The sequence below is a fragment of the Chryseobacterium cucumeris genome (assembly GCF_001593385.1).
Classification (GTDB): Bacteria; Bacteroidota; Bacteroidia; order Flavobacteriales; family Weeksellaceae; genus Chryseobacterium; species Chryseobacterium cucumeris.
Window position 1 is genome coordinate 57,672 of record NZ_LUVZ01000034.1, and the last position, 380,115, is coordinate 437,786.

Sequence of the window (380,115 nt, forward strand, 5' to 3'; positions counted from 1 at the left end):
ATTGGTTCAATACTGTCAACAGCCAGTCCTTTTCCTTTTAAATCCTGAACTCCGTTGTGAAGTACTTTTAAGCTGTTTTCAAGTTTAGCTTTAAAATCATTCACGAAAGTATCTACATTCTCTGAATTTTCATAGAATTTAGCCGTTGCTTCCTGCTCTGGTTTTGGAGCCCATGCTCCAACGTGAGTAAGAAGTGCCTTCATTTTATCAAGAATATGAGCAGGTCCGAATCCCCATCCTACACGTACTCCGGTTGCTGCAAGGCATTTTGAAATACCGTCGATATAGATGGTGTAATCTCTCATTTCCGGGAAAAGAGAAACAGGATCTACGTGCTCAGCACCGAATGTAAGGCAAGAGTAGATCTGGTCATACATTAAGTATAACGGTTTCTGATCTTCACCTCTTTTTTTGTTTTCAGCAATGACCAGTTCACAGATCTCAGAAAGTTGTTCTTTTGTAAACATGGTTCCTGTAGGGTTCAATGGAGAACACAAAGCTAATAAAACGGCTCCATCTAAGTGAGGTCTTAAATCATCAGCAGTCGGAAGGAAATTGGTTTCAGGTTTTGTTTTCACTTCTACAGCGTTGGCTGAAGTAAGATAAGCATAGTGATTGTTGTTCCATGATGGTGTAGGATAAACTACTTTATCTCCTTCGTCTACGATTGTTTTGTAAACGGCATAGATCAATGGTCTTGATCCTGCAGTAATCAGGATGTCTTCTGGAGAATAATCAAGATTCCATCTTTTTTTCAGGTCTTTGGAAACTTCTTTTCTTAAAGATAAAAGTCCGTTGGCAGGCGGATAGTTTGTCAGATTATTCTGATATGCTTTCTGAATCTCTTCCTTCAGCAATGCCGGAATAGGATAGATGTTAGAATTCAGATCACCAATAGTAAGATTGGCAATTTCCGCTCCTTTTGCTTTTAGATCATTTACTTCGTTACCAATTTTTACAATTTCAGAACCGATCAGGTTCGCTGCTAATTTTGAAACTTTCACTTTTTCTTATTTTAAATTTATATTATCGTTCTCCATGAATCTTCTCATCTATTTGATCTACCGGTGTTTGTGTATCAAAAAGAATCATAATCTCTTTTACTTTCTTGGCCGTATGGGAATTCGGATATTTTTTGATCATCCTGTTGAATTCCGCTCTGTTCTCATCGTTTAGTTTTCCGGTTCCTTTATCCTGGTCTCTTTCGTAGGTGGGCGTATTATCCATTCCTAAAAGATAATCGGACAAATAGTAATTATAGTCTTGTTTTACTGTCTTTATCAGCTTGCTTTCAGGATATTTATTCATGAAATTCTCCCAGAAAATCAATCTGTTGCCTAGTTGCTCCCAGCTGATTATTAATCCAGCATCTGCGGCATAATTGGTTTGACTTTCTTTATCTGTTTGTGAAACATAAGCTTCATAATCCGGAGTCAGTTTATTTTTAAAAAGAGAAGAATAATATCCCGGAATGGTCCATATTTCGGTCATTCCTTCTCCTACTTCTCTGAATTCAAGACCTGCTTTATTCAGTTCTGAAGCTATTTTTTTAACGTTATCCGGAAAATTGTACTGATCCTTCTCATAGTTATAATAATTCACATATTTATCCAGAACATCAGTATGAAGACTCATCAGACATTCGGTATACTTTCCTCTTATTTTTAAATAATCTTCGTATACTTGGTCATTCTGTTCCGGCCTGTTTCCAGCCATCTCTTTTTCAATTTTGGTGCGATACCACTGAAGAGATGTGATATAATCTTCCGTTTTGTTAGCCGATGAACAAGCTGTGTCTATGGGTTTATACTGATCTTCTTTGGATTCAGTTTTGGTAATCGAATCGTTTACCTGTTTTACTTCTGAAACTGCAGTTTCCTTTTTACAGGAAACTACGGCTGCAGAAAGTATGTATATTGCTATAATTCTTTTTATCATCTGCTGTTTTCAGCGCATTAATCCAGTTTAAGATCTGTTTTAACGGCTCCTATTTTAGCTTCCAATGATTTTAATTTGTCTCTGAAATCTGCTTCTGAAGTAATCGAATCCTTCACTGAAACATAGAACTTGATTTTTGGCTCTGTTCCTGAAGGTCTTACACATACTTTTGTTCCATCCTGTGTGTAATAGATCAAAACGTTAGACTTCGGAATATCATTCATCACTTTTTTCTCATTCGTAGAAATGGTAAGACTTGTCTGCTCTTTAAAGTCTTTCACTTCTTCCACTAATGAACCAGCCAGTTCCTTTGGAGGATTTTCACGGAAATCTTTCATCATATTCTGAATTTCTTCAGCTCCTTCTTTCCCTTTTCTAACGATATTGATTAATCCTTCATAATACATTCCAAGATCCTCATAGATCTCAATCATGTACTGATACATTGTTTTTCCGTTGGCTTTGCACCAAGCTGCAATTTCGCAGGCTAGAAGAATACTTCCGCAAGAGTCTTTATCACGAACGAAGTCTCCGGTCATAAATCCGAAACTTTCCTCACCACCACATACAAATTTCTGAGTTCCTTCTGCTTCACGGATCATTTTTCCAATCCATTTGAATCCAGTAAGACCTACTTTGCATTCTACACCGAATTTCTGTGCAATATCAAAGAAGATATCGGAAGTTACGATGGTAGAACCAATGAACTCTTTTCCGGTAATTTTCCCTTGTTTTCTCCACTCATTCAGAATGTAATACGTAAGGATGGTATTGGTTTGGTTTCCGTTCAATAATTGCATTTCACCATCAAGATTTCTTACGGCGATTCCTAATCTGTCCCCATCCGGGTCTGTTCCGATCACGATATCTGCATTGGTAATTCTTGCCAGATCCATTGCCATTTCCAATGCTGCAGGCTCTTCCGGGTTTGGAGACTCTACTGTTGGGAAATTTCCGCTTGGGATCATCTGTTCTCTTACAAGATCTACTTTTTTGAAACCTGCTTTTTCAAGGGCTTTGGGAACAGTTGTATAGGTTGTTCCATGGATAGAGGTAAAAACAATATTTAAATTTTCTTTTCCAACGTTCTGATACGTAGAGTTTTCAATACATGCATCGATATACACATCGTCCTGCTCCTCTCCGATCCATTCGATCAGATCATCATTTCCGTTGAATTTAATTTCTTCAAATTTCACAGAATACACTTCATTGATAATGGCTTCATCATTAGGCGGAACAATCTGTGCGCCGTCATTCCAGTATACTTTGTAACCGTTGTATTCTGGTGGGTTGTGAGAAGCCGTTAATACGATTCCTCCGTTACATTTTTTATCACGTACCGTGAAAGACAATTCAGGAGTCGGTCTGGGATCTTTGAAAAGTAAAACTTTAATTCCGTTGGCTGTTAAAACATCTGCTACCAGTTTTCCGAATTCTTTTGAGTTATTACGAACATCATAAGCGATAGCCACTTTAATCTCTTCTCCTTTGAACTGCTGAAGCATATAATTAGCCAATCCTTGAGTCGCTTGTCCTAATGTATATTTATTCAAGCGATTGGTTCCTACTCCCATTATCCCACGCATACCTCCTGTTCCGAATTCCAGTTCTCTGTAGAAAGAATCTTCCAGATCAGGGGAATTGCTGTCGATCAACGTCTGTACAGCATCTCTTGTTTCTTTATCGAAGGTATCACTTAACCAAAGTTTCGCTTTTTCTAGTGTATTCATATTTGTAATGTTGTTCTTTTATAATTTGTAAAGTTCCTAGTTTCTAGTTTAAATAATGCTGTTTTTTAATCCAGCTTTTTGTTTTCGACTTTCGTTGTTTTATCAATTTTAAACGCTCTGATGGGATCGTTATAATAGACAAATTTTGCTGTGTTCTGAATATGTCCTTTTAAAGAATCTTTTACATTTACTTCTGCATAATTACCGTTTTTAGAATCAATATTCAGATTGGTGATTTTCCAGTAAGGTGCAATTAAACTTGCTGTATCTGAAATCTTTATCACTGCATCTTTAGATAATCCCAAAAAGTTGGCGCGGCTCCTGTTATGCATTTCCACTTCTGCTCTTCTTGTGTTTACAGATCCCATGAAGCTTGCATTATTTTTCATGTTAAGTCTGAAATTATCTGTTTTGATTTCGCTTGAAATATTCACTTCCACAGAATCTGAAACAGCTACTTTTTCAAGATTATATTTTGAATAGATCGTTACATTATAAAAATCGACTCCTTTTGTTCCTCTTTTTTCTTTAATGAAAAGGGTTTTATCTTTTACATCCACATCCAGATTGCTTGCTACATTTGGATAGGTTTCTATTTCTACAAAATTTTTCGGACCTCTGGCATAAAATACACGGAATTTTCCTTCCAGATCAAGGTTAACGAATTCCGAAACATCCACATCTTTCTTTTCAATATTCCCTTTTGGAGAAACTTTTCCGCAGGAAACTACTGCCATCAGCATCAATGTGTATACAACTTTTTTCATATTTAATTTTAAATATTCTATATTATAATCGCAACGATCTTTACTGAAAATCTCTGAAAGCTTTTCTCAGGCCTCACGGGACTTTCAATATTATTTTGAACAAAAATAGGATTAAAATTTCTAAAAAACTTTGTCTTTTGACAATAAAATACCTGATAGTTTTCAATTTTTTGCTTTTCAGAAGAGCCTATTTCTTATTCTCAATTCTTTTTACTTTTTTATAAAACCATGTTTTAGGACTGCCAGCCATTGAAAATAAAAGAAGATAATTTTTACTTACACTGGAGATTTTCATTGTGGTTATATTTTCATCGTCATTATACTTCATTTTCAATAGATTATTTTCTATCTGATAAATTCCATTGTTTCCCATTGAACTGAAAGTTTTATCCTGATAAAAGGTCAGAACTCCTGTTCCATATCTGGAATTGTTTGTTTTATTTTTCAACGTATCCGTATTAGAAATTTCTCCATCATAAATATCAATAAACTCCCAAGAACCGGAAAGTTTATTTGATGAACATGAGACTGCGAAAAGTAAAGGAAAGTAAAAAAGAATAGATTTGATTTTAAACATCCGGATTAAAAGTTTTTATAAAATTACAAAAAGCACTCTGCTGACAGAGTGCTTTTCGTTATATTTATTCTTAAATCTGTAAGAATTGATGATTTATTACAGCTCTTCTATGTTTAACTATTTTCAACAGAAGCACCATAAATGATTAAAGTCAAAAGGATTGCAACAATCGCGGCTCCAATAATTAAGGGTTTCCATATTGCTTTTTTCGGATACTTTTCTTCATCTGGAAAATATTTCGGCATAAAATAATAGGAAAGCAAACTTCCCCCTCCAAGGCCGCAAATATAAGCAAGTGAACTTTTGGGCTCTTCCGGAATATTGACAATAACTCCTGTGATAATTGTTAAAAGAACCGAAATTGCCAGTACGGTGTATGCTTCTTTCTTTTTGTTGACCTCTATTAAATTCTGGTATAACAAAACACCTCCGAAAAGTGCGGAAAGAAAAATAGAAAATCCTAAAATGGCTTTCTTAGAATAAATTTTCGGCAGCTTTTCTTCCATTATATCACTTCATCAATATTATAATTCTTATGCTCACGGTTGGTTCTGATGATCATTTCTCCTAAGAATCCTGCCACAAACAGCAAGCTTCCCATAATCATCATGGTTAATGCGATAAAGAACCATGGATTATTGGTGATTAAGTGTCCGTAGATTCCTCTTGCTACATCAATCAGTTTAGAAATTCCTAACCAAAGTGCTGAAAGAAAACCAACAATAAACATTAAAGTACCCACAGCTCCGAAGAAATGCATTGGTCTTCCTCCGAAACGGCTTACAAACCAAAGCGTTATCAAATCCAGAAATCCTCTGATAAATCTCTCAGTTCCGAATTTTGAAGTTCCGTAAGGTCTTGCCTGATGCTGTACTTCTTTTTCCGTGATTCTTCTGAAACCTGCATTGGCAGCCAATACCGGAATATAACGATGCATATCTCCGTAAACATCCACAGATTTTACCACCTGTTTTTTGTAGGCTTTCAAACCACAGTTGAAGTCGTGAAGATAAACTCCTGAAACTTTTCTAGCCGCTGCATTGAATAATTTTGACGGAATATTTTTCGTCATCACATTATCAAAACGCTTCTTTTTCCAACCGGAAACGATATCATAATTGTCATGAATCACCATATTATACAATTCCGGAATTTCTTCTGGAAAATCCTGTAAATCAGCATCCATGGTAATCACTACATCACCGTTTGTTCTTTCAAAAGCGGCATGAAGTGCCTGTGATTTTCCATAATTTCTGGAAAATTTAATAGCGTGAATCTGAGGATACTGAACTTTCATATTCTCAATAATACTCCACGACAAATCCGTACTTCCATCGTCTACAAACCAGATCTCATAAGATAAATTGCTGGTTGTGCATACTTTGTCGATTCTTGAAAAAAGCTCTTCCAGAGAGTCTTCTTCGTTCAGTAACGGAATAACTATAGATAAATTCATTTAAATTTTAATAAGAATTAGGCTTGATTTGTTTCTTCGGGTTGATGTATCGTTCTTGTTCTGAAAAACGCTCCGAAAAATACCGACAAAACTACGTAAAATATAAGAATTGCCGCAAAATATCCTGAAAAATGACTTGCGGTAAGCATATCTTTTCCTTTAACCGCCTCTGGCGTGAAGCTTTGCAATCTTTCTTTGTATTTCTGATCCAGCTCATCAATATCTTTCTGATGCTTCAGAATTTTTCTTGCTGAAGTATATTCTGTATCCAGTTCTGATTTTTGTCTTTGAACATATTGATAGTTCAACAGGCTTTTAGCTGCAGGATCTACAAAAGTTAAAAAAGCATAAATACTAAAAATAGAAAGAATTCCTCCGATGAACATCGGAACGAATGCTCTTTTGAAAGCATCTTTAAATTTCACCACTCTATGGTTGTTCCAGTAAGATTTTACAGACCAGAAAGCAGCTCCGGCATATAAAAGAGGCAAAACAAAAGCATTGGCTTTCAAAGAGATATCAAAATAATTGATTCCTGAGAAAAAAGTATATACTACAAAAAAAACGATCATTGTAGCGATAAAAAGTATAATTCCTAGTGTTGATGGACTTTTCGTCATATTTAAATTTTTAAAAAAAGTTGAAAATTTTTCCCTCTAAATGTCAGGCGTTTAGCTTTACCACTGCATTTTTTCAACTAATTTTCTTTGATAAAGTTTTGAAGTTTATAAAATATTCCTACCTTTGCAACGGCAAGTCCTAAACAACCAGCTCCTGAGAATCCTCCAGGGTGGGAACGCAGCAAAGGTAATCGGTCGTAGCGGTGTGATTTAGGTAGCTTGCCATTTTTTTTTGATTTAAAGTAAGAAGAGAGGTAATTTGATAATTATCTTTTTTTGTTTTTAATACCTTACGCATCATTTTCATTTTTCCAATTTTCAGATTACCTCCGGTTCGGTTATTGATTAAAATTCGAAAGTCTCACCTAATTTTGGTAAAACCAATTCTACATTTTTATCTTCGAAATGCTTTAATGCACTTTCATGATTAATTTCGATGGCAGGAAAAGTATCAAAGTGACATCCGATTACTTTCGGTGTTTTTAATAGCTCTGCTGCTGCAAAAGAAGCTTTTCTAGGGCACATAGTGTAGTGGCTTCCGATCGGAAGGATAGAAAGGTCGATGTTTCCGTATAATCTCGGGAACAGCTCCATATCAGCCATTACTCCTGTATCACCTGCCAGATAGATGTTCTTACCTTCAGGAAGCCTGAAAATATACCCTACAGGAACGCCTCCATAGCTTCCATCCGGGAAAGAACTTGTATGATGAGCCGGAACCATGGAAATTTTAAGATCGTCGATTTTTGCCGATCCTCCTAAGTTCACATCGTCTTTATTTTTTGCTTGCTGAAAGTAACCGCATACTTCTGGAACCCCAATGATGGTAGCTTCCGGATAATGCTGTAACACTTCTGCCACATCAGCAATATGATCACCATGTGCATGGGTCAGCAGGATGTAGTCGATTTTTTGAGCAGCAATATCAAAACCTGATTCTGCTTTTTTGTAGTTGTAAAAAGGGTCACTCAGAATTGTTTTGTCCTTGTAGGTGAACAGGAAACAATTTTGTCCTAAGAATTGTATTTTCATTTTAAATTTAATTTCAATTATTATTAAACACAAATGACTCAAATCATTTCACAAAGAACACCATGAGATTAGTGACATTTGTGAAAGCATTCGTGCCATCTGTGTTTTCTTTAATTTGTTATTTTGATGGGAATTTATCCTCAATCAATCTTAAATTAATCCCATGTTCCAGATAAGCTTTACATCCATCTAAAACTGTCGTAAAACCTCCTGTATTGTCATTAATTACTTTTAGCAGATCTTCACCCGTTTGGCTGAATCCATAGCTTTTAATGATCACTAAGGTTCCTTTTTCCATGGTTTTGAATTCATAATCTACGTTCGTTGAAGGCTCTCCCCACTCTGTTCTGATGAGCTGGTTTGGAATGATCTGAAGAACCTTCACTTCGGATTTCACGCCATACATTTCCCATTCCCAGATAATGGTTTTACCTTCTTCCAATTTTCCGGTGGATTTGGTAAACCAGAAATGAGTGGTTAGTTCCGGATTGATGAATGCTTCAAAAACATCTTCAATCGGTTTTCTGATAAGCATTTGAGCTTCAACATAGACATTAGAACTCATGATATACTATTTTGGATTAGTTAAATAAATTAAGTCCAGCTGCTGTAAGAATAGCCATTACAAAAGTCATGATTCCTACCTGTTTTAAGTACTGGTCTAATTCTTTTGGTTCTTTCACCGACATGATGTTTCTTCTCAGCTTGGCTAATGGGAATAACAGGATCATTACAATAAACACATAGTAGTTTTGCTGCTGTATAAACCCGTTTACTCCTAAAAAGATAAGGATAAGCACCAATGGTAACTGTAACAGGATCATTTCATAGATCATTGCATTTTTGAATCCGATTCTCAATGCAAAGCTATTTTTTCCAGATAATCTGTCACTTTCTATATCTCTCATATTATTCAGGTTAAGAACAGCCATACTCATCATTCCAACCGCTGTTCCGGGTAATAATATATCCCAGCTGAAAGTTTTTGTAAATAAGAAATAGCTTCCACATACAGAAACCAATCCAAAAAAGATAAACACGAAGATATCTCCCAAGCCCATATAACCATATGGTTTTTTACCTACTGTATATCCAATTGCTGCAAGAATACATGCTACTCCCAATCCTATGAAGATATAGAATTCATTCATATAGTTTGGAATGAAGGCTACGTATAGCAAAGCAATAGTGGCAATGAAAGATAATGCTGCGAAAAGGATTACCGCATTCTTCATTTGTTTTGCAGTAATTTTCCCCGATGCGACAGCTCTTGCTTCTGCTTCATTGATTCTTTTAGCGTCGGTTCCTTTTACTCCATCCCCATAATCATTGGCATAATTTGATAAAATCTGGTATAAAAGTGTAACCAAAAGAGCAAGCGCAAGGATTTTCCAGTCCCAGATTCCTCCTTCTCCGTAAAGTCTCCATTTTGCAATGAAAGCCCCCATAATAATCCCGCTTAGAGAAAGCGGTAAAGTTCTTAGCCTTGCGGCTTTTATCCAATCAGTCATATAATTATAATTGATAAGCGATAATTGATAAATGATACATGAATCATCATCTATCAATTATCAGTTATATTTTTAGGATATCCATTGATCTTCTCCGAAGTTAGGTTTTCTTTTTTCAAGAAAGGCATTTCTTCCTTCCTGAGCTTCTTCTGTCATATACGCAAGACGGGTTGCTTCTCCTGCGAAAACCTGCTGCCCTACCATCCCATCGTCTGTAAGGTTCATGGCAAATTTCAGCATTCTGATAGAAGTTGGAGATTTAGCCAATATTTCCTGAGCCCATTCATAAGCAGTATCTTCTAATTCTGCATGAGGAACTACTTTATTGACCATTCCCATTTCGAAAGCTTCCTGAGCGGAATAATTTCTTCCTAAAAAGAAAATTTCACGGGCTTTTTTCTGTCCTACCATTTTAGCAAGATAAGCAGAACCGTAACCACCATCAAAACTGGTAACATCAGCATCTGTCTGCTTAAAAATAGCATGTTCTTCACTTGCTAAAGTAAGGTCACATACTACGTGAAGAGAGTGTCCTCCACCAACTGCCCATCCCGGAACCACCGCGATCACTACTTTCGGCATGAAACGGATCAGACGCTGAACCTCAAGAATATTCAGACGGTGTCTTCCATCTTCTCCTACATATCCCTGATGTCCTCTGGCTTTTTGATCACCTCCACTACAAAATGCCCAGCCACCATCTTTAGGGCTAGGTCCTTCTCCTGAAAGCAATACAACCCCTATGGAAGGATCTTCATAGGCATCATAAAAAGCATCGTATAATTCTGAAGTTGTTTTAGGTCTGAAGGCATTACGCACCTCAGGTCTGTTGAAAGCAATTCTTGCTACTCCGTTAGATTTTTTATAGGTAATATCTTCGTATTCCTTGGCGGTTTTCCACTCGATCATCTTATAAAAATTTTTCTCAAAGATACGGAATTACAGAGAAATTCTCAGGTTGAAATTTAAGGTTCATCAGTATAAAAACCAGAAATTTTGAATGCATGAATTCGGCATGAAGAATTTTCAACAGAAACTACACAGCGGGGTCGAATAAATTAAACCTGTTAGGCTTATAAGTCATAACAGATCTATAAACTCCTGAAAAAAAAAATTCAGGATAAGGAGCTCAGTCAACACTTTCTGCTTACAATAGAAAAAACCGGAACATTTCTGTTCCGGTTTTCATATCTGTTATTGTAAAAAATGATTACTTTGCAGCTGCGCTTAGCTCAGCTTCTTTAGCTTTCATTTCTTTAACTTTATCCAGGTTTTTAGTTACTACATAGATTTCTTTTAGTGCAGTAACAGCTTCAATATTTTTTGGTGCTACTTTATACCATCCTTCTGCAAATGGCAGTGCTTTAGCAAATCTTTCTCTTCTTGCATCAATTAATTTAGAAGCCTCGTCTGGCTTATCTTTTCTCAATGCATTAATATCTGCCACTACTTTAGAGTCATCACCAATTGTAGTATAAACCAAATTTTGGTAAGCATCAGCAAAATCAGGCTTTAATTCAATTGCTTTCTTGAATGCTTCTAAAGCATCTGCAACTGTTTCAGGTTTTTTGCTCTGCATTACCCCTAAATTAAACCAGCTTACTGCATCATTTGGATTTTTAGCCAATTGTTCTTTCAATCCTGCAACAAATTTTTCAGTGTTTCCTGACTGAAGATATGCTGTAGTTTGAGCTTCTTTAAGCTTAGCATTGTTCGGGAATTTAGCTAATCCCTTATCAATAACTACAAGTGCCTCGTTTGCTTTTTTAGCATTCAGAAGTAATGAAACTAGGGTTTCATACAAATCAGTCTCTATACTCTTAGATTGTTCAGTTTTGAAGTCAGTATAGTCTGAATTTTTCTTCATCACCTCCCAAGTTGCTTTATCAAAGTTCACAACCTGGCCACTTTTCTTTTCTTTTGCAGTATATGTAGTTTCCACACCTGTAAATCCTGAATTCACGAGGTCTGTATATATTTTGATAGACTGCTCACTGTTATTAGCTAACGCGTGGCTAAGTCCTGCATAATACATATATATTTTATTGTCCTGACCGCTGGATTTTAATAAGTCATAAACTTCAATAAACTTAGGTGCTGCTGCTGCATAATTTTTTGCATCATACGCAGCCATAGCTGCTTTATTGGCTTCCTGAAGCTTTGCATTCAGGGCATTTGCATCTTTCTGTGCGAAAACAAAAGCAGACGCCACGATAGCCATTCCTAAAATTAGTTTCTTCATAATAACTATTCTATATTTAATTGTACAATTTATTCTTCAGAATCAGAATTCTCATTCTCCTCTGCCGGGTTTTCATCTCCAGCCTGAGGTGTTACATTGTCATTTTCCTGGTTATCAAATAGCGATCCTACAACTCCTTCTTCTGTTTCTCCAAATTCTTCAGAATCTTCTTCTACATCTTTATCCATTTCTACTTTTGCAATGGCTGCAATTTCGTCATTTTTCTTAAGGTTGATCAGTTTTACTCCCTGAGTATTTCTACCCATTACTCTCATTTCATCCATTCCCATTCTAATCGCAACACCGGATTTGTTAATAATCATCAATCCGTCTTCGTCCGTTACATTTTGAATAGCGATAAGGTTTCCTGTTTTTTCAGTAATGTTAAGGGTAATAACTCCTTTTCCTCCTCTGTTGGTAATTCGGTAGTCTTCTACTGCAGTTCTCTTTCCGTATCCTTTCTCAGATACTACAAGTACTGTTTCATTCTCTACATCGTTCACAACAATCATACCAATAGCTTCGTCACCATCTTCAAGCAAGATACCTCTTACTCCGATAGACCCTCTACCTACTTCTCTTACTTTCTCCTCAGGGAAACGGATACATTTACCATTCTTAGTAGCAATCATAATCTGAGATGTTCCATTGGTAAGATAAGCTCCTAATAACTGGTCGTTATCTCTGATCTCGATAGCATTTACTCCATTTACTCTTGGTCTTGAATACGCTTCCAATGATGTTTTCTTGATTGTACCGTTTTTGGTTACCATCACAACACTCATTTGATTTACATATTCAGAATCCTTAAGGTTGTTCGTTCTGATATAGGCTTTAATCTTATCATCCGGTTCAATGTTGATAAGGTTTTGTACAGCTCTTCCTTTTGCTGTTTTGGAACCTTCAGGAATTTCAAATACTCTTAGCCAATAACATCTTCCTTTTTCTGTAAAGAATAACATGTACTGGTGGTTAGTTGCAGAAACAATATACTCAAGGAAGTCAGAATCTCTTGTCGTTGCTGCTTTATTACCTACACCACCTCTACTTTGAATTTTATATTCTGAAAGCGAAGTTCTCTTGATGTATCCTGCATGAGAGATCGTAAGAACTACAGATTCATTCGGGATAATATCTTCGATAGACATTTCTCCTCCCGAATAATCAATTTCAGTTCTTCTTTCGTCTCCGTATTTTTCTTTGATTTCGATCAGTTCATCTTTGATGATCTGGAATCTTCTTGGCTCATTAGCTAAGATGTCTTCCAAATTAGCAATTTCTTTCATGATCGCATCGTATTCATCACGGATCTTATCAAGCTCCATTCCTGTAAGACGAGCCAATCTAAGATCCAGAATTGCCTGAGCCTGAATGTCTGAAAGTTCAAACGCCTCAATCAAGCCTTCTTTCGCAGCCTGAGGGTTGGCACTGTGACGGATAATAGAAATTGCTCTGTCTAAAGCATCCTGGGTTCCGATCACTTTCATGAATCCTTCAAGGATATGAGCTCTTTCCTTTGCTTTTTTAAGCTCAAACTGAGTTCTTCTTACGATTACTTCATGTCTGTGCTCTACAAAGTGATGGATGATATCTTTAAGGTTCAGCTGCTCTGGTCTTCCGTGTACCAATGCAATATTGTTTACACTGAAAGATGTCTGAAGTGCTGTATATTTATATAATAGGTTAAGAACGACATTCGGTATTGCATCGTTTTTCAATTCATATACAATACGAAGTCCTTTTCTATCCGACTCATCTCTGATTTCGTGGATTCCCGGGATTTTTTCGTCTTTAACAAGCTCTGCTGTTCTGGCGATCATTTCCGCTTTGTTTACCTGATAAGGGATTTCGGTAACAATAATCGCGTTTCTGTTTCCGATTTCATCAAAGTTCACTTTAGCTCTTAAAACTACTCTACCTCTTCCTGTATGGAAAGCATCTCTTACTCCGTCATATCCATAGATGATACCACCTGTAGGGAAATCCGGTGCAATGATGTGCTGCATCAGTTCGTCAATCGTAATTTCTTTATTATCGATATAAGCACAGATTGCATCTACAGATTCTGAAAGGTTATGAGGCGCCATATTCGTTGCCATACCTACGGCGATACCTGAAGTACCATTTACCAAAAGATTCGGAATTTTAGTAGGCATTACGGTCGGTTCCTGTAAACTGTCGTCGAAGTTATTCTGAAAATCAACTGTTTCTTTGTCCAGGTCTGAAAGAACCTCATCAGAGATTTTTTTCAATCTTGCCTCGGTATAACGCATTGCTGCAGGCGGGTCACCATCCATAGAACCGAAGTTACCCTGTCCGTCTACCTGAGGATAACGTAAGCTCCAATCCTGTGCCATTCTTACCATAGCGTCGTATACAGAGGAATCTCCGTGTGGGTGATATTTACCTAATACATCCCCAACAATTCTCGCAGATTTTAAATATTTTCTGTTAGAAAACACCCCTAATCCATACATACCATAAAGTACTCTTCTATGAACGGGTTTCAAGCCGTCTCTTACATCCGGTAACGCTCTTGAAACGATAACGGACATCGAATAATCGATATAAGACGACTTCATTTCATCAACAATGTTGATAGGAATCAGTCTTTCTCCTTCTTTTTGCATAAACAAATTTTATTGTAATGATATTCAAACTCTTAGCTGTAAGTCTGAAAATTATTTATTTCCAATTTTTATTAACGGGCTAATTTACGAAAAAAATGCCGATTTTTGCCGTAGAATTTATCCAAAAAAATCTTAAAAATTCATAAAAATATGAGCGTATTAAGTATAACTTTCCACTGCACGAAAGATAACCTGGAAGAATGGGAAAATTATATTGATGAAACACTGGTTTTAATGACTGAAAACCTGATGGATGTCAACAAATATATTCTTTCTGAGGTACACAGTGACTTTATCGAGGAAGGCAAAAATTATAATCTCCTGTTAATTTTTGATAATGATGAACTGAGGGAAGATTTTATTAAAAGTGAACTTTTAAATATTTCTGAAAGAATTGAGAAAAAGTTCGGACAGGAAGTAATGGTTTTCAACACTTTCCTTAATCCGAAAAAATCCAGATTATAATAGATCATAAAAAAGCACTGAAAAAATTCAGTGCTTTTCTTTTTTTATCTGTGATGTCCATGACCGCGGCCTTTGTGATGATGACCACGATCGTCATAAATATACACTTTCTTTACCTGGCCGGGTGCATAGTACCTTGCACTTCCGCCATAATACCTTTTGGCATGCCCGGGTGGCATTCTTCTTCCATGATGCTCATGTACCACGCAAGAGGACAGCATTAAAACAACCACTGCTACCCCAGCAATTTTCAACATACTTTTCATTATTTTCACTTTTTCAATTTCGATAGCGAAATATATCAAGGTTAATGCCAAAAGAAATTGAAATTAAGCTAATATATGTTAAAACTGACTGCTAATTTTTATTTTCTGCACTTCCTAGTAGCCGCTTCTTTTTTTTACCTGCCCGGGAGCATAGTCTTTTGCACTTCCTCCAAACACTTTTTTAGCCTGTCCTGGCGGAACTGTTTTCACCCGGCGTCCATTGTCATGCACCACACATGATGATAACATTAACGCTACGATAAGAACTCCTGTGATTTTAATCAAATTTTTCATTATTTCTATTTTTCAACTTTATGTAATATAACAATGGTAGTGCCAAAGGTTAAAAAAGTTAAAGTTAGAGGATTAAGGTTGAATTTCAATGATTATTGTCAATGGTCAATTTTGCTTCGCAGGTCAATGGTGAATTTTGTTATGGAGAATCATATGCTTACCAAACAAAATCATCAATTATCAATTATCAATCATCAATTATCAATCATCAATTATAAATTATAAATTATAAATTATAGCTCTCTAGACGATTTCACTTCTTTTTTCCATCAGGATAATATCTTTCCACTCTCCGTTGAGTTTTCCGATTTTTTTACGGACGCCTACGATTCTGAAACCGTTTTTCTGATGAAATTTGATAGAAGTTTCATTTTCGGAGAAGATATTGGTCTGTAATGTCCAGAATCCGTGATCCTCGCTATCCAAAATCAATTTTTTAAGCAATACGGAACCCAATCCCTTTCCCTGATATTCGTTATCAAAATAAATGCTTACCTCTGCAACTCCTTTATAGCATTCTCTTTTGCTGACCGGTTTTAAGGCACACCATCCCACAACTTCATTATTTTCATTTTCCAGTACCCAGCGGCAGTCGTTAAAATAGCCCATGCTCCAGGCTTCAGCAGTTGGAACTTCTGTTTCAAAAGTGGAAATCCCACCGTCTATTCCCTGGCGGAAAATTTCAAGAACCCTGGCTTCGTCATTGGGAAGCATTTCTCTTAACTCGTAATTCATCGTATTTAGTGGTATTTTCTTTTGATTTTTCTTTTAATTCTTGAATAGTGTGTCTGCTTGCTTTTTTCATCCTGAGAAACAACACTGATATTTCCATCCACTTCCAGAACGGAAAGCTTTACATTGTTTATGTTTTCAATTCCGTGTTCTCTTATCGCTTCTTCCAATTCGCTTTCTGTAATCTTTACCCGATTCAGGGCTGCCTGATCGGCAATTCCATCCCTGATCAGAATAACCGGCTCATCTTCCATAAAAGTCTGAAAGGAACGGCTGGAAAACATGAGTCTCTTCAGAATGAAATTAGCAACAAACAAAACCAATGCCGCCACGATTCCTCCCTGAAGAGAGGTATCAGGACCTACCATGGCATTCTGAACAGCATTTGAAATTAACAACAATAATACAACATCTCCTGCATTGAGCTGGGAAAGCTGATTTTTGCCGAATAAACGGATAGCAATTACCATGAAAAGGTAAACGCAGAGGGAACGGACAGCAACATTAAGAATTGGATCCACAATTTTTTTTTATCTACTCAAATGTATTGATTTTTTGATTCTTAAGAAATATTTTATAGGCAAATTTTGGTATACATTTTGAGCCTGGAATTCTGATAAATACCACAAAATTATACCAATGAAAAAATTATTTCTCTGTTTAGGAATATTCCTGTTCTTTGTATCCTGCAAAAAGAATGAGTCTCAACCTACTCAGTCTTCAGAAACAGCCATTATTGAAAAAGTTAATGAACTGTATACTCGATACGGTAAATCCAACGAGGCTATTTACAACCAGCCGATTACGGATACTTTATTTTCTCAGGACTTAAAAAAAGTTTTAGACGAGGCCATCAATGCATCAAAGGCTGATATTAAAAAGGTAAAAAAGAGTGATCATCCTGATGAGAAACCTTTAATATTCGAAGGTGCTATTTTTTCCAGTCTGTATGAAGGATTTACAGATTATAAAATCAAGTCTGTTAAGATACAGGATAAAACTGCTGAAGCATTGGTGGCCTTCGAATATAATGCGGCTTCCCCCAAAGAAACCTGGATGGACACCGTGCATATGATCAATACAGAGAAAGGATGGAGAATAGATAATGTTACTTTTGATACAATAGGGAATTCTAAAGATCTTAAAGCAAGATTAACAGAGTTTGTTCAGAGTACATAACAATAGAAAAGCCGCTTTTTGTAAGCGGCTTTATTTTTTACGGACATTGAACGATTGGAATATCGCTGCAGATTACTTTATTTGCCCACTCGCAAAACGTACAGTATTTTACAGGCTCTCCTCCGTTCACTGACTTCAACTCTGATTTTGTCAGCTTTTTTAAATTTTTCATATAGTTTTAATTTTATGGTAGCCCAAAATTAAAATCTTATGCTATATTGTTTATTACAACTTAATCTGATAAGTTTTCATTATTCACATATTATTGAATAATATGCTATGAATACTATCTGCTGTGGATCTCTACTGTCACTGGCATTACGTAAGTATAGGCAACCATATTATCAGTTAGTTTTTTGCGGTCTACCCTATAGTCAAGATCGCTTAACACTGTTTCAATTTCCTTACTAACGGTTTTACAGTCACCACTGGAATGAACATTAACGATTTTTCCGTTTTTTGCAATATCAAATTTCACCACAGAGTTTACGGTTCCCTGTTTGTAATCAGGATTGGTAAGATCAAAATTAGCTTCTAATTTATTTCTGATATCATTAAATGTTTCACTCCTGTTCAACTGAATTTCCTGAATGGTATTATGATCTGTAGTTTGAGCTTTAGCAGTGTTCAAAACAGCAGCAAATCCGCAAACGAAAAGTGAAGCCATCAATATTTGAATTCTATTTTTCATAACTAACTGGTTTTAAATATTATACTAACCTATTTTTGTATCTCTTAACCAAAGTTATTAAAAATAATTCATATTAATTTTACATTCAGTTAACATTGAGTTAACATTAAAATTTAATTAACTGATTATCAGCTTAATAAATTTTAAAAATAATTGAAAATTTAATATTGGAAATTGATAATTAAATAATCCTTAGTTGTTTAGCAATGTCTTTTTTATATTTTTCAAACGGTTCATAAGTTAATTCTTTTTCAAAAATATTATCTCCAAATATATGTCTCATAAACATTCCTCTATTTATTGGAATATGATTTCTTTTGAAGAGTTTTAGTATTTCTTCAATTTGACTATTAGAATACTTTTTCCTTTTTTGTATCAAATCAGATGCTATATCTTTATGCCATTCATACCTTCCCTTCAATTGAAACATCTCGATGAAATTATCAATATCAGTATGTCTATTTATATTTTTAATTTTCACCTCAATATCTTCTAAGTGATTTATATTACTGATATCTTTTTTCAAATTCAATTTAAAATTGAGATATTCATCTAATTTAAAGTCTTCTGATGATGGAGATATACTATTTATAAACTTCAAATCAACAAAATCCTTTTCGCCTTTAAATTTAGAATTGCACGGGCTACAAGATGGAACTAAATTATAAATAGATAATGAGAGATAAACATGGTTCTTTTTGGAAAGTACATGATCTAGAGTAAAGTGATTTTTAGATGTTTCTAGCTTATTTATCTCTTTCAAATTAATTTTACTAATTGTATTGATTGTTACACCTTTTATTTTTATTAATTCATCAGTTTTACAATTAGGATTTTTATAAATAAAATCATAAATTTTTAATCCTGTTTTTTTGCCAAGTAATTTTTTCCATTCTTGTTCTGTTGCACTGTGAAAAAAATCTTCGAGAGTTTCATATATTATAAATTGATTAAATACATTGATATAATTAATATTACAATAATGACAAGTTTTTAAAAAAAAATTATTTTCAATTATGAAATCAGCAATTGTTCTTTGAAAGCTATTATATAAATAGTCATCACCTTTCTTGAAATAAGAGTTCAATAATGTTAAATCAAATCCAATTTCATCTATTTTAATTGCTAAATCAAGCAATTCAGAAAATTTTGCGGTAACTAATTTTTCTAAACTCCATTTATCATCAATTTTTTTAAGTTCTGTATTAATTCCACTTTCATTTATTATTTTTTTATTTATAATTGCCAAATAATAATCATTAATAAATTTTTTTTCAGAATCTAAATCTTTGTAGGGATAAATTACTTTTCTCATCTATTATTTTTTAATTCATTTATCTTTCTCATTAATTCATCTATTTCAAGCAATCTTGTATGTTCAGATTTAGGATTAAATTTTAAAGATAGATCCATTAAATTTTCTTTTAGTAATTCTTGAATATATTCCTCTCCTATAATATTTACTAACGATATATATTTTTCTTTCTTAGAATTATATACTAATTTCATGTTATCAAACTTAGAACTATCTATTGTTATTTCATCCCATTTTTTATAATCCTCTAAAAATTCATTTATTTTTGATAATGCAAAATCCCCTTTTGTATCAGTGAGAAAAAAGCCATCGGTAAGTAATTCGTGAATGTTTTCTGCAAACGTATTATTATTTTTAGGGATTATAGGAATTGATTTTTTAGTTTTTTCATCAATCTCTAAAAATAACACATTTTGTTTTGGTATATCTGACAATATAAATGGAGAATGGGTTATAAAAATAATATTTAAATTATGTTTATAAATAGTATTATAGACCGCATTTATACTATCTAATAAATCTTTTAAAAATTTTCTTTGATATTCTGGGTGAGCATATAGTTCAATTTCATCAAAAACAATATTTATATTTTCGTAGGAAATTAATTCATAACTCTCATCCACTCCATGGTGAGACTGGGTGTGAGTAGATTTTACAGACTTCAAGTTTCTTAAATGATAAATTACCGCATGAATGCTGAATATTTTTTGCTTTTCTCCAGAACTAAAATTATTAAAATTATTATTAGTTATCTTATTTTCAAAGTAATATTCAACATTAAAAAAAGATGGTAAAGATTCTCGAATAGAAAAATCATCAGGTAAAATTTCTCGTAAACTTTTATCTTCTATAACATCATCAAGGAATTTAGCATATGCATTTCGAATTTTCTTTACAAAATAATCAATCTTAATCAACTTTATTTTTCCATTACTTTTTAAAATATCATGTTTATTTAAGTACAAATAATTTATAAAAAACAATGCTTGCCTTAATTTATCAGTATTATGACTTATATCGCTTGATAAACTTTGAATATATTCTTTAAATAAAGAAATATCAACTATTTTAAAAGGATATATTTCTTTACCATCAATAATTACATATTTTTTTTCTTCAAAACATTTTTCATAATTATGGTAAATTGGGTAATGTGTTATTTTCCTTAATTTATTCAGGATATAATCAAGTGTAAAAAAATAAAACTCATTATTCTGATCAAGTTTTGGTTCTTTTACTCCAAAAAATTCATCAAGTAATATTTTTAAAAACTGCTCTTTTTCTTCAGTAGTATTGTCTATTCTTAAATCTCTTTTATTTTTTTCATCCCAAATGAGCTTTTTAGAGTTGAGTGCTACAGTTATATAAGATACAATCTTATTTTCAGAAATTTTTCTTAATTTTTCTTCTTGCAAAATATTAATAAAGAATCTTGCTCTAGCTAAATCTTTCTCAATATTTATATTGATATTCCCTTCATTACGATATGGGTTAATTACAATTGGTAATTGATAACCATCATTTTTATGAAAAACTCCTTTCAACCATTCTCCCATCTCCAGATTATTAAATCCATAATGAGAATAATTACTAATCATAGAATAAAAGAAATCTTTAAAAAAGCTAATTTCTTTTTGAGGAAGCTTTAAAACACCATACTTTTTACTTTTTACTATATCTCCCAGATTTGAAACATCAACATCTTTATTTACTTTACTGAATAATTTTCTAAAACTACCAACATAATCTGAAAAAAAAATATCCTTCCCTTTTAAAACAATTTTTCTTATATTCTCACTCTTAGTACCATCATCATTTTGTAAATAAGGATTAGTATGTCTAAAATATATTTCTACATTAATATTTTTAAGATCCTGTAATAAACTTTCTTTGTATTTCTTTATGCTATTATTAAATTTAATCTTGCTCTTTTCATCTTCTCCTTTTTCATACAGCATATGGGGATTAATAAAATTTTTATCTATTTTTAAGGATACTTTCACAATAGAAGCAACTAATAATTCAATTAAAGCACTTTTACCACTACCATTTCTCCCAACAATAGCAGATACGTTTATTTTTGTAATAACATCTTCGTTTTTTTGATAGAAGAAGTCTTCTATTAATGTTTCTTCTAATTTAATTTCAGTTATTTCTTTTAAATCATTTCCAATTAACTCAATTTCATTCGAACAAAATTTATAATCATTATAAAATTTATAAATTCTTCCCTCCTCTAAATTCTTAAGAAATTTCGGATTACAACCTTTCATAGGCCTAATCGCTAAAAGTTTAAAGCTCATGTATTATCGTTTTTCTCAAAAGTAAATAAAAAAACCACAATCTTCATTGTGGTTTTCCGTAATATATATTTATAATTCTATTCTAATTCCCTCTTCAAAAACTTCCCTGTCAAGCTCTTCTTAGACTTTACAATTTCTTCAGGAGTTCCCTGTGCAACGATCTGTCCGCCGTGTTTTCCTCCTTCAGGTCCTACGTCGATAATATGGTCTGCTAATTTGATGACATCCATATTATGTTCGATGATGATGAATGAGTTTCCAAGTTCTACCAGCTGATTGATGGCATCCATCAGGATTTTTACATCTTCAAAGTGTAGTCCTGTTGTTGGTTCATCAAGGATATAAAGGGTATTTCCGGTTTGTCTTTTTGCTAATTCAGTTGCTAGCTTGATACGTTGCGCTTCACCTCCCGAAAGGGTTGTCGACTGCTGTCCAAGCGTAATATAACCTAAACCTACATCCTGTAATGTTTTTACTTTTGCAAAAATCTTAGGAATTGGCTGGAAGAAATCTACCGCTTCATCAATCGTCATATCCAATACATCAGAGATTGATTTTCCTTTGTAACGGACTTCCAGCGTTTCTCTGTTGAAACGTTTTCCGTTGCAGGTTTCGCAGTGTACGTATACATCCGGAAGGAAATTCATTTCGATTACTTTCAATCCTCCACCCTGACAGGTTTCGCATCTTCCGCCTTTCACATTGAAAGAGAATCTTCCCGGTTTATATCCACGGATTTTACTTTCCGGCAGCTCTGCAAAAAGGTTTCTGATATCGGTAAACATTCCGGTGTAGGTTGCAGGATTCGAACGTGGCGTTCTTCCGATTGGAGTCTGATCTACATCTACAATTTTATCAATATTTTCTAACCCTTCAATCTTTTTGTATGGTAACGGTTCTTGAACCGCTCTGTAGAAATGCTTGTTAAGGATCGGATATAATGTTCCGTTAATCAGAGAAGATTTTCCGCTTCCTGAAATTCCGGTTACTACAACCAGTTTTCCAAGAGGAATATCCAGGGTTACATTTTTAAGATTATTCCCAGTAGCTCCTTTTAAAACAATATTTTTACCGCTTCCAGCTCTTCTTTCTGCCGGAATTTCTATTTTTCTTTTTCCATTAATATATTGAGCCGTGATGGTATCAGCTTTCAAAAGATCTTTTGGTTTTCCCTGCCAAAGAATCTCTCCACCGAATTTTCCTGCTCTCGGACCAATATCCAGCACCTCATCGGCTTCCAGGATCATGTCTTTATCATGTTCTACCACCAATACAGAGTTTCCAATGTCTCTCAGGTTTTTCAGAGAATGGATCAATCTCTCATTATCTCTCTGGTGAAGCCCGATACTTGGTTCATCAAGGATATATAAAACATTCACCAACTGAGATCCGATCTGTGTTGCCAGACGAATTCTCTGCGATTCTCCTCCGGAAAGTGTTTTTGAACTTCTGCTCAAGCTTAAATAATCCAATCCTACATCCAGCAAAAACTGAAGTCTGGTTTCAATTTCTTTTAAGATCTCGTGAGCAATGATTTTATTTTTTTCGGAGAATTTAACTTTAACATCAGCCAGCCAGTCTTTTAAATCCGCTAAGCTTAAAGCATTAACCTCAGCAATGTTCTTTCCATCAATTTTAAAACTTAAGCTTGAAGGCTGAAGACGGGTTCCGTGACATTCAGGGCATATTTCTTCTGTAGTAAAATGTCTTTCCAATAAAACAGCTTCATATGAGTCTCTATCATCAATAATCTCCTCCATGAAAGCAATCAGACCATCGAAACCAATTTTTATTTTTTTGGTAATTCCGGCGTATTTCAGGTCTTTATTAAACTCTTTATGACATCCGTTATAGATATAATCCAATGCTTCTTCAGGAATATCCTGCAATGGCGTTGTTAATCCTAATCCAAAGATCTCAAGAATGTTTTTGATCTGTGACAGAATCCATTTGTTGGACTTGATATCTTCCAACGGCAGTAATCCTCCCTGATTGATAGATAGTTTCGGATTGTCTATAAAGTAATCGGTATTGATTTTTTTAATAGTTCCCAAACCTTTACAATTCGGGCAGCTTCCTTTTGGAGAGTTGAATGAGAAGGTATTGGGTTCCGGCAGTGCCAGAGAGTGTCCTGTTTCCGCATCCATCAGATTTTTGGAAAAATATTCGATATCTGTACTTCCCAATTTCTGAATTCCGATAATTCCTTCTCCCATTTCCATTGCCGTACGCAATGATTTCTCCATTCTTCCTTCTGAAGCATTCTCACCGATGATCCAACGGTCGATAACGATATCGATGTCGTGGGTTTTATAACGGTCAAGTTTTAAATCATATTCAATATCCTGCAGTTCGCCATCAATTCTTGCCTGCCCGTAACCTTTTTTGGCCATCTGAACAAAGAGCTCATGATAATGTCCTTTTCTGGAACGTACCACTGGCGCCAAAAGCATGATTTTCTCTTTTTTATAATTTTCTTTGATGGTTTCAAGGATCTGATCTTCGGTATAGCTTACCAACTTCTGCCCTGTAGACAAAGAGTACGCATCTGAAACTCTTGCATACAAAAGACGTAGAAAGTCATACAGTTCAGTAACGGTTCCGACAGTAGAACGCGGATTTTTATTGGTTGTTTTCTGCTCGATAGCAATAACCGGAGAAAGTCCTTCAATTTTATCTACATCCGGACGCTCCAATCCACCTAAAAACTGACGGGCATAGGCAGAGAATGTTTCGATATAACGACGCTGGCCTTCCGCAAAAATAGTATCGAAAGCCAATGACGATTTTCCACTTCCGGAAAGGCCGGTAATCACGACCAATTCGTTGCGTGGAATTTTTACGTTAATATTTTTCAGGTTGTGTTCACGTGCTCCGTAAACTTCTATATATTCTGTTGATTTGCTCATAATTTGGAGTGACTTTGCCTGAAAATCACAACGTGCAAAAATACGAAATTTTATAGACTTTTTTTGAATATAAATGGGATAAAAGTTTCATAAAAAATTCTTAGGTTTTGTTAAGACACTGAATCCGATGTTATTGAATTTTTCCGGAATGATTTTATATTTTTCACATCATTATCTTTGGGCTGAAGCCAATGGAAGCTCATTTATTAAAAAACAGGCTAAAGCCCGTTTCTATTGATATGATAAAATATATTGAGATTAAAAAGGGTATAATCATAATTACAAATTTTCATTTGCACGTATAGTATTCCCAGACAGCGTGACTGATATCTGAGATGATTTTTTCCGTATCTGCCATTTCTTCTTTAATATTTTTAAGATAAATGGATAAAATCACATGTTTTCCATTTGGAAGTTTTATAATTCCTACATCATTCATTGCAGCGCGTAGATTATTTTCATTTCTTCCGGAAATTCCTGTTCGGTGGGCCAATTCTGTACCTACAGGCAATCCCGCTTTCATCCAGTTAAGCCCTCTTGAAGTTTCTACCATCACCTGATACAGGTATTTTGTAGTTTCTTTTTTCAACACTTTTCCTTTATAGAATTTTTCTAAAAGTTCTGTGGTTGCCAAAGGCGTTGTTGTATTCAGATAACATTTTTCAAACGAGGACATTTCCTTCTCATTTACTTTTATGGTAAAATCTTTAATCCCCTGCTGATTAATAAATTTCTGTACTGTCTCCGTTCCGCCAATGATGTTCAATAAAATGTCACAACCATTATTATCACTGTGGGAAACGGTATATCTTAATAACTGATCTAAGGTAAGATACATATTCCCCTGAGGATATTCTTCCCGGATCGGACTCCAGGTTTCTGATAGCAGATCTTCTTTTTTGATGAAAAACTTTTGATCCAGTTTTAATATACCTTCGTCAACCCGGTTTAAAACAGCTAAGGCAATGTGAAATTTGAAAACACTCAACATTGGAGTTTCTTTATTTCCGTTGATGCTCAGTGTATCTTTATCTTCTATTCCTTTTAAAGATATTCCAACAGTTGCATTTTTTGTAGAGATTATCTGATTAATTTTATTTTTCAGATCTTTAATAGTCTGGCTTTTTAAATGAGCACCAAAGAGGAGGAGAAGTATTAAAAGTGATATTTTTTTCATTGAATTCTGATCTTATTCTGAACATTACATTAAAAATGCCGTAGCGGGTACGGCATTTATTTTTTTAACTTATTTTTATAAGAACTACATATCCTGGAAATCAACATCTTCATTGGTAATCCTTACGATATATTCGATTCCATCAATGGCTTTGGCAATAATCTGATTTCTTATAATATTGGCCATATTTTCCCAATAGGCTCTTCCGTAGAAAGAATAGTTCTGCGGAATGATTTCTACCTCAACAGTTCTTACAAAACCTTCTTTTGGCTTGTTGCTGATCATCGTTCCTCTTCTTACCCTTACTTCTCTTACTTCATCTTTCAGAATCATACGGCAATAGTTTTTAACGTCTTCCAAAGAAATGATCTTATCTCTGGTTGTCAGGGCATATTTATACGCCTGAATACTATCCGTTCCTTTTTGTTCCTCAGCTCCACCTAAGGTTTCGGTAAGCAGTACCACAGTCTGAGATTTCAACTGGTTGGAAAGTTCAGTTCCCGGACGCATATGATTGGCCAGCGTACAGTGTGTTACCCAAAAAGAAGCGTAGGTATGATCAGTTTTTTCCACCGGTTCCATGATTACGTAATTCAGCTCCTGTCTGATATTCCTTTTGGCATTATTTACTTTCTGCACCATGGATTTCATTTTGTCAGACATTTCACTTAAGACTCCTTTTACATTATCTCTGTTCAAAAGGGAAAATGCAGCAATTTCATCTCTTGTCAGTTCCAGAACATTGGCAATCATATCTACTGCATTTCGGCTGGTAAAACGCTCCATTCCTCCTTTTCTTACGGTATACAACCCTTTTTTAAGATCATCGGCCGGGGTGAAAGGAATTTCGGTATATCTTCTGCCGTCACCATCCTGTACCTCATCCACATAAAGAAAATGCTCGCCTTCGTCTGTTACCAAAGGAATATTATTTCCCATGATATCAAGGCTGTATTCTGTTTTTTTCCAACCTCTGTTGTAGATAGGAAAAGCATTCAGTACAAATGAGAAATTATCCAGGATTTCTGCTGAAAACTGTGGTGGAAACTCAAACGTAAGCCACAGATAACTTTTATTATCCAGAAATTTAGTAATTTCTTCTTTTCCAGTCAGGAAATCAAGGTTCTGTGGAAGCTGTCCCGGTTCTGAGAACAGACTTTGAGAGATTCCTGTTACTTCAATAAATTTATGGCGATAGATACTTTTAATATCCTCAATCACCTTATTTCTGATGGATTGTTCTTTGAACATCTGCTCGTAACCATCATTCTGACTTTCTGTAAGATAGCTCAATCCTTCTCTTACAAACAGAGGATTCCCATTACTTGAAACCGTGATATACGGTAATAATTTGTATACGAAATCAAGGTGCTCGAAAGCAGGATTGGAGCAGAATATGCTCAGGTATTTGGGAAAGTTTTCACTTACATATTTGCTTACATCTACCCCTATTGTGATTTTTCTGTAATCTTCAGGTCTTCCCTGAAATCTTGCAATAGGAATTTTGTTGAATCTGTCATCGATGCTGTAGCAGGTATTTCCTACAAACATGATTGAAGTGTGAACTTTATTGATTCTCACATTTCCTACAGGAGTAAAAGGAATGTTCAGCTGCTTGTCTGATTCTGATTTTACCGTGGAAGTCATCTGTTTACGGAAGAAAAATTCCGTGTGTTCCAATAAAATCTCAGAAGACTCATAAGGCTGCGTAAAAGCTACAGAATGAGCCGGAATAGGATGGGTATAAATGGACGGTGTAAGCAGTTTTGCCAGTTTTTCCAATATACGGGCATTCACCGTCTGTATTTCATTATTCGCTTTGAAAACCTCTGTACTGAATGCGTCTATCAACAGTTTTACAAAAGGATCTAAAGACTGTGGACTTCTCAGTCCCCATACCTTTGTTGCATTCTGCAGCATTCTTGCTTTTACAGATTCTTTGGAATAAATATTCTGATCTAAATTCATAATTTTCTTTCGCTGTTAAAAATATTAATCAATAGACATCGGGCTTAGAAACAACTCTGTTGAAAAACTAAAACGTTCTCCTGTTTCTTCCATTTTTGCATTGATGGCAATTCTTACTTTCTTTTTAATTTCGGTGTGTTCTTTAGTATCGTAGCTGTGCTCTACGAATTGTATATGAGCATCAATCTGCGGGTTTACGATTCTTGGTTCATATTCCTGAATCTGTCTTCTTAAGCTTTTGATAAAAACGCTTTCCCAGATGGCACTTGTAACTCCATTATCGAATTCAAGGTTCCAGACATCGTTTCCATAGTTTTCATCATATCTGTTCTCCCCTTTTTTGGTGGTGATCAGCAGCATAATATTGTGGGCAATACTTTCCCCCATATCGCAGGTATCGATACTTCCGCCTTCGGTCATTAAAGTAGACGGTACGAAAGGCATTCTGTAATTTGGTGTATCCATAACTTATTGTTTTTACTTCATGGTCCTGTTTTAAAAACGAAATACCAAATTACACATTTTCGGCAAATAATAATGACAATACTTTAAATATTATTCAAAAACAAGGGCCTTCAAACTGAATTGAAAGCCCCATGAATCTGTTATATTATTTTTTATATTAATTATCCACCTTTTTTCGATTGATAAAATAGTACACAGGAAGTCCCAGCAATACCAAAACAAAACCAGGCCATGTATATTGCTGCTTATAAATAAGCAACAGGATACAGAAACAAGTTCCGATGACAAGGTAAATAACAGGGGTTACAGGATACAGCCATGTCTTATAAGGTCTTTCCAGTTCCGGCTGTTTCATTCTTAAATAAATAACCCCAAAAACTGTAATCATGTAAAACAGAACGATCACGAAAGAGATCATATCCAATAAATTTCCGTACTGCCCGCTCAGACATAGAATTGATGCCCAGATTCCCTGCATCCATAAGGCATTTTCAGGAACTTCATTTTTATTATTTTTTTCTGCTGATTTAAAGAACATTCCGTCTTTTGCCATCGTCTGGAAAACTCTTGCTCCGGCCAGAATCAATCCGTTATTACAACCGAACGTTGAAATCATAACTAATAAAGCAATGATGATCGTTCCTGCACTTCCGAAAATATTCTGGGATGCCGCTACCGCTACTCTATCATTGGCAGCAAATGCAATTCCATCTCTGTCCAGAGCATTTAAGTAGACATAGTTCACCGCGATGTAAAGGATCATTACAGCAGAAGTCCCGTAAATCATTGATTTTACTACATTTTTTTTAGGGTTTTCAATTTCTCCGGAAACAAATGTTACACTTTCCCACGCAACGGAACTGAAAACAGATCCTACCATGGCAGCAGCAATTCCTCCTAAAAGAGTCATTCCTCCAATCGGTTCCCAGCCTTCTTTAAGGAAATTTCCGCTCAAATCTTTTTTAAGGTTATTAAAAGAATCTGTTCCCCAGCTGAAGTTTTCTGCTAAATGAGAAATGTCTACCAATATAAAACCGGCGGCAATCAGTCCCAGTAATGCAATAATTTTGGAACCGGTAAAGATATTCTGAAGAATTTTCCCACTTTCTACACCTCTGGTATTGATGTACGTAAGCAACAGAATCACAGCAATTGCCAGAATCTGTATCCAGGTAATTTTAAATTCACCACTCTGGAAAATAGGGGCAGCATCGTTTAATGAAGGAATCAAATATGCTGTAAATTTACCAAAAGCCATTGCTACGGCAGCAATTGTTCCGGTTTGTATTACGGTAAACAATCCCCATCCGTAAAGGAATCCCATTCTTTTACCAAAGATTTCTTTCAGGTAAGTATATTGCCCTCCGGCTTTCGGAAACAGTGCGGACAGTTCTCCATAACTTATGGCTGCGGCTACTGTCATTATTCCTGTGATCACCCACACCACAATGAGCCAATATCCTGATCCCAGGTTTCGCATCATATCAGCACTTACAATAAAGATCCCGCTTCCGATCATAGATCCCATCACAAGCATGATGGCATCCCATAGTTTCAGTTTTTTTTGCATAGTCAAGTATAGGAGTCAAATATAATCAAATCTGTCTTTGATTTTCAATTTTGTTGAAAATTCATCAAAACACCTGTTTTTTGTCATTTTTTATTCCTTTATGATTCAATTTTAATTAGTATTTTTGAAAAAAATATTAAACATGAAATTTAAAGTTTTATTATTTGCTGCCGCTTTTACAGGCTCTTCATTAGCATTTGCTCAATCCGGACCACCAGAAGGGAAAGCTTTGGTAGGTGATACTTATGGAAGCCAAGTAACTTCATCTGCTGTATCCAAAGCGATCAGCGTAGATAAATTGAATAAGCAGCTTAAAAAAGACAACAAAAAAGTTGAGAATGTATCTATTAAAGGAAAAGTAACTGACGTATGTGACAAAAAAGGTTGCTGGCTTACAATCCAGACAGAAGATAATTCTAAGTTTTTTGTAAAAATGAAAGACTATGCTTTCTTCGTACCTACAGCTTTAAAAGGAAAAAATGTAGTATTGGATGGTAATGCAGAAAGAAAAGTAATTTCTGTAAATGAGCAGAAACATTATGCAGAAGATGCTAAACAGCCACAGTCTGAAATTGATGCCATTACTCAACCTAAAGAAGAGATCAGATTTGTGGCGAATGGAATTAAAGTGGTTAAGTAAGCTTAATTATTGAATAAAATCTATAAAATTAGATTTTGGCTAAAACCGGATGAATATTTTTTAACATTCTATAGGATAAAGCCCATTTCTATTGAATATAAATTTTATTTACTAGTCAAATTCTGAAATCAGATATAAAAATACAAATTCGGCAGGCCTTTAGGCCTGCCGAATTTTTTATAAGATGATATTAACTGATCTTATTATTTACTCAGTTTCTTTTCTTTTTCTGACATTACCGGATAAACAGGTAGAAAATCATACGATGGATAAAACTCTGTCTTGAATCCACCCCAAGCTCCGCTTTCAAAAACCTGATTCACTTCTCTTGTGTATTCAGGTTTAAATCTTAAAGTAATAATCTGTCCTATTCCCATCACAACATTCCAGGATACAATACGGGTGTGACTTTTATTGAGCTTCTGATAAAATTTTTGCTTCATCACTCTTGCCTGGATTGAGTCCACAGGATTTTCCTGCATGTGGCGGAGGATTACGGTCACCATTACACTATCATTTGCTTTATAGGGAATGGCAGACTGATTTTGTGCCATCAAAGGCAATCCCATACTTATCAATAAAATTAAGGTCAGAAAATTTTTCATCATAATAATCCTTATTAATTAATTTAGTAACGGAGATTATCTTTATACCATTGTTTTAATCTTCAATTTTAAATTCTACCACAGCATCCAGTTTAGGATATTTAGTTGCAGAAATAAATTTCTTTCCGGTACAGTCTATTTCCAGCCAGCCTTTCTTTTGTTTTACGTCCCCTGCTTCCATCACAAAAGGAATAAAAGAAATTTCATTCTTTCCTTCTTCTTTGATCTCCCTGTACTGAACGGCAATATCCAAAATACATTCATGCTCTGTATTCAGCTTTACATTTCTGTAAATAACATCATAATGCGTTTCCTGGTTCTCGGGAATTTCAAGGTAAGTTTCCCAGCCTGTAGTATCAGAGTTCAGTTCACTGATTGCTTTTAATGCATAATAAAGAGCAATTGTATAGTATTTTCTTGTTCCTTTCCGGGTATAATCTTCAACAAAGTGCCCGCCTTCAAATAAGATGGTTGGCATTCCTGCTTTGATAAAGTTATCTCCGGTAGAAGTCGGATAAAATTCATCAGAATATCTTCCGATCTGGTTGGGAATCATTTCTTTTAAATGATTGTACACGCTTCCAATGACGGCCATACATTTTTTTCTGTTTTCGGTAACCGTCCGTTCTACATTTTCAGAAGGAGCCAAAAATGAAAGCGTAGCAGGATGAATTCCATCAGTAGTAAAAATGGTTCTCTGCTCATGAAGGTTTAAAGCATAATCGTATTTTTTGGAAGCAGCTGCTTTCTTCAGGAATTTAATCTCTTTACTTGCTTCATTATGAAAATCTCTGTTCAGATCAATATCGGCTGCATTTAATCTGGTCCATCTTTCAGATCCGTCCGGATTCAGCATGAATATAAAATCAAGTTTTATTTTACTGAACAAATCTTCTTTCATTTCGGGAGCTTTATCAAGACTTATCAAAAGGTCAAGCATAGCATGGGTTGCATTGGATTCATTTCCGTGCATTTGTGACCAGGCCAATACCTGAATGTTTCCGGTTCCGATGCTTAACTGATAAATAGGTTTATCTAAATAGGATGTTCCGATCTCCTGAATATAATCACTGAGATTGTCCTGTAGATAAGAAAATAATTTTTCAGGAGAAATATAGCGATTTGAGAAATCGGGGTTTTGTGAATAGATCTGTTCAAAATTCATTGTAGGAATAGTTTACAAGAATCAAATTTAGCCATTTTTAGTCAAAAACTTAAATTAACATTTGTAAATGATAGTAAAATTTACAAATTTACATTTGCCATCTGGTTTTAAAATTGTTTACAAGGTTTAAATTAGAAATTTTTTGAGTTATGAATATAGGTTAACAATTGTAACCTTATTAAACAATAGCGAAAGACAAATTGTCTGTGGATAAAATTGTGGATTGCGAATAATTTAATTCAATATATTTAAAATACTAAAAACCAGTTATTTATAAAATCTATCTCAATTGTTTTTATAACATTACTTTAAGTGATTAAAAGGCTTTAATTCATCATTTAAGAGTTATTTTATTAAACATTTAAATTGTGGATAACCTTGTTGTTTATCGTTGTATACATATGTAAAATCAGTAAACAACCAAACAGATTTCTGAAAATGACTCAAATAACACTTTTTTTAAGAGCTTTAAAATTTGTTGTTTAACAGGACTATTGTTTTTCTTTCAACTTCGCCTAATATAAACTTAAATTAGTATGTTTACATCAGTAATTTACTAATGTAATTATACCAAAAGTACTTTTATATGCTTTACAAAGGGTATTTAGCTATAATTCTGTTTCCGGAAATGATTTAAGTAGTTTAATAATGTATATTCTATTTTTAAGGATATTTAATAGACAAAATAACTCCGTCAATGGATTAAAATTACATTTTTAAACCATTACTTTGGAAGAATATCAGTCTTTTAATAGATATAAATGACCTGTTGAGCGTTGTAACAATAGATTGGATAATAAGCAAATACATTTGTAATTTATGCATAATTATCTGATTTTAAAATAATTAAAAGTATGTTACAAATGTATACAAAAGAAATTTTACTTTATTTACATTTGTATTTTGCATTTGTAAATTTTATTTGTTACATTTGTAAAATAATTAATAGCTTATTTTTATGAGTTTAAATGAAAGAATTTCCAAAATTATAGAGTATTCTCGTCTTACTCCTTCTGAGTTTGCAGATGAGATTGATGTACAGCGTTCGTCTATTTCTCATATCACATCAGGAAGAAACAAACCGTCTCTTGAATTTATCATAAAAATAAAATCCCGTTTCCCGGAACTTCTTTGGGACTGGCTGGTTACCGGTGAAGGTGAGATGCTGAAATCTCAACTTCCCGAATCAGAAACTAGCGAAGGAAATACTGAAGAGGAAAAAATAAAAACAACTCCACTACCCGACCTTTTCACCATGATGAATGACGATGATGAATTTGGAAGTGATGAAACGGAAGCAGAAGCTCCAGCGTCAAGTCCTGGAGAATCGTTTATACCAGCCCAGGATAAAGTTCCGGAAAAAATATCGGATTCTCAGCGATTAGAAAATTCCGACAATCATATTTTAGGTCAACTATTTGGTAATCAGCAAAGTAAAATAAAACGTATCGTTCTCTTCTACGAAAACGGAAAATTCGAAAGTTTTGAGCCTTAAAAAACCTGATCAAAGAAGATGATCAGGTTAAAAAATATTTGAAGAAGAAAACTAAAGCTATTGCTTTATTTTATTTTAAAATTTTTACAGGATACAGTTGATAGAGTTTTTCTTTTTTATGATCATCTGTTCCTATAATTATAGTTTTTACAATTTGGGCTATTTAAAAGGGTAATAGTATTGGATTATTATATGGTTGAGATTCTATTCTAAAACAGAATTATAACAGTAATTGAAATTATTTTTTTTGCATTCGTTTTATGGCTCTATCAAATATAATTATTTAAAATCAAATCAGCAATAAAAATAAAATTATTTTACTATATAATCACAACAACAGACAATTTTTTCGATTATTATTAATTTCTATATTTTCCCAGTCGCTTAATTTCAATAAAAAAGACCCGCAAAACTGCAGGCCTAATATATATTGTGGACAATATTATTATTTCTTTCTTCTTTCCAATTCTTTTTTGATCAGTCCAAGCTCTCTTCCTGTTTGTCCGGCTACAGACGTATTTTCCTGGGCTCTTCTCGTCAAATATGGCACAACATCCTTTACAGGTCCGTATGGAAGATATTTAGCCACATTATAGCCTTTATCAGACAAATAGAAGGTAATATTATCACTCATTCCATAAAGCTGTCCGAAATAAACGTGTGGATTACCGTTTTCCAGAGATTTTGCTTTCATTTTATCCATAATCAGCTCAGAAGAGATTTCGTTATGGGTTCCAAAGAACGCTGAAACCTTATCCAGATGATCCATCACGAAGTCAATTCCTGCATTATAATTTTTATCTGAAGCCTCTTTAGTTGGCTGAATCGGATCTGCATACCCTTTTTCTGCTGCTCTGGCTCTTTCTTTTTCCATATAAGCGCCACGTACGATCTTGTAGCCAATGAAGTAATTTTTCTCTCTTGCTCTTTGAAGGTTGGCTTCCATATACTCCAGTCTTCCGGTTCTGTACATCTGGATGGTATTCCAAACGATAGGCTTCTGCTGGTTATATTTCTCCATCATCTCTTCGCAAAGATGGTCTGCTGCATCCTGCATCCAGGTTTCTTCAGCATCCACCATTACTTTTTTATCATGTTCATGGCAAAGACTGCATACTTCATCAAATCTTTTTACGACTCTTTCCCATTCTTCTTTCTGGCTGGTAGTAAGTTCTGCTCCTTTTCCAACAGCTTCATACAGATCAATTCTTCCGAAAGCAGTAGGTTTAAAAACAATAAAAGGAATTGCCGGATTTCCTACTGAGAATCTTACAATATCCTTAATTTCTTTGCAAACCGCATCAAAGGTTTCCTCATCTTCTTTCCCTTCAATGGAATAATCAAAAATACTTCCAACTCCTCTTTTGAACAGCTGCTTCACCACTTTCATACTCTCTTCACGGGTTTCACCACCACAGAACTGTGCAAATAAGGTATTTTTTACAATTCCGGTTACGAAAGGAAAGTTATTGTGTACTGTGAAATTCAGAACAGATGTTCCAAGGCTTGTAAGAGCTGGCTGTTCAATCATTTTAAACATCCAGTAAGCCTTTCTCAATTGTGCATCAGACTTGTCTGCAAATGCAATTTTAGTATCATTAAAAATGGGCATTCCTATTTATTAAATTTAGTTATGCAAAGGTAATAATAACCTCAGTTTATTTAAAGAATTTTTTTACAATTTATGCTCTATTCCATTTAAAAGCATTGCGATGATTCCAATAAAAACCCAGAAACGTAATATATTCAATGTAAATAAGTTACTTCTTCGGGAAGCATTTAACAGGAGATAAATGCATACGATCATAACAAAAAGCCCTCCGGCAAAATAATAGGCCATAAACCCGGTAATACTGGTTTTTGTAATAATCTTCATTGAAACTACCATGGTAATGATGAGTAAAGAAGTCAGAATAATTTTTGTATTTCTGCTTTTAAAATAATTGGGAATTGTGGTGTATCCGAATGTTTTATCCACACTTCTGGTAAGAGTATCTTTCACAATATCAATACAGAGCAGGATAAGAAACAGAAAGACAGCCATCAGGAAAACCTTTTTGGAAAAGGTTTCGTAATACACCATCATTCCAAAGAACGGATACAGGGTGAGGCTGACAAAAGTGAGATTGTTCAGTATCAGTATTCTGCTCAGTTTATGACTGTAAAACCACATAAAGAACTGATATACCACAAAAAAGGCAAATACATTATGAGAAATCATCCAGGCTACCCCTAAAGAAATAGCACTGAGAGCCAGGTATGCATAGAGAAAATATTTCTGTTTGATGAACCTCTGTAACCTTGTTCTGAAAGGTTTTACCAAATGATCTTTCTCCAGGTCATAGAATTGATTGATAATACCGCCTGCCAGAATCGTAAGGACGGTACAAAAAATAATACCGTGAACTTTAAAATCAAAGACAAATTTTCTGAAAGATTCATCCTGATTGAACAGGAAAAAAGTAGAAACATAAAGAGCAAACGTCAAAAGAGCGGCTACAAAAAAACGTGCTCCGAGGAGAAAGCCCACGAATTGTGAAAATCTGTAAAATAGAGATTTTGAGAGATAATTTTTAGATTGGAAAGGTTCTTTTTCAGAATTCATTCCAATCTATTTAAAATCTGTAAATCACTTCTTTTTGGAAGCCATCAAGCATTTTTTCTGCTTTTGCATAATCTTTGGTAAATCCTAAGATATAGCCGCCTCCACCGCTACCGCACAGTTTCAGATAATAAGCGTTAGAATCCAGACCTTTTTTCCAGATATTAAAAATACTTTCAGGGATCATAGGACGGAAATGTTCATAAGCCCAGTGAGAAAGCTTTTTAAGATTTCTGAAGAAAGGGTTCATGTCTTTTTTAAGGAAAGATTCGATACATGCGTTGTTATAACGGATAAACTCTTCTTTCAGGGTTTTACGGAAACCTTCTGTTTTCATTTTTTCGAAGAAAATCTGGATCATAGGTCCTGTCTCTCCTGTCATTCCGGAATCAATCAGGAAAATGGCTCCTTTTCCTTCTTCACCTTCCGGAATATCTACCCTGTCTAAATTTTCTTTATTTTCGATAAGGATTGGCAGATTCATATAACAGATCAGTGGATCCATTCCTGAACTTTTTCCATGGAAATAGCTTTCCATTTCACCGAAAACAGCTTTTAATTTTTTAAGATTATCTTTTGAAATGTTTTCAGGGTTCAGTTTGCTGACTGAATATTTTTCAAAAATAGCAGCTACCAAAGCCCCGGAACTTCCCACTCCATATCCCTGAGGAATATTGGAATCAAAGAAAAGTCCGTTTGAAATATCATTTTTGAAGCTCTCAATATCCAACTTAAAATCGTCAGAAAGATCGAGTGCTGTAAGAAATTCAGAATATTTCTGCAGATGTCTGTTGGAATTAAGTTCAAATTCAGAACTCAAATCTGAAAATTTCAAAGTTCCTTTATAGAAGCTGTAGGGTACTACAAGCCCCTGGGAATCTTCAATCATTCCATATTCTCCAAACAGGATTATTTTTGCATAAAATAAAGGGTTGGTCATATTGACAATAAATCTTTTTGCAAAGTTAAAAATTATTCCGCTGAATATAAGCAAAATTCAGGCCGAATTGTCTCCTATTTTACTTTCTTCAGTTCTTCTATTAAAAATACGAAAAAAATATGGTAAATAAATTTAATTTCATAAATAAAATTCAATGAATTACCTTGACAAAAAAAGACGTTAAAAATAACGTCTTTTAAAATTATAATGTTTCTCTGTCTTTTCTCATTTTAACGTTCAGGAATCGTATTAAAATTAATCCTGCTCCAAAAAATATGGTCATTGATAAGGCTGCAATACGCATATTATTGAAATGTTCAATCAATGTTGCAAAGATAAATGTTCCGATAATGATGGCAATTTTCTCCAAAACATCATAGAAACTGAAGTAAGTAGTGTTTTCCATTGAGTTTTCAGGAAGTAATTTTGAATATGTGGATCTGGACATTGCCTGAAGGCCACCCATTACCAAACCTACTACAGCTGCTACTCCATAAAACTGATATTCCACTGTAGGATTTTCTTTGTTCAGGAAATAAGCCCAGAGACAAGCTACAATCCAAAGGATGATCGCAATTGAAATAACATTTCTGTTACCAATTCTCTTTGATAACCGTGAGAAAATAACCGCTCCAATGATTGCTTCAATCTGAATCACCAAAAGAGTTCCGATAAGTTTATCCTGAGCAAGATTAATTTCACTTTTTCCAAATAATGTAGCCATCAGGAAAATAGTCTGCATTCCTACACTGTAAAAGAAGAAACTCGAAAGGAAGAATTTCAGATTTCTATCTTTGAAAAGCTCTCCGCCTACTTTAAACAGTTCGTGAAAACTTTCTTTTGCAATATCTTTATAGAAGCTCAGGTTATCTTTAAATACTTCAAAGAAACCACCCTGCTCTTCATGTTTTTTGAAGATATTTTTATAGTTCAGGAGTACTAAATCTTTAGGAAGTTTATCTTTCACATCCCCAAATTGAGGAAGATGTTTGAATGTATATTGAGAAAACCCGAACCACCATGCTCCTGTTAAAAGGAAACTGATTCTTGTAAACAGTAGCTGCTGGGCTGCTCCTTTGGCAAAAACCTGAATCAATACCAAACAGATGACTACTAAAACTACCGAGCCGATATATCCGTAAACATACCCTCTTGCAGAAAGCGCGTCCTGTCTGTCCGGTGTTGCAATATCCGGGAGGAAAGAGTTATAAAAAACTAAACTTCCCCAGAAACCGACACTGGCTGTAATGCTGAATAAAAGTCCCAGAAATACATTATGCATTCCCGTAAACATGGCCAATCCCATACAAGATGTTGCACCAAGATAGCAGAAAAACTGCAGGAAAGACTTTTTGTTTCCTATGGTATCCGCTAATGAAGATAAAAATGGAGACAGCAATACTACGATAAAGAATGATATGGTAAGGGAATACCCATACACCGCATCCGGCTGATATTCTTCGCCAAAAATTTTGATCATATGCCTCACCGGAACATCAATCCATGTTTTTGTTTCCGCTACATATTCTTTTTTCTCGTAAGCGGTGGTCAGGATAGAGTAATAAATGGGGAAAATGGTAGAGGTAATCACCAGGGAATAAACAGAATTTGCCCAGTCATATACAGCCCAGGCTTTCATAATTTTCGGATTATTCTTTATGTTTTTAGGCTGTCGATTCTCAGTTTCAGACATTTCAAATATATATTAGTAGCACAAAAATAGAAAAACTACTGAATATTCTACGGTTTTTAATGTTATTTTGAAAATAATAATTGTAGGGTATTGAAATAATTCAGCAAAGTTTTAATCTTATTTTATACTTTTTAAAGGTGATAAGGTATTAATCAATGCTTTCGTCTGTGTCCGTAAAGGCCAGACGGTTCATATGATCAATCTGAATGTATGATTGAAGACAATATCATTCTATTCTGCAACAAAAAATCGGGGTCTTTGTACCCCGATTTGTATATTTTAAATTGTATGTCTCAATTATAAGTTTTCAATCACAATTGCAGAAGCACCGCCACCACCATTACAGATAGCTGCAGCTCCGTATTTCGCATTATTTTGCTTCAATACGTTGATCAATGTAACAATGATTCTTGAACCTGAACTTCCCAGTGGGTGTCCTAATGCTACAGCACCTCCGTTTACGTTTACTTTAGCAGCATCTAATCCTAAGATTTTGTTGTTAGCTAATCCTACTACTGAGAAAGCTTCGTTGAATTCGAAGAAATCGATATCTGAAACTTCTAATCCTGCTTTTTTAAGAGCAATAGGTAGAGCTTTTGCCGGAGCTGTTGTAAAGTTTTCAGGCTCCTGTGCTGCATCAGCATAAGAAACGATTTTTGCTAGAGGCTTCAATCCAAGTTCTTCCATTTTTTCTTTGGAAACAAGGATCAACGCAGAAGCACCATCGTTCAGAGTAGATGCGTTTGCTGCTGTTACAGTTCCTTCTTCTTTTTTGAATACCGTAGGAAGTGTTGAAATTCTATCGAAGTTTACTGCTTTGTATTCTTCATCTTCCGCAAAGATTACTGGCTCTCCTTTTCTCTGAGGAATAGAAACCGGTACAATTTCTTCGTTGAATTTACCTTCGCTCCATGCTTTTGCTGACCTTTTGTAAGATTCTACAGCGAAGTTATCCTGATCTTCTCTTGTAATATTATAGTCTGTAGCACATTTTTCTGCACATACTCCCATATGTACTTTGTTGTATACGTCTGTAAGACCGTCAAGCACCATTCCGTCAAGCATTTTGATATCGCCTAACTTTGTAGCCACTCTTGCATTGTAATAATGAGGAACTAAAGACATGTTTTCCATACCTCCTGCAACAATTACTTCTGCATCACCAGCTTTAATAGCCTGAGCTGCCATTGTTACAGCCTTCATTCCTGAAGCACAAACTTTATTGACTGTAGTAGAAGGTGTATTGATTGAAAGACCTGCTCCTAAAGCAACCTGACGAGCCGGCGCCTGGCCTTCTCCTGCCTGAAGAACATTTCCCATATAGATTTCCTGAACCTGATTAGGATCTAAACCGATTTTATCTAATGCTCCTTTTACAGCAGTTGCTCCCAGTTTTGTAGCCGGAACTGTTGATAAGCTTCCCATAAAACTCCCCATAGGCGTTCTTACCGCGGAAACAATGAATACTTCTTTCATGTATATAATTTTTATTTAGCTGAAACGGAACAAAGATTCCGTTTTTATAGTTAGAATTTATTTTACTTTTACGTATACTATATCAAATTGAGTTCCTTCAATTTTGGTATTCACTTTCAGAATATTATCCTGAGTAGCTACTATTTTATTATTGAAGACATCTCCTATCTGTGCGGGGTCATTTTTATCGGATTTCTCCAATACGATTGCTTTATAATTGCAGTCATCCACAAAAACCAATGTCGATTTGATAAAGTCTTTTCCATTATTGAAATATTCGGTTTGAACATTATCTTTAATGGTCATATACCATATTGCTTCCGGGTAATTGGGCCTTACAAACGTTCCTTCTTTTATATTTGTACATTTAGGCGGATTATCCGGTTTTTTCTGTCCCGTTGCCTGAGCTTGAATCTGTGTAGCTGCTGTCAACAAAATTCCTGCTGAAAAAAGTGTTAAGAAGTTCATGTTTATATTTGTGTTCTGTTGTTAACTTTTTTATTTCCTCCTGCAAAAACCATCAGAAAAGCGCCTAAAAATTCTACAGCCCAACCCCATTTCAGTTTAACAATTCCGGCAAAAGTTTCCTGCCAGGATTTGAATGGTAAAAAACTAAAATATTGCAGCGACTGCATTTTTACAGCAACCAGGGTAAATCCGAATAAAAGAATAAGCAGAATACCAAAAAACCTTACGATTTTGGAACTGTTATTTACAATTCCAAAAACAGCACAAGCAGAAAAAATCCAGCATGCTATAGCCAGATAATGATCAAGCTTCCAATAGTTCCAGTTCCCTATTACAGGCACATGTACCAAGGGTAGAAAACTACCTATAATTACTAACAGTAATCCTAATAACTGAATATTTTTCATATTTACTAAAGTGCCAAAATACAAAAAAAAACACACTTTTAAAGAGTGTGTTTTAAAAATAGAAATTCCGTACCCGAACACTTGTTAGCTACAAAAAAGATTCAGTATTTTTAACTATTTTACAAATAAAAACAAAATTTATTATCAAATTAAAAATAACCACTTGCAGTTTATATCACGATAGAACTCCATATTTTTCTTCTGCAAAGCTTTATCGCATAAAAGGATATCTGAAAATAAAAAAATTGCATTTTTGAAAAAAAATGCAATTTAATATCTTAGTAAATATAAGTTTCAATTAGTGTTTCACTGATGAAACATCTTCCGGGTTATGTTTATGTTTAAACAGTACGGCAAAGAAAACCGCCAGTATTAACGCATAAATTGCAAAAGAAAGCCATATCTGCTGCCAGTCTTTTACCATCACCACAGAGGAAAGGGTTCCATCTGAATTGACAGCTGCATTGAAGCTTTTCTTTAAAATGTTCAGGAAAGTAGGATTATCAGGGGTTGTCTGCAGGTAAGCAGAAAGATCTGAAGCCGTAGAAAACTTGTGGGTAAAGAACTTATCAATAGCCCATCCTGCGGCATAACTTCCGAAAACCGCTCCAAAACCGTTGGTCATCATCATAAATAATCCCTGAGCCGAAGAACGTATCTTTTTATCAGTAGTTGTTTCCACGAAAAGGGATCCTGAGATATTAAAGAAATCGAAAGCCATTCCGTACACAATACATGAAAGAATGATTAATGAAAGTCCAAATCCGTCCGGAACACCATAAGCAAAGAATCCGAATCTTAACACCCAGGCCAGCATAGACATCAGCATTACTTTTTTAATTCCAAATTTCTTTAGGAAGAAAGGAATTGCCAAAATAAACAGTGTTTCTGAAACCTGAGAAATTGACATGATAATGGTAGATCTCTGTACTACGAATGAGTCTGCATATTTAGGGAAATTAGCAAATTCACTTAAAAATACGTCACCATATGCATTGGTAAGCTGAAGAGCAGCTCCCAAAAGCATTGAAAACATAAAGAATAATGCCATTTTATAGTTTCCAAAAAGCTTAAATGCATTTAAGCCTAATTGCTCGGATAACGGCGAATTTTTGTCAATCAGTTTTTGAGGTGGACATTTTGGAAGTGTAAGGGCATAAATGCCTAAGAAAATGGCTACAACACCTCCGATATAAAACTGACCTTCTGTTGCTTTATTTCCACTAAGGTTGGTGATCCACATGGCAACAATAAAACCAATAGTTCCCCACACACGAATCGGTGGAAAGTCTTTCACTACATCCAGATTGTTATTTTTCAGGATTGTATAAGAAATTGAATTGGCCAATGCGATGGTAGGCATGTAGAAACACATGGCCACAAGCATTACCGAAAAGAAGGAATTCGGATCTGCAGAATGAGGCAGTATAAAAAGAATAACCCCATAAAGAATGTGTAATACTGAAAATATACGCTCCGCATTTACCCAACGGTCAGCGATAATTCCAGTAATGGTTGGCATAAAGATAGAAGCAATTCCCATTGTTCCGAACACAGCTCCAAACTGAGTTCCATCCCAATGTTTTGTGCCAAACCAGAAGTTTGCCATCGTAATCAGCCACGCTCCCCAAACAAAAAATTGGAGAAAACTGAGGATGGTCAGTCGTAATTTTAAATTCATAGTTTATATAAAAAGTATCTCTTTAATCAATTTTCTTTTTCCTCCTCTTGATTTCTTCCTGGATTTCAAGAGCGGTATCATAGTCTTCTTCTTTAACGGCTTCATCTAATAATTTCTGAAGCTCTTCCATAGAAAGAGATTTTAAGTTATCTTCTGTCTGTACAGTTTCTGAGAATGATTGTTCTTCTTTTGAAACGTCTTCCAGTTCCAGTAAAATTCCTGCTTCGTTTAAAACCTGCTGCGTTGTAAATATTGGCGCATCAAATCTTACGGCCATGGCAACAGCATCTGAAGTTCTGGCATCTAGGATCAGTTCTTCTTCTGTTACTTTATTTTTAAAGTTAATATTTGAAAAGAAAACTCCGTCTACAATCTGATAGATGATGACAGAAATTAACTCATAATTGGCAGAAACTATAAATTTTGTAAATAAATCATGAGTAAGAGGACGCGGTGGATGAATATCTTTTTCCAATCCGAGAGAGATAGACTGGGCTTCGAAATTTCCTATAACAACAGGTAATTTTATGTGTGTTTCTTCATGTTCCAATAACAATGCATAAGCCCCCGACTGGGTCTGGCTGTACGATATTCCGCGAATAATTAGCTGCTTATAATCCATAGCTACAAATATAGATTAATTTTTTATTGTGTTTTCACTTTTTTACGCAAAAATAAAAGCCCGGAAAGCCGAGCTTTTATCTGTATAGTTGATGATTGTCAAACGTCAATAGTAAATTTTGTTTCGCAAGTGATTTATTTAATTAAAAATCGACGAGCAAAGCGAGAATTGACTATTCACAATTCACTTTCTTATCCTTTAATTGCTTTAATTTTCTCTGTTAGTGCAGGAATAATCTGGAAAGCATCTCCTACTACTCCGTAGTCAGCAGACTTGAAGAACGGTGCTTCAGGATCACTGTTAATTACTACGATAGTTTTTGAAGAGTTAACCCCTGCAAGGTGCTGAATCGCTCCTGAAATCCCTACAGCAATGTAAAGATTCGGAGAAATTGCTTTACCTGTTTGTCCTACGTGTTCTGTGTGAGGTCTCCATCCGATATCAGAAACTGGTTTAGAACATGCTGTAGCTGCTCCTAAAACGTTTGCCAAATCTTCGATCATTCCCCAGTTTTCAGGTCCTTTCATCCCTCTACCTGCAGAAACAACAATTTCAGCTTCTTTAAGGTCTAATTTACCTGAGCTCTGCTCGTGAGAGATCACCTTAGTATCTTCATTCGCTACCGATAAGTTTTTCACTTCTTCTGAACCTGATACTGCATTTTCTTTAACACCGAAAGCGTTTTGAGAAACAGTAACGATTACTCCGTTCCCTTCTGCTTTTGCATGCATGAAACCTTTTCCTGAGAATGCTCTTCTTTTTACCTGGAAAGGAGAAAGGCTTTCAGGAGCTTCCAATGCATTGGTAATTAAAGAATAGTTCTTCATCACAGCAAGCATAGGAGCAATGGAAGAAGCGTCAGTAGTGTGAGGGAAAACTATAATATTTCCGTCTGCAACTTCACTTACAGCCTGTGCAAAAGCTTTTGCTGAGAAATTTTTAAGACCTTCGTCTTTGATATTGATTACGTTTGATGCTCCATATTTGTATAATAAATCTGAAGAATCTGTTGGATTTACAGAGATTGCCGTAACGGTATCTCCTGCTTTATCAGCGATAGCTTTAGCATAAGAAACTGCTTCAAAAGCTGCTTTTTTGTAAACTCCGTTTATATTTTCTGCGTATACGAATACTGCCATTGTTTTACATTTAAAATTTAAAGATTGAAAAATTTAAAGATTAGATTACTTTAGCTTCTTCGTGAAGTAATCTTACCAATTCATCAAGGTTATCCGGAGAAACCATTTTCACAGCAGCTCTTGGCGGAACGCTGTCATAAGATACTCCCTGAACTTTTACTTCTGAAGAAGAAGGTTCTACTACCTGCAAAGGTTTTGTTCTTGCAGACATAATTCCTCTCATATTCGGGATGATAAGATCTTTCTCATCTACTAATCCTTTCTGACCTGCAATAATTGCCGGTAATTTTACAGAAATAGTTTCTTTTCCTCCTTCAATTTCTCTTACTGCAGTAGCTTCGCTTCCGTTAACGTCTAATCCTACTGAAGCGTTTACGAAAGGTTGGTTTAATAACTGAGCCACCATTCCAGGAACCGAACCTCCGTTATAATCGATAGATTCTTTTCCGCAAAGGATAAGATCATATCCTCCGTTTTGAGCTACAGCTGCAATTTCTTTTGCTGTAGAATAGCTGTCTTTCGGATCAAGATTTACTCTTACTGCATCATTAGCACCAATTGCCAAAGCTTTTCTGATTACAGGTTCTGTAGCAGCATCACCTACGTTGATTACTGTTACTGTTGCTCCCTGAGATTCCTGAAGTTTAACCGCTTTTGTCAACGCAAATTCGTCTAGAGGATTAATTACCCACTGAATTCCGTTTTTGTCGAAAGCAGATTTGTCTGCTGTAAAGTTAATTTTGGAAGTAGTATCCGGAACACTACTAATACAAACTAATATTTTCATGTGTACTATTTTATTTTTTCCCTTTTGGCGCATAAAATCATGACAGTTTATGCAGAGATTTTGTTTGAATTAATTTTTGCTAATATAAATAAAAAATATATTATGCATGCATAATACTTATTAAATTATTATTCAATACATTAGATGTAGTTACTTAGCTGGTTTCGTTGCTCTAAACTCTATTTTACTTGGCAAAACTCTTGGATTCATCTTTAAAATATCCAATATAAGATTCCCCATATCTTCGGGCTGGATCTTCCAACTGTCCTTTTCAGACGGAATATTTCCGTTAAAATGAGTGGCCACAGACCCTGGCATGATCACCGTAGATTTAATATTGTATTTTCTTAAATCGATCATTGCAGCCTGTGTGAAACCTACCACTCCAAATTTTGAAGCGTTGTATCCTGTACCATTTTCAAAGAAATTCGCTCCGGCAAGACTGGAAATGGTAATATAGTACCCTTCTGTCTTTTTAAGTTCTTCCACAGAGGCTTTTAAGGTATAAAAAACACCTGTAAGATTCGTTTCTATCATATCATTCCACTCCTCTGCCGTTAGTTCATCTACGGGCTTAAAAATACCCAATCCTGCATTGGCAATAATATAATCCAGTCTACCGAACTTTTCAACGGTATATTTTACGGCTTCCTGTTCGCTTTCCAGACTTCTTACATCAGAAACAATCCCCAAAACATTTTCTGAATATTGCTTAAGTTCTTCTTCTGCCCTCATTACATCTTCTCTTTTTCTTCCTGAAAATGCCACAGAAATGCCATTTTCCAGTAAAATTTTTGCAATCCCGAAACCTATTCCTTTGGTTCCTCCTGTTATATAAGCTGTTTTATGATCTGACATATGATTGAAATTTTAATTCTCTAAAATAACAAAAACGCTCCAATTGGAGCGTTTTGCTGATCCTAAGATTTATCAGTAATTATTTTTTGATGAACTTCTCTGTGAAGTTTCTTCCTTCTGTTTCTATATTCAGCAAATAAGCTCCGGCAGACAGATTTCTAACATTTACCTGATCTCCGTTCAATGTTACATCCACTCTCTTTCCAGACATATCATATGCTTCAACATGTTTGATTTTGTTAGGCGTTGTGATTTTTATAACATCCGTAGCCGGGTTTGGATAAATAGACAGTTTTACGTCATTTTTAACAGCGTCTTTTGTAGACAAGGCTGCTTCATTATTAATTTTGATATTATCGATATAGGCAGACCCTCCATAATTATCATGTACAAAATCCATTCTGTTAATATTGTTATTGCTGAATGGTTGTCCTGTATAAATTAGAGCATCATTCAGGTAATATTGGATTCCTGTAGCCGTAGAAACTATTTTTACCCTGTACCATGTATTGGCATTCCAGGTTTGATTGGTATCGACTAAATTATTTGAACCCGCTGTTGCAATCAGAATGCTTCCATCATAAGAAAAATCAATATAAGTAACAATTCCTCCTGTTCCTACGGTATTTACTGTTCTAAAAACGAAATCTGAACTTGATGTACTTTTTTGGGTAAGTCTCACATCAAATGATTGGGTAAAGCTATTGTATGTTAATGGTGTAGTGAAGGTATAGAAACCACCCATTACAGGACTCTGTTGTGGTCCGTAAGCTGCGTCTGTTGTTATTTTAAAACTGTTTGACCCCTGGCTTGCCATTTCAGCGGATACCAATTGACTTGTCAGATATACTGGCGGTGTAGCTCCATTATTAGTAGTAACCCAGCCCTGCTGCCCGTTAATGTTTCCTGCAGTATATCCCTCACTGGCTTCAAAAGAAATAGTTTGTTGAGCAAAAGATGATATCGAGATCAACGAAATTGCGAAAATGTAAAGTTTCTTCATGATATTTTTTTAGTTTCAAGCAAATATATACGTTTTAAATCTAAAAAGCAAAATATATGAATATTTTACGTATATTATAAAATTAACATAATATTTTTAACTAAAAATAATAAAGATATTAAATCCAAGAACAAACAATAATTCCGAAAAATCATCCACAAATACACTAAAACGCTAAAAAGAGCACATGTTTTCAGAGGTATGAAATAATTTATCTGATGATCACTTTTTCAGTAAAATTTCTTTCTTCAGTTTTTATATTAACCATATATATTCCTTTGGGTAAGCCTTTTACCTCTATTTTATTATGGTTTATTTCAGTCTTTATCAGCTTACCAGTTTCGTCGTAGAGTTCTATACTTTTTACTTTGGCAGCAGCATTAATATGGATGAAATCCGTTGCAGGATTAGGATAAAGAGATATTTTTTTAATATTTGCATTGGAATCCTGAACACCCATTGTTCCCAGCTCGCTATTAATTTTAATATGATCAATATAAGCTGACCCCAAAGAATTATTATGAACAAAGCGAAGCTGGTTTATATTCAATGAACTTGCTGCTACACCCGTATAGATCAGCAAATCATTAAGATAATACCGGACATCCGTAGCGCTTCCCACTACTTTTAACCGATACCAGGTATTTGACAGCCAGATGGAAGGTGCAACAATAAGGTTCTGTATACCAGATAACATATCCAGGATCTTTACTGACCCGGTTTTTCCAAAATCTACCCTTACGACAAACTGGTCATCAATACTGTTTACAGCCTGAAAACCAAAATCAGACCCGTTGAGTTGTGACATATTGATATCGAATGATACAGAAAAATTATTGTGAGCAAGGGGAACGGACAGATTATAAAAACCTCCGATGATTGGCTCAGCCTGCGTTCCATATGTATTTTCTTTAACAATTCTCAGAGAACGGCTTCCATCACTTGCTTTATCTAAACTGATAGTTTGATGGGTAACATTTTCCGGTACACCTCCTGTGGGAGTACTGATCCAGCCTGCCTGTCCATTGACATCTCCAACGTTGAACCCCTCAATAGGTTCAAAGGATATGGCTTGTTGGGCGAAAACACAGAATGATGATAGCAAAAATGCAATTGAGTAGTATTTTTTCATAGCAAATCAAGTTTTGTATTAAAAATATAAACTTTCAATGAATAGTGAAATAACTTATTGCAAATAAAAAATTAACCCATTTATTTTCAGTGAATTTAATTTTCAAAACCTTGAAAATATTTCGCTAACAATTGATAAAAGAGCAAAAAAATAAGGTATTTCTTTGCAGAAATACCTTATCATATCGTGTTTTCGATTAATTATTTTGAATAATTCTCAAAGAACAACGGAATACTTTCAATCCCTTTATAGAAATTGAACAGTCCGTAATGTTCGTTTGGAGAATGAATAGCATCAGAATCCAACCCAAAGCCCATCAATACAGACTTAGCTCCTAAAACCTGCTCAAACATTGCTGTAATCGGAATACTTCCTCCTCCTCTGTAAGGAAGAACTTCTTTTCCGAATGCTGATTCCATCGCCTGTTTTGCTGCCGCAAATTCTTTGGTATCTGTTGGTAAAACGTAAGGCATACCTCCGTGGTGAGGAGTAACTTTAACTTTTACTGTATCCGGAGCAATCTTTTCAAAATATTTTGTAAACTTCTCCGTAATTTCCTGTGGTGTCTGATAAGGTACCAAACGCATTGAAATTTTAGCAAAAGCTTTTGAAGGAATTACTGTTTTTGCTCCTTCTCCTGTATAGCCGCCCCAGATTCCGTTGCAGTCTAAAGTAGGACGAATAGATGTTCTTTCTAAAGTTGTATATCCTTTTTCCCCTTCGATATTACCCAATCCGATTGATTTTTTGAATTCTTCCGGATTGTCTTTCAATTTGTTCATTTCAGCTCTTTCCGCATCTGAAACAGTTTCAACATTGTCGTAGAATCCGTCAATGGTGATATGCCCGTTTTCATCAATCAGATTCGCGATCATTCTTGAAAGAACGTGGATAGGGTTCGGAACTGCTCCGCCGTAAAGGCCTGAGTGTAAGTCTCTGTTCGGGCCTTCCACTTCTACTTCTACGTAGCTTAAACCTCTTAAACCTGTTGTTACAGTCGGCTGTTCGTTACTATAAATGTGAGTATCGGAAATTAAGATACAGTCACAAGCTAATTTCTCTTTATTTTCATTGACCCAGTCGCCTAAGCTTACTGATCCTACTTCTTCTTCTCCTTCTAAGATAAATTTAACATTGCAAGGAAGAGCATTGGTCTTCATCATCGCTTCAAAGGCTTTCAAATGCATGAAGAACTGTCCTTTATCATCAGCAGAACCTCTTGCGAAGATAGCTCCTTCAGGGTGTAATTCAGTTTTTTCAATATAAGGCTCAAAAGGTGGCTTTGTCCATAATTCCAATGGATCTGCCGGCTGAACATCATAGTGTCCGTATACCAAAACTGTAGGTAAATTTTTATCTAAAATCTTTTCCCCGAAAACAATTGGATATCCCTTTGTGTTGCAAACTTCCACATTATCAGCGCCTGCATTTTTAAGGTGTGCTGCCACTACATCTGCACATTTCAAAACGTCTTTTTTATACGCCGGATCTGCAGAAATAGAAGGAATTCTCAATAACTCAAATAATTCATCCACGAAACGCTGTTTGTTTTCGTTAATGTAATTTAATGTCTCTTGCATTGTAAAAATTTATTTTGTTAAAATTAAAAAAAATGCCCGGCAGGAACAAACAAAAAGAAAGGATTTTCCCAACCTCGTGTTAATGAACCTTATAGTCCTCTTTTTTAATAAAAAAATGCCCTGCAGAAACAGGGCACTTATATATTTTGTACTTCTAATTAGTGTTCAGCTTTTGGTGCTTTATCAGCTTCAGCAGGTTTTGCAGCCGCAGTACTGTCAGCTTTTGGAGCAGCTGCTTCTGGTGTTGCATGAGCCTCTTCTTTATGTTCTGCAGCTCCGGCTTCATGTCCGTGAGCTTCTCCCTGAGGGTCGTCAGAATATCTTTCTACTCCTTCTTCAAGTTTCAAAGTACCTCTGTTTCCTCCTTGTGGAACTTTCTTACAGCTTACCGCTACCGTTGCAATCGCTAAACATATAACTAATTTTTTCATATGTAAAATTATTTTTTTTAAAAGGTAAAATGAAACCGCACTATTTTAACTTATTTGATCTCCAAACAGCAAACGATTTCATGCTTCAATTTTTGATTGCCCAAAAGTAAGAAATCCTGCTTTTTTCGGCAACATTTTTATACTGATTTTAATATTATTTTCCCTTTTTTGGATTGGGTAAAAATAAGATACCGGTCCCCTCCGTCTTTTAAACCATATTTCTTTTTGATTTCTTCAGGTTTTAGAGGGTAATTTTTTGTAATAATATTGAACTGTTCTTTCTTTTTAATGCTTTTAGAATCAACAGATTCCATTTCTAAAATTCTTCCGGGGAAGTTTTCAATTCTTTCGCTGGAAGTATAAAGATGGCTATTGGGATGAAGCTTTTTTAACCCGAATTTCTGAGAGATCAGATTAAAGACTCCAGCCTTCAGAATGGAATGATTGGGGATGTAAATGTATCTTTCTGGTTCAGAATATTCGGATTGCGCAGTTTCTTCTTCCCCAAATGTAAAACTAAAGACAGAGTCATTGCTTTCAAGGTTCACACAATTAAAGATGATCTTATCCCTATTTTCGTTGGAAAGAAATACGACAACCTCTTTCACGTCATTTTTCAGAGCAATAATATCCATTCTTGAAATATCCGGCAATACTGAAACAAGATATTTAAGATCAATCAACGGGGAAAGCTTTATCACCACAAGATCGGATATTGAACATAACTTTTCCTGAATTTCAAGAATATCAGGAGACAGATCTTCCAAAAGAAAAACTTTGTTTTTTTGCTCATCCCTTCTGGCTGGGTCAAGATAAATGACATCAAAGTGTTCCTGATTCTCATTCAGAAAATCTTCAAGCTTAAGATTGATAAATTTCGCCTTACGATGTAAAATGCCCCAGTTATTTTCAACAATCTCTAAAAGCTCTGTATTCTGCTCTATTAAAGTGACATTCTCAAAATTTTGAGACAGATAAAAGGCATCAATCCCAAAACCGCTTGTAAGGTCAATGAATTTATTTCCTTTTAGAAATCCTGATTTATAAAGCGCTGTTTTTTCTGATGAAGACTGTTCAAGATTAAGCTGTGGTGGGAAGAGAATACCCTCTTTTAAGAGAAACGGAAATTTTCTCTCTGCCACCTGTTTTCCTTTGATCTGTTGTACAATTTCATGCATGGAAACCTCAGGAAAAGGGGATTTTTTTAGTAATAATGAGTGCAGATCTGTTTTTAGATTTGCATTGATATAGTTTTGAACGTCTTTGTTTAACAGTTTATTTCCCACAGATTCTGCCACTTCTTATATTCATGTGTTTAAAATGCTTCGACTCCGCTCAGCATTACAATGCTAATGCTAAATGCCTAATTTACTATTGAGAGATTAAGACAGTATAATTAACCGTGTCATACTAAGCGGAGTCAAAGTATTACTATCTTAAAATTATCTTTTATAAAAAATATAGTCAGTCAATACCGGTGTTATACCTTTCTGTTTAAGCAAAGAATTGATTTGCCCTCTATGATAGGTAGAATGATTTACTGCATGAAAAAGCATTTCAAAAATGGTATTTTCAAACTTTGCTCCTCTTGAATTCTGATATTCTATCTTTGTGTCCACATCAAAATTGTTAATAATATCAATGCTTTTAAGAAAGTTCTTGTGATTGGTTTCTACCAAAGATTCAAAGGGATTGATCTGCCATACTTCAAAGGTTTTCTCCCCCAATATCCGGGCATTCCAGATCTGTTGTGCATTAAGAGTATGATTAATGAGATTGATTGTTTTATCATCTACAAGTTCTCTGTTTTCAGAGATTACTTTAATCATCTCAATATTGAAATGATAGGTGAATTCAAATAAATCTATCAGTTTTTCTTTCATTACTAAAAACTATAAGCTTTTTTCTTTATATAGCGTCAACACATTTGGAGATCTAATATCAATATCTGTAGGGTTTTTATTTTCAAAGTCGAAAAATATTAGAAATTCATTCTCATTAACAAATTTAATAAGTCCGTTTAAAAATTTACTTTCTTCAAGTTTATTATTAAAATCATTGTACGATGCAATTAAACTAAATTTTATAATTTTTTTTGAAAAATCCGCAGCATATTTTACCTGTGCAACTTTACCTTTATTGGGTCCGTCAGGAATTATATGATTTCTACCGTCAATATTCAATCCATCAAGTTCTACTTTTACAAAACCGTCTGAAAAAAATGTAAATGAGCCAGCGTTTCCGGCATCTGTTCCTACCCATTTTCCATACAAATCTTTCTCAGTTTGAGAAAAACATAATCCGAAAAACAATAAAAGGAAAATTAGGAAACTTTTTTTCATGGTGTTATGGATGTTCTATTCAAACATTTCAGCCCAACGAACGGCTTTTATTTCTTTTTCATTGTAAAGATCTCCAATAGACTTTTTAACGTCTAATTTAGGGTACAAATTCACTCCGATCAGCTTTATTTTCCCTTCTTCAATCCATTGCTGTTCTTGAATCGCGTGATCATAGATTTTTTTCTGAATAACTCCCTGTTTCAACAATTCAAGATATCCTCCAGCTTCTTCAATCTCAACAAATAAATCCCATGCTTTTTCAGCAAACTGCTGGGTAATATCTTCCACATAATAACTTCCGTTGGAAGCATCTTCAAATACGTTGATAATACTTTCGTAAGCCAGAACAATCTGTTGTTTGAATGAGATCTCTTCCGAATTATCTGTACTTCTGTCAACAAGATAATTGTTAGAGAAAACAGCATCTGCCCCGCCAATCATTGCAGAAGCAAGCTCTAGTGTAGAACGGATAAGGTTATTTTCGTTGTCAGCAACTGCTTTATTTCGCAGCGAAGTCTCGGCAAAGATGTAAGGAACTTCGTCCAGTCCGTATTCTTTGGAAAGCTGGTTAAAAACGATTTTAAAAGCTCTCAGTTTGGCCATTTCAAAGAAATAACCACCTCCTACGGCTATTCTGAAAATTAGTTTACTTAAAACTTCAGCACCATAAGCTTCCACCAATTCCTTAGCTTTTGCAAGGGCAATTCCAAGCTGTTGATAGATAGCAGCCCCTGCATTCTGATGGAAGGAAATATCTACACAAATATTTCTTTTAAATTCTTTGGCCAGCAATTCTTTTACCAGCTGATCATCAATAGTTCCTTCTTTTTCATTAAAGACATCAATCAGCGAAAAATACTGATCTTCTTCTTTAGGGCTGATATGCCCTGCAAGATCTTTATTATTTACAAAAAGAGTTTTCTGATCAAGGTTTTCTACATTCTGATCTAAAATAAATGCAAATACTTCTTCTTCCAGACTTTCATGATATCTCGCTACCAAATGGGTGCTTTCTTCAACTCTTGGCAGGTTGACCAGAGGTTTCTGAACCTCTGTGTAAAAAGGCTTCACCTCTATTCCTTCCAGATTTTGTTTCTCTAGAACAAGGTAAATATCCTCTGTTTTAAGCTGTTTTTTAACTAGATTTTCCCAGTTTGAAAGTATATCTGTATTTGACATTAGTTTTTTATTTGTGAATGGTCAATGGTGAATTCTGCTTCTCAAGTGAATTTTAATTTTAAAAATTCTTTTCATCATTAACGTCATTCTATTCAACTTTTATTACTTTTTAGCTACTTTTGTGCTGTCTACTACCAGAATAAAGATCTCTTCATTCGGTTTTTTCATAAAATAATTTTCTCTCGCATACTTTTCTTTTTCTGACTTGTTATTCATCAGTTTTTTATAAAAAGCATCGTTTTTCTCGTATTCTTTTTTGTAATAATCCAGCTGATCTTCATATTTATGAATCTCACCATTCAGTTCATTAATAACAAGAAATGAGGTTTTATCGAAAAAAATCATCCATACCAAAAACAGACAGATCGTAATGGTATACTTATTCAAAACATATTTCTGGATAAGTTTGAATGTTTCAGATTTCGGCTGAATGTCTTTGATAAGGTTGTTTTCTTCCATTTTTTAATGTTTTTTCAACGAATTTTTAATAACGGTAGTTAAAAAATCAATCGCTACGGAATTCTGTTTCATATTAGGGATAATAAGATCTGCATCATTTTTAGACGGCTCAATAAATTCCTGGTGCATTGGTTTCAATGTGGTCTGATAACGGTGCAATACTTCGCTCAGATCTCTTCCTCTTTCCTGAGTATCTCTTCTGATCCTCCTGATAAGCCTTTCGTCAGAATCTGCATGAACAAATACTTTCAGATCAAATTCTTTCAGCAATTCTTTGTTGGTTAAAACAAGAATTCCTTCTACTACCAATACGTTTTTAGGTTCTACAGTGACATGATCTCCTGTTCGGGAATGGGTAACAAAGCTATAAATCGGCTGTTCAATAGACTCATTATTTTTTAAAGCTTTTACATGTTTTATCAGTAAGTCAAAGTCTATAGATTTCGGATGGTCATAGTTTAGAGCTTCTCTTTCCGTTAATGTAAGACCCTGGTTGTCGTGATAATAATTATCCTGAGAGAGGATATTCATTCCCTCAATATCAAGCTGCTGAAGTATCTTATCAACAACTGTAGTTTTGCCGGATCCTGTACCACCGGCAATTCCTATTACAAGCATTGTTTTTTTGTTTCTTTATAGTTGGTACAAATATACTATTTTAGATAAAATGTGACAATGTAAGAGTATTGAGAATTTAAAAGATTAAAGCATTTAAATATTAAAATATTTTCGGGAAAGCTGTCAGTCTTTATGATTTATTGTTATTACTCAAATTTACGCTCTTGATTTAATAAAAAAATCCGACAATTACTTTGTCGGATTTTATTTTATACGATTTCGCTTGTTAATTCACGCGAAATTAATTTTTCGTGCATAGGCTTCAAAACGTCCATTGAGCCGGTTTTTACGGTACACTTGCCTTTATAATGAACAAGGATTGTACATTGTTCAGCCTGTTCCAGGGTATGTTTGCATATTTCGATCAGACAGTCTATTACATAATCAAAAGTATGAATATCATCGTTATGCAGTACCAGTTTATAAACTTCATCCGTATCATCTAAAACGAGAACTTCTTCTTCGTACTGACGTTTCGGGTTTTCGTAATCTTTTATGCTGTTATAAAAATTCATTCTCATTCTTTTAAACTTCTCCTATTTTGTCTGCCAGATTATCTATAGCATTAGGTTCCTGATAAATCAGTTCCACAAGTTCCACACTCTTGTTATTCATTTTAAGAATTTTGAAGTGATAATCTTCAAGATCAAACTCCTGGTTTTCTTCAGGAATTTCTTCAAGCTCATAAAGAATAAATCCTGCTAGTGAGTTATACTCGCTTTCTTCGGAAAGAGGAAGTTTTTTAGGAAGGAATTCGTTGATTTCGTCCAAAGGCTGAGTAGCCTGTACCCAATAGGTATTGTCCGCTATTTTATCAACAATTTTTTCTTCATCATCTTCTTCATCCTGAATTTCTCCCACAAGTTCTTCCAGAATATCTTCGAGTGTAATAATTCCTTCTGTTCCACCAAATTCGTCGATAACAATAGCAATATGTTGTTTTTTAAGCTGGAAAGTCTTCAGTAAGTCTGAAACTTTTTTACTTTCCACCACGAAGAAGGCATCACGCATTAAATCTTTAAGGTCTTCATGATCCAGATCCCCTTTTCTCTTCACAAATTCTCTTATAATTTCTTTTGTGTAGAAAATTCCGATCACATTGTCAATGGAATCAATATAAACGGGAATTCGTGAGTAACCGCTGTCCATTATTTTGTTGATAATATCATTGACATCTTCCTCAAAGTCTATGGAAGTAATATTCTGTCTTGGAACCATGATCTGCTTGGCAGAGTGATCTGTAAAATCAAATGCATTTTTAATGATCTCATAGTTCTCTTCTTCAATCTCACCACTGTCTGCACTTTGTTTTACCAGAAGCTGAAGTTCTTCCGTAGAGTGAATTTCCTGTTCGGAAGCGGGATGAATTTTTACGAGTCTTAAGAAACCATTTGACATGGAGTTCATTAACCAGATAAACGGTTTAAAAATCGTATAGAAAACTCTCAACGGAACTGCTGTTGCCATTGTCGTTGATTCAGATTTTCTGATGGCGATTGATTTTGGTATAAGCTCACCAAACACAATATGCATGATGGTAATCAATACAAAACTTGTCACTACCGAAATGGTAGTAATGGTTGTCTGAGTAAGATTAATGCTTAAAGACGTGAAAATATTTTCGACAATATGATGCAGGGCACTTTCTCCTACCCAACCAAGGGCAAGGGATGCCAATGTAATTCCTAATTGTGTAGCGGAAAGATATTCATCAAGATGTTTGATGATATGTTCTGCCTGCTTAGCCATAGAGTTTCCTTCTGCAGCTTTTAACTGAATTTGTGAATAACGAACTTTAACAATTGAAAATTCTGCGGCTACGAAGAAGCCATTTAGTAAAACAAGAAATAAGGCCAGCAAAAGCCTGACTATGTCCGAGTCCATTTAGAGGTTGTATAAATTTTATTAGCTACAAAGATATGTAAAATAAAAATAACCTGCCTGAATCTGGGATTGATTATTTCGATGAAGGAATTTTCTTAAGAAAATATGGCTTGATATAATATAGCTATTTTTAAATAAAAAAAATAATTGGAACAGCTACTCATTTTCTGATAAAAATGGGATTTTTGAATAGTCAATGGCTGTTTCAGCCCTTTATAAACACAAAAGCACCGAAATGATCGGTGCTTTTAATTGTATGATAAAATAATTCTTTATGAATTTTTCAAAGCTTCTGCTCCGGAAACAATTTCCAGGATTTCGTTGGTAATTGCAGCCTGTCTTGCTTTGTTGTAGAAGATCACTAGATCATTCTTTAAAGCCTGAGCGTTGTCTGTTGCTTTGTGCATTGCCGTCATTCTCGCTCCGTGCTCAGATGCTACTGAATCTAAGATGGCTTTGAAAACCTGAGTTTTGATAGACTTTGGAATCAAATTGTCCAGGATTTCAGCTCTGTTAGGTTCAAAGATATAATCTGTTTCAACCTGTGGCTCAGTGTTTTCCGGCATTGAGATTGGAAGAAGCTGTTCTGTAGTTACTTCCTGAGTAGCTGCATTCACGAATTTGTTATAGATAACATAAACTTCGTCAAATTTACCTTCTTTGAAGCTTGTCATTACTCCTTCAGTGATATGAGCAACAGCATCAAAGTTCAGATTATCATATACAGTACTTCCGTTAGTATATACCGTACGGCTTTTTCTTACAGCATCATATACTTTTTTACCTACAGGAAGAACTTCAACCTCGTACTGGGCGTTGTTCTGAAACTGAAGGTTAAGCTCTTTTACGATAGAAGAGTTAAAAGCTCCCGCAAGACCTCTGTTTGAAGTAACAGCGATGAATAATACTCTTTTAACCTCTCTTTTCTGAGCATATACAGAAATCTGATCAGGATCAGAGCTAGAATTTACATTCTGGATAAGCTCCTGTAATTTTTCAGAATAAGGTCTTAACATTACGATTGCGTCCTGTGCTTTTTTAAGTTTCGCTGCGGAAACCATCTTCATAGCACGTGTAATCTGCATCGTAGATGAAATTGACGTAATTCTGCCTCGTATTTCTTTTAAGTTTGCCATTAATTTGGGTTCAAAGTTTAAGGTCTAAAGTTTAAGGTTTAAAACACTATATTTCAAACCTTAAACATTGAATTTTTTAGTTGTATTTAGAAGCTAAATCGTTAGCCGCCTGCTTAAGAACACCTGTAATATCGTTATCGATTTTTCCAGCCTTAAGCGCAGCCATCGTATCTGGGTGCTTAGACTTAAGGAACTCGATATATTCGTGTTGGAATTCTTTAATCTTGTTCAATGGAACGTTTCTCATTAAGTTTTCTGTTCCGGCGTATACGATCGCTACCTGACTTTCTACAGGAAGTGGTGCGTTTACCGGTTGCTTAAGGATTTCTACGTTTCTTTCTCCTTTAGAGATTACTGCTAAAGTAGAAGCATCAAGGTCAGAACCGAATTTAGCAAACGCTTCTAGTTCTTTATATTGAGCCTGGTCAAGCTTCAATGTACCAGATACTTTCTTCATTGATTTAATCTGAGCATTACCTCCTACCCTTGATACAGAGATACCTACGTTGATTGCAGGACGAACTCCTGAGTTGAATAGATCAGACTCCAAGAAGATCTGTCCGTCAGTAATAGAGATTACGTTTGTAGGGATATATGCAGAAACGTCACCAGCCTGAGTTTCGATAATTGGAAGGGCTGTTAATGAACCACCACCTTTTACAATTGGCTTAAGAGATTCTGGCAAATCGTTCATTTGCTTAGCAATTTCGTCATCAGCGATTACTTTTGCAGCTCTTTCCAATAGTCTTGAGTGAAGGTAGAAAACGTCTCCAGGGTAAGCTTCACGGCCCGGTGGTCTTCTCAATAGTAGAGAAAGCTCACGGTAAGCAACAGCTTGTTTAGATAAATCATCATAAACGATAAGTGCCGGTCTACCAGTGTCTCTGAAGAACTCACCGATAGAAGCTCCTGCCATTGCAGAGTATACCTGCATTGGAACCGGATCTGATGCGTTAGCTGCAACGATTACCGTATAAGCTAAAGCTCCTTTATCAGAAAGTGTTTTAACGATTTGTGCTACAGTAGAAGCTTTCTGACCGATAGCAACATATATACAATATACTGGTTTACCAGCATCAAAGAATTCTTTTTGGTTGATGATCGTATCGATAGCAACAGTAGTTTTACCTGTTTGTCTGTCACCAATGATAAGCTCTCTCTGACCTCTTCCTACAGGGATCATCGCATCAATTGCCACGATACCAGACTGTAAAGGCTCAGTTACCGGCTGTCTGAAGATAACTCCAGGAGCCTTTCTTTCCAATGGCATTTCGTATAAATCCCCAGTAATAGGACCTTTACCATCGATTGGGTTACCAAGAGTATCTACTACTCTTCCTAACATACCTTCTCCTACTTTGATAGAAGAGATTCTGTTTGTTCTTCTTACTGTATCACCTTCTTTTACTAATTTACTTTCACCAAGTAGAGCAACCCCCACGTTGTCTTCTTCAAGGTTAAGTACAATACCTTCTACATCACTAGAAAATTTCACCAACTCTCCGTATTGTACGTTTTCTAACCCGTATACACGAGCAATACCATCACCGATGGTTAAAACTGTACCTACTTCCTCAACGTTGGATTGAGTATCGAAGTTGGCCAATTGCTGTTTTAAGATCGCAGATACTTCTGCCGGATTTATTTCTGCCATTGTATGGTTGTTTTTCTTAATTTAATTGGAAATCTTTTTTAACTTGGTTCAATTTTGTCTTCACAGATGCATCTATCTGCTGGTCACCTACTCTCAGAACATATCCTCCAAGAATTTCAGGCTTCACATTTACTTTCAGATCAAAGTTTGAATCAGCATTTACAAGATGGGTAGATCTTAAAATCTGGTCAAGGTTTTCTTTTGAAAGCGGAGTTGCTGTTGTAAGTGTCACTCTCTGTATACCACTAAGGTCTTCAACTTTGTTGATGAATTCCTGAGCGATATTTTTCAATTGGTTTTCACGTCCGTGCTTAATAACCAATCTGATCAGGTTCTGAGAAGAAACAGATAAACCTTTGAAAATTTCGTTTGCTACTTCTATTTTCTTTTTAGAATCGATATAAGGAGTCATGAAAAATTTATTTAAGTCCGCAGACTCTTTCATGATCTTTACTACATCTTTCATTTCAGAAAATACAGTAGCCGTTTGACCTGATTCGTTGGTGAAGTCAAGTAAACCTTGTGCGTATCTTTTAGCTACTTTAGATGTAAGCATTCTTAGTTAAGGTTTGATTTGTTTAAATAATTTTGAACTAATTCGTTTTGAGCTTCGCTATTGTCCAGCTTTTGCTTCAAGATAGACTCAGCAATGTTTACAGATAAAGTACCGATTTGAGTTTTGATGTCTGCCATTGCAGCATTTTTCTCAGCGTTGATAGTCTGTTTAGCAGCTTCGATCATTTTGTCTCCTTCAGCTTTAGCAACATCTTTAGCTTCCCCTACGATTCTGTCTTTAATCTCTCTGGCTTCTTTAAGGATCGCATCTCTTTCGATTTTAGCTTCACGAATGATTCTTTCGTTATCCTCTTTTAAAGTTTCCATTTCTTTTCTAGCTAATTTAGCTTGATTAAGAGCGTCAACAATAGATGTTTCTCTGTCATTGATAGACTTTAAAATAGGTTTCCAAGCGAATTTACCTAACAAAAATAATAATGCTAGAAAAATAACAGACTGGATAATAAATAATCCTGATGAAAACTGATGAATTAATTCCATTATATAAATGTATAAATAATTATTACTTTTTTTAAAGAACCATTACCTGTAACCAACCGTCACAGATAATGGTCTGATTTTAATTAGTTTACTGCAAATAGAGCAGCAAACGCAACACCTTCTACAAGTGCAGCTGCGATAAGCATAGCTGTTTGGATTTTTCCAGATTGCTCAGGTTGTCTAGCGATAGCTTCAAGAGCAGCAGCTCCGATTTTACCAAGACCGATACCTACACCTAGTACTACGATACCAGCACCTACAATTTTAGGGATTTCCATAATATATAATTTTAAAAAATTTGTTTTACTTTAATTTATAATTTCAATTAGTGAGCTGCATGATGTTCGTGCTCGTGCTCTTCTACTGCCATTCCAATGAACAGCGCAGATAACATAGTAAAGATATAAGCCTGTAGGAATGCTACCAATACTTCCAGTAAATAAATTACTAATGTTAAGAATGGGAATGCAACACCTGCGATAAAATTCTTGAATACGTAAATCAATCCGATCAAACTCATTACTACGATGTGTCCTGCTGTCATGTTAGCGAAAAGTCGGATCATCAATGCGAATGGCTTAGTGATTGTTCCTAATAATTCGATTGGAAGCATGATCAACTTCATCGGAACCGGTACTCCTGGCATCCAGAAGATATGTTTCCAGTAATCTTTGTTCGCTGAGAATGTCGTAATCAAATACGTAAGAATAGCCAGGAAGAATGTCATTGTAATATTACCTGTAACATTAATTCCGAAAGGCATTAATCCAAGAACGTTAAGGAAAAGAATAAAGAAAAACACTGTTAATAAATACCCCATGAATCTCTTATACTTATGTCCGATATTAGGAATAGCAACTTCGTCTCTTACAAAGATAATTAATGGTTCTAAGAATCTTGCTGCTCCTGTAGGAACTGCTGACTTCTTATAAGATTTAGCCATTCCAACAAATAACACAAACATAAAGATTGACACTAATAAAATAATCAATACACTTTTTGTAATAGAAAGATCTAAAGGTTTCACGTTAGTTGGATGACCGTCTTCACCAAGTGTTAAAGTTCCAGCTGCATCAGTCTTATAGATTTTCTCATGGTGCAACAAATAAAAAGAACCATCCACTTCAGTAGGCTCACCATGCATAAACCCTTCTTTGTTACTCATGAAAGAGTGAAAACCGTTATCATAGATAATAACAGGAAGAGGGAAACCGATGTGGTGACCATCTTTATCAACCATCAATGTGAAATCATGTGCATCTAATAAGTGATGATCGATGAACTCCTTGTTTTCTTTGCTTACTTTGTCTTTCTCTGAAAGCTCTTGAGCAGGAGCTGCCCCAGCAGTAGCTTCACCATGCTGTGCAGACACTAAGTTTAATACAAAAATACTGTAGAATAAAACTGCGAATTTCTTAAACATTGATAGGTTTTTTTCGTTGTGCAAAAATATGATATTTTTTCTAGTTTCAATAAATAATTTTACTGTTTTTTATCATGATTAATCAGCTTGATGGCATAGTACGTAAGCAGTGCTGTCAGGACAAAATAAGGCATGATAAAATGGAATTTGTAGCCGGGAATCACTTCAAAGTTCAGTTTTTTTCTGATTAAGTACATCAAACCGAATTTTAAAAGGATCAAACCAATAACAGACAATCCTAAAAATTCCGGTGCTACTCTATTGATTAAGATAATAAGGGTGATCATCATCATAAACATGACACTTAAAAAAAGGTAAAATTTAATGATCACTATCTCATCCAGGTGAAAAACAAATTTCCATAGGGAAAAATGCACCAGGAAGGTCAGAAAAAATAAAACGACAACAAGAATATTGGGATTAATTTTCATTCTATATTTTAATTGATCGCAAAAATAGACTTTTTCTATCGTATTATACTATGATTTGATATTTATCATTTTTTCTTCTTTGTAATAATATTACGTATATATATAATATTACGTGTTCAAACACTTTGGATATCCTAAAAATTCCTTATTTTTGCAAACCTATAATTTACAATAAATATGTTTAATAGTTTACAGGATAAATTAGACAAGGCATTACACAATATTTCCGGAAGAGGAAAAATTACTGAAATCAATGTGGCGGAAACCGTAAAGGAGATCCGTAGAGCATTGGTAGATGCCGACGTTAACTATAAAGTTGCGAAAGATCTTACAAAGAGAGTTCAGGATAAAGCATTAGGAGAAAACGTTCTTACTTCCCTTACTCCGGGACAGCTGATGACGAAAATTGTTCATGATGAACTGGTAGACCTAATGGGAGGTTCTCAGGAAGGAATCAATCTTTCAGGAAAACCTACTGTAATCCTTATTGCCGGTCTTCAGGGATCTGGTAAGACGACTTTCTCAGGAAAGCTTGCTAATTATTTACAGACAAAAAGAAATAAAAAACCATTATTGGTAGCATGTGACGTATATCGTCCTGCAGCAATTGACCAGCTGAAAGTATTGGGTGGACAGATCAAAGTTCCTGTTTATACCGAAGAAGGCGCTACCAATCCATCTACTATTGCTGAAAACGCTATCAATTTCGCAAAATCAAACGGTCATGATGTTGTGATCGTGGATACAGCAGGTCGTTTAGCTATTGATGAGCAGATGATGAACGAGATCAAATCCGTACATTATTTCATCAAACCTCAGGAAACACTTTTCGTAGTAGACTCCATGACAGGTCAGGATGCTGTGAATACAGCAAAGGCATTCAACGATGCTTTGAACTTTGACGGAGTTGTTTTAACGAAACTAGATGGTGATACCAGAGGTGGAGCTGCACTGACAATCCGTTCTGTTGTTGAAAAACCAATCAAGTTTATCTCTACAGGAGAAAAAATGGAAGCTTTGGATCTTTTCTATCCGGAAAGAATGGCAGACAGAATCCTGGGAATGGGAGACGTTGTTTCCTTAGTAGAAAGAGCTCAGGAGCAGTTTGACGAAGAAGAAGCTAAAAAACTTCATAAAAAAATTGCTAAAAACGAGTTCGGTTTTGACGATTTCCTTAAGCAGATCAATCAAATCAAGAAAATGGGTAACATGAAGGATTTGATGGGAATGATTCCTGGAGTTGGAAAAGCGATTAAAGACGTAGAAATCAGTGATGATGCATTCAAGCATATTGAAGCCATCATCTACTCTATGACTCCTGAAGAAAGAAGAAGACCTTCTATCATCAATACACAGAGAAAAGGAAGAATTGCTAAAGGTTCCGGAAGAAAAATCGAAGATGTGAACCAATTGATGAAACAGTTCGATCAGATGGGTAAAATGATGAAGATGATGCAGGGACCTCAAGGAAAGCAAATGATGCAGATGATGAGCAAAATGCCGAATATGCCTGGAATGGGTGGAATGTTTGGAAAATAAGAAAATCAAAAATCATTCATAAAAAAACTCTCAGAATTTCTGAGAGTTTTTTGTTTTTATATTGGGATCTGTTTATTTAAACTTGTATCCTACGCCTAACTGAAAGAAATTCATTTTTAAAGTTTCACCATCCACTGGATTTTTGATCATATTGGTAAGACCGAAACTATAACGTGCATCCACAAATAATCCTTTATAAATTGCGTAATCTGCTCCTAAGAACAAACCAAAGTCTGTAGACTTCAACGTATCATTCAAATATCTTTCTACATAACGCTCTCCTTCTCTGATTCCTGAAGGATCTACCATACCTGCATTTGGGCCGCTCATTTCAAATTTCACCTTGTTACTGGTCTTAAAACTCACGTATGGACCTGCATAAATTCCTAATTCAGGGGTTGCATAATATCTTGCAGACACAGGAATTACAATTCTGTTAAGGTTCATTTTTTCAGTTACGGTAATACCCGGCATTGAAACCTCTGCTTTTCCTCCAAGGTTAGCATATTCTACCTCTCCCTGAATGGCAAATTTGTTGTTGAATTTATGCTCAACCAAACCTCCGATATAAAAGCCTGATTTGGATTTCAAACCTCCTTCTATTCCTCCCATTTCAAAATCATTTTCATTGGAATTCAGTTTTGATAAGGCATAACCGGCCTTTACCCCGAATGTCGTCTGCGCATTTAAGCCTGTAAATAAAGCAATCGCTGATGCTAATAAGATTTTTTTCATGATTATTATTAATTAGTTTTATAGTAAAGAAGCCCTAAGACATCTATCTCAGGGCTAATATATCTATTTTATTTATTATTTTGCAAATACATATTTAACTCCAAAAGTCACGGAAGTCAAACTGATTCCAAATTTGTAATCATCAGTTCTTTTTGCCCCGTCAATATCTCTTTTGTGAGTATTGTACCCGAATTCTCCTATTGTAGCTTCAATTGACCAGTTCTTAGTCAGGAAATAGTCCAGACCTGGTTTAATATTCACTCCAATATTGGTATAGCTATTTTCGCTGTTCAAGGCAGCTGTAAGTAAAGGGTCTGCATCGTTAATATTACTTTTTGCATTCATTTTTTCCTTACCAAACTCCAATGGAACCTGTAACTGTCCGAAGATGTATAATTTATCAGACAAAGTCCAGTATTTTCTCACGAATGGAGCTACCACAAAAGCATTATCTATATATTTAACTTCAAATGCATTACTTATGGCAGGATTTCCCAATTTGTATTTTGTAACAGCACTTTTATAGCCTATACCAAGTCCCACGGCTAGATTATTAGTAACGAAATACCCTGCTGTAGGAAGGATTCTGATCACATCATCCTTTCTATTCGTTTCAAATTCGTTTTTCTCATTGTGATAATATCCTACCTGACCTGAAAGATAAGAAGTTCCTTTTGCAATCTGTGCATTAGATAAACCGAAAAGCGCCACAGCACCCATCAATACGATTTTTTTCATGATTATTATATTAGTTTTGTATAGCAAAAAAGCCCTAAGAGTTTCTCAGGGCTTTCTTGCTATATGCTTTGTTTATTATTTTGCAAATACATATTTAACTCCGAAAGTTACAGAAGATAAATTCAATCCGAAGTTGTAGTTGTTTGTAGCATCACCATCTTTTGGCTTGTAGTTGCTATAACCGAACTCACCGATAGTAGCTTCGATAGACCAGTTTTTGTTTAAGAAATAATCTAAACCTGGCTTAACAGTTACACCGATTTGAGTGTATTTAGCTTCAGTAGAAGTAGAGTTAGAAATTGTAGTGTTTCCAGCTGTAGTTACAGAGCTGTTTTCATTTTCAGTTTTTCCAAACTGCATTGGAACTGCTAATTGTCCGAAGATATACAACTTGTCAGACAAAGTCCAGTATTTTCTTACGAATGGAGCAACAACGAAAGCTGGTTGCTTAATTACATTTTCGCTTACAGTTGTAGCGTTTCCGATAGTTGTAGTCGTAGTAGTTGTAGTTTTTTCAGTTTGGTATCCTACACCTAATCCGATTGCTAAGTTAGTGTTAACGAAATATCCAACTGTAGGTAATACGTTGAAGTTTTCAGTTTTAAGGTTACCGTTGTTAGTTTCTACTTGAGAATAACCAACAGATCCTGATAAATATGTAGTTCCTTTAGCAATCTGAGCGTTTGACAAACCGAAAAGTGCAACAGCACCCGCTAATAATATTTTTTTCATTTTAAAAAATTTTAATACTTTCTGAGGGCAAATTTACAGTGGTCACCACTAATATTAAAATTTGTTAATGTGATTAATATCATTGTTAAAATTTAGGGTTTTGTAAAAATAAATCATAGTTAAGAGATGTTATTGAGTTTTTCACAATATTATGAATAAAAAAATTATTTTTTTTCAACAACACTCAAATATATTTACTTTTTTAAATTTTCCGATTTTTTCTAAAACCTCATGAATCCTGGAAAAATGATAAAATTAATTAACCTAAATCACTAATTTTAAAGTTATTAACTCTTAAAATTTAAACAATCGTTTATTATTTAAGACTATTTTCACATATTTCTAATCGTTATACATCCACTCTATTAAAAATTTCTGATCAGAAATCCGTATAGTCTATATATAAGTAATCAAAAAACTCCGGTCTTTGGCCGGAGTTTTCATATGCAATTGCTTTTTCTTATTTCAAGAAGAAGTTATAACCAATGTTAACAGCTCCTACATTCCAGCTATAGCTTCCCCATCCCGGTAGGTCACGCTTATTGCTGATAGATTGGTAACCGATGTACAACTCCCCTTTAGACATTTGATATCCAAATTTAGGTTGTGCATAGAAACCGCCATCTACTCCATCCTTTGTAGAAATACCATATCCAAGATCTAACCCTACAAAGATTGGAGCTCCTTTAAATCTATATTTCCCGGAAACAGCTACAGGAACAAATCCGAAATCATCAAAGTGATCTTTTCCGAAGAAATGAGAATATCCTGTGGTTACCCCAAGGTCAAGACCTTTAGCAATATTCCACATATAAGCTGCATCTACTCCTAATGTAAACGAAGATACATCACTTGCATCTGATACGGGAACACCAATATGTCCACCGATTTTAAAACCTTCCTGCGCCTGAGCAACACCTCCTAAAAGTGCAAAAGCACCTAGTAATAATAGTTTTTTCATTTTTTTAGTAGCTTTGAATTACTGTGCAAAAGTACTAATTATTTTTATCATCAGAATAAACTGCCCTATAACAGGAAAAGCAGAACAAAATTTGTCCTGCTTTATATTATTAATTGGTTCTAAAATTTCAGAATTAGTTTCCTCCGAATTTGAAACCTACACCCACCTGAGCAAAGCTGTTTTTTACAGATCCTCCGCTGTTGTCATTGGATAGGTTGGATACTCCTAAACTGTATCTTGCATCAAAGAAAAGTCCGTTTTCCAGCATATATTCAACACCTAAGAACGGAGCAAGGTTCAATGATTTGATATCTTTTTTAATATCTATATCACCGCCTTCACCTTCCATTTCTACATCAAGGAAATCTGAACCGATGACAGTCTTTTGTTTAGCGGTAAGAATGATTCCTACATTAACACCTGCAGCTACAGAGAAACCTTCTGTAATAAAGTATTTTGCAGAAACAGGAACTAAAAGAGTCCCGAAAGTTACTTTAGTAGACTCCCCAAAATACATTCCTCCAGCGTTTACTCCGTCAATCTTTTCTTTAGCTCCAAGCGGTGAATACAAAACCTCTCCCTGAACAGCAAAGTTATCATTGAATTTGTACTCAGCCATTCCACCGATATAGAAGGTATATTTAGGAGACATTTTTCTTCCGTCAAGATCATCCTGCTTATCGTCTAGTTTAATAGTAGACATTGCGAAACCGGCTTTTGGACCAAATCGAAATTCCTGTGCGTTGGCACAAATTCCCATAGCAGCGACCGCTGCAACAAGTAAAAGTTTTTTCATGTTTAGTTAGTTTTACATTTAAGGTGTGCAAAACTAACTATTTTTTTCAAATTAACAAATTTTAACCGACTTATTTAAGGTTAATAAAAGGTTAATGGAAACTTTTACTTATTTTTATTAGTCGTTTCTTAGTCTTTTCTCTTCGTCGTTATAAGCAAGGATAATCTTTCTTACTACCGGGTGTCTTACCACATCTTCTTCTGTAAGATGTACAAATCCGATTTCTTTTACCCCATTTAAAATTCTCATGGCCTCTTTCAATCCGGATTGTTGATTTTTCGGAAGGTCAATCTGGCTTGGATCTCCTGTGATAATGAACTTGGCATTCATTCCCATTCTGGTAAGGAACATTTTCATCTGAGCATGGGTGGTGTTCTGTGCTTCATCAAGAATCACAAAAGCATCATCCAGTGTACGCCCTCTCATGAACGCCAATGGTGCCACTTCAATTACTTTCTTCTCCATGAAACCTTCCAGTTTCTCATGCGGAATCATATCACGAAGCGCATCATACAAAGGTTGTAAATATGGATCCAGCTTTTCTTTAAGATCACCCGGAAGAAATCCCAGACTCTCCCCTGCTTCTACAGCCGGTCTTGTCAGGATAATTCTTTTTACTTCTTTATCTCTCAAAGCTCTTGCTGCCAACGCAACGCTGGTATATGTTTTTCCTGTACCTGCAGGTCCAATGGCGAAAACCATGTCCTTTTTCTCCGTTTCCTTTACAAGCTTTTTAAGGTTGGTCGTCTTAGCTTTAATAACTTTTCCGTTGACTCCTTTTACAATGATATCCTGATCGAATACCAGTTGCTTCTCATTTTCGTCTTTAATATTCAATATATTTTCAACATCTTTCAGCCCTATTGAATTGTTTTTGGAGATAAAACTGACAATATCATCCAGTTTTTGTTTCAGTATGTCTAAAGCTTCCTGATTTCCCATGGCAAAGATAAAATGATCTCTTCCTGTAATTTTAATGGTTGGAAAGCTTGATTTTATTAAGTTGAAATATTGGTTATTAACTCCATAGAAGATTTTCGCATCGATATCTTCCAAATCATATGTTAATTCAAACATGCAGTATTTTTATTTTTAGATTTTAAAATTAAAGCTTTTTTTCAAATTTATATCAAATTCTTTTCAACAATCTTTCGGGCTTTCTTTTTATTTTAAATAACTTTGCAATACTACACTATTCTATAAATTGCTCATGTCAATTATTACCCTTACTTCGGATTTCGGAAATTTAGATTACAGAGTTGCTGCTGTAAAAGGCAAAATTCTGTCTCTAAACCCTGAGGTTAATATTATTGATATAACCCACGAAATCCAGGCATTCAATCTTATACAGACTTCATATATTGTAAGAAATGCTTATAAATATTTTCCCAAAGGAAGCATTCACATTCTTTCCGTAGACAGTTTTTACAGCAAATCAAGAAAGAATATCCTCTATAAAGCAGACGGATCTTACTTCCTGGCGGCAGACAACGGCCTTTTGAGCCTTATATTTTTTGATATTAAACCGGAAGCCATCTACGAACTTACGCTGAACAATCGTTTTGATGACGTTATCAACTTTACTTCTACAGACATTTTTGTTCCTGCAGCAGTGCATCTTGCCAATGGCGGACTTCCTGAAGTCATAGGAAGGAAAATAAGCACCGCAAAACAACTTATGTTTCCACGAGCGGTTTATAATGAATCGGAAGGGATGATTATTGGTGAAGTGACTTATATTGATAATTTCGGAAATATAATATCAAATATCAATAAAGATTTTTTTGAGAACATCAGTAAAGGTTACAACAGTTTTACCATAAAATTCAGAAATTTAAGCCTTTCAAGAATATTTTCCAGCCATACAGAAGTTGTTTCAGACTGGAAAAGGGAGACCGAATTCCACGGACAGTCTGCGGCAATATTCAATGATAGTCAGTTATTGGAGCTTACCATCTACAAAGGAAGCAAGAAAAACGGCGCTAAAAGCCTGTTTGGACTGAATGTGGGAGAAAATATTTATATTGAATTCAGCTAAGATTATATATTTCTTAAAAAAACCGATTTTTTTTATATATTTGTCAAAATCTAAAAATCAAAAATGGCAGAATACAAATTATTGCTTCCTTCCATGGGAGAAGGGGTTATGGAAGCGACAATTATCACTTGGTTATTCAATGAAGGTGATAACGTAAAGGAGGATGACTCCGTAGTAGAAATTGCAACAGATAAAGTAGATTCAGACGTACCGACACCAGTTTCGGGGAAAATTGTAAAAATTTTAAAGCAAAAAGATGAAGTTGCAAAAGTAGGTGAAGCCATTGCTATTTTAGAAATTGAAGGAGAAGGCGCAGCTTCAGAAGAAGTAAAAACTGAAACTCCGGCGGCTACTCCGGATGCTGAAACTTTAAAAACGATTGAAGAGCCTCTACAAACAGTAGCTGCTTCAAACGTAGAATTCTCAGGAGATCTTTATCTGTCTCCACTTGTAAAATCTATCGCACAACAGGAAAATATTTCTGAAACTGAACTGAAATCTATCAAAGGAAGCGGTTTAGAAGGAAGAATTACCAAAGAAGATATATTAGCATATGTTGCTAACAGAGGAAGCAAGCCAGCTCAGCAGGCTGCTCCGGTACAGACAGCTTCAACTCCACAACCGGCAGTATCAGCTCCGGCAGCTACTATTCCGGTAAGTGCAGGTGATGAGATCATTCCAATGGACAGAATGAGAAAGATCATCGCTGAAAACATGGTGAAAGCAAAACAAATTGCTCCACACGTTACTTCTTTCATTGAAACAGACGTTACCAACGTTGTAAAATGGAGAAATAAAAACAAAGCTGTATTCGAAAAACGTGAAGGTGAAAAACTGACTTTCATGCCTATTTTCGTAAAAGCGGTAGTGAAGGCAATCCAGGATTTCCCAATGATCAATGTTTCTGTAAATGGTGAAAACATCATCAAAAAGAAAAACATCAACATCGGTATGGCTACTGCCCTTCCGGACGGAAACCTTATCGTTCCAGTTATCAAAAATGCAGATCAGTTATCTCTTTCAGGGCTTGCAAAAGCAATCAATGATTTAGCTTACAGAGCAAGAAACAAGAAATTGAGACCAGAGGATACTCAAGGGGCAACATATACAATTTCTAACGTAGGAAGCTTCGGTAACCTTATGGGAACACCGATCATTCCTCAGCCTCAGGTAGCTATTTTAGCAATCGGAGCAATCGTTAAGAAGCCTGCAGTTCTTGAAACAGCTGACGGAGATGTAATTGCGATCAGAAACTTAATGTTCATGTCTCACTCTTATGACCACAGAGTGGTAGACGGTTCCCTAGGAGGAATGATGCTTAAGCATGTTCACGACTACCTTGAAAACTGGGATCTAAACACAGAAATATAAGTAATAAAATAATCAGTAATAAGTAATTTTACTTATTGTTGATCACATAAAATGAAAACCTTCGGTTAAATCGAAGGTTTTTTGTTTTTTTACTACTTAAGCTTAACAACGTCCTAAACACTAAATATCCCATTGAATAAATACCAAATATTCAACAAAATCAACAATCACCTATCAAATCATCAATTATTTAAATATTTATACACTGTATTAATTTTTTGGAAATTAGATTGATTAGCATTATTTTTAAACAAAATATTATTGAGAAAAATGGATCCGGATTACAGGAAATATGATGTCACAAGGTTTTTTGATTTCACAGAACAGGATGAAAAACTCATTACTGAAATCTATGATCTGCTTTCTCTATCGTATGATATTACTGTCATTGATGTCAAAGAGTCCCCATATGAACAGTTCAGCTCTTTTGATATGTATCCGTTATTTATTCCACGCATCTGTTACCTGGTGAAGGATATGAATAACAGCAATAACTCTTTCTATCTTTTTATCGTCAGTAAAGTGGGAATAAATTCCAAAGGCGGACGTTTAGATCGTAAATATGACACTATCCAGCTTTGGGGATTAAAAAAACTTGAAGAAGATTTTGGGTATATTTCCATTAATAAAAAGAAGCTAATGGATAAGATTGCAGGAATCTTCAACAGTTTCTCTATTAATTTTAAAGATCCTGACTTTAAAGATTTTTATGTCGTGGGAAGTGATTCGTTTAAAACCATGAGCTTTTTAACCCAAAAAAGAAAAGAAACAATAAAAAGCTTCTCTGATGAAGGCTTTAAGCTTGAAGTCAGAAACAGCATTTTAAGTTTTGGTATACCTGATATTCTTACGGTTGAAAATGCTGAAATCACCTCAAAGTTTTTAAACGAAATATAATTTCCAAAATTTACCGTAATTTCATCCCTCAAAACCTGCAGATGCTGAAAATTTTTACCCTCATAAAAAGATCCCTCAAAAATTCTTTCGACAATATCCGGAATGAACAGCTTAAGCATAATCTGCTTCAGGCCATTCCCTTTTGGATAGGATCTGTCATAACAGGCTTTTTTGCTGTGATGTACGCACAGGTATTTGCATGGGGCGAACATCTGATGAATTTCATTTTCGACTGGCACGCATGGATGATCTTTATTATTGCACCTGTTGGATTTGTACTTTCCTGGTGGCTGGTGAAAGAATTTGCTCCCAATGCCAAAGGAAGTGGTATTCCGCAAGTGATGGCAGCTGTAGAACTGGCTAACCCGAAAGAACATAGGAAAATCCGGAATCTTTTAAGTATTAAGATTATTTTTTTCAAAATACTTTCTTCTGTTGTTCTGGTCATCGGAGGAGGCGCTGTAGGACGTGAAGGCCCTACCATTCAGATTGCCGGCTCTGTTTTCAGAAAAGTGAATGAATATCTTCCCGAATGGTGGCCAAAGATTTCCAAAAAAAATATGATTATGACGGGAGCGGCAGCAGGACTTGCTGCAGCGTTCAATACTCCGTTGGGAGGAATTGTTTTCGCTGTGGAAGAGCTGTCAAAAACCCATATCAATTACTTCAAAACAGCCTTGTTTACGGCGGTAATCATTGCAGGTCTTACAGCACAAACATTGGCAGGATCTTATTTATATCTGGGATATCCGAAGACCAATGATGTTTCCTTAATGGTTATGCTTCCGATCATACTAGTTGCTGCTACTGCTGGCATTATGGCCAGCCAGCTATCTGTTACCATGCTTAAAATCAATAGCTGGAAGAAGAAAAAACTGAAAACAGATAAAGCCAACGTGGTATTTCTGATCATTTGTGCCTTAATTATCGCTTCCATCGCCTATTTTATCAACAGAGAAGTACTGGGCTCCGGAAAAGAAATTATGGAGCGTGTCCTTTTTACCAAAGATAAGCACGAAGACTGGTATGTTCCTATCCTCAGAATGCTGGGGCCTGCCCTTTCCTTTACTTCCGGAGGTGCCGGCGGAATTTTTGCTCCGGCTCTTACTGCGGGAGCAAGTATAGGTTCTGTTATTTCAGGAATTATTCATTTAACACCCAACGAAACCAATGTGGTGATTCTGGCAGGAATGGTTGCCTTTCTTACCGGCATAACAAGGGCTCCGTTTACTTCAGCCATTATTGTACTGGAAATGACAGACAGACATTCCCTGATATTCCATCTGATGCTTGCCGGAATGATCTCTTCTATTGCTTCCATCCTGGTAAGCAGACATTCTTTGTATGATGTTTTGAAGGTGAATTTTCTGACGGAAATAAGAAACCAGGATGAACAGAATGCAGGAATTCATAGCAAAGGGGAATAATTAATCTCAGGAATCATCAACTATTTCACAGATCTCTTGCATATAAGAAATATATTTTCTACTTTTGCACCTCGAAATAATTAACAAATTTTTTAACATTATGAACAATTACGAAACTGTTTTCATTTTAACTCCCGTTCTATCTGAGGCACAGGTAGAGGAAGCAGTGAACAAGTATGTAGATCTAATCAAAGAAAAGAACTGCGAAATCGTTGCTAAAGAAAACTGGGGATTAAAAAAATTAGCTTACCCAATTCAATTGAAAAAGAATGGGTTCTATACTTTAATCGAATTTAAAGGAGAAGGTACTGTAGTTGCTGATTTAGAATTAGCATTTAAGCGTGACGAAAGAGTAATCCGTTACCTTACTACAAAACTTGACAAGCACGCTGTAGAGTACGCTGTAACAAGAAGAGCTAAAGTAAAAGCAGCTAAAGCTTAATTATTAACCCTATTTTTTAAAAAAGACAAGACATGGCAATAGATGAAATGGCTAAACAAGCCTCAGCAGGAGGAGAATCAGAAGTAAAATTCCTTACTCCACTTGATATCAATACAAAATCTGAAAAGAAATATTGTAGATTCAAAAAATACGGAATTAAGCACGTTGATTACAAAGATGCTGATTTCTTATTACAATTTGTAAACGAGCAAGGTAAAATTTTACCAAGAAGATACACCGGAACTTCTTTAAAATACCAAAGAAAAGTTTCTGCTGCTATCAAAAGAGCAAGACACCTTGCTTTACTACCATACGTAGCTGACTTATTGAAATAAGACAAAAATAAATAAGAGAAGAGGTTTTTCCTCTTCTTTTGTTGCTGAATACATCATTAATTCTAACTTGATTTTAGATACAACCTAAAATCTTAAAAAGGACAACAACAATGGAAATTATCCTAAAAAAAGACGTAGAAAACTTAGGACTTGAGTTTGATACAGTAAACGTAAAGCCAGGTTATGCTAGAAACTTCTTAATTCCTCAAGGAATTGCTCTTTTAGCTACGCCTAAAAACAAAGCTGCTTTAGAAGCTACATTAGAAGCTAGAAAAGAAGAAGAAGCTAAATTAATCGCTGCTGCTAACGCTGTAGTTGAGCAATTGAAGAAAACTTCTATCACGATCCCTGCAAAAGTAGGTGCTGGTGACAAATTATTCGGATCTATCAACAATGCTGATCTATCTGCTGCTTTAGAAAAAGCTGGTGTTTCTGTAGAGAAAAAATACATCAAAATTCCTGGTAACACGATCAAGAGAACTGGTAAATTCGCAGCTCTTATCAGACTTCACAGAAATGTTGAGTACAACTACGAGTTTGATATCGTATCTGATGCTCCAGTGGAAGCAGCTCCTAAAAAAGAAGAAGCTAAAACTGAAGAAGCTTAATAAGCAACTGAGAATTTCTCACAATACAAGACCACTTCAATTTATTGAGGTGGTTTTTCTTTTGTATAGGGTGACTTTGAAGTAAGATTGATATTAACTACCCCGTCTTTTTGCTTTGCAAAAATCCACCCCTTCAGGGAAGGGGAATATAGGAAATCTTAACAGCTATTACTCGTTAAATTATATTTTTAACAACCTGTACGAAGAACAGGTAGGAAAATCTATTCCACACTATAAACCGTTACCTCACACCCCGTAACCCGAATCTCAAACTCTCACCCCTCCAACTCACTACTTATCCCCTCTCAATTTATGCTGATATTCCGTAGGGGCCATTCCAATTACCTTTTTGAAGATATTACTGAAAGACGAGAGGCTGTTGTACCCTACCATCATGGCAATCTCATACATATTGTATTTTCCTTCCAGCATCAGCTCAAGGGAACGGGTAATTCTCAACGCTCTCAGAAAGCGAACGTAATTCATGCCCAGAATCTCTTTAAATTTCCTGGAAAGGGTTCTTGTACTCATCCCAAATTCTTTTGCCGTAGATTCAATCGTAAGAGGCTTCTCAAGGTTAGCATGAATATATCTTGCAATCTTCAGCAATGTTTCATCTTTTGGGAAAGGATGCTGTATCGGAAATGCCAGATGTTTATGTTTCTTTTCATGTAAAACTCCTTTAAGAGCTTTGAGAAAATAATATTTTGAGGTATCATTTTTTGTGATTTTCCCATCCCAGTCTTTAGTATAGAAAATCATTTCCCTAAGGAGATTATTGACGGAATAAATATTGATTTCATCAAAAAAGCCACTTTCATTCTCTTCTTTTTTAAAATAAAAGTTATACAAATAAACCTTTGGGCTGGTTGAAAAAATATAATGTGGTGTACCGGCAGGAATCCACATAAAGCATCTGGCAGGAAGATACCAGTGTTTCTGATCCGTAAAAACATGCACAATACCGCCTTCTGCATAGACTAATTGTGCTGAACTGTGATAATGAATCTCTGTGGTAACATTTCCGGTAAGAACATGATAGATGTAAAATTCGGCATCATCTTCTTCTACCGCTTTAAAATGGCTGTTGTTCATTCCATAAAGGTAAGAAGAATTTCCAAATTGGCGTAAATGAGCAAATCTTTTTCTGTTTTCACAAATAGGGTCTGTGGCTTCTCACCGTAACTTTGCTGCATCAAAATCATTTTAGCAAAAATCCTTTAATTAATTTATGAATATCATATTGAACGCATGCCGGTATATGTGCATTGCGTTGTGCTTATTATTGAGCAGTTTTTTACATTCACAGATGATCGATTACCAGCATCTCGGCTTAAAGCAAGCTATAGAGATTGGTTTGAAAAATAATAAAAACATACAGATCAGTCATCTGAAACAGGAAATGTCCGTTACCAAAGAGAAAGACCTCAAGATGGAGAAACTTCCGGATATTGAATTTCATACAAGCTATAATCAGGTCACCAACCTGTTCCAGCATCAAAATGGTGTATTTAATAAAGCGACCAAGTACGATGTGATTAATGGAATGTATGATTTTACATTATCCGCTTCAATTCCGGTGTACATGGGAGGAAAAATTAAAAATACGGAAAAGAAAGCGGCTATAGATACTGAAATTTCAGCTTTAAAAACCCATCTCGATGAGAGACAGCTTAAAATGACCATTATTACTGCTTTTCTACAGATCCATCATTTAAAAGAGCAACAGAGTCTGATTAATGATAAAATGAAGGAAGATTCTGTAAACATCAAGCAGGTAAAAGCTTTGAAAGCTAATGGTGTTGTAACGGTCAATGAAGTCTTAAGAACATCACTTCAGTTGTCCAATCACAAAATGAGCTGGACGGAACTGGATAATGATATTCAGATCGCAGAACACAAACTGAAAACAATTCTTTCGCTTCCTGAAAATCAGGAAATACATGTCAACACAGAAGATCTTATTTCAGACAATGCTGCCATTCCTTATGTTGATGAACTTACAGAAACTGCTTTAAACAAAAATGAATCTGTTGAAATTACCCATAAGAATCTTTCCCTGAAAGAATTGGATCAAAAGATTACCAAAGCTAATTATTTACCTAAAATTACAGCTGGCGGTGAATATTTTTTAAAATATCCGAATATGATGTTCTTTCCTCCCGAACCCTACGCATATCGTCTGGGAATGGTGGGGATAAATCTTACCTATCCTATCGAAAATCTGTACAAAAATAAATACAGAATGCAGGAAGCACGGGAAAATATTGATCTTGCCAAACTTCAGATTGAAGAAAACGAGGAAAATGTAAGACACAATGTTTATGAGGCTTATAAAAAGTTTGAAGAGACAGACCAGAAGGTAAAAATTGCTGAAGAAGCAATTAATCAGGCTAAAGAAAATTATCGTATTGTAAGAACAAAGTATGCCAATAAGCTTAGCCTTATTACTGAACTGATAGATGCAGACAATACGTATCTGGAAGCTGAATCTAATCTTATTTCCGTAAAAATTAACCGACAACTTAAATATTACCAACTCCAATATACAATTGGGAACTTATAAAAACTATGGCACAGAAACAATTGACACAAAAAGAAAAAAGAATCAACAAGTCCATTACTTTACTGGCCTGGATCCTGATCATCAGTGGAATCACAGGAATGGTAAGCTTTTATCTTTTTTCGAGAAAAAATGTGACGACGAATGATGCGCAGATCGAGCAATATATTACGCCTGTATCCAGTAAGGTTTCAGGGTTTATCAAAACGATAAAGTTTAACGAAAACCAGTTTGTACATAAAGGTGATACATTAATCGTCATTGACAACAGAGAGTTTGTGAATCAGGTACATATGGCTGAAGCGAATCTTCATGCCAATACAGCAACAATCAGCACCATTGAAAGCGGTGTCAGCACCAAAGAAAGTGATACAAAGATTATTGATGCTAAAATTGCTTCAGCAAAAATTGACATTTGGAGAACAGAACAGGATTACAAAAGATATAAAAATCTGTTAACAGAAGATGCGGCCACAGAACAGGAATTTGAAAATGTAAAGGCTTCTTATGAACAGTCAAAAGCCAATCTTTTGGCATTGGAACAGCAGAAAAATGCAGTAAAAGCCGGAGCGAACGAACAACAAACCAAAGTTGCCCCTGTAAAAAGCCAGATCAAGCAGAGTTCTGCCAGTCTTAACAATGCGAAGCTTTATCTTTCTTATACGGTAATTACGGCTCCTTATGACGGATGGGTAGGAAAGAAGACCATTCAGGAAGGACAGTTGATTAAAGAAGGACAGGCTTTGGTACAAATCGTGAGCAAAGAGAAATGGATCATTGCCAATTACAAAGAAACACAGCTTGGGCAGATTGATCAGAGCAAGGAAGTAATTATTACTGCGGATGCTTATCCCAATGTTGAGTTTAAAGGGAAAATTCTTTCCGTTTCTCCCGCATCAGGATCTCAATTTTCCTTAGTTAAACCAGATAATGCAACGGGAAACTTTGTGAAAATAGAACAGAGATTTCCCGTAAAAATTATTCTGGATAATAACAAAAACAATGAAAAGCTGCTTTCCGGAATGAATGTTCTGGTGAGCGCGAAGAAGATTTAAGTTTGAAAGTGGGAGTGTTTGAGAGTATTAGAGTATAAAATATTCGGTTTAATTTAACTTTCAAATTCTCCCAATTTCAAATTTTCAAATTAAATTATTTTTTTAGCGAAAAGGCAAACCGCAAAATAGCAAATCTGCCAATTTTTTCTTCAAGCATATTTGCCGTTTTACCTTTTACTTTTACCCCCTTTTGCCCTTTGTCTTTTCGCATTTTTCATTCAGATTAAACAGCAGAAAAACGATTTTTTGCTTTTTATCACCATAAAAATTATGCAACATAATACAGTTTATCATAAATGGGTACCACAATGGCTGAAACTGCCTCTTCTTATACTGGCATTGTTTCCCCACCTGATGTTGTTGTCGCTTTTACATTCTAACAGCGCCTTCACATCTTCTTTTATGGATGTAGATTCAGATGACATCCAGTATTTAATGATTTTGATGTATGGGACATTTGTGGTTACCCTTTTAGTATTACAGAGATTTATGGCCTATTTCAGCGTGAAATACTATGTTTTGCTGATGGCCTCTATTTCGGTGATTATTCTTTATATTTTATCAGTCACCAATGATTATCATATGATATTGGTGATCCGGTTTTTGGAAGGAATTTTCGGTTTGCTCGAAGGTGCCATTTTCCTGCCTTTAATTATCGCAGAATTAAAAACAAAGCACGCCAAAGTCTTAGCATATCTTTTTATGTATACGATTATGCTGACCGGAGGAACTATTACGACTTCCCTGTTAAAATCAAGTATTGAAGATTACGATTTCCAACATATGGTTCTGATGATGGTCTACTTCCATGTGTTTGTACTGATCATCGGTATTGCTCTGTTCAACAGAAACCGGTTTTTTCCTAAAAAACCTTTGTATCAATTGGATATTACAAGCTGGTTTCTTCTTTGGGTATGCCTGCAGGCTGGCGGCTATGCCATTATTTATGGTAAAAGACTGATGTGGTTCGAGTCTGATACTATTATCATGTGTCTGTTTATATTTCTTCTTTCCGGAGGCCTATTTATGCTTAAGCAAAGAAATTCCAAGAGACCGTTGTTCCATTTCGAAGTTTTCAGTTCTAAAAATGTCATTGCAGGAATGATCCTGTTTTTCATCTTTTATCTGATCCGTTCCGGACTGAATAATGTCTACAGCATCATGGCTACCGTATGGAAATGGCCCTGGGATTATATTGTGAACATCCAGTACTGGAATGTAGCAGGAACTCTTTTGGGTATTTTGTTGTCAGGAATCTGTCTGGTTCGCGGAGTATCATCAAGAATTGTTTTCTTCACCGGATTTCTTTTACTGGCCATAGATTGTGCATGGTTTACCTATACTTTTTATCCTGACACTACCCTTTCTACAATCTGTCCTCCTTTATTTCTGCAGGGTGTTGCTCAGGGATTCTTATTTACACCTCTTGTTTTCTTTCTGATTTCAGGAACTCCAGAAGAATATGTATCCAATGCTACTGCGTTGGGTACAACAACCCGATTCTGGACAACAGCTATCGGATATGCTCTGATGCAAAACCTGATGTTATTTTTAACACTAAAACATTCCGATGCACTCAGCGCTAACCTTACAGACACCAATCCTGTTTTTTACAATCAATGGAGCCAGATTTTCGGTGCTAATATTTCAAAACTGCCAGTGAATGATTCTTTATCCATGACAACAGGCGCTTTTAAAGCTAAAATAACAGCTCAGTCTATTCTGCTTTCCAATATGGAAATTTTCACGGGCCTGTTCTGGCTGGCTCTTATTACTGCAATTGGGCTACTATTGTATCATCCTGTAAAAATAGCAGTACGAAATATTATGTAGAATTACTCTCCCCAAAAAGACCATACTGTTCCGTTGAAAACAGCCAGTTGCTTTTTCTGAGTATCATAAACCATCATACCGGCAGCAGGTGAGATAATATTAAGGTGAGGAGAAGTTACTTTTGGTAAAATCATGGCTTTATTACTATCTTCAAGCACCAGAATTCCGGAAACGGATGACGGTGTTCCTACAGAAACCTTTGCTTCAGGCTGATCTGTCAAATTATCCTGAAGACTCGTGTCAGCATTACCAGTTGTGTCTACTGAAAGATCTTTCCAAAGATTATTCTGATAGACTTTCACTTTCATGTCTGAAATATCGAATATCAATGTGCCATTCACCACGTTTTGAATACCGGAAGTATCTGTTACCCAAGGAAGAACAATACCACGGTTTTCATTTCCAAACTCAATAGATGATGAAGCTGATTCTAATGTCGTTTTTCCTAAAGCAACCTGAGCATTAAAGATTCCGGATGCTGTTATTATAATGATTGAGACTATTTTTTTCATAACGAATTAGGTTTTTATTAATCCGGACAGGTTTGGGTATTGAAACATTTCCAGCCTGTGGCAGTTCCGTCAATATTAACCTGCAGACAATTTTGTGTCGTATTATAAATGATCATTCCTTCTTTAAGGTCTGCCTGTGGGATAGCTGCTACCTGAACATCGGTAAGTCTGTTAAGAACAAAACCTTTATTCTTTGATTCCAGTACAGCCCAAGCTCCTTTTCTTACACCAGGCCAGTTGTTTCCTCCTTTATCAGCCCTGCTTAATGAAGTAATTCCAAAATCCGGAGTAAGAACAGCTCCTGCTGTAGCAGCAGGTTTATAACAAGGTACAGTCCCCTGAATTGTAACGGTTACCGTTGCTGTATCACAATTTGACGGAGAAGCGGTCTGACAGATCTGATAGACTAAAGTATAATTGCCTGGAGGAGTTCCCGGAGCTGCCAGAATATGTCCATCCGTAGTATTCAATGAAATATTGGAATTTGAGGTGGATACCTGAGATAAAATAACATTGGAAAGGGTTGCCTGTGCTCCACCATACGTTTCAAAATCGTTATCCAGAACAATTCCTGCAGAAGATCCTCCTGCAACGATAGTATAGGTGTCATCTACCGCCATTGGCGGCAAATCTCCATTAATGGCAGGACAAAATCCGGGATTAATGATCAAAGGTGCACTACAGCTGTTGGTAGAAGCACAATCATAGGTAACATTCGTCAGAAAACCTGGATTACTGTTCATGAAAACCGTGCCTGGGTCAGATCCTCCTGTAGTTCTTCGGAAATCGAGATTAGGACCAATCACAACATTTCCCACCTGAATAGGATTTTGCAACACTATATATCCTTTTTTTGTGGATGAAGCAGGTCCCTGAATGGCAGCATTTCCACCTTGATACTGGTTCAGCGCCAGTTCTCCTTCATTATAAATAACAGCATCAGAAGGGGCATTATTCATATTTCCCGTAGAGGTAAAAAGTCCAAAATTGTAAATTTCGCTGCTGCTTCCGGACAAATTAATATCTCCCCCAACTGTAAAAATTCCAGTATTGATAATTTTACCGCCATTAATATTAAATCCGTTCTGAGAGATAATGGTTCCACAATTGACATACACACTCTGTTCGTTATTCCCGTAATTACCGCCAATAAATATCAATCCGCCCCCTTCGTTCCTGAATAAAGTGGTAGCAGAGCTGCTCATATTCAGGTTTCCGTTAATATTCAGATTTCCAAAATTATCAATCTTATTGTTGGAATTATTTCCTAATTGCAAAACTCCCAGTTCTATGAGCCCCTCATTGACAATTTCATTGATCTGTCCGTCAATGGTGAGATTTCCATTCCCTCCGCCTACTGTTATATTCCCGGTATCAAAAACATGAACATTGAGATTGGCAACGCTCGTTATGGTCTGATTAAAATTGAGTGTTCCATGTACTTCAAGTCTTGCAGGAGCATTGGCCGCTCCGCTTATACTATTCTGAAACTGCAAGGTAACACCAGATGCAATGCAAATCTTAGCATTTGTCCCGAACGTCGGATTATTGAATGTCATGTCGGAAGTAAAGCAGACTGTTGTATTATCAGGAAAATGATAATTGGGATCGGTAGGATTTTGAACATCGCAGCCTGTACATTGTGCGTAACTGAAATAATAAAAGAATAAAGGGAATAAATAGAGTAATTTTCTCATCCTTAAATTTTATATAAATAAAATTACAAAATTTTTATCACCAAATAATGAGTTTTATAATATTTATCATTATATTAATTAAAAAATAATATAAAATGATTTTATTTAAATCAATATTTAAGTATTATTAATAAATTTCTAACCCATACGATCCTGAAAATAAGAACGTTTAATATTATAAAAGTCACCGATGGAAATTGAGAGTATTCTATTGAAGCAAAGAGATTTTTTTGCAACACAGCAAACCAAAAGCTTAGCTTTCCGGAAAATGTATCTTGAAAAGCTTAAAAACCTTATTATTTTCAATGAAAATAGGCTGTATGAAGCGATTAATAAAGATTTTGGAAAATCAAAATTTGATACTTTCACTACAGAATTATCTTTTATTCTGAATGATATTAATTATTATATCAAAAATTTAAAATCCCTTTCAAAGCCTAAAAAAGTCAGAACCAATCTTGTCAACCAACTGGGAAGCAGTAAAATTTACGCTGACCCGCTTGGCTGTATACTCGTCATCGGAGCCTGGAATTATCCTTATCAATTATCCCTTTCTCCAATTATTGCGGCAATAGCTGCCGGAAATTGTTGTATTCTGAAGCCTAGTGAAATAGCAGAGAATACAATGAAAGCAATGGCAGCAATCATCAATGAAAACTTTCCGCCTGAATATCTGTATGTGTATGAAGGAGGTATTGAGGAGACAACCGCTCTTTTAAAACTAAGGTTTGATAAAATATTCTTTACAGGAAGTACAAAAGTCGGAAAAATTGTATACAAAGCAGCAGCAGAGCATCTTACCCCTGTAACACTGGAACTCGGTGGGAAATCTCCAGCTATTGTTACAAAAAATGCCAATCTCGAAATGGCAGCCAAAAGAATCGTATGGGGAAAATTTCTCAATGCAGGACAAACTTGTGTAGCTCCCGATTACCTACTGGTGGAAGAAACCATTCAGGAGCAGTTTCTGGAAATGCTCAGAAAATATATTAAAGAATTCAAATATGATCATGGCTCTGAACAATATACAAGAATTATTAACCTAAGGAATTTTCAACGCCTGGTACGTCTAATTGATAAAGAAAAAATCTATTCAGGAGGAAATTTTGATGAAGAAAAACTCTATATCGAGCCTACAATTCTGAATCATATAGACTGGAATGACGAAATCATGCAGGAAGAAATTTTTGGACCTCTCCTTCCTGTCATCAGTTTTCAAAGTTACAATGCAGCTCTTAATTCTGTTCTAGAACTTGAAAAACCACTGGCCGCTTATCTTTTCACCAATGATTCTGAAGAAAAAGAAAACTTCACCCGTAAATTGTCGTTTGGAGGAGGCTGTATCAATGATACTGTGATGCATTTAAGCAATGATCATCTTCCTTTTGGAGGAGTAGGCAATTCAGGAATTGGGAATTATCATGGAAAATATGGTTTCGAAACCTTTTCACACCCAAAAGCAGTTCTTGAAAAAGCAACCTGGGGAGAACCGAATATCAAATATCCGCCTTATTCAGAGAAAAAATTAAGCTGGATAAAGAAATTAATGTAATGCTGAAGGTTATATTTGTACAGATTTAACGAATTGTATTATAAAATATTCATAAATCAATGCATAAAAATAAAAACTGCCTCATTTCTGAAGCAGTTTTATATTTTTATCCTTTCTTTGGGGCCCAGGTAGTAAAGAATTCTTTTACTTTTTCTTTACTGTACCCTTTTCCTTCTTCCAGAACATCACTTTGCTGAACTTTAATCATTTTCCCATCCTTATCCAAAACGATAAAAACCGGATAACCAAATTTTTCACCCGGATTTCCATACTGGGCAAAAACCTTTTCATTCTTATTGTCCGGAGAAAAGTTCAGATGGTAGTATACATAATTCTTATCTACTAATTCCTTCAGTTCAGGAGTAGTCTGTACGTAATTATTAAAACGAAGACACCAGATACACCAGTTTCCACCAGCCTGGATCATCACATTCTTTCCTTCTTTCTTAGCTTGAGCAACCAGTTTATTAATATCTGCCTGAGCATCTGCTTTTGGATCGTAAGGTTTAGGAAGCTTAGCCTTTTCTTCAGCTGCCTTTTTCTGAGCTTCTAATTTAGCCTCCTCAGCAGGTACTATAAGAGCTGTTTTTTGTTTTCCTTTTTCGGGCGAATTTTTTGCATTTTGTGAAAAAGCGAAAGTACTTAATCCCAGGAAAGCGAATATTATCAATTTTTTCATAATATAAAAGTAAAAAAAATAATATATATCCTTCTGCAAAAATAGAACCATAATTTTATTATCACTAAATTTGCGTGTTTTATGAATTTTCTAATCAAAATATTATATCTGATCTCCAAGCTTCCGCTGAAAATATTATATGTTTTTTCGGATGTCATCTTCTTCCTTAATTATTATATTGTAGGATACAGAAAAGAGGTTATTACTCAAAACCTTAAAAACTCTTTTCCCAACAAATCTGAAGAAGAGATCAAAGAGATCCGAAAAAAATTCTACCTCAATTTTTCAGATTATCTGGTAGAAACCATCAAATCTTTCAGCATTTCGGAAACAGAATCCCGAGTGAGAATGCAGCATATCAATCAGCATTTATTTCACGAAGCTAAAGAGGAAGGAAAAAATATTATTCTTTTGGCAGGCCACGTTTTCAATTGGGAATGGATCAATGCACTGGCAAGAATTATTCCTCAGGCACACTGCCATCCCGTTTACAGAAAAGTAAACAGTGATTTCTGGGAAAATCAGATGAAGAAAGTCCGGAACAAATTTGGAAACGAAGCATTGGAAGCCAATGAGGTTATTCTGAATATTTTCAGATCTAAAAACAACGGAGATTCAGCGTATATGTTTGTAGCCGATCAAACGCCTCACCATGCTCATGTCACTTACGGATTAGAATTTCTAAATCAACGTACTCCTGCTTTCATAGGCTATGACAGGCTGGCCACAAGAATGGATCTTGTATTCATCTATTGTGAAATGAAAAAGGTAAAACGTGGTTATTATCAGGTTAATTATCACAGAATATATCCGGATGGTGAAAAGTTTACAGAAAATGAGGTCGTGAGAAAATTTCATAAATTACTGGAAAACACTTTACACAAATATCCTGACAATTACCTTTGGTCACACAGAAAATGGAAATATCAGGACTCTATCAAAAATTTTGATTCCGAAAAAAAATAGGTTGACATGCAGAAAAAACTGGCAGTTGCCATCTTAAACTGGAACGGCAGAAACTGGCTTGGGAAATTTCTTCCGGGGGTAGTACAATTTTCTCAGAATGCGGATATTTATGTGATAGACAATCTTTCTACAGATGATTCTGTTGAGTTTCTACAAAAGAATTTTCCTACAGTACATATTATTAAAAATGATAAGAACTATGGGTTTGCAGGCGGCTATAATGAAGGATTAAAATCCATCAGACATGAATATTACTGTCTTCTCAATTCTGACGTAGAAGTTACTGAGAACTGGACAGAACCTGTGTTGGAATTGTTAGAAAACAACCCAGCTATATCCGCAATACAGCCCAAAATTTTATCTTATCATAACAGAAGTTATTTCGAATTTGCCGGAGCTGCCGGCGGCTTGATAGATAATCTTGGATATCCTTATTGCAGGGGAAGGGTATTTGATGATCTGGAAGAAGATAAAGGCCAATATAATGATGAAACAGAGATCTTCTGGGCATCAGGATGCTGCTTTTTTATCCGTTCAAAAGATTTTTGGGAGCAGAATGGTTTTGATGCCAGATTTTTTGCTCATCAGGAAGAAATTGACCTTTGCTGGAGGCTTATCAATTCGGGGAAAAAGATTTATTATACAGGAAAATCCAAAGTTTATCATGTAGGTGGTGGAACACTCAACAAGCAGAGTGCACAGAAGACTTATTTAAACATGAGAAATAATCTTTCCATGATGCTTAAAAACCTTCCCTTTCCACAGGTAATTTTGATAATTTTGATCAGACTATGCTTAGATGGCATCGCCGGAGTGTATTTTGGAATTAAGTATGGCATTTCCCATCTGTGGGCTGTATTGAGAGCTCACTTTGCGTTTTATAGTCACATTCCGGGAACTTGGAAACTTCGTCAAAGCCATCAGAAGAAGGATTTTTATCAATCAAAATGGCTGATTTTTAAGCATTTTTTAGGTGGCAGATGAGAGGTTATAGGGATTAGGGATTGATTAAAAATTACGACTTTCTTACCTATTGTGAACTAAGGATTTATTAGAGTAAAAATTTATAACTTTAATCAATCTTAAGTTCAAAACCTTAAACCAGAGAACCAACAACAAAAAACAACCCGCAATCCCACAACTAATTATAATTTTAAGACAATGGATTTCTGTGCAATAGATTTTGAAACGGCAACACACGAGAAAAGTTCAGCGTGTGAGATGGGGATTTGTATCGTACAGGATTCTAAAATTGTAGAAACAAAGACCTGGCTGATCAAACCTCCGAGTTTTCCTTACTTTAGTAAATTCAACATTGCGGTGCATGGAATTCAGCCGGAAGATGTAAAAGATGCACCTACCTTTGATGAAATATGGTATGAAGCTCAGGATATGATGTACGGAAGTCTTATGATTGCTCATAATGCAGGGTTTGACGCCTCTGTTTTAAGGGGATGCCTGCAGCATTACGGAATGTTTACTCCCAACTTGAACTATCTTTGCAGTATTCAGCTTGCCAAGAAATCATGGAATTATCTTCCGAAATATGGGCTGAAGCCATTAGCAGAATATCATCAAATTGATTTTACCCATCACAGAGCAGGAGCTGATGCGGAAGTATGTGCCAAAATATCTTTACTGGCATTTGAAAAACTCTTCCTCACCAGTAATGATGAAGTAAATGAGTATATGAAAGCAAAAATTAAAAAGCTTTAGTTATCTTACAAACAATAGAACCCGGGTTCTTTGTAAAAACCTGTACTTTCTGACAGGACATCTGTTATTAATTACTCAACACTTCAGACAACAGGTTGAATTTTGGAATATCAATTTCAAAAGTTTCCTGTGTCTCCATGTTTTTAACCAGGTATTTTCCGCTCATATTACCTACTCCGGAACGAAGCATCACATTGGAAAAATAAGCAAAATTTTCATTGGTTCCTATCTCGGGAGTCAATCCGATCACTCCGTCGCCTATAATTTCTGTGTACCCGAATCCCACATCAAAAATCAACCATTTTCTTTTCAGTACTTTGATAGGAAAGCTTCCGTCATTTTCTATCGTAATATTATATTTAAAAACGTAACGGTTTTCGGATGGATAACTGTTTTTACTATCATATTCAGGTATTACTGAAACTTTGATATTGGAAGTCATTTTTGAAAACATCATTGTAGTATTTTCTTAATAAATACAAAAATCTCGCCTTTTTTAAGGCGAGATCATATATTATGTTATAATTTTATTAAAAACTATAATCCAAGGCCTTTTCTTTCGTCACCTCCCATTAAAATTTCAACAGGGTTGTCGATACCTTCTTTTACCGCTACAAGGAATCCTACAGATTCTTTACCGTCGATAATTCTGTGATCATAAGACATTGCAACGTACATCATTGGTCTGATTACTACCTGTCCGTCAACAGCAACCGGTCTCTGGATGATGTTGTGCATTCCTAAAATTGCAGATTGAGGAGGGTTGATGATTGGTGTAGACATCATAGATCCGAAAGTACCACCGTTTGTAATGGTGAAAGTACCACCCGTCATTTCGTCAACTGTAATTTTACCGTCTCTTACTTTAGTAGCAAGATCTTTGATGTTTGCTTCAACAGCGCTGAAAGACATGTTTTCTGCATTTCTTAATACAGGAACCATCAATCCTTTAGGACCTGAAACCGCAATTGAAATATCGCAGAAATCATAGTTTACTTTGAAATCACCATCGATAGATGCGTTTACATCAGGATACATTTGTAATGCTCTTGTAACAGCCTTTGTGAAGAAAGACATGAAACCAAGTCCAACTCCGTGTTTCTGAGCAAATTCTTCTTTATACAGTTTTCTCAATCTGAAGATTTCAGACATGTCAACTTCGTTGAAGGTAGTTAACATCGCTGTTTCATTCTTCACAGAAACTAATCTCTGAGCGATTTTTCTTCTTAAAACTGAAAGTTTAGTCGTTGTAGTAGATCTTGAACCTGTTGCAGTAAGAGGGCTTCCTCCTAATGCAGGTACTGCTGCTAATTCAGCATCAGTTTTAGTAATTCTTCCGTCTCTTCCTGTTCCTGAAACCTGTGCAGCATCCATTCCTTTTTCGTCAAGGATTTTCTTAGCAGCCGGAGATGGAGCTCCTGTTGCATAAGTTTGTGGCGCAGCTACCGGAGTAGCAGGTTTTGGAGCTTCCTGTTTAGCAGGTTCAGCAGCTTTCGGAGCCTCTTCCTGTTTTGGAGTCTCAGCAGCAGGTGCAGCACCTTCCGGCTTTTTAGCATCCATATCAATTAAACAAACTACCTGACCTACTTGTACCACATCACCTTCTTCTGCTTTTAAAGTGATAACACCACTTTGTTCTGCAGGCAATTCAAGAGTTGCTTTATCTGAATCCACTTCGGCGATAGGTTGATCTTTTTCTACATAATCACCATCTTTTACAAGCCAAGTTGCAATTTCAACTTCTGTAATTGATTCGCCCGGTGAAGGAACTTTCATTTCTAAAACTGACATATCGAGTATTTTTTATTTTTTAATTGATTATTATTTAAATTAAGCTGTTACTGGTCTTTTTGCAGGAGCATCATCTCTGTCGAAAACTCTGTTGATCACTGCATTCTGGTTTTTCTCAAACATTTTGTGGCTACCCGGAGCCGGAGCACCGCTTGGTACCGGAGCAACTACCTGAATTCCTGTATCTCTGAAGTTTCTCAGGATATAAGACCATGCCCCCATGTTTTCAGGTTCTTCCTGAGCCCACACCAATTGTTTTCTGTTTTCATATTTGTTGAAGATGGCTTCAATAGCATCTGTCTGAAGTGGATATAACTGCTCGAATCTTACCAAAGCAATGTTTTCACAGTTCAGTTCTTCTTTCTTCGCTAATAATTCGAAGTACAGTTTACCTGAACAAAGAACTAATTTCTCTACTTTTTTAGGATCTGCAGCAGGATCGTCTAATACCGGTTGGAATGCTCCGTTTGCAAAATCTTCAAGCGGAGAAACCACTTTAGGATGTCTCAACAGAGATTTAGGGCTCATTACGATCAATGGTTTTCTGAACGCCCATTTCAACTGTCTTCTCAATAAGTGGAAGTAGTTTGCAGGTGAAGTAATATTGGCTACTACCATGTTTTCATTAGCACAAAGGGTAAGGAATCTCTCCAATCTTGCTGAAGAGTGCTCTGCTCCTTGTCCTTCTGAACCATGAGGCAATAACATTACCAATCCATCCTGAATTTTCCATTTTTCTTCTGCAGCTGCCAAATACTGGTCAACAATAATCTGAGCACCGTTCACGAAATCTCCGAACTGAGCTTCCCAGATGGTTAATGTATTTGGAGAAGCCATTGCATATCCGTAGTCGAAACCAAGTACACCATATTCTGAAAGGTGAGAGTTGAATACATCAAATCTGTTTTCAGAAACGTGTCTTAACGGGATGTATTCTTCTTCTGTATCTTCTGTTTTTACTACAGCATGTCTGTGAGAGAATGTACCTCTTTCCACATCTTCTCCGGAGATTCTTACATTGTGACCTTCTACAAGAAGTGTTGCATAAGCTAACCACTCTCCTAACGCCCAGTCTAATGAGTTAGCCTCAATAGCTTTGATACGGTTTTCAAAAAGTCTTGTAATTTTATTGATGAACTTTTTATCTGCCGGAAGTGTAGACATTTTAAGCGCCAGTTCTTTCAGCTTCGCTAAATCATATTTTGTATCTACCGGTAACTGAACTGCTCCTCTCTTACCAATTGGATAGTTTACCCAATCTTCAGCCATGAACACATCCATTACGTTTTTCTCAATCTCTTTAGAAGCGTCAAAATCTTTATCCAGAAGAGCTTTGAATTCCGTTTCCATTTTAGCAATTACATCATTTGAAGTAACGCTGTCTTTTAATAATTTATCTTTATAAATTTCTCTTGGATTCGGGTGTTTTGAAATGGTTTTATAAAGGTTAGGCTGAGTAAATCTTGGCTCATCCCCTTCGTTGTGACCATATTTTCTATATCCTAAAAGGTCGATATAAACATCTTTTCCAAATTTTGCTCTGAAGTCAGCAGCAAAGTGGATGGCATGAACAACCGCTTCAGCATCGTCAGCATTTACGTGCATTACAGGAGATTCTGTAACTTTTGCGATGTCTGTACAATATGTTGAAGATCTTGCATCCATATAGTTCGTTGTAAATGAAACCTGGTTATTCACAACGATATGAACTGTTCCTCCAGTTCTGTATCCTTCCAAAGTCATCATCTGAGCCACTTCGTAAGCAATACCCTGTCCGGCAATAGCTCCATCACCGTGGATGATGATTGGCAATACTTTAGAATAGTCTTTGTATTTGTCATCTACTTTTGCACGGCAGATACCTTCTACCAAAGCAGCTACTGTTTCAAGGTGAGACGGGTTTGGCGTAAGGTTGATACAAACTTCTTCTCCTGAAGCAGTTTTGATTTTTTTAGAAGAACCTAAGTGATATTTAACGTCACCGGAGAATACATCTTCTTCAAATTCTTTTCCTTCAAATTCTGAGAAGATCTGCTTGTAAGATTTTCCGAAAATGTTGGTAAGAACATTTAGTCTACCTCTGTGAGCCATCCCTAATACTACTTCATCTACTCCTAACTGAGAAGATCTTGAGATCAGCTGATCTAAAGCAGGGATTAATGTTTCACCTCCTTCTAATGAGAATCTTTTTTGTCCTACAAATTTTGTGTGAAGGTAGTTTTCAAAAGCTACCGCCTGATTTAATTTTAATAAGATTTCTGTTTTTTCATTGGCAGAAAGACTTGGGTGGTTTTCATTTACCTGAAGCCATCTTTTGATGAAATCTTTTTCTTCAACGTTGTTGATGTGCATGTATTCTACCCCAATAGAATCACAATAGATGTTTTCAAGGTGCTTGATAAGGTCTGCCAGCGTAGCAGGCTCTTTCATTCCGGTTTCAACCGCACAGTTGAATTTTGTATTTAAATCTTCTTTAGAAAGTCCGAAGTTTTCGATGTCTAAAGTAGGGGTATAGTGTCTTCTTTCTCTAACCGGGTTAGTCTTTGTAAAAAGGTGTCCTCTCGTTCTGTAAGCCTCAATAAGGTTTACTACTTTAAATTCTTTCTTGATATGCTCAGGAACTTCTCCGTTGGATACTGCCTGAGAAATCTGTTGTTGAACTGCCGGGGCAGCATTGGCTGAAGCCTGAATAAATTGAGTGTTATCGTCATCTCCGTAGTTCTCCAAAGCAAAATCGAAGCCTTGAAAGAAAGCTTTCCATGATGGTTCTAGAGAGTCCGGGAATTTTAAGTACTGTTGGTATAAATCCTCAATTAACTGAGAATGAGCTGCGTTTAGGAATGAAAATCTGTCCATTATTACAGTTTATCTATTTATTAAAATTTATTTGTAGAATTAATCTTCAAATTTAATAAAAAAAACCGAGTTAGAACAGTCTGAAACCGTTAAAAAAACTTAAGAAAAAATAAAATAAAAAAAAATCACTTATACACTGATAATGAGAGCTTAACGTTTACCTCCTGACCTTCCATCGGACGTTCAATAAAGGTCTGACGGATATCTCCGAAGCGCATCTCGTCTTTTTTGGCTTTCTGAATGAGCTGCTGGATTGCCCGAATTCGTCCCTCATAATTCCCTTTGTAGTACATTACGTAATTTTGAGACGGATTTACGGACCTAAAATTGAAATTATTATCAGACACTCCTATTTTCTTAGAAAGTGGAATTCCGAGGAAATAAGAAACCTCCTTGTCTTTGTAATTATCCGCATCAGTAATGAGAACCGGATATCCGAATTCATCATCTCTTTTACCAAGATCCATCGTTACGAAATTATAGACTTTGTTATAATTCATCACGATATTTTTGTACAGCGCATCTTTTTTGTTTGAGGTACTTACATTGATCCCCAACAACAATTTGTCCTCTTCATTTTCTACCATGAGACTATCATATTTGATGGCTGCCATCTGGTTATCTTTTTCCACTTTATTACCTAAAGAGTTTTTAAGATTCACCATACTTTTATTGATATTTTCAGCAAAACGGTCTTCAGTCCAGAAGTTTTCCACTCTTTTCCAGACCGGCAGTTTCGGAGTGTGTACGTACCATATGATTTTTGTTTTTTCTGCGGAAACAGGTTTGAATTTAACATCAACCAATGTCGGATTTTCATTTTCATCCTCAAAAAGCTGATATTTCAACGTTTTATTAAGGTTCTCATACCTGATGAACATTTCTCCGTCGGTATCATTTTTAGGATCTACATAGCTGATGGCACTTCCCTGCCCTTCGTAAGGCGTATAATAATCAATGTCTATAGAGGGTGAACTGGTAAAAAAGTTATTCCATCTTGTAAAATTCTGAAGGTTGTTAAACTGAGCAAAAACCTTATCCACAGGATAGTCGATCTCTTTTTCAATCGTAAAGTTTTTACTTTCATCTACAAAATAATACATGGAAGCAGCATACGCTCCTCCCAAAAGAATAATGATTACCGCTAAGATTTTAAAAATACGCATCGCACAAAAATAATACAAATAAAAAGAGTGAACAATATGCTGATCACTCTAGTTGTATGTTTAACAATAATTAACCCTGTTAAAGGCTGGAAGCTGGGTGAGGGAAACTGCAGGACACTATTTGGCGGATGATCACTAGTAATTTTCTGATTTAAAACATTTCATCTTACCTTATAAACCTGAATTTACATGATAAGATTTGTAGCGTTACTCCGCCCTTCAATAACTTCCATCTTCTAGCATCCAACTTCCTTTCTCTTACCCGATGTGTGTTCCCGGAGCAATCACAGCTCCTTTCTTCACTACGACAATCCCATCCTGTACGGAATACGTCCCATAATCACCATCCGGAATATGTTTTCCACCGATGATTTTCACATTGTCTCCAATATAACAGTTTTTATCAAGGATTGCTTTTTCTATATAGCAGTATTTTCCAATTCCCATATTAGGACGGCCACCTCTGTCGTTCAGAACAATTTCCGTTGTGTTTTGGTAGAAATCCGCTCCCATAACGTAGGAGTTTACGATGGTACTTCCTTTGTCAATTCTGGTTCTGTTTCCGATCACGGAATTTTCAATTTTATCTGCCATGATGATACATCCGTCCCCAAAAACGGCTTTACTTACATAGGAACCATTGATTTTTGACGGTGGAAGCATTCTTGCTCTGGTATAGATCGGTGATGAAGAGAAAAGGTTAAACTGTGGCAGATCCAGGCAAAGGTCCAGATTCGCTTCGTAGAAAGACTCTATGGTTCCGATATCCGTCCAATAGCCTTCGTACTGATAGCTTAATGTTTTGTATTTTCCGATAGAACTCGGAATGATATCTTTTCCGAAATCATCACCAGCTCCTTCATCAAACATCTTTTTAAGGATATTCTTAGTGAAAATATAGATTCCCATGGAAGCCAGAAACTCTTTTCCGGTATGTTTATTTTCTTCTGAAACTTCAGATTTCAGGCCTGACAGCGTGTCAAAATCCGGTTTTTCATAAAAAGAAGTGATATTTCCTTCATCATCAGATTTTAAGATCCCGAAACCTGTAGCATCTTTTGCATTAACCGGAATGGTAGCAATGGTAAGATCACCTCCGTTTTCAATATGAAAGTCGAGCATTTCCCTGAAATCCATCTGATACAACTGATCTCCTGAAAGAATTAGGATATAGTCGTAATCATATTTTTCAAGATGCTTCATCGACTGGCGTACAGCATCTGCTGTTCCCTGATACCAGCTGTCATTTTCCACATTCTGCTCGGCTGCAAGAATATCAACGAAGCCTTTGCTGAAGATGTCAAAGTGATAAGAATTTTTAATATGTGAATTGAGAGAAGCAGAATTAAACTGCGTTAACACCAGAATTTTATTCAATCCTGAGTTCAGACAGTTTGAGATAGGAATATCTACCAGTCTGTATTTTCCTGCAATAGGAACAGCCGGTTTGGATCTCGTATACGTTAACGGGAATAATCTTGTTCCTCTGCCTCCTCCTAAAACAATAGAGATTACATTTCGATTCATAAATATCTTGCGTTTTATTTTATTAAGTTTACTGTTCTGTTCTTAGTGTTTACTGCTACTTTAAAGCATTCTTTGTTTTCATATTGGAGTTCGTTTTTATAAACAGTCACCCGAAACTCATCTTTATCATTCAATACTAAAACCTCTTTATCCAGGTTATAGATTTCAATATTATATTTTTTAAGTTCATTGCTGAAGAACGGATTTGTAATAAGTACATCCATCACATCAGCACTCTTCATTACAAAGCCGTCGACATCTTTACGATACTTTTCTCTCCAGCCTTTCCCATATTTTCTTTCTATGGCATTATTAGTCCTTTTATTAATAGCATCTATTCTCTTCATCTCGTCAGGCTCTACCAGACAACCAGCTACAGAGTAATGCTTTATTTTCCATTTTTCGGAAATAGCAGCCATCGCTTCATACCTTTCCGTTGCCGGAAGACCGTAGCCATAGATCCAATAATAACCTCCATGATATCTTCCTCCGTCTTCTTTACATGAAAACAGCATAAACATTATCACAGAAAGAAATCCGAAAATCTTCACTCTATCAGCTATTATATAAAGCTATGTATTTTTCTGCAGATTTCTCCCATGCAAAATCAAAATTCATATTGGCATGGATAAGATCTTCCATAACTCCTTTTTGATTATAAATCGCCAATGCCCTGTTCATAGCATGTACAACATCATCTACACCCGGATAAGTAAAGTTCAGTCCTGCTCCACCGGTTGAAATATCTTCCACCGTATCTCTGAGCCCTCCTGTATATCTTACCACAGGAACGGTGCCATATCTCATGGAATACATCTGGTTCAGTCCGCATGGCTCTACTCTTGAAGGCATCAGAAGAAAATCTGCCGAGGCATATATCTTATGGGAAAGATGCTCTTTATATCCGAGATCCAATGCAAAATTGGTGTACGTATAATCGTATTCTTTCAGTTTATTTTCTATATAGGTGTTCCCTGATCCGAGAATCATAATATTTAAAGCGCCATAACTCTGCTTAATGCTTCTCCATACAACATCCGGCAGCAGATCTGCTCCTTTCTCTGTTGCGAATCTTCCGATAAATGCGAATAAAGGAAGTTCAGGTTTTAATCCATATTCTTTACAGAGATTTTCTTTATTTTTTTTCTTTTGAGCGACTGCATTGGTACTGTTAAAATTAAAATCAAGCATCGGATCGGTTTCAGGATTCCAGACTTCTGTGTCAATACCATTGATGATTCCATATGCCTTTCCGAATTCCTGACGAACGAGGCTTTCCAGTCCGCGGAAGCTGATAAAGAGTTCTTCAAGATATCCTTCCGAAACAGTGGTAAAAGCATCAGCACATTTAATCATGCTGGCCAGAGGATTCATCAGTCCGTTCCAATCCATCAGTCCCCATTTGTACCCATCAAAAGAAGGCATATACTGTGCCATACTCCAGCTCATCATGCCCTGATATTCGCCATTATGAATAGTTCCTATTGTTTTTACTCCTTTCAAGAATTCAAATTCATAGCAGTTTTCTACCATAAAAGGAACGAGACCGGTATGATAATCATGGCAATGCAGTACATCAGGACGGATTTTCATCGCAGAAAGCCAATGCAGAACGCCATGCTGGAAAGCCAGAAACTGGAAGCTTTCATCCTGGTACCCATAAGGGTTGTCCCTGTCTAATAATCCCGGAATTCTTACCATATACAGCTCAAATCCCAGAACATTGGTTTTCTCTTTCAATACCTGAACCTGCAGCATATTGGCTGCCTGATGAATAAATCCGTCAAAAACCAGATCAAATTCATGATCATATACAAAGGATTTGTTGTACCACGGCATTACCACCCTGGCTTCTACTCCTGCTATTTTATTCTGATATTTTGGTAACGCTCCCACCACATCTGCCAGACCGCCTACTTTTGCTACGGGATAACATTCTGTACTTAAATGATAAATAACCATTCTTTATCTCTTATGTTTAATTCTGTGTAATTTATATTTTTTATCTCTTTTCTGACGTAAAACTATTCCAGCCAATGGCGGCAGCTTCACGGTCATTGTTTTGGTGTATCCTCTCCACTCTTCATACTTCTCTTCCAGGATTTCAGGCTCCACTCCGCTTCCACTGTACTTTTCATCATCTGAATTCAAAACAACTTCCCAGTGGGTGCCGGCAGGAATCCCGATTTTATAATCCAATACTTTGGGTGCCAGGTTTAAAGCCACCATCAGTACATCATCTTTCTTTTTTCCTTTTCTGAGGTAGACATACACCGAGTTTTCCAGATCATCTGCTTCCACCCATTCAAAACCATTTCTATCAAACTGATTTTCATAAAAGGCAGTTTCTGACCGGTACAAATGGTTCAGTTCCTTCACCATTTCCTGCATTCCTTTATGAACAGGATATTTCAGCAAATGCCAGTCGAGGCTTCTTGTAAAATTCCATTCACTGGTCTGCCCGAATTCATCGCCCATAAAAAGCAGCTTGGCTCCCGGATGGGTATACATATATACATACAGGGTACGGAGATTGGCAAATTTCTGCCATTCATCCCCTTTCATTTTATAAATAAGACTTGCTTTTCCGTGTACGACTTCATCGTGTGACAAAGGCATCATATAATTTTCATTATACATATACATGGAAGCGAAGGTCAGTTTATGATGATGAAATTTACGGTTAATAAAATCTTCTTTGAAATAATCCAGTGTATCATGCATCCAACCCATCATCCATTTCATTCCGAATCCTACACCGCCGTCATGAACAGGCTTTGTAAGCATGGGAAAATCTGAACTTTCTTCTGCGATGGTGATGATATTATCTCCAAATTCTTTGTAGACAGCTGTATTAAATTCCTGTAGAAAGGCTTTCGCTTCCAGGTTCACATTGGTTCCATATATATTAGGTTCCCACTCCCCTTCGTTTCTTGAATAATCCAGATGAAGCATTGAAGTCACGGCATCCACGCGCAATCCGTCAGCATGATAACGATCCAGCCAGAACATGGCATTTGAAATCAGGAAGGATTTCACTTCATTTCTTCCGTAATTAAAAATATGCGATTTCCAATCCGGATGAAAACCCTTTCTCGGATCTTCATGCTCATACAGATAAGAACCGTCGAATCGGTGAAGTCCATTAGCATCTCCCGGAAAATGGGACGGAACCCAATCCAGAATAACGCCTATGTCATTGTTATGAAGTTCATCAATAAGAAACATCAGATCCTGTGGTGAGCCAAAGCGCGAGGTTGCTGCATAAAAACCTGTGATCTGATATCCCCAGCTCGGCTCGTAAGGATATTCCATCACGGGCATGAATTCTACATGGGTAAATCCCATTTCTTTGATGTAAGGAACGAGCTTTTTCGCAATATCCCTATAGTTTAAAAAACGCTGGGGCTGATCCTCTTCTCTTACCCAGGAACCTAAATGTAATTCATATACCGATAGCGGAGCTTCCAGCCTGTTTTTTTTCCAGCGGTTATCCATCCACTCCTGATCATTCCATTCGTACCATGTGGTGGAGACCAGGGAAGCGGCCTGAATATTCTGTTCCCAGCTCAACGCATAGGGATCACTTTTTTCCAGAATTTCGCCTCCTTGCGTTTCAATAGCATATTTATATAATGTTCCCCAGGTTAACCCTTCAATAAATCCTTCCCAAATCCCGGATTCATCCCATCGTGGAAACAAAATATGATCTTTGGGATTCCAGTTGTTAAAATTTCCGATCACGGAAACTTTCTTTGCGTTAGGAGCCCATACGGAAAAATATACGCCTTTTACGCCCTCTTTTTCTGCAGAATGTGCTCCAAATTTACCATACAGCTTATAGTGCCTACCTTCTTTAAAAAGATACACATCATGATCGGTGAAAAGCGTGTAGGTCTTAACAGAATTCATCAAGATCAGTTTATATTTATATTTTCCCTGAAACTACGAAAAATACTGACAATAGCGATGAATTATTCATCAAATAATTATCAAGATCATTTCAAGTTTTGTCTATCTATCAAATATATCATTTTTTAACTCACTTTTTTTATGATTTCAAAACAATCTTTTTTATAAATTTAACATCAATATTTTATTAAACACAACGATGAGGTTTGAACTTTATACAGCAGAAAAAGACGACAGACCGGTATTTATCACCGGAAATTTCAATAGCTGGAATCCCAAAGATTATAATTTCCAGCTTAAACAAATTGATCCTTCCGGTTATTTTATAGAGATCGAAGATCAGCTTCTTCCTGATGATATTGAATACAAATTCACAAAAGGAGGCTGGGAAAACGTAGAACTGGATCAATATGGAAATATCACTCCCAACCGGAAAGCGAAAAAATCTGCTGGTAAAACGTCCGACTCTGTAGACAAATGGAGACTGAACTGGGGACCGTTCAAAGAAGAATATTATCCTATAGCAGAAGTTATTTCCGAAAATTTTTACATTCCGCAGCTTGACCGTTACCGCAAGGTTTGGGCACTGCTTCCTTATGATTATCATACAACGGATAAACAATATCCAGTTTTATACCTTCAGGACGCACAAAATCTTTTCAATGAAGGAAGCGGTTTCGGGAATTGGGAAATCGACAAAAAATTATCCATCCTTGCTGAATACGGGCGCGGCGATCTTATCATCATTGCGATAGAACATGGCAGTGAGGAAAGAATCAAAGAATATATTTTTGATAATGATCATGTAGCCAACGGTTCCGAAGGAAAAAAGTACATCCGTTTTATTGCAGATACTTTAAAGCCTTTTGTGGACGAAAATTACAGAACCAAAAAAGACCGCGACAACACCGGAATCGGAGGCAGTTCATTGGGCGCATTGATCAGTATATATAGTGGATTTCTTTATCCTGAAGTGTACTCCAAACTACTGATATTCTCGCCTTCTCTTTGGGTAGAACCCAATAACAACTTTCCGATGATGAATTTCCGGGTTCCGTTTAAAACGAAGATCTATCTCTACGGCGGCGGCCAGGAAGGTTCTAAAATGGTCAAAAGAATTCATATTTTTGAAGAATATCTGAAAAGATGGGAAGAGAAAAAACTTTTTGATTTTGAATTCAAAACCAATATCAATCCTGAAGGCACCCACAATGAGTTTTACTGGTCTCAGGAGTTCCCAAGGGCTATAGAATGGCTGTTCTATGACAACACAGAAAATCCTGTAGAAGTAAAACCACAACAAAAAAGCATCAGAAACTAAATGCATAAAAACTGCTGCAGAAAATGTAAGCCGGACGCACTATTTATGAATTTAGAAATTATAACATCTATTTATGAAACTAATCAATAAAAAAAACAAAAATTACACTCAGGTTTTCCAACTGTTTACGGAGGAAGAATGGACGAAAACCAGTAAAAATTTCAACAAAAACATTTCCAATTTTTTCACCGGAAAGAAATATGAAGTTTTTGTCAATGCTCATGAAGAAGGAATTACGTATTTCATTGGATTAGGAAAATCCGCCTTACAAAATTTCGAGATCCAGCAGGTGGCGGCTAAATTTTCACAGACACAGAAAGAAAAACTGCTGGCCGTACCTACATTAGCCCTTGCTGACTTCCTGAATGAAAAGCAGTTCGAGGAGTTTGTAAAAGGACTTTTAACAGGAACTTACAACTATCCTTTTGACAAAAAACATGCTTTCTGGAATACGAAATTTGAATTGCACTTTGAAAATTTAAGCCAGAAAAAATTAGATCATATCAGCCAGAAAGCAGAAGCATTGGTTAACGGGCAAACTGCCTGCCAGGACTGGCTTAACAAACCAGCCAATCTTAAAAAACCGGATATCTTAAGCGCATACCTTAAAAATCTGGCTAAAAAATATGACTTAAAATACACTGCTTTTAACAGAAAGAAATGTGAAGAACTTGGATTAGGCGCTTATCTTTCTGTGAATCAAGGAAGTGCTTACGATGCCGCTTTCACTATTTTAGAATATAAAACGACAGCGAAAAATGCCAAGACTTTCGGCCTGGTAGGAAAATGTATTTTGTTTGACACCGGAGGAATATCAATAAAAAGCTCTGCCAATCTGCATTATATGAAATCTGACATGGGCGGAGCAACGGCTGTTTTGGGAACGTTAATCTATGCCGCTGAAATGCAGCTTCCTGTAAACATCGTCGCTGTTCTCCCTATTACTGATAATGCGGTCTCTGAAAAGGCCCTGCTTCCAAGTGATGTGATTACAGCCTACAACGGAAAAACAATTGAAGTACTTGATACTGATGCAGAAGGCAGATTAATTCTTGCAGATGGTTTGTCTTATCTTTCTAAAAACTACAAAACTGATTTCCTTATTGACCTGGCTACCTTAACGGGAAGCTCAGTGAGAATGTTCGGAGATACCTGTGCTGCTATGTTCTCCAATAACGAGGAACTGAAAAACAACTTAATCAAAACCGGTGACCAGACCAATCAGAGGGTTTGGAATCTTCCTTTATGGGATGTTTGGAAAGATGATATCCAGTCTGATGTAGCGGATATAAAAAACATCTCTCTAAAGCCTGTGGGAGACTGTATTATTGCTGCAAAATTTTTAGAGCAATTCATTGAGAACCATCCTAAATGGGCGCACTTAGACATTGCAGGAGTAGCCTTTGGAAGTGTGGGCTATGCAAAAGAAAAAGCAGCAACAGGTTTTGGTGTTCAGCTCCTGGTGAATTTAATTGAAAATTATCACTAAAAATTAGTTTTTTACAAAAAAACTCTGTATAATTGATTAGTGGATTTTCAAAAACGCACAATATTTTATTTTTTGATATTAATAAAATAATATATAAATGCTTTTATTTTTGAAAATTCACTAAATCTTAAAAAACATTATATGGAGAAGAAAACTATTGTGTGTATTTCGTGCTATTACAAAGGCTACGATTTTATGGACGAAATGAAGAAGCTCGGCAATAAAATCATCCTTGTAACCTCCGAAAACCTCAAAGAAAAAAACTGGCCCTGGCACGCGATTGATGAAACATTCTATATGCCCGAGCTCAAGCCTTCCGTATGGAATCTGGAACATTTAATTCAGGGATTTTCCCACCTGATGAAGACCAGAAAAGTAGATGCTGTGGTGGCTTTGGATGATTATGATGTTGAAAAAGCCGCATTAATCAGAGAGACCTTCCGTATTCCCGGTATGGGACAGACAACCCACCGGTATTTCAGAGATAAACTTGCCATGAGGCAAAAAGCAAAGGATTCCGGGATCAGCGTTCCTGAATTCACCGCTGTTTTCAATGATCATGAAGTGGATGAATTTACAGACCGCGTTCCTGCTCCATGGGTACTGAAACCAAGGTCTGAAGCATCAGCATCGGGCATTAAAAAAATAACTTCCAAAGAACAGCTTCTTGAAGCCCTGGAAATACTGGGAGAAGAGCGTCATCTTTTTTTACTGGAAAGTTTTAAACCCGGAGATGTTTACCATGTGGACAGTCTTACTTTTAACAAAAAAACAATATTCACTTCTGCCTCAAAATATCTTGCTCCTCCTATGCAGGTTTCTCACGAAGGCGGGGTTTTCAGATCCAAAACATTAGGAAGATATTCCGAGGAGTTTAAGGCACTGGAAGATATAAATGCCAGAGTTCTTTCCAACTTCGGACTTGTCAACGGAGCCACCCATACAGAATTTATCCGTGGAAAAGAAGATGGAAAATGGTATTTCCTTGAAACTTCATCGAGGGTTGGCGGTGCTCATATTCCGGACCTGGTTGAAGCATCGAGTGGTATCAATATCTGGAGAGAATGGGCGAAAATTGAAGATGCTCTTCTGAGAGGAAATGATTACAGCGTTTCTCCCCCCACAGGCTATTATTCAGGTCTGATCGTTGCCCTGATTAAAGATAAAGAACCGAATTACAGCAGTTTTGAATGCGAAGAAGTTGTCAAATTTCTTCCGATAGACTATCATGTCGGAATTGTCTATAAATCCGGAGACGCCTCTGTTGTACAGGACAGGCTGGATTCTGCTGCTGAAATGATTCATGCGGATATGCTGAACATTCTGCCTCCGAAAGGTAATAAATTGAGTTCTTAACAATGAAACTTGACATTGACATTCAAAATGTTATTGAATTCATAATATACATCCTACCCGAAGATTCCATCCTAAAATGTAATTTAGAGAACATAAGTCCCGGAAAATGGCACAGCAAAGCATATTATCAGTTCGTTGACTCAACTCATGCCAATACACCAGGATCAAAATGGATCTTTAAAGAAAATATAATCCTCGAACATCCGAAATTAGGAACACACGTACTGGATATTTTAGAAAAAGATCAACTTGGAGGAATTGAATTTTATGAATTACTATAAAACCTAAATTAAAACTAAACAAGGAAAATGCCTCACATAGAACATACAGAGTATTATTCAAATATATTGGGAACAAGTCTCAAAGTAGAAGTGACCGGGCATTACGGCCATCCTATCATTATGTTCCCAACTTCCCAGGGACAATATACCCAGAATCATGATTTTCACCTTAATGGAAGCATCAACTGGTTTATAGAACAAGGGAAAGTAAAACTTTACAATGTACAGACCATCGACAGCTGGAGTTTTTATGATGAAAAAATCTTGCCTCAGCAAAGAATAAGGAATTATGAACGGTATGTACAGTTCCTGGTCCAGGAATTCGTTCCTTATATCCAAAAACTTCACAAAACCCACCGCGTTGCCGTTGCAGGAGCAAGTTTCGGGGGCTATCATGCCGCTAATTTTGCTTTCAGATTTCCGGATTTGGTTTCTCATCTGTTTTGTCTTTCCGGCGCCTTCAGTATAAGGAATTTTATGGATGGCTACTCTGATGATCTGGTATACTTTAACTGTCCGAGAGAGTTTGTAAGAAATGATGAAGCCTGGAAATATAAACACATGCATATTGTACTGAGCACTTCCGATCAGGATATCTGCAGGGATAAAAATGTTGAAATGGCTGAAATCCTCAGGATAAAAGGCATAGATTTCTGGTACGATGAAAGAAAATGGATAGGCCACGACTGGCCGCTATGGAGAATGGTCTTCCCTACCTTCATAGGAGCATTTTTCTCTTAAAAACAATAAAAAAGACAAATAGAAAAAATATACCCACCTTAAAAACAAAAATTATGACAAAAAAAGTAGGAATTCTTTTCGGTATGGAAGACACGTTTCCCTGGGCATTTATAGAAAAAGTAAATGAAATGGGAGGTGGCGATATCATCGCTGAACCCGTTACTATTGATAAACTGGAACAGGGTGCAGATTATGGTTATGCAGTGATCATCGACAGAATTTCACAGGACGTTCCCTTTTACAGAGCTTATTTAAAAAATGCTGCCCTTAACGGCACTTATGTCATCAACAATCCATTCTGGTGGAGTGCTGATGAGAAGTTTTTCAACAATGCCCTGATGTCAAAACTGGGAATTCCACTTCCTAAAACGGTTTTGCTTCCATCACACGAAAGACCGGACAATACTTCAGAAACTTCATTCAGAAACCTGAAATTTCCTCATGACTGGGAATATATATTCAATTATGTAGGGTTTCCTGCCTATATGAAGCCTCATGATGGCGGCGGCTGGAAAAATGTATACAGAGTGGAAAACCCGGATGATCTTTGGAACAAACTGGGAGAAACCGAGCAGCTGGTGATGATGGTACAGGAAGAAATTATCTTTGACGATTATTACAGAGTGTACTGTCTGGGCCAAAAATATGTCCACATTATGCCTTATGAGCCGAGAAATGCACCTCACTTGAGATACGCCACCACGCATCAGACCCAAGGTGAAGAACTTGAAAAATTACTGAAGACTATTCATGATTATACGATTAAAATGAATCAAGCTTTAGGATACGATTTCAACACCGTGGAATTTGCTGTAAGAGACGGTATTCCTTATGCCATCGATTTCTGCAACCCGGCTCCTGATGCAGACCGCAATTCTGTAGGAGAAGAAAACTTTGCATGGATCATAGAACATGCTGCCAAACTGGCTATTGAAAAAGCTAAAGAATATGTTCCGGGGAAACCTAACATTGCCTGGGGAACATTCGTGAAGGATTCCATTAAATAACATTGAAAAAGAATTAAAAAACACAAAATAAATGCATCATCAGTTTACTATTGGGATTGAAGAAGAATATCAGATCATCGATGTGGAAAGCAGAGATCTGGTTTCTCACGTTTCAAAAATCATTGAAGGCGGCAAAGCGGTTTTAAGTGAAAACTTAAAGCACGAAATGCACGAATCCATGATTGAAATGGAAACGGGAATCTGCCAGAATATTCAGGAAGCCAGAGCTGAATTAACGAATTTAAGGCGTCACCTCATCAATATCGCCCATGAACAGGGACTTCGTGTTTCCGGAGGTGGTACTCACCCATTCTCTCACTGGTCTGAAAACAATATCACTCAGGGAGAAAGATACATTAAAATCGTGGATGATATGGGAGATGTGGCCCGTGAAAATCTTATTTTCGGACTGCATGTTCATATTGGAATTCCTAATCGTGAAGAAGGCGTAAGAATTCAGAATGTGATGAGATATTTCCTTCCTCACGTCTATGCTCTTTCGACCAATTCACCCTTCTGGATTGGAAGATATACAGGTTTTAAATCGTACAGACAGGAAATTTTCGTCAAATTCCCAAGAACCGGTATTCCGAGTTACTTTAACTCGCTGGCAGAATTTGACAGCTATGTGGATCTTCTGGTAAAAACAGGAACCATCGACAATGCCAAGAAAATCTGGTGGGATTTACGCGTACATCCGTTCTATCCAACTATCGAATTCAGAATCTGTGACATGCCATTAAGAATTGACGAAACCGTTTGTCTTGCGGCCATAATGCAGAGTCTTGTTGCCAAAATCTATAAACTGCACCAGCAAAATCTCAGCTTCAGAAGCTATAGAAGATTACTGCTGAACGAAAATAAATGGCGTGCCTCCAAAAGTGGTATCGAAGCCCATCTCATCGATTTTGGGAAAGAAGAATCCGTTCCTTATCCTCATTTATTGAAAGAACTTTTAGAGTTTATTGATGATGTGGTAGACGATTTGGGATGCCGTAACGAAGTGGAATACGCCTGGAAAATCCTTGAAAACGGAACCGGTGCAGACCGGCAGCTTCAGATCTTTAAGGAAACAGGTGATCTGACGAAAGTAGTTGATTATATGATCTCTGAAACGGAGTATGGCATCACCCATGGTGAACCTGCTTCATAATATTTTGGTAACTTTGCAAAAAATATGATGTAATGAAAGATATTCGAATTGCTCTGCTGGACATGAACAACAATCATGTGAATCAAGGTTTTAGAAATATTAAAGAAATTTCCGAAACTTTTCAGCAGAACTCTGAAGAAAATGTGGTGATCAAAACGTTTGATGTAAGATATAAAGATGAAATACCTGAAATAGAAGACTTTGATATTTTCATTTCTTCCGGTGGCCCCGGAAACCCACATCGTGAAGGCCTTGCATGGGAAAACCGTTTTGCAAATTTTTTAGATGCTGTTTTCGAGCATAATCAATACCATGAAGATAAAAAGTACCTTTTCCTGATCTGCCATTCATTCCAGCTGGCAAGTATTCACTGGAATCTGGGAAATATCTGCAAAAGAAGGTCTTATTCCTTCGGGGTAATGCCTGTTCATAAAACAGAGGAAGGTAAAGAAGAATTCTTATTCAAAAATCTTCAGGATCCTTTTTATGCGGTAGATTCGAGGGCCTACCAGTTTATAGAACCGGATCACGACCGTTTCCAAAAATTGGGAATGACCATCATGGCGATTGAAAAATTCCGTCCTCATATCAACCTGGAAAGAGCGGTAATGGCCGTTCGTTTTTCGGAGGAAATATTCGGGACACAGTTTCACCCGGAAGCCAATCCTGAATCTCTGATCGAAAACCTGAAGGATGAAAAGAACAAGGAAGCCATGATCGAAAATTTCGGGATGGAAAAATATCTTGAAACGATAGACAGAATAGACGATGAAGATAAAATCATTCTTACCAGACATCAGATTCTTCCGAGATTCCTTCAGTTTGCAAAAAAAAACATTTTGAAAGAAGCTGAATCTTTGGTTTAATCAATACAAACCACAAAAGTCACAAAAGGGATTTGGGTATTACAATCATAAAAGCTGTTGAGAAGAACACATAAGCTTTCTTGAAAATCAAAGATTTCCCAATTAAATAGGTATTTTATAAAAGTGTATTATAAACTTTTATATTCTAAAACTTTTGTGCCTTTTGTGGTAAAATCAAATTGGACATAAACGTCCGTTTTTTTTACCATCACAAAAGAAAAAAAATATGATCCCAGAATACAGAAAACAGTTCAATCAGGAGTTTTCAGATGAAAAATACCATCAACTCAAAAATATACTGACTGAAAAAGGTGGAACAGCACCTGGTTTCAGAGTTTCAGAAAGCCCGATTTTTCTGACTAAAGAGTTTGAGAAAAAACTGATCGATGCCAGTGAAAGTATCATCAGCCAAATTAAAGCAATGCCGGCAGAACTCCTTCAAAAAGCCATTCCTGAAAACTGCAGGGTTCCCAATGATACCCATCAACCTCATTTTTTCACCATAGATTTTGGAGTATGCAAAAGTGAAAACGGAACAATAGAACCTCAGCTGATAGAGCTTCAGGCATTTCCTTCTTTGTATGCTTTTCAAAAAGTATATGAAGAGACCTATTGTGAGGTTTATCCTTTTCTTTCGGAGATCAGAAATCCTATGTCCCATGATACCTTTAAAAACTATTTGAAGGAACTGATTGTAGGTGATGAACATCCTGAAAATGTAATCCTGCTTGAAATCTTTCCGGAAAGACAAAAAACAGCTATTGATTTTGCTTTCACAGAAAAATTAATTGGCATCAAAACGGTATGTCTGACGAAAGTAAAGAAGGAAGGGCGAAAGCTATACTATGAAAATAATGGTAAGCTAACCGAAATCAAAAGGATCTACAACCGGGTTATATTTGATGAACTGGACAATATTCCGGATCTGCATACAGAATTTGATTTCCGCGAGGAAGTGGATGTAAAATGGATTACCCACCCAAACTGGTTCTTTAAAATTTCAAAGTTCCTTTTGCCTTTACTGAAGCATGAGTTTGTTCCAAAGAGTTATTTTCTGCATGAATTCCCGGAGCATGAAAATCTTGAAAATTTTGTACTAAAACCATTGTTTTCATTCGCAGGAAGCGGAGTTAATTTGAATCCTACGAAAGAAATTACCGACTCTATTCAGGATAAGGAAAACTATATTTTGCAGAGAAAAGTGTTCTATGAACCTATTTTTGAAGATATCAACGGAGATTTTGCAAAAGCAGAGATCCGTTTGTTGTATATTTGGCGAGAAAACGACGAACGCCCTATCCTATTGGAAAATCTGGGAAGAATGACTAAAGCCGCCATGGTGAATGTAGACTTCAATAAAAAAGATGCCATCTGGATTGGTAGTTCGAATGCTTTTTTCGGATAAAAAACTTATAAAACTAATACTACATGGAAGAAAGATCAACACCTTTCGCAGAATTTGACAACAACGTTTTAACACGAAGAAGAGACTTATTACCTACCTGGATTAAAATTTTCCTATGGATCTTTTTAATCGGAGGCGCAGTAGCTGCGGGTTTATTGATAGCAGGGTCTCTGATCACTCAAACCTCTTTATCATTATACGGGATGAATGCCAATCATCCGTACTCAATGACAGGGCTTTTGATCTGTTCTTTGTTCCTGTTCAAAGGTATTGTAGCCTACGGACTTTGGTTTGAACAAAAATGGGCACCACAGGCTGCCATAGCAGATGCCATTATCGGGATTGCTGTTTGCCTTATTATGATGGCCATTATTCCGTTTATGTACCCATCAATCAGCTTTACCCTCAGATTAGAACTTATTCCTTTGTATTTTTATCTTAAAAAAATGCAGAGCATAAAGACAACCTGGGAAAGCTTATAGAAACAAACCTCCGAAGTATCGGAGGTTTTATTTTTTACTCCTGAAGACCTCTCAAAACATAAAAAATCCCCCAAGAAGGAGGATAAAAAATTGACATGTACGCTATGTTTTTTTACAAACATTGTAAATATACGGATAGACTGCAAGCATACCCTACGGGAAACCGTAATGATTGATTTTGAATCGTTTGTATATTAGGCTTTCTTTAAAGCTATTTAAAAACAATCTTGCAGTACTTCAGCTTATGATAACTCAGCATATTCTTTCTTAGCATCAAAACTTGGACAAGCTTTCTGAACATTTGGAAAATCTCTATGTCCCTGAATTTTAGCTTTAGGAAATTTTGATTTTAATTCTCTTAACAGCTTTACCATAGATTTTTTTTGCTCTTCCGTTCTTGTATCTTTTGGATGGTTGCTTTTATCAATGCCGCCAATGTATGATATATTGATAATTTGAGAATTCCACCCTGCAACGCCATTGGATACCTGATCAATGGGCAAAGTGTTTACTATTTTTCCATCAGCTTTTATCATATAGTGATATCCTGGATTTTTCCATTTCAGGTTTTCCTTCCAATACCTTTTAATGCTCTCTATTGTAACATCTGGTTGTGTGGCTGTACAATGTATAACGATGTAATTGATTGTTCTCATGGATTTCATTTTATTATTTTGAGCAAAATTAAACTTGTAACTCCCAAAATAGTGAAGGAAAAACACCCTATTTAAAATTGACAGGCAAGACAGCTGAAAACCAGGGAAAGCTGATAAAAATTATTTAGAAAACAATATATCTCAGGAAGAAGTCCATTAAGTTTGGGCGCAAATGTTTAAATTTTGAAATATAAGAACAAAAAATCCCTCTTAGTGAGGGATCGTTTTTTATAAATCGGGACAAGCCATTTCATTATCATGCGGAATGCAAACTTTTTCATTCCATGGCACCGGGCAATCATGCCAGCCTGGAGGACATCCTCCTTTTCCGTTAATACCTCTTAATTTCTCCTTAGAGATTTTCTTTAAATTTTTCATGGTTTTGATTTTAGTTTAGAAATTAAATATATAAAATATTCTCCATTTGGAGATTTAATATAAAAAAAATAATCTTTACGGATTTCCGTAACAAAGAAGGTTTAAAAATAACTGTTGAATACACCAAATAAAAAATCCTCCCAAACAGGAGGACATTAAAAAAACTTGACTTGTACTTTTAGTTTATACAAACGCTGTAAATATACGGAGAGACTGTAGGTATACTCTACGGGAAACCGTAAGGATTAACTTTTAATTGTTTGTACAGTAGTCATCGCAGACATAGCCTCTATTTTTAATCAAACAAACTTCGATCTGCTACAGCAGAATAGATAAAAAAATTGCAATACGTTTTTTATTCCGTATTGCAATTGTAATAAGTTTTATAAGGATGTCTTACAGGTTTTTATCGTCTTCCAGCAATTCCCTGGCCTGGTATTCCTGAACCAGATCAATGGCATTAGAAATAACATCACTTAAAGCCGTGATAAATGTTCCTTCTTCTGCCATACCTATTGCATGCTTTAAAGCTTCAATCTCTTTAGGAATAATCTCATAACTAACGTCTCTGCCTGCAGCATTAATCCCATCAATAATCAATCCGTTGATTTCCTCTTCCGTTCTTCCACGAAGATGTTTCTCATTTCGGATGATAATATAATCAAACATTCTTCCGGCAATTTTTCCGCATTCTCTGATATCATTGTCTCTTCGGTCTCCGACACCGGATATAATACCGATCTTTTTGGTAGATTCTACATTTCTCAGATAATCTTCAATGGCTTCGTATCCTGAAGGATTGTGGGCAAAGTCGATCAGCACCTTAAAGTTTTTAAACTTAAAAACATTCAGTCTTCCCGGTGTCAGCTGGGCACTTGGAATAAAGGTTCTCAAAGAATTGGAAATATCCTCAATCCCAAATCCGTAAAGGTAACTCGCCAAACTGGCTGCCAATACGTTTTCAATCATAAATCGGGCTTTTCCTTCCATCGTTATCGGGAAGTCTTTGGCTTTTCCTATTCTGATCTTCCAGTCACCTTTTTTGATGGTTACAAAACCTTCCTCATATACACAGGTTATCTTTCCTTCTTTAGCAAATTTTACAATATGAGGATTGTTTTCATCCATACTGAAAATAGCCACATTAGAATCGAGATCACTCACAATCTTCATGGAATATTCATTATCGGCATTCAAAACACTCCAGCCGCTCTTTTTCACGCTATCCAGTACTACACGCTTTACTTTGGTAAGATCCTTCAGACTGTGAATATCATTCATTCCCAAATGATCTTCTTCAATATTGGTCAGAACCCCGATATCGCATTGAGAAAAACCAAGTCCGGAACGTAAAATTCCTCCTCTGGCTGTCTCCAGAACGGCAAATTCTACGGTAGGGTCTTTCAGAATAAATTCTGCAGAAAGCGGTCCTGTAGTATCTCCTTTTGACAGCATCGTATTTTGAATATAAATTCCGTCCGAAGTCGTAAATCCTACTCTGTACCCATTGCTTTTTACAATGTGAGAAATAAGCCTTGTGGTGGTGGTTTTTCCATTGGTTCCTGTTACCGCAATGATGGGAATGGTAAAAGGTTTTCCCTGAGGATAGAGCATATCAACCACCGGAGCAGCCACATTTCTTGGTAATCCTTCACTTGGGGCAAGATGCATTCTGAACCCTGGTGCAGCATTAACTTCAATAATTGCTCCGCCACTTTCCTTTAAAGGCTGAGTAAGGTTCTCTGCCATCACATCAATACCGCAAACATCCAATCCGATAATTTTAGAAATTCTTTCAGCCATTGTGATATTTTCCGGATGCACCATATCTGTTACATCAATGGAAGTTCCTCCGGTTGAAAGATTGGCCGTTGATTTAAGATAAACCACTTCTCCTCTTTGAGGAATTGTTTCCAAAGTATATTGAAGTTTATCCAGTAATTCTAAAGTGTCTTTATCAACTTCAATTTCGGTAAGAACATTTTCATGGCCATAGCCTCTTCTCGGGTCTTTGTTTTCTTTTTCAATAAGCTCCTGAAGATTCAGTTCTCCGTCTCCCACAACATGGGCTGGAACTCTTCTGGCTGCAGCTACCATTTTATTATTGATCACCAGTACACGAAAATCATATCCTGTGATATATTTCTCAACAATTACTTTTCTGGAATATTTCTGAGCATGTTCAAGACCTATCTTAGCGGCATCCCAGTCGTTGACATTGATAGAAGATCCTTTTCCATGGTTTCCATCCAGAGGTTTAATAACAATGGGATATCCGATTTTTCTGATCACCGCGTTTAAATCTTCTTCATCTACTACCAAATCTCCAATCGGTACAGGAATAGCTGCATCGTGAAGCATTCTTTTGGTTAATTCTTTATTACAGGCAATATCTACCGCAATAGAACTTGTTTTTCCGGTAATTGTAGCCTGAAATCTTTGTTGGTTCACTCCATAACCAAGCTGAACCAATGAGTTTGTTCCCAGTCTTATCCATGGAATTCTTCTGGATGCCGCTTCTTCTACAATACTTCCGGTAGAAGGTCCAAGACGTACACGCTCCCTGATTTCTTTTAATCTATGAATACATGCATTCAAATCATAATCTTTGCCTTCAATCAGTGCTTCTGCAATTTTTACAGATTCTTCTGCAGCATAAATTCCTGCATTTTCTTCGATATAATTAAATACTACATTATATACTCCGGGAGTTTTTGTTTCACGGGTTCTTCCAAACCCTACATCCATTCCTGCCAGGGTCTGTATTTCCAAAGCGATATGCTCAATGACATGTCCCATCCAGGTTCCTGTTTCCACTCTATGGAAAAAACCTCCTTCCACTCCTTCCGAGCATCGGTGCGTCATCAATGATGGGATTAATTTTTCAATCCTTTCCCGAAATCCTTCGATTTTATTGGTAGGATAATTCTCCATTTCTTCTAAGTCCAACCTCATCTGTATCAGCTTCTTTCTTCTGATGCTCCAGATGTTAGGACCTCTTAGTGCCTGAATCTTTTCGATTTTCATAGTCTATTGGCATTTTAACAGTTAACAATAACTCCTTTCAAAGCCAAAGATAATGCAAAACCCTAAACGAAACTATACCACATTTAAAGATTCGTTAAAAAAAAATTAATTTTAATTAACATTCTTAAAACATTAAAAATCAACTAAAGATGGCATGAATTTCGCCAAAGAATGTTAATTATTTTTTAATTTTGTACCATGACGAAACCTGTTGGAAAATTAATAGTTATCGGAGGCGCTGTAAACAAAGGAAGTTTTGCTGAAACCGATTATGATCAGAATATCGAAAAGAATCTTAATTTTTTTGAGCGTGGGATCTTAAGAAAGATCATCAACGAATCGAAGCTAAAGGAGAATTCTGTCATTGAAATTGTTACTACCGCTTCTCAAATCCCTCAGATCGTAGGTTCCGAGTACAAAAAAGCATTCGAATTTCTTGGAGCTAAAAATGTAAATGTTCTGGACATCCACAACCGTGAGGAAGCCAATTCTGATGCAATGGTCGCAAGGGCCAACGCTGCCGATGTCATGATGTTCACCGGAGGAGATCAATTGAGACTGACTTCTATTCTTGGTGGAACAAGATTTCATGATACCGTTTTATTAAAATACCAGGAGCAGGATTTTATTTATTCCGGAACTTCTGCGGGTGCAGCGGCAGCTTCTGAAAATATGATCTACCAGGGAAGCAGCTCTGAAGCCTTATTGAAAGGAGAAATCAAAACCACTCAGGGATTGGGTCTGATTGATAATGTTATTATTGATACTCACTTTGTACAGAGGGGAAGAATCGGGCGTCTTTTCCAGGCAGTAGTCAACAATCCGAGAACTCTGGGAATCGGATTGGGTGAAGATACAGGTCTTTTCATTCATAATGATGTAATGACTGCTGTTGGTTCAGGTCTTGTTATTCTGGTAGACGGAAGGTTTATCAAAGATACCAACCTTACCAATATCAACCTTGGAGAGCCTATTTCTATTGATAATTTAACGGTACATGTCATGTCTATGAATGATCATTATGATCTTACGACAAAAACACTGACAATTGAGAATTCGCAGTTTAATCCTATTCCACAGGATAAATAGAACAACAAATACAGCTATACAAACGGGACCTCGGTTCCGTTTTTTTATTTAGCATACATATTTCAAGTTGGGCTAAAGCCAATGGATTTAAAACGTTTATTGTAAGGCGGGCTAAAGCCACCCCTATTGATGTTGATATCCAGATGCATAATAGTTGCTTAACAACAACATCTTTTATCTTTTATCTTTTATCTTTTATCTTTTATCTTTTATCTTTTATCTTTTATCTTTTATCTTTTATCTTTTATTAATTAACTTCGTAAAAGAAATCATTTATCAACCATCATCTATAATTTTATGAAAGTAATTATCCACGGCGGTTTTTTCTCTGAAAGCGATCAAAGCCATGAAGTAAAAACAGCAAAACAGGAGTCATTAAAACAAATTGCTCAAAAGGCATTCGATTATCTTAAGACCCATTCGGCTTTTGATACGGTTGCTTATGCCGTTTCATTACTTGAAGATGATCCTTTATACAATGCAGGAATCGGTTCTCAGATCCAGAGTGATGGTGTTATCCGTATGAGTGCTGCCATTATGAACGGAAATACTCAGAAACTCAGTGGTGTGATTAATATTCAAAATGTACAGAACCCTATTTTTGTGGCTAAAGATCTTATCAATGAAGACGATAGGGTTTTAGGAGGAAATGGTGCTAAAATTTATGCTACGGAAAATGGTTTTGAAAGTTTTTCTACAGAAATTCCCCAGAGAAGAAAAGAATACGAAGCCAAACTGGCCAATGGAGGGAAAGGAACTGTAGGCTGTGTAGCGATTGACCGGGAAGGAAAACTAGCTGTTGCCACGTCTACTGGAGGAAAAGGTTTTGAAATCCCCGGGAGAATTTCGGATTCTGCCACTGTAGCTGGAAATTATGCCAATGCTTTTTGTGCAGTAAGCTGTACCGGTGTAGGTGAAGATATTGTCAGTAATGCTACTGCAGCAAAAATTGTAACGAGAGTTACCGATGGAATGAGCCTTCAACAGGCTTTCAGTAAGACATTTGATGAACTTGCAGTCATTGATGGGTTTGCAGGAGCCATCGCAATTGATAAAGAGGGAAATATATATCATCAGGATTCCTATCCTACTATGGTTTTCGCCAGTTTTGATGGTGAAAAACTTGAAGTCTTTTCCTAAATTTAACATTTATTTATAAGTCCATTTATTTTTTTGGCACGTATTTTACATTATTCATAACAACAAATTTTAATATTAATACTTAAAAAAATAGAAATCATGGGAAACAAGACAAAAGGCTTATTAGCTTTACTAGGATTAGGTGCATTAGCTTACTGGAAATATAAGAATTCAAGCCCTGAAGATCAACAAGCGGTAAAAGATAAGATCAATACAGCTAAAGATAATCTTAACAAATGGGGAAATGACCTTAAGAGCAAAGCCAATGATGTTGCTTCCCAGGTTCAGAATAAAGTAGACGAAGTAAAGACAAAAGCTGAGGATTCCCTAAGCTAATCAACACAGAGCAGTTTTTTTAACATTCATATATAGGAAAAAAGTCATCGTAGCAGTACTACGGTGACTTTTTATTGTAATGCAACCCTGAATGTTTTATTTTTTCTGTGCTATAAGCGCATATACAAGAGGTATTTTATTTCCGAACTGCGGTATTCTCCATTTTCCTGTTTCAAATTCTTCTACATGTCTGAAACAAGGATATGGAGACCAGTCAAATTCCCGAAAAACATTCAGTTGTAAATCTTTTTTTATTAAATTATCGAGAACTTCTGCTAAGGAGTGGTTCCACATGACATATTCTTGCACGATAGGTGCAGACTGATCTGCATAAGTACCTTCATAGGTTTCTACAATCGGTTTCTCATTGAAATAATTGTAAGCGACTTTTGTAAAGTCGTCATCAAACATCCAGACAACAGGGTGAAATTCTGCCATAATGAATTTACCTTCCGGTTTTAAAAAATGATTGATAATTCCAGCCCATTTTTCAAGATCGGGAAGCCATCCAATTGTACCGTAACTTGTATAAACGATGTCAAACTTATGATCCAGAACATTGGGCAGCTCATATACATCTGAACAGATAAATTCTGTGTCTGTACCGCATTGCTGTGCAAGTTCTCTGGCGGTATCAATCGCTTTATCAGAAAGGTCAATGCCGGTCACATTTGCTCCCATTCTTGACAGGGAAATAGAATCCTGTCCGAAATGGCACTGCAAGTGCAGAATACTTTTTCCTTTTATATCTCCAAGAAGCTCCAGCTCTATGGAGTTCAGCGAAGTCCTGCCTTTTAAGAACTCATCTACAAAGTAAAAATCCGATTTCAGATGAGGTTCTACTTTGGCATTCCATGATTTTTTATTAATTTCTAAATAATTTTCCATTGCTTTAGTTTAAAAATGGGAGTTCCACCCATCAAGTAATTTCATTATTCAACACAATGATTACAATTTCTCCATTAATTTTTTCTTTTGATCCAGAAATTCTTCCTCACTTAGAACTCCGGATTCCTTTAATCTTCCCAATTGTTCCAGCTGATCTAAAATACTAGGTTCGGATTTACTCTGAAAATGTTGTTCCGGACGGGACATGAAATCTCTTACTTTTTCACAAAACAGTTCAGCATGGTACTTTCCTACTCCATCAATTTCTACCACGTCATCAGTCACCTGAATATCTATGGAAGCTAATAAAAATTCTGTTTCATATTGTATGGAGCTTATTTTGCTGTAAGAAAAGTCTTCTACTTTCAATCCGTACATGAACTCCTTATCCACAAAAATCAGTCTTCTGTCTGTGGCTACCAGGATGATATGATGGTGGTTCAGTTTATTTCTGCCTTCTACGAGATAGACAATTCGTTCGTCCGGTGAAAGGATATCCGGTAATTCACGAATTTCTTTCCGGGCAAATATGGTAGGGCTGATATCCAGTTTTTTAAGTTCTTCTTTTATTTCGTCAAGTCTTGATTTTTCACTCATAGCGTTAGTTTTTGGGTCTAAATTACTCTTTATAAGTAATTATAATTTAATTCAATAAAAATATTAGTCTTCTAATGGTATTACAATGGAAGTATGCAAACAGTATAGCTTCCAGCCTAAGGTTTCATACAACAGCTTTCCTTCTTCCGTTGCCACTAAAATATTCTTGTAAAAACCTTTGGATAAAGCGATCTTCTCCAGTTCTTTCAATAAAAAACGGGCAAGCCCTTTCCTTTGATGACTTTTTTCGGTAATAATCCTGTCATACACAGCAACATCATCTATAAGAGAGATACGTCCTATAGAAGCCTGCTCACCATTCTCCGCCACAATCGTGATAACAAAGGTTGTATTGTAATCAGAAAATTCCAGATGGTATCCTTCTGCAAGACTTGTATCCGGAAATTCCATTGGATGAAAACAGGTCATCATATATCCCTGCGGCTGCAATTTCCACCTTTCAGGAATTTGATCTGTAATTTGATCAGGGGGAACAGATGCTTTCAGATAAATCCAGGGCTCGGTAATTGAATTGGCAAGCTGAAAAAAATCGTCATTAAGCTCAGGAAATACAAAACGTTCTTTTTGTTTTTCATCTCCTACAACCACATGAAATCCGGATTTATAAGATACAGGAAAAGATGTTTCTCTTGACAGGCACCATCCTTTCAACCAGCTTTCTACGATTTTTGAAGATACTTTATCCTTCATGTTTTGGTGTTAAAAATTTTATTTTAGTTGCTCCAATAATTTCTTTTTTTGCTCTGTAAATTCTGCATCGGTTAAGATTCCATTTTCTCTCAGTTTTCCTAACTTTTCAAGCTGATTAAAAATTTCTTCTGATGAAACTGAAACACTTCTCTTTGCAGAACCGATTTGTTTTGAAGATTGTTCCTGTGGATTATTATAAATGTTTTTTATTGTATCATAGAACTTCTCAGCATCTTCCTTATCCATATAGCATTCAAACTCAACTGTTCTTTCTTCCAGATGCAGCTTAATAATGGGAGATCGAGGATGGGTTACAAAACTCAACAACTTTATGGTTTCATTAGAGTAAATATTGATTTTTGCTGCACCAAACATGCCTTTTGATACAGAAATCATCCTATTGGGCGTTGCTACCAATACTCCGGCATCCAGTGTATTGACAAACTGAGCATCTGTAATCGCAATGATCTGTTCTTCTTCAGAGATAAAATAAGGAAGTTCCTTGATTTCTCCTTTGGTAAAGACGGAGAGATTAGCATGAAGCCTTTCCAGTTCATTCTTTATTTTTTGGTGTCTTCGCTTATAAACCTCTTTTGAGATTTGATGAGAACCGGAATCTATGGCTGCAGGAAGAGTCTTTCCTACCGTCATGACTGTCTGAGCTGCTTCTGTATTCAGCATATTATTGATATCGTCAATGCTGAATGCATTAAGATTATAAAGCAACTCATCATTGATATCGCTCACTTTATTCAAACATTTGTTGCATAAAACATTACCATCCGAAAGCGAATTCGCTCCCAGAAGCGTATCCATAGATGTTAATTCTGTATTACACAACGCACAATTATTAGTCATTCCTTTTTTATTCAAAAGTATTTAAATTCTCAATATCCATCAAAAAAAAAACAACCACAAAAGTAATTTTGCAGTTGTTCTGTTTTTAATATAATTAAGAAATTATTCTCCTAAAAACTCTTCTAAAGAAACCGTTTTCTGTATTCCGGCTTCAATATCTTTAAAAGTAACGGTATTATTTTTAATTTCTTCTTCACCCAGGAAAACCAGATTCTTTATGCCTTTCTTTTCTGCATAGGTAAACTGCTTGTTGATCTTTGCATTTTCAGGGTATAGTTCTGCAGAAATCCCTTTAGCTCTTAGCTTCATGATCAGCTTTAATGCATCCGTGATTCCTTCACCTCCAAAGTTAGCAAACAGATATTCTATTTTGGCTGATGCTTCTTCAGGGAAAAGGTTGAGTTCTTCCATGACAAGATAAATTCTGTCTAACCCGAATGAGATTCCTATTCCAGGAATATTTTTCACTCCAAAAACTTCAGTAAGGTTATCATATCTACCGCCACCTCCGATGGACCCCATAGCAACTTCATCTGCTTTCACTTCGAAGATCGCTCCGGTGTAATAGTCCAGGCCTCTTGCCAAGGTAATATTGAAGACCAGGTTTTGAATATCAACACCAAGGTTCAGAGATTGTGTAAGAACAAATTCAAGTTCTTCTACTCCTTTCAGGCCGATTTCGTTCCCTGCAAATTTTTCTTTCAACTGAAGAAGGTTTTCAAGAGCATCGTCTGACTGGCTGAATAAGAAATCCAGTTTATCAATAGATTCCTGAGAGATTTCTCTTTCTAATAACTCTTTTATAACTCCGTCTTTCCCAATTTTATCCAGTTTATCCAATGCTACAGTAAAATCAATCAGTTTATCTGTGATTCCTGCATATTCTGCCAATCCGGAAAGAATCTTTCTGTTGTTCATATGAATGGTTACAGGAACTTTCAGATCAGCAAAAGACTTCAGATACAACTGAACCAGCTCCACTTCCTGTAATAAACTCTCACTTCCTACAACATCAGCATCACACTGATAAAATTCTCTGAATCTTCCTTTCTGAGGTCTGTCTGCTCTCCAAACCGGCTGGATCTGATAACGTTTGAACGGAAACGTCAGTTTACCATGATTCATCGCTACGAATCTTGCAAAAGGTACGGTAAGGTCATAACGAAGAGCTTTATCTGTAAGGCTCTCTGCACTGAATGGTTTTTCCAATGCTTTTTGAAAGTCATGAAGCATCTGAGTTTTTTTCTCTTCTTTCGCTTCATTGATACTTGAATTTAAAATTTTAAAAATCAAGCGGTCACCTTCTTCTCCGTATTTTCCTGTCAATGTAGAAAGGTTTTCAAAACTTGGAGTTTCCAAAGGCTGAAACCCAAATAATTCAAAATTATTCTGTAAAATATTGATGATATATTTTCTTCTGGAAACTTCCTGTGCCGTAAAATCTCTCGTCCCTTTTGCTAAACTTGGCTTCATTTGTTGTATGTCATTTTGATAAATGCAAAAGTAAGGAATTGAAAGGAATTTTACATAGTATAAAAAGCTGAAGAAAGACTTCCCTCAGCTTTTCCTTTACTATTATCAATTATTCCAAAAAATCATACGCTTTCAAGAATTTCAAGAATTTCTTCGCCATAATTTTCAATCTTATGCTTTCCAAACCCTTTGATTTCAAGCAACTCCTCTTTCCTGGCAGGTTTATACTTGGCTACAGATATCAATTCTTTATTACTCGCAATGAAATAGGTGGGCAGATTCTGTTCTCTGGCTTTTTCTGATCTCCAGAGTTTCAGAGCATCCAGAATCTTTTCTTCATCTGTATTCAAAAGATCATTCTCTGCAGAATATTTAATTGCCTTAGGCTCTTTTACTGTATTTTTTTTCAATTTTAAGTCTTCAAAATACAATATTACAGACCAATATTTTTCTTCACTCACAAAAGCTGTTTCTACTTTCATGATCTCATTACCTTCCAGAAAATCATCCAGCATCTTCTGATCTTTGTAGAGAAATTCTTCAGGCAGCCTGATTTTAAAAATTTTCACTCTCATCATTTGTGTTTTTAAAGTTATTTTCCTCCTAGTAAAAGGATTTCATCTACACGAATTTCCGTGATATACCGCTTAACCCCATCCTTATCATCATAAGATCTGTAGGTAAGTTTTCCTTCAACAGCTATTTCTTTTCCTTTGGTAACATACTTTTCAAAGATTTCTGCTGTTTTCCCAAAGGCAATCAGATTGTGCCATTGTGTTTCTTCTACTTTTTCTCCTTTCGCATTCGTGTAGTGATCGCTGGTAGCTAAAGATACACTTGCTTTTACGTTTCCATTATCGAAGTTTACCATTTCAACTTCTTTACCTGTGTAACCAATTAATGTTACTTTGTTTCTTAGTGACATAACTTTTATATTTTAAAGATTAATAAATTCAGATAAGAGACGTTCACTGCTTTCTCAAATCTCTGTTGCAAAGATTGCTATGGTTTCTATTCACAGTCGGTTATAAACCATTTAAATCCATTTGTAGTCGTTTGTAAACGGATATGAAAATAAAAAGATTTCTTTATTGTATAGGATTTATAAGAATTAAAAGACATTAATTCCCACCAATGAATTAAAAATTTAATAAGATAAAACCTATGATAATTTTTTGTTCTTCTTTAAAAAAATATTCACATTTAAAAATTGCAATGTTATATAATATGTATAAAATACAATTTCTCATTGTAATTAAATAAGAATATAAATTTTAAATTATATGGAAAATTTTCTGTTCTGGCTTTCATCTAAAAAAATCCAACAAAAAAGACACTCAACAAAATTGTTGAGCGCCTCCTACTTAATCATGCAACTAAAAATAAAATTGAAACTTATATTTTTTCACATTCAATAATGCTTTTTGCCTCCTTAATAATGAGATTAATCTTTAGCTTGAGAAATCCTAGTTATACTATTGATAGTGGCATCCAATGAAGTATCAGATTTTATTTTAATAAGATATCCGCTACCAATAGATAAAGGATCGGCAACACTCACAAGATAAAAAACAAGATCTCCTGAGGTTACCCCATTAGGAGCTACCGCGGTCTGATCTATGGAGAATGTTGAAGGAGGAACAGGATTTGAAAGATTCACTGTTACAAAGGCCACAGAACCATTATTCTTATTGGCATAACTTACAATAACCCTCCACATATGAACTTGCCCGGCAATAGGGTTTTCCAGAAATCGTCCCGTTGCCGGATCATATATATCTCCAGGCACCGGATTGATAATATTTTCAGGCCATGTGGTGGTAGGTGGTGCTGCAAAGTCTGTCACAATGTTCATCGGTGTCTGATAAACAATATTCTGATACGTCATCAAAGGAACTCCTCCTGAAGATTTGAATGCAAAGAAAGGCTTTACACCTGCTCCACTATTTAATTTAACGACTCCTTCGTTGGCTGTTGTTAATGTTACTGAAGAAATTACGGTACTCCATTGGGTTCCATTATAATATCTTAAAGTTTTATTGGTGGAATCATAGATGATCATTCCCGCAGTGGGTGTAGTTACATTAGCTGGAGGATTGGCATTTCTGGAGAGTACAACTGCTGAATTAGCTGAGGTAACGTCTAGAACTCCTTGTGGAGACGTTGTATTAATCCCTACCTGTCCAAAAATAAAAGGACAAAACAGAAAACTGAGTAATAAATTAGATTTTTTCATGGTTTGTTTTTTTGAATGTTGATATCAAAATTACAAAAAAACACAATATTGTGAAATAAAAATTAATTTATTTATATGAAAATAAGACAGTTATATTCAACAATATAACTTTATGAGTAATAATTTATTTTAAAATACCGATGAATATTATATTTTCCAAAACACAGAAAATTAAACAAACATAGACGTCGTGTTCTAAAAATTCATTTAGTTAATGAACCATCCCTTTTCTGTAAAATATATTGTAATACTGATTGGCATTTTCCCAATTATCCATTTACAAACGGATAATTCCTTATCTTTGTGAAAATTCATCTATGAAAAGGAACATCAATATTTTTGAGTTTCCTCTCAATTTGGGACTTACCAAAAAGGAATATGAGACAGAACCCGGAGTTCGGAAGCTTCCGGAATGGCTCAGAAAATTTGGTTTTCATAGCAGAATTAATCCTGCCAACGTTTTCAGACTGAAAGCTCCTGAATATTCTATGGACTTTGATGAGGAATCAAAAGTCAGAAATGCAGTTCAGATTATCGAATATGCTAAACAACAGGCCGATTGTATTCTCCGGAATTACGAAAAGAATTCATTCAATATTATTCTTGGAGGCGATTGCAGCATTCTTATAGGAAACGCAATGGCTCTGAAAAAAGTGGGAGATTTCGGGCTTTTTTATCTTGACGGGCACACAGACTTCATCCCCCCCGAACTTTCTGAAACGGGAGGAGCGGCAGGAATGGATCTCGCCATCATTACCGGTACCGGACATGAAAAACTAACTGATATTGATGGTTTAAAACCTTATCTGTCAGAAGAAAATATCTTTTGCTGTGGGAATGCAGAAATTGATGATGAACAATATGTTGACCAGATTACCAACTCCGAGATTCATTATTTTGATTTATACCGTCTGAGACAAAATGGTTTCAGAAAAACGGCTGAAGACTTTTTGAAAATGGTGAATGATAAAGGGTTAGACGGGTTTTTCATTCATTTTGATGTAGATATTCTGAAAGATGAATTCATGCCCGCCGTAGACAGCAGGATGGAAGACGGAATCAGTTATGATGATCTCAGGGAAATGCTGGAACCTTTGTTCGCAAACCCTTTGTGCTTTGGAATAGAGATTACCATTTTAGATCCTGATTATGATAAAAACGGAATATACACCCGTCCATTTGTAGATAACTTAATTCAAATTATAAAAAATAAAGAAGAGTAAATGAAGAAGACAATCAAAAGAACATTCAGGGTTTCAAAATATGTGATCTACAAGGAGACGCTTGTTGATTACAAGGAACATTTCTGGTCATTTTTAGGCGCATTTTTTGGGATTGGGATTATTGCATTTATCCAGTCTCACTCACTTACAGAAACGGAAAACATATTTCTGATCGGTTCTTTTGGAGCATCAAGTGTTCTTATTTATGGAGCAATACAGAGTCCTCTGGCACAACCGAGAAATCTTATCGGCGGACATGTTCTGTCGGCATTGGTAGGTGTTACTGTTTATCAGTTTGTTCCGGATATCATCTGGCTTTCGGCACCTTTGGCAGTATCATTTTCTATAGTATTGATGCAGTATACGAAAACATTACATCCACCAGGTGGCGCTACAGCGCTGATCGCGGTAAGTTCTACAGGAAAAATTCCTGAATTGGGATACTGGTATGTTCTCTCCCCTGTTCTTTCCGGATGCATTATTCTTTTGATTGTTGCATTATTTTTTAATAATATTACACCCAACAGAAGCTATCCTACCCACAGCATGTTCAAAAGGCTGCTGAAAAAAAGACACAACCATCACTTAAAATAAAAATCATGAATTGTCTGGAATGTGGCGAGAAAATCATCGGAAGATCAGATAAAAAATTCTGCAACGATGCCTGTCGGAACGCCTATAACAATAAGCAGAATAAGGATTCCAGTAATCTGATGCGGAATGTTAATAACAAGCTTCGCAAAAATTACCGTATCCTGATGGAAATAAATACCGACGGTAAAACAAAAGTCCCAAAATCCAGACTGGATGGCTTAGGTTTTGATTTCGATTATTTTACCAACCTGAAAGTTTATAAAAACGGCTCTGAATATAAATTCATTTATGATTACGGGTATAAACTTCTGGATGATGATTTTGTACTGATAGTAAAAAATCAGGCATAACCTACCCATCACAAATATAATATTATGAAAGAAGTTGTTCTGATCACCGGTGCCAGCGGCATGATTGCCAAAGAACTGGCAAAAAAAATAAGTTACGCATATGAAATCAGGTTTCTGACGCGAAAAAAAGTGCATGATCATGACTATGAATGGGATGTCCAAAAAAAAACTATAGATGAAAAAGCCCTTGACAATGTTTCTCATATCATTCATCTTGCAGGTGCCAATATTTCAGAAAAGCGCTGGACTTCGGAAAGAAAAAGAGAATTGATTTCCAGCCGTGTAGATTCTGCAGAATTACTTCGAACAACTTTAAGAAAAAACAAGATTAAGCTAAAGTCTTTTATTTCAGCCTCCGGAATTAATTTTTATGGTACTGAAACCTCAGAAAAAATTTATACCGAAACAGATCCACCAGGCAACGATTTTCTAAGTGAAGTGGTTGTCTTATGGGAAAGAGCTGCTGACGATTTTAAGGAACAGGATCTCGCAGAAAGAGTTGTGAAAATACGTACTGCTGTAGTACTTTCTGAAAAAGACGGAGCATTAAAGAAAATGATCCCCCCTATTCAATATTATATTGGCTCTCCACTGGGAAGCGGGCAGCAATATATGCCATGGGTTCATATTGAAGACATCTGCTCTATTTATGAATTTGCTTTAAAAAACCCAGCAATAGATGGCGCTTATAATGCTGTATCTCCACAACATGCCACCAATAAAGAACTTACAAAAAAGATTGCCCAGGTACTTAAAAAACCACTATTTATGCCTAATGTTCCCGGATTTGTGCTGAAACTCTTATTCGGAGAGCTGGCTACTGCTATATTGGAAGGTTCCAGAGCTTCCTCAAAGAAACTTCAGGATGCAGGTTTCCATTTTAAATTTCCGGATCTGGAGAACGCTTTAAAAGACTTACTAAAGAAGTAAATTGAGAAAAAATTAATTAGAAAAATATTTTAACACCTATTTATTATAACACAGAAAATATTCTCATGAAAAACCCGAATATCACCTTATTAAACACAGAAATCCTTTCAGATAACTGGTATACTTTAAACAAAGTCACCTACTCTGTTTTGAAAAAAGACGGAACTACAGAAACTCAAAGCAGAGAAGCCTATGACCGCGGAAACGGTGCAGTAATCCTTCTTTACAATACAGATTCAAACACCGTTATTCTTACCAGACAATTCAGATTACCTACTTATATCAACGGAAATTCTACAGGCATGCTCATTGAAGCCTGTGCAGGATTGTTGGATAATGATAATCCGGAAGACTGTATCAAAAGGGAAACAGAAGAAGAAACCGGATATAAAATTTCCAAGGTTGAGAAAATATTTGAAGCCTATATGTCGCCCGGATCTGTAACGGAAATTCTTTATTTCTTCATTGCAGAGTATTCAAATGAAATGAAAATCAACGACGGAGGTGGATTGGAAGAAGAAGGTGAAAATATCGAAGTTCTGGAATTATCGTTTGAAAAAAGTCTGAAAATGATTGATACAGGAGAAATCAAAGATGCAAAAACCATCATGCTTCTGCAACATTTGAGGATCAAAGGAATACTGTAGAAATAAGATATCAATGATGATTGATAATTGAAAACTGCATATCTAATAAAAACATTAACTTATAACTCATATTTAAACTATTAACAGATGATTGAACATGTGAAACTTGCCATTAATCCCAAATTTCAGGATTGGGTTCTTTTTGAAAATGGCACTTATATTATTTTTGATGACATCAGTATTATCGGAGATGTAAAAGAGAAAGCATTACAATTAATGAAAGAATTCGGTCCGGTTTATTCCGGAGGTCCTGCCGGAGATTTCAATGTAATTCATTTAAACCTTACTGAAGGATGGCTGGTTTCCGGACATGGTTATGGTATGTATACGTATGTACATCCTTCCGAACTGGACAGTGAATCCCCAAACGATCTTGAAATAGGACTTTATGGCAGATCTAAAAGAGATTCAGATGGCCAAAATCCTGAAATTATTCATATCAACAGGAGTGAAATTTCATAAGGCTACCATTCATAATTTATTATTCATAATTAAATACAATGCTTCAAGATCATATTACGGTGGAGAACCGCCATAAAGACTTTATTAAAAAAATCACTGAAACAGAAACAGTATATGCTTTAAAAGATGGCAAAGGCTATGCTACTTCGTATTCCAACGAGTCAGAATATGAAGACGGTGAAGAGGTACAGATCATTTGTTTCTGGTCTGATGCTGCCAGAGCAAAATCATGCATAGAAAACGAATGGAATCATTATGAGACTTCTTCTATTCCTCTCAACGAGTTTGTAGAAAACTGGTGTCTGGGAATGAATATCGACGGATTATTGGTAGGAACTAATTTCGACAGCAATCTGTTTGGCTACGAAGCTGAACCTTTAGAATTAATCCTTGATATTATTGAAGAGCTCAGATCTTCAGGAAAGTCACTGGAATTGAGAAAGTTTGAAAACATGGAAGATCTGGAAAAACAGATCAGAGCCGTGCTGGAAGATTAATAATTTAGCTCATATGAAGTCTTTGGGAATAAAGATCTTTAAAGCAAGTGCTTTATTTTTGGTCATTCTTTTCAGTATTCTGATGCTGAAAACCATTTCCCAGTATACTTCTCTTGAAAAAAATATAGGATTTCTGGCTTTTAAGCAGCAGGTTGTGGATAATCCGTACTGGATGATTTTTTTCTACATTCATATTTTTTCCATAACGCTTTGTCTTCTGGCAGGTCTGACCCAATTTTCAAATCGGTTTTTGACTGAAAATAAAAGCCTTCATAAGATAATTGGGAAAATATATGTCTACAACATCCTTATTATCAATGTTCCGGCATGCTTTGTTCTGGGACTTTTTTCCAATGGTGGTATTATCGGAATTACAGGATTTCTGATACAGGATATCCTTTGGGCTTATTTCACTATTGCCGCCATACTTTTTATCAAAAAGGGAAATGTGAACAGACACAGGATGTATATGATCTTAAGCTATACGGTTACCACCACAGCCATTACGTTCAGAATTGTTAAAAATCTGTTTTATAATGAAACCCGTCATGACTACCAACTTTTTTATGGTTTGAATGTCTGGGCAGCCCTTTTTATCAATCTTTTTATAGCTTATCTGATTCTCAGAAAAGAATCATTACTACCTGGAAAAGTCAACGTTAGAAAAGAAGATTAAAAGACTGATAAATGACACCAGAAAAAATGATGCAATAAATATCAAAGTATTAAAAAATGCTTCATATTGAGTATTCCGGGTCCATTTGCCGAAAAAACGCATTATCAGATAAGAAATTCCTCCCAAAACGGCAATAATAAAAAGAAGAAAAAAATAATAAATCATGGTTTCGTGTTAATGTGTGTAAATCTATTATTTTAAATCTAAAAAAACAATCAAGTACAGGACTACGATCTTCTGAATAGCCTTAATTTTGATCAACGTTATTATCTAAAAATTAATGTATGAAAATTAAAAGCCTTGACCATCTTGTTTTAACGGTGGCAGATATTGAAAAGACTATTGCATTTTACACTCATGTTATGGGCTTTGAAGTCGTTACTTTTGGAGAGGACAGAAAAGCACTCATCTTTGGAAATCAAAAGATTAATCTGCATCAGAAAGGATATGAATTGGAGCCTAAAGCAGAGACTCCAACCTGTGGCTCTGCTGATCTTTGTTTCATTGCAGAGACAGGTCTTCATGAGATAATGGAAGAGCTCAGACAGAAAAATATAGAAATCATTGAAGGGGTTGTAGACAGAACCGGAGCGGTAGGAAAAATCAAATCAGTTTACTTCCGTGATCCGGATTATAATCTTATTGAAGTAAGTAATTATTATTAACAAAAACAGCTCTGTATCAGTTTATTACTATCCATTTTTTAGAATTTAATGTTCCTGGATTTCTAAAATACAAAATTGTCAGTATAAAATTCATATAAAATTTGCAAAAACCATTGAGAAAATCTATTTAATCTTTTATATTTCGAATTTAAAGCCTTAATTTTGCATAGAAATTCAGAAAATTCGGATTCTTTCAACAGGTTATGTACATGAAAAAAATGATGATCGGGCTTGCTTTGGCCTTATCCATCACTATTTGGGGGCAAAAAACTCCTGCAAAAGCAAACAATCTGACCCCTTACAGCTATCAGACTTTTAACTGTGACAATAAAGGGTATTTTGACTCGGCTAAATATAAAAAAGAAGAAATAGACGGGGTAAATAAACTGTTGTATCAGTTCAATGGCGTGGTATTTGACACCCAACCTGTTTTTAAAATTGCCCAGCTTGAAGAAATCCGTAAAAACAGAGAAACGTATTTACAGGAACTGGAAAAGCAGTATGAAGAAAAGAAAAAGGAACTGTACAGCCTTAAAGTAATTGATCTTCCTCAATGGAAAAAATTAATGGAAGAAACTATTGATTCTTTTGAGAATGAATATCAGCTTAATAAAGAAGAAATCCTTGCGTATTCTGATCCCACCACACTGAGAAACAGTAAATATTACGATACCTGCAGAGAACAGATTGATGCTATCTCCTCTCCCGACAGAGAAAAGATGTTTGCAGCATGGAGAGCGTATACTGAACTTAAAAGCAAAAATAATGCTGATCCAAAGGGTGTAATGGCAAGATTTGATGCCAAAATGAATGACCCTCAAAAAGAAGATTATGCATTAATTGATATGATTGGTCTGGGTTTTCACAACTGTGCCAACAGCAGTTTCAGACAAAAGCGTAATAATGAAGAGACCTCTTATAAAGATTTTGATAAGATTTTCACCAAGCTGAAGAGAACTTGTGATCAGCCGTAGGCTTATTAAATAGTTTGAAAGATTTAATCCTAAAAAATAGAATAGCAACACTCAGATTGAGTGTTGTTTTTTTATTGGTAAAGTTTCACAGAACGGTTAAGGAATGGTTAAAAGTGGGTTAATGGCTTATGATTTCTTTGAGAAAGGCTTCGTTACCTCTATTTTCGTACTTCTAAAACTATTCCATGAAATACATTGTTGCTTTCCTGACGTTGCTACTTTGCATAGCAGCATCAGCTCAAAAACCTATCTCTGTTCTTCCGTTTTTTCTGGAAAACAATTCTGTGTATGTATATTGTAAAGTCAATAAAACGGACAGTATTAAGTTCCTTTTTGATACCGGTGCAGATGGCTCTGTCATTAATAGTAATTCTAAGAAAAAGATTCCGCTGAAAATTGACGGAAAGTCTGAGAACAGAGGTTCCAACGGAGTAAATACTGTAGATTACAGCAGCCACAACACAATACAGTTTGGGAATATTGAGAAAAAAGAAATACGATTTACGCTTATTCCTTATGAATCTGTTCATTTTGACGGGGTTTTCGGAACGGATCTGATGAAGGGCAAACTCATTGAAATAGATTATCATAGAAATGAAATCCGGTTTTATGACGAAGATGATCTGCTTATGGATTTAACAGGATATGAAAAGGTAAAACTTCATATGATCGACAACTACCCTGCTGTAGAAAGCATTATCATGGTCAATGACAAAGAATACTCAGGATTCTTTGGGCTCGACAGCGGAGCGGATGATGTACTTACGATTGCTTCTCCTTTTGCAAATAAGAATGTTCTGGTAACAGCCATGAAAACAATAGGTAAAGCCACAGCACAAGGCTCCGATGGATCTGTATATGAAATGCCTGTTGTTCTTTGCCCAGCTGTTCAATTCGCTCAGAAGTATCTTTATAATCTCCCGGTTACCCTTTCCGGTTCTACTGAAGGAATTGATTCTACAGAAAAAATGGCGGGATTTTTTGGTAATCAATTTTTAAAAAGGTTCAATACAGTGATTGATTTCAAGAATGGATTTATTTATTTTAAACTGAATAAAAATTTGTACTCAGAGTTTAATTAGCTGTAAAAGTTAGTTTTACACATTCTACCTTCCTCTACATACTATAAATTCAATACAAAAAAACATTCAAATAAATTAATAATGAATAAGTTATGATTTTATGGATTTAATTTCTTAATTTTGCACCCCGAAAATAAGGATTAGAGATATGAAAAAAATTGGTGAACACAGAACACTTCTTGGAGTTGATAAAAACGTTACTTTAAGAGAATTAAAGACGATTTACAGAAATGTGATGAAAGATACCCATCCTGACAAATTCATTAATGATGAAGCAGGAAAACAGGAAGCAGAAGAAAAAAGCAAGTCTGTGATTGAAGCCTACCACTTTTTGGTAAGTATTAATCCTGAAACACAGGAAAAATATAAAGAAGAATATACTGAAACCATTACAAAATCTAATATTCAGGATTTCTATCTGGAGAAATCAATTTTAACCGTTCAGCACTTAAACGGAAATATGTATGAATATATGGGGGTTCCAAGAAATACCTATATCAAAATGATCAATGCTGATTCACCAAGCCGTTTTGCAAGAAGACATATCTACGGAAACTTCGTTTACAGAAAATCCGGAGAGGCTATGGCAGATTAATTTTTTCTACAACAATATAGAAGAGCTTCCAGTTTTACTGGAAGCTTTTTTGTTGCCCAAACCGGATGTTATGTTTTGGCTAAAGCCAATATTGGCTGTTATAAATTTAAGCGGGCTAAAGCCCACTCCTATTGAATATTTTCTTAATGTACAATAATCATCAATAGAAATGGGCTTTAGCCCATTTACAATAATAAAAATCATACAATGGCTTTAGCCAAAACCTATATAACTAAATTTTAAATCATCAAATATCAACAAAAAAGCGCCTCAGAAGATCTGAGGCGCTTTCGGTTAATTAAAGGTTTAATTTATTTATCCAAATGCTTCGGAGTAAATCCGTCTTCATTTAGCTCTCTGTGTACGTAATCTGCTTTCATTTCAGCTTCATAGTCTACTTTAGTATCTTTACCCATTCTTCTTAGAACGGAGTCAAATAAAGAGTATACTACCGGTACAATGATCAATGTAAGGAATAGTGATGATGTCAAACCACCGATTACTACCCATGCAAGACCTTTGTTCATCTCAGCTCCGGCCCCTGTTGCCAATGCGATCGGTAACATACCGAAGATCATCGCAATGGTAGTCATCAGGATCGGACGAAGACGGGCGTGGTTGGCTTGTACCAAGGCATCGTGCGTGTTTGCTCCGGCTGCTTTTCTTGCATTCGTAAAGTCAACGATAAGGATCGCGTTCTTCGCTACCAGACCAATCAACATGATCATCCCTAACATGGTAAAGATGTTCAGTGAGTTGGCAGTTAAGGCAAGGATTACCATTACCCCGATCATCGCTAGCGGGATTGAGAACAATACCACGAAAGGATATACAAAACTGTCATATAGTGAAACCATTACCAGGTATACCAATACAATAGCAGCCAATAATGCAATTCCTAACGTACCGAAACCTTCCTGCTGGTTTTCCATATCTCCACTCCAGATGTAATCTACACCTACAGGTTTTTTGGTGCTGTTCATGAACTGGTTTGCCCACTCATTAGCTACGTCACCTACCGGTCTACCAACAGCTTTCGCTCTTACTTTTACGGAAGGAGACTTATCTCTACGTTCAAGCAAACTTGGTCCTGAACCCATTTCCACGTTAGCAAACTGGCTTAAACGAACCTGCTGTCCCTGAGGGTTTGTAAACATAAGGTTTTTAACGTCATCAATAGACTGTCTGTTCACATCTCCGAAACGGATATTGATGTCATATTCATATTCTCCGGCTCTGAATTTTCCGTCAGTATTTCCGTTGAACGCGGTCTGCATCGTCTGTCCTACACTTGAAAGGTTTAAACCTAAAGCAGACATTTTATCTCTGTCAATACTTACCTGAACTTCCGGGCTACCTGTATCTGTTGACAATTCTGCATCTACTGCTCCAGGAACTTTTTTCAACAGCTCAAGGATTCTTGTTGCTTCTTTTACCGCGGTAGCGTTATCCGGAGCGGTTACAACCATTTCAATAGGAGCATTTTCAGCACCCATGATACCGATTGGAGCTGTTTTAAACTCAACTCCTGTGAATTTCTCTTCCAGCTGTCTTTTTATTTTTGCAGCTTTGATATTGGTACTTTCAGAACGTTCAGACTTATCTGTTAAGTTCACCTGAACCTCGGATTGGTAAGTAGTTGCCTGAGCTCCACCAAAACCTGTAGACTGCTGTCCTACTGTTGTGATAAGATCTACAACATCTTTATCATTTCTTAAGAATTTCTCAACATCTAATGTTAATTGGTTTGTCTTTTCAACGGTTGCATCTTTTGACAATTCCATTTGTACCAGGAACTGACCACGGTCAATTGGCGGGAAGAACTCACCTCCAATGAACCCGAATGCTACCAGCATGAATGAACTGATTAAAACAATAAATGTAATCACTACAGTTGAAATTCTTCTTAATGTCGTTTTCAGACACCATTCAAGAATTCCTGTGATCCAGTGTGTAAACTTGTCAATTAATCCTTCAAACCAAAGAATGAATTTCTCAAACCAGTTTTTACCTGTTAAATGTTCCAGTTTACCGAATCTTGATGATAACCAAGGAATGATGGTAAATGAAGCCAATAATGATAACAAGGTGGCAATAACTACCGTGACGCAGAACTGTGCCAGGATGTTGGCTACAAGACCTGAACTCATCGCAATCGGTAAGAATACCACCACAATTACCAAGGTAATCGCAGCAACGGTAAATCCGATCTCTGAAGCTCCGTCATACGCAGCTCTGATCTTACTTTTCCCCATCTCCATGTGACGGTAAATGTTTTCCAGAACTACAATCGCGTCATCCACCAGGATACCTACCACAAGGGATAGTCCCAGTAAACTCATTAAGTTCAAAGTATATCCCATAAGGTTCATTCCGATGAACGCTGCCACCAATGAAGCCGGGATAGAAACCATTACGATGAATGCGTTTCTGATACTGTGAAGGAATAGTAACATTACAATTGCCACGAGGATAATCGCTAAAAATAAGTCGAAAATAACGTGGTTGGCTGATTCAAGGGTAAATTCTGTCGTATCGTTTACGATTTTCACTTTTACTCCCTGAACTTTATAAGCTTCTTCTACTGTTTTAATTGTTTTCTGAACACTTTCAGATACTGCTACCGCATTGGCATCAGATTGTTTCTTAACCTGCATCAAAATCGTAGGAAACTGATTGAATCTCGCTACTTTTTCAACATCTTTCTGAGAGTCGAAAACTGTTGCGATATCAGATAAACGTACCTGAGCTCCATTTTTATTGGAAACAACAAGGTTGTTCATTTCCTCTGTAGATTTATACTTTCCTGAAAGTCTGATCGTAGATTTTGTAGTTCTCGTTTTCAAACTTCCTGTAGGGAAATCTAAGTTTGATGAAAGAATGGCCTGTTGCACGTCTCCGATTGAAAGTCCGTACCCCTGTAATTTTTTCTCATCAAGATTTACCTGAATCTCTCTCTCCTGTCCACCTACAAGGTCCACCTGAGCTACCCCATTTACACGGGAGAAAATAGGTTCAATCTTTTTATCCAATAAGTCATAAAGGTCCTTACTGTTCAGTTTATCCGATGAAATACTCATCGTGATAATCGGTAAATCATCTAAGGAGAATTTGTTCAGAGACGGTGCTTTTACATCTTCCGGAAGGTCTGCCAGAATCGCATTTACCTTTCTCTGCGCATCATTTAAAGCGTAGTCTACATCGGCTCCATCGTTCAGCTGAACCATGATTACGGATAAGCTTTCGTATGAAGAAGATTCTACTTTTTTAACGTTTTCCAAAGAACCTACGGCATCTTCAATCTTTCGGGTCACGGAGGTTTCCACCTCTGCAGGCGAAGCTCCAGGATAGACCGTAGAAATGGTTACCATGTTGGTTTCAAACTTTGGAATCAATTCGTATCCCATGAGCGTATAACTCAGGATACCTCCCAACGTCAGAATTGTAAATAATACAATTACCAGCGAGGGTCTTTTGATCGATATTTCTGCTAACTTCATAGATCTGCTACTTTATAATGTTCACTTTAGATCCGTTGTCCAGGTTGATCTGTCCGCTGGTAACCACCTGCTCTCCTCCATTCAATCCGCTTAAAATCTGAACTTTATCTCCGTAAACTTTTCCGATGGTTACTTTGATCAATTTAGCAACACCATTCTGGACAACGAATAATTGTCCTGAGCTTACTCCGTTAACAAAGGCTTCTGCAGGAACGGTCAGCATATTCTGAGTTTCTGCGCCATTGTTTGTACTGAATTTAGCCGTTGCATACATACCAGCCTTAAGGTTTCCTCTGTTTTGTACTTCAATTTCAACAGGGAAATTAAGAGAAGCATCACTTTTAGGAGCGATGAAAGTAATTCTACCTACGAAAGAATCTTCCGGAAGAACATTTACTTTAATCGGAACTTCCTGACCTAACTGGATTTTTCCGATCTGGCTTTCATCTACCAAAACAGATAGTTTCAGACTGTTGATATTAACGATTTCAAACATCGATGTTCCAGGAGAAACCACCGTTCCGGGCTCAACCATTTTCTTGTTGATGGTACCGCTGATTCCTGCACGGATGCTTGTATCATTTACTTTTACACCTTGTGCTCTTACTGCAGCCTGAGCATTTTTCAGCTGTAGTCTTGAGTTGTCAAGCTGTTGTTTTGTAACTCCGCCTGTTTTATATGCGTTCTCATAGCGTTGGTTATCAATAATAGCATTCTGTAGATTGTTCTGAGCCTGGGTAACATCCACTTCGATAGCATCTTTTTTGATCGTTGCCAAAACCTGTCCTGCTCCTACCCTTGAACCCTCTTTTACCAGAACGCTTACGATACGTCCTGATATTTCAGAAGACTGGTTCATTTCCTGCTTAGGAATAAAAGTTCCGTTGGCTGAGTAGTCTGTATCAATATTTTCTCTTGTAACGGTTACAATATTAACATTGATCTTATCTACCTGCTTGGCAACTTCTTTTACTTCCTGCGTCTGTTTTTCTTTGTTACCGGCAATCTTGTAAGCGGCTAAACCAACCAGTACAGCTGCTACGATGATATATATTAAAGTTTTTTTCATTTTAGTTTATTATAAGTTTTGTAGTGTGTTTAGTTCACCCTTAGCTTTTATCAGCTTGATCTCTGCCTGTTTATAATCCAGCAATGCATTGGAATAGTTCTGTTTTGCCTGCGTAAGAGCATTTTCAGAATCCAGCACTTCCGTAAGTGTTGCCAATCCATACTGGTAGTTTGACTGGGTATTTTTCTGAACTCTTTCTGCCAGTCCTACATTATCTTTCATGCTTTCGAGATTGATCAATGCATTTTCCATATTGGTAACGGCATTTTTATAATCTAAACTTAAGCTCAGCTGAGTGTTTTCAATATCAACATCAAGATCCTGAATATCTATTTCTGCCTGGTTGATTTTCGCTTTGGTAGCTCCACCCGTGAAAATAGGAATATTGACATTCAAACCAATTGCTGAAAAATCGCTCCAGAGAACGCCTTTACTAAGGCCATTGGTCAATGGGAATTTGGCTCCGTTAGCTCCCCATCCGTAGTTCGCCGTAAGATTTACTGATGGATAAAGATAAGCTTCAGTCGCTTTTTTATTGAAAACCAAAAGTTCCCTGTTTTTATTTAAAACTTTAAGCTCTGTACGATCATTAAGATTTACGTTGCTCGCAATCAGCTCAGGTTTTGGTTCGATTTGTTTTTCTTCAAGCTCGATGTCTGTAGAAATCGGGATTCCCATATAAAACTTAAGGGCATTTTTTGAAAGTTCAACAGAGTTGATTAAAGCCTGCTTGTTGGAACCGATATTGGTGAGCTGAACATTGGTTCTGTCCAAATCGATTGCTTTTGCCAAACCGTTATCAACCAAACTTTTAATAACATTTCTTACTTTTTCAGTATTGGCATAGCTGGCTGTTACCGTTTTAAGGTTTTCCTCCTGTACGAACACCTGATAATAAGCTGTTGCAACATTTTCAATAATCTGTTCATTGGTTAACTGAGCATTCAGTACATAGAACTCTCTAGTTGATTTTGCAGCTTTCAATCCTGTAAAGACTCTCTGATCAAAAATCGCCTGCTGAAGTTGTACAGAAGCTGTTGAACCCCAAGGCTGCCCAAACTGAGCTCTGATTTTCTCACCTCCAAATTCCAGCAAAGATTCCTGAATAATCGGATTATAGGTTAAACCTGCCGTAGCACTGACCTGAGGAAGGGCACCGGCTCTGGCTTCATCAATCTTGTATTCGGCTTTTTTCACCTGTAAAGCAGCTTTTTTAGCTTCTGCTTTATTTTGAAGTGCCTGTTTAATAGCTTCCTGCAGGGAAACCTGCTGCTGGGCAGACATCAGTGTTGAGCCGAAAATCATAAATGCTGAAGCTATCCCAATTTTTAGCTTTGTAGCAGTTATACGTTTTCTATTCATAATTTTATACTTCGTTTATTTTTTATTTAATTTTCATTCATTATTTATTTCTATTTGACGAATCATTTTCAGAAATACTTTAGTTTTTTTAGTTTTTGAACAACATATTGATAATAATCTCTTTTCTTTCAGAAATAATTTTATCATATTCTTCATCATTAATTAAAAGATTTTCCATAAATAATGGTCTTATTGCACTTGGAAATACCAGCAATGAAACCATATTCAGAATAAACTGAACCGGAGCCATTTTCTCAATATTTCCCAATTCCATTTCTTTTTCAATATCCTTGTACATATCGTTCAGGATATCCTCCTCAATTTCTCTGTGATGGCAGGTTCCTTTATTGATCTGTGACACGATATACGTTTCCAGATACGGATACTGAAGGCTTGTGGAAAGACTGCTTTCTATGAATTTGCTGATCTTTTCTTTAAAAGGAAGAGCTGAATTCTGAATGATCTTCGATTTTTCCTGTTCTACTCTTTGCGCTTCATCAAAGATGATCTGGATAAGCTTATCTCTTGAACGGAAATAATAATTAATAAGGGTTCTGTTCACTCCTGCTTCATCTGCAATCTCCTGCGTAGTAGCATCAAACTTTCCTTTCACAAAGAATAAATTCTTCGCTGTCTCCTTGATCAATTCCTGTGTTTGGTCTTTTTTTGCTTGATTTGACATTTTTGTTAAACAAATTTGTGCAAATTTATAGTAAAAATTATTTTTGACAAAATTGTTAAACAAAAAAATTAAACACATTTGTCATGACATGCATCATGTTTGTTCACATAAGTTTGTTATTACTTAATGTTTAATGAGAAAGCTATTTTTATATCTTTGCCGCAAAAATTAATAACTGATGAAGAAAATTCTTTCGCTGTTCATGGTTTTGAATGCGGTACTTCTATTTTCACAAAATTTGCTTTGGCATTTTCAAACCAAAAGTTCTATTATAGAATCTCAGCATTATATTGCTTTTAGTGATACAGATTCTCAAGGAAATATTTATGTTGGAGGAAGATATGGACGTTTTGCATTTCCCAGCATTAATAGCATTACATTTGATAATATTACAAAAACCAGCAGTGCAGATGAAGATTCAAGAGCTGTTATTGCAAAACTTGACAAGAACAAAAATGTAATCTGGGTAAAAGAAATCAGATCAAAATATTCATCATCCTTAAATTCCTTAGTTGTAGATAAACAGGACAATCTTGTATTTACAGGATATACAGATGGGCATGATTTAAAACTGAACCCTAACTCAGAGACTATTTTTGATACAGGGATTAACTCCGGTAGTTCATTCATGGTAAAGCTAGATACTAACGGAAACTTTGTCTTTGGGAATATTTATAATTATGTTTATAATATGGCCTGTACCATTGATTTAGATAACAATATCATCTCTACAGGAAATTATACAAACTACCCTCCACAATTTCTTACTGATTTGGATCCTAATCCTAATGCAGTATTTTATCTGCCTCCTCCAAGTGGTTTATTTGTTATGAAGAATACTTCCGCTGGAGCTTTTTCATGGGCCCGCCCTCTCCATGCTCACAATACCCCATCAATACATGCAGTAAAAACTGATCATAACAAAAATATTATTATTCTTGGAAACTTTGAAGCGTATTTGAAAATAGATAATAACTCTTTTCCTTCTACCAGTGTTAATTACAATCAGGGTTTTTTGGCAAAATTCAATACTAACGGAAATTTCACGTGGTATCAACCATTAACCTATTTAAGTGCCTATCTTGGGACTGCAAACTCAAAGATTGAAATTGATAACGCTAATAATATTTATACTGCCAGTAATTATTACAATGCACAAAATATTACTTTTCCAAATACCACAATAAATGCTCCTGCTGATGGACGTACAATGATCTATAAAATAACCCCCAATGGTCATTTAGTATGGAACTCCCTCATCAAAGGAGACGTAAGCTATGACTTTCGTTCTATTAAGCTCAATGCTGACAATACTATAAATTTCTTTGTGCGTTATGCTGATAATATGATTAAGGTTATCAATGGAAATAATAATACAGAAGAAATTGTAAAAAGAATAGACCTAGGGCTTAATTACAGTTATTTATCAAATGATGCTCAGACATATTATTTAAAATTCAGAAATGATGGTAAACTAATATTCAATAAAAGTGATTTCTCTTCTTATACTTTTGACCAAAGTATAGATTATGAAGGAAATATGATTCTTGCCGGAAATTATGATGGATATCAGGACTTTAATCCTGATCAGGATATTAAAGAAATAAAATATACAAATAATGATATAAGCTCTTTTATTCAAAAGTTTGGCAAATGTTATAACGGAACTCCAGATGGAGATAAAATACAAACATTTTGTTCATCAATCAATCCAACAGTACATGATCTATACCCTAATACATCCTATACAACCTGGTATGATTCTTTAATATCCACTACACCTCTAAGTAGCACTACTCCTTTACAGAACAACATTATTTATTATGCTTCTGTTCAGGATGAATCTTGTCCTTTTAATAACAAGAGATTAGCTGTAAAAGTGATCATTAAAAATGCACCTCTCAAACTTACAGTAATTGACTTCTATTTTTGCAGTAACGTTAATCAGATGAGTTTGTATCAACTGAACATTAATAATAACCAAAATATTAGATTCTATGATGCAGCTGGCAACTTAATTAGCAGCTCATCCTATATTATTGAAGGAGCTCAATATTATGTTACTGAACAAAATACGGAATGCGAAAGTGAAAAAGCTCCTTTTAAAGTATTTTCAATACAAGGTGCTACCCCTACAGGAAACACTCCACAAACTTTCTGCACAACCAATAATCCTAAAATCTCTGACATCCAGATCACAGGTCAGAATATAAAATGGTATGATGCGGCAGGAAATATTGTACCTGCAACAACTGTTCTTATTAATGGGCAAACCTATTATGCTTCTCAGACTATTAATGGATGTGAGAGTAATAAATCAGCTATCCAGGTAACAGTAAATAACACACCTAAACCAACAGGAAATGTAGATCAGGATTTCTGTGCTTCTGCAAATCCTACAGTAGAAAAGATCATTGTAACAGGAACATCCCTTAAATTCTATGATGCAGCAGGAAATATAATTCCGGTGACCGCTCCTCTTGTAAGCGGACAAACGTACTTTGTAACCCAGACAATTAACAACTGTGAATCTGAAAAACTGGCAATTACAGTAACTTTATCTACCAATAATGTGCCCGCAAAAGACATTACGCAGGTACAATGTAATACAAGTACTGCTAATTCAATGGTTGTTAATCTTCACTCATATGAAGCAAGTATTATTAATAATCCAGGGAATTATATTTTCACTTATACTGACACTTCAGGAAACCCTATTTCTAATCCTTCTGCTTATATTTTGAATGTCGGGACAACCCTTATCCACATAAGGGTTTCAACTCCTGACGGATGTTTTAAGGTGGTGAGATTAAACCTTACGCTTAATCCAAAACCTATTGTTCTGCTTCCTGATATGCTTGATTTCTGTGAAGGAAAATCGGTTGTTTTAGATCCAGGCCCTGGATTTAAGTCTTATGAATGGAGTACCGGAGCAACCACTCAAACGATTACAGTATCTACTCCAGGGACATATACTGTTAAAGTAACCAACGTTTTCGGATGTGAAAGTACAAGCTCTACCCAGGTAAGCTATTCTGTTTTAGCACATATTGTTTCTGTCAATATCACGAACAATACAGCGACCGTTATTCTTTCTCAGAGCGGAAACTTTGAATTTTCTTTAAATAATTTCACATGGCAGGATTCCAATATTTTCACCAATTTAAGTATGGGAGAATACACCGTTTATGTGAGAACAAAATCCGGTTGTATTATCGGGCAGAAGAACTTCTCGATTTTCAATATACCCAATGCAATCAGTCCCAACGGTGATGGAATCAATGATACATGGAGAATTGCAGGATTGGAAAATTATCCAGGAACGGAGGTAAGTTTATATGACAGAAGAGGTGCTGTAATCTACAAAGAGATTATCAGAAATAAACCTTTCCAGTGGGACGGAAGATATGAATCCCATCCTATTTCTACAGGAAATTACTGGTATACCATAAAAGTTTCTGATGGAAGAATCTACAACGGATGGCTTCTGATTAAGAACAGATAGTAAAATAAAAACGAGCAGAAATTCTGCTCGTTTTTTGTTTTTATAATAATTTGATCTTATCGTCTGAAATATCGATGATCTTATCTTTATAAAGTCCTCCGATTGCTTTTTTAAAATTTTTCTTACTCATCTGAAGTTCATCTTTAATCTCTTCGGGAGATGATTTATCAGAAACATACAGAAGTCCGTAGTTTTCTTCCAGTTTGTTCAGAATCTTTTGTTTAAACTCGTCAATATTTTCAAATCCTTCCGGCTGTAAAGAAACATCTATTTTACCGTCTTCACGGATCGCTTTGATAAATCCTGTTTCTTCTGACAACGGATATAATTTTTTGAAAACATCGGAAGCATAGATCAAACCAATGTATTGTTTGTTGATGATCACATTCCAGCCCAGTTCACTTTCATTCATCATAATCAGATCTACCTTATCCCCTTTTGTGAACGGAAGTTCATCATACTGAGGATTTCTCTTGAACTTCGTGGTACCGGTAATCAGTTCCATATCTTCGTCTACATAAATATAAACCAGATATCTTTTGCCTTCGATGATTTTGGTTTTCTGCTGCTTGTAAGGAATAAATAAATCTTTAATGATTCCCCAGTCCATAAAAGCTCCGCTCGGAAGACTTTGCACACAGCTCATTACTGCAAATTCACCTACTTCCGCCAATGGGATCTCAGTAGTTGCTTTTAGTTTATCGTCATCCTGATACACAAAAACTTCAACATCCTCACCTGTTTCTTTTTCATCCTGAATAAAGATTTTGGGTAGAAAAGCCTTTTCACCGGATTCATCTACGAGGATCCATCCTGAATTAATTTTTTCTGAAATTGTTAAAGTTTGAGTTTTTCCGAGTTGCATTGATGATAAAATTAGCTGACAAAGGTACGGAAATTTGAAGATGCTATCCTAGTCTATATAATTATAATTGTTTTAATTGCTTTACAAAAAGTTATGAAACTATGAAAAATGTAATGTTTTAAAGATATGTTTTGGCTGAAGCCAATGAATTGATTGTATAAAATAAATGGTCTAAAGCCCGTTTCTATTGAACATTATAAGTTCGAAATATAATCCATCAGCTCACGTTTGCTGCTTTCAAAATCAAAAGCATCATAAACCAAGAAATAACGGTCTTTATCTGTACAATTCTGGTACATCGATTTAGCGAGTGCCAATTTCTTATTATCAAAACTGAGCGCTTTCACCAGATCTCTTATTTGTACTGAAGTAAACATAGAGGTACGCATCTGCTGATTTATCATCTTAATTTTCCCTTCATCAAAACTCTCATTGTTCATCATCATATCAAAAAACTGACGGAAAGAATGATTATCCATCACATTTCCCTGAAGAGACCAGTCTCCGGAGTGATTTCCGTAAGGATTGTTCCAGATATCGTTCCAGTCATTAAATCCATATTGATTTTGCACAGGATAAGAATCCAGAAGATAGAGACCCTCGTTGGTAAAGAAATCCAGCACCATTCTGTTGTTATTACGAAGCATCAATGTTGTTCTATAGATCAGAAAGCCATTCTCATAGATTGAAATGGGCATTCTCCCTGATGATAAATCAAAGAACCTATACTTTCCTGAACCGTTTGCCATCATCTGATCACCAACTTCCACAGTAAAAAATCCCTGTTCAGGAATTCTCAGAAAAACTTCTGCATAACCGTAGTTTCTGTTCCATTGATAATTAGGATTTTTTATTCTATTTTCATTTCCTCTTTTCAGAGTTGTATTATTTCCAGATCTCGGTTGATCAAAAGTTTTATTTCTTTCATCCGAGCTTTTAGAGGTTCTCATTTCTGTAGTGGAAGCCTCATTTTTTAATAATTCTCCTGCCTTTCCTGCTTCCTGTGCCCATGAACTGATTCCCGCCAAAAGCATCCAACTGATAAAAATCTTTTTCATACATTAAATTTTCAAATACGATCTCCATTTTCATGCCAAAAGCACCACAAAAAAAGCTGTTTCCATAAGAAACAGCCTTTAATTTTAAATATTTAAATGATTAAATCTTTTAATCAGATATTACATATGAATAGGTCTTTTTGCCGTAGCATCCAATGCCGCTTCTTTGATCGCTTCTGCATAGGTTGGGTGAGCGTGTGAACTTCTTGCGATGTCTTCAGCACTTGCACGGAATTCCATAGCAATTACTCCTTCAGCAATAAGGTCAGCAGCTCTTGCTCCTACGATGTGCATTCCTAAAACCTCATCTGTTTTTTCGTCTGCAATAATCTTCACAAGACCGTCGATATCACCACTTGCACGGCTTCTACCTAAAGCTCTCATCGGGAAAGATCCTACTTTGTAAGCAACACCTTCTTCTTTTAGCTGCTCTTCAGTTTTACCAACTCCAGCAACTTCCGGCCATGTATAAACAACACCAGGAATCAGGTTATAGTTGATGTGAGGCTTTTGTCCTGCCAATGTTTCAGCAACGAAAACTCCTTCTTCTTCAGCTTTGTGAGCCAGCATCGCACCTTTGATAACGTCACCAATTGCATAGATATTAGCAACATTCGTCTGTAAGTGGTCGTTTACTTTTACTCTTCCTCTTTCGTCAAGTTCAACACCTGCTTTTTCAAGACCAAGACCGTCTGTGTAAGGTTTTCTACCTACAGAAACCAAACAGTAATCTCCTTCTACAACTACTTCTTCACCTTTTTTATCTTTAGCCGTGATCTTTACAGTATCTCCGTTTCTTTCAACTGCAGAAACCGCAGTAGAAAGCATAAATTTCATTCCTTGTTTCTTAAGAACTTTAGTCAATTCTTTGCTTAAAGCTCCATCCATTCCAGGGATGATTTTATCCATAAATTCAACAACAGTTACCTGAGCTCCTAATCTAAGGTATACAGAACCAAGTTCAAGACCGATAACTCCACCACCGATTACTACTAAGTGCTTAGGAATTTCTTTAAGGTTTAAAGCTTCCGTAGAAGTAATCACTCTTTCTTTGTCTAAAGAGATGAAAGGTAATGTAGATGGTTTAGAACCTGTTGCAATAATGGTATATTTAGATTCGATCGTTTCAGAAGAACCGTCGTTTTTTGTCACTTTAATCTGAGTAGCAGATTCGAAGCTTCCTACTCCTTCAAAAACAGTAATCTGATTTTTGTTCATCAGATAGCTGATTCCGTCTGTATTCTGCTTGATCACTTCGTTTTTACGCTCGATCATTCTCGCGATATCTGCTTGAGGCTCGTTAATGATGATTCCGTGACCTGCAAAATTGTGTTTTGCATTTTCGAAATGCTCAGAGCTGTCAAGAAGCGCTTTTGACGGAATACATCCAACGTTAAGACAAGTTCCGCCTAAAGTTGAATATTTTTCAATAATTGCTGTTTTGAAACCTAATTGTGCTGCACGGATAGCAGCAACATAACCACCGGGACCAGAACCTATTACGGTAACATCGAATTGACTCATGTTATTGTATGAATTTGTTTATTATTATCTATCTTAATTCTCACAAATTTACATATAAATTACCAAGCACCAAAGTGAGTTTTATCAATTTTAAAAATGATAATTATATGCTTTAGTTTGATGAAAAGTATTATTTTATGAACTTTATATTTTCTTCATTCCCTTTTTTGAGATAAATTGCGGTAAACACAAGAGGTTTGTCAGATGACGCATTGTCAAAATGAAGGATTTTCACATTTTTAGGTTCGTAAAAAGCATCTCCCTCATGAAGTACCACTTTTTCTTTTCCTTGGATCTGAAAAACAGCTTCACCGGAATTGATGATTCCCAAAACGGGACAGGGATGCAGATGTTCAGGAGCTCCTTGTCCGGCGGCCATTGTTATTTCCTGAATTTCGGTAGATTTCATTTTCTGATCAAGAGCTGTTTTTAACAATTCTTTTCTGGAAATGGCCTTCTGCTGAGCCGTCATTACAACAGTATTCAGCATCAAAATAACAATGATAAATGGTTTCATGGATTTGATATTATTAAATCAATACAAATATTACAGATTCAATTTTCCCTGTCCGAATTCGCCTGTACTTTCAAAAAATGAACCACCATACACATACCATTCAAGGCCTTCCAGAAATTCTACTGCATTTTCAGGAGTGATCTGAGGACGGTCTTTTTTCGAAACAATTCCTTTGTACCATCTCCCTGATTTAGGATAATGCTCATATTCCACAAAATAATGAATCCATATTCTTTGGCACAACTTGCACTGTTGAATCGTTACTTCTCCATATCTTCCGTTGGTATGATCAATTCCTAATGCTGAGCTTCTATATTCTGTATAGCTGGAGTTCGGTTTCTCGCAGGCGCATCCTAATTTTTGGATTTTATTCATGAATGAAAAAATTGGTTTTCAGATAAAATTTATAACTCCAAAAGTAAGAAATTAACAGCCTATAAAGCAAATAGGGCTATGAAGGTTTGATCAGATCCAACAAAACCTTTTCATATTTATCCAGAATAATATTCTTCGAGAACCTTGATTTAATAGAGTTTTTTATGGCATCTCTGTTATAATTGCTCTGCAGTACCTTTACAATCTGCTGGGCAAAGCCATCATAGTTTTCAATATTGGCAACTTCACCATTTACATTATGCTGGATGATTTCATTGATTCCGCCTGGACAGTTATTGGCTAAAGAATAAGTTCCGCACGCTCCTGCTTCCAGAAGAACGTTGGGAAAACCTTCGTATCGTGAAGAAAGCACAAATAAATCTGCATATTTCAGATATTGGTAGGGATTTTCCTGTCTGCCGTGGAAAATCACTTTTTTCAATCCTAAAAGCTCTTTTGTCTGAAGCAGAAGATCTTTGTCTTTTCCATCTCCTAAAATATGAAGCATAATGTTTTCATTCTTCAGCCTTGAAAAAACTTTCAGCAAGTTATCAAACCCTTTTCTGGAAGACAGATTTCCAATGGCCACTACATTTTTATAATTGTATTTGAAACATTCAGGTTTTAAAGAAACAGCCATTTTATCTTCAATAAAATCAAAGTCTACAGGATTATTGATTTTGATAATTTTTTTCTTTTTAATATTAAAATTATCCACAAGATCTTTCATCATATCATCACTTTGAGCAATGATTCTCTGATAGTTATTGTAAAAATTATAGAAAAACTTAATCTCTTTGCGGGTTACATGCTGAGTCACCACATTAGTTTCCCTTGCAATGAATTTTGTTCTTGGAAAAAGTTTTATGAACAGGGACAAATAAGCATTTACTTCACCAAAACCGGAGAATACAATATCTGGTTTCCTTCTATAGATTTCTCCTAAAATGGGTTTTAAAGAATGTCTTATTCTTTCAGTATTAATATCAATAATTTCAACATCTTTTTTCAGAAAATTCAAATATCCGCCTTGTTTACGTAACAGCAAAATCTTAGGCTCAAACCGATCTCTGGAAAGATGATTCGCTATTGTGGTAACAATCCTTTCTGCGCCCCCGGTTTCTAAGTCCGGCAGAATAAATATGACAGATATTTTTTTCATCTTATCAAAGTTACTAAAAAGTTTGGTTAAAAGTCAAATATCGGAAGGATGAAGATTACTGTTTTGATAGCAATTAACAGAAATTAACTTAGCTTTAAAATCTGATTTTATTTACTATCTATTATACAGCTAATACGCTATAAAAATAAAGTAAGCCTTTCTAATGAAAAGCTTACTTTATTTAATTAATATTTTCTTAATTTGCTACGTCACTGATGAATTTAATTCTCAACATTCTTACTTCTTCATCAGATAATTCATCCCCGAATTCATCCAGCAATACTTTCATACTGTCGCTTTCAGATTCGTTCATGAATTCCATGAATCCGTCTACAATGTCTTCATCAAAATTATCTTCAATATAATAATCGATATTTAGTTTTGTCCCCTGATAGACAATTCTTTCCATTTCTTTAAGAAGTTCATCCATAGAAAGGTTTTTAGCTCTTGCTATATCTTCAAGGTCAATCTTTTTATCAGTGCTCTGGATGATGAAAACTTTATGGCTGGATTTATTGGCCACCTGTTTTAATACCATATCCTGAGTACGTTCGATATTGTTATCTTCTACGTATGTTTTGATGTAATCTGCGAATTCTTTACCATATTTTTTGGCTTTTCCTTCACCTACACCATAGATTTTGGTGATCTCATCTACACTTATTGGATACTGAACCGTCATATCCTCCAAACTTGGATCCATAAATACTGTATATGGTGGAATTCCATGTTTTTTGGCTACTTTCTTTCTTAATTCTTTCAACAGGTTGAAAAGGTTCTGATCCAGCCCTCCTCCAGCCTGCTGCTGTACCTGGTCGCTCTCAGCTTTTGCCTGAGTAAGATCAAATTCACGGTCTTCAGCAATTAAAAAGATGTCTTTAGATTTACCATTCAGTACACTTTTTCCTTTCTCTGTAATTTTTAAAACCCCGTAGGTTTCAATATCTTTCTGTAAAAAATTCTGAACAGTGGCCTGTCTCAAAATTGTTTTCCAGTAATTATCTTTTTCGTCTTTCCCAAAACCAAAATGAGAACTTTGTTCCAGCTTATAAGATTTTGTTACCGCATTTTCTTTTCCTACGATAACGGAAATCAGGTCTTTAGATTTGAATTTTTCTCCTGTATCACTGATCAGCTTCAGCGCCTTTTTTAAATCTGCTGTAGCATCCTTTAATTTTGGTGGATTGGATGAATTGTCACACATCTTGGCTCCGTCTCCGTTTACCGGATCGAAACTTTCTCCAAAATAGTATAGGATATATTGTCTTCTGCTCATGGAAGTTTCCGCATAACCTACCACTTCATTCAAAAGCTGTAATCCGATCTCTCTTTCTGAAACGGGTTTTTGAGCCAGGAATTTCTCCAGTTTTTCAATGTCTTTCGGATCATAGAATGCCAGACAATGACCTTCGCCTCCATCTCTTCCCGCTCTTCCGGTTTCCTGATAATAGCTTTCCAATGATTTCGGGAAGTCGTAATGAATGACAAAACGGACATCCGGTTTATCAATTCCCATCCCGAAGGCAATGGTAGCCACAATTACATCTACTTCTTCCATCAGGAATTTATCCTGATTCGCTACTCTCACTTTTTGGTCAAGACCGGCATGATAAGGTAGAGCGTTGATGCCATTTACCTGCAGAAGCTGGGCAAATTCTTCCACTTTTCTACGGCTCAGACAATAAACAATTCCTGATTTCCCTTTATGCTGATTGATAAATTTAACGATTTCCTTATCTACATTGATTTTAGGACATACTTCATAATATAGATTAGGACGGTTAAAACTTTCTTTAAATACCAATGCATTGGTCATTCCTAAAGTTTTCTGGATATCATCCTGAACCTTAGGAGTAGCAGTAGCCGTTAAAGCAATCACCGGTACATTGGCGATTTTGTCAATAATCTGTTTCAGATTTCTGTATTCTGGTCTGAAATCATGTCCCCACTCTGAAATACAGTGAGCCTCGTCGATAGCAAAGAAAGAAATTTTCACTTCTTTCAAAAAATCCAGGTAATCATCTTTAATTAATGATTCAGGAGCTACATACAGAAGTTTGGTTTTGCCGCTTTTGATATCGTCAAAAACCTGTTTGGTCTGCGTTTTGTTTAATGATGAATTCAGTACGTGTGCTACCCCATCATCAGATGAAAGGCCGTTCACGGCATCTACCTGATTTTTCATCAACGCTATTAAGGGCGAAACTACTATTGCTGTTCCTTCCGAAATAAGAGCCGGAAGCTGGTAACATAATGATTTTCCGCCACCTGTAGGCATTAAAACAAATATATCCTTCCCATTCAATAGGTTATCTATAATCTGTTCCTGCTGGCCCTTAAATGTAGAAAACCCAAAATACTTTTTCAATTCGCCTGATAAATTGGCTTTTTTTGCGCTCATCTAATTTTCTATTGCTAAATTTGCATCTCACCCAAAGTTATAAAAATTCTGCTTAAAATAAAAGCGAACGAATTTATAAAAAATAAAATTTATATTAAATATTCTTTTTAAAATATAACGTTTTTTATAAACTTTTTTGTATACCTTATCATCGTAAAATGGATAGAACCAACATTATATCAATTGCAAAAAGCACTTTAGAAATAGAAATTTCTGAACTTGAAAAATTAAAAAACAGAATAGATGACCAATTTGCCCAGGCTGTAGAGATCATTCACTCGGCAAAAGGAAAGCTCATTGTAGTAGGAATAGGGAAATCTGCCCATGTGGGTAACAAAATTGTGGCTACCTTAAATTCTACAGGTACACCTTCTCAGTTTTTACATGCTTCGGAAGCTATTCATGGAGATCTTGGAGTTATTCAGAAACAGGATGTTGTTTTATGCATCTCCAATTCCGGAAATTCTCCTGAAATTGCCAATCTGGTTCCTTATTTAAAAGATTATTCTTCTGCCTTGATCGGAATGACGGGAAATAAATCCAGTAAACTGGCAGAGTTTTCAGAAGTTATTCTGGATACTCATGTGGATGTCGAAGCGTGCCCGAATAAACTGGCTCCTACAAGTTCTACAACTATACAAATGGCTTTGGGAGATGCTTTAGCTGTTGCTTTAATGGAACTGAACGATTTTAAAGCTAATGATTTCGCCAAATTTCACCCTGGAGGAAGCCTAGGAAAGAATCTTACGTCTAAAGTAGAACAGTTTCTTTCTTCCCAAAAACCTCAGGTAACAGAAGATTCTTCGATAAGAGATGTCATCATTTCCATCAGTGCTTCAAGCCACGGAATTACAGTCGTGACCAATGAAGATCAGATTATTGGTGTTATCACAGACGGAGATTTAAGAAGAATGCTGATGAAAGGAGAAGATATCAGTAAAGTATTGGCTAAAGATATCATGTCTGCCCGTCCAAGAACAATTGAAAAGGAAGCTCTGGCTAAAGAAGCCATGAAAGTTCTGAAAGAAAATAATATCGGCCAACTTGTAGTAACGGAAAACGGAAAATATTTCGGGATTATAGACCTGCATAAACTGCTGGACGAAGGGATTAACTAGAATTCAAATAATAGATTTCAGGCATTATACCTTCGGATCAGCATTTTAATTAAATATTTTTAAGGTATTATGATGATTATTGTCTACTTACTGATTCTATTCCCAATATTTTTGAAAAAATATCTTGACTATCAGGATTCACAAAGTAATAAGGTACATCATTTTCCGTTGGAACCTGATCATGGGCCTGAATATTCTACTCATGATAGAAATTCGTACTATGATCAAAAAAGTCAGGACTATTTTGATCGTGTCATACGATGCCTGATCTTCTGTACTTATGATGATAAAAAGTTTCATTCTGTTGCAGACTGCCTGTCTCTGACAGATATCGGAGATGATTTGCGTATATTCTCATACAGCGAAGAAATAGAATCGTTATTCAGGAATAAGTTCATCAACGAATCACTGAGACAGAAAATATCAGATTTTAAAAAGGTGTCGGATGAAGTCACAGAAGAAGAATGGGTTTTCGAATCAATAGATCTTAGCCATGATGAAAGGTGGAAAAAAATCAACTTAGCCGCAGAAGACCTTTTAACAGAAATGAATATTAAAGAAAGGGATTTTAATTTTGCTTTATATGTACCTCGATAATTTTAAAAACCAACATCGGTCATTTAATTAAATATTTTATAAATTTGCGCTTTAAAATTTTATTCTGTGAGTGATGGTAAAGACATGTCCTTCCTTGGACATATAGGAGAATTAAGAGGGCATCTGATCCGTTCGATTATTGCTATCATAATTGCGGCTTTTGTGGTTGGTTTTAATATCAACTGGATTATGGACCATATCTTTTTTGGGCCTACCAGAAATGATTTCCCGACTTTCAGAGTGGTTAATCATTTTTCAAGAATGATTTTGGGGGAAGACAGTATTCATCTTCCAAAGGACTTCCCTGTTCGTGTACAGAGGTTGTATCAGCAGTTCAATGTAATGATGGCTGTTTCAATTTTTGGAGGAATGGTGGCTGCATTTCCTTATATTGTTTGGGAACTGTGGCGTTTTATTGGCCCAGCTTTACATCCAAGAGAAAGAAAAAACTCTATTTATATTATTAATGCGGTATGGATTCTTTTCATGACCGGAGTATTATGCGGTTATTTCCTTATACTTCCGTTCGCCGTTAATTTCGGGGTTATTTTTAAAATCTCAGACATTATCGTTCCGCTTTATGATTTAAGTGATTATACCACTTTATTTTTACAGGTGGTTTTGGGTATGGGCGTTATTTTCCTTTTCCCGATTTTGATCTACTTCCTTACGAGCATCGGAATTCTGACGCCTACATTTATGAAAACCTACCGTCGTCATGCTATTGTTCTGATTATGGTAGTGGCTGCAATTATTACCCCGGCAGATGTTCTGAGTATGTTGATGGCCGCATTCCCGCTGCTTATTTTATATGAATTCAGTATTATGATGTGTACGTTCACTTATAAAAAAGTACAGAAGAGCAACGCAAATCTTCCTGCAGTACAGAAATAAAAGTATTTTTTACTAAGAAAGCTTAAGTGCTACTATTCAATTTGAATGGTAGCACTTTTTTTATTTAAAAAAATCAACCTTAATTATATTTATTCTTAATATAATTAAAAATAACGATAAAATTCAACTAAAATTATAAAGTTGGGAGTAATTAACAATCTATCACTAACTAAAGATTAAAAAAAATACACTATATTTAAAACTTCAATAACAACAATAAAAAAATATGAAAAAGAGAATTATTTTCGTCTGTGCATTGGCTTTAAGTCTAAGTGGTTTACAGGCACAACGCTGGGAACCAGTCTTGGAAAAAGTTACGCCCGTAAGAAAAGAAGTAAAAGTAGAATATGCCTACAAATTTGATCTTTCTGCATTAAGAAATCAACTAAAGAATGCTCCTGAAGCAGGAAAAGGAGGAAGCGCTGTAATCGTTTCTCTCCCTACAGCAGATGGAAGAATTGAAAGATTTTCAGTTTACAGTTCGCCGGTAGTAGAAAAATCTATGGCGGACAGATATGAATTGGGAGCATACTCAGGTATCGGGCTGGATAATCCGCATAAGCAAATCCGGTTCAGTACAGCACCAAACGATTTTCAGTCTATGACATTCGATACTGATACAGGAAAATACGAATTCATAGAACCGATCAATAAAGAAAAGGATGTATATGGAGTCTTTTTCAAATCCAACAAATCTCATGAAGATCCTTTTGAATGTAGAACTTCTGAGCCTGAAAAGGCAAAGAAAGAAATGAATAAACTGCTTAAAACAAAAAATGTTTTAAAGGGTTTAGGAAGCGCTAACAAAAGTAATGAACAAAAATACAGAACCTACAGAATTGCAATCTCTGTAAACGGTGAATATACGCAACTTGCCGGAAGTGTTCCTGCAGCAGCAGCCCGCATTAACGCTACAATGAACCGTGTAAATGGTGTTTTTGAAAAAGATTTTGGAATCCATATGATTGTACAGGATCTTCCACAACTTATATTTGCAGATCCGGCTACGGACCCTTATTCCAATGTAATCACCAATTCAAACGGAACTTATAGCGCTCCTGGAGCATGGAACCTGCAGCTTCAGCAAACGCTTACCAATACTGCCGGTGTAGGTAATGCCGCCTATGATATAGGACATTTCTTTGGCCACAGAGGTGGTGGTGGAAGCGCCGGAGATGTAGGAAATGTCTGCAGAAACCCTGCAAATAATAATGATGCAACTTCTAAAGGGGCAGGAATTACTTCTCCTTCTACTCCGGATCAGCCTTTTGGAGATAATTATGACATCGATTTTGTAGCGCATGAGATCGGCCACCAGTTCGGTGCAGCACACACTATGTCTATTGCTTTACATGGTGCCCATATGGAACCGGGATCCGGATCTTCCATTATGGGATATGCCGGTATTACAAACTACAATGTCCAGATGCATTCTGATGCTTATTTTCATACTAAAAATATTGAAGAAGTAGGTGCATATGTCAATGCTCAGGACTGTGGAATTATTACGAATGTAGCCAATACACCTCCTTCTATTCAGCCAATGGCTAATAAAATGATCCCTAAAGGAACAGCCTTTGTGTTAACAGCTTCTGCAACGGATACACAAAATGATCCAATGACTTATACCTGGGAACAATATGATCTGGCTACATCTGCTTTTGGACCCGTAAGTGCAACCAGAAATAATGGGGCGAATTTCAGATCTTTAATGCCTACAACCTCGCCTACCCGTTATTTTCCTAAATTCACCAATGTTCTTAATGGTACTCTTACCAGTGCTTCTGATTGGGAGACAGTATCCAACATACCAAGAACAATGAATTTCAAAGTAACCGTGAGAGATAATAATCCGGATGCTGCACAACAACAGACACAAAGCAGTCTGATGAAAGTAGATATAGGAAATGAAGGTCCTTTCAAAGTAACATCAACTACGGTTTACAATAATACACCTGGAGCGGTTACATGGGATGTGGTAAACACCAATAACGCTCCTTATAATGTACAAAACGTTAAAATAGATTATACTACAGACAATGGAACTACATGGACCGTTATCAGTCCATCTACAGCGAATGACGGATCTGAGCCGTTCTCGTTCTCCTCTTTGGCAACAGGTGCCAGTGTAAAAATAAGAGTAAGCGCCATTGATAATGTATTCTACGCTATTGGAAATGCTACTGTATCCGCATCTGCGAGTGCTTGTACAACATCTGCTCCAACAGGAATTACTGTAACCGGTATTACAAGAACTTCAGCATCTGTAAACTGGACAGCGTTAGTAGGAGCAACATACTCTGTAATGTATAGAAAAGTAGGAACAGCAACATGGACTACAGTACCTGTTTCAACAAACTCCTATAACATTTCAGGACTTACTGAAGCTACTCAATATGAAGTACAGGTAGCTAATGTTTGTAGTGCTTCTGTTGGTTCTTATTCAGCATCAACGAATTTTACAACCTCTCCATTTGCTAAGTGTTCAATCACAGGAACAAATGCTGCTGACGAGTATATTTCCAATGTTACAGTAACCGGTGCGGGTATGAGCCCTGTTTCAAACAGCAGCAGCAATACACCTTATACAGACTATACTACAGATCCTTCAAAACTGATTACGCTGATGTCCGGATCTACAGGAAATAATGTAAGTATCACCAAAGGATGGACAGGTTCTCAGTATAACGACGGAGTAACAGCATGGATAGATTTTAACAAAGACGGAGTATTCTCTTCTTCTGAAGTCATCTATACCAGCGCACCTAGTATCGTATCACCTGTTTCCGGAACATTCTCTGTACCGGCAGACGCTTATACCGGAGGAAACGTAATTATGAGAGTTGTATTAGGGTATGAAAGTCAACCAAGTAGCGGATGTAGCAACCAGCAGTATGGTGAAGTTGAGGATTATCCGGTATTGATTCAGCAACAGCTTTCTACCAGTGAGACAGTGAAAGATAAGAGTTCAATCCAGATCTACCCTAACCCGGCAAGTGATGTATTGAACGTAACTCAGATTTCATCTAAAGCTCAATTTATCATTACAAATATGGCTGGTCAAAAAGTAATGAATGGCCAGATTAATGATAATAAAATCTCTGTATCAAACCTAAGTACAGGAGCTTATATTATTTCAATTGAAGATAAAGGAACGACTTCAAATCTGAAATTCATCAAAAAATAAAACCTAATCAGTTTTACAGCCCGGCAATGACCGGGCTTTTTTTATACCTTCTTAAAATCTGTATTTAATTTGATTTCCGGCATGTGCTATTAATTTAATTTTATACTTTTGAAAAGATTTAATATAAGTTTAAATGAAAAAATTGTCATATACACTCTTATTTGCATCAGGACTGGTTTTCGGACAGTTCTTTGAAAAGGATAAGGTTTTCACTAAACAGGATACTTTAAAAGGTTCTAATACTGAATTCAGAAATTTTTGGGATGTCAAAAAATATGATCTTTCTGTAGAACCTGATTTTGAACAGAAAAGCATTAAAGGAAATAATAAAATCAGTTTTGAGATCATAAAAGATGTTACCAATCCTGTTTTCCAGATTGACCTTCAACAGCCGATGAAAGCGGATAAGGTGGAAGGGAATTTTCCTATTGCCAATTATAAACAAGATGGAGACTTTATCTTCATTACAGCGAATAAAAAATTCAAAAAAGGCGAAAAATATACCATTAACGTTACCTATTCCGGAAAGCCTACCATAGCAAAAAAAGCACCATGGGATGGCGGATGGGTTTTCACGAAAGATGAAAAAGGGAATCCATGGATGACTGCTGCTGACGAAGGAATAGGAGCTTCCATATGGCTTCCTACCAAAGATATCTGGAGTGATGAACCTGATAACGGGATCATTATGAAAATTGTAACGCCTAACGATCTGGTAGGTGTAGGTAATGGCAGACTAACTGATAAAAAAACAACCGGAAATAAAACTACTTATACCTGGGAGGTTAAAAATCCTATCAACGCCTACTCCATTATCCCAAGCATAGGAAAATATGTAAACTTCAAAGATACATTTGAGGGTGAAAAAGGAAAACTGGATCTGGATTATTGGGTAATTGACTATAATCTGGACAAGGCAAAGAAACAGTTTGAGCAAGTAAAACCTATGCTCTCCGCATTTGAATACTGGTTTGGTCCGTATCCATTCTATGAAGATTCATACAAGCTTGTAGAGTCTCCTCACCTTGGCATGGAACATCAGAGTAATGTAGCCTATGGAAACAAATATCAGAACGGCTATCTTGGAAGAGACCTTTCTGGGACAGGAGTTGGGTTAAACTGGGACTTCATTATTATTCATGAAAGCGGGCACGAATGGTTCGCCAATAATATTACCGCAAAAGACCAGGCTGATATGTGGATCCATGAAAGTTTCACCAACTATTCCGAGACTCTTTTCACCGAAAAATATATGGACAAAAAATCTGCTGACATCTATGTTCAGGGGATCAGGAAATTGATAGACAATGACATTCCTGTTATTGGCCAGTACGGGGTAAGAAATGAAGGCAGCGGAGATATGTACCCGAAAGGAGCCAATATGCTTCACACGATAAGACAGGTGATCAATAATGATGAAAAGTTCAGACAGATTTTAAGAGGTTTGAATAAAGATTTTTATCATCAGACGGTTACCACGCAACAGGTAGAAAATTATATTTCCTCAAAATCAGGAATCGATTTTTCAACAGTGTTTGATCAGTACCTGAGAACAATAAAAATTCCAACCCTTGAGTATGCCCAGGATGGTGATACTTTAAAGTTCCGGTATATCGATGTGGTAAAAAACCTGAAATTACCAATCATCATCAATGGTGATCAGACCATAACTCCAACGGAAGAATGGCAGACTGTAAAGCTTAAAAAGAGCACTCCGGTTGAGCTAAACCCGAACTATTATATCAATTATAAGGAAACCAAATAAAGAAAAAGGCAAATCCGCACATCAGCAGATTTGCCTTTTCGCTTTTTTAACCTTGAAATTTTAAGAAAAGTTTAATACTTTCTTCGTAACAAATTCAGAAAAAAAGCAACTATTTAACTATTAATTTAAACCTAATGAGAAAAACAGTACTTAGCCTTGGTATTTTTGCTGCTTTTTTAGCAAATGCTCAGTCTATAAAAACCACCATTGACCTTGTTAATGTAAAAGATGATAAAGTAGCCGTTACCATGGAATTTCCGAAAATGAAATCCGGAGATATTAAATTTCATTTCCCCAAAACGGTTCCAGGGACTTATTCTGTAGACGACTATGGAAGATTCATCGAAGGAATCAAATTTTACGATAATAAAGGAAAGGAACTTACTTATACTAAAGTAAATGACAATACTTACTCCTTGAAAAATGCTCAGGCACTTTCCAAAATCTCATATCTTGTGAATGACAGTTTTGATGATGAATTGGATACATCAAAGCATAAAGCCGTATTTTCTCCTTCAGGAACTGATATTGAAGAAGGAAAAGTATACATGATCAATACTCATGGATTCATTGGATATATTGAGAATATGCAGGATGTTCCTTATCAGCTGGTGGTTCAGAAACCAACTGATTTTTACGGAACCACAGCGTTGGTGGATCAGGATAAATCCGAGAGTACAGATACGTTTACTCTGGCTAACTATGCTAAGGTGACAGATTCTCCGTTAATGTACACCAAACCGGACTATATTACCTTCAATGCAGGAGGAATGGATCTTGTACTGGGTGTATATTCTCCAACAGGAAAATATAAAGCAGCAGATTTCAAAGACAATCTTGAAAAAATGGTTGTTGCCCAAAAGAAATTCCTTGGGGATATGAACACCAATAAAAAGTATGCCATCATGCTTTATCTTTCTGGTGGTGACGGGCCTAAAGTAAAAGGTTTCGGAGCATTGGAACACCACGAATCTACAAGTGTGGTTCTTCCGGAAGCAATGCCGAAAGATGCTATTGACAATACCATCACTGATGTGGTTTCCCATGAATTTTTCCATACTGTAAACCCTTTGAAGACCCATTCAGAAGAGATTCACTATTTCGACTATGCAGATCCGAAAATGTCTCAGCACTTATGGATGTACGAAGGCGGAACGGAATATTTTGCCAACTTATTCCAGATTCAGGAAGGATTGATCAACAAAGATCAGTTCCTTGAAAGAATTGGTGAAAAAATTGCCAACTCCAAGAGCTATGATGATACGATGCCATTTACAGTAATGAGTAAAAATGTATTGGTAGAGCCTTACAAAGATCAGTACAGAAACGTATATGAGAAAGGAGCTCTTTTAGCAATGTGCTTAGACATCGAGCTTAGAAAATTGTCCAACGGGGAAATGGGATACCGTGATATGATCAGAAAACTGTCTCAAAGATTTGGTGAAAACAAACCCTTCAAAGATGACAAACTGATTGACGAACTGGTAACGGTAACCGGATATCCTCAGGTAAAAGATTTCTATAACAAATATATTGCAGGAAACCAGCCAACACCTTATGCCCAGTATCTGAGCATGGTAGGTGTGGATATTAAAAAGCAGGAAAGCCAGCCTCTTTTCTGGTTTATCAAAGACCCGAACCAGACAGGTTTTGATGAAAAGACGAATGCTTTTGCTTTTGACGACCATTCTGCACTATCTCCATTTGCAAAAAGTATCGGATTTAAAATCACTGACCAGGTACTTGCTTTAGATGGAAGAACGGTAGACATCAAAAAAGTACAGGATTTTATTGGTTATACAAGAACCATTAAAGACGGACAGGAAGTTACGGTAACTATTTTAAGAGATAATGCCGGTAAGAAAGAGAAAATGACATTGAAAGGAAAAGCGATTCTGGATAAAATGACCATGGAAACCCCTTCATTCAAGGCGAATCCGACTCCGGAAGAACTGAAACTACAGACCCAGTGGCTTACTGGTAAAAAATAAAGAGAAAAGCGGGGAAATTTTCCCCGCTTTTTATTTTTCTTAGGCTGATCTTTATTATTTGATACAAACCTAACAGGTTTTGAAAACCTGTTAGGTTTATTGTTTGTAAAAGTAATTTGCAATTAAAGGTTTTCCTCTTTTCTGATTGTTATCCTGAAAGTACTCCCCTTTCCTACTTCAGTCTGAGAAATCCTGATATCTCCATTATGATATTCATGAATAACCCTTCTTGCCAGTGACAACCCTAATCCCCAGCCTCTTTTCTTGGTAGAATATCCCGGATTAAAAGCATTTCGGGCCTGCTGTTTGGTCATTCCGCTTCCATTATCTTTTACTTCAACTAAAATATTTTTATTTCTTTCAAAGACCGACATAGTAATGGAACCCTCACCTTTCATCGCATCCACTGCATTTTTCACCAGATTTTCAATCACCCAGCTCATCAGAATTTTGTTATGAGGAACCAGAACAGTATATGTTGGAAGATTAAGTGTAAAATTGATTTTCCTTGAAATTCTTGTTTTCAAATAGTCATAATTCTCCTGAATGGTTTCATTAAAATTTCTGTCGTTCAGCTCAGGAATAGAACCAATTTTTGAGAATCTCTCTGAAATTGTTCTCAGTCTTTCAATATCTTTTTCAATTTCATGTACGCCGTCTGAATCCGGATTATCCAGCTTCATTATTTCTATCCAGCCAATCATAGAAGACAAAGGTGTTCCAATCTGATGTGCTGTTTCTTTAGCCAAACCTGCCCAAAGATAGCCTTCATCTGTTTTCTTTATTGTTCTGAAAAACCAGAAAGAAAAACCAAAATACAGTAAAATAAACAGTCCTAAAATATAGGGCGAATACCGAAGATTATTAAGCAGACGTGAGTTGTCATAATAGACAAACTGATTATTTCCATCCGGCACTTTGATCTCAATAGGGTCATAATTTTTCTCCATATTCCGGATCAGATCCTGCAATTTCTCAGGATCCTTAATCGTACTTTCAGGAATATTTCTGTAGTATCCGAGGTCAAGAATCGGGTTTTTATATTTATCTGTTACGATGAATGGAATGGTATTGTTAATATTCAGAATATCCGGCAGCAGATCCAACACATCGGTATCCGGAGTCTTTACCTCCTGCTGTATTCTAATTGCTTTAGAAAGAAGACTGATCCTTTTGATCTCCTCTTTTCTGAGAAAATTAATAAGCGATGTTGATGCTACTACAATAGCAATCACCAAAGTAGTCATCACAACAAAAATGATCCAGTTATTGAGTCTGGTGAGTATGGATTTTCTCAAATTATTTTATTTTAAAACATTCAGGATTTTCTGCAGCTCTGTATTTCCACTTCCCTGATAATTGTTGATGATAATCGAAAATACATATTTTTTCCCATCTTTTGCGGTGTGATATCCTGCGAAAGATTTGGTATCTCTCATAGTCCCGCTTTTCATCTTCATTCCATTATCCTGAACCGGGAATCCGTCGTAATAAGCCTCAAACCATGATTGTTTTTTAGCATATAAAAGGGCCTGAACTTCTGCTTTTGCCGCTACATAATTCTGTGGAGAAAGCCCGCTTCCGTCAGCAAAATTGATCATATTAGGATTAATTCCTTTAGATTTCCAGAATTCTTTCAGATAAGAAACTCCGCTTTTGAAACTTGAATTACCTTTTTTCTCTTTGCCTAAAGTTTTAATTAACGTTTCTCCGTACAGATTGACACTTTTTCTTAAAAACCAATAGACAATTTTATCTAAAGTCGGAGACTGATAAGTGAGGAGAATATTATTTTTAGGAGCTGTTAAAGCCTGCTTTCCCTCTATTTCAAGTTGAGAATTCGTGATTGCTTTTCCTGAAATTTCAATTCCTGATTCTTTCAGCCATTGTTTTACTTCTGTTGCTAATTGGAGTGGTGGATTAGGAGTAGAACCGGAAACAGTAACGGTTTTTCCAGCAGGAAGCATACCGTTAATCAATGCCACATCAGAATGAGGAGCAGTAAAGATCAGGCTTTGATCTGAGTTCCCTCCTGCCTTAAGATCATTAAGCCACTTGACGCCTTCTAAAGGATAAGAAAAGTTTTTAAAATCAGTTCCGTTGATATTGATGTCAAACTGGTTTTCTTTCCAGTTGATTCCCCAAACTCCTGCTCCGTAGTAATTCCCAAGGTCGTCCCACGGCCAGCCTCCCGGAATCGTCTGATGGTCAAAATAAGAATCGTCAATAATAAGGTCTCCTGATATTTTTGTTATTCCTGAATTTTTAATGGCATCAATGAGTTTCCTTTTAAAATTTTCAGGTTTATACCCATCATACCTCCAGCTTCCTAATGTAGGATCACCGTTGGAGCTGATAAAAAGATTTCCGTTCAGCGTTCCTCCGGAGATATTTCCGGAATAGCTTGAAGTGGTGGTGAAGGTATAGTTTTTCCCTAATGTTTCAAGTGCTGCTCCTGCCGTAAAAATCTTTTGTGTAGAAGCAGTAGAAAGCCCCTTATTTCCTTGATATTCATATATAAAATTACCATTTTCATCGGAAACATAAAAAGATAAAGCGGAAGATACTGCTCCCGAAGAATCCATAAGATCCTTTGTTACTTTATCTAATTTTTGGGCTATATTCTGTGCAGCAACTATCTGTACAGAAAGCACAAGAACAGCAAGTGTTTTTTTCATTGCATTGTTGTTTGGATCTAAGCAAGCAGGTATCAGATACAGTTCGCAAAACTATTGATGCTGGCCGGCAGCTGAACCTTTTGCTCTATTTAATTCTAATCAAATATAGTTAAAATAAAAGCTTTTCATACTCAATAAGGTCATCGGAAGTGAAAAGAATCTGGTGGTCAGGAGATTTTTCAAATGAACAATCATGTTTGAAATATTTCTCATAATCATCTTCATCTATGAAAATATCCATCTGGCATTCTTTGATATAATTTGATTGTTCTCCGTAATCCTGAATAAAATATCCGGAGTCATTCCACGGTTCATGATGACAGCGTAGACAATTTCTTTGGTAAATAGCTTTATAACCGCATATTTCACAATCATTCAAGTGTTGAAACAATGTTGAAATTTCCTGCTGTCTGTCTTTCGGAAACAATGATAAAGGAATTGTTCTTAAAAGCAGATAATAATTAGGCTCCTGCCATGAAAAATACACCGACTCCGTTTTATTTATAAAAAGCCATAATCTCTGAAGATCATATTCTATCTCAGCTTTAACAATATTTTTAATATTCAGAACTGTCTCATTGTTTCTTTTGATATTCTGTTTGTCATCAATTTCAATAACGGGCTGCTGTTCCAGAAAGTGATTCAGGCATAATGTGGTCTGCCATGACCCGATTGTTCTCATCTTGCCTTCTTCTCCACAGATCTCACACGTCCTGACAGAAAGTTCTGAATATTTACTTTTAATCTTTTTAAGTTTGGTATTGAGTATTTCATCTTCAGAATAGGTATAACATCTCAATTCACCAAACTTTTCTTTTCCAAAGACATGATGATCCATATTCCATCCTGCTACAGCGAATTCATACAGCAAGTTCCGGATCAGATCATTCCATCCGGTGCTGTTCACTGAAAAATTAATGAGATTATGTTCTATGAAATGGTTGATTTCTTCTTTATTCATTAAAGACTGCTTCCTGATTCTATTTCGTAAGGCTCTTTCCCTTTTTCAAAAATTCTTGTCAGTTCATTTCCTTCTACAGTAATGGAATCATTTGTTCGTCGGATCCAATTTCCTTCTCTAAGCCCTACCACTTTGATATCATTTTGAGTAAGAAATTCCTGAATACGGGTTTCTCTGGTTTCTCCATTATGTTTCAAATCCGGATTGGGATCAAGATAGTGTGGATTGATATTGAAAGGAACCAATCCCATACAGTCGAAACTTGGCGGATATACAATCGGCATATCATTCGTCGTTTTCATATTCTGACCTCCGATATTACTTCCTGCACTGCATCCAAGATAAGCTTTTCCTTCAGATACATTTTCTTTCAGGACAGACATCAGCCCTTCTTCATGTAAAGTTTTAACCAATAAAAAAGTATTTCCGCCTCCTGTAAAGAACCCTTTTGCCTGATGAATGGCTTCTTTTTTATCTTCAAATTCATGAAGCCCTTTTACTTTTATGTTGATGGTTTCAAAGAAAGAACGTGCTTTAGCCGTATAGTCATCGTGGGAAATCCCGCCTGGTCTTGCGAAAGGGATAAACACAATTTCGTCAATTCCCTTGTATAATTGGATTAATTCTTCTCTTAAGTATTCCAGATATTCTCCACCAAAAAGGGTGGATGTTGAAGCTAATATAATGTTCATATGGCGAAATTATAGGTATTAATAAAAAAAATGAATTACAAAGATAGCTTCAAAGATGAACGAATCAAAAATTAAACTAAAAAAAACATCAATCCCGTTAATATTTTCTAAAAAAACTTAAAGCCTCTAAAATTTTAGGTTTTGTGGAATTATTATTGAATTTTAGATTATGAATTTAAAATATAAGATTATGAAAATGAGTAAAATTAATAGCCTATTTTTAGGTTTAATACTAGCAGGAAGTGTAAGTCTTGTAAATGCACAAACGACTCAGCCGGAAACTTCGGCAACAACGAGTCAAACAGCGAATCCAACTATTGAAAGTCTTAAAAAACAGATCGAGGCCAATCCAAAGGACACAGAATCTTTAGCAAAATTAGCAGCAGCTTATCAGGATGCTTCAGACTGGCCTAATGCCATTGATACCTGGAAGAAAATATCTGTTTTATTACCGGACTGGGCTCCATCTTATTACAGCCAGGCCTACGCCTATCAGTCTGCAAAAGATGATGCCAATGCAAAAATTGCTTATGAAAAATATATTGCAACAGTAAAACCTGAAGAAGTAGAGCAAAATAAGAAGAATCTGGCATACGCTTATTTCTATCTTGCCTTTACAGAACAGAAGACTGATCCTAATAAAGCAAAAGAACACATTGCAAAATCTATACAGTATGACCCAACCAACGAAGATGCTGTAAAGCTTAGCAAAACATTAAATTCTTAGTAAAAATAAAATGCCGGAAAGTTTTTCCGGCATTTTTGTTTATGTAAATATGTTTAAATATCAAAAATCATGGCCTGGATTTAACGCAAACATTAAGTAACTATTGTTAAATTTTTGAGGAAGCCAAGGATGAAATCAATTTCATTTATTCTTTCTAAGCGTATGATCATAAAGCTTCATCAGCAACATTGTGGCTTATTAACATATATATTTGAAATTTTGTCTGGCTATGATCCTACTCAATCATCTTTCCGAAAAAATCTGTTTCGCCATGCAGATGTCTGATAATTTTATCAATATTTCTCTGAATACTGGCTTCGGTTTTTAAATTATTGATATACCGGATCAGCTCATGTCTTCTTGAAGGAATCAGGTTCTCAAAATTTGCTGTTGCCACTGCACTTTCTTTAATCGCCTTTTCTAATTGGGGATGAATAGAAATACTTCTGTCAGAATCATCGTATTCCAGAACAACTTCAATAACTTCTCCTATTCTTTTCGGAGAGTTTTTCAGCATTATCAGGTTCACATACAGCCTCCATTCTCCCAGATATTTCATCAGATTTTGCTTAAATTCTTTCCCATTCACAGTCCCTTTTACAGCAATAGGACTTTTATTTCTCCCTGATTCATTAAAAATTTCTTCAAGAATCTCTTCCGGAACAAATACAAAGGGATTAATTCCTATGATTTCCAATGTGGCAGTGAAGCTTTTGTTTTTCATGGATGATAAATTTAAATCAGTTAGGCTAGAAGCTAGAAGCTAGAAGCTAGAAGCTAGAAGCTAGAAGCTAGAAGCTAGAAGCTAGAAGCTAGAAGCTAGAAGCAAAAATAATAGTTTAAGGAATAGGTATAAAATTTCTTTTTTATTATTTTATAAAACAGTTACCCTCAAACTCACTTACTCTCCCAACCCCAAAACCTCTAACCCAGTCACTCCGTAACTTAAAATTCATACCTCAGAACCCAATTAATTCCCTATATTTGTATCAATAAATCTATTTATCAAAATGAAATTTTTTATTGACACAGCTAATTTAGAGCAAATCAAGGAAGCAAGAGACCTTGGAATTTTAGATGGTGTAACAACCAATCCTTCATTAATGGCAAAAGAAGGAATTCAGGGAGCTGAAGCGATCAAAAACCATTATAAAACGATCTGCGAACTTGTAGACGGAGATATTTCTGCGGAAGTTCTTTCTACAACGTATGAAGAAATGATTAAGGAAGGAGACGAATTGGCTGCTATTCACCCGAATATCGTTGTAAAAATTCCGATGATCAAAGACGGAATCAAAGCTTTAAAATATTTTTCCGATAAAGGAATCAAAACAAACTGTACATTGATCTTCTCTCCGGGGCAGGCTCTTTTGGCGGCTAAAGCGGGAGCAACTTATGTTTCTCCTTTCTTAGGAAGATTAGATGATATTTCTACAGACGGCTTGAACCTTATTCAGGAAATCAGATTGATTTTCGATAACTATATGTACGAAACTGAAATCCTGGCAGCTTCTATCCGTCACTCAATGCATATCATCGACTGTGCTAAAATCGGAGCTGATGTTATCACATCTCCACTTCCTCCGATCTTGAGCTTATTGAAGCACCCATTAACAGACAGCGGATTGGCTCAGTTTGTTGCAGATTCTCAGAAATTAGCATAATCACTGATCCTTATTTAGATATAAAATATCCCGGAACAATGTAGCGTTTCGGGATATTATTTTTATGGTGGTCTGTATATTATTCTTTCAGGATATTTTTCACAATCTTACACGGATTCCCCACGGCCACTACATTCTCGGGAATATCTTTCGTTATCACGCTTCCAGCTCCAATCACCGAGTTATTTCCGATAGAAACACCTGGAAGTACAACCACATTTCCTCCCAACCACACATTATCACCAACTGTGATCGGATGTGCATATTCCAGACCTTCATTCCTTTGCTGCACATCAAGCGGATGGCCTGCAGTATAAAAACTGCAGTTGGGTCCGATAAAAACGTTATCACCAAACTCTACTTTAGCACAATCCAGAATAACGAGGTTATGATTGGCATAGAAGTTCTCCCCTGCTTTTATGTTATATCCGTAGTCACACCAGAAATTGGGTTCTATACAGATATTCTCTTTTATACTGCCAATAATTTGCTTAAGAAGTCTGTATCTGTTTTCTGTATCGGAGTTTTTCAGACCGTTGTATTCCTGGCACAGATCTTTGCAGGCAATACGTTCCTGAATCAGTTCTTTATCATAATTGGCATTGTATAAAAGCCCTGCTGCACATTTTTCCTTTTCTGTCATGAGATATAACTTTGGTTGCTATTACTTATTGTTCATTGAAGATACTAAATATATCATAACATGATGAATTGATATTTATCATTTTTTTCTTCAATGTCTTTTGTTAAAATAAAAAACAGGATGACAAAAATGCCATCCTGCAGATATTAGAAAATATATAATTTTACTTGAACAAATCCGGTTCTATTTTATTGTTATTTTTTAATTGGTCTTCTTTTGCTCTTTTTTCAATATTCCTGTACATTTCATTCATATCAATGCTTTTACCATCCTGATTCTTCATTTGCACTACAGCTCCTGCCGGAAGCGTGCTCATGGTTTGCTTCATATCTTTTGTAGGATCAGCAAGATAATCTTTCCAGGCTTTTTTAAACTGCTTTTTGCTGATCTCTATTTCTTTCCCTCCCAAACCTATTGTAATGAGACCAGGTATTTGAATATCTTCCTGCGAAGCAGCTTCCGTTTTCTTATTACCGATCAGGGTTATTATATGTGAGCCTGTAATGTCCTCAATTTTAACAATAAGTCCCGGCAATCCATAGAATTTATAAGGACCATCCTGAAAAGGAATATCTGTAGAAAACCATGCTACCCAACTTCTTCCTCCATAATTGGTAGTTGCTTTTTGGGTATTATACTCTCCGATTTTCTGCTTTTCAGGAAGTATTTTCCATTCAGGCTTTTGATCTTCCGGCATTTTATAGCTGGTATTCCCAATGTTTTCTGAGAATGAAACACTGTAATCCGGATACTTTTTTGTAACCGTTGAGGAAATTGTACCGGGTTTTATATTTTTTTTGATATTAATGCTGCTCCCAAATCCTCCTTTCATCTGCTTTGCAATATCTGCTTTTGTTGTTGAATCTGCAACAAACTTTTCGCGACTGTAATATTTAGATCCGTTTTTATCAATGTCCAGAAACATTATATCACTTTTCACATCTGCTTTATTGGTAGAATCAGCGATGTATTTATAGTCATAAAAGAATCTGTTGACTTGTGCATTGGCAAAAACCCCTAAAAATGCTAGTAAAATCAAATATTTTTTTCCCATAATCTATGCTAAATTGTATTAAAAAGGCTTTGCCAATCTGGAACTGACAAAGCCTGATGGAACTTTATTTCTTTGTTTCAATTCTTATTTCCCCTTCGGTCCCTTTTACAAGACTTCCTTTAATAACTCGCATACTTGCGATATTGTCAGGTTTCAAAGTATTAATATCTTCTTTCGAACTCTCTCTTCCGTCTATATAGTATTTGTATCTGGAATCGTCACCGGGGCTTATATTGAATTTTTTAACTCCATTCATTGAAATATTGCCATTCCCGTCTTTTTTAATAAAGTCAGCATGCATTACCATCACATTAGGAGAAGAACTTACCATCGTAAAATTACCTCCTCTGAAATTTTGTGCTGTTTTTTCTGCTTCCACGCGTGCTTTTTCAGCTTCTTTTCTTATTCTGTCCGCATCAATTCTGATTCTTTCACTCTGTACTCTGATTCTATCACCTTCAGCACGTGCTCTATCACCTTCTACCCGTGCTTTTTCTCCTTCTATTCTGGCCCTAGTGGCTTCTTTCATTGCTTTTTTAGCTTCGGCCATTGCTTTGCGTACCTCTTCTTTTTCCTGAGCGCTCAGATCCTTATAGTTAACAATTCTGTTTGTTTTAAAATAGGTTATTTTGGGTTCTTTTGGCGCTTTAGGTGGGGCTGGAGGAATGGGCAATTCTCCTATTTTCGCAGCTGCTTTTTCCGCTTTTTTTGCTGCTCTTTCTATTTTTCGAAGCTCTTTTTTACTGAGAGGTTCCATATTCTCGAGCTCCTTCATCTGATTCTTCCATTCAGCAGAATTGAAATACTTATCCACTTCAACTTTTGAAGCAATTTCTCCTATCTCTGAAGCAAGATTGCTTATTTCTTCTATTTTATCGCTGAAGAGATCACTTTCGGGATCCAAACCTTCCAGCTCTTTCTCTTTTTCTTTTATTTTCTTTTCAAGTCCTGAAATTTTTGTATGGTCTTCAGGCGATACGGTTTTTAGTTCTGCAATTTTTTCCTGACCTGATTTTTCAGGTCTTATCGTATCTTTCTTGATTTCTGAAACGACTTGTTTAATGGAAAGGTTTGTTTCTTCAATTTCTCTGTTTTTAGCATTTACCAGATAAGCAAAAGCGATAGAGAATACAACCGGCAAGGCAAAAATTCTTCGCGCATATCCGAACTTGGTTTTTGGTTTTTGTAACATCTTAAGTCTTTTTTTAAGGTTTGAACTTAGAAACGGACTGGTAACAGGCAACTGTGTTCCGGAAAAGTGGCTTGCTAAAAGCATCTGCGCAAATGCTTTGGTGTCCGATTGTTTTACGGCTTTTTTATCAGCCAGATATTCATGGATTAGATTAATTTCTCTTTTAATAAGATGAAAGAACGGATTGAACCAGAAAACAGAGGTTATAATCTCGATAAAGATCTTATCAAAAGAATGTTTCTGCTCAATATGTACCATTTCATGTTTTAAAATCTGTTTTCCGATATCAGAATTCAATGTGATTGTATTCTTCCAGAACAGGTTTTTAAAATAAGAAAATGGAGCTTCGGTAAGGTCTGTACGGTAAAAATTGATCCCGTCAAAACTTTCTTTCTGAAATTGGTTTTTAAACTGCTGGATTTTGAAAATCCCAAACAACAGCTTCCCTAAAAAATAGAGAGAAACCAGTCCCAGAGCTGAAAAAATAATGTTAAAATAAAGGTTACCATTGTCTATGTTTTTTTCTGTGTTAAAATTCTGAATCTTGTCAAGAAGCATATACATATCACTATTTACTTCTATCGTAAAATCATCTATTCTGATGAGTGGCAACAAAAGTGATATCACAATGGCACCCAAGAGATAAAATCTGTTATAATGATGGAATGTCTTGTCTTTTAATGACAACTGATAGTACAAAAATGTTACACCTGAACATAAAATAGTTTTCCCAAAGTATAAAAGTATTGCTTCCATAGGTCTTAGTCTTTCTTTTTGAGTTCATCTAATAACATCTCAAGATCTTCTACTGTCATTTCATTTTTTTCAACTAAAAATGAAACGGCACTTTTGTAAGAACCTTTAAAGTAGTTTTTCACAAGGCTCTTCATGGTTTTCCCGGAATACTGTTCTTTTGAAACCAGCGGAAAGTATTCATGCTGCCTTCCGTATACATGATAGTCTACAAATTCTTTATCCTTCAATACTTTTAAAATGGTGGAAACAGTATTTGTGTGTGGTTTTGGCTCCGGAAAAAGATCAAGCACATCCTTCAGGAAGCCTTTTTCTAATTTCCATAAATACTGCATTACCTGTTCTTCTGCTTTTGTTAGAGTCTGAATTTTCATATTCCGTTCATTTATCAATTAAAGTGATATACAATCATCTCATTCTATATCACTAATAAATTAGTTATACAAATGTAGAAATAAAAATGAATCAAACAACTATTTTTTTAGTGATAAAACATTTTAAAAACTAACCGACTGAAAATCAACGCAATAAAAATAGTTAAAATTTATTAAATTTTGAATGGATGGAAATACTTGCTGTTTATTTTACAGAAAATCATTCAATTGTATTGCTTTTTTACACTAAACAGGTCCAATTGCTCAAAGATTTTCAACTCTTTTAGTAGCAATCCTTGTTAAGATTTAAAACCTTAACAAGGATAAGTACAGATCAAAAAATAAGGTTAAAAAAAATTCATAATCACAAATGTCAGATTCAAAGTAAAATTTGTCCGATTGATCAGATTTTAAGAAAAACATATCTCAAAAAGTCCTGAACTTTGAATAAAAACAAAGAGATATGAATAGTTTTTTGAAAAAATTAAAAACAAAAAACATCCTGGTGATAGTACTGTTTGTCTTTATTGGGATTCAGTTTTACAGACCTGAAATTGTACAAAAGCCCATAACAGGAGAGATTCATGTGCCTACTGAAGTAAGAGCGATCCTGCAGCGTTCGTGTTTCGATTGTCATTCTAATCAGACAAATTTGAAGTGGTTTGATCAGATTGCACCTGCTTATTGGCTGGTGGCAGATCATATAAAAAAAGGAAAAGAAGGACTCAATTTTTCTGAATGGGATAAACTTGCTCCTCCTGCACAAAATGCAAAACTTTGGGAAGCTTTTAACCAGATTAATCTGAAAGCAATGCCTCTAAAAAGCTACGAATTTCTTCATCCCGAAGCAAAACTTTCTGAAAATGATATCCGCATCCTGAAAAACTATGTGACTTCTCTTGCTCCAAAACAAAAACCAGATACTGCAAAGGTTTCGGCTTATAACAAACAGCTTCAGCAAGTCGTCCATACTCAGGCATCCAAAGTATCATTCCCTACTGCACCGAATGGGATCAGCTATATTCCTGATTATAAAAACTGGAAACCGATAAGTTCTACAGAAAGGTTTGATAATGGAACCATGCGTATCATATTCGGAAATGATATTGCTGTAAAAGCGGCAAAAGAACATAAAACAAATCCGTGGCCGGATGGAACCATAATTGCAAAAGTAGCATGGGACCAGATAATAGATAGTGATGGGAATGTCACTACCGGAGCCTTTAAACAAGTGGAATATATGATTAAGGATTCCAAAAAATTCGCTTCTACAAAAGGATGGGGATGGGCAAGATTTTTATCTCCCAAACTTGAACCCTATGGAAAGACAGCAGATTTCGCCAACGAGTGCATCAGCTGCCACCGCCCTATGAAAGACAATGATTTTGTATTTACCTCTCCTCTTAACCATTAAGCTATGAAGAATCTGATTGTTTATTTAATAATGTGCGTATTTGTTGTGAGCTGCAATTCCCAAAAAGAATATGAACCTGTGAATCAAAATGCGTCCCTTCCTGAAAATTTTGATTTTAATGCCATGAACTTAAGGGTTGTAACCTCTTCGATCAATCATAAAAAACAGACTATGATGACGCTTTACGGCACCGATTCAGCAATTGATGATTTGAAGGAGAATGCTGGAAAAGTCAATAGTAAAGAAAGAATACTGGCATTGGTTACCTGGTCGCAAAAGGACGATCCTTATTGGTATGGGGCTAAAGTCCCCAATAACCTTCTGTCTGTAGAAGTTATCAAAAGTAAACTGCCTTTCTCAGAAAACTCAGAAATTCTATATCAAAAATATAAAGGGAAAGAATTGAAGAAGGTGAACGCAGATGTTACAAACAGAGTTTCTACAATTCTAAGTATGAAACCTTCAATCATGCCTTAACACAGGATTTTAAAATCACATATAAAAAATAGTATTCATTAAAAACTATTAAAAAAATGGAAAAATTTACATTCGGTTCAAGCCTGGTTACGGGATGTCTTTCTGCAGCGCTATTTTGTGTTTTTATAGAAATCTCAGTGCTAAATAACGGACGTGCTGCCGTGCCGTTATTTAGCTTTTGTATCTTTGTGACTGCTTAACTGCCTGATTTTTATTTATGATCTATGCAAAATATATAAATACCAACGGAAGAAAAGTATTCAGGATTGATCCGAGAATCATTCTCTTCAGTGCTCTTTTTATGGGGATTCTTGCTTCAGTGCCCAAAATACTGCGTATGCATATTACATTGGGAGAGCTGACAATAGATTTTTCCATCTCCTTTTTATTCTCACTGTTTGTATGGTATTTTAATATCTACAGTCTGCCGAAATTTTCTATTCAGAATATATCTACGAGATTTTTCAATAAAAAACTGGTGATCAGCTTATCCATCGGAGTAGTTGTCATGGCAGCCATAGTGCTCCTTCATCATATTATATTTCCCAAGTATGGATTTAATACCATGGTATTGATGTACGAATTCCGGGGCGTATTGATCAATCTGACGATTTATATGTTCCTGTATCTTTTGTATCAGACTTATAATTCTCAGCAGATTAAATTTGAACTTGAACAAATCAGAACGGATAATCTCAATGCCCAATATGAATTACTGAAGCAGCAGATTAACCCTCATTTTTTATTCAACAGTCTCAATACACTGAAGTCTATGATTGACATAAAAGATGAAAGTTCCGGAGATTTTGTGGTAAGGCTTGCGGATTTCTATCGCTTTACCTTAGACAACAGAAAAATGGATCTTATTCCCTTAAAAAAGGAACTCACAATTCTGGATGCCTATGTTTTCCTTCTGACATCGAGATTCGAAGATGGCATAGAGTTTAAAATAGATATTCCGGAAGAGATCTTAAATTCATACATTCCTCCGTTTACGCTGCAGCTTTTGTGCGAAAATTGCATCAAACACAATATTGTATCGCTGGCCAATCCGTTAATCATAAAATTATACAGTGATAACGAATATATTATTATTGAAAATAATTTCCAGCCCAAGAATATTCCCCAGGAATCCGCAGGAATAGGAATTGAAAATATCAGAGAACGTTACAAGCATTTTGCTGAAAAAGAACTTACCATATTGCATAATGATCATAATTTCACAGTAAAATTACCCATAGTAGATGAAAGTTTTAGTAATAGAAGATGAGATAAAAACCGCAAAGGCATTGGGACGGATGATCGCTGCAGTACAACCGGAAGCTACCATTGTACAGTATATTGAAAGTGTTGCTATGGCTGTTAAATATCTTTCTGGTACTGAAACTCCGGACATCATATTTATGGATATTCAACTGGCAGACGGAAACTGTTTTGAGATATTCAGCCAGGTCAGAATAAAAGTGCCTGTCATTTTCTGTACGGCCTTTGACGAGTATGCAATAGAAGCTTTTAAAAGTAATGGAGTGGATTATATCTTGAAACCTTTTGAGAAAAAAGATATTCAGTCCGCTTTTGAAAAGATCAATAACCTTAAAAACTTCTTTCAAAACAATAATCTGACAACAGGAAGAGGAAAAACCAATTTTCTGGTCTTTTCCAATAATAAATACAATAATATTCCTGTTGACAAAATTGCCTGCTTTTACAGCCAGTTTGGAAGTACTGTACTGGTGACTTTCGATCAGAAAGAATATTCAGTTCCACAGTCATTGGATGAGATCGGGCAGCTGGTTTCAGGAGCTCAGTTCTTCAGGATTAACAGACAATATTTGATCAACTTTACAGCTATTGTTGAAGTGGAACATTATTTTTCACGAAAACTTCTTGTCAGTCTGAAAATTACCACCCCGGAAAAGCCATTGGTCACCAAAGATAAAGCCTCCCGTTTTCTTCAGTGGCTGGAAGAGCGATAAAACAACTAACTAAAAGCAGTATATAAAATAATTTAATCTCGAAAGCTAATATTTTGCCCGATCAGAAATAGTTTTTGCACAGCAATAAAAAAACGAGCTCAACTACCGCTCAAAATAAAGAATAAATAAAATGGATCAAAAAAATATTATTGCAGACGAATTTATTCGCTGTAAATTTGATTTTCTTGGTGAGGACTTTCTGGAAGGGCTTAAAACTCAAACACAGAGAAATAGCAGAAAGTCTGGGAACTTCACGGGAAGTGGTAAGCAAAGTCCTGAAAAAAATTGAAAATGAAGGAAAAATCGTTAAAGATGAAGAAGGTAAAATATGGGCTGCAGATCAAATGCTTTTACCATTAAATAAATAATAACATATACATTAATATTAAAATCTTTTCTAAATGAAAAAAATACTTTTTATCGGAATGGTGCTTATAGGGATTATAAGCCTTTCGTCATTTATTAAATCGGATGATTCAAGAGGTACAAAACCTGCAAAATCAATTTATGATTTTAAGATTGAATCTATCGACGGCGGAAAAATTGATTTTTCTGAATACAAAGGAAAATACATTCTTATTGTAAACACAGCCTCCAAGTGTGGATACACTCCTCAATACAAAGGATTGGAGCAACTCTACAAGGATTATGGTGATAAACTGGTTGTGGTAGGTTTCCCTTCTGATAATTTTGCAGATCAGGAATTTCATGACAATGTTGATATCAAATCTTTCTGCGAAAAGAACTATGGAGTCACTTTCCCACTTACCACTTCAGTGGATGTGAAAGGTTCAAAAATCACTCCTGTATTCGATTATCTTACTCACAAATCTCAAAATGGAGTAATGGACGCCACCATAAGCTGGAATTTCAACAAGTTTCTGATCAGCCCGGAAGGAAAATTACTGGAACATTTCGACTCTAAAGTGGTTCCTGAAAGTGATAAAATCACTCATTATTTCAAATAAATAATCTTTACAAAACACTACTATCATTATGAGTAGTGTTTTTTTATCCTTCTACAAAATATTTTTTCACACTAAATGTCCATTCGGATGCACGAATTGAGTTGTATTAACAATTTAAATTGCAAAAATCATGTCAATAAAGAACTTGAAGACGTCATTTTTACAACAATGGTTCATATACATTATAGAATTGTTAAATTTTATTAAATAAATATTAGAATGTATTTGTTTTAACCGGGAAATTATATTTATTTTAGTGCTTTAAAAATTTCTCATGAAAAGATATAATTTATTGATTGTACTATTACTGCTTATTTTCAATGTTACGACAGCACAAAAGAAAGGTTCTCCTGCTGCCGATCTTAGTATATTAAAAGATACAAAATCAAAAATCGAAGCTACCGTTCCATTGGTTATTCAGCATCTTCAAACGATCTCCACAAAAGAAGGCGATAATAATATTTTGAATAACGGAAAGATTGCTTTGGGTAGAGAATATGGCATTTTAGAGTCTGAATGGTTTTTATACAGAAACAATATGAAAAACTGTATCCTGAACAATTCTTCTAAAAAAGCTAAAAAATGTATGGAATACCACAACAATATGTTGAGAGGTACGATGATCAATTATAATAATTATATTACTAACCTTACAAGAAAGAACGGATATCTGGGTGTTGAAGGAGATACAAAATTTGAATTCAAACCTGCTGATATTGCTACAAAACTAAGTGAAGCTTACTTCAATGCAAACGATGCTGCGGGAAGAATGAAAGCGGATCAGAAAAGAGACTTTTTAGGGCAGACAATGTCTGATGACAACAAGCTTACTCCTTACGCTCAACTGGCACAATAATATCTAAATCATATTAAAAACAAAAAAGAGAACCGCAATTGTGGTTCTCTTTTTTGTTCAAAAGCAAAAAATCTCCGCCGGAAAAAGCAGTTTTGTGGTACTAATCATAAAACCCTTGGGGAAAAAGTAGAAAATTAGGCAGAGATTTTTTTGCATACACTCTACAGATCAACTGTCCTACCCATGATCTGTAAGAGCTTTACAAAAATAGGACTATAGCCTTCTGCTGGCTGAAAATACCTGTAGAATTAAATGTTCAAAACTGTAGAACTAATACTACTTCTCATTATAGAAGTAAAGCACCTCAAAAAAGGTACTCTACAATTACGTTTGACTTACTTTATTCTATTTCCACCAGTGGTAGTAATTATGCAGTCCGTCATATTCAAACCCGCAGCGTGGATACAGCGTGTTTCCTATATCATTTGTTTTTTCGGTTTCAAGCATCAGTCCACACGCTCCTGTTTCTTCACACCATTGTTTACTGCGGTCAGTTAATGCCACAGAAAGCCCCTTCCCTCTATAATCAGGATGAACAAAAAGATCACTTAACAGCCATTGTTTTTGCAATCTGGTATAGTGAAATAATTTGTAAAGCTGTACGAATCCTACGGCTTTTCCGTCTGCTACAGCAAGGAAAATATCAGACTCACTGTTTAAAAACCGTTCTTTGAGAAAAGCCTTCCCTTTTTCAAGATCCGATTCCTGTCTGTAAAAAATACGGTAAAGATTGAACAATTCAGCCGTTTCATCAAGATCCTCAAGACTTGCCTTTTTAATCATGTAATTCATCGTTATATCTATTTTTATTAACACGGCAAAAATAACTTTAAACAGGACCAGTGATATCATCCAGAATCATATTAAAACCATAGTCCAGACAGACTTACCCTGATCTTTATTAAATTTCGCAATGAATACCGCATGTTTCGGATTGTATTGTTCTGAGGAACTATAGATTTTTGCAGAATAAAATCAAACCAATGAAAAACATTGTTCATACCATCAAAAATACAGACTGGCAACACATTACGGAAACAATACATCAAAACGGATATGCCATCATTCCTGATCTGCTGTCTGAGGAAGAATGTGAACTATTAAAATCAGATTACGATCATTCTTCTCTTTATCGTAAAACAGTCGTCATGGCCAGACATCGTTTTGGTTTGGGGGAATATAAATATTTTACTTATCCATTACCCGAAATTATTCAAACCATACGGACAACCATTTACCCATATCTGGCTTCTATTGCCAATGCATGGTTTAAAGCTTTACATATCGACACTCAATTTCCTTCAGATCATCAGGAGTTCTTAGATCAATGTCATCTTAACGGCCAGCAAAAAGCTACGGTTTTAATTTTGAAATATGGAAAAGGTGGATTTAACACCTTACATCAGGATCTATATGGAGATATCTACTTTCCTATTCAAATTGTATTAATGCTCAGTGAACCTGACAAAGATTTTACGGGTGGCGAGTTTGTGCTTACCCAACAGATTCCGAGAGCACAGTCAAAAGCCATTGTTTTAAAACCTAAAAAAGGGGATGTGCTTATTTTTACAACTCAATTTAAACCGGAAAAAGGAACAAAGGGGTACCACAGAGTCAATATGAAACATGGAGTAAGTGAAGTGAGAGAAGGAAATCGATATGCGTTAGGAATTATCTTCCATGATGCAACCAGCTAATTATTAAGTCAACTATGATTCGGCATTCTCAGATCACAGCCGAAAGTCTTAGAAGTAAAATCCACCACCGAGACATTTGTTATGGAGGGAATAAAAAATTGAAAATCTACGGATTACTCAGCTGTCGATCAGGAAAAAGAATGAAGATGGAAAACAGGGTTTTCTTTACAGGTGAGAAAGAAGCTTTAGAAAATGGCTATCGTCCGTGTGGTCATTGTATGAGAGAAGCTTATCAGCAATGGAAAAACAAATGAAACGATGAGAAATGAATAAAAAAAGAGAAGCAATACTTACTGCTTCTCTTTCGTTTAGTAGCGGGAACCGGACTCGAACCGATGACCTTCGGGTTATGAGCCCGACGAGCTACCTACTGCTCCATCCCGCGGTATATTTTTAGAGTGTTTACCGAAAACACTTGCTTAGTAGCGGGAACCGGACTCGAACCGATGACCTTCGGGTTATGAGCCCGACGAGCTACCTACTGCTCCATCCCGCGGTGTATTTTTAGAGTGCTTACCGAAAGCACTTGCTTAGTAGCGGGAACCGGACTCGAACCGATGACCTTCGGGTTATGAGCCCGACGAGCTACCTACTGCTCCATCCCGCGGTATATTTTTAGAGTACTTACCGAAAGTACTTACTTAGTAGCGGGAACCGGACTCGAACCGATGACCTTCGGGTTATGAGCCCGACGAGCTACCTACTGCTCCATCCCGCGATATTGGATTGCAAAGGTACGAATATTTTTTACAAATCCTAATTTTTCTTTTAAATAAAGGACTTTTATGAAAACTATTTTATTATTTGTATCTTTGTTTTATGGCAAAAATATTAAAAATTTATCCGGACAACCCACAGGAAAATCTTGTGAATGAGGTTATTAAAACTTTAAACAACGGCGGGCTGATTATCTATCCTTCTGATACGATTTATGCTTTAGGCTGTAATATTTTTGATATCAAAGCCATGGAAAAACTGGCTCAGCTCAAAAAAATGAAGCTTGAGAAGTCAAAATTCTCAATTATCTGTAATGATCTTAGCCATCTTTCGGATTTTACAAGACCTATCGATACCTCTGTCTTCAGATTTCTGAAAAGTCATCTTCCCGGACCGTTTACTTTCATTCTCGAAGCCAATAAAAGTTTACCTTTAGCATATAAAGGACATAAAACAATTGGTATCCGTGTTCCTGACCATCCGATCCCTCAGCTTATTGTTGAAAAACTAGGTCACCCGATTGCCTCTACTTCCATTAAAGATGATGATGAAATTATCGAATATTCTACCGATCCTGAACTTATTGCAGAAAAATATGATCATCTGGTAGATATTGTTATTGATTCAGGATATGGAGATAATGTGGCTTCTACTATTGTAGACCTTACTTCAGGAGAACCGGAGATTATCCGTCAGGGAAAAGGGATCATTTAATTCAAAGTTCAAGGTTTAGGGTACTTAATGATGAGTCTTACCGGGAAATATGCTGTAGGGATTTTACTCACGTTTACTATTTTAGCTGCAGCAATGCTGTATGCTTTTCCGGCTGTCACAAGGATAACCGGAATAAAAGGAATTACAGAAGTCAATTTCTTTCTCAGCAGAATTACGTTATGGATAATTCTCATTCTCGTATTTCTCTACACTATTTTTATTGAAAAAAGTGCTTTTTTACTTAAGGAAGAGACAAAATATTCAGCTGCATTTTATGTCAAAGCTGTACTGAGCTTATATTTTATCTGTTTGATTGGCGGAGGAATTCTGAATGCAATCATCCTGTTTTTTATAGAGGAAAAAATAAGCAATAAGCTTCTCAACCTTGTTCCCATTTTTAGAAATAACTATTTTTTAGTTATTTTTACATGCCTTACAGCTGCTATTGTAGAGGAATTGCTGATGCGGGGCTATGTACAGTCCAGGCTTGAAAAAATCTACAACAACCCCACCGTTGCAATTGTTATTTCATCGGTGTTATTTGGAATTTTACATAGTACTTACGGTACCATAAGCCAGGTTCTCGGACCTTTCTTTATCGGAATCGTGTTTGCTATATTTTATAAACGCTATTCAAATATTAAAATTCTGATCATCTGTCATTTTATGATTGATTTTATTGCCATGATGATGATGAATTTTATTGATATGAAACACTTATCTGTATTTTAACATTATGAAAATTATAACATCTCCTGCCAAATTAATGAACGTGGAAAATTCAACAGATCTTTTGAAATCTTCTACTCCAAGATTCATTGAAGATGCAGCATTGATACAATCTTATTTAAAAGAAAAATCGCCTAAATATCTTTCTGAGTTGATGGAAATTTCACCTAAGCTTGCTGATGAAAACTGGGAAAGAAATCAAAAATGGAAATCCAAACCTACAGCAAAAGAATCTGCTCCCGCAATGTTTGCCTTTACAGGAGAGGTTTACAGAGGACTGGATGCCAAAACACTGGATAAGAATGCTGTAGATTACCTGCAGAAAAATTATAGAATACTTTCCGGGCTTTACGGTTTACTGAAACCCTCTGATAAAGTAATGCTTTACAGGCTTGAAATGGGTCGTCCTTTTGAATTTGAGCAATACAAAAACCTCTATGAATTCTGGAGAGAAAAGATTACGGAACAATTGAATTCTGAAATGAAAAAAGGAGAAGTCCTGCTTCAGCTTGCCAGCAATGAGTATGGAAAAGTAATCGACAGAAAGAAACTGAACCATACCGTGATCGATTTCGATTTCTATGAATTAAAAGATGGAAAACTGAAGACCATTGTTGTGTATACCAAGCATGCCAGAGGTCTTGTAGTGAGATTCTGTGCAGAAACCAATGCCAAAACACTGGAAGATGTAAAAGCATTCAACTATGAAGGATACAGAATTGATGAAGAAAAGTCTACGGATACAAAACTGGTTTTTACAAGATAAATGACAATTTCAGCATTTAAAAAATATTTCAAGACAGAACTTTCCGATCTTTATACAGAGTCGGAAAGTATGTTTTTATCATCTTTATTCATTCAGCAAATTGTAGGTTTTGATTCATTTCAGCAAAGAAGATTCGCTGAACAGGAACTTTTGATTGACGATGAAGAAAAATTGTATCACCTTGTTTCGGAACTTAAAACCGGAAGACCTTATCAGCAGATATTGGGTGAAACAGAATTTTACGGAATGAAATTCTTTGTGGATGAAAATGTTCTGATTCCCCGCCCTGAAACTGAAGAGCTGTTGGAGATGGCTATCAGGGAGATTAAAGATTCAAAGTTTAAGGTTCAAGGTTTAAAGATTCTGGATATAGGAACCGGAAGCGGAATTATTCCTCTGGTTTTAAAGAAACATTTTCCGGAAGCTGAAGTTTCATCTATTGATTTTTCTGAAAACGCATTGAAAACAGCCAAAAGAAATGCAGAGTACCACCAATTGGAAATCCAATTCATTCATGCTGATTATCTCAATTTTGAACTGGCTGAAAATTACGACATCATCATTTCAAATCCTCCCTACATCGGGATTGAAGAAGAGATCGAAATTGCTGATTCTGTAAAAGAGTTTGAACCTAAAATGGCTCTATTCTCTCCTACTTCAGATGCTTTGATCTTTTACAGAAAAATTGCGGAAGATGCTAAAAAGTATTTAAATGAGAATGGACTTCTGTTTCTGGAAATCAATCAGAAACTGGGTCCTGAAACGCTGGAATTATATCTGGATTTTTCTAACGCTCAATTATTAAAGGATTTATCTGAAAACGATAGATTCATTTATGGAAAGAAATAAATAATTACCCATACCATGTTCATCAAATCACACGAAATCAACACGATAAAAATTGCAGAAATTATATCTGATGACATCATTATCCAGTCTGCACAAGACGGACTGGATCTTATGGGAGATATCTATTATCAAGGGTTTGATAAAGTTATTCTTCATGAAAAAAACATTACCTCTGAATTCTTTGATTTAAAAACAAAAATGGCGGGAGAGATTCTTCAAAAGTTCTCAAACTATCGTATAGGATTAGCTATTATAGGTGATTTCAGTAAACATGAAAGTAAGAGCATGAAGGATTTTATTTTTGAAAGTAATAAAACAGGACATGTTAATTTTGTAAGCACTCTGAATGATGCATTGAATAATTTTTCAAAGTAGACTCTTTCTCAACCCTTTAATATTAAAAATACTAATATTTTTCGTTATTTTCAAATATCTACACCTCAATATCATCATATTTTAAGATTTCTTAGTAGAATAGAAAGATTTGCATAATAAAAACCATCTTATTGATTTGTAAATTATGTAAAAATTTAAACCAAAATATGTTAATTATTAAGAGAAGTTTAGAATTAATTCTATAAACACAAACACATGAATATTTCTTTGTATATTTGCAAAAAACACGAGGGAATATGAATCTTACTTATTTAAGAGCTTATACGGCTACATAATCAATTTATTTTTTCGACTAACCGCTCAGGTGGGCATAAGATATTTCTTTATGAAGTATTACTTGCTATATCTGTTGGTGAGCTTTTGAACAAAAGGTCTCATTTGGCTATTATTTGAGCAGAACAATTCATTGTTTTAATGAATGTGTCAGTAATAACTATTGCCTTTGTAGAATTAAGCCTAAAAATATTCTTTCCCAAAAAAACATACACACAGATAAAAAATTATTAAGACATCATGATTAAAAAATTATTTCTACCAATCATTTTCGCCAGTTCATTTTCTTTCGCTCAAGTAGGGATTAACATAGCCACACCTGATCAAAGTGCAATTCTGGATGTTTACAGCCAAAATAAAGGTATGCTGATACCCAGACTGACTACAGTACAAAGAGATGCTATTGCCAATCCTGCCAACTCGCTTCTTATCTACGATACAGATAAGAAATGTTTAAGTCAGAATATTGGTACTCCTCTCAAACCGGATTGGCTTTGTATCAGCAGCAATGCCGTAAAAATGTTTTATATGCCTAGTGTTTCTTTTGACACTTCCACAACAGCCAATGGTCGAACCAAAGATTTATATACATTGTATAAAACTCAGTTTGGATCTCCAAAAGCAAAGAGTACCAGTGCTCCCGCTTCAATTCCTTTTTTCCCATCCAGTAAAGATCTTTACTATTATGTAACAGATGCAGATCCTAATGTATTCAGTAATATTTCTATTTCTGATGATGGAGTAATGACTTATGATGTAAAAGCTGCAGCAACAGACTGTTCTTTTATCAATATTGTTTTCGTTGTTAAATAATTGAGTGATGATAAAAAACAGCTCAATTTTACGATACAAAAGATATCTGTTTATTTTTTCCTTATTTATTTTCTCACAAAATATTCAGGCACAAAATGAACAGGGAACCGGTTATCCGTACTTTGTTAATTTCACACAAGGATTACAGCCTCAGGAAGCCTATAAGGTGGCTACCAGCGGTGTTCAGAATGACGCTACCTTTACTACGGACGGATTAAGACTTACCCGAAGTGTCAATAATATTTCAGGAGGAGTGATACTTGCTGATAAAATTTTCAAAAGTGACCAGGGAATCAAGTTCGAGTTTGAATTTGCTATTTATGGAGGAAATACCAACGGAGGTGATGGGATTTCTATATTCTTAGTAGATGGATCTATTCCGAAAGACCAGCTTAATCTCGGATATTTTGGTGGAGGATTAGGATATAGTTTTGTACGTGGTGGAGAATCTACGGAAGGACTGAGAGGAGGCTATCTGGGAATAGGTCTGGATGAATTCGGAAATTTTAAGACAAGCTTTAACCAAGGTGAAAGGGTTAGAAACGGAATATTTGGAGTAGGCCTAGCCGATGGACGAAGCAATGTCTCTTTAAGAGGAAAACGTGGAAACCAGTATCTGTCTTCAGCTGAGCCCGCAGGATATAACGGTTATCCGCTGCTTTACAGTATCGCAACCAATGCTTTACCATCCAGCAGCAACAGATCTGCTTATCTGGATACGGCAACAGGAAAATATATAGGTATTAAAAATACAGCACTTCAACAGTTCAGCATTGAAAGTGGCGGAACTACAATTCCTCAGAATGAAAATGATGCAAGATTCCGGAAAGCATATGTTACCCTTGTTCCCAATCCGGCAGGCGGTTACAATATAACCCTGGAAATCCAGCACGGAACAGTGAAAGAAAAGGTGATTGACAATTATTACTACCCTACTTCACTGAAATATACCGAGACTACCATTTCCAACACTACGGTAAGGACTCTGGATACTTCGCCTCCTTCTACTTTCAGAATTGGATTTGCAGCATCTACCGGAGCTGCTAAAAATATACATTTACTGAAAAATTTAGGGGTTACAAGACCTTATGCTGCTGAAGTAACAGATGATTTGTTTGCAGGTTGCCCGGGGATAAAGTCAATCTACTACCCTTTACTTAATGATGCAGCTTATTCGTCTGCAAGTGGACAAAACCCGCCAACCCTTTCGTATAACAACCTTGATTTTAATTCATTCCGTTTTCTGGATAACAATGGAGCTGTAATTCCTAATATCACAGGAGGGGTTTATACCAACAGTCAGGGAACATGGACCTATTTCCCTACTACCGGAGCACTCTCTTTCAAACCTGCGGCAGGATTCACAGGAGTAGCCCAGGTACAATATGATATTAAAGGAGGTGGAAGCAGTGGTACTGAAGCGCCTTACAACAAGGAAGAGTACAGGTCATTGCCGGCATTGGTACAGGTTAATATTTCAAGTGCCAATAACTGCAGCAAAGCCTGTGTTATTTCCAATAAAAATGTAACTCAGAAAATCACAAGATAATTGGATAAACCAGCTTTTAGGAGCTGGTTTTTTTATTTTTAACAGGATTTTCAATAAAATACTGAACAGCATCTTTGATCGCTTTATCAATAGGCTGGTATTGAACTCCCAACTCTTCTATTGATTTCTGATTAGAATAATAATTACTAATCTGCAGAGCTTTCATATTGGAAGAACTCAGATCTGTTTTAATTTTAAATTTTCTCAAAACATCACCAATTAATCCAAGGAAACTTAAAAGTTTGTTGGGAATTGGGATCATGATTGGATTTTGCCTGGTAATCCGATTCACTTTCTTAAAAAACTCTCTGTAGCTTAAGTTTTCATTAGCTAGAAGATATTTTTCGCCATTCTTTCCTTTTTCAACGGCATTTACTACTCCGTTGGCTGCATCTTCCACATGCACAAAGTTCTTCCCTCCTTTCGGATAAAAAATCAGTTTTTTCTTCCATACCCAGAAGATGATTTTCCCGGAACTTGGCTTGCTGTCATATGCTCCGATCATAAAGGTGGGATTAACAATGATAACATCCGTATTCTTACTATTTTTTAAAAGATATTCTTCCGCTTCCAGCTTACTTTGTGCATACAAAGAATGGGTAAAAGGATAGATTTGGGGTGCTTTTTCACTTCCTAGAAATGCGGTGTTTCCAAATCCTAAGGTATTGGCTGTACTCACAAACAAAAACTTTTTTACGCCCATCAATTCTGCATGGGTAAACAGATTCACAACAGCTTCGTAATTCGCTTTTCTGTATTCATCATAGCGGATAAGATTCTGGCGTGTTTCTGCCGCCACATGAATAATACAGTCAATATCGGTCAGGTAAACTGAAATATCGCACAGAAGGTCTGCTTCCACAAGCATCAGATTTTCGTTTTCTTCGCCCAGCCAGCTGCTTTTTTGGCGCACCAGAGCAGTAACAGAATAACCATTTTGTAATAATTTAAGGATAACATTAGTTCCCAGAAGCCCTGTTGCTCCGGTTACACACACTTTTTTCATGCTTCGATTTCTCTTTTTATGGCCTGGGTCATTAATGGTAACTTGATCCATATGGGTAAAATTTTCATCACCAGCCAGCTGATTGGGTTCACCATAATTACGGAATCTTTTTTAAATAATTGCCGGATGCAGTATGAAGCTACCTTATCAGGATTCAAAAGTGTTAATCTTCCCATAAAACCTTGTTTTTCTATTCTTTCACAAACATCTTTATTGGTTTTCATTGCTCCCGGATTAACAACGCTTACAAAAACATTGGTATCTTTCAATTCTTCATGCAGTCCTCTTGAAAATGAATGAATAAAGCTTTTAGAAGCAGGATATACAGTTTTAAAACCAATGGGAGAAAAAGCAGCCATACTTGACACATTCAGTATATAGGCTTTGGGTTGTTTTAAAAGGTTAGGAAGCAGCTGATGTGTCATCAGTGAGGTGGCCGCTACATTTACCTGTAAAATCGTGTTGATATAATCCGAAGAAGCTTCCGTAAATTTTTTCGTTCCTCCAAGCCCTGCATTATTTATCAGAATATGAACATCAAAAGAACAGTTGAGCCATTCTGTAAGCTTCATTACATTTTCATGCACAGAAAGGTCTGTTTCATAGTAACGAGCTTTTATATTATACTGTTTCTCGAGCTTTACAGATAATTCTTTGAGATTCTGATCCGGAAGACTTATAAGAATGACATTGATTTTTTGTTTTGCAAGATTTTCAGCAAATGATTTTCCAAGTCCCTGGCTTGCTCCCGTGACGACTGCATATGATTCTTTGGTATCCATAAGTTTAAATTGTATGGTACAAAGCTATCGTAAGGGGGATGTCTGAATGTTCCGGATTATCTGAACGAACTGATTTTAAGAACGGGAAGCTGAAATAAATAAATCACTGAAAATCAAAAATTTAAAACAAATAAAAAGTAAGAGTTTATAAACCTGAACTTATTTTCTGAATTCAGAAGGTGTTTGTCCGGTCACTTTTTTAAAAGTTGTATTAAAAGAGGTTTTAGAATTGAATCCGGATTCGTAGGCAATTCCCAAAATGGATAATTTGCTATTGGTTTCTTTCAGCAGTTTTTTGGCATAATCCACTCTATATTCATTCACATATTGGAAGAAGTTTTTTCCAAAGCCTGTGTTGATGACATAAGAAAGATGATGGGTAGAAACAGAAAGCATTTCAGCCAGTTTGATCAGGTTAAGTTCGCTGTCAAGATACGGCTTTTGTAAGCCCATAATCCCTTCCAGTGAAGTTTTAATCCTTACTAATTCTTCATCAGAAATAAGTTTTCTTTTAACTTCTTCCGGATCCGAATTTTCGTCCATAGAGATCAGTTCCTGTCTTTGTTTTTCTTCTAAAGGATAAATTTCCTTCTGTTTCAGAGAATAATATCCTACACAGTAAATAACCGACAAAAAGACGGCATTGATAAAGAAATTCAGTGATTTCGGATCATAGAACAGATTATAAATCACGTAGATGATATTCACAATAAGAAGTACAAGAATAATATATTCCAGCCAGTTCAGATTGATTCCTTCGGTATTGGAAGAAAACTGCTGGATCTTTTTCTGATGTTTCCTGATGGTAATATAGGAAAGAGCCGTATAGAAGAGGGCCTGAATCAGGATCAGAATTATACTGAGATATTGAAATGGCTTTTTATATCCCAGTTTGATCAATATAAGACAAACCAGAAAAGCAGCCGGAAGGATTAAAAACTTAACAACTGTAAGTTTAAAAGTAAAGGAAGGATTGGTATAAAACAGCACACTAAAGTAAAAAACAATAGGGGTAAAAAACTGAATAAGTCTAACCCAAAACAAGGAATGAAACTCAATGATTGAACCGGTGATGAGAAACAGTACTTCATCCAGCCAAAAAGTAGACCACAGAAAGAGAAATATCCCGAACCAGAAATTAGCTTTATAGTTTACTTTTAAAGGGTTGGCAAGCTTTAACAGAGAAAGCAAAACCAATGAACCATAGATAAGTATCACGATGAAACTGTTTAACTCTGATGTGTTCATTGGTTTTGATATTTTGATTAAAAATAGTCTTTTATCCTATTCGCTTCCTTACAAAAATTTCATATCCTAAATAGATAAGTGGAAGTGACATGATTCCTAAGAAAAGGATATTGCTCATGGCCAGCTGCGGATGCATGACAATAGAGTACACCAATCCGAAAAACGCTCCTCCAAGGTGAGCAGCATGCCCAAGATTATCCCATTGCTTAGGATTAAGCATCATGTATACTGAGTACCCGAAATATAGTGTTCCAAATAACCATCCTGGTAAGAAGTTGACACTGATCTCATTCGGAGCCATGGCTATGGAAGCAAAAATGATTCCCGAAACCGCACCTGATGCTCCAATTGCTGAATACCAAGGTTGGTTTTTATAAATCTGTAAGCTGAATAAATTCCCCAGAATCATTGATCCGAAATATAGAATCAAAAATCCTATTTCTCCAAAGAAACTAATAACGACTCCCTGGAAAAAATACAGAGAAAGCATATTAAAAAATAAGTGCATAAAGTCTGCATGCAAAAACGCAGAACTGATAAGTCTTACATATTCTTTACGATTCGCAATCGCTCCGACATTGAATTTATATTTTTCAAATAATGCTGTATTATTGAACCCCATGTAACTAAAAATACATGTGGCTGCAATGATAATGATAACAATTATATCCATTGTGTTCTTTTTATGTTATATCTGAACAGACATCTTAGTTTAGTCTATTCATTTTCAGTATTTCCGTCACCCTGGAACAAATCTCCAATAATTCCTCCATCTTCATCCGTTTCGCCTGTTGGTTCCGGATCTTCGTATACTTCAGGCTCTTCTTCTACAGGTTCAGGAATGGTAATATTGATGGCTTTTACTTTGAATTTCGTAAACTGGTTTCCAATAGCTTTTATTCCTTTTACCGCAATAAACTCATCAATATTAATAGTTTCAGGATCGCGTTCTTTCCCTTTATCTTTTGCAAAAATAATTTCTGCAGTAACATCGTTGGCAACAATTACATTTTCGATGAATGATTTCGGGTGTTCAGAAGGCATGAAAGTCTGTACATTCACAGTATTTTCCAGTAAGAATCTCTTAATGAAATAAATATCTTTTTCTCCGTCGTAATAGATACAGGTAATCGGCTGTGCAGGTCTCCATTTTTCCAACACCAGATATTCATCATCAAAACGGTTACCCAAGTCAAAAGACACCAGCTTTACTTCACCATTGGTATTGATGGTCAGGATTTTATCATCTCCCTTGAAACTTCCCAATAATGTACCTCTTGCATCGGCATTTAGTCTTCTTACCGTATCATCAAACCAGATTTTTCTGGGAGCGAGCGTAGAAACTCCTTCTTCCTTCATATCTACTTTCTTTACAGCGTACTTAGTCACCAGATTTCCTTTGGAATCACGCCCTTTAATGGCAAGATCGGAGAAATTGATCTCCATTTTGTTTTTTCTGATTCTAGGGTTAGGTTTTAAAAGCACAGTTACGGTTTCTGCTTCTCCATTAGGATTGGCTGAGAAATATAATGTTTCTGATCCTTTTTTATCTGAAGCTAACGGGTAATCTGTATTTCGGGTTACTCCGGTTACAGAGAATCGTTTCATATAATAAGGTCCCTCCCTTCCTTCACGATAGATCATATTATAGACGGTTCTCTTATCGTTTTTCTTCCAAACAGCAACATGAAGAATGTCTTTACCAATGAAAGTTTTTGCTTCCACTTTTACCACCTTCATACTTCCGTCTTTTCTGAATGTGATGATATCATCAATGTCGGAACAGTCAAACAAATACTGGTCTTTCTTCAGGGATGTTCCGATGAAACCTTCTTCGAAATTCGCATAGAATTTTTCATTGGCTACGGCTACTTTTGTTGCATCAATCGTATCAAAGATTCTAAGCTCAGTCTTTCTTTGTTTGTCTTTACCGTATTTTTTCTGAATATTTAAATAATAATCAATAGCATAAGCAATCAGGTTAGCCAGATTATATTTTACCTGTTCTATTTTACCTTCCAGCGATGCAATATTTTCTTTAAATTTATCTAAATCAAATCTTGAAATTCTCTTGATTCTGATCTCGGTCAGTTTTAAAATATCCTCTTCTGTAACGGTTCTTAAAAGATGTTTGGTATGAGGTTTTAATCCTGCATCAATGGTCTTTAATACATCTTCCCAGGTTTTCACTTCTTCAATATCATGATAAATCCTGTTCTCGATGAAAATTCTTTCCAATGAAGAGAAGTGCCAGCTTTCCTGCAGTTCATGAAGCTCAATTTCCAACTCTTTCTTCAGTAATGAAACGGTATGATCTGTATTCGTTTTTAAAATATCGGATACTGTAAGAAACATTGGTTTGTCACCTACAATCACACAGGCATTCGGAGAGATTGTCACCTGACAGTCTGTAAATGCATACAGCGCATCAATGGTCTTATCCGGTGAAACATCATTATGAATATGAATCAGGATTTCTACTTTATCAGAAGTATTGTCCTCAATCTTTTTGATTTTGATCTTCCCTTTCTCATTGGCTTTCAGAATAGAGTCAATAAGGTCCGTTGTTGTTTTGGAATAAGGAAGTTCAGAAATGACTAATGTATGCTTATCCGTCTGGGTAATTTTGGCTCTTGCTCTTACTTTTCCTCCTCTGTGACCATCGTTATATTCGGAAACGTCAAGATAACCGGCAGTTAAAAAGTCCGGAAACAGTTCAAATTTTTTACCTTTTAAGTAAGCTACAGAGGCATTGATAAGTTCATTAAAGTTATGAGGAAGTATTTTTGTGGAAAGCCCTACACCAATACCTTCTACTCCCTGTGCAAGAAGCAAGGGAAATTTTACCGGTAAATCAATAGGTTCATTGTTTCTTCCGTCATAAGACTTTGTCCAATCTGTAGTTTTAGGATTAAAGACTACTTCCAGGGCAAAAGGTGTCAGTCTTGCTTCAATATATCTCGCAGCAGCTGCAGAGTCACCTGTATAAATATTTCCCCAGTTTCCCTGAGTATCTATTAACAGTTCTTTCTGCCCAATCTGCACCATGGCATCTGTAATGGAAGCATCACCGTGTGGGTGATATTTCATGGTATTTCCCACAATATTGGCCACTTTATTGTAACGGCCGTCTTCCAGCTCCCGCATGGAGTGCATAATTCTTCGTTGAACAGGTTTTAAACCGTCATATATTGAAGGGATCGCTCTATCCAGAATTACATAGGAAGCATAATCAAGAAACCAGTCTTTATACAGCCCGGAAACTTTTTTTAAGCTTTCACCCTCATGCGAATATTCTTCTGTCGTCATCTGTTTTATCTTTTTTCTCTTTATTAGCTTTCACTACTTTGTTCAGAGAGAGTTTTAAATCGTTTACTTCTTTGTTGCTCAAATAAGAGATCTGGTATTTGAGTATGGTAGAACCATTATTTTTACTGGAAACGGTAATGTATAATCTTTTGAAAAAGAAAATACTGACCACATCATATTTTATCAGTTTGTATTTTGGAAATTCGTCATGAAGAGGTTTATTTAAAAAAGGAATAACATTCCTGTTTTTAAAATTCAAAGCTTCTCCATCACTGTCGTATTCAAAAATCTGTCTTCCGCTGATATAAAAGACAATCAGCAGCAACACAGGAATAATAATTAATAAATAACTTTCTTTATCCATCGCATGAAATCTGTATTCATTGGCTGCAAATACAGTTATCCCAAACACTGCAATCATTAAAAGCAGTGTACTCAAAGAGTTATAAACTGATGCTTTATTACGGTTACTTAGTCTCATTTTATTTTTTTGGCTGTGTAAGTATTATAATTTCCTACTTCATCCAAAATTGTGCTTTTTTTCCAGTCTGCAATAGCTCTTACAATCAGTTTTTTAAGTTATAAGTTTTTTTTTAATTTTCTACTTCATTCAGTATTTCTTTTTTATCAATATCAGTATCATCTTCCACCACTAGGTTTTCTAAGATGAAGGTTTGTCTGTCCGGTGTATTTTTCCCCATGTAGAATTCCAGAAGCTGATCAATCGTCTGGTCTTTTCCCACTACTACAGGTTCTAAACGGATATCTTTACCAATGAAGTGCTTAAATTCGTCCGGAGAAATTTCTCCCAATCCTTTAAATCGGGTGATTTCAGGATTTTTCCCCAGTTCGTTTAAGGCTTTTATTCTTTCTGTTTCAGTATAACAATATCTTGTTTCTTTTTTATTCCTTACTCTGAATAACGGAGTCTGAAGGATATACAGGTGTCCGTTTTTAATCAGATCCGGGAAGAACTGCAGGAAGAAAGTAATCATCAGCAAGCGGATGTGCATCCCATCCACATCGGCATCGGTAGCAATAATTACCTGATTGTATCTCAGGTCTTCCAGACTTTCTTCAATATTTAAAGCGGCCTGAAGAAGGTTAAATTCTTCATTTTCATACACCACTTTCTTGGTAAGACCATAACAGTTCAGTGGTTTACCCTTCAGTGAAAATACGGCCTGAGTTTCTACATCTCTGGATTTTGTGATAGATCCTGATGCGGAATCTCCTTCGGTAATGAAGATCTGCGTATCTCCTTTTCTTTCGGCTTTCTGATCGTTATAATGCTGTCTGCAGTCACGAAGTTTTTTATTGTGAAGAGATACTTTTTTTGCTCTTTCTCTGGCCAGTTTCTGAATTCCGGAAAGTTCTTTTCTTTCTCTTTCGGAAATTAATATTTTTCTCTGAATTGCTTCTGCTATTTCCGGATTTTTGTGCAGGAAATTGTCCAGTTTACTCTTCAGGAAATCAATAATGAATGTCCTTACGGTAGGTCCGTTCGGTCCCATGTCATTAGATCCTAATTTTGTTTTGGTCTGGGATTCAAAAACAGGTTCTTCTACATTGATCGAAATGGCAGCAATGATAGACTTTCTGATATCAGAAGCATCAAAACTTTTATTGAAAAATTCACGAATTGTTTTCACATACGCTTCACGGAATGCATTAAGGTGTGTTCCTCCCTGTGTTGTATTCTGTCCGTTTACGAATGAGAAATAGGTTTCTGTCTGTGATTTGTCAGAATGGGTAATCGCCACCTCAATATCATCATCCTTTAAATGGACGATCGGATAAAGGATATCGCTTTCCAGTTCTTCTTCCAATAAGTCTTTAAGACCGTTTTCAGAATAATAGGTTTCTCCGTTGAAAAGAATTTTAAGTCCTGGATTCAGGTAAGCATAGTTACGGAGCATTCTTTCAATATACTCTTTCCTGTATTTGAAATGCAGGAAGATTTCTCCGTCAGGAATAAAAGAAATTTCAGTACCGTTTCTGTCTGAGGTTTCTTTCTCATCAAAGTTTTCTGTAATCATTCCACGGGAGAATTCAGCAACTTTCATTTTTCCATCACGGAAAGAACGAACTCTGAAGTAATCTGACAGGGCATTTACCGCTTTAGTACCAACCCCATTCAAACCTACAGATTTTTTAAACGCTTTACTGTCGTACTTACCACCAGTATTCATTTTTGAGACAGCGTCTACCACTTTCCCTAGTGGAATTCCACGTCCAAAGTCACGGATGGTAACTTTGCCATCGTCCAGTTTTATTTCAATTCTTTTCCCTGATCTCATCCTGAATTCATCAATAGAGTTATCAAGGATTTCTTTTAACAGGATATAAATACCATCATCAGCGGAAGAACCGTCACCGAGCTTCCCGATGTACATACCGGGGCGTAAACGGATGTGTTCCTGCCAATCGAGGGTTCTGATATTATCTTCGGAGTAGGTTGGATTTATTTCTTGTGACATATATGATTTCAGCAAACATACAAAAGTACAAAATTGTCCAAAATTATCCGAATTTTTTTCCTCTTGTTTTTTTTCAATATTCTACTACAACCATTGTATTATTCTTAATCAAATTATATATTTACGAAATTATCATTATCATGTGAAAAATATATTTACTTTCCTCACATTATCTGTAATTTTATTCTTTCCCTCATTATTTCCTTCACAGATCCCCGGGATGGTGAACTATAGCGATGAGGAAGGATTAAATTGTTCTTATACGTATCATCTGAGACAAGATAAAAATGGTTTCATCTGGATAGGCAGCGATAATGGTTTATTCAGATTTGACGGAAAAGAATTTAAACAATACGGTAAGAAAGAAGGGTTAAAGAATATTGATATTATCTCCTGTGAACCTTTGCCCAACGGAGAGGTATTCATTCTTCCCTTTCTGAATGATTTTGCTTATTTAAAAAACAGCCGCGTTATCAATCTGAATATTAATGAGTACGTAAAAAATCAATTTTCAAGCTCAATTCCGAAAGTTACCCGTGATGGAAACCGGCTTTATCTTTATGGCAATTTAAATCCTCAGAATATTTTCATCTATGAAAATGGAAAAGTTAAAAAGATCCCTATCCCATTAGAGTACGGGAAAAGATATTTTGCAACGCTCAGGTTTGAACCACACACCTACAATCTCTATTTGCATGATCCTCATCAGGAAGATATACTTGTCTACAACATCATTACCGGAAAAAAGCAGCATTTGAAAGCAGGAACCGGAAGCATGATCTGTGAAAAAGATGATCTTTTTGTCTTCTTAAATAAAAATACAATTGAAGTGTATCAGCTTTCTGCTCCTTCAGGTATAAAAAAGATCAGTTCTTATGATTGCAGCCCACAAGAGAATGTTTTCTACGGACTTATTGATAAAAACAATAAACTGTGGCTGAATATAAGTAATGGAGGGGTTTTATATTTCAACCAATCACTTACTGAAAAGAAGAGAAACCTTGGTACTCCCATCAAAATACTGGAACGCTATGTGATCAATAATGTTCTGGTAGACAAGGATGATAACGTATGGTTCAATTCAAGGAATAATGGTGTATTTTTCATCTCAAAATCCCTTTTTGCCAATCATATCAATTTGCCTGTAAAAAGTAATTCTGAGTATATAAAAGCCATTGCAAAAGATAACGGAAATATTATTCTCGGCTACAATCAATCTGCCGGAGCTCTTATCAGCAAAGACAATAGGATAAAAAATATCATCCTTGATAAAGGTGATAAAGATGAAAACATCTCTGTTTATTTAAAAGGGAATATTTCCATTTTCGGTTTATCAGGCAAAGTGATTGTTCATGATATAGCCAATAATACTTCTAACAAAATATACTGTTCCTTAAAAAACATTGTCCCTTACACCCAGGATTCCTTATTTTTCTGTACATCTGGAGGTTTATTGACCTACAGTTTAAAAAGTAAAAAAACAACTACCCTTTTTCCGGAACGGGTATACACCGTTTTCCCTTACGACAAAGATAATCTGTTTACCGGCAGCTTCAGCGATCTGTACAAATACAATATCAGAACCCGAAAAAAGACTTTATTCTTGAAAGGATATTATTTTACGGACATTAAAAAATTAGATGATCACACCTATTTGGGAGCTACTAACCTCAACGGGATTATTCTTTTTAATACTCAAGGAATTATAAGAAAAATCGGGAAAAATGATGGATTAATCAATGACCAGGTTAAAAAAATAGAAGTAGAAAATAAAAATACGTTCTGGGCAAGCACCAATTCCGGGATATCCAGAGTTGAGCTGACAGCAAAAAATCAACATATCAGTAACTTCACCCAGACAGACGGACTTCCCTCTGACGCAGTGGCTGGCTGTGCAATAAAAAATGATACCATCTTCATTGGAACTTCTAAAGGACTTGGAATATTTTCCATCAAAAAACTACTTACACAGGAAAAATTCATTCATAAAAAGGTCGTCATTAATTCGGTATCTATTGAAAATAATGAGCATTACGACCTGCAGAAAAGCCTGACTGCTTATCCCCACAATACTGTTATTTTCAATCTCAGCTTTCTTGATTATCCCTCACTGGGAAAAATAAGCTATAAATATAAGCTGGAAGGCCTTAATAACTCGTGGCAGATCAATAATTCTTCTAAAGTCATCTTCAACTCTATTCCCCCAGGTAAATATACCTTCCGGGTTTATGGTTTGGGATATAACGGAAAACAATCCTACGCTTCTTCCGATCTCACTTTTCATATAAAACCTCTATTCTGGCAGACATGGTGGTTCAGGCTGATATTGGCCATCGTCATCATCGGAACTCTCTTGATGATCATCTCTTCTTATCTGCACAAAAAAAAGAATAAGAAAATGGAAAAAATGGAGTATGAAAAGAAGATTGCCGAACTTGAACTCCAGGCTATTAAGGCTCAGATCAACCCTCATTTTATTTATAACTGTCTCAATTCCATCCAATTTTTATTGTATAAAAAAGATTACCTCGAAACAGAAAACTATCTGGATATTTTCGCCAAGATGATCCGAAAAACGCTTTATTATTCAGAAAAAACCTTCATGCCTATAAAAGATGAAGTAGAATATCTCACATTGTATCTTGATATGGAAAAGCTTCGTGTAAAAGATCTTTTTGATTATAAAATTATTATTTCTGAACAGGTAGATCAAAACTGGACGATTCCTTCTTTACTGATCCAGCCTTTTGTGGAAAATGCAATAAAACATGGCATTTCAGGCTTAAAGGACAGAAAAGGAGAAATTCTTATCAGCTTTGATTATACGAATGTTTCTTTATGCATCACCATTGAAGATAATGGTATAGGAATTTCCAATCAGGAATCTTTGAAAAAAGACAACTCCTTTGGGGTAAAACTTTCTCATAAAAGAATTGAGACTTTCAAACAGCTTTTTGATACCAATATATTTTTAGAAATCAATGCGTTTCCGGAAAACAACAGACAGGGGACACAAATTAAACTTTATATACAACCTTATGAGAAATAAAATACAGGCATGCATTGTTGATGATGAGCAAGATGGTAGAGATTATATTGCATTACTTATGGGAAATGAATTTCCTGAAATCAACATAGAATTCCAGGCTTCCTCCGTTGAAGAGGCTTATATTTATCTTATCAAAAACTCTCCTGACATTCTGTTTCTGGACATTCAGTTGGGTGACGGAACCACTTTCGATTTACTGTCAAAGTTTACTGAAGTCCATTCTCAGATTATTTTCATCACAGCACACGAAAATTTTGCTATTCAGGCGATTAAAAACGGGGCTACAGATTACCTTTTAAAGCCTATAAAAAAAATAGATTTTATTATTGCTGTCAATAAAGCCCTGGACAATATCAAAAAAATACAGACTCCTAATCATCCTCTTCTTAAAGATAACAAAATCGTTCTTTCTACTCTTCAGGGATTTAAGTTGGTAGAAATATCCAATATCATCCGCTGTGAAGCAGATTCAAGCTATACTCTTTTTTATCTTGCTGATAAATCAAAAATAATGGTATCCAGAACGCTTCATGAGTTTGAACCCATTCTGATGGAACACCATTTTTTCAGAATACATCATAAGCATCTTATTAATATTAACCATCTTCAGGAATATATTAAAGGCAGAGGCGGACAGGTAGTAATGAGTGATGGATCCGTTCTGGATGTCTCCTACCGCAAGAAGAATGACTTCCTTTCCACCATAGGAAAACCCGAATAAAAATATTTTCTTTCGCACTTACTTATTCAACCTCCGCACTTATTAGTTGGAGCTGTTTTTTGTTAAGGCTCTTCTCTACTTTCGTCATGTTAAACAAAAAAAAAATTATCATGAAAATCACTAGAAAAGTACTCAAGAGAAATCAAATGGGATCCATTGCCGGAGGAACAGCGTTTATTACCCCAAGTAACCCTGGAACAATCCCTCAACCCCAGCCTCCTATTGCGCCTAATCCGCAACCTATCGGAGGACTTCCCTTTATTTATACCATGCCATGGAATGGATTACCATGGATTGAGCCTAAATAATAATGATTTTAAAAATACATTCCAGTCTACCGATTGGAATGTGGTTTTTAAAAGAAAAAGTTTCGGAACAGTCTTATTCCGGACCAGAAAATAATATAAAAACTAAAAATTAAAACATGAAAAAAATAGTATTCTACATGGCTTTGGTTTCTCTTTTATCCGTATCCTGTTCTGATGTGATAGAACAATATGAAACTGAAGCATCCAATTCCCAACTCATGAACAGGGATCTCACTTCAGAGGATGAAACAAAATATGCTGAAGAGGGAGAACCCACCGTATTAGGAGAACAACTTCCTATTCCATACACAATTGAAAACATGATGGCTGCTTACAAATCATTGCTGGCTGAGCCAAAAGCAGAAGGCAACAGATCATTGACTGCTGTAAATATTCGCTCTACACACAAATACATTAAATTCAATCCGGCAACGGAAGATGAACTGGAAACACTACAGCAATCCGATCTTATTCTTTATGATTATCCACTTGATAAAGAAGTATTGGTGGTCGGTAAATTCTATCATGATCCTGATGTTCCGGCCGATCAGCCTACACCGCAATATGCAACTGTGAGGAATGAAACAGCCTTACCTGCCGGTATTAGCTATGAAATTCTTCAGGAGGTGTACCTTCCTGAAGAGGATATTGAACTCTTAGGCACTGGTAATATGAATTATAAATTCGTCTATAGTCTGGTCAATAGAGCAGAAAACATATCCGGTTTCACTCCTTGGGAGCCTAGCGACTATAAGCCCTGGGATAATATAGGAGAACCCGGGCAATGGTATCCCAATCCAAACCCAAATCCCGGAGGAGGCGGAGGTGGTGCCCCAATATATGGTACCATTCGAATCTTTGATACAAGGTTAAATACACTGATCCCTTTTGAAGGCGCCAAAGTTACCGCTAAAAGGGGTTTGAGAACAAGAGAAGGAATCACCAATGCAAATGGCCAGTACGGACTGGACGGTACACCTTTCCCAAACAACAAAAAAGTGGACTTCAAGCTGCATATGGATAGGAAGCATTTTGTAATTAAAGATAACCAGATTAGCCCTTCCAATGTGAGCCGAAATAATATCAAAAGTAATCATTGGAGCCATGACATCATGCCTGGCTATGAAAATATGCAGGGCCATATGTTTAGAGCAGCCTACCGTTATTTTTATAAAGATATTGGAGGCTTACAAAGACCTGTCAGACCTAGTGGAAACCGTTCACATATTATAGCGAAGAATACAGCTAAAGATTGGCAGGGAATCAATTACGTGGTTTTTCCTTACCTGAAGATAGCAAGATTCCGACCTGGGTCAACGACAGAATATCAGTCTGATGATTATTTTTCAACGACTGTACATGAACTTGCCCATACTTCGCATGTTATCAAAATGAACACCGGGGCAGTTCAGTATTCACAGGTTAATTCGATGCTGCAAGAAAGCTGGCCATGCGCTGTAGAATGGTTTGTAACAGGAATAGAATATAGAGAAAGAGGTATTGCAAATTACGGAACTCCAAATTATAATCCCTCTAATCCACCTGTATTCCCTAATCGTTTCGGATATCAGTTCTGGAGTTTGAATACAAGTTCTGACTACACAAGCTTATTTATTAACTTAGTGGATAACTTCAACGAATTGGGACAGTCATTTAGCTCTCAGCCTATGGGAACAGTCAATGATCAGGTTACCGGCTATACTTTAGCCAATATTGAAACTAATCTTCTAAAATATTGTTATGGATTAAGCAGTTTAAGCACTCAGCTTAAAGCGAACAGACCGGCAGGAGTAAGCAATGCACAGATTGATTTACTATTGAGCTTTTATTAAGTTTATTCCATTAAAAATAACGACCATCCTTACAACAGGATGGTCGTTTTATATAACTAATTTATTTCAGTCCTACTTCATGTAAGGATTCAAAATATTACCTTTTATTTTCCAGCTGCCCAATCATATTTTTCAGCATCGCTGGTACAATCATTTTATGGAAAGGCCGAACGGGTAAAAAATACAGTACTCCCAGCCAGTTATGAAATTTTACAGTAGTGGATATGGTAAGGGAGTTTTTATTGATCTCTTTTTTATTCTTGTCTATGAAAAGAGAAACTCTGAAATCCAGATGCTTGTCATCTTCTCCCAGAACAATTTCGTTGTTGGTTTTATCAAACACCTTAAAAAGCCCTACACGCTCTCCTACTTCACATTGAAAATCCTTCTCTTTTGGTTGCTTTTCTGCTTCATTTCCGGTTTTTAATCCGAATAATCCCATTATCTTATTTCTGAAAGCAAACATTTTCTTTCCCCATTTTGGTCCGCTTGTAAAGAAAGCCTTTCCTATTTCCGAGATATCGATGTTTCCTCCGTCATTGGCAAGTTCTCCCTGAAAACTATCCATATAATCAAAATCTTTTTTCCCCTGAGATAAAATAGACTTTTCAGGAAACTCTGTCTTATTAATCCTCATTGTCATTGTTTTTATGGTTGTTGGTCTAACAAATGTAAGTATCTTTTCATTGATTTAAAAGGGAAATTTAAACAAATGTTTAGATTTGTTGTATATTCCGAAACTGACATTTAATTTTAAAATTTTTCATTATTCTTTTTAAATATGCTATTTTCTAATTTTTATTACTATAAGTTCAATCTGTTTTAATTATTTCATTAAATTCGGTCAACAAAACTGTTTTTATGATACAACTTCCTTTATCAAAACTTTCCAATGTAGGAACTACTATTTTCAGCCACATGACTCAGCTTGCCAATGAGAATGAAGCCATCAATCTGTCTCAGGGCTTTCCTGATTTTATGCCAGATTCAGAATTATTAAATCATGTAGATTATTTTATTAAAAAAGGCTTCAACCAATATGCTCCTCTTGGCGGAATGATTGGCTTAAAGGAAGAAATTGCACGAAAAATTGAAAACAGCCATAAGGCAATTTACCATCCGGAATCTGAAATAACAGTTACTGCAGGCGGCACACAGGCCATTTTCACGGCTATTGCATCATTTATTAAAAAGGATGACGAAGTAATTATTTTTGAACCGGCGTATGATTGTTATGAACCTACTGTAGAACTTTTCGGAGGTATTGTAAAACGGTTTGAAATGAAAGCTCCGGATTATGAAATCAACTGGGCGGAAGTAAAGAATCTTGTCAGTGAAAAAACCAGGATGATCATTCTTAATAATCCTAACAATCCTTCAGGAAAAATCCTGAAAGAAAATGACTTACAAGAACTTATTAATCTGGTAAAAGGCACTTCCATTCTTATTTTGAGTGATGAAGTGTATGAAAATATTGTTTTTGATGGAAAACAGCACTTAAGCATCTGTAAGTATCCGGAATTGAAAGAAAGAAGCCTTCTTGTAGCCTCTTTTGGGAAACTTTTCCATGTTACCGGATGGAAAGTGGGCTATTGTGCAGCACCCAAAAGTTTAACAGAAGAATTCAGGAAAGTGCATCAATTCAATGTTTTTTGTGTAAACACTCCTATTCAGCTGGCTTTGGCAGAATACATGAAGAATGACGAACATTATACTTATCTGAATCAGTTTTTCCAGGAAAAAAGAGACTTTCTGAGAAAAGGTCTTGCAGGTACATCATTCGAACTTATGGATTGTGAAGGAACTTATTTTCAGGCGTTGAAATATGATAAGATTTCTGATAAAAATGATTTTGATTTTGCTTCAGAACTTACCATCAATCATAAGGTGGCCAGCGTTCCCTTCTCTTCTTTCTATAAAAACAAGCTGAATGAGAATGTAATCAGGTTATGCTTTGCCAAGAAGCAGGAAACTCTGGAAAAAGCTCTTGAGAATTTATCAAAGATTTAATACTTCCTGATTAAAACAAAGAGGCAAAGAGATTATGCATACAACTCCGGAAATGTTTCCGGAGTTTTTATTTTCTATTCAAAGATGAATTTTAAATTAACGGAGAAAGCAGTCTGGCCAGGTGTTCAAAAAAAACTTTGAATTTTGACCTTTTTTTCCAGGTATTAAGGAAGATTTCTTCACAATCATTCATATCCTCAATAAAAAGATTTTTAAGCTTAAGGTTAATTTCAGCATCAAAGATTAATGTATTCACCTCAAAATTAAGTTCCTGACTTCTGACATCCATATTCGCTGTTCCTACAGACGAAAAATGGTCATCAACAATCATTGTTTTGGCATGAATAAACCCTTTCTTGTAAAAGAACACCCTCACTTTGTTCTCCAGAAGTTCTTCGTAATAGGAATAGGCAGCGGCATTCACCACTACCGAATCTCCTGATTTTGGCACCATAAGCCTTACATCAATTCCCGAAAGACCAGCCTGCTTTATAGCATTCAATACCGTTTCAACAGGAATAAAATAAGGCGTTACAATATATACCCTTTTTTTCGCAGAAAGAATGGCCGAACTGGTGCTCAACATAATAGAAGGTCTGGTATCAGGTCCACTTGCAGCAACCTGAACCAGGGAGCTTCCTGCTTCTGTTTTTTTATAACCGAAATAAGACGTTGAGATTTCAGGAAGTTTTTCAGTGGCAAAAACCCAGTTGCTGAAAAATAAAAATTGAAAATAAAAAGCAGCTTCTCCTTTAATGTAAAGATGAACGTCTCTCCAGTACTGTTTTGGATTAGGATTGATGTATTTATCCGAAACATTAATGCCACCTGTAAAAACCTCAGTACCATCTACAATAATAATCTTTCTGTGATCTCTGTAATTCACTCTGTTGGCAAGAAGCCTGAAAGTAATTTTGTTAACAGGAGATACTTCTACCCCAGCTTTCTGTAATCCTTTTAAAAACTTCCGGCCTAATTTCCCACTTCCCAGATCATCATAAAGAAAACGTATTTTAACACCTTGCTTTGCTTTCTTCATCAATAGATCAGCAAGCCTGTTCCCTACTTCATCATTATCATAAATATAATATTCCAGATGGATATGATGGGTTGCCTTTTCAAGTACTTCGAAAACTTTTTCAAATTTAGCCTCACCATTGATCAGAACTTCAGTATGATTTCCATGAGAAATGGGTGCATTTCCGGCATTATAAAGAAAATTAACTGTGAGTAGAAAATTCTGCAATTCTTCCTGATGACCATTCAGTGTTTTATGATGGGTTTCTTCAATATATTGCTGTACTTTCTGATATATCTGCTCATTACGTTCTATTTTGAAGGTATAAAATTTATTCTTCCTGAAGTTGACCCCAAAAACAAAATAAATAATGATTCCCACCACCGGAAGAAAAATAATAAGCAGAAGATAAGCCAGTGTTTTACTTGTATTTCTGGTATCCATAATAATCTTACCCGCAAGGAAAGTAACCCCGAGAAGATAAAGGGCCTCCAGTCCCAGCAGAAGGTATGGGTACTGATCAAGAAATTCTTTAATCATATAAACTGATCTCTAGATTAAAGATAATAAAAAAGGCCAAAAAGGAAATTAAAAACTTCGCTTTTTGGCCTTTAAAGTTCTATAGGAACATTCCTCCTGAAACTTCTATTCTTTGTCCATTGATCCACCTTGCATCTTCCATACACAGGAATGCCACCACTCCACCAATATCATCCGGAAGACCTACTCTTCCCAGTGCCGTTGCACCTGCTACCATGGCATTGATCTCTTCATTGTCTCTTACTCTTCCGCCGCCAAAATCTGTTTCAATAGCTCCCGGCGCCACAACATTGGCTTTAATTTTTCTTGAACCGAGCTCTTTAGCCATGTATTTCGTAAGCATTTCTACTCCAGCTTTTATAGATCCATAAACAGAGGATCCAGGTGTTGCAAATCTCGCCAACCCTGAAGAGACATTAATAATACCTCCTCCATCGTTGATAAATGGCAATAATTTTTGAGTCAGGAAAAACACTCCTTTAAAATGAATATCTACCACATCGTCCAATTGTTCTTCAGTTACTTCCGTAATCGGGGAATATAAGGCTGTTCCTGCATTATTGATCAGATAATCAATATGAGTACTTCCTGTATTTTGCTGCAAATGATCTGTTACGTTTTTTACAAAAGCATCAAAGCTTTTAATATCTTTTGTATCAAGCTGAAATGCTGTAGCATTTCTTCCCATTGACTTGATTTCAGAGACAACAGCATCAGCTTCTTCTTTGTTGCTTCTGTAGGTAATAATAACATCTAATCCTTTTTGAGCAATTTTAAGTGCCGAATTTTTCCCTAATCCACGGCTTCCTCCGGTTACCAATGCAATATTTGTTTTTGTGTTCATTGTATTTTGCTTATTTTGATGGTACAAAGTTGGGATATTTTCAGACTGTAGTATTTGCTTGAATCAATCTAAAATTTGCAAAATTCAAATCAGGAACGAAATTCCAATGGAGTAAACGTTGTTTTCCTTTTAAAAAAATTGGAAAAATGGGCAATCTCTTCAAATCCCAGGGCGTAAGATATTTCTGAAACATTCCATTTTGTCTGTTTTAAAAGTATTTTAGCTTCCTGAATAATCCGGTCCGAAATAAATTCTGTGGTTGTCTTTCCGGTGCTTTCCTTTAATCTTTTGTTTAAGTAATTGACATGAACAGCCAATCGGTCTGCATAATCTTTTGCCGTTTTCAATTGTAGTCTCTGTTCCCATGATTCAATAGGGAACTGTCTTTCCAACAGTTCTATAAACAAGGAAACCACTCGCATGGATGCATCATTTGAAGCCGAAATTTTGGATGCAGGCTGTAATTTCTGCCCATAATGAATCAGCTCCAGAACATAGTTTCTGATCAGATCATATTTAAAGACATAATCTGAATCTATTTCTTTTTTTATCTTTTTAAAGAGGCTTTCAATCTCTTCTGCAAGCTCACCATCAATTTCAAAAACAGGAACTCCGCCTGGCTGAAAAATAGGAAGATCTTCCAGATTGTAATAAGACTTATCCTTAATAAAGAAATCTTCCGTAAAAACACAGAAACTTCCGGACTGATCCGGGGCTTCAGGAACCCAGTGATAGGGAACTTTAGGTGTAGCAAACAATAGAGCGTTTTGCTTTATTGAAATTACTTTGTCTGCGTATTCTGCTCTATTTCTTCCTTTTATAAAGCTTATTTTATAGTACTTTCTTCTATTATAAGGCATTTCAGAAGTAGTCTTGGCTCTTTCTATCGTTTGGGCAATATCAAAAACATTAAAGTGACCAATGTCTTTATGAAGTCCTTTTGGAAAAATACTTTCAAGATCCTTGCCCAGTTTGGCAGCCATCTCCTTGTAAAAATCTTCCAGTGAGGTATGTGCAATTTTTTCCATCGCAGATGATTTGTAAAATTCAAATATACGAAGTTATCAATCAACCTTTTTTGAAATGATTACAGATTGCTCGTCCGATCTCAAGACTTTTTTAAATTTCAAAAAAACACACCATATGGATTTATTGAAAATTTCAATGGAATCACTTATTCTATTGAAAATTTATCACAATATTACAGATACAACATTATATTTTTTTCATTTTTTTCTATATACAGTGATATAACTCATTTATTTTTATTATTTTCGTTAAAACTAACCCATTAAAAATCAAATCAATGAGAAATCAAATCAGTCAAATCGGAAAAAAATTAAACAAAAAAGAATTAAGAACCATTAAAGGTGGTCTTATCAACTGTATGGAACCGGTTCTTTGTCCTACCCCTTGCGAGCCTTCTTCTGATCCATATGGATGCACAATCATTTCTCCAAAATGTGCACAAAAAGAGTGCAGACCTCAATTATAAATAAAACATCATTTAATAAAAAAAAAAATTATGAAAAAGGTAGAATTAAGCAAAGGTAAAAAGCTTGAAAAAAAACAATTAAAAACTATTTTAGGAGGTATGTTAGATTGTATGGAACCAAGACCATGTACAGAATTTCCTTGTGAAACTTATCCCCCTGACGATGTCAGAAACTGCACTAAAATTTCTGTGGGATGCGCCCAAAAAATCTGCAGACCACAACCATAAAGATAGAATTCTTCACTAAACCAAAAATTAAACATTATGAAAAATCAAGATTTAAATCACGGAAAAAAATTGAATAAAAAACAATTAAGAGTAATTACTGGTGGAAAAGAAATGTGCTTGCTTCCAGACCTTACTTGTAAGAAATATTCTTTTGCCTGTGCAGAAATTCAATGCCAGCCTGGTATTGAATTGTAAAAGCAAAAAAAACTAAACCATAAAAAAAACTTAAACGAATGAGAAACCAACATTTAAATAATGGTAAAAAACTTAATAAAAAAGAGTTGAAAACCATTAAAGGAGGCGTAATGATATGTGCTGGAGGAGCTAACGGAGGATGTGCACAAATTCATCCATCATGCTATGAAAAGCAATGCCGTCCTGGGGTAACAGAAGTGTGCATGCCAACATCAAATACTTGTATAAAAAGGTCTTTTAATTGTGTAGAACCACCATGTTGGCCAAACTTAGAGCCTCCAATATTATAATGATATTAAATGAATCGCTTCTTTAAAAAGAAGCGATTTTTAATTTGTATTCATTTAGCTCACAGTACCACCTAGATCTTTTAGCATCCATTTTCCCTTTATATACTCTGCAGCATAATCATTAGTAAATCCACTTCCTGAAACATAGATATAGAATATATTCGGATCTTTATCATTGGTTTGAATTTTGGAAATGTTCCTGTCTGTTACATCCGTAATCCTCAGATAAGGAGTTTGCTTATTTTTATCTTCCGAAACAAATAGTACTCTTGCCTCAGAGTTAATGTGATGAAAATAGTCACAATCAGTTTCATAAATCTGAAATGTATAATGTAGTTTTTTCATATTAATCATTCCATTATTGGGCTGTAAAAGCTCATAAAGCTGAGTAAATTTGTTCTTCTCAGATTTAAATAAAGGATTCATATCCTCAAAGTCATTAATGCCATCTCCATCTGTATCCTCATCCATCTGATTAAGTCCAAAACTTTTCTCAAAGATATCATTATAACCATCATGATCAGAATCCTTCGTTACATCTTTCAGGTTCATTTTAAAAAGTTTCCCGTCTTCCATTGCAGAATAATCATCATATCCGGGAAGCCCTCCTACCTTTACAATTTTCACAAGACTTCCTTCAAACTGAAGAAACCCATCTTTGATAATAGGCAATTCCTGAATTTCGTTGATGTAATAATGGCTGAAACTCAATCCAAGAAAATATGCTTTAGGTTTTTCATTTTCAATAGTCAGAAGCCAGAAGCCAAGTCTGTTTCGTCCTAAACCATACAAAACATTCCCTACCTGCTGCGAAGAATAAAACGCAAACTGATCTGAAAATTTCTCTCTGAACACTTTAAACTGACTTTCCAGCCTTTTTTCCATTTTTTCATATACTTCAGATCCTGCATGGGTAAAAGATTCAACACTGTCTTGCCTAAAACTGCGGTATTTCTTAAGGCTAGTAATTTCTAAATAATCAACCTTTTTATTCAGTATCTGTTTCACAGTATAAGGCTTCTGTTCCTTATAAACTTCAAACACCTGATCTCTTCTGTTGGTAAAACAGTTTTTCTCAACAGATTGAGAACATGAAAAAAATAAAATAAGAATTGTAAAATAACAGATTTTCATAGTTAAAGTTTGATGTATAAAAGCAAAAAACGCTCCCAAATTCATGGAAACGCTTTTTTTTATAACTAACTTTAATACTTTTCTTATACGTTGAATCTAAAGTGCATGATGTCGCCATCCTGTACGATATATTCTTTACCTTCTACAGAAAGCTTTCCAGCTTCTTTTACTTTTACTTCAGAACCATAGTTTACGTAATCGTTATACTTGATTACTTCTGCACGGATAAATCCTTTTTCAAAGTCTGTGTGGATTACTCCTGCAGCTTGTGGAGCAGTCCATCCCTGTCCGATAGTCCAGGCTCTTACTTCTTTTACCCCAGCTGTAAAATACGTCTGAAGTTTCAAAAGATCATACGCTTTTCTGATCAAACGGTTAACACCAGGTTCTGTAAGCCCTAGCTCATCAAGGAAAATTTCTCTTTCTTCGAAAGTTTCAAGCTCATTGATATCAGCTTCGATCTGAGCGGCTAATACGACTACTTCAGCACCTTCGCCTTTAGCCATTTCTTCAATCTTAGCAATCCACTCATTTCCGTTTTTGATAGAGTTTTCATCTACGTTACAAACGTAAAGAACCGGTTTATTTGTCAACAATTGAACTTCTCCGATGATTGATTTTGTAAAGTCATCAGTGGCAAATTCTCTTGCATTTTTACCATCTTCAAGGAATTTCTGTAAGTTCTGAAGAGTTTCGTAAGTAAGGATATCTTCTTTCTTCCCTGATTTGATGAATTTTTTAGCTTTCTCAACTGCTTTTCCTACGGTTTCAAGGTCTTTCAGCTGAAGCTCTATATCAATAATTTCTTTATCTCTTAATGGGTCTACTGAACCTTCTACGTGAACGATATTTCCGTTATCAAAACATCTTAAAACATGAATAATCGCTTCACACTCACGGATATTAGCTAAGAACTGGTTCCCCAATCCTTCTCCTTTGCTGGCTCCTTTTACAAGACCTGCAATATCAACAATCTCAACTACAGCGGGTAAAACTCTTTCAGGTTTTACGATTTTCTCGAGTTCAAACAATCTCTGATCCGGTACAGAAACCGTTCCAAGGTTCGGTTCAATCGTACAGAAAGGATAGTTTGCTGATTGAGCTTTTGCGTTGCTCAGACAGTTAAAAAGAGTTGATTTACCTACATTCGGTAAGCCTACGATTCCACATTTCATATTGTAAAATTCAAAGTTTAAGGTTTAGGGTAACTCAAGGTTTCTCCAACTTTAAACATTGAACTCAGAACCTTGAATTACGAGTGTGCAAAGATAGTGATTTTTGACAGAGTTTCATAATAAAAAAATCTGCCAAATTCTGACAGATTTTCAAAAGGTTTGGATTCACCGGATGTTTATGGGTTAGCTCCCGTAGCGTTCTGGGCCAGCGGAACATCATTCGGTGCTTCCTCTAAAGTTTTATCTAAAGTAAATAAAGATTCGTCAGTAGCTCTGTCACCTCCTGCGATTTTCAATTTATCTATTAAGTTTTGAGCCAATGTTTCCTCTTCAATCTGTTCCTGAACAAACCATTGCATAAAATTCCATGTAGCCCAGTCTTTTTCTTCCATAGAAAGATCTACGATTCTGTAAATAGCAGTGGTATTGTCAACTTCATGTTTAAATACACCATCAAAGCAGGCAGTAAGGCTTTCGGGATCTGCGGGAGGAGCAGGAATAGCGTCTACCTTTGGTTTTCCTCCTCTGTTTAAAATATATTCCATGAATTTGATCGAGTGATTTCTTTCTTCCTGAGCATGGCGATAAAGAAAGTTGGCAATTCCCTGATAACCTTTATCATCAGCCCAAATTCCGTAGGATAAAAAAACGTGTGATGCATGAATTTCCTTGTTCATCTGATCACTTAATGCCTTTTCCATGTTGGTGGAAAGTCTTTTAGTATTCATAATGTTATATTTTGGTGATTATAGAATGAATCATGCAAAAACAGTTCCGATAAGTTCATTATTTGCTATAAAATCCCATACCACGCTTAAAAATAGTACTGGTTTACAATCATTTAAGCTAATAATTTATAGTTATTCTAAAATAAAACCGGTTCTGCCTGAGAACCGGTTTTTTTAATTTATGATTGAGATTGCTTCACCTAAAGGTTCGCAATGACCAATTTATAATGGATTGTATTCCTACTATTTAATCCTTCTTGCTGTATAATCACTTTCATTTCCTAATCTATCGATGGCTTTGATGGCCACTGCGTTAAGTTTTTTCCCATCTTTAGATTTAGGAATGTCTTTTGAAAGGGTATCAAGCGTTAAAATTTCTGTTTGCCATACTCCGTTATATTGAGTAAAAAGCACCCATAGAAAGACATCGGCAGCATTTTTTGTACTCCAGCTTGTCTGAGCAAAGCTTCCGTTATCAGCAATAAATAAGGTAGGCGTCTGCAATGGAACAGCTTTTATCCATGGAAATTTCGGAACTAGTGCTTTCTCATTGTATGGACCGTTTTTCAAAGCGGGAAGCATATTGGGGTTTTTGGTAAGCCCTGCAATGCTCCAGTGAATTTCTCCTGCATCATTTTTAAGGATATTTCTGGAAATAGCAATCTGGTTTTTGATTTCTGTTGGACGGTCTGATACTTTAATCTCAACAGTATTCAATCCCGGCCATAAATGACGATTCATTGTATTTTCGGACTGCCACCAGCTTAACAGAGCTTCAAAGCTTTGTCCTTTAGAATCTATGGGCCAGTAAAGCTGTGGAGAGAAATAATCTACCCAGCCTTTATTTAACCATAATTTAGCATCTGCATAAAGCTCGTCATATTGAGAGGAACCTATAATTCCCATCGGATATCCGGGTTTCCAAATTCCGAACGGGCTGATCCCGAATCTTACATTATTTTTTTCTGCATGAATTTCTTTATAGATACGTTCTACAAATTTATTCACATTATCTCTTCTCCAATCTGCCCTGGATAAAGTCCCTCCGTTGCTTAAGTAAGCATTCCAACTGGCGTTATCTGGAAAATCTGCTCCTTTATTGTAAGTAGCATAAGGATAGAAATAATCATCGAAATGCACAGCATCAATATCATATCTTTTTACAATATCTTTTACCACATTGGACACATGGCCTTGTGTTTTCGGATTAGCCGGATCAAACCAATACATTCCATTCTTTAGTCTGACAACTATATCAGAGAGTTTGTTTGCCATTGACAGCTTATTCACAGCTCCTCCGTTGGTATGATGTGCTCGGTAAGGATTCAACCAGACATGAAGTTCCAATCCTCTTTTATGAGCTTCTTCGATCCAAAACTGAAGCGGATCATAATTGGGATATGGTGCAGTTCCTGTTTCTCCGGTCAGAAAGTAAGACCATGGTTCGATATTACTTGTATAAAGTGCATCTGCAGAAGGTCTGATCTGGAAAATAGCAGCGTTGAAATTATTATCTTTCAGCATATCAAGCATGCTGATTGCTTCTGCTTTCTGCTGTTCCACTGTAAGATCATTTCTTGAAGGCCAGTTGATATTGGCAACACTGGCAATCCATGCTCCGCGGAATTCTCTTTTGATTTCCGGAAGATTGGTTCTGAAATTTTCTTCCGTTGAAGCTGCTGTTCCTGTTGTTGGTTTTGTTGCTACCGGAATTACTTTTGGAGGATTTGTATTGTTGGTTGGTTTTGTCGGATTCTTCGTGGAGGGTGTTTTTACAACATTGTTCTGAACGGAACATGAGGTAGTATACGATGCAAAAACGCCCAATAAAACGATAAGTTTTAATTTATTCATTCTCATAGTCTGCAAAACTACAATAAATTATTTTTTAGCTTTTAAAATTTATTATAATAAATTATATTTTTAACTCATCATTCAAAAATAATAGTCTTATTTCCATCAATAAAAACTTTATCTTCAAAAACCAGTTTCAAAGCATTTGCCAGGACATTTCTTTCAACATCCCTTCCCAGATTCGCAAGACCTTTTGCTGTTTTGGAATGACTCACCTTGATAATATCCTGATAGATTATTGGGCCTTCATCCAGATCATCAGTCACAAAATGTGCTGTTGCTCCAATAATTTTTACTCCTCTTTCAAAAGCCTGTCTGTACGGATTCGCACCAATAAAAGCAGGTAAAAATGAATGATGTATGTTAACTATTCTTCCTTTAAATTTTTCAACAAAATTGGTCGAAAGGATTCTCATAAACTTGGCTAAAACCAGATAATCAAATTCATAATTTTTGAGGGTTTGCATGATTTGAATTTCATGCTCCTCTCTTGTGATATTTTCTGTAGAAATATAGTGAAACGGAACACCGAATTTCTCTGTCATATCTTTTAGACTTTCATAATTCCCGATAACCGCCAGAATATTAAAGTTAAGATCCTTGAAATGGTTTCTGATCAGCAAATCTGACAAACAATGATGTTCTTTTGTCACCAAAACAACAATATTTTTGGGTGCATTTTTGCTTAGTTCAATGTTGCAATCCCCCAATTGATCTTTGATTTGCTCCATCACTTTTTGAGGATCAGCAATGCCCGAAACTTCGGTTCTCATAAAGAACAATGACTTTTCTCTGTCCACAAACTCGTCATTTTTCACAATATTAAGATTGTTTTTCAACAGCACATCCGAGATCTTATGCACTAAACCTTTTTCATCTTTACAGGCGATTTTAAAAATAAAATTCATCATTTGTTTTTTTAAATAAAAAAATCCTCATTACTGAGGACTTTAAAAATTATTTAGATTATGCTTTCGCAGATCTTTCTACTCTTTTTCTTTCTTCTTCAGAAAGAATTTTCTTTCTCATTCTGATGAAGTTCGGAGTTACCTCAATTGCTTCATCACCCTGGATGTATTCCATACATTCTTCAAGTGAGAATAAGATTTTCGGAGCAACACCAGTATCTTTATCTTTTCCTGAAGCTCTCATGTTGTTCAGCTGTTTTGCTTCTACGATGTTTACTACCAGGTCTCCAGGTTTGTTTTGCTCACCAATGATCATCCCTGTGTAGATTTCCTCACCCGGATCAACGAAGAACTTACCTCTATCCTGAAGTTTAGCAATAGAATATTCTGTAGCAGGACCAGTTGTTTTGCTGATCAAAACACCATTGTTTCTTCCCGGAATAGCACCTTTGAAAGGCTTATATTCTGTGAAACGGTGTGCCATAATAGCTTCACCAGCCGTAGCTGTCAACATCTGAGAACGTAATCCGATCAAACCTCTTGAAGGAATTTCGAATTCCATGTGCTGCATTTCACCTTTAGTTTCCATAATGTGAAGGTCACCTTTTCTCTGAGTTGCCAGGTCAATAACTCTTGAAGCAAATTCTTCAGGAACGTCAACAACCAAAGATTCATAAGGCTCACATTTCTCACCATCAATTTCTCTGAAGATAACCTGCGGCTGACCAATTGTCATTTCGTAACCTTCTCTTCTCATTGTTTCGATCAAAACTGATAAGTGAAGAATACCTCTACCGAATACAAGGAATGTATTGGCATCATCAGTCTGCTGAACTCTTAAGGCAAGGTTTTTCTCTAATTCTTTTGTTAATCTTTCTTTCAGGTGATTAGAAGTAACATATTTACCGTCTTTACCAAAGAAAGGAGAATTGTTGATAGAGAACGTCATGTTCAATGTAGGCTCATCAATTGCAGTTCTTTCCAATGGCTCAGGATTTTCAAGATCAACGAAAGAATCACCGATCTGGAATGCATCAAATCCTACTACAGCACAGATATCTCCAGCTTGTACTTCAGTTACTTTTTTCTTTCCTAATCCTTCGAAAACGTAAAGTTCTTTTACTTTTCCTTTTACAATTTTACCATCTGCTTGAGCAAGACCAATCCATTGAGATTCTTTGATCTCACCTCTTGTCACTTTCCCGATTGCAATTCTTCCTAAGAAAGAAGAGAAGTCTAGAGAAGTAATCTGCATCTGAAGATTACCTTCTGTTACTTTCGGTTCAGGAACATATTGTAAAATACCATCCAATAATGGTAAGATATCTTCAGTTTGCTCTAATGAAGTGTTGAACCATCCTTGTTTTGAAGATCCGTAGAATGTAGGGAAATCCAATTGCTCTTCTGTAGCATCAAGGTTGAAGAACAGGTCAAATACTTTATCATGAACTTCGTCAGGACGACAGTTTGGTTTATCTACTTTATTGATAACCACTAATGGTCTCAATCCTAATTCCAAAGCTTTCTGAAGTACGAATCTTGTTTGCGGCATTGGTCCTTCGAACGCATCCACCAACAAAATAACCCCATCAGCCATTTTCAATACTCTTTCTACTTCTCCACCAAAATCGGCGTGACCAGGAGTATCGATTACGTTAATTTTTGTGTCTTTATAAGTAACAGAAATATTCTTGGATAAGATCGTGATCCCTCTTTCTCTTTCAAGATCGTTGTTATCCATAATTAACTCCCCACTCTCCTGATTTTCTCTGAAAATGTTGGTAGCGTGAATGATCTTGTCAACCAAAGTCGTCTTTCCGTGGTCAACGTGTGCGATAATCGCAATATTTCTAATGTTTTGCATAAAAGATTTTTACGGGTGCAAAAGTAGTGATTTTTAATGAAAAAATATTTAGTTATACAAATATTTAATATTTTGTTTAAAATACTTATTTACAAGACAATAAAAAAGAGTGTCCGAAAAACACTCTTTAAATTATTTATACACAAGCTTGTATTTCGCATGGATCTATTACAGGCGGTTCACCGCATATGATGTCAAATTCTGCGCAATTACTGGAGAATCCGGTTGCCCATCCCCATCTTACGGCGCATGTGTCGGCATCTTTGCATCTTACCATTCCTTTAACGATTCCTCCCTGAACTGATTTCATTTCAGTTCTTGAAATTTTTCTAAGATTTCTCATGTTGTTTTGTTTATGTTATTAGCATGATAAAAATATAAAAAAAACACAATAATTAATATATTATTCAAATATTTAACATTTCGGAGAACTATTTTAACATTCACACTCAGAGCCTTAGCAACCTGTAAAACATAACAAGATCAATTAAAACAACCAGTATAAATTTCATGAGAAAAGATTTCTTGGAAACTTTATGATTGAAGAAAATCATTCCCGCAGCGGCTCCTATAATTCCGCCAAGTAGAGAAATTCCTAAAAGGGTATTTTCGGAAATTCTCCATTGATGCTTTTTGGCTTGCCATTTATCAAAACCAAAAGCACATAATGCGAGCACGTTTATTATCAACAGAAAAGGAATCATTCTTCATTTAATTTGCCGCAAAAATAGAGCTTAATTTATAAAAATATACTTACACCTTCACTATTTTTAAACCATTAAGGAAGATTTACAAAGTAAAGTATATTTATTGTAGTTAAGGTAAATCATTCTAATTTTTAAGTGTACAATGAATATTATTCAATATGATCTTAATGTTTTAAATTTGCTCTTAAAAAATAAATCAATGACAGTACACGATCTGGCGGGAAGCTACTCTATTGAAGGAAGCAATCAGGAGGAATCTTTCCTGCCAACTTATCATGGTATATTGACCTTATCTGTTGATGAAAATAATCGCATTATTGCTCAATGGATAATTGGCGACCATCAGCAAAACGGGACAGGATTTTATAAAGACCAAATTTTAGTGATTAATTTCAACTACGAAGGAGAAGATGACAAAACCTATAAAGGAGTTGCTGTGTACCGGTGCCTGAATAAAGACGTACTGGATGGATTCTGGTCTGAGAAGCACGGAAATCCTTTATATCTGGGAAGTGAATATTGTGTAAGAATCCAGAACTCCAAGATTGTAAATTAATTTCCTTTTCCATTTGAGCAAAAAAATTTTCAAATAAAAAGAGCTGTCTTCATAAAGACAGCTCTTGTAGTTATAAATGTTTAAATAACTTATTTTTTAGCTTTTACGTCAATTGCAATCTCGATGTCTTTGCTGATCATCCATTCTGCAGGATCTGCTTCAGAAGTACCGAATTTAAGTCCCCAATCGGCTCTGTTTACAGTGAATTTAGCCTGAATAGCTGCTGAATTTTCTGCTACCTCTACTTTCGCAGGGAACGTAACATTCATTGTTTTTCCTGATAAAGTAAGGTTTCCGCTTACCGTTTTATTAGCTCCTGCTACAGCATCTTTTGGTGCTTCTTTCAAATCTGTAACACTTGTAATTTTGAAATCTGAAGTAGGGTTTTTAGCCACATCAAAGAAATCAGGATTTTTTAAGTGCGCCTCAAGATCAGCCGGTTTTTTATCTTTTTCTGTTACTGAAGCCGGATCTACCTTGATAGAATTCATATCAATTACAAAGTTTCCTGCAGAAACCTGACCTGCATCAACACTGATATCTCCTGACTTCACTGTCAGTGTTCCCCAACGAGGTGCCATTCCTCCTTTGTGGAAAGCTTTCCAGTTTACTACAGAACCTACTGTATCTACTGCCAGTGTTTCTCCTTTGCTCTCTGCTACAGTTTGTTCCTGAGCCGTAGCTGCTGTTTCTGCTGTTTTTCCTTTATCACATGATGCCAAAAGCAATCCTACTCCTACTAATGCAATTACGCTAATTTTTTTCATATTGAACTGTTTTAAAAAAGTTTATTGAAATTTTGTTGTTTTCGGGTACAAAAATAGAAAAACCTGCTTTGCATCATCTTAACATATATCAAGAAATATAAATTTATTCAAATTATTTGCAATCATACACCCATTTACGATATACATCCCATCTGTATTGAGAATCGTAACTACTGTAGAATTCCGTATCCTTTTGAGTTCCATTTCTTGAGCATCCAGCAGAATTATCTTTCTGTGGGTTTCCCTTAACTACCCATCCTGTGTCAGAATAATCACTATAAGTACCGTCATTGCCGTTTTTTAAAATCACGGTCCGCTCATATTTCTGTACTGTGCAATTACACTTTTTAGGCTCCTCATATTCCGTGACTGTACAAGATATTATAAAAGAATAACAAATGAATAATGTAAATATTTTTCTCATGTTTATTATTGCGGTTATTAGATTTTAGCAAGCATAAATAAGTAAATATTTAAACATGATCACATCGCAAACAAAAAATTAAACATTAGTTTTCTATTATTTAAAACTATATTAATAGATTCTACTATAACTATCTATTCCATATATCTAAAAATTATTATTTCTACCATTTTAAATGAATATATTTTTTCTGTTTTCATATAGCATAAAAAATGTAATTTTACTGCCTCATAACAAAAACACAAGTTTTCATACAAACATGTCAAAAAAACTAATAACAGCATTTGCAATAAGCACAATGTATTGTATCAATGCACAAACAAAAGCTGAAGAAGCAATTAAAACTCTTGAACAGAAATATCCTCAGGAAAAAATACATTTATTATTAAATAAAAAAAGTTTTGTTGCAGGAGATAATTTATGGTTTAAAGCTTTCGTATTTGATGGATATACTACTACAAACACATCAAGCTCTCTATTTATAGAATTGTATGACAAAAATAAGACTCAAATTAGTAAAAAACTTTTTCCATTAATAAATGGAGAAGGAAATGGAAGCATTTCTTTACCGGATTCTTTAAAGGAAGATGTATATTACATCAGAGCCTACACTACCTGGATGGCAAACTTCAGTGAAGATTTTCAGCTCGTAAAACCTATCCCCATATACAATCCCACTTCTCCCGAAAAATTAATTGTAAACGGTGATTCTCATTGGACAGCATCTGTGCATCCTGAAAGTGGAAGCTTCATAGATGGAATCAACACCAAATTTGCAGTAAGACTACAGTCAAATGGAGAAGCTCCTTCCAAATGGGAAGGATATATAACTGATACAGACAATCCAAATGTAAAGATTTCTACATTCAAAGGACTGGACCAAAATGTCGGCTTATTCAACCTTACCCCAAAGATTGGAAAAAAATATCAGTTGATTGTTCAGGATAGTCAGGGACAAACTCAAAACATTTCTCTTCCAGATGTTTCACCATCAGGAATCAACCTTCAAGTAACCAGCGATAAAAACCAGCTTACTTATTCTTTAAAATCAAAAAACTTACCGGAAGGTTCTAAATATTTTAAAATAATAGGAACAATGGCTAATCAATTGGTCTATAAAGCTAAAATTAGCAAGATTTCAAATGATGCTCAATACCCTATTTCTTACAATCAACTTGTTAATGGTATTTTACAACTTACCGTTTTTGATGATAAAGAAAATATTATAGCGAGCAGATTATCTTTTGTTCAGCCACACTCTTTACAAGTCAAAAAACCTGCTTTAGAATCTCTTTCTCTAAACAGCACCCCCCGTGGTAAGAGCTCATTTGATATTTCTAAAAATTTAAATCATCCCAATTATACTGTCTTAATAACTGAGGCCGAGGCTAGCAATACTGAGGAGGATCAAAACTTGTTGAGTTCTTTTTGGCTTACTGGAGATATTACATCAAAAATTTCCAAACCTGCTCAGTATTTCTCCCCCCAGTGCAATACAGATGCTTTGGATGCCCTTCTAATTTCAGAAAAATGGAAAAGATTTGACTGGCAATCCATTATGTCTGGAAAATACCCTGTTATTAAATATGAACCACAAAATTTCCTTTCTTATAAAGGAAAGATTAATGTTCAGGGAAAACCTTCTCCTAATACAGATTTAAATTTAATTTTCGATACCAACTCAGGTCCTCAGATTTTTCAGATAAAATCTGACAGCAATGGTTTTTTTACATTGAATAATCTGCTTTTTGAAGATTCAATGAAATTTTCCTATCAATTAAATACCAAGCAGCCTGACCCTAATTATACTGTTTTTTTTCAACCTAGTTATGAGTTTATCCCTTATCAAAAGAGTTTACCTTTAACATCCTATCAATTAACACCTCGCTCTGCCAATGAACAACCCTCGAATGAAGTTGCCAGAGCTGTCACAGCCCTTAATACCCAAAAAGCCATCAGCGATAAAGTTATCAATATTACAGAAGTAAAGTTAAAGGGTGAATTAAAAGATAAAACAAAAAAATTAAATAAGCAGTTAAGTAGTTCTCTTTTCACAAGTATTAACGAAAGCGTCTTTGATTTTGTTAACAATCCTAATCTCCAAGGTTCAACTAATATCTTGCAGTGGTTGCAGGGTAAAGTTGCCGGACTTAATGTTCAATTCCAGAATGGAGATTATATACCTTACATCAGAGGGAGTGTAGCCGGTGTATTCCTAGACGAGGTAAATGTTGACCCGGGACAAATATCCAGTTTACCTATGTCAGAAATTGCAATGGTAAAAGTAAGCAAAGGGTCTATTGTGGGAGTCTTTGGAGGAGAATTAGGTATTATCGCAATTTACACCAAAAGAAACGGTCCTTCAGGAAAAACAATCGATAAAAGTTTACCTTCACAGTTAAGAAAAATAACGTTAAACGGATATAATAAAGAGATTCCTTTTGACAATCCTATTTATGAAAATGACAGTTTTAAAAGTATTCCCCAAGATACCAGAAGTATTCTTTACTGGAACCCTTTTTTAGAAGATCAATCTCCAGAACCTTCACATATCCAGTTTTATAACAATGATGATGCTAAGAAATACAAAATCATTATAATGGGATATGATAAAAATAATGAAACACCTCTTTACTATAATGAAATTCTGCCTTAATTGATTTAAAAATTATCATACAGCCTGGTTACATTTTCTGTAATCAGGCTTTTTTATATTTCAACTTCATTTTTTCCATTCCAAAACCCTATTTTAGCTTTCCGAAAACAGAACAATGACGACCGTAGAATTTATACAGAAACAGCTCAATATTTCTGAAAAGAGCATCAACAATACCTTACAACTATTATCTGAAGACTGTACCATTCCTTTTATTTCCCGTTACCGAAAAGATAAAACCGGAAACCTTGATGAAACACAAATCGAACAGATCTCAAAAATCAGTAAGCAATTTGATGAAATTGTTAAGAGAAAAGAATCTATTTTAAAATCAATAGAAGAACAGAATGGATTGACTCCTGAACTTCAACAGAGAATAGAAGAAAGCTTTGACATCCAGGAGCTAGAAGACCTTTATCTGCCTTATAAAAAGCGTAAGAAAACCAAAGCTGATACAGCCAAGGAAAAAGGCCTGGAACCTTTAGCTAAAATCATTATGAGCCAGAAAAGTAATGACATTCAGTTTCTGGCTTCAAAATACCTGAACAATGAAGTTGCTTCTGAAGAAGAAGCGCTTCAAGGCGCAAGAGATATCATGGCAGAATGGATTAACGAAAACATGTATGTCCGTAAAAACCTTCGTAGACTATTTCAGCGCAAAGCAGTAGTTACCTCCAAGGTTGTAAAAGCTAAAAAAGACGAAGAAGAAGCCCAGAAATTCTCCCAATATTTTGAATGGGAAGAAAGCCTTAGCAGAACTCCTTCTCACAGGCTTTTAGCCATGCTCAGAGCAGAAGCAGAAGGTTTTGTAAAAACAAATGTAGGAATAGACAAGGAAGAAGCCATTGATTTTATTGAAAAGGCCATTATCAAATCTAATAATGAAAGTTCTGAACAAATTGCACTGGCCATAAAAGATAGTTATAAAAGACTTCTGGAACCTGCTATTTCAAATGAAGCCTTACAGGAAGCTAAAGAAAAAGCAGACAAAAAAGCCATTGAAATTTTCTCTGAGAACTTAAGCCAACTCCTTCTTGCTCCGCCTTTAGGAGAAAAGAGGATTCTGGCAATAGATCCCGGATACCGAAGCGGATGCAAAGTAGTATGCCTGGATGAAAAGGGAGATCTATTACACAACGAAACCCTCTATCCTCATGCTCCGCAAAATGAAAGCGGAATGGCTATGAAAAAGATCCGTTCTATGGTGAATGCGTATCATATCGAAGCGATTTCTATTGGTAATGGAACAGCAAGCCGCGAAACAGAATTCTTCATAAAAAAAATTGCTTTTGATAAACCTTTGCAGGTTTTTGTAGTTTCAGAAGCAGGAGCATCCGTTTATTCTGCAAGTAAAATTGCAAGAGATGAATTTCCATCATATGATGTAACAGTACGTGGAGCAGTTTCTATCGGAAGAAGGCTTTCTGATCCGTTGGCGGAATTGGTAAAAATTGATGCCAAATCCATCGGGGTTGGACAGTATCAGCATGATGTAGACCAGACCCAGTTGAAAAATGAGCTGGATTCTACCGTGATGAAATGTGTAAATTCCGTGGGAATTAATCTAAATACTGCTAGCAAATCACTATTAAGTTATGTTTCCGGAATCGGAGAAAAAATGGCAGAAAACATTGTGAATTACCGTACTGAAAACGGAGCTTTTGAAGATAGAAAACAGCTAAAGAAAGTTCCAAGACTTGGAGAAAAGGCTTTCCAGCAAGCCGCAGCTTTCGTGAGAATCACCAATGCCAAAAACCCACTGGATAACTCTGCAGTACATCCGGAAGCGTATGGAATTGTAGAGAAAATGGCAAAAGATTTGGGTATTAAAACCAATGAACTGATAGCCAATAAAGAAAAAATAGCCCTGATAAAACCCGAAAACTACATTACAGGTGAAGTTGGAATCTTAGGAATTAAGGATATTTTAAAAGAACTTGAAAAACCGGGACTAGATCCAAGAAAAGCAGCAAAAGTATTTGAATTCGACCCGAATGTCAAAAGCATTAAAGATTTAAAAGCAGGAATGATTCTTCCGGGAATTGTCAATAATATTACCGCTTTTGGATGTTTCGTGGATCTTGGAATCAAAGAAAGCGGACTGGTTCATATTTCCCAGCTGAAAGAAGGATTCGTATCAGATGTAAATGAGGTTGTAAAACTTCATCAACATGTTCGTGTAAAAGTAACAGAAGTAGATGAAGCAAGAAAAAGAGTCCAGCTGACTATGATTTTGTAATTTTTAAACGTTACCCTACTTAAATTTAAACCACAAATTAGTCATTTTGAAAACAAAGAATCTAATCTTCGATCTGGATGGAACATTATGGGATTCCAGAGCTACCATCATCAAAATCTGGAATAAGATATTGATCAAACATGAGTTAATCCAAAGAGAGCTGAAAACCAAAGACATGGATCAGTATATGGGACTGTTAGCCCATGATATTGTAAAAGATATTATTCCCGGCATTCCGGATCTGCAAGCTAAAGAAATCCTTTCTGAAATTGTAGCCGAAGAAAATAAAACACTTCACTTAGAAGGCGGGACTTTATACGATGGCGTAGAAGAAACTTTAAAGAATCTGGCCAATACTTATGCACTTTTCATAGTGAGCAACTGTCAGGATGGATATATTGAATCATTTTTAGATTATTATCAATTCAATGATCTGTTTGTTGATTTTGAGTCTCACGGACGAACCCAAAAAAATAAATCTGAAAACATACAGTTTCTTATGGAAAGAAATCAGTTATCTACCAAAGATTCCGTTTACATTGGCGATACTCAAACCGATTATAATTCAGCAACATCCAATGGACTATCATTTATTTTCTGCAAATATGGGTTTGGAAAACTGGCTGATCCATTATATGAACCGGCAATTCTTACCTTTTCACAACTGAAAGTTCATATTTAAATTATAACACAAAGGCTTCTTTTCATGGAAGCCTTTTTATTTTCAGATAAGTTGCTGTAAAGATACCGTATGTACTGTTAAAAGCATTATTTTGAATTTAAATTTTGTAAGAAAAAATATATATCCACGTCGGATGGAATATGTAATTTTTTTCGTAACCTGTTTTTCTTTGTTTGTACGGATCTGTGCTGCATAAATCCATATTGAGCAATTTCTTTAGAAGAAAAGCCAAGTTGTATCATAGCACAAAATGAAAGTTCGTTGGTTGATAGTTTCGGGTTAATTTCTAAAAGTCTTCCAACTAGCTCAGGATAAGCATTTTGATATTCATTAAAAAATAAAGGATCATTTTTTCTGGCTAAAGACACAAGCCTTTCATCATCAACAGACATTTTTTTCATTAAAAGTTCTGTCTCTAATTCTTTCTCCTCTATGATTTTACGTTTTTTAGTAATCCTTTTATTATAGACATAATATACAATAATAATAATGAAAAATAATGAAAAAATGATTACGTTATACAGTATGGTTGAGTTCTGTTGGTCTACATCATCTTTCTCCTTTTCCCGAGTTATTTTATCAACAGAATTATTTATGGATTCATCCCTCACCCTTCCCAGACTATCGTTTAATTTAGCATATCTCTCCAGATAATCTTTTTCCTTGGAGGCATTGTTCAATTTTTTGTAGGTCTTGGCAATAGTTTGATATAACATAGGAATCTGATAAACTCTTCGTGTTTTTTTGAGTATTTCCACTGATTTAATGTAATAGTCTAAAGCCAAAGTATAATCCTGTCTTTCAAATAAAAAATTGCCATAATAGAAATAAGTAAGAGCTCTTTGAGGATCCCAGTACTCTCTTTGTTTTAAAAGAGAAAACGCTCTGTTAAAATACATTTGTGCTGAATCTTCATTTTTAGCAAAAAGCATATAGTGATTAGCAATCGTGGAATTGATAACCGGTGTAGGCTTTATCTCTAAAGCTTTGTGTAAATAGATTAAAGAAGAATCAATTGAATTACTTTCTCTTAAAAAGTCAGCCCTGTTAGCATAAACCAGAGATAAAATTTCTCGATCATGTTGATCTTTTATTTGCTTACCATAATAAATGGATTTCGAATTATACTTAACTGCTTTTTTATAAAGTCCTATTACAAAATTAGCCTGACCATACTCCTGATATAATTTCGTATGCAAATAATAATCATCAATCCCTTCAAGGTTTTCTTCAGCAACCTGTAGATATTTGAATGCTTTTTCATACATTCCAACAGTAGCATAAATATTACCCAAATTAATATATGAAAGTATCTCCCCTTTTTTATAATCTTGTTTTTTACTGATATTGCAAAATTTATTATTAAGGTCAATCAATTCCTTTTTTCTGCCGCTTATTCTTAAATCCTCATTAACTTTTATCAGCATACTGTCTATATACTTATGTGTATATGCCTGAGAATAGAGCAACGTAGAAAATGAAAGGTATATCAGAATGCTTACCAATATTTTCAAAAATTGATTAAGCTTTAGTGTTTGCATAGTAAATTAATAATAAGTTTCAAAGGGACAAAAAAATAATATCAATCTTTAAAATAAATAAATTAACAGAATATGATATAAATTTCCCATCCAAATTATACAATTACAATTTCGTTACCACAAAATTAAATAAAATAAAAATATTAACAAAAACAATCATAAATTACTCCCAAATTTAGTTAAAATACAAATATATTCTCTAAAATAAACACTATATAATAATTAATATAAAAATCATTAATGAAATAATATTTAAATATATAAATTTCACTATATTTTGATTTACACAATACAAACTATTTGATATTGGAAACAATCTGATAAATTTCTCTCTTGTATAAAACTCTATGATCATTCTCAGGAAAGATCTTTCATCATCTAGAATCCCTCTATTATCAAGTCAAAAATTAATTGATGTACCTTTGATGTATCTAAAATTTTGTTTACTTAAAATATCAGACATAAATTTAATCCAGGAATTTTTTTTAACACTATTTGACACATAAACACAAATACATATTGTTAGATTAACAACCTGGCTAAAGTGTTTGATTCCCACAAAAAAACAAACTCTTTTAATATTTTAATAACACAATCAGTTTTCATTTTTGATTTTATAGAGATCTATAATACTGATCAAAGTTGCTACTCCCGTTTTGCGGGAGTTTTTTTTTGATCCATAAACATTTGATAAAAAATGATGTACTTATGTTGTATGACTATTTGATAAAAGAAAAATAATCCATGCTAAATTTGAACAAAACAAAAATGATGAAAAATTTTACTCTTATTTATCTTCTCAAGTAGGAATTAAGATTGTCTATCTATAATTATGATGATATTCATTATAATTCAGACTCTTTTTAACATCGACACAATAAATTCCCTAAGGTTTACAATTTTGCGAAAATAATTTTAATCATATAATACCGTTTATTTTGAACTTTAAACAAATACATATTGGCAGCATTATTAAAGCTAAGTTTCTGGAAGAAGCATTGGACATGCAGAGAGCATGTAATTTTATGAAATGTACTGAATCTGAAATTGAAAAAATGTTCCTTGAAGAAGATCTGACAACTGATAAATTATTGAGATGGAGCAAACTGTTAGAGTATGATTTTTTCCGGGCCTACTCACAACATCTTATCCTCTTTTCTCCACCTAAAAAGGAATTTTCGCCTAATGCTTCTCATAAAAAAATATCGTCTTTACCTGAATTCAGGAAAAATATCTACACTAAGGAAATTATAGAATTTATCCTGGAACAAATTGAAACAGGAAAGAAAACAAAGCTGGAAATAATAAATGATTATAAAATTCCCAAAACGACACTCTATAAATGGATTGCAAAGTATGCAGATAAAAACAAGTAAGAACTCAATTTTTGTGTAATTATATTGTACTTTAATGCCAATTTATCATAGATAAATTAAATCTATCATTTATGCTTATGCAATAAATTGTTAAAAAAGCAATGAATGAAAAAAAAAGAATAAGATATATAAAAAAACAGACTAAAAAATTTAGTCTGTTTTTTTATATTATATAGTAATAGTAATTTAAATAAAAGACTCTACTTCAATCTTCGTAAAGACATTTGCGTAACAGGACCAGAACCTGTAGAACCAGAGCTTAAATACTTAATCGTTACATTATCTGAATTGCTAACCCTGAATGAATAAGTATGAGCAGCCAGCATAGGAATAGAAGTAAGCAGCGTATAGGTTTGCAAACCCGGCGTGGTTGCTGTAAACAGATCATTAACACGGGCCACCCAGTTACCGGCTGTATTATCCCAGATACCTATTACAGGAGATGATCCATTAACTGTTGATAACTGTGCATTCATTGTTATCTGGTACACTCCGTCAGCAGATATATTAAATGAATTACCTGCTGCTGAACCCGTATACTGGTTTTCATTATCCACAACCTCATTAGTAAGGTTTCCTACAGCCGTTGGAACGTCTGGGCCAGAGGTAAAATCAGCGGTCATTTGTACAATAATTTCCTGAGCCACCAGAAATTGTCCATTTACTACAATAACTGTCCCTGTAGAAGTGGGAACCCCTGCAAGATTCTGCCATGTGGGAGCAGCTCCTGGTCCGTTAGACTTAAGAACCTGTCCGGCAACTCCTGCCGAACCGGCAGTAGAAGCAGTCCCTCCCACATTCAGTTCATTTACAACCTGCAAAGCTCCGTTGACATGCAGTGCTTTCATAGGTGTAGATGTGTTAATTCCAACCTGGGAATAATAACATAAGGAACAAAAAATACTTGTAACAAGTATAACCTTCTTTTTCATAATTAGTATTGTATTTTAAACTTTTGCAAAAATATAACACAATACTGCTTTTGCGGCAAAACCCACCTACATCACAAATACATCATTTAGAAACAACAGCTATAAAGCTAAAAAACAGTGTTTACATATTTTATTTTAAAGAAATAACACATCATGTTGATATACTATTTTCAGCGTGACCATCAGAAAGATTTTTAAAGAAAAGGTACAGATCAACATCTGAAGAAATATTTAATTTTTTCCTAAGCCTGTTCTTTTTATTCTGAACAGATCGATGTTCCACAAAAGTATATTGTGCAATTTCTTTTGATGAAAATCCCAACCATATCATTGCACAAAACGTTAAATCAGATTTCGACAAATTAGAATTTATTGCAAACAACTTTTTAACAAAGTCCGGATATGCTTCCTGAAATTTATTGAGAAAATTAGGATCATTTTTTTTAGCCAGATCAATAATACAATCGTAAGAGTGAGTGAGTTTTTCTTTTAAAACATGAGCCTCAAATTCCTTCTGTTTTATAATGCTTTTATTCTTCTGATAACGGATATAAACAAAAAGCAAAATAACAATAAGACAAAACACCACAATATTATAAAATAAAAACAAATTCTTTTTTGAAGTATTTTCAGATTCTTTTTCTCTTATAATTTCATCAATTGAAGTGTTAACACTTTCGTTGCAGACTCTACTCAAACTATCTTTTAGTTTAGTATACTTTTCAAGATATTCCTTTTCTTTCTCCTCATCATTTAATTCACTATAAGTACTTGAAATTGTCTTATAAAGCAGAGGAATATTATATACTCTCTTGGTTTTCTCTAGAATGGCAACAGATTTTTCATAATACAACAATGCTTTTTCAGGCTCTTTATTCTTATTTAAAAAATTTCCATAATAGTAATAGGTCTGTCCTCTTTGAATATTCCAGTAATTCATTTTCTGCAATAGCTTCAATGCATTATTTAAATAATATGAAGAAGAATCTATATTTTTTTTATAAACCATATAATGATCTGCTATCAATGAATTAATTACCGGGCTTGATTTTATTTTTAATGCTTTGTGCAAATAAATGAGTGAGGAGTCATCCTGGTGAACATTATGCAGAAAATCTGCCCTATTTGCATAAATTCCTGATAATATTTCCTTTTCGCTATGATTAGAAATCATCTTACCATAATAAATAGACTGCGCATTGTATTTCAAAGCTTTTACGTATAAACCAATAACATAATTCACCTGTCCATACTCCTGGTAAAGCTTTGCAGATAAATAAGCACTATTAATCTTTTTAATTTTCTTTTCAGCTTTCTGTAAATAATAAAAAGAATTTTTGTAATCACCTATAGTTCCATAAATATTAGCAATATTGATATAACCTAAAATCTCCCCTTTTAGATAATTCTGATTTTTGGAAATAGTAATATATTTTTCATTTAAAGAAATTAATTCTTTTTTCTGACCTCTTATTCTAAGATTCTCTGATTTAATTATTAATGCATTGTCTATTTGCCCTGGAGTATAATTTTGCGAATATAAGACAGTGAAAATAGACAGACAGGTAAATACCATCATTAAAAATTGAAATATTCTTTTTATACTCGCTCTGATCATATTGTATATTCAAATACTGTTCTGTCAATACTAGATTGAATTGATACGGAAATATTTCCCGTTATCATTCTTTTATTTTATGAAAAATTATTTTTTTGAATTTGGTTCTTGAATGATAATAATTGTGTTGGGAATAGTGATAAAACCATTTGGAGCACCTTCAAGCACTTTATAAGAATACACTGTATTCTGCTTATTTTCCTGAAGACTTACAGGAATAATTTTCACTTCCAAATTGGTTTTAGGGTAAATGAGAGCAAGTACATTTTCTTTTGAAAAATCAATAGGCGTTGGTTTCCCATCGGTACCCATTGTTGCTGCAGCTCCAAAAAGTCGTTCGAACTCCTCCTGTGAACTCATTATTTTTTCAGTAAAATCTTTATTATCATAGGTATTTTTAGCAAAATACTTCCTTGCTGATTTATAAGAAATATTTTTTTGCGTATTATTTACAGTACACGAAGAGATTAGTAGTGTACTTATTAAAATTATGATGATATTTTTCATTGTTTATTTGTTATATGTAAAAGCCCGTACTACTCACATATCAAAACTTTAGATAACATTATTCTGATCAACAAATTTGGATTTTGCTGTCTACATGGTGGAGCCATTGGAATTAACTCCGAGTTTTACTCTTGCATTGGAAAAGGGATTAACCAGTATAGCTGGTTGTGTAGGAGCTCCTGCTATATCCAGAGTAATTCTAGCATCAGTAGTATTAATCCCGATTTGGGAATACGTATCAGGAGAATACAATACTAACAAGGTTAATACATTCTTTTTTTCCATACTATACTGCTTTTTGTTTCGTCGTAAAAGTATAAAATAAGCATTGCGATGTATTAAATAACACATACATCACAGATACAGCACAATGAAACATGCATGATTTCAAGTAAATACCTTTGAATTATTTTAGGAATTAATTAGCTTATACTGGTGATAGATTTTGGTCTGTTTTTGCCATTTAAAAAAAGATGTATAAATGATGTATATAAAATTTTGCAATATTTAGAATAGAAATATACATTTACATTAAAACACAAATGTTATACACTTTTTATTGTTGAGTTAATATTAAGACCAAATACTAGAGTCGTAAGCAGCATTAAAGAATAAAGCTATTGTAAAGCTGAAAAGCAGTTTACTTTATTATTTTCAAATATTGAAGGCATTCTTATGATTGGTTGAGACACCCTCTTTAATTAATTTATGAACTCTAGTATTTATTTGTACTCAAAAAACAGCTTACTAAAAAAGGACTATAAATTGATAAATCTACATCATGAATCATCACAAACAATCGCCCTCAATGACGCCTGATTACAAAAGAATTTACAGTGATCTTGTTGATATGAAATATCCGGAAAAAAAGCAGGAATGCGCAAAAATTTTATCGAAGAAGAATCTGTCAGCGTTTGATGTAATAGAAATTAACAGCATCATATTTAACTATAGCCAAAACATTAAGGCTAATCAGTCACACCGCTCTTACAATAAGGAAACAATCTATAAAATTCTTGAATATCAAAAAAAGAATTATCTTAATAATACGCAATTGGCTCTACATTTTAAGCTGAGTCGCAATACCGTTGCAAAATGGAAAAATTTATTTAATATTTAATCAATTCGCATCCTCTATACATTTATTATGAAATCCATTTCTGATTAAAACAATATACTTCTTATAGCCCGTTTAAAGTATATCTCATATTAAAGATAACAAAATCTTATCACTATTAGGTTTAGGTTATGAGAAACATTCTATTTCTTAGAAAATTCATAATAAAAAAACCGTTATTGGCTAACAACAGATATTATTTAACTATAAAATAAATGTTTTAGCTAATAACGGTCAAAAAAGAATAGTATATCAGAATATCACATCTATTCTTTTCGTGTTTTCAAATAAAGAAAACTATTTATAATCTTTAGAGCTTCTTCTAGGCTCTTTTACTTCCGGCCATTTTACAGTCTCTCCTTTTTCATCCTGAGGCATTACTCTTTTTTCTCGGTTGCTGAATTCAGGGTCTTCGGATGCCATATAAGCTAATGCCGCAGTTAAAATCACATTATTTTTGACCTCATCAAAAACGATCTTGTCATAAGTATCTTTCGTTGTATGCCAGGTATATCCAAAATAGCCCCAGTTCAGAGAACCTAAAGAAATTCCTGGTACTCCTGCTGCCACGAACGAAGCATGATCAGAACCTCCTCCGCCAGGCATACCCGGAAAGTCAGTTTTAATATGACTTCTTACAGCTTTTGGAACGCCATCAAGCCATCTTCCTACGTAATCATAAGCCTTTACAAATCCCTGCCCGCTGATATTGACAACGCGCCCTGTTCCGTTATCCTGATTAAAAGCAGCCTGTACCCCTTTAATAATCTGCGGATTATCCATTACAAAGCCTCTCGAACCGTTTAATCCCTGTTCCTCACTTCCCCAAAGTCCGATGACAATAGTTCTTTTATTATTCGGATAATATTTTTTCAGAATTCTCATGGTTTCCAGCATGGTGATTGTGCCGGTTCCATTATCTGTAGCTCCCTGAGCTCCGTCCCATGAGTCAAGGTGAGCTGAAAGAATCACATATTCATCAGGCTTTTCCTTTCCTTTGATCATTCCGATTGTATTAAAGCTTTTGGCTTCAGGAAGCACTTTTGACTGAGCATCAATTTTGATTTTAGGCTGAGTCCCTTTTTCCGCCATTCTATAAAGCATTCCATAGTCTTCCACGTCGATATCAATCATTGGAATTCTGGTTGTTTTCGCTCCAAAGATCCTGTTAGCTCCCATAATACCGGTCCAGTTTGAAATAGCAATACCTGCCGCCCCTGCTTTTTCCAATGCCTCCGGCAGCGTGTTATTATCATAACCTATGTTCTTTATAAAAGCGGTAAAATCTTTGGTAGCCTGTTCTTTTTCAGCTTTAAGTTTTTCATACAATTCAGGAGTGGCAAATTCTTTAATCTGCTCATCAGAGCGTCCTATTTTCTGATATTGTGCCATCAATACAATTTTCCCTTTCACAGAAGGAAGCCATTGATCAAATTCAGCTTTAGAAGATACTTTTGGAAGGATAATCACTTCCGCCTCAATTGCTTTTTTAGTAGCCGGACTCCATGCCAGCTGCGTTGCGGAAAGGGATTTTATGCGCGGATATGTCATATCAACATGAGTCGTCCCTCTTTGCCATCCTTTCCAGGTTCCGAATTGTTGAAGATTGGCATCTACTCCCCAGGAACGAAGTTTATTGGCACTCCATTCATTTGCGGCCAGCATTTCGGGAGTTCCTACAAGGCGAGGTCCGATCCCATCCAGCAGTTCAGAGGCCAGATTCTCCAGCTGGGAATTATTATTTACTTCATCTACAAAACTTTTTACGATAGGGCTAAGCCTTTCTTTTGGGTCAACCTTTACCTGAGCCCATGAAAACTGAGCGGCCAGCATTACCGCAGGCACTGCAAAAAATCTATTTATCCTCATACTATTTATTGATTGGTTTAAAGATAAAAGAAATTAGGGAGATAGTGAAGGATTAAGCCTAAAAAAGAGGTTTTTTAATTATATAATCAATGTTTTCGTTCAAAAGAAATAATAAAATTCCGAAAGAAGCTATAATTAATAAAAAAGGCCATCAATATGACAGTCTTATGGCCTTTAGAGATGACACTTTATTTTTCATTGAGAAACGCCTGTTCCTCCTTGGAAAGGATTGTTGTTCCAGCTTTTTCTTCTTTTACAGGAACATTACTCCAGATACTGATATTAAAATCAACCTTCGGATTAAGTCCTTTCTTATCGGTTTTGGTAAAAGTAGTAAAGATAATTTCACGACTGAATTTCCTTACATGGGTCTCATCTTTATAAAAAACGGTAAAACCATCTCCTTCCAACTTCGTCAATGCAGGTACATAGACACCGTCTTTCTTATAAAAATCAAAAATCAGCGTGGCATCCCCAAGTTTGTACTGAAATTCTCTTCCATCTGTGGTCATTTTCTTCATGGTAGGAAAATCTGTCTGAAAATAATGCGTTTCAAAATAAGTAATCACTTTGTCTGCTTTATTATATTTAAATTCCCCGTTCATCTGAATTCCCCTTCCCGACTCTATTTTAAAGGTAATCAACTGTTCATCACCTTCCTCAAAAATCAACCTTCCGTTATATTTACAGTCCTTCATTCTTAAATGCTGGAGTGTTCTGTAAAGTTCATAATTCAGGAAAAGGTTTCCTAGGTATTCATGAGAAAACTCATCGGTTTTTCCCGTGAAAATACTATCAGTATTTACTTTCTTCAGATATTTAACGCTATTCAGCTGCATCTGGAGGATTTCATCATAGTTTTTACGAAAACCATCTTTAAAATTATATTGGTTATTTTTACTCCAGAACTTCGCTTCTGCAATGACCAGAAAGTAGAGTTTATTGTTATCAAAACCTTTTTCCTTGTATACAACGTCATAAAGAGAAGGATCATCATAATATTTTTTATGGTAATTTTTATTGATGTCTTCAAATATTTTCTTAATGTCTACATTGATGATTTTGATCTCATCGATATTTTTATAGATAGGTTTAAGTTTTACCTGAGCGTTAAAGGCTTGTATTTTCTCTTTTTGAAAACCCGAAGCAGAAACTTCAAAATTAACAGCATCTGGATTCACTGGAGCAAAACCATCTTCATTGGTATAAATGATTTGATCCTGAAGGATAATTCTTGCATTGGGAATAGGATTTCCATTTTCGGAATCAACTACTCTTAATTTCTGTGCAGAAAAAAAACCGAAAAAGAAAATGAATAGAAGATAAAAGGGCTTCATGGTTATTTGTTATATTAGTTTTAATTAATACCACAAATATAAACCTGGAAGCGCATAGACGAATAGAAATTTAATACACTTTAATACTATTTAACACTAACTATTTAAATTCAGCAAAACACATTCTAAAACTGGGAATTTTTAACATATTTCACGCTAAAACAGTTATTGTATTCGGAAATAAAAAAACCGGCTTCAAAAGCCGGCTAAAGGTGAATTATTTCTTTGCTTCTTCTACAGAAACTTTTCTGAATTCTTTGAACAATTTGCTAAGTTCCAAAGCTGCTTTACGAGCTCTTGTACCAGCTGCCTTGTTTCCTTTTTCCGCTTGTTGGTTTGCCTCAGTTGTGAACGCTTCAAATTCTGCGTTGATTTTTTCAATTAGTTCTTTCATTTATTTAAAAATTTAGGCTGCAAATATAGGTTTTATGGTGATTCCAGCCTAATTGTGTCGAAAAAAAATAATGGATTTAATCATTTTTTCTGAGTCTTTCCTAAATTCAATTTAATTTTTAAAATAAAATCAAATTATTGTAGAAAATCAGCCATATAGTTGGGTATTATATACAGCCAACGTAAAATTTTAAATAAACCACTCAAAATCAATAAGAATCAAAAAAACAATAAATAAGATTTTCTTAAAAAAGCTTATTTATTGTTTTTTTGATTTCCTTATCATAGTTAATTATTTTTAATGGTTCAAGACTGCAGTTCTTTCGCTCTCCTACCTGCATTTTTTAATAAAACAATGCTTTCAGAAGTAATTCTTTCGGCAAAAACAATCCTGAAATGATCATGGTATCTGTCAGTGAACGAAAAGGTATTTCCGGGAGTAAACAAAATCTGATGCTCTTCACAATACTGATAGAATCTTTTCATATCCGTATTCTCAGGAAGCTTTCCCCAAATACTGTAACCACCTCTCGGTCTGTGAAAATAAGAACCTTCAGGAAAGGACTTTCTTAAAATATCCAATACCTGAACAGCCTGCTTATTGAGTTTTTTCCGGAATACCCGAAGGTGTCTTTCATAACAGTTTCCCTGTAGCAGCTTCAGAACCAGTTCCTGATAAATGGGAGAAACCGAACGCCCTAAAGCAAATCTTACTCTTTCAGATTTTGCATAAAAACTTCCGGCATGCAACCAGCCTAAACGAATTCCTGGAGCTAACGTCTTTGAAAAGGATGAATACGTCATCACAATTCCCTTTTTATCAAAGCTTTTTATACTTTGCGGTCGTTGTTCTTCAAAATAAAGATCGGAATACATATCATTCTCAATAATACAGAACTGATGAATTTCTGCTATACTCAGAATTTCTTTTTTAGTTTCATCATTCATTATAACACCTGTGGGATTGTGAAAATTGGGAGTAGTGACAAGAGCGCTGATTTTATTTTCCTTACAGATTTTTTGAAAATATTCAACATCAAAGCCTGTTTTATAATGCACAGGAATCTCAATGACTTTCAGTTCGAGATGAGCAAGGACTTCCAATACAGAAAACACACATGGACTCTCAACAGCCACTACATCGCGTGCTTTTGTAACCGATTTCAAAGCAATTGTAAGGGCCTGCAGAGCGCCATCAGTGATAATTATTTCGTCTGGATTTAATATACAGCCATAAGTTCCCATTTGTTTTGCAATATATTTCCTTAATGGCTCCAATCCGTTTGAAGGATAATACCTGAGCAATGATGCTCCTTTCTCCCGAATGACTTCCTGCATTGTTCTGAGAATAAGCTTTTGCGGAATCAGAAGATCTCCGGGCACCGCCGTGTTAAAAGAGCTGAATTCTGAAGTTCTTTTGGAAGTAAGTATCATATTTTTCATAAATACTTCATCCCTCACCACTGCCGGAAGTTGAGTCTTTATTTCCGGAATATTCTCCTCCTGAATTCCTGTGACAAAATAGCCAGACCGTGGATGGCTTCTGATCAATCCTTTAATCATAAGGTATTCAAATCCACTTTGCACAGAGCTTGTACTCAGTTTGTATTTTTCTTTGATATCACGAACGGAGGGAAGGCTGTCATTTTCCTGTAAAATTCCACTGTAGATCTGCTTCTCTATTTCAGCCGTAAAAATTTCGTACTTATAAGATTTCATCATAACACAACAACTGTACTGAACAAATTTACTAAAATACCTTTCTGTACCGATGATATTTTAGTGAACTGTATCCTTTTTGAATAGATTAATCTTATAATTTTGAATAAAAAAAATTCTATGGATATCATTTCAAAATTTACAGTGGGTTCTGAAGAGGGAATTTCTGATCTTATAACCATTATCGATTCTTCCGTTTATACATTGTACAAAGAGTTTGTAAGTGAGGAAGACATCAAAAAATATATTCAGCACGAAATTGATCCGAGAAAAATGATCAATGACCTGAACAATCTTTCCAATCAACTGATTATGACCTATGCTGACCAGAAGCCAATCGGATACAGCATTATAAAAAGTGGTTCTTTACACCCAGGAGTCCCTGAAGGGAAAAGAGCTACAGAAATCAGCTTTGTAATTCTATCAGAGTTTGATTCTCCGGAAACAAGACAGTCTCTTTGGAAGAAATGCAGATCCGCAGTGAGTTTCACAGATATCATCTGGATCAATATGCTTGATCATGATCCGCTTGCAGCATTTTTAAAAGAATCCGGATTTGTGGCAGCAAGCAGTACAAAGGCCGGACCTTTTCAACTTCCTTCTCATATTTTAGAAATGGAAATTAATAAAAGTTGATTTAATTATTTTCGCCCACAGATTTGCACAGATAGTTTATAATAAATAGTTTGTTACCTTAGTATTGATACTATTGAGCAAAGCTATAATTACTATTTCTATTATCTCATTTAAAATTATTTTAAGCAAACAATAGTTTACTTATCTTTGATTTTTATAATTTTTACCTATGAGTGATCAGCTGGAAACGATAGAAGATTATTACAGACGCATCCGTAAAGATCAGATTAAAATATTTGATTCTGAGGATTTTGAAACCGGAAAATCCCACTTCAATATCTCTATGCGGAGATACTGTAGTTTCAAAAGTCCTTACAACCGTCGTGATTATTATAAAATAAGCTTTATCATTGGAAAAGGCACTATTCATTATGGTGCGCATCAACTGTATATAGATGGTCCTGCTTTATTTTTCCCTTCTCCCAGTATTCCGTATTCATGGGAGTGTGAAAGCGATGTACAGGAAGGATATTTTTGTTTGTTCAACCAGGAGTTTTTTAATGGAAATTCAGAATTTAACCTGTTTAAAAAAACGTCAATGTTCAAGGAATGGAGCAAGCCTGTTATTTTCCTGACAGAAGAACAAGCTCAGCTGGCTACTCTTTATTTTGATCAGATTTACAGAATGAACAATTCTCCCTATCCTTTCCGTTGCAGCAGCATTAAAAGCAATCTAGCCTCTGTAATGCATCTTGCGCTGGAAAACCGCGTGGAAGACATCAATCCCCATGAACTTCCTGCAAATGTTCGTTTATACAAGTTATTCGATGAGTTGCTCAACAAACAGTTTCCTTTGGACTCTCCTGCTTATCCACTGGCATTAAAAACACCTTCTGATTTTGCCGAGCATCTGAATGTGCATGTCAATCATCTGAATTCCTCGGTGAAATCTGTAACGAACCTTACTACAACACAGATTATTAAAGAAAAGATGTTTGAAGAATCTAAAAACCTGCTGAAGTATACCAATTGGGATATTGCCCAGATAGGCTATACTTTAGGGTTTGACCAGCCTGCTCATTTTAATAATTTTTTTAAAAAGTATGCCCGCACTTCACCCTTAAAGTTTAAGAATTTATCTTAATATTTGATTTTTGTAATTTTTACTTTGTCTTTTAAAATCCGGTTTTGTATTTCTTGACTTATTTTTGCAATGTAAAAAATGAATGAATATGTTGAGAGAAGCATCTGAGCAAAGAATCAGATTAATTACCATTATGGCTTTCGTGTCTATCCCGCTTTCCGGGTTTGTCACTGATATTTATTTACCATCGTTCCCTTCTATGGCCAAAGAAATGATGGTTTCGGAAAAAGATATTCAAATTACCCTGACTTCATATCTGTTGAGCTACGGAATTTCCCAATTGTTTGTAGGAGGAATTCTTGATAGCATTGGTCGTTACCGTCCCAAATTAATAGCATTATTCCTGTTGATTCTGACCAGTATTTTAATTACGATGACAAACAGTATTTTACTGATCTGTCTGCTTCGTATTCTTCAGGGAGCTGCGGTTTCAGTACTTGTTGTGGCAACGCGTGCTATTTTTGTGGATATTTACGATGCGGAAAAGGTAAAACATTATTTGAGTTATTTTACTATTGTCTGGTCTTGTGGTCCTATTCTGGCGCCTTTCCTTGGTGGATATCTTGAGAAAATCTTTAACTGGCATGCTAATTTCTATTTTCTGGCAGCTTATGCCGGATTTTTGTTTCTTTTTGAGTGGTTTTTTAGCGGAGAGAGCCTTCCCCAAAAAAAGAAGCTGGATCTTTCAGAGAATATAAGTCTTTACAAAATGATGCTTAAGAACAGAATTTTCATGCTGGGTATTTTCATTTTGGGGCTCAGCTACTCTATCGTAATGTTATTTAATATTACCGGACCATTTATTATTGAAAACACTTTTCATTTTACACCGGTAGTCATTGGATACTGTACGTTAATCTTAGGATTTTCGTGGATGATTGGAGGTTTTATAGGAAAACGCAGGCTGACTCTTGATTTTAAACCAAGAATATTGCAACCTATCCTTCTTCAGCTGATTCTGATTGCAGGGTTGATCACTACCAGCTATTTTGCAGAAAGCCTTTTTATTATGATTCCATTTGCCTTTTTTATTCATATATGTTCCGGAATTTTATTTACCTCCTTTTTTACGACAAGTATGCTTTACTTTCCGAAAAATGCAGGTACTGCCGGTGGATTGATGGGCGGATTGGTATATGTGATCACTTCTGTAACAAGTTTTATCATCTCGGTAAGCGGAACTGTAACGGATCAAAAAGGGCTTTCATGGCGTTATCTGATTATTGCATGTTTCCTCTTGGGGATCATTCTTATTATGCACCAGGCCGTTAAAAAAGAAAAAGCAGAGAACTAGTCTCTGTTTTTTTATATCTGTTGTATACTTTCAAGGTATTTTTTCAAAATAATCGCATGACAATGCTCATCGTCTTTAGCAGCATATAGCAAGGTAATTTTTTCCATGTTGTTTTAGGAAATCATTCTCAAGATTACTTTCATGAAGTCTTAATCCTGTTGACGGAGTAAGATTTTTAAATTAACACCTTTTACTACATTTAAGAGTGCAAAACCTGTTCCTGTAGATTCACGTTTCCTTTGTTTACAATGTAATATTTCATAATTAATTAGTTTCAATTAAAACTAATTTTTCGTATATTTGTTATAATAAGTCATGCTAAAAACCCTTTGGAAAGGCGCTTTAGCCTCCTATATCATTATAAAAGGATGTCCGTAAAACAGAATAACATATCAGAACTTGCTTTGGAACTTGGCCTTGCCATGAGTGAAATGAAAAGCCGTCTTCGACAGAAAATTCAGACCATTATTAATGAATATGATTCGGATTTGTCTTTTGAACTGATTGAAATCCTCGGCTTGCTATCAAGAAATTGTGGTATCAACCAGCAGGAAATAGGAAATAAAGTAAGCAAAGACAAGTCAAGTATTACTTATCTTATCAATAGTCTTGTTAAACGAAATCTTGTTGAACGGATAGCTGATAGAAATGACCGCAGAAATAAACAGATCTTTTTAACTCCAAAAGGTAAACAGATTGTAGAAACTGTTTATCCCTGGGCATTGGATCTTTATAAAAAGGCAGCTGATGACATTCAGGAAGAAGAAATCATCAAAGCTCTGCTTTTGGTAAAAAAAATGACCGCAAACCTGGAAGAATCAGGACCAAAACATCATACAATATGAGAACAATCCTTGTACCTGTTGATTTTACATCAACTACGGAAAATGCAGTAAGAATTGCAGCAGATTGGGCAAAAGCCTACGAATATCAAAATATTATCCTGCTCAAAACCGCAGGAGAATCTGAATTTGATTATCTGCATATCGCAGAAGGGCATTCATTTGTGAATGAAGAAAGTGTGAATAATCTCTTGCAAAGGACAGAATTGCTATTCGCTCAGCTGATGAAAATTGTCGCTGAAAAATCACCAGAAATAAAGGTTTCCAAGGTATTGAGTGACTGGACATTAACCAGAAGTATTAATGAGCTTTTAAAAAATGAGCCGTCTGTAGAACTGATTATTCTGGGAAGTGATGATCAGACTTCTACAACTGAGAGTTTTGTTTCGGAGCATATTATTAGTATTGCCAGAACAAGCCCTGTAAAAACACTAATTGTACCGCACAGCTATCATTATACTACTGTTAAGAATATATTTATTCCTTGTGATATCAAGGGTATTAAAAGATTGGAAAGACTGTTTCATCACAAATCTGTTATTCACAAACAAGATGTTCGTCTTTCATTTTTAAATATCAATAGCCGCGAAAAAGAGGACGAAAGCCAGAAAAAGGAACTGGAAGATTATATCCGCGAACATTTAACAGAGATTCCAAGCAGCATTCATTATTCTCATGATGAAAATATTATCAAGGGTATCCTGAACTTTGCAGCATCCGATAAAGCAGACCTTATTATAGCACTGCCCGGTAAACACAGCTTTTTGTACTATCTGGCAAGCAGAAGTATTTCCGAGGGAATTTACCAGAATACCCATCAGCCTGTTTTAATTTTAAAATAATAATCTAACGGAAAGTGAATAACGGAAAGCTAATAATAAATTTTAGTACTTTCAATTTTAACCATTTTCTGCTCTTCCATTTTCTTGACATACCGGATCACCGTCTCCACCCGAAGACCGGTTAAGGTTGCGATTTGCTGTCTGGTATAGGGAACCAGAAATGAATAAGGTTCTTGAAATCCGAAATATTTTTTAATATGATCAAACAGCTTCATCAGCTTTACGATAGGATCTGAAATGGCCAGAAAACTGGAAATCATAAACCTGAAATGCATTCTGTCAGCCATATATTTATTAATCTCAAGTATTAATTCGGGCTTTTCCAGCAGTATTTCAAGAACTTTGGTTTTGGAAATTTTAATAATTTCACAATAGGTCACAGCAATGGCATTAATGGCATAATGATGATCAGTAAATAAATAGCTTTCACCAATGCAATGCCCGTCAAAGGGGAACCCATGAACAAATTCTTTTCCGTCTTCCAAAAACGTATTCAGTTTCACGGTGCCTTGTCTGATCTGGAAATAATATTTCGCTGCAGTACCTTCCTGAAAAACAGCATCTCCTGCTTCATAATTTTCCAGAGTGGCTTCGTGAGAAAATAATAAATCTTCGCTTATGACCATCTTGTTACTAATTTGAGCAAAAATACTTAAAGTGCAAGCAATGCTACAACTTATCAAATACCACAAAAACACAGTATTTCTAATTTCAACACCACTCTTCTACCCACTTATCAGGCTGTAATTTTCTTTTTATGTTTTGCGCCCCAATCTGCCAGTGCTGCAATCACATCTTTCAATGACTCGCTGTATTCCGTGGGAACATATTCTACCAACACCGGCTTCTGGTCTGTGATAACGGTTCTTTCAACCAAATGATTAACCTCCAGTTTTTTCAATTCACTGGATAATACTCTTGCTGAAATGCCACTGATGGTTCTTTGGAGTTCATTGAAGCGTGTATGACCACCCAGAATAGCAATCATCACCCGGATGGTCCATCTGCCTCCGAGAACATACAAAGCATCCTCTGTAGCAGACAGATGATTACTGCATTGCGGCCTTGAATACACTATTTTTTCTTCTTCCATTGTTTCTATTTTCACTGGTTACTAACCTAAATGTTATTACTAACCTTTTGGTAACTACTATCTTTTTATTAGTAAATATAGATAATTTTGAAACATCAATTTTAAAAAAAATAAAAAATGAAACGAGTACTTCATATTACTTCAAGCCCAAGAAGCGAGTCATCCATCAGTAAAAAGCTGGGAAATGCTGTTGTAGAAAAAATTACGGACAAATATCCTGACCGTGTTTTAAAGAAACGTGATTTAGCCAATCCTCTTTTTCCTCATTTAGAAGAAACGCATATCAATGCATTTTTCACTCCAGCTGAAAACCGTACTTCTGAGCAGTTGGAAACAGTAAAACTTTCGGATACCGTCATTGATGAATTGCTTGAGGCTGATATTATCATTATTGAAGCTCCTCTATACAACTTCAGTATTACTTCAACATTGAAATCATGGCTCGATCATATCGCCAGAGCAGGAAAAACATTCAGCTATAGTGAAAATGGTCCTGAAGGTCTTGTAAAAAATAAGAAAGTATATCTTGCTTTTTCAAGTGGCGGAGTATATTCTGAAGGGGAAAGACAGGCCTATGATTTTGTAGTGCCTTACTTAGAAAAAACTCTTGGGTTTATGGGAATGACAGATATTTCTGTTGTCCGTGCAGAAGGGCTTTCTGTTCCGGTTATTCAGGATACGGCTTTGCAGAAAGGCATTGAAAGTATTATTGTAGAGTAAAAATTAAAAATGCTGTTCCTCTGAACAGCATTTTTTGTATTGGAATCTCGTGATCAATGCAAGCGATATTTACAGAATTAAAAGAATATTTTTCTCAACATATGTAAAGACTTTTCCGATTTTTTTCTCTCACTTTTACTTTATTAAATGAAAGATTATGGAAAATAATAAACAACCGAAACTGATTAATCCTACCGGGCTATTTAATCCCGGTCCTTATGGTTTTTCTCACAGTATTTCTGTGGAATATCCTTCCAGAATGTGTTTTATATCCGGACAGAGCGGCGGTGTAGGTGAAAATCATGTATTGGCAGCCGACTTCAAAACTCAGGTTCAGGATGCTTTAAAAAATTTACAGATCGTTTTACAGAGCCATTCAATGAAATTTGAAAATGTTATTAAAATCACCTTGCTTATTGTAGACCACAATCATGAAAAACTTGAGATATGGGCAGAGGAAGCTAAAAAGACATGGAAGTCTTCATGGCTGCCAACCAGTACTCTTATTCCTGTAAGTCAGCTGGCTTTACCCGGAATGTTGTTTGAGATTGATGCCATTGCAGTGAAAAATTAGTTTCTGGTAAGACGCTCAACGATTAAGGATGCAAAACTTTTAACTCCCGTTCTGATACTTTCTTCATCCACCTGAAAATTGGGAGAATGATTCATGGCGATCACGCCTTTTTCAAAATTGGAACCACCCAGGAAGAAATATACTCCTGGGATTTTTTCTTGAAAATAAGAAAAATCATCATTAAAAAACGGAACCTGACCATAATCCGGAGCAGCTGCATTTTTGCCATACAGATTCCGAAGTATTTCTGTTGATGAACGGGTCAGTTTTTCATCATTAACAACAGTTGGATTTCCCTGGACAAATGAAACGGAAAGAAGATGATCTTTATATCCGCTGCCTTGAATAATTTTTTCAACGGTAGGAATTATTTTGTCCAAATTAAAGGAATTCGTCTCATACAGGTAAGTTTCAAGAAAAGACTCGTTATTTTTGGAATAACTATTGAATTTTCCGTCTGTGAACAGATAATCTTTAAAAATGGTATCAGGATTTGTCAATCCTGTTTTAGGATCTACGATAGATTGTAATTCCCAGGGTTTGCCTCCGTTAGAAGTCCGGAATAATGAATTGCTGATCTTTTTTCCCAGGTCGTTGAGCTCGTCTTCTGATAATCCGTTTTTTAGCTGAATTCTTATTTTTTTCTGATAAGCAAACATTTCATTGGCCTTCACCATAATTTGCCCGACTGGTGTAGCAGTCACATGCAACCCGTAGATTTCATCAGGATTTATTCTGGAAAGTAATCCATTATGAAGCATTTCTTTTGCTCCTTTGAAAGTTTCCTCTTCGGGCTGGAATATAAAATAGACGGTTCCTTTTAATGATTGCTTATTTTTTGCAAGAACCTCAGCAATTCCTAATCCAATCGCCATATGGATATCATGACCACAACCATGCTGAATTCCTTTTATTGTTGATTTGAAAGTTTCAGGATCGGGATAATCATTCGGAAGGGCATCCATATCGGATCTCCAGGCAATTTTTCTACCTTTTTTATCTCCTTTCAGAGTTCCTACAACACTATGTCCGTAAGTATCTGTTTGAACTTCCATTCCAAGATCCAGGAGATATTTTTTAATTTTTTCCTGAGTTTGATTCTCCTTCCCTGCCAACTCCGGGTTTTCATGAAAATCCCGTCTGATATTCACCAACTTATTGAATATCTTATCTGTTTCCTTTTGAATAGACTGATGAACTGTTTGTTCATTCAAATTTTTGAAAAGAATAGCTTCTTCTTTTTTGGTATTAAATCCTTGTGCGGGCAAAACAGAGGAAGCAAAGCATAATAAAGTTACGGTAATTTTTTTCATGGCCAGTGATAATTGGGTAAAAAGTTCAATTATACAGATTAGACATTTGCCGCTTCGCTTTCGTTACATTCTGATCATCAATTTATTATTGTTTTTTAGAATATTGACTTTACCAAGAGTGAAATCTAATTCTCTATTCAATACCACATTATTTAAAATAATTCTAAACTAGGTGAAAACAAAACCTCTTGAAACAGCTTAATAGAAAGGATTTATTACAAAAAAGTAAATTTAAATAAACACAAATTACGTAGAAATACTGAATCTCATCTGCTGAGTTCTGATTAATTTCGGATAAACAAAATTGATAACTATGGATCGCTTGAAATACATTCAATCATTTCTGAAAAAGAAGTGTTATCTGAAATATCCGGCAGCTGTAGATCAATCAGCTTGATAGCCTCCTGTAAAAGGAGTTGAAGATATTGAATCCAAATTTTTTACGAAATGAATATTATTAACAAAATTCTCAACGTCGACGATTATTATTTCGACGTGTTTATGTCTATCTCGGAAGCACTTGCCGGATTTACGGTAAACGAACTACAATCAACAGGGCTTGCAGAAACGTATTACACTTATGTTTTAAAAAGCCTGGAAGCAGCAACTTTCGTAGAATTCCTTACCGTTTCTAAAAATATCCTTGAAAGTTCCTCCGGTGAAGAGGAATTAAAAAAGGCCATTCAATCTGAAATTATCAGCAACCCGGGAATGAATGACATTGCCGGAAAAGTAATCACTATGTGGTATCTGGGAACCTGGGAAGGAGCCTATATCAATGATCTCTCTTATAAGGAAGGGCTTGTATGGAATCTGATGCACTCCCATCCTCCGGGAGCCAAGCAGCCGGGATATAAATCATGGAATATTAAACCTGTAAACAGCAACTCATGAGCCAGACTACCAACAAAAAAGATGTGATCATTGTAGGAACGGGGATCGCAGGATCATTGATCGCAAAGCTATTATCCGATCATGTATTTGACATAACCAAAGGAAAAATGGTCCATCGTGCAGATGCCGGAAAATCCGATAACATCAGGGAAATATCAATCCTAATGTATGAGGCAGGACTGGAAGCAGGTATTGAACTGGATTCCGTATCCTCAATGACCACTTATAATGAATATATCCGTACTTTTTACAGAGAGGTAGCCAAAGTTCCCAACTCTCCTTATCCGAACTTAAAGCAAGCTCCTTCTCCCAACGTTCTGGATATGGAACACATTGTTCAGCCTTATCCAGATAAAAAAGGGTATCTCGTTCAGTTCGGACCAATGCCCTTTGCTAGTGATGCGATAAGAGTAGGTGGAGGAACAACCCTTCACTGGCTGGGAACTACACCCAGAATGCTTCCCAACGATTTTAAACTTACCGAAAAATATGGTATCAAGATTCCAAAACCAGATTCTGATGAGAAAACCCCTGTCGACTGGCCGATAAGTTATGAAGAATTAAGGCCTTATTATGAGATGGCTGAGTTTGAAATCGGGGTTTCCGGGGATGTTTCAAGACAGGAGTATCCAATTACAGAGAAGACGCAAGAATATTATGGAGACTATGTATTTCCGATGGAAGAAATTCCTCAGAGTTATATGGATCATAAGATTATTGAGGGACTTAAAGGGACAAGCGTAAAGCTGAGTTCCGGAGAGATTCCTTTAATGATGGTGCCTTCTCCACAGGGAAGAAATTCTATTCCGAATCCAAAATACGGGAAAACAAAGATCATCAAAGCTGAGTCAAAAGATTCCGGATATCAACTGATTTTAGACAGCTCTGAAAAAGAAGAATACAGAGCGCTTGGTTCTGTTTGGAATCCTTATATGGGAGAACGTTGTGAAGGGAATGCTTCCTGTGTTCCGATCTGCCCTGTTCAGGCGAAGTATAATGCTTTAAAAACATTGAAAAAAGCTTTATATAAACTTAATGACAACGAAAATCTTAAGCGTAATCCATACATGCAGATCCAGGCGCAGAGTGTGGTTTACAGGTTAAGCATAGACCAAAATGATAAAGATAAAATCTCCAAGGTTCATTTAAGAAGATACACTTCAAAAGAGAAAACAGATTTTGTTGAAGAATCCATTGATACTTCAGATGCCATCGTGATTCTGGCTGCTAATGCTTTTGAAAATCCAAAAATTCTACTGAACTCCAAATATACGGTTAACAATATTGTTAAAACGGCGGCCAACAGCAGTGATCAGGTGGGAAGAAACCTAATGGATCACATGGTAATGCTTACCTGGGGACTTTTCCCTGAACCGGTTTATCCTTACAGAGGCCCTGGTTCTACCACAAACATTTCGTCTTTCCGTGACGGAGGCTTCAGAGGTGAATTCTCAGCATGGATTTCTCCGCTTGACAATTGGGGATGGGGATGGCCGGCATTTTCTCCAGGCTCAGATGTAGCCTACTTTATCGAAAAGAATCTTTTTGGGGCAGAATTAAGAAAAGAGCTTACCGACAGACTTTCAAAACAGGTTTTATTCCATTTTGAAATAGAACAGTTACCCAATCCCAATAACAGAGTTACCATTAACGATCAATATCTGGATGTAATGGGAATTCCCCGTCCTGTTATTCATTATGAACTGACAGAGTATGAAATGAAAGCGATGGAGCAGGCAAAAAAAGCTTCCGATCAAATGTTTAACAAATTAAACATTAAGGATTTCACAAAATATACTGCAGAAGACAAGAATTCTGTGGTGTACAATGGAGAAAGATATTCTTATAACGGAGCCGGCCACATCGTAGGAACTCACAGAATGGGTTCTAAAGCGGAAGATTCTGTAACCAACAGCTATTGCAAAGCCTGGGATCACCCGAACTTATACATCGTAGGAGCAGGAAATATGACGACTCTGGGAACTTCAAACCCTACTTTAACCTTATCAGCATTCACGATCCGTTCAGTAGAATCTATTCTGGCTGATCTTGAAATTCAACTTAAAAAATAACACCATGAGACAAAGACTTATCAATAAAACAGCACAACCCCAGGAAACGTTATTAACCGAAGGAAGAATGGCAGCGAGAAGCGCCGTTGTTACTGAAGCCGTTTCATTACCTTCTCTATTATTTGATTCAACATTGAGCAAAGAAGATTGGATAGAAGGGTTAAAACATCACAGTAAAACCTTAACGAATCTTTTGCTTAATGATCAGATCAAAGATTTCAATGCTTATCTGGAATCTGAGTTGGGTTCTGGAGTTTCAGAATTAAAAAGAGGGATAACAGAAATTGATTATAAACCTGTTTTACAAGACCTATTGCAAACGGCCATTCTTATCGAACACTCTACAATTCCTCCTTACCTTACGGCTTTGTATTCGATCAAGGATGGGACTAATGCTCTGGCTTCACAAATTATCAGAAGTGTTGCTGTAGAAGAGATGCTTCACCTGATTATGGTTTGTAATGTTCTGAATGCAATTGACATCCAGCCTTCTGTCAACAAACAGGAAAACTATCCTACTTATCCGATGAAATTACCGATGAACGTTGATTTCTATGTAGGACTGGAAACATTCTCAAGCAACAGCATTGCCACATTTATTGCGATTGAAAGTCCAAGCCAACCTTTGGTAAAAGCTCCGAAATATGATCACGAAGCGGACACTTCTGCATTATATTCTCAAAGAACTGCCATACAGGAAAACAACTTCTGGACGCTTGAAAACATGAAGGGTTTCATCATGGAAAATGTACACACCATTGGTGAATATTATGATGTCTTATTCTTCTATATAGTTATTTTCCAAATCATTGCTTATTACAAAGATCATGGAAAACTTCCGACAAATTTTGAGGAATTAAATACCGGAGGAATTTTCACCGGAAATCCGGCAAAACAGATCCGTCCGGAACAATATTACGGAAGTGGAGGAAAATTACATTCTGTAGAGGCTTTGGACGGAGTAATTGCTGTTTTCCAGGAAATCAAAGGGCAAGGTGAAGGTGCTGATGATTCTATTTTTGATGTTGACCCCTCCCAGTTTGAAGAAGGAGTAGAACTGGCACATTATTTCAGATTCAAAGAAGTTTTCCATGAGCATTTCTATCTGGGAGGAAACTATGAGCCTTTCATGGATGAAAACGGAATGATGCCTGTAACAACTCCACCCACAGGAAAAGACCTTCCTGTAGACTGGAATGAAGCCTATCCTATGAAACCTAATCCGAAGTTGGAAGACTATGTAAAAAATAAAGAATTACATGCACAGGCTGTTGAGTTTAATAAAACCTACAGACGTTTATTAGATGCCATTCAAAGTGCTGTGGAAGGAAATCAGAGAGAACTGGAAAAATCTATTATGTATATGTATGCCCTGAAAGAGCAGGCTGTTAATCTGATGAAACAACCGTTGGATGCGCAGACTAACGCCGGGCCAACATTCGAATACATCAACCTATAACCATAAAAACGATATATCATGCTTAAAAGAAAAAAAGAAAGTCCGGAAGCGGGAGGAGAACAGTTATTCCGCAAAATGCCGGGTCAGAAGGAAGTTAATCTGGCTGAAGTAATGGATGGATATTCTAAACTTCTTATTGATGATCCGGTAAGACCATTCAGAGAAGACAAGCTGCAGGCCATTGAAAACAATGTAGATTATGGAATTCTGGCTGCACTGGAGGGTACCTGGGTAAGCTATAATGTCAATTACAATAAAGATGTTCCAAAACCATCATTAGCAAGCGGAGTACACACTACCATCATGCCTTCCCCCGGAACCAATCCAGGAACGATACCTGGAAAATTTGCTTTTACCAGTGAAGAATATATTGAGAAACTGACATTTTCCATCGTTCCCGGAGGAGTACGCAACCGCGGCGGTGCCAGTGAACTTTTCTGCGGAGCAGTTAAATATGAACAAAGCATTAAAAGTGTTAATGCTGTCCCAGGACCAGAGGCCCTGAAATATACACCTATCCACGAAGAAAATGGAATGTACCTATGGCTGAGTGATGTCTATAATCATGCAGCAACGAAAGAATCTATTGAAAGAGACCGTGGTATTCATGCCATTTCAACAGATGATGCTAAATATGGATATACCGGCGAATACAGAGATGAGCCTTTGTTAAGGATAACACCAGACGGAGAAGCCAATCCACAATATATTCTTCAAAGCCAGTTGCAACCGGGACAACCTTATTATGAGATTATTCCGGCACAGGAAATAAAGCCGGGAGCTGGGCTTGACGGTCCTTATTTTATCCCGGACTACTCTATCTCCCGAAGCGGAGTAATTCCTCATGGCAGCACTATTACTTTGCTTGGAGATATCATCCCTCAAAATAAAGATAAAAAAACGTATTATTTAATTGAAGGTTCTCCCCAATTCCCTTACGGTAAAGAGGCCTGGGAAACCAATCATCTTTCAATTTCACGTACAATGGGTAATGCAGGAGTAACTCCCCAGGAAATCATTGATCTTGATCAACCAGCGCCTGAGTGGGTTCATCAAACTCTAGACGATAAGAATGATGAGGGTTCAAACAAAATTTATACCCAGAGGATACTGGCTGATGATTTATATCCTTACTCTGTGCGCCCTGATTTGAGATTAAGAGATACGCTAAGAGGTCAACACGTCAGCAATTATGTTCATGTAAGAATGTCTTCCAAAATGAAAACCGGAGCACAGGGAGGAGTTTTAAATGTTCCTTTTGTCAACCGTTTCGTTCCGACTGTTGAAGTGGATATGGACATGTGGATTGAAACAGTAATTGAAGATGGAAAAGAAATTCTTCAGCTTCAATATGAACAAATTGTATTCTTTGAATTTGATTTCGGGAACGACGGAGGTACTACAAGCTGGCCTCACATTCAGGTTAATACCCTTCGTAAGATACAGGACATTCCTGAGGATCAGAGAAAGGTTATTGAAGAACAGTTTTATAATACCAACGGAAATTCTGATACAGCCTCAGGATGCCCTTATCATAAAGGATAGATTACAGTATCATACAAAAAAAGGGACAATAATTTGCCCCTTTTTTATGTTATTTATAATAGATTTATAGATTATCATGGGTCTGTTCTACCATGAAAGATATTGCCTTTTTGATTTTTTCCCGTCCTTCAGGTGTATTGGTATCTATACCACAGAAAAGGCTGCCATTCAGAGATGCAAACATATTAAGGTAGTACAGTCCTGAAACCATGATGGCCATAATAGAACGGTAGGTATCCATTTTATCTTTGAAACGTGATTCCATTAATAATTTGAAGATATATTCTCCATTTTCTTCCTGAGTATCAATCAGTTTTTTTAATGATTTTCGGGGCTCAGAAATAGTCCACAACAATAGTTTTTGAGCTTCTTTATTGGCGTATACATAATCAAACTGTGAAAGAAGCATATGCTCTATAAATTCTCTGCCTCCATCTTCAAGATTCGGTTTCATCTTTTCCACTTCCTCGCTGGTTACTTTTACCCAGAAGTCCTGGGTACGAACATATTCGTCCATGAGGCCATCCATCCCGCCAAAATAGGTATAGATCATTTTCTTATCTACCCCGGCAGTTGCAGCGATATCATTAATCTTCAATCCTGCATATCCCTTCGTTTTCAGTATTTTTCCTACGGCATCCAAAAACTTTTTCTTGCTGCGTTCCTTATTCCTAATACTACCTGATGCTGACTTTCTTTCCATGACTAAACATTCAATATACAAGTTTAAGGATTTTTTTTATCATTTTAGACACCAACAAGTGTCTAATTTAATCTATTTGTATATATTTGCAAAAACTAAAACCATTCTATATACAAAACACTATTGAAGTTGAAAAATTAAAAACTATTCAGATTGTATCGTTAGTTCCCTCAGTTTAAAATATTTCGAACATCAACGACTGAGGTAAAAACACAACCAACAGCATCATTTTTCTATAGTGATGCTGTTTTTTCATCTCAAAAAAATGGAATGATATTAAATAAAATACTTTTTTATAGATATTTCTTACCACTTATTCTTTTTTAGGAAGCATATACTTTCTATAAAATAGAAATTCTGTTGTATTTACAGGTTAAACCTATTGAAAAAGATTAATTAAAAGAAATTTTTACTCTTACAACAAAAAATAAAATACTGAATTTCAAAACATTAAATAAAATTAAGAAAATTTTTATCATTTTACACACTACACAGTGTCTTATTTTATGTATTTGTACAAACTAAAACCAACTATATATTTTAAAACACTATTAGGTTGAAAAATAAGACAATCAAATTGTATTATTGAGTTCCCATACTTTAAGACAATTTCAAACACGAAACAACTAAGGTAGAAACACAACTTATAGACAGACCATTAGATTTCTAATGGTTTTGTTTTTTTAAAGGAAGTTTAATTTTCAAATTGAAGAATTCTAGAGATTTTCGTAGGTATGATGCAACATGAAAGTAATGGCTTTTTTGATCTGATCCCTTCCCTTAGGCGTGTTGACATCTATCCCACAGAAAATACTTCCATTAAGAGAGGAAAACATATTCAGGTAATAAAGTCCTGAAACCATAATGGCCACAATAGAGCGTACATCTTCAGCATTATCTTTAAAATGTGAATCCATCAAAAGTTTAAAAATATGCTCTCTGTTTTCTTCCTGAGTTTCTGTAAGTTTTTTTAAAGATTTGCGGGGTTCCGATAAACACCAAAGAAGGAATTTTTGCGCTTCTTTACTGGAATAAACATGGTCAAATTGAGATAAAAGCATTTCTTCCATGAAAGACTTCCCTCCATCATCCAATTTGGGCTTTATTTTTTCAATCTCTTTAATGTTTACTTTGCTCCAGTAATCCTGTGACCGGATGTACTCATCAATCAAGCCATCTATACCTTCAAAATAAGAATAAATCATTTTCTTATCCACCCCTGCTGTAGCAGCAATACTATTCACTTTCAAGGCAGTATACCCTTTCGTTCTCAGTATCTTTCCCACTGCATCCAAAAACTTTTTTTTACTGCGTTCCTTGTTCCGTATACTTCCTGCTACAGACTTTCTTTCCATGATAAACTTTCAATCGTACAAGTTTATGAATTTTTTTTCATTTTAGACACTTTTTAGTGTCTAAATTTATATATTTGCATAAACTAATAACCATTTTTATAACAGACAATCAGAGTTGTGAGGTTGAGAGAGATCAGATTGCACCGTTAGTTCCCTCAGTATACGTATTTTACTATTCAATACTGAGGTAAAACATTACTTCAGCAGCATCATTATTTATGTAATGGTGTTGCTTTTAGTAATGATGAAATTTTTAGCGGTCGCTTATCATCTTGTCGTCTTTATATACTTCCATCTATTTTTTACAATTTTATTATTTTCTTATAATGTCGTATTCGTAAGGGTTTTCTTAAGGTTTCGAATTGCTGATCAAAATATTTTTCATTTTTTTAAATTTTTAGACACTGTAAAGTGTCTTATTTTGTATATTTGTTCAAAACTAATAACCATTTTACATAGAAGCACCATTGGAGTTGGAAAAATTAAAAATTTCGAACAAAAGCAACTAAGGTAAAAACACTAAATGCTGCAGCGTCATGAGTTCTCTAATGATGCTGTTTTCATTTAGCGTACGTTATTTTCGTTTTAATGTAGAGAAAATTGTATTTACCGGGAAGCCGGTATTAGAATAGTTGATATGAAGAGAGACTGTCCGTGGACAGTCTCTTATTTTTTAAGGTAGAAGTTATATTAACTTTTTGCTTTTTCGTCTGTAAAAAACTGAAAACCATCCTTCTTCTCAATAAGCTGCATTGGATATAATGAAGGATTATATTCGCCATTCAAAACTTCATTCAGCGCATGTTTTTTGGATTCACCAAATGCAATAGCCAGAATATGATCCGCGTTATTGATAATAGGAGCAGTCAACGTGATTCTGAACATTTCCTGAGGCTTAAGATAATAGGCAGACACCCATTTTTCTTTTTCATTTAAAACTTCTTCTCCCGGAAATAATGAAGCAGTATGACCGTCATCACCCATTCCCAGCAGGATAAAATCAAAAACACCTTCATCGCCAAGAACAGTTCTGATCTGCTGCTCATAAGCTTTAGCATAGTCTTCAGGAGTTATTCCTTCAGCATACATAGGAAAGATATGATTTTGATCTACCGGAACCTGATTAAGAAGTGCCTCATCCGTCATCCGGAAGTTGCTTTTATCATCGTTTAAAGGAACCCATCTTTCATCTACCCAAAAAAAGTAGACTTTATTCCATTCTATCTGTTCTTTATATTCCGGTGTTGCCAGTAATTTGAAAATGGCTTTAGGTGAAGAACCTCCACTTAACGCCACAACAAAACGGTCTTTTTTCTGAATAGATTTTTTTGAAAGGTCAACAAATGCATCTGCAGCCTTTTTGTACAGTTTTTCCAGATCGTCAAATACTGTAATATTCATTTTTTTGTCTGTTTAAATTTATATTGTTTTATACCCAGCTATGCCCTTGTCTTTCCACCAAAGCATTAACGTCTTCCGGCCCCCAGCCTCCTGCTTTATAATTCGGGAAAGATAAATCTTTATTGTTTTCCCAGGCTTCCTGGATAGTTGTGACAACATCCCAGGCTTCTTCCACCTGATCGGAACGCATAAATAAAGTAAGATCTCCTAAAAGAGCATCCTGTAACAAGGTTTCATAAGCTTCCGGAGTATCTTCTTTACAGGCAAAATTATCAAAAATCATTTCTGCAGGTTTCAAATCCAGTGTCAGTCCAGGTTTTTTGGTCATGAACTGCAGCCTGATATCCATCATGGGCTGAATATTAATAATAAGCCTGTTTGCTGATAAATGATGCGGACTGTCTGAGAACGTTGAATGAGGAAGCGGTTTAAACTGGATGGTAATGTAAGAATGCTTTTCTTTCATTTTCTTTCCGGTACGGACATAGAAAGGAACATCCTGCCATCTTTCGTTATCCAGATAAAATTTGATGGCTGCAAAAGTCTCTGTATTGGAATCCGAAGCAATTCCATCTTCCTGGCGGTAGCCTTTCACTTCCACTCCGTTTATGATTCCTTTGGCATACTGACCTCTTACCGCATAATGATCAACCTGATCGGAAGATATTCTACGGATAGATTTCAGAACATCAACTTTCCGGTCTCTGATTTCACCAGACTGCAATGAAGCCGGTGGTTCCATAGCCACCATACAGAGAATCTGCAACAGGTGGTTCTGAATCATATCCCTTAATGCTCCTGTCTGTTCATAGAAAGCTCCTCTTGTCTCTACCCCAACTTCTTCCGCTACTGTAATCTGTACAGATTCTATGTATTTATGATCCCATAACGGTTCAAAAATTGAGTTTCCAAACCTGAATGCTAATATATTCTGTACTGTTTCTTTCCCCAGATAGTGGTCAATACGATAAATCTGTTCTTCTTCAAAAGTTTTAGCCAAAAGACTGTTCAATTCAATGGCTGACTGTTTATTATGACCAAAAGGTTTTTCAATAATAATGCGATCTCTTTTCGGATCAGAAGCCAATGATGTCGTTTTGATATGATTGGATATCGTGGTAATAAAATTAGGTCCGATGGATAAGTAAAATAACCTGTTTGCTCTTATCCCATACACGGAATCAAAATCCTGCAATTTTTGCTGTAAATTCTGATAAGAACTTTCTTCATCCAGCTGATGCTGAAAGTAAGTAATATGAGCCTGAAAACCTGCCCAGTCTTCAGAAGTTACTTTTTTTCTTGAGAAACTTTCAAGGTTTTCTCTGATATAATTTCTGAATTTTTCGTTGGTATTTTCTGCCCTTCCCAATGCTACAATATTAAAGCCTTTGGGCATTCTGCCATCGATATATAAGTTATAAAATGCCGGAAAAAGTTTTCTTTTTGCCAGATCTCCTGTAGCACCAAAAATAACGATAGTTGTTGGCTGCAAGATTCTATTTTGATTCATTTCTTCCGAATTTTTAATTGTTTGCACTTTGCCAAGAAGTATGGAAAACTCCCTCTCTGTCAATACGCTGATACGTATGAGCTCCGAAATAATCACGCTGAGCCTGGATCAGATTCACAGGAAGAGATTCTGTAGTATAGGCATCAAAATATCCCAAAGCCGTCTGGATTCCCAAACTTGAGATTCCGTTGGCAACGGCATATCCTGCTGTTTTTCTTAAAGCTTTGATTTTTGATTTTACCAGTTCTGAAATTTCTTTATCAAGCAGAATATTAGAAAGGTTAGGATTTTGGGTATACGCTGAATAGAATTTTTCCAGCAATACTGAACGGATAATACATCCTCCTCTCCAGATTTTCACAACATCTTTCAATGGAATTTCAAAGCCGTATTCTTCAGATGCTTTTACCAGTAAAGATAAACCTTGTGCATAGCTGATTAAGGTAGAAAGGAAAAGCGCATCGCCTACTTCCTTAATGAATAATTCTGTATTTTCCGGCTTTGTAATTTCGTTATCGGCATATATTTTTGAAGCCTGAACTCTTTCGGTTTTATAGGCAGATAAAATTCTTGAAGTTACAGCAATATCAATAGTAGGAATAGAAACTCCTATTTCCATAGCCTGCTCAGAAGTCCATTTCCCTGTTCCTTTCGCTCCTGCCTTATCTAAAATCTGATCTACAAGATAGCTATCTGTTAATGAGTCTTTTTGGGTAAAGATATCTCTGGTGATTTCAATAAGGAATGAGTTCATTTCACCATTATTCCATTCTTTGAAAACCTGATGGAGCTGTTCGTTATTTAGACCTGCTCCTCTTTTAAGAAGATCATAAGCTTCACTGATCAGCTGCATAATTGCATATTCAATACCGTTATGTACCATTTTCACATAGTTTCCGGCAGATCCTTTTCCCATGTATGCTGTACATGCTTCGTTATCTACTTTTGCAGCAATAGCTTCCAGCATTGGTTTCAGAAGTTTGAAGGCTTCCGGATCACCTCCCGGCATTATACTTGGTCCTTTTCTGGCCCCTTTTTCACCTCCTGACACTCCCATTCCCATAAAATGCAGTTTTTTGGATGCCAGATCAGCCACACGTCTGTTGGTATCTTCAAAATAAGAATTCCCTGCATCAATCACGATATCACCTTCACTTAAAAGTGGGGTAATATTTTCCAGCACAGCATCTACAGGTTTTCCTGCAGGAACCATAAGAATAATTTTTCTTGGAACTTCCAGTGCGGATACGAAATCTTCTAAAGAGCCTGTACCTTTTACCTTCATTTCTGAAGCAGCTCCGCCTTCTAATTCTTTCACTTTTTCCTGATCAAGGTCGAATCCTGCGATTGAAAACCCGTTGTCAGCAATATTATAAAGCAGATTCCGCCCCATTACTCCAAGGCCAACCATCCCATAACTATATCTTTCCATTATATTGGTATTAATATGAATTTTGTTATACAGACAATAAAATTACGGAAATGCCTATTATGAAAAAAATAAAAGGAAATAAAAAGTTGAGAGCACTTTTGTTTTTCTCTCATTTATAAGGCCCTAATATTCACATTTTCACATGATTTTGTGTTTACAGAATAAAATTCGATCATTAATATGGGAATGATCTATTAAAACAGTCTGTTTTTTGGCATAATTAAACTTATATTTGCCAAAATTTATAAAGTAATGAACTATAAACTTGAACTCAACACTCAGGAGCCTAATTCTAAAATCGTTTTTAATAATATCATATTTGATTCGTTCAAGATTAATATAGTTGAAAGATATATCGGGTCAATGAAGGCTCGTCCTACATTATGCGAGGTTTTATTTAAAGTAAGAACTTTAGATAATGTCATTATCAACAGAAAAGACGGTAATATAAGAGTAAAGATAAAGGGTGATGATTTTGAAACATATCAGAAATTATCCAGAGACCTGAACTCTTATGAATACAAAAACAAACTGATTAACAGAAAAGAGGTGGAACAGAATTATGTTCATTTCATCCTGAGTTTAGTAATTACAAATTATCAGCTTAATTAAGCTGTTCCGGGCATTCTCCTTCTATCATTTTGCAGAGGGAGAATGTTCAGAAAACAATACACAGAAATCAACCGGTTTTTAATTAAAAACGGCAAGTTATACTGAGCGTTCTATTTTGATTCTCAGCCATTTCGAGCTGGAAATATTTAAAAAAGTATAGTTTAAATCAAATTATTCGTTATTACGTAGGATATTGCCTCGATGATATTCTTCACTCCAATTCTCTCAAACAATTTGCTTCTGTGAAACTTTATGGTACTTGGTGACACAAACAATTGTTCTGCAATTTCTTCTATTTTTAATCCCTGAAGATAAAGCCGTATTATTTCTATTTCCCTTAATTTTAGGGCAACTTTAGATTCTTCTGTCCATTTTCCAGTGAAGAGATTATACTTCCAATAGGTTTCTGAGGTATTAGAAACGATCCTGATATTTCCCGCAGACCGGTTAAGAGAATAGGACACTACACAGACTATTTTGGAGATTTCTCCATCATCAAAGAGTTCTATAGGTGTAATCTTATGATTGACAAGCACATCTACACTGTTGGCATATTTAAGATGAAAATCATAGGTAATGGTATGTACTTTTTTTTCTTCAGGTGAAAGGCATTCAAAAAACTTTAATCCGTTAGTACTTACTTTCTTTAATATGTCAAGATCTGCCTTCTTGGTGTATTTACGAAAAAAATTATAACCCATCTTTTCAACTTCAGCAGCACTTAAACCAGAAAAAAGAAGAGGATTCTCAGAAATAAACTCTAATTTTCTTGTTTTAAGATCTGCAATATAAACACAGCCCAGACTGGTTTCCGATACCGCTTTTAGTACATTAAGATACTTCTCTGATGCCTTTCCGGCATATAATGAATTATTTTTATCACTCATATTTTTGACATGATAATAAGATATAAAACTTTTTTATTAGGTGACTTTTGCAAACATATTCATAATTAAGCTAAATAAAAAATCTATCAAAACTTAATTATAATTAAACTAAAAACTATAAATCATTTATTTTGATAATAAAAAAATCTATACAACTTCATTTTATTACATTTTCAATACCCGGAAAATTACATTTCCGCACTTGTAGGGAGATAAAAAAATAGAAAGAATGGAAGAAAAATATTTATATAAATCATTATTTTTAAATAAAACTTGTATTTTTCTGTTTTGAAAGCATTTTGGGAAGATCAGTTTCTTATTAATTCATCAATCTTTGATTTAAAACTATACAAAAGTATAGTCATATTAAGTTTTTATTAAATTATTTTTACCCAAGTCACAATCATAAAAACTAAACTAAGAAAACTATATAAAAATGAAAGAAATCAAAATACATTAAAAAATACAACAACCCATGCAGTAAAGTGAGTGATTTTTATAAAAAAATATAAAAAGACCACACCTCTGCAGCTGCCATTATTCCCACCTACTTAGACCCTACTACTTTTCTGTTTATCCGTTGATCACTTTTTATAAAAAGAGGTGATAAGGAAACATGATAATACACTTTAAACCAATTATTGTCTCTGTGATTGAAAAACAGAGGATTTTTCTATTGATTTCTGAACCAAATCTATAGAAGGATTCCCTATTTCTTTCGAAGAAGAACTTAAGTAAATTGAATAACAGACTCTAACTTAAAATGAAACTATATGAGAAAAATTCTACCCATTATCTTATTTTTAATGACTTTTGCACATGCCCGGGGGCAAACCTGTGCACCAGTTCCAGTGCCGTTCTTACAGTCATTCAGTAGTGGAGCACTTCCCACATGCTGGATCAGCCAAAACCCCTCTTCCACTTCTACAAACGCTAATGTTAAGTGGAAATTTTCCGGATCAGCCGGATATGGAGCCACCGGAAACGGAGGGAAACCTGCCGGAACTTTTGCATGGGTTGATGCATCTTCACCTTATGCAGGTGAACACACAGTTGAACTGATAAGCCCTCAGATCAACTTAGCGGGGTTAACCAATCCTTATATCAAATTTGAATGGTTTAAAGACCATTTAACCGGACTCAACGGTACAGTACCTGCTGCCGACAACAATCAGCTAAAACTTGCTGTAAATAACGGCTCCGGATGGATACAGGTCTGGTCTGGTGATACCAATTCTCCTGAATGGAGAACAGTTGGTGTTCCTCTGGCAGCAAGCTATGTGGGTGCAACCATTCAATTAAAATTTACCGTTGATAAGGATGTAGCAGGAAATGGTGATTTTTATGATGATGTATTATTAGATGAAGTTCAGGTAATACAAGCTCCTACATGTTTTGAACCTGTTACTCTGCCTGTATCTAATATTGCACCTACTTCTGCAACACTGAACTGGGCTGCTCCCCTTGCTCCTGCACCAGCTCCGGCCAATGGCTATGAATATTATTACAGTACAAACAGTACCCCTCCTGCAGCTGCAACACCAGGCATACCCAATCCCGGAACAAGTGCTAACATCAGCTCTCTGACTTCGGGTGCTACCTATTACTGGTGGATAAGATCTGTCTGTTCTGCAACGGATAAATCACCATGGGTTGCAGGCGCTCCTTTTACTCCAGGGCAGATTGGAGGAGGTACGGCTACTCATGCTTTTTTACCTGTATATTCCTGTTCAGGATTTAATTATTCCCAACAGATTTATTTGGCTTCAGAGATTGGAGCCGCAGTAGGAACCAATAATTATATAACAGCCATCAGGTTTTTTGTTTCCACAACTGCAGCAACCCAAGCTAATTACAATCAATGGGTAGTGTATATGGGGAATACTTCACAAACAGATTTTGCAACCACTTCAAGCTGGATCTCTACCCCATCTTTAACACAGGTATATTCTGGCACTTTACCGGCAATGGTAGCTGGGACATGGGTTGAAATTCCTCTAAGCACACCATTCTTATGGGATGGTGTAAGCAATGTAGTGATAGGTGTTGATGAAAATTCAACAGGAACATCATGTACCGCCAACTGGGGAAGTTATTCTGCAGGAAATAACCGTGGGATGATTTATTACAATTCAACGACCAATCCGGATCCGGCAAATCTTCCAACTGCAACAAGCAGATATGCTGTATTACCGAGGTTACAATTGACAGGAACAACGTTACCAAGTTGTACCAACACTCCTCCAGCCAATATTGCAGTAAATAATATTACAGCAACTTCAGCCAATGTTACCTGGACTGCCACAGCCAATGCCACATATGTTGTAAGATACAGAATACCTCCTTCCCTTACGTGGCAAACAATCAATGTAACAACTCCTTTTACTAATAGTGTAACGCTTACCTCTTTAACTGAACAGACCCAATACGAGGTAGAGATTGCAACCATTTGTGGAACGCAAGGGACATTTTCTGCTCCTGTAGGTTTTACAACACCTGCACTGACTTACTGTAATGGAGCAACGGCAACAGTTACGAACGGTTATATCAACAATATCACCATGATTGGTACGAATGTACCTTTAACCAGTAATAACTCAGGGCCAACAACGTATACGGATTATTCTACAGATCCTACAAAGACCATTACACTCCTGAGAAATTCAGTTAACAATACACTGTCTGTAGGAAGGTCAATTATATCAGGAACTTATTCTACCAATGCATGGATAGATTTTAACGGGGATGGTATTTTTGATAATAATCCGGCAACGAGTCCCGGAGGAGAAAGAATCATGAATCTTGGCTATTCAAGCACCACTCCCGTTACTGCTACATTTGATGTTCCTGCCAATGCCTATCTGGGAACAAGTAAAGTGAAAATGCGTGTTATTGTATATTCTCTCACTCCAGCCAATGCCTGCGGACCTTTCACCAGCAATGGAGAAGTGGAAGATTATTATGTAAAATTTATAGATTTACAGCCTTGTACTACAGCTGCTCCTACTACTATTGCGGTGAATAACCTTACTCATAATTCTGCCTATGTATCATGGATTCCTACTGCTAATGCTACTTATATTATCAGATGGAGACAAGGAAGTACAGGAGCATGGCTTCCATCTGCAACAGGACAGACACTTCCGGCAGGACAAAGCTTTTATACCATAACAGGACTCACCGAGCAAACCGGATATCAGGTGCAAATTGCAACCATCTGTAATGGAAACCAGGGAGTTTTTTCTCCAAGCGTAAGTTTTACAACTCCACCGTTAACGTATTGTAGTATGACCGGAACAGGAATTAACGATTACATTTCAAATGTGAAAGTTACCCCTGTCAACTTCCCGGTAATGGATAACCCATCAGTTCAAACAAATTATATCAGTTACACATCTGCTGCTACCCTTATTAATCTTGAAATCGGTTCTCAGGGAAATCAACTGTCAGTCTCTAAAGAATGGGCAGGAACTCAATATGCCGATGCTGTCAATGCATGGATCGATTGGAACAGAGATGGAGTTTTCACAGATGCTGAGAAAATAATGACGTCTGCTGCCAGCACCACCACTCCAATAACAGCAACTTTTGATGTTCCTTCAACAGGAGTTTATACAGGATCTTTAACAACAACGATGAGAGTGGTAATGAAACGAACCAGTGCTCCTGTAATGTGTGCAGATGCAGCCAATGGTGAAGTAGAAGATTATGCGGTAAGATTAAGACCATGCAGTAATGCAACACCCGGAAATCCCGTATTCACCAATATTACCCATAACTCTGTAAATATCAACTGGACAACTGCTACTAATAATAATGCTTTTATTTTAGAATACAGACCTGTTACAAACCCTGTTTCTGCATGGGTTGCTTTAAACCTTTCTGTTTTAGGAGGGAATCCACCTGTAACAATCAACGCTTTAACTCCTGCTACGACTTATGAGGTAAGAATTGCAGCGGTTTGTGGCGGTACAGGAATCGGAGTTTACACGCCTATTAAAACATTTACAACGAGATGTGATCCTACTCCACCATTTGTAACGATAAGTAATGTAACGTCAAACTCAGCTTTGATCACCTGGAATCCGGTTGTTCCAAGTGCCTCTTATATTTTAAGATGGCGTGAAGTAGGTACCGGCCCATGGAATACACCAACGATCCCTCAACCACCTGCAAATTCATACACGATTCAAAATCTTGATTCATTTAAAACGTATGAAGTACAGGTTGCCAATATCTGTAATGGAGAAACAACAGCCAATCCGTGGTCTAATCCAAAAGTATTTACCACAGAAAGAATATGTGAAATTCCTCCTCCGGGGCTTATGATCACTCAGATTATGCCAACAACGGCAGAGGTTGTATGGGATCCTTTTCCGGGAGCCACTTATATACTGAAGTACAGAAAAGTAGGTATTCCGAGCTGGACAGAGGTTGTAGTTCCTACAAATACTTACACCATTACGGGTTTGCTGGAGCTCACTAAATACGAAATGCAGGTAGCCAATATCTGTAACGGAGTACCGGGAAATTTTACAAAACTGTATTATTTTACAACTCCAACCGTCATCTACTGCCCGATGTCAGCAGCCAATTCTACAACAGAATTTATTTCAAAGGTTACTGTAAAACCAAATGGCAATAAGGAAATGATTAATGAATCTCTTGCCTCTACGTATTCAAATTTCACAGGAAATCCTTTAAAGTTTATTGATTTAATTCAAGGATCAAAAGGTAATCAGATTACCATTGATAAAACTTTAAGTTCAGGAACTAACGCTGGTGTTGCAGTCTGGATCGATTTCAACAGAAACGGAGAATTTGACATCAATGAAAGAATTCTGGCAGACGGACCTAATGGAACCCCAACAGCAAGTACAACTTTCTCTGTTCCTGACAATGCCTTCATAAGTATGACAGATTATAAATATGTTGTGATGAGAGTCGCTTTACAGAAGGATGGTATTCCTGTGAACTGTACGAATTTCAAAGAAGGTGAGGTGGAAGATTATACGGTCAGAATATCTAAACAACCTGTACCAAACTCTCTAAATCAGGCAGATATCCACATTTATCCCAACCCGGTAAGTTCAGTATTGTATGTAAAAAACATAAGCTTCAAAGCTCAATATAAAATTTACAGTGCTGCCGGAAGATTGATATCAAGTGGAATCATTCTGAACAATGCTATTGATGTGAGCAATCTTATCCACGGGATGTATATGATCGAGATAGAAGATGGAGGAATAACCGTTCAGAAGAAGTTTATTAAAGAATCCTAATCTCTTTTGTCAATGAAATTTCAATTTTTAGAATCAAAATTCTGTAATTCATGAAAAACATTATATTTAGTTTATTATTTATCCTAATGAGCATTCCTATTTCGGCTCAAAGGGATACAGACCATTGGTTTGCACCTTATTACGCCTCCACAAGTTATACGCAGGCATTATATCTGTCTACCGACTCTGCCACCCCTTTTGTTGTTACAATTAATAATAACAATACTCCGATTGGCACTGTCACAATCAGCAAAAATGCTCCGCAAACCTTTGTTGTACCCATATCTGCTATCGCCGCCAATGTTACATCAGACGCTTATAGTGTTATCACTAAAGGGTTACATGTACAAGGGACAAAGCCGTTCTACTGTTCATTAAGAATAGTAAGCAACACTACACACGCCGAAATTATAACCAGTAAAGGGAAAGCCGGGATTGGTAAAGAGTTTTACGTGGCCGGAACTCCTACAACCTCATCACTTACCGGATATAATTTCACAGCAGGAATACTGGCTACAGAAAACAATACTGTAGTAACTGCTACATGGAGTGGAAACGTGACGTTCTTTGGAGCAGCACCAGCTACCAATACACAGACTATTACTCTTAATAAAGGACAGTCTTTTATTTTTGCAGGAGGTCCTGGAACGGGAGGTCAAAACCAGTCTGCTTTTATTGGAGCCAAAATTGTTTCCGACAAACCCATTACGCTTACCAATGGAAATGTCAATGGAAATTTTGGAAATAATACAAGTTCCGGATCTGATGCCATCCTTGATCAATCTGTACCAACAGAAAGGCTTGGAAGTACTTTTGCCATGGTAAGAACCAGATCTTCCTCTGATGATCTGGAAGGAGGTATCATTATTGGAACGGAAGACCATACCCAGATATTCATTAATGGTTCTACTACACCTATCGCAACGATCAACAGTGGTGATTTTTACAGGATCACAGGAAACAATTATGTTCAGCAGGGAAATTCCGGACATTTTAATATGTTTATAACGACTTCAAAAAATGTTTATCTGTATCAATTGGTTTCAGTAAATAACAGCAGTGCTACCTGTGGTTACAACTACATCCCACCATTAAACTGTTTTTTACCCAGAAAAATTGATGAAATCGGAAAGATCAATGAAATGCCAACCGGCACAGGTACCACAAGTACTGTTCCGAACGGAACTGTAGTAAAACTGAATATTTTAACTGAAGCGGGAGCCAATGTAACCGTAAACGGAGTTCCGCCACTCGCTTCAGAAGGTCCTTTTCCCTTAACAGGTAATAACAGCTGGGTAACGTATGCCATCCCTTCTATCACCGGAAATGTAACGGTTATTTCGGATAAAGCTGTAACTGCAGGGATTAATGGAGGATACAGCACGTCCGGATATGGAGGATATTTTGCAGGGTTCTCTTCTATTCCATTAATTGCAAAACAGACAGGAGAATGTATTCCTGGTATTGTTTTGGAAGTGGATGACAGCTATGATAGCTATCAGTGGTATTTGAATGGCAATCCTATTACAGGAGCCAATGCAAATACTTACACCCCTCTGGTTTCCGGAAATTATACCGTAAAAATAGCAGTAGGATCTTGTACTCCGGCCATCACCCCGGTTTACAAAGTGTTTACATGTCTTGAAGAGTCTACTAAAGCAATGACTGTCTGCGAAGGCTATCAGGCTATAGTCCCTCAGTTTACCAATTCAACTCAAAGTTATGTTCCGAGTACAGTAACTATTATTACACCTCCGGCAAACGGTACCGCAACCATTGATCCGGCGGGAGTAATTACTTATGTTCCTAATTTCGGCTATATGGGTACAGACACTATTGTTTATAAGTTTTGTGGAAACAATCCTGATTTTACAGATTGTGAACAGGTAACCTTAACCTTAACGGTTTCTGAAAGCCCTATCGTTAAAGATGCTGCTCTAAGATCTTGTTTTGAACCATCTAATCCTGTACTGGGTGTATTCAACTTAACCTCAGCAGGAGTAAACGTACAACCTGGAACTATTAAACAATATTATCCTTCTCCTGCTGATGCCCATAACGGAACCAATGAAATTCTGACTCCAGCTAATTATACAGCACCAGACGGAGTGGTTTATATTAAGGTAAGCAATGCCAACGGATGTTACAAAATTGCCGAAGTAACGCTTACCGTTATCCCTCCTACCTATTCAGAGGTACTAAAGGATAAAATTATCTGTATGGAAAATACCACCACACTGGATGCCGGCCCCGGATATACTTCTTATCTATGGAGTACGGGAGCAACAACACCATCCATCAGCAATGTGGGAGTGGGAACTTATTGGGTAGATCTGAAAACGAGAGAATGTACGACAAGACAAACCGTAAAGGTTTATCCATCAGAAAATCCTGTAATTTCAGATATTAACATCAGCAATAATACGGTTACCCTGACTGCCATTGGAGGAACAACACCTTATCAGTATTCGATGGATAATATCAACTGGCAGAATGAAAATGTATTTACCAATGTTCCGCGTGGCAGCAATACTTTTTATGTAAAAGATGCTTATAACTGTACTCCTGTAGAGGTAGAAATTACAGTTCCCAATCTTATTAATATCATTACGCCTAATGGTGATGGAATAAATGATGTACTGGATTATTCTGCTTTGGCCGGGAAACCTAATTTCACATTCAGTATTTATGACCGATATGGAAGCAAGATCCACGAAGGAAGCAAATTAAACGGATATCAATGGGATGGCAGCATTGGCGGCAAGAAAGTATCTACCGGCAACTACTGGTTTGATATGGGCTGGAATGAGACCAACAAAAAACAGACTCCGATAAAATATACGGGATGGATCATGGTAAAAAACAGAAATTAATTAAACATTTAAATATCAATTTTAATTATGAAAAAGCTATTATATATATTTCTCGTGTTCTTTTCAGGTATGCTCATCGCACAGAAAAACACCTATGTAAAGTTTGCTGTTTACAATAACACCATCGGAACTGCCAGTATGTTTGATCTTTATAAGGACAGTATTGAAAAGGTAAACGTTTTTAAAACCAAAGCCAGTTTACCTCCTCATTTAAAGAAGTTTGATTATCTGGCTGATAACGGCCTAATAGAAATAAAGTTTAAAAAAAATGCCGGCTATCCAGATAGTTTATCTCTGGAAATGTTGAATGAGCAGAACAATCTGCCCAAAGACAGACCTGTATTTATTGAAGGATATCAGTTTAATGATACCACTACCTTAGTTTATAATGAAATGATTGACAACATTGAACTTATAGATTCCAACGGACAGAAAAACATCCATATTTCAACTATAAGAAATTAATTACTGATATCAATCGGAAGTTAATTTAAAAGCAGAGACTATTTCGAAATGAAATAGTCTCTGTTGCTTTTCACAATATTCTTAATCTTTATTTCAATAGTTTTGAAAAACATATCTAAATGTCTATATCACCGGGATATTCAGTTTTTTCCTTAGATTGTATTTCTTGGTCTGCACAGTTCTTACTGAGGTGTGGGTATATTCAGCAATATCTTAATTACAATATGAATACTATCCTACTACCACACCACTGAAACCACCTACGTATCACATACACAACATAGCAAAAGCGCAAACAAAAACCATTTAAATTACAGAATTACCAATTACTTTTGTCCGAAAATTATTCTATGCTTTTATATAAAGTAGAAAATTGATCAAAGTTTAAAAGATAGCCCATTATAAAATCTTATCACATAACCCCTAAAAACCCCATACATAATATGAAAAATTTATTGTCGGTTTAGGTTATTGATGCTTCCGGAAAAACAGTTAAAACGATTGAACAGCCTTCATCTCAGTTGTATCTGAAGACTTAAAACGGGATTATATCTTGTTACTTTAAAAATGATAAACGTAATTACAAAAACGATTAAAACAATTAAGAAATAGCACTTTTTTCAGAATCAGAAAATAGTTTTTAATATTTAGGATATCTTCTGCCTGCAGGTTTGTGTTATTTTCTGCAGGCATTTTTAAACGAAACGTTCAAAACACATTTTACTTGCACAGAGGCTATTTCATTAATGAGATAGCTTCTGTTTTTTATGACTATTTAAAGGTTTATTTCAGCAATTTGGAAAACCATACATAGATATCCATATCACCGGGAATATTCAGTTTTTTCCTTAGATTATATTTTTTGGTCTGTACGGTTCTCACTGAGGTAAAAGTATATTCAGCAATTTCTTTGGTAGAAAAATTCAGATAGATGTAGGCACAGAATCTTATTTCTGATATTTTTAAAGGAAAAACTTTCAGCAGTTCTTCTGAAAAGTGCGGATAATACTCATTGAAACGGGTTAAAAATTCAGGATTATTTTCTTTGGCAAGCTGTATAAGTTCTTTAAAAGCACTTTCATCTACAGATGGCTGATGAGGGATATCAATTTTATCCAGATTTTTACTTTTGTGCTTTCTATAATAATACAGGAAAAGAAATATAAAAAGAAGACATGCGGCAATACTCAACGACAGGATGAAGAAAAGTTTTTTTGTTTCCTTCTTTCTATTGCTATTTTCCAATTCATTCTGTTTATCTACAGCATCATTCAATGTTTGTTTTTGTCTGCTGTTTGAAGACTCTATATCCAACAGCCAATTCGCATAATAAGCGATACTGTCTTTCTGTCCTGTGCTTTCATACAGGTTCTTCAACTCCATTGCGACCGACTTTTGATAATTCTCGCTTTTATAATAATTATCAGCAATATTTTTACAGATCCATAAATGATGCTGGGCTTCAGGAATTTTATTAAGAGATTTAAAGTACCTGGAAGCATAATACGAGGTAATGTATTGTATCCCTATTTCATTGATCTTTTTCCCATTCTGGATGGCTTCCTCAATATATATTCTTGCAGAATCAGGTTTGTTGAGCTCAAGATACATTCCGCCAAGATACGGTGAGGTTTTATAACTGTTGCTCAATCTGTTCTTGTCTATCCTATAGAGATTATTTTTGTTTTCTCTGTAAATTTTAGAATACTTATATGCTGTTTTATAATGTTTTAGTGCTAATTCTTTTTTATTAATTTCATTGTATATTCCTGCGTACTGCCAGTTAATCAGATAAATAAAATAAGCATTATCGGTTTCGTTCACCTTATCATATATTTCGTCCAATTGTTTCAGAGAAGTCATTCTTTCTCCTAATTTCTGGTATAGCAGTGACCTTTGAAGATGGAGATAAAATATAACCTCAAAATCTGTATCTGAATTGATAAGGTTTTCTTTTTCCACTTTATCAGTATAATAAAAAGACCTTTTCATATCACTGTTCCGGTTGTAGATATTGGCAATTTTAAGATACCCTAATGCAACACAATCATTATAAGAATTTTTCTTACACACCTTAATAAGACTGTCAATCTTCTCAATTTCCTTTGATCCGGCAGTAGAAAATTCGATATCAAACAGCACATTCTTTAATTCTTCTTCTGTATGCTGTGAATAGAAAAAGGAAGAAATAAAAAAGAATAAAACAGTCAGTTTTTTCATCATAATATGATCAGAATTAAAATACAATATTATACTACACTATTACTATATAATAAAAAATACATACGTATTACATACACAATGTATGAAAATCTCAAAATATCATTGTTTGTAATACAAAATTAGCAATTACTTTTGAATACCCGAATATTATATTCATTCTTCGCAATACCACTATTTAAATACCTAATTTTTAAAATGAGAAAAACTCTATTATCATTATTTTTGATATCAGGCTTCTGTCTTTCCAATGCCCAAAGATGGGAAACCTCTTCACAAAAAGTGTCTGAGATCAGAAGAGAGATAAAAATCAAGTATGCTTACAAAACTGATATTAATGCATTAATACAGTTATTAAAAAACGCTGAGGAAACCGGCGCCAATGCAAGAGCAGTAACGATTCAATTACCAACGGCAGAAGGAACCATAGAAAAGTTTGCGGTGTACAGTAATCCTGTGATGGAAAAATCCTTGGCTGAAAAATATGGATTAGGATCTTATGTAGGAGTGGGAATTGATGACCCCTCAAAATATGTAAGATTCAGTACATCCCCTACAGAAATACAGTCAATGATTATTAAAGACGGTATCTTCCAGTTTATAGAACCTGTCACAACAGATAAAAAAACCTATGGAGTATTCTATAAAACCGAAAGAACAGAGTCTGAGCATGGCTTTAGCTGCAGTATGGAAGGCAAAAAGGAACTGGACATCAAATCTTTAAAGAATTCCGGAAAAAATAAACTTGCCGGAATCAATATTACCGGAAGACCTGCTGCCTCAAGATACAGAAACTATAGACTTGCCTTGTCTGCAACGGGTGAATATACTACTCATTTCGGAGGGATGGCAGGAGCTGTAGCCCAGATGAATGCTACTATGACTCGTGTCAATGGTGTTTTTGAAAAAGAATTTGCAATCCATCTTACCATACAGAATTTCCCCAATATCATCTATGCCAATCCGGCTAATGATCCATACACCAATGATTTGAACGGGCAGCTTCAACAAACCTTAACTGCTCAGGTAGGCAATGCCAATTATGATATAGGACATGTCTTTAATGCCGCCGGAGGAAATGGAAATGCAGGATGCATAGGATGTATATGTACCAACCCTACCGCAGCAGAACCGTTAGGTAAAGGTTCTGCGTTTACACAAAATCAGAATCCTGTGGGAGACACCTTTGATATTGATTATGTAGCTCACGAAATGGGACATCAGCTTGGAGGTAACCACACTTTTTCTACAGTTACTGAAAGCTCAGATGTCAATATAGAACCGGGAGGAGGAACAACCATTATGGCCTATGCAGGGATCACAGCCAATAATGTTCAGATGAACAGTGATGCCTATTTCCACTATTCGTCCATCAATCAAATCCTTAACAACCTTGAAGGTAAAATTGGGTGCGGCGTAGCTGAAAATATTGCCAATAATGCACCAGCTATTACCCCGCTGATTTCCTATACTATTCCCAAAGGCACAGCCTACTACCTGGATGCCAATGCAGTAGATACCAACGGGGATCAGTTTACCTATAACTGGGAACAGTATGACAGCGTAGGCTCTACAAGCTCAATCTCAGGAGACAGCGGCTGGGGATTCAATCCTGAAGGTTCACTTACCCGTTCTTTTCCTGCAGTGGCTTCGGGAAGAAGATATTTCCCTAGCCTGCCTGTTGTAATGAGTGGTAAACTGACGAATAAAGACACATGGGAAACAGTTTCATACATTCCCAGAGTATTACATTACGCGGTAACAGTACGTGATAATAACCCGAACAGACCTTTAACGATTTCTGCAGAAAATACAGTAACCGTTGGAAATGACGGACCTTTCAAATTCAAAGGATTAACTCCTTCTACTACGCTGTATAATAATGCTTCCAATACCATTTCCTGGGATGTTGCCAATACCAACCTTGCTCCCTATAATGCTGCCAATGTAAAGATTGAATATACAACCGATCTGGTTAACGGATCAGCATGGACAGAACTGGTGGCTTCAACGCCTAATGACGGAAGTTTTGAAATACAGATGCCTGCTGCGCTTCAGGGAAATATTAAACTGCGAATTTCAGCAGTAGGAAATATATTTTATGCCGTTTCTCCTACACTGACCGTAGGAAATGCTCCCGCTTCTTTAAATAATCCACCAACGGGACTTACTGCGTTCGATAATGATATATTAAAAACCTCAGCAACTGTTTCATGGAACCATGTACCGGGAGCAACCTATTCCGTGAATTACAGGAAAGCAGGAACAGCAAACTGGTCCAATGCTGCCAGCCCGGTTAATTCAGTACTCCTGAATAACCTTGAAGATGAAACCTCTTATGAAGTTCGTGTAGCCACTGTGATTAATAATGTTCCCGGAGCATTTTCTCCTGCATATAATTTTAAAACAAAAGGATTGCGCACCGGATATGATTACTGCCTGATGACTACAGGAGGAAACACTACAATCAGTCCGTATTTCAGTGGAATATTAAGAGTGACTTTAGCCAATGTGGATTTAGCTGGAAATGGGACAACCGTTCAGCACGCTTATAAAGATTATTCGGAAGACCCTGCCAAACTGATTCAGCTTACTCAGGGTGCGCAATATAATATGAACTATATTGTGTATGCTAACCGTGCTGGAGGAAACTATCAGGATTGGGTACAGGCATGGATTGATTACAACAGAAACGGAGTATTTGAAGCTTCAGAAAGAATTGGGATTAACGGCGCAGCTCCGGATGCCAATAAAAGACATCAGGGAAGTTTTGCATTTGCAGTTCCGGCCAATGCTTACAATGGTGACAAAACATTAAGAATGAGAGTAGCCAGCGGATTTTTCAATGCTTCAGCTGATGCATGTGCAAGTCCTTTCGTAGATGCCAATGGTGATCTTTTCTCCCGTGGTTCGGTATGGGATTTTTCTGTAAAGATCAATGCAGCACTAGGAGTTAAGGAGTCCGTTCAGTCATCTTCTGATCTTGAAATCTACCCTAATCCTGCGGATACATTTGTAGAGGTAAAAAATCTGAAAGGTAAAGCTGATTACAAAATTTACAGTGCAGACGGAAGACTTGTTCAGGAAGGAAAACCGGACGGAAAAAGAATCAGTGTTGCCTCATTGATCAAAGGAGTGTATGTGATCACGATAAAAGATGATAAGGCGACTTATCATACAAAACTAATCAAGAAATAGTTGTAATAATTAGTGTACCGTGTACCTGTAGGTTATACGTGATGCCTGCAGGTACTTTTCTAAGTCAATTAAAAAAATAAACCCAGTCATTAACTCATAGTAAATCAAAATCTCTAACAAAGTAAATAAACTAACATTTTCATTTTAAACACCTTTTAATGCAGTATCTGCAGTATAGATTGGGTTTCCTGCAGGTACTTTTAAAAGGTTTAATAATTAAAAAACGGATAAAGAAAAGTATATAGCTCTATATTGATAAAAAAACATTTTTAATCATCGTTTGTGTTGTGTACCTGCATGATAAGTGGTTTTCTGCAGGTACCTTTTTTAAACAACTCTCAAAAAAATACTCTATGATAAAAAAACTACTCTTTCTTATATGTACTGGTTTTTCAGTGTTATCATTCTGCCAGTCTGATGAGGTTCTGTTTATAGGAAACAGCGTCACCTATTTTAATGACATGCCTGAAATTTTTAAAAATATAGCGGCTTCAAAAGGGAAAAATCTATCTGTAACAACACATACTCCCGGAGGAACCGGATTTGTGAATCATGTAGAGGATGCTTCATTGTATCAAAAGATAAGATCTAAAAACTATAAATACGTGATCATGCAGCCCGGAACTGCGGAATCTGCAGGTCATTCTTACCCTGTTTCTGTAACCGCTGAACGCGGCCGTAAAATCAGGGATTCTATTCGTAAATACAGTCCTTGTTCTAAGATTTTTCTGTATGAAATTCCCTATGGAGTTCCATCTGCCAATGAATACAACACCTATTTTGCTTTTCAGAAAAAAATTAAGGATTCCATTACAAAGATGTCTAACCTGATGCAGGTGGAAATGGTTCCTGCCGGAGAATCTGCAAGACATTACTACAATTCTTCCCAGGATCTGGCTCTTCACGGATCTTATAACGATATTCATCCTGGACCTAAAGGAAGTTATCTTGTGGCAGCCACTATGTATTCTGCAATTTTTCAGGATCATGTATTTCCATCCACTTTTTATAACGGAATGCCTCAAAACACAGCCGAAAACTTTCAGAATATTGCAGATCTTGTTTTTTTTAATAATCCGCCACAATGGAATAGTAATACGTTTCACCTTCATTCGGATTTTATAGCAGGAATTAACGGAACAACTGTAAATTTCACTAATCATTCCGCCAATTACACATCTGTATCATGGAACTTTGGCGATGGCATCACCGATTCTTCATTGAATCCTGTTCATCAATATACTGCCCCGGGAACTTATACAGTCTCACTTACGGTCAGCAAAAACTCCTGTGCAGAAACTTTCAGTAAAACAATTACTATTGGTTCTTTGGGAACTGCGGATATGAATGTACAGCCTGAGCTTATATTTTACCCTAATCCTGTGAAAGATATCTGTTACCTCAAAAGTAAAGAGGAAATAAAGGATATTATCGTTTATGATATGGCTCAAAGGAAGCTTTTTGAGAGGAAAAATCTTCACACTCGTGATATAGAATTAGATTTTTCACCTTACAGTACAGGAGCTTATATGATCCATATTCTTTGCGAAAATGATCATAAAGAAAGTATTAAGATTATGGTTAAATGATTTAATAACGACAAAAAGAGAACCCAGGAGTTCTCTTTTTTATTGTATCATGATATGATCAGATGACCAAGACTATCCTGCAACAACCTCTTCATTTAAGTTTCAATAAATAGTATTTAGTCTCTGTATCTTCAAAATATAAAAGGAAAAGTACTGTTTATTAGTACTTTTCCTTTTCTATGGGATGTATGGACTACAATAATTTAATATATATTTTATAACCCATAAGCTTCTATCCACTTTTGTTTTACCTGTTCTGTAATCAGATTGTATTCTTTATCTACTCCATTGGAAAGAGGATCTAGTGGTGTGCGAAGTGGTCTTTTCCCTTTTTCTGTATTGACCAGCTTAAGGGCTCCATCTGCAATGATTTGTGGATCCGGAGCTGATTCCATAAAGAGTTTACCAAATACGGTCTGAATTTTCTGACTGATATCTGCCACAGCAGTACCATAAGATTCCTGAATGCTCTCGCGATCTCCATTAACATGCGCCTTACCGATAATTTCCGTCATGAACCCTCCCGGCTCAAGCAGTACTGATTCTATTCCCTGCCCTATCAGCTCTTCATACGAACCTTCTATAAGACCTTCCAACGCAAATTTTGTAGAATTATAAGCAGACTGTAATGGAAGTGAAATTCGCCCTACCTGACTGGAAATGGTGATGATAAGACCATCTTTTGCAGCTCTCATAATAGGTAGAATTTCATTATTCACTCTCAATGTTCCCCAAACATTTACATCAAAGAGCTTCTGGATTTGTGGTATTGAATAAGATTCAAGAACTCCTGCTCCATATATTCCTGCATTATTAATCAAAACATCAATTCTACCATACTTTTCATGTACTAAAGCAACAGCTTTTTTTACAGACTGATCATCTGTGATATCCATATCTACTACTTCTGTATTCTCCAGCTTATTCAGATTTTTTGCGTGTTCAGCATTGCTTCCAGTAGTATTTCGCATCGTGGCTATGACGATATGCCCTTCTTTGTTAAATGTTTTTACCATTAATGCACCAAAACCGGTACTTGAACCTGTAATTAAGATTACTTTTTTCATTCTTTTTGTTCGTCTCTTTTTAATTATTGACTCTTTTTAACTCAGAAGAATACCGGCCGGAATTCTTTTCATTATTACAATATTTCCTTCAGACTGTTTATTCTGTTTCAGAAGAAAATACCTTAAATATGATGTTGCAATTTAGCATATATTTACTTTCCTTTGTATAGTGCTTTCCCAAAGGAAAGTGAAATAATTTATAAGCGTATGTCTGTAAAAAAAATTAAATCAAGCTGCCTGGAAACGATCAAGCCTGTACGAGACGCTTTGGACGTTTTAAGTGGCAAATGGAAGCTGGCAATCATTGTATCTGTATCTGTAGGCAATGATCGCTTTACTGATATACAGGACAGTATACCAGGTATTACTCCAAAGGTTCTGGCTAAGGAACTCAAAGAACTTGAACAGCATCAGCTTATCAAAAGAACAGTTATTGATGATTATCCGGTTAAAATCATTTATCAGCCTCAACCTTATTCTTCAACTTTAAATCCTATCATCTTTGCTCTTAAAGATTGGGGAATTAATCATAAAAGAAAACTTTTTGAAGAAGGATTTACAATGAATGAAATAGGAGAAATTCCCCAATGTCTTCCTGAAGAAGGATAATAAACAACTGATTTAGTTGATATTAAAACAATGCAATATAAAAAAAGCATAAAAAATTTGTTTTTATGACCAATCGGTCATATATTTGCATCATTATTTACTATTATTATGGCAAAAGGGGAGGAAACCAGACAGTTCATTATAGAAAAAGCAGCACCTATTTTTAATACAAAAGGGATTGCAGCTACTTCTATGAGTGATATTATGGAGGCCACCAAGTTGTCTAAAGGCAGTATGTACGTTCATTTTGAAAATAAGGAAGTACTTGCCTGTGCTGCTGTTGAGCATAATATGCAAATGCTGACTGATCAACTTCAAAAAACTTTAAGCAGATTTAAAACTTCCAGGGAACAGTTATTCGCCTATATTGATTTTTTTAGTGATCCCAATCATCCGCCTGTAGTTGGCGGGTGTCCCCTGCTAAACTTTGGAACAGAAGCTGATGATACCAATCCAGTCGTTAAAGGAAAAATAAACAATGGAATAAAACAGGGAGAAAAATTAATTTCCGGTATTATAGAAAAAGGAATTTCCAATAAAGAATTCAGAGCGGAATGGGATGCGGAAGGTTTTGCAACAGTTTTGTTTGCCATGCTTGAAGGTGGACACTTAATGTCAAGAATGGCTGGTAATAACGATAAAATGATAACTATCGTCAAAAATCTTAAAAAAATGATTGAAGAAAATACGGTGTAATTTTTTTTATCCAAAATATGACCGATCGGTCATTTACATATGAAATAATTCTTTTAAAAAATATAATCATAACAATTTAAAAAACAGAACAATGTCAAAAACAGTTTTAATTACAGGTGCATCAAAAGGTTTCGGAAAAGCATGGGCAGAAGCCTTTTTAGCCAAAGGATACAATGTGGCTGCAACAGCCAGAAATGTAGAAACGCTTGATGATTTAAAAGAAAAATATGGAGATTCCGTATTGCCTTTAACCTTAGATGTAGATAAAAGAGAGGAATCATTATCAGTAGTTCAGAAAGTACACCAACACTTCGGCAGCATTGATATTCTGATTAATAATGCAGGATATGCACTAACAGGTGCGGTGGAAGAAACCAACGAACAGGAAGCAAGAGCACAGTTTGAAACAAATTTCTTTGGAACTTTATGGCTTACACAGGCGGTGCTTCCCATTATGAGAGATCAGAAAAGTGGTCATATCATTCAGGTTTCTTCTATTTTAGGATTGGCTACTTTACCAACCATGGGACTTTATAATGCATCTAAGTTTGCACTGGAAGGATTAAGCGAAACTTTAGCAACAGAAGTAAAAGGCTTTGGAATTAATGTAACTTTGGTAGAACCTAATGGCTATGCTTCCAATATCTGGCATACAGGAATTAATACACAAAGTAATCCTGTTTACGATGGTGTTAAAAAGGCTTTCTCAGAATCTGAAACTTCTTTTGGTGACGTATCAGCTACAGCTCCTGCATTGATAAAGTTAGCAGAAACTGAAAATCCTCCATTGCGTTTATTGCTTGGAAAAGTAGCACTTCCTTTCGTAAAACAAAATTACGAACAGCGCTTAAGAGTATGGGAAGAATGGAATGATGTATCTGTAGAAGCTCACGGATAACATCGAAAAAAATGTTTTCACAAAATAAGCTCCGTTTTTATAGAAGAACGGAGCTTATTTTTTTATCCTTTTTGAGATCAATATCTCAGTCATTTTTCTTAGCATTACTTTTCATCTGCTTCATATTGTTTCCTGTTCACCATCTGCAATGTCTGTTTCACTGTGAAATATGACTACTTGAACACATTACTCGTTTCCCAGGCGTATCTCAGGGTATAATTTTGTCTCATCAAAAAGAAAAAACAGATTTAAAATCTAATACAGCAAAGCAATGAAAACAACAATTTCAACAATTCTTTTAGCAGCAACTTTTATCTTAGGTACACCTGCTATTTCTAAGGCGCAAAAAAATGATACTGCTACTCTATTATCAAAAAATGATACCAGTATCCGTCCTTTTCACATCAATATTCCACAATCTCAGCTGGATGATCTTAAAAAACGTATTTCCGAAACCCGCTTCCCGGATAAAGAGACTGTGAAAGATGCTTCCCAGGGAATCCAGCTTGAGCAGTTAAAAGAACTTATCACCTATTGGGGCAACGGATACGACTGGAGAAAAGTAGAAAATAAACTGAATGCGCTTCCCCAATTTGTAACAAAAATTGACGGACTTGATATCCAGTTTATCCATGTACGTTCAAAGGAGCCTAATGCAATGCCTGTGATTCTTACTCATGGCTGGCCTGGTTCTCCGCTGGAGTTTATCAATGCAATAGATCCTTTGACTGATCCTGTAAAATATGGAGGAAAAGCAAGTGATGCTTTTGATGTAATTATACCTGCCATTCCGGGATATGGTTTTTCAGAGATTCCTGCTGAGCTTGGCTGGAACCCTGACCGCGTTGCCCGTGCATGGGATGTACTGATGAAAAGACTCGGCTACAAAAAATATGTTTCTGAAGGTGGTGACCATGGTTCTGTTATTTCTGATGCATTAGCAAAACAGGCTCCTTCAGGTCTTTTGGGAATCCACCTTACCATGCCGGCTACCATTCCTGCCGAACTTGTAAAACCAATCAATGCCGGTGATCCCGCCCCGTCAGGACTTTCTGCCTCAGAAGCAAAAGCATACAATGCAATGAGTACATTCTTTGGAAGAAATGCAGCTTACGGGGGAATGATGGTAACACGTCCACAGACAACAGGATATCTGCTTTCTGATTCTCCAACAGCCTTAGCAGCATTCCTTTACGAAAAAATTGCAGAATGGAGTGAAAGTGATCTTCATCCTGAGAATATCATTGGCCGTGATGCCATCCTCGATGATATTACCCTTTACTGGCTTACCAATACCGGAGCGTCTTCTTCACGTTTCTATTGGGAAAATAACAAGAATAATTTCAGTGCGGAGGCGCAGAAGACCAAAGACATTAAAGTTCCTGTAGCTATTTCGGTATTTCCTCACGAAATTTATCAGGCTCCGGAAAGCTGGTCGAAGCAAGCTTATCCTACTTTATATTATTATCATAAAGCTTCAAAAGGCGGACATTTTGCAGCCTGGGAACAGCCGCAGATCTTTACAGAAGAGCTTAGAGCCGCTTTCAAAGATTTAAGAAAAAAACTTTAACAATAATAGGATCAATCAACAGAATCGTTTAATCTAAAATAATAAAAATATGGAATTAAATACCATTCAGGAAGTAGAAAATACAACCGTAGTCAATATCAGTAAAGTACTGTATTCCGGTAATGTCGTTGTAACGGGAGGCCGTAACGGAGAAGCAAAAAGCAGTGATGGCAAACTTAGTATTGAACTAACTTCTCCCGGTTCAAAGGGAAACGGAACCAATCCGGAACAGTTGTTAGCAGCAGGATGGTCGGCATGTTTTATCGGTGCGATGCATTTAGGTGCGGTAAAAATGGGAGTTACCCTTCCTCCGGACTTATCTGTCAATACCTCTGTAGATCTGGCCACCAATGATGATGGATTTTTCCTGCAAGCCCATTTACAGGTACTTTTACCGGGATTTGCAATAGACGAAGCCAGAAAAGTTGTGGAAACAGCCCATGCAACATGTCCTTATTCAAAAGCAACCCGTGGAAATATCAATGTAAAAATAGATGTAGTAGTTTAGTTTTCAGAATGTTTATTGCAATTTGATTAAAACCTTCCCTGTCAAAAGCAAGGAAGGTTTTTTATTGTTTTAAAATCTGTCTATTTAGCTGCTGTAGTGATTTTGTTAAACGCATAAGGCACCACTCCAATCCCCAGGGTCAGTAAAACACCAACGAGATTATTCAGGTTGGGAAAATTGCTTACATCAAAATAGTTCCAGATGGCAAAGGTGGTGAGAACACATGCCAGACCTACAGACACCAAACCGCTTATAAATGCAAGAAAACGGCTTACACTCGTATTAGGTTTTGAGGCATTGGGATCTTCACCATTGCCAGCTGTTGCATCTGCGGCCTTCATTGCCTGCTGACTTTCAGTAGAAGCAGATAAAAAAGCCACTCTTTGTTTTGTTTTTTCTACCTCTATCTGAACATTCGCATCCTTATCCAAAAGGAGATCTTTTAAAGAGACTTTATCTTTTTTAAGTTTAAAAAAGACAAGACAGGTAATTAAAAGGAAGAGCAGAATAGGAGAAATTGCAATCCATTTTTCAGCATCGGTTATAGGAATTGGCTTTGGTACAGTCGGTATCGTGTTAGTCTGCTGTCCATACATCACAACAGATGTAAAGAGTGCGGTCAATAATAAAAGAAAATTCAAAGGTCTCATAGGGGTTAGTTTTGAAGTTGTTATGTTTTTTTTAAACTACATCTGAATATACTTTACAGCATACAGTCTATTTATCACAAATTTTGTGATAATATAACAACCTGTCAATTACCCAAATGGGTAATATTATATCAAAAAGAATAATCGTATATAATATCTGAAAAATGACTTATTTCCAGGATATTAAGCACCAATTGATCTTCTATTATTAATTTCCAAAATTGACAAAATGAGGAACATCCGTTGCAAAACTGTTCATTGGTAAAAGATTATTTCTGTTACTGTTAAAATCAAAAACAGAATTATTATCAAAAGGAACACGTGGATAATACATGAAAGAAATCTGAATTCTGTTGAAAACAAGATAGGGATTATTAATTAAAACACCTATTCCGATTTTTGTATTGGCTTTGGTCTTCAATAGTTTATCATCAGGCATTCCCAGCCAACCCACTGCAGTAGTTAAATAAGGGCTGAAATGGAAATTCTTCCAGGTTTTATTGATAAACAATTGAAGCTGATATCTTAACACTATTTTTTTTGTGCCAATATAATCAGAATTATAAACAGGAAATTCATCTGCAGAAGAAAGGTTGATCCTATCCTTATACGAGTAATTATGCTGTGGATTTCCCAAGGCTAATGTTGGAGAAAAGAAATGTCTTGCTTTGGCAAATTTCCAGTCCATAAGGTTGGTGAAATAAGTTCCGTCAAAGCGGAAAGATTCCCTGTTCTGACTGTCTTCATTAAAAAACCTTCCAAACTGTGCTTTCACTGTAAAATATCCCAGTTTTGTAAAACGCCCATAAGATGCTGAAATTCCCACATACGGATTCACTTCTTTATTTCTTGATAATCCTCCGGCAATGACGTTTACAGAATTGCCATAAGCAACATCCTCCGGCAAATCATATTGGAAAATATTCTTCTGAACTGAAAAGTTTCTCTGAATAAACCCAACAGACATCAGAAAACTGTTGTAAGAGCTGAAATATTGATACTGATCAATTCCCGGACTGTCTTTGTACTGATAGTTCTGAAATCTTCCTATGATGGCAATATTGCTGGATACCTTCTCACGGGGATCAGATGAAACCGGAATCTGATAACCTCCCCATAAATCCTGACTGTATACTTTAATCTGAACTTCAGGAAAAGCAGTATCCGTTTCTGTCGGAAGTAAAACCTTTCGCATAAAATATTCAAATGTAAAACCTCCCGCCCATTTCGTTAAAGGAGAGAAAAAGTCTCTTCTGAGGCTGAAATTAATTCTCTCATTTCTCGAAAAGTCCCGTTCTCCAAGAATCTGGGCATTGATATAAGTACCAAAAAGATTATAAGTGGTATAGCTTCCTAAGAGATAATCCTGCTTTTCTTTTGAATCATTTCTGTAAAGGAAATCCAGGGTGTGTCCCAGTCCCAGTACATTCTCTTCAGTAACTCCCAAACCAATTTTACTTCCGGAATAACTGATTCTCGGCTTCAGACTCCAGGAATCCAATACCTTTACCACAACATCTATAGAATCTTTACTGGAAGTGCTGTCGGAAACACTGATATTAACTCTGTTGATAAAAGGCATTGTTCTCAACAAACGCTCTGATTCATAGAGCTTTTGGGCGTTATATTCTTCTCCTTCCTCAAAAAGCAAAAAATTATTGATTGTTGATCTTCTGGTACTGGAATGAAGGTGATCCTTTACCCAATCATACCATTTGCCTATTTCCTTACCTTCTTTAGAACTGTATCCAAAAGGGTCAATGGTTTCTATCCTGACATTTCTGATAATTTTTTTGTTATAAGTATTTTGTAAAAGCTTTTCAGTATTGGACTTCACGGAAGTGGAATCCGGCTCTCTACGAAATATAAAACGGTGAATGAATTTAGTAACTTTTCTCTTATCTGAAAATTCTTCTATTTTGTAATACAGCGAATCTTTCTTTTCCTGTGCATTTAAAAAGAAAAAACCACTTAAAAGGAAAATCAGAGTTACAGTCGTTCTAGCCATTAGTCATCAAAATTCAATAAAGTTTCTTGTATCAATTAATACGCCAATAAAGCTTCAATACCTACCACATTTCAGAAATTTTTCGATATAAAGCCCACTTTATTCGATAGTCTCATTTTATAAATAAAAGAGTGTCTGTATTTTATTATAAATTCATGTCAGATTAAGCCTAACATCAGTATTACATTCAGCGTGAAAGAAAACAACAGCAGAATAACCAGTTCTTTCAAAAAAGGGCTTTCTTTCCTGTAAATTTTGCTTACTATTGAAGATAATCCTACAAATAGTAATCCTGCCAATGTAAAAAAATACTTCTCACTATTAATGCCGGAATAAAATCATTTTCTATCATTTGATTCCAATTTTCATTTGACCCTATCCAAAGTCTTGACATTGCTATTAAGCTTAGAAATCCAATGGTATAAATTACAGTTTTTAAAAGAAAAAAAGTGTTTGTTTTATAGGTGTATTCCATTCAGATTATAAAATAATAAGCTAAAATTATAAAAATTTTCCTTCTATAGCTTAAAAAAGAAATAAATCACTGCCACCCAATCTTTCTGTAACCGTGATTATAAAGAATATTATTTTTTCTATTTCTTTTTTTTTAACTCGTTCAAATTCTTTTAAAAAACTCCAGAACCTTAATAAATATAGTAATACTTATTCTTACTTTTAAGAAGATCATTAGTTTTGTTTTTACGGAAAACCATAATGAGATAACCCCATTACAAGTTAATTTTACAAACACCAACCCGCAAATAGCAGAATAATATTTATAAATGTCAAATAAATGACAGCAGAAGAAATAAGAGAAATAGCAATAGACAGTTGCCAAAACTATTATGAATATCTACAGAATAACAATAAAGGCATCCAGGAAGTTGATGTTTTTGATTTAGAATATTTGCCAGGCAGGTATACTGTGATTAAGCTTCGTTTGTCTGCAAAGCTTTTTGATACAGAAGCTGTTTTTTTCAGGAATTTCCGCAATGGTAAAGATTATGATTCCACAGAAATTAAAATTATTGAATACGACAATGATAAAAATATACTTTTAATTAAACCTTCTGACAAAATATCCCCGGATTTCATTGGGCTACAAAGAAATGACCTTAAAGTGGTCTCTGATCTGAAGTTCCTGGTTGAAAGAGTGAAAGACTGGTACGAACATAATGGAAGCAATCTCTCCCTACCTACGAGAACTTCGAAATACTCAGAGGACTTTCAGAATATTGACTTTTTTCCTGAGAAAAATCTTCTGCCTTCCGAAAACCAAAAACAGTCATTAAAAAATATTTTCACGAATCCCTTTTCTTATGTTTGGGGAGCTCCCGGCACAGGGAAAACCCAATTTGTTCTTGCCTATGCAGTGCTCCATTATATCAGAAAAGGGGATACAATTGCCATTTTAGCTCCCACCAATAATGCGATTGAGCAAGTTTTAAAAGGGATCATTAAAATGACTGATAAGGCTGGGATCGACAGAAAAAAAATTATACGCCTGGGAACGCCCTCCAAAAAATTTGCGGAAGAATTTCCCGAAGTCTGTGAAGAAAAAGGGGTTCAAAAAAAGCTGGCTGAAATAGATAAACAAATTGATATTCTGGAGCGAATGCTAAATTTTAAAAATCAGCAGCAAGCCATTGACAGATTTATAGACTTAACTCCTGAATTTGATGATTTAATTGAATTTTCTGCGCGTATAAAACGAGATACAGACTCATTGGCTGAGGTGAATATCATATTCAGAAAAAAGGAGATAGAGGTTAAGTTACTCTCTGAAAACAGCATTAAAGAAACTCAACAGCTGGAAAAAAATATTGCTAAAATAAATTCTATTTCCCATAAGATTATCAAAGCATTCAGCAGTAAACCAACGCGTGCAGAAAAGGAAGTTTATGAGAGTAGAAAGAGAATTTATGATTTCAATAAAGATCTGGAATATTTGAAATATGAACTCTCTGAAATCAGTGAGAAAAGAACGGTTCAAGAGAGAGATTTAGCTGAGATTCAGAAAAAAGTATCTATAAAAATCACTAATCTGATTAACCAGACCAAATTTCTTCCGGAAGTTCAGTCTGTTCTTTCTAAACTGTCTGTCACAAATATAAAAGAAACTAAAAAAAAGGCAGATACCATACTGCTTCAAAAAAGAGATAAGTTAGAAGTTGACACGCATCTATTTTCAGAATACAAAAATCACAGCCCGGGCGTAATAGAATCTGAATTGGAAAGATATGTTCATTTAAGAGCTAAACTAGCTATTTCCTCTACTGAAGAACGTTTGAAGTCCGTCAATATCATTGGATGCACTTTAGATGGCTATATTGGACGTTATGCAGAATCAAAGTTAAATGTTGAGCATATTTTTCTGGATGAAGCAGGATATGCCAATATTATTAAAGCTTTGACATTGTTTAATCATTCAACGCCCATTTCATTTCTGGGGGATCACAAGCAATTACCTCCGGTTTGTGAAATTAACGACAGCAGTATTGAAAGGGATGGCAAGTTTTATAATATGTTTTTATGGGCTCAGTCAGCCATTTTCCTGGACACTCTTTTTTCGAAATCAAAGGATTTCTCCAGAAATCAGTACCTGGACAATTCGGAATTCAAATCTGAACATATTTCCAAGACTTCTTTAAATGCTACCTATAGGTTCGGAAATAATCTGGCTCAGATTCTGTCTAAATATGTTTATGAAAACAACTTTAGCTCCAATAATCCGGAAGGTGAAACCCAGATACAGTATATTAATGCTAAAAAAAATGAAGGACCAAAATCAAGAGTATCAATGAATGAAGTTTCAGAAATAAGCAAGCTTGTTCATAACCTTAAAAAAAATGGAACGGAGGATTTTGTCATTTTAACCCCGTATAAAAAACAAATAAGATTACTCAACAATTCTTTGCCACAAGAAAGAAATGATTTGAAAATCCTCACTGTTCACGGTTCTCAGGGCAGAGAATGGGATACTGTAATTTTAAGTATTGTTGACACCTATGATAAATGGTTTGTTGACACTACTATTCCTGTTTCCAAAGGCCTTAATCTGGTTAATACTGCTGTGAGTAGAGCTAAACGAAATTTAATTGTAGTGTGTGACAAAAATTATTGGGCAGTGCAAAGTGGGCAGCTTGTCACTGAACTTATCAATTGCGGAAAAGAGATAAAAAATTAATATGATCTCACTCATAACCGAAGGAATAGAATTATTTTATTTTTAAGTCTTGTTTATAATTATATTTTGCTTAAAACTGAATAAGCTTTCTGCCATCGGAAAGCTTATTTTAATTTTAAATCATAAATTCTGCAAAACGCACACCACCCCTCTATCAAACTATTTTACAGTATTTTATGATTTTATTTTGATTTTCTCTGCATCAATTATTAGTGGAAGCTAACTTAAATCATAAAAGAATAGCATCCGGTCTAAGCTTTTTTAATTATTTTTACTCATTATAAATAAAAATAACGCATGAGAAAAATTGTACTTACGGGAATAGCAGTTATAGGAGGGTTTCTAACAGGACATGCACAATGTAAACCTGTAACCACTCTTAGAGAAAGTTTTGATACCTGGAAAGACATCAATAAATGCTGGATGGCTCAATCCGGAAAAGCTATGCTTTATGCAAGTGATAAAAGAATTATATTCTATTCAATGAACAATCCTGGAGAAAACATGTATCTGGTAACACCGGAAATCAAAGCTGGAATCTATACACTGTCTCTTGATCTTTCTGATAATGGAGGAGAAACTACCTTAGAACTTTTTTCAGTAGACAACCCTTCTGATGTAAAAACCTATGTTTCAATTACTAAACCTTCCAAAATAACAGGTGACAAAAAAACATTTACTGTTTCTTTGAAAAAAGATTCACATTTAGGTTTGAAAGTTATGCTAAATGGAGTACATCAGGCGGTTTATATGGATAACTTTTATCTACAGGCAAAGAAATAGAGACTTTAGCTTTATTTTTTACTCATAAAAAAACGTTTACCTCTTGTTTCAGAAATGCTTTAATCTCTAAAGAATAAATCGGATTTAAACTTCCCATAATTATTACCGTAGATAAAAATAGTTCGCAAAGATAAAAGACCACAGATATAATAAAAACCAATATTTGTAGATAAAAAACTACATTCCACAGAAAGCATTCTATATCAGACTTTTGGGAATTAAGAGGAAAAAGAGTATATCCGATGGATATACTCTTAAAAACTTAGAAAAAAAACGAAGTAATACTCCCCTTACTACTTTTTTATAATGGAAAAATGCAGATTATACTAAAAATATCCTCTTCCATTTTGTAACCGTATTTCTGCTTAATTTAAAATGTTTGGCTAGCTGGCTATTATTTAATTTATGTGTTTTCTGATAATCAAGAATTTCAAAAATAGTCTGTCTATCATAGGATTTGAATTTCTGACTTTCAGAAAATCCATCAAAAAAGATAATATTATTAATCTTCAAAACATCGGATAAAGACAGGGTATCTTTTGATAGATATTTCTTTACATATTCTCTTTTATCCGGACATTTAGATTCTATGAAATCATGGTAAATTCTTTTATAATTAGGTCCCGTATTTATTGCTTGTACTTGCTTATCCATTTATTCAATGTTGATTTGGGAATTCCGTAATGATTAATGATTTCAACTTGAGTCTTCTGTTTATTTTCGAGGAGCTCCAGCATATAGTCTATAATTTCTTTTGTATATAAACTCTTCCGGAATTGGGGTAATTTTGATTTTACCACATTTTTATTCTGACTGGCAACGGGAGCGTATAATATTAAATGATTGGAGTAGAGACGGAAAAAATCATATTCCAATAACTTTGACCATTTTAGAAGTACATCCACATCTAAGGATTTCATAGAATACATTTCCAGGATCTCTTTTTCTGTCGATTGCAAGAATCTGCAGATTCTGCCCATATCAATATCCTGTTCATTTACACGCTCATATACCAAAGCACCAATATGAATATCTTTTAAATTTTCCATCTTAAACTAATTTGTCTTTATTCAAAAAGCAACATTATTGATCAGAAGAAAGTTTCTGGTCTTTCTTTACCAAATTGTTGGTTATATCTCCCAAAAGCTGGCAGGTTTCATTTTCATTACAAAAAGTAATATCAATATTTCGTCTTAATACCTTTCCTGAAGAATTTGAAAAAAGAATAATTAAATATTTTCGAAAGCCTCTTTTTTTTACTTCTATCCGTACAATTTTTTTTTGAGGCATTTCAAAGACCGGCAATTTTTTCCCACCTGAAAACCATTGATAGTTTTTAATGGAAACCACCTGTCCGGAATTCTCATATTCGAATACAAAACGTTTTTTCAATGCTCCGTATGCGAGCACAGCTAAGGCTGTCACGAAAAATATTCCTGAAAATAAAGGGTAACCAAAATACATAAGAATAATAATGTTCAAAAAAAGCAGCACCAATACAACTAACTGAAAAATCATGTATCGGCTTACTTTTTTCTTATTATTTATTTTCATTCCTCTCCAATATTAAAAGTGTTTATTCTTATTCATTTTATCCGCATACATCCTTGAATTCAAATGGCGGAATATCGCTATCCCGCTCATTCAAAAATGTAATTAATAATCTTAATTTTTATAAAAACTATATCCTACGGATTGTACTCCCCAGTTTTGTAAAAGACCAGGATTCGTAAGGGTTTCTCTTGATGAAAAGTTTTCTATTCCATATAACAATTCTACTTTATATTCGCTATCAGGATCAACATTCACTGTCGTACCATCTCCGATACTATAAAAAGCAGATAAAAAATATCTGAAATTCTGGTTGGTACTCCCTGGTGTTGTGTATAGATTTCCTGTATTATCTCTGGTTGTCGATTCTTGAAGATATGGTGAAATCTGAGTGGTCTGCATTGTTACTGTAACTACGTCAACAACAGACCACGTAGTTCCCGTTTTTTTATAGAGTCTGGCATAGGCTCTGCTATGAAAAAAAAGGGGCAATCTAATTCTCCCAGTTCCTCCAATTATATTTATTTGAGACCAGTCAAATCCATAGGCCATTTCAAACCAGGTACTCCATGTTGCTGTACCTCTCCTTATGGAGCCTGCAGGAAACTTAAATATAACCTGTGAATTAGGTATCACCCAGCAGTTAGCTGGCTGTATAGTAGTCCCTGAGCCACCATCCTGTGCATTCGTTTGCAGTGGGTTTAATATAGATGTTAAGGGTACATTTACACTCGTATTTTGTCTAACATTACTATCAACATTGTACAAAATAAAATCGTTTGGGTCAACAGTCTTAAACATTCCTATATTTCCATTACCATCAGCAACCATAGGAGTTCCGGCTGGAATAATTGGTAAATCTCTCACACGTAACTGACCATTTACATCTAGCGTTTTTGTTGGTGATGTTGTGTTGATCCCTACATTTCCAGTTTGTGCAAAAATGCTGGATGATAAGCCTAACAGAAGCGCTGTTAAAGATGTAATTTTTGTGTTTTTAATAGCACTTGGGTTTAATTTTTTCACATTCATTTGTTTATTATTCATCTTTTGTTTTTTAGAAACAGATATTTAATTCATAATTTATTTATGTAAAATATTTTTCAATGAAAATCTGTATAATTTTCACTTAAAAAACTTGTGTAAAATAGATTTATTTATCTCTATAAATACAGAGGAGAAGCTACTCCCCTGTATAAAATGACCTTGAAGTCAAGTTTAAAATGCTTGGGAACATATTTAACTTTAATGGTTAAAATCAAGTAATAAATTTATAGTGCAAAGATCTGATAACCTTGATAAACACTAAAATAATTACTGTAAAGATAGATTATCAATATTGTCATTTTTAATTGGCTTTGTTGTAGTTTATAAACGACATTTTAAAATTTTAACAATCATTAATTTTTACTACATTTATGTTACTAATAATTCAATGCGGAATGAAAAATTATCTTTAATAACCTACCCATGTCTTCTAAAATCCTCATATTCCTAATCTCGGTCTGTATACAGTTTTGTTATAGCCAACAGGCAGCTTCTGTATGGTATGACACAGATAACGGCCTTCCACAGAATAGTGTAAAAGACATTATTAAAGATAAATATGGTTTTATTTGGCTCAGTACAGAAAATGGATTAGTACGCTATGACGGCTATAATTTTGTAACATATAATCATCTTAACCTTAAGAATAACCGCTTTTCAGTATTTTTTGGAAGTATAAAAAAGGATTCTATTTATAATATAACAGCATATACTGAAAACATAGTTCTCCTTACTAAAAGAAATATAAACGTTTTGCATCAGCAGACCAATTGTACGAAAAAAGTGCAGCATGAAAGTAAATCATATGGATTATTTGTAAAAAGCGGAACCCCGGAAAAAATAAATAATAAAAATTTTTTTATCTATTTTGACAAAAAGAATTTCTACCATTTACTGAACAATGGAACCATATGGTATAATGATTCCAGCACAGTTGCTTTAAAGGAATTGCATGATAATTATATAGCAGACACATTTTGTTTTGGGCAAGATATTTTTATTGTTTCCAGAACATTAAAAAAGATTATCAAAATTTCGTCAGGTAAAGTTGGCTATTTGGATGCTTCAGACATTTTCTTCCAAAAGAATGTCAAAATTTACTGGAGCCAGATCAATAATCAATGTTTTATCCTACATGATAATATTTTGTACAAAGTTTCCTATCAAGACAATGTGATCGGATTAAAAAAAATGATCAATTATGATCTTAATGAAAACTCTTTGGCTTCCATTTATCATGATGAGATCAACAATAAATTGTATCTCGGCACTTTATCAGATGGATTGAACGTCATTAAGTTTAACAATTTTCATGTAGCCAACCGATCTGATAAATCCTATGAAAATATTTTTTATTCAATACTTCCTTTTGACAATGATAAAGTAATTACCTCTTCAGGAGATGTGTACGATGAAAATGGACTGCTAAAGCAGTATCATTTCAATACAACAACCAAATATTTCTTACTGTACGACAACCAAAAAAATATTATTGTTCAAAATGGCAAGACACTAGTCCGTTTTTTAAAGAGTTCTGATTATACTAAAAACGAATCACATCATTTTGACAAAACAGCGTCTTATGTACTGAATATCAACAATTACTACATTATAACGTTTCACATCCCTTCGTTACAATCTGAACTCACCTTCTATAAAGACTCCAGTTTTGAAAATCCTTTTTTACATTTTTCGATTCCTAATATTGTGACTTCAGTACAGGAACTGGGTCATAATAAATGGCTGGTAGGGAGCAGAGATGCTTTGTATTCGATAGAAGCTCCTTCTTTTATTCCTAAAAAAATATCTGTAAGCCCCATACATATTAGAGAAATTACAAAGACAAGGGATGGAAATTTTTGGATTATGACTCAGGGAAACGGCTTTTTCCTCTATAAAAATGGGCAGCTCATTAAAATGCCTCAAGATAAAAACGGCTATCTTTTATTTTCACATACTATTCTGGAGGATAAAAACAGGTTTCTATGGATCAGTACTAATAACGGTTTATTCAAGGTATTCAAAGACAATCTACTTCAATCTGTTAAAGACCCAAAAGTCTTACCCAACTATTACCGATACAGCAAAGAAGACGGCTTTAATACGAATGAGTTTAACGGAGGATGTTCGCCAAGTGCAGCGGCTCTTCAAAATGGCAGTTTCGTGTTTCCTTCCATCAAAGGCCTGGTATTTTTCGATCCTCAGAAAATAAGAAGCTATTATCCTGAAAACTTCTTTTTGGAACGGGTAGTATTCTCAGAATCCAAAAGCAGTATACAAGGTCAGAATATTAATCTGGAAAATAACTTCTATAAAGCGGTTATTTTAATCGATATTCCTTATTATGCTAACAGGGCCAATCTGGTTATCGAGGCAAAATTAAAGAATTCCAAGAATGAAAAATGGGAAAGAGTAAACAATGATGGTAAATATTATATAGCAAATCTTGAGCCCGGAGAATATCAGCTCATTGTAAGGGTGTTAACTTCACCTCAAGGCAAATACATTTATAAAACACTCAATATCAGCGTAAAATATCTATTTTATCAGACGCTTATTTTTAAATCCTGTATTGTTTTATTATTAGCTCTCATTGTATTTACCCTCCTTAAAATAAGAATAAAAAGACAGGAACAGAAAAAAAGAGAACTTGAAAAAATTATTGAAGCTAGAACCCGAACGCTATCAAAAACAGTCTCAAAATTAGAATATACCAAAGAGCAGCTTCGAAAAGAGAGTGTCCAACAGAAAAAACTGCTGGAGACCATAAGCCACGATATTATTACGCCTATAAAATTTTTATCCATTACAGCACAAAAGTTATATGAAACTGATGAGCATGACCGTTATATTCAAAAGAAATATTTTGAAAGTTTCTACAAATCTTCGGTAGAGTTTTACAATTTCGTAAAAACCTTAAAAGAGTATGCAGAAATTTATAATATTTCTGAAAAGAATGAAACCTATAATATTTATGAAGTTGTAGAAGCAAAAAAAATACTTTTTGAAGTTGCTGCCAAAGAACAAAATACCCTGATCGTTAACAATATTAAAGATCCTACTTATTCAAAGATCAATCAGAATGTGATTGCCGTTATCATCCATAATCTCATAGACAATGCAATTAAAAATACCACCAATGGAGTTATAGAACTTTCTACTAGTGAGGATAGCACCTTCTTCTTTCTGGAAGTAAGAGATACCGGCAGAGGAATGAGTAAGGAACAGATGACCTATTATGAAAAGCTTCAGGATAATATCGAAAATGAAAAACTCGTGTTGCAAAAATACAGCTTAGGATTGCACCTCATCCTTCAGCTCCTCATGATGATCAATGGTAAAATTGAATTTAAAAATAACACCCCTATTGGAACGATTGTATCAATTAAAATAAAAAAACAAAAAAATGACTAGAAAAATTATTATCGCCGACGATCATTTTGTAGTAAGATTAGGAACAACCCTGATTTTGGAATCCCACTACAAAGACGTAAAAATCTCATGTGCAGAATCTTATACAGAACTCACAGAAAAATTACAGACTGAACAATTTGACTTGCTCATCCTGGACATCAATATGCCGGAAAGTAAATATTTAAGCATGATTGGTGAATTAAAAAAAATACAGCCCACTCTTAAAATTCTTGTTTTCTCTGTATATGACAATGATATCGCAGTACAGTATATCATTGAAGGTGCCGATGGATATATCAATAAATTATCGGATGAAAACAATATTCTGGAAGCAGTTCAGCAAATCTTTGAAACCGGAACCTACTACTCTCCTGAGATTGTGAAAAAACTGGTTTCTTCAGCTAAAAAAAATAATCCCGTAAATCCACTCGAAACATTATCAGAAAGAGAAAAGGAAATATTTGACCTGCTGGTTAAGGGGTATGGAAACATTGAAATATCAAATGAATTAAATCTTCACCTTTCCACAGTAAGTACTTACAAGGCAAGAATTTATAAAAAACTGAATATTAAAAATACTGTTGACCTTGTAAGGTTAGGTGATAAAAACCAAACACACAAACACAAGTAATCAACTGGTAATTGGTATAAAAAAATATCAACACACCTATTAATGTAGGTAAAATTAAAAAAACGGAATTAATATATTCCGTTTTTTTTAATCATCTGTATTCTATCAGAATCGTCAAGTTCTGGTTACAATTATTATTTTTTGGACTTTATTTTTCTATGTAATTTTTGGGTTAAGTCAAGTAGTTTATTGATCTGTTGTTTTTGAGCGTCAATCTGCGCTTGTTGTTTTATAACATGCAAGTAAAGTTCTTCAACCTTCTCTAATGTCTGGGTTGAAAGTTCTGATAAATTAAACGAGTAAAGTCCATTTTCCGTTTTTGCTAAATCATTAATAGAAGTTACCCCAGGTAAATGATTGTTTTCTTTAATAAATTTTTCTGTATCATAAATATTTAAAAATTTATATTTAGAATTCAATAAAGATTTTCCATTATAATACTTATCAAATACATAATCGGGATAGGTAGTTGTTGCTGTCGTAATACTTCCGCTTACTTTTAATTTTTCACCTGGCGCAAAAGTAGTAGTAGAATATCCAACACCTACATTTTTAACAAAAAAGGTATCCCCATTTGGTTCAATACTTACTTGTGCACTTCCATTAGCTCCCGCCACTGGGGTAGTCACAAAATTAATACCTGTAGGTGAATTTGTAAAACCTGTTCCAATAGAAAGTCCGGTACTGTTTCCTGTAGCTGAAATTTGTGATTCTGAGTTGGTATCACAATAAATAAACAATGAATAATTTCCACCATTGGAAAATCCCATTGAAGATCTTGTTCCCGTTCCTGAATCCTGTACGATACCCAGCCCCACACTATTATTAATAGTTGTAGTTTGTTGATTCACAAATTTTAAATCCTTTCCATTTTGTGTAACTGTTCTCTTACTGGTAAGAGTTCCGTCTGCATTATAAAGATTGCTAAAATTATTAATCAGTTTTTGCCATATCGTTCCATCAAAATAATAGTATCCAACATCATTAATATTCACTCTTGGTCCTGTATTGTCACCCGCTGAAATATCTGTAATATATATCAATGCTCCTTTCTGATTGGCTCCATAAAGAGCATCTCCTTTTGCAGAAAGCTGAGCGCGGGTAAGTCTCGGTGCCTGAAGCCCATCAATATCAGTAACCCCCAGTTTTCCATTGACATCCAGTGTGGAATTAGGTGTTGTAGTATCAATCCCTACACCTGCTGTTTGTGCAAAAATACCCGCAGAAGTTACCAACAGGACTGCTGTTAATAAGGTTGTTAAATTTTTTCTCATTATTTTAATTTTAGTATTAAACTTTTTGAAGTGAAAAACATGGGATAATTCAGCAAATATGATTCTCATATCCACTTGTGCACAGATGGCACAAGACTGATAAATATTCCTTAACTTAAAAATGGAATAGGAAAATGATGTTTTTTGTTTAAGGATAAACAAAAAGCAAAATTAAAATCTTCATAGAAGCGGTACAGTCTGAGATAAATATATTCTTCTACGGATGATTTTTCATTACTACGTTGTTTGAGAGTCTAAATATATTTTATTATTCTTTATTTGCATTTTATCATTATCAAATTAATAGTTTTCTAATTTTCAAGAATTGAACTTATTCATTTTGATGGTACAAATTTAAAATACAAGATGTGAAAAATTCAGCTTTACCGTGTAAAAACAAATTGCCGTGTGTGTAGTATTACATCCCACTTATGTAGTTTAAAAATTACAAATCTCTGTAAATCGTGAAAATATAAATAAACCGGCTTTTACTGCTGCACAGCCTGACAACACATTATAAATAATCCTCCTATCATACTGACAGGAGGATTATTACGGAAGTTGACAAAAAATAAAAACTCTTCTATGAAATTATGATGACTGAAGCAGTTTTACAGCTTCCTCATTATTTTGCATCACAGCATGCTGCAAAGCTGTATTGCCTCTGCTATCCTTAACATTTTTATCTGCTCCATTGTCTAAAAGCAGTTTTATAATTTCTGTTCTTGCGAAAACCGCAGCATAAATAAGAGCCGTTGCACCATTATAATTTTTGATGTTTATGTTCGCCTTATGAGAAATCAACAGTACAATCATTTCTTTATATCCTTTAAAGGTAGCTCCCATCAGTGCAGTATTCCCGCTGTTATCCTGCAGATCAGGCAGAGCTCCATTTTCAAGAAGCCACTTTGCCGTTTTTTCCTGATTATGATATGCCGCAAGTATCAAAGGAGTATAGCCTTCCTCATTTTTAGAATTAATTTCTTTTTTGAATTGAGCAATAGCTTCTACATTATCTGTCTTTGCATAAGCAAAAATATCCTGTGCGCTCACTCTGCTCGTCATCAGAAGCAGCATGATGGTAGAAAAAAGATACTTCATTATTTCTATTTTGAAGATAATAAAGATTCCAACTGCTGACGATCCATTTTAACATATTGTGCCAGTCGTTTTCCGTATTCTGCATCTGCCTGATAGAAATAAGAGATCATTTTAGCCACTACTTTTTTATTTTCTACACTGTTCAGAGCACTACCCAGGTTTTTAATCAGATTATCCTGGTCTTTTTTTGAGAAAGAACGATAAAGTTCTCCAGCTTGTTTAAAGTTGTTTTCCTTGTCTATTTTAGCCTGTACTGTTGTTGCACCAGCAGGGAAAACAGTTTGGGAGTATTTGAATTTTTTATTGTCGATAACTTCAGACTTAGCGATTGAAGGCTGATAGTTTACTTCTCCATTCTGAGCTCTCATAGACATATAACCGTTTTGGTTATATGTTGTCACATTATTTTTTGAAGCATTAATTGGTAACTGCTGAAAATTTCCGCCAATTCTGTGTCTTTGGGTATCAAAATAGGAGAACAGTCTTCCTTGGAGCAATTTATCTTCTGACGGCTCAATTCCAGGAACAAGAGTTCCGGGAGAAAAAGCAGCCTGTTCTACCTGCTGAAAATAATTTGTCGGATTTTGATTAAGGATCATCGTTCCTACTTTCACTGATTTTGCGATAGATTCCGGCCAAACTTTGGTCACATCAACCGGATTAAAATCAAGCTTTTCAAAATCATCCTTTTTCAACATCTGCACATATAAATCCCATTTTGGAAAGTCTTTATTCTGGATAGAATTATATAAATCTCTTGTTGCATGTTCTATTTGTGTAGACTGGATTCTATCAGCCTCTTCCTGAGTAAGATTTCTTTCTCCCTGTTTTGGAACCCACTTATATTTCACATAAGTTATTTCTCCTTTTGCATTAACCCATTTGAAAGCGTGTACTCCGTTTCCCTGCATCTCTCTGTAATTGGCAGGAATTCCATTGTCAGAGAACAACCATGTCAGCATATGGGTAGCCTCCGGGATATTAGCCATAAAATCAAAAACCCTGTTATTATCCGAAGCATTATTGGTAACCGGAGAAGGTTTAAATGCATGAACCATATCTGGAAACTTAATGGCATCTCTGATAAAGAACACCGGTAAATTGTTACCTACCAAATCATAATTCCCTTGATCTGTATAAAATTTAACAGCAAATCCTCTTGGATCTCTGAAGGTTTCCGGAGATCCCTGCTGATGTACAACAGTAGAAAACCTTACCAATACAGGCGTTTTCTTACCGGCCTTTGATAAAAAATCAGCCATTGTAACATCAGAAAAATCGGCATCTGCAACAAATTCACCGATGGCTCCGGCTCCTCTTGCATGCACTACCCTTTCAGGAATTCGCTCTCTGTCAAAAGCAGCCAATTTCTCAATTAAATGAATATCCTCCAACAATACAGGTCCATTATTACCAACTGTTTTAGAATTCTGGTTATCCCCAACAGGGCTTCCTGTATTGGTTGTCAACTGTTGAGAGTAAAGTGTTGATGTGATCAGGATACCCACTAGTAAAACATTTTTTTTCATAATTTTTCTTTTATAGTGGGGCAAATATAGAAAGATGATTTACTGAATTGATCTTAATAAATTCAATCACTTAAATTTACTTAATCTATTGTTAACGTAACAATCAATAGACAGCATCTACTATATTTTATAAAATAAATATTGCAGAAATATACATCAACTTTCTGTCTGCCAATTAAAATTGTGGCTTATGTAGTTTTATAACTACAGGTTTAAAAACCTCTTATAAAGAACATTTATGTACTTTTGCGAATAATATTTTATTGACCTTATGTTGGTAAAAATAATGGAAATACGATATTAATTTTTGAAAAAAAATTAACTTATTATTTACTAAAATCCATTATAGCAGCAACTTTAAGGCTCAGCCAATATATAGAGAGAATCAGTTACAGATTACACACCGCTATCATACACATAACAACCTTGATAACAAACATATACATACGTAAAACAAAGACATAAAATTATGAAGCAAAAGACAATTTCAATAATTATCCTTAGTATTTTGGCAGCATGTACCTCTCCAAAAAAGGAAAATATAAAGACAGATCCCAACACAACATCAGCCCCTAATTCCAAAAGGACGGAACTTATAGGAAAATGGGTACAGCCTATTCCAGGGCAGGAAAATGAAAAGCAAGGTATTGAGCTTCGTGACAATGGTATTGCTGTATCAATAAATATGCACACGTTGTTATATGAACAATGGAAAGTTTCCCATGATACCCTATTTCTATGGAGCCGCACTGTAGGAGTAGCACAACCCTCTGCCAGTAGCGATATTGATACATTACTTATTCAAAAGCTTGATCATAAATCGTTAACAGTAGTCTCTTTAATTGGGGATCAAAAAAATAACCTTGCCCAGACTTACAACAAAGAAAAATAAGTTCTGACCCCTGATCATCAACAGTAAAGTTTCTTCTTTAGTATAATTCTACTATTGAAGAAGCTTATAAGAAAGAAAATAGATTTTCAAGTCCATTTTTCCTACTGATAATTGGTCCGTTCATATTATTTTATTTCAACTGTTTATAATTAGAAATTACAAATTGTTTCATGATCCTGATATTTCCGATGGTATATTTAAGAACTCTACCCGTTCTTTAGAATATAAAAATCAGCTTTTTATACTCGTCTGACGTCTACTTATTTTTCTTTTATCATAAAGAGAAAAAATACTGTTTATCATATCATTATTAACAAAATTCCTTTCAGCACAAATACTTTCATATTCATTACACAATACAAAGGTTGGCAAGCATTTGATTTACACATTGTGCTCATTCTGACAGCCCTGATAATTAACACAACTATTATTATAAATGTAAAAGCATGTAGTTTTAAAACGATGCTCAACACTTCCGCCGGCTGTTAAAATTTGATAATCTTTAGAATACTAATTCCATGAATACTTTATAATTACAAGTATTAAAAATGTTTTATAAGCAACTTATATTCCTATTTCTTATCAATATACAACTGTACAACAGCCAGCAGCCCGCTTCTATATGGTATGATACAGATAAAGGACTTCCTCAGAACAGTGTAAAAGACGTTACCAAGGATCAATACGGATTTATCTGGATCAGTACAGAAAACGGATTGGTGAGGTATGACGGAAATAATTTTGTCACTTATAATCATCTCAACTTTAAGAATAACAGGTTTACCTCTTTTTTTGGAAATTCAAAGAAAGATACGATTTACAATACAACAGCTTTTGATGAAAATACAGCATTAATATCTAAAAGAAATGTAAGTGTTCTTACTCGTAAATCAGGCTGCCTGCAAAGAGTATTACGTGAAAGCAAATCGAACTTTATTTTTACAAAGAATGCTTTATCAGATCAGTTTGAAAATAAAGATTTCTTTATTTATTTTGATAAAAAAAACTATTATCACTTATTGCATGACGGAACCGTACAGTACAAGGATCATATAATTACAACACTGAAGGACCTGCCTAAAAACTATATTTCAGATACATTTTGTTTTGATCAGACTATTTTTATCATTTCAAGATCATTACAAAAAATAATTAAAATCTCTCCTACCCGAATAACTTATCTGGATGCTCCTGATATTTTCTTTAAAAATGGTATAGAAGTGTACTGGAGTCAGATCAATAACCAATCTTTTATTATCCTGAATCATACACTGTATAAAATAAGCTATGAACGTAATACTTTTAGTTTAAAAAAACTAGCAGATTATGACCTTAATAAAAACTCCCTATCTGCCATCTATCATGATGAAGTAAACAATAAACTCTACCTTGGAACATTATCTGATGGGTTAAATGTAATAAAATTCAACAATTTTCATGTTGCCAACAAATCAGATAAATCCTATGAAAATATTTTTTATTCAATACTTCCTTTTGAAGATGATAAGGTAATCACTTCCTTAGGTGATGTATACAATGAAAACGGATTGGTAAAGCAGTATCATTTTAATACCACAAGCAGCTTTTTTTCCTTGTATGATCATCAACAGAATATTCTTGTTCAGGGAGAATCTGGTTTACTACGCTTTCTTAAGAGGTCTGATTATTCTAAAAAAGAAAACCTCAGTTTCCAAAATGAACCTTCTTATGTATGGAAAGTAAGAAGTTATTTCATGGTAACATTTCACAAACCTACTCTGAAATCTCTCCTTACCTTTTACAGAGGCTCAGATTTTAAAACCCCATTCTTACAATTTTCCTTCCCTAATATTGTAACCACTGTATATCAATATCGGCATGATAAATGGCTGGTAGGAACAAGAGACGCACTGTTTTTAATAGAAGCTCCTACTTTTGTTCCTAAAAAGATATCTGTCGGCTCTTTACATGTAAGAGAAATCACAAAAACAAAAGATGGCAATTTATGGATCATGACCCAGGGAAATGGATTTTTCCTTTATAAGAATAAAGAGCTTATTAAAATGCCCGAAGATAAAAACGACTATCTTCTATTTTCACATACCATTCTGGAGGACCCAAGAGGATTTCTCTGGATCAGCACTAATAACGGACTGTTTCAGGTACTGAAAAACAATCTTCTGCAATATGCCAAAGACAGAAAAACTTTGCCCAACTATTACCGATACAGCAAGGAAGACGGCTTTAATACAAATGAATTTAACGGAGGATGCTCACCCAGTGCTTCGGTTCTTCAGAATGGAAATTTTGTATTCCCTTCCATTAAAGGTCTAGTATTTTTCGACCCCCAGAAAATAAGAAGTTATTATCCTAAAAACTTTTTTCTGGAACGGGTTGTTTTTTATGATTCAAAAAGCAGTATAGAGGGGCAAAATATTAACCTGGAAAATAATTTTTATAAAGCAACAATTTGGGTAGATGTACCGTATTATGCCAACAGGGCCAATCTGGTAATCGAAGCAAAACTGAAGGGATCTAAGAATGAAAAATGGGAAAGAGTAAATAGTGATGGCAAATACAGTATTTCAAATCTTGCCCCAGGCCACTATCAGCTTATTGTGAGGGTGTTAACTTCTCCGAAGGGAAAATATATTTATAAATCAATTAATATCAATGTAAAACACCTGTTTTATCAGATACTCATCTTTAAGTTTTTTGTTATTCTGTTTATATCTGTCTTTGCATTAAAGCTGATAAAGCTTAGAATAAAAAGACAAATATTAAAAAAGAAGGAACTTGAAGACATCATTGAAACAAGGACCCGGAAATTATCAAAAACAGTCTCAAAATTAGAATATACCAAAGAACAGCTTCGAAAAGAAAGCGTGCAACAGAAAAAACTCCTGGAAACAATCAGTCATGATATTATTACGCCCATCAAATTCTTGTCTATAACTGCCAAAAAGCTGTATGAAACTGATGAGCATGACCGTTATATTCAAAAGAAACATTTTGAAAGTTTCTACAAATCTTCAGTAGAGTTTTACAATTTCGTGAAAACCTTAAAGGAGTATGCAGAAATTTATAATATTTCTGAAAAGAATGAAACTTATAATGTTTATGAAGTTGTAGAAGCCAAAAAAGCACTTTTTGAAGTGGCTGCCAAAGAACAAAATACTCTTATTGTCAGCAATATTAAAGATCCCACTTATTCAAAGATCAATCAGAATGTAGTAGCCGTTATCATCCATAACCTCATAGACAATGCGATTAAAAATACCACCAATGGAATGATCGAGCTTTCTACCATTGAGGATGAGAGTATCTTCTTTCTGGAAGTTAGGGATACCGGTAAAGGAATGAGTAAAGAACAGATGACCTATTATGAAAAGCTTCAGGATAATATCGAAAATGAAAAGCTCGTGCTGCAAAAATACAGCTTAGGATTGCACCTCATCCTTCAGCTCCTTATGATGATCAATGGTAAAATTGAATTTAAAAATAACATCCCCAATGGAACCATTGTATCCATTAAAATAAAAAAACAAAAATATGACTAGAAAAATTATTATTGCTGATGATCATTTTGTGGTAAGACTAGGTACAACTCTGATTTTGGAATCCCACTACAAAGACGTAAAAATCTCATGTGCAGAATCTTATACAGAACTCACGGATAAATTATATGCCGAAGAATTCGATCTGCTTATCCTGGACATCAATATGCCGGAAAGCAAATATCTAAGCATGATTGGCGAATTAAAAAAAATACAGCCCAATCTTAAAATTCTGGTTTTCTCTGTATATGACAATGATATCGCAGTACAGTATATCATTGAAGGTGCCGATGGATATATCAATAAATTATCAGATGAAAACAATATTCTGGAAGCAGTTCAGCAAATCTTTGAAACCGGAACCTACTACTCTCCTGAGATTGTTAAAAAACTGGTTTCTTCTGCTAAAAAAGATGCCCCAATAAATCCATTGGAAACTTTATCCGAAAGAGAAAAGGAAATATTTGATCTGCTGGTTAAGGGGTATGGGAATATTGAAATATCAAATGAATTAAGCCTCCATCTTTCCACAGTAAGCACTTACAAGGCAAGAATTTACAAAAAACTGAATATTAAAAACACTGTTGATCTTGTCAGGTTAGGAGATCGAAATCAGGTACATAAAAAATAAATTAAAAATTATTGTGTAGTTAACAATTTGAAGGGGTTTTGCTGTTTTGAGATATGTTGTCCTGGTGGTATTTTAAAGTTTAAGAAGAGTTTTTTTGGCTATGAATCCTTCTTAATCACAATAAAAATTGTCAGTCCTATCGTTTAATTACTACAGCTGTGATGGTTTTTCAAGTCAACTTATTGTATAGCTTTGCTTTATGAAAAAGAATAATGTAAAAAGATTGGTTTTATTTTTCTTCATCCCCATTGGGATGATAGTAGCAGGGATGTGGTTATTCAAATCCAATCATAAAAGTGTTTCAACTCATGATCAGGCGTCAGCTACAGGCTCTTCCGATAGTAAAGGCAGTCACTTCAAGAAACTATATCTTAATAAGTGAGAAATAAGGTAATGAAGGATACAACAAACCAGATATAAATCAAGTAGCTTTTTTAGCGATATTGAGTATTATTTGTATTTAAGTGTACAATGAAAGATGGGCAATATGCTTATCTTTCTTTTTTCATTCCATTATGATTTTATAAATTACTGATATATTTCCCACTATAAAGTATCTATCCATTTATAAAGATCTGTATCAGAAGATATTCCGAATGATTTCCTAAGTCTGCTTTTTCTCGTCTGAACTGTCCGCACCGAAATACAATTGTATTCCGCTATATCTTTTGTAGTGAAACCCAGCTTAAGGAGAGCACATAGTTTGAACTCATCTGCTGTAATATCCGGGTTTATCTCAGTAAGGCTATCATATAAGTTGGGAAATGAAGATTTCATTTTGGGTATAAAAGCGATATCATCATTCATGGCAAATTTCACCAGGTTTTCCAAATCTATATCATCTTTTCTGTTGAGCTTTTCACGCATACCCGCCATTATTTTTTCACCATGAAGGACCTTCTGGTATAATTTCAAAATCATAAAGTGCTTTGACAGGATAAAATAGCCAAGAATTCCAAACCATACAAATACATTAATAAAAGTAAAGAATCTCTGATTTTTTGAAAACTCTAAATTTTCTGTTCCTGCAACCCTGAATATCCTAAAATCATAATAATGGCTTATCAGAAAAAGAATAAATGCAGTAGCAAAAACCACGATGATATACTTCGAGTTTTCCCTTGTATTAAAAACAAATAATGAAGTATTAAGAAGCAAAAAATAATATAAAGACAAACCATTTTCGAAGCCTGATGTGGATGAAAAATAAAAAACCAATATCATAGAAAGCTCAATAACAGTAAAGCATATCAAAATATTCTGGCGTGCTTTCGTAAAAAAGAAAAGAAGAAGAAAAATTCCACCGAGCACAAATAGTCCTCCAAAAAAAGCTTTGAAGCCAAATAACAAATCTCTTAATCCACTCAGAAGCAAAACAACTCCGATAGAAAATGCAAACAAATTTAATCTCTGAGCATCAATACGCTTAAGCATGTCCGTATCAGGATCAATATGCAGGTCTTTTATATAATTCAATATTTTACGCAACATTACTAATAAATAATTACTCAAAAGATAATAATTATCCATATAAAAATTAATATTTTTTAATTACTCTTAAAAACAACAAAAAAACAAACGATAAGTTTTTAGGTATACAGAAAAGGAGCTCCTTTTCAGACCTCCTATTATTATCTTTTATATCTCTCATAGCTAAAAAGCTAACATATTTTGGGTTGATCTATTGTTATAACACATTTCTAGATTAGAAAATTTTTTCTCCATTTAGTTACTGTGTTACGACTTAATTTAAAGTGAGAGGCAAGCTGGATATTGTTGAGTTTATTTTTTTTCTGATAATCAAGTATTTTAAGTATATCCTTTTTTCTAAATGACCGATGTCTCTGGCTGGCAGCAAAAGCTTCCCTATCCGGAGTTCCAAAAATTTTTTCATTCAGTTCCATAATATCCACAACTGATAAGCTTTCTTTCTGTAATAACCGTTGACAGGAATCTTTTTTTTCCGGAAATTCTTTTACAATGATATCATTATAGATTCTTTTATAATCAGGTATTAATTTTCCCATAAGATGTTTATTATTTATTTTCTTCGTCTTTATACTTCCATATCCATTTATACAGTGTTGTTTTCGGAATTTTATAATGTTCTATTACTTCTGTTTTTGACATTTCTCCCGACTCTATTTGTCTCAGAATAAAATCAATGATTTCTTTCGTATAAATATTTTTACGAAACTGGGGTAAACCTGTTTTTTTGTTCTGTTTATATTCTGTGTTTTTACCTGCTATCGCAGGAGCATATAATATCAGATGTTGTGAATACAGTCTGAAAAAATCATATTCTAATAATTTACTCCATTTCAACAGATTTTCTGTTTCTATGCTTGTAGCCTTGTACATTCTTCTTATTTCCTGCTCTGTACATTTCATAAAGCTACAGATACGGGATAGTTCTATATCACACTCTGCAACTTTTTTTTCAATTAATGGTCCTATTGGAATCTCTTTAAAATTCATTAGTCTGTATTGTTAGAATCGTTGAATTGAGGATATTTTATAAACCGGCAGACAGAATCATCTGCCGGATATAATGATTTAAGGAGCATTCATCTGTTCTATTTTATACTCTCATATCAAATCAATAAGCAGACATTCTTTGTGCTGTCATAAAAACACGTCGGATATTATTGCTGGGATCAGTATCATTTAAATTATCTACAGAAACAAAAACGATTATTCTATACCAGATTCCATCAACAATTACATCTACCGTTTCTATCTCCTGAGAATCATCACTGGAACTGGTAGCTGCTACAGGAGTAGAACTGCTGTTCATATTATCTCCCCAGTTAAGATAAATTCCGTTATCCGTTTCCATATAACCTCCGGGTGCTAATAAAACGTTCGAACGGCGGAAGCGGTCTACACTTGATAATGCAGAATACCATACTTTAATATTAGAACTGGAGGCATTTACCAAACGAGGATTGTAGGTAACAGCTCCTGCCCCCTGATTGGAACTTGCATTAAAATTAAGGTCTAATTTCAATTTTCCACCTAAAATAGCATCATAAGTTCCGCCAACCTGTGTGCTCAGCAATCCTACATACGTCGCTGGTAATGTATAATTAAAGAACTGATATTCTCCAGGTGCAAGCACTTTCCCAACGCCTACTGTTGCACTACAGCTCTGCCCTCCTATCGAAATGGGAAATGTTGTTGTAGTGGGACTGGATACTGTTGGTGTTCCGGAAACAGTATAGTTTAAAGTACCTGATCCTTGCGCAAAATTACCCTGTGGAAGTGTTGCAGTAAGACCGTTTACAGGTCCTATCGTTTGTGAACCATATACTCCTGCATTGCCTCCTGAATAAGGAATCGACATGGTACCTTGGTAAGGAGTTCCGGCAGTATAGGTAAGTGGGCTTAGTGTTGCGTCAGTACATCTCAAACTGCTTATTGTTCCCGTCTGTAACGAACGGCCGTCCAAAGGTCTCCATTGGGTTCCGTCCCAATAAACATATCCCTTAAAAGTAAAGGTAGCCTGAGTTCCCAGATTGTAGACTAATAAACCAAGTGCAGGATTGGGAATTGTAGACGCATCATTATACGCTGTTAGAGCTACTCTTGGACCTAAAAATCCCTTTTGGCTCCCTGATGCAAGCTGGCTTACATTAAGCTCTAAAATAGCAGAAGCGTCGGGAATTGCACCAATGCCTGCAGATCCTGATGTCGTGACAATAAAATCATCAGCTAACTGTGCTGCCGTTGGAACTCCTGTTACTGCATTGTTTTTTCCACCATCGATATTAAATACTCCTTGTGGATTTTGTGTATTAATGCCTACTTGAGCGAAGGATAATGTACCAATTGCCAAGGCAAAAATTGTGTAAAATTTACTTTTCATTTTGTTCAATAATTTGGAAAAAAGGAAAAGAGTCTTATAATTACTCTTTTCCTGAGTTACTATATTTTAAATTTGTGTTTATATTATTTTAGTATAAAATATATTTGAAAGAAGGAGGAGACCGAATTTGCATTCCTATTAGAGAAGCCATTTCCAATTCCTTTAATTTGAGAGATTGTTCTGGATAAATTTTATTTTTGAATGGGACAAGCATCTTATCTTTAGTTCGTAATATGCCCTGATTTTCTTTGAAAGAACCACTGTCTTTGATATTGAGATCATAACCTTTCCCAAAGTATAACTGAGCATACATATTAGAAAAACAACATAGCAAAAGAAACATACCTGATGCCTTTGCCATAGTGTAACGGATGTTCTTAAAATACATTTTCACCTCATTGGAATTATGTGGTAAAATTGATCTTATTTTAAGTTGAAATAAAGAAATTATATACGCTACAGATACCTCATCAGTATGCTGTAGCATACGACATAGATACCATCAACATCAACAAAACAAATATAAAAAGCTGATTTTTAAACCATTAAAACAGTAAGATTCATTTTTAATTCTAAATATTTAATACACTCTTAAAGATGATATAAACAACAGAAGTTCTCTTGTCAATTCCTACAATGATCTGACAATACATTACAAAACGTCTAATTCTATATTGAAAATAACCCGTAAAAAAATCCTCAGATCTCTCTGAGGAAAAAAAACTAATAACCATGAAAACTCAAATAAAAATGAGTCTGTTGTATGGTGCAATTTATAATGATATGCTAACAATAACAAAGCAATTCTGTAGATATAAATTACAGTCGTGTAAATTTTGTTTGTCATGTTTCTCAATACTGTTTGATGTTCATAGCGGTTGTTGAAATGGTAAACCTATAACAGACAAAGGAATTAGAGATAACGACGAAAGAATAGCAATAAAAATAATAACAGGCTGGATTACCAAAAGCACCCTAATTCTGAGGGTATCTATATTAAAATAATAAGTAAGGGTGTCGGAGCATAATATAAAAAAAGCTCCTAAAAAAGGAGCTTTGTGACCGCAGAAGGATTCGAACCCTCACTGTCGGAGCCGAAATCCGAAGTTCTATCCATTAAACTATGCAGCCATATTCATAAGTAATGAATGATAAGTAATAAGTAATACCTGATTACTTATCATCATTGCCTTTCATGTTTTAGAAAGTAATTTTCACTCCTCCCAGAATCTGTGCACCCAGGACTTTATATCCTTTGTACGTCTGGTATTTTGAGCTCAGAAGATTATTTCCGAGTGCGAAAATACTGAAATTTTTGTGAATTTTATACTCTGCAGAAAGATTTAAATCAGCATATCCACCTACTTTATCGTTTGTATTCTCCGTAGATTGGTAAATTACATTCGGAGCACCTACTCCTTCAATCGCATAAGAGTTTGTCGTTCTGTCACTTGCAAAGATTCCTTTAAATCCTAACAGTAGCTTTTTGTCAAGCATTGTATATTTTGCCCCGATGCTTGCATTGAATAAAGGAACGTTATAAATATTTTCATAGTTCTTAAGATCATACTTTGTAAACCTTAACTCTCCATCAATAATAAGATTGGCCAATGGGAAATATTGTACACTCCCTTTGATATCACTTACGTTTCCATCATCATACACTGCAGAGAATGTATTGGCAAAATTATATGCAGAACGGTTTACAGATGTATTATCGAAAAGACCGTTGGCCTTGAAGAACATAATATCTCTCATCTTTCCATAACCTGCAGAGAAGTCGTATTTCAACGTTTCATCAATATCTCCTCTCAATCCTACATAAAAATGATATTTCGTCTCCGTTGGCTTTAAAAACTGGTCAGAAAGGATGAATGGATTCGTCTGCAACATATCTCCATAGGTATTCAGCTTCAGACCTCCGTCTACCCCTCCGTAGAATTTAAATTCTTTGGCAGCTGCAAACTGGAACTCCGCCTGCGGGAACCAATACGTTTTATTGTTTTTCTGCTGAGAAACCAGTTCTGCTGAATTTTTAGCATTCAGGAAAGAGAATGAAGATCCTAACATCAAATAAGAATCTCCTTTGCTGAATGTTACTTTCGGGGTAAGGCTGGTATTGAAGAAGTTGGAAGAGTTTTTATCTCTGATGGCAAAATCTGTCTTCACAGCATCCAATCCTACTCCCAAATCTGCATTCAGGTTGATTCCTGATTTTCCTAATTCAACAGCATGCTTGGAGAAGTTTGCAAGAATGGAAACCTGGTTTTCCGAAGCATCAAAATGATCTTTCAGGAATGATGATTTTACCCTTACATCATTTAAGATTTCATTGGAATAAAAATCATAGTACCCGTTTACTTTAAACTGATTTACTTTTTGTTTCAGATCAAGCTCTCCTGTAGGCTGCATGGCGTAGATTCCATAGTAATTATAGCTGTCTAAACCATATTCAGCGTTAAGGTTAAACTTCCCCTTTTCTCCGTAAGAGTTTAAGAAAGCTCCGATATTAGCAGAAGTCTGCCCGGATTTCCAGTCATAATCTTTTTTAAGACCATTCGTAGACAAAACATGAACATCAGCTCCTACTTCAAGCTTATTTTCAAGGGTTTTTGAAACGTTTCCGTCTACCAGAACTTTTCCATAATTACCCATTCCAAACTGGAAATAGTTATTCTGAGCGGTTCCGTCAAATTTCGGTGCGACATCTTCTCCCTGAATGGTTGAAGTTTTAAAATCTGAAACAGCAGGAACATCCGTGATGGTATACTTCACAGGAGTCTGCGATTTCTCTTCCGGCGGATAATTCTTGATGGTTTCCACAGAAGTTTTTTTCTTCTCGATCTTCTTCACTTCCGGCTCTCTTTTTTTGTTAAGAACCAGCTTTTCCTCCTTGATCTGGGAAAACGCCACCGACGAGAACCCTAAAAATAATATGGATAATAATTGAATTTTCTTGTTCATATTTTCTTTATTTGAAAAAAATATATAACGGGCTTTTATTTATTGGAAGCAATATAACTGCCTAATAAAGCTTTCCCCGACTGTTTTGAAAAAGTTCTCCCCAGTCTGAATATATTAAACAGCCAAAGGCTTTGATAAACTTGTAATTTGTATTGATAATTTTTTGTTGCACTATTCTCAGCTACATCATAACTGTAAACAATATCATAAGGAAATGCTGAAGGCAGTAACCCGACTGTAATCATACTTCCAATCATTGGGTTTCCGCAAGGAGGAGTATAGGTTTTCATCGGATGCAGTGTTATCTTAGATACATTGGTACTGTCTTCTACAATTTCATAAATATCAGAATGTTTTAAAATCTCAAATTCTTTCTTAAGATCCTTATTCACTACAAAAGCCTTTTGTTTTTGGAAGTCAGCTTTTGCGTGGTTATACTCTTTTGGATAGGCACTGTACGAAGGAATGCAGCTCCAGAGTGAAGCAGAAATTAAAAAAGAATATATGGTAATTTTAAAAACCTTCATGTACTATTTCTTAATCTGTTTTTTAACTTCTTTTGCTTCTGCAACAATTTGAGGGAAGTCCTTATAGTTTGCAATGATCTGATCACAGGTATAGCTTGCCTGGTAGTTGTCTTTCAGGCCGATATAGTTTTTAGCCATCAATACCAACGCTTTTGCTCCCCAGAATTCTTCTGATGCATAGTTATTGGCAAGCTTAAAGATCGTCTCATTAGAAGACTTGAAAGCTTTTCCTTTATTTTGATAATAGGCTTTTGCATACAGAGCTTCTGCAGCTACTGAAGTATTGGATGATTTTTCAAGAGAAGAATAGGCAGTCTGTGCATCTTTATCTTTTCCTGAGTTCATCAGACTTCTTGCTTTGATCACTTTCGCAGTTTCAATAACGGCTGCCGAGTTTTTAGAATTAGCAATCACTGCATTGGCTAATTTTTCCGCTTCAGAGAAATTATTTTCTTCTGCATACAGTTTCATCAATTCCACATTCGCATAGTTTTTAATGCTGATGTTGGAAGAATTTTTAATGCCTTCAAGGTACTTTTTAGCTTCTGTAGTATTCCCCTGTGCAAGGAAGATCTGAGCTAAACGAGTTTGTGCATCATCCTGGTAATCATTCTGAATTACAGCAACTTCCTGAAGAACAAGTAAAGCTTTAGTTGAATTGTTAGTCTGATAATAACTTTCTCCTAATTCGTACTTAGCTTGGTACAATCCTTCACCTGTAGGATTCTGTGTCAGATATTTTTCGTAGTAAGAAATTGCATTCTTATAATCTTTCTTCGCGAACAGCTGCTTCCCTGTAGATAAATTGATCTCATCAATTTCAGCAGCATCTACATTTACCCCAACATTTCTAGCGAAAGTCTCATAACCTGAAACGTCTCCGTTTTTCGTAAAGATAGGTTTTGCAGCCTGAACTACTTTCTGAGCATAGGCCGTATTTTTATACTGCTCACCCAGAGATTTCAGTTCAGAAAGAGCTTTATCATTCTGATTCTGGTCTATATAATTTTGTGCTCTGTAAATAGATGCGTTAGCAATCAGATCTTTGTCAGAAGAACCTTTGATTACTTTTCCGAAATAATCATTGGAGTTGGCAAAATCATCCTGAGCAGCGTAGGCTGTTCCTATTTCGTATTGAGCATCATCATAATATTCGGAATCCGGATATTTTGATAAAAGATTTTTAAGGTTGTTAATCTTCGCCTGTGTATCTCCTTTGAATCCCAGAGCCATTGCTTTTTGATACAAAGTATAATCCGTAGCATCTTCATTTTTATCATAGATAGCAATGGCTTCGTTCAGATCATTGTTGGCATAATGGATATCTGCTAGACGAAGTTCTGCATCATTTTTAAATTCCGGTTTCGGATTGGCAAGATATTGTTTGAAATAAGTAGCCGCCTGATCAAATTTCTTAGATTTAAAATAGGCATATCCCAAATCATAAGGCAGCTGCTGTTTTTCAGGGAAGTTTTCAGTAAGAAGCTTTTCATAACGTACAATGGCAGAAGGATAATTTCCTTTTTGGTAATACACCTGTGCCAGCCAGTACAAAGCTCTGCTGTTGAATTCTTTATTAATATTAAAACCAAGACTTCTTAAGAAATATTTCTCAGCTTCGTCATAGTTTCCTTTGTTGAATTCCTCCGTTCCTAATAGATAAGAAACCTCCTGGTCTACTTTGTTGATCTCAGGAGTTGAACTCTGTAATCTGTCAATTGCATTCAGCGTTTCTTTATAGTTTCCGGAATACAGATAAGATTTCACCAATAATGACCTCATTTCTGCGGCATTGGCTCCGTTCTGATTTTCGTTGATATAACTTTGAATTACCGCCGAAGGACTTTCAAACGGGTTACCAATATCGTAACTTAATTTAGCGTACTGCTCATGAGCCAGTTTTTTCACTTTCGCATCATAATCCATCTGATAAGAAGAGCGGAATGCAGAAAGAGCCTCCTGTTTTTTATCTACAGCCAGATAAGCATTTCCTAACTGGTAATAAGCATTTTGAGCTAAAGCAGAATTACTGTTCAGAAGCTGGTTGTAATAAGAAACCGCTTCATCATATTTCTTCAGCTGTGCAGCCACAAATCCCATCTCATACAAATCGTTTTCAGATGGATTCTGCTGTACACTCAGATAATCTTTTAAATGCGGATAGGCAGAAGTGTAATCATTCTTCATGAAATAACTCTCCCCAATGATCTTATGAACTTCTGCTTTATAAGAATCTGAAATATTTTCGTTCAACAAAGCTGTTCCTTCTGTAATAGCCTGATCGTAGTTCTTATCATTGTAATACATCTGTACATAATAAGGACGTACCAGTTTGGAGAACTTATCCTGATCCTTTATCGAATCAAAATACTGGAAAGCTTTATCATTCTGTCTGTTGCTGTAATACAAATGCCCAAGCATATAAGCAATATCACCTTTTTGGGACTGATCTGCTGATTTATAAGCTTCTTCAAGGGCATCAGTAGCTCCCTTGGAATCACCCGTCATGAATTTTGCATATCCAAGCTTCAGAATATACTCGGTATTCTCCTCTTTCGAAAGCTGATACTGGTTTACTTTTTTCAAAGTCTCCAGCGCTTTATCGAAATCTTTTTTTGCTAAATAGTAATCTGCCAGTGGAAGATTAGCCTGAGCAAAATAAGCAGAATTAGGATATTCTTTCATGAAAGCCGTTAACCCATCTTCAGCATGATTTTTCTGAAGAATCACACCGATCACATTATCAAAAAACTGGGCGCCTTCCTTTTTCGAACGGGACAAATTCTGATTGTAGAAGTATTGTCTTGCATATTCGTATTGAGAAGCATTGTATATTTTGGTCTGATAAAGATTTTCGGCTAGATTGAACCTGTAATTTTCTTTCTGGGTAAAATATTGGGACTGTTGAGCATCGGAGATTCCGAAATAGATGACCGCAGCCGCTAAAAGTATTTTTTTTGATTTCATTCTTCTTGATATAAGAAAATTAGTCTAAATAAGTTAACGAAAATATTAAAAACTTATTGTTTAAGCAAGTTTTAACAGTGTTAATGACAGTTAATTCTTATTTGATAACAATGTAAATTTTCTCACCATACAATGATAAAATTTACTACATTCGTTTGATAAAATGTAAACAATTTTAATAAACAGTTATCAAAAACATATTTTAATTTGATACTTTTTCAACAGCAGCTAAAAACATACCATAAACACACCATCTCATGAAATTTAAGATTCTTTTAGCATTAATTTTTGTAAACCTCCTGCAGGCACAAAAGTTTTATTTTCCAAAGACAGCTGTAAATGACTCTGTTATATTGGAAAAACAGATTCCAGGACTTGCACAACAAGTGATTCCCCTCCTTCAGTCTGCAAAGTATAAACCTGAAAATACGGTTGACCTTATGGATAATCTTTTCCGCTTGCAGCTGGTGGCTCATGATTATAAAAATTCATTGGCCTCCCTTTTCGAAAACCGTAAGCTCTTTGCGGATCACAATATGGGAGACTACAGATACATCGGATTTGAACTGTATGCCCTTGCAAAAATGGAGCAAGAAGAAAACAATACCTCATTTTCCAATGCCCTTCAAAAAGTATTTAATCAAAAATACGAAAGCCTTCCGGAAAAACTGATTCCAAGACTGGAACTCGCTCTTAACGGAGATGTGAACGCATCCAGAAAACTGTTGAAGAATCTTCTTGATAAACAAAAAGATAAGGACAGCATCGATTACAAAACGGCACTGGCTCTATGTAAAAATTATCTGAATTATAAAACCTACTCCAGCATCAAACCTCAGGTCATGCAGCTGCTGGCTTCAAAAGACAAGGAAAGATTCATTATTGAAACGAAAGACCTTAAGATCAATGGAAATACCTTATCAGTCACTATTGTTCGCAGAAAGGAAAACACATCTCCACTTCCTGTTATTTTAACCAATAATATCTATGCAGGTCCCATTGATGGTTTCTTTGGAAAGAGAGCCGCTACATACAATTACGTAGGGGTTGTTGTGAATACGAGAGGCAAGAGAAACAGCAATGATGTGAACAATCCTTTTGAGCATGAATCGCAAGATATTTATGAAGTGATAGACTGGGTCAGCAAACAGCCCTGGTGCAACGGGAAAGTAGGAATGATCGGAGGAAGTTATTTAGGCTTCAGCCAGTGGGCAGCCGTAAAAAAAGTGCATCCGGCATTAAAGACGATTGTTCCTCAGGTTGCCGTGGGAATCGGGATTGATTATCCGGCTCAGAATAATATCTTTATGAGCTATATGCTGCAGTGGATACAATATGTGACCAATAACAAATTTACAGATGAAGCTGATTTTGCCAATGCTGTAAAATGGGATTCTATTTATACAAAGTGGTACAAGAGCGGGAAAGCATTCAGGTCTTTAGACACAATAAGTGGTAAACCAAGCAAAATATTCCAACGATGGCTGGATCACCCAGGATATGATGAATACTGGCAGAAAATGGTTCCTTACAAGGAGGATTTTTCTAAAATCAATATTCCTGTTCTAACTACAACGGGATATTATGATGATGATCAGATTGGTGCGCTGTATTATTTTAAACAGCATCATCTGTATAATAAAAATGCAGATCATTATCTGGTCATAGGCCCTTATAATCATGGAGGAGCACAAAGTTTCGGATTTACTTACGTGAATGGAAACCCTATTGATCCTTTGGCGAGAATAAGTATTGATGATCTTGCTTTCTCATGGTTTGACTATATTCTTAAAGGCGGTAAAAAACCAGAAATTTTAAAAGACAGAATCAATTTTCAGGTGATGAACACCAATACATGGAAGCATGTAGCCGATCTTGATAAAATGCATAATTCTTCTTTGAAATTCTACCTTCAGGACAAAAAAAACACATCTTCTGTATTTAATAAGCCTGAAACCAAAAATTTCACAACACAAATTGTTGATCTTAAAAACAGAGACCAGAAAGACACTTATTATAAAGTCAGTAAAAAAGACAGCATAAAAATGACAAATTCTGTCGCTTTTGAAAGTGAAGTTCTTGATAAGGATATCATCATGAGTGGAAACCTTTCCGGAGTCTTCAATGTTTCTATCAATAAAAGAGATTTTGATACGGATACTTCCTTATATCAAATTCAACCGGATGGAAAGTCTTCGTTACTCTCCACTCACATTGTGAGGGCCAGCTATGCGAAGAACAATGAAAAACGACAGCTTCTTGAACCGAATAAAATGGAACAAATCCCGATTAACAATTCCTATTTCATGAGTAAAAAGATAGAGAAAGGAAGCAAACTTCTTTTATTGGTCGGAGTGAATAAAAGCCCTAACTGGCAGATCAATTATGGTTCCGGTAAAGATGTAAGTGATGAAACAGTAAAGGATTCCGGTAAACCCATGGAGATAAAATGGTACAATGACAGCTATGTGGAAATTCCTGTTTATAAAGACTAAAAACCTTTTCTAAACACATTTCAGCGGGCTTTATGCAATAAAAAATAATAAGATCATTTCATTCTTTACTGATAAAAATTCTTAATTTAGCCCGCTAAAAAAAATAACCAATTGAGCAATACGATGATTAAGAACATTTTTTGATGTGATACTTTTCATCACCAGCTCAAAAAATACCATTAATGAAATTTAAGATACTCTTAGCATTATTTTTTGTCAATATAATACAGGCACAGAAGTTTTACTTTCCGAAAGCAGCAACAACAGATTCTGTGATTTTGGAAAAACAAATTCCCGAACTTGCTTTAAAGGTGATTACTGAATATCAGTCTCCTAAGAACAAACCGAAGTATATACTCACGTTTTTAGATAATCTGTTCCGTTTACAACTTGCGGCAAAGGATTACAAAAATTCCATTACAAGTTTAACCGATTACCGTAAGGAATATGCAGATCATAATATGGCAGGGAACAAATATCTTGCTCATGAAATCTACAGTATAGCCAGGCTGATGGAAAAGGATAAAAATATTCCGTTTCCAGATGCTCTTCAAGCGGCTTTTACTACAAGATATGAAAGTTTATCCGAGCCACTGACTGCCAAAGTAGGACCTACCCTGGATATTGATTCAGATGTAAGGGATCATAAAAAAAGGCTGAAAGCAGCACTTGACAAACAAAAAGATAAGGATAGTATAGACTATGCTTCCGCTCTGGCTTTATGTAAAAACTATGTCAATTATAAGACCTACTCAAGCATCAAACCCCAGATTATGCAGCTTTTTAAAGTAAAGGAGCAGGAGAAATTCATCATCGAATCCAAAATACTTACTTTAAAAAAAGGAACAAAACTCACCATTACAATTGTACGAAAAAAAGAAAACACCTCTCCTCTTCCCGTTATACTTACCAATAATATTTATGCCGGAGAATTTGTAGATGCAGGGATGGGGAAAAGAGCAGCTGTTTACAATTATGTAGGAGCTGTGGTTAATACTCGTGGAAAGAGAGACAGCAATGACCCCAATCATCCATTTGAAGATGAAGCGCAGGATCTTTATGAAGTCATAGACTGGGTAAGCAAGCAACCGTGGAGCAATGGTAAAGTAGGAATGATAGGCGGAAGTTATTTAGGATTCAGCCAATGGGCAGCTGCCAAAAAGCTGCACCCGGCTTTGAAAACCATTGTGCCTCAGGTTTCGGTAGGAATCGGAATAGATTATCCTTCTCAGAATAATGTCTTCAAGGGCTATATGCTCCAGTGGATTCAGTATGTCACCAATAATAAGCTGACCGATGAAGCAAGCTTCAATAATGATACAAAATGGGACTCTATCAATACAGCATGGTACAAAAGCGGCAGATCATTCAGAGCCCTTGATTCTTTAAGCGGGAAGCCCAATACAATATTCCAACGATGGCTGGATCATCCCGGTTATGATAAATACTGGCAAAACATGGTCCCTTACAAAAAAGAATTTGCCAAAATAAACATTCCTGTTTTAACGACTACAGGCTATTATGATGCTGATCAGATCGGAGCATTGTATTATTATAAAGAACATCACAAATACAACAAAAATCCTAACCATTATTTAGTGATAGGACCTTATGATCATGCAGCAGCTCAAAGCTATGGAAATAATTATGTTTATGTTTTCGGTTATGGGAATCTACTCATAGATCCTGTAGCCAGAATAAGTATTGATAAACTTGCTTTTTCATGGTTCGATTATATTCTGAAGGATGGCAAAAAACCGGAACTTCTGAAAGATAAAGTCAATTTTCAGATCATGAACAGTAATACATGGAAACATGTTCCTACTCTTGATAAAATGCACTCATCTTCTCTTAAATTTTATCTTCAGGATCGTAAAAACGGTTCTTCAGTTTTTGAGAAACCCGGAACTAAACAATTTACCCAACAGACGGTTGACTTTAAAGACAGAAATCCGAAATATCTTTATCATACAGTAAGCAAACAGGATAGTGTGTATGTAACCAATTCTATTTATTTTGAAAGTGAAATTCTGGAAAAGGATATTACAATAAGCGGAAATTTATCCGGAATATTCAACGTTTCCATCAACAAAAAGGATTTTGATCCCAAAACCCTATTATATCAGGTGCAGCCTGATGGTAAGGTATTTTTACTGTCTACACATCTTACCCGAGCCAGCTATGCAAAAAACAATTCCAAACGTCATCTGCTTAAACCTGGCAAAAAGGAGCAGATCCCAATCAAAAACTCATTTTTCATCAGCAAAAAAATAGAAAAAGGAAGCAAACTGGTCTTATTGGTAGGAGTTAATAAAAATAAGAACTGGCAGGTCAATTATGGCACAGGAAAAAATGTAAGTGATGAAACTATAAAAGATGCAGGTGAGCCTTTGGAAATAAAATGGTACAACGACAGTTATGTGGAAATTCCCATTTATAAAGAGTAAATTCTTTTGTTTGCGCATTTTTCCCCAAATGTTTTTAACAACTGTTAACATCAAAATAAAAAATCATTACATTTGCTTTTTTTCAAATCAAATATAGTTATTGAATGAGTCAACTTTTTAGAAGAAAAATCTATTCAGATACAGATACATCAACAGGGCTTTTAAGAGTCTTAGGGGTATGGGACATTGTATTTTTTGGTATTGCGGCCATTATTGGAGCTGGGAGTTTCAGCAGTTTGGGAGAAGCCGTTTTCAGAGGCGGTCCCGGTGTAATACTACTCTATTTGATTTGTGGCTTTGCCTGTGGGTTTACCGCTTTATGCTACGCTGAATTTGCCAGCAGAATTCCTACGGCAGGTTCTGCCTACACATATGCTTATGCCAGTTTTGGGGAATTGATTGCATGGGTTATCGGCTGGGCTCTGATCATGGAATATTCTTTCGGGAATATTTACGTAGCTTTTTCCTGGTCAGATTATTTCACCAGCTTCTTAGGACGTCTCGGAATGCATATCCCTGATTATCTTACCTGCAGCTATACCGAAGCCAGAAAAGCCGTTCAATATGGTTCAGAAAACAAGGAACTCTTAAATGCATGGAAGACCGCTCCATTAATCGGAAGTTTGAAATTCATTGTAGATATTCCGGCATTGGTTATTAACGGTTTGATTACATGGCTTTGTTATGTAGGAGTAAAAGAAAGTAAAAACTTCAATAACTCTCTGGTTATCTTGAAACTTGGAGTAATTATATTGGTTATACTGGTTGGTTTTGCGTATATCAATACTGAAAACTGGACACCGGTAAGCCCGACAACCGGAACCCCATCCTTCATGCCGAATGGTTTTGCCGGAGTAATGAGTGCCGTATCCGGAGTATTCTTCGCCTATATCGGATTTGATGCTTTAAGTGTTCTTTCTGAAGAGACTAAAGACCCACAAAAGACTTTACCAAAAGGAATGATCATCTCTCTTGTGCTGTGTACTGTGATCTATATTGCTTTGACATTGGTCTTAACAGGAATGGTAGATTACAAAAAATTTGATGGTGTGGGAGATCCGCTTTCATTTATATTTGAAAAAACGAATGCCAATGTAGCCTGGATGGAGCTTGTAGTTTCCTTCGTTGCAATTGTTGCCATTACTACCGTATTATTGGTTTTCCAGATGGGACAGCCGAGAATATGGTATGCCATGAGCCGTGACGGACTGATGCCTGCAAGATTTCAAAAAGTACATCCTAAGTATAAAACGCCATCCTACGCAACGATCGTTACGGGAATTGTGGTAGGTATTCCTATCCTGTTTACAGATAAAACTTTCATCCTTGATTTTACCAGTATCGGAACTATTTTCGCTTTTGTACTGGTATGTGCCGGGGTACTAATGCTTCCAGCTAAAGAAAAAATTAAAGGCAGATTCCACCTTCCTTACGTGAATGGTAAAATCATTTTCCCTGTCATTTTCATTGGAGGTTTACTGGCTTTCTACCAATGGCAGCCTGAGTTTTTTGATAATCTGATGAACTGGTCAGACCCTAATGAAGGAGAATTCAGAGCTTCTATTTTCTTTTTTATTATCATCAACCTGATTCTATGTATCGTAGCTTTTATCAAGAATTTATCATTAATTCCATTGATTGGTTTAAGTTCATGTCTGTATCTTCTTACAGGAATGAGCCATGAGAACTGGTTCTGGTTCGGAATGTGGTTCCTGATCGGTATGGTAATTTATTTCTGCTACGGATATAAAAACAGTAAGCTTGGAAAAGAGTTAAAAGACAGCTAAATAAGCATTTAATAAAATTGCGAAAAGGCAAAATAGCAAAGAGGTTAATCCCGTTGGAAATACTGATTCGCTGTTTTGCCTTTTTCTTTTTCAGGCTCGTTTAAAAATCGGCAGCATTATTGCTTTGACTTCAACAGAATCAACAAACTATATCGCCATGGCCGAAAGAATCAAAACATACAGAGAATTTTATCAGTTTTATCTTACTGAGCATAGTAAAACAGGAACCCGCATTTTCCATTTTATCGGAACATTTTTAGTATTTTTCGTAATATGGTATGTCATCAGTTCCGGAAAAGAAAGATTTCTATGGTATATTCCAATTGTAGGCTACGGATTTGCCTGGTTCAGCCACGCCGTGATTGAGAAGAATAAGCCGGCTACTTTTAAATATCCTTTATGGTCTTTAATCTCAGATTTCAGACTGTTTTTTGAACTATTAATCGGGAAGCAGAAATTCTTTACGTCCAATAACCAGCCTCAAAATCAGGAATAGCCTTTAGTTTCTTTTCTTTCTTAATTTTGAAGACGCAAGAGCATTTCGACTTAGCACAATGTGAGATTTTCAGCAAATGATGATATTATTTTTCTCGCAGATTGTGGAGATTTCGCAGATTTTTTTTAATAATATCTGCCTAGTTTTCAAGAGCTGTAGAGGATATTAAAGTTTAGATTCCTTGCTTTGCCCGGAATGACAAAACAGAGTTTTGAAATTTTATCGGAGATAAAATCTTTGCGCCTTAAAAGCATTCCTTCTAATAATACTTGCGTCTTTGCGTTTTCCGACCTTTACTTTTAGATTGAGATTGCTTCACCTTCGGTTCGCAATGACTATATGTTGGTAGAATTCTGTTTATTCTGAGGGAGTTTCTTCCCAATCAGATAACCCAATGAAGGCAGAATGCATGATAATACAACCGGAACTATCAAAGCCAGACCTGATCCGTCAAGGATAATCGTTAAAGGAAAAAGATATCCGTTATAAACAAGCAGTGCCAATGTAAAAAGAAAACTGTCACTATTACCTGTAGAAAGAATATTAAAATCGCTTCCAAACTGATCAAACAAACCGGAGCAAACGAATAAGAAGACATTCACAAAAAACATCCATAGGACGGTTCTGTAGATCATCCCTTTTTTTGCATTCAGATATCCGGCGAAGATCAGAAATAAAGATAAAATTCCGGAAACGGCATAATCCAGTCCTGAAACATCAACTTCACTACCCATTCTTCCAAAGAAATACATGGCATACAATACCAGATTTCCGAGATAGATGACCGTTACATAATTCATACCTTAAAAATTTTGTGTTTACAGTTAATATTGTTTTTCAAGTATGTCGTAATGAACCGTGTTTACTATCTTCTCTGCAAGGATGTCTCCATCTACTTTTTTCCGTTCAGGAATATAGCTTGAAAAGGTTATCGTATGATCTTTATTGATTGTTACTTCCACTTCTTCAAGGATATTTTTATCATCTACATAAAACTGGATCCTGTTTTCTACAACTCTCCAGAAAGAAAGTCTTGGTTCAGATGGACTGCAGTCACCCGACTTCCCTTCTACATAATTATAAATGGCGAAACCATCTTCCCTGATCGCATAATTTCTCATCAGGCGGCAGTTATCGAACTCTTTTATCACTTTCTTTTTACCTTCATAAAATCCGGCTTCCTTCAGTTTCCAGAATCCTGTAACGTTTTCTTTGGTTAATTTTTGGGCACTGACCAAAGAAAAGGCCATACAGGAAGCAAGAAAAAATATCTTAGACATAATGAATTTGTGTTTTTTGATTGTAAACCAATATAATAGTGAGTAAAGAATTACGGCGGGAGGCTTCGCCGCCCGCCGTAATTCTAAACCTTAAACCTTTAACTTTGAACTTAAAGGATTCTATTTAAACTTCTTCTTAAAGCTAAATTTAAGCATATTCATGAGTCCCGGTTCAATGATATCAATTCCCAGTCCGAAATTACTGTCAGCAACAGTATGATGATCTGTTCGGAATTGTTCAAACTCGCTTTGCGGAATTTCAATATTAATCAGAGGATTGTATTCAATGTACACACTTGCCCCATTTTTGTTTACTTTTTTTCGGCTTTTATAATCAAAATATGGGTTGGATATTGTACTTTCCTGGACTGTATATTTTTCTTCAACATCAATTTTCTGATCCGTCTGCAAATTGATTTCATATTTCTCACTGTCGAAATTATGCCAGAAAGGTAAATCTTTGTGGATGAAATCTCTTGCACTCGCCTTCACTACATTTCGGTCAAAGTACATTAGAAAACGGTTTTTCTGCGGATCCATAAAATAAGGATTTTCAATGGTTGCGGTATACTGGATCTTAACTTCATTCAGTTTCTTATCATCACTGACTACATCAATAGCAGCATCTTTGAATACGTTTCGAACATCTGTACCATTGCGGTCACCTGAATAATTAAGCGCATAGAAAAGAAAGCTGTTCCAGCTGTCTATGATTTCTCTTTTATTGGTACTTTTAAAATACCTTCTCATAGCATTGGCTCTGTTTCCTTTATAAGTCGTTGACAGAGTAAGCTTTCCGGTATTGCCCTGTGCATTTAAATCAACTCTTTCATCAATGCAGAAGTAAGGGAATTTATAAGATTTTCTTACCTGAAGCTCCTGATCTTTCTTAACTTCCAGATAATGCATAAAATAGATAAAGCCTCTGTTTTCAATCAATCCGAATTCATCACGAATGGTTGCATCAATGAAATATTCTTCACCTTTATAATTCACTTTTACGACAACATGATTGAAACTTAACAGGGACGGCAGATAGTATTTAATATAATAATCCGTATTAAAATTAACCAGCACTACAGAGGCGTCTACTCCTATATAATCAAGGATTACTTTCAATAAAACCGATTTTGCCTTACAATCACCCTGTTTATTTTCATAGGTTACTGACGGCTCCTGTGGTTTATGTCCATTCATTTCATCTGCATTGAAGACGTAATAAATATGATTTTGTACATATTCTATGGCAAACTGCAGTTTTTCATCCTGATCAGCAATGGCATCCAGTTTTTCAACCAGGTTGGGAGCAAAATCCTTTAGAGAAGATTTGTTGAAAATCTCCTCATAGAACGGTACAATATAGTTGGAAAGATCTTTCCAGTTGCTTTCTGTAGCAAAATCTACATAAGGGAAAATTTCACGGCCTGAATCTACAGGGTTGATATAATTCTCTTCTTCAATGACAAATCTGTCTCCTTTTTTCAGATAACTGATTTCCGGCTCAAGAACATTGCCCTGTTCATCTCTGAAAAATGTTTTTTTGTAAGCAATAGTCTGTTCACGCTCATTGATAAACGTGAATTTAAAACTGCCATAAGCCCAATAGTTATCCGGACTTACCCAAACATATTTTGAGAACTCCTTTCTAAGAAAATCGCGGTCTGTAAATTCTTTGATTCTTGAATCTTCTAAAATCAGAACATCATACAGCCTGAGATCTTTAATGGTAATATTGATTTTTTTATTACTGCTAAGAACTCCTCCACTGCTTTGGTTTTCACTGTCAAGAACCTTTATTTTTGTGTCCGGAATCTTATCGATCAGCACTCCATCCCTTAACACACTGATCCTGTGAATCTGGTAAACTTCATTTTCCTCAACAATCACATCAGAAACAGAAGCCCTTTCCAGGTTTCCCGGTTCGTTCAGAGTATAAGCCATGCATACGTACTCACTGTTTTCAGTATTGCTTGTATAGTATTTTTTGTCTAAAAAATAGCAGTAATCGCGACCTTCATCAATTTGTCTTCTGGCAAATTCGGAGTCTTTGATTCGGTTTTTTATTTCCTCATCCCCGATATTTCCTGCCCACATTTCAGGTTTTTGAATCCTGTAATTTTCAACTTGCATTTGATTATCCATATTTATTATAAGAATTATATTTTGGTTAGTGTTCTTAAGAAATTCAAATTAAACGATTAAAAAAGTAAAAAGCAATAGCAGAACTACTACAATTAAGGAAAGCCAACTTCGGCATGGTAATTGCGAGGTATGGGGAAAATCAAGTTTATGAAAAGTATAGCAACAATTCTAAAAGGGGCAGCACCCGCATTAGCATTATTCGCAATGACGCAATGTACAACCACATCCAATGCATCCGCAGGTGATGAAAAAACATTCATCGTAGGACCACAAACAGCAGATTGTACAGGAGTAGCTCCTATGAAATGTCTGCAGGTAAAAGAAAACGCTTCCGCAAGCTGGACCAATTTCTACAGCAATATCGAAGGATTTACTTATGAACCGGGGTATGAATATGTTTTAAAAGTAAAAACAGAAAAGATTGCCAATCCTCCGGCTGACGGATCTTCCATAAAATACACTTTGGTAAAGCAGGTTTCTAAAACTAAAAAAGCAGAAATGGCAGCCAATGAAAAGACAATTATCGTAGGGCCGCAAACCGTAGAGTGTTCTGCTGGAGCCGGTCGTATGCAATGCATGCAGGTAAAAGAAAGCGCTTCTGCAGCCTGGACGAATTTCTACAGCCACATTGAAGGTTTTACTTATGAGCCGGGTTACGAATATGTTTTAAAAGTAAAAACAGAAAAAATCGAAAATCCTCCGGCAGATGCTTCTTCCATCAAATATACATTGGTAGAACAGGTTTCTAAAACGAAGAAATAATAAAAAACCGCTTCTGAAAATTCAGAAGCGGTTTTTTATTTTGCGGGAAGAAGGAAGTCAGAAGTTACTTTTTGGTCAATCCGGAAAAGTTAACCATTATATCTTCATTTTCCTTTTTATCTTAAAACCCAGTCTCTTTTTGTGGTGGATCAGGATATTTTCCTTTAGTAGCTTCTCCTACTGTGTTGGCTGTAGTCATCGCTACCACAAGATCATTCAGCATTCCGCTGGCTGCAGTGGGTGAATTGGGAAGAAGTACAAGATTACTTCTGTTGCTGGCGCCCACAGAATGTAAAGTATCATAGTGCTGTGTTACTACAATAAGTGCTGATGCTTCATGGGAATTAATATCCACATTATTCAGCATTCTTACAGATTCTTCCAGTCCTTTTGCAATTTCTCTTCGTTGGTCAGCAATCCCCTGCCCTTGTAACTTTTTAGATTCTGCTTCTGCTTTTGCAACGGCAACAATTCTGATTCTTTGTGCTTCAGATTCGTATTCGGCTGCTGTTTTTTCTCTTTCTGCTGCATTGATCCTGTTCATGGCATGTTTTACCTGCTCATCCGGATCAATATCTGTTACCAAAGCTTTGATAATATCATAACCATAACTGTTCATGGCATCCTGAAGCTCGCTTTTCACTGCAATGGCCACATCATCTTTTCTTACAAAAACATCATCAAGCTTCAACTTGGGTACTTCTGCTCTCACCACATCAAAAACAAAAGAAGTAATTTGATTTTCAGGATTTTCCAAACGATAATAAGCATCTCCCACCTGGCTTCTGATGACCTGATACTGAACAGAAATTTTCATTTTGATAAAAACATTGTCTAATGTTTTTGTATCAATCAGTACATCCAACTGCTGAATTCTCAGATTAAGTCTTTTAGCAATCTGATCTATGATGGGTAACTTAAGGTGAAGACCTGAATGCTTTACCGCACGGAATTTCCCGAAACGCTCTATAATCGCTGCTGTTTCCTGCTTAACGACAAAAAACGAAGCGAATAAAATGATAAGCCCGAAGAAAATAACGGGTGCAAAATATATACTCATAGTTTTAATTTTTATTAATGTCGTTACACCACCTGTTTTTGTTAAAAACATTTTTTGTAAGTAGCTGCTTAAATATAAGAAAAATAAATGTAAGATCCGGAATATAATCCCCGGGAAATCAGACTTGATGATATCATATTTTTTTTAAAAACCAAAATTATTCTGAAAAAGACTTACTTTTGAATATTCATTACATCATGGTCAATTCAAAAGAAATATTAAAAGATCACATCTCTAAATTCACTTCAATTACTGAAGAGCAATTGGATTATGTTTTCGGACATTTTAACCTGATCTCTTTAAAAAAAGGGCAAAGTCTTATTTCGGAAGGCGATTTTGTGAATCATGAATATTTTGTTCTGGAAGGCTGTCTGAAAGCTTTTTATCTTAATGACAGTATGAAAATGTTTATCCTTCAGTTTGCCATGCCTACGTGGTGGGTGACAGATTTTGATGCACTTTACAATAAAACAAGAGCAACCATCAATGTAGACTGTATCACCAATGCCAGCATCCTTTCTATTTCCAACGAGGACAGGGAAAAGATCTGTAATGAAATTCATGAAGTTGAACATTTTTTCAGATGGAGAACCAATAAAGGGTATGTAGCCGCCCAGAAACGTTTGTTATCTTTTATGAATAATGATGCCAGATTCCGGTATGAAGAACTTCTATCCATGTATCCTCAATTGTACAATCTGGTTCCGAAACATCTGATTGCATCTTATCTGGGAGTAACCAGAGAAACTTTGAGCAGGCTGCACCAGTAATCAACCTCTTTAAAACAATTAATCTCTTCCTCTATTTTGTGAGGTAGATCACGTAACTTTTTCTTTTGATCGGCGGAACTTTGTGTCAATATTTAAACCCAATAAAAATGGACACAAAAAATTTTAAAGTCAATAAAGAAAATAGTACCATCGAATGGATCGGAAGAAAAGTAACCGGAGCTCATAACGGTACAATTGGTATAAAAGAAGGTAACTTCACATTTGGAGAAGGGAAACCTGTCTCGGGAAAGTTCATCATTGATACCCGAGCCATCAAAATCCTTGATATTGAGGATACTGAGACCAACACCCAGTTTGCCAATCATCTGGCTTCTGATGATTTCTTTAATTCTGAACAGTTTCCTGAAGCTTATTTCGAAATCACGCATGCTGAACCGGGTGATGAAAACCTCTATTATGCAAAAGGAGATCTTACGATAAAAGGGATTACCCATCCTATCGATACAAGTCTACACATTGTAAAAACGGAAAACGTTGCTGTTTTGGATACTAAAATAGTGGTTGACAGAACAAAGTTCAACATCAAATTCAGATCATCTAATTTCTTTACCAATCTTGGTGACACATTGATCTACAACAATTTTGATCTCAACATTCATTTTGTTGCGGAAGCTTATTAATTCAAATAACCTTAAAAATTTTACCATCATGCCATTCATCAAAGTAGATGTGCTTCGCGAAGATCTTAACCGCGAAACAAAACAACAATTAATCAGAAAAATAAGTGAAGCTGTCACTTCAGTTTTGAATAAGGATCCTCACTTAACCCATATTGTCATTAACGAGATTGAAGATGATAACTGGGGATATGCCGGAGAACAGGTTTCAGTATTAAAAGAACAGGGATTTTCAACAGGAAAAAAATAAATCATCAATGAAAAAACAAACCGTAATAATAACAGGAGCCTCTTCAGGAATAGGATTGGAAACAGCACGTTATTTCTTAGACCGAGATGATAATGTCATCATCAATTCCCAAACGGCATCTAAACTACAGGATGTTTATAATGAACTTGGAGCCGGTGAAAATCTGGCAATGGTTGCCGGAAATGTTTCAGACAAAGCAACAGGTGAAGCGCTGGTAAAAACAGCTTTAGAAAGATTCGGATCTGTTGATGTTCTTATTAATAATGCAGGAATTTATGAAAATAAAGCATTTCTGGACGTTACCGAAGATTATCTGGATCGTTTTTTAACAACGAATTTGAAAGGAACATTCTTCACTACACAGGCTGTTATTCCTCAAATGATCAAACAAAAAGACGGTGTGGTAATTAATGTAGGAACGCCATTGGTATATCATGCCATTGCAGAGTCTCCTTCCACAGCACCAATTTCGAGTAAAGGAGCGATTCATGCACTGACTTTACAGCTGGCTGCAGAGTTTGGAAAAGATAATATCAGAGTCAATACCGTTGCTCCGGGATTGATCAGAACTCCAATGCATGGTGCAGACCTTGACAATAATTCAGGAATCCATTTGATCAATCTTATTGGAGAACCTGAAGAAGTTGCTCAGATGATTCATGCGATTGCTAAGAACACATTAATCTCAGGAGCCATCATCAATGTTGACGGCGGAATGGGTGCCGGGCATCATTTATCATGAAACTATCATTAATTATAGCATGGCTGCTCAGCTTTCCGCTGAGTAGCCTTGCACAAAATCTAAAGGATATGAAAACCAATCTGAACGCAGAAACTGAAATAAGAAATGTGATAGAGAACTATTATTTCAAAGGGATTTATGAAGGAAATACCGATATTCTTGCCAAAGCTTTTTATAAAGATGCTTTGCTTTTCGGAGACGTTAACGGAGTTCCCTATTTCAAAACTGCTAAGCAATATATTGAAGGAGTCGGAAGCCGTGTAAGCCCGGAAAAATCAGGAAAGGAATTTAATGCTGTAATTATCTCAATAGATATCAGTAATTCGATTGCTGTTGCAAAATTAAATGTAAGGATGTATGATTTTAATTACTATAATTTCATAACTTTCAATTATATAGACGGGCAATGGATGATCGTTAACAAGACTTTGACCAATGTACAGCCTTAATTCAGATTTTTAATGAAAACCAATACAATCATGTGGAATAAAAATAGAATTACGGAATTACTGGGAATAGAATATCCTATTCTGCAGGGACCTTTTGGCGGAAGCCTTTCCACCGCTGAACTGACAACAACAGTGAGTAATCTTGGCGGATTGGGAGGTTTCGGAGCGTATACTTTGTCACCGCAGGAAATCTTTGACGTTCACAAAGCGATACAATCCAAAACGGATAAACCTTACAATCTCAATCTCTGGGTAAGTGATCACGATATCATTAACGAAGAATATACAAAAGAACAATATCAAAAGGCTGTTGAGACTTTCAAACCTTATTTTGATCTTCTGCAGACGGATATTCCTTCAACACCACTCCCTTTTGAATCGAGATTTCAAAATCAGCTGGAGGTGGTTTTGGATATAAAGCCTAAAGTTTTCAGCTTTATGTTTGGAATGCTTGGTGAAAACCTCATCGAAGATCTTCATCGTCAGGGAACCATTGTTTTGGGAAATGCAACAACACTTGATGAAGCGATTGCTTTGGAAAAAACAGGCGTGGATGTTATTGTGGCTTCCGGTTTTGAAAGCGGTGGTCACAGACCTTCATTTCTGGATCAGGCAGAACTTTCTACTACGGGAACATTTGCTTTGATTCAATTAATTAAAGATCGTGTAAAAATTCCTGTGGTGGCTGCAGGAGGTATTGCCAACGGCCGTGGAATTGCGGGGGCTTTCAAACTGGGCGCTGATGCTGTACAGATCGGGACTGCTTTTCTGGCAACTGAAGAATCCGGAGCGTTACCGATACACAAAGAGTTTTTATTTTCTGAAGCTGCTAAATCCACTACTTTAACCAGAGCTTATACCGGAAGATTAGGACGTGGAATTACGACAAAAATCACAAGAGATCTATTAGCTGCAACAGAAAAAACATTACCGTTCCCATTGCAGACGCATTTTATGGGGGCATTAAGAAAAGCGGCTTTGGAACAGCAAAAAAATGATCTGGTTTTCTTCTGGTCCGGTCAGATTGCACCTCTTTTAAAGCATAAAAAAGCCTCCACTTTAATGCAGTCATTAATCGAAGAGGCTTCTGAATTATTACAATAAATAGAATCTACACGGTCATTCCGATGTCTATTCCTTTAATTTTTCTATATAAATCGGTAGCGTAATTATCCGTCATTCCGGAAACGAAGTCAATAACTCCAAGAACTTTCTGATAATCGGTTCCGTCATTGTAAATAAATTGCTTTGGAATTAATTTCAAAGCTTTTACATCATAGGATTTTCTTTGGTCATCAGGTTTCAGAATGGAAGGAATAAAGTGATCCAGCAATTCATACATTACGTTGTAACCGGCATTTTCAATTTCAACAACAGCTTTATGATTGTAAATTTTTTCTACCGAGAAACTTTCGATATCCTGCAGTGCTTTATTTTCTTTTTTATAAATATCAAGTAATCCATTACTAAGATTTCCTTCAAGAATTGTTTCAAAGTTATGCTTATACATCTCAATCGATTTGTTGATTAATGCATTGATAACTTTTGCTCTCAGATAAGAAATCTGTTCATTTTCATTGGATATAGAACGTAACTTTGTTTCAATTCTCTGAACATCATCCGTTTCCGATTTTACGAGCTCGAAAAACAGGTTTTTACAGTCTGCTGTAGAAACAATTCCCAATCTGTGGGCATCTTCCATATCAATGATGTTGTAACAGATATCGTCAGCCGCTTCTACCAGCCACACAAAAGGATGCCTTTTGAAAATATGAGGTTCCTCACTTTCAGAAATAAGCTGGGTTTCTTTAGCAATTTCCAGAAATATATCTTTCTCATTCTGGAAAAAACCGAATTTCTTTCTGTGAATGATTCCTTTTTTCTTTGCAACCGCTTCACACGGATATTTTGCAATACTTGCCAGTGTAGAGAATGTCAGCTGGATACCTCCTGCATCTTTTCCTTGCTGCTGCTGTGCCAATACTCTGATGGCGTTTGCATTTCCTTCAAAATTAACCAGATCTGCCCACTCCTTTTCATTGAATTTTGATTTCAGATCCTTTTCATTTCGTTCAAAATAGCTTGCAATGGCATCTTCTCCGGAATGTCCGAATGCAGGATTTCCCACATCATGACACAAACAGGCTGCCGCAATTACATTTCCTAAATTATAGAGATAAAAATTCTTTGAGTCTTCAGTGAGTTCATTTTTAAAATCTTCAGCAATAAATTCACCGATAATACTTCCTAAACTTCTTCCTACGGATGATACTTCCAGAGAATGCGTAAGTCTGTTATGCACAAAAACACTTCCCGGAAGAGGAAAAACCTGCGTTTTATTCTGCAGTCTTCTAAAGGCAGAAGAGAAGATAATTCTGTCGAAATCCCTTTGAAAATCAGTTCGTGAAGCTTTGGTCTGTGGATTGTTTCCTGTACGTTGATTGGTGAAAATCTGGTTTAAATTCATCATTTTTCAAAATTACTCCAAATTTTAATTGTATGGAATAGTATTTAGATTTTTATTAGTGAGATCTTTCATTCAAAAAATCTATGACAGTAAACGTTTTTTAGGGATCGGAAAACTTGATGAAATATTTTACATTTGGTGTAACTAATACATTGAAGATTATGAATGATTCTTCTTCATGTCAATTTTAAATTCTTAATATAATGACAGACAACACATGGCTCAACAGATGGGACGAAAGGTACAGCAGCGAAGAATTTGCGTATGGAACAGAACCCAACAATTATCTAAGAGAACAATTATCACAATTAACTCCAGGTAAAATACTTTTCCCCGCAGAAGGCGAAGGAAGAAATGCTGTTTTTGCAGCCACACAAGGATGGCTGGTTTCTGCTTTCGACATCAGTGCAAACGGAAGAGATAAAGCGTTACAATTGGCAGGGCAACAGCAGGTTATTATTGATTATCAGGTGGGAGAACTTTCCACTTTGGATTATCAGAAAGAGCAGTTTGATGCCATTGCGCTTATCTACGCTCATTTTCCGGGTGCGATCAAATCTTCTATTCATCAGATGTTAAATCAATATCTCCGTAAAGGTGGTTTTATTATTTTCGAAGCTTTCAGCAAAAATCATCTTGAATATATTGCAAAAAACGAAAAAGTAGGTGGTCCAAAAGATCTTGAGTCTTTATTCTCTATTGAAGAAATCAAAGCCGATTTTCCGGATTATGATATTATTGAATTAGCTGAAACAGAAATAGAGCTCAATGAGGGACTATTCCATAACGGGACAGGTTCCGTCATTCGTTTTGTAGGACAAAAACTGGCCTAAAAATATTTTAAACAGGGTTGTTTTGGGATAAAAATCAGGTTGTATGCAGCTATGGAATATTATTTGAATCTTTATCTCAAAACAAACGTATGCCTGAAGGTCCATCCATTATATTAATGAAAGAAACCTTGCAACCATTTGCAGGGCAGCAAGTGACAGAAGTTTCAGGGAATGCCCAATTTGAGAAAGATTCTTTCATTGGCCAGACTATTCTCGAAATCCGTACTTTTGGAAAACAGACTTACCTAGTTTTTGAAAAGGCAGCTATCAGAATTCACTTATTAATGTTCGGTTCTTACAGTGTTGATGAGCAGACCAAACCGGATAAAAGTTTGCGTTTGGCCTTGTTTTTCTCTACCGGAAACATTTATTTTTATACCTGTTCCGTAAAATCCGTACCTATTGAATATCTTTCAGCAATTGATTGGGAAGCTGATGTAATGAGCGACCAATGGAACCCCAAAAAAGCCGAAGAAAAATTGAAATCCAATCCAAAAATGATGGTTTGTGATGCATTGATGAATCAGGATATTTTTTCAGGTGTAGGCAATATTATTAAGAATGAGGTTCTTTTCAGAATTGGTGTGCAGCCTGAAAGTTTACTGGGTAATCTTCCTGCTAAAAAAAGAAAAGAGCTCATTGCTGAAGCCAGGAATTACAGTTTTGATTTTTTGAAATGGAAAAGAGAATTTGTTTTGAAAAAGCATTGGCTGGTCCATACAAAATCGGTGTGCCCGGTTTGTGGACAAAAATTGGTCAAGAAACAAACGGGTGTGGGAAAAAGAAGAAGTTTTTATTGTGAAAAGGATCAGAAGCTTTATTGAATAAACCGGTATTCTTATGTTTTGGCTGAAGCCGTTGATTGTTTTTATTTATTTAACGGGCTAAAGCCCGTTGCTATTGAATCATAGTATTCTATTTTTTCCCACTGATTACACGGATTTACACAGATTTTCTAATCATTTGACTGATATTGATTATTACTCATTGTTCATTACCTAGTACTCATGTATTAGTCTGAGTTGAGAAGTCCTCCGGCAAATTTTGTGAAAAAATCTGCTCTGTATACCTCTCCAAGAGGAATTTCGGAGTCTTCAATGTATATATTATGATTGTCGAATGAATCTATAAAATTCATATTCACCACGTAGGATTTACTTACTCTGATAAAGGTTTCCCCGGAAATCTTCTGATGAATGGTTTTTAAATTCATTGCTGTGATCAGCTTTTGCTGCTTTGTATGAATAACGACATAATCTTTGAGCCCTTCAATAAATTTAATATCTGAAAAACTGATTTTATAGAATCTTCGTTCTGCTTTGATGAATAAAAAGTCTGCCGTATTGGATTCCACGGTATTTTTAACGGTATCTTTAGATAAAAGTTCCGTATAAAGTACCGCTTTATCAATTGCTTTTTTAAGCCTTTGGGGATCAATAGGTTTCAAAAGGTAGTCCACTGCTTCCAGTTCATAGCTTTTCAATGCATATTGAGAATAGGCGGTGGTAAAAATAATCAGTGATTTTTTCGGAAGCATTTCTACAAATTCAAGACCTGTTACCATGGGCATTTCTATATCGAGGAAAATAAGATCTACCTCATTATCTTTAAGAAACTCAAGGGCAGAAGGAGCATTGGAAAATTCGCCCAGGACATCCATACTGGAAATTTCAGCGATCAGTGATCTCATTTCGGCTCTTGCCAGCGGTTCATCATCAACAATAATACAATTCATCACACGGGAATTTTTAAATTTACAACATATTCTTTATCAATGGATTCTATCTTCAGATCAAAGGTATCACTATAGAGAAGCTCCAGTCTTCTGATGATATTGGCAAGCCCTAGCCCACTGTTTTTTTTATCTGAAACGGTATACCCGGTACTTCTTGAATTAATACACCTGAAATAAAGCTGTTTATTCTCAATATTGATGTCTATTTCTACATAAGACTCTCCTCCACTGAGATCTACACTGTGCTTCACCGCATTTTCCACAAAAGTGGTAAACAGATTGGGAGGAATAAAAGTGCTGCTCATTATTCTTTTTTCCATATTGACCTGAATATCAAAAGAGAAATTGTCACGTCTTATTTTTTCAAGGTTTAAAAAATTGGACAGAAAATCAATCTCTGAAGTCAGCAACGTTTTCTCTTCACTGTTTTCGTAGAGCTGGTATCTGAGAAACTCTGAAAGTTTTACAATTACTACTGAAGCTTTTGCCGGATCTGTTCTGATGAGTGCTTTTACATTATTCAGCATATTAAACAGAAAATGCGGATTGATCTGATTTCTCAATTCATTCAGTTCCATCTTTAAGGTAAGATTGCTCAGCTCATTGATCCTTTTATTATCACTGATCCATTTCTGCAGAAGCTTGATTGTAGTTGTTGTCATAATAATGGGTATGCACATAAGAACCCCTTCATAGATTCCTCCCTTTTCATTTTCTCTGAGAATATTTTTCACTCTGAATTCTTCAAAGAACATTTTAAAGCCATACCCGATAAAATTGAGTCCTACAACCCCCATCAGAACAAGCAATGCCAGATAGGTGACATATTTGGTTTTAAAGAAAAATCTGGGAACCAATACATATATATTAATGTATACCATTGCAATCAGAATCGTATACACAAAAAACAGAACATAATACTGATAGACCCCTGAATACCAATGCCAGAACCTTGCACTGTAGATCAAAATGAAAAAGAAGATCAGAAACAACAGATGTCTTCGGAGTCCGTACTTCGCTTCCACCAGAAAATCCATGACAAAGGTTTCTTCAAATTTCCACGGACTGTATTTCATATGATAGGCTCATTTTATGATTAACAAAAATAGTCAATAACGTAAATTACAACTATTTTATTATACAAAACCTGTATTTTATTATACCAATTATCACGCTCGGGGATTTTGTATAAAATACCAGCCATTTTGTATAAAAACAAATTTACACACTTCTTTTCTCTATTCCTTTGTACCGTAAAATGACACATATGGAATTAACAGTCTTTCAAGAACTCACTCAGGAAATATCTCTAGAGTGCTTTTTTATGACAGAATCTCAACAGGAAGAAAAAGTAATACAGCTCATTGATCTGCATCATTTTATAGAATGTTTTGATTCGGAAATGAAAATTCTCAGCTACCTCCACCATTCTATTAATATTGTAGAACATGAAGGAGAGAAAAAAGGTATTCTGTTTTGTGACCTTAAACATTCTGCTGTACCTGACAGCAATGCCTCTGAAGAGTTTAGAAGAAGATACGGATTATCAGAACTCTGGTTTGTTTTTGTAGAGGAAACCTTTGTTCAGGATACTGCGTGCTATACGGATGCCATTATTGAAAACAGTCTGGATATCTTCTATGAAAGAATTTTTACCTTCAGCTTTTTCCAATCTATTATTCAGCCTTTAAAATAAACTACCGATGAAAACATTGAGAAGAGTAATTGTTCCCCTGGCAATTCTTCCTTTTAAAAACATTATTTATGCTCAAAAAAGGATAGTATTCCCTTTGAAGGTCCGTGCATTCTTTGCGGATAAAATCCCGCAGTCACGGAACTTCAATATTGAATATACTTTGACTTTGATAACCCCATCTTCTTTTTCTTCACAGTTAAAAGGTCAGGATTTGCCGGAGGCTGGTTTTTGAGTACTGCATTGAGCTACCGTTATACTTCGATCAGGAACGAAACCTTCACTCTATTTCAATATTGAAATTTCTTATAACCCTTTTGAAAGACCGAGGGTAAAATAAATTTAAAATACCATCCGATTTTACAATATCACACCTTATTCCTGAACTTCCTCCATCGAGAGATTAAAAAAAAATTAAAATTATTCTCCACATTATTTAACCATTCGTCTAAAATAGAATCAAATCTCCAGCTAAGCATAAGCTATTTCAAAGATAGGTAACTCTCTATTTCAGGAAAAATCTTATTACTGCTACACATTGCTGATGAAAAAATGATTCCGGTTTTTACATAAGAATATACTTTAAAAAAAGAAAATGGCAGTACCCAAACAAATATTTCAGACTTTTATAACTAAAAAACTTCCTTTGATTACAAGGTATCACATCTGGAATATGAAAAGGAAAAATCCGGAATACCGCTATTTTTTCTATGATGACCAGGATATAGAGAAGTTTATCACCGAAGAATTTCCTCCAGAATATATCAAAAGCTACCGTAAACTGACTATTGGAGCGGCAAAAGCAGATTTCTTCAGGTATGCTATTTTATATAAAAAAGGAGGAATATACCTGGATATAGACAGCAGCACTATCAAACCGTTTGAAAAACTTATTCAGGAAGATGATGAAGCTGTGATCAGTGTAGAAAGACACGAAAATCTGTATGTTCAATGGGCTCTTATTTTCAATAAAAACCATCCTTTTCTTAAGAAGACATTAGAATTGATGATTGATAACATAGACACTCACCGCTATCCACATAATATCCATGCTACTACAGGTCCTACCGTATTCAGTAAAGGAATAAGGGAATCATTAAAGGAAAATCCGACCATTCCTTTTACATTATTTAACGGCATTGAGTTCAGAGGATATTTAAAATTCAAATATAAACTGGGAAAGTTCTTTTTATACAAAACAAGATCCCAGCACTGGAAACAGAAGCAGAAGCATCAGGAAATTATTTTTTAATGAGTTCCCATCTTTGAGAACACATTAATAATAATCACACCAATTACAATCAGGGCAATCCCGATAATAGCAGGCAGATCTGGAACCTGCTTGAATGCTATCACTCCAATCATCGTTATAAAAATAATACCTACTCCGGACCAGATGGCGTAGGTAATTCCTACGGGGATGTGGCGAAGGGTAAGACTCAAAAAATAAAATGCACAGGCATAACCAACAACTGTCACTACTGATGGCCAGAGTTTAGAAAATTCCTCAGACTTTTTCAGAAAAGTCGTGGCAATAATCTCAAATACAATTGCCAGTGCAAGAAAAATATAACTGTGTCCCATAAATTCATTCTTTCTGCAAAAGTAGTAAAAGCCTCCTGGGAATTCAAAAAGAGAATTCTCTCACCTCTCTCTATTCGCAGGACAAGAAATGTTTATCTCATCCATGAAAGGTCTGCTCTTTCGAAACATCCATAATTTTCATGGGAGCCTAAATATCATTAATCATCTTATTTTCAAGCCCATTTATTTTTATGATGTGGGCTTTATTGATCTGAAATAAATCGGTCATCAGACAAATTTATTTTCATTTCTGGCATAAAATAATATTTCTCTATGACATGAAATGTGACAGCTGACAAAAATTCCAGTATAAAAATCAGAGCAAAGAATAAATTTTATTAACATAAAAATCTGTTTGAGGTGAAAAATTAAAGTTCAAAAATTACACTTTAAAACAATATTATGCTAAGCATTATTTATTATTTGTTTTATCAACTCCAATATAGAAGTCAATAAACGGTTAACACATTCACATGATTTTACAGATAGAATAATAAAAGTATTAATAAATTTCAAATAATACATTAATTTATTGTAAACAAAAATTCACTAATACATGAACACAAAACACCGTAATACACTGATAAACATCATAGTGTTTTACTTTGGCACATGATTTGAAAGTAGTAATATTGCAATTGAAAGATTGATAAAAAAAATTCAAATAATTAAAAATAATACAAAATGATAACTTATATCGGTATCGCAACAGGTTTAGTCGTAATTACTTCATATTTCATGACAGTAAGAAGAGAAAGAAACTAATCTTAAAACAAAACAAGCCTATAGAAAATCTATACTAATTATATTGTTTTATGTTTTTAATCTGAGAGATCGGATTGCTCTTTTACCATCGGGTAAAAGGGCCCAAAAACATAAGCAGAAAGATCTTAGTTTCATAACAAATTTTAATATCCAAATGAGAAAAGCCGGCCGCAAGTCCGGCTTTTCTTTTTTTATAGTCTTTTTCCCACTGATCAGACTTTCACAGATTGTTGCTAATACCAGCATCATTTATTATTTATTATTTATCATTCAGTATACGTTGGACCAGGTATTTATTATTTTTCAGGATTCTTTTTAACATTCAATAAAGCTTTATCTTTGTTTATTCAATAATCATTAATCATCATGAATCTGTACAACCTTATTATTCAAGATAAAGAACAGGTAAATCTTAACGAAGTATTTCTTAATGCCAACAACAGAGAACAGCTTGTACAGCTTATTAAAGAGCATAATTACGTTAAAGAGCTCCAGGAGTATGGCTTGCCGGTTAACCATAAGATTTTACTTGAAGGAAGTTCCGGATGTGGAAAAACAATGACAGCCAAGGCCATTGCCAATGCCCTTGGAAAAAATATTATTATTTTAAATCTTAGTAATATTGTTTCGTCTCGCATTGGAGAAACGTCACAGAATATTAAAATGATTTTTGATAAAGCCGCCAGAGAAAGATCGGTATTATTCCTTGATGAACTGGATCAGATCGGGAAAGCAAGGGGCAGCGATGATAAAGATGTGGGCGAAATGAGAAGATTGGTTAATACTTTGATTCAGCTGATTGATTATTATCCTGAAAATGCGCTTTTAATCTGTGCCACCAATCATCCTGAGATTATTGACACCGCTCTTCTAAGACGTTTCCAGCTAAAAATTAATTATGAAATGCCTTCCACAGAAATTCTGGATACATTCTACAATCAGTTATTAGCTCAGTTTCCTGAAGATATGCAAACTATTGAAAGGAAATATTCCATTTCTTTTGCTGAAGCTAAAGATTATGCTTTAACAGCCGTGAAAGCGGCTTTAATTAAAAAGCTGGAAGCCAAAGAAACCATCTCATCATGAAAGAAGACATCCTACACAATCTCGCTTTGATCAATGATCGGATAAAAAGGTCTTGTGAGCAATCCGGAAGAAACAGTAATGAAGTCAGATTATTACTGGCTACGAAAACTGTTTCTGCAGACCGTATCAAAATTGCTTTGGAGAACGGACAGGAATTAATCGCAGAAAACAAGGTACAGGAATTGAAGGAGAAATATGAAGACCTGAAAGACATTCCCCATGAAAATCATTTTATCGGCCATCTTCAGACCAATAAAATCAAAGATATTCTGAAATACGATGTTACCTGCGTCCAGTCTCTGGATCGACTGGAACTTGCTGAAAAACTTCATCAAAGACTTTTGACTGAAAACAGAACGATGGATGTTTTAATTCAGGTGAATACATCCAATGAAGAAAGCAAATTTGGAGTTAATCCTGATCAGGCTATTGAACTTACCCGAAAGATTTCCAACTACTCTACTTTAAAGATAAAGGGATTGATGACCATCGGCTTATTCAGTGCTGAAACTGAGAAAGTAAGAGCATGCTTTAAAATCCTGAAAAAACTTCAGCAGGACATCATCACCGGAAATATCCCCAACGTAGAAATGAAAGAGCTTTCCATGGGAATGAGCAGCGATCTGGAAACAGCCATTGAAGAAGGCGCCACCATTGTACGGGTGGGAACTGCCGTTTTTGGAGCGAGAATCTACCCGGACAGTTACTATTGGGATGAAGGAAAAACAAATAACTAAGTTTACAACTATATGTTCCCATTTACTTATAATTTTGAGAGAGAAATAAAAGATAGCAAAACGTTTAAAAATGTCACTGATGCAGTATGTCATTCAATCACAGAAAGGGGCTTAACTGATATTGTTCCTGCTGACGGCACCATCATAGGTGAAAACAAAATGTTTAAACTTGATTTTGCCAACAAATCCCCATTAGTTTTCTCACCTGGCAAAGAATACTTCTACTACAACGAAAATACAAGAATTCTTACCTACAAAACAAAAGCATTTTATTCTATAGTATTTTCCCTGATCTATTCCGCTGTACTTTTCCTGATCCTGCATTTTATCCTAAATCACCTGACTACTGAGATACTAATAGCTTCTCTTCTTTTCATTGCCGGTATCATTATACATTATTGTCATTATATTTTGGTAATAGATAACGTTTCCAAAATTTAACCGAAAATTAAGCAGTAAAAACCTATCTCTTTAGTAAAATACCGGCTTCGACAGGCTCAGCCTGACAACGCTTAAAAATTTCGTTAGGTATTCGGTTGTCCCCCTGAGCCTGTCGAAGGGCTAGTAATAAGAAAAACCTTTGTTAATCATTAATCCCAGGTATTAACTATAAGGACAAGTCAATAAACCCATTCCTTAGTCTATAAATTCGGTATACTTTTTGCTGTAAATATTTCGTAACCAAACAAATACATTTATGGATAAAAAATTACTATCGGTATGTCTGTTCATGACATTATTATTCTTTTTTTCATGTGAAAAAGAAAACACACAGATGAAAAGTGGAATTTCCATTGAAACCATTTCAATTATAACCTGCGTTACTATGGGCGTAGCTATTTTGCTTGCTTATAGCTTTAAACGAAGATAACAAACCGGAATTTAAATACTAAGACACCTCTCGATTTTTGGGAGGTGATTTTGTTTTAAAAATTTTAAATTAAATGACTGGCATTTCATTAAAATATAATAAATTTCAAAAAATTTCTCTTTCGTAACTAATAACCCTAATGAAAAGAACATTCCTATCAGCATTTTTACCTTTGCTCATTTTGAATTGTACTCACAAAAAAGAAAATGTTCAACAGACAGACAAAGAGAATCCCAACCTTACAATGTCTATCCCGCTTGAATATCTTGTGGATTATCCTTTAATTAAAGACTCTTCAAAATTTATCAAAAATCTTCAGCAAGCTTTTGATCTCCATGTTCATGAAAGTCCTGTTCAGCAAAAAGGTGAAAAGATAACGGTATTCAAAAAGGTGAAAATCAATGGTTCAGATCAGGAGTATTACTTTGTTGAATACGACTGGAAGACAGGACCAAATTCTGAATATCCCTGGAAAAATCAACTCTTATTAACACAAGAAGGGAAGCTTGTTAAAATTTTATCAGCAGAACGGTATGAATTTGTTTCTATTTTCCCAAAACAAAATCCATACTTACTGGCAACCTCGGTCACAGCACATGGAAACGGAGGTCATGAAATTTACAAAATAACAGCAGACTCTTTAGAAGATATCTATAGGGGTAACGTCAGAACATATGATGCTCATGAAGACAACAAAATTTATGAACCGTATGAGCTGCAATTAAAAATTAAAGACTACAATAATGACGGATTTAATGATATTGCTTTCACAGGAAAACTTGTATTGATCCAGAGGCGAACACCGGATGGATTCTGGTATGACAATCTAACAATAGATGGCAGAGAAATCAAATATTCTGTTGATAATCCTTACAAAAAAATTCCTGTAGAATATATTTTTCTTTACGATCAAAAAACAGGACATTTTAAGCCAAAAGGAGATTATAGAGAGAAATAGAAAATTGAGACTGCTTCGCTACGCTCGCAATGACTATAAAAACAAAAATCCCTCTCATTGCTGAAAGGGATCTTTTTTATCGTTAAAAAACTGAGATTACATATAAGCTTCAATAGGCTCACAAGTACATACTAAGTTTCTGTCTCCGTATGCTTCGTCTACTCTTGATACAGAAGCGAAGAATTTGTGGTCTCTTACCCACTCTAACGGATAAGCTGCCTTTTCTCTGCTGTATGGTTTATCCCAAGAATCAGAGATTACCAGCTGTTCTGTATGAGGAGCATTTTTCAATACGTTGTTGGTAGCATCTGCTTCACCGTTTGCAATTTCATCGATTTCTTTTTTGATAGAGATCAACGCTTCTGCAAAACGATCAATTTCAGCCTTGCTTTCAGATTCTGTAGGCTCAATCATTAATGTACCTGCAACCGGGAAAGAAACGGTAGGAGCATGGAAACCATAATCCATTAATCTCTTCGCCACATCAGCTACTTCAATTCCTAAAGACTTGAACTGACGGAAGTCTACGATACATTCGTGAGCTACTCTTCCGTTTTCGTTGGAATATAAGATTGGGAAATGCTCTGCTAAAATTTCTTTCAGGTAGTTAGCATTCATGATGGCATGTCCTGTAGCCTTTTTAAGACCTTCTGTTCCTAACATCTTGATGTAAGCGTAAGAAATATTAAGGATTAATCCTGAACCGTAAGGTGCAGCAGAAATACCTTCAATAGCTTCTTTGGAACCGATTCTGATGTTCGCGTTAGAAGGAAGGAAAGGTACTAAGTGTTTAGCAACACAGATTGGACCTACTCCAGGACCTCCGCCTCCGTGAGGAATTGCGAAAGTTTTGTGAAGGTTAAGGTGGCAAACGTCTGCTCCGATGTTTCCAGGACTTGTAAATCCTACCTGAGCGTTCATGTTTGCACCATCCATATATACTTGTCCTCCGTGCTCGTGGATAAGGTTGGTAATTTCTTTAATATTAGCATCAAAGAATCCGTAAGTAGAAGGATAAGTGATCATTACAGCAGATAAATTCGCTGAATGAAGTTCTGTTTTAGCTTTAAGATCTTCGAAGTCGATTTCTCCGTTTTCAAGGTTTTTCACCACTACGATTTTCATTCCTGCCATTGCAGCAGAAGCCGGGTTGGTACCGTGTGCAGACTGAGGGATCAATACTACATTTCTGTGGTGGTCTCCTCTTGAAATATGGTATTCTCTGATCACCATTAATCCTGCATATTCTCCTTGTGCTCCGGAGTTTGGCTGAAGTGAAGTTCCTGCAAAACCTGTAATTTCTGCTAAGTCTTTCTCCAGTTCACGGATCATTTCCTGATATCCTTCAGCCTGATTTACAGGTACGAATGGGTGAATTGCGCCCCAGTTTTCCCATGAAAGTGGTAACATCTGAGTGGCTGCGTTTAGTTTCATGGTACAAGATCCTAAAGAAATCATTGAATGAGTCAATGATAAATCTTTTCTCTCAAGACGCTTGATGTAACGCATCAATTCTGTTTCCGTATGGTATTTGTTGAATACTGATTCTGTAAGAATTTCGTCTTTTCTTAAGTTTTCTTCCGGAATACTGTATCCTTCTTTGATTTCTAATTTGAAAGTCTGCTTGTCTTTGAACTGAGCGAAAGAAGCCATCAGATAGTTTAATTTCTCTAATGTTGTACTTTCGTTGATCGCAATGCTGACTACTCCTTCTGTGAAATAGTTTAAGTTTAATCTGTGATCAAGCATCAGTCTTACCAATCTTGCTTTCTCATCTTCAGCCATAGTGATTTTCACAGTATCGAAGATTGGCTCTTCTACTACCTGATATCCTAATGCTTTAAGACCGTTTTTCAAAGCATTTGCTTTAAAGTGAATCTGATCAGCGATATAGTTTAATCCTTTTGGTCCGTGGTAAACCGCATACATACCGGCCATTACTGCTAAAAGAACCTGAGCTGTACAGATGTTTGAAGTAGCTTTCTCTCTTTTGATGTGCTGCTCTCTCGTCTGTAATGCCATTCTTAAAGCACGTCTTCCATACATATCCTGAGAAACCCCGATGATTCTTCCAGGAATATCTCTTTTATACTCTTCTCTACAAGCAAAGAAAGCTGCGTGAGGACCTCCGTATCCTAATGGAATACCGAATCTCTGCGTAGTTCCTACGGCACAGTCAGCACCCATTTCTGCAGGAGACTTTAGCTTAACCAAAGCCATCGGATCACAAGCAACCGCTACCTGAAGATCAAGTTTTTTATATTCTACAATATCTTCTGTATAGTCTAAAACGATTCCGTTTTTACCAGGATACTGTAATAAAATACCGTAATAAGAAGCATCCAACTGGTGAGTTTTATGATCTCCCACTACAATTTCGATTTCTAATCCTTCAGCTTTTGTTTTTAATACAGAAACTGTTTGAGGAAGCACAAGGTCAGAAATAAAGAACTTATTAGCTCCTGCTTTTTTCTGGTCTTTAGATCTGTTGTTGAAGAACATGTGCATTGCTTCAGCAGCAGCAGTAGATTCATCCAACAAAGAGGCATTGGCTAATGCAAAACCAGTAAGATCACATACTACAGTCTGGAAATTAAGAAGAGCTTCAAGTCTTCCCTGTGCAATTTCAGCCTGGTATGGAGTATATGCCGTATACCAGCTAGGGTTTTCAAAAATATTTCTCTGGATTGCTGAAGGTAAAAGTGTATTGTGGTATCCGAATCCGATATAACTTGTGTAATCAGTATTTTTAGATGCCAATTCCTTTGAGTGGTTCAACATTTCGTATTCAGAAAGTGGTTCCGAGATCTCAAGATCTTTCTCTAAACGGATAGAAGAAGGGATGGTCTGAGAAATTAACTCTTCAATACTAGAAACGCCAAGTTTTTCCAACATCGCCTGTTTATCGGCTTCATTAAGGGAAATGTGACGGCTCACAAACTGTTCTGTATTCATTTTTATTTATTAGATTTTGTTTGTAAAAAGATGGGTAAAATTACAATTTTTTGAATGATTTCACAAGAGTACCAAGGAGGTGATAATTCACACATCTATTTGTGATATTTCTCACAATTTGCATTTCGTAAATTATGATAAGGTTAACATTAATTTCATCAACAATAACCATTATTCCATACATAATACACAAGAAATACCATCGATTTCTATATAATTAAGTTCTTTATACATTATTAAATTAGTGTATATAATCAATAAATCTCACTCTTATTATTGAATATATTAAACGATTTTTTTTAAAAATATAATGTATTCAACATCTATTTTTATACTTCTACTGAAAGTGTCTGTCATTCAAATTTAATTCTATTAAAACTCTTTTAAAGTAATTTTCAACTGCTATTCATCAGGTTGTAAGAATTTTATGAAATTTTATTAATTATATTTATTCTAAATTAATATATTTGCAGCATGAATATGATTGTCCCATTTAAAGTTCCGCCATTGGCACCTTACTCATTCAATAACGAAGAGATGTTCTGTGAAAAGAAATCATGCTGTAAAAAATTCAAGAAGGGAAAAAGATGTAAAAAATGCCCGGGAAGAAAGAAAATGGCATAAACTAGCTGAAATTTTTGATCAGCATATAGATCGCAATTGCCAGAATAATAATTCCCCAGATCAGCATCATTATCTTAGGCTGACCCGACTTGTTTATTCTTGTTACGGGCTGCGGCTTAAACATTTCTTCCACCGAACTTTTGAACTTTTCAGAATCGTTTTCAAAAACTTCTGTGATGGTAATTCCCTGAACAACCGTTTTGTGCAAAAGAGAATTCGTTGCATGAAGCAGAAGCTGGAATTTTCCGTCTTTAAATTCTGTGATCTTAAAGATCCTCTCTCCATACGGCTTTTCTAATCCGAAAGGCAATACTTTCACCACATCGGCATTACTCGTCTGCCAGTTGATGATAATTTCCTCTCCTTTTTTCGCATGAATTTTATTCGCTGTAAAAGTTTTGATGGTTGGCGGAATATTATACCTGAAACTTCGCTGATGGTTTTCTAAATTCTGATCATAAGTACGTCTCAGTGAGCGATCACTTAAGGTTTCATAAGCCTCCTGAATCTCACGGAAACGGTCCGCAAAAAAGTCATCATTGTCATTTTTATCTGGATGATATTTTAAGGACAGTTTACGATAGGCTTTTTTGACGTCTTCTTCTGAAGCATCCTGTGATATACCGAGAAAATAGTAGTAATCTTTCATTGAGCAATACAAAAATAAGGATTTATTTTTCTTTGCGTTTGATGTTTACGGTAAAATTTTGTTGGAAGTATAGATCAAAAAGTCATTGTGGATTGAAGGTGAAGAAATCTCAATATCTCTCATAATTTATTGGTTGAAAAACGCAAGGACGCTAAGTTTTTTTTACAGATACCTTCATATTTTTAAGGCGCAAAGATTTTATCCCCGATAAAACTGTACTTCTCAACAAATACATGAATTGAATGAGTTCAACAGCCCCTTTGTCATTCCGAGCAAAGCAAGGAATCTCAACTTTATATTCAAGGTATTTCCCACAGATGCCGTAAATTACGCAGATCATTTCGTAGTAAATTCAATCATAAGAACTGAACGGTAATAGACCGACCGTAATTACTTACGGGAAATCCAATCCTTAGTGGGAGCAATCCACTCATTGAGTGCTTTGAAAAGAAAGCCATGATTCAATCCCGTATTAAGCTCTATTTCTTTAAAATCTTTTAAGTGGGATCTGACGAACCGCTGTTCATACGACATCGGCACATGTCCGTCATCTGATTTCTCCGTAATGGAAAGAATCCTTCCATACAATCTGAAATTTTTATCTTTTTCCAGAGAATCATCTTTGAAACTAGCTCCGATGAAGACAAATTTCAATTGTGGATTCTTTTCATAATAAGAGACATATTGTGCAATATAACCTCCCTGAGAAGTTCCTACCACTGTTATTCTTCCGGCAGGAATTCCCTTTTTTATCAGGCTGTCAATCTGCTTTTTTACTTTTTCAGCATACGCTGACGGATCTGTGTCCGTTTTTCTTTTCTCAGAAATGAGAATCGTATTTTTATCCTTTAGCTTATTGAGTATTGTCTCATATTCTGCAACACCATATTTCGGATGTTTTTCCTCAAAAGAATGATCTTCCAAAAATTTATTATGTAAAAAGAAAATATATTGTTTTTGTTGTGACTTTTGCCCAAACAATATGATCGAAAAAAATGAAAATACGATAATAAAAACATTTGTAAACCTCATCATAACCGGAAATAGCTTTTAATTAGAAAGAAACAAATATAGTGTTAAAAAGCCTTTACTGGGACTATTTTATGTAAAAATTCCGGCTCGGGAAGCTTCGCTTCCCGAGCCGGAATGTAACAATTTCAATTTAGTTTTTTACTTTTCTTATGCTTCACACATATTATCCTTTTTGCAGCATCTTGAATGAAATTCTTTTTTGAATTTCCCTTTCAGTTCCTGATAGTCTTCATCACTCATTTCCCTGATCTTATCTGCCAGTCCGAAAGGTGACTTTTCTTTGATTCCGTACTCATCAAAAATACCTTTGATAAATCTTTTTCTTTGTATTGCTTTTTTAGCGATTAAGGCTACACCTGCAACGGCTAATGCTCCAAGAGCCCCTTTTAATGCTGAATTTTTCATTTTTTCAAAATTTTAAATTTTACTACTTCTTGTTTTTTATAGAGACGAATGAATGCTGATTTTTACTTTACTACTTCTTTAAAAATTTCAGATTATTCGTTATTTCTGTTGAAGAATCCACCGGAGCATTTATTTCTCCAGACTTCTTTAAATTTCTCTCTTTCCTCAGGAGATAAACCTGCCATTTTTTCTCTCATCTTTCTTTCCTTGAAATCTCTCACCCCTTTACCAAAATGGAAACCTCCGAAAAGAATTTTGCTTAAGATCAGTATTCCCATGGCCTGCCAGAAAGTAATTGTTTTTGCTCCTAAAATCTCCGGAAGAAGGCAGTTCCAAAGCATCATGACAATCCATGTAACGGCAGCTAAAATTAATGGCGGGCACAGCAATAAAAAAATCCAACCCTTTTTGTGTTTATGATTCATAATTTCTTTTTCTAACTTTTTAAATCTTCGTATAATTTTCTCAATCTGTTTCTTAAATGCTTCACAGCATAGTTTTTTCTACTGATGATGGTTTTGATGTTTTCTCCCTGTTCATCGGCGATCTCCTGGAGGGTTTTGTCGTTCAGTTCATTTTCTACGTAGACCAGCCTTTGTTTTTCGGGAAGTTCATCAAGCGCTTCAAACAGTTTTTTCCAGATCTCATCCTGAAACATCTTCACTTCAGGACCGGCACTTTCATCCATCAAAAGGATATCCTTGATAGAAAAACTGCCGTCTTCATCTTCATATACGAAATCTTCAAGATTTTCTGTTTTCTTTTTCCGGTAACGGTCTGTGATCTTATTCGCCGTCACCCTGTACAGCCAGCCCCCAACGTTTACGATCTCAGAAAGATTCGTAAGGCTACTGAACTGATACCACACTTCCTGCAGAATATCTTCCGCATCCTCCGTGTTTTTCACTTTCGGACGAATATAAGACATCAGCTTCCCTCCGTAGTTGGAAACGGTCTGTGAGATGATGCTTTCTTTCTCCTTCTGTGGCATTGTTATTTTTTCGACAACCTCCATACTGATATGACGGTTAGCCTTTTAGTTTTACTTTAATAAATTTAAAATATTTTTCTTACAATTCAATTTTTCTTTTATTCATCGTGTTTTTATTTCATAATTTTTTTCAACAACTTAGGCATAAATTATTTTTCAGAAGCTTTTTCCCGCTATCCGCTCATACTCCTCACGCTAAACAACCCCACCCTCTTACCCTCCGACTCTCCCACTCGTATTCCGGGGTAACCGCTGCTATCGGGGCTAAGGTGATGAGTGATAATTGACGAATGATGAATGATGAATGATAAAATTGTAAAATAATATTTTTGTTGGAAAACGCAAGGGCACAAAGTTTTTATCGTTATAATGTATAATTGTAAGGCGCAAGAAAATCAGAGATTTTCAGCAAGCGATCTGTCTTATTATTTTCTAATCATGGGACTTCTCAAATCTATTTAGTCAACATAATCAGCTAAAAAACTAAAATAGGCAGTCTTCAATTTTATCGGAGATAAAATCCTTGCGCCTTAAAAATATACAGATTGTTGTGAAAATTTTTAGCGTCTTTGCGTTTTCCAACTCTACTACTTCTAGTTTTAATAAGATTGCCTCGCTTTGCTCGCAATGACTTTATGGTAAAAAAAACGGAAGACTGAGCCTTCCGTTTCAAACATTATAAAATTATATTTTACTTATTAAAATTTTCAGCAAAGAATCCCAACATTGATTTGTAGAGTTCAATTCTGTTCGGCTCTTTTCCAAATCCGTGTCCTTCATCGTATTTTACAAGATAAGGAACTTCAAATCCTTTGGCACGCATTGCTTTTACAATCTGATCAGATTCATTGATGTTAACCCTTGGGTCATTAGCTCCCTGTACTACAAATAATGGTTTCTTAATCTTATCAATCTGAAACACAGGAGATACTTCTTTAGCAATTTTAGCTTCCTCAGGATTATCAAGATCGTACCAGATCTGTTTTACCATTTCTTTGTAGGGTTTCCAGTATTCCGGGAAAGAATCAAAGAAAGTAAAGATATTGGATACACCTACATAATCCACTCCACAAGCATATAAATCCGGAGTTTTGATCAATCCCATCAATGTTGCATATCCACCGTGGCTTCCTCCGTAAATGGCCACTTTATCTTTATCTATCCATCCCTGTTCAATGGCGTATTTTACTCCGTCTTCCACATCATCCATTGCTTTTCTTCCAATTTGCTTGTAACCCGCTTTCTGGAATGATTTTCCATATCCGCCGGAGATTCTGAAGTTAACCTGAAGCGTAGCATATCCACGGCTTGCAAACAACTGTGTTTCCGGATTAAATCCCCAACTGTCTCTGATTCCCTGAGGACCGCCGTGAGGATTTACGATCAAAGGAACTTTTTTACCTTCCAATGCCGCTTTAGGTAGGGTAATATACCCATGGATTGTCAATCCGTCTCTGCTTTTAAATTCGATAGGTCTCATTTCAGCCATGTCTTCTTCCTTCAGCTGCGGCATCAGATTATACAGAAGTTTGGTCTGCTTGGTTTTGGTATCGTATTCATAATAAGTTCCATACAGCTTGTCACTTCCTACAACAACCAAAAGTTTATCATTATTATCATCAGAAGAAACAATTCCAAATTCCTTGTCTCCAAACTGAGATTTTAATTTGTCATGTATTTCTTTATAAAATTTACTTACCGGAACCGTTTCTCCTTTGGTTCCTTCATAGCTGATATAGTCAAGCTCATAGTTTCTGTTTTTACCCGCCGTGCTTATTGAGCTTACATCATAGACAGGATTGGAATAAACCTCTTTAATCACTGTATTCTTCTTCAGATCATACAGTACAATTCTCGCTTTATCGCTATCCAGATTGGTTACTACATACGCTTCATCTTTATTTTTAGAATTTTCATTAAACTCTATAATACTGAAGGTATCAGACCAGTCTGCAGATTTGATCAGATTGAATTTTCCGGTCTGCAGATCTTTATAATAGGTTTTTGTGGTTAATCCGTTTTCAAGGACGCTATAACCTCTCAGATTTCCGTCTTTATCAAAAAGATAATCGTCGATAGGGCTGTTGACGTCTTTATTTTCATATAGCTGGGTCATTTCCCCGGTGACGAAATTGATTTTAAAAGGCTCAAAGATCTGCTTGTTGTTTTTATTCATGGTAACCACAACAAAATCAGTATCTTTTATAGGAATAATGGCCTGCACTTTTACTCCGTCAAATGGTGTTAAATCCTTTTGATTTCCTCCGTCTGTATCGGTAGCATACAGGTGGATATTTTCATTTCCACCTCTATCTTGTGTATAGAAAAGGCGTTTTTTGTTCAGCCAGCCATAGTTTCTTATCAGATCATCTTTTTCTACAATAGCTTTGGTAATTTTTCCTGTACTCAGGTCCTTTACATAGACATGATTTTTTTTCTCCTGATCTTTTTCTTTATAGGAAAGATATTTCCCGTCAGGAGAGATTTTAAATGCTGAAGCTTTAGGTCTTGCAAAATAGTCTTCGACTTTGTATTTAAAGTTTCCTTTGTCGTAAGAAATCAGTTTCTCAAGATTAGCCTTGGAAGATGGCAAAGTAGGATCTCCAGGCAGTTTGGCAGCAGAACTCTGTGCGTTGGTCATAATGGTGGATAGTACAATAAGGGCTGTACCGAAAATGTTGTGATTTAGGTTCATAACTTCTGTTTTAAAGGTTAAAGTTATAGAAAGCACTCATTTTTAAAACAATAGAAAACAAATGCATTTTATATAATAAGACACATTCAGGTTACAAAATGTTACAATTTTATATCATTTAATTAAAAAAATCTCAATTATATAAAAAAGACAGTCTGTAAAGGCTGTCTTTTTAGTGTAAATAAATTCCGAAATACCAGGTCCAGACGATCAGAATAATCTGCATGGGAATCCTTTGAGTATAAAGATACTTCATTCCCGGACCGGTGTAATCGGCTTTAAAAATATTAATCTTATTCCTGGAAGAATTGATATTGGCTATAAAAACCAGTATATAAAAAATGATCAGTAAAATTGCTGTCATCTCACGAATTGACAGGATCATCAATCCAATTCCTGCTGCAATTTCCAGAACTCCCGTAAAATATACCCAAAACATTCGGGCAGGAATAAAATCAGGAATCATCATCGCCATTCCCTTTTGAAATTTAAAATGAGAGAAACCTGTAAATATGATAAAAACAGCCATTCCCAGGTTTCCTGAAAATATAAAATCCGGCTTCCCCTGAAACAAAAAAGTCCCCAGCAAAGCCAGAATAAAAGTTGCGAAAAGTATTACGAGTAATTTCATTTATAGGTGGTAGATATTAGGTGGCAGATAGCAGATATTAGTATTCAGGGTAAGAAACCAACTCTAAACCTTAAACATTAAACATTGAATTTCATCACACTGAACCAAGGCTCACTCCTTCCGCAAGACTTTTCACAACCATTAATCCTTTTGTAAAGCCTGTATTCATATGATCCTGCCATTGTTTTTCTACCTGAACTTCGGCATGAAGTTTTGTTTTTCCTCCAAAGTCTATCAAAAAGTATTTCTCAAAACTTCCGTTCCATTCCATGACTTCTTTACTCTGGGTGTCTTCATTTCCCTCTTTATCCACCATTCCCAGATGTTTGAATACAATTTGGTTAGGTTCATCCATGCTATCTATGGTTGAAACCATTCCTTCTCCCTGTGCATTCAGGAAATAAGTTTTCCCACCTACCTTCCAGTCTGATTTCATAACAGATCCTGCACCGAAATACTTAGTCCATTCACTATATGTTTCAGGACTCCAGAGGATGTCCCAGACTTTCTGAAGGGGAGCATCAATTACTGTTTCGTATGATAAGGTTTCCATTTATTTCATTTTTTTTAATTGGTCACTACGAGCAAAGTGAAGCAATCTCAAAGCTCACAGATTTTTCTTTAATTCTAACTCAATTATTTACAGCTGATTTTCTGAAAGATGTTTAACGAGTGACATCGCTTTTGGAAACTTCTCTTCAAAAAATTCTTTAAATTCTGCCGGTGTCTGAATTTCTGTTTTCAGTAAAGTTCCTTCTTCATTTTCTTCAAGAAAGTAAGCCTCTGTAGCTTCACCCCAGTCCTGAGGAACTTCGATGCCTTCATAAATTTCTCCAAGGTGCAAAAATTTTATTTCCTCGTTGGGGATCATTTTTTCCACTCTGCTGTACATTCCGTTGTTTTTCGGATCAAGAAACTTGACAATATTATTTTCTTCAAGTGTTCCTTCATAAAAAGAACCTTCTGTAAATGCTGTTGTCCATTGTCTGTAGGTAATATCACCCCAAAGGACACTCCATACTTTTTCAGGTTCAGCATTGATCTCTATTTCGTATGATAATTTTTCCATATATTTTTTAAGGGATTAGGTGATGGATAATAGGTTGCAGGTGACTGCGTTGGTGGGTGAGTTTGATAGTCAGAGATTGAGAATGTTATTGTGACCACTTCTAGCTTCTCATTCTATCCTCCGACAAAATCACCTCCATTGATATGAATAATTTCTCCTGTAATATAACTTGCATCCTTTGAGGCAAGAAAAACAAAAGCTGGTGCTACTTCAGAAGGTTGTCCCGCACGTTTCAGCGGAGTGTCTTTTCCAAAGGTGGAAAGGTCATCAAAAGCTTCTTTCACCAATGGAGTCCATATAGGTCCTGGTGCAATTCCGTTTACCAGAATTTCCTTTTCGGCAAGATTATCGGCAAGAGACCGGATAAAGGACAAAACAGCACCTTTTGTTGCCGCATAATCTATTAAGTGATCACTTCCGCGGTACGCTGTAACAGAGGTTGTACAAATGATTCGTCCTCCTTTTGGTATCATAGGAAGAAAATTTCTGGTGAATGAAATCATGGAAATGATATTGGTATCAAACGTTTCCTGAATCTGTTCATCAGAGATTTTTTCCAGACTGCTTTTTGAGGTATGAATTCCTGCATTATTAACAAGAATATCAATATTCTTCCACTCTGTTTTAATCTTGTCTGCGCATTTGGTTCTGAATGCTTTCCGGGTAAGATCTCCTTTGATCGGAAGACACTTCTGCCCTTCTTTTTCCACCAGTCTTTTGGTTTCGTTAGCATCATCGTCACTTTCTTTATAGATAATGGCGACATCTGCTCCTTCCCGGGCAAAATGAACGGCCACCGCCTGTCCTATGCCGCTGTCTCCTCCGGAAATAACAGCTTTTTTACCCTGCAGCTTCCGGCTTCCCTGATAATCGTTCCTGATAATTTCCGGAAACACCCCGTCTTTAGGGACTTTTGACTTAGAGTCTGATTTGTTATGTGTTTTCATATGCAAATCTTTTTCCTAAATCACATCAAACAATACGCCGAAAATATTTAAGAATTATAAGCATCTTCCAGATCCTGAATAATAATTTTCTGCATTTTCATCATCGCCTGAACAACTTTATAGGCTTTTTCCTGGTTAGAATCATTCATCAGCTGGATGAGTCTTTTAGGAACAATCTGCCAGTTTAATCCGTATTTATCTTTCAGCCAGCCGCACATACTTTCTCTGCCGCCATCGGCTGTAAAGGCATTCCAATATCTGTCGGTTTGTTCCTGGTCATCAGTCATTACTACTAAAGATATTCCTTCGTTGAAGTCAAATGGGTGATCATAGGAATTATCCATACAGAATACGCTGTAATTATCGATTGTAAAATGAGCATGCTGAACATTTTCTGCCGGTTCCGGAATGTTATGTCCTTCGCTCCCTGCTCCGTAGGTCAATATATTTCCGATGCTTGAATTGGGAAAAGTTTTCGTGTAAAGTTCCATTGCTTCTTTGGCTTTTCCGTTATTCTGATGGATAAACATCAAAGTCGGAATTATTTTCTGATCGCTTGCTTTTTCTCCCAGAAACAACTGCCATGTTACGCCATATTTATCCTGAACCCATCCGTATTTCGGGCTCCACGAGTAAGATCCCAGTTCCATCAAAGCTATTCCGCCATCCAGTAACTGATCCCAGTATTTTTGAACTTCGTCTTCTGTTTCACAGATTACCATAAAAGAGATAGAAGCATTTTTTTTGAATTGCGGGCCTCCATTCAGAAGCATAATTCTCTGTCCAAACAAATCAATATTCATGACAACAGGAGTATCTGCAGTGATTTCGCCTCCGAAAACCTTACAATAAAATTCGGCTGACTGCTTGGCGTCTCCATCATACCAGAGACATGGGAAAATATCGTTATTCATAATTTTAATTTTTAAAAGGGTGATTTATTTTTGACTTTCTATACAGCAAAAACAGATCTTATGCCTTTGCTTTTAAACGATACCAATCCGTTTTACTGCAATGACACTGCAAAATTTTTCAGTTGTATATATATTATGCTTCTTTAAAGCAGACCTGATTTTCTTTCATGTAATTCTTCAGTTTCATCATCGCATTTTTACCGAAACCATGCAGCTGCATGATTTCTTTTTCGGAATAATCTGAAAGTTTTTCCAAAGAATTTATTTTTTCTTTTTCTAAGGCTTTTCTAGCAGGTATTGCAATAACTCCGTGAAGGAATTGCTCTGCAGAGTCATAATTAAAAGCATACATAGAGTTTAAACTCTTTGACATGATAACTAGATTGATCATGGCTACAAAAAAATATTGTTAATGATTCTCAACATATTTGTGGAAGTTGTTGAGAATAGCATACCAGCCATCCCGCTGCATTTCCACAGAATTTTGTTTTTCCGGATCGAAAATTTCAATCACTTTCGTTGTATTCTCATCTATCTTATCAAATACAACTTCCACTTTTCGTCCGTCTTCAAGGTGATACCTAATGATTTCATGAGGAATAATCTCATCATATACGCCTTCAAAATCGAATCCGAAGCTTTTGTCTTTTGCTTCCATTCTGTTTTTGAATTTGCCTCCTACTACAAGGTTATTTTCAGAACTAGGACAGTGCCAGGTTTCATGGGCGAAATTCCATTTCGTAATGTGCTTGGGTTCATTGAAATAATTCCAAACCTTCTCCACCGGTGCTAAAATTGTGATGTCTATTTTAATTGGATCCATAGTTCTATATTTTTAAAAGTTTAAATAAAGAGCTGCCCAAAAATGAGCATCTCTTTATTATCATTAGTTAAATATAAGATTATTTTGCAGATTCTTCATTATAGTTCACCATCCAATGAACACCATACTTATCCTGAAAACATCCGAAGTAGTCTCCCCAGAACTGATCTTCAATAGGCATTTCCACGTTTCCGCCATCAGAAAGTTCTTTAAAAATCCTGTCTGCTTCGCTTTTTGAATCAGGGAAAATAGACACATAATTATTATTTCCTACGGTAAGAGTCTGCCCGAATGCCGGTACAATATCGGAGGCCATTAACAGGTCCCCACCTACAGGCAGAGCGATGTGCATTACTCTGTTTTTTTCTTCTTCCGAAAGGTTTTCTGTTCCGGGAGCATTTCCCATTTTATGAATTCCACCAACGAATTCACCACCGAAAACACTTTTGTAAAAATTGAACGCTTCTTCAGCTGTTCCATCAAAATTTAGGTATGGATTTAATTTAGCCATGATTTTTAATTTTAAAGTTATTATTATAAAATATTGTTTCTACTGTTGATCCATTAAGGATTAATTAATTTACTATGAATAAAAAAACGCTTAATGGTTTAAAAATTTTTCTACTTCCCTGACGGTAAAGTCTATTAAGTTGGCATCAATACTTCCATCAAAGTCCGGCATCATATAAGTACCATGAGTTGCGGGAAGTATCAATAACCGGGAGCCTTTCACCAACCGCCACATTTCGGCAGTATGTTCCGGCTTCATCACATCCTGATCGCCGCTGATAAATAATGCAGGTGATTTGATTGACCTCAGCACTTCATCATTCCAGTCCTGAAAAGTCTGCATCCTTCTACAATCTTTCTCAAAAAGGTTTTCAAGCTTTGAGAAATCAGGATTGAGGCTTAAGAAATTAATTTTAAAAGGTTCCGGCATTGAGTCAAAAGTTGCTTCCTGCATTCCTTCAAAAAAGCCGTCTATCATTCCGCTTCTTTTATAAAAAGCTGAGGCAATCACTAATTTCTCAACAATTCCTGGATGACGATGCCCAATCTGCATTACGGTACTTCCTCCATTACTGAATCCCCAGAATGAAGCTTTTTCAATGTTAAGTTCTGCCAAAAGTCCTGCAACATCGTCTGCATCCTGTTCAAATGTTTCAGGAATATCGCGGTGTTCACTTCTGCCATGGTTTTGTAAATCGATTCCTATCAGCTGGAATTTATCTTCAAGCCTTGCGATGACTTCTTTAAAATCATAAAGCATTGAAGAGCCACCGCCATGGATTAAAACCACAGGTTTTCCTGATCCGTAGATTTCATAGTATAATTGGATTCCGTTGACTTTTTTATAGCCTTTTTCTACTGGATTCATTATTAATATTTAAGATTTTCGTTCACATCATATTTCATTCCCGGATAATCCAAAATTCTGCGCATGAGACCTATCTGCCCGCAGAGGTAGTCTTCACGGCCGATGCACATTCCGACAAAATTGAGTTTTGTTTCTTTAATGAAAGGGATGCTCATTCCTATTTCAAATATTTCATCCAGCTCTTCATCGGTTACTTCATGAAGTTTTTGAAAGACTTTAGCTGAAATTGTATGAAAGTTTTCTTTCAGTTCAGCCAGGGTTGGATATTTTAAACTTTCATTCAATGCTTTTCCCTGGAAAAACAAATCATTGTAAGGGTCTTCTCCCTGAAGTCCAAGTACTGAACCTAATCCGTAGCGCATGTTGACAAAGTTTCCTGCCATCCATACGATATGATTGGTTTTATTTTCAATTCTTTTCAAGGCATCTTCTTCCGAAATGCCGTCCAAAACGTTCATAAAGCTTTGGGAATGCATTCTGTAAGCCGGAATAACGAGCTCCATTTTTTTTGATTTTGGTGTGTTCATTTTTAATCAGAGATTAGAAGTTAGAGGTTAGTAGGTTGGAGAAACGCAAAGGCGCTAAGAGTTTTACAAACCATTCGCTTTTAAGGCGCGGGGATTTTATCTGCGATAAAATTGTACTCACCTTAAAAGATAATACTAATATTTCAGTGAAGTACTTGTCATTCCTAGCGAAGTAAGCAGTCTAAAAATAGCATGTTATTTTATAGCACCCGGTTTTCCTAAAATTCTGCGGAGATAACCCAGCTGCCCACTGTGATAGATTTCATGAAGGCTTAAGGTTGATATATCTTTAACCATTTCAGGTTTAAAACTCTTAAGTGTGTTGAGCTTTGCTTCCAGTTTATCCTGGGATTGCTTAAGATAGGATTTTAAATCTTCGAAACTAATCAATTTATCTTGATGATCTAAAGCAATTTCACCCCTGTTATAGAAAGAAAATTTTTCACTATCCCAGACAGATTCTTCTCCTAAAATATTCAGTAATGGATTTCTGATGTAAATTAAATGTCCAAGGATCCAGTTCATACAATTGGCTTCACCATTGGGAAAAATCATAGATTCTTCGTGGGTAATACCATCGATATTCATCGTAATCACAAAATAATTACTGGTTATCTGATTTTTTATGATTTCTATATCGTTTGATTGTGTTTCCATATGATATATTTTGTGGTGTTATGGATTATTCTGCAGGGATCTGAGAAGCATCACCATGCACTACTTCCCACTGATGGCCGTTGATATCAGCAAAACTGCTTTGATACATCCATCCGTAATCTACAGGTTCACTGTATTTTGACCCTCCGTTTTCGATCGCTGTTTTTACCATACCGTCTACTTCTTCCCGGCTGTTGACTCCGATAGCAAGAAGTACCTGTGTTGTATCTCCTTTAGCAAAAGGTCTGTTGGTAAAGGTTTGGAAAAACTCTTCTTTAAGAAACATAGTGTAGATATAATTTTCTTTCATGACTACGCATATTGCTTTCTCATCTGAAAACTGTTCATTAATAGAAAAGCCAAGCTTCGTCCAGAATTCTCTGGTTTTTTGAACGTCTTTTACAGGTAAATTGACGTAAATATCTGTAATATTCATTTTGTAAATTTTAGTGGTGATTGTTATCCAAAATTACCGGGATTTGGTAAGAATGTGCTTGCCATAGGGCAAGATTTATTTTTTATTTGGATTAATTTATTCAGCAGGCATTTGAGACATATCTGCAAAAGTAATATTCCAGCCATGCCCATCCGGGTCCCAGAAGGAGTTCTGATACATCCATCCATAATCCTGAGGTTCTTCATGCTGCCGTGCGCCGTTCTCTACAGCAGTGTTTACTATTTCATCTACTTCTTCACGGCTGTTCAAACCTACCGCTACAAGAACCTGACTGGTATTTTCTTTGGCAACCGGTTTATTGGTGAAGGTCATAAAATAATCTTCCTGCAGAAACATCACATAGATGGTATCATTCAAAACAACGCAGGTTGCTTTATCATCAGAGAATTGTTCATTGATAGAAAAACCTACCTTAGTCCAGAATTCTTTGGTTTTCTGTACATCTTTTACCGGAAGGTTGACATAAATTTGGTTGACTTTCATTTTTCGTAATTTTAGTGTTAATCTGTAATCCAAAATTACCGAGGTGCAATGAAAATCTACTTGCCATAGGGCAAGATTTAAATTTTCTTAGGATGAGAGACGATTTCCTTACGGATACGGCTCAGAGAAGTATCTGTAACTCCCAGATAGGACGCTATTTGTTTCAAGGGGGCAAATTGTATGACTTTAGATTTTTGCTCCAGCAGATTAAGGTATCTTCTGGTGGCAGAAAGGGTAAACATTTCTACAGATCTTTGTTTGTAGGCAAAAAGCTCCTGAGACATCCACGATCTTCCCCATTCCCTGAGGTTTGGGATTTTATGGAACAACTCCTGGAAGGTATCATAATCCAGCCTCCAGCACTCGCAGTCGGTAATACAAACAATATTTTCCTGAGACGGAACCCGCTGAAACATTGACAAAACCTCAATAATGACTTCATTTTCTACAAAAAAGTGGGTTGTTACTTCATTTCCGTTGAAATCATTCACATAGGAACGCGCCAATCCGCTTTCAAGAATATAATATTCATTGGCTGTTTTTCCTTCCTCAAGAATGAAATCACCTTTCTGGAAAGATATTTTTTCATGAGCCTGGAATATTTCAGCAAGCTCTTCAGGGAAAAAAAAGGGGAAATCATAGCAGGTTTCTAAAGCTTTATTGGTCATTTGGTGTCAATTTTTTAAGTCTTTAAAAGTAAAATTTTTAATTGAATTCAGAGCAAAAAACATTAAACAAAGCATTGAATATTTTCATAAAAAGCACATACCCTATTGAAATTAAATACATTTCAAATCTTTTTGTTTTTAAACAGTTATTTGAAACATACTATCTCTGACCACCCCGTCAAAAATTCTTTGAATTTTCGCCACCCCTCCGGAGGATGGGAATGACTATCTCCCGATACAGTCATTGTTAGCTTTTTACAGGAAATATTTTTTTAAAACAGGGAAAGCTGTATTGATTTTGGAGCAGTGGGTTTCTGGGCATCGCCGAATACCGTTTTCCCACCAAAACGCCATGAATTTTGTCTTTCTTCTTCAATTACCTGCTGAATATCAAAATCCGGTGTAAAGTCTTTTTCTGCTTCAGTGACAATCTGGTGAAGCTTGTTTAAAGAATTCAGCTTATCAGAGTTTCCCAGCCTGGATTTTTCAATTCCTTTTCTGAGAATGCTGATACTTTCATCATACGTATTGATCGGAACAGGGAAAGGATGTCCGTCTTTACCACCATGAGCAAAGGAAAACCTTGCCGGATCTGCAAATCTTGACGGTGCTCCGTGAATCACTTCACTTACCAAAGCCAAAGACTGCATGGTTCTTGGACCTACTCCTTCCAGCATCAGCAGGTCTTCAAAATTCTGTGGCTGCTGTTCTCTGGTAACATACAGCAGTGCTCCGAGACGTTTCAGATCAACATCAGAAGCCCGAACATCATGATGAGCAGGTAGAATCAATCTGGCAAAATCTTTCATCACCTCAGCCGAATCGGTATGGGAAATATTCAGAATTCCTTTTCTGTTATCCGAGGCTTCGGTATCCGTAAGGTTAAGAATTCTCCCTCTTGAAATCCCATTAATTCCTGTGTGGGGCTGTTCTACAAAAGAGGTAATGTTTTCCGAGTGCCAGTGGTAACGTCTTGCTGTTCCGTCAGATTCATGCATCCCCTGCTGAATGACGCTCCAGTTTCCGTTGTCTGAAAGAATGAAATTGTGTAAATACAGCTGGTAACCATCCTGGATGGCCGTATTATCTACTTTTGCAGAAAGCTTGCTGGCTCTTACCAGTTCTGTTCCGTTCAGTCCGGTTTTATCTGCAATTTTAATAAGCTCTGATGGAGTTTCGCGGGAAAACTTCCCTTTTCCGCCACAGATATAAAGCCCCAGCGACTGAGAATTTGGGTTGACAGAACGTTTTAAAGCTCCCATAACGGAAGTGGTAATCCCTGAAGAATGCCAGTCCATTCCCATCACGGCTCCAAAACTCTGAAACCAGAATGGATCTGCCAACCGGCGTAGAACCTCATCTTTACCATAATCCATGAGAATGACTTCAATAATGGACAGCCCAAGAACAGACATACGCTCATACAGCCATGGCGGTACTTTGCCATAGTGAAGGGGTAAATCTGCAGTTCCTGAACGTTTCATTCTATTATCAAACTGTAAAGGTAGGTTTTATTCATCTTATTATTTAATGATCCGGATCATTAATAATGTTTAATTACGGTAAAACATACTGATTCATAAAACTGTTTTTATTGGTGAGACAGTATATTGATCAGCTTTTCAAATGGATCTCTGACAAAAAACCTGCGAACTCCCCAGTCCTCATTGGTAAGTTCGTAAGTGACTTCAAAACCGGCCTTTTTCATCTTTTCATACACTTCATCCACATTATCCACTTCGATGGAAAGATCAGGAACTTCCGTATCGTTTCCACCCTGTTCAGCAAAGCTGATCTGAACTTTGGCTTCTTCCTCATTACCCAATGTTTTAATCCAGCCATGATCCATCAAAACATCCAGTTCTAAAATATCCTGATAAAATTGATGGGCTCTGGAAAGATCATTGGTTTTAATATTGACTACGATTCTTTTTACCATGTTCAATTTTTTTGATTAAAAAAGCCTTGCAAAATCATATTCACAAGGCTTTTCTACAAAAATTATTTTATTATTTCAATGCTGCAAGAGCGGCATCGTAATTAGGTTCATTAGCAATTTCCGGAACCTGCTCAGTATATACTACTTTATTGTTTTCGTCAGTAACGATCACGGCACGGCTCAGTAATCCTTTCATAGGAGAATCTGCGATAGTCACTTCATAATCGTCCCCAAAGCTGCTTCTGAAGTCTGAAAGTGTTTCTACATTATTCAATCCTTCTGCCGCGCAGAATCTTCCTAATGCAAATGGAAGGTCTTTAGAAACATTGATGATCACCGTATTATCAAGTTTTGAAGCTTCCTCATTGAATTTTCTGGAAGAAGCGGCACAGGTAGGGGTATCAATGCTTGGGAAAATATTGAATACTTTTTTCTTTCCGTCAAAATTTTGAAGTGTTTTTACATTTAATCCTGAATCTACCAATGCAAAGTCTTTTACAGTGGTTCCTACTGATGGTAATGCTCCTATTGTGTGTACTTCGTTTCCTTTTAAAGTGATTGTCGTTGACATAATATTTATTTTTTTATTTTTTCAAATGTAATCAAAAAAGAAAGTTTTTCCGGTTTTATTATGGTTAAATTAATCTTAAAGTGAAAATAAAAAACATCTTATTGATAATCAGTTTTATCAGACATAATTACTATATAACTACAGCCTCAAAAAAGCCTGATTTTAAGGACAAAAAGTTCAGCCTCTGAACATTATAAAATTATTTCTAAAATAAATATAACCGGAAGGTGAACATAAATTAAGCAGATATCAATATAAAGAGTCAAAAGCCTCTTTTTTTTATGGAAATATCTTAAATAAAACAATGATATTTACTAAATTTGTGGGACTTAAAATTTCAAATAAAAAATAACAGTATAATGTCAGAAAAATCAAAAATCTATTACACACTTACTGATGAAGCTCCAATGCTGGCTACTCACTCGTTTTTACCTATCGTAAAAGCTTTTACAAAATCAGCAGATATCGAAATCGCAGTACCGGACATTTCTTTGGCAGGAAGAATTTTAGCCAACTTCCCTGAGTTTTTAAAAGACGACCAAAAGATCGGTGATGCTTTGGCAGAACTTGGAGAATTGGCAACAAAACCTGAAGCCAACATCATTAAGTTACCGAACATTTCTGCTTCTGTACCTCAATTGGATGCAGCGATTGCTGAATTACAAGGTAAAGGTTTCGCAGTTCCAAACTATCCTGCAGAGCCTAAAAATGACGAAGAAAAAGCAATCAAAGCTAAATATGCCAAAGTATTAGGAAGTGCTGTAAACCCAGTATTAAGAGAAGGAAACTCTGACAGACGTGCTCCAAAAGCTGTTAAAAACTATGCAAAAGCAAACCCTCACAGAATGGGTAACTGGGCATCTGACAGCAAAACTGACGTAGCTCACATGAACAATGGTGATTTCTACGGTACAGAAACTTCTACAACGTTAGAAAATGCTACCAAATACAGAATCGTATTCAAAGGAAACGACGGTTCTGAATCTGTATTGAAAGACTTCGCAGGTCTTCAGGCTGGTGAAGTAATTGACTCTTCTGTAATGAACCTTAATGCATTAAGAGCGTTCGTTCAGGAAGCTATCGAGGAAGCTAAGAAAAGAAATGTACTTCTTTCTGCTCACCTTAAAGCAACAATGATGAAAATCTCTGACCCAATCATTTTCGGGGCTATCGTTGAGACTTTCTTCAAAGAAGTATTTACAAAATATGCTGAGACTTTCAAGTCTTTAGACATCAATCCAAATAATGGTCTTGCGGATCTTTTTGAAAAAATCAAAGGAAATGCTCAGGAAGCTGACATTAAAGCTGATATTGAAAAAGCTCTTGCTGAAGGACCTAGAGTGGCAATGGTAAATTCTGACAAAGGAATTACCAACTTCCACGTACCTTCTGACATCATCGTCGATGCCTCTATGGCTGCCCTTGTAAGAGGAGGAGGTAAAATGTGGAACAAAGACGGAAATGAGGAAGATACCGTTTGTATCATTCCAGACCGTTCTTATGCTGGTTTCTATCAATCTGTGATTGATGATATGAAAGCGCACGGAAAATTAGACCCTACCACTATGGGATCTGTTCCAAACGTAGGTTTAATGGCTCAGAAAGCTGAAGAATATGGTTCTCACGATAAAACTTTCCAAGTAGCTGCTGACGGAACTGTAGAAGTTCAGGACGAAGCTGGAAACATTCTTCTTTCTCAGAAGGTAGAAAAAGATGATATCTTCAGAATGTGTCAGACTAAAGATGCTCCTATCCAGGACTGGGTAAAATTAGCTGTAAACAGATCAAGATTATCTGATACTCCTGCTATCTTCTGGTTAGACAAAGGAAGAGCTCACGACCGAGAAATCATCAAAAAAGTAGAGAAATATCTTGCTGATCATGATACAACAGGTCTTGACATCAGAATCCTTGATGTAAAAGATGCTATGACTGAAACGTTGAAAAGAGCAAGAGAAGGTAAAGATACAATCTCAGTTTCCGGAAACGTATTGAGAGATTATTTAACAGACCTTTTCCCAATCCTTGAGCTTGGTACTTCTGCAAAAATGCTTTCTATTGTACCATTGATGAACGGTGGTGGTTTATTTGAAACTGGTGCCGGAGGTTCTGCTCCAAAACACGTTGAGCAGTTCTTAGAAGAAGGATACTTAAGATGGGATTCTCTAGGTGAATTCTTAGCGCTTCAGGCTTCTTTAGAGCACCTGGCACAAACTCAGGGAAATACGAAATCTCAGGTTCTGGCTGATGCATTGGATGAAGCTAACGCTAAATTCTTAGCTACAGATAAATCTCCTGCAAGAAAAGTAGGTCAGATCGATAACAGAGGTTCTCACTTCTATTTAGCAATGTACTGGGCTGAAGCACTAGCTAACCAGACTGCAGATGCTGAACTGGCAGCTCAGTTTGCTCCGGTTGCTCAGGCAATGCAGGAAAACGAAGAAGTAATCAATGCTGAATTAATTGGTGCTCAGGGTAAACCTCAGAACATTGAAGGATACTACAAAACTGACACATATAAAACGTATGCAGCAATGAGACCTAGTACGGTTTTAAATGAAATCATTGACGGAATTTAATTGTTCGTTTTGATATAAATGAAAGCTCCTTTTTAAGGAGCTTTTTTTTGTAACCACTCCGGAATTTAAAAACTGAACTATTTAAAAACCACCCCGTCAAAAATTCTTTGAATTTTTGACACCCCTCCAGAGGAGGGGAATAGTGAGTACATATATACTCATCAAGATCAACGCATCCCTAATTCTAATTCCTGCAATCTAACATCTGCCACCTTACCTGTCTTCCACAATTACTCTCCTATGCTCCCTGCCCCAGTTGATCATTTCCTGAATAATATTTCCAAAGGTTCGGCAGTATTCTGTAGGTTCGTATTCTATTAAAACAGGAGTTTCCGGGTAAACGGTGCGTTTTAGCAGTTTATTCAGTTCCATATCTTTCAGTTCTTTGGAAAGCATTCTGGTAGTAATTCCGGGAATACTTCGTTCAATTTCCCTGAAACGTCTGTTTCCGTTACAAAGTGAATTGATAACAGGAATACGCCATTTTCCTCCGATAAAATAAAGGGTATCCTGCAAGGCTCTAAGTTCTTCTGTCTGATCTCTTTCCATAGCTGCAAAGTTAAGTGATATCAAGAATGATACTGGTATACTCTGTGATACTGGTTACAAAAGTATACCATTTTGAAATAACTTTGTCAAAAAATTTTACAATGAAAAAATTAACCCATAAACTGGCTATCGTAACAGGAGGAAACAGCGGAATAGGATTCGCTGCAGCCAAAGAACTTATCTCAGAAGGAGCAACCGTAATCATTACCGGAAGACGAAAAGAAGCTGTAGAAAAAGCAGCTCAGGAACTTGGAGCAATCCCGTTCATAGCAGACCAGTCTAATCTTGATGATATTGATCTGTTGAAGAATGAAGTAGAGAAAAAGTTCGGTAAAGCAGATATTCTGTTTATCAATGCAGGAATTACCGGAACTCTGACTCCTATTGAAAATATGGATGTTGAAAATTTCGATCAGGTGATGAATATTAATTTCAGAGGAGCTTATTTTACATTAAGCAAATTCATACCATTGTTAAATGATGGTGCTTCTGTCATCTTTTTATCTTCTATTGTTGCGTCCACCTATAAACCCAACAGTTCAGCTTATCAGGCAAGCAAAGCCGCGTTGAATTCTATTGCCAAAACGGCAGCAGCAGAATTGGCTCCAAGAAAAATCAGAGTGAATATGATAAGTCCGGGTCCGATAAAAACAGAAATCATGAGTAAAGCAGGCCTGGATGAAGAAACTTTGAAAAATATCCAAAACCATCTCATAGAACAGATTCCAATGAAGAAAATGGGAACCGCTGAAGAGATTGCCAAACTGGTTACCTATTTGTCAGATGATCAGATTTCAGGCTATGTCACCGGAACTGAAATTGTGATAGATGGTGGTATTACTTTATAAACAACAGATTTAATCAAATCCCGGTAATTGTGTTACCGGGATTTTTCTTGTAGATTTTCGGGGTTAAAAATTCCGGATTCGCCTTTTGATTTGTCCAGCTCGGACAGTTTTCCGTTTCACAGCATGTACTACCCGCCTACTTTTGATCCAGAAAAATAAAACAATACTCATTATGGATACCGTAAAGAAAAAAAGAAATCCCATTGCCATCGTATTTCTGGCTATTCTAGGAATTTTCGGAGGGTTGCAGTTATTCAGCACACCTTTGGAAGGAAAACCGGTTACAGGAAAAATTGAAGCGCCAAAGGAAGTGATCAGTATTCTTGAAAACTCATGTTTCAGCTGTCATTCCAACCAGCAGAATTTAAGCTGGTATGATAAACTTGCTCCTGTTTCCTGGGCTGTAAACAAAGATATCAAAAGAGCCAGAGAAGTCTTGAACTTCTCAGAATGGGAAAAGTTATCTCCTGCAGAACATCAGGGAAAAATGTACGCTATCCTCAATATGATGCAAAGTGGTAAAATGCCTCTCCATGAGTACACCCTTCTGCATCCTTCAGCCAAGATTACAGCAAAAGATATTGAAACGATCAAAAAATATACCCTTTCATTATCCTCAGTACAACCTTCTATACAAAATAAAACTGTGCCCAATTCACCTTCTGCAGCTAAAACTGACCTAGCTCCAGCTCAATTTCCGGTTTCTCCCAATGGAGTTCAATATACTCCTGATTTTAAAAATTGGAAAGTCATCAGCATGAGTACTCTTTTTGACAATTCCATCCGTGTAATCTATGGAAATGACATCGCTGTAAAAGCGGTAGAAACTGAAGATTTTCATCCTTGGCCGGACGGAAGTATTGTAGTAAAATCTGTGTGGAAGCAACAGGAACTTCCAAATGGGGAAATCAGACCCGGGAAATTTATCAATGCGCAGTTTATGGTCAAAGATTCCAAGCAATATCAAGATACTGAGGGTTGGGGATTTGCGAAATTCTCAGGAGATGATCTCCATCCAACAGGAAAAACGGCTTCCTTCGCCAAAGAATCCTGCATTGCCTGCCACAGACAACTCGCAGAAAAAACAGGATACCTGTTTGATGTTCCCATGAAAGTAAATACCCAAAGACTAATTCAAAATTTACAGAAGAAATGAAAAATATGATCTTTATCTTACTGGTAAGTCTTATTGCTCTTACCGCCTGCAGCAAAGAAAATAGTGATATGAATAATGGCCTTTCAAGGGTTGTCTTTGACCCGGGACCTCTCAAATTTATCTCTAATTCTTTAAATCCTAAAAAAGAAACTATGTCTGCCTTATATGGGAACGAAAAAGCACTGGAATCTTTAACAAAAGAAATCCAGACCCCTGAAGCAGGTGCTGTGATGAAACTGGTAACCTGGAAGTATCATGATAATCCTCAATATATCGGAGGAACCATCACCGGAGAATTGATAAGTATTGAAACTGTTCAGGCTGATCATCTTGGAAAGGTTTCCTATGATATAAAAAATAGTCTACCACAAAACAGCTCACCCAATAAAGAAGAAAGAATACAGTATTTTATGAGTTATCGCCCTGTAAACAGGCCTTAATAAAAAACTACAGTTTCACTATTTATCATAATATTTTAAATAAAAAAGGTTAATTTAACCTTTTCAAATCAGCAGATTTCATGCAACAGCAAAAAATAAAAATCTCACAAGCTATTATCTGGATAAGCTCCATTTTCCTGGGTATTTTATCATCCGTACCTCAGTTGGCATCCCATCAATTCGACTGGAAAGAAGCCGTGGTCAACTCAGCTATTACGGCAGCATTTTCGGTGATCATGTGGTACGTCAATATTTATATGCTGAACCGCACCACAAAACGCAGACAGCATATCTCGTATTCAAGATTGATGGTAGTACTCGCTTTTGGTATGGTAATTATGTTTGGCCTGGCCTGGATTCAGCAGCTGATTCTCTCCCATATTAATTTTGGTCCGGTGATGCTGATGATCGAGGTAAGAGGAATCCTGATCAATCTGGTGTGCTATATGTTCCTGAGCCTTCTTCAGAATAATTATACAGGACAACAGGTACAGCTTGAACTGGAAAAGGTAAAAAGTGACAATTTAGGAGCTCAATATGAATTGTTAAAACAGCAGATCAACCCTCATTTTCTTTTTAACAGTCTGAACACATTAAAACTGATGGCCGAAACCCGTGATGAAGAAACTGTTGATTTTATTGTAAAATTATCTGATTTTTACCGATTTACACTGGAAAGCAGAAAACTGGACCTCATCAGCGTTCAGGAAGAAATGAAAATAGTAGATTCTTATTTATTCCTTCAGAAAGCCCGTTTTGGAGAAGGAATTAAGTTCACCAACGAACTTGGAAAAGAAACCGTCCAAACCCTTATTCCTCCTTTTACGCTTCAGCTTTTGGTGGAGAACTGTATCAAACATAATATTGTTTCTCAAAGCAAACCTTTACATATTAAAATTTACACTGCTGATGATCATATTGTAATTGAAAATCCTATACAGCGAAAAGTGAATCCTGAAGATTCTTTGGGAGTTGGTCTTGACAATATTAAAATGCGTTACAAACATTTGCTGGAAAAGGATATTATGATTAACTCAGACGAAAAAAAGTTTCAGATAAAATTACCATTAATCCATGAATATAATCATTATTGAAGATGAATTCCGGGCTGCAAAATCCCTGCAGAATTTGATATCAGACTTAAAACCGGACTCAAAAATACTGGGTGTTTATGACAGTATTGAAACAAGTATTGAAGGCTTAAAGGACATTAAACCCGATCTTATTTTTATGGATATCCATCTTTCGGACGGACTTTCCTTTGAAATTTTCAAATCGGTGGAGATCACCTGTCCTGTGGTTTTTTGTACTGCTTTTGATCAATATATGCTAGATGCTTTTAAAAGTAAAGGCGTTGATTATGTTTTAAAACCATTTTCAAAAGAAGATATTGCCGAAGCTCTGAGAAAGGTTGACGAATTGAAAAAATTCTTCCAGAAGAATGATCTTCCGGATCTGGAATTTATCATACAGAAAATGAATCAGCCTGCGGGTAAAAGCAACTTCCTGGTCTTTAAAAATCAGAAATATACTACGATTCCTACTGAAGACATTGCGTATTTTTATATCCACAATGAGATCACCCATCTGGTTACGTTCACCAAAGAACAGTTTCCCCTTACGCAGCCTTTGGGACAAGTGGCAGAACAGGTGTCTGACAAGCAGTTTTTCAGAGTTAACAGACAATATCTTGTTAATTTTAAAGCCATTAAGGAGATGGAACATTATTTTCAGCGTAAAATACTGGTAAAACTCACTATTGAAACCCCTGAAAAACTTTTGATTAACAAAGAAAAGACCCATAGTTTTTTTACTTGGCTGGAGGATAGATAAAGCAGTAAGGAAGATGGAGGATGGATGCTGGAAGTACTTGAAGACAAAGTCTTATTTAAATAAATTATAGCCCTGATTGAGATGATCAGGGTTTTCTTTTGCTTTAATTTTTTTAAGATTCATTACTCGTATTTTTACTATCAAAAAATATAACCACCAATTCCTTTTTGCACTCCAAAAACTTCCTTCCTCTCTCTTCCAGCATACAGCCTTTAAATACTTCCCCCTACAATTTCCGGATTCACCTCCTAATTTGTCCGGTTTACCCTTTTTTGCATTCTTTTGCCTTTGAAGAGTATCTACTTTTGAATCAAATTAAAAGACATGATACTAAAAAACTTAATCACAGTAAGCGCTTTCACCGCATTACTATTTGCTACCTCAGCATTTATCCATCAAAATAAAGAACAAAAGACATCACAATCTCAAGCTTCTGGGAATAACGGATTTGCTGTTTTGGAACTTTTTACTTCAGAAGGCTGCTCAAGCTGTCCTCCTGCTGATGAGCTGATGGGAAAAATTGAAAAAGAATATAGGGGTGAACCTGTGTATCTAATCTCCTACCATGTTGATTACTGGAACCGCCTTGGGTGGAAAGACCGATTCAGTAGTGCTGAAAACTCTCAACGACAACAGCAGTATAGCCGTATATTGAATTCTCAGGTTTATACTCCGCAGCTGGTAGTCAATGGAAAAACAGAATTTGTAGGCTCTGATGAAAACAATATCAGAAATGCCATTCAGAAAGTCTTGTTTGCTTCTAAAAAAACAAATGTAGAATTATCTGCAACCGTTTCTCAGAATGCAGTTAATGTTCAGTATAAAGCCTCTTCCACCGATCCTCAGAATATACTTCTTATTAATTTGATTGAAAAACATTCTTCTACTCAGGTAGGAAAAGGTGAAAATGAGGGACGTCATCTTCATCATTGGCAAATTGTTCATAAGCAAAACCTCATCTCATTGAATAAAAAGCAGGAAGGAATCACAACATTTAAACTGCCGGAAGGCTTTTCTCCGGAAAACTGGGAAGTCATCGCTTTTATTCAGAATAGGAGAACGGGAGAAATCTCAGGATCAGCAAAAACAGCTTTTAAATAAAATACTGTACAATTTAATTATCACTAAAAATTACAACAATGAAAACAAAAACTACAAAAATTATCTATTGGTCAGGTGCTATTTTTATGTCATTATGGTTTGGGGCCAGCGGTTTCTTTGAACTGACAAAAAATTCGGTGGTGTGGGACATTACTCAACAGCTTGGCTATCCGCCTCATTTCATTTATATATTAGGTGTTTTTAAAATTGCTGGAGTTCTGGTTCTTCTGCTTCCCAATAGATTATTAAGATTGAAAGAATGGGTATTTGCAGGAATGTTCTTTGATATTCTTTTTGCTTTCTTTTCAAAAATTGCGGTCCTGGGTTTTCCGTCTACGGTAGATGCAATTGTTGCCTTTTCTGTGTTAACGGTAACTTACATCATGTTCAGAAAGCTTTATTCTCCTGAATTGGTATTTGGAGAGGCTTGATAGGCATACAATTCTAATTTTTTCTTATGTTTGAAACAGATCCTTCCGTTGCCTGGGAGGATCTGTTGTTTCAGTGAGGTGATGAATAAGTTTTGGCTGAAGGCGGATAGAGGAATACTGTTTTTGAAAGCGGACTAAAGTCCGCTGCTATTGATTGTATTGCATGTATGATGTATCATCCCGTTTTTGACCACCCCGTCAAAAATTCTTTGAATTTTTGCCACCCCTCCGGAGGAGAGGAATACTGAGCACATATGTATTAATCAATGTCGATATATCACTTATTCCTAATCCTCTTATCCTTTCACCTTCAGCCTATTACCTAATTCATAAAACTTTCCGGGAACCATTCAAATGCTGTTGCTTTTTTCTTTGTGTATCCCAAACCTGGCCATGGTAAATGATAAGCAAATGCTCTGATCCTAGTATCTGCCAATTGTTGAAGGAGTTTTTTTCTTGATGCCGTTGCAATATCCAGATCGGTGTCACCGAAATAGCCCCATTCAGGATGTGGAAAAAGAATGACATCAGAATGAATCAAATCTGCGATATAGATCAGCTTTTCATTTTCTGAAGAGATGGTTGTAACCGTTAAACCGGGAGTGTGACCAGGTGCCAGCTGAAAACTAAAACACTCATATAGTGGATGATTAAGGTCATAAAATTTCAGTTTAGGCTGAATCGTTTTCAAAATATTCTGAATGGCAGGAATAATCTGATTAAGAAATCCAGGTTGTGTTTTCAAAGCACTGTTACTGAAATCTTTGATGGAAGCTTTCATCCAGAAATCATGTTCTATCTTAGAAATAAAAATATCAGCATTGGGGAAAATAAACTGATTTTGTTTATCCACTACTCCACCAATGTGATCCGGATGGGCGTGAGAGATGAAGACATCAGTAACATCTTTCGCGGAAAATCCTGCTTTTTGGAGACTTTTTAATAGAAATCCGGTTCTTTCATCAGCAAAAATCCCCATTCCGGTATCGAATAAAATGAGTTTATTTTTTGTTTTAACTAATAGAATATTCATCGCCATATCGATATAATTTTCCGGTCTGAAATTGTTTTTAAGGATTGATTTCAATTCTGTAATATTTCCTCTGGGAGCGAATGAGTTAAGGTTTTCTTCATGAATATATCCGTCTGTTAGTACAAAAACTTCCAGTTCACCCAATTTTAATTTTTTAAAACCGGAAAGGTCATCTCCAGTTTTTTCAACAGTTGTTTTAGACTGTGCTATTAAACCGGAAAAAGGAATCATGCTTAATGTTCCTACCAATAATCCGTTCTTTAATAATTCCCTTCTGTTCATAGCTGAGTGTTTTTCATTTTAAAATTTAAAACAAAAAAAACTGAGCTCCTTCATTACCAGGAACTCAGTTTTTATCTAACATAGTCTTTAATTGTTCACCAGTTTCATTGAACCTTCATTGTATCTTTCTCCCACATTAGGGTATTTTTTCAGGATCGCATCAATGGTATCCAGATCTGATTGAGAAAGCTCAATATTAACAGCGGCAATGTTTTCTTCAAGATATTTGATTCGTTTTGTACCAGGAATCGGGATAATATCATCTCCCTGATTCAACACCCATGCTAAGGCAAGCTGGGTTCCTTTTACTCCTTTGGAAGCTGCCAACTCATTGATTTCGTTAGCCAGTTTGGTATTATTTTCAAGATACTCCTGCTGATAACGCGGTAATGATTTTCTAAAATCGTCATCGCCAAGATTCTGCGCTTCATAAATATTGGTAAAAAGTCCTCTTGCCAATGGGGAATAAGGGACTAAAGAAATCCCAAGCTCTCTGATGGTTGGTAAAATCTCTTTTTCAACATCTTTGGTAAGGATGGAATATTCTGACTGTAAGGCGGCAATAGGGTGAATTTTGTTCGCTTTTCTGATAGATTCTGCAGAAGCTTCAGATAATCCAAGATATTTAACTTTTCCTGCCTTTACCAATTCTGCCATTGCTCCTACCGTTTCTTCTACAGGAACATTAGGATCTATTCTGTGGGCATAATACAGGTCAATGGTATCAATCTTTAATCTTTGAAGACTTAAATCTACTGCCTGTCTGATCCATTCCGGAGAGCCGTCGAAGTATGTTCCGGGAGCTCCACTGTGACTTGCTTTACCATCTTTAAACCTGAATCCGAATTTGGTTGCAATAAAAATCTTATCTCTGTTTGGCACTAAAACCTTGGAGATCAGTTTTTCATTTTCTCCATTAGCATACATATCTGCTGTATCCCAAAAGTTGACGCCTAAATCCAGCGCTCTGTGCAGGGTATTGATACTTTCCTGCTCGTCTGTAGGACCATAAGCAAAGCTCATTCCCATACATCCTAAACCGATTGCTGATAACTGTTCTTCTGTGTTTCCTAATTTTTTAAATTTCATGATAGGTATGATTTAATTTTATATGACAAAATTAGAACATCCGGAAACCAACCACGATATAGAATTCAAACTAAGAATTATAAAATTCAAACAACATCCATTCTTAAGGCATTGGGAGTAATTCCGGTTTGTTTTTTAAAATAATTGGTGAAATAAGCAGGTTCTTCAAAGCCTAATCCGTAGGCAATCTCAGAAATATTCCAATCCGTATGTTTCAGCAAGGCATTGGCTTCCTGAATAATCCTTGCGGTGATCTGCTGGCTGGTTGTTTTTCCTGTAATCTCTTTTACCGAACGGTTCAAAGAATTCACATGAATGGAAAGACTTTGAGCATAATCATTCGGGGTTTTTAATTTCAAAAAGGCCTCAGGGCTGTCGATAGGAAACTGTCTTTCCAATAGTTCCATAAACAAGGACGCCACTCTTTGGGAAGCATTCTGATAAGGTTCAAAGCTTTCTGCCGGCTGCATTCTCATTGTTTCATGTATCATCAGATGAAGATATGCTCTCAACATATCATACTTGTGGATATAATCTGACTGAATCTCCATCATCATTTTGATATACATCTCAGAAAGTATCTTCTGCTGCTCTTCATCGACAAAGAAAACAGGTGTTCCTCCAATCTTGAACAGCGGAGAATCCTGAAGGTTTCCCATACGGCTTCCATTGTGGAGAAACTGATCGGTAAAAAGGCAGAACCAGCCTTTCTGATCCTCATCATCAGCTTCCCAGGAATAAGGAATAATGGGATTGGAAAACAATAAGGCGGGGCGATCTACTTTGATCCATTTATCAGCATAGTGAAGTTTTCCTTTTCCAATGATGAGTGAAATCTTATAATAATCTCTCCTGCTGTAAGGAGTATGCGGAGAGCAATACTCCCGTGAAAAGACATTGAAGTGCCCCATTTTATTCACCCCAACACATTGAGATGCCAGATTAGGAGCATTCCTTTCATAAAAACCATTCAGTGATTCGTGTGATTCCATAAATCAAAGTTATAAAAATCAAACAAATTAAATCATAAAAATTATAGGATTAAAAAATTAAATGGCTGACAATGCTGCCAGCCATTTAAAAGTGAATATTGAGTTGATAATAATCTAATCCCAATCATCATGTCCGTGACCATGATGGTTATTTTGTTTTTTGTAATATTTTTCCTGATTTTTATAATACTTCTCCTGTTGTTTACGGTATTTTTTATAATCGTTTTTGTTTCTTCCGTAAACAATTACAGGATTCTGTCCTCTGTAGTACTTCTTTTTAAAGATGATATACTTTTCTCTACCCAGAATTCTTTCCAGCTCTGAATAACGGTCGTTTCTCCATCTTCCCGGTTCCACCACATACACTCTATTCCAGGTATCATAATCATGATATCTGTCATTTAACACATAAATCTGATTAGCCTGTGTTGTTGAAAGCACAAGATCAGTAATTACTCTTTGCCAGTTGATATCAGAGATACTCCTTCTGTAATCATTATAATAATCTGACTGGGCATAACTTAAGCTGAATGTCCCAACCAATAATGCTGTTAATATTAACTTTTTCATTTCATTCCACTTTAAAAATAATTACCAAGTGATAGTCAATTAAAGTGCCAATTATTAATTACAAATACTAATATTTGTTAAAAAAAACCACAAACAACTGATTATCTTTGAATTATTTTCTGTATTTTTTATTAAATTCTTAAACATTAATTATTTTAAGGTTATGATTATATCCTAAGAATTATTAAGTAACAACCCTATTACATATTAATAATCAACACATTGCAGATTTATAAAAACACATATTTAAGTTTCGTCTAAAAGCCGTAGAGAATTATATATCGTCTGGCGGGCTAAGCCCATTTCTATTGATCCTGGCATACAGATATTTAATGGTAATATCTTTTATTTTTTATTTTTTATCTTTTATCTTTTATCCACTTATGTTATAAAATTCGTTAAGATTCCCATAAATTATTATTTCATATAGTTTAATTTCGTAATTTTAATGAAGAGAATGTTTTTAAAGAAATTTTCTCAAATTATTTTTGATCAACCAAATCTTACATTGTTATGGAAAATATAAAGTTTCAGGTATCTCAATATCAGGATGAATTGCAGCTACTTATCGATGAAAAAAAGGCAGGTTATATGTCTATAGAGGTTGACGGAAGACTGCTTATTGTATATTATACGAAACTTGACGAAGAGCGTGAGGGAAAAGGATACGCTAAACTATTGCTGGATGAACTTGTACGCTACGCAGAAGAAAAAGATTTGCTTGTAGACCCGGAATGTGATTTTGTAAGACAACAGTTTGAAAATCATCCCGCAAGATATAAAGAAATCTGGCATGCCTGATCAGCTTTCCCACCAGGCTGTAAACTTTTGTTCTGACTGATTCAGATCTACCACCTCTCCGATCATCGGAGTGAGGATGTTCAGTTTTTTTTCTCTTCCAAGAGCCGTTATCTTTTGTAAAGGTTCATTCCACGGATGAAGTGCCAATGCAAATTTGGCAGCATGAACCGGGATAATTCGTTCTGCTTTAAGATCAATAGCAGCCTGAATAACATCTTCCGGCAATGTATGGATATACCTCCATGCCTCTCCATATTGTCCATTCTCAAGAACAGCATAATCGAAAGGGCCATATTGTTCGCCTATTGTTTTAAAATGAGAATCATAGCCACTATCTCCGCCTAAGAAAATTCTTTTTGTAGGTGTTATCAGAACATAGGAACTCCATAGCGTATCATTCTGCCTTACCCTTCTGCCGGAAAAATGTCTGGCAGGAGTAAAGACAATTTTTATATTATTTTCCAGGGCAACTTCTGTTCCCCATTCTTCTTCAATAAGTTTGCTCTCAGGATAGCCCCATCTTTCCAGATGTGCCCCTACTCCTAAAGGAATAATGGCCATTCCTGTTCTTTCTCCGATAGATTTTACAGTTGGGTAATCCAGGTGGTCAAAATGATCATGCGTTATCACAAGATAGTCAATATTCGGAATATCTTCAGGTTTAAAAATATCTGATCCTTTGAAAGCCTTATTAAAGTATTTAAAAGGTGATCCATAAAGACTTAGCACAGGATCTATTAAAAAGGAAACTCCATCTGTCTGCAGATAATAAGATGAATGTCCCAGCCAGATCAATACATCCTCGTTTTTATCAATATTTTTCAGATTGGTATGAAGAGATGGAATGGCTGTTAAAGGTTTCAACAACGGATCTTTTTTTCCTAAAAAGAAATCGTAGGTTACTTTCCACATCTTGTAGCCTTCAGTAATGGAAGGAGTATGACTGATATTCCTGAACTGTTTCTTTTTATAAAGTTTTGACTGTCTGATACGCTTCAGCCTCTTCCCTTTTGGCACTCCACCAAATGCCTTCATATTGATCACTATAAAAAAAGTTACCGTCAAAACAGCTATACACGTAATAATCCAGTAAATCATCTGTACGAAATAAATATCAAATGTATTGACTTTTGCTTTTAAATGAAAGTTTATTCCATTTTACTCCATTTTTTAACTAAATTTATCATGTATTTTTAAAAATTTATTACTCGTTTAGCTCGGGATTAATTTTAAACTTTCTATTTTAGCACCCTAAAAAACTCAGATACATTGAAAAATTATTCGGTAATATTTCTCCTCGTTATTTTTTCGTCTTGTGCCTCTATAAAAAAACACAACGAACAACGGGCCTCATGTATTCCACCGGAGCAACTTAAAGAAGATGTGGACTTTGCGTATTCAAAACTACAGCAAATGCACCCTCAATTATACTGGTATATTCCCAGGAAGGAACTGGAACGTAAATTTGACAGTCTTAAACAGACCCTCACCGAGCCTCTTACTCCTCTTCAGTTTTATTTCAAACTTCAACCTGTCATTGCAGGAATTCGGGAAGGACATCTCTCATTGAGAATTCCCAGAAAAAAATTTACCAAAAGTGAAATAAAAAGGCTGGAACATCAGAAAGGGATGTTCAGCCGTTTTGAATATTATATTTCAGGAGATCAGATGTATATTATTCAAAACAAAGATTCTATTGAACATATAAAACCGGGAACTGAAATTTTATCCATCAATAATATTCCTGTATCCGATTATATCAAGAAGTACAGAAGTCTGATCAGCAGTGATGGTGATAATACCACTTTCCACCCGTATTTTTTAAAAGATCTGTTCTTTAATTTTTATACTGCCGAAAATGGATTTGACAGCAAAGCTACTCTTGAAACCCTATACCAGGGAGAAAAAAAGACGTATACCTTAACCAGAGAAACAAAATCTGACGCTGATCTTGAAAAGGATAAGGAAATGCAGAAAAAGACCCCGGAAAAGAAACTGAACGACTATGTAGCTTCCAGTAATTCTTATAACAGAAGTTTTAAGTTTCTGGACAAAGACAGTACTATTGCTTATATTAAGGTGAAAAGCTTTTCAAGGGATTATTCGGATGAGTTTTATAAAAAGACTTTTGCCAAGATCAACCTTGCAAAATCTCCTTACCTCATCATAGATGTCCGAAATAATTATGGCGGCTCCTTGTATGAAATCAATAACCTGTATTCGTATTTAGCTGATGAGCCGTTTACGCTGATCAAGCCTTCTCAGTTAACTTCAAGAAATGCCCCTCTGCGTACCAATTATTTCAGAAAAAGTACTCCTTTAGAGTATGCTCTTAAAAGTATCGCTTATCCGAGTTTTTTTCTTGCGCAGACTTTCAGTACCTATAAAAAGGATGGAAAAGTATTCTACAAGATGAAAGCTGACAAACCTACAAAACCCAAAAAGGATGCCTTCCATGGAAAAATTTTTGTACTGATTAACGGAGGAAGTTTCTCGGCATCGTCTATTATTACCGCCAAACTTAAAAATGATAAAAGAGCAACGCTTGTGGGAGAAGAAACAGGTGGTGCCAATGACGGAACTGTGGCCGGTTTTTATTCCTACCAAAAGCTTCCCAATTCTGAAATCAGATTTCCCATAGGATTACTTTTGGTACAACCTAATATCAGTTTTTCAGATTCACGGAAAGGCGTTGTTCCTGATGTGACTGTTACTGAAAACATGCAGGATATTATTGATAAAAAAGACCCACAGCTGGATTGGATAAAAAACGAAATTGCCAAAGAAAAAGAACATAAAGGACAGTAATGAATATAGATTCGGCGGGCTTTCAGCCCGCCGAACTCTTTTTATCTTTTTAATTCTTCCAAAAGACCTTCAATATATTGGATGTATCTTCCATAGTAGCGCTGATACCAGAACCTTCCAACAATATAAAGCAAAAATAATCCTACGGTTACTGTACTAATTAAGACCACTGCAATCTTCAATTCGCTCAAAGGTTGTGGCCACGGGATAAACTCCAGGACAATAAGGATTTCACACACCAGAAATGGGGCAAAACTGATATAGTATGAGAGGTAATACTGTTTGTTAAGATTGAGCTGCATCACGAGATCTTTCAAAGAATCATAAGTTTTAGGTACAGGATTACTGATTTCATTATACAGTTTAAAAAACTTACTGAAAAAGAAAACAGTAACAATAAGCATGGAGGCAATCAATACGGTTATGTACAACTGAAGTTTAAATGGTCTGCACACAGAGCACACCAGAAAAGCAAAGACAAAGATTCCTATCATCCACCAGAATTCAACACGCATATTTTTACGTATTTTTTCAAGGGGAAGATTCAGTTTATTTCTCTGTTCTATGGTTATTTCAGGAGTTTCCTCCACAATATCTTCGTTCCAGGTATTTTTCAATTCATCGATATTCATTGGATTACTGATTTTAATGTTGGTTGGTTTTTATTTGGCTTAAGATATCTTTAAGTTTATTTTTGGCCCGGTTCATTTTCACTCTTGCATTGCCCTCTGAAATCCCCATTTGTTCGGCAATCTGCTTTCCTGAAAAATCTTCCAGATAATAGAATATAAAAGCCTTATCAATAGAATTAAGCTGATGGATAGCTTTGTACATTTCAGTCAGGCGCTCTTCTTTACGATCATCATAATCTTCCTGGATAATGAGTTGGTTAGAAAAATCTTCATGAGAAATAAAGCTTCTTCTCTTTTCTTTTTTAAGGAAAATAATAGCGGTATTCAAAGCGATTCTGTACAGCCATGTAGAAAATTCACTTTCACCTCTGAAACCGGGAAATGCTTTCCAGAGCTGATAGGTAATCTCCTGAAAAAGATCATCACGATCGTCCTTATCAGTCATATACATCTTAGCAATCTTAAACAGGATTCCTTTATGCTGTCCAATTTTACTGATAAACTCTTGTTCTAATGAGGTCATAGCTTGTTACTCTATAGAGTTAGTTTTCGTTTAAAAAAATTGTTACAGATTTTTACAAAAGAAATAAAAAAACCTGACAGAAAATACTGCCAGGCCTCATTGTGTGTTTTTTAAGTTTTTTTTACTATTTCCTTAGAATAGTATGAGTCGAAATAATTTTTTCTGACCTGGTCAGTTAGTAGAAAAAAAGTAAAAATGTTACATAAAAAAAACAATAAGCTGATATTTTTGATATCAGCTTATTGTTTTTAAGTATTTAATTCTTTTATTATTTAAAATCTAAGAAATCATCTTTTTCAAGATAATGGTTCAGAGCTGTGATAAGCTGAGAAGAGCTAATATCAGCACGCTGTCTTAAAGCAAGATCCACCACATCCTGAATATTTTCATCAGAACACATATAATGAAGTTTGTTATGAAAAACAAAATCAGGTAAGATTTCATTATCATGCTCACCAATATCCAAAGGATCTCCGATAAAAACTTTCATTTCGGGTTTAAACTCATCTGTTGAAGAATAGACTGCATAATTATATTCCGGGTCAAAGGATGCTTGCCTATCCTGTTTGCTCTTTACCAGTTCCAGAAATTCTTCTATAGAATACACCTGATTTTTAAAATCATCCATGTGACATTTTTTTACAACTCAATTTTCTAAAGATAGAAATTTTACAGAATACAGCGTAATTTCTAATTCAGTTTATTTAAAGCCCTCTGCAATGATCCGATATCCAGAAAATGAAGTTTTGCTCCTACTATGATAATGATCAAAAGAACAATTGTCAGAAATAAAATAATAAAAAAATACATGGATACAAACCATATGACAGTATTCAGGATGTTTCCTTTAATTCCCATTTTATTCATGAAAAATTTCTGTGAACGTTCAAACCATGTTTTTTTCTTTTCACGTTTTGGTCTTACTTCAATTCCATTCAGTTCATCTACCCAACGCACTACATCATCAATGTATCTTCCGTACATATAATAGATCCAGTATCTGATAATAAAAGCAATCAACAAAAGGGTAATCAGAAGACTGATCCCGAAAATAGCCAGGTTATATTCCCTGTCAAAATGAAAATTGATCTGGATCAGAGACAAAAGAAATCCAAGCGGGATATAAGAAATATAATATGAGATATAAATTTCTTTCGAGATGAGAAGCTGCGTTTTGAGCGTAAACAGATCATAATTTGTATTGGTACTGTTTTTTCTAAGCAGCTTATACAATTTCAGGAAGCGGGAATAAAAATAAACAATAATAGCAACGGTCAGGATCGTGACAAATACTGAAATCGTTTTAATATTAGAATCCTTAGAGGCGAAAGGAAAACCTGTTAACAGCAAAGGCAGTGTTACAATCATCAGCCAGAATTCAGTTTCCATATTCACTTTCAGCATCTGCAGCGGAGAATGTATTTCCTTCTGTTTTTCCAGAGAAATTTCAGGGGATTCCTGTCCTGTATCTTTATTCCAAAGTTCTTTAAAATTTTCTAAATCCATAGTGTTATTTTTAATAGGAATCTGTTCCCTGTCTTGTAATGATCTCTTTCAGCTTTTCTTTTGCTCTCTTCAGCTTTACCCGTGTATTCACTTCAGTAATTCCCAGCTGTACAGCAATCTCTTTTCCGGAAAAACCCTCTAAAAAAAAGAATATAAGGGCTTTATCAATGGGGCTTAGCTGATGGATAGCTTCATACATCCGCTTCATATTCATATCATCCGTATCATTATAAGGTTCCTGCCGGGCATTCAGCCCATCGACATTCTGATTCTGTATAAAACTACGTTTTTTTTCACTTCGCAGAAAAACAATTGCTGTGTTGAGCGCAGTTCTGTACAGCCATGTGGAGAAATCACTCCTCTTTTGAAAATCACCATATGATTTCCAGGCCTGGTAAATGATCTCCTGATAGAGGTCATTCTGGTCGTCCTTATTATCCATATACATTTTAGAGATCTTGAAAACAACACCTTTGTGCTTTTCAATTTTCTCTAAAAATTCTTTTTCGGGTGAAGACATGATTTACACACTGATCCTTAGATGATATTTCTAAAAAACACCATCTTATTATAACACAAAACTCTAATTTCCGGCATTAAGTTAAAAAAATCCTCAACAAACCAAGATGTTTATTGAGGATTTTTATTTTATGTTAAATACAGTTTCAGTCAGAATCAGAAAATATAATCTGTACTTAAAAAGTTAGAATCATGTTCTCTGACAATAGTATTCAGCAGCTCTTTGTTGGAATCTGTCAGTTTTGCCGCCACCAGAGACCGGATGGAGAATGAACGGAGTGCATCAAAAACAGAAAGTGTTCCTTCTGCACTGTCTTTTCTTCCTGTAAATGGAAAAACATCGGGGCCTCTTTGTGCCTGACAGTTGATATTGACACGGCTTACAAGATTTACAAAAGGATCAATCAGTCTTGCTACTTCATGAGGATCTTCACTGAAAATACTTACCTGCATTCCGTGGGAAGCATTCACCTGATATTCTATAGGCTCTTCTATATCTTCGAAGGGAACAACAGGAATCACAGGACCAAACTGTTCTTCATGATAAAGTTTCATCTCACTGTTTACAGGATATACAACTGCCGGGAAAACAAAAGATTCATCTGTATAGCCTCCATCTTTATTCAGTACTGCAGCTCCTTTCTGTAAAGCATCATCAATACATTCTTTCAGATAAGCCGGTTTATTGACCTCCGGAAGTGGAGTTACTTTCACCTCTTTTTCCCATGGCAGCCCGGCCTTCAAAGCAGAGACAGCAGCACTTAATTTTTCTGTAAACTCCAATGCCACTTCTTTCTGAACAAATATCAGTTTCAATGCTGTACAACGCTGCCCGTTGAAAGAAAGTGCTCCTAAAATACACTCACTTACTGCTACATCAAGATTTGCATTTTTAGTAACGATGGCTGCATTTTTAGCATCCAGACTCAGGATGGCTCTTAAACGGTTTACTTTCGGGTGTAATTTTTTTAATCCGTTCGCCACTTTACTGGAACCGATAAAAGCCAGAACGTTCACTTTTCCGCTTTCCATAATCGGAGTGATGATTTCTGAACCTTTTCCATATAATGTATTCACCGTTCCTTTCGGGAAGGCTTCTTTGAAAGCGTTCAATAAAGGATAATGAGCAAGGACGCCATGTTTTGGAAGTTTAAACAGGATGGTATTTCCCATGATCAAAGCCGGAATCAATGTGGTAAAAATTTCATTGAGAGGATAATTGAAAGGTCCCATACTTAACACCACGCCAAGCGGAGCCCTTCTGATCTGTGCAATAGTTCCTTCTGCCTGTTGAAAGCGGGAAGATTCCCTGTCAAGATCTTTTAATGCATCAATGGTTTGGTTGATATAATCTACCGTACGGTCAAACTCTTTGGTAGAATCGGCCAGTGTCTTTCCGATTTCCCACATCAGTAGTCTGATAACCAGATCTCTCTGCTGGATCATCAGATATACGAATTTCTGCATGCATTTGATACGTCCTTCCACAGACATTGTCGGCCACTCGCCAAGTCCGTTATCATAGGCTTTTACACAAGCTTCGAGAACTTCCATCGCCTCGTTCGGACCAATATTCGGAATACTTCCCAGAAGTTTTCTTTCCAATCCGTTTTCTGTGGGGATGCATACCGGGGAATAAATTTCCGTTACATCTCCTTTCCACTCTACCAGTTCTCCATTTAAAAGATACGTTCTCTGATGGATGACCGGAACTTTATATTCTTTCGGAATTTCGTTTTCTCCTTTAAAAATGCTGTGATGAAATGATGCTGTATTTTCTGAACTCATAAATCTTTCTATTTTTTTATGTGATAAGATTGAGATTGTCTCAAAATTTAAATTATTTGACTTTCGTCATTCTGACGAATGAAGAATCTTTATTGATTTTTATATGAGATTCTTCATTACATTTTATTTCATTCAGAATGACACCTTTGAAACAACCCTGTTTAATAATATAAAGGTAAAAGTAAATTGTGTTGAAAAAAATAATCTGACAATAGATTCGATCTATTTGAATTAAAATTAATCTTAGCTCCTGAAAAAAGAATAATTTAGCTTAAAAATAAATTTCATGTTTTCAAAATTAGTTTGCGGCACACTGCTATTCTTCTCTGCGGTGGGCTTTGCTCAAAAATCTAAAGCGATCAATACAGTTTTAATGGGCGGGAAAGAAGTTCATACTTATGCCAAATTGCCGGCACTGAATAAACCGGCTCCTAAATTTACCCTTACCGATGTGAATATGAATGACCAGACCCTGGACTCCTTCAAAGGAAGATACGTTATTCTGAATATCTTTCCGAGTGTAGACACTGGTGTTTGTTCTGCTTCTGTACATCATTTCAATGAAGAGGCAGGAAACCTTCCCAATACCGTAGTCCTTTGTATTTCCAAAGATCTGCCGTTTGCCCAGAAAAGATTCTGTGGCGCGGAAGGCATCAAAAACGTAATCATGCTTTCCGATTTCCGTTCAGACTTTGGCTGGAACTATGGGGTGGAACTGGTAGATTCTCCAATGAAAGGGCTTCTGAGCAGAGCGGTTGTGGTAATAGATCCTTCAGGTAATATTATCTATGAAGAACAAGTGCCGGATATTTCTCAGGAACCGAACTATGAAGCGGCTATTGCAGCTGTGAAATAATAAATGGCTTTAAAAAAAACTCAGCGAATTGCTGAGTTTTTTTTTGTTATTGTCTCGTCCTGAAAAAGGTTGACTAAAAAACCATAAAATTAGTCACCCTTATGAATCTAAAAAAAACATCGTCCCCTGTCCAAGAATACAGTGAGGCATTCAAACGACAAGTTGTCTCTGAATATG

359 protein-coding genes, 5 tRNA genes and 1 other RNA gene (1 of these 365 cut by a window edge) are annotated in these 380,115 nt (G+C 35.7%); 147 read left to right on the forward strand and 218 right to left on the reverse strand.

Translation table 11 applies throughout. The annotated features are described in order from the left end of the window. The 8 genes from A1704_RS15400 to A1704_RS15435 form a co-directional block, all read right to left on the reverse strand. Positions 1-1,004, reverse strand: partial view of a pyridoxal phosphate-dependent aminotransferase gene (locus tag A1704_RS15400; protein ID WP_062674905.1) — the 5' portion only. The gene continues 250 nt to the left of window position 1, outside the view; 1,004 of the gene's 1,254 nt are visible here — the first part of the coding sequence; its start codon is at positions 1,002-1,004; its stop codon lies beyond the left edge, outside the window. Between the two features lie 22 nt (positions 1,005-1,026). Beyond that, positions 1,027-1,938 (reverse strand): hypothetical protein, encoded by a 912-nt coding sequence (locus A1704_RS15405; RefSeq protein ID WP_062674907.1) that lies wholly within the window; start codon positions 1,936-1,938, stop codon positions 1,027-1,029. Positions 1,939-1,955: 17 nt separating this feature from the next. Further along, on the reverse strand, positions 1,956-3,671 hold the full coding sequence (locus A1704_RS15410) for a phospho-sugar mutase (protein WP_062674909.1): 1,716 nt from the start codon (positions 3,669-3,671) through the stop codon (positions 1,956-1,958). 65 nt (positions 3,672-3,736) lie between these two features. Further along, entirely contained in the window at positions 3,737-4,438 is a 702-nt protein-coding gene (locus A1704_RS15415) for a GIN domain-containing protein (protein WP_062674910.1), read from the reverse strand. A 187-nt stretch (positions 4,439-4,625) separates the two neighbouring features. Then, positions 4,626-5,015 carry a hypothetical protein gene (locus A1704_RS15420; protein WP_062674912.1) on the reverse strand — a complete coding sequence of 130 codons (390 nt, stop codon included), beginning with the start codon at positions 5,013-5,015 and terminating at the stop codon, positions 4,626-4,628. A gap of 113 nt (positions 5,016-5,128) precedes the next feature. Next, positions 5,129-5,521: a hypothetical protein gene (locus tag A1704_RS15425; protein ID WP_062674914.1), complete on the reverse strand. Its 393-nt coding sequence runs from the start codon at positions 5,519-5,521 to the stop codon at positions 5,129-5,131. After that, positions 5,521-6,471, reverse strand: coding sequence for a glycosyltransferase family 2 protein (locus A1704_RS15430; protein WP_062674916.1), 951 nt, complete (start codon positions 6,469-6,471; stop codon positions 5,521-5,523). Before A1704_RS15430 ends, A1704_RS15425 begins: the two co-directional genes overlap by 1 nt. A gap of 17 nt (positions 6,472-6,488) precedes the next feature. After that, on the reverse strand, positions 6,489-7,091 hold the full coding sequence (locus A1704_RS15435; protein WP_062674918.1) for a DUF4199 domain-containing protein: 603 nt from the start codon (positions 7,089-7,091) through the stop codon (positions 6,489-6,491). 130 nt (positions 7,092-7,221) lie between these two features. On the opposite strand from A1704_RS15435, the gene ffs reads away from it, so the two are divergent. Beyond that, positions 7,222-7,319: signal recognition particle sRNA small type (ffs, locus tag A1704_RS15440), an RNA gene on the forward strand. Positions 7,320-7,436: 117 nt separating this feature from the next. Here ffs and A1704_RS15445 read toward each other — a convergent pair. The 6 genes from A1704_RS15445 to gyrA all read right to left on the reverse strand — a co-directional run bounded on the left by A1704_RS15445 (position 7,437) and on the right by gyrA (position 14,506). After that, positions 7,437-8,123: a metal-dependent hydrolase gene (locus tag A1704_RS15445; protein WP_062674920.1), complete on the reverse strand. Its 687-nt coding sequence runs from the start codon at positions 8,121-8,123 to the stop codon at positions 7,437-7,439. 118 nt (positions 8,124-8,241) lie between these two features. Further along, positions 8,242-8,688 (reverse strand): SRPBCC family protein, encoded by a 447-nt coding sequence (locus tag A1704_RS15450; RefSeq protein WP_062674922.1) that lies wholly within the window; start codon positions 8,686-8,688, stop codon positions 8,242-8,244. 16 nt (positions 8,689-8,704) lie between these two features. Then, positions 8,705-9,634: a 1,4-dihydroxy-2-naphthoate octaprenyltransferase gene (gene menA, locus A1704_RS15455; RefSeq protein ID WP_062674924.1), complete on the reverse strand. Its 930-nt coding sequence runs from the start codon at positions 9,632-9,634 to the stop codon at positions 8,705-8,707. A 72-nt stretch (positions 9,635-9,706) separates the two neighbouring features. After that, positions 9,707-10,543, reverse strand: a complete 837-nt coding sequence (locus A1704_RS15460) for a 1,4-dihydroxy-2-naphthoyl-CoA synthase (RefSeq protein ID WP_034697698.1) — start codon at positions 10,541-10,543, stop codon at positions 9,707-9,709. Positions 10,544-10,844: 301 nt separating this feature from the next. After that, positions 10,845-11,876, reverse strand: a complete 1,032-nt coding sequence (locus tag A1704_RS15465) for a tetratricopeptide repeat protein (protein ID WP_062674927.1) — start codon at positions 11,874-11,876, stop codon at positions 10,845-10,847. A 29-nt stretch (positions 11,877-11,905) separates the two neighbouring features. Continuing rightward, positions 11,906-14,506: a DNA gyrase subunit A gene (gyrA, locus tag A1704_RS15470; RefSeq protein ID WP_062674929.1), complete on the reverse strand. Its 2,601-nt coding sequence runs from the start codon at positions 14,504-14,506 to the stop codon at positions 11,906-11,908. 150 nt (positions 14,507-14,656) lie between these two features. On the opposite strand from gyrA, the gene A1704_RS15475 reads away from it, so the two are divergent. Beyond that, on the forward strand, positions 14,657-14,971 hold the full coding sequence (locus A1704_RS15475; protein WP_062674931.1) for a DUF4286 family protein: 315 nt from the start codon (positions 14,657-14,659) through the stop codon (positions 14,969-14,971). A gap of 44 nt (positions 14,972-15,015) precedes the next feature. On the opposite strand, the gene A1704_RS15480 is transcribed toward A1704_RS15475, so the two are convergent. The 4 genes from A1704_RS15480 to A1704_RS15495 form a co-directional block, all read right to left on the reverse strand. Beyond that, the gene (locus tag A1704_RS15480; RefSeq protein WP_238590628.1) at positions 15,016-15,288 is read right to left on the reverse strand and encodes a hypothetical protein; all 273 of its coding nucleotides are present in this window, start codon (positions 15,286-15,288) and stop codon (positions 15,016-15,018) included. A gap of 63 nt (positions 15,289-15,351) precedes the next feature. Further along, a complete protein-coding gene (locus tag A1704_RS15485; protein ID WP_394361450.1) occupies positions 15,352-15,486 on the reverse strand; it encodes a quinol oxidase subunit 4 in 135 nt (44 codons plus the stop codon). 288 nt (positions 15,487-15,774) lie between these two features. After that, positions 15,775-16,266 carry a GNAT family N-acetyltransferase gene (locus A1704_RS15490; RefSeq protein ID WP_062674935.1) on the reverse strand — a complete coding sequence of 164 codons (492 nt, stop codon included), beginning with the start codon at positions 16,264-16,266 and terminating at the stop codon, positions 15,775-15,777. A 5-nt stretch (positions 16,267-16,271) separates the two neighbouring features. Beyond that, entirely contained in the window at positions 16,272-16,784 is a 513-nt protein-coding gene (locus tag A1704_RS15495; protein ID WP_062674938.1) for a DUF421 domain-containing protein, read from the reverse strand. Positions 16,785-16,902: 118 nt separating this feature from the next. On the opposite strand from A1704_RS15495, the gene A1704_RS15500 reads away from it, so the two are divergent. Continuing rightward, positions 16,903-17,442, forward strand: coding sequence for a DUF3828 domain-containing protein (locus tag A1704_RS15500; RefSeq protein WP_062674940.1), 540 nt, complete (start codon positions 16,903-16,905; stop codon positions 17,440-17,442). Between the two features lie 37 nt (positions 17,443-17,479). On the opposite strand, the gene A1704_RS24070 is transcribed toward A1704_RS15500, so the two are convergent. The 9 genes from A1704_RS24070 to A1704_RS15540 form a co-directional block, all read right to left on the reverse strand. Next, positions 17,480-17,614, reverse strand: coding sequence for a bacteriocin-like protein (locus A1704_RS24070; RefSeq protein ID WP_082798797.1), 135 nt, complete (start codon positions 17,612-17,614; stop codon positions 17,480-17,482). A 114-nt stretch (positions 17,615-17,728) separates the two neighbouring features. Then, a complete protein-coding gene (locus tag A1704_RS15505) occupies positions 17,729-18,133 on the reverse strand; it encodes a hypothetical protein (protein ID WP_062674942.1) in 405 nt (134 codons plus the stop codon). A 181-nt stretch (positions 18,134-18,314) separates the two neighbouring features. Continuing rightward, the gene (locus A1704_RS15510; protein WP_062674944.1) at positions 18,315-19,448 is read right to left on the reverse strand and encodes a hypothetical protein; all 1,134 of its coding nucleotides are present in this window, start codon (positions 19,446-19,448) and stop codon (positions 18,315-18,317) included. Next, entirely contained in the window at positions 19,445-21,751 is a 2,307-nt protein-coding gene (locus tag A1704_RS15515) for a hypothetical protein (protein WP_062674946.1), read from the reverse strand. The genes A1704_RS15510 and A1704_RS15515 overlap by 4 nt, the downstream gene beginning before the upstream one ends. Before the next feature lie 77 nt (positions 21,752-21,828). Continuing rightward, positions 21,829-24,660 carry an excinuclease ABC subunit UvrA gene (uvrA, locus tag A1704_RS15520; RefSeq protein WP_062674948.1) on the reverse strand — a complete coding sequence of 944 codons (2,832 nt, stop codon included), beginning with the start codon at positions 24,658-24,660 and terminating at the stop codon, positions 21,829-21,831. A 289-nt stretch (positions 24,661-24,949) separates the two neighbouring features. Next, entirely contained in the window at positions 24,950-25,837 is an 888-nt protein-coding gene (bla, locus tag A1704_RS15525; protein WP_062674950.1) for a class A beta-lactamase, subclass A2, read from the reverse strand. A gap of 84 nt (positions 25,838-25,921) precedes the next feature. Then, complete coding sequence (locus A1704_RS15530; protein ID WP_062674952.1) at positions 25,922-27,805, reverse strand: type VI secretion system baseplate subunit TssF; 1,884 nt, start codon at positions 27,803-27,805, stop codon at positions 25,922-25,924. A 24-nt stretch (positions 27,806-27,829) separates the two neighbouring features. Next, complete coding sequence (locus A1704_RS15535) at positions 27,830-28,270, reverse strand: GPW/gp25 family protein (protein WP_002979175.1); 441 nt, start codon at positions 28,268-28,270, stop codon at positions 27,830-27,832. 157 nt (positions 28,271-28,427) lie between these two features. Further along, positions 28,428-29,840, reverse strand: coding sequence for an APC family permease (locus A1704_RS15540; protein ID WP_062674954.1), 1,413 nt, complete (start codon positions 29,838-29,840; stop codon positions 28,428-28,430). Positions 29,841-29,982: 142 nt separating this feature from the next. Between A1704_RS15540 and A1704_RS15545 the strand changes: the two genes are divergently transcribed. Continuing rightward, positions 29,983-30,480: a DUF4920 domain-containing protein gene (locus tag A1704_RS15545; RefSeq protein ID WP_062674957.1), complete on the forward strand. Its 498-nt coding sequence runs from the start codon at positions 29,983-29,985 to the stop codon at positions 30,478-30,480. 203 nt (positions 30,481-30,683) lie between these two features. Here A1704_RS15545 and A1704_RS15550 read toward each other — a convergent pair whose 3' ends face one another. Both A1704_RS15550 and A1704_RS15555 read right to left on the reverse strand, forming a co-directional pair. Further along, a complete protein-coding gene (locus A1704_RS15550; RefSeq protein ID WP_065119654.1) occupies positions 30,684-31,088 on the reverse strand; it encodes a hypothetical protein in 405 nt (134 codons plus the stop codon). 52 nt (positions 31,089-31,140) lie between these two features. After that, a complete protein-coding gene (locus A1704_RS15555) occupies positions 31,141-32,250 on the reverse strand; it encodes a M14 family zinc carboxypeptidase (protein ID WP_062674961.1) in 1,110 nt (369 codons plus the stop codon). Between the two features lie 958 nt (positions 32,251-33,208). On the opposite strand from A1704_RS15555, the gene A1704_RS15560 reads away from it, so the two are divergent. Further along, positions 33,209-33,745 (forward strand): helix-turn-helix domain-containing protein, encoded by a 537-nt coding sequence (locus A1704_RS15560; RefSeq protein ID WP_062674963.1) that lies wholly within the window; start codon positions 33,209-33,211, stop codon positions 33,743-33,745. Positions 33,746-34,190: 445 nt separating this feature from the next. On the opposite strand, the gene A1704_RS15565 is transcribed toward A1704_RS15560, so the two are convergent. From A1704_RS15565 to A1704_RS15715, 31 genes are all read right to left on the reverse strand, one after another. Further along, positions 34,191-35,357, reverse strand: coding sequence for a proline dehydrogenase family protein (locus A1704_RS15565; protein ID WP_062674965.1), 1,167 nt, complete (start codon positions 35,355-35,357; stop codon positions 34,191-34,193). A gap of 63 nt (positions 35,358-35,420) precedes the next feature. Next, entirely contained in the window at positions 35,421-36,350 is a 930-nt protein-coding gene (locus tag A1704_RS15570) for a UbiA family prenyltransferase (protein ID WP_062674967.1), read from the reverse strand. 10 nt (positions 36,351-36,360) lie between these two features. Continuing rightward, positions 36,361-37,287 carry a mevalonate kinase family protein gene (locus A1704_RS15575; protein ID WP_062674970.1) on the reverse strand — a complete coding sequence of 309 codons (927 nt, stop codon included), beginning with the start codon at positions 37,285-37,287 and terminating at the stop codon, positions 36,361-36,363. Positions 37,288-37,489: 202 nt separating this feature from the next. Next, positions 37,490-38,980 (reverse strand): MFS transporter, encoded by a 1,491-nt coding sequence (locus A1704_RS15580; RefSeq protein WP_062674972.1) that lies wholly within the window; start codon positions 38,978-38,980, stop codon positions 37,490-37,492. Positions 38,981-39,277: 297 nt separating this feature from the next. Continuing rightward, positions 39,278-40,456, reverse strand: a complete 1,179-nt coding sequence (locus tag A1704_RS15585; protein ID WP_062674974.1) for an acetyl-CoA C-acyltransferase — start codon at positions 40,454-40,456, stop codon at positions 39,278-39,280. Positions 40,457-40,513: 57 nt separating this feature from the next. After that, a complete protein-coding gene (locus tag A1704_RS15590) occupies positions 40,514-40,924 on the reverse strand; it encodes a hypothetical protein (RefSeq protein WP_062674975.1) in 411 nt (136 codons plus the stop codon). A 2-nt stretch (positions 40,925-40,926) separates the two neighbouring features. Further along, on the reverse strand, positions 40,927-41,331 hold the full coding sequence (locus A1704_RS15595; RefSeq protein WP_062674976.1) for a hypothetical protein: 405 nt from the start codon (positions 41,329-41,331) through the stop codon (positions 40,927-40,929). A gap of 298 nt (positions 41,332-41,629) precedes the next feature. Next, the gene (locus A1704_RS15600) at positions 41,630-43,012 is read right to left on the reverse strand and encodes a nucleoside permease (RefSeq protein ID WP_062674979.1); all 1,383 of its coding nucleotides are present in this window, start codon (positions 43,010-43,012) and stop codon (positions 41,630-41,632) included. Positions 43,013-43,034: 22 nt separating this feature from the next. Next, the gene (locus A1704_RS15605) at positions 43,035-43,634 is read right to left on the reverse strand and encodes a bifunctional nuclease family protein (RefSeq protein ID WP_062674981.1); all 600 of its coding nucleotides are present in this window, start codon (positions 43,632-43,634) and stop codon (positions 43,035-43,037) included. A gap of 191 nt (positions 43,635-43,825) precedes the next feature. Next, positions 43,826-44,773 carry an electron transfer flavoprotein subunit alpha/FixB family protein gene (locus A1704_RS15610; RefSeq protein ID WP_062674983.1) on the reverse strand — a complete coding sequence of 316 codons (948 nt, stop codon included), beginning with the start codon at positions 44,771-44,773 and terminating at the stop codon, positions 43,826-43,828. A 40-nt stretch (positions 44,774-44,813) separates the two neighbouring features. Next, positions 44,814-45,560, reverse strand: a complete 747-nt coding sequence (locus A1704_RS15615) for an electron transfer flavoprotein subunit beta/FixA family protein (RefSeq protein WP_034697635.1) — start codon at positions 45,558-45,560, stop codon at positions 44,814-44,816. A gap of 150 nt (positions 45,561-45,710) precedes the next feature. Continuing rightward, positions 45,711-46,418, reverse strand: coding sequence for an SDR family oxidoreductase (locus A1704_RS15620; RefSeq protein ID WP_062674986.1), 708 nt, complete (start codon positions 46,416-46,418; stop codon positions 45,711-45,713). A gap of 79 nt (positions 46,419-46,497) precedes the next feature. Beyond that, positions 46,498-47,421, reverse strand: coding sequence for a T9SS type A sorting domain-containing protein (locus A1704_RS15625; protein ID WP_062674989.1), 924 nt, complete (start codon positions 47,419-47,421; stop codon positions 46,498-46,500). A 211-nt stretch (positions 47,422-47,632) separates the two neighbouring features. Continuing rightward, complete coding sequence (locus A1704_RS15630) at positions 47,633-48,553, reverse strand: T9SS type A sorting domain-containing protein (protein ID WP_062674991.1); 921 nt, start codon at positions 48,551-48,553, stop codon at positions 47,633-47,635. 200 nt (positions 48,554-48,753) lie between these two features. After that, positions 48,754-50,133, reverse strand: coding sequence for a dipeptidase (locus A1704_RS15635; protein ID WP_062674992.1), 1,380 nt, complete (start codon positions 50,131-50,133; stop codon positions 48,754-48,756). Between the two features lie 158 nt (positions 50,134-50,291). Further along, on the reverse strand, positions 50,292-50,564 hold the full coding sequence (locus A1704_RS15640; RefSeq protein ID WP_062674994.1) for a hypothetical protein: 273 nt from the start codon (positions 50,562-50,564) through the stop codon (positions 50,292-50,294). A gap of 137 nt (positions 50,565-50,701) precedes the next feature. Then, positions 50,702-51,862 (reverse strand): class I SAM-dependent methyltransferase, encoded by a 1,161-nt coding sequence (locus tag A1704_RS15645; RefSeq protein WP_082798798.1) that lies wholly within the window; start codon positions 51,860-51,862, stop codon positions 50,702-50,704. A gap of 144 nt (positions 51,863-52,006) precedes the next feature. Then, complete coding sequence (locus A1704_RS15650; protein ID WP_062674996.1) at positions 52,007-52,447, reverse strand: DinB family protein; 441 nt, start codon at positions 52,445-52,447, stop codon at positions 52,007-52,009. A gap of 9 nt (positions 52,448-52,456) precedes the next feature. Then, positions 52,457-52,906 (reverse strand): hypothetical protein, encoded by a 450-nt coding sequence (locus A1704_RS15655; protein ID WP_062674998.1) that lies wholly within the window; start codon positions 52,904-52,906, stop codon positions 52,457-52,459. 15 nt (positions 52,907-52,921) lie between these two features. Next, positions 52,922-54,085, reverse strand: a complete 1,164-nt coding sequence (locus tag A1704_RS15660; RefSeq protein WP_062675000.1) for a methylmalonyl-CoA mutase family protein — start codon at positions 54,083-54,085, stop codon at positions 52,922-52,924. Positions 54,086-54,187: 102 nt separating this feature from the next. Next, positions 54,188-54,544, reverse strand: coding sequence for an FtsB family cell division protein (locus tag A1704_RS15665; protein ID WP_034697620.1), 357 nt, complete (start codon positions 54,542-54,544; stop codon positions 54,188-54,190). Positions 54,545-54,547: 3 nt separating this feature from the next. Continuing rightward, complete coding sequence (gene udk, locus A1704_RS15670; RefSeq protein ID WP_034697618.1) at positions 54,548-55,162, reverse strand: uridine kinase; 615 nt, start codon at positions 55,160-55,162, stop codon at positions 54,548-54,550. A gap of 209 nt (positions 55,163-55,371) precedes the next feature. Then, complete coding sequence (locus A1704_RS15675; protein ID WP_099049883.1) at positions 55,372-55,677, reverse strand: ATP-dependent Clp protease adaptor ClpS; 306 nt, start codon at positions 55,675-55,677, stop codon at positions 55,372-55,374. Between the two features lie 10 nt (positions 55,678-55,687). Further along, positions 55,688-57,046, reverse strand: a complete 1,359-nt coding sequence (locus A1704_RS15680) for a hemolysin family protein (RefSeq protein ID WP_062675002.1) — start codon at positions 57,044-57,046, stop codon at positions 55,688-55,690. Positions 57,047-57,318: 272 nt separating this feature from the next. Next, on the reverse strand, positions 57,319-58,182 hold the full coding sequence (gene atpG / locus A1704_RS15685; RefSeq protein WP_062675004.1) for an ATP synthase F1 subunit gamma: 864 nt from the start codon (positions 58,180-58,182) through the stop codon (positions 57,319-57,321). A 76-nt stretch (positions 58,183-58,258) separates the two neighbouring features. Then, complete coding sequence (gene atpA, locus A1704_RS15690; protein ID WP_062675006.1) at positions 58,259-59,836, reverse strand: F0F1 ATP synthase subunit alpha; 1,578 nt, start codon at positions 59,834-59,836, stop codon at positions 58,259-58,261. 16 nt (positions 59,837-59,852) lie between these two features. Continuing rightward, on the reverse strand, positions 59,853-60,392 hold the full coding sequence (atpH, locus tag A1704_RS15695) for an ATP synthase F1 subunit delta (RefSeq protein WP_062675009.1): 540 nt from the start codon (positions 60,390-60,392) through the stop codon (positions 59,853-59,855). A 2-nt stretch (positions 60,393-60,394) separates the two neighbouring features. After that, positions 60,395-60,892 (reverse strand): F0F1 ATP synthase subunit B, encoded by a 498-nt coding sequence (locus tag A1704_RS15700; RefSeq protein ID WP_002979110.1) that lies wholly within the window; start codon positions 60,890-60,892, stop codon positions 60,395-60,397. An 83-nt stretch (positions 60,893-60,975) separates the two neighbouring features. Next, positions 60,976-61,170 carry an ATP synthase F0 subunit C gene (atpE, locus tag A1704_RS15705; protein ID WP_002979108.1) on the reverse strand — a complete coding sequence of 65 codons (195 nt, stop codon included), beginning with the start codon at positions 61,168-61,170 and terminating at the stop codon, positions 60,976-60,978. A gap of 47 nt (positions 61,171-61,217) precedes the next feature. Further along, positions 61,218-62,315 (reverse strand): F0F1 ATP synthase subunit A, encoded by a 1,098-nt coding sequence (gene atpB / locus A1704_RS15710; protein ID WP_062675011.1) that lies wholly within the window; start codon positions 62,313-62,315, stop codon positions 61,218-61,220. 59 nt (positions 62,316-62,374) lie between these two features. Continuing rightward, positions 62,375-62,746 (reverse strand): hypothetical protein, encoded by a 372-nt coding sequence (locus tag A1704_RS15715; RefSeq protein ID WP_041461471.1) that lies wholly within the window; start codon positions 62,744-62,746, stop codon positions 62,375-62,377. Positions 62,747-62,923: 177 nt separating this feature from the next. Between A1704_RS15715 and ffh the strand changes: the two genes are divergently transcribed. Then, positions 62,924-64,285: a signal recognition particle protein gene (gene ffh, locus A1704_RS15720; RefSeq protein WP_062675013.1), complete on the forward strand. Its 1,362-nt coding sequence runs from the start codon at positions 62,924-62,926 to the stop codon at positions 64,283-64,285. 72 nt (positions 64,286-64,357) lie between these two features. Here ffh and A1704_RS15725 read toward each other — a convergent pair whose 3' ends face one another. The 6 genes from A1704_RS15725 to A1704_RS15750 all read right to left on the reverse strand — a co-directional run bounded on the left by A1704_RS15725 (position 64,358) and on the right by A1704_RS15750 (position 69,324). Next, positions 64,358-65,020 (reverse strand): porin family protein, encoded by a 663-nt coding sequence (locus tag A1704_RS15725; RefSeq protein ID WP_062675015.1) that lies wholly within the window; start codon positions 65,018-65,020, stop codon positions 64,358-64,360. Between the two features lie 75 nt (positions 65,021-65,095). Next, the gene (locus A1704_RS15730; RefSeq protein WP_062675017.1) at positions 65,096-65,758 is read right to left on the reverse strand and encodes an outer membrane beta-barrel protein; all 663 of its coding nucleotides are present in this window, start codon (positions 65,756-65,758) and stop codon (positions 65,096-65,098) included. Positions 65,759-65,833: 75 nt separating this feature from the next. Next, positions 65,834-66,490 (reverse strand): outer membrane protein, encoded by a 657-nt coding sequence (locus tag A1704_RS15735; protein WP_062675019.1) that lies wholly within the window; start codon positions 66,488-66,490, stop codon positions 65,834-65,836. A 460-nt stretch (positions 66,491-66,950) separates the two neighbouring features. After that, complete coding sequence (locus tag A1704_RS15740) at positions 66,951-67,451, reverse strand: hypothetical protein (RefSeq protein WP_062675021.1); 501 nt, start codon at positions 67,449-67,451, stop codon at positions 66,951-66,953. Between the two features lie 133 nt (positions 67,452-67,584). Further along, positions 67,585-68,247: a porin family protein gene (locus A1704_RS15745; RefSeq protein ID WP_062675023.1), complete on the reverse strand. Its 663-nt coding sequence runs from the start codon at positions 68,245-68,247 to the stop codon at positions 67,585-67,587. 117 nt (positions 68,248-68,364) lie between these two features. Further along, on the reverse strand, positions 68,365-69,324 hold the full coding sequence (locus A1704_RS15750; RefSeq protein ID WP_002979097.1) for a PhoH family protein: 960 nt from the start codon (positions 69,322-69,324) through the stop codon (positions 68,365-68,367). A gap of 133 nt (positions 69,325-69,457) precedes the next feature. Between A1704_RS15750 and A1704_RS15755 the strand changes: the two genes are divergently transcribed. The 7 genes from A1704_RS15755 to rplI all read left to right on the forward strand — a co-directional run bounded on the left by A1704_RS15755 (position 69,458) and on the right by rplI (position 75,365). Further along, the gene (locus A1704_RS15755) at positions 69,458-70,285 is read left to right on the forward strand and encodes an SAM hydrolase/SAM-dependent halogenase family protein (RefSeq protein ID WP_062675025.1); all 828 of its coding nucleotides are present in this window, start codon (positions 69,458-69,460) and stop codon (positions 70,283-70,285) included. 63 nt (positions 70,286-70,348) lie between these two features. Next, positions 70,349-71,656 (forward strand): dihydrolipoamide acetyltransferase family protein, encoded by a 1,308-nt coding sequence (locus tag A1704_RS15760; protein ID WP_062675027.1) that lies wholly within the window; start codon positions 70,349-70,351, stop codon positions 71,654-71,656. A gap of 261 nt (positions 71,657-71,917) precedes the next feature. After that, positions 71,918-72,553: a hypothetical protein gene (locus tag A1704_RS15765; protein WP_131797521.1), complete on the forward strand. Its 636-nt coding sequence runs from the start codon at positions 71,918-71,920 to the stop codon at positions 72,551-72,553. Between the two features lie 41 nt (positions 72,554-72,594). Continuing rightward, positions 72,595-73,980, forward strand: a complete 1,386-nt coding sequence (locus tag A1704_RS15770) for a chloride channel protein (RefSeq protein ID WP_062675031.1) — start codon at positions 72,595-72,597, stop codon at positions 73,978-73,980. 100 nt (positions 73,981-74,080) lie between these two features. Continuing rightward, on the forward strand, positions 74,081-74,422 hold the full coding sequence (rpsF, locus tag A1704_RS15775) for a 30S ribosomal protein S6 (RefSeq protein WP_034695444.1): 342 nt from the start codon (positions 74,081-74,083) through the stop codon (positions 74,420-74,422). Positions 74,423-74,454: 32 nt separating this feature from the next. Then, positions 74,455-74,757 carry a 30S ribosomal protein S18 gene (rpsR, locus tag A1704_RS15780; protein ID WP_002979091.1) on the forward strand — a complete coding sequence of 101 codons (303 nt, stop codon included), beginning with the start codon at positions 74,455-74,457 and terminating at the stop codon, positions 74,755-74,757. Between the two features lie 110 nt (positions 74,758-74,867). Then, complete coding sequence (gene rplI, locus A1704_RS15785) at positions 74,868-75,365, forward strand: 50S ribosomal protein L9 (protein WP_047429787.1); 498 nt, start codon at positions 74,868-74,870, stop codon at positions 75,363-75,365. Between the two features lie 291 nt (positions 75,366-75,656). Here rplI and A1704_RS15790 read toward each other — a convergent pair whose 3' ends face one another. Next, positions 75,657-76,460 (reverse strand): helix-turn-helix domain-containing protein, encoded by an 804-nt coding sequence (locus tag A1704_RS15790; RefSeq protein ID WP_062675033.1) that lies wholly within the window; start codon positions 76,458-76,460, stop codon positions 75,657-75,659. Between the two features lie 214 nt (positions 76,461-76,674). Here A1704_RS15790 and A1704_RS15795 point away from each other — a divergent pair, with 214 nt between their 5' ends. The 3 genes from A1704_RS15795 to A1704_RS15805 all read left to right on the forward strand — a co-directional run bounded on the left by A1704_RS15795 (position 76,675) and on the right by A1704_RS15805 (position 80,816). After that, a complete protein-coding gene (locus A1704_RS15795) occupies positions 76,675-77,931 on the forward strand; it encodes a TolC family protein (protein WP_062675035.1) in 1,257 nt (418 codons plus the stop codon). A gap of 5 nt (positions 77,932-77,936) precedes the next feature. Beyond that, positions 77,937-78,983 carry an HlyD family secretion protein gene (locus tag A1704_RS15800; protein ID WP_062675037.1) on the forward strand — a complete coding sequence of 349 codons (1,047 nt, stop codon included), beginning with the start codon at positions 77,937-77,939 and terminating at the stop codon, positions 78,981-78,983. A gap of 270 nt (positions 78,984-79,253) precedes the next feature. After that, complete coding sequence (locus tag A1704_RS15805) at positions 79,254-80,816, forward strand: MFS transporter (protein ID WP_062675039.1); 1,563 nt, start codon at positions 79,254-79,256, stop codon at positions 80,814-80,816. A gap of 2 nt (positions 80,817-80,818) precedes the next feature. Here the strand turns inward: A1704_RS15805 and A1704_RS15810 are convergent, their stop codons facing one another. Further along, positions 80,819-81,328 carry a hypothetical protein gene (locus tag A1704_RS15810; RefSeq protein ID WP_062675041.1) on the reverse strand — a complete coding sequence of 170 codons (510 nt, stop codon included), beginning with the start codon at positions 81,326-81,328 and terminating at the stop codon, positions 80,819-80,821. Between the two features lie 17 nt (positions 81,329-81,345). Next, positions 81,346-83,025, reverse strand: coding sequence for a hypothetical protein (locus tag A1704_RS15815; RefSeq protein ID WP_062675044.1), 1,680 nt, complete (start codon positions 83,023-83,025; stop codon positions 81,346-81,348). A gap of 190 nt (positions 83,026-83,215) precedes the next feature. Here A1704_RS15815 and A1704_RS15820 point away from each other — a divergent pair, with 190 nt between their 5' ends. Next, on the forward strand, positions 83,216-84,577 hold the full coding sequence (locus A1704_RS15820; protein ID WP_062675045.1) for an aldehyde dehydrogenase: 1,362 nt from the start codon (positions 83,216-83,218) through the stop codon (positions 84,575-84,577). Between the two features lie 106 nt (positions 84,578-84,683). Here A1704_RS15820 and A1704_RS15825 read toward each other — a convergent pair whose 3' ends face one another. After that, positions 84,684-85,256 carry a thioredoxin family protein gene (locus tag A1704_RS15825; protein WP_062675047.1) on the reverse strand — a complete coding sequence of 191 codons (573 nt, stop codon included), beginning with the start codon at positions 85,254-85,256 and terminating at the stop codon, positions 84,684-84,686. An 81-nt stretch (positions 85,257-85,337) separates the two neighbouring features. Between A1704_RS15825 and A1704_RS15830 the strand changes: the two genes are divergently transcribed. The 3 genes from A1704_RS15830 (at position 85,338) to A1704_RS15840 (ending at position 87,938) form a co-directional block, all read left to right on the forward strand. Next, positions 85,338-86,222 carry a lysophospholipid acyltransferase family protein gene (locus tag A1704_RS15830; RefSeq protein ID WP_062675049.1) on the forward strand — a complete coding sequence of 295 codons (885 nt, stop codon included), beginning with the start codon at positions 85,338-85,340 and terminating at the stop codon, positions 86,220-86,222. 6 nt (positions 86,223-86,228) lie between these two features. Continuing rightward, positions 86,229-87,206, forward strand: coding sequence for a glycosyltransferase family 2 protein (locus A1704_RS15835; protein ID WP_062675051.1), 978 nt, complete (start codon positions 86,229-86,231; stop codon positions 87,204-87,206). A 177-nt stretch (positions 87,207-87,383) separates the two neighbouring features. After that, on the forward strand, positions 87,384-87,938 hold the full coding sequence (locus tag A1704_RS15840; RefSeq protein WP_062675053.1) for a 3'-5' exonuclease: 555 nt from the start codon (positions 87,384-87,386) through the stop codon (positions 87,936-87,938). Between the two features lie 67 nt (positions 87,939-88,005). Here the strand turns inward: A1704_RS15840 and apaG are convergent, their stop codons facing one another. The 8 genes from apaG to glgB form a co-directional block, all read right to left on the reverse strand. Further along, positions 88,006-88,395, reverse strand: a complete 390-nt coding sequence (gene apaG, locus A1704_RS15845; RefSeq protein ID WP_062675055.1) for a Co2+/Mg2+ efflux protein ApaG — start codon at positions 88,393-88,395, stop codon at positions 88,006-88,008. An 80-nt stretch (positions 88,396-88,475) separates the two neighbouring features. Next, complete coding sequence (gene odhB, locus A1704_RS15850) at positions 88,476-89,729, reverse strand: 2-oxoglutarate dehydrogenase complex dihydrolipoyllysine-residue succinyltransferase (RefSeq protein ID WP_062675056.1); 1,254 nt, start codon at positions 89,727-89,729, stop codon at positions 88,476-88,478. Between the two features lie 39 nt (positions 89,730-89,768). After that, on the reverse strand, positions 89,769-92,585 hold the full coding sequence (locus A1704_RS15855) for a 2-oxoglutarate dehydrogenase E1 component (RefSeq protein ID WP_062675058.1): 2,817 nt from the start codon (positions 92,583-92,585) through the stop codon (positions 89,769-89,771). A 125-nt stretch (positions 92,586-92,710) separates the two neighbouring features. Beyond that, positions 92,711-93,751, reverse strand: a complete 1,041-nt coding sequence (locus A1704_RS15860) for an SRPBCC domain-containing protein (protein WP_062675060.1) — start codon at positions 93,749-93,751, stop codon at positions 92,711-92,713. A 258-nt stretch (positions 93,752-94,009) separates the two neighbouring features. Continuing rightward, positions 94,010-95,278 carry a glucose-1-phosphate adenylyltransferase gene (locus A1704_RS15865; protein WP_062675062.1) on the reverse strand — a complete coding sequence of 423 codons (1,269 nt, stop codon included), beginning with the start codon at positions 95,276-95,278 and terminating at the stop codon, positions 94,010-94,012. Positions 95,279-95,292: 14 nt separating this feature from the next. Further along, complete coding sequence (locus tag A1704_RS15870) at positions 95,293-95,829, reverse strand: FEKKY domain-containing protein (RefSeq protein ID WP_131797522.1); 537 nt, start codon at positions 95,827-95,829, stop codon at positions 95,293-95,295. Positions 95,830-95,833: 4 nt separating this feature from the next. Beyond that, positions 95,834-97,240: a glycogen synthase gene (locus A1704_RS15875; protein ID WP_062675066.1), complete on the reverse strand. Its 1,407-nt coding sequence runs from the start codon at positions 97,238-97,240 to the stop codon at positions 95,834-95,836. Positions 97,241-97,243: 3 nt separating this feature from the next. Next, a complete protein-coding gene (gene glgB, locus A1704_RS15880; RefSeq protein WP_062675067.1) occupies positions 97,244-99,190 on the reverse strand; it encodes a 1,4-alpha-glucan branching protein GlgB in 1,947 nt (648 codons plus the stop codon). Positions 99,191-99,389: 199 nt separating this feature from the next. Here glgB and A1704_RS15885 point away from each other — a divergent pair, with 199 nt between their 5' ends. From A1704_RS15885 to A1704_RS15930, 10 genes are all read left to right on the forward strand, one after another. Continuing rightward, positions 99,390-100,511 carry an alpha/beta hydrolase gene (locus tag A1704_RS15885; protein ID WP_062675069.1) on the forward strand — a complete coding sequence of 374 codons (1,122 nt, stop codon included), beginning with the start codon at positions 99,390-99,392 and terminating at the stop codon, positions 100,509-100,511. 73 nt (positions 100,512-100,584) lie between these two features. Continuing rightward, positions 100,585-102,000: a M17 family metallopeptidase gene (locus tag A1704_RS15890; protein ID WP_062675070.1), complete on the forward strand. Its 1,416-nt coding sequence runs from the start codon at positions 100,585-100,587 to the stop codon at positions 101,998-102,000. A 141-nt stretch (positions 102,001-102,141) separates the two neighbouring features. Beyond that, complete coding sequence (locus tag A1704_RS15895) at positions 102,142-103,356, forward strand: ATP-grasp domain-containing protein (protein WP_062675071.1); 1,215 nt, start codon at positions 102,142-102,144, stop codon at positions 103,354-103,356. A 2-nt stretch (positions 103,357-103,358) separates the two neighbouring features. Further along, entirely contained in the window at positions 103,359-103,637 is a 279-nt protein-coding gene (locus A1704_RS15900) for a hypothetical protein (RefSeq protein ID WP_062675072.1), read from the forward strand. Positions 103,638-103,664: 27 nt separating this feature from the next. After that, entirely contained in the window at positions 103,665-104,378 is a 714-nt protein-coding gene (locus tag A1704_RS15905; RefSeq protein ID WP_062675073.1) for an alpha/beta hydrolase-fold protein, read from the forward strand. 53 nt (positions 104,379-104,431) lie between these two features. Then, positions 104,432-105,385, forward strand: a complete 954-nt coding sequence (locus A1704_RS15910; protein ID WP_062675074.1) for an ATP-grasp domain-containing protein — start codon at positions 104,432-104,434, stop codon at positions 105,383-105,385. 31 nt (positions 105,386-105,416) lie between these two features. Further along, complete coding sequence (locus tag A1704_RS15915; RefSeq protein WP_062675075.1) at positions 105,417-106,538, forward strand: carboxylate-amine ligase; 1,122 nt, start codon at positions 105,417-105,419, stop codon at positions 106,536-106,538. A gap of 32 nt (positions 106,539-106,570) precedes the next feature. Further along, positions 106,571-107,404, forward strand: a complete 834-nt coding sequence (locus A1704_RS15920) for a type 1 glutamine amidotransferase (RefSeq protein ID WP_062675076.1) — start codon at positions 106,571-106,573, stop codon at positions 107,402-107,404. 226 nt (positions 107,405-107,630) lie between these two features. After that, on the forward strand, positions 107,631-108,809 hold the full coding sequence (locus A1704_RS15925) for a hypothetical protein (RefSeq protein ID WP_062675077.1): 1,179 nt from the start codon (positions 107,631-107,633) through the stop codon (positions 108,807-108,809). Positions 108,810-108,832: 23 nt separating this feature from the next. Further along, positions 108,833-109,291, forward strand: a complete 459-nt coding sequence (locus A1704_RS15930) for a hypothetical protein (protein WP_062675078.1) — start codon at positions 108,833-108,835, stop codon at positions 109,289-109,291. 242 nt (positions 109,292-109,533) lie between these two features. On the opposite strand, the gene A1704_RS15935 is transcribed toward A1704_RS15930, so the two are convergent. From A1704_RS15935 to cphA, 3 genes are all read right to left on the reverse strand, one after another. Beyond that, complete coding sequence (locus A1704_RS15935; protein ID WP_062675303.1) at positions 109,534-109,947, reverse strand: N-acetylmuramoyl-L-alanine amidase; 414 nt, start codon at positions 109,945-109,947, stop codon at positions 109,534-109,536. A gap of 228 nt (positions 109,948-110,175) precedes the next feature. Next, positions 110,176-110,325: a hypothetical protein gene (locus A1704_RS24520; protein ID WP_157885777.1), complete on the reverse strand. Its 150-nt coding sequence runs from the start codon at positions 110,323-110,325 to the stop codon at positions 110,176-110,178. Positions 110,326-110,721: 396 nt separating this feature from the next. Continuing rightward, positions 110,722-113,352, reverse strand: coding sequence for a cyanophycin synthetase (gene cphA, locus A1704_RS15940; protein WP_062675079.1), 2,631 nt, complete (start codon positions 113,350-113,352; stop codon positions 110,722-110,724). Positions 113,353-113,550: 198 nt separating this feature from the next. Here cphA and A1704_RS15945 point away from each other — a divergent pair, with 198 nt between their 5' ends. From A1704_RS15945 to A1704_RS15955, 3 genes are all read left to right on the forward strand, one after another. Continuing rightward, on the forward strand, positions 113,551-114,441 hold the full coding sequence (locus A1704_RS15945) for a cyanophycinase (RefSeq protein ID WP_034695508.1): 891 nt from the start codon (positions 113,551-113,553) through the stop codon (positions 114,439-114,441). Positions 114,442-114,738: 297 nt separating this feature from the next. Further along, complete coding sequence (locus A1704_RS15950) at positions 114,739-115,581, forward strand: isoaspartyl peptidase/L-asparaginase (protein WP_062675080.1); 843 nt, start codon at positions 114,739-114,741, stop codon at positions 115,579-115,581. Positions 115,582-115,680: 99 nt separating this feature from the next. Beyond that, positions 115,681-115,917, forward strand: coding sequence for a YtxH domain-containing protein (locus A1704_RS15955; RefSeq protein ID WP_034695510.1), 237 nt, complete (start codon positions 115,681-115,683; stop codon positions 115,915-115,917). Between the two features lie 96 nt (positions 115,918-116,013). Here A1704_RS15955 and A1704_RS15960 read toward each other — a convergent pair whose 3' ends face one another. The 8 genes from A1704_RS15960 to A1704_RS15995 all read right to left on the reverse strand — a co-directional run bounded on the left by A1704_RS15960 (position 116,014) and on the right by A1704_RS15995 (position 122,680). After that, positions 116,014-116,805, reverse strand: coding sequence for a class I SAM-dependent methyltransferase (locus A1704_RS15960; protein WP_062675081.1), 792 nt, complete (start codon positions 116,803-116,805; stop codon positions 116,014-116,016). A 60-nt stretch (positions 116,806-116,865) separates the two neighbouring features. Continuing rightward, entirely contained in the window at positions 116,866-117,402 is a 537-nt protein-coding gene (locus A1704_RS15965; protein ID WP_062675082.1) for a PH domain-containing protein, read from the reverse strand. A 63-nt stretch (positions 117,403-117,465) separates the two neighbouring features. After that, complete coding sequence (locus A1704_RS15970; RefSeq protein WP_062675083.1) at positions 117,466-118,113, reverse strand: GNAT family N-acetyltransferase; 648 nt, start codon at positions 118,111-118,113, stop codon at positions 117,466-117,468. An 18-nt stretch (positions 118,114-118,131) separates the two neighbouring features. Further along, entirely contained in the window at positions 118,132-118,971 is an 840-nt protein-coding gene (locus A1704_RS24825) for a PH domain-containing protein (protein WP_082798815.1), read from the reverse strand. A gap of 102 nt (positions 118,972-119,073) precedes the next feature. Then, complete coding sequence (gene hisS / locus A1704_RS15980; RefSeq protein WP_062675085.1) at positions 119,074-120,444, reverse strand: histidine--tRNA ligase; 1,371 nt, start codon at positions 120,442-120,444, stop codon at positions 119,074-119,076. 122 nt (positions 120,445-120,566) lie between these two features. Beyond that, a complete protein-coding gene (locus tag A1704_RS15985; RefSeq protein WP_238590629.1) occupies positions 120,567-121,022 on the reverse strand; it encodes an HRDC domain-containing protein in 456 nt (151 codons plus the stop codon). 14 nt (positions 121,023-121,036) lie between these two features. Then, a complete protein-coding gene (locus tag A1704_RS15990) occupies positions 121,037-121,369 on the reverse strand; it encodes a single-stranded DNA-binding protein (protein WP_062675086.1) in 333 nt (110 codons plus the stop codon). A 519-nt stretch (positions 121,370-121,888) separates the two neighbouring features. Further along, the gene (locus A1704_RS15995; RefSeq protein ID WP_062675087.1) at positions 121,889-122,680 is read right to left on the reverse strand and encodes a hypothetical protein; all 792 of its coding nucleotides are present in this window, start codon (positions 122,678-122,680) and stop codon (positions 121,889-121,891) included. A gap of 317 nt (positions 122,681-122,997) precedes the next feature. Here A1704_RS15995 and A1704_RS16000 point away from each other — a divergent pair, with 317 nt between their 5' ends. From A1704_RS16000 to A1704_RS16055, 12 genes are all read left to right on the forward strand, one after another. Continuing rightward, a complete protein-coding gene (locus A1704_RS16000) occupies positions 122,998-123,903 on the forward strand; it encodes an arginase family protein (protein ID WP_062675088.1) in 906 nt (301 codons plus the stop codon). Next, positions 123,904-124,497, forward strand: coding sequence for an HPP family protein (locus A1704_RS16005; RefSeq protein ID WP_062675089.1), 594 nt, complete (start codon positions 123,904-123,906; stop codon positions 124,495-124,497). A 5-nt stretch (positions 124,498-124,502) separates the two neighbouring features. Further along, positions 124,503-124,847 carry a hypothetical protein gene (locus A1704_RS16010; RefSeq protein ID WP_062675090.1) on the forward strand — a complete coding sequence of 115 codons (345 nt, stop codon included), beginning with the start codon at positions 124,503-124,505 and terminating at the stop codon, positions 124,845-124,847. 24 nt (positions 124,848-124,871) lie between these two features. Further along, positions 124,872-125,777, forward strand: a complete 906-nt coding sequence (locus A1704_RS16015; RefSeq protein ID WP_062675091.1) for a TIGR01777 family oxidoreductase — start codon at positions 124,872-124,874, stop codon at positions 125,775-125,777. Positions 125,778-125,842: 65 nt separating this feature from the next. Beyond that, the gene (nudK, locus tag A1704_RS16020) at positions 125,843-126,424 is read left to right on the forward strand and encodes a GDP-mannose pyrophosphatase NudK (protein WP_062675092.1); all 582 of its coding nucleotides are present in this window, start codon (positions 125,843-125,845) and stop codon (positions 126,422-126,424) included. 87 nt (positions 126,425-126,511) lie between these two features. Beyond that, positions 126,512-126,886 (forward strand): hypothetical protein, encoded by a 375-nt coding sequence (locus A1704_RS16025; RefSeq protein WP_062675093.1) that lies wholly within the window; start codon positions 126,512-126,514, stop codon positions 126,884-126,886. Between the two features lie 38 nt (positions 126,887-126,924). Continuing rightward, positions 126,925-127,383, forward strand: a complete 459-nt coding sequence (locus A1704_RS16030; protein ID WP_062675094.1) for a DUF2750 domain-containing protein — start codon at positions 126,925-126,927, stop codon at positions 127,381-127,383. Positions 127,384-127,396: 13 nt separating this feature from the next. After that, complete coding sequence (locus A1704_RS16035) at positions 127,397-128,059, forward strand: DUF2306 domain-containing protein (RefSeq protein ID WP_082798799.1); 663 nt, start codon at positions 127,397-127,399, stop codon at positions 128,057-128,059. 284 nt (positions 128,060-128,343) lie between these two features. Beyond that, positions 128,344-128,724, forward strand: a complete 381-nt coding sequence (locus tag A1704_RS16040) for a VOC family protein (protein WP_062675096.1) — start codon at positions 128,344-128,346, stop codon at positions 128,722-128,724. 209 nt (positions 128,725-128,933) lie between these two features. Then, positions 128,934-129,698 carry a hypothetical protein gene (locus tag A1704_RS16045; protein WP_062675097.1) on the forward strand — a complete coding sequence of 255 codons (765 nt, stop codon included), beginning with the start codon at positions 128,934-128,936 and terminating at the stop codon, positions 129,696-129,698. A 185-nt stretch (positions 129,699-129,883) separates the two neighbouring features. Further along, the gene (locus tag A1704_RS16050) at positions 129,884-130,780 is read left to right on the forward strand and encodes a retropepsin-like aspartic protease (RefSeq protein WP_062675098.1); all 897 of its coding nucleotides are present in this window, start codon (positions 129,884-129,886) and stop codon (positions 130,778-130,780) included. Between the two features lie 148 nt (positions 130,781-130,928). Further along, positions 130,929-131,375, forward strand: coding sequence for a KTSC domain-containing protein (locus A1704_RS16055; RefSeq protein WP_047429652.1), 447 nt, complete (start codon positions 130,929-130,931; stop codon positions 131,373-131,375). Between the two features lie 311 nt (positions 131,376-131,686). On the opposite strand, the gene A1704_RS16060 is transcribed toward A1704_RS16055, so the two are convergent. The 4 genes from A1704_RS16060 to A1704_RS16075 form a co-directional block, all read right to left on the reverse strand. Further along, complete coding sequence (locus A1704_RS16060) at positions 131,687-134,875, reverse strand: efflux RND transporter permease subunit (protein WP_062675099.1); 3,189 nt, start codon at positions 134,873-134,875, stop codon at positions 131,687-131,689. A gap of 7 nt (positions 134,876-134,882) precedes the next feature. Then, on the reverse strand, positions 134,883-135,944 hold the full coding sequence (locus A1704_RS16065; RefSeq protein ID WP_062675100.1) for an efflux RND transporter periplasmic adaptor subunit: 1,062 nt from the start codon (positions 135,942-135,944) through the stop codon (positions 134,883-134,885). Between the two features lie 9 nt (positions 135,945-135,953). Then, complete coding sequence (locus A1704_RS16070) at positions 135,954-137,306, reverse strand: TolC family protein (RefSeq protein WP_062675101.1); 1,353 nt, start codon at positions 137,304-137,306, stop codon at positions 135,954-135,956. Between the two features lie 88 nt (positions 137,307-137,394). Beyond that, on the reverse strand, positions 137,395-137,988 hold the full coding sequence (locus A1704_RS16075; protein ID WP_062675102.1) for a TetR/AcrR family transcriptional regulator: 594 nt from the start codon (positions 137,986-137,988) through the stop codon (positions 137,395-137,397). A 178-nt stretch (positions 137,989-138,166) separates the two neighbouring features. Between A1704_RS16075 and A1704_RS16080 the strand changes: the two genes are divergently transcribed. After that, positions 138,167-141,493 carry a T9SS type B sorting domain-containing protein gene (locus A1704_RS16080; RefSeq protein ID WP_062675103.1) on the forward strand — a complete coding sequence of 1,109 codons (3,327 nt, stop codon included), beginning with the start codon at positions 138,167-138,169 and terminating at the stop codon, positions 141,491-141,493. A 40-nt stretch (positions 141,494-141,533) separates the two neighbouring features. On the opposite strand, the gene A1704_RS16085 is transcribed toward A1704_RS16080, so the two are convergent. The 7 genes from A1704_RS16085 to recQ form a co-directional block, all read right to left on the reverse strand. Further along, positions 141,534-142,358, reverse strand: a complete 825-nt coding sequence (locus A1704_RS16085) for a CvfB family protein (protein ID WP_062675104.1) — start codon at positions 142,356-142,358, stop codon at positions 141,534-141,536. A 194-nt stretch (positions 142,359-142,552) separates the two neighbouring features. Next, positions 142,553-143,416: a DUF4476 domain-containing protein gene (locus A1704_RS16090; protein WP_062675105.1), complete on the reverse strand. Its 864-nt coding sequence runs from the start codon at positions 143,414-143,416 to the stop codon at positions 142,553-142,555. Between the two features lie 120 nt (positions 143,417-143,536). Then, a complete protein-coding gene (lpdA, locus tag A1704_RS16095; RefSeq protein ID WP_047429636.1) occupies positions 143,537-144,940 on the reverse strand; it encodes a dihydrolipoyl dehydrogenase in 1,404 nt (467 codons plus the stop codon). Between the two features lie 130 nt (positions 144,941-145,070). Continuing rightward, positions 145,071-145,457 carry a cupin domain-containing protein gene (locus A1704_RS16100; RefSeq protein WP_062675106.1) on the reverse strand — a complete coding sequence of 129 codons (387 nt, stop codon included), beginning with the start codon at positions 145,455-145,457 and terminating at the stop codon, positions 145,071-145,073. A gap of 30 nt (positions 145,458-145,487) precedes the next feature. Beyond that, positions 145,488-145,832, reverse strand: coding sequence for a hypothetical protein (locus tag A1704_RS16105; protein ID WP_062675107.1), 345 nt, complete (start codon positions 145,830-145,832; stop codon positions 145,488-145,490). Between the two features lie 76 nt (positions 145,833-145,908). Next, positions 145,909-146,994: a glycosyltransferase gene (locus A1704_RS16110; protein ID WP_062675108.1), complete on the reverse strand. Its 1,086-nt coding sequence runs from the start codon at positions 146,992-146,994 to the stop codon at positions 145,909-145,911. A gap of 196 nt (positions 146,995-147,190) precedes the next feature. After that, positions 147,191-149,395 (reverse strand): DNA helicase RecQ, encoded by a 2,205-nt coding sequence (gene recQ, locus A1704_RS16115; RefSeq protein ID WP_062675109.1) that lies wholly within the window; start codon positions 149,393-149,395, stop codon positions 147,191-147,193. Positions 149,396-149,553: 158 nt separating this feature from the next. On the opposite strand from recQ, the gene A1704_RS16120 reads away from it, so the two are divergent. From A1704_RS16120 to A1704_RS16145, 6 genes are all read left to right on the forward strand, one after another. Then, positions 149,554-150,513, forward strand: coding sequence for a KpsF/GutQ family sugar-phosphate isomerase (locus tag A1704_RS16120; RefSeq protein WP_062675110.1), 960 nt, complete (start codon positions 149,554-149,556; stop codon positions 150,511-150,513). A 69-nt stretch (positions 150,514-150,582) separates the two neighbouring features. Continuing rightward, on the forward strand, positions 150,583-151,110 hold the full coding sequence (locus A1704_RS16125) for a hypothetical protein (protein ID WP_062675111.1): 528 nt from the start codon (positions 150,583-150,585) through the stop codon (positions 151,108-151,110). Positions 151,111-151,176: 66 nt separating this feature from the next. Next, positions 151,177-152,004: a twin-arginine translocase subunit TatC gene (gene tatC, locus A1704_RS16130; RefSeq protein ID WP_174525201.1), complete on the forward strand. Its 828-nt coding sequence runs from the start codon at positions 151,177-151,179 to the stop codon at positions 152,002-152,004. A gap of 226 nt (positions 152,005-152,230) precedes the next feature. Next, positions 152,231-155,191, forward strand: a complete 2,961-nt coding sequence (locus A1704_RS16135; RefSeq protein ID WP_062675113.1) for a reprolysin-like metallopeptidase — start codon at positions 152,231-152,233, stop codon at positions 155,189-155,191. 133 nt (positions 155,192-155,324) lie between these two features. Continuing rightward, positions 155,325-156,956 carry a M1 family metallopeptidase gene (locus A1704_RS16140; protein WP_062675114.1) on the forward strand — a complete coding sequence of 544 codons (1,632 nt, stop codon included), beginning with the start codon at positions 155,325-155,327 and terminating at the stop codon, positions 156,954-156,956. Positions 156,957-157,090: 134 nt separating this feature from the next. Next, positions 157,091-158,947, forward strand: a complete 1,857-nt coding sequence (locus A1704_RS16145) for a M61 family metallopeptidase (RefSeq protein WP_062675115.1) — start codon at positions 157,091-157,093, stop codon at positions 158,945-158,947. A 122-nt stretch (positions 158,948-159,069) separates the two neighbouring features. Here A1704_RS16145 and A1704_RS16150 read toward each other — a convergent pair whose 3' ends face one another. The 4 genes from A1704_RS16150 to pepE form a co-directional block, all read right to left on the reverse strand. After that, positions 159,070-160,245 carry a sensor histidine kinase gene (locus A1704_RS16150; protein ID WP_062675116.1) on the reverse strand — a complete coding sequence of 392 codons (1,176 nt, stop codon included), beginning with the start codon at positions 160,243-160,245 and terminating at the stop codon, positions 159,070-159,072. 6 nt (positions 160,246-160,251) lie between these two features. Next, positions 160,252-161,625, reverse strand: a complete 1,374-nt coding sequence (gene dacB, locus A1704_RS16155) for a D-alanyl-D-alanine carboxypeptidase/D-alanyl-D-alanine endopeptidase (protein WP_062675117.1) — start codon at positions 161,623-161,625, stop codon at positions 160,252-160,254. Between the two features lie 109 nt (positions 161,626-161,734). Beyond that, on the reverse strand, positions 161,735-162,586 hold the full coding sequence (locus A1704_RS16160; protein ID WP_062675118.1) for a hypothetical protein: 852 nt from the start codon (positions 162,584-162,586) through the stop codon (positions 161,735-161,737). Then, positions 162,586-163,278, reverse strand: a complete 693-nt coding sequence (pepE, locus tag A1704_RS16165) for a dipeptidase PepE (RefSeq protein WP_062675119.1) — start codon at positions 163,276-163,278, stop codon at positions 162,586-162,588. The genes A1704_RS16160 and pepE overlap by 1 nt, the downstream gene beginning before the upstream one ends. A 196-nt stretch (positions 163,279-163,474) precedes the next feature. On the opposite strand from pepE, the gene A1704_RS16170 reads away from it, so the two are divergent. Then, on the forward strand, positions 163,475-164,005 hold the full coding sequence (locus A1704_RS16170; protein WP_238590631.1) for a tetratricopeptide repeat protein: 531 nt from the start codon (positions 163,475-163,477) through the stop codon (positions 164,003-164,005). A 235-nt stretch (positions 164,006-164,240) separates the two neighbouring features. Here A1704_RS16170 and A1704_RS16175 read toward each other — a convergent pair whose 3' ends face one another. Next, complete coding sequence (locus tag A1704_RS16175; RefSeq protein WP_062675121.1) at positions 164,241-164,729, reverse strand: YdeI/OmpD-associated family protein; 489 nt, start codon at positions 164,727-164,729, stop codon at positions 164,241-164,243. Positions 164,730-165,015: 286 nt separating this feature from the next. Between A1704_RS16175 and fsa the strand changes: the two genes are divergently transcribed. Next, positions 165,016-165,669, forward strand: coding sequence for a fructose-6-phosphate aldolase (gene fsa / locus A1704_RS16180; protein WP_002978975.1), 654 nt, complete (start codon positions 165,016-165,018; stop codon positions 165,667-165,669). A gap of 79 nt (positions 165,670-165,748) precedes the next feature. On the opposite strand, the gene A1704_RS16185 is transcribed toward fsa, so the two are convergent. The 4 genes from A1704_RS16185 to A1704_RS16200 all read right to left on the reverse strand — a co-directional run bounded on the left by A1704_RS16185 (position 165,749) and on the right by A1704_RS16200 (position 169,685). Then, entirely contained in the window at positions 165,749-166,312 is a 564-nt protein-coding gene (locus A1704_RS16185) for a sugar O-acetyltransferase (RefSeq protein WP_062675122.1), read from the reverse strand. Between the two features lie 163 nt (positions 166,313-166,475). Then, a complete protein-coding gene (locus tag A1704_RS16190; protein ID WP_062675123.1) occupies positions 166,476-167,366 on the reverse strand; it encodes a GLPGLI family protein in 891 nt (296 codons plus the stop codon). A 64-nt stretch (positions 167,367-167,430) separates the two neighbouring features. Next, positions 167,431-169,314 (reverse strand): M56 family metallopeptidase, encoded by a 1,884-nt coding sequence (locus A1704_RS16195; RefSeq protein WP_062675124.1) that lies wholly within the window; start codon positions 169,312-169,314, stop codon positions 167,431-167,433. Positions 169,315-169,319: 5 nt separating this feature from the next. Beyond that, on the reverse strand, positions 169,320-169,685 hold the full coding sequence (locus A1704_RS16200; protein WP_034695620.1) for a BlaI/MecI/CopY family transcriptional regulator: 366 nt from the start codon (positions 169,683-169,685) through the stop codon (positions 169,320-169,322). A 505-nt stretch (positions 169,686-170,190) separates the two neighbouring features. Between A1704_RS16200 and A1704_RS16205 the strand changes: the two genes are divergently transcribed. From A1704_RS16205 to A1704_RS16235, 7 genes are all read left to right on the forward strand, one after another. Beyond that, entirely contained in the window at positions 170,191-171,099 is a 909-nt protein-coding gene (locus A1704_RS16205) for a heme-binding domain-containing protein (protein WP_238590637.1), read from the forward strand. A 3-nt stretch (positions 171,100-171,102) separates the two neighbouring features. Further along, positions 171,103-171,576 carry a hypothetical protein gene (locus tag A1704_RS16210; RefSeq protein WP_062675126.1) on the forward strand — a complete coding sequence of 158 codons (474 nt, stop codon included), beginning with the start codon at positions 171,103-171,105 and terminating at the stop codon, positions 171,574-171,576. Between the two features lie 217 nt (positions 171,577-171,793). Continuing rightward, a complete protein-coding gene (locus A1704_RS16215) occupies positions 171,794-172,846 on the forward strand; it encodes a sensor histidine kinase (protein WP_062675127.1) in 1,053 nt (350 codons plus the stop codon). Continuing rightward, positions 172,821-173,552 (forward strand): LytR/AlgR family response regulator transcription factor, encoded by a 732-nt coding sequence (locus A1704_RS16220; protein WP_062675128.1) that lies wholly within the window; start codon positions 172,821-172,823, stop codon positions 173,550-173,552. Before A1704_RS16215 ends, A1704_RS16220 begins: the two co-directional genes overlap by 26 nt. Positions 173,553-173,701: 149 nt before the next feature. Beyond that, complete coding sequence (locus A1704_RS16225) at positions 173,702-173,920, forward strand: helix-turn-helix domain-containing protein (RefSeq protein WP_238590639.1); 219 nt, start codon at positions 173,702-173,704, stop codon at positions 173,918-173,920. A gap of 33 nt (positions 173,921-173,953) precedes the next feature. Further along, positions 173,954-174,520: a glutathione peroxidase gene (locus A1704_RS16230; protein ID WP_034695630.1), complete on the forward strand. Its 567-nt coding sequence runs from the start codon at positions 173,954-173,956 to the stop codon at positions 174,518-174,520. A 274-nt stretch (positions 174,521-174,794) separates the two neighbouring features. Further along, a complete protein-coding gene (locus A1704_RS16235; protein ID WP_062675130.1) occupies positions 174,795-175,376 on the forward strand; it encodes a hypothetical protein in 582 nt (193 codons plus the stop codon). A 345-nt stretch (positions 175,377-175,721) separates the two neighbouring features. Here A1704_RS16235 and A1704_RS16240 read toward each other — a convergent pair whose 3' ends face one another. After that, positions 175,722-176,168: a GNAT family N-acetyltransferase gene (locus A1704_RS16240; protein ID WP_062675131.1), complete on the reverse strand. Its 447-nt coding sequence runs from the start codon at positions 176,166-176,168 to the stop codon at positions 175,722-175,724. 191 nt (positions 176,169-176,359) lie between these two features. On the opposite strand from A1704_RS16240, the gene A1704_RS16245 reads away from it, so the two are divergent. Both A1704_RS16245 and A1704_RS16250 read left to right on the forward strand, forming a co-directional pair. Further along, a complete protein-coding gene (locus A1704_RS16245; protein ID WP_062675132.1) occupies positions 176,360-177,073 on the forward strand; it encodes a 2OG-Fe(II) oxygenase in 714 nt (237 codons plus the stop codon). Positions 177,074-177,087: 14 nt separating this feature from the next. Further along, the gene (locus A1704_RS16250) at positions 177,088-177,327 is read left to right on the forward strand and encodes an Ada metal-binding domain-containing protein (protein WP_062675133.1); all 240 of its coding nucleotides are present in this window, start codon (positions 177,088-177,090) and stop codon (positions 177,325-177,327) included. A 58-nt stretch (positions 177,328-177,385) separates the two neighbouring features. On the opposite strand, the gene A1704_RS16255 is transcribed toward A1704_RS16250, so the two are convergent. The 4 genes from A1704_RS16255 to A1704_RS16270 all read right to left on the reverse strand — a co-directional run bounded on the left by A1704_RS16255 (position 177,386) and on the right by A1704_RS16270 (position 177,791). Then, positions 177,386-177,458, reverse strand: a tRNA-Met gene (locus A1704_RS16255). 38 nt (positions 177,459-177,496) lie between these two features. Further along, positions 177,497-177,569, reverse strand: a tRNA-Met gene (locus A1704_RS16260). Positions 177,570-177,607: 38 nt separating this feature from the next. Beyond that, positions 177,608-177,680: transfer RNA gene (locus A1704_RS16265), tRNA-Met, on the reverse strand. A gap of 38 nt (positions 177,681-177,718) precedes the next feature. Then, positions 177,719-177,791: transfer RNA gene (locus A1704_RS16270), tRNA-Met, on the reverse strand. Between the two features lie 101 nt (positions 177,792-177,892). On the opposite strand from A1704_RS16270, the gene A1704_RS16275 reads away from it, so the two are divergent. From A1704_RS16275 to A1704_RS16305, 7 genes are all read left to right on the forward strand, one after another. Beyond that, positions 177,893-178,504: an L-threonylcarbamoyladenylate synthase gene (locus A1704_RS16275; RefSeq protein WP_034696488.1), complete on the forward strand. Its 612-nt coding sequence runs from the start codon at positions 177,893-177,895 to the stop codon at positions 178,502-178,504. A 27-nt stretch (positions 178,505-178,531) separates the two neighbouring features. After that, positions 178,532-179,236, forward strand: coding sequence for a CPBP family intramembrane glutamic endopeptidase (locus A1704_RS16280; RefSeq protein WP_062675134.1), 705 nt, complete (start codon positions 178,532-178,534; stop codon positions 179,234-179,236). Positions 179,237-179,240: 4 nt separating this feature from the next. Beyond that, the gene (gene yaaA / locus A1704_RS16285; protein WP_062675135.1) at positions 179,241-179,999 is read left to right on the forward strand and encodes a peroxide stress protein YaaA; all 759 of its coding nucleotides are present in this window, start codon (positions 179,241-179,243) and stop codon (positions 179,997-179,999) included. Beyond that, positions 180,000-180,848, forward strand: coding sequence for a peptide chain release factor N(5)-glutamine methyltransferase (gene prmC, locus A1704_RS16290; protein WP_062675136.1), 849 nt, complete (start codon positions 180,000-180,002; stop codon positions 180,846-180,848). 15 nt (positions 180,849-180,863) lie between these two features. Further along, positions 180,864-181,223: a DUF4180 domain-containing protein gene (locus tag A1704_RS16295; RefSeq protein ID WP_062675137.1), complete on the forward strand. Its 360-nt coding sequence runs from the start codon at positions 180,864-180,866 to the stop codon at positions 181,221-181,223. Positions 181,224-181,757: 534 nt separating this feature from the next. Continuing rightward, on the forward strand, positions 181,758-182,330 hold the full coding sequence (locus tag A1704_RS16300) for a hypothetical protein (protein ID WP_062675138.1): 573 nt from the start codon (positions 181,758-181,760) through the stop codon (positions 182,328-182,330). A 7-nt stretch (positions 182,331-182,337) separates the two neighbouring features. Continuing rightward, positions 182,338-183,879, forward strand: coding sequence for an L-type lectin family protein (locus tag A1704_RS16305; RefSeq protein WP_062675139.1), 1,542 nt, complete (start codon positions 182,338-182,340; stop codon positions 183,877-183,879). Between the two features lie 16 nt (positions 183,880-183,895). Here A1704_RS16305 and A1704_RS16310 read toward each other — a convergent pair whose 3' ends face one another. From A1704_RS16310 to A1704_RS16340, 7 genes are all read right to left on the reverse strand, one after another. Beyond that, positions 183,896-184,885, reverse strand: coding sequence for an NAD-dependent epimerase/dehydratase family protein (locus A1704_RS16310; protein ID WP_062675140.1), 990 nt, complete (start codon positions 184,883-184,885; stop codon positions 183,896-183,898). Then, a complete protein-coding gene (locus A1704_RS16315; RefSeq protein ID WP_062675141.1) occupies positions 184,882-185,667 on the reverse strand; it encodes an SDR family NAD(P)-dependent oxidoreductase in 786 nt (261 codons plus the stop codon). The genes A1704_RS16310 and A1704_RS16315 overlap by 4 nt, the downstream gene beginning before the upstream one ends. A 159-nt stretch (positions 185,668-185,826) precedes the next feature. Continuing rightward, complete coding sequence (locus tag A1704_RS16320) at positions 185,827-186,915, reverse strand: helix-turn-helix domain-containing protein (RefSeq protein WP_062675142.1); 1,089 nt, start codon at positions 186,913-186,915, stop codon at positions 185,827-185,829. A 31-nt stretch (positions 186,916-186,946) separates the two neighbouring features. Continuing rightward, positions 186,947-187,588, reverse strand: coding sequence for a rhomboid family intramembrane serine protease (locus tag A1704_RS16325; protein ID WP_062675143.1), 642 nt, complete (start codon positions 187,586-187,588; stop codon positions 186,947-186,949). Positions 187,589-187,632: 44 nt separating this feature from the next. Beyond that, a complete protein-coding gene (locus A1704_RS16330) occupies positions 187,633-190,224 on the reverse strand; it encodes a DNA gyrase/topoisomerase IV subunit A (protein WP_062675144.1) in 2,592 nt (863 codons plus the stop codon). Further along, a complete protein-coding gene (locus tag A1704_RS16335) occupies positions 190,199-190,705 on the reverse strand; it encodes a hypothetical protein (protein ID WP_065119656.1) in 507 nt (168 codons plus the stop codon). Before A1704_RS16335 ends, A1704_RS16330 begins: the two co-directional genes overlap by 26 nt. Before the next feature lie 112 nt (positions 190,706-190,817). Continuing rightward, complete coding sequence (locus A1704_RS16340; RefSeq protein WP_062675146.1) at positions 190,818-192,704, reverse strand: DNA topoisomerase IV subunit B; 1,887 nt, start codon at positions 192,702-192,704, stop codon at positions 190,818-190,820. Between the two features lie 220 nt (positions 192,705-192,924). Here A1704_RS16340 and A1704_RS16345 point away from each other — a divergent pair, with 220 nt between their 5' ends. The 4 genes from A1704_RS16345 (at position 192,925) to A1704_RS16360 (ending at position 198,614) form a co-directional block, all read left to right on the forward strand. Further along, positions 192,925-195,753 (forward strand): sensor histidine kinase, encoded by a 2,829-nt coding sequence (locus tag A1704_RS16345; RefSeq protein ID WP_131797523.1) that lies wholly within the window; start codon positions 192,925-192,927, stop codon positions 195,751-195,753. Next, the gene (locus A1704_RS16350) at positions 195,743-196,474 is read left to right on the forward strand and encodes a LytR/AlgR family response regulator transcription factor (RefSeq protein ID WP_062675148.1); all 732 of its coding nucleotides are present in this window, start codon (positions 195,743-195,745) and stop codon (positions 196,472-196,474) included. Before A1704_RS16345 ends, A1704_RS16350 begins: the two co-directional genes overlap by 11 nt. A gap of 110 nt (positions 196,475-196,584) precedes the next feature. Next, on the forward strand, positions 196,585-196,782 hold the full coding sequence (locus A1704_RS16355) for a hypothetical protein (protein ID WP_131797524.1): 198 nt from the start codon (positions 196,585-196,587) through the stop codon (positions 196,780-196,782). 116 nt (positions 196,783-196,898) lie between these two features. Further along, positions 196,899-198,614 carry a hypothetical protein gene (locus A1704_RS16360; protein WP_131797525.1) on the forward strand — a complete coding sequence of 572 codons (1,716 nt, stop codon included), beginning with the start codon at positions 196,899-196,901 and terminating at the stop codon, positions 198,612-198,614. 97 nt (positions 198,615-198,711) lie between these two features. Here A1704_RS16360 and A1704_RS16365 read toward each other — a convergent pair whose 3' ends face one another. Further along, on the reverse strand, positions 198,712-199,251 hold the full coding sequence (locus tag A1704_RS16365) for a DUF2867 domain-containing protein (protein WP_062675151.1): 540 nt from the start codon (positions 199,249-199,251) through the stop codon (positions 198,712-198,714). A gap of 224 nt (positions 199,252-199,475) precedes the next feature. Here A1704_RS16365 and A1704_RS16370 point away from each other — a divergent pair, with 224 nt between their 5' ends. Next, on the forward strand, positions 199,476-200,624 hold the full coding sequence (locus A1704_RS16370; RefSeq protein ID WP_062675152.1) for a methionine aminotransferase: 1,149 nt from the start codon (positions 199,476-199,478) through the stop codon (positions 200,622-200,624). Positions 200,625-200,715: 91 nt separating this feature from the next. Here the strand turns inward: A1704_RS16370 and cls are convergent, their stop codons facing one another. The 3 genes from cls to A1704_RS16385 all read right to left on the reverse strand — a co-directional run bounded on the left by cls (position 200,716) and on the right by A1704_RS16385 (position 204,054). Continuing rightward, positions 200,716-202,182, reverse strand: a complete 1,467-nt coding sequence (cls, locus tag A1704_RS16375; RefSeq protein ID WP_062675153.1) for a cardiolipin synthase — start codon at positions 202,180-202,182, stop codon at positions 200,716-200,718. Between the two features lie 79 nt (positions 202,183-202,261). After that, on the reverse strand, positions 202,262-203,026 hold the full coding sequence (locus tag A1704_RS16380) for an SDR family NAD(P)-dependent oxidoreductase (protein ID WP_062675154.1): 765 nt from the start codon (positions 203,024-203,026) through the stop codon (positions 202,262-202,264). Positions 203,027-203,115: 89 nt separating this feature from the next. Next, a complete protein-coding gene (locus tag A1704_RS16385) occupies positions 203,116-204,054 on the reverse strand; it encodes a helix-turn-helix domain-containing protein (RefSeq protein WP_062675155.1) in 939 nt (312 codons plus the stop codon). 278 nt (positions 204,055-204,332) lie between these two features. Between A1704_RS16385 and A1704_RS16390 the strand changes: the two genes are divergently transcribed. Genes A1704_RS16390 through A1704_RS24075 form a run of 4 tightly spaced genes read left to right on the forward strand, consistent with a single transcriptional unit; the run spans position 204,333 to position 205,234 of the window. Next, the gene (locus tag A1704_RS16390; protein ID WP_062675156.1) at positions 204,333-204,521 is read left to right on the forward strand and encodes a hypothetical protein; all 189 of its coding nucleotides are present in this window, start codon (positions 204,333-204,335) and stop codon (positions 204,519-204,521) included. Between the two features lie 30 nt (positions 204,522-204,551). After that, positions 204,552-204,749: a hypothetical protein gene (locus A1704_RS16395; RefSeq protein WP_062675157.1), complete on the forward strand. Its 198-nt coding sequence runs from the start codon at positions 204,552-204,554 to the stop codon at positions 204,747-204,749. Between the two features lie 36 nt (positions 204,750-204,785). Further along, positions 204,786-204,944 carry a hypothetical protein gene (locus A1704_RS24735; protein WP_167348781.1) on the forward strand — a complete coding sequence of 53 codons (159 nt, stop codon included), beginning with the start codon at positions 204,786-204,788 and terminating at the stop codon, positions 204,942-204,944. Positions 204,945-204,982: 38 nt separating this feature from the next. Beyond that, positions 204,983-205,234: a bacteriocin gene (locus A1704_RS24075; protein ID WP_082798802.1), complete on the forward strand. Its 252-nt coding sequence runs from the start codon at positions 204,983-204,985 to the stop codon at positions 205,232-205,234. A gap of 54 nt (positions 205,235-205,288) precedes the next feature. Here the strand turns inward: A1704_RS24075 and A1704_RS16400 are convergent, their stop codons facing one another. From A1704_RS16400 to A1704_RS16435, 8 genes are all read right to left on the reverse strand, one after another. Then, complete coding sequence (locus A1704_RS16400) at positions 205,289-206,368, reverse strand: hypothetical protein (protein WP_062675158.1); 1,080 nt, start codon at positions 206,366-206,368, stop codon at positions 205,289-205,291. Positions 206,369-206,451: 83 nt separating this feature from the next. Beyond that, positions 206,452-207,543, reverse strand: a complete 1,092-nt coding sequence (gene ychF / locus A1704_RS16405) for a redox-regulated ATPase YchF (protein ID WP_062675159.1) — start codon at positions 207,541-207,543, stop codon at positions 206,452-206,454. Positions 207,544-207,719: 176 nt separating this feature from the next. Beyond that, a complete protein-coding gene (locus tag A1704_RS16410; RefSeq protein ID WP_062675160.1) occupies positions 207,720-208,271 on the reverse strand; it encodes a ferritin in 552 nt (183 codons plus the stop codon). 243 nt (positions 208,272-208,514) lie between these two features. Further along, the gene (locus A1704_RS16415; protein ID WP_062675161.1) at positions 208,515-210,131 is read right to left on the reverse strand and encodes a glycoside hydrolase family 10 protein; all 1,617 of its coding nucleotides are present in this window, start codon (positions 210,129-210,131) and stop codon (positions 208,515-208,517) included. Between the two features lie 71 nt (positions 210,132-210,202). Continuing rightward, positions 210,203-211,036 carry a formyltetrahydrofolate deformylase gene (gene purU, locus A1704_RS16420; protein WP_202967945.1) on the reverse strand — a complete coding sequence of 278 codons (834 nt, stop codon included), beginning with the start codon at positions 211,034-211,036 and terminating at the stop codon, positions 210,203-210,205. A 55-nt stretch (positions 211,037-211,091) separates the two neighbouring features. Then, positions 211,092-212,897 (reverse strand): translational GTPase TypA, encoded by a 1,806-nt coding sequence (gene typA, locus A1704_RS16425; protein WP_062675162.1) that lies wholly within the window; start codon positions 212,895-212,897, stop codon positions 211,092-211,094. A gap of 136 nt (positions 212,898-213,033) precedes the next feature. Next, complete coding sequence (locus tag A1704_RS16430) at positions 213,034-213,240, reverse strand: bacteriocin-like protein (RefSeq protein WP_062675163.1); 207 nt, start codon at positions 213,238-213,240, stop codon at positions 213,034-213,036. Between the two features lie 106 nt (positions 213,241-213,346). Next, positions 213,347-213,601 (reverse strand): DUF1294 domain-containing protein, encoded by a 255-nt coding sequence (locus tag A1704_RS16435; RefSeq protein WP_062675164.1) that lies wholly within the window; start codon positions 213,599-213,601, stop codon positions 213,347-213,349. 202 nt (positions 213,602-213,803) lie between these two features. On the opposite strand from A1704_RS16435, the gene A1704_RS16440 reads away from it, so the two are divergent. Continuing rightward, positions 213,804-214,160 carry a hypothetical protein gene (locus A1704_RS16440; protein WP_062675165.1) on the forward strand — a complete coding sequence of 119 codons (357 nt, stop codon included), beginning with the start codon at positions 213,804-213,806 and terminating at the stop codon, positions 214,158-214,160. 89 nt (positions 214,161-214,249) lie between these two features. On the opposite strand, the gene A1704_RS16445 is transcribed toward A1704_RS16440, so the two are convergent. Continuing rightward, the gene (locus tag A1704_RS16445; RefSeq protein WP_062675166.1) at positions 214,250-214,927 is read right to left on the reverse strand and encodes a YceI family protein; all 678 of its coding nucleotides are present in this window, start codon (positions 214,925-214,927) and stop codon (positions 214,250-214,252) included. A gap of 112 nt (positions 214,928-215,039) precedes the next feature. After that, on the reverse strand, positions 215,040-215,237 hold the full coding sequence (locus tag A1704_RS16450; protein ID WP_062675167.1) for a hypothetical protein: 198 nt from the start codon (positions 215,235-215,237) through the stop codon (positions 215,040-215,042). A gap of 373 nt (positions 215,238-215,610) precedes the next feature. Here A1704_RS16450 and A1704_RS16455 point away from each other — a divergent pair, with 373 nt between their 5' ends. The 3 genes from A1704_RS16455 (at position 215,611) to A1704_RS16465 (ending at position 220,928) form a co-directional block, all read left to right on the forward strand. Continuing rightward, entirely contained in the window at positions 215,611-218,007 is a 2,397-nt protein-coding gene (locus A1704_RS16455; RefSeq protein WP_062675168.1) for a hypothetical protein, read from the forward strand. A 115-nt stretch (positions 218,008-218,122) separates the two neighbouring features. Beyond that, the gene (locus tag A1704_RS16460; RefSeq protein ID WP_062675169.1) at positions 218,123-220,246 is read left to right on the forward strand and encodes a Tex family protein; all 2,124 of its coding nucleotides are present in this window, start codon (positions 218,123-218,125) and stop codon (positions 220,244-220,246) included. 46 nt (positions 220,247-220,292) lie between these two features. After that, positions 220,293-220,928, forward strand: a complete 636-nt coding sequence (locus tag A1704_RS16465) for an HAD family hydrolase (protein ID WP_062675170.1) — start codon at positions 220,293-220,295, stop codon at positions 220,926-220,928. 86 nt (positions 220,929-221,014) lie between these two features. Here the strand turns inward: A1704_RS16465 and A1704_RS16470 are convergent, their stop codons facing one another. Next, positions 221,015-222,355, reverse strand: coding sequence for a LuxR C-terminal-related transcriptional regulator (locus A1704_RS16470; RefSeq protein WP_157885778.1), 1,341 nt, complete (start codon positions 222,353-222,355; stop codon positions 221,015-221,017). Between the two features lie 1,052 nt (positions 222,356-223,407). Here A1704_RS16470 and A1704_RS16475 point away from each other — a divergent pair. Next, positions 223,408-223,845, forward strand: a complete 438-nt coding sequence (locus A1704_RS16475; protein ID WP_062675172.1) for a hypothetical protein — start codon at positions 223,408-223,410, stop codon at positions 223,843-223,845. Between the two features lie 200 nt (positions 223,846-224,045). On the opposite strand, the gene A1704_RS16480 is transcribed toward A1704_RS16475, so the two are convergent. The 4 genes from A1704_RS16480 to A1704_RS16495 form a co-directional block, all read right to left on the reverse strand. Continuing rightward, positions 224,046-224,777: a hypothetical protein gene (locus A1704_RS16480; protein ID WP_062675173.1), complete on the reverse strand. Its 732-nt coding sequence runs from the start codon at positions 224,775-224,777 to the stop codon at positions 224,046-224,048. Between the two features lie 151 nt (positions 224,778-224,928). Next, a complete protein-coding gene (locus tag A1704_RS16485) occupies positions 224,929-226,356 on the reverse strand; it encodes a LuxR C-terminal-related transcriptional regulator (protein ID WP_162268228.1) in 1,428 nt (475 codons plus the stop codon). Between the two features lie 126 nt (positions 226,357-226,482). Beyond that, positions 226,483-226,902 (reverse strand): hypothetical protein, encoded by a 420-nt coding sequence (locus tag A1704_RS16490; protein WP_062675175.1) that lies wholly within the window; start codon positions 226,900-226,902, stop codon positions 226,483-226,485. A gap of 90 nt (positions 226,903-226,992) precedes the next feature. Further along, complete coding sequence (locus A1704_RS16495) at positions 226,993-227,187, reverse strand: hypothetical protein (protein WP_062675176.1); 195 nt, start codon at positions 227,185-227,187, stop codon at positions 226,993-226,995. A 496-nt stretch (positions 227,188-227,683) separates the two neighbouring features. On the opposite strand from A1704_RS16495, the gene A1704_RS16500 reads away from it, so the two are divergent. After that, the gene (locus tag A1704_RS16500; protein WP_062675177.1) at positions 227,684-228,022 is read left to right on the forward strand and encodes a hypothetical protein; all 339 of its coding nucleotides are present in this window, start codon (positions 227,684-227,686) and stop codon (positions 228,020-228,022) included. 294 nt (positions 228,023-228,316) lie between these two features. Here the strand turns inward: A1704_RS16500 and A1704_RS16505 are convergent, their stop codons facing one another. The 4 genes from A1704_RS16505 to A1704_RS16520 all read right to left on the reverse strand — a co-directional run bounded on the left by A1704_RS16505 (position 228,317) and on the right by A1704_RS16520 (position 233,340). Then, on the reverse strand, positions 228,317-229,888 hold the full coding sequence (locus tag A1704_RS16505; RefSeq protein WP_062675178.1) for a M28 family peptidase: 1,572 nt from the start codon (positions 229,886-229,888) through the stop codon (positions 228,317-228,319). A 188-nt stretch (positions 229,889-230,076) separates the two neighbouring features. Continuing rightward, the gene (locus A1704_RS16510) at positions 230,077-231,225 is read right to left on the reverse strand and encodes a carboxypeptidase-like regulatory domain-containing protein (protein ID WP_062675179.1); all 1,149 of its coding nucleotides are present in this window, start codon (positions 231,223-231,225) and stop codon (positions 230,077-230,079) included. Between the two features lie 217 nt (positions 231,226-231,442). Beyond that, positions 231,443-231,619, reverse strand: a complete 177-nt coding sequence (locus A1704_RS16515) for a histone H1 (RefSeq protein ID WP_002978882.1) — start codon at positions 231,617-231,619, stop codon at positions 231,443-231,445. A gap of 305 nt (positions 231,620-231,924) precedes the next feature. Further along, positions 231,925-233,340, reverse strand: a complete 1,416-nt coding sequence (locus A1704_RS16520) for an aminotransferase-like domain-containing protein (protein ID WP_082798805.1) — start codon at positions 233,338-233,340, stop codon at positions 231,925-231,927. A gap of 117 nt (positions 233,341-233,457) precedes the next feature. Here A1704_RS16520 and A1704_RS16525 point away from each other — a divergent pair, with 117 nt between their 5' ends. From A1704_RS16525 to A1704_RS16535, 3 genes are all read left to right on the forward strand, one after another. Continuing rightward, on the forward strand, positions 233,458-233,973 hold the full coding sequence (locus A1704_RS16525; protein WP_062675180.1) for a hypothetical protein: 516 nt from the start codon (positions 233,458-233,460) through the stop codon (positions 233,971-233,973). 169 nt (positions 233,974-234,142) lie between these two features. Then, positions 234,143-235,057: a helix-turn-helix domain-containing protein gene (locus tag A1704_RS16530; RefSeq protein ID WP_062675181.1), complete on the forward strand. Its 915-nt coding sequence runs from the start codon at positions 234,143-234,145 to the stop codon at positions 235,055-235,057. Between the two features lie 88 nt (positions 235,058-235,145). Continuing rightward, positions 235,146-236,351: an MFS transporter gene (locus A1704_RS16535; RefSeq protein WP_062675182.1), complete on the forward strand. Its 1,206-nt coding sequence runs from the start codon at positions 235,146-235,148 to the stop codon at positions 236,349-236,351. Between the two features lie 11 nt (positions 236,352-236,362). Here A1704_RS16535 and A1704_RS25090 read toward each other — a convergent pair whose 3' ends face one another. Continuing rightward, the gene (locus A1704_RS25090; RefSeq protein ID WP_082798806.1) at positions 236,363-236,458 is read right to left on the reverse strand and encodes a DUF488 family protein; all 96 of its coding nucleotides are present in this window, start codon (positions 236,456-236,458) and stop codon (positions 236,363-236,365) included. Between the two features lie 261 nt (positions 236,459-236,719). Here A1704_RS25090 and A1704_RS16540 point away from each other — a divergent pair, with 261 nt between their 5' ends. Both A1704_RS16540 and A1704_RS16545 read left to right on the forward strand, forming a co-directional pair. After that, entirely contained in the window at positions 236,720-237,196 is a 477-nt protein-coding gene (locus A1704_RS16540) for a MarR family winged helix-turn-helix transcriptional regulator (RefSeq protein ID WP_062675183.1), read from the forward strand. Further along, positions 237,193-238,035, forward strand: a complete 843-nt coding sequence (locus A1704_RS16545; protein WP_062675184.1) for a universal stress protein — start codon at positions 237,193-237,195, stop codon at positions 238,033-238,035. Before A1704_RS16540 ends, A1704_RS16545 begins: the two co-directional genes overlap by 4 nt. Before the next feature lie 29 nt (positions 238,036-238,064). Here the strand turns inward: A1704_RS16545 and A1704_RS16550 are convergent, their stop codons facing one another. Both A1704_RS16550 and A1704_RS16555 read right to left on the reverse strand, forming a co-directional pair. Then, positions 238,065-238,661 (reverse strand): Crp/Fnr family transcriptional regulator, encoded by a 597-nt coding sequence (locus A1704_RS16550; protein ID WP_062675185.1) that lies wholly within the window; start codon positions 238,659-238,661, stop codon positions 238,065-238,067. A 110-nt stretch (positions 238,662-238,771) separates the two neighbouring features. After that, complete coding sequence (locus tag A1704_RS16555; protein WP_062675186.1) at positions 238,772-239,128, reverse strand: winged helix-turn-helix transcriptional regulator; 357 nt, start codon at positions 239,126-239,128, stop codon at positions 238,772-238,774. 117 nt (positions 239,129-239,245) lie between these two features. Here A1704_RS16555 and A1704_RS16560 point away from each other — a divergent pair, with 117 nt between their 5' ends. Then, the gene (locus tag A1704_RS16560; protein ID WP_062675187.1) at positions 239,246-239,848 is read left to right on the forward strand and encodes an FMN-dependent NADH-azoreductase; all 603 of its coding nucleotides are present in this window, start codon (positions 239,246-239,248) and stop codon (positions 239,846-239,848) included. A 157-nt stretch (positions 239,849-240,005) separates the two neighbouring features. Then, positions 240,006-240,422: a RidA family protein gene (locus A1704_RS16565; protein ID WP_062675188.1), complete on the forward strand. Its 417-nt coding sequence runs from the start codon at positions 240,006-240,008 to the stop codon at positions 240,420-240,422. Here A1704_RS16565 and A1704_RS16570 read toward each other — a convergent pair. After that, a complete protein-coding gene (locus A1704_RS16570) occupies positions 240,419-241,735 on the reverse strand; it encodes a M20 metallopeptidase family protein (protein WP_082798807.1) in 1,317 nt (438 codons plus the stop codon). The genes A1704_RS16565 and A1704_RS16570 overlap by 4 nt on opposite strands. 447 nt (positions 241,736-242,182) lie before the next feature. Here A1704_RS16570 and A1704_RS16575 point away from each other — a divergent pair, with 447 nt between their 5' ends. From A1704_RS16575 to A1704_RS16590, 4 genes are read left to right on the forward strand one after another with little or no spacing between them, the layout of a single operon-like run. Then, positions 242,183-242,629 (forward strand): hypothetical protein, encoded by a 447-nt coding sequence (locus A1704_RS16575; RefSeq protein ID WP_062675189.1) that lies wholly within the window; start codon positions 242,183-242,185, stop codon positions 242,627-242,629. Then, positions 242,626-244,701 carry a GMC oxidoreductase gene (locus A1704_RS16580; RefSeq protein WP_062675190.1) on the forward strand — a complete coding sequence of 692 codons (2,076 nt, stop codon included), beginning with the start codon at positions 242,626-242,628 and terminating at the stop codon, positions 244,699-244,701. Before A1704_RS16575 ends, A1704_RS16580 begins: the two co-directional genes overlap by 4 nt. A gap of 4 nt (positions 244,702-244,705) precedes the next feature. Continuing rightward, positions 244,706-246,160, forward strand: a complete 1,455-nt coding sequence (locus A1704_RS16585; RefSeq protein ID WP_131797527.1) for a ferritin-like domain-containing protein — start codon at positions 244,706-244,708, stop codon at positions 246,158-246,160. Positions 246,161-246,178: 18 nt separating this feature from the next. Further along, positions 246,179-247,705, forward strand: a complete 1,527-nt coding sequence (locus A1704_RS16590) for a peroxidase, FMP-type (protein ID WP_062675192.1) — start codon at positions 246,179-246,181, stop codon at positions 247,703-247,705. Positions 247,706-247,769: 64 nt separating this feature from the next. Here A1704_RS16590 and A1704_RS16595 read toward each other — a convergent pair whose 3' ends face one another. The 5 genes from A1704_RS16595 to gndA form a co-directional block, all read right to left on the reverse strand. Beyond that, positions 247,770-248,408, reverse strand: a complete 639-nt coding sequence (locus A1704_RS16595) for a TetR/AcrR family transcriptional regulator (RefSeq protein WP_062675193.1) — start codon at positions 248,406-248,408, stop codon at positions 247,770-247,772. Positions 248,409-249,124: 716 nt separating this feature from the next. Beyond that, complete coding sequence (locus tag A1704_RS16600; RefSeq protein ID WP_062675194.1) at positions 249,125-249,763, reverse strand: TetR/AcrR family transcriptional regulator; 639 nt, start codon at positions 249,761-249,763, stop codon at positions 249,125-249,127. Between the two features lie 690 nt (positions 249,764-250,453). After that, positions 250,454-251,164, reverse strand: coding sequence for a 6-phosphogluconolactonase (gene pgl / locus A1704_RS16605; protein WP_062675195.1), 711 nt, complete (start codon positions 251,162-251,164; stop codon positions 250,454-250,456). Positions 251,165-251,192: 28 nt separating this feature from the next. Then, positions 251,193-252,674 (reverse strand): glucose-6-phosphate dehydrogenase, encoded by a 1,482-nt coding sequence (gene zwf, locus A1704_RS16610; protein ID WP_062675308.1) that lies wholly within the window; start codon positions 252,672-252,674, stop codon positions 251,193-251,195. Between the two features lie 13 nt (positions 252,675-252,687). Continuing rightward, entirely contained in the window at positions 252,688-254,106 is a 1,419-nt protein-coding gene (gene gndA, locus A1704_RS16615) for an NADP-dependent phosphogluconate dehydrogenase (protein WP_062675196.1), read from the reverse strand. A gap of 252 nt (positions 254,107-254,358) precedes the next feature. Between gndA and A1704_RS16620 the strand changes: the two genes are divergently transcribed. Continuing rightward, positions 254,359-254,718, forward strand: coding sequence for a hypothetical protein (locus A1704_RS16620; RefSeq protein ID WP_034696561.1), 360 nt, complete (start codon positions 254,359-254,361; stop codon positions 254,716-254,718). Between the two features lie 161 nt (positions 254,719-254,879). Here A1704_RS16620 and A1704_RS16625 read toward each other — a convergent pair whose 3' ends face one another. After that, positions 254,880-255,605 carry a response regulator transcription factor gene (locus A1704_RS16625; protein ID WP_062675197.1) on the reverse strand — a complete coding sequence of 242 codons (726 nt, stop codon included), beginning with the start codon at positions 255,603-255,605 and terminating at the stop codon, positions 254,880-254,882. A gap of 773 nt (positions 255,606-256,378) precedes the next feature. On the opposite strand from A1704_RS16625, the gene A1704_RS16630 reads away from it, so the two are divergent. From A1704_RS16630 to A1704_RS16640, 3 genes are read left to right on the forward strand one after another with little or no spacing between them, the layout of a single operon-like run. After that, entirely contained in the window at positions 256,379-260,887 is a 4,509-nt protein-coding gene (locus A1704_RS16630; protein WP_082798808.1) for a GEVED domain-containing protein, read from the forward strand. Positions 260,888-260,937: 50 nt separating this feature from the next. After that, a complete protein-coding gene (locus tag A1704_RS16635) occupies positions 260,938-263,760 on the forward strand; it encodes a T9SS type B sorting domain-containing protein (RefSeq protein WP_062675199.1) in 2,823 nt (940 codons plus the stop codon). A gap of 27 nt (positions 263,761-263,787) precedes the next feature. Then, on the forward strand, positions 263,788-264,225 hold the full coding sequence (locus tag A1704_RS16640; protein ID WP_065119658.1) for a hypothetical protein: 438 nt from the start codon (positions 263,788-263,790) through the stop codon (positions 264,223-264,225). A 783-nt stretch (positions 264,226-265,008) separates the two neighbouring features. Here A1704_RS16640 and A1704_RS16645 read toward each other — a convergent pair. Continuing rightward, complete coding sequence (locus A1704_RS16645) at positions 265,009-266,448, reverse strand: helix-turn-helix transcriptional regulator (protein WP_062675201.1); 1,440 nt, start codon at positions 266,446-266,448, stop codon at positions 265,009-265,011. Between the two features lie 195 nt (positions 266,449-266,643). Here A1704_RS16645 and A1704_RS16650 point away from each other — a divergent pair, with 195 nt between their 5' ends. Beyond that, a complete protein-coding gene (locus tag A1704_RS16650; RefSeq protein WP_062675202.1) occupies positions 266,644-269,643 on the forward strand; it encodes a reprolysin-like metallopeptidase in 3,000 nt (999 codons plus the stop codon). 353 nt (positions 269,644-269,996) lie between these two features. Continuing rightward, entirely contained in the window at positions 269,997-271,232 is a 1,236-nt protein-coding gene (locus A1704_RS16655) for a PKD domain-containing protein (RefSeq protein ID WP_082798809.1), read from the forward strand. Positions 271,233-271,447: 215 nt separating this feature from the next. Here A1704_RS16655 and A1704_RS16660 read toward each other — a convergent pair whose 3' ends face one another. Then, a complete protein-coding gene (locus tag A1704_RS16660) occupies positions 271,448-272,299 on the reverse strand; it encodes an SDR family oxidoreductase (RefSeq protein WP_062675204.1) in 852 nt (283 codons plus the stop codon). Between the two features lie 207 nt (positions 272,300-272,506). On the opposite strand from A1704_RS16660, the gene A1704_RS16665 reads away from it, so the two are divergent. The 5 genes from A1704_RS16665 (at position 272,507) to A1704_RS16685 (ending at position 276,580) form a co-directional block, all read left to right on the forward strand. Continuing rightward, entirely contained in the window at positions 272,507-272,908 is a 402-nt protein-coding gene (locus A1704_RS16665; protein WP_051934372.1) for a winged helix-turn-helix transcriptional regulator, read from the forward strand. 108 nt (positions 272,909-273,016) lie between these two features. Continuing rightward, positions 273,017-273,604 carry a TetR/AcrR family transcriptional regulator gene (locus tag A1704_RS16670; protein ID WP_062675205.1) on the forward strand — a complete coding sequence of 196 codons (588 nt, stop codon included), beginning with the start codon at positions 273,017-273,019 and terminating at the stop codon, positions 273,602-273,604. Between the two features lie 91 nt (positions 273,605-273,695). Beyond that, positions 273,696-274,502, forward strand: a complete 807-nt coding sequence (locus A1704_RS16675; RefSeq protein ID WP_062675206.1) for an SDR family NAD(P)-dependent oxidoreductase — start codon at positions 273,696-273,698, stop codon at positions 274,500-274,502. A 271-nt stretch (positions 274,503-274,773) separates the two neighbouring features. Further along, positions 274,774-276,072 carry an epoxide hydrolase family protein gene (locus A1704_RS16680; protein WP_062675207.1) on the forward strand — a complete coding sequence of 433 codons (1,299 nt, stop codon included), beginning with the start codon at positions 274,774-274,776 and terminating at the stop codon, positions 276,070-276,072. Positions 276,073-276,121: 49 nt separating this feature from the next. Beyond that, on the forward strand, positions 276,122-276,580 hold the full coding sequence (locus A1704_RS16685; RefSeq protein WP_062675208.1) for an organic hydroperoxide resistance protein: 459 nt from the start codon (positions 276,122-276,124) through the stop codon (positions 276,578-276,580). Positions 276,581-276,660: 80 nt separating this feature from the next. On the opposite strand, the gene A1704_RS16690 is transcribed toward A1704_RS16685, so the two are convergent. Both A1704_RS16690 and A1704_RS16695 read right to left on the reverse strand, forming a co-directional pair. After that, positions 276,661-277,230, reverse strand: coding sequence for a hypothetical protein (locus A1704_RS16690; protein WP_131797528.1), 570 nt, complete (start codon positions 277,228-277,230; stop codon positions 276,661-276,663). A gap of 208 nt (positions 277,231-277,438) precedes the next feature. After that, entirely contained in the window at positions 277,439-279,238 is a 1,800-nt protein-coding gene (locus tag A1704_RS16695) for a BamA/TamA family outer membrane protein (protein WP_062675210.1), read from the reverse strand. Between the two features lie 793 nt (positions 279,239-280,031). Between A1704_RS16695 and A1704_RS16705 the strand changes: the two genes are divergently transcribed. Beyond that, positions 280,032-282,425: a DEAD/DEAH box helicase gene (locus A1704_RS16705; RefSeq protein ID WP_062675212.1), complete on the forward strand. Its 2,394-nt coding sequence runs from the start codon at positions 280,032-280,034 to the stop codon at positions 282,423-282,425. A 297-nt stretch (positions 282,426-282,722) separates the two neighbouring features. Further along, on the forward strand, positions 282,723-283,208 hold the full coding sequence (locus tag A1704_RS16710) for a hypothetical protein (protein WP_062675213.1): 486 nt from the start codon (positions 282,723-282,725) through the stop codon (positions 283,206-283,208). Between the two features lie 321 nt (positions 283,209-283,529). Here A1704_RS16710 and A1704_RS16715 read toward each other — a convergent pair whose 3' ends face one another. The 4 genes from A1704_RS16715 to A1704_RS16730 all read right to left on the reverse strand — a co-directional run bounded on the left by A1704_RS16715 (position 283,530) and on the right by A1704_RS16730 (position 285,806). Then, on the reverse strand, positions 283,530-283,862 hold the full coding sequence (locus A1704_RS16715; protein ID WP_062675214.1) for a hypothetical protein: 333 nt from the start codon (positions 283,860-283,862) through the stop codon (positions 283,530-283,532). Further along, entirely contained in the window at positions 283,838-284,257 is a 420-nt protein-coding gene (locus tag A1704_RS16720; protein ID WP_062675215.1) for a helix-turn-helix domain containing protein, read from the reverse strand. The genes A1704_RS16715 and A1704_RS16720 overlap by 25 nt, the downstream gene beginning before the upstream one ends. 34 nt (positions 284,258-284,291) lie before the next feature. Beyond that, positions 284,292-284,762: a hypothetical protein gene (locus tag A1704_RS16725; RefSeq protein ID WP_062675216.1), complete on the reverse strand. Its 471-nt coding sequence runs from the start codon at positions 284,760-284,762 to the stop codon at positions 284,292-284,294. A gap of 111 nt (positions 284,763-284,873) precedes the next feature. After that, complete coding sequence (locus A1704_RS16730) at positions 284,874-285,806, reverse strand: hypothetical protein (protein WP_062675217.1); 933 nt, start codon at positions 285,804-285,806, stop codon at positions 284,874-284,876. Positions 285,807-286,229: 423 nt separating this feature from the next. Here A1704_RS16730 and A1704_RS16735 point away from each other — a divergent pair, with 423 nt between their 5' ends. Together A1704_RS16735 and A1704_RS16740 are read left to right on the forward strand one after the other, a co-directional pair. Further along, positions 286,230-289,220 (forward strand): ligand-binding sensor domain-containing protein, encoded by a 2,991-nt coding sequence (locus A1704_RS16735; RefSeq protein WP_062675218.1) that lies wholly within the window; start codon positions 286,230-286,232, stop codon positions 289,218-289,220. Further along, positions 289,213-289,851: a response regulator transcription factor gene (locus A1704_RS16740; RefSeq protein WP_062675219.1), complete on the forward strand. Its 639-nt coding sequence runs from the start codon at positions 289,213-289,215 to the stop codon at positions 289,849-289,851. The genes A1704_RS16735 and A1704_RS16740 overlap by 8 nt, the downstream gene beginning before the upstream one ends. A 134-nt stretch (positions 289,852-289,985) precedes the next feature. Here A1704_RS16740 and A1704_RS16745 read toward each other — a convergent pair whose 3' ends face one another. From A1704_RS16745 to A1704_RS16755, 3 genes are all read right to left on the reverse strand, one after another. Then, a complete protein-coding gene (locus A1704_RS16745) occupies positions 289,986-291,125 on the reverse strand; it encodes a hypothetical protein (protein WP_131797529.1) in 1,140 nt (379 codons plus the stop codon). 591 nt (positions 291,126-291,716) lie between these two features. Continuing rightward, positions 291,717-292,226, reverse strand: coding sequence for an ankyrin repeat domain-containing protein (locus tag A1704_RS16750; RefSeq protein ID WP_062675221.1), 510 nt, complete (start codon positions 292,224-292,226; stop codon positions 291,717-291,719). 5 nt (positions 292,227-292,231) lie between these two features. Further along, entirely contained in the window at positions 292,232-293,755 is a 1,524-nt protein-coding gene (locus A1704_RS16755) for a catalase (protein WP_062675222.1), read from the reverse strand. A 469-nt stretch (positions 293,756-294,224) separates the two neighbouring features. Between A1704_RS16755 and A1704_RS16760 the strand changes: the two genes are divergently transcribed. The 3 genes from A1704_RS16760 to A1704_RS16770 all read left to right on the forward strand — a co-directional run bounded on the left by A1704_RS16760 (position 294,225) and on the right by A1704_RS16770 (position 298,814). After that, positions 294,225-294,647 carry a lipocalin-like domain-containing protein gene (locus A1704_RS16760; protein ID WP_062675223.1) on the forward strand — a complete coding sequence of 141 codons (423 nt, stop codon included), beginning with the start codon at positions 294,225-294,227 and terminating at the stop codon, positions 294,645-294,647. A gap of 548 nt (positions 294,648-295,195) precedes the next feature. Beyond that, positions 295,196-298,186: a ligand-binding sensor domain-containing protein gene (locus tag A1704_RS16765; protein ID WP_062675224.1), complete on the forward strand. Its 2,991-nt coding sequence runs from the start codon at positions 295,196-295,198 to the stop codon at positions 298,184-298,186. Further along, on the forward strand, positions 298,179-298,814 hold the full coding sequence (locus A1704_RS16770) for a response regulator transcription factor (protein ID WP_062675225.1): 636 nt from the start codon (positions 298,179-298,181) through the stop codon (positions 298,812-298,814). The genes A1704_RS16765 and A1704_RS16770 overlap by 8 nt, the downstream gene beginning before the upstream one ends. Positions 298,815-299,360: 546 nt before the next feature. Here the strand turns inward: A1704_RS16770 and A1704_RS16780 are convergent. The 9 genes from A1704_RS16780 to A1704_RS16820 all read right to left on the reverse strand — a co-directional run bounded on the left by A1704_RS16780 (position 299,361) and on the right by A1704_RS16820 (position 309,140). Then, complete coding sequence (locus tag A1704_RS16780; RefSeq protein ID WP_238590641.1) at positions 299,361-300,344, reverse strand: helix-turn-helix transcriptional regulator; 984 nt, start codon at positions 300,342-300,344, stop codon at positions 299,361-299,363. A gap of 170 nt (positions 300,345-300,514) precedes the next feature. After that, a complete protein-coding gene (locus A1704_RS16785; RefSeq protein WP_062675227.1) occupies positions 300,515-300,841 on the reverse strand; it encodes a hypothetical protein in 327 nt (108 codons plus the stop codon). Between the two features lie 10 nt (positions 300,842-300,851). Beyond that, positions 300,852-301,292: a transposase gene (locus tag A1704_RS16790; protein WP_062675228.1), complete on the reverse strand. Its 441-nt coding sequence runs from the start codon at positions 301,290-301,292 to the stop codon at positions 300,852-300,854. Positions 301,293-301,413: 121 nt separating this feature from the next. After that, complete coding sequence (locus A1704_RS16795; protein WP_062675229.1) at positions 301,414-302,682, reverse strand: hypothetical protein; 1,269 nt, start codon at positions 302,680-302,682, stop codon at positions 301,414-301,416. Between the two features lie 88 nt (positions 302,683-302,770). Then, the gene (locus A1704_RS16800) at positions 302,771-303,043 is read right to left on the reverse strand and encodes a hypothetical protein (RefSeq protein ID WP_131797530.1); all 273 of its coding nucleotides are present in this window, start codon (positions 303,041-303,043) and stop codon (positions 302,771-302,773) included. A 698-nt stretch (positions 303,044-303,741) separates the two neighbouring features. Then, positions 303,742-303,813: transfer RNA gene (locus tag A1704_RS16805), tRNA-Arg, on the reverse strand. 69 nt (positions 303,814-303,882) lie between these two features. Then, positions 303,883-305,646 carry a TonB-dependent receptor gene (locus tag A1704_RS16810; protein ID WP_062675231.1) on the reverse strand — a complete coding sequence of 588 codons (1,764 nt, stop codon included), beginning with the start codon at positions 305,644-305,646 and terminating at the stop codon, positions 303,883-303,885. Between the two features lie 35 nt (positions 305,647-305,681). Then, the gene (locus A1704_RS24940; RefSeq protein WP_062675232.1) at positions 305,682-306,173 is read right to left on the reverse strand and encodes a hypothetical protein; all 492 of its coding nucleotides are present in this window, start codon (positions 306,171-306,173) and stop codon (positions 305,682-305,684) included. Between the two features lie 3 nt (positions 306,174-306,176). Beyond that, positions 306,177-309,140: a tetratricopeptide repeat protein gene (locus A1704_RS16820; protein ID WP_062675233.1), complete on the reverse strand. Its 2,964-nt coding sequence runs from the start codon at positions 309,138-309,140 to the stop codon at positions 306,177-306,179. Positions 309,141-309,397: 257 nt separating this feature from the next. Here A1704_RS16820 and A1704_RS16825 point away from each other — a divergent pair, with 257 nt between their 5' ends. The 4 genes from A1704_RS16825 (at position 309,398) to A1704_RS16840 (ending at position 316,365) form a co-directional block, all read left to right on the forward strand. Further along, a complete protein-coding gene (locus A1704_RS16825) occupies positions 309,398-311,635 on the forward strand; it encodes a CocE/NonD family hydrolase (protein WP_062675234.1) in 2,238 nt (745 codons plus the stop codon). A gap of 182 nt (positions 311,636-311,817) precedes the next feature. Beyond that, complete coding sequence (locus tag A1704_RS16830; RefSeq protein WP_082798810.1) at positions 311,818-314,082, forward strand: CocE/NonD family hydrolase; 2,265 nt, start codon at positions 311,818-311,820, stop codon at positions 314,080-314,082. Positions 314,083-314,186: 104 nt separating this feature from the next. Next, complete coding sequence (locus A1704_RS16835) at positions 314,187-315,869, forward strand: APC family permease (protein WP_062675235.1); 1,683 nt, start codon at positions 314,187-314,189, stop codon at positions 315,867-315,869. Between the two features lie 157 nt (positions 315,870-316,026). Further along, positions 316,027-316,365 carry a DUF962 domain-containing protein gene (locus A1704_RS16840; RefSeq protein ID WP_062675236.1) on the forward strand — a complete coding sequence of 113 codons (339 nt, stop codon included), beginning with the start codon at positions 316,027-316,029 and terminating at the stop codon, positions 316,363-316,365. A gap of 335 nt (positions 316,366-316,700) precedes the next feature. Here A1704_RS16840 and A1704_RS16845 read toward each other — a convergent pair whose 3' ends face one another. The 3 genes from A1704_RS16845 to A1704_RS16855 form a co-directional block, all read right to left on the reverse strand. After that, positions 316,701-317,165, reverse strand: coding sequence for a hypothetical protein (locus A1704_RS16845; RefSeq protein ID WP_062675237.1), 465 nt, complete (start codon positions 317,163-317,165; stop codon positions 316,701-316,703). A gap of 24 nt (positions 317,166-317,189) precedes the next feature. Then, the gene (locus A1704_RS16850) at positions 317,190-317,645 is read right to left on the reverse strand and encodes a lipocalin-like domain-containing protein (RefSeq protein WP_062675238.1); all 456 of its coding nucleotides are present in this window, start codon (positions 317,643-317,645) and stop codon (positions 317,190-317,192) included. A 120-nt stretch (positions 317,646-317,765) separates the two neighbouring features. Next, positions 317,766-319,775, reverse strand: coding sequence for a hypothetical protein (locus A1704_RS16855; RefSeq protein ID WP_062675311.1), 2,010 nt, complete (start codon positions 319,773-319,775; stop codon positions 317,766-317,768). 159 nt (positions 319,776-319,934) lie between these two features. Between A1704_RS16855 and A1704_RS24945 the strand changes: the two genes are divergently transcribed. Next, positions 319,935-320,549 carry a DUF4377 domain-containing protein gene (locus A1704_RS24945; protein WP_238590642.1) on the forward strand — a complete coding sequence of 205 codons (615 nt, stop codon included), beginning with the start codon at positions 319,935-319,937 and terminating at the stop codon, positions 320,547-320,549. Between the two features lie 121 nt (positions 320,550-320,670). Here A1704_RS24945 and A1704_RS16865 read toward each other — a convergent pair whose 3' ends face one another. After that, on the reverse strand, positions 320,671-321,609 hold the full coding sequence (locus tag A1704_RS16865; RefSeq protein ID WP_062675312.1) for an SPFH domain-containing protein: 939 nt from the start codon (positions 321,607-321,609) through the stop codon (positions 320,671-320,673). A 179-nt stretch (positions 321,610-321,788) separates the two neighbouring features. Between A1704_RS16865 and A1704_RS16870 the strand changes: the two genes are divergently transcribed. From A1704_RS16870 to A1704_RS16895, 6 genes are all read left to right on the forward strand, one after another. Further along, the gene (locus A1704_RS16870) at positions 321,789-322,379 is read left to right on the forward strand and encodes a Crp/Fnr family transcriptional regulator (protein WP_227942519.1); all 591 of its coding nucleotides are present in this window, start codon (positions 321,789-321,791) and stop codon (positions 322,377-322,379) included. 107 nt (positions 322,380-322,486) lie between these two features. After that, entirely contained in the window at positions 322,487-323,020 is a 534-nt protein-coding gene (locus tag A1704_RS16875; RefSeq protein ID WP_062675240.1) for a YceI family protein, read from the forward strand. A 28-nt stretch (positions 323,021-323,048) separates the two neighbouring features. Further along, positions 323,049-323,267 (forward strand): tautomerase family protein, encoded by a 219-nt coding sequence (locus A1704_RS16880; protein ID WP_062675241.1) that lies wholly within the window; start codon positions 323,049-323,051, stop codon positions 323,265-323,267. Positions 323,268-323,274: 7 nt separating this feature from the next. Then, positions 323,275-324,009, forward strand: coding sequence for an SDR family NAD(P)-dependent oxidoreductase (locus A1704_RS16885; protein ID WP_062675242.1), 735 nt, complete (start codon positions 323,275-323,277; stop codon positions 324,007-324,009). Beyond that, a complete protein-coding gene (locus A1704_RS16890; protein ID WP_062675243.1) occupies positions 324,006-324,458 on the forward strand; it encodes a nuclear transport factor 2 family protein in 453 nt (150 codons plus the stop codon). Before A1704_RS16885 ends, A1704_RS16890 begins: the two co-directional genes overlap by 4 nt. Before the next feature lie 12 nt (positions 324,459-324,470). After that, positions 324,471-325,562 carry an NAD(P)H-dependent flavin oxidoreductase gene (locus tag A1704_RS16895; RefSeq protein WP_238590647.1) on the forward strand — a complete coding sequence of 364 codons (1,092 nt, stop codon included), beginning with the start codon at positions 324,471-324,473 and terminating at the stop codon, positions 325,560-325,562. 7 nt (positions 325,563-325,569) lie between these two features. Here the strand turns inward: A1704_RS16895 and A1704_RS16900 are convergent, their stop codons facing one another. Further along, entirely contained in the window at positions 325,570-326,925 is a 1,356-nt protein-coding gene (locus A1704_RS16900; protein WP_062675314.1) for a deoxyguanosinetriphosphate triphosphohydrolase, read from the reverse strand. A 203-nt stretch (positions 326,926-327,128) separates the two neighbouring features. Here A1704_RS16900 and A1704_RS16905 point away from each other — a divergent pair, with 203 nt between their 5' ends. Both A1704_RS16905 and A1704_RS16910 read left to right on the forward strand, forming a co-directional pair. Next, positions 327,129-327,758: a class I SAM-dependent methyltransferase gene (locus A1704_RS16905; protein ID WP_062675244.1), complete on the forward strand. Its 630-nt coding sequence runs from the start codon at positions 327,129-327,131 to the stop codon at positions 327,756-327,758. Between the two features lie 17 nt (positions 327,759-327,775). Continuing rightward, complete coding sequence (locus tag A1704_RS16910) at positions 327,776-328,582, forward strand: DNA-formamidopyrimidine glycosylase family protein (RefSeq protein ID WP_238590649.1); 807 nt, start codon at positions 327,776-327,778, stop codon at positions 328,580-328,582. A gap of 188 nt (positions 328,583-328,770) precedes the next feature. Here the strand turns inward: A1704_RS16910 and A1704_RS16915 are convergent, their stop codons facing one another. Together A1704_RS16915 and A1704_RS16920 are read right to left on the reverse strand one after the other, a co-directional pair. Next, positions 328,771-329,493 carry a LytR/AlgR family response regulator transcription factor gene (locus A1704_RS16915; RefSeq protein WP_062675246.1) on the reverse strand — a complete coding sequence of 241 codons (723 nt, stop codon included), beginning with the start codon at positions 329,491-329,493 and terminating at the stop codon, positions 328,771-328,773. Then, positions 329,493-330,569, reverse strand: coding sequence for a sensor histidine kinase (locus tag A1704_RS16920; protein WP_062675247.1), 1,077 nt, complete (start codon positions 330,567-330,569; stop codon positions 329,493-329,495). The genes A1704_RS16915 and A1704_RS16920 overlap by 1 nt, the downstream gene beginning before the upstream one ends. 191 nt (positions 330,570-330,760) lie before the next feature. Here A1704_RS16920 and A1704_RS16925 point away from each other — a divergent pair, with 191 nt between their 5' ends. The 3 genes from A1704_RS16925 (at position 330,761) to A1704_RS16935 (ending at position 332,438) form a co-directional block, all read left to right on the forward strand. Beyond that, on the forward strand, positions 330,761-331,189 hold the full coding sequence (locus A1704_RS16925) for a hypothetical protein (protein ID WP_062675248.1): 429 nt from the start codon (positions 330,761-330,763) through the stop codon (positions 331,187-331,189). Positions 331,190-331,196: 7 nt separating this feature from the next. Beyond that, positions 331,197-331,421, forward strand: coding sequence for a hypothetical protein (locus A1704_RS16930; RefSeq protein WP_062675249.1), 225 nt, complete (start codon positions 331,197-331,199; stop codon positions 331,419-331,421). 360 nt (positions 331,422-331,781) lie between these two features. Further along, positions 331,782-332,438, forward strand: coding sequence for a glycosyltransferase family 32 protein (locus tag A1704_RS16935; protein WP_062675250.1), 657 nt, complete (start codon positions 331,782-331,784; stop codon positions 332,436-332,438). On the opposite strand, the gene A1704_RS16940 is transcribed toward A1704_RS16935, so the two are convergent. Further along, a complete protein-coding gene (locus A1704_RS16940) occupies positions 332,435-332,770 on the reverse strand; it encodes a DMT family transporter (RefSeq protein ID WP_062675251.1) in 336 nt (111 codons plus the stop codon). The genes A1704_RS16935 and A1704_RS16940 overlap by 4 nt on opposite strands. A 1,131-nt stretch (positions 332,771-333,901) precedes the next feature. On the opposite strand from A1704_RS16940, the gene A1704_RS16945 reads away from it, so the two are divergent. The 5 genes from A1704_RS16945 to A1704_RS16960 all read left to right on the forward strand — a co-directional run bounded on the left by A1704_RS16945 (position 333,902) and on the right by A1704_RS16960 (position 337,187). Further along, positions 333,902-334,621: an AAA family ATPase gene (locus A1704_RS16945; protein WP_062675252.1), complete on the forward strand. Its 720-nt coding sequence runs from the start codon at positions 333,902-333,904 to the stop codon at positions 334,619-334,621. Continuing rightward, positions 334,618-335,358, forward strand: coding sequence for a YggS family pyridoxal phosphate-dependent enzyme (locus A1704_RS16950; protein ID WP_062675253.1), 741 nt, complete (start codon positions 334,618-334,620; stop codon positions 335,356-335,358). The genes A1704_RS16945 and A1704_RS16950 overlap by 4 nt, the downstream gene beginning before the upstream one ends. 12 nt (positions 335,359-335,370) lie before the next feature. Continuing rightward, positions 335,371-335,799 (forward strand): hypothetical protein, encoded by a 429-nt coding sequence (locus A1704_RS16955; protein WP_062675254.1) that lies wholly within the window; start codon positions 335,371-335,373, stop codon positions 335,797-335,799. Positions 335,800-336,055: 256 nt separating this feature from the next. Then, positions 336,056-336,229, forward strand: coding sequence for a hypothetical protein (locus A1704_RS24740; protein ID WP_167348782.1), 174 nt, complete (start codon positions 336,056-336,058; stop codon positions 336,227-336,229). 139 nt (positions 336,230-336,368) lie between these two features. Continuing rightward, complete coding sequence (locus A1704_RS16960; RefSeq protein ID WP_062675255.1) at positions 336,369-337,187, forward strand: hypothetical protein; 819 nt, start codon at positions 336,369-336,371, stop codon at positions 337,185-337,187. Positions 337,188-337,283: 96 nt separating this feature from the next. Here A1704_RS16960 and gcvP read toward each other — a convergent pair whose 3' ends face one another. Beyond that, on the reverse strand, positions 337,284-340,142 hold the full coding sequence (gene gcvP / locus A1704_RS16965) for an aminomethyl-transferring glycine dehydrogenase (protein ID WP_062675256.1): 2,859 nt from the start codon (positions 340,140-340,142) through the stop codon (positions 337,284-337,286). Between the two features lie 474 nt (positions 340,143-340,616). Here gcvP and A1704_RS24745 point away from each other — a divergent pair, with 474 nt between their 5' ends. Then, positions 340,617-340,766 (forward strand): hypothetical protein, encoded by a 150-nt coding sequence (locus A1704_RS24745; protein WP_164723264.1) that lies wholly within the window; start codon positions 340,617-340,619, stop codon positions 340,764-340,766. A 1-nt stretch (position 340,767) separates the two neighbouring features. Here the strand turns inward: A1704_RS24745 and A1704_RS16970 are convergent, their stop codons facing one another. The 23 genes from A1704_RS16970 to tpx (A1704_RS17080) form a co-directional block, all read right to left on the reverse strand. Beyond that, complete coding sequence (locus A1704_RS16970; RefSeq protein WP_062675257.1) at positions 340,768-341,415, reverse strand: J domain-containing protein; 648 nt, start codon at positions 341,413-341,415, stop codon at positions 340,768-340,770. Between the two features lie 390 nt (positions 341,416-341,805). Continuing rightward, positions 341,806-342,339 (reverse strand): SH2 domain-containing protein, encoded by a 534-nt coding sequence (locus A1704_RS16975; RefSeq protein ID WP_157885779.1) that lies wholly within the window; start codon positions 342,337-342,339, stop codon positions 341,806-341,808. A 255-nt stretch (positions 342,340-342,594) separates the two neighbouring features. Continuing rightward, entirely contained in the window at positions 342,595-342,852 is a 258-nt protein-coding gene (locus A1704_RS16980; RefSeq protein ID WP_062675259.1) for a hypothetical protein, read from the reverse strand. Positions 342,853-342,944: 92 nt separating this feature from the next. Beyond that, a complete protein-coding gene (locus A1704_RS16985; RefSeq protein WP_047433535.1) occupies positions 342,945-343,277 on the reverse strand; it encodes a hypothetical protein in 333 nt (110 codons plus the stop codon). Between the two features lie 11 nt (positions 343,278-343,288). Continuing rightward, the gene (locus A1704_RS16990; RefSeq protein ID WP_228406519.1) at positions 343,289-343,843 is read right to left on the reverse strand and encodes an RNA polymerase sigma factor; all 555 of its coding nucleotides are present in this window, start codon (positions 343,841-343,843) and stop codon (positions 343,289-343,291) included. A gap of 691 nt (positions 343,844-344,534) precedes the next feature. Then, on the reverse strand, positions 344,535-346,538 hold the full coding sequence (locus tag A1704_RS16995; RefSeq protein WP_062675315.1) for a S9 family peptidase: 2,004 nt from the start codon (positions 346,536-346,538) through the stop codon (positions 344,535-344,537). 172 nt (positions 346,539-346,710) lie between these two features. Continuing rightward, positions 346,711-347,169: a DoxX family protein gene (locus A1704_RS17000; RefSeq protein ID WP_062675260.1), complete on the reverse strand. Its 459-nt coding sequence runs from the start codon at positions 347,167-347,169 to the stop codon at positions 346,711-346,713. 94 nt (positions 347,170-347,263) lie between these two features. After that, a complete protein-coding gene (locus A1704_RS17005) occupies positions 347,264-347,722 on the reverse strand; it encodes an SRPBCC family protein (RefSeq protein WP_062675261.1) in 459 nt (152 codons plus the stop codon). An 87-nt stretch (positions 347,723-347,809) separates the two neighbouring features. Further along, complete coding sequence (locus A1704_RS17010) at positions 347,810-348,238, reverse strand: SRPBCC family protein (protein WP_062675262.1); 429 nt, start codon at positions 348,236-348,238, stop codon at positions 347,810-347,812. Positions 348,239-348,351: 113 nt separating this feature from the next. Continuing rightward, positions 348,352-349,185 carry an SDR family oxidoreductase gene (locus tag A1704_RS17015; protein WP_062675263.1) on the reverse strand — a complete coding sequence of 278 codons (834 nt, stop codon included), beginning with the start codon at positions 349,183-349,185 and terminating at the stop codon, positions 348,352-348,354. A 47-nt stretch (positions 349,186-349,232) separates the two neighbouring features. Beyond that, the gene (locus tag A1704_RS17020; protein ID WP_062675264.1) at positions 349,233-350,099 is read right to left on the reverse strand and encodes a VOC family protein; all 867 of its coding nucleotides are present in this window, start codon (positions 350,097-350,099) and stop codon (positions 349,233-349,235) included. Positions 350,100-350,232: 133 nt separating this feature from the next. Further along, complete coding sequence (locus A1704_RS17025) at positions 350,233-350,472, reverse strand: helix-hairpin-helix domain-containing protein (RefSeq protein ID WP_228432187.1); 240 nt, start codon at positions 350,470-350,472, stop codon at positions 350,233-350,235. A gap of 36 nt (positions 350,473-350,508) precedes the next feature. Then, positions 350,509-350,922, reverse strand: a complete 414-nt coding sequence (locus A1704_RS17030; RefSeq protein ID WP_062675265.1) for an SRPBCC family protein — start codon at positions 350,920-350,922, stop codon at positions 350,509-350,511. 79 nt (positions 350,923-351,001) lie between these two features. Next, positions 351,002-351,433, reverse strand: a complete 432-nt coding sequence (locus A1704_RS17035) for a VOC family protein (protein WP_062675266.1) — start codon at positions 351,431-351,433, stop codon at positions 351,002-351,004. Between the two features lie 90 nt (positions 351,434-351,523). Further along, complete coding sequence (locus tag A1704_RS17040) at positions 351,524-352,300, reverse strand: alpha/beta fold hydrolase (RefSeq protein ID WP_062675267.1); 777 nt, start codon at positions 352,298-352,300, stop codon at positions 351,524-351,526. A gap of 2 nt (positions 352,301-352,302) precedes the next feature. After that, positions 352,303-352,803, reverse strand: a complete 501-nt coding sequence (locus tag A1704_RS17045) for a DinB family protein (RefSeq protein WP_238590650.1) — start codon at positions 352,801-352,803, stop codon at positions 352,303-352,305. 219 nt (positions 352,804-353,022) lie between these two features. Beyond that, entirely contained in the window at positions 353,023-353,484 is a 462-nt protein-coding gene (locus tag A1704_RS17050; RefSeq protein WP_062675269.1) for a hypothetical protein, read from the reverse strand. A gap of 25 nt (positions 353,485-353,509) precedes the next feature. Continuing rightward, the gene (locus A1704_RS17055; RefSeq protein ID WP_062675270.1) at positions 353,510-353,920 is read right to left on the reverse strand and encodes a VOC family protein; all 411 of its coding nucleotides are present in this window, start codon (positions 353,918-353,920) and stop codon (positions 353,510-353,512) included. A 96-nt stretch (positions 353,921-354,016) separates the two neighbouring features. Then, positions 354,017-354,424 (reverse strand): VOC family protein, encoded by a 408-nt coding sequence (locus A1704_RS17060; RefSeq protein WP_062675271.1) that lies wholly within the window; start codon positions 354,422-354,424, stop codon positions 354,017-354,019. 77 nt (positions 354,425-354,501) lie between these two features. Continuing rightward, a complete protein-coding gene (locus A1704_RS17065) occupies positions 354,502-355,092 on the reverse strand; it encodes a Crp/Fnr family transcriptional regulator (RefSeq protein ID WP_062675272.1) in 591 nt (196 codons plus the stop codon). Positions 355,093-355,364: 272 nt separating this feature from the next. After that, complete coding sequence (locus A1704_RS17070; protein WP_062675273.1) at positions 355,365-356,576, reverse strand: DUF763 domain-containing protein; 1,212 nt, start codon at positions 356,574-356,576, stop codon at positions 355,365-355,367. Positions 356,577-356,683: 107 nt separating this feature from the next. Beyond that, a complete protein-coding gene (locus A1704_RS17075) occupies positions 356,684-357,031 on the reverse strand; it encodes a VOC family protein (protein ID WP_062675274.1) in 348 nt (115 codons plus the stop codon). 70 nt (positions 357,032-357,101) lie between these two features. Further along, the gene (gene tpx / locus A1704_RS17080; protein ID WP_062675275.1) at positions 357,102-357,602 is read right to left on the reverse strand and encodes a thiol peroxidase; all 501 of its coding nucleotides are present in this window, start codon (positions 357,600-357,602) and stop codon (positions 357,102-357,104) included. Positions 357,603-357,961: 359 nt separating this feature from the next. Between tpx (A1704_RS17080) and A1704_RS17085 the strand changes: the two genes are divergently transcribed. Beyond that, positions 357,962-360,181, forward strand: coding sequence for an NADP-dependent isocitrate dehydrogenase (locus tag A1704_RS17085; protein ID WP_062675276.1), 2,220 nt, complete (start codon positions 357,962-357,964; stop codon positions 360,179-360,181). Positions 360,182-360,394: 213 nt separating this feature from the next. Here the strand turns inward: A1704_RS17085 and A1704_RS17090 are convergent, their stop codons facing one another. Beyond that, positions 360,395-360,730, reverse strand: coding sequence for a winged helix-turn-helix transcriptional regulator (locus tag A1704_RS17090; protein WP_047377604.1), 336 nt, complete (start codon positions 360,728-360,730; stop codon positions 360,395-360,397). Between the two features lie 101 nt (positions 360,731-360,831). On the opposite strand from A1704_RS17090, the gene A1704_RS17095 reads away from it, so the two are divergent. The 7 genes from A1704_RS17095 (at position 360,832) to A1704_RS17125 (ending at position 366,539) form a co-directional block, all read left to right on the forward strand. After that, positions 360,832-361,578, forward strand: coding sequence for an SDR family oxidoreductase (locus A1704_RS17095; protein WP_062675277.1), 747 nt, complete (start codon positions 360,832-360,834; stop codon positions 361,576-361,578). 172 nt (positions 361,579-361,750) lie between these two features. Further along, positions 361,751-362,734 carry a heme-binding domain-containing protein gene (locus A1704_RS17100; RefSeq protein WP_062675278.1) on the forward strand — a complete coding sequence of 328 codons (984 nt, stop codon included), beginning with the start codon at positions 361,751-361,753 and terminating at the stop codon, positions 362,732-362,734. Further along, positions 362,731-363,174, forward strand: a complete 444-nt coding sequence (locus tag A1704_RS17105; RefSeq protein ID WP_062675279.1) for a hypothetical protein — start codon at positions 362,731-362,733, stop codon at positions 363,172-363,174. Before A1704_RS17100 ends, A1704_RS17105 begins: the two co-directional genes overlap by 4 nt. An 80-nt stretch (positions 363,175-363,254) precedes the next feature. Beyond that, positions 363,255-364,268, forward strand: a complete 1,014-nt coding sequence (locus tag A1704_RS17110) for a sensor histidine kinase (RefSeq protein WP_062675280.1) — start codon at positions 363,255-363,257, stop codon at positions 364,266-364,268. After that, the gene (locus tag A1704_RS17115) at positions 364,249-365,007 is read left to right on the forward strand and encodes a LytR/AlgR family response regulator transcription factor (RefSeq protein WP_062675281.1); all 759 of its coding nucleotides are present in this window, start codon (positions 364,249-364,251) and stop codon (positions 365,005-365,007) included. The genes A1704_RS17110 and A1704_RS17115 overlap by 20 nt, the downstream gene beginning before the upstream one ends. A 324-nt stretch (positions 365,008-365,331) precedes the next feature. Continuing rightward, positions 365,332-366,108, forward strand: coding sequence for a DUF1223 domain-containing protein (locus A1704_RS17120; RefSeq protein WP_062675282.1), 777 nt, complete (start codon positions 365,332-365,334; stop codon positions 366,106-366,108). Between the two features lie 38 nt (positions 366,109-366,146). Next, entirely contained in the window at positions 366,147-366,539 is a 393-nt protein-coding gene (locus A1704_RS17125; protein ID WP_062675283.1) for a DoxX family protein, read from the forward strand. 322 nt (positions 366,540-366,861) lie between these two features. Here the strand turns inward: A1704_RS17125 and A1704_RS17130 are convergent, their stop codons facing one another. The 4 genes from A1704_RS17130 to A1704_RS17145 all read right to left on the reverse strand — a co-directional run bounded on the left by A1704_RS17130 (position 366,862) and on the right by A1704_RS17145 (position 370,505). Then, positions 366,862-367,854 (reverse strand): MBL fold metallo-hydrolase, encoded by a 993-nt coding sequence (locus A1704_RS17130; RefSeq protein ID WP_062675284.1) that lies wholly within the window; start codon positions 367,852-367,854, stop codon positions 366,862-366,864. An 87-nt stretch (positions 367,855-367,941) separates the two neighbouring features. Beyond that, on the reverse strand, positions 367,942-368,943 hold the full coding sequence (locus A1704_RS17135; RefSeq protein ID WP_062675285.1) for an aldo/keto reductase: 1,002 nt from the start codon (positions 368,941-368,943) through the stop codon (positions 367,942-367,944). A gap of 86 nt (positions 368,944-369,029) precedes the next feature. Next, the gene (locus tag A1704_RS17140) at positions 369,030-369,935 is read right to left on the reverse strand and encodes a helix-turn-helix domain-containing protein (RefSeq protein ID WP_062675286.1); all 906 of its coding nucleotides are present in this window, start codon (positions 369,933-369,935) and stop codon (positions 369,030-369,032) included. Positions 369,936-370,049: 114 nt separating this feature from the next. After that, positions 370,050-370,505, reverse strand: coding sequence for a hypothetical protein (locus A1704_RS17145; RefSeq protein WP_062675287.1), 456 nt, complete (start codon positions 370,503-370,505; stop codon positions 370,050-370,052). Positions 370,506-371,018: 513 nt separating this feature from the next. On the opposite strand from A1704_RS17145, the gene A1704_RS17150 reads away from it, so the two are divergent. After that, on the forward strand, positions 371,019-371,306 hold the full coding sequence (locus tag A1704_RS17150; RefSeq protein ID WP_062675288.1) for a GNAT family N-acetyltransferase: 288 nt from the start codon (positions 371,019-371,021) through the stop codon (positions 371,304-371,306). On the opposite strand, the gene A1704_RS17155 is transcribed toward A1704_RS17150, so the two are convergent. Beyond that, positions 371,307-372,341, reverse strand: coding sequence for an MBL fold metallo-hydrolase (locus A1704_RS17155; RefSeq protein WP_238590652.1), 1,035 nt, complete (start codon positions 372,339-372,341; stop codon positions 371,307-371,309). Between the two features lie 378 nt (positions 372,342-372,719). Between A1704_RS17155 and A1704_RS17160 the strand changes: the two genes are divergently transcribed. Continuing rightward, complete coding sequence (locus A1704_RS17160; protein ID WP_228436707.1) at positions 372,720-374,114, forward strand: S41 family peptidase; 1,395 nt, start codon at positions 372,720-372,722, stop codon at positions 374,112-374,114. A 41-nt stretch (positions 374,115-374,155) separates the two neighbouring features. On the opposite strand, the gene A1704_RS17165 is transcribed toward A1704_RS17160, so the two are convergent. The 6 genes from A1704_RS17165 to A1704_RS17190 form a co-directional block, all read right to left on the reverse strand. Further along, on the reverse strand, positions 374,156-374,746 hold the full coding sequence (locus tag A1704_RS17165; protein WP_062675291.1) for a hypothetical protein: 591 nt from the start codon (positions 374,744-374,746) through the stop codon (positions 374,156-374,158). Positions 374,747-374,759: 13 nt separating this feature from the next. Beyond that, positions 374,760-375,269 carry an RNA polymerase sigma factor gene (locus A1704_RS17170; RefSeq protein ID WP_062675292.1) on the reverse strand — a complete coding sequence of 170 codons (510 nt, stop codon included), beginning with the start codon at positions 375,267-375,269 and terminating at the stop codon, positions 374,760-374,762. 268 nt (positions 375,270-375,537) lie between these two features. After that, the gene (locus A1704_RS17175) at positions 375,538-375,897 is read right to left on the reverse strand and encodes a DUF7716 domain-containing protein (protein WP_062675293.1); all 360 of its coding nucleotides are present in this window, start codon (positions 375,895-375,897) and stop codon (positions 375,538-375,540) included. A gap of 62 nt (positions 375,898-375,959) precedes the next feature. Then, positions 375,960-376,775 (reverse strand): hypothetical protein, encoded by an 816-nt coding sequence (locus A1704_RS17180; protein ID WP_062675294.1) that lies wholly within the window; start codon positions 376,773-376,775, stop codon positions 375,960-375,962. A 10-nt stretch (positions 376,776-376,785) separates the two neighbouring features. Continuing rightward, the gene (locus tag A1704_RS17185; RefSeq protein WP_062675295.1) at positions 376,786-377,295 is read right to left on the reverse strand and encodes an RNA polymerase sigma factor; all 510 of its coding nucleotides are present in this window, start codon (positions 377,293-377,295) and stop codon (positions 376,786-376,788) included. 155 nt (positions 377,296-377,450) lie between these two features. Further along, complete coding sequence (locus A1704_RS17190) at positions 377,451-379,082, reverse strand: NADP-dependent glyceraldehyde-3-phosphate dehydrogenase (RefSeq protein ID WP_062675296.1); 1,632 nt, start codon at positions 379,080-379,082, stop codon at positions 377,451-377,453. Positions 379,083-379,368: 286 nt separating this feature from the next. Here A1704_RS17190 and tpx (A1704_RS17195) point away from each other — a divergent pair, with 286 nt between their 5' ends. Continuing rightward, positions 379,369-379,938 carry a thiol peroxidase gene (tpx, locus tag A1704_RS17195; RefSeq protein ID WP_171006332.1) on the forward strand — a complete coding sequence of 190 codons (570 nt, stop codon included), beginning with the start codon at positions 379,369-379,371 and terminating at the stop codon, positions 379,936-379,938. The last annotated feature ends 177 nt before the right edge of the window (positions 379,939-380,115 follow it).

Coding starts and splice junctions, on each gene's coding strand:
- A1704_RS15405 (WP_062674907.1), bottom strand. CDS start 1,938: ATGATAAAAAGAATTATAGCAATATACATACTTTCTGCAGCCGTAGTT.
- A1704_RS15410 (WP_062674909.1), bottom strand. CDS start 3,671: ATGAATACACTAGAAAAAGCGAAACTTTGGTTAAGTGATACCTTCGAT.
- A1704_RS15415 (WP_062674910.1), bottom strand. CDS start 4,438: ATGAAAAAAGTTGTATACACATTGATGCTGATGGCAGTAGTTTCCTGC.
- A1704_RS15420 (WP_062674912.1), bottom strand. CDS start 5,015: ATGTTTAAAATCAAATCTATTCTTTTTTACTTTCCTTTACTTTTCGCA.
- A1704_RS15425 (WP_062674914.1), bottom strand. CDS start 5,521: ATGGAAGAAAAGCTGCCGAAAATTTATTCTAAGAAAGCCATTTTAGGA.
- A1704_RS15430 (WP_062674916.1), bottom strand. CDS start 6,471: ATGAATTTATCTATAGTTATTCCGTTACTGAACGAAGAAGACTCTCTG.
- A1704_RS15435 (WP_062674918.1), bottom strand. CDS start 7,091: ATGACGAAAAGTCCATCAACACTAGGAATTATACTTTTTATCGCTACA.
- A1704_RS15445 (WP_062674920.1), bottom strand. CDS start 8,123: ATGAAAATACAATTCTTAGGACAAAATTGTTTCCTGTTCACCTACAAG.
- A1704_RS15450 (WP_062674922.1), bottom strand. CDS start 8,688: ATGAGTTCTAATGTCTATGTTGAAGCTCAAATGCTTATCAGAAAACCG.
- menA (WP_062674924.1), bottom strand. CDS start 9,634: ATGACTGATTGGATAAAAGCCGCAAGGCTAAGAACTTTACCGCTTTCT.
- A1704_RS15460 (WP_034697698.1), bottom strand. CDS start 10,543: ATGATCGAGTGGAAAACCGCCAAGGAATACGAAGATATTACCTATAAA.
- A1704_RS15465 (WP_062674927.1), bottom strand. CDS start 11,876: ATGAAGAAACTAATTTTAGGAATGGCTATCGTGGCGTCTGCTTTTGTT.
- gyrA (WP_062674929.1), bottom strand. CDS start 14,506: ATGCAAAAAGAAGGAGAAAGACTGATTCCTATCAACATTGTTGATGAA.
- A1704_RS15475 (WP_062674931.1), top strand. CDS start 14,657: ATGAGCGTATTAAGTATAACTTTCCACTGCACGAAAGATAACCTGGAA.
- A1704_RS15485 (WP_394361450.1), bottom strand. CDS start 15,486: ATGTTATCATCATGTGTGGTGCATGACAATGGACGCCGGGTGAAAACA.
- A1704_RS15490 (WP_062674935.1), bottom strand. CDS start 16,266: ATGAATTACGAGTTAAGAGAAATGCTTCCCAATGACGAAGCCAGGGTT.
- A1704_RS15500 (WP_062674940.1), top strand. CDS start 16,903: ATGAAAAAATTATTTCTCTGTTTAGGAATATTCCTGTTCTTTGTATCC.
- A1704_RS24070 (WP_082798797.1), bottom strand. CDS start 17,614: ATGAAAAATTTAAAAAAGCTGACAAAATCAGAGTTGAAGTCAGTGAAC.
- A1704_RS15505 (WP_062674942.1), bottom strand. CDS start 18,133: ATGAAAAATAGAATTCAAATATTGATGGCTTCACTTTTCGTTTGCGGA.
- A1704_RS15510 (WP_062674944.1), bottom strand. CDS start 19,448: ATGAGAAAAGTAATTTATCCCTACAAAGATTTAGATTCTGAAAAAAAA.
- A1704_RS15515 (WP_062674946.1), bottom strand. CDS start 21,751: ATGAGCTTTAAACTTTTAGCGATTAGGCCTATGAAAGGTTGTAATCCG.
- uvrA (WP_062674948.1), bottom strand. CDS start 24,660: ATGAGCAAATCAACAGAATATATAGAAGTTTACGGAGCACGTGAACAC.
- bla (WP_062674950.1), bottom strand. CDS start 25,837: ATGAAAAAAATATCACTTTTAATACTTCTCCTCCTCTTTGGTGCTCAT.
- A1704_RS15530 (WP_062674952.1), bottom strand. CDS start 27,805: ATGAATTTAGATCAGAATATTTATTCCAAAGAATCTGTAAAAGCAAGA.
- A1704_RS15535 (WP_002979175.1), bottom strand. CDS start 28,270: ATGGATACACCAAATTACAGAATGCCTTTCGTACCGTCTACTTTAATG.
- A1704_RS15540 (WP_062674954.1), bottom strand. CDS start 29,840: ATGCAAAAAAAACTGAAACTATGGGATGCCATCATGCTTGTGATGGGA.
- A1704_RS15545 (WP_062674957.1), top strand. CDS start 29,983: ATGAAATTTAAAGTTTTATTATTTGCTGCCGCTTTTACAGGCTCTTCA.
- A1704_RS15550 (WP_065119654.1), bottom strand. CDS start 31,088: ATGATGAAAAATTTTCTGACCTTAATTTTATTGATAAGTATGGGATTG.
- A1704_RS15555 (WP_062674961.1), bottom strand. CDS start 32,250: ATGAATTTTGAACAGATCTATTCACAAAACCCCGATTTCTCAAATCGC.
- A1704_RS15560 (WP_062674963.1), top strand. CDS start 33,209: ATGAGTTTAAATGAAAGAATTTCCAAAATTATAGAGTATTCTCGTCTT.
- A1704_RS15565 (WP_062674965.1), bottom strand. CDS start 35,357: ATGCCCATTTTTAATGATACTAAAATTGCATTTGCAGACAAGTCTGAT.
- A1704_RS15570 (WP_062674967.1), bottom strand. CDS start 36,350: ATGAATTCTGAAAAAGAACCTTTCCAATCTAAAAATTATCTCTCAAAA.
- A1704_RS15575 (WP_062674970.1), bottom strand. CDS start 37,287: ATGACCAACCCTTTATTTTATGCAAAAATAATCCTGTTTGGAGAATAT.
- A1704_RS15580 (WP_062674972.1), bottom strand. CDS start 38,980: ATGTCTGAAACTGAGAATCGACAGCCTAAAAACATAAAGAATAATCCG.
- A1704_RS15585 (WP_062674974.1), bottom strand. CDS start 40,456: ATGAAAGAAGTATTCATTGTTTCCGCGGTAAGAACGCCTATGGGGAGT.
- A1704_RS15590 (WP_062674975.1), bottom strand. CDS start 40,924: ATGAACTTCTTAACACTTTTTTCAGCAGGAATTTTGTTGACAGCAGCT.
- A1704_RS15595 (WP_062674976.1), bottom strand. CDS start 41,331: ATGAAAAATATTCAGTTATTAGGATTACTGTTAGTAATTATAGGTAGT.
- A1704_RS15600 (WP_062674979.1), bottom strand. CDS start 43,012: ATGAATTTAAAATTACGACTGACCATCCTCAGTTTTCTCCAATTTTTT.
- A1704_RS15605 (WP_062674981.1), bottom strand. CDS start 43,634: ATGGATTATAAGCAGCTAATTATTCGCGGAATATCGTACAGCCAGACC.
- A1704_RS15610 (WP_062674983.1), bottom strand. CDS start 44,773: ATGGCAGTATTCGTATACGCAGAAAATATAAACGGAGTTTACAAAAAA.
- A1704_RS15615 (WP_034697635.1), bottom strand. CDS start 45,560: ATGAAAATATTAGTTTGTATTAGTAGTGTTCCGGATACTACTTCCAAA.
- A1704_RS15620 (WP_062674986.1), bottom strand. CDS start 46,418: ATGTCAGATCATAAAACAGCTTATATAACAGGAGGAACCAAAGGAATA.
- A1704_RS15625 (WP_062674989.1), bottom strand. CDS start 47,421: ATGAAGAAACTTTACATTTTCGCAATTTCGTTGATCTCGATATCATCT.
- A1704_RS15630 (WP_062674991.1), bottom strand. CDS start 48,553: ATGAAAAAATACTACTCAATTGCATTTTTGCTATCATCATTCTGTGTT.
- A1704_RS15635 (WP_062674992.1), bottom strand. CDS start 50,133: ATGCAAGAGACATTAAATTACATTAACGAAAACAAACAGCGTTTCGTG.
- A1704_RS15640 (WP_062674994.1), bottom strand. CDS start 50,564: ATGAAAAAATTAGTTATATGTTTAGCGATTGCAACGGTAGCGGTAAGC.
- A1704_RS15650 (WP_062674996.1), bottom strand. CDS start 52,447: ATGAAAGAAAAACTGATAGATTTATTTGAATTCACCTATCATTTCAAT.
- A1704_RS15655 (WP_062674998.1), bottom strand. CDS start 52,906: ATGAAAAAAAGTTTCCTAATTTTCCTTTTATTGTTTTTCGGATTATGT.
- A1704_RS15660 (WP_062675000.1), bottom strand. CDS start 54,085: ATGTCAAATACAGATATACTTTCAAACTGGGAAAATCTAGTTAAAAAA.
- A1704_RS15665 (WP_034697620.1), bottom strand. CDS start 54,544: ATGGAAGAAAACAACCTTATCAAAGACATTCAGCCGAAATCTGAAACA.
- udk (WP_034697618.1), bottom strand. CDS start 55,162: ATGCTTGTAATAGGAATTGCCGGTGGTACAGGATCCGGCAAAACTACA.
- A1704_RS15675 (WP_099049883.1), bottom strand. CDS start 55,677: ATGAATTTTTATAACAGCATAAAAGATTACGAAAACCCGAAACGTCAG.
- A1704_RS15680 (WP_062675002.1), bottom strand. CDS start 57,046: ATGGACTCGGACATAGTCAGGCTTTTGCTGGCCTTATTTCTTGTTTTA.
- atpG (WP_062675004.1), bottom strand. CDS start 58,182: ATGGCAAACTTAAAAGAAATACGAGGCAGAATTACGTCAATTTCATCT.
- atpA (WP_062675006.1), bottom strand. CDS start 59,836: ATGGCAGAAATAAATCCGGCAGAAGTATCTGCGATCTTAAAACAGCAA.
- atpH (WP_062675009.1), bottom strand. CDS start 60,392: ATGCTTACATCTAAAGTAGCTAAAAGATACGCACAAGGTTTACTTGAC.
- A1704_RS15700 (WP_002979110.1), bottom strand. CDS start 60,892: ATGGAATTAATTCATCAGTTTTCATCAGGATTATTTATTATCCAGTCT.
- atpE (WP_002979108.1), bottom strand. CDS start 61,170: ATGGAAATCCCTAAAATTGTAGGTGCTGGTATCGTAGTACTAGGTGTA.
- atpB (WP_062675011.1), bottom strand. CDS start 62,315: ATGTTTAAGAAATTCGCAGTTTTATTCTACAGTATTTTTGTATTAAAC.
- A1704_RS15715 (WP_041461471.1), bottom strand. CDS start 62,746: ATGAAAATTAATCCCAATATTCTTGTTGTCGTTTTATTTTTTCTGACC.
- ffh (WP_062675013.1), top strand. CDS start 62,924: ATGTTTAATAGTTTACAGGATAAATTAGACAAGGCATTACACAATATT.
- A1704_RS15725 (WP_062675015.1), bottom strand. CDS start 65,020: ATGAAAAAAATCTTATTAGCATCAGCGATTGCTTTATTTACAGGCTTA.
- A1704_RS15730 (WP_062675017.1), bottom strand. CDS start 65,758: ATGAAAAAAATCGTATTGATGGGTGCTGTGGCGCTTTTCGGTTTATCT.
- A1704_RS15735 (WP_062675019.1), bottom strand. CDS start 66,490: ATGAAAAAAATATTATTAGCGGGTGCTGTTGCACTTTTCGGTTTGTCA.
- A1704_RS15740 (WP_062675021.1), bottom strand. CDS start 67,451: ATGAAAAAACTATTATTACTAGGTGCTTTTGCACTTTTAGGAGGTGTT.
- A1704_RS15745 (WP_062675023.1), bottom strand. CDS start 68,247: ATGAAAAAACTTTTACTTGTTGCAGCGGTCGCTGCTATGGGAATTTGT.
- A1704_RS15750 (WP_002979097.1), bottom strand. CDS start 69,324: ATGTTTGAATTAACATATGATTTGGAAGATATCGATGCGAAAATCTTC.
- A1704_RS15755 (WP_062675025.1), top strand. CDS start 69,458: ATGTCAATTATTACCCTTACTTCGGATTTCGGAAATTTAGATTACAGA.
- A1704_RS15760 (WP_062675027.1), top strand. CDS start 70,349: ATGGCAGAATACAAATTATTGCTTCCTTCCATGGGAGAAGGGGTTATG.
- A1704_RS15770 (WP_062675031.1), top strand. CDS start 72,595: ATGCTGAAAATTTTTACCCTCATAAAAAGATCCCTCAAAAATTCTTTC.
- rpsF (WP_034695444.1), top strand. CDS start 74,081: ATGAACAATTACGAAACTGTTTTCATTTTAACTCCCGTTCTATCTGAG.
- rpsR (WP_002979091.1), top strand. CDS start 74,455: ATGGCAATAGATGAAATGGCTAAACAAGCCTCAGCAGGAGGAGAATCA.
- rplI (WP_047429787.1), top strand. CDS start 74,868: ATGGAAATTATCCTAAAAAAAGACGTAGAAAACTTAGGACTTGAGTTT.
- A1704_RS15790 (WP_062675033.1), bottom strand. CDS start 76,460: ATGAACAACAGCCATTTTAAAGCGGTAGAAGAAGATGATGCCGAATTT.
- A1704_RS15795 (WP_062675035.1), top strand. CDS start 76,675: ATGATCGATTACCAGCATCTCGGCTTAAAGCAAGCTATAGAGATTGGT.
- A1704_RS15800 (WP_062675037.1), top strand. CDS start 77,937: ATGGCACAGAAACAATTGACACAAAAAGAAAAAAGAATCAACAAGTCC.
- A1704_RS15805 (WP_062675039.1), top strand. CDS start 79,254: ATGCAACATAATACAGTTTATCATAAATGGGTACCACAATGGCTGAAA.
- A1704_RS15810 (WP_062675041.1), bottom strand. CDS start 81,328: ATGAAAAAAATAGTCTCAATCATTATAATAACAGCATCCGGAATCTTT.
- A1704_RS15815 (WP_062675044.1), bottom strand. CDS start 83,025: ATGAGAAAATTACTCTATTTATTCCCTTTATTCTTTTATTATTTCAGT.
- A1704_RS15820 (WP_062675045.1), top strand. CDS start 83,216: ATGGAAATTGAGAGTATTCTATTGAAGCAAAGAGATTTTTTTGCAACA.
- A1704_RS15825 (WP_062675047.1), bottom strand. CDS start 85,256: ATGAAAAAATTGATAATATTCGCTTTCCTGGGATTAAGTACTTTCGCT.
- A1704_RS15830 (WP_062675049.1), top strand. CDS start 85,338: ATGAATTTTCTAATCAAAATATTATATCTGATCTCCAAGCTTCCGCTG.
- A1704_RS15835 (WP_062675051.1), top strand. CDS start 86,229: ATGCAGAAAAAACTGGCAGTTGCCATCTTAAACTGGAACGGCAGAAAC.
- A1704_RS15840 (WP_062675053.1), top strand. CDS start 87,384: ATGGATTTCTGTGCAATAGATTTTGAAACGGCAACACACGAGAAAAGT.
- apaG (WP_062675055.1), bottom strand. CDS start 88,395: ATGATGTTTTCAAAAATGACTTCCAATATCAAAGTTTCAGTAATACCT.
- odhB (WP_062675056.1), bottom strand. CDS start 89,729: ATGTCAGTTTTAGAAATGAAAGTTCCTTCACCGGGCGAATCAATTACA.
- A1704_RS15855 (WP_062675058.1), bottom strand. CDS start 92,585: ATGGACAGATTTTCATTCCTAAACGCAGCTCATTCTCAGTTAATTGAG.
- A1704_RS15860 (WP_062675060.1), bottom strand. CDS start 93,751: ATGCGTATTTTTAAAATCTTAGCGGTAATCATTATTCTTTTGGGAGGA.
- A1704_RS15865 (WP_062675062.1), bottom strand. CDS start 95,278: ATGAATCGAAATGTAATCTCTATTGTTTTAGGAGGAGGCAGAGGAACA.
- A1704_RS15875 (WP_062675066.1), bottom strand. CDS start 97,240: ATGGTTATTTATCATTTAAGTACAGAATGTTATCCCGTAGCAAAAGTA.
- glgB (WP_062675067.1), bottom strand. CDS start 99,190: ATGAATTCTGTTAAGACCTACACGCTTTTCACCGATCATGATGTGTAT.
- A1704_RS15885 (WP_062675069.1), top strand. CDS start 99,390: ATGAGGTTTGAACTTTATACAGCAGAAAAAGACGACAGACCGGTATTT.
- A1704_RS15890 (WP_062675070.1), top strand. CDS start 100,585: ATGAAACTAATCAATAAAAAAAACAAAAATTACACTCAGGTTTTCCAA.
- A1704_RS15895 (WP_062675071.1), top strand. CDS start 102,142: ATGGAGAAGAAAACTATTGTGTGTATTTCGTGCTATTACAAAGGCTAC.
- A1704_RS15900 (WP_062675072.1), top strand. CDS start 103,359: ATGAAACTTGACATTGACATTCAAAATGTTATTGAATTCATAATATAC.
- A1704_RS15905 (WP_062675073.1), top strand. CDS start 103,665: ATGCCTCACATAGAACATACAGAGTATTATTCAAATATATTGGGAACA.
- A1704_RS15910 (WP_062675074.1), top strand. CDS start 104,432: ATGACAAAAAAAGTAGGAATTCTTTTCGGTATGGAAGACACGTTTCCC.
- A1704_RS15915 (WP_062675075.1), top strand. CDS start 105,417: ATGCATCATCAGTTTACTATTGGGATTGAAGAAGAATATCAGATCATC.
- A1704_RS15920 (WP_062675076.1), top strand. CDS start 106,571: ATGAAAGATATTCGAATTGCTCTGCTGGACATGAACAACAATCATGTG.
- A1704_RS15925 (WP_062675077.1), top strand. CDS start 107,631: ATGATCCCAGAATACAGAAAACAGTTCAATCAGGAGTTTTCAGATGAA.
- A1704_RS15930 (WP_062675078.1), top strand. CDS start 108,833: ATGGAAGAAAGATCAACACCTTTCGCAGAATTTGACAACAACGTTTTA.
- A1704_RS15935 (WP_062675303.1), bottom strand. CDS start 109,947: ATGAGAACAATCAATTACATCGTTATACATTGTACAGCCACACAACCA.
- A1704_RS24520 (WP_157885777.1), bottom strand. CDS start 110,325: ATGAAAAATTTAAAGAAAATCTCTAAGGAGAAATTAAGAGGTATTAAC.
- cphA (WP_062675079.1), bottom strand. CDS start 113,352: ATGAAAATCGAAAAGATTCAGGCACTAAGAGGTCCTAACATCTGGAGC.
- A1704_RS15945 (WP_034695508.1), top strand. CDS start 113,551: ATGACGAAACCTGTTGGAAAATTAATAGTTATCGGAGGCGCTGTAAAC.
- A1704_RS15950 (WP_062675080.1), top strand. CDS start 114,739: ATGAAAGTAATTATCCACGGCGGTTTTTTCTCTGAAAGCGATCAAAGC.
- A1704_RS15955 (WP_034695510.1), top strand. CDS start 115,681: ATGGGAAACAAGACAAAAGGCTTATTAGCTTTACTAGGATTAGGTGCA.
- A1704_RS15960 (WP_062675081.1), bottom strand. CDS start 116,805: ATGGAAAATTATTTAGAAATTAATAAAAAATCATGGAATGCCAAAGTA.
- A1704_RS15965 (WP_062675082.1), bottom strand. CDS start 117,402: ATGAGTGAAAAATCAAGACTTGACGAAATAAAAGAAGAACTTAAAAAA.
- A1704_RS15970 (WP_062675083.1), bottom strand. CDS start 118,113: ATGAAGGATAAAGTATCTTCAAAAATCGTAGAAAGCTGGTTGAAAGGA.
- A1704_RS24825 (WP_082798815.1), bottom strand. CDS start 118,971: ATGACTAATAATTGTGCGTTGTGTAATACAGAATTAACATCTATGGAT.
- hisS (WP_062675085.1), bottom strand. CDS start 120,444: ATGAAGCCAAGTTTAGCAAAAGGGACGAGAGATTTTACGGCACAGGAA.
- A1704_RS15985 (WP_238590629.1), bottom strand. CDS start 121,022: ATGATGAGAGTGAAAATTTTTAAAATCAGGCTGCCTGAAGAATTTCTC.
- A1704_RS15990 (WP_062675086.1), bottom strand. CDS start 121,369: ATGTCACTAAGAAACAAAGTAACATTAATTGGTTACACAGGTAAAGAA.
- A1704_RS15995 (WP_062675087.1), bottom strand. CDS start 122,680: ATGAAAAAATCTAATTTATTACTCAGTTTTCTGTTTTGTCCTTTTATT.
- A1704_RS16000 (WP_062675088.1), top strand. CDS start 122,998: ATGAAAAGGAACATCAATATTTTTGAGTTTCCTCTCAATTTGGGACTT.
- A1704_RS16005 (WP_062675089.1), top strand. CDS start 123,904: ATGAAGAAGACAATCAAAAGAACATTCAGGGTTTCAAAATATGTGATC.
- A1704_RS16010 (WP_062675090.1), top strand. CDS start 124,503: ATGAATTGTCTGGAATGTGGCGAGAAAATCATCGGAAGATCAGATAAA.
- A1704_RS16015 (WP_062675091.1), top strand. CDS start 124,872: ATGAAAGAAGTTGTTCTGATCACCGGTGCCAGCGGCATGATTGCCAAA.
- nudK (WP_062675092.1), top strand. CDS start 125,843: ATGAAAAACCCGAATATCACCTTATTAAACACAGAAATCCTTTCAGAT.
- A1704_RS16025 (WP_062675093.1), top strand. CDS start 126,512: ATGATTGAACATGTGAAACTTGCCATTAATCCCAAATTTCAGGATTGG.
- A1704_RS16030 (WP_062675094.1), top strand. CDS start 126,925: ATGCTTCAAGATCATATTACGGTGGAGAACCGCCATAAAGACTTTATT.
- A1704_RS16035 (WP_082798799.1), top strand. CDS start 127,397: ATGAAGTCTTTGGGAATAAAGATCTTTAAAGCAAGTGCTTTATTTTTG.
- A1704_RS16040 (WP_062675096.1), top strand. CDS start 128,344: ATGAAAATTAAAAGCCTTGACCATCTTGTTTTAACGGTGGCAGATATT.
- A1704_RS16045 (WP_062675097.1), top strand. CDS start 128,934: ATGAAAAAAATGATGATCGGGCTTGCTTTGGCCTTATCCATCACTATT.
- A1704_RS16050 (WP_062675098.1), top strand. CDS start 129,884: ATGAAATACATTGTTGCTTTCCTGACGTTGCTACTTTGCATAGCAGCA.
- A1704_RS16055 (WP_047429652.1), top strand. CDS start 130,929: ATGAAAAAAATTGGTGAACACAGAACACTTCTTGGAGTTGATAAAAAC.
- A1704_RS16060 (WP_062675099.1), bottom strand. CDS start 134,875: ATGAAGTTAGCAGAAATATCGATCAAAAGACCCTCGCTGGTAATTGTA.
- A1704_RS16065 (WP_062675100.1), bottom strand. CDS start 135,944: ATGAAAAAAACTTTAATATATATCATCGTAGCAGCTGTACTGGTTGGT.
- A1704_RS16070 (WP_062675101.1), bottom strand. CDS start 137,306: ATGAATAGAAAACGTATAACTGCTACAAAGCTAAAAATTGGGATAGCT.
- A1704_RS16075 (WP_062675102.1), bottom strand. CDS start 137,988: ATGTCAAATCAAGCAAAAAAAGACCAAACACAGGAATTGATCAAGGAG.
- A1704_RS16080 (WP_062675103.1), top strand. CDS start 138,167: ATGAAGAAAATTCTTTCGCTGTTCATGGTTTTGAATGCGGTACTTCTA.
- A1704_RS16085 (WP_062675104.1), bottom strand. CDS start 142,358: ATGCAACTCGGAAAAACTCAAACTTTAACAATTTCAGAAAAAATTAAT.
- A1704_RS16090 (WP_062675105.1), bottom strand. CDS start 143,416: ATGAAAAAGATTTTTATCAGTTGGATGCTTTTGGCGGGAATCAGTTCA.
- lpdA (WP_047429636.1), bottom strand. CDS start 144,940: ATGAGTCAATTCGATGTTACCGTAATAGGTTCTGGTCCCGGTGGTTAT.
- A1704_RS16100 (WP_062675106.1), bottom strand. CDS start 145,457: ATGAAACCATTTATCATTGTTATTTTGATGCTGAATACTGTTGTAATG.
- A1704_RS16105 (WP_062675107.1), bottom strand. CDS start 145,832: ATGAATAAAATCCAAAAATTAGGATGCGCCTGCGAGAAACCGAACTCC.
- A1704_RS16110 (WP_062675108.1), bottom strand. CDS start 146,994: ATGAAAAAAATATCTGTCATATTTATTCTGCCGGACTTAGAAACCGGG.
- recQ (WP_062675109.1), bottom strand. CDS start 149,395: ATGAGCGCAAAAAAAGCCAATTTATCAGGCGAATTGAAAAAGTATTTT.
- A1704_RS16120 (WP_062675110.1), top strand. CDS start 149,554: ATGGATAGAACCAACATTATATCAATTGCAAAAAGCACTTTAGAAATA.
- A1704_RS16125 (WP_062675111.1), top strand. CDS start 150,583: ATGATGATTATTGTCTACTTACTGATTCTATTCCCAATATTTTTGAAA.
- A1704_RS16135 (WP_062675113.1), top strand. CDS start 152,231: ATGAAAAAGAGAATTATTTTCGTCTGTGCATTGGCTTTAAGTCTAAGT.
- A1704_RS16140 (WP_062675114.1), top strand. CDS start 155,325: ATGAAAAAATTGTCATATACACTCTTATTTGCATCAGGACTGGTTTTC.
- A1704_RS16145 (WP_062675115.1), top strand. CDS start 157,091: ATGAGAAAAACAGTACTTAGCCTTGGTATTTTTGCTGCTTTTTTAGCA.
- dacB (WP_062675117.1), bottom strand. CDS start 161,625: ATGAAAAAAACACTTGCTGTTCTTGTGCTTTCTGTACAGATAGTTGCT.
- A1704_RS16160 (WP_062675118.1), bottom strand. CDS start 162,586: ATGAATAAAGAAGAAATCAACCATTTCATAGAACATAATCTCATTAAT.
- pepE (WP_062675119.1), bottom strand. CDS start 163,278: ATGAACATTATATTAGCTTCAACATCCACCCTTTTTGGTGGAGAATAT.
- A1704_RS16170 (WP_238590631.1), top strand. CDS start 163,475: ATGAGTAAAATTAATAGCCTATTTTTAGGTTTAATACTAGCAGGAAGT.
- A1704_RS16175 (WP_062675121.1), bottom strand. CDS start 164,729: ATGAAAAACAAAAGCTTCACTGCCACATTGGAAATCATAGGAATTAAT.
- fsa (WP_002978975.1), top strand. CDS start 165,016: ATGAAATTTTTTATTGACACAGCTAATTTAGAGCAAATCAAGGAAGCA.
- A1704_RS16185 (WP_062675122.1), bottom strand. CDS start 166,312: ATGACAGAAAAGGAAAAATGTGCAGCAGGGCTTTTATACAATGCCAAT.
- A1704_RS16190 (WP_062675123.1), bottom strand. CDS start 167,366: ATGGGAAAAAAATATTTGATTTTACTAGCATTTTTAGGGGTTTTTGCC.
- A1704_RS16195 (WP_062675124.1), bottom strand. CDS start 169,314: ATGGAAGCAATACTTTTATACTTTGGGAAAACTATTTTATGTTCAGGT.
- A1704_RS16200 (WP_034695620.1), bottom strand. CDS start 169,685: ATGAAAATTCAGACTCTAACAAAAGCAGAAGAACAGGTAATGCAGTAT.
- A1704_RS16210 (WP_062675126.1), top strand. CDS start 171,103: ATGAAGAATCTGATTGTTTATTTAATAATGTGCGTATTTGTTGTGAGC.
- A1704_RS16215 (WP_062675127.1), top strand. CDS start 171,794: ATGATCTATGCAAAATATATAAATACCAACGGAAGAAAAGTATTCAGG.
- A1704_RS16220 (WP_062675128.1), top strand. CDS start 172,821: ATGAAAGTTTTAGTAATAGAAGATGAGATAAAAACCGCAAAGGCATTG.
- A1704_RS16230 (WP_034695630.1), top strand. CDS start 173,954: ATGAAAAAAATACTTTTTATCGGAATGGTGCTTATAGGGATTATAAGC.
- A1704_RS16235 (WP_062675130.1), top strand. CDS start 174,795: ATGAAAAGATATAATTTATTGATTGTACTATTACTGCTTATTTTCAAT.
- A1704_RS16240 (WP_062675131.1), bottom strand. CDS start 176,168: ATGAATTACATGATTAAAAAGGCAAGTCTTGAGGATCTTGATGAAACG.
- A1704_RS16245 (WP_062675132.1), top strand. CDS start 176,360: ATGAAAAACATTGTTCATACCATCAAAAATACAGACTGGCAACACATT.
- A1704_RS16250 (WP_062675133.1), top strand. CDS start 177,088: ATGATTCGGCATTCTCAGATCACAGCCGAAAGTCTTAGAAGTAAAATC.
- A1704_RS16275 (WP_034696488.1), top strand. CDS start 177,893: ATGGCAAAAATATTAAAAATTTATCCGGACAACCCACAGGAAAATCTT.
- A1704_RS16280 (WP_062675134.1), top strand. CDS start 178,532: ATGATGAGTCTTACCGGGAAATATGCTGTAGGGATTTTACTCACGTTT.
- yaaA (WP_062675135.1), top strand. CDS start 179,241: ATGAAAATTATAACATCTCCTGCCAAATTAATGAACGTGGAAAATTCA.
- prmC (WP_062675136.1), top strand. CDS start 180,000: ATGACAATTTCAGCATTTAAAAAATATTTCAAGACAGAACTTTCCGAT.
- A1704_RS16295 (WP_062675137.1), top strand. CDS start 180,864: ATGTTCATCAAATCACACGAAATCAACACGATAAAAATTGCAGAAATT.
- A1704_RS16300 (WP_062675138.1), top strand. CDS start 181,758: ATGATTAAAAAATTATTTCTACCAATCATTTTCGCCAGTTCATTTTCT.
- A1704_RS16305 (WP_062675139.1), top strand. CDS start 182,338: ATGATAAAAAACAGCTCAATTTTACGATACAAAAGATATCTGTTTATT.
- A1704_RS16310 (WP_062675140.1), bottom strand. CDS start 184,885: ATGAAAAAAGTGTGTGTAACCGGAGCAACAGGGCTTCTGGGAACTAAT.
- A1704_RS16315 (WP_062675141.1), bottom strand. CDS start 185,667: ATGGATACCAAAGAATCATATGCAGTCGTCACGGGAGCAAGCCAGGGA.
- A1704_RS16320 (WP_062675142.1), bottom strand. CDS start 186,915: ATGAACACATCAGAGTTAAACAGTTTCATCGTGATACTTATCTATGGT.
- A1704_RS16325 (WP_062675143.1), bottom strand. CDS start 187,588: ATGGATATAATTGTTATCATTATCATTGCAGCCACATGTATTTTTAGT.
- A1704_RS16330 (WP_062675144.1), bottom strand. CDS start 190,224: ATGACGACAGAAGAATATTCGCATGAGGGTGAAAGCTTAAAAAAAGTT.
- A1704_RS16335 (WP_065119656.1), bottom strand. CDS start 190,705: ATGAGACTAAGTAACCGTAATAAAGCATCAGTTTATAACTCTTTGAGT.
- A1704_RS16340 (WP_062675146.1), bottom strand. CDS start 192,704: ATGTCACAAGAAATAAATCCAACCTACTCCGAAGATAATATCAGAACC.
- A1704_RS16345 (WP_131797523.1), top strand. CDS start 192,925: ATGGTGAACTATAGCGATGAGGAAGGATTAAATTGTTCTTATACGTAT.
- A1704_RS16350 (WP_062675148.1), top strand. CDS start 195,743: ATGAGAAATAAAATACAGGCATGCATTGTTGATGATGAGCAAGATGGT.
- A1704_RS16355 (WP_131797524.1), top strand. CDS start 196,585: ATGAAAATCACTAGAAAAGTACTCAAGAGAAATCAAATGGGATCCATT.
- A1704_RS16360 (WP_131797525.1), top strand. CDS start 196,899: ATGAAAAAAATAGTATTCTACATGGCTTTGGTTTCTCTTTTATCCGTA.
- A1704_RS16365 (WP_062675151.1), bottom strand. CDS start 199,251: ATGAGGATTAATAAGACAGAGTTTCCTGAAAAGTCTATTTTATCTCAG.
- A1704_RS16370 (WP_062675152.1), top strand. CDS start 199,476: ATGATACAACTTCCTTTATCAAAACTTTCCAATGTAGGAACTACTATT.
- cls (WP_062675153.1), bottom strand. CDS start 202,182: ATGATTAAAGAATTTCTTGATCAGTACCCATACCTTCTGCTGGGACTG.
- A1704_RS16380 (WP_062675154.1), bottom strand. CDS start 203,026: ATGAACACAAAAACAAATATTGCATTGGTAACCGGAGGAAGCCGTGGA.
- A1704_RS16385 (WP_062675155.1), bottom strand. CDS start 204,054: ATGGAAAAAATTGCACATACCTCACTGGAAGATTTTTACAAGGAGATG.
- A1704_RS16390 (WP_062675156.1), top strand. CDS start 204,333: ATGAGAAATCAAATCAGTCAAATCGGAAAAAAATTAAACAAAAAAGAA.
- A1704_RS16395 (WP_062675157.1), top strand. CDS start 204,552: ATGAAAAAGGTAGAATTAAGCAAAGGTAAAAAGCTTGAAAAAAAACAA.
- A1704_RS24735 (WP_167348781.1), top strand. CDS start 204,786: ATGAAAAATCAAGATTTAAATCACGGAAAAAAATTGAATAAAAAACAA.
- A1704_RS24075 (WP_082798802.1), top strand. CDS start 204,983: ATGAGAAACCAACATTTAAATAATGGTAAAAAACTTAATAAAAAAGAG.
- A1704_RS16400 (WP_062675158.1), bottom strand. CDS start 206,368: ATGAAAATCTGTTATTTTACAATTCTTATTTTATTTTTTTCATGTTCT.
- ychF (WP_062675159.1), bottom strand. CDS start 207,543: ATGAAATGTGGAATCGTAGGCTTACCGAATGTAGGTAAATCAACTCTT.
- A1704_RS16410 (WP_062675160.1), bottom strand. CDS start 208,271: ATGAATACTAAAAGACTTTCCACCAACATGGAAAAGGCATTAAGTGAT.
- A1704_RS16415 (WP_062675161.1), bottom strand. CDS start 210,131: ATGAGAATGAATAAATTAAAACTTATCGTTTTATTGGGCGTTTTTGCA.
- purU (WP_202967945.1), bottom strand. CDS start 211,036: ATGATGAATTTTATTTTTAAAATCGCCTGTAAAGATGAAAAAGGTTTA.
- typA (WP_062675162.1), bottom strand. CDS start 212,897: ATGCAAAACATTAGAAATATTGCGATTATCGCACACGTTGACCACGGA.
- A1704_RS16430 (WP_062675163.1), bottom strand. CDS start 213,240: ATGAGAAATCTTAGAAAAATTTCAAGAACTGAAATGAAATCAGTTCAG.
- A1704_RS16435 (WP_062675164.1), bottom strand. CDS start 213,601: ATGATTCCTTTTCTGTTGATAATAAACGTGCTCGCATTATGTGCTTTT.
- A1704_RS16440 (WP_062675165.1), top strand. CDS start 213,804: ATGACAGTACACGATCTGGCGGGAAGCTACTCTATTGAAGGAAGCAAT.
- A1704_RS16445 (WP_062675166.1), bottom strand. CDS start 214,927: ATGAAAAAAATTAGCGTAATTGCATTAGTAGGAGTAGGATTGCTTTTG.
- A1704_RS16455 (WP_062675168.1), top strand. CDS start 215,611: ATGTCAAAAAAACTAATAACAGCATTTGCAATAAGCACAATGTATTGT.
- A1704_RS16460 (WP_062675169.1), top strand. CDS start 218,123: ATGACGACCGTAGAATTTATACAGAAACAGCTCAATATTTCTGAAAAG.
- A1704_RS16470 (WP_157885778.1), bottom strand. CDS start 222,355: ATGCTGATAAAAGTTAATGAGGATTTAAGAATAAGCGGCAGAAAAAAG.
- A1704_RS16480 (WP_062675173.1), bottom strand. CDS start 224,777: ATGAAAAAGAAGGTTATACTTGTTACAAGTATTTTTTGTTCCTTATGT.
- A1704_RS16485 (WP_162268228.1), bottom strand. CDS start 226,356: ATGATGGTATTTACCTGTCTGTCTATTTTCACTGTCTTATATTCGCAA.
- A1704_RS16490 (WP_062675175.1), bottom strand. CDS start 226,902: ATGAAAAATATCATCATAATTTTAATAAGTACACTACTAATCTCTTCG.
- A1704_RS16495 (WP_062675176.1), bottom strand. CDS start 227,187: ATGGAAAAAAAGAATGTATTAACCTTGTTAGTATTGTATTCTCCTGAT.
- A1704_RS16500 (WP_062675177.1), top strand. CDS start 227,684: ATGAATCATCACAAACAATCGCCCTCAATGACGCCTGATTACAAAAGA.
- A1704_RS16505 (WP_062675178.1), bottom strand. CDS start 229,888: ATGAGGATAAATAGATTTTTTGCAGTGCCTGCGGTAATGCTGGCCGCT.
- A1704_RS16510 (WP_062675179.1), bottom strand. CDS start 231,225: ATGAAGCCCTTTTATCTTCTATTCATTTTCTTTTTCGGTTTTTTTTCT.
- A1704_RS16515 (WP_002978882.1), bottom strand. CDS start 231,619: ATGAAAGAACTAATTGAAAAAATCAACGCAGAATTTGAAGCGTTCACA.
- A1704_RS16520 (WP_082798805.1), bottom strand. CDS start 233,340: ATGATGAAATCTTATAAGTACGAAATTTTTACGGCTGAAATAGAGAAG.
- A1704_RS16525 (WP_062675180.1), top strand. CDS start 233,458: ATGGATATCATTTCAAAATTTACAGTGGGTTCTGAAGAGGGAATTTCT.
- A1704_RS16530 (WP_062675181.1), top strand. CDS start 234,143: ATGAGTGATCAGCTGGAAACGATAGAAGATTATTACAGACGCATCCGT.
- A1704_RS16535 (WP_062675182.1), top strand. CDS start 235,146: ATGTTGAGAGAAGCATCTGAGCAAAGAATCAGATTAATTACCATTATG.
- A1704_RS25090 (WP_082798806.1), bottom strand. CDS start 236,458: ATGGAAAAAATTACCTTGCTATATGCTGCTAAAGACGATGAGCATTGT.
- A1704_RS16540 (WP_062675183.1), top strand. CDS start 236,720: ATGTCCGTAAAACAGAATAACATATCAGAACTTGCTTTGGAACTTGGC.
- A1704_RS16545 (WP_062675184.1), top strand. CDS start 237,193: ATGAGAACAATCCTTGTACCTGTTGATTTTACATCAACTACGGAAAAT.
- A1704_RS16550 (WP_062675185.1), bottom strand. CDS start 238,661: ATGGTCATAAGCGAAGATTTATTATTTTCTCACGAAGCCACTCTGGAA.
- A1704_RS16555 (WP_062675186.1), bottom strand. CDS start 239,128: ATGGAAGAAGAAAAAATAGTGTATTCAAGGCCGCAATGCAGTAATCAT.
- A1704_RS16560 (WP_062675187.1), top strand. CDS start 239,246: ATGAAACGAGTACTTCATATTACTTCAAGCCCAAGAAGCGAGTCATCC.
- A1704_RS16565 (WP_062675188.1), top strand. CDS start 240,006: ATGGAAAATAATAAACAACCGAAACTGATTAATCCTACCGGGCTATTT.
- A1704_RS16570 (WP_082798807.1), bottom strand. CDS start 241,735: ATGAAAAAAATTACCGTAACTTTATTATGCTTTGCTTCCTCTGTTTTG.
- A1704_RS16575 (WP_062675189.1), top strand. CDS start 242,183: ATGAATATTATTAACAAAATTCTCAACGTCGACGATTATTATTTCGAC.
- A1704_RS16580 (WP_062675190.1), top strand. CDS start 242,626: ATGAGCCAGACTACCAACAAAAAAGATGTGATCATTGTAGGAACGGGG.
- A1704_RS16585 (WP_131797527.1), top strand. CDS start 244,706: ATGAGACAAAGACTTATCAATAAAACAGCACAACCCCAGGAAACGTTA.
- A1704_RS16590 (WP_062675192.1), top strand. CDS start 246,179: ATGCTTAAAAGAAAAAAAGAAAGTCCGGAAGCGGGAGGAGAACAGTTA.
- A1704_RS16595 (WP_062675193.1), bottom strand. CDS start 248,408: ATGGAAAGAAAGTCAGCATCAGGTAGTATTAGGAATAAGGAACGCAGC.
- A1704_RS16600 (WP_062675194.1), bottom strand. CDS start 249,763: ATGGAAAGAAAGTCTGTAGCAGGAAGTATACGGAACAAGGAACGCAGT.
- pgl (WP_062675195.1), bottom strand. CDS start 251,164: ATGAATATTACAGTATTTGACGATCTGGAAAAACTGTACAAAAAGGCT.
- zwf (WP_062675308.1), bottom strand. CDS start 252,674: ATGAATCAAAATAGAATCTTGCAGCCAACAACTATCGTTATTTTTGGT.
- gndA (WP_062675196.1), bottom strand. CDS start 254,106: ATGGAAAGATATAGTTATGGGATGGTTGGCCTTGGAGTAATGGGGCGG.
- A1704_RS16620 (WP_034696561.1), top strand. CDS start 254,359: ATGAACTATAAACTTGAACTCAACACTCAGGAGCCTAATTCTAAAATC.
- A1704_RS16625 (WP_062675197.1), bottom strand. CDS start 255,605: ATGAGTGATAAAAATAATTCATTATATGCCGGAAAGGCATCAGAGAAG.
- A1704_RS16630 (WP_082798808.1), top strand. CDS start 256,379: ATGAGAAAAATTCTACCCATTATCTTATTTTTAATGACTTTTGCACAT.
- A1704_RS16635 (WP_062675199.1), top strand. CDS start 260,938: ATGAAAAACATTATATTTAGTTTATTATTTATCCTAATGAGCATTCCT.
- A1704_RS16640 (WP_065119658.1), top strand. CDS start 263,788: ATGAAAAAGCTATTATATATATTTCTCGTGTTCTTTTCAGGTATGCTC.
- A1704_RS16645 (WP_062675201.1), bottom strand. CDS start 266,448: ATGATGAAAAAACTGACTGTTTTATTCTTTTTTATTTCTTCCTTTTTC.
- A1704_RS16650 (WP_062675202.1), top strand. CDS start 266,644: ATGAGAAAAACTCTATTATCATTATTTTTGATATCAGGCTTCTGTCTT.
- A1704_RS16655 (WP_082798809.1), top strand. CDS start 269,997: ATGATAAAAAAACTACTCTTTCTTATATGTACTGGTTTTTCAGTGTTA.
- A1704_RS16660 (WP_062675204.1), bottom strand. CDS start 272,299: ATGAAAAAAGTAATCTTAATTACAGGTTCAAGTACCGGTTTTGGTGCA.
- A1704_RS16665 (WP_051934372.1), top strand. CDS start 272,507: ATGTCTGTAAAAAAAATTAAATCAAGCTGCCTGGAAACGATCAAGCCT.
- A1704_RS16670 (WP_062675205.1), top strand. CDS start 273,017: ATGGCAAAAGGGGAGGAAACCAGACAGTTCATTATAGAAAAAGCAGCA.
- A1704_RS16675 (WP_062675206.1), top strand. CDS start 273,696: ATGTCAAAAACAGTTTTAATTACAGGTGCATCAAAAGGTTTCGGAAAA.
- A1704_RS16680 (WP_062675207.1), top strand. CDS start 274,774: ATGAAAACAACAATTTCAACAATTCTTTTAGCAGCAACTTTTATCTTA.
- A1704_RS16685 (WP_062675208.1), top strand. CDS start 276,122: ATGGAATTAAATACCATTCAGGAAGTAGAAAATACAACCGTAGTCAAT.
- A1704_RS16690 (WP_131797528.1), bottom strand. CDS start 277,230: ATGAGACCTTTGAATTTTCTTTTATTATTGACCGCACTCTTTACATCT.
- A1704_RS16695 (WP_062675210.1), bottom strand. CDS start 279,238: ATGGCTAGAACGACTGTAACTCTGATTTTCCTTTTAAGTGGTTTTTTC.
- A1704_RS16705 (WP_062675212.1), top strand. CDS start 280,032: ATGACAGCAGAAGAAATAAGAGAAATAGCAATAGACAGTTGCCAAAAC.
- A1704_RS16710 (WP_062675213.1), top strand. CDS start 282,723: ATGAGAAAAATTGTACTTACGGGAATAGCAGTTATAGGAGGGTTTCTA.
- A1704_RS16715 (WP_062675214.1), bottom strand. CDS start 283,862: ATGGATAAGCAAGTACAAGCAATAAATACGGGACCTAATTATAAAAGA.
- A1704_RS16720 (WP_062675215.1), bottom strand. CDS start 284,257: ATGGAAAATTTAAAAGATATTCATATTGGTGCTTTGGTATATGAGCGT.
- A1704_RS16725 (WP_062675216.1), bottom strand. CDS start 284,762: ATGAAAATAAATAATAAGAAAAAAGTAAGCCGATACATGATTTTTCAG.
- A1704_RS16730 (WP_062675217.1), bottom strand. CDS start 285,806: ATGAATAATAAACAAATGAATGTGAAAAAATTAAACCCAAGTGCTATT.
- A1704_RS16735 (WP_062675218.1), top strand. CDS start 286,230: ATGTCTTCTAAAATCCTCATATTCCTAATCTCGGTCTGTATACAGTTT.
- A1704_RS16740 (WP_062675219.1), top strand. CDS start 289,213: ATGACTAGAAAAATTATTATCGCCGACGATCATTTTGTAGTAAGATTA.
- A1704_RS16745 (WP_131797529.1), bottom strand. CDS start 291,125: ATGAGAAAAAATTTAACAACCTTATTAACAGCAGTCCTGTTGGTAACT.
- A1704_RS16750 (WP_062675221.1), bottom strand. CDS start 292,226: ATGAAGTATCTTTTTTCTACCATCATGCTGCTTCTGATGACGAGCAGA.
- A1704_RS16755 (WP_062675222.1), bottom strand. CDS start 293,755: ATGAAAAAAAATGTTTTACTAGTGGGTATCCTGATCACATCAACACTT.
- A1704_RS16760 (WP_062675223.1), top strand. CDS start 294,225: ATGAAGCAAAAGACAATTTCAATAATTATCCTTAGTATTTTGGCAGCA.
- A1704_RS16765 (WP_062675224.1), top strand. CDS start 295,196: ATGTTTTATAAGCAACTTATATTCCTATTTCTTATCAATATACAACTG.
- A1704_RS16770 (WP_062675225.1), top strand. CDS start 298,179: ATGACTAGAAAAATTATTATTGCTGATGATCATTTTGTGGTAAGACTA.
- A1704_RS16780 (WP_238590641.1), bottom strand. CDS start 300,344: ATGGATAATTATTATCTTTTGAGTAATTATTTATTAGTAATGTTGCGT.
- A1704_RS16785 (WP_062675227.1), bottom strand. CDS start 300,841: ATGGGAAAATTAATACCTGATTATAAAAGAATCTATAATGATATCATT.
- A1704_RS16790 (WP_062675228.1), bottom strand. CDS start 301,292: ATGAATTTTAAAGAGATTCCAATAGGACCATTAATTGAAAAAAAAGTT.
- A1704_RS16795 (WP_062675229.1), bottom strand. CDS start 302,682: ATGAAAAGTAAATTTTACACAATTTTTGCCTTGGCAATTGGTACATTA.
- A1704_RS16800 (WP_131797530.1), bottom strand. CDS start 303,043: ATGGCAAAGGCATCAGGTATGTTTCTTTTGCTATGTTGTTTTTCTAAT.
- A1704_RS16810 (WP_062675231.1), bottom strand. CDS start 305,646: ATGAACAAGAAAATTCAATTATTATCCATATTATTTTTAGGGTTCTCG.
- A1704_RS24940 (WP_062675232.1), bottom strand. CDS start 306,173: ATGAAGGTTTTTAAAATTACCATATATTCTTTTTTAATTTCTGCTTCA.
- A1704_RS16820 (WP_062675233.1), bottom strand. CDS start 309,140: ATGAAATCAAAAAAAATACTTTTAGCGGCTGCGGTCATCTATTTCGGA.
- A1704_RS16825 (WP_062675234.1), top strand. CDS start 309,398: ATGAAATTTAAGATTCTTTTAGCATTAATTTTTGTAAACCTCCTGCAG.
- A1704_RS16830 (WP_082798810.1), top strand. CDS start 311,818: ATGAAATTTAAGATACTCTTAGCATTATTTTTTGTCAATATAATACAG.
- A1704_RS16835 (WP_062675235.1), top strand. CDS start 314,187: ATGAGTCAACTTTTTAGAAGAAAAATCTATTCAGATACAGATACATCA.
- A1704_RS16840 (WP_062675236.1), top strand. CDS start 316,027: ATGGCCGAAAGAATCAAAACATACAGAGAATTTTATCAGTTTTATCTT.
- A1704_RS16845 (WP_062675237.1), bottom strand. CDS start 317,165: ATGAATTATGTAACGGTCATCTATCTCGGAAATCTGGTATTGTATGCC.
- A1704_RS16850 (WP_062675238.1), bottom strand. CDS start 317,645: ATGTCTAAGATATTTTTTCTTGCTTCCTGTATGGCCTTTTCTTTGGTC.
- A1704_RS16855 (WP_062675311.1), bottom strand. CDS start 319,775: ATGCAAGTTGAAAATTACAGGATTCAAAAACCTGAAATGTGGGCAGGA.
- A1704_RS24945 (WP_238590642.1), top strand. CDS start 319,935: ATGAAAAGTATAGCAACAATTCTAAAAGGGGCAGCACCCGCATTAGCA.
- A1704_RS16865 (WP_062675312.1), bottom strand. CDS start 321,609: ATGAGTATATATTTTGCACCCGTTATTTTCTTCGGGCTTATCATTTTA.
- A1704_RS16875 (WP_062675240.1), top strand. CDS start 322,487: ATGGACACAAAAAATTTTAAAGTCAATAAAGAAAATAGTACCATCGAA.
- A1704_RS16880 (WP_062675241.1), top strand. CDS start 323,049: ATGCCATTCATCAAAGTAGATGTGCTTCGCGAAGATCTTAACCGCGAA.
- A1704_RS16885 (WP_062675242.1), top strand. CDS start 323,275: ATGAAAAAACAAACCGTAATAATAACAGGAGCCTCTTCAGGAATAGGA.
- A1704_RS16890 (WP_062675243.1), top strand. CDS start 324,006: ATGAAACTATCATTAATTATAGCATGGCTGCTCAGCTTTCCGCTGAGT.
- A1704_RS16895 (WP_238590647.1), top strand. CDS start 324,471: ATGAAAACCAATACAATCATGTGGAATAAAAATAGAATTACGGAATTA.
- A1704_RS16900 (WP_062675314.1), bottom strand. CDS start 326,925: ATGAATTTAAACCAGATTTTCACCAATCAACGTACAGGAAACAATCCA.
- A1704_RS16905 (WP_062675244.1), top strand. CDS start 327,129: ATGACAGACAACACATGGCTCAACAGATGGGACGAAAGGTACAGCAGC.
- A1704_RS16915 (WP_062675246.1), bottom strand. CDS start 329,493: ATGAATTGTATTATTGTTGATGATGAACCGCTGGCAAGAGCCGAAATG.
- A1704_RS16920 (WP_062675247.1), bottom strand. CDS start 330,569: ATGAAATACAGTCCGTGGAAATTTGAAGAAACCTTTGTCATGGATTTT.
- A1704_RS16925 (WP_062675248.1), top strand. CDS start 330,761: ATGGAATTAACAGTCTTTCAAGAACTCACTCAGGAAATATCTCTAGAG.
- A1704_RS16930 (WP_062675249.1), top strand. CDS start 331,197: ATGAAAACATTGAGAAGAGTAATTGTTCCCCTGGCAATTCTTCCTTTT.
- A1704_RS16935 (WP_062675250.1), top strand. CDS start 331,782: ATGGCAGTACCCAAACAAATATTTCAGACTTTTATAACTAAAAAACTT.
- A1704_RS16940 (WP_062675251.1), bottom strand. CDS start 332,770: ATGGGACACAGTTATATTTTTCTTGCACTGGCAATTGTATTTGAGATT.
- A1704_RS16945 (WP_062675252.1), top strand. CDS start 333,902: ATGAATCTGTACAACCTTATTATTCAAGATAAAGAACAGGTAAATCTT.
- A1704_RS16950 (WP_062675253.1), top strand. CDS start 334,618: ATGAAAGAAGACATCCTACACAATCTCGCTTTGATCAATGATCGGATA.
- A1704_RS16955 (WP_062675254.1), top strand. CDS start 335,371: ATGTTCCCATTTACTTATAATTTTGAGAGAGAAATAAAAGATAGCAAA.
- A1704_RS24740 (WP_167348782.1), top strand. CDS start 336,056: ATGGATAAAAAATTACTATCGGTATGTCTGTTCATGACATTATTATTC.
- A1704_RS16960 (WP_062675255.1), top strand. CDS start 336,369: ATGAAAAGAACATTCCTATCAGCATTTTTACCTTTGCTCATTTTGAAT.
- gcvP (WP_062675256.1), bottom strand. CDS start 340,142: ATGAATACAGAACAGTTTGTGAGCCGTCACATTTCCCTTAATGAAGCC.
- A1704_RS24745 (WP_164723264.1), top strand. CDS start 340,617: ATGAATATGATTGTCCCATTTAAAGTTCCGCCATTGGCACCTTACTCA.
- A1704_RS16970 (WP_062675257.1), bottom strand. CDS start 341,415: ATGAAAGATTACTACTATTTTCTCGGTATATCACAGGATGCTTCAGAA.
- A1704_RS16980 (WP_062675259.1), bottom strand. CDS start 342,852: ATGAAAAATTCAGCATTAAAAGGGGCTCTTGGAGCATTAGCCGTTGCA.
- A1704_RS16985 (WP_047433535.1), bottom strand. CDS start 343,277: ATGAATCATAAACACAAAAAGGGTTGGATTTTTTTATTGCTGTGCCCG.
- A1704_RS16990 (WP_228406519.1), bottom strand. CDS start 343,843: ATGCCACAGAAGGAGAAAGAAAGCATCATCTCACAGACCGTTTCCAAC.
- A1704_RS16995 (WP_062675315.1), bottom strand. CDS start 346,538: ATGAACCTAAATCACAACATTTTCGGTACAGCCCTTATTGTACTATCC.
- A1704_RS17000 (WP_062675260.1), bottom strand. CDS start 347,169: ATGAAATTACTCGTAATACTTTTCGCAACTTTTATTCTGGCTTTGCTG.
- A1704_RS17005 (WP_062675261.1), bottom strand. CDS start 347,722: ATGGAAACCTTATCATACGAAACAGTAATTGATGCTCCCCTTCAGAAA.
- A1704_RS17010 (WP_062675262.1), bottom strand. CDS start 348,238: ATGGAAAAATTATCATACGAAATAGAGATCAATGCTGAACCTGAAAAA.
- A1704_RS17015 (WP_062675263.1), bottom strand. CDS start 349,185: ATGAAAACACATAACAAATCAGACTCTAAGTCAAAAGTCCCTAAAGAC.
- A1704_RS17020 (WP_062675264.1), bottom strand. CDS start 350,099: ATGAATAACGATATTTTCCCATGTCTCTGGTATGATGGAGACGCCAAG.
- A1704_RS17025 (WP_228432187.1), bottom strand. CDS start 350,472: ATGTCAAAGAGTTTAAACTCTATGTATGCTTTTAATTATGACTCTGCA.
- A1704_RS17030 (WP_062675265.1), bottom strand. CDS start 350,922: ATGGATCCAATTAAAATAGACATCACAATTTTAGCACCGGTGGAGAAG.
- A1704_RS17035 (WP_062675266.1), bottom strand. CDS start 351,433: ATGGCTAAATTAAATCCATACCTAAATTTTGATGGAACAGCTGAAGAA.
- A1704_RS17040 (WP_062675267.1), bottom strand. CDS start 352,300: ATGAATCCAGTAGAAAAAGGCTATAAAAAAGTCAACGGAATCCAATTA.
- A1704_RS17045 (WP_238590650.1), bottom strand. CDS start 352,803: ATGGAGCTCGTTATTCCGGCTTACAGAATGCATTCCCAAAGCTTTATG.
- A1704_RS17050 (WP_062675269.1), bottom strand. CDS start 353,484: ATGGAAACACAATCAAACGATATAGAAATCATAAAAAATCAGATAACC.
- A1704_RS17055 (WP_062675270.1), bottom strand. CDS start 353,920: ATGAATATTACAGATATTTACGTCAATTTACCTGTAAAAGACGTTCAA.
- A1704_RS17060 (WP_062675271.1), bottom strand. CDS start 354,424: ATGAAAGTCAACCAAATTTATGTCAACCTTCCGGTAAAAGATGTACAG.
- A1704_RS17065 (WP_062675272.1), bottom strand. CDS start 355,092: ATGACCAATAAAGCTTTAGAAACCTGCTATGATTTCCCCTTTTTTTTC.
- A1704_RS17070 (WP_062675273.1), bottom strand. CDS start 356,576: ATGAAACGTTCAGGAACTGCAGATTTACCCCTTCACTATGGCAAAGTA.
- A1704_RS17075 (WP_062675274.1), bottom strand. CDS start 357,031: ATGGTAAAAAGAATCGTAGTCAATATTAAAACCAATGATCTTTCCAGA.
- tpx (WP_062675275.1), bottom strand. CDS start 357,602: ATGTCAACGACAATCACTTTAAAAGGAAACGAAGTACACACAATAGGA.
- A1704_RS17085 (WP_062675276.1), top strand. CDS start 357,962: ATGTCAGAAAAATCAAAAATCTATTACACACTTACTGATGAAGCTCCA.
- A1704_RS17090 (WP_047377604.1), bottom strand. CDS start 360,730: ATGGAAAGAGATCAGACAGAAGAACTTAGAGCCTTGCAGGATACCCTT.
- A1704_RS17095 (WP_062675277.1), top strand. CDS start 360,832: ATGAAAAAATTAACCCATAAACTGGCTATCGTAACAGGAGGAAACAGC.
- A1704_RS17100 (WP_062675278.1), top strand. CDS start 361,751: ATGGATACCGTAAAGAAAAAAAGAAATCCCATTGCCATCGTATTTCTG.
- A1704_RS17105 (WP_062675279.1), top strand. CDS start 362,731: ATGAAAAATATGATCTTTATCTTACTGGTAAGTCTTATTGCTCTTACC.
- A1704_RS17110 (WP_062675280.1), top strand. CDS start 363,255: ATGCAACAGCAAAAAATAAAAATCTCACAAGCTATTATCTGGATAAGC.
- A1704_RS17115 (WP_062675281.1), top strand. CDS start 364,249: ATGAATATAATCATTATTGAAGATGAATTCCGGGCTGCAAAATCCCTG.
- A1704_RS17120 (WP_062675282.1), top strand. CDS start 365,332: ATGATACTAAAAAACTTAATCACAGTAAGCGCTTTCACCGCATTACTA.
- A1704_RS17125 (WP_062675283.1), top strand. CDS start 366,147: ATGAAAACAAAAACTACAAAAATTATCTATTGGTCAGGTGCTATTTTT.
- A1704_RS17130 (WP_062675284.1), bottom strand. CDS start 367,854: ATGAACAGAAGGGAATTATTAAAGAACGGATTATTGGTAGGAACATTA.
- A1704_RS17135 (WP_062675285.1), bottom strand. CDS start 368,943: ATGAAATTTAAAAAATTAGGAAACACAGAAGAACAGTTATCAGCAATC.
- A1704_RS17140 (WP_062675286.1), bottom strand. CDS start 369,935: ATGGAATCACACGAATCACTGAATGGTTTTTATGAAAGGAATGCTCCT.
- A1704_RS17145 (WP_062675287.1), bottom strand. CDS start 370,505: ATGAAAAAGTTAATATTAACAGCATTATTGGTTGGGACATTCAGCTTA.
- A1704_RS17150 (WP_062675288.1), top strand. CDS start 371,019: ATGGAAAATATAAAGTTTCAGGTATCTCAATATCAGGATGAATTGCAG.
- A1704_RS17155 (WP_238590652.1), bottom strand. CDS start 372,341: ATGAAGGCATTTGGTGGAGTGCCAAAAGGGAAGAGGCTGAAGCGTATC.
- A1704_RS17160 (WP_228436707.1), top strand. CDS start 372,720: ATGCACCCTCAATTATACTGGTATATTCCCAGGAAGGAACTGGAACGT.
- A1704_RS17165 (WP_062675291.1), bottom strand. CDS start 374,746: ATGAATATCGATGAATTGAAAAATACCTGGAACGAAGATATTGTGGAG.
- A1704_RS17170 (WP_062675292.1), bottom strand. CDS start 375,269: ATGACCTCATTAGAACAAGAGTTTATCAGTAAAATTGGACAGCATAAA.
- A1704_RS17175 (WP_062675293.1), bottom strand. CDS start 375,897: ATGGATGATTTTAAAAATCAGGTGTATTCTATAGAAGAATTTCTGGAA.
- A1704_RS17180 (WP_062675294.1), bottom strand. CDS start 376,775: ATGGATTTAGAAAATTTTAAAGAACTTTGGAATAAAGATACAGGACAG.
- A1704_RS17185 (WP_062675295.1), bottom strand. CDS start 377,295: ATGTCTTCACCCGAAAAAGAATTTTTAGAGAAAATTGAAAAGCACAAA.
- A1704_RS17190 (WP_062675296.1), bottom strand. CDS start 379,082: ATGAGTTCAGAAAATACAGCATCATTTCATCACAGCATTTTTAAAGGA.
- tpx (WP_171006332.1), top strand. CDS start 379,369: ATGTTTTCAAAATTAGTTTGCGGCACACTGCTATTCTTCTCTGCGGTG.